The sequence below is a fragment of the Sorangium aterium genome (assembly GCF_028368935.1).
In the GTDB taxonomy this organism is placed as follows: Bacteria; Myxococcota_A; Polyangia; order Polyangiales; family Polyangiaceae; genus Sorangium; species Sorangium atrum.
In genome coordinates this window covers 1034926-1496298 of record NZ_JAQNDK010000004.1, presented here as the reverse complement: position 1 = coordinate 1496298, position 461373 = coordinate 1034926, and the positions used below count along the sequence as shown (strand labels likewise).

At 71.3% G+C, this 461373-nt stretch carries 361 protein-coding genes and 1 tRNA gene; 149 read left to right on the top strand and 213 right to left on the bottom strand.

Features of this window, described 5'->3' with window-relative positions; genetic code table 11:
* Nucleotides 1-332 precede the first annotated feature (332 nt).
* The 4 genes from POL72_RS37125 (at nucleotide 333) to POL72_RS37110 (ending at nucleotide 3423) form a co-directional block, all read left to right on the top strand.
* On the top strand, nucleotides 333-818 hold the full coding sequence (locus POL72_RS37125) for a DoxX family protein (RefSeq protein ID WP_272101553.1): 486 nt from the start codon (nucleotides 333-335) through the stop codon (nucleotides 816-818).
* Nucleotides 815-2023, top strand: a complete 1209-nt coding sequence (gene chrA, locus POL72_RS37120) for a chromate efflux transporter (protein WP_272101552.1) — start codon at nucleotides 815-817, stop codon at nucleotides 2021-2023. The genes POL72_RS37125 and chrA overlap by 4 nt, the downstream gene beginning before the upstream one ends.
* 250 nt (nucleotides 2024-2273) lie before the next feature.
* The gene (locus POL72_RS37115; protein WP_272101551.1) at nucleotides 2274-2672 is read left to right on the top strand and encodes a MarR family winged helix-turn-helix transcriptional regulator; all 399 of its coding nucleotides are present in this window, start codon (nucleotides 2274-2276) and stop codon (nucleotides 2670-2672) included.
* Nucleotides 2673-2703: 31 nt separating this feature from the next.
* Nucleotides 2704-3423 (top strand): acetolactate decarboxylase, encoded by a 720-nt coding sequence (locus tag POL72_RS37110; protein WP_272101550.1) that lies wholly within the window; start codon nucleotides 2704-2706, stop codon nucleotides 3421-3423.
* A 25-nt stretch (nucleotides 3424-3448) separates the two neighbouring features.
* Here POL72_RS37110 and POL72_RS37105 read toward each other — a convergent pair whose 3' ends face one another.
* Complete coding sequence (locus tag POL72_RS37105; RefSeq protein WP_272101549.1) at nucleotides 3449-4429, bottom strand: response regulator; 981 nt, start codon at nucleotides 4427-4429, stop codon at nucleotides 3449-3451.
* 388 nt (nucleotides 4430-4817) lie between these two features.
* Here POL72_RS37105 and POL72_RS37100 point away from each other — a divergent pair, with 388 nt between their 5' ends.
* On the top strand, nucleotides 4818-10793 hold the full coding sequence (locus POL72_RS37100; protein WP_272101548.1) for an AAA family ATPase: 5976 nt from the start codon (nucleotides 4818-4820) through the stop codon (nucleotides 10791-10793).
* On the opposite strand, the gene POL72_RS37095 is transcribed toward POL72_RS37100, so the two are convergent.
* Nucleotides 10774-12186 (bottom strand): L-serine ammonia-lyase, encoded by a 1413-nt coding sequence (locus POL72_RS37095; protein ID WP_272101547.1) that lies wholly within the window; start codon nucleotides 12184-12186, stop codon nucleotides 10774-10776. The two genes, POL72_RS37100 and POL72_RS37095, sit on opposite strands and share 20 nt — an antisense overlap.
* Before the next feature lie 216 nt (nucleotides 12187-12402).
* Here POL72_RS37095 and POL72_RS37090 point away from each other — a divergent pair, with 216 nt between their 5' ends.
* Nucleotides 12403-13197 (top strand): OmpA family protein, encoded by a 795-nt coding sequence (locus tag POL72_RS37090; protein WP_272101546.1) that lies wholly within the window; start codon nucleotides 12403-12405, stop codon nucleotides 13195-13197.
* A gap of 14 nt (nucleotides 13198-13211) precedes the next feature.
* Nucleotides 13212-14486 (top strand): glycosyltransferase, encoded by a 1275-nt coding sequence (locus POL72_RS37085; protein WP_272101544.1) that lies wholly within the window; start codon nucleotides 13212-13214, stop codon nucleotides 14484-14486.
* A gap of 51 nt (nucleotides 14487-14537) precedes the next feature.
* On the opposite strand, the gene POL72_RS37080 is transcribed toward POL72_RS37085, so the two are convergent.
* Both POL72_RS37080 and POL72_RS37075 read right to left on the bottom strand, forming a co-directional pair.
* Nucleotides 14538-15392 (bottom strand): ABC transporter ATP-binding protein, encoded by an 855-nt coding sequence (locus POL72_RS37080; protein ID WP_272101543.1) that lies wholly within the window; start codon nucleotides 15390-15392, stop codon nucleotides 14538-14540.
* The gene (locus POL72_RS37075; protein WP_272101542.1) at nucleotides 15389-16549 is read right to left on the bottom strand and encodes a sulfotransferase family protein; all 1161 of its coding nucleotides are present in this window, start codon (nucleotides 16547-16549) and stop codon (nucleotides 15389-15391) included. The genes POL72_RS37080 and POL72_RS37075 overlap by 4 nt, the downstream gene beginning before the upstream one ends.
* A gap of 527 nt (nucleotides 16550-17076) precedes the next feature.
* Between POL72_RS37075 and POL72_RS37070 the strand changes: the two genes are divergently transcribed.
* Genes POL72_RS37070 through POL72_RS37060 form a run of 3 tightly spaced genes read left to right on the top strand, consistent with a single transcriptional unit; the run spans nucleotide 17077 to nucleotide 21215 of the window.
* Nucleotides 17077-17892 (top strand): ABC transporter permease, encoded by an 816-nt coding sequence (locus POL72_RS37070; protein WP_272101541.1) that lies wholly within the window; start codon nucleotides 17077-17079, stop codon nucleotides 17890-17892.
* A 35-nt stretch (nucleotides 17893-17927) separates the two neighbouring features.
* The gene (locus POL72_RS37065) at nucleotides 17928-18872 is read left to right on the top strand and encodes an ABC transporter substrate-binding protein (RefSeq protein WP_272101540.1); all 945 of its coding nucleotides are present in this window, start codon (nucleotides 17928-17930) and stop codon (nucleotides 18870-18872) included.
* Between the two features lie 3 nt (nucleotides 18873-18875).
* Nucleotides 18876-21215: a hypothetical protein gene (locus POL72_RS37060; protein WP_272101539.1), complete on the top strand. Its 2340-nt coding sequence runs from the start codon at nucleotides 18876-18878 to the stop codon at nucleotides 21213-21215.
* Nucleotides 21216-21300: 85 nt separating this feature from the next.
* Here POL72_RS37060 and POL72_RS37055 read toward each other — a convergent pair whose 3' ends face one another.
* Entirely contained in the window at nucleotides 21301-22818 is a 1518-nt protein-coding gene (locus tag POL72_RS37055) for a S28 family serine protease (RefSeq protein ID WP_272101538.1), read from the bottom strand.
* Between the two features lie 169 nt (nucleotides 22819-22987).
* On the bottom strand, nucleotides 22988-24484 hold the full coding sequence (locus POL72_RS37050; protein WP_272101536.1) for an NHL repeat-containing protein: 1497 nt from the start codon (nucleotides 24482-24484) through the stop codon (nucleotides 22988-22990).
* Between the two features lie 725 nt (nucleotides 24485-25209).
* On the opposite strand from POL72_RS37050, the gene POL72_RS37045 reads away from it, so the two are divergent.
* The 9 genes from POL72_RS37045 (at nucleotide 25210) to POL72_RS37005 (ending at nucleotide 35058) form a co-directional block, all read left to right on the top strand.
* On the top strand, nucleotides 25210-26631 hold the full coding sequence (locus POL72_RS37045; RefSeq protein ID WP_272101535.1) for a cytochrome P450: 1422 nt from the start codon (nucleotides 25210-25212) through the stop codon (nucleotides 26629-26631).
* Nucleotides 26632-26731: 100 nt separating this feature from the next.
* Nucleotides 26732-27001 (top strand): tyrosine-type recombinase/integrase, encoded by a 270-nt coding sequence (locus POL72_RS37040; protein ID WP_506377479.1) that lies wholly within the window; start codon nucleotides 26732-26734, stop codon nucleotides 26999-27001.
* Nucleotides 27002-27371: 370 nt separating this feature from the next.
* Nucleotides 27372-28148, top strand: coding sequence for a DUF4365 domain-containing protein (locus tag POL72_RS37035; protein ID WP_272101534.1), 777 nt, complete (start codon nucleotides 27372-27374; stop codon nucleotides 28146-28148).
* Between the two features lie 92 nt (nucleotides 28149-28240).
* Nucleotides 28241-29623, top strand: a complete 1383-nt coding sequence (locus tag POL72_RS37030; protein ID WP_272101532.1) for a hypothetical protein — start codon at nucleotides 28241-28243, stop codon at nucleotides 29621-29623.
* A 139-nt stretch (nucleotides 29624-29762) separates the two neighbouring features.
* Nucleotides 29763-30815: an NAD(P)H-dependent flavin oxidoreductase gene (locus POL72_RS37025; RefSeq protein WP_272101531.1), complete on the top strand. Its 1053-nt coding sequence runs from the start codon at nucleotides 29763-29765 to the stop codon at nucleotides 30813-30815.
* A gap of 88 nt (nucleotides 30816-30903) precedes the next feature.
* Nucleotides 30904-31188 carry a hypothetical protein gene (locus POL72_RS37020; RefSeq protein ID WP_272101529.1) on the top strand — a complete coding sequence of 95 codons (285 nt, stop codon included), beginning with the start codon at nucleotides 30904-30906 and terminating at the stop codon, nucleotides 31186-31188.
* A gap of 161 nt (nucleotides 31189-31349) precedes the next feature.
* Nucleotides 31350-33227, top strand: coding sequence for a DUF262 domain-containing protein (locus tag POL72_RS37015; protein WP_272101528.1), 1878 nt, complete (start codon nucleotides 31350-31352; stop codon nucleotides 33225-33227).
* A 158-nt stretch (nucleotides 33228-33385) separates the two neighbouring features.
* Nucleotides 33386-33508, top strand: coding sequence for a cytochrome P450 (locus POL72_RS37010; RefSeq protein WP_272101527.1), 123 nt, complete (start codon nucleotides 33386-33388; stop codon nucleotides 33506-33508).
* Nucleotides 33509-34602: 1094 nt separating this feature from the next.
* Nucleotides 34603-35058, top strand: coding sequence for a hypothetical protein (locus POL72_RS37005; protein WP_272101526.1), 456 nt, complete (start codon nucleotides 34603-34605; stop codon nucleotides 35056-35058).
* Nucleotides 35059-35091: 33 nt separating this feature from the next.
* Here the strand turns inward: POL72_RS37005 and POL72_RS37000 are convergent, their stop codons facing one another.
* On the bottom strand, nucleotides 35092-35757 hold the full coding sequence (locus POL72_RS37000; RefSeq protein ID WP_272101525.1) for a hypothetical protein: 666 nt from the start codon (nucleotides 35755-35757) through the stop codon (nucleotides 35092-35094).
* Nucleotides 35758-36532: 775 nt separating this feature from the next.
* On the opposite strand from POL72_RS37000, the gene POL72_RS36995 reads away from it, so the two are divergent.
* From POL72_RS36995 to POL72_RS36980, 4 genes are all read left to right on the top strand, one after another.
* On the top strand, nucleotides 36533-37144 hold the full coding sequence (locus POL72_RS36995; RefSeq protein WP_272101524.1) for a hypothetical protein: 612 nt from the start codon (nucleotides 36533-36535) through the stop codon (nucleotides 37142-37144).
* Between the two features lie 180 nt (nucleotides 37145-37324).
* Complete coding sequence (locus tag POL72_RS36990; protein WP_272101523.1) at nucleotides 37325-38377, top strand: NAD(P)H-dependent flavin oxidoreductase; 1053 nt, start codon at nucleotides 37325-37327, stop codon at nucleotides 38375-38377.
* 303 nt (nucleotides 38378-38680) lie between these two features.
* The gene (locus POL72_RS36985) at nucleotides 38681-38896 is read left to right on the top strand and encodes a hypothetical protein (RefSeq protein WP_272101522.1); all 216 of its coding nucleotides are present in this window, start codon (nucleotides 38681-38683) and stop codon (nucleotides 38894-38896) included.
* Nucleotides 38893-39300 (top strand): HNH endonuclease, encoded by a 408-nt coding sequence (locus POL72_RS36980; protein ID WP_272101521.1) that lies wholly within the window; start codon nucleotides 38893-38895, stop codon nucleotides 39298-39300. Before POL72_RS36985 ends, POL72_RS36980 begins: the two co-directional genes overlap by 4 nt.
* Nucleotides 39301-39851: 551 nt before the next feature.
* Here the strand turns inward: POL72_RS36980 and POL72_RS36975 are convergent.
* Nucleotides 39852-40541: a hypothetical protein gene (locus POL72_RS36975; protein ID WP_272101519.1), complete on the bottom strand. Its 690-nt coding sequence runs from the start codon at nucleotides 40539-40541 to the stop codon at nucleotides 39852-39854.
* A gap of 234 nt (nucleotides 40542-40775) precedes the next feature.
* Here POL72_RS36975 and POL72_RS36970 point away from each other — a divergent pair, with 234 nt between their 5' ends.
* From POL72_RS36970 to POL72_RS36925, 10 genes are all read left to right on the top strand, one after another.
* Complete coding sequence (locus POL72_RS36970) at nucleotides 40776-41681, top strand: ATP-grasp domain-containing protein (RefSeq protein WP_272101517.1); 906 nt, start codon at nucleotides 40776-40778, stop codon at nucleotides 41679-41681.
* Nucleotides 41682-41849: 168 nt separating this feature from the next.
* Complete coding sequence (locus POL72_RS36965) at nucleotides 41850-42383, top strand: 2'-5' RNA ligase family protein (RefSeq protein WP_272101516.1); 534 nt, start codon at nucleotides 41850-41852, stop codon at nucleotides 42381-42383.
* Between the two features lie 174 nt (nucleotides 42384-42557).
* Nucleotides 42558-44201: a serine/threonine-protein kinase gene (locus POL72_RS36960; protein ID WP_272101515.1), complete on the top strand. Its 1644-nt coding sequence runs from the start codon at nucleotides 42558-42560 to the stop codon at nucleotides 44199-44201.
* Nucleotides 44202-44275: 74 nt separating this feature from the next.
* Nucleotides 44276-45343 carry a tetratricopeptide repeat protein gene (locus POL72_RS36955; protein WP_272101514.1) on the top strand — a complete coding sequence of 356 codons (1068 nt, stop codon included), beginning with the start codon at nucleotides 44276-44278 and terminating at the stop codon, nucleotides 45341-45343.
* Entirely contained in the window at nucleotides 45340-46488 is a 1149-nt protein-coding gene (locus POL72_RS36950) for a hypothetical protein (RefSeq protein ID WP_272101513.1), read from the top strand. The genes POL72_RS36955 and POL72_RS36950 overlap by 4 nt, the downstream gene beginning before the upstream one ends.
* 132 nt (nucleotides 46489-46620) lie before the next feature.
* The gene (locus POL72_RS36945) at nucleotides 46621-46776 is read left to right on the top strand and encodes a hypothetical protein (RefSeq protein ID WP_272101512.1); all 156 of its coding nucleotides are present in this window, start codon (nucleotides 46621-46623) and stop codon (nucleotides 46774-46776) included.
* Between the two features lie 234 nt (nucleotides 46777-47010).
* Nucleotides 47011-50022 (top strand): carboxypeptidase regulatory-like domain-containing protein, encoded by a 3012-nt coding sequence (locus tag POL72_RS36940; protein ID WP_272101511.1) that lies wholly within the window; start codon nucleotides 47011-47013, stop codon nucleotides 50020-50022.
* Nucleotides 50023-50115: 93 nt separating this feature from the next.
* Nucleotides 50116-51036 carry a LysR family transcriptional regulator gene (locus tag POL72_RS36935; RefSeq protein ID WP_272101510.1) on the top strand — a complete coding sequence of 307 codons (921 nt, stop codon included), beginning with the start codon at nucleotides 50116-50118 and terminating at the stop codon, nucleotides 51034-51036.
* A 156-nt stretch (nucleotides 51037-51192) separates the two neighbouring features.
* Nucleotides 51193-52287 (top strand): 2Fe-2S iron-sulfur cluster-binding protein, encoded by a 1095-nt coding sequence (locus POL72_RS36930; protein ID WP_272101509.1) that lies wholly within the window; start codon nucleotides 51193-51195, stop codon nucleotides 52285-52287.
* 32 nt (nucleotides 52288-52319) lie between these two features.
* The gene (locus POL72_RS36925; RefSeq protein ID WP_272101508.1) at nucleotides 52320-53225 is read left to right on the top strand and encodes a sterol desaturase family protein; all 906 of its coding nucleotides are present in this window, start codon (nucleotides 52320-52322) and stop codon (nucleotides 53223-53225) included.
* A gap of 57 nt (nucleotides 53226-53282) precedes the next feature.
* Here POL72_RS36925 and POL72_RS36920 read toward each other — a convergent pair whose 3' ends face one another.
* Together POL72_RS36920 and POL72_RS36915 are read right to left on the bottom strand one after the other, a co-directional pair.
* Entirely contained in the window at nucleotides 53283-56645 is a 3363-nt protein-coding gene (locus POL72_RS36920; RefSeq protein ID WP_272101506.1) for a HEAT repeat domain-containing protein, read from the bottom strand.
* A 326-nt stretch (nucleotides 56646-56971) separates the two neighbouring features.
* Nucleotides 56972-58636, bottom strand: coding sequence for a glycoside hydrolase family 30 protein (locus POL72_RS36915; RefSeq protein ID WP_272101505.1), 1665 nt, complete (start codon nucleotides 58634-58636; stop codon nucleotides 56972-56974).
* A gap of 305 nt (nucleotides 58637-58941) precedes the next feature.
* Here POL72_RS36915 and POL72_RS36910 point away from each other — a divergent pair, with 305 nt between their 5' ends.
* Nucleotides 58942-59727, top strand: coding sequence for a hypothetical protein (locus POL72_RS36910; protein WP_272101504.1), 786 nt, complete (start codon nucleotides 58942-58944; stop codon nucleotides 59725-59727).
* A gap of 47 nt (nucleotides 59728-59774) precedes the next feature.
* On the opposite strand, the gene POL72_RS36905 is transcribed toward POL72_RS36910, so the two are convergent.
* Both POL72_RS36905 and POL72_RS36900 read right to left on the bottom strand, forming a co-directional pair.
* On the bottom strand, nucleotides 59775-60596 hold the full coding sequence (locus POL72_RS36905) for a metallophosphoesterase (protein ID WP_272101503.1): 822 nt from the start codon (nucleotides 60594-60596) through the stop codon (nucleotides 59775-59777).
* 18 nt (nucleotides 60597-60614) lie between these two features.
* Entirely contained in the window at nucleotides 60615-61856 is a 1242-nt protein-coding gene (locus POL72_RS36900) for a radical SAM/SPASM domain-containing protein (RefSeq protein ID WP_272101502.1), read from the bottom strand.
* 230 nt (nucleotides 61857-62086) lie between these two features.
* Between POL72_RS36900 and POL72_RS36895 the strand changes: the two genes are divergently transcribed.
* Nucleotides 62087-62506: a putative metal-binding motif-containing protein gene (locus POL72_RS36895; protein ID WP_272101501.1), complete on the top strand. Its 420-nt coding sequence runs from the start codon at nucleotides 62087-62089 to the stop codon at nucleotides 62504-62506.
* Between the two features lie 287 nt (nucleotides 62507-62793).
* Here the strand turns inward: POL72_RS36895 and POL72_RS36890 are convergent, their stop codons facing one another.
* Together POL72_RS36890 and POL72_RS36885 are read right to left on the bottom strand one after the other, a co-directional pair.
* Nucleotides 62794-64161: a hypothetical protein gene (locus POL72_RS36890; protein ID WP_272101500.1), complete on the bottom strand. Its 1368-nt coding sequence runs from the start codon at nucleotides 64159-64161 to the stop codon at nucleotides 62794-62796.
* Between the two features lie 204 nt (nucleotides 64162-64365).
* Nucleotides 64366-65604, bottom strand: a complete 1239-nt coding sequence (locus POL72_RS36885) for an SMP-30/gluconolactonase/LRE family protein (protein ID WP_272101499.1) — start codon at nucleotides 65602-65604, stop codon at nucleotides 64366-64368.
* A gap of 217 nt (nucleotides 65605-65821) precedes the next feature.
* On the opposite strand from POL72_RS36885, the gene POL72_RS36880 reads away from it, so the two are divergent.
* Nucleotides 65822-66802 carry a 2-dehydropantoate 2-reductase gene (locus POL72_RS36880; protein WP_272101498.1) on the top strand — a complete coding sequence of 327 codons (981 nt, stop codon included), beginning with the start codon at nucleotides 65822-65824 and terminating at the stop codon, nucleotides 66800-66802.
* Between the two features lie 12 nt (nucleotides 66803-66814).
* Here the strand turns inward: POL72_RS36880 and POL72_RS36875 are convergent, their stop codons facing one another.
* Entirely contained in the window at nucleotides 66815-67480 is a 666-nt protein-coding gene (locus POL72_RS36875) for a hypothetical protein (RefSeq protein ID WP_272101497.1), read from the bottom strand.
* A gap of 187 nt (nucleotides 67481-67667) precedes the next feature.
* Between POL72_RS36875 and POL72_RS36870 the strand changes: the two genes are divergently transcribed.
* Nucleotides 67668-68789, top strand: coding sequence for a multiheme c-type cytochrome (locus POL72_RS36870; RefSeq protein ID WP_272101496.1), 1122 nt, complete (start codon nucleotides 67668-67670; stop codon nucleotides 68787-68789).
* Between the two features lie 149 nt (nucleotides 68790-68938).
* Nucleotides 68939-70561 carry an NHL repeat-containing protein gene (locus POL72_RS36865; RefSeq protein ID WP_272101495.1) on the top strand — a complete coding sequence of 541 codons (1623 nt, stop codon included), beginning with the start codon at nucleotides 68939-68941 and terminating at the stop codon, nucleotides 70559-70561.
* A 92-nt stretch (nucleotides 70562-70653) separates the two neighbouring features.
* On the opposite strand, the gene POL72_RS36860 is transcribed toward POL72_RS36865, so the two are convergent.
* Entirely contained in the window at nucleotides 70654-71058 is a 405-nt protein-coding gene (locus tag POL72_RS36860; protein WP_272101494.1) for a GFA family protein, read from the bottom strand.
* A gap of 313 nt (nucleotides 71059-71371) precedes the next feature.
* Between POL72_RS36860 and POL72_RS36855 the strand changes: the two genes are divergently transcribed.
* Nucleotides 71372-71941 carry a hypothetical protein gene (locus POL72_RS36855; RefSeq protein WP_272101493.1) on the top strand — a complete coding sequence of 190 codons (570 nt, stop codon included), beginning with the start codon at nucleotides 71372-71374 and terminating at the stop codon, nucleotides 71939-71941.
* A 180-nt stretch (nucleotides 71942-72121) separates the two neighbouring features.
* On the opposite strand, the gene POL72_RS36850 is transcribed toward POL72_RS36855, so the two are convergent.
* The 11 genes from POL72_RS36850 to POL72_RS36800 form a co-directional block, all read right to left on the bottom strand.
* Complete coding sequence (locus tag POL72_RS36850) at nucleotides 72122-72625, bottom strand: hypothetical protein (RefSeq protein ID WP_272101492.1); 504 nt, start codon at nucleotides 72623-72625, stop codon at nucleotides 72122-72124.
* A gap of 94 nt (nucleotides 72626-72719) precedes the next feature.
* Nucleotides 72720-73694 (bottom strand): hypothetical protein, encoded by a 975-nt coding sequence (locus tag POL72_RS36845; RefSeq protein WP_272101491.1) that lies wholly within the window; start codon nucleotides 73692-73694, stop codon nucleotides 72720-72722.
* Between the two features lie 44 nt (nucleotides 73695-73738).
* Nucleotides 73739-74803: a hypothetical protein gene (locus tag POL72_RS36840; RefSeq protein WP_272101490.1), complete on the bottom strand. Its 1065-nt coding sequence runs from the start codon at nucleotides 74801-74803 to the stop codon at nucleotides 73739-73741.
* Entirely contained in the window at nucleotides 74800-75513 is a 714-nt protein-coding gene (locus tag POL72_RS36835; RefSeq protein WP_272101489.1) for a DUF8692 domain-containing protein, read from the bottom strand. The genes POL72_RS36840 and POL72_RS36835 overlap by 4 nt, the downstream gene beginning before the upstream one ends.
* 227 nt (nucleotides 75514-75740) lie before the next feature.
* Nucleotides 75741-77120, bottom strand: a complete 1380-nt coding sequence (locus tag POL72_RS36830; RefSeq protein WP_272101488.1) for a DUF5050 domain-containing protein — start codon at nucleotides 77118-77120, stop codon at nucleotides 75741-75743.
* 534 nt (nucleotides 77121-77654) lie between these two features.
* The gene (locus POL72_RS36825; protein ID WP_272101487.1) at nucleotides 77655-79034 is read right to left on the bottom strand and encodes a DUF5050 domain-containing protein; all 1380 of its coding nucleotides are present in this window, start codon (nucleotides 79032-79034) and stop codon (nucleotides 77655-77657) included.
* A gap of 354 nt (nucleotides 79035-79388) precedes the next feature.
* A complete protein-coding gene (gene purK / locus POL72_RS36820; RefSeq protein WP_272101486.1) occupies nucleotides 79389-80606 on the bottom strand; it encodes a 5-(carboxyamino)imidazole ribonucleotide synthase in 1218 nt (405 codons plus the stop codon).
* A 55-nt stretch (nucleotides 80607-80661) separates the two neighbouring features.
* Entirely contained in the window at nucleotides 80662-81246 is a 585-nt protein-coding gene (gene purE / locus POL72_RS36815) for a 5-(carboxyamino)imidazole ribonucleotide mutase (RefSeq protein WP_276597586.1), read from the bottom strand.
* Between the two features lie 42 nt (nucleotides 81247-81288).
* Nucleotides 81289-81615: a tellurite resistance TerB family protein gene (locus POL72_RS36810; RefSeq protein ID WP_272101485.1), complete on the bottom strand. Its 327-nt coding sequence runs from the start codon at nucleotides 81613-81615 to the stop codon at nucleotides 81289-81291.
* A gap of 183 nt (nucleotides 81616-81798) precedes the next feature.
* Entirely contained in the window at nucleotides 81799-83556 is a 1758-nt protein-coding gene (locus POL72_RS36805) for a vacuolar protein sorting-associated family 26 protein (protein ID WP_272101484.1), read from the bottom strand.
* Between the two features lie 30 nt (nucleotides 83557-83586).
* A complete protein-coding gene (locus POL72_RS36800; RefSeq protein WP_272101483.1) occupies nucleotides 83587-86223 on the bottom strand; it encodes a HEAT repeat domain-containing protein in 2637 nt (878 codons plus the stop codon).
* A gap of 216 nt (nucleotides 86224-86439) precedes the next feature.
* Between POL72_RS36800 and POL72_RS36795 the strand changes: the two genes are divergently transcribed.
* The 3 genes from POL72_RS36795 to POL72_RS36785 all read left to right on the top strand — a co-directional run bounded on the left by POL72_RS36795 (nucleotide 86440) and on the right by POL72_RS36785 (nucleotide 89510).
* Nucleotides 86440-87441 carry an LLM class flavin-dependent oxidoreductase gene (locus POL72_RS36795; protein ID WP_272101482.1) on the top strand — a complete coding sequence of 334 codons (1002 nt, stop codon included), beginning with the start codon at nucleotides 86440-86442 and terminating at the stop codon, nucleotides 87439-87441.
* Nucleotides 87442-87665: 224 nt separating this feature from the next.
* Nucleotides 87666-88556, top strand: coding sequence for an AraC family transcriptional regulator (locus POL72_RS36790; protein ID WP_272101481.1), 891 nt, complete (start codon nucleotides 87666-87668; stop codon nucleotides 88554-88556).
* 69 nt (nucleotides 88557-88625) lie between these two features.
* Complete coding sequence (locus POL72_RS36785) at nucleotides 88626-89510, top strand: alpha/beta hydrolase family protein (protein ID WP_272101480.1); 885 nt, start codon at nucleotides 88626-88628, stop codon at nucleotides 89508-89510.
* A gap of 47 nt (nucleotides 89511-89557) precedes the next feature.
* Here the strand turns inward: POL72_RS36785 and POL72_RS36780 are convergent, their stop codons facing one another.
* Nucleotides 89558-90835, bottom strand: a complete 1278-nt coding sequence (locus POL72_RS36780; protein WP_272101479.1) for a PQQ-dependent sugar dehydrogenase — start codon at nucleotides 90833-90835, stop codon at nucleotides 89558-89560.
* A 99-nt stretch (nucleotides 90836-90934) separates the two neighbouring features.
* Between POL72_RS36780 and POL72_RS36775 the strand changes: the two genes are divergently transcribed.
* The gene (locus tag POL72_RS36775) at nucleotides 90935-92182 is read left to right on the top strand and encodes a hypothetical protein (RefSeq protein ID WP_272101478.1); all 1248 of its coding nucleotides are present in this window, start codon (nucleotides 90935-90937) and stop codon (nucleotides 92180-92182) included.
* A 297-nt stretch (nucleotides 92183-92479) separates the two neighbouring features.
* On the top strand, nucleotides 92480-93793 hold the full coding sequence (locus tag POL72_RS36770) for an inositol-3-phosphate synthase (RefSeq protein WP_272101477.1): 1314 nt from the start codon (nucleotides 92480-92482) through the stop codon (nucleotides 93791-93793).
* A 124-nt stretch (nucleotides 93794-93917) separates the two neighbouring features.
* Here POL72_RS36770 and POL72_RS36765 read toward each other — a convergent pair whose 3' ends face one another.
* Both POL72_RS36765 and POL72_RS36760 read right to left on the bottom strand, forming a co-directional pair.
* Nucleotides 93918-94709, bottom strand: coding sequence for an SPM autocatalytic domain-containing protein (locus POL72_RS36765; protein ID WP_272101476.1), 792 nt, complete (start codon nucleotides 94707-94709; stop codon nucleotides 93918-93920).
* A gap of 222 nt (nucleotides 94710-94931) precedes the next feature.
* Nucleotides 94932-96050 carry a diacylglycerol/lipid kinase family protein gene (locus POL72_RS36760; protein WP_272101475.1) on the bottom strand — a complete coding sequence of 373 codons (1119 nt, stop codon included), beginning with the start codon at nucleotides 96048-96050 and terminating at the stop codon, nucleotides 94932-94934.
* A 477-nt stretch (nucleotides 96051-96527) separates the two neighbouring features.
* On the opposite strand from POL72_RS36760, the gene POL72_RS36755 reads away from it, so the two are divergent.
* Nucleotides 96528-97211 carry a hypothetical protein gene (locus tag POL72_RS36755; protein ID WP_012234436.1) on the top strand — a complete coding sequence of 228 codons (684 nt, stop codon included), beginning with the start codon at nucleotides 96528-96530 and terminating at the stop codon, nucleotides 97209-97211.
* 19 nt (nucleotides 97212-97230) lie between these two features.
* Here POL72_RS36755 and POL72_RS36750 read toward each other — a convergent pair whose 3' ends face one another.
* The gene (locus POL72_RS36750) at nucleotides 97231-98745 is read right to left on the bottom strand and encodes a hybrid sensor histidine kinase/response regulator (RefSeq protein WP_272101474.1); all 1515 of its coding nucleotides are present in this window, start codon (nucleotides 98743-98745) and stop codon (nucleotides 97231-97233) included.
* 99 nt (nucleotides 98746-98844) lie between these two features.
* Between POL72_RS36750 and obgE the strand changes: the two genes are divergently transcribed.
* Both obgE and POL72_RS36740 read left to right on the top strand, forming a co-directional pair.
* Nucleotides 98845-99885: a GTPase ObgE gene (obgE, locus tag POL72_RS36745; protein ID WP_272101473.1), complete on the top strand. Its 1041-nt coding sequence runs from the start codon at nucleotides 98845-98847 to the stop codon at nucleotides 99883-99885.
* A gap of 374 nt (nucleotides 99886-100259) precedes the next feature.
* A complete protein-coding gene (locus POL72_RS36740) occupies nucleotides 100260-102008 on the top strand; it encodes an MYXO-CTERM sorting domain-containing protein (protein WP_272101472.1) in 1749 nt (582 codons plus the stop codon).
* On the opposite strand, the gene POL72_RS36735 is transcribed toward POL72_RS36740, so the two are convergent.
* A complete protein-coding gene (locus POL72_RS36735; RefSeq protein WP_272101471.1) occupies nucleotides 102000-104057 on the bottom strand; it encodes a CotH kinase family protein in 2058 nt (685 codons plus the stop codon). The genes POL72_RS36740 and POL72_RS36735 overlap by 9 nt on opposite strands.
* Before the next feature lie 73 nt (nucleotides 104058-104130).
* Here POL72_RS36735 and POL72_RS36730 point away from each other — a divergent pair, with 73 nt between their 5' ends.
* Nucleotides 104131-104874 carry a Uma2 family endonuclease gene (locus tag POL72_RS36730; RefSeq protein WP_272101470.1) on the top strand — a complete coding sequence of 248 codons (744 nt, stop codon included), beginning with the start codon at nucleotides 104131-104133 and terminating at the stop codon, nucleotides 104872-104874.
* Between the two features lie 57 nt (nucleotides 104875-104931).
* Here the strand turns inward: POL72_RS36730 and POL72_RS36725 are convergent, their stop codons facing one another.
* Nucleotides 104932-105813, bottom strand: a complete 882-nt coding sequence (locus POL72_RS36725) for an NAD-dependent epimerase/dehydratase family protein (protein ID WP_272101469.1) — start codon at nucleotides 105811-105813, stop codon at nucleotides 104932-104934.
* A 233-nt stretch (nucleotides 105814-106046) separates the two neighbouring features.
* On the opposite strand from POL72_RS36725, the gene POL72_RS36720 reads away from it, so the two are divergent.
* Nucleotides 106047-106715: a hypothetical protein gene (locus POL72_RS36720; protein WP_272101468.1), complete on the top strand. Its 669-nt coding sequence runs from the start codon at nucleotides 106047-106049 to the stop codon at nucleotides 106713-106715.
* 218 nt (nucleotides 106716-106933) lie between these two features.
* Nucleotides 106934-108466 carry a protein kinase domain-containing protein gene (locus POL72_RS36715; protein WP_272101467.1) on the top strand — a complete coding sequence of 511 codons (1533 nt, stop codon included), beginning with the start codon at nucleotides 106934-106936 and terminating at the stop codon, nucleotides 108464-108466.
* 214 nt (nucleotides 108467-108680) lie between these two features.
* On the opposite strand, the gene POL72_RS36710 is transcribed toward POL72_RS36715, so the two are convergent.
* On the bottom strand, nucleotides 108681-110189 hold the full coding sequence (locus POL72_RS36710) for a phenylacetate--CoA ligase family protein (RefSeq protein WP_272101466.1): 1509 nt from the start codon (nucleotides 110187-110189) through the stop codon (nucleotides 108681-108683).
* Nucleotides 110190-110296: 107 nt separating this feature from the next.
* Nucleotides 110297-111325: an NAD-dependent epimerase/dehydratase family protein gene (locus POL72_RS36705; RefSeq protein WP_272101465.1), complete on the bottom strand. Its 1029-nt coding sequence runs from the start codon at nucleotides 111323-111325 to the stop codon at nucleotides 110297-110299.
* A 184-nt stretch (nucleotides 111326-111509) separates the two neighbouring features.
* On the opposite strand from POL72_RS36705, the gene POL72_RS36700 reads away from it, so the two are divergent.
* Entirely contained in the window at nucleotides 111510-112505 is a 996-nt protein-coding gene (locus POL72_RS36700; RefSeq protein WP_272101464.1) for a DNA polymerase III subunit, read from the top strand.
* Between the two features lie 48 nt (nucleotides 112506-112553).
* Here POL72_RS36700 and POL72_RS36695 read toward each other — a convergent pair whose 3' ends face one another.
* Nucleotides 112554-113159 (bottom strand): hypothetical protein, encoded by a 606-nt coding sequence (locus POL72_RS36695; protein WP_272101463.1) that lies wholly within the window; start codon nucleotides 113157-113159, stop codon nucleotides 112554-112556.
* On the bottom strand, nucleotides 113156-113908 hold the full coding sequence (locus tag POL72_RS36690; protein ID WP_272101462.1) for a thiamine phosphate synthase: 753 nt from the start codon (nucleotides 113906-113908) through the stop codon (nucleotides 113156-113158). Before POL72_RS36690 ends, POL72_RS36695 begins: the two co-directional genes overlap by 4 nt.
* 122 nt (nucleotides 113909-114030) lie before the next feature.
* On the opposite strand from POL72_RS36690, the gene POL72_RS36685 reads away from it, so the two are divergent.
* Nucleotides 114031-115518 (top strand): hypothetical protein, encoded by a 1488-nt coding sequence (locus POL72_RS36685; protein ID WP_272101461.1) that lies wholly within the window; start codon nucleotides 114031-114033, stop codon nucleotides 115516-115518.
* Between the two features lie 288 nt (nucleotides 115519-115806).
* Here the strand turns inward: POL72_RS36685 and POL72_RS36680 are convergent, their stop codons facing one another.
* The 15 genes from POL72_RS36680 to POL72_RS36610 all read right to left on the bottom strand — a co-directional run bounded on the left by POL72_RS36680 (nucleotide 115807) and on the right by POL72_RS36610 (nucleotide 133445).
* Entirely contained in the window at nucleotides 115807-117369 is a 1563-nt protein-coding gene (locus POL72_RS36680) for an acyl-CoA carboxylase subunit beta (RefSeq protein WP_272101804.1), read from the bottom strand.
* Nucleotides 117370-117406: 37 nt separating this feature from the next.
* Nucleotides 117407-118192, bottom strand: a complete 786-nt coding sequence (locus POL72_RS36675) for an enoyl-CoA hydratase/isomerase family protein (RefSeq protein ID WP_272101460.1) — start codon at nucleotides 118190-118192, stop codon at nucleotides 117407-117409.
* Entirely contained in the window at nucleotides 118189-119136 is a 948-nt protein-coding gene (locus POL72_RS36670) for a beta-keto acid cleavage family enzyme (protein WP_272101459.1), read from the bottom strand. The genes POL72_RS36675 and POL72_RS36670 overlap by 4 nt, the downstream gene beginning before the upstream one ends.
* Nucleotides 119137-119160: 24 nt before the next feature.
* Nucleotides 119161-119649: a MarR family winged helix-turn-helix transcriptional regulator gene (locus POL72_RS36665; RefSeq protein WP_272101458.1), complete on the bottom strand. Its 489-nt coding sequence runs from the start codon at nucleotides 119647-119649 to the stop codon at nucleotides 119161-119163.
* 292 nt (nucleotides 119650-119941) lie between these two features.
* Nucleotides 119942-121312 carry an STAS domain-containing protein gene (locus POL72_RS36660; protein ID WP_272101457.1) on the bottom strand — a complete coding sequence of 457 codons (1371 nt, stop codon included), beginning with the start codon at nucleotides 121310-121312 and terminating at the stop codon, nucleotides 119942-119944.
* 34 nt (nucleotides 121313-121346) lie between these two features.
* On the bottom strand, nucleotides 121347-121757 hold the full coding sequence (locus POL72_RS36655) for a hypothetical protein (RefSeq protein ID WP_012234416.1): 411 nt from the start codon (nucleotides 121755-121757) through the stop codon (nucleotides 121347-121349).
* A 34-nt stretch (nucleotides 121758-121791) separates the two neighbouring features.
* A complete protein-coding gene (locus POL72_RS36650) occupies nucleotides 121792-122283 on the bottom strand; it encodes an ATP-binding protein (RefSeq protein ID WP_231864758.1) in 492 nt (163 codons plus the stop codon).
* Nucleotides 122283-123272, bottom strand: a complete 990-nt coding sequence (locus POL72_RS36645) for a PP2C family protein-serine/threonine phosphatase (RefSeq protein ID WP_044964406.1) — start codon at nucleotides 123270-123272, stop codon at nucleotides 122283-122285. Before POL72_RS36645 ends, POL72_RS36650 begins: the two co-directional genes overlap by 1 nt.
* Before the next feature lie 48 nt (nucleotides 123273-123320).
* Nucleotides 123321-124238, bottom strand: a complete 918-nt coding sequence (locus POL72_RS36640; protein WP_012234413.1) for a slr1658 superfamily regulator — start codon at nucleotides 124236-124238, stop codon at nucleotides 123321-123323.
* A 24-nt stretch (nucleotides 124239-124262) separates the two neighbouring features.
* Nucleotides 124263-126647 carry a PP2C family protein-serine/threonine phosphatase gene (locus POL72_RS36635; protein WP_272101456.1) on the bottom strand — a complete coding sequence of 795 codons (2385 nt, stop codon included), beginning with the start codon at nucleotides 126645-126647 and terminating at the stop codon, nucleotides 124263-124265.
* Nucleotides 126648-126729: 82 nt separating this feature from the next.
* Nucleotides 126730-127893, bottom strand: a complete 1164-nt coding sequence (locus POL72_RS36630; protein WP_272101455.1) for a methyltransferase domain-containing protein — start codon at nucleotides 127891-127893, stop codon at nucleotides 126730-126732.
* Nucleotides 127894-127964: 71 nt separating this feature from the next.
* Entirely contained in the window at nucleotides 127965-128522 is a 558-nt protein-coding gene (locus tag POL72_RS36625; RefSeq protein WP_272101454.1) for a hypothetical protein, read from the bottom strand.
* 1030 nt (nucleotides 128523-129552) lie between these two features.
* Nucleotides 129553-130770 carry a tetratricopeptide repeat protein gene (locus tag POL72_RS51405; RefSeq protein ID WP_272101453.1) on the bottom strand — a complete coding sequence of 406 codons (1218 nt, stop codon included), beginning with the start codon at nucleotides 130768-130770 and terminating at the stop codon, nucleotides 129553-129555.
* Complete coding sequence (locus tag POL72_RS36615) at nucleotides 130767-132329, bottom strand: SpoVR family protein (RefSeq protein WP_272101452.1); 1563 nt, start codon at nucleotides 132327-132329, stop codon at nucleotides 130767-130769. Before POL72_RS36615 ends, POL72_RS51405 begins: the two co-directional genes overlap by 4 nt.
* Nucleotides 132330-132335: 6 nt before the next feature.
* Nucleotides 132336-133445: a DUF444 family protein gene (locus tag POL72_RS36610; protein ID WP_272101451.1), complete on the bottom strand. Its 1110-nt coding sequence runs from the start codon at nucleotides 133443-133445 to the stop codon at nucleotides 132336-132338.
* Between the two features lie 202 nt (nucleotides 133446-133647).
* Between POL72_RS36610 and POL72_RS36605 the strand changes: the two genes are divergently transcribed.
* On the top strand, nucleotides 133648-134928 hold the full coding sequence (locus tag POL72_RS36605) for a hypothetical protein (RefSeq protein ID WP_272101450.1): 1281 nt from the start codon (nucleotides 133648-133650) through the stop codon (nucleotides 134926-134928).
* Between the two features lie 314 nt (nucleotides 134929-135242).
* On the opposite strand, the gene POL72_RS36600 is transcribed toward POL72_RS36605, so the two are convergent.
* The 5 genes from POL72_RS36600 to glnE form a co-directional block, all read right to left on the bottom strand.
* Nucleotides 135243-135866 carry a hypothetical protein gene (locus tag POL72_RS36600; protein WP_272101449.1) on the bottom strand — a complete coding sequence of 208 codons (624 nt, stop codon included), beginning with the start codon at nucleotides 135864-135866 and terminating at the stop codon, nucleotides 135243-135245.
* 63 nt (nucleotides 135867-135929) lie between these two features.
* Nucleotides 135930-136295 (bottom strand): hypothetical protein, encoded by a 366-nt coding sequence (locus POL72_RS36595; RefSeq protein ID WP_272101448.1) that lies wholly within the window; start codon nucleotides 136293-136295, stop codon nucleotides 135930-135932.
* A 582-nt stretch (nucleotides 136296-136877) separates the two neighbouring features.
* Complete coding sequence (locus tag POL72_RS36590) at nucleotides 136878-138284, bottom strand: carboxypeptidase-like regulatory domain-containing protein (RefSeq protein WP_272101447.1); 1407 nt, start codon at nucleotides 138282-138284, stop codon at nucleotides 136878-136880.
* 438 nt (nucleotides 138285-138722) lie between these two features.
* Nucleotides 138723-139265, bottom strand: a complete 543-nt coding sequence (locus POL72_RS36585; RefSeq protein ID WP_272101446.1) for a hypothetical protein — start codon at nucleotides 139263-139265, stop codon at nucleotides 138723-138725.
* A gap of 48 nt (nucleotides 139266-139313) precedes the next feature.
* On the bottom strand, nucleotides 139314-142475 hold the full coding sequence (glnE, locus tag POL72_RS36580) for a bifunctional [glutamate--ammonia ligase]-adenylyl-L-tyrosine phosphorylase/[glutamate--ammonia-ligase] adenylyltransferase (protein ID WP_272101445.1): 3162 nt from the start codon (nucleotides 142473-142475) through the stop codon (nucleotides 139314-139316).
* A gap of 125 nt (nucleotides 142476-142600) precedes the next feature.
* On the opposite strand from glnE, the gene POL72_RS36575 reads away from it, so the two are divergent.
* Nucleotides 142601-143356: a metallophosphoesterase family protein gene (locus tag POL72_RS36575; RefSeq protein WP_272101444.1), complete on the top strand. Its 756-nt coding sequence runs from the start codon at nucleotides 142601-142603 to the stop codon at nucleotides 143354-143356.
* 203 nt (nucleotides 143357-143559) lie between these two features.
* A complete protein-coding gene (locus POL72_RS36570; protein ID WP_272101443.1) occupies nucleotides 143560-144492 on the top strand; it encodes a GGDEF domain-containing protein in 933 nt (310 codons plus the stop codon).
* A 145-nt stretch (nucleotides 144493-144637) separates the two neighbouring features.
* Here the strand turns inward: POL72_RS36570 and POL72_RS36565 are convergent, their stop codons facing one another.
* From POL72_RS36565 to fni, 3 genes are all read right to left on the bottom strand, one after another.
* Nucleotides 144638-145015 (bottom strand): response regulator, encoded by a 378-nt coding sequence (locus tag POL72_RS36565; protein ID WP_012234398.1) that lies wholly within the window; start codon nucleotides 145013-145015, stop codon nucleotides 144638-144640.
* A 2-nt stretch (nucleotides 145016-145017) separates the two neighbouring features.
* Entirely contained in the window at nucleotides 145018-145863 is an 846-nt protein-coding gene (locus POL72_RS36560) for a GAF domain-containing protein (RefSeq protein ID WP_272101442.1), read from the bottom strand.
* 225 nt (nucleotides 145864-146088) lie between these two features.
* Nucleotides 146089-147177 (bottom strand): type 2 isopentenyl-diphosphate Delta-isomerase, encoded by a 1089-nt coding sequence (gene fni / locus POL72_RS36555; RefSeq protein ID WP_272101441.1) that lies wholly within the window; start codon nucleotides 147175-147177, stop codon nucleotides 146089-146091.
* 172 nt (nucleotides 147178-147349) lie between these two features.
* Here fni and POL72_RS36550 point away from each other — a divergent pair, with 172 nt between their 5' ends.
* Together POL72_RS36550 and argH are read left to right on the top strand one after the other, a co-directional pair.
* The gene (locus tag POL72_RS36550; protein ID WP_272101440.1) at nucleotides 147350-148315 is read left to right on the top strand and encodes a hypothetical protein; all 966 of its coding nucleotides are present in this window, start codon (nucleotides 147350-147352) and stop codon (nucleotides 148313-148315) included.
* Nucleotides 148316-149608, top strand: a complete 1293-nt coding sequence (argH, locus tag POL72_RS36545; protein ID WP_272101439.1) for an argininosuccinate lyase — start codon at nucleotides 148316-148318, stop codon at nucleotides 149606-149608.
* Between the two features lie 116 nt (nucleotides 149609-149724).
* On the opposite strand, the gene rpiA is transcribed toward argH, so the two are convergent.
* The 7 genes from rpiA to POL72_RS36510 all read right to left on the bottom strand — a co-directional run bounded on the left by rpiA (nucleotide 149725) and on the right by POL72_RS36510 (nucleotide 154731).
* The gene (rpiA, locus tag POL72_RS36540) at nucleotides 149725-150423 is read right to left on the bottom strand and encodes a ribose-5-phosphate isomerase RpiA (RefSeq protein ID WP_272101438.1); all 699 of its coding nucleotides are present in this window, start codon (nucleotides 150421-150423) and stop codon (nucleotides 149725-149727) included.
* Nucleotides 150424-150449: 26 nt separating this feature from the next.
* Nucleotides 150450-151097 (bottom strand): phospholipase D family protein, encoded by a 648-nt coding sequence (locus POL72_RS51400; protein WP_272101437.1) that lies wholly within the window; start codon nucleotides 151095-151097, stop codon nucleotides 150450-150452.
* A complete protein-coding gene (locus tag POL72_RS36530; protein ID WP_272101436.1) occupies nucleotides 151094-151537 on the bottom strand; it encodes an acyl-CoA thioesterase in 444 nt (147 codons plus the stop codon). Before POL72_RS36530 ends, POL72_RS51400 begins: the two co-directional genes overlap by 4 nt.
* Nucleotides 151538-151542: 5 nt before the next feature.
* Entirely contained in the window at nucleotides 151543-152118 is a 576-nt protein-coding gene (locus POL72_RS36525) for a DUF3501 family protein (RefSeq protein WP_272101435.1), read from the bottom strand.
* Nucleotides 152119-152152: 34 nt separating this feature from the next.
* Nucleotides 152153-153511, bottom strand: coding sequence for a heterodisulfide reductase-related iron-sulfur binding cluster (locus POL72_RS36520; protein WP_272101434.1), 1359 nt, complete (start codon nucleotides 153509-153511; stop codon nucleotides 152153-152155).
* Nucleotides 153512-153680: 169 nt separating this feature from the next.
* Nucleotides 153681-154109 (bottom strand): rubrerythrin family protein, encoded by a 429-nt coding sequence (locus POL72_RS36515; protein WP_272101433.1) that lies wholly within the window; start codon nucleotides 154107-154109, stop codon nucleotides 153681-153683.
* An 82-nt stretch (nucleotides 154110-154191) separates the two neighbouring features.
* Nucleotides 154192-154731 (bottom strand): Fur family transcriptional regulator, encoded by a 540-nt coding sequence (locus tag POL72_RS36510; RefSeq protein WP_272101432.1) that lies wholly within the window; start codon nucleotides 154729-154731, stop codon nucleotides 154192-154194.
* A 430-nt stretch (nucleotides 154732-155161) separates the two neighbouring features.
* On the opposite strand from POL72_RS36510, the gene rpsU reads away from it, so the two are divergent.
* The 3 genes from rpsU (at nucleotide 155162) to POL72_RS36495 (ending at nucleotide 156989) form a co-directional block, all read left to right on the top strand.
* Nucleotides 155162-155386: a 30S ribosomal protein S21 gene (rpsU, locus tag POL72_RS36505; RefSeq protein WP_012234386.1), complete on the top strand. Its 225-nt coding sequence runs from the start codon at nucleotides 155162-155164 to the stop codon at nucleotides 155384-155386.
* A gap of 217 nt (nucleotides 155387-155603) precedes the next feature.
* The gene (locus tag POL72_RS36500) at nucleotides 155604-156707 is read left to right on the top strand and encodes a glycosyltransferase (protein WP_272101431.1); all 1104 of its coding nucleotides are present in this window, start codon (nucleotides 155604-155606) and stop codon (nucleotides 156705-156707) included.
* A 207-nt stretch (nucleotides 156708-156914) separates the two neighbouring features.
* Nucleotides 156915-156989, top strand: a tRNA-Pro gene (locus tag POL72_RS36495).
* A gap of 148 nt (nucleotides 156990-157137) precedes the next feature.
* Here the strand turns inward: POL72_RS36495 and POL72_RS36490 are convergent.
* Nucleotides 157138-158742: an amidase gene (locus POL72_RS36490; RefSeq protein ID WP_272101430.1), complete on the bottom strand. Its 1605-nt coding sequence runs from the start codon at nucleotides 158740-158742 to the stop codon at nucleotides 157138-157140.
* 89 nt (nucleotides 158743-158831) lie between these two features.
* Between POL72_RS36490 and hrpB the strand changes: the two genes are divergently transcribed.
* A complete protein-coding gene (hrpB, locus tag POL72_RS36485; protein ID WP_272101429.1) occupies nucleotides 158832-161555 on the top strand; it encodes an ATP-dependent helicase HrpB in 2724 nt (907 codons plus the stop codon).
* Between the two features lies 1 nt (nucleotide 161556).
* On the opposite strand, the gene POL72_RS36480 is transcribed toward hrpB, so the two are convergent.
* The 3 genes from POL72_RS36480 to POL72_RS36470 form a co-directional block, all read right to left on the bottom strand.
* Nucleotides 161557-162588, bottom strand: coding sequence for a hypothetical protein (locus POL72_RS36480; RefSeq protein WP_272101428.1), 1032 nt, complete (start codon nucleotides 162586-162588; stop codon nucleotides 161557-161559).
* Nucleotides 162588-163685: a bifunctional chorismate mutase/prephenate dehydratase gene (locus tag POL72_RS36475; protein WP_272101427.1), complete on the bottom strand. Its 1098-nt coding sequence runs from the start codon at nucleotides 163683-163685 to the stop codon at nucleotides 162588-162590. Before POL72_RS36475 ends, POL72_RS36480 begins: the two co-directional genes overlap by 1 nt.
* A 130-nt stretch (nucleotides 163686-163815) precedes the next feature.
* On the bottom strand, nucleotides 163816-164157 hold the full coding sequence (locus POL72_RS36470) for an FmdB family zinc ribbon protein (RefSeq protein ID WP_272101426.1): 342 nt from the start codon (nucleotides 164155-164157) through the stop codon (nucleotides 163816-163818).
* A 263-nt stretch (nucleotides 164158-164420) separates the two neighbouring features.
* On the opposite strand from POL72_RS36470, the gene smc reads away from it, so the two are divergent.
* From smc to POL72_RS36455, 3 genes are all read left to right on the top strand, one after another.
* Nucleotides 164421-168026, top strand: a complete 3606-nt coding sequence (gene smc, locus POL72_RS36465; protein ID WP_272101425.1) for a chromosome segregation protein SMC — start codon at nucleotides 164421-164423, stop codon at nucleotides 168024-168026.
* Complete coding sequence (locus POL72_RS36460; RefSeq protein WP_272101424.1) at nucleotides 168023-168604, top strand: hypothetical protein; 582 nt, start codon at nucleotides 168023-168025, stop codon at nucleotides 168602-168604. The genes smc and POL72_RS36460 overlap by 4 nt, the downstream gene beginning before the upstream one ends.
* A gap of 182 nt (nucleotides 168605-168786) precedes the next feature.
* On the top strand, nucleotides 168787-170436 hold the full coding sequence (locus tag POL72_RS36455; protein ID WP_272101423.1) for an ATP-binding protein: 1650 nt from the start codon (nucleotides 168787-168789) through the stop codon (nucleotides 170434-170436).
* A gap of 68 nt (nucleotides 170437-170504) precedes the next feature.
* On the opposite strand, the gene POL72_RS36450 is transcribed toward POL72_RS36455, so the two are convergent.
* The 4 genes from POL72_RS36450 to POL72_RS36435 all read right to left on the bottom strand — a co-directional run bounded on the left by POL72_RS36450 (nucleotide 170505) and on the right by POL72_RS36435 (nucleotide 177855).
* A complete protein-coding gene (locus tag POL72_RS36450; RefSeq protein ID WP_272101422.1) occupies nucleotides 170505-173753 on the bottom strand; it encodes an error-prone DNA polymerase in 3249 nt (1082 codons plus the stop codon).
* Nucleotides 173750-175618 (bottom strand): Y-family DNA polymerase, encoded by a 1869-nt coding sequence (locus POL72_RS36445; RefSeq protein ID WP_272101421.1) that lies wholly within the window; start codon nucleotides 175616-175618, stop codon nucleotides 173750-173752. Before POL72_RS36445 ends, POL72_RS36450 begins: the two co-directional genes overlap by 4 nt.
* Before the next feature lie 13 nt (nucleotides 175619-175631).
* A complete protein-coding gene (locus POL72_RS36440; RefSeq protein WP_272101420.1) occupies nucleotides 175632-176432 on the bottom strand; it encodes a RecA family protein in 801 nt (266 codons plus the stop codon).
* Nucleotides 176433-176706: 274 nt separating this feature from the next.
* On the bottom strand, nucleotides 176707-177855 hold the full coding sequence (locus tag POL72_RS36435; RefSeq protein ID WP_272101419.1) for a citrate synthase: 1149 nt from the start codon (nucleotides 177853-177855) through the stop codon (nucleotides 176707-176709).
* 215 nt (nucleotides 177856-178070) lie between these two features.
* On the opposite strand from POL72_RS36435, the gene POL72_RS36430 reads away from it, so the two are divergent.
* Nucleotides 178071-179360 carry a citrate synthase family protein gene (locus tag POL72_RS36430; protein WP_272101418.1) on the top strand — a complete coding sequence of 430 codons (1290 nt, stop codon included), beginning with the start codon at nucleotides 178071-178073 and terminating at the stop codon, nucleotides 179358-179360.
* Between the two features lie 132 nt (nucleotides 179361-179492).
* Here the strand turns inward: POL72_RS36430 and POL72_RS36425 are convergent, their stop codons facing one another.
* Together POL72_RS36425 and POL72_RS36420 are read right to left on the bottom strand one after the other, a co-directional pair.
* Nucleotides 179493-181439, bottom strand: a complete 1947-nt coding sequence (locus POL72_RS36425) for a potassium transporter Kup (RefSeq protein ID WP_272101417.1) — start codon at nucleotides 181437-181439, stop codon at nucleotides 179493-179495.
* Between the two features lie 57 nt (nucleotides 181440-181496).
* On the bottom strand, nucleotides 181497-182159 hold the full coding sequence (locus POL72_RS36420) for a UdgX family uracil-DNA binding protein (RefSeq protein ID WP_272101416.1): 663 nt from the start codon (nucleotides 182157-182159) through the stop codon (nucleotides 181497-181499).
* 149 nt (nucleotides 182160-182308) lie between these two features.
* On the opposite strand from POL72_RS36420, the gene POL72_RS36415 reads away from it, so the two are divergent.
* From POL72_RS36415 to POL72_RS36400, 4 genes are all read left to right on the top strand, one after another.
* Entirely contained in the window at nucleotides 182309-183040 is a 732-nt protein-coding gene (locus POL72_RS36415) for a TetR/AcrR family transcriptional regulator (RefSeq protein ID WP_272101415.1), read from the top strand.
* A gap of 472 nt (nucleotides 183041-183512) precedes the next feature.
* Nucleotides 183513-183896, top strand: coding sequence for a hypothetical protein (locus POL72_RS36410; protein WP_272101414.1), 384 nt, complete (start codon nucleotides 183513-183515; stop codon nucleotides 183894-183896).
* Nucleotides 183897-183950: 54 nt separating this feature from the next.
* Nucleotides 183951-184628 carry a hypothetical protein gene (locus tag POL72_RS36405; protein ID WP_272101413.1) on the top strand — a complete coding sequence of 226 codons (678 nt, stop codon included), beginning with the start codon at nucleotides 183951-183953 and terminating at the stop codon, nucleotides 184626-184628.
* A gap of 155 nt (nucleotides 184629-184783) precedes the next feature.
* On the top strand, nucleotides 184784-187879 hold the full coding sequence (locus tag POL72_RS36400; protein WP_272101412.1) for a CheR family methyltransferase: 3096 nt from the start codon (nucleotides 184784-184786) through the stop codon (nucleotides 187877-187879).
* 5 nt (nucleotides 187880-187884) lie between these two features.
* Here the strand turns inward: POL72_RS36400 and POL72_RS36395 are convergent, their stop codons facing one another.
* The 3 genes from POL72_RS36395 to POL72_RS36385 form a co-directional block, all read right to left on the bottom strand.
* Nucleotides 187885-188244 (bottom strand): gamma-glutamylcyclotransferase family protein, encoded by a 360-nt coding sequence (locus POL72_RS36395; protein WP_272101411.1) that lies wholly within the window; start codon nucleotides 188242-188244, stop codon nucleotides 187885-187887.
* A complete protein-coding gene (locus POL72_RS36390) occupies nucleotides 188241-188612 on the bottom strand; it encodes a response regulator (RefSeq protein ID WP_012234363.1) in 372 nt (123 codons plus the stop codon). Before POL72_RS36390 ends, POL72_RS36395 begins: the two co-directional genes overlap by 4 nt.
* 493 nt (nucleotides 188613-189105) lie before the next feature.
* Complete coding sequence (locus POL72_RS36385) at nucleotides 189106-189501, bottom strand: response regulator (protein WP_272101410.1); 396 nt, start codon at nucleotides 189499-189501, stop codon at nucleotides 189106-189108.
* A 502-nt stretch (nucleotides 189502-190003) separates the two neighbouring features.
* Here POL72_RS36385 and POL72_RS36380 point away from each other — a divergent pair.
* Nucleotides 190004-191710, top strand: coding sequence for a B12-binding domain-containing radical SAM protein (locus POL72_RS36380; RefSeq protein WP_272101409.1), 1707 nt, complete (start codon nucleotides 190004-190006; stop codon nucleotides 191708-191710).
* A gap of 40 nt (nucleotides 191711-191750) precedes the next feature.
* On the opposite strand, the gene POL72_RS36375 is transcribed toward POL72_RS36380, so the two are convergent.
* From POL72_RS36375 to POL72_RS36360, 4 genes are all read right to left on the bottom strand, one after another.
* A complete protein-coding gene (locus POL72_RS36375; protein WP_272101408.1) occupies nucleotides 191751-193160 on the bottom strand; it encodes an adenylate/guanylate cyclase domain-containing protein in 1410 nt (469 codons plus the stop codon).
* The gene (locus POL72_RS36370) at nucleotides 193157-195007 is read right to left on the bottom strand and encodes a hypothetical protein (RefSeq protein ID WP_272101407.1); all 1851 of its coding nucleotides are present in this window, start codon (nucleotides 195005-195007) and stop codon (nucleotides 193157-193159) included. The genes POL72_RS36375 and POL72_RS36370 overlap by 4 nt, the downstream gene beginning before the upstream one ends.
* Before the next feature lie 152 nt (nucleotides 195008-195159).
* On the bottom strand, nucleotides 195160-195381 hold the full coding sequence (locus POL72_RS36365) for a Franean1_4349 family RiPP (protein WP_272101405.1): 222 nt from the start codon (nucleotides 195379-195381) through the stop codon (nucleotides 195160-195162).
* Between the two features lie 113 nt (nucleotides 195382-195494).
* On the bottom strand, nucleotides 195495-196559 hold the full coding sequence (locus POL72_RS36360; RefSeq protein ID WP_272101404.1) for a geranylgeranyl pyrophosphate synthase: 1065 nt from the start codon (nucleotides 196557-196559) through the stop codon (nucleotides 195495-195497).
* A 137-nt stretch (nucleotides 196560-196696) separates the two neighbouring features.
* Here POL72_RS36360 and POL72_RS36355 point away from each other — a divergent pair, with 137 nt between their 5' ends.
* Nucleotides 196697-198700 (top strand): C1 family peptidase, encoded by a 2004-nt coding sequence (locus tag POL72_RS36355; RefSeq protein WP_272101403.1) that lies wholly within the window; start codon nucleotides 196697-196699, stop codon nucleotides 198698-198700.
* A gap of 11 nt (nucleotides 198701-198711) precedes the next feature.
* On the opposite strand, the gene POL72_RS36350 is transcribed toward POL72_RS36355, so the two are convergent.
* From POL72_RS36350 to POL72_RS36325, 6 genes are all read right to left on the bottom strand, one after another.
* A complete protein-coding gene (locus tag POL72_RS36350) occupies nucleotides 198712-199518 on the bottom strand; it encodes a TetR/AcrR family transcriptional regulator (RefSeq protein ID WP_272101402.1) in 807 nt (268 codons plus the stop codon).
* A 162-nt stretch (nucleotides 199519-199680) separates the two neighbouring features.
* Nucleotides 199681-199965, bottom strand: a complete 285-nt coding sequence (locus tag POL72_RS36345; protein WP_272101401.1) for a hypothetical protein — start codon at nucleotides 199963-199965, stop codon at nucleotides 199681-199683.
* A gap of 196 nt (nucleotides 199966-200161) precedes the next feature.
* Complete coding sequence (locus tag POL72_RS36340; protein WP_272101400.1) at nucleotides 200162-200608, bottom strand: NUDIX hydrolase; 447 nt, start codon at nucleotides 200606-200608, stop codon at nucleotides 200162-200164.
* Entirely contained in the window at nucleotides 200605-202260 is a 1656-nt protein-coding gene (locus POL72_RS36335; RefSeq protein WP_272101399.1) for a transglutaminase-like domain-containing protein, read from the bottom strand. Before POL72_RS36335 ends, POL72_RS36340 begins: the two co-directional genes overlap by 4 nt.
* Before the next feature lie 143 nt (nucleotides 202261-202403).
* Complete coding sequence (gene pcnB, locus POL72_RS36330) at nucleotides 202404-203654, bottom strand: polynucleotide adenylyltransferase PcnB (protein ID WP_272101398.1); 1251 nt, start codon at nucleotides 203652-203654, stop codon at nucleotides 202404-202406.
* A 405-nt stretch (nucleotides 203655-204059) separates the two neighbouring features.
* Nucleotides 204060-205022: a serine/threonine-protein kinase gene (locus tag POL72_RS36325; protein ID WP_272101396.1), complete on the bottom strand. Its 963-nt coding sequence runs from the start codon at nucleotides 205020-205022 to the stop codon at nucleotides 204060-204062.
* 443 nt (nucleotides 205023-205465) lie between these two features.
* On the opposite strand from POL72_RS36325, the gene POL72_RS36320 reads away from it, so the two are divergent.
* Nucleotides 205466-206500 carry a site-2 protease family protein gene (locus POL72_RS36320; protein WP_272101395.1) on the top strand — a complete coding sequence of 345 codons (1035 nt, stop codon included), beginning with the start codon at nucleotides 205466-205468 and terminating at the stop codon, nucleotides 206498-206500.
* Nucleotides 206501-206511: 11 nt separating this feature from the next.
* Here the strand turns inward: POL72_RS36320 and coaD are convergent, their stop codons facing one another.
* The 3 genes from coaD to POL72_RS36305 all read right to left on the bottom strand — a co-directional run bounded on the left by coaD (nucleotide 206512) and on the right by POL72_RS36305 (nucleotide 209412).
* A complete protein-coding gene (coaD, locus tag POL72_RS36315; RefSeq protein ID WP_272101394.1) occupies nucleotides 206512-207009 on the bottom strand; it encodes a pantetheine-phosphate adenylyltransferase in 498 nt (165 codons plus the stop codon).
* Nucleotides 207010-207014: 5 nt separating this feature from the next.
* The gene (locus POL72_RS36310) at nucleotides 207015-208409 is read right to left on the bottom strand and encodes a tetratricopeptide repeat protein (protein ID WP_272101393.1); all 1395 of its coding nucleotides are present in this window, start codon (nucleotides 208407-208409) and stop codon (nucleotides 207015-207017) included.
* Between the two features lie 106 nt (nucleotides 208410-208515).
* Nucleotides 208516-209412, bottom strand: coding sequence for a 3'-5' exonuclease (locus tag POL72_RS36305; RefSeq protein WP_272101392.1), 897 nt, complete (start codon nucleotides 209410-209412; stop codon nucleotides 208516-208518).
* A 282-nt stretch (nucleotides 209413-209694) separates the two neighbouring features.
* On the opposite strand from POL72_RS36305, the gene POL72_RS36300 reads away from it, so the two are divergent.
* Nucleotides 209695-210399 carry an HNH endonuclease gene (locus POL72_RS36300; RefSeq protein WP_272101391.1) on the top strand — a complete coding sequence of 235 codons (705 nt, stop codon included), beginning with the start codon at nucleotides 209695-209697 and terminating at the stop codon, nucleotides 210397-210399.
* 96 nt (nucleotides 210400-210495) lie between these two features.
* Here POL72_RS36300 and POL72_RS36295 read toward each other — a convergent pair whose 3' ends face one another.
* Nucleotides 210496-210966, bottom strand: a complete 471-nt coding sequence (locus POL72_RS36295; protein ID WP_272101390.1) for a hypothetical protein — start codon at nucleotides 210964-210966, stop codon at nucleotides 210496-210498.
* A gap of 95 nt (nucleotides 210967-211061) precedes the next feature.
* Between POL72_RS36295 and POL72_RS36290 the strand changes: the two genes are divergently transcribed.
* Together POL72_RS36290 and POL72_RS36285 are read left to right on the top strand one after the other, a co-directional pair.
* Nucleotides 211062-211733, top strand: coding sequence for an AgmX/PglI C-terminal domain-containing protein (locus tag POL72_RS36290; RefSeq protein ID WP_272101389.1), 672 nt, complete (start codon nucleotides 211062-211064; stop codon nucleotides 211731-211733).
* A gap of 28 nt (nucleotides 211734-211761) precedes the next feature.
* Complete coding sequence (locus tag POL72_RS36285; protein ID WP_272101388.1) at nucleotides 211762-213372, top strand: hypothetical protein; 1611 nt, start codon at nucleotides 211762-211764, stop codon at nucleotides 213370-213372.
* Nucleotides 213373-213739: 367 nt separating this feature from the next.
* Here POL72_RS36285 and POL72_RS36280 read toward each other — a convergent pair whose 3' ends face one another.
* Complete coding sequence (locus POL72_RS36280) at nucleotides 213740-214117, bottom strand: hypothetical protein (protein WP_012234342.1); 378 nt, start codon at nucleotides 214115-214117, stop codon at nucleotides 213740-213742.
* A gap of 491 nt (nucleotides 214118-214608) precedes the next feature.
* Between POL72_RS36280 and POL72_RS36275 the strand changes: the two genes are divergently transcribed.
* The 3 genes from POL72_RS36275 (at nucleotide 214609) to POL72_RS36265 (ending at nucleotide 217519) form a co-directional block, all read left to right on the top strand.
* Nucleotides 214609-215433 (top strand): OmpA/MotB family protein, encoded by an 825-nt coding sequence (locus POL72_RS36275; protein ID WP_272101387.1) that lies wholly within the window; start codon nucleotides 214609-214611, stop codon nucleotides 215431-215433.
* Between the two features lie 10 nt (nucleotides 215434-215443).
* Entirely contained in the window at nucleotides 215444-216379 is a 936-nt protein-coding gene (locus POL72_RS36270) for a Ppx/GppA phosphatase family protein (protein WP_272101386.1), read from the top strand.
* A 612-nt stretch (nucleotides 216380-216991) separates the two neighbouring features.
* Nucleotides 216992-217519: a CarD family transcriptional regulator gene (locus tag POL72_RS36265; protein WP_275451327.1), complete on the top strand. Its 528-nt coding sequence runs from the start codon at nucleotides 216992-216994 to the stop codon at nucleotides 217517-217519.
* A gap of 111 nt (nucleotides 217520-217630) precedes the next feature.
* Here the strand turns inward: POL72_RS36265 and POL72_RS36260 are convergent, their stop codons facing one another.
* Nucleotides 217631-218140, bottom strand: coding sequence for a hypothetical protein (locus tag POL72_RS36260; RefSeq protein WP_272101385.1), 510 nt, complete (start codon nucleotides 218138-218140; stop codon nucleotides 217631-217633).
* Between the two features lie 121 nt (nucleotides 218141-218261).
* Nucleotides 218262-218780, bottom strand: a complete 519-nt coding sequence (locus tag POL72_RS36255; RefSeq protein WP_272101384.1) for a tRNA (cytidine(34)-2'-O)-methyltransferase — start codon at nucleotides 218778-218780, stop codon at nucleotides 218262-218264.
* Nucleotides 218781-219026: 246 nt separating this feature from the next.
* Between POL72_RS36255 and POL72_RS36250 the strand changes: the two genes are divergently transcribed.
* Entirely contained in the window at nucleotides 219027-220121 is a 1095-nt protein-coding gene (locus POL72_RS36250; protein ID WP_272101383.1) for a hypothetical protein, read from the top strand.
* Between the two features lie 86 nt (nucleotides 220122-220207).
* Here the strand turns inward: POL72_RS36250 and POL72_RS36245 are convergent, their stop codons facing one another.
* From POL72_RS36245 to POL72_RS36235, 3 genes are read right to left on the bottom strand one after another with little or no spacing between them, the layout of a single operon-like run.
* Nucleotides 220208-220627 carry a hypothetical protein gene (locus POL72_RS36245; RefSeq protein ID WP_272101382.1) on the bottom strand — a complete coding sequence of 140 codons (420 nt, stop codon included), beginning with the start codon at nucleotides 220625-220627 and terminating at the stop codon, nucleotides 220208-220210.
* Nucleotides 220624-221451 (bottom strand): ribonuclease III, encoded by an 828-nt coding sequence (gene rnc / locus POL72_RS36240; protein ID WP_272101381.1) that lies wholly within the window; start codon nucleotides 221449-221451, stop codon nucleotides 220624-220626. The genes POL72_RS36245 and rnc overlap by 4 nt, the downstream gene beginning before the upstream one ends.
* Before the next feature lie 26 nt (nucleotides 221452-221477).
* Nucleotides 221478-221771 (bottom strand): 4a-hydroxytetrahydrobiopterin dehydratase, encoded by a 294-nt coding sequence (locus POL72_RS36235; RefSeq protein ID WP_272101380.1) that lies wholly within the window; start codon nucleotides 221769-221771, stop codon nucleotides 221478-221480.
* Nucleotides 221772-221861: 90 nt separating this feature from the next.
* On the opposite strand from POL72_RS36235, the gene POL72_RS36230 reads away from it, so the two are divergent.
* Nucleotides 221862-222512 (top strand): hypothetical protein, encoded by a 651-nt coding sequence (locus POL72_RS36230; protein WP_272101379.1) that lies wholly within the window; start codon nucleotides 221862-221864, stop codon nucleotides 222510-222512.
* A 95-nt stretch (nucleotides 222513-222607) separates the two neighbouring features.
* Complete coding sequence (locus POL72_RS36225; RefSeq protein ID WP_272101378.1) at nucleotides 222608-223414, top strand: hypothetical protein; 807 nt, start codon at nucleotides 222608-222610, stop codon at nucleotides 223412-223414.
* A 100-nt stretch (nucleotides 223415-223514) separates the two neighbouring features.
* On the opposite strand, the gene POL72_RS36220 is transcribed toward POL72_RS36225, so the two are convergent.
* Entirely contained in the window at nucleotides 223515-224543 is a 1029-nt protein-coding gene (locus tag POL72_RS36220; protein WP_272101377.1) for a peptidyl-prolyl cis-trans isomerase, read from the bottom strand.
* 121 nt (nucleotides 224544-224664) lie between these two features.
* Here POL72_RS36220 and POL72_RS36215 point away from each other — a divergent pair, with 121 nt between their 5' ends.
* A complete protein-coding gene (locus tag POL72_RS36215; RefSeq protein ID WP_272101376.1) occupies nucleotides 224665-225093 on the top strand; it encodes a hypothetical protein in 429 nt (142 codons plus the stop codon).
* 162 nt (nucleotides 225094-225255) lie between these two features.
* On the opposite strand, the gene POL72_RS36210 is transcribed toward POL72_RS36215, so the two are convergent.
* Entirely contained in the window at nucleotides 225256-226650 is a 1395-nt protein-coding gene (locus POL72_RS36210; protein ID WP_272101375.1) for a metallopeptidase family protein, read from the bottom strand.
* Nucleotides 226651-226680: 30 nt separating this feature from the next.
* Nucleotides 226681-227820, bottom strand: coding sequence for a hypothetical protein (locus POL72_RS36205; RefSeq protein WP_272101374.1), 1140 nt, complete (start codon nucleotides 227818-227820; stop codon nucleotides 226681-226683).
* A 299-nt stretch (nucleotides 227821-228119) separates the two neighbouring features.
* Between POL72_RS36205 and POL72_RS36200 the strand changes: the two genes are divergently transcribed.
* The 3 genes from POL72_RS36200 (at nucleotide 228120) to POL72_RS36190 (ending at nucleotide 233577) form a co-directional block, all read left to right on the top strand.
* Entirely contained in the window at nucleotides 228120-229502 is a 1383-nt protein-coding gene (locus POL72_RS36200) for a sigma-54-dependent transcriptional regulator (RefSeq protein ID WP_272101373.1), read from the top strand.
* Between the two features lie 902 nt (nucleotides 229503-230404).
* Nucleotides 230405-231682, top strand: coding sequence for an AAA family ATPase (locus POL72_RS36195; RefSeq protein WP_272101372.1), 1278 nt, complete (start codon nucleotides 230405-230407; stop codon nucleotides 231680-231682).
* Nucleotides 231679-233577: a tetratricopeptide repeat protein gene (locus POL72_RS36190; protein ID WP_272101371.1), complete on the top strand. Its 1899-nt coding sequence runs from the start codon at nucleotides 231679-231681 to the stop codon at nucleotides 233575-233577. Before POL72_RS36195 ends, POL72_RS36190 begins: the two co-directional genes overlap by 4 nt.
* Nucleotides 233578-233965: 388 nt before the next feature.
* Here the strand turns inward: POL72_RS36190 and POL72_RS36185 are convergent, their stop codons facing one another.
* The gene (locus POL72_RS36185) at nucleotides 233966-236779 is read right to left on the bottom strand and encodes a tetratricopeptide repeat protein (RefSeq protein ID WP_272101370.1); all 2814 of its coding nucleotides are present in this window, start codon (nucleotides 236777-236779) and stop codon (nucleotides 233966-233968) included.
* Between the two features lie 248 nt (nucleotides 236780-237027).
* On the opposite strand from POL72_RS36185, the gene POL72_RS36180 reads away from it, so the two are divergent.
* Complete coding sequence (locus POL72_RS36180; protein ID WP_272101369.1) at nucleotides 237028-237843, top strand: SDR family oxidoreductase; 816 nt, start codon at nucleotides 237028-237030, stop codon at nucleotides 237841-237843.
* 16 nt (nucleotides 237844-237859) lie between these two features.
* Here the strand turns inward: POL72_RS36180 and hemH are convergent, their stop codons facing one another.
* Together hemH and POL72_RS36170 are read right to left on the bottom strand one after the other, a co-directional pair.
* Entirely contained in the window at nucleotides 237860-238762 is a 903-nt protein-coding gene (gene hemH / locus POL72_RS36175; RefSeq protein ID WP_272101368.1) for a ferrochelatase, read from the bottom strand.
* Nucleotides 238763-238867: 105 nt separating this feature from the next.
* Nucleotides 238868-239287 carry a nuclear transport factor 2-like protein gene (locus POL72_RS36170; RefSeq protein WP_272101367.1) on the bottom strand — a complete coding sequence of 140 codons (420 nt, stop codon included), beginning with the start codon at nucleotides 239285-239287 and terminating at the stop codon, nucleotides 238868-238870.
* A 214-nt stretch (nucleotides 239288-239501) separates the two neighbouring features.
* Here POL72_RS36170 and POL72_RS36165 point away from each other — a divergent pair, with 214 nt between their 5' ends.
* Complete coding sequence (locus tag POL72_RS36165; protein WP_272101366.1) at nucleotides 239502-240674, top strand: metallophosphoesterase family protein; 1173 nt, start codon at nucleotides 239502-239504, stop codon at nucleotides 240672-240674.
* A 59-nt stretch (nucleotides 240675-240733) separates the two neighbouring features.
* On the opposite strand, the gene recO is transcribed toward POL72_RS36165, so the two are convergent.
* The 5 genes from recO to tsaB form a co-directional block, all read right to left on the bottom strand.
* Nucleotides 240734-241453, bottom strand: a complete 720-nt coding sequence (recO, locus tag POL72_RS36160) for a DNA repair protein RecO (protein ID WP_272101365.1) — start codon at nucleotides 241451-241453, stop codon at nucleotides 240734-240736.
* A 60-nt stretch (nucleotides 241454-241513) separates the two neighbouring features.
* Nucleotides 241514-241948 (bottom strand): helix-turn-helix domain-containing protein, encoded by a 435-nt coding sequence (locus POL72_RS36155; protein WP_272101364.1) that lies wholly within the window; start codon nucleotides 241946-241948, stop codon nucleotides 241514-241516.
* Nucleotides 241949-242056: 108 nt separating this feature from the next.
* On the bottom strand, nucleotides 242057-242932 hold the full coding sequence (locus POL72_RS36150) for a tetratricopeptide repeat protein (protein ID WP_272101363.1): 876 nt from the start codon (nucleotides 242930-242932) through the stop codon (nucleotides 242057-242059).
* 216 nt (nucleotides 242933-243148) lie between these two features.
* Nucleotides 243149-243985: a Crp/Fnr family transcriptional regulator gene (locus POL72_RS36145; RefSeq protein WP_272101362.1), complete on the bottom strand. Its 837-nt coding sequence runs from the start codon at nucleotides 243983-243985 to the stop codon at nucleotides 243149-243151.
* The gene (tsaB, locus tag POL72_RS36140) at nucleotides 243982-244803 is read right to left on the bottom strand and encodes a tRNA (adenosine(37)-N6)-threonylcarbamoyltransferase complex dimerization subunit type 1 TsaB (RefSeq protein ID WP_272101361.1); all 822 of its coding nucleotides are present in this window, start codon (nucleotides 244801-244803) and stop codon (nucleotides 243982-243984) included. The genes POL72_RS36145 and tsaB overlap by 4 nt, the downstream gene beginning before the upstream one ends.
* A gap of 125 nt (nucleotides 244804-244928) precedes the next feature.
* Between tsaB and POL72_RS36135 the strand changes: the two genes are divergently transcribed.
* The 5 genes from POL72_RS36135 to POL72_RS36115 all read left to right on the top strand — a co-directional run bounded on the left by POL72_RS36135 (nucleotide 244929) and on the right by POL72_RS36115 (nucleotide 249920).
* On the top strand, nucleotides 244929-245927 hold the full coding sequence (locus tag POL72_RS36135; RefSeq protein WP_272101360.1) for a hypothetical protein: 999 nt from the start codon (nucleotides 244929-244931) through the stop codon (nucleotides 245925-245927).
* 126 nt (nucleotides 245928-246053) lie between these two features.
* Nucleotides 246054-247478, top strand: coding sequence for a S1C family serine protease (locus tag POL72_RS36130; RefSeq protein ID WP_272101359.1), 1425 nt, complete (start codon nucleotides 246054-246056; stop codon nucleotides 247476-247478).
* A gap of 126 nt (nucleotides 247479-247604) precedes the next feature.
* Nucleotides 247605-247844 (top strand): DNA gyrase inhibitor YacG, encoded by a 240-nt coding sequence (locus tag POL72_RS36125; protein WP_272101358.1) that lies wholly within the window; start codon nucleotides 247605-247607, stop codon nucleotides 247842-247844.
* Nucleotides 247841-248713: a hypothetical protein gene (locus POL72_RS36120; RefSeq protein ID WP_272101357.1), complete on the top strand. Its 873-nt coding sequence runs from the start codon at nucleotides 247841-247843 to the stop codon at nucleotides 248711-248713. The genes POL72_RS36125 and POL72_RS36120 overlap by 4 nt, the downstream gene beginning before the upstream one ends.
* 40 nt (nucleotides 248714-248753) lie before the next feature.
* Nucleotides 248754-249920, top strand: coding sequence for a PrsW family intramembrane metalloprotease (locus tag POL72_RS36115; protein WP_272101356.1), 1167 nt, complete (start codon nucleotides 248754-248756; stop codon nucleotides 249918-249920).
* Between the two features lie 141 nt (nucleotides 249921-250061).
* Here the strand turns inward: POL72_RS36115 and dnaJ are convergent, their stop codons facing one another.
* From dnaJ to bfr, 22 genes are all read right to left on the bottom strand, one after another.
* On the bottom strand, nucleotides 250062-251147 hold the full coding sequence (gene dnaJ, locus POL72_RS36110) for a molecular chaperone DnaJ (RefSeq protein WP_272101355.1): 1086 nt from the start codon (nucleotides 251145-251147) through the stop codon (nucleotides 250062-250064).
* Between the two features lie 151 nt (nucleotides 251148-251298).
* A complete protein-coding gene (ftsZ, locus tag POL72_RS36105; RefSeq protein WP_272101354.1) occupies nucleotides 251299-252567 on the bottom strand; it encodes a cell division protein FtsZ in 1269 nt (422 codons plus the stop codon).
* A gap of 245 nt (nucleotides 252568-252812) precedes the next feature.
* Nucleotides 252813-254123: a cell division protein FtsA gene (gene ftsA, locus POL72_RS36100; protein ID WP_272101353.1), complete on the bottom strand. Its 1311-nt coding sequence runs from the start codon at nucleotides 254121-254123 to the stop codon at nucleotides 252813-252815.
* 141 nt (nucleotides 254124-254264) lie between these two features.
* Entirely contained in the window at nucleotides 254265-255284 is a 1020-nt protein-coding gene (locus POL72_RS36095; protein ID WP_272101352.1) for a cell division protein FtsQ/DivIB, read from the bottom strand.
* Entirely contained in the window at nucleotides 255281-256690 is a 1410-nt protein-coding gene (gene murC, locus POL72_RS36090; protein ID WP_272101351.1) for a UDP-N-acetylmuramate--L-alanine ligase, read from the bottom strand. The genes POL72_RS36095 and murC overlap by 4 nt, the downstream gene beginning before the upstream one ends.
* Nucleotides 256690-257901: an undecaprenyldiphospho-muramoylpentapeptide beta-N-acetylglucosaminyltransferase gene (murG, locus tag POL72_RS36085; protein ID WP_272101350.1), complete on the bottom strand. Its 1212-nt coding sequence runs from the start codon at nucleotides 257899-257901 to the stop codon at nucleotides 256690-256692. Before murG ends, murC begins: the two co-directional genes overlap by 1 nt.
* Nucleotides 257895-259217, bottom strand: a complete 1323-nt coding sequence (gene ftsW / locus POL72_RS36080) for a putative lipid II flippase FtsW (RefSeq protein ID WP_272101803.1) — start codon at nucleotides 259215-259217, stop codon at nucleotides 257895-257897. Before ftsW ends, murG begins: the two co-directional genes overlap by 7 nt.
* The gene (gene murD / locus POL72_RS36075) at nucleotides 259217-260587 is read right to left on the bottom strand and encodes a UDP-N-acetylmuramoyl-L-alanine--D-glutamate ligase (RefSeq protein ID WP_272101349.1); all 1371 of its coding nucleotides are present in this window, start codon (nucleotides 260585-260587) and stop codon (nucleotides 259217-259219) included. The genes ftsW and murD overlap by 1 nt, the downstream gene beginning before the upstream one ends.
* A 4-nt stretch (nucleotides 260588-260591) precedes the next feature.
* Nucleotides 260592-261722 carry a phospho-N-acetylmuramoyl-pentapeptide-transferase gene (gene mraY, locus POL72_RS36070; protein ID WP_012234296.1) on the bottom strand — a complete coding sequence of 377 codons (1131 nt, stop codon included), beginning with the start codon at nucleotides 261720-261722 and terminating at the stop codon, nucleotides 260592-260594.
* Complete coding sequence (locus POL72_RS36065; RefSeq protein WP_272101348.1) at nucleotides 261719-263323, bottom strand: UDP-N-acetylmuramoyl-L-alanyl-D-glutamate--2,6-diaminopimelate ligase; 1605 nt, start codon at nucleotides 263321-263323, stop codon at nucleotides 261719-261721. Before POL72_RS36065 ends, mraY begins: the two co-directional genes overlap by 4 nt.
* Nucleotides 263320-265407, bottom strand: coding sequence for a PASTA domain-containing penicillin-binding protein (locus tag POL72_RS36060; RefSeq protein WP_272101347.1), 2088 nt, complete (start codon nucleotides 265405-265407; stop codon nucleotides 263320-263322). The genes POL72_RS36065 and POL72_RS36060 overlap by 4 nt, the downstream gene beginning before the upstream one ends.
* Entirely contained in the window at nucleotides 265404-265757 is a 354-nt protein-coding gene (locus POL72_RS36055; protein WP_272101346.1) for an FtsB/FtsL family cell division protein, read from the bottom strand. Before POL72_RS36055 ends, POL72_RS36060 begins: the two co-directional genes overlap by 4 nt.
* A complete protein-coding gene (rsmH, locus tag POL72_RS36050; RefSeq protein ID WP_276597579.1) occupies nucleotides 265754-266701 on the bottom strand; it encodes a 16S rRNA (cytosine(1402)-N(4))-methyltransferase RsmH in 948 nt (315 codons plus the stop codon). The genes POL72_RS36055 and rsmH overlap by 4 nt, the downstream gene beginning before the upstream one ends.
* Nucleotides 266698-267156, bottom strand: a complete 459-nt coding sequence (mraZ, locus tag POL72_RS36045) for a division/cell wall cluster transcriptional repressor MraZ (RefSeq protein WP_012234291.1) — start codon at nucleotides 267154-267156, stop codon at nucleotides 266698-266700. The genes rsmH and mraZ overlap by 4 nt, the downstream gene beginning before the upstream one ends.
* A 540-nt stretch (nucleotides 267157-267696) precedes the next feature.
* Nucleotides 267697-268101, bottom strand: a complete 405-nt coding sequence (locus POL72_RS36040; RefSeq protein ID WP_272101345.1) for a cobalamin B12-binding domain-containing protein — start codon at nucleotides 268099-268101, stop codon at nucleotides 267697-267699.
* A 97-nt stretch (nucleotides 268102-268198) separates the two neighbouring features.
* Complete coding sequence (locus POL72_RS36035; RefSeq protein ID WP_272101344.1) at nucleotides 268199-270304, bottom strand: GYF domain-containing protein; 2106 nt, start codon at nucleotides 270302-270304, stop codon at nucleotides 268199-268201.
* Between the two features lie 71 nt (nucleotides 270305-270375).
* Nucleotides 270376-272076: a response regulator gene (locus tag POL72_RS36030; RefSeq protein WP_272101343.1), complete on the bottom strand. Its 1701-nt coding sequence runs from the start codon at nucleotides 272074-272076 to the stop codon at nucleotides 270376-270378.
* A 323-nt stretch (nucleotides 272077-272399) separates the two neighbouring features.
* The gene (tgt, locus tag POL72_RS36025; protein WP_272101342.1) at nucleotides 272400-273566 is read right to left on the bottom strand and encodes a tRNA guanosine(34) transglycosylase Tgt; all 1167 of its coding nucleotides are present in this window, start codon (nucleotides 273564-273566) and stop codon (nucleotides 272400-272402) included.
* Nucleotides 273563-274687 carry a tRNA preQ1(34) S-adenosylmethionine ribosyltransferase-isomerase QueA gene (gene queA, locus POL72_RS36020; protein ID WP_272101341.1) on the bottom strand — a complete coding sequence of 375 codons (1125 nt, stop codon included), beginning with the start codon at nucleotides 274685-274687 and terminating at the stop codon, nucleotides 273563-273565. Before queA ends, tgt begins: the two co-directional genes overlap by 4 nt.
* Before the next feature lie 9 nt (nucleotides 274688-274696).
* Entirely contained in the window at nucleotides 274697-275104 is a 408-nt protein-coding gene (locus POL72_RS36015) for a response regulator (protein ID WP_272101340.1), read from the bottom strand.
* A 396-nt stretch (nucleotides 275105-275500) separates the two neighbouring features.
* Nucleotides 275501-276856, bottom strand: a complete 1356-nt coding sequence (locus tag POL72_RS36010) for a sigma-54-dependent transcriptional regulator (protein ID WP_272101339.1) — start codon at nucleotides 276854-276856, stop codon at nucleotides 275501-275503.
* 211 nt (nucleotides 276857-277067) lie between these two features.
* Nucleotides 277068-277538, bottom strand: a complete 471-nt coding sequence (gene bfr, locus POL72_RS36005; RefSeq protein WP_272101338.1) for a bacterioferritin — start codon at nucleotides 277536-277538, stop codon at nucleotides 277068-277070.
* A gap of 140 nt (nucleotides 277539-277678) precedes the next feature.
* Between bfr and POL72_RS52175 the strand changes: the two genes are divergently transcribed.
* On the top strand, nucleotides 277679-278056 hold the full coding sequence (locus tag POL72_RS52175) for a hypothetical protein (RefSeq protein ID WP_437800286.1): 378 nt from the start codon (nucleotides 277679-277681) through the stop codon (nucleotides 278054-278056).
* A gap of 252 nt (nucleotides 278057-278308) precedes the next feature.
* On the opposite strand, the gene POL72_RS35995 is transcribed toward POL72_RS52175, so the two are convergent.
* Nucleotides 278309-279073, bottom strand: a complete 765-nt coding sequence (locus POL72_RS35995) for an SDR family oxidoreductase (RefSeq protein WP_272101337.1) — start codon at nucleotides 279071-279073, stop codon at nucleotides 278309-278311.
* A 199-nt stretch (nucleotides 279074-279272) separates the two neighbouring features.
* Here POL72_RS35995 and POL72_RS35990 point away from each other — a divergent pair, with 199 nt between their 5' ends.
* Complete coding sequence (locus POL72_RS35990; RefSeq protein ID WP_272101336.1) at nucleotides 279273-279692, top strand: hypothetical protein; 420 nt, start codon at nucleotides 279273-279275, stop codon at nucleotides 279690-279692.
* A 28-nt stretch (nucleotides 279693-279720) separates the two neighbouring features.
* On the opposite strand, the gene POL72_RS35985 is transcribed toward POL72_RS35990, so the two are convergent.
* The 3 genes from POL72_RS35985 to POL72_RS35975 form a co-directional block, all read right to left on the bottom strand.
* Nucleotides 279721-280389 carry a sigma-70 family RNA polymerase sigma factor gene (locus POL72_RS35985; RefSeq protein ID WP_272101335.1) on the bottom strand — a complete coding sequence of 223 codons (669 nt, stop codon included), beginning with the start codon at nucleotides 280387-280389 and terminating at the stop codon, nucleotides 279721-279723.
* Between the two features lie 2 nt (nucleotides 280390-280391).
* Complete coding sequence (locus POL72_RS35980; protein ID WP_272101334.1) at nucleotides 280392-280634, bottom strand: hypothetical protein; 243 nt, start codon at nucleotides 280632-280634, stop codon at nucleotides 280392-280394.
* Between the two features lie 65 nt (nucleotides 280635-280699).
* Nucleotides 280700-281218: a hypothetical protein gene (locus POL72_RS35975; RefSeq protein WP_272101333.1), complete on the bottom strand. Its 519-nt coding sequence runs from the start codon at nucleotides 281216-281218 to the stop codon at nucleotides 280700-280702.
* 202 nt (nucleotides 281219-281420) lie between these two features.
* Here POL72_RS35975 and ftsH point away from each other — a divergent pair, with 202 nt between their 5' ends.
* Nucleotides 281421-283244, top strand: a complete 1824-nt coding sequence (gene ftsH / locus POL72_RS35970) for an ATP-dependent zinc metalloprotease FtsH (protein WP_272101332.1) — start codon at nucleotides 281421-281423, stop codon at nucleotides 283242-283244.
* Nucleotides 283245-283253: 9 nt separating this feature from the next.
* On the opposite strand, the gene lepB is transcribed toward ftsH, so the two are convergent.
* Nucleotides 283254-284006: a signal peptidase I gene (lepB, locus tag POL72_RS35965; protein WP_272101331.1), complete on the bottom strand. Its 753-nt coding sequence runs from the start codon at nucleotides 284004-284006 to the stop codon at nucleotides 283254-283256.
* Nucleotides 284007-284137: 131 nt separating this feature from the next.
* On the opposite strand from lepB, the gene POL72_RS35960 reads away from it, so the two are divergent.
* The 3 genes from POL72_RS35960 (at nucleotide 284138) to POL72_RS35950 (ending at nucleotide 288380) form a co-directional block, all read left to right on the top strand.
* Nucleotides 284138-284881: a shikimate dehydrogenase gene (locus POL72_RS35960; RefSeq protein ID WP_272101329.1), complete on the top strand. Its 744-nt coding sequence runs from the start codon at nucleotides 284138-284140 to the stop codon at nucleotides 284879-284881.
* A 178-nt stretch (nucleotides 284882-285059) separates the two neighbouring features.
* Nucleotides 285060-286103 (top strand): arginine N-succinyltransferase, encoded by a 1044-nt coding sequence (locus POL72_RS35955; protein WP_272101328.1) that lies wholly within the window; start codon nucleotides 285060-285062, stop codon nucleotides 286101-286103.
* A gap of 195 nt (nucleotides 286104-286298) precedes the next feature.
* Nucleotides 286299-288380, top strand: coding sequence for a GMC family oxidoreductase (locus POL72_RS35950; protein ID WP_272101326.1), 2082 nt, complete (start codon nucleotides 286299-286301; stop codon nucleotides 288378-288380).
* Here the strand turns inward: POL72_RS35950 and POL72_RS35945 are convergent.
* The 7 genes from POL72_RS35945 to POL72_RS35915 all read right to left on the bottom strand — a co-directional run bounded on the left by POL72_RS35945 (nucleotide 288369) and on the right by POL72_RS35915 (nucleotide 297476).
* A complete protein-coding gene (locus tag POL72_RS35945) occupies nucleotides 288369-289103 on the bottom strand; it encodes an ABC transporter ATP-binding protein (RefSeq protein ID WP_272101325.1) in 735 nt (244 codons plus the stop codon). The two genes, POL72_RS35950 and POL72_RS35945, sit on opposite strands and share 12 nt — an antisense overlap.
* Before the next feature lie 7 nt (nucleotides 289104-289110).
* Nucleotides 289111-291273: an FtsX-like permease family protein gene (locus tag POL72_RS35940; protein ID WP_272101324.1), complete on the bottom strand. Its 2163-nt coding sequence runs from the start codon at nucleotides 291271-291273 to the stop codon at nucleotides 289111-289113.
* A complete protein-coding gene (lysS, locus tag POL72_RS35935) occupies nucleotides 291270-292991 on the bottom strand; it encodes a lysine--tRNA ligase (protein WP_272101323.1) in 1722 nt (573 codons plus the stop codon). The genes POL72_RS35940 and lysS overlap by 4 nt, the downstream gene beginning before the upstream one ends.
* A protein-coding gene (gene prfB / locus POL72_RS35930; RefSeq protein WP_272101322.1) for a peptide chain release factor 2 occupies nucleotides 292988-294131 on the bottom strand; the annotation gives its coding sequence in 2 pieces (ribosomal slippage) (nucleotides 292988-294061 and nucleotides 294063-294131; 1143 coding nt in all). The genes lysS and prfB overlap by 4 nt, the downstream gene beginning before the upstream one ends.
* A gap of 263 nt (nucleotides 294132-294394) precedes the next feature.
* Entirely contained in the window at nucleotides 294395-294868 is a 474-nt protein-coding gene (locus tag POL72_RS35925) for a hypothetical protein (protein ID WP_272101321.1), read from the bottom strand.
* Nucleotides 294869-295137: 269 nt separating this feature from the next.
* Nucleotides 295138-295665 carry a hypothetical protein gene (locus tag POL72_RS35920; protein ID WP_272101320.1) on the bottom strand — a complete coding sequence of 176 codons (528 nt, stop codon included), beginning with the start codon at nucleotides 295663-295665 and terminating at the stop codon, nucleotides 295138-295140.
* 77 nt (nucleotides 295666-295742) lie between these two features.
* Nucleotides 295743-297476: a DUF885 domain-containing protein gene (locus POL72_RS35915; RefSeq protein WP_272101319.1), complete on the bottom strand. Its 1734-nt coding sequence runs from the start codon at nucleotides 297474-297476 to the stop codon at nucleotides 295743-295745.
* Between the two features lie 94 nt (nucleotides 297477-297570).
* Between POL72_RS35915 and POL72_RS35910 the strand changes: the two genes are divergently transcribed.
* Nucleotides 297571-298725, top strand: a complete 1155-nt coding sequence (locus POL72_RS35910; RefSeq protein WP_272101318.1) for a S1C family serine protease — start codon at nucleotides 297571-297573, stop codon at nucleotides 298723-298725.
* A 73-nt stretch (nucleotides 298726-298798) separates the two neighbouring features.
* Here POL72_RS35910 and POL72_RS35905 read toward each other — a convergent pair whose 3' ends face one another.
* From POL72_RS35905 to POL72_RS35840, 14 genes are all read right to left on the bottom strand, one after another.
* Nucleotides 298799-302023, bottom strand: coding sequence for an efflux RND transporter permease subunit (locus POL72_RS35905; protein WP_272101317.1), 3225 nt, complete (start codon nucleotides 302021-302023; stop codon nucleotides 298799-298801).
* A gap of 43 nt (nucleotides 302024-302066) precedes the next feature.
* A complete protein-coding gene (locus POL72_RS35900; protein WP_272101316.1) occupies nucleotides 302067-303248 on the bottom strand; it encodes an efflux RND transporter periplasmic adaptor subunit in 1182 nt (393 codons plus the stop codon).
* A gap of 556 nt (nucleotides 303249-303804) precedes the next feature.
* Nucleotides 303805-305406 carry a glycoside hydrolase family 57 protein gene (locus POL72_RS35895; protein ID WP_272101315.1) on the bottom strand — a complete coding sequence of 534 codons (1602 nt, stop codon included), beginning with the start codon at nucleotides 305404-305406 and terminating at the stop codon, nucleotides 303805-303807.
* 258 nt (nucleotides 305407-305664) lie between these two features.
* Nucleotides 305665-306567: a hydroxymethylbilane synthase gene (hemC, locus tag POL72_RS35890; RefSeq protein ID WP_272101314.1), complete on the bottom strand. Its 903-nt coding sequence runs from the start codon at nucleotides 306565-306567 to the stop codon at nucleotides 305665-305667.
* Nucleotides 306567-308162, bottom strand: coding sequence for a glutamyl-tRNA reductase (hemA, locus tag POL72_RS35885; protein WP_272101313.1), 1596 nt, complete (start codon nucleotides 308160-308162; stop codon nucleotides 306567-306569). Before hemA ends, hemC begins: the two co-directional genes overlap by 1 nt.
* 5 nt (nucleotides 308163-308167) lie before the next feature.
* On the bottom strand, nucleotides 308168-309079 hold the full coding sequence (locus POL72_RS35880; RefSeq protein WP_272101312.1) for a cytochrome C assembly family protein: 912 nt from the start codon (nucleotides 309077-309079) through the stop codon (nucleotides 308168-308170).
* Between the two features lie 153 nt (nucleotides 309080-309232).
* A complete protein-coding gene (locus POL72_RS35875; protein WP_272101311.1) occupies nucleotides 309233-309634 on the bottom strand; it encodes a hypothetical protein in 402 nt (133 codons plus the stop codon).
* A gap of 113 nt (nucleotides 309635-309747) precedes the next feature.
* Nucleotides 309748-310566 carry a CDP-diacylglycerol--serine O-phosphatidyltransferase gene (gene pssA, locus POL72_RS35870; protein ID WP_272101310.1) on the bottom strand — a complete coding sequence of 273 codons (819 nt, stop codon included), beginning with the start codon at nucleotides 310564-310566 and terminating at the stop codon, nucleotides 309748-309750.
* Nucleotides 310567-310726: 160 nt separating this feature from the next.
* A complete protein-coding gene (locus POL72_RS35865; protein WP_272101309.1) occupies nucleotides 310727-314269 on the bottom strand; it encodes a hypothetical protein in 3543 nt (1180 codons plus the stop codon).
* Nucleotides 314266-315438 (bottom strand): beta-propeller domain-containing protein, encoded by a 1173-nt coding sequence (locus POL72_RS35860; protein WP_272101308.1) that lies wholly within the window; start codon nucleotides 315436-315438, stop codon nucleotides 314266-314268. The genes POL72_RS35865 and POL72_RS35860 overlap by 4 nt, the downstream gene beginning before the upstream one ends.
* 223 nt (nucleotides 315439-315661) lie before the next feature.
* Nucleotides 315662-316456: a hypothetical protein gene (locus tag POL72_RS35855; protein WP_272101307.1), complete on the bottom strand. Its 795-nt coding sequence runs from the start codon at nucleotides 316454-316456 to the stop codon at nucleotides 315662-315664.
* A gap of 192 nt (nucleotides 316457-316648) precedes the next feature.
* Nucleotides 316649-320647 (bottom strand): protein kinase domain-containing protein, encoded by a 3999-nt coding sequence (locus POL72_RS35850; protein WP_272101306.1) that lies wholly within the window; start codon nucleotides 320645-320647, stop codon nucleotides 316649-316651.
* A gap of 236 nt (nucleotides 320648-320883) precedes the next feature.
* Entirely contained in the window at nucleotides 320884-322128 is a 1245-nt protein-coding gene (locus tag POL72_RS35845; RefSeq protein WP_272101305.1) for a PD-(D/E)XK nuclease domain-containing protein, read from the bottom strand.
* On the bottom strand, nucleotides 322116-322736 hold the full coding sequence (locus POL72_RS35840; protein ID WP_272101304.1) for an AAA family ATPase: 621 nt from the start codon (nucleotides 322734-322736) through the stop codon (nucleotides 322116-322118). The genes POL72_RS35845 and POL72_RS35840 overlap by 13 nt, the downstream gene beginning before the upstream one ends.
* A gap of 142 nt (nucleotides 322737-322878) precedes the next feature.
* Between POL72_RS35840 and POL72_RS35835 the strand changes: the two genes are divergently transcribed.
* The 9 genes from POL72_RS35835 (at nucleotide 322879) to POL72_RS35795 (ending at nucleotide 337624) form a co-directional block, all read left to right on the top strand.
* Nucleotides 322879-327162 carry a HEAT repeat domain-containing protein gene (locus POL72_RS35835; RefSeq protein ID WP_272101303.1) on the top strand — a complete coding sequence of 1428 codons (4284 nt, stop codon included), beginning with the start codon at nucleotides 322879-322881 and terminating at the stop codon, nucleotides 327160-327162.
* The gene (locus POL72_RS35830) at nucleotides 327159-327749 is read left to right on the top strand and encodes a hypothetical protein (RefSeq protein ID WP_272101302.1); all 591 of its coding nucleotides are present in this window, start codon (nucleotides 327159-327161) and stop codon (nucleotides 327747-327749) included. The genes POL72_RS35835 and POL72_RS35830 overlap by 4 nt, the downstream gene beginning before the upstream one ends.
* A complete protein-coding gene (gene tsaD, locus POL72_RS35825; protein ID WP_272101301.1) occupies nucleotides 327737-328807 on the top strand; it encodes a tRNA (adenosine(37)-N6)-threonylcarbamoyltransferase complex transferase subunit TsaD in 1071 nt (356 codons plus the stop codon). The genes POL72_RS35830 and tsaD overlap by 13 nt, the downstream gene beginning before the upstream one ends.
* 276 nt (nucleotides 328808-329083) lie before the next feature.
* On the top strand, nucleotides 329084-330103 hold the full coding sequence (locus tag POL72_RS35820; protein ID WP_272101300.1) for a hypothetical protein: 1020 nt from the start codon (nucleotides 329084-329086) through the stop codon (nucleotides 330101-330103).
* Nucleotides 330093-331853: a hypothetical protein gene (locus POL72_RS35815; RefSeq protein ID WP_272101298.1), complete on the top strand. Its 1761-nt coding sequence runs from the start codon at nucleotides 330093-330095 to the stop codon at nucleotides 331851-331853. The genes POL72_RS35820 and POL72_RS35815 overlap by 11 nt, the downstream gene beginning before the upstream one ends.
* A 44-nt stretch (nucleotides 331854-331897) precedes the next feature.
* Nucleotides 331898-332905 carry a PEGA domain-containing protein gene (locus tag POL72_RS35810; RefSeq protein WP_272101297.1) on the top strand — a complete coding sequence of 336 codons (1008 nt, stop codon included), beginning with the start codon at nucleotides 331898-331900 and terminating at the stop codon, nucleotides 332903-332905.
* 31 nt (nucleotides 332906-332936) lie between these two features.
* Nucleotides 332937-334556: a hypothetical protein gene (locus POL72_RS35805; RefSeq protein ID WP_272101296.1), complete on the top strand. Its 1620-nt coding sequence runs from the start codon at nucleotides 332937-332939 to the stop codon at nucleotides 334554-334556.
* A 300-nt stretch (nucleotides 334557-334856) separates the two neighbouring features.
* Nucleotides 334857-335915, top strand: coding sequence for a PEGA domain-containing protein (locus POL72_RS35800; protein WP_272101295.1), 1059 nt, complete (start codon nucleotides 334857-334859; stop codon nucleotides 335913-335915).
* Between the two features lie 413 nt (nucleotides 335916-336328).
* Nucleotides 336329-337624, top strand: a complete 1296-nt coding sequence (locus tag POL72_RS35795; protein ID WP_272101294.1) for a hypothetical protein — start codon at nucleotides 336329-336331, stop codon at nucleotides 337622-337624.
* 57 nt (nucleotides 337625-337681) lie between these two features.
* On the opposite strand, the gene POL72_RS35790 is transcribed toward POL72_RS35795, so the two are convergent.
* The 3 genes from POL72_RS35790 to POL72_RS35780 all read right to left on the bottom strand — a co-directional run bounded on the left by POL72_RS35790 (nucleotide 337682) and on the right by POL72_RS35780 (nucleotide 344009).
* Nucleotides 337682-339658: a serine/threonine-protein kinase gene (locus tag POL72_RS35790; protein WP_272101293.1), complete on the bottom strand. Its 1977-nt coding sequence runs from the start codon at nucleotides 339656-339658 to the stop codon at nucleotides 337682-337684.
* Between the two features lie 5 nt (nucleotides 339659-339663).
* Nucleotides 339664-341265 carry a serine/threonine-protein kinase gene (locus POL72_RS35785; RefSeq protein WP_272101292.1) on the bottom strand — a complete coding sequence of 534 codons (1602 nt, stop codon included), beginning with the start codon at nucleotides 341263-341265 and terminating at the stop codon, nucleotides 339664-339666.
* Between the two features lie 251 nt (nucleotides 341266-341516).
* Nucleotides 341517-344009 carry a serine/threonine-protein kinase gene (locus POL72_RS35780; protein ID WP_272101291.1) on the bottom strand — a complete coding sequence of 831 codons (2493 nt, stop codon included), beginning with the start codon at nucleotides 344007-344009 and terminating at the stop codon, nucleotides 341517-341519.
* A 361-nt stretch (nucleotides 344010-344370) separates the two neighbouring features.
* On the opposite strand from POL72_RS35780, the gene POL72_RS35775 reads away from it, so the two are divergent.
* The gene (locus POL72_RS35775; protein ID WP_272101290.1) at nucleotides 344371-344736 is read left to right on the top strand and encodes a cupin domain-containing protein; all 366 of its coding nucleotides are present in this window, start codon (nucleotides 344371-344373) and stop codon (nucleotides 344734-344736) included.
* Nucleotides 344737-344784: 48 nt separating this feature from the next.
* Here POL72_RS35775 and POL72_RS35770 read toward each other — a convergent pair whose 3' ends face one another.
* The 8 genes from POL72_RS35770 to POL72_RS35735 form a co-directional block, all read right to left on the bottom strand.
* Nucleotides 344785-347460, bottom strand: a complete 2676-nt coding sequence (locus POL72_RS35770; protein ID WP_272101289.1) for a transglycosylase SLT domain-containing protein — start codon at nucleotides 347458-347460, stop codon at nucleotides 344785-344787.
* A gap of 231 nt (nucleotides 347461-347691) precedes the next feature.
* Entirely contained in the window at nucleotides 347692-348774 is a 1083-nt protein-coding gene (cheB, locus tag POL72_RS35765) for a chemotaxis-specific protein-glutamate methyltransferase CheB (RefSeq protein ID WP_272101288.1), read from the bottom strand.
* Nucleotides 348775-348867: 93 nt separating this feature from the next.
* On the bottom strand, nucleotides 348868-349794 hold the full coding sequence (locus tag POL72_RS35760) for a CheR family methyltransferase (RefSeq protein WP_272101287.1): 927 nt from the start codon (nucleotides 349792-349794) through the stop codon (nucleotides 348868-348870).
* The gene (locus POL72_RS35755; RefSeq protein ID WP_272101286.1) at nucleotides 349791-351908 is read right to left on the bottom strand and encodes a HEAT repeat domain-containing protein; all 2118 of its coding nucleotides are present in this window, start codon (nucleotides 351906-351908) and stop codon (nucleotides 349791-349793) included. The genes POL72_RS35760 and POL72_RS35755 overlap by 4 nt, the downstream gene beginning before the upstream one ends.
* Nucleotides 351905-352396 carry a chemotaxis protein CheW gene (locus tag POL72_RS35750; protein WP_012234231.1) on the bottom strand — a complete coding sequence of 164 codons (492 nt, stop codon included), beginning with the start codon at nucleotides 352394-352396 and terminating at the stop codon, nucleotides 351905-351907. The genes POL72_RS35755 and POL72_RS35750 overlap by 4 nt, the downstream gene beginning before the upstream one ends.
* Nucleotides 352397-352452: 56 nt before the next feature.
* On the bottom strand, nucleotides 352453-352989 hold the full coding sequence (locus tag POL72_RS35745; RefSeq protein ID WP_012234230.1) for a chemotaxis protein CheW: 537 nt from the start codon (nucleotides 352987-352989) through the stop codon (nucleotides 352453-352455).
* Entirely contained in the window at nucleotides 352982-355246 is a 2265-nt protein-coding gene (locus POL72_RS35740; protein WP_272101285.1) for a chemotaxis protein CheA, read from the bottom strand. The genes POL72_RS35745 and POL72_RS35740 overlap by 8 nt, the downstream gene beginning before the upstream one ends.
* Nucleotides 355246-355785 (bottom strand): response regulator, encoded by a 540-nt coding sequence (locus POL72_RS35735; protein ID WP_272101284.1) that lies wholly within the window; start codon nucleotides 355783-355785, stop codon nucleotides 355246-355248. The genes POL72_RS35740 and POL72_RS35735 overlap by 1 nt, the downstream gene beginning before the upstream one ends.
* Before the next feature lie 360 nt (nucleotides 355786-356145).
* On the opposite strand from POL72_RS35735, the gene POL72_RS35730 reads away from it, so the two are divergent.
* Nucleotides 356146-357255: a VWA domain-containing protein gene (locus POL72_RS35730; RefSeq protein ID WP_272101283.1), complete on the top strand. Its 1110-nt coding sequence runs from the start codon at nucleotides 356146-356148 to the stop codon at nucleotides 357253-357255.
* A gap of 164 nt (nucleotides 357256-357419) precedes the next feature.
* On the opposite strand, the gene POL72_RS35725 is transcribed toward POL72_RS35730, so the two are convergent.
* Nucleotides 357420-358286 (bottom strand): DMT family transporter, encoded by an 867-nt coding sequence (locus POL72_RS35725; RefSeq protein WP_272101282.1) that lies wholly within the window; start codon nucleotides 358284-358286, stop codon nucleotides 357420-357422.
* A gap of 70 nt (nucleotides 358287-358356) precedes the next feature.
* Here POL72_RS35725 and POL72_RS35720 point away from each other — a divergent pair, with 70 nt between their 5' ends.
* Both POL72_RS35720 and POL72_RS35715 read left to right on the top strand, forming a co-directional pair.
* On the top strand, nucleotides 358357-361182 hold the full coding sequence (locus tag POL72_RS35720; RefSeq protein WP_272101281.1) for a CHAT domain-containing protein: 2826 nt from the start codon (nucleotides 358357-358359) through the stop codon (nucleotides 361180-361182).
* 45 nt (nucleotides 361183-361227) lie between these two features.
* Nucleotides 361228-361479 carry a hypothetical protein gene (locus POL72_RS35715; RefSeq protein WP_272101280.1) on the top strand — a complete coding sequence of 84 codons (252 nt, stop codon included), beginning with the start codon at nucleotides 361228-361230 and terminating at the stop codon, nucleotides 361477-361479.
* A 262-nt stretch (nucleotides 361480-361741) separates the two neighbouring features.
* Here POL72_RS35715 and POL72_RS35710 read toward each other — a convergent pair whose 3' ends face one another.
* Both POL72_RS35710 and istA read right to left on the bottom strand, forming a co-directional pair.
* On the bottom strand, nucleotides 361742-362503 hold the full coding sequence (locus tag POL72_RS35710; protein WP_272101279.1) for an ATP-binding protein: 762 nt from the start codon (nucleotides 362501-362503) through the stop codon (nucleotides 361742-361744).
* Nucleotides 362500-363987 (bottom strand): IS21 family transposase, encoded by a 1488-nt coding sequence (gene istA / locus POL72_RS35705; RefSeq protein ID WP_272101278.1) that lies wholly within the window; start codon nucleotides 363985-363987, stop codon nucleotides 362500-362502. Before istA ends, POL72_RS35710 begins: the two co-directional genes overlap by 4 nt.
* Before the next feature lie 856 nt (nucleotides 363988-364843).
* On the opposite strand from istA, the gene POL72_RS35700 reads away from it, so the two are divergent.
* Entirely contained in the window at nucleotides 364844-365416 is a 573-nt protein-coding gene (locus POL72_RS35700; protein WP_272101277.1) for a hypothetical protein, read from the top strand.
* 297 nt (nucleotides 365417-365713) lie between these two features.
* On the opposite strand, the gene POL72_RS35695 is transcribed toward POL72_RS35700, so the two are convergent.
* The 6 genes from POL72_RS35695 to POL72_RS35670 form a co-directional block, all read right to left on the bottom strand.
* Nucleotides 365714-366542, bottom strand: a protein-coding gene (locus tag POL72_RS35695; protein ID WP_373372280.1) for an IS5 family transposase whose coding sequence is annotated in 2 segments (ribosomal slippage) — nucleotides 365714-366187 and nucleotides 366189-366542 — 828 coding nt in all. Because the reading frame shifts where the segments join, the coding sequence is not laid out codon by codon here.
* Nucleotides 366523-367305 carry a hypothetical protein gene (locus POL72_RS35690; RefSeq protein ID WP_272101276.1) on the bottom strand — a complete coding sequence of 261 codons (783 nt, stop codon included), beginning with the start codon at nucleotides 367303-367305 and terminating at the stop codon, nucleotides 366523-366525. Before POL72_RS35690 ends, POL72_RS35695 begins: the two co-directional genes overlap by 20 nt.
* Before the next feature lie 160 nt (nucleotides 367306-367465).
* On the bottom strand, nucleotides 367466-368314 hold the full coding sequence (locus tag POL72_RS35685; RefSeq protein ID WP_272101275.1) for an EcsC family protein: 849 nt from the start codon (nucleotides 368312-368314) through the stop codon (nucleotides 367466-367468).
* Between the two features lie 249 nt (nucleotides 368315-368563).
* Nucleotides 368564-369490, bottom strand: coding sequence for a hypothetical protein (locus tag POL72_RS35680; RefSeq protein ID WP_272101274.1), 927 nt, complete (start codon nucleotides 369488-369490; stop codon nucleotides 368564-368566).
* A 166-nt stretch (nucleotides 369491-369656) separates the two neighbouring features.
* A complete protein-coding gene (locus POL72_RS35675) occupies nucleotides 369657-370214 on the bottom strand; it encodes a hypothetical protein (RefSeq protein WP_272101273.1) in 558 nt (185 codons plus the stop codon).
* A 35-nt stretch (nucleotides 370215-370249) separates the two neighbouring features.
* Nucleotides 370250-370453 (bottom strand): hypothetical protein, encoded by a 204-nt coding sequence (locus POL72_RS35670; RefSeq protein ID WP_272101272.1) that lies wholly within the window; start codon nucleotides 370451-370453, stop codon nucleotides 370250-370252.
* Between the two features lie 444 nt (nucleotides 370454-370897).
* Here POL72_RS35670 and POL72_RS52360 point away from each other — a divergent pair, with 444 nt between their 5' ends.
* Entirely contained in the window at nucleotides 370898-371407 is a 510-nt protein-coding gene (locus tag POL72_RS52360; RefSeq protein WP_272101271.1) for a phage integrase N-terminal SAM-like domain-containing protein, read from the top strand.
* 12 nt (nucleotides 371408-371419) lie between these two features.
* Nucleotides 371420-371848 carry a tyrosine-type recombinase/integrase gene (locus tag POL72_RS52355; RefSeq protein WP_307730665.1) on the top strand — a complete coding sequence of 143 codons (429 nt, stop codon included), beginning with the start codon at nucleotides 371420-371422 and terminating at the stop codon, nucleotides 371846-371848.
* A 385-nt stretch (nucleotides 371849-372233) separates the two neighbouring features.
* Here POL72_RS52355 and POL72_RS35655 read toward each other — a convergent pair whose 3' ends face one another.
* The 6 genes from POL72_RS35655 to POL72_RS35630 form a co-directional block, all read right to left on the bottom strand.
* Nucleotides 372234-372824 carry a Uma2 family endonuclease gene (locus tag POL72_RS35655; protein ID WP_272101270.1) on the bottom strand — a complete coding sequence of 197 codons (591 nt, stop codon included), beginning with the start codon at nucleotides 372822-372824 and terminating at the stop codon, nucleotides 372234-372236.
* Nucleotides 372825-372881: 57 nt separating this feature from the next.
* Nucleotides 372882-373502 carry an RNA polymerase sigma factor gene (locus POL72_RS35650; protein ID WP_272101269.1) on the bottom strand — a complete coding sequence of 207 codons (621 nt, stop codon included), beginning with the start codon at nucleotides 373500-373502 and terminating at the stop codon, nucleotides 372882-372884.
* Nucleotides 373484-374116, bottom strand: coding sequence for a hypothetical protein (locus tag POL72_RS35645; protein ID WP_272101268.1), 633 nt, complete (start codon nucleotides 374114-374116; stop codon nucleotides 373484-373486). The genes POL72_RS35650 and POL72_RS35645 overlap by 19 nt, the downstream gene beginning before the upstream one ends.
* A 92-nt stretch (nucleotides 374117-374208) precedes the next feature.
* Nucleotides 374209-374340 (bottom strand): hypothetical protein, encoded by a 132-nt coding sequence (locus POL72_RS35640; RefSeq protein WP_272101267.1) that lies wholly within the window; start codon nucleotides 374338-374340, stop codon nucleotides 374209-374211.
* Between the two features lie 527 nt (nucleotides 374341-374867).
* Nucleotides 374868-378515 (bottom strand): serine/threonine-protein kinase, encoded by a 3648-nt coding sequence (locus POL72_RS35635; RefSeq protein WP_272101266.1) that lies wholly within the window; start codon nucleotides 378513-378515, stop codon nucleotides 374868-374870.
* A 97-nt stretch (nucleotides 378516-378612) separates the two neighbouring features.
* Nucleotides 378613-379683: a hypothetical protein gene (locus POL72_RS35630; protein ID WP_272101265.1), complete on the bottom strand. Its 1071-nt coding sequence runs from the start codon at nucleotides 379681-379683 to the stop codon at nucleotides 378613-378615.
* Between the two features lie 168 nt (nucleotides 379684-379851).
* Here POL72_RS35630 and POL72_RS35625 point away from each other — a divergent pair, with 168 nt between their 5' ends.
* Nucleotides 379852-380226: a hypothetical protein gene (locus POL72_RS35625; protein WP_272101264.1), complete on the top strand. Its 375-nt coding sequence runs from the start codon at nucleotides 379852-379854 to the stop codon at nucleotides 380224-380226.
* Nucleotides 380227-381125: 899 nt separating this feature from the next.
* A complete protein-coding gene (locus POL72_RS35620; protein WP_272101263.1) occupies nucleotides 381126-381401 on the top strand; it encodes a hypothetical protein in 276 nt (91 codons plus the stop codon).
* A 45-nt stretch (nucleotides 381402-381446) separates the two neighbouring features.
* On the opposite strand, the gene POL72_RS35615 is transcribed toward POL72_RS35620, so the two are convergent.
* Together POL72_RS35615 and POL72_RS35610 are read right to left on the bottom strand one after the other, a co-directional pair.
* The gene (locus POL72_RS35615) at nucleotides 381447-381800 is read right to left on the bottom strand and encodes a protein kinase family protein (RefSeq protein ID WP_272101262.1); all 354 of its coding nucleotides are present in this window, start codon (nucleotides 381798-381800) and stop codon (nucleotides 381447-381449) included.
* Between the two features lie 770 nt (nucleotides 381801-382570).
* A complete protein-coding gene (locus POL72_RS35610) occupies nucleotides 382571-386035 on the bottom strand; it encodes a nitric oxide synthase oxygenase (protein WP_272101261.1) in 3465 nt (1154 codons plus the stop codon).
* Nucleotides 386036-386671: 636 nt separating this feature from the next.
* On the opposite strand from POL72_RS35610, the gene POL72_RS35605 reads away from it, so the two are divergent.
* Nucleotides 386672-387520, top strand: a complete 849-nt coding sequence (locus POL72_RS35605; protein WP_272101260.1) for a DUF5995 family protein — start codon at nucleotides 386672-386674, stop codon at nucleotides 387518-387520.
* On the opposite strand, the gene rlmN is transcribed toward POL72_RS35605, so the two are convergent.
* A complete protein-coding gene (rlmN, locus tag POL72_RS35600; RefSeq protein ID WP_272101259.1) occupies nucleotides 387498-388700 on the bottom strand; it encodes a 23S rRNA (adenine(2503)-C(2))-methyltransferase RlmN in 1203 nt (400 codons plus the stop codon). The two genes, POL72_RS35605 and rlmN, sit on opposite strands and share 23 nt — an antisense overlap.
* Before the next feature lie 568 nt (nucleotides 388701-389268).
* On the opposite strand from rlmN, the gene POL72_RS35595 reads away from it, so the two are divergent.
* Nucleotides 389269-390963 (top strand): hypothetical protein, encoded by a 1695-nt coding sequence (locus POL72_RS35595; protein ID WP_272101258.1) that lies wholly within the window; start codon nucleotides 389269-389271, stop codon nucleotides 390961-390963.
* Complete coding sequence (locus tag POL72_RS35590) at nucleotides 390964-391938, top strand: hypothetical protein (RefSeq protein ID WP_272101257.1); 975 nt, start codon at nucleotides 390964-390966, stop codon at nucleotides 391936-391938.
* Nucleotides 391939-391989: 51 nt separating this feature from the next.
* Here POL72_RS35590 and POL72_RS35585 read toward each other — a convergent pair whose 3' ends face one another.
* Together POL72_RS35585 and POL72_RS35580 are read right to left on the bottom strand one after the other, a co-directional pair.
* The gene (locus tag POL72_RS35585) at nucleotides 391990-392820 is read right to left on the bottom strand and encodes an alpha/beta hydrolase (RefSeq protein ID WP_373372279.1); all 831 of its coding nucleotides are present in this window, start codon (nucleotides 392818-392820) and stop codon (nucleotides 391990-391992) included.
* 171 nt (nucleotides 392821-392991) lie between these two features.
* Nucleotides 392992-394128, bottom strand: coding sequence for a CAP domain-containing protein (locus POL72_RS35580; RefSeq protein ID WP_272101255.1), 1137 nt, complete (start codon nucleotides 394126-394128; stop codon nucleotides 392992-392994).
* Between the two features lie 835 nt (nucleotides 394129-394963).
* Here POL72_RS35580 and POL72_RS35575 point away from each other — a divergent pair.
* The 8 genes from POL72_RS35575 to POL72_RS35540 all read left to right on the top strand — a co-directional run bounded on the left by POL72_RS35575 (nucleotide 394964) and on the right by POL72_RS35540 (nucleotide 403198).
* Nucleotides 394964-395803: an SDR family oxidoreductase gene (locus tag POL72_RS35575; protein ID WP_272101254.1), complete on the top strand. Its 840-nt coding sequence runs from the start codon at nucleotides 394964-394966 to the stop codon at nucleotides 395801-395803.
* A 10-nt stretch (nucleotides 395804-395813) separates the two neighbouring features.
* Complete coding sequence (locus POL72_RS35570; protein ID WP_272101253.1) at nucleotides 395814-396146, top strand: hypothetical protein; 333 nt, start codon at nucleotides 395814-395816, stop codon at nucleotides 396144-396146.
* Complete coding sequence (gene mtnA, locus POL72_RS35565; protein ID WP_272101252.1) at nucleotides 396147-397292, top strand: S-methyl-5-thioribose-1-phosphate isomerase; 1146 nt, start codon at nucleotides 396147-396149, stop codon at nucleotides 397290-397292.
* A gap of 95 nt (nucleotides 397293-397387) precedes the next feature.
* Nucleotides 397388-398536 carry a lipoyl synthase gene (lipA, locus tag POL72_RS35560; RefSeq protein WP_272101251.1) on the top strand — a complete coding sequence of 383 codons (1149 nt, stop codon included), beginning with the start codon at nucleotides 397388-397390 and terminating at the stop codon, nucleotides 398534-398536.
* A 95-nt stretch (nucleotides 398537-398631) separates the two neighbouring features.
* On the top strand, nucleotides 398632-399201 hold the full coding sequence (locus POL72_RS35555) for a tellurite resistance TerB family protein (RefSeq protein WP_272101250.1): 570 nt from the start codon (nucleotides 398632-398634) through the stop codon (nucleotides 399199-399201).
* A gap of 202 nt (nucleotides 399202-399403) precedes the next feature.
* On the top strand, nucleotides 399404-400594 hold the full coding sequence (locus tag POL72_RS35550; protein ID WP_272101249.1) for a thiamine pyrophosphate-dependent dehydrogenase E1 component subunit alpha: 1191 nt from the start codon (nucleotides 399404-399406) through the stop codon (nucleotides 400592-400594).
* A gap of 153 nt (nucleotides 400595-400747) precedes the next feature.
* Complete coding sequence (locus POL72_RS35545; RefSeq protein WP_272101248.1) at nucleotides 400748-401722, top strand: alpha-ketoacid dehydrogenase subunit beta; 975 nt, start codon at nucleotides 400748-400750, stop codon at nucleotides 401720-401722.
* A gap of 3 nt (nucleotides 401723-401725) precedes the next feature.
* Nucleotides 401726-403198, top strand: a complete 1473-nt coding sequence (locus POL72_RS35540; RefSeq protein ID WP_272101247.1) for a dihydrolipoamide acetyltransferase family protein — start codon at nucleotides 401726-401728, stop codon at nucleotides 403196-403198.
* A 157-nt stretch (nucleotides 403199-403355) separates the two neighbouring features.
* Here the strand turns inward: POL72_RS35540 and POL72_RS35535 are convergent, their stop codons facing one another.
* Nucleotides 403356-404198, bottom strand: coding sequence for a class I SAM-dependent methyltransferase (locus POL72_RS35535; RefSeq protein WP_272101246.1), 843 nt, complete (start codon nucleotides 404196-404198; stop codon nucleotides 403356-403358).
* Between the two features lie 168 nt (nucleotides 404199-404366).
* Between POL72_RS35535 and POL72_RS35530 the strand changes: the two genes are divergently transcribed.
* Together POL72_RS35530 and POL72_RS35525 are read left to right on the top strand one after the other, a co-directional pair.
* Entirely contained in the window at nucleotides 404367-404687 is a 321-nt protein-coding gene (locus tag POL72_RS35530; RefSeq protein ID WP_272101245.1) for an SIR2 family protein, read from the top strand.
* Between the two features lie 138 nt (nucleotides 404688-404825).
* Nucleotides 404826-405200, top strand: a complete 375-nt coding sequence (locus tag POL72_RS35525; RefSeq protein ID WP_272101244.1) for a hypothetical protein — start codon at nucleotides 404826-404828, stop codon at nucleotides 405198-405200.
* A gap of 137 nt (nucleotides 405201-405337) precedes the next feature.
* Here POL72_RS35525 and POL72_RS35520 read toward each other — a convergent pair whose 3' ends face one another.
* Together POL72_RS35520 and POL72_RS35515 are read right to left on the bottom strand one after the other, a co-directional pair.
* Nucleotides 405338-405709: a VOC family protein gene (locus tag POL72_RS35520; RefSeq protein ID WP_272101243.1), complete on the bottom strand. Its 372-nt coding sequence runs from the start codon at nucleotides 405707-405709 to the stop codon at nucleotides 405338-405340.
* Between the two features lie 351 nt (nucleotides 405710-406060).
* Nucleotides 406061-407005, bottom strand: coding sequence for a hypothetical protein (locus POL72_RS35515; RefSeq protein ID WP_272101242.1), 945 nt, complete (start codon nucleotides 407003-407005; stop codon nucleotides 406061-406063).
* 879 nt (nucleotides 407006-407884) lie between these two features.
* On the opposite strand from POL72_RS35515, the gene POL72_RS35510 reads away from it, so the two are divergent.
* From POL72_RS35510 to POL72_RS35500, 3 genes are all read left to right on the top strand, one after another.
* A complete protein-coding gene (locus tag POL72_RS35510; RefSeq protein WP_272101241.1) occupies nucleotides 407885-409180 on the top strand; it encodes an RNA polymerase sigma factor in 1296 nt (431 codons plus the stop codon).
* Nucleotides 409177-410313 carry a hypothetical protein gene (locus POL72_RS35505; protein ID WP_272101240.1) on the top strand — a complete coding sequence of 379 codons (1137 nt, stop codon included), beginning with the start codon at nucleotides 409177-409179 and terminating at the stop codon, nucleotides 410311-410313. The genes POL72_RS35510 and POL72_RS35505 overlap by 4 nt, the downstream gene beginning before the upstream one ends.
* Nucleotides 410314-410452: 139 nt before the next feature.
* On the top strand, nucleotides 410453-411613 hold the full coding sequence (locus POL72_RS35500) for a hypothetical protein (protein ID WP_272101239.1): 1161 nt from the start codon (nucleotides 410453-410455) through the stop codon (nucleotides 411611-411613).
* Nucleotides 411614-412321: 708 nt separating this feature from the next.
* On the opposite strand, the gene POL72_RS35495 is transcribed toward POL72_RS35500, so the two are convergent.
* Both POL72_RS35495 and POL72_RS35490 read right to left on the bottom strand, forming a co-directional pair.
* The gene (locus tag POL72_RS35495) at nucleotides 412322-414118 is read right to left on the bottom strand and encodes a glycoside hydrolase family 15 protein (protein WP_272101238.1); all 1797 of its coding nucleotides are present in this window, start codon (nucleotides 414116-414118) and stop codon (nucleotides 412322-412324) included.
* A 372-nt stretch (nucleotides 414119-414490) separates the two neighbouring features.
* Entirely contained in the window at nucleotides 414491-415573 is a 1083-nt protein-coding gene (locus POL72_RS35490; protein WP_272101237.1) for a TIGR03118 family protein, read from the bottom strand.
* Nucleotides 415574-416688: 1115 nt separating this feature from the next.
* On the opposite strand from POL72_RS35490, the gene POL72_RS35485 reads away from it, so the two are divergent.
* A complete protein-coding gene (locus POL72_RS35485; RefSeq protein WP_272101236.1) occupies nucleotides 416689-418101 on the top strand; it encodes a spondin domain-containing protein in 1413 nt (470 codons plus the stop codon).
* A gap of 115 nt (nucleotides 418102-418216) precedes the next feature.
* Here POL72_RS35485 and POL72_RS35480 read toward each other — a convergent pair whose 3' ends face one another.
* The 4 genes from POL72_RS35480 to POL72_RS35465 form a co-directional block, all read right to left on the bottom strand.
* The gene (locus POL72_RS35480) at nucleotides 418217-418954 is read right to left on the bottom strand and encodes a tetratricopeptide repeat protein (protein WP_272101235.1); all 738 of its coding nucleotides are present in this window, start codon (nucleotides 418952-418954) and stop codon (nucleotides 418217-418219) included.
* Nucleotides 418951-421269, bottom strand: coding sequence for a 5'-nucleotidase C-terminal domain-containing protein (locus POL72_RS35475; RefSeq protein ID WP_272101234.1), 2319 nt, complete (start codon nucleotides 421267-421269; stop codon nucleotides 418951-418953). Before POL72_RS35475 ends, POL72_RS35480 begins: the two co-directional genes overlap by 4 nt.
* Nucleotides 421270-421761: 492 nt before the next feature.
* Nucleotides 421762-422796: a DUF2278 family protein gene (locus POL72_RS35470; RefSeq protein ID WP_272101233.1), complete on the bottom strand. Its 1035-nt coding sequence runs from the start codon at nucleotides 422794-422796 to the stop codon at nucleotides 421762-421764.
* A 470-nt stretch (nucleotides 422797-423266) separates the two neighbouring features.
* Nucleotides 423267-424205: a LysR family transcriptional regulator gene (locus POL72_RS35465; RefSeq protein WP_272101232.1), complete on the bottom strand. Its 939-nt coding sequence runs from the start codon at nucleotides 424203-424205 to the stop codon at nucleotides 423267-423269.
* Nucleotides 424206-424378: 173 nt separating this feature from the next.
* Here POL72_RS35465 and POL72_RS35460 point away from each other — a divergent pair, with 173 nt between their 5' ends.
* Nucleotides 424379-425239, top strand: a complete 861-nt coding sequence (locus tag POL72_RS35460) for an NAD(P)H-binding protein (protein ID WP_272101231.1) — start codon at nucleotides 424379-424381, stop codon at nucleotides 425237-425239.
* 211 nt (nucleotides 425240-425450) lie between these two features.
* Here POL72_RS35460 and POL72_RS35455 read toward each other — a convergent pair whose 3' ends face one another.
* The gene (locus tag POL72_RS35455; RefSeq protein ID WP_272101230.1) at nucleotides 425451-426893 is read right to left on the bottom strand and encodes a DUF7453 family protein; all 1443 of its coding nucleotides are present in this window, start codon (nucleotides 426891-426893) and stop codon (nucleotides 425451-425453) included.
* Between the two features lie 512 nt (nucleotides 426894-427405).
* Here POL72_RS35455 and POL72_RS35450 point away from each other — a divergent pair.
* Both POL72_RS35450 and POL72_RS35445 read left to right on the top strand, forming a co-directional pair.
* Complete coding sequence (locus tag POL72_RS35450) at nucleotides 427406-428776, top strand: flagellar biosynthesis protein FlhF (RefSeq protein ID WP_272101229.1); 1371 nt, start codon at nucleotides 427406-427408, stop codon at nucleotides 428774-428776.
* Nucleotides 428773-430617 (top strand): prolipoprotein diacylglyceryl transferase, encoded by a 1845-nt coding sequence (locus POL72_RS35445; protein WP_272101228.1) that lies wholly within the window; start codon nucleotides 428773-428775, stop codon nucleotides 430615-430617. Before POL72_RS35450 ends, POL72_RS35445 begins: the two co-directional genes overlap by 4 nt.
* A 179-nt stretch (nucleotides 430618-430796) precedes the next feature.
* Here POL72_RS35445 and POL72_RS35440 read toward each other — a convergent pair whose 3' ends face one another.
* The 6 genes from POL72_RS35440 to POL72_RS35415 all read right to left on the bottom strand — a co-directional run bounded on the left by POL72_RS35440 (nucleotide 430797) and on the right by POL72_RS35415 (nucleotide 438667).
* Nucleotides 430797-431381, bottom strand: coding sequence for an O-methyltransferase (locus POL72_RS35440; RefSeq protein WP_272101227.1), 585 nt, complete (start codon nucleotides 431379-431381; stop codon nucleotides 430797-430799).
* A gap of 284 nt (nucleotides 431382-431665) precedes the next feature.
* Nucleotides 431666-435568 carry a serine/threonine-protein kinase gene (locus POL72_RS35435; RefSeq protein ID WP_272101226.1) on the bottom strand — a complete coding sequence of 1301 codons (3903 nt, stop codon included), beginning with the start codon at nucleotides 435566-435568 and terminating at the stop codon, nucleotides 431666-431668.
* A 55-nt stretch (nucleotides 435569-435623) separates the two neighbouring features.
* The gene (gene mtnC, locus POL72_RS35430; protein ID WP_272101225.1) at nucleotides 435624-436322 is read right to left on the bottom strand and encodes an acireductone synthase; all 699 of its coding nucleotides are present in this window, start codon (nucleotides 436320-436322) and stop codon (nucleotides 435624-435626) included.
* Between the two features lie 2 nt (nucleotides 436323-436324).
* On the bottom strand, nucleotides 436325-436867 hold the full coding sequence (locus POL72_RS35425; RefSeq protein ID WP_272101224.1) for a 1,2-dihydroxy-3-keto-5-methylthiopentene dioxygenase: 543 nt from the start codon (nucleotides 436865-436867) through the stop codon (nucleotides 436325-436327).
* Nucleotides 436864-437502, bottom strand: a complete 639-nt coding sequence (locus POL72_RS35420) for a methylthioribulose 1-phosphate dehydratase (protein WP_272101223.1) — start codon at nucleotides 437500-437502, stop codon at nucleotides 436864-436866. The genes POL72_RS35425 and POL72_RS35420 overlap by 4 nt, the downstream gene beginning before the upstream one ends.
* 88 nt (nucleotides 437503-437590) lie before the next feature.
* Nucleotides 437591-438667, bottom strand: a complete 1077-nt coding sequence (locus tag POL72_RS35415; RefSeq protein WP_272101222.1) for a glycosyltransferase family 2 protein — start codon at nucleotides 438665-438667, stop codon at nucleotides 437591-437593.
* Nucleotides 438668-439081: 414 nt separating this feature from the next.
* On the opposite strand from POL72_RS35415, the gene POL72_RS35410 reads away from it, so the two are divergent.
* Complete coding sequence (locus POL72_RS35410) at nucleotides 439082-440710, top strand: N-acyl-D-amino-acid deacylase family protein (protein WP_272101221.1); 1629 nt, start codon at nucleotides 439082-439084, stop codon at nucleotides 440708-440710.
* Between the two features lie 88 nt (nucleotides 440711-440798).
* Here the strand turns inward: POL72_RS35410 and POL72_RS35405 are convergent, their stop codons facing one another.
* Both POL72_RS35405 and POL72_RS35400 read right to left on the bottom strand, forming a co-directional pair.
* Entirely contained in the window at nucleotides 440799-441917 is a 1119-nt protein-coding gene (locus POL72_RS35405) for a receptor L domain-containing protein (protein WP_272101220.1), read from the bottom strand.
* Between the two features lie 252 nt (nucleotides 441918-442169).
* Entirely contained in the window at nucleotides 442170-442973 is an 804-nt protein-coding gene (locus POL72_RS35400) for a helix-turn-helix transcriptional regulator (protein WP_272101219.1), read from the bottom strand.
* Here POL72_RS35400 and POL72_RS35395 point away from each other — a divergent pair.
* Both POL72_RS35395 and POL72_RS35390 read left to right on the top strand, forming a co-directional pair.
* The gene (locus tag POL72_RS35395) at nucleotides 442920-443930 is read left to right on the top strand and encodes an SDR family oxidoreductase (RefSeq protein ID WP_272101218.1); all 1011 of its coding nucleotides are present in this window, start codon (nucleotides 442920-442922) and stop codon (nucleotides 443928-443930) included. The genes POL72_RS35400 and POL72_RS35395 overlap by 54 nt on opposite strands.
* A gap of 231 nt (nucleotides 443931-444161) precedes the next feature.
* Nucleotides 444162-445046 carry a LysR family transcriptional regulator gene (locus tag POL72_RS35390; protein ID WP_272101217.1) on the top strand — a complete coding sequence of 295 codons (885 nt, stop codon included), beginning with the start codon at nucleotides 444162-444164 and terminating at the stop codon, nucleotides 445044-445046.
* An 8-nt stretch (nucleotides 445047-445054) separates the two neighbouring features.
* Here POL72_RS35390 and POL72_RS35385 read toward each other — a convergent pair whose 3' ends face one another.
* Nucleotides 445055-445900, bottom strand: a complete 846-nt coding sequence (locus POL72_RS35385) for a ketopantoate reductase family protein (protein WP_272101216.1) — start codon at nucleotides 445898-445900, stop codon at nucleotides 445055-445057.
* A 464-nt stretch (nucleotides 445901-446364) separates the two neighbouring features.
* Here POL72_RS35385 and POL72_RS35380 point away from each other — a divergent pair, with 464 nt between their 5' ends.
* The 4 genes from POL72_RS35380 to POL72_RS35365 all read left to right on the top strand — a co-directional run bounded on the left by POL72_RS35380 (nucleotide 446365) and on the right by POL72_RS35365 (nucleotide 449873).
* Nucleotides 446365-448149: a hypothetical protein gene (locus POL72_RS35380; protein ID WP_272101215.1), complete on the top strand. Its 1785-nt coding sequence runs from the start codon at nucleotides 446365-446367 to the stop codon at nucleotides 448147-448149.
* The gene (locus tag POL72_RS51960; RefSeq protein ID WP_373372278.1) at nucleotides 448119-448571 is read left to right on the top strand and encodes an STAS domain-containing protein; all 453 of its coding nucleotides are present in this window, start codon (nucleotides 448119-448121) and stop codon (nucleotides 448569-448571) included. Before POL72_RS35380 ends, POL72_RS51960 begins: the two co-directional genes overlap by 31 nt.
* 245 nt (nucleotides 448572-448816) lie before the next feature.
* Nucleotides 448817-449401: a hypothetical protein gene (locus POL72_RS35370; RefSeq protein WP_272101213.1), complete on the top strand. Its 585-nt coding sequence runs from the start codon at nucleotides 448817-448819 to the stop codon at nucleotides 449399-449401.
* A gap of 136 nt (nucleotides 449402-449537) precedes the next feature.
* Nucleotides 449538-449873, top strand: coding sequence for a hypothetical protein (locus tag POL72_RS35365; RefSeq protein WP_272101212.1), 336 nt, complete (start codon nucleotides 449538-449540; stop codon nucleotides 449871-449873).
* A 313-nt stretch (nucleotides 449874-450186) separates the two neighbouring features.
* Here the strand turns inward: POL72_RS35365 and POL72_RS35360 are convergent, their stop codons facing one another.
* The 3 genes from POL72_RS35360 to POL72_RS35350 form a co-directional block, all read right to left on the bottom strand.
* Nucleotides 450187-450633 (bottom strand): DUF2147 domain-containing protein, encoded by a 447-nt coding sequence (locus POL72_RS35360; protein ID WP_272101211.1) that lies wholly within the window; start codon nucleotides 450631-450633, stop codon nucleotides 450187-450189.
* Between the two features lie 351 nt (nucleotides 450634-450984).
* The gene (locus POL72_RS35355; RefSeq protein ID WP_272101210.1) at nucleotides 450985-452439 is read right to left on the bottom strand and encodes a family 43 glycosylhydrolase; all 1455 of its coding nucleotides are present in this window, start codon (nucleotides 452437-452439) and stop codon (nucleotides 450985-450987) included.
* Nucleotides 452440-452582: 143 nt separating this feature from the next.
* Nucleotides 452583-454109: an L-fucose/L-arabinose isomerase family protein gene (locus tag POL72_RS35350; RefSeq protein WP_272101209.1), complete on the bottom strand. Its 1527-nt coding sequence runs from the start codon at nucleotides 454107-454109 to the stop codon at nucleotides 452583-452585.
* Nucleotides 454110-454334: 225 nt separating this feature from the next.
* On the opposite strand from POL72_RS35350, the gene POL72_RS35345 reads away from it, so the two are divergent.
* The 4 genes from POL72_RS35345 (at nucleotide 454335) to POL72_RS35330 (ending at nucleotide 458667) form a co-directional block, all read left to right on the top strand.
* A complete protein-coding gene (locus tag POL72_RS35345) occupies nucleotides 454335-455489 on the top strand; it encodes a LacI family DNA-binding transcriptional regulator (protein WP_272101208.1) in 1155 nt (384 codons plus the stop codon).
* A gap of 199 nt (nucleotides 455490-455688) precedes the next feature.
* Complete coding sequence (locus POL72_RS35340; RefSeq protein WP_272101207.1) at nucleotides 455689-456804, top strand: type III polyketide synthase; 1116 nt, start codon at nucleotides 455689-455691, stop codon at nucleotides 456802-456804.
* Between the two features lie 49 nt (nucleotides 456805-456853).
* Nucleotides 456854-457534, top strand: coding sequence for a methyltransferase domain-containing protein (locus POL72_RS35335; protein WP_272101206.1), 681 nt, complete (start codon nucleotides 456854-456856; stop codon nucleotides 457532-457534).
* A complete protein-coding gene (locus POL72_RS35330; RefSeq protein ID WP_272101205.1) occupies nucleotides 457531-458667 on the top strand; it encodes an NAD(P)/FAD-dependent oxidoreductase in 1137 nt (378 codons plus the stop codon). The genes POL72_RS35335 and POL72_RS35330 overlap by 4 nt, the downstream gene beginning before the upstream one ends.
* Nucleotides 458668-458702: 35 nt before the next feature.
* Here POL72_RS35330 and POL72_RS35325 read toward each other — a convergent pair whose 3' ends face one another.
* A complete protein-coding gene (locus POL72_RS35325; protein ID WP_272101204.1) occupies nucleotides 458703-460208 on the bottom strand; it encodes a cellulose binding domain-containing protein in 1506 nt (501 codons plus the stop codon).
* Between the two features lie 474 nt (nucleotides 460209-460682).
* Between POL72_RS35325 and POL72_RS35320 the strand changes: the two genes are divergently transcribed.
* Nucleotides 460683-461255, top strand: coding sequence for a hypothetical protein (locus POL72_RS35320; protein ID WP_272101203.1), 573 nt, complete (start codon nucleotides 460683-460685; stop codon nucleotides 461253-461255).
* The last annotated feature ends 118 nt before the right edge of the window (nucleotides 461256-461373 follow it).

Below are 461373 nucleotides of genomic sequence, written 5' to 3'. Positions count from 1 at the left end.
CGCGCGTGGTGCGATCGAGCAGCCCATTCCCCTGGAGGCGCCGGTCACGAGCGCAGCGGCCGGCGCCATCCCGTGACCTGCGATGCGGGCGGTTTGAGCCATGGATCACGATACCAAGGAGCTCCCAGCCGGCCGATGCGGAGGCGCCGGGTTCGATTGTACGACCGAGCCGGAAGGCCACAGGCCGCGTCCGTACGGCAGCGCGTCCAGGTTGACGAGATTCCCGGGATCGTCTACGCGCTTCGAACCATGATCTCGACGGCGCATCGAGAGATCCGGGTGAGCCTCTGGAAGATCCACATCCACACTCCTTCGACGAGGGCTGGAACGAAATGAGGAAACTCCTGCGCAAGATGCTCGATACCGATGCGCCTGCGGCGACGCTCCTTGTCCGCCTCTCGGTCGGGGCCGTCTTCTTGTCCGAAGGGCTCCAGAAGTTCATCTATCCAGCGGAGCTCGGCGCCGGAAGGTTCGCCAAGATCGGCATCCCCTGGCCGGAGGCCATGGGGCCTTTCGTCGGGGTGGTCGAGATCGTCTGCGGGGCGCTCGTGCTCGCGGGGCTCCTGACCCGGCTCGCCGCCGCTCTGCTCGTCATCGACATGGTCGTGGCGCTGGTCTCGACCAAGCTTCCGATCCTGCTCGGCCGAGACATCCTCGGCTTCCACGTGCGCAAGATGCCGCAATACGGCTTCTGGAGCATGGCCCACGAGGCGAGGACGGACTGGGCGATGCTGCTGGGCGCGCTCTTTCTCCTCGTCGTCGGCGCGGGGCGCCTGTCCGTCGACGCGCGCATGGCGCGGCGCCGGAGCGCGCCGTGAATGAATCAGCCACCTCTCCCACGTCGGTCCGGCGCTGGACGGGGGCCGATCTTCGCGAGCTCGCGTGGCTGTTCCTGCGCCTCGGCGTGACGGCGTTCGGGGGGCCTGCCGCGCACGTCGCGATGATGCAGGACGAGGTCGTGCGCCGGCGCAAGTGGCTCTCGGAGGAGCGCTTCCTCGACCTGCTCGGCGCGACGAACCTCATCCCCGGCCCCAACTCGACGGAGATGGCGATCCACATCGGCTACGACCGAGCGCGAGCACCGGGCCTCGCGGTGGCCGGCATCTGCTTCATCCTGCCCGCGATGCTCATCACGGGCGCCCTCGGCTGGGCCTACGTGCGCTTCGAGGCGTTGCCGGCAGCAAACTGGCTGCTCTACGGCGTCAAACCCGTGATGATCGCCGTCGTGGTGCAGGCGATCGGCGCGCTCGCCCCGAAGGCTGCCCGCACCACGTCGCTCAGGCTCCTCGGCGTCGCGGCGGCCGTCCTCGCGTGGCTCGGCGCGAACGAGCTCGCCGTGCTGATTGGCGCGGGCGCTGCGAGCGCGGTGCTCGCTCGCCTCGGGAAGCCTTCGGTCCGCCCTCCGGCGCCGAGCGATGAAGATACAGGCGCCGGCAACAGAGCAGCCGCGCTGGCGCCCTGGCTGCCCGGGTTTGCCGTCGCAGGGTCGGTCACGCTGCCAGGGCTCTTCTGGGTGTTCTTCAAGACCGGCGCGGTCCTCTTCGGCAGCGGCTATGTCTTGCTGGCGTTCCTGCGTGCGGATCTCGTGGAGCGGCTCGGCTGGATGACCGAGGCGCAGCTCCTGGACGCGATCGCGGTCGGGCAAGTCACGCCGGGGCCTGTGTTCACGACCGCGACGTTCGTGGGGTACGTGCTGGCGGGCCCTGCGGGCGCGCTCGTCGCGACCATCGGCATCTTCTTGCCCGCGTTCTTCTTCGTCGCCGTGAGCGGCCCCCTGGTGCCGCGGCTGCGCCGATCGCCGGTCGCGGGGGCGGTCCTTGATGGGGTGAACGTCGCTTCTCTCGCCCTCATGCTCGTCGTGACGGTGCAGCTCGGTCGCGCTTCGCTCATCGATCTCGCCACCGTGCTGCTGGCGGCCGCGAGCGCGCTCTTGCTCTTTCGCTTCAAGGTCAATTCGACCTGGCTCGTCGTCGGCGGCGGCGCGCTGGGCTGGGCCATCCACAGCGCAGGACTCGCGGGGTGAGGTAGGCGTCCGGCGCGCGCGCCACCGGCAACGCCAGCGACGAGCCGCGCGATGCGCCCACGGCCCAGGGCGGCTCGGCGCCCATGGGTGGCCGCGGAGCGGAACGTCCCTGCCTCCAAATTTGGTTGCGTACCGCAACCATCTGTGTTCTCCTCGGGGGGTGACCACGAGAGAGCTCCGCTCGGAGGTCCGCGCCTTCGTTCGCGGCTTCGGTCTCCTGGACGAGGAGCGCACGCCGTGCGGTGTCCGGGTGGCGCCGCGCGAGGCCCACGCCCTGACGGTCCTGGCGGACGCCGAGCGGGCGGGCGAGCATCTCTCCCAGAGCGACCTGCGGCGGGCGCTCGGCATCGACAAGAGCAATGTCACCCGGCTGATACAGCGCCTTCGTGACGATGGCCGGGTGGAGCAGGACGTCAGTGAGGAAGACGGGCGGGTCCGCCGCCTGCGGCTCACCTCGACCGGGCGCCGGATGGCAGGGCGAATCGAGGAGCAAAGTCTGCTGCGGTTCCAGGCGATCGTGGACGCCATCCCCTGCGAGGAGCGCGCCGCCGTGGTGCGCGCGCTGCACGCCCTGAATCATGCGCTCTCGCGCGTGACGCGCGCGACAGAGGAGCAACCCCATGCGAGCGATGCGAGCGACTCTCCATGACGTTCTTCTCAAGCTCCTCGGAGCTCTCCTGATGTCCCCGCTCGCCTCCTGCACGCCTTCCAGCGAGACCGCTGCGGGACCCGCGCCGGGCGCTCCGGCGGCGGTGCAGGTCCGCTCGTTCGGCGCCCTGCGCGCGATCATGCACGAGGGGCAGACGGGGCCCGCCGTGCGCATCGGCGATGTGGTGCCGGGCCCACGCGCGTTCGGGGTCGGGGCGCTCAGCGGATTGCGCGGGGAGGTGACCGTCGTCGACGACGCGATCTGGACCTCCTATGCGCGCGACGACGGGACCCTCGACGTCCGCCCCGCCGGGGCGGAGGAGGAGGCGACGCTCTTCGTGGTGGCGAACGTCGCGCGATGGCAGGAGGCGACGCTCGACGCCGACGTGCCTGACGGGCAAATCGACGCGCGCATCGAGGCATTGCTGCGGGAGCGCGGCCTCGATACGGAGGGCGCCGTCCCGGTCCAGGTGCGCGGCGGCTTCCGCGATCTCCGGTGGCACGTCATCGACGGGAAAAAGCTCACCCCCGGCGGAGGCCACGCCGACCACGTCCGGGCGTCGGTGAGCGGAGCGCTCCCCGCCGTCGAGGGGGTGCTGGTGGGCTTCTTCTCGAAGCACCATCACGGCGTCTTCACGCACATGGGGTCAAACACGCACTTTCACGTCGTCCTGCCGGAGCGACCGCTGATGGGACACGTGGACGGCGTGACGCTCGCTCGCGGCGCGCGGATCCTCCTGCCGGCGCCCTGAGGCTCGTTCCGGCAAAGCAGACGCCCTATCCCCGATGACGGGAGGCGTGCATCGCGACGGCGATCCCGTCCTGGAGCGTGCCCTTCGTGACGACCCCCTGCAGGGGTGCGTCGAGGTGCACGAGCGTCCGGGCCACCTCCGAGCCTATCCCGGTGATCACCGTGCGCGTCCCCAGGAGCCGCAGGCCGCTGGCCGCTGTGAGGAGCATGGTGGCGACGCTCTCGTCCACGCGTTTGAGGCCCGTGATATCCAGAATGACGAACTCCGCGCCTCGGCTGCTGGCGCCGTGGAGCATCGCATGGATGGCCTGCTGAGCCCGGTCGCTGTCCATCGTACCGATGAGCGGCATGACGAGGATGCGATCCGTGATGGGAATGAGCGGCGTGGAGAGCTCGAGCAGCCGGCTGCGCTGCACTGCGATGACCTGCTCGTGCAGCGCGGTTTTCTCCGCGTTCGCGCGGCCCTTCTCGACGAGCTCGCGCTCGAGCCCCTCCTTGGCCTCGCGCAGCTCGTCGGTGCGGGTCATGAGCTCGACGAGGAGCGCCTCGCGCGCGGCCTCGACGGCGACGCGCTGCCGAACCTCCGACTCCAGGCTCGCATTCTTCTCCTGCAGCGCCCGCGTCATGCGCCGGACGGCGATGTGCGGGCGTATCCGCGCAAGGAGCTCCTCGGTATCGAAGGGCTTGCTTATGTAGTCGACGGCGCCCGCCTTCAACCCTTGCAGCCGGTGCTCCCGGTTGTTCAAGGCGGTCATGAAGACGATCTGCGTGTCGGCGGTCTGCGGGTTGGCCTTCAGGCGCTTGCACACCCCGAAGCCGTCGATATCTGGCAACATGACGTCGAGGAGGACGAGATCCGGCTGCTCGCGCTCGATCAAGCTGATCGCCATGTTGCCATCCGTGGCGACGGCGAGGTCCAGATGCTCGCTCGACAATGCGTCGAGGAGCGTGTCGAGGTTGGCGGGATTGTCGTCGACCGCGACCACGAAGCCATTGAATTGCGTCAAGTTCGTCCCCCCGGCGCCTGAAAAACGCAGCTGGACGCTATCAAGGCGCGTGACGACTGTAAAGGGTCAGCATGCAGCGTCGCCCCGGGAGCGCGGTTCCGAAGATCCCTGCGAAGCGCTCACACGACGCATCTGTAACATCCTTCACGTCGAGAACACCAGGACACATCAAACTGTGTGTGTGCCGACGTGTACGACTTTGCGCAACGCTGGTCACGATCTGGAAACGGCGCACGCGGGTGTGCTCCAGCACGTGCGCAGGGTGCGCGAATGTGGCAGTCGCGAAGCGTCTTTCAAATTTGCATTGACTTGTGTTGCCCTGCCCAGGCTAGTTTAGCGCACACTCGGCTATCGGGCCGGGGCACAGATGGATGGGAGGGGCTCGGGCATGGAACTGACTGAGTATGCGCTGGGGGATATCGCGTACGAGGGAAGCGAGACGCGCGTCTGTCGCGCGGTGCATCTCCCCTCGGGCGCGCAGGTGGCGATCAAGTTTCCGCTCGCCGACGTACCCAACCCGCGCGTCATGGGGCGGCTGGTCCACGAGCATCAGGTGCTTCAGCAGCTCGCGGCGGTGCCAGGCGTGGCGCGCGTGCATGCGTTCGAGCAGCGGAACGGCACCGCGGCGCTGGTGCTCGAGAACCCTGGAGCGAGCTCGCTCGATCAGGTGCTCGCCAAGCACGGTCGTTTGCCGGTGGTGGCCGGGCTGCGGTTCGGGCAACGCCTTGCCCAGGTACTCGAGGGCGTGCATGCCGCCGGCGTGATGCACAAGGACGTCAAACCGCAGAACCTGCTGGTGGATGACACGTACGAGCAGATCACCCTGCTCGACTTCGGCATCGCCTCGCTGCTGTCGCAGGAAGCGACCGAGGCGAGCATCCCCGAAGCGCTGGAAGGGACCCTGGCGTACATCTCGCCAGAGCAGACGGGGCGCACGGCGCGCGCGCTGGATACGCGCACGGATCTCTATTCGCTGGGCGTGACGCTCTTCGAGGTGCTCTCGGGGCGGCGGCCCTTCACGGACCGCGATCCGCTCTCGCTGGTGCACGCGCATCTGGCCAAGAGCCCGCCTCCGCTCGACACGATCGCGCCGGAGGTGCCGAGCGGCGTGTCGGCGATCATATCGAAGCTCCTGGCGAAGGATCCCGAGCGGCGGTACCAGACAGCCAGAGGCGCGGCCGAGGATCTGGAGGAGGCGCTCCGCGCGCTCCACCAGCGTGGTACGGCGGCGCCCTTCTCGCTTGGAAAGAAGGACTTCTCACGGAAGCTGCGGTTGCCGCAGGTGCTCGTGGGGCGGGAGCGGGACGTCGAGCGGGTGGGCGAATCGTTCGCCCGCGCCGAGCGAGGCGCGGCGGAGCTCTTGCTCGTCGGCGGACCGTCGGGCATCGGCAAGACGGCCCTGGTGCGCACGGTCTACCACGACATCGCGAAGGCGGGGCGCGGCCTCCTGATCGCGGGCAAGCACGACCAGCTCGCGCGGTCGACGCCGTTCGCCGCGATAGCGCAGGCATTCGGGGGCCTGATGCGCCAATGGATCTCGAGCCCGAAGGCGGTCCTGGAGACCTGGCGGGATCGGATCCGGAACGAGGTCGGGGACAACGCGCGGCTGATCGCAGACGTGGTCCCGGAGCTCGACCTCGTCATGGGCAAGCTGCCGCCGGTGCCGCCGGCGGAGGGCGAGCAGGTGCTCAATCGGCAGAAGCTGACGTGGTTGAACTTCGTTCGAACCGTCACGACGCCGAACCCGCCGCTCGTCATGTTCCTGGACGACATGCAGTGGACGGACAGCGCCACGCTGATCATCCTGCAGACGCTGCTGACGGACGTGGAGCGAAGGTCGCTGCTGGTGATCGCGGCCTACCGTGACAACGAGACGCCGCCCGAGCATCCGCTGTGGAAGCTCGTCGAGGCAGTGGAGGCGAGCGAGGCCAAGGTGTCGAGGCTGACGGTGGGCCCCCTGTCGGAAGAGCAGGTGCAAAAGTGGCTCTCGCGCACGCTCGAGAGCGAGCCGAAGCGCGTCGAGCCGCTCGCGCGTGTGCAGTGGCAAAAGACGCGCGGAAACCCGTTCTTCCTGGAGCAGCTGCTCTTCTCCCTGCACCGGCAGAAGCTCCTGGCGAGGGACGCGGAGAGCGGGGAATGGCGCTGGAATCAAGCGGACCTGGAGCGAGCGCAGATCACCGACAACGTGGTGTCGTTGCTGACGGACAAAGTGCGAGAGATGCCGGACGCGACACAGCAGCTCATGGGGCTCGCGGCGTGCGCGGGGCACACGTTCCACCTCCACGATCTGGAGCGATTGAGCGGGTGGGAGCCCGCCCGGGTGACGGGAGCGTTGTGGCCGGCGCTGCAGGAGGAGCTGGTCGTGCCTGTGGACGGGGCGTATCGCCCCGCGCAGGCGCTCGGGGGGGTGGGCGACGGAGCGCTGGACGCTTCGTACCGGTTCTTGCACGACCGCGTGCAGCAGGCGAGCTACGAGCGGATCTCGCCGGAGCAGCGCGTCCTCGCGCACCTCGAGATCGGCCGGCGGCTCTGGGCGCGGTATCGCGCGGAAGGAGGCACGCCTCAGCAGCTCCTCGAGCTCGCGCGGCACATGAACCAGGGTTCGGCGCGGCTCACGTCCGTGGAGGAGCTCAATGACGTCGCGCGGATGAACCTGGAGGCCGCTCGCGTCGCGAAGGCCGCGAGCTCCCACCGGCTGATGGCCACCCTGCTGGAGAACGCGCAGGCGCTCCTCGGCGAGCGAGCCGCCAAGGAACAGCTGGCGCTGTCGGTGGAGATAGCGCTGGAGCAGCTGGAGGCGGCGTATCTGTTGCGAGATTTCGAGGACGTCGAGCGGCGTGCGCTCGACTTGCTCGCGAGGCCCGTCGGGGCGGCGGCCTGGCTGTCGGCGCAGGAGATCCGCGTCCGCTGCTGCCTGGCGACGGGCCGGTATGCGCGGGGGATCGGGCTTGGTATCGCGGCGCTCGCGGAGCGGGGCTTCGCCTTCCCCGAGACGGACGAAGCGTGCCAGCCGGCGCTCCTCGAGGAGTCCGCCGCGCTGGATCGATGGCTGGAGCAGGACCTCGGCGCGTTCGACCGAATGCCGCCCGAGCAGTCGCCGGAGCACCGGCTCATCGACGCCCTGATGACGCAGACGCAGCTCTGCTCCATCTACGGCGGCCGGCCGATGCTCTACACGCTCATCATCGTTCGCCTGGTCTCCGAGGCGGTGCGACGGGGGGCCCTCACGCCGGCTGCCACCCTCATGCTCTGCAGCTTCGCCAATGTCTGGTCGGTGGCCACGGGCATGTACCGCCGCGTCTTGCGGTGGGTCGAGCCCGGGGTGCGCGCTGCAGTGCGCGTCGGGTCCCCGATGCTCCCCGAGTGCCTGGTGCTTCATGGCATCTACATGGTCTATTCCAGGCCTGTCGACGAGACGGCTGCCCTCTATGAGCAAGGCATGGCGACCGGCCTGAAGCTCGGTTCGTTCCAGGGCACGAGCTGGGGCCTCCTCGCCGATCTGTTCTATTACCGCGTCTGGCGTGGCCTGCCGCTCGTCCAGGTCGACGCGCAGGTCAAGGCTCGCTGGGATCTCGTGCAGCGCGCGGGCGACGCGGTGGGAAGGCACCACTTCGAGGCGATCGCGTCCTATTGTGACGTGCTGATGACCGCCGAAGGCGCCCCGAAGCTCCTGAAGGACGAGCCGCTGTCGCGAGGCTCGCACTCCCTCCTGGCCGACGGGGACGGGTTCACGGGAGGGCTCGCTCGCACCCTGGAAGTCTATCTGTTCGGCGTCACCGGCAGGTGGGAGCGAGCGCTGTCGCGGGCGCGGGAGGCAGACCAGTCTCGCGCCGACATCCTCGGCATGCCGCCGGTCACGGATATCCCGTTCTTCCTCGCCCTCTCGGCGGCGAAGTGCTGGCAGGACGCCGCCGGCGCCGAGGAGCAGGCGCGGCTGCGGGAGCACATCGAGCACGGCCTCGAGCGGCTGCGGTACTTCGCGGAAGGTTGCGCGCCGAACTTCGTCCACAAGCTGCGCCTCGCCGAGGCCGAATACGCCCGCGTCCGCGGCGAGACCGAGGAGGCCATCGCCAGGTACGACGAGGCCATCGAGCTCGCGCGCGAGCACCGCTTCCTCCACATCGAGGCGCTCTCGATCCAGCTCGCCGCCGAGTTCCGGCTGCAAACGGGCAAGAGGCACATCGGCGCGATGTACCTGCGCGAGGCTCGCGACGCCTATGCGCGCTGGGGCGCGGTCAACGTGGTCGCCCATCTGAACGCGAAATACCCTGCCTTGCTCAAGGCGGCCATGCAGGGGGCGCCTGTCGAGCGCGCGATGACGGCGGCGGCGACCACGGCGACAACGGGCGCCTCCACGGGCGCGAGCCTCGACGCGAACACGGCGGTGCGCGCGGCGCAGGCGCTCTCGAGCGAGCTCGACCCGGAGCGCGTCGTGGGCCGGCTGATGGAGCTGCTGCTGGCGAACGCGGGGGCGCAGCGCGGCGCCCTCGTGCTCCGCGAAGGGGAGGCGCTCTCCGTCGTGGCGCGGCTGTCGGTGGAGGGGGCCCGCATCGAGACGGGGCTGTCGGAGCCGCTCGGGCAAAGCCACGACGTTCCGGCGACGATCGTGCAGTACGCGGCCCGCGCGGGTGAGCCGGTGGTGACAGGCGACGCAGCGAGCGACGCGCGCTTCGCCATCGACCCTTACCTCGCGTCGCGGGCGGTGCTCTCGCTGCTGGCCCTGCCCTTGACACACAGGGGCCATCTCGTGGGCGTGCTGTACCTCGAGCACCGCGACGTGCCGTCGGCGTTCCCTCCTGCGCGCGTGGAGTTCCTGTCGGTGCTGGCCTCGCAGGCGGCCATTGCCGTCGAGAATGCCGTCCTGTACCGGGACCTGGAGGCCAAGATCAAGGAGCGCACGGCCGAGCTCCAGATCGCCAAGGAGGCGGCCGATCGGGCGAACCGGGCGAAGAGCGATTTCCTCTCGAGCATGAGCCACGAGCTGCGCACGCCGCTCAACGGCATCCTCGGTTATGCCCAGGTCCTCGCTCGCGCGCCCGAGCTCTCCCCGAAGAGCCGTGACGGGGTGCAAGTCATCAAGAAATCGGGCGAGCATCTCCTTTCCTTGCTGGAAGACGTGCTGGACCTCGCGAAGATCGAGGCCGGCAAGATGGACCTCGTCTCGAAGAAGTTCGATCTGCAGGCCCTGGTGCGCACGGTGGTGGATCTGTGCCGCGTGCGCGCGGACCAGAAGGGCATCGCCTTCACCCATGAGATACGCGGTGGGGCGGCGTCCGCGTTCTACGGCGACGAGAAGCGCCTGACGCAGGTGCTGTTGAACCTCCTGAGCAACGCCATCAAGTTCACCGAGCGAGGGAGCATCGCCCTCGTCATCGACGAGCTGAAGCGCGGCCCCGATGAAGCAAGCACGCTGCGGCTCCGGGTCGAGGACACGGGCCCCGGGATCGCCGCGGAGCACGTCGCGCGCATCTTCGATCCCTTCGAGCAGCTCGGAGATCACAAGGCGAAGAGCGCCGGCACGGGGCTCGGCCTCGCCATCACGAAGAAGATCGTCGACCAGATGGGCGGCACGATCGAGGTCGAGAGCGAGCTCGGCCGAGGGAGCGCCTTCACGGTGACGCTCGCGCTCGCGGCGGGGCCTGCCTCCGCGAGCGCCGACAGGGCCCTCGGATGGCATACGATCACCGGGTATCGCGGAGAGCGCCGCACGATCCTCGTCGTGGACGACAACCCGCACAACCGTGCCTTGATGAGCGATCTGCTGGCCCCGATCGGCTTCGAGGTCGTGGAGGCCGAGGACGGTGAGGCGGCGCTCCGGCTGGCCCTGGAGCGGAGGCCGGCGCTCATCTTGATGGACCTGGTCATGCCGGGCATGGACGGCCGCGAAGCCACGCGCCGCCTGCGGCAGATGCCCGAGCTCGGCGAGGTCGTCATCCTGATCTCGTCGGCGAACGTCTCCGGAGCCGAACGGGAGGAGGGCATCAGCGCCGGTTGGAACGACGCCGTGCACAAGCCGGTGCAAGCGGGCGCGCTCTTCGACAAGATCCACCGCTTCCTCGGCGTGGAATGGATTCATGCGGAGGAGAAGGCCCCTGCCACGGCGGCGCGGCAGAGTGGCCCGCTGGTGCCGCCTTCGGCCGACGAGCTTGCGCTCCTGTCGCGGCTTGTGGCGTCGGGGCGCGTCCGGAACGTGGTGGCGGAGGCGGCGCGGATGGAGGAAGCCGACCCGCAGCTCGGCCCGTGGCTCGAGCAGCTCAGGGGGCTCGTGCGGACGTACCAGATGCGAACGCTGCAAGAGTTCGTCGATGGGTATGCCGCAGGCACGGCGCTGCCGACGAGGAGCGCTAGCACTCCGGCAAATTGACCCCCACCTCCACCGGCACCTCGAGCACGTTGACGGCGAGCCCCCCGCGCGCCGTCTCCTTGTACTTCGACTCCATGTCTGCCCCGGTGTCGCGCATCGTCTTGATCACCTTGTCGAGGCTCACGAAGTGCGCCCCATCGCCGTGCAGCGCCATGCGCGCCGCGCTGATCGCCTTGATCGCGGCCATCGCGTTGCGCTCGATGCACGGCACCTGGACGAGACCGCCCACCGGATCGCACGTCAATCCGAGGTTGTGCTCCATGGCGATCTCGGCCGCGTTCTCCGCCTGCTCCGGCGTGCCGCCCAGCCCCTCGGCGAGCGCGCCCGCGGCCATCGAGCATGCCGAGCCCACCTCGCCCTGACACCCCACCTCCGCGCCGCTGATCGACGCGTTCTCCTTGTAGAGAATGCCTATCGCGCCCGCCGTCAGCAGGAACCGGATGACCCCCTCGTCCGTCGACGTCGGCACGAAGCGCCGGTAATAGTGCAGGACCGCGGGGATGATCCCCGCCGCGCCGTTCGTCGGCGCCGTCACGACACGGCCCCCGGCGGCGTTCTCCTCGCTCACCGCGAGCGCGTAGAGGCTCACCCAGTCCATCGCCGTCAGCGGATCCCGGAGCCCCGCCTCGGGGCTCTCGATGAGCTTGCGGTACAGGGCCGGCGCGCGGCGCACCACCTTGAGGCCGCCGGGCAACACGCCCTCCGCCCGGAAGCCGCGCCGCACGCACTCCTGCATCACCCCCCAGATCCGCAGGAGACCCGCCCGGGTCTCCGCCTCCGGGCGAAAGACCTTCTCGTTCTCCAGCATGACCTGGCTTACCGACAGGCCGCTCGCCGCGCACGCCGCGAGCAGATCCGCGGCGCTGTGAAACGGATACGGGAGCGGCGTCGTGTCCGCTTCGATCGGGTTCTCCCCCTTCGCCGCCGCCTCGTTCACCACGAAGCCGCCGCCCACCGAGTAATACACGCGCGCGCGCAGCGGCGCGCCCGCCTCGTCCAGCGCCGTGAAGCGCATGCCGTTCGGATGGAACGGCAAGCTCCGGTGCAGGAAGGCCAGGTGTCCTTTCACCTGGAAACCGATCTCGTGGCGCGAGAGCAGCGACAGCCGGCCGCTCTGCCGCACGCCCTCGACGATCGCGTCCGCCCGCTCGACGTCCACCCCGTCCGGCGTCTCGCCCATGAGCCCGAGGATCACGGCCTTGTCGCTGCCATGGCCACGGCCGGTGGCGCCGAGCGACCCGAACAGCTCCACCGACACCGCCGCGGTGCGGGCGAGCAGGCCCGCCTCGTCGAGATCCACCGCGAACATGCGCGCCGCGCGCATCGGCCCGACCGTGTGCGAGCTGCTCGGCCCAATACCGATCTTGAAGAGGTCGAAAATGGTGACTGCCATGTGACGTGGAACCCCGTTCAGCAGGATCTCCGGCGCCTTTGCCGGAGCGCGCTCGGCGCTCCACGGTACACCCTACACCGGTGCAGGCCGGCGCGCAGGGCGGCTCGCGCCGCGAACACACAGCGCGTCACCCCGCCGCTCCACCACGCGCGCCTTTTGGTATGCTCGGGGACGTCTTCCCGCCACTTCCCTCACCCTCCAGAGATGGGGATCCCCATGCGCCATGCCTCGGCCGTGCTCCTCGCCGCCTCCCTGCTCGCCCCCGCCGCCGCGCGCGCCGATGGCCCCTCGCCCGCGCCCCGGCCAGCGCAGAGCGCCCCGGCGAGGCCGCCCGCGCTCGAGGTGACGATCGACAGGTCCAAGGTGGACCTCAAGGGCCGCCAGATCGAGGTGAAGCTGTCGCGCGCCGCCGGCAAGGTGCGCATCAAGGTCCTCGGGCAGTCGGGCGCGGTCCTGGCCGAAGAGGAGAAGCCGTTCGGCGGGGCCGCCGCCGGCTCGCCGCTCGCCGTGACCTGGTCGCCCTCGAGCGACGAGCCCGTCGCGCGCATCGAGGTGTACGGCTACGACACCGAGGGGTACTGGGCGGGGATCGCGATCATCCCCTGGAACGTGAGCATCCCCCACGAAGAGGTGCAGTTCGAGACCAACTCCGACGTCATCCGCGCCCCCGAGGTGCCCAAGCTGGAGGCGAGCCTCCAGAAGATCTCGGAGGTCGTGGCGAAGACCAGCGAGCTCGGCAAGATCACGCTGTTCATCGTCGGCCACACGGACACGGTCGGCAGCGCGGAGCACAACCTCGCCCTGTCACGGAAGCGCGCCCGCGCGATCGCCGCCTGGTTCAAGGGCCGCGGCGTGAAGCTCCCCATCGCCTTCGAGGGGCTCGGCGAGTCGGCGCCGCTCGTGAAGACCGCAGACCAGGTGGACGAGCCGCGCAACCGCCGGGTCGACTACATCCTGTCCGTCGAGCCGCCGCGCCTGCCTTCGGGCGACGCGTCCTGGAAGGCGCTCTGAGGCGAGGCGGCCCCATGAAGACCACCGTCCTCGCCCTGGGCAGCCGCGGTGACGTGCAGCCGGCGATCGCGCTCGGCAAGGCGCTCGCGGCCCGCGGCCACGCTGTCCGCGTCCTCGCCGGCAAGAGCTTCCTGCCCTGGATCGAGGGGCACGGGCTCGCCACCCTCCCGGCGAGCGTCGACTCCGTCGACATCATGGAGAGCGACCTCGGCAAAGAGTGGGTCTCGCGCGGCACGAACCCCATGGCCCAGTCGGGGATCCTGCAGCGGATCATCGACCGCTTCGGCGCGGAGATGGCCGACGACGCCCTGCGCGCCTGCGAGGGCGCCGAGCTCATCCTGAGCAGCTTCACCTCGGACACGTACGCGGCCTCCATCGCCGAGGCCTCCGGCGCGGTGCAGGTCAGCATGCCGCTGCAGCCCTCCATCCTGGCGACGCGCCACGGGCCGACCGCGCTCGCCGCCCCCGTCCCGCGCCGCGACAGCCTGCTCAACCTCCTGTTCGGCAAGCTCCTGATCGAGCCGACGGTGTGGCGCTGGTACCGCGGCGTGACGGCCCGCGTGCGGCAGAGGCTCGGCCTGCCGCCGCAGGATCGGCGGGCGTACATGGCCGCGCTGCGCCGCATGCTGGTCGTCCACGGCTACAGCGCCCACGTCGTCCCGCACCCGCCGGACTGGCCGCCCAGCTACCACACGACGGGCTACTGGTTCCTCGACGAGGGAGAAGAGTACCGGCCGCCCGAGGCGCTCGAGCGGTTCCTCGCGGCGGGCGAGCCGCCGATCGCTCTCGGCTTCGGCAGCATGACGTCCCACGATCCCGGCGCCACGACGAGGCTCCTCGTCGACGCGGTCGCGCGGAGCGGCCAGCGCGCCGTCCTGCTCTCCGGCTGGGCCGGGCTCGGCGACATGGCGCTTCCCGACACCATCCTCCGGATCGACGCCGCGCCGCACGACTGGCTCTATCCGCGGGTCGCCGCGGCCGTGATCCACGGGGGCGCCGGCACCGTGGCCGCATGCCTGCGCGCCGGGCGGCCCGCGGTGGTCGTCCCGCACCTCGCGGACCAGCTCTTCTGGGGGCGCCGCGTCGAGGAGCTCCGCGTCGGCCCGCGCGCCATCCCGCGGCCGCGCCTCACCGCCGACGCGCTCGCGGCCGCGATCCGGACCGCCGCGACCGACGCCGGCATGAAAGAGCGCGCCGAGGAGCTCGGGCGCCGGATCCGCGGCGAGGACGGCGTGACCACGGCGATAGACCACATCGAGCGGCACCTCGCGGCGCGCGCGACGACGTGACAACGCAGAAGGCCAGCGTCGAGGACACTGGCCATCCGCCGCCCGTCCTCGTCATGACGCAGCCCTCGATCCATGGAACGTCTTCGAGCTCTCGTCCCGGATCAGCCCGAAGAGATCTTGATACAACGCCTGGTAGGTCGGATCGAGCCGCGCGCGCGGGCTGCGCGGCCGCGGCACGTCGACGTCGACGATCCGCCGGAGGCCGCTCGGCTTGACCCCCAGCACCACCACGCGATCGGCTAGGAAAATCGCTTCGTCGATGTCGTGGGTCACGAACACGACGGTGTGACGCCAGCGCTCCCAGAGGCCGAGCAGCTGCTCCTGCATCAACGCGCGTGTTTGCGCGTCCAGCGCGCCGAACGGCTCGTCCATCAACAAGACGGCGGGCTCCACGGCGAGCGCCCGCGCGATACCCACGCGCTGCTGCATGCCACCCGACAGCTGCTCCGGGTAATGCTCGGCGAAATCCGACAAGCCCACGAGCGCCAGGTAGTGCCGCGCGCGCTCGCGCGCCGCCGCGTCGCCAGCCATCTTGAGGCCAAAGGCGACGTTGTCGAGCGCCGTCATCCACGGAAACAGCGAGTGCTGCTGGAACACCACCGGGCGGCGAGGGCTGGGCTCGGTCACGAGCTCGCCGTCGACCCGCACAGAGCCCGCCCGCGGTCGTTCGAACCCGGCGATCACGTTCAGCAGCGTGGATTTGCCGCAGCCGGACGGCCCGAGCACGGCCACGAACTGCCCCGGCGCGATCGTGAGGCTCACGCGCTGGAGCGCTGTGACCTCGCGCCCGGCCTTGCCGAACTGCACCGATATCTCGGCAAGCTCGATGGCGCCGCCCGCGCGCTTCACCGGGGTGGCGCGCTCGCCCGCGGCTGCCAGAGCCCCATCGACCGCCGCCTGCGTCACAGCACGATGCCTGTGCCGTTGTAGCGACGCTTCACGGCGAAGTAGTCCTTCCACTTTCGAGGCGCGCGCTGGCCTGCGACGAACTCCTCGTCCCAGTCGAAGAGGGGTTCCTCCGCGCCGAACGGGCGCGGCGCGGCATCGCGCGTCCACAGGCCGCGCCGGCGGCGCTCCTCGCGCTGATCCGCGAGCCAGTCGTTATAGCTCTCGTACACGATATGGCCCTCGGGCGCGTCGAGGGTCGCGGCGCGGATGCGGGCGTCGAGCTCCAGGAAGAGCGCCGCCTCCTCGTCCGAGACTGGCCGCGGGCTCACCCCGACCTCGTACCCTGCGCGCCCGAGCGCGTCGCCGGCGACCGCGGCGAACACGCCTTGCTCCTCCAGGCTCAAGTACTGCCGGTAGAGGCCGACATACTGCGTCGACACCGGACCACCGAGGGCCCGGTGGTCGCGCGTCTGCGCGCGCCGGCGCGCGATCTCCCCCCGGTGAAACTCGAAGACCTCGGGCTCGTGGTCCTCACCCAAGAACTCCGCCACCCGTTCGAGCACGCGCTCGGGCTCACGGGTGAGCTCCTCGTAGCGCACGTCCAGCCACTGCGATTTCGGAAGCGTGCGCGCCCAGTGCTCGGCGATGGCTTGCGAGCGGCGCCAGATCAGCGCGGCGGCGTAGACGTTGCGGGGGCCGAACGCCGAGCGGAGCTGTTCCACCGCGACATCGCGCCCGTCTCGCACGAGGTTCAAGAACTTCGCCTCGGGGAAGTCCTCGAGGATCTCGCGCACGTAGAACAAATTGTGCGGTGTCTTCTCGCCCCAGCGCGGCTTCTGCACCGCGTCCGCGTAGCGCTCCAGGATGACACGATACGCTTCCCCGAACGTGTTTCGCCGGGTGCGAGCGATGAGCTCCTGCACGATCGTGCTCGGGTTCAGGTCCAGCCCGAAGAACGGCGTCTTCAACCCGAAGATCATCTCGGAGACGAGCGCGCGAAAGCTCTCCGCCTGCTTCAGATCGCCGTACGTGTGCAGGTAGGGACGGAAGCGCGGGTAGTACCAGGCGACCTCGGGCACGGCGAGGCGGCGATGATGCCCCAGGATCGCCATGAGCAGCGTTGTGCCGGAGCGCTCGTTACCTACGATGAAGAACGGGGCGTTGGAGCGAGCCATATGGACGCTCAGAGCATACCGGAGGACGCGCGCAACCGTCTATCTGGATCGTCTCGTGTGGTGTCGTTCTCCGGCTCGCGGCGACAGCGCGACCTCACCCGGCCTTGGATGATCCGGTGACCGGCGCTCGGCCCACGCCGCCTGTCTCTCGGTCTCCGTACTGCTGCCAGAGCAGCAACGTTGCTGATCCGCTGCTGCTCTGGCAGCAGCGTCTCCTCACGGCGACGGCAAAATCGCCGGTCGTATGCGATTTTTTGCCATTGGCACATCCTGTGCGAGCACCAGTCGATGCAGTGTTCGCGCGGCCAACGTTCGCGCCTGGCCGAGCGCGCGTGAGCGGCGCCGGTGGTGTGGGATTGCGTTGTCGGACTTCGTCTCACGATCGAAAACCACTTGATGTCCCTCGTCCTCATCTCAGCGCGTGCACCGGCTGATCATGCCATGGATGTGCGCCCCCGCACTCCCATCGTCGTCAGGCTGATCCGGGACGCGAGATCGAAGACGCTCGATGGCCCGAGGGTCGTGTCGTGACGAGCGACGCCGAGCCCAGCCCGCTCGCCATGCCCGTTCCTAGGCGCCCGTTCCGCTGGGACGTGGCGCGCGCTTCGGGTCTTGCGCTGGCCGGCGTGGCCCTGCTGTTCGGCGGCTGGGGCGCGGCGTCGCTGTGGTTCGACAACGCGATCCTGCTGCCCTCGCCCTGGGCCATGCTGCGCGGCTTTCACGAGGTCGTGCAGGACGGCACGCTGCTCGTCGACGTCGCCGCCAGCTTGAAGCGGGTGCTGAGCGGCTTTTCGCTGGCGGCGTTCACGGCGGTGCCTCTAGCCTTGCTCGTGGTGTCGTTTCCCTCGCTGAGCCAGCTGCTCCTGCCGGTGCTCTCCCTTCTGCGCCCCATCCCGCCCATCGCCTGGGTCCCCATCGCCATCCTGTGGTTCGGCCTCGGCGATCATCCGAGCTATTTCGTCACCGCCGTCGCGGCCTTCTTCCCGATCTTCCTCAACGCCCTCGGCGGCGCTCGCGCGGTCGACTCGCAGCACCTGCGCGCGGCGCGCTGCCTGGGAGCGCGCCGGCTGTCGCTCCTGCGCTTCGTGTACCTGCCGTCGTCGCTGCCCCACGTGTGGACAGGCCTCAAGATCGGCCTCGGTCAGTCGTGGATGGCCGTGGTGACCGCGGAGCTGGTCGCCGCTCGCTCCGGGCTGGGGCACATGATCGAGCTGAACCGGCTCCAGCTCGAGACGCCGCGCGTGTTCGTCGGCATGTCGATGATCGCCATCATTGGAGCGTTGATGACGTTCGTGCTCGGCAGCCTGGAAGCGCGGATGTTCCCTTGGAAGAAGGCGGACTGAAGGTCCTTCGAACGAAGCGAGACGAAGAGAACATCATGAGTCGAGGAGTGAGGAGGTTCGGCTGGATCGCCGCGCTGACGGCGCTGACGGCCATCGCGCTGGCGCTCGCGTGGCCCCGGGCCCCGAGCGCCCAGCCGCTGGCCGTGCGCGTCGGTTATGCCACCGCGCTGCACGGCGAGATCGCGAAGGTCCTGGGCAAGACGGACATCGGCAAAGGGCACGGCATCGCGGTGCAGGCCGCCTTCTTCCAGTACGGGCCGCCGCAGATCGAGGCCCTGGTCTCCAGGAGCCTCGACGTCGCGTTCACGTCGCTCGTGCCCACGGCCACGTACCTGTCCAAGCAACCGGGCGCGGTGACGGTGATCGCCGCCGTGGGCGAGTCCGGCCACGGCCTGGTCGTGCCCGCCGACAGCCCGGCGCGGTCGCTCGCGGATCTGAAGGGAAAGACAATCGCCGTCGCCTTCGGCACGGACTCACAGGTCGATCTGCTCGCGGCGCTGCGGGAGGCCGGGCTGAACCCGGCAGCAGACGTCACGCTCGTCAACGTGCCGCCGAACGCGCAGCCCGCCACGCTCGAGCAGAGGCAGGCGGACGCGGTGCTGCTGCGCCAGCCTCAGCTGCTCAAGTTCAGCCAGAAGGGCGCGCGGGTGATCCAGCGCTGGCCGCATCACCTCTGGGCCATCGCACGCACCGAGTTCCTCGCGGAGCATCTCGGCGTGCGCGAGCGACTGGTGGCGGCGATCCAGGAAGCAGCGCAGTTCGTGGCGGCGAACCCCCAGCAGACGGCGGAGTGGTTCGCCGAGGATCTGCGCCTCGAGCCCTCGCTCGTGCAGCAGATCTCGGCCGAGAACCCGCTGTACGCCGCGGGCAAGCAGCTGTCGGTCGCTGTCTCGCCCGAGCTCAGGGCCTTCGCCGAGCGGCGCGCGCAGGAGCTCGTCGACTTCGGGCTGACGAAGAACCGCGCCGTGTTCGTGTACTGAGCCGTGGCGACCACCGTGATTGCCCCGGAGGGGCTCGAAGCGTATCTCGCGGGATTGCCGTTCCTCGGCTCGCTCAGCGCCTCGCACGGCGAAGTGCGCGCAGGGGCCGTGGAAGAGATCCTCCTTGTGTACGAGATCGGCGCTTCGGGCATCGCCGACAGCGGCCGGCTGAAGATCACGTTCAAGTTCTACTCGGACTGGGGCGAGCTGCAGACGCACGAGCCGCGAGCGCGCGACTACGTGAGCGCGCGCTTCGTTCCGAGGGCGAGCTTCCCCGGCGAGAGCCCGGCGACGCTCCGGCGCCTCGCCGTCAAGTACGACACGAAGGGGCACGAGCGCCCGTACCAGAAGGCGGTCATCGTGGACCTCGTCGACGGCTTCGCGCGCCCCGGTGATCGCATCGAGGTGCGCCTCGGGGATCGCTCGCACGGCGGAGCCGGCACGCGCGTGCAGACGTTCGTGGAGGACGCATTCAGGTTCCGCGCGTACGTGGACGTGACAGGCACGTCGCGGCTGGCGGCGGTCCCCGGCGACATCGTGCTCCGCGTCGCTGCCGGGCCCCCGCACGCGCTGCGGGTGCTCACGCCGCGCGCGGCTCGGCCCGGCGTGAGCGTGCCGGTGGTGGTGCGGCTCGACGACGCCTGGGGCAACCCGTGCGCCCTCGCGGATGCTCGGGTGAGCTTCTCGCTCCGGGGCGGCGCGGCGGTGAGCGAGACGGTGAGCGAGACGGTGACTTGGCTGGCCGGCGCGCGCGCGCTGCGGCACGAGCTCCGGCCTCCGGAGGCCGGCGACCACCGGCTCGAGGTGCGCGTCGACAGCGGAGAGGAGACATGGGTCTCGTCCGTTCCGCTCTCGATTGGCGAGCTGCCCAGCGAGCGCCCGTACTTCGCCGACCTGCACGTGCACGCGCACGACACCGTCGGCACCAACTCCACCGCCTCCAACCTGAGCTTTGCGCGTGACCTCGCCGGGCTCGACGTGCTCGGCTACACGGTGAACGACTTCCAGATCACGGATCGCGACTGGAGCTCGGCGCTGGCGGACATCGCACGCTTCCACGCGGACGGCCGCTTCGTGTGCTTCCCGGGCACCGAGTGGTGCGGCAACAGCGCCGTGGGAGGAGACCACAACGTCGTCTTCCTCTCCGACGAGGTGCGTTTCCCGAATGACGCGACCGGCAGGTCGTTGCGCTCGTTCGAGTGGCACGAGCACATGCGCGGGGCAGCGCCGGAGCCCGGCCGCTGGCCGCTCACCGCGCTCTACGCGGCGTACCAGGACGCGCCGGAGCGCTTTCTCTTGATCCCTCACGTGGGCGGTCGCCGCGCGAGCCTCGACTACCATCACCCGGAGCTCGAGCGGCTGTGCGAGCTGGCGTCGTCCTGGGGGCACTTCGAGTGGCTGTTCTCGGAAGCGCTCGCCCGCGGCTACCGGCTCGGCGCCAGCGCCTCCGGCGACGAGCACCGCGGGCGACCGGGCGGGGGCGCCCCGGGCGCCTCGATCTTCGGCGTGCGCGGCGGCCTCACCGGCGTGCTCAGCCCGGCGCTCGACCGCGCCGCCATCGGCCTGGCCCTGCGCCAGCGCCGAACGTGGGCAACTACCGGCGAGCGCAACGTCGCGCTCGTGGGGTCGGGAGCGCACGTGCAGGGCGACGAGCTCGAGCACGCGGGGCCGCTGCCCGTGCGCTACCGAGTGCTCGGGCACTCGGGCTGGGAGTACGTCGCTCTCAAAGATCACCGAGGCGTGGTCTGGGAGCGCGACCTGCACCGCGAGCTCGGCTACGCCGCGAACCGGTTGCGCGTGCGCTGGGGCGGCGCGCGCGTGCGCGATCGCTATCGTTGGGCCACCTACGCGCTGTCGCTGCGAGTGAGCGACACGGCCGTCGAAGACTGGACGGCGCGCGGCTTCGAGCACCCCGAGGAGAGCGTGCGAGCGCTGTCCGACGGGCGCTTCGAGGTGCGGAGCACCACCCACGGCGACGCGGACGAGCTCGATCTCCGGCTGGTCTCGCTGCGGGATGCCCAGCTCACGCTCGACGTGCGCGTGAGCGGCTTCGATGGCCAGCCCTGGGGAGAGGCGGCGCAGCTCGAAGTGCATGGAGGCGCGTTGCTCGACAAGGGTCGAATTCATTTCGATCTCGGCGGCGAGGGCCTCTTCGTCGCGGTCGAGCGCGTGACGGACGCGGTGCTGCCGCTGGAGCTCACGGGCGAGCTGACGCTGCCCTGGAGCGCTCCACCACCGGCGCTCGATGGGCAAGCGCCCGCCTATCCTGTGTACCTCTTCGGGCGCGAGATCGGTGACGCCAAGGTCTGGACGAGCCCGCTCTTCGTGCGCTGGGCTCGCTAGCTCCGCTCTCGCGAGGGCGCTTTTCACAGGGTGTGAGGTGAGCCGCGGCTTGTTCCGGTGCGAGTAGGAGTTCAGAGCGGCAGGCTCAGGGAGCGAATCGCCGGCGCAGGGCGTGCGGAGGGCGCGGGCGGGCAGCGCGCAGGGGCTGCGCCGTCACGAGCGATAGGGGCACACCCGCCCAACGGGCGAGCGTCGCCATCGCGGCGTCCCTGTCGGCCGGCGCGAGGCTGCCGATGAGCGCGCCGTGATTGTCGCCGGGCGCGTGATAGCGAAACGAGTCCACCGCCGCCCCGAGCTCGAAGGCCCCGGCGGACCAAGGGTCTTTCTCGCCGTAAATGAACATGAGCTCGCTGCCTTCGGTAGCAACCCAGCGCGCGACGTCCTCCATCGCGGCAGGCAGGAACTCCGGCTCGACGGGGACGCTCGGCAGGCGATCGACCGCCCCCCAGTCGAACGTGAGCAAGTCAGCGAGATCAGTGATGTCGACCCTGGGGGCGCCGAGCTCTGTGTAACTTTGCCAGTAGTACGGCTCCAGGCTGAGATAAGACGCATCGGAGCCGGAGCTCACCGGAGAGAGCGTGTCGAGGATCAACCATATGTCGTTATCGGACGCCGACGCATCCGGGATTCCGCCGCAGGAGCCCTCGGACGAGTACGCCCAGAAGGAGAATGGGAGCCACACCACGGCGGCCTCGAGCTGCGCCTCCAGGCCGAACAGGTCGTAGGTCACGCCCAGCGCGTTCGCCTCCGTCTCCGCGCGCTCGAGCATGGCGGGACGCCGGAGCAGCACTTCGCGCTGGAGCGCGGCGATGCGCTCGCGACAGCCCGCATCGCCGACCTGATTCAGGAAATCGACGTAACGCGGATCTTCTACGCCGTAGCTGAGCGGAGCCACGTAGGCGACCGTGCCGTCGACGTCATCGGGGTAGAAACGACGATGATAAACGGAGGTCATCCCTCCCTTGCTCGCGCCGGTGGAGATCCATTTCCCCGTGTAGATTGTGCGGAACGCTTCGACGACACGGTGGTGATCGGCGGCCGCCTGCTCGATCGTCATCTTGGTCCAATCCGCCCGCTCCGGGCGCGACGGCGGGAAGTACCGGTGCTCGACGTAGAGCTGGTTTGCGTTCAGGAGCACGGCAGGCTCATCGAGATAGTCGTAGGGGAGCCACAGCGAATAGCCGGTCGTGGCGAGCACGAGCGGCGCGCTCGCGTCGCGGTGGTGCAGCGCGAGCCGCTGCCGGAAGCGCTCGCCGCTCGGGTCATCATGATCGACAGGCTGCTCGAGCTCGATGATGAAGGATCGATAGCCGGGGATCGTGGACACCTCTTCCGTGACCTCGGTGCCGTCGAGCGCGTGAAGCTGATCCAGGATGTCCACCGCCGCGTCGCCGCCAGCGCCACCATCGCCGGCCGACCCGCCAACGCCACCCGCGCCGCCGCCGTCCGGTGCGCCTCCGCCGCTCGTCTCGTTCCCGGTCCCGGCGCTGGCGCTCGTGCTCGACCCTGAGCTCGTGCTTGCGGGAGATGTCGTCGAGGCGCTCGCCTCTCCGTTGCCGCCGTCTCCGCAAGCGGCGGTGATCGTCAATGCGAGCGATACCACGAAGGCAGCGCCTCTATTCTCCATCGTCGAGTCGGACATCGGGGCGCCAGCGTGCCCGCTCGGCGTTCGGAACGGCATGGCGCAGCAAGATTTCCACGTTGCGGGTGAGTCATCCGAGACAACGCGCGCCCAGGAGGCATGCGCAGGTGCGCGCGCTCGCGCCTGGGCCTCAGGGCACCAGCCTGACGACAAAGCCGCTGCGGTTGGTCGGATTGGAGAGCGGGCCGTGGCCGAAGTCGATCGTGCCATCCACGAAGCCGGCGACGACCACATGCCCGGTCGCGTCGACAGCGACGCCCCCCGCCACTTGCGTCTGGCTCCTGTTCCCGTACGTCCGCTCCCATAGCAGCCCGCCCGCCGGGTCGAACTTCGCGATCAGCGCGTCACCAAAGTAGTCGTACGGCGAGTCGCGCGGGTTCTTGACCTGGCCGGCGAGCAGCACGTTCCCGCTGGCGTCCACGGCCATGCTGCTCATCATCCAATCGTACGGACCCACATAGCCCCGGCTCCACAGGTGCGCGCCGGCGAGGTCGAGCTTCGCGACGAAGCTGCTGGTCACGCCCGGGCTGCTGGACGGCGAGAGCGGACCGCCGCCGAGCTCGATGCTCCCCTTGAAGAGGCCCGAGATCACGACATCGCCGGCCGCGTCGAGGGCGACGCCGGTCAGGCTCTGCGCTCCGGCGTCGCCGTAGCGCGCGCCCCAGACCGGGTTGCCCGCCGCGTCGAGGCGGACGAGGAGAGCGTCTGCGTCCCCGGCGCTCGTCAGCGCGATGGATCCGACCTCGATCGTGCCCATCAGGCTGCCCGCGACAAGGATCGAGCCTGCATCGTCGATGGCCACCGCGGAGGCCCGCAGATCGTCGTAGCTGCCCAGGTCGCGGCTCCACAGCGCGACGCCGGCCGGGTCGAGCCTGGCCACGAAGACGTCTGGGTCATCGCGGCCGGTCGTGGTCATCGGGCCGGCGCCGAGATCGACGGCCTCCCGGAACACGCCGGCGATGACCAGGTCCCCCGCCGGATCGAGGGCCAAAGCCGTGACGGTCGCGTGCCCGGGGAAGACCTTCTGCCACTGCACGGTCCCCGCAGGATCGAGGCGGATCAGCTGCGGACCGGGGTTGGGGCCGGCCAGGACGATGTTTCCCTCGCCATCGACGGCCACCGCGGAGCAGTCATAGAAGCCTACCTGATCGTCGAAGCGCAGGGTCCAGAGATGCGCGCCGGCTGCGTCGAGCTTGGTGACGAAGCAATTCAGCTCGTAGTCCGAGGTGGCGGGGACCACCTCGCCGCAGACCTGGAAGGCGCCGGAGAAAACCCCGGCGACGACGGTATTGCCGGCGGCGTCCACCGCGACGGCGTTGGGCACGACGGCGGCAGGCATGACTCCCTCGCCGGACTCCCACTCTCCCTGGCCGAGCAACAGACGGCTCCAGGTCCCATCGCCCCCGTCTCCGCCCAGGCAACCCCCTTGCCCGCCGGCGCCGCCCTGCCCGCCGGCGGCGCCGTGCTCGCCGGCGCCGCCCTGCCCGCCGGCGCCGCCCTGCCCGCCAGCGCGCCCCGACGATCCACCGGCCGCCTGTCCGCCGTCGCTGGAGCCTATCGAGAGGGAGGTGCACGCGGCGGGCATCAGCGAGGCGGCGAGGCAAGCGAGGAAGAAGACATGGCGCATGCGGCCCACGATAGCATCGGGGACGGCTGGCGAACGAAGGCGCCCTGCCGTCGCGCTCCCGGGTGGAGGCCGCCGTGCGGGGAGGATCGAGGAGCCGTTCGGTCACCCGTGGATCCGCTCGACGTTCATCGAGGACGTCTCCGTGGAGGAAATGCAGCCATGACACCGTCGTCCCGTCCGCGCTCGATGCGTGTACCCAACTCGCGCTCGCAGGCGGAGCTTTCGTTGCTCGGCCTTTCCAGCACAATGGCAATCCCGACGCCGCTTTCGAGCGCCGGGAGCGACGCTTCTCCGCGTTCAGGGCGCAACGAACGCCAGACCTCGCCGCGGCGGGCGAGCCACCGCTCCCCTCGGCTCCGGCAGCATGACTTCCCACGATCCCGACGCTACGACGATGCTCCTCGTCGATGCGGTCGCGCGGAGCGGCCGGCGCGCCGTCCAGCTCTCCGGCTGGGCCGGGCGAGGCGCTCGCAGCGCGCGCTGACGTGACAGCGTAGGAATCCAATGTCCCAGGACATCGACCCTTGTCGCCTCACGCCGTCGCATGTGCCTCGCGCGGCCACACCGTGGGCGGGGAGGGCGCGCCGCGCGCCTCGCTCCAAAATCCTCCTCGCCGAGGTCCGGGCTCATGTACTCTCGCCCGATCGACGCAGCGGGCGCGTCAGCCGCCGAGCGACCCGGATACCACCCCTCGCTCGGATTCCGCCCCTTACCTGGACGAGGCCATGATGCAGCCAGATCTTCTCTCCGGCACACCCGCCCGCGCCACGGGCAGCGCCGGCGCCGCCGCCCGCGCGAGCGCGCCGCCGTCGGCGCGCGGTTTTCCGCTCGTCGGCGTGCTCCCGCACCTGCTCAAGGATCGGCTCGATTACCTCGTCTCGGCGAGAGCCGAGCTCGGCGATCTGTACACCGTCGATCTCGGGTTCACGCGGATCGTCGCGCTGAACCACCCGAGGCACGCGCAGCACGTCCTGCGCGACAACGCGCGCAACTACCGCAAGGGAGGCGCTCTATGGGAGAGCATCCGCGCGCTCATCGGCGATGGGCTGCCCACGAGCGAGGGGGATCTCTGGCTGCGGCAGCGGCGGATGATCCAGCCCGAGTTCCACCGGGACCGGCTCGCCGCGATGTGCGACCTCATGGTGCAGGCGATCGACGACGGCATGGCCGGCTTCGGCGCGGCCGCCGCCGGGGGGCGCCCGGTCAACGCCGAGCGGGAGCTCCCGCACATCACGATGAAGGTCATCCTCAACACCATGTTCGGCTCGGGGATCACCAAAGAGGAGGCGGACGCCATCGGCGGCTCGATGCAGTACGCCATCGACTACATGATCTTCGGGGCCGCGCTCCGGGCGCTGCCGAGCTGGATGCCGGCCCCTGGGCGGCGCCGGTTCGAGCGGTCGGTGAAGACGATCGATGAGAACGTGTTTCGCTTCATCGCGCAGCGCCGCGCGCAGCCGGGGCGGAGCGGAGATCTGCTCTCGATGCTCCTCGCCACAGTCGACGCCGAGACCGGCGAGCAGATGTCCAACCAGCAGCTGCGGGACGAGGCGGTGTCGATGTTCCTCGCGGGGTACGAGACGACCTCGGTCGCACTCGCGTGGGCGCTCCACTTCCTCGTCGAGAACCCCGACGTCCTGCAGGCGCTCGCGGCCGAGGTCGACGCGGCGCTCGGCGACAGGCGGCCCAGCTTCGCGGACGTCCCCAGGCTGCCGCTCGCGCTCGCGGTCGTGCAGGAGGCGCTCCGGATCTACCCGCCGTCGTACTGGATACCTCGCACCGCGGTCGAGGACGACGAGATCGACGGCTTCCACATCCCCGCTGGCACCCTGGTGGGCGTCATGAGTTATGTCTTGCACCGGCACCCGGACCACTGGGAGGCCCCCATGCGCTTCGACCCAGGCCGGTTCACGCCCGAGCGCACGCGCGCCCGGCACCCGCTCGCGTTCATCCCGTTCGGAATCGGACAGCGACAGTGCATCGGCAAGGAGTTCGCGCTCATGGAAGGGCAGTTCATCCTCGCCCGGCTCCTCCAGCGCTACCGGATCAGCGCGGTGCCCGGGCGGACGACGCGGCTGCACGTCGCGACCACGCTGCGCACGTCCGGCGGCTTGTGGCTCCGGCTGGAGCCGCGCGCTGGTAGGTAGGTAGATGAGATGACCGAGGTGCGCGGCCGCCCTGTCTGCCTCTGCGGCAGGAGCGTCCGTACCACGAGATCCAGCGTCTCCGTGTCATGAATGACAGGAGGTGCCCGTCCTGCGCGATGATGTCGAGTTCCGCGTCCGTCCACGTCACGGGCGCGAAGCAGAGCGCCAGCGTCACTCCTTCGCCACGCACCTGCTGGAGGCCGGCCACGACATCCGCACGATCCCGGAGTTCCTCAGCTACCGCGACGTGCGCACGACGAGGATCTACACCCTGGTGCTGAACCGCAGCGCCCTGACGGTCCGCAGCGCCTCGATGGCCCCTTCGGTCCGAAGTTGTGAACGGACTGGTAGGTGTCCCGCAACCTCCTGATGAGGCGGCCGCGCCGTGTCATCCAGGCGCGATGCGGCACGACGCCTCTGGCTGCGCGTCCGCCGCGCCCCCTCCCTCCAGGCGCCTCCGGTCCCCCGGAAAGGCGACGACTGCCACCGGTCTTAGACCGATCTACCCTATGGCGCTGGACGGCATTTGGGCCTTGCGGCGCAGGACCGATCCGTGAGATTTTCCGTATGGGAGGTCACACAAGGCAACGAACTAGACAGAACTGGTCCGGCGGTTTCGGTTGACCAATCGACGGATAGTTGAACATGCGATCCTTCGCGCTGGCGAGGGGAAAACAATCGAGAGGGGTTCGTCCTGTCGACCAGGGGAGCGGGCAGGCTAATCTCCAGAGGTGCAACTGATGAAGGTTGATGAGCGCCATCTGACTGAGCGAAGCGGAGTATCGGAGGTTCAACTGCGTGTCACGACGCAGCTCAACTGGTTGTTCCGCGAGCAGCCGATCAGCGACTTCGGGATCGACGCACAGATTGAAGTTGTCCGAGAAGGCCAAGCGACGGGGCGGCTGCTCGCAGCACAAATCAAGTCTGGCCCGAGCTATTTTGCGGAGCCGACCGACGACGGCTACGTCTACCGTGGAGACACGGAGCATCTCGAATACTGGCTCAACCATTCGCTCCCCGTCATTGTCATCATATGGAACTCACAGACGGGCGAGTGTTTGTGGAAACAGATCGAGGAAAAGGCGGTCGAGCGAACGCCGAAGGGTTGGAAGACTACGGTTCCTAGGACACAGAGCTTGGGGCGGTGCTCCATGGACGCACTTGATCAAGCAGCAGGCGCCCTAACAATGCGACTGAAGCAACTTCACGATCGGACCGAAGTCTGCAAGAAACGTTACTGGGACATTCCGAAGGGTGAGAGAATTCGAGTAGGCCTTCGCCCTGAAGCTCCCGCGTTAGGATATTGGGGCGAACACGTCATCAAGCTCGCAGAAGAAGCGCTGGCCAAGGCATTGCGCGCGGTTTACCCCATCAACTGCGACAGCATGTATGCCCACGTCATGTGGGGAGGTTCGCGTACCTTCGCGGACGGAGGAGAAGTTCTCGCCGCTATCGAGCCAATGATCGCGGATCTAGAGAAGCGGCTACGAGAGCCACATCCCGAGAGAGAGCAGTGACATCTTCACGCCCCGCGGCCCACGCAGGGAATACGTCCGCGCTCGCCGTGGCAGGTTGCAGACACGTTCTACTTCGACTCCACAGCGATAGCATGACAACTAAGCACTGGCTCAAGGGTGAACTGGCAGACTCGCTGAAACGCCTATTGCAGGACGCAACAGGGGCCACGGTTCAAGTCCTGGACGCAGCAGCCACGACGCAAGAATGGAATCGTTGCCGAACCTCCGACGACGCTCAACCACGGCTAGTCACCAACGAAGACACGTTATTGATCTTCCTATACAAGCCGCGTGTGCGGCGCGTTGCCCACGCGCTTCGAGTCACGTTTCCTTCCGCGCCGATGCCCGAGGACATACAATTCTGTCGCTGTTTGCTCCACACCTTCGAAGAAGACGTCCAGAGCGCGAGAAATCAGGCACCTTGGGAGGCGCTCACGACATCAAGAATTGCCCGCGCCATAGCAGCGTATGTGCCGCTCCCCACTCCAATGGTGTCGAACTGGCTCGAGCTGGCGGAAAGCTCGATAAGCCTTACTTACGAAGGGAAGCCTGTTCGATACACAGCGCTCTTCTTGAACAGCACCAAGGATCTCGAGGCGAGGTCAGGTTCGCTCTATGTTAAGCTTTCCGAGCCGATGGACATCGAGGACGCCCTGCTTCGCCAAAAGTGGATACGCGCGGCTTTTGGTTCAAGGCCGCTTGCTCTCGTGATTGACGGCAGAAGAAAAAAGAGACGGCAGGTCACGGGATTGTTGTGCTATTCTGCTCTTCCGGCAACAGAGCCAAGATTCCCATTCGCGCCCCACGATTCGCTCCTTCCTCTGCAGAGTTTCCTTGGCTCAAGAGACATGGTCATCACTGCCTCAAGCCATGGTGACATCTTCGCGCTACTGGGCAATGGCATAGTCTTCCAGAAGAGCCAGGGAGCATGGCGTTATCTCAACTACGAGAGTGCCCAGGTCGTGCTTTCGCGCTGCTGGACCGATCACGATGCCAACATTGCGCTCAAGTGGAACTTTATTGTTGCCGTTCTTCGCTTAGCTCTGGACTTGTCGTTTCAGCGAGTCGGCGCGTTAATAGTGATACTAGATCGACACGAGGACTTGAATAGTCTCGTTCCAGACAACGCTGACCCACACAGGCCCAGTCGTGCTCTACGTGAAAGCATCGTGGGGCTCAGTATCGTCGACTGGACCGCACGACAGGTAATTGCCGGAGTTGCCTCCGTCGATGGCGCGACTGTGCTGTCAAGGAACGGCCAGGTTCTCGACGCAGCCGCCATGGTGGCGCGTCCATCGCGCGAAGCACTCCAGGCGGTCGTTGGGGCGGATGTAGGGAGAACTTTCGAGGGCGCTCGATCCACCGCCGCATGGAATGCATCGATCTTTGGCACAAGCCTGAAGATTTCGGAAGATGGTCCAATCACCATCTACCGGCACGGGAAACGGATTCTCCACCTCGGGATAGCTGGATGATGGACATGGGACGCCGGAAACTGCCCAACTACGTGTTGCACGTCGACGGCGGGGGATACCCCGCCGCGGCTGAACACGGCGTTGGTCCGAAAGAAGACAAAAGCTGGACTCTGCCGCGGCAGTGGATCTGGAAATTCTCATGACGACGCTGCAGGAGCTCCTTGGAATCGATCTTCCAATCATCCAGGCCCCCATGGCCGGCGTGCAGGGCAGCGCGCTCGCGGTCGCGGTCTCCAACGCGGGCGGGCTCGGTTCGCTGCCCGGCGCCGTGCTGGGCCCGGACGCCCTGCGCAAGGAGCTGGCAGCCATCCGAGCGCAGACCGCGAAGCCGTTCAACGTGAACTTCTTCTGTCACACGCGGCCCGAGCCCGACGCCGAGCGAGAAGCGATCTGGCGTGCCCGGCTGCTGCCGTACTTCGCTGAGCTCGGCGTCGACGCAAGCGCCATCCCGACGGGCCCCGGCCGATTGCCCTTCAGCGAGGAGGCCGCTGATGTGCTCGAGGAGCTCAGGCCTGCTGTGGTGAGCTTTCACTTCGGCCTGCCCTCGGAGGCTTTGCTCTCGCGGGTGCGCCGCTCGGGCGCGAAGATCCTGTCCTCTGCGACGACGGTCGACGAGGCGCGCTGGCTCGAGGCACGCGGCGTCGATGCGGTCATCGCCCAAGGCATCGAGGCGGGCGGTCATCGCGGCAGATTCCTGTCCGACGATCTCAGCGTCCAGCTCGGCACCTTCGCGCTGGTGCCCCAGATCGTGGACGCCGTGAAGATCCCCGTCATCGCCGCGGGCGGCATCGCGGACGCGAGGGGTGTTGCGGCCGCCATGGCCCTCGGTGCGGCCGGCGTACAGATCGCGAGGGCGTACCTGTTGTGCCCAGAGGCCACCACCAGCAGGGTGCATCGCGCGGCCCTCGAGAGCGACGCAGCCAGCACCACGGCGCTCACCAACCTGTTCACCGGGCGACCCGCTCGGGGCATCGCGAACCGCCCTATGAGGGAGCTGGGGCCGATGAGCGGCGCCGTGCCAGCTTTTCCCTTGGCGACGTCGGCCATCGCACCCCTGCGGGCCAAGGCCGAAAGCCAGGGCAGCGGCGACTTCTCGCCGCTCTGGGCGGGGCAAAACGTCAGCGGATGTAAGGAAGTGCCAGCGGCCGATCTCACGCGACAATTCGCGGGTGCACTCCCAGGTGCACGCTGACGCCGCCCAGTCTGCCGATGGATCCGACGGGTGCCCGCGGCAGCCGCGGCTCATCCGCCGACGTTGGGCAGGCTAGGAAAGGAGTGCAATGGCATTGAACCGAGCCTCAGTTCAGCGGTCCAAGAGCCTGGGGGAGTTCTTCGGCGAGCTGAAGTCTTCGACCGCCAGTACGGCCGCGTCGATCGGCAGCGGAATGCTCGAGCTGTTGCCGCTCATGAAAGACGCCTGCTCGGACCGTGATGCCTGGGCGCTCACATCGCTGATGCGCCTCTGGTTGCTAGCAGCCGACGATCGATCGGCGCCCTGGCTGGTGTTGATGCGGATATCGCGCGTCGCCCAAGCGAGAATCGCCCGTGTCGCTCGACACGAGTAGAGTGGCCCCCGTCCACGATCTCGGGTAGGATGTGACGCGCGCCCTGACCGGCTGGCTCTCGGTTCCACCAGCCGATCGGAAACGCGTAGCCAGGGTTGCGGGGCGCCGCGCCGGGCTCATGGATCAGACGCAAATCCCCTTTCGCCTGGAGAGCACCGCCGATGAAAGCCAACGCCGTCCCGCTGCTCGCCATCTTCGAGAAGAAGATGCGCCTTGAGGTTCCCCTCTTCCAGCGGCAATACGTTTGGAGCCAAGACGACCAGTGGGTGTTCCTCTGGGAGGACATCTGCCGGAAATTCACCGAATACCTCGAGGGGAGGAAGGACGCGCCGGTCCACTTCCTCGGGGCGATGGTGCTCGACCAGAAGCAGACGCCGACCACGCACGTCGAGAAGCGGCAGGTCATCGACGGGCAGCAGCGGCTCACGACGCTGCAGATCTTCCTCGCGGCCTTCCGTGACCTATGTCGCGAGAGCACGTGCGAGGAACTCGCCAAGGAGTGCGATTCCTTCACCCTGAACAAGGGAATGATGGCCGAGCCCGACGCCGACCGGTTCAAAGTTTGGCCTACCCTGCTCGATCGTCAGCAGTTCAAGGACGTTATTGGCGCGGGCTCCCGTGCCGCGCTTGAGGAGAAGCACCCGCGGCAACGGCGCAAGTACCAGCGGCACGACGACCCGCGTCCGCGCATGGTCGAGGCTTACTTGTATTTCCACGATCAGCTGCGCGAATTCTTCTTCGGGACAGAGGGGGAGCCGCCGATCGCCGCCGATCAACCACTCGCGGTGCGAGTCGAGGAGTGCTTCCAGGCCCTCAAGAACGCGCTGCAGGTGGTCGTGATCGACCTCGAGGGTGGGGACGATGCGCAGGTCATTTTCGAGACGCTGAACGCCCGCGGGGAGCCGCTCCTGCCCGCCGATCTGCTAAGGAACTTCATCTTCCTACGGGCAGCGCGCCAGGGCGAGTCGCAGGAGGCGCTCTACGAGGAGTATTGGCGCAGGTTCGACGACGACTTTTGGCGCCAAGAGGTCAAGCAGGGGCGCCTGCTCCGGCCGCGCAGCGACCTTTTCATGCAGCACTTCCTGGCCAGCCGCCAGACCGCGGATATCCCGATCACGCACCTGTTCGTCGAGTACAAGTTCTGGATCGAGCGGAAGAGGCCCTACGCCACAGTGCGTGAAGAGCTGGCGACGCTGGCTCGCCAGGGTGACGACTTCCGGCGGATCATTGATCCGAAGAAGGACGACATCCTCTTCCCGCTAACGTCGTTCCTCGAGGCGTTCGACATCCGGACCGCCTATCCGCTGCTGCTCCACCTCCTCGATGCCCGGACGACCGATATGCACTGGCGGCAGATCACCGTCCTGCTCGAGTCGTATCTGTTGCGACGGGCGGTGTGTGGCCTAAACACCAAGAACTACAACCGTGTCTTCCTTACACTGACCCGGAGCTTGCGTCGGGATGGGACCACGCCGGAAAGCGTTCGCAAGCACCTGGCCGAGCTCTCCGGGGAGTCGACCGGGTGGCCGTCCGATGAAGAGTTCCGGACGGCCTGGCAGGAGCGCGCCACATACCAGACGTTGGCCCAGCCCCGGGTTGTACACATCCTCCGGCGCCTGAGTGACGCGCTGCTGAGCGGCAAGAGTGAACGAATCAGCATCGATGGACCGCTTACCATCGAGCACATCCTCCCGCAAAGCTGGATCGAGCACTGGCCCCTGGCAGATGGGACCGCGGGGATGACCTCCGATGAGCTCGTCAGTAGCGATGCAACGGATCCTCGAGCCGTCGCGACCCGCCGCAGAAGCGCCGCGATTCACACCCTCGGAAACCTGACGATCCTCACGCAGGCGTTGAACTCGACAGTCTCGAATAGCGCATGGAAGGTCAAGAAACCGGAACTCCTGGTCTCCTCGTTGCTGCCGATCAACCAGCAGCTGCATACGTTCGCCACCTGGGACGAGTCCAGCATCGAGGTGCGTGGCAGGGCGCTGTTCGACGTAGCGCTGAAGCTATGGCCGGGTCCCACAGCAGCGTAGCGTTCATTCGGACAGCGGTAGGCAGCGACGCCCATGCCGAGGATAAGAGCTGACGGGCGGATGGCCGGCGACTCGCTCCGAGCCCCGCTCGTCCTTGTTCCCGAGCAACTCGCTGCACCCGACCGCGCCGGACAGCGCCTTCGAGGAGGAAGCCCGGCATGCCGCCAGCGCAGGCTTCGACGTCGGCCGCCCCGTTCGGGATCGGGCAGCGACAGTGCATCGGCAAGGAGTTCGCGCTCATGGAAGGGCAGCTCATCCTCGCCCGGCTCCTCCAGCGCTAGCGGATTAGCGCCGTGCCGGGGCGGACGACGCGGCTGCACGTCGCGACCACGCTGCGCACGTCCGGCGGCGTGTGGCTCCGGCTGGAGCCGCGCGCGGGCAGATGACCGGCGGCGCGGCCAGCTCGGCCGCGCCGACCAGCGCCGTCGCCTGCACATCCTCCGCAGGCTTGCTGCAGGCAGACAGCCTGAGGGAGGAGGCCCGAGGGCTAGGATGACAAAACGGACCGAGCAGCGCGTGGGAGCGCGTTCTTAGCCAGGCGAAAAGCGACGTCGATCAAGCCGCGGCCGTGGTACAAATTCTGGTCTCCGACAGCGAAACGGGGTGATGGATCCGACTTCGTTATTGAAGCGATAGCCCTATGCCTGTATGGCCCATCCTGCCTTCGCCGCCTCCGCAGCAAGCGGACGTGGACCGCGCCCTCGAGAGCGCGACGGCGGCGTGGCTCGTCGCGAACGATCGCCACCGCGTTCGCGTCCCTCGTTCCGAGCTCGACACGCTTCGCCCGCTGCTTCGCCTCCGCGGGAATACGCCTCCGCACGGCGAGGGCGCACCTCTAGAAGAGGACACGCTGGGGCCGATCACGGTGGAGCTCGAGCGCCATGGGCGGCCAATCGCCGCGCTGCGCGTGGGTGCTGACCTATCGATCCAGCTTGCGTGGGATACCGCCGCGCAAGTGGACGCGCCTGCCGCGCTCCGCGCCTGGCTCACCGCGCACGGTGTAGCCGCAGCGCGCCCCGAGCCAGGACGCGGCGAAGCGCCCGCAAGCTTGGCGTCAGGAGGTGCGCTCGTTCCTCCGGGGACAACCCTCGTTGCCGCAACGTCGTCGTCCTATCGCCGCCTTTGCACGGATGGCAGCCGGGTTTTCGCCATCGACGGCTGGAGGCTCGTGCGGCTGAAGAAGGACCACGGGGTCGTTGAGGTGTGCCCCGTCTTCAGGCCAGACACACCTATCGCGATCCGCCATCGCGCGGTGCTCTTGCTCGACCCGAGCGGCAGGCGCTGCATTGTGACGGAAGAGGGTGAGTCTCGCCCAGACCTGCGACCGCTCTGTGGCCTGCCGGCGTTACGCCTTCGCCATGCGCTGCCACGCTTCATGGAGGCGCGCGACGCGGCCCTCGCCCGCCTCGTCCCGAACGACGCCGACCTGCTCCCGCTCGACCCCGGCCACGACGCCTGCGACGCCTACGAGGCGTTCGGCGGCCCGCTGCCGGCCGCCCTGCGGCTGCGCTCGTTCTGGGGCTGCGACGTTCCTCGCGGGCTCCTGCACGAGGTGCCGAAGCGCGGCTCTCCCCGGAACGTCGCGCTCGGCGGCCGCCCTGTCTGGCTGGGCGCGACCGAACCGGGTGTGCTCGTCGTCGTGGCGCGCGCTGACGGCGAGGTGGCCGTGCTCGCGGTCGACGAGGGCGGCCCGGCCCGCTCGCTGGGCGGGTTCCGCGGCCGGGCGGACGACGTGCTCGCCGTGCTGCGCGTGGGCGGCGAGGCGTGGCTCCACCTCGCTGCGCCGCTCGGCGACATCGTCGTGGCGCTGGAGGGTACCGCCGGCGCATGACACCGCTGCAGGGGCACCTCTACCGCGGCACGGTCAGCGCCCCGCGCGCCGGCGACGATCGATGAGCGCGGTCACGATCGGGAACAGCGGCAGCGCCATCAGCACGTAGAACCCCGGCTCGTCGAACGCGGGCCCGCGCGGCCGGTAGATGCCGCCGCTGAGCAGACACGTCGCGAGGTACGCCACCAGGATGGCCGCCCCGCACAGGCTCCACAGCTGCAGATCGATCGGCGCTGGTGACGAGGCACGCGCGGCCCGCGGCGTGGCGTCCGGCGCGTCGAGGACGCCGCGCCACCGCTCGACGTCCCACAGCGCCAGCCCGACCAGGCCCGCGAACATCAGCGTGACGACCGTCGCCGTCGGGACGACCGCCGTGCTCCAGCAGAACGCCAGGATCGCGCCCGTCACCGGCAGCGCCATGAATGCGCCGGCCGTCGCGAACCGCTGCGTCATGAGCAGCGTCGCGGCCACCAGCTGGACCACGCCCACGAACGTGTAGAAGTGCCCGGTCGCGTGGAACGCGTGCAAGAACTCGTGGAACGGGCCGCGATTGGCCGGATCCGTGAACGGCTCGCCGAGGATCTTCTTCAGCCCCGCCGGCAGGAACGCGAAGCCGATCAGGATGCGCAGGTTCACCACGGCGAGGTGCGCCCACCGGCGCTGCCGGAACCAGGCGACCATCGCCTCGATGCGGTCCATCACGGAGTCCACGGGCCGCGCAGTGTAGTCGCGCCGCGCGCGCCGCGGATCTGAAACCGTGGAGCTCTCGGCCGTGTCACGCCCAGTGATGACCGCCCCGCCCCGCAGGAGAAGCCCTCGTCTGGGCTCTGCGCGCAGGAGGGGAAAAGGAATTCCAAACGTTTCGGAAACGTCAAGCCCCAACTGCGCGACCTGGCGCGGGTGGAGAGAACATTCTTTTTGTCGAGTAGCCCCGGCGGACCACTCCGGGGCCCTCACCAGAATCGGACAAGGGAATTGCCACCATCCGGCTGTTCCACTGCTGTGTCTCGCGGTTAGGTCCCCCAGATCCGGACCTCGATCCGAGGACGTGGGAGGGGGAAGCCCCGAAACAGCTCGCCAAAACCCGTTTTGATGAGTGAAGGAACGTCCATACGGGGCCACGCCCATGGCGAAGGTCGGGCGGTTACGAGCTTCCCCTCGATGGATAGCCAGCACGCCAACGTGGTACAGGTGCGGAACGGTTTCGGGCGCTGTCTGGTGGCTGCAGGCGCCATTGGCTGGTGGCTGCAGCCTCCGCGTTCACCAGCCTCCCTCCATGGCGCGCGCTCCGAACGCCGCCCAGCCGCGCTCGCAGGCGAAAGCATCCTTGCGCATCGACGTGCGCTCTCGGGCACGCCGTTTGCCTACCTCAGCACAGACCCGTATCGAGCTGCAGAGCCCTCCCTGTCCGGTCTGGACGGGGCGGCCAACGCGGCATGCTGGCCCCAGAACCCGCCACCCGGGGAGGACTACCATGTATCGACGTCATCGGTTGCTGTTGTGCCTCATGAGCTGTGCTCTTTCTTCGGCCGCCTGCGTGATCGAGCCCATCGATCAAGCGGGTACCGAGGGGAGCGATACAGATCCCGGGCCTGTGCTGCTGGAGCAATCCGCCGGAGGAGTATCGACGGGCGGCAGCGGTTTTCCCGTTTGTGTCGCGATGGGGGTACCCACCCCGGATCTCACGTTCATCACCGAGTCCGGTCCATACTGTGACCACAGTGATTGGCTGTCATCCCCGGCCGGCGCTACCCGCTACACAGTGAAGTTCGTTCCTAGCCCCAGCAGCGATCCTGTAAACTGCAACGACACCTTCAGAATCGTCCTCAGGAGCGTAAAATCCATGTCTCCATCGGAGTGCGCGACCGCGACCGGCCAGCTGAATATCTGGAAGAAGGGCTCATCCGGCTGCTGGTATCTTGCTAGCGCGATACCGAAGCTTGGCAGCTACAACGACAACAACGGTCTTTGCGGCTTCGTAGCCTTGTACAATGCCCCCGCGGACACGCCGGCCATCATCGCGTCGGCATCGGCGAGCTCCTCGTCGGGACCCATGCCGCTCGAGCTGATCTCGGATTGGAATTAAATTGGCAGAGGTTGGCAGAGGAACGACTGGTGCATCGTGCAGGTGAGCAGGTGCCGTCCAACTCGGCGTTGCTACCGATGGGCCCTTCGCGTACGCTGAGGTCCCACGGCCGAACGCTCTCTGTTGGGCGAAAAAGGACAAAAGCCGGACTCTGCCTCGGCCGTGGATCTGGAGATTCTCATGACGACGCTGCAGGAGCTCCTTGGAATCGATTTCCCAATCATCCAGGCACCCATGGCGGGCGTGCAGGGCAGCGCGCTCGCGGTCGCGGTCTCCAGCGCTGGTGGGCTCGGTTCGCTGCCCGGCGCCGTGCTGGGCCCGGACGGCCTGCGCAAGGAGCTGGCAGCCATCCGAGCGCAGACGACGAAGCCGTTCAACGTGAACTTCTTCTGTCACATGCAGTCCGAGCCCGACGCCGAGCGAGAAGCGAGCTGGCGTGCCCGGCTCTCGCCGTACTTCGCCGAGCTCGGCGTCGATGCGAGCGCGATCCCGACCGGCCCCGGCCGATTGCCCTTCAGCGATGAGGCCGCTGACGTGCTCGACGAGTTCAGCCCTGCTGTTGTGAGCTTTCACTTCGGCCTGCCCTCGGAGGCTTTGCTCTCGCGGGTGCGCCGCTGGAGCGCGAAGATCCTGTCCTCTGCGACGACGGTCGACGAGGCGCGCTGGCTGGAGGCGCGCGGCGTCGACGCGGTCATCGCCCAGGGCATCGAGGCGGGCGGTCATCGCGGCAGCTTCCTGTCCGACGATCTCAGCGTCCAGCTCGGCACCTTCGCGCTGGTGCCGCAGATCGTGGACGCCGTGAAGATCCCCGTCATCGCCGCGGGCGGCATCGCGGACGCGAGGGGCGTTGCGGCCGCCATGGCCCTCGGTGCGGCCGGCGCACAGATCGGGACGGCCTACCTGTTGTGCCCCGAGGCCACCACGAGCAGGGTGCATCGCGCGGCCCTCGAGAGCGACGCAGCCCGCACCACGGCGCTCACCAACCTGTTCACCGGGCGACCCGCTCGGGGCATCGTGAACCGCTTCATGAGGGAGCTTGGGCCGATGAGCGGCGCCGTGCCAGCTTTTCCCTTGGCGACGTCGGCCATCGCGCCCCTGCGCGCCAAGGCCGAAAGCCAGGGCAGCGGCGACTTCTCGCCGCTCTGGGCGGGGCAAAACGCCAGCGGGTGTAAGGCAGTGCCAGCGGCCGATCTCACGCGACGACTCGCGGGTGCCCTCCCGGGTGCACGCTGACGCCGACCAACCTGCCGGTAGATCCGACGGGTGCCTGTGGCGCCGGCGGCTCATCGGCCGACGTTCGACAAATGGGCTCGGCGCTTGACGAGCTCTGCTCGATGACGCTGACAGGCATAAGCAACGGCTCCCCTAAGCCAGGGCTCCGCACCGCCGGCGCACGGGGCGGATCTGCTACGGGTCGTGCGCCGGGCCGTGCGGCCCTCGGGCGTGGAGCGGCTTCAGCCGCCCGAGGCGTGCGGAGCTTGAGGCGACGGCGGAGGGATGGCATGCTCTCCGTGCCGACGTCGGACGGAGAACCTCATGGAAAGGCGAACCCTCGAACAGCTTGAGGCGGCGCTCGATGCCGTCAGCAGAGACCTCGCCCCACGCGTCGAGGAGCTCGCTCGGAAGAGCACCGAAGGCGCGCTCACCCCGGAGGAGCAAAGGGAGTACGCAGAGATCGTCCGCTTGAACGACAGGCTTAGCCTCCTCAAGCTCGAGGCCGAGGAGTTCTGGACGATGCGCGCGGCTTCGTGAAGCTCTCGAACGATGTGCGGGAGACGGTGCAGCGACGCGCCCAGGGCGCATGTGAGTACTGCCGGCTTCCTCAAGAAGCTTCAATCCTTCCCCATCAAGTCGACCACATCATCGGGAGGCAGCATCGTGGCTCCGACGATGTTGCCAATCTGTGTCTCTGCTGCATCCATTGCAATTTAAAGAAGGGGCCTAATATCGCCTCCATCGATCCAGAGACTGGGATCCTCGTGGCGCTGTATCACCCCAGGTGTCACTCTTGGCGCGAGCACTTCACGGTCGCGATCGAGGGTACCATTCAAGGGCTGACGGCCGAGGGGCGCGCCACAGTCCAGCTCCTGGACATGAATGGTGAGGACCGAGTTCGCCTGCGTGCGTTGCTATTGCGCCGAAGCCGGCACCCGTGAGGGGGCGCGGCGACGCGTGACGTAAACGATGCTGGCGCCGACGGCGCTCCGCGCGGCGACACGCCGGCAAGACGTTGGTCGGGCAAGAGAAAGGCAAGGGGGTGAAAGGCTCCTCCTCGTGTATCCTGCCGCGACCATATGCTGCACCTTCTCCCCCGCGAGGCTCTCCAGCACCCTCCTCTATGCCGGCGATGCGCAGTGGAACGGCCTTTACGTCCACGTCCTCGCCTACCAGAACACGGCGTCGACCTCCGGCCCGAACGCCATGATCCTGCCGATCCCGGCCACGCGGCTCGGCCCGCAGAACGCGGTCGACACGCGCCCGTTCCGTACCTTCCTCGAGGACGTCCGCCAGGCGACGCGCCGGCCGATCCCGCCAAGCTACGGCCCGCCGCTGTTCGCCGCGGTCCCGGATGAGCAACGGCGATTTCTGGGCGCGGCGCGACCAGTTCGGCGGGCCGGCGCTGCGTTGCGTGCCGGGCGACAGGGCGGGCGCGCCGCTGGTCGTGCCCGTGAGCGGCGGCGCCGCGGCCTCGCGCCGCTCGCACCTCTCAGCGGAACTGCTCGAAGATCGGCCCGCAGCAGCGAAGGGCGAGGTCGCACGGCGGGCCGACGTCCTGACAGGCGCCCACCGTCGTGTAGTTGACGAGGCAATCGCAGCTGATGTCGGGGCCGCCTCTGACCGGCGCGCAGCTGACGGAGAGGTCCATGCCTGGGCACGAGCCCTCGCAACCGCAGACCCTGTCGCCGCCGACTGGGCACTCGAGCACCCCCGCCCCGCAGGGAGGAGCGGACGCACACTCCAGGTACGGCTCCAGGACCAGCTCGCACGCGGGCGGAGGGAAATCGCAGCTCAATGTGAGCACCGCGCAATCGAAGAACTGGATGAGCAGGTCGTTGCACGCGGACGCCGCGGACCGGTGCGCCTCACAGAAGTCGCGGCAGGCGCCCGGTGCCACCCCGCACGTCAACTCGAAGAGCTCGCAGTGCTCAAGGCACGTCGACCTCAAGTCGCCGCCGCCCACCCCGGTGGAGCCCACCGCCGCCGAGATGGCCGTCGAGCCCGCGCTGGTCACGCCGACGCCGACCGCGCTGGTGCTGGTGCTGGTGCTGGTGCTTGTCGCGCCGGCGCCTCCTGACCCGTCGGGCATCTCGTCGACGACGACGTTTCCACCGCAGGCGCTCCCCCAGGCCAGGGCCGCGAGCGGAGCGATGCGCATCCTGAGCAGCGTCATTCCCATGGCGCGAAACTAGCCCGACGCGGGCACGGGCACGAGCGCCGCGAGGCGTCTCGCGCGTCGCGCGCGGCTTTGCGATAGAGAGCCGCCGCGTGGCGGGTAGGAAACCGCCTGCGAGTGCGAGCTGGGTGCTCGCGTCGAGCGCGGAGGGCGAGTTGAACATCGCGCGGTCCGCGCGGTCATTGCCCGATCTACACCCTCATGACGACCTTCGCGCCGTCGGATAGAGTCGGCGAGATGCTCTCGGCCCCGCTCGTCCTGCTCCCGAGCAACCCGCTGCACCCGACCGCGCCGGACAGCGCCTTCGAGGAGGAAGCCCGGCATGCCGCCAGCGCGGGCTTCGACATCGGCCTCATCGACCTCGAGGTGTTTCTCGGCGGCGACGTGAAGCTCCGCCGGGTGCCGGAAGGCCCGGGCGAGGTGATCTACCGCGGCTGGCTCCTGGGCCTCGATGCTTATCAATGCATGAGCGAGGTCGTCGCCGCGCGTGGCCGACGGTTGATCACCGAGCCGGCGGCGTACCGGCACTGCTATCATCTGCCGGAGTGGTACGAGGCGATCGGCGGCGCCGAGCACACCGCACGATCGATCTGGATCCCGGGCTCAATGTTCGACCTCGAAGCCGTCGTCGTTCACGTGCGAGAGGCGTTCGGATCGGGCGCCGTGATCCTCAAGGACTATGTGAAGTCCCGCAAGCACGAATGGTTCGACGCCTGCTTCATCCCGGCGGCGGACGACGAGGCCAACGTGCGGCGCGTCGTGGGGAACTTCCTTCGCCTCCAGGACGACCACGTCGTCGGTGGGCTCGTCTTCCGGGAGTTCGTCGAGCTGCGGCGCATCGGGCTGCACCCGAAGAGCAGGCTGCCGCTGGTGAACGAGCATCGCTTCTTCGTGCTCGACGGCCGGCCGTTCTACGCGGCACCGTACTGGGCCGACGGTGACTATCCGGGCGAACCGCCGAGCGCCGATGTCCTCGCGCCCATTCTCGGCCGCGTGCGCGGTCGTTTCTACGCGGCCGATGTCGCCGAGAAGGAAGGGGGCGGCTGGATGCTGGTGGAGCTGAACGATGGCGGGTCGGCGGCCATCCCCGAGGGTGGGGCCGCGGACGCGTTCTACCGGAACCTGCACGCGGCGCTCGGCTGAGGAGCGTCTCATCGCTCGATCCGAGCGGTCCGCCGCGCGCCGAGCGGTCCGCCGCGCGCTGCCACCCAGCTCGCGCCCTGAGCGGGCCGTCGCCGGAGGGGGCGCTCACGCGAGCTCCGGCGCGCGGCGGCTTGCCCGCGGGGCGCGGCGGCGCAATGGGTGTCGGCCATGGCGCAAGAGACAGCGTTCGCCCTGTGGCTCCTCCCCGGCGGAGCGCCGGCCGCGCGGCTCGAGGAGCTCATCGAGGCGCTCGCCCGGGAGACCGGGGGCCCGGCGTTCGCGCCTCACCTCACCCTGCTCGGCGGGCTGCGCGGCGACGCCGGTGCGCTGGCCGCGAAGCTCGGCAGGCTGCGCGGCGACGCCGGCGCGCTCCGCCCCGTCGCGCTCGAGGCGCGGGGCCCCGCCACCGGCAGCACCCGACACCAGTGCGTGTTCCTCGACGTGGCGCCGTCCGAGCCGCTCGCGGCGCTGCGCCGCGCGGCCGAGGCCGCGCTCGGCGCGAACGAGGCCCCCTTTCGGCCGCACGTGAGCCTCGTGTACGGCGAGCTGCCGGCGGCGCGCCGCCAGGAGCTCGCCGCGGATCCTCGGGTGCGTGCGCTCGCCCACGACACGTGGTGGGCCGACCGGCTGGAGCTGTGGACCGTGGAGGGGCAGACCGAGCGCTGGCGCTGCGTCGAGGGCGTCGCGCTGGAACGCCGGTGAGATCTCGCCGGCGCAGGTGTCATGCCTGCCCACCAAGCGCCCGGACGCACGGTTCCGCCGCAGCGGAAGCCTCCGCGATGGTTTTCCGCCCTCCACGCAGAGCGCGGCTCGCCGAAGTATGTGATCTCGTGGATCTCGGCTAGCCTGGGGCGCATGGCGATGGCTCCCGTTGCTGTGGGCGACGTTCTCGCGGGCAAGTACCGCGTGGAGCAGATCGTTGGCGCCGGTGCGATGGGCACGATCGTCGCCGCGTGGCACCTGGAGCTCGAGCAGCGGGTCGCGATGAAGTTCCTGCACTCGCTGCGGCCGGACGGCGGCGACCCGACGGAGCGGTTCCGGCGCGAGGCGCGCGCGCTGGCCAGGATCAAGAGCGAGCACGTGGCGCGCGTCCTGGATGTCGGCTCGCTGGAGGGCGGGATGCCCTACATGGTGATGGAGTTCCTGGAGGGGAACGACCTCGCCCACGAGATACGCGCGCGCGGTCCGCTGCCCGTGGTGGAGGCCGTCGCGTACATGCTCCAGGCCCTCGACGCGATGGCCGAGGCGCACGCCGCGGGGATCGTTCACCGCGATCTCAAGCCGGCCAACCTGTTCCTCTCGCTCCGGCCCGACGGCGACCGGGTCATCAAGGTCCTCGACTTCGGTATCTCGAAGTCGCTGCTCGGCATATCGCGCGATCAGGTGGCGCTGACCCAGACAGCGTCGCTCCTCGGGTCGCCGCTCTACATGTCTCCCGAGCAGGTGCGCTCCGCGCGGGACGTGGATATGCGCGCGGATATCTGGTCTCTCGGCGTCATCCTGTACGAGATGCTGACCGGGCGGACTCCGTACGACGGCGACTCCGTCGCTCAGCTCTTCCACGCGCTGCTCTACGAGAACGCTGCCCCGGTCGCCCAGCTGCGCCCCGACGTCCCGCGCGAGCTGGACGCCGTGGTGATGCACTGCCTCGCGAAGGACCGCGACCAGCGGTGGAGGAACGTCGGCGATCTGGCCGCCGCGCTGCTCCCGTTCGGCCCGGCCACGGGCCACATGCACGTCGACAGGGCGCGCCGCGTGCTCGGCAGCTCCTCGGACATCGCACGGCCGTCGATCCTCCAGACGGGCGTGCCGAGCGGGGGCGCTCAGGGCGCCGGATCGCGCCCGTCGATACCGCACGGGGGCCCGCCCTTCGCGCCGGGCACGCCGTCTTCGCCGTCCTTCGCGCCGGCCTCGCCGTCCTTCGCGCCCGGCACGCCGTCCTCGCCCTCCTTCGCGCCCGGCACGCCGTCCTTCGTGCCGGCCTCGCCGACCGCGCCCAACGCGGAGACGGGGCCCACGGTCAACTCGTGGAGCAACTCGGGCCATCCGGTGCGAACGGTCCGCAACGGGGCGCGTGTCGCCCTGGCCATCGCCGTCGGCGCCTTGCTGGCGGGGGCCTCGCTCGGCGCCCTGTTCTTCCTGCGCTCCGGGCTCGCCACCGACCAGGGACAGCCCCCCGCAGCCGCGGCTGCGCCCACCGCCGAGGCCACGGCGGCGCCGAGCGCCGAGGCCACGGCGAAGGGCGACGCGCACGAGGCTCCCGGCGCCACCGGCGCCGCGCCCGATGTGGCCGGCGGTTCGCCAGCCCCGACCGCGCCGGCGGCCTCTTCCAGCGCGCCCGCGCCGCCGCCGGCGGCGTCCTCCAGCCCAGCGGCGCACCTTTCCGCGCCGCCCGCGCAGACGGGCGCTCCGCGGGCGACCGCCACGGCCCGGCCCGTCGAGCGCTCGCACCCGGGCGCGGGAGCGCGCCCGGAGCCCACGCAGGGCAACTCGATCAGCGACTTCGGCGGGCGGCGCTGAGCGTGGCGCTCGCGTCGATCCGGCGACGGCCCCCCGGGGCCGCCGTGGCCAGCTTGGAGGAGAACACGGGACGTATGAGGCGGTTGAAACGTCGTCAGCGAAGCATCGCACACTGCGTCGGCCTGGGCCTGTGCGCGGCGTTGATCTCCGGGGGCCTCCCCGCGCGGGCGGAGCCGAGCGCCGCCGACAAGGCGGCGGCGGAGGCGCTCTTCGACGCGGCGCTCGACCTGATGAAGCAGGGGCGCAGCGCGGAGGCGTGCCCGAGGCTGGAGCAGAGCCAGCGCATCGATCCGGGCATCGGCACGCTCCTCTACCTGGCCGAGTGTTACGAGAACACCGGCCGCACGGCGAGCGCCTGGGCCACGTTCCGGCAGGCCATGTCGGAGTCCCAGGCCGCGGGGCAAGCCGACCGCGCCCGCAAGGCGCAGGCGAGGGCGGCCCGGCTGGAGCCGGGCCTGTCGAAGCTGAGCATCGGCGTCGCGGCCGAGAACCTCGCGATCGAGGGGTTCAAGGTGCGCTCCGCCGGAAAGGCCGTCGATCCTGCGGTCTTCGGCGTCGCGCTCCCCGTGGATCCGGGCGAGATCGCGATCGAGGCGAGCGCCCCGGGCCACGAGACCTGGACGACGACCGTGAAGCTCGGGGGCGACAACAAGGGCCCAGCGAGCGTCGATGTCCCGGCGCTCAAGCGGATCGAGGGGTCGCCGACTGCGCCCCTCGAGCCGCCGCCCGCCCAGGGGACAGGCCCCGCGCCGGCGCGCGGCGCCCCTGCGCCGGCGCCGGCGCAGGCGGCGTCCGGGGGCCACACGACGCGCTTGATCGGCCTCGTCGTGGGCGGCGCGGGCGTCGTGGGCCTCGGCGTCGGGACGTTCTTCGGCGTGAAGGCCATCTCGAAGAACAGCGACGCGGAGGGCTACTGCAAGGGCGGCAGCACGTGCGAGGACGAGCGCGGCGTCACGCTGACCGAGGAGGCCAAGAGCGCCGCCACCGTGTCGAACGTCGCGTTCGGGCTCGGCGCGGCGGCGGCGATCGGCGGCGCCGTCCTCGTGTTCGTCGTCGCGCCGAGGCAGACCCCGCCCGTCCAGGTGGGAGCGTTCGTGGACGCGCGCAATGTCGGGTTGCGCGTGGGAGGTACGTTCGAATGAGACGCATGACAGGGCTCCTGTCGCTCGCCCTGCTCGCCCCGCTCTCGAGCCTCGCGTGGCTCGGCTGCCAGGCCATCGCCGGCATCGAGGACCGCACCTTCGACCCGGGCGGCGCGGAGACGGGGGGCGGGCAGGCGCCTGTGAGCGAGCAATGCGCGTCGTACTGCGCCGACGTGATGGCGAACTGCACGGGAGAGCACCAGGTCTATGCCACGCTGGAGACCTGCCAGGGCGTGTGCGCGCTGCTCCCGGAGGGCGATCCCCTGGAGCCCGTGGACAACACGGTCGCGTGCCGCGCCCGCCAGGCGGAGCTGGCGGGGGCCACGGGCGAGGTCGAGGTGCACTGTCCAGCGGCCGGCCCGGGCGGCGGCGGCGAGTGCGGGAGCAACTGCGAGAGCTACTGCGCGCTGCGGGCCGCGGCGTGCACGCTCGAGGTCCCCACGGAGGAGGACTGCGTCGCCATGTGCGCGGGGCTCAAGGACGTGGACATGTTCGACGTCATCGAGAACCACGACGGCGACACGCTGCAGTGCCGCCTCGTGCACGTGAGCTCCGCGACGGTGGACCCCGAGGAGCACTGCCCGCACGCGAGCCTGACGCCCGTGCAGCCCTGCGCCGATCCGGACGGGACCGAGCCGAGCTGCGAGGACTTCTGCCAGGTGGTCATGACGTCGTGCACGGGTGATCTGGCCGTCTACGAGTCGAGAGCGCAGTGCCTCGCGGTCTGCGCGGCGCTCCCTCCCGGCGGGGCGGAGGACCGGACCGAGAACACCGTGGGCTGCCGCAAGTACCACGCTTACAGCGCCATGCTGGCGCCGACGACCCACTGCCCGCACACGGGGCCGGGCGGAGACGGCCATTGCGGGGTCGAGGAGCCGGGCTCGGGCGTGACAGGCAACTGCGTGTCGTACTGCACGCTCTTCGAAGCGGCCTGCAAGGAGGCCCTCGGCGAGGCGTACGAGGGCTGGGGCGCGGAGTGCCAGAGCGAGTGCAGCACGATGGCGGGAGCCGCCCATGATTCCCACTACTCCGTGGCGAGCGCCGAGGGCGGCGACACGGTCTCTTGCCGGCTGCTCCACGTGAGCCGCGCGTTCGAGAACCCGGAGGAGTGCACCGCGCTGGCCGACGGGACCGCCTGCCCGTAACGGCCCGCGGTGGGCCCAACGCATTCAGGAGGGCGGGTCGGCGGTTCCGGGGCATAAGGGTTAACCAAGCTCGTTCGGTCACGCTCAGGGCACGAAGCCCTCCCCTTCTCCTCGGCACCAACGATCACCAACGTGAACGTGAACGTTTACGTGGTCGTGAACGTTTACGTGGTCGTGAACGTTTACGTGGTCGTGGTCGTGGTCGTTCACGGCTTACCGTTGACGACCACGACCACGACCACGACCACGACCACGACCACGACTACGACTACGACTACGACCACGTAAACGTTCGGATGTAGAAGAACGCGGCGCGAAGGCTGGTTAACGCATATGGGGGTTCCGGGGGCGGGTCGAGCCACTCGATACTCCCCCGATGAGGCGACAAGGCAAGCACCCGCGCCCCGCCGTGGGAACGTGCCGTGATCCTGCTACCCAGGGCGAGGCCTCGCCGCGCGTGCGTGCGATGGATTAGTAATCCCGGCGGCAGAGGGCGGCGGACGAAGGAGGGGCTGTCAGGCCATGAAGAGAGCGGAAGCGAGACGGTGGCTACCCCTTGTCGTGCTCGGGCTGGCGGCGGCGGGGATCCTGGGCCTCTTGTTGTGGCTCCGCGCCGCAGAGCCGCCGCCGGACGGCCCCGCACCTCCGGCGAGCGCCGCTTCGACGCGGGGAGCGCGGCGCCTCCGCGCGAGGGACGCGCCGCCCCCGAAGCTCGGGAGCATCGCGGGGCGGGTCGCCAATGCGGCCGGCTCGCCCGTCGCCGGAGCGCTGGTGTGCGCCGGCGCGAGCGGCGGCGCGGGCGGCCTGACGCCGTTCGATCTGGGCGAGCCGACATGCGCGCCCGCAGGAGAGGACGGCCGCTACCAGATCGCGGATCTCTCCCCCGCGCGCCTGACGATCTTCGCCTCGGCGCCGGGCCACCGCCCCGCGAGCTACACCTCCCCTGCCCCGGACCGCGCCGGCTGGCTCGATCTCCGCCAGGGAGAGGCGCGCACCGGCGTCGATCTGACGCTCGTCCGCGGCGGCGTCGAGGTCCGGGGCCACGTCAAGGACGTCAGCGGCGGGCCCATCGCCGGGGCGCTCGTCATGATTCATGGCTTCCTGGGGTCGCACCAGGGCGCCGCGGTGACCCGCTCCGACGCAGAGGGCTCCTTCTCCGCGTGGACCGAGGAGGGATACTGCCTGGCGCGCGCCACCGCCGACGGGTATGCCGAGGGGTCGCAGCACGGCATGGCGCCGGGGCCGCCGCTCGAGATCTTGCTGACGCCCGGCTCGGTGATCGAGGGGCGGGTCGTCGAGGCGGGGTCGGGCGAGCCGATCGCCGGCGCGAAGATCAGTCCCGGGATGGAGCAGCGGTGGGGCCCCGGGGAGGTGAAACCCGCGTCGAGCGACGCGGAGGGGCGCTTCCGCATCCCAGGGCTGGCGCCCGGGCGCTACAAGCCCACGGCGCGCGCCGCGGGCGGATATGGCCAGGCGCGCGCGAGCGTGGTGCTCGGGATCGGTCAGACCTCGAGCGAGGTGGTGATCGAGATGCACCCCGCCAGCAGCGTGGCTGGCCGCGTGGAGGTCGCGCCCGGGGGCGGGCCCTGCGCGAGCGGCTCCGTCACCCTGTTTCACGAAGGGAGCGGCTGGCTCCCCGCTGTCCTCGAGGCCGACGGTTCAGCGCGCTTCGAGGGGGTGCTGCCCGGCTCGTACCAGGTGATGGTGCTCTGCCAGGATCACGCGTCGGAGCCGACCTACCCCGCCGTGGAGGTCGGCGAGGCGGACGTCGAGGGCCTCGTGTGGACCGTCCGCGCCGGGCTGTCGCTCCGGGGCCGGGTGGTGGACCGCGAGGACAAGCCCGTGCGCGCCATGGTCCACGCGAGCCCGACCGACATGAGGGCGATGCTGCCCGGCCCCGTCGGGCAGAGCGATGACGACGGCCGCTTCGTGCTCCGGGGGCTCCTCCCCGGCAAGCACAGGGTCATGGCGCACTCGAACGATCACATTCCGCCCGAACCGGTCGAGGTCGAGCTCGTCGATGAGCGCGCTCCCGAGATCACCCTCGTGATGGATAGCGGGGGCAGCGTCGAGGGCACGGTGATCGATGAGGACCGCCGCCCCGTTGCAGGCGCGGACGTCATGCTGAGCGCGCAGCAGCCCGGGTGGAACGGCCCTCCGAGAAAGTCCCTCGCGGACGGGACCTTCGTGATCAAGGGGGTCGCGCCGGGCGCGTATCGGATCTGGGCCATGCAGGGGGGTATGCCCATGAGGGCGCCAGGCCAGGTCGGCGACGGCGACCCCGGGGTCGCCGTGAACGTGAAGGCAGGGGCGGCCGCGCGCGTGAGCCTGGTCGTGGAGCGCCAGAACGGCGAGATCCACGGGCGCGTCATCGACGGGAGCGGCAGGCCGGTGGCGGACGCGTTCGTCAATGTTCAGCGAGAGCCCGAGGGCGCGGGAGAGCCGGGCGCTCCGGCCCCTCCACCCCCACCGCTGGAGAGCATGGGGCCCTACGCGCCGGTGCTCACCGATCCCGACGGGGAGTTCGTGATCGGGAACCTGGGCCGGGGCACGTACACGGTCCAGGCGCAGCGCCGCGGAGGAGGCCGCGCCGCCGTCGAGCACGTCCATATCGGCGACACCGTGACGCTCACGATCCAGGAGACTGGCACCGTCTCCGGCGCTGTCTCCCGCCCCGGCGGCGCGCCGCCCGATCAGTTCACGATCCGCGTCACGGGCCGCGAAGCGCCGTTCTTCCGGAGCGAGTCCTTCTCGTTCACGGACGGGGCCTGGACGATGAGCGATCTGCCGGCGGGCAAGTACGATATCGCAGCCGACGCCCCGGAGGGGACGGCCACGGGGGAGGTGACGCTCGCGCAGGGGGAGCAGCGGAGCGGGGTGGTGCTCACGCTCGCCGGGCGCGTCGCCATCCGGGGTCAGGTGGTGTCCCTGGAGGACGGCGCGCCCATGGCCGGGGTGACCGTGCACGCGTACCCGCGCGCCGGCGGAATCGCGCCCTCTCCGGTGCAGCAACGCGAGGTCACGGACGGGGCGGGTCATTTTCACCTCGACCGTGTCCCCAGAGGTCCCCTCGTGCTCATGCTCATGCCCGCGGACCCGATGAGCTCGGCGTTCGACGCGGCGATGATCCCGGTCGATGTGGAACCGGGCGCGGAGACCGACGTCGGGCGGTTGCTCATGGCGAAGCGCCGGGTGAAGCAGGACGAGCCGCCCGGCGATCTCGGGTTCACGGTCGAGCCGCCCCGGTCGCCGATGGAGATGGCCATGCGGCCGCACAAGGTGATCGAGGTGCGCCCCGGCGGTCCGGCCGCGGCGGCGGGCCTGCAGGTGGGGGACGTGATCGTCTCGGTGGACGGCCACGATGTCACCGGCAAGCTGGGGTATCTGGTTGGGTCCCTGATCCGCGTGCCCGCGGGGACCCAGGTGACCCTCGGGCTCTCGCGCGGGGCGAGCGTGGCCCTCGTGGCCGCGGCGATGCCGCCACCCCCGGGCGTCGGGCCAGGCGGCATCGAAGCCGCGCCCGGGCCACCGTAGGCGCCGGCCGCTACCTCTCGACGGCAGGCGCATGGAAGAGCTCGCCGCTCGGGCTCTCGGCGGCGGGCGTCGGGGCGGCGCTACCCTTCCCCCATGAACGCACCGCCGCTGCCGCGCCTGCGCGCCGTGGACCTGAACCTGCTCACGGTGCTGGACGTCGTGCTCACCGAGCGCAACGTGACGCGAGCGGCCGAGCGACTCGGCATGACGCAGCCGGCCGTGAGCAGCGCCCTCGGCCGGCTGCGGCTCCTGTTCAACGACGATCTCTTCGTGCGTCGCGGCAAGGAGATGGCCCCGACGCCGCGCGCCCTCGCGCTCGCCGGCCCGATCCGCAAGGCGCTCGACCTGATCCATGCCTCATTCGCCCATACAGGCGCCTTCGATTGCACGGCGAGCCGCACCTTCAGGCTGGGGATCAGCGACCTCGGAGAGGCCATCCTCTTGCCTCGTTTTCTGCAGTGGCTCGAGCAGCTCGGCGCCCGCGTCCGGCTCGATATCTGCCGCGAGCCCGGGGCCTCGCTGCAGAACGAGATGCGGCTCGGCAAGGTCGAGCTCGTCCTGGATCACATCGTCATCCCGGGCGACGAGTTCCGGCGAACGCGCGTGCTCGACGTCGAGCTCGTCTCGCTGGTGCGCCAGGATCATCCGACCGTGGGCCCCTCGCTGACCCTCGACGAGTACATGGCGCTCGAGCACGTCATCATCGAGCCGCGCGAGGGCCAGACCAACCTGGCAGAGCAAATTCAGGCCCTCGTCGGGCGATCGCGGTGCGTGCGGGCGCAGGTCCCCCGCTATCTCTCGATGCCGTTCATCGTCTCGCAGTCGAACCTCGTCTGCACGTTGCCGCTCCCCCTGGCGCGGCTGTTCGAGCAGCACTTCCCCGTGCGGGTGGTGAGCTGTCCGCTCCCCATCCAGCCGATCCCGCTGTTCATGATGTGGCATGCCTGTCAGGACGGCGACCCGGCCCACGAGTGGCTGCGGCGATCCCTCATCGAGCTCTGCAGCCGCATCTGACGCGTCCCCGGCGGGCGAGCTCGACCCAGAGGGAGACGGGCGGCCGTGGATTCGGCGGAATATTCACGCCGGCAATCTGCCTCATACCATTTCTTGATTGGGCTTTTCGGGGGGGCCGCCCCCATGAAGCCGCGTACGAGAGGGAAACATAACATCGTGAAGGCTATCTCATTCGGCGGCCGGACGAGCGGTCGAGCCGGCACACTCCATGTCCTGGGCAGCGATCGCGCGGCCCGTATCGAGGCCGGGGAAACGCTGCTCAGCGCAGCCGTACGCGGGAACATTTCATTTCCACACATGTGCAACGCGGGCGAGTGTGGCACCTGCAAGTGCCGCCTCATCAGAGGCCATATCCGCCTCAAGAGCGATATCTCGCGCCACGTCGCGCCCGAGGAGCTCTCTGCCGGCTTCGTCCTCGCCTGCCAGAGCCTGGCCGTGTCGGAGGACGTGGCGGTCGAGGTCCCTGGGACGGGCCGCGGGCGCTCGACGCGTCCAGCGCCGGTGCAGATCGACGCGAGCGTCGCGCGCGTGACGCCGCTCTCGCCCAGCGTCCTCGCGCTCGAGGTCGACCTCACCGCGGAGGTCGACTACGTGGCCGGGCAGGTTGCACAGCTCACGGTGCCCGGCGTACCGGGGCTCGACAAGCCGCGCTGCTACTCCTTCGCCGAGGCGCCGGATCGCGCCTCGCCGCGAAGGGCGCTCTTTCATGTCCGCCACGTGCCGGGCGGGGCCTTCACCGATTGGCTCTTCGGGGCCGATCGCACGGGCGCGCGCCTGTGCTTCTCGGGGCCACACGGCACCTTCCGCTACCACGAGGCCGATCGGCCGCTCCTCTGCGTGGCAGGAGGCACCGGGCTCTCTCCGATCAAGGCGATCCTGGAGCAGGGGATCTCGGACGGGCTCGCCCGAGACGTGACGCTGGTCGTAGGCGCGCGCACCCGGCAGGATCTCTATGCGCTCGACGCCATTGCCTCGATCAAGAAGCGATGGCGAGGTCGATTCGTCTTCGTGCCCGTGCTCTCGCAAGAGCCCGAAGGCTCGAGCTGGACAGGGCGGAAGGGGCACGTCACCGACTACCTTCGTGGGGTCGCCGCGGGCCACGCCGATTGCGCGGCCTACGTGTGCGGGCCGCCCGGGATGATCGACGCCGCGCTCGACGTGCTGCGCGGCGAGATTCCGCCGAAGCACTTGCATCACGATAGATTCCTGGACCGCGGCTCGGTGGCTGGCGCCGCCTCTGCGGTCGCCTGAGCCCGGCCACCACGCTCGAAAGGAGAGCCCTCATGATCATCCACAGCACGATGTTCGTCCTCGTTCTCCTCGCGCTCTTTGCCGCCCTCGAGGTCGCGTTCGGCCTGTACCGGCGCCCAGGCGTGCTCACCATGCGGGAGCTCGGCGCGAGCCTCCTGTCCGTCGGCGCCTACCTCGTGATCCGCGGCGCGTCCTTCGTCGCCGTGATCTGGGCGCTCGGATCGCTCTGGCCCGGCTCGGAGGACGCGCTCGCGGACGTGAGCCCCTGGCTGGTCTTGCCGGTCTACCTGCTACTCGATGAATACGGGCTGTACTGGGTGCACCGCCTGAGCCATGAACGGCCCTGGCTCTGGCGGATCCACAAGCCGCACCACGTGCCGCGCAACATGAACATCGCGGTCACGTACCGCGAAAACTGGCTATGGGACGTCCTGGTACCAGGCACATGGCTGGCCCCGCTCGTCGTCTGGCTCGGCCACCCGGGCGCCTACGTCGTGGGATTGGCCTTCAGGACGCTGATCGCGCTGATGGAGCACAGCGATCTCCGCTGGGACCTGCATCTCCAGCAGAGCCGCTTCACGCGTCCTGTCATGCGGGTGCTCGAGCGCATCGTCTCGCTTCCCGACACGCACCATGTGCACCACGGGGTCGGCCGCTTCGGCAATGCCATGAAGAACTATGGCGCCACCCTCGTCTGCTTCGATTGGCTCCATGGCACGCTGATGATCCCGCACGCGCGCCAGGAGGGCTTCGGGCTGCCCGAGGGCGCGCCGGTCGAGCCGTGGGCCGAGCAGCTCTTCTGGCCGTTCGTGCGCTCGACGAAGGACGAGAGGGCGGATCGTCGCCGCCTGATCGAACAGACATCGCCGACAGCCGACCTCGCCATGGCGGAGGCGGTGATTACCACGGTCGATGGCCGCGCTGTCGTCGTGCGATGAGCCCTGCCAGGCGCTCGCCCGCCGCGCGCCGCCTCACGGCAGCGCAGCGAGCGCCCCTCACGGCGGCGTGACGAACGACGCCGGCCCCGCCACGGCGGGAGACGGATCCTTCCTGTAGCGCTCTGCCAGCAACTCGCGCCGGTCCGCCGTCCAGCCGTTCTTCGGCGACGCCGCCTGCACGAGCGCCTCCAGCGCGAGCCGGCGCAGCCGCGGATCGGCGCTCCCCCGCAGCTCCTGCTCGAGCTGCGACGGGTGGACGCAGCCGTGCACCGCGGACATCGCCGCGACCATCGCGTCGTGGTGCAAGAGGTCCCGCCGGCCGAGCTCCGCGAGCGCCTGCCCGAGCGCCTTCCACGGGAGCAGGCGCGCCGCGAGCCCCAGGTACTGGGGCACGGCCAGGGCATCCGCCTTGAGCGCGGCGAGCAGGCCCTCCCCGACGGCGACGTGGTGCTTCGCGGCGTACGGGCCGAGCCGCGCCGTGAGCGCGGGAAGGAACGCCACGAGGTGCCGGCGCCTCGGCAAGAGCTCCGCGAGCCGCTGGACGACGGTCGCGACCTCCCCATGCTGCATCCTGGCGAGCGCCGCGGACAGCGCCTCCGCCGCCTCCTCGGGCGCGGGCGCGGCCATGTGCTCGAGCAGCCGGCGAAAGAGCGACCGCGCGTCGTCCCGGAGCGGCAGGTGCGCGGCGCGCCGCAGCAGATCGAGCCGCGCCTCCGGCTCCGCCCGCCCGAGGATCGCGGCGAGCAGGTCCACCACGCGCCGCTCGGCCTCGGTCGACAGCCTGCCGAGCGGGATGTCCGCGAGCTTCGAGGCCACGATCCAGTCGGGATCCCGGGCGGCGCGGCCGAAGACGTCCCAGGTCTCGGGCTTGTCCAGGTGGTCCCAGAGCGCCCGGAGCAGCGCGATCCGCACGTCGCGGTGGGTCTTCGGGCCGTCCAGCCGGAGCAGGTCCCGGTAGGCGTCGTCGCCGCCCAGCTCGCCGAGCAGGCGCACGACCTCCTTGGCCACGGTCACCTTCGTTGTCGGCACCGCCCGGAGCTCGGCGAGCACCCGCTCCCGGGACATCTCGGCGAAGGCCTTCCGGAGCGCGTAGATCGCCCAGCGCGCGCGATCGTCGCCCAGGCACTCGATCAGGACGGGGACGCCCTGGCCTGCGTCGAGCCACGGCAGGCCCCGGATGGCCATCTCGCGCAGGGGCGGCCTCGGATCGGAGGCGAACGGGGTGACCGCCGAGGCGTCGACGTACGCGAGCCGGACCAGCGCGGAGATCGCGAACCGCAGCGTGGGGACGTCGCTGGTCTCGTCGCCGAGCAGCCCGCGGAGGCCGGCGGCATAGCTCTCCTGCTGCCTCGCCGTCCAGCGGCCGTGGCCTCCGCCGAAATCGAGCACCCAGCGCGTCTTGCCCGTCGCGAACCTGCCGGTCATGGGCTGCGTCCGGTCGAGCAGGGGGCCCAGGAGATCCTGGCGCCTCTGGCTCACGTGCCGGGCGACGGCGCCGATCAGCACGAAGCTCCTGTCCTCGCCCAGCAGCGCGGGAACGAGCCGCGCGAACCGCGGCCTGTCGTGGGCGCGCAGGAGGCCGAGCGCGCCCGCCGCGACGCCGACGAACGGGAGCTCGCGGGACAGCCGCTCGAGCGCCTCGAGCAGCGGCGTGACCACAGCGAGGCGGATGCCGAGGCTCTGCGCGAGCGAGAGCACCGCCCCTGCCCGCTCGCCGGTGCACCACGCGCCCGCGAGCTGCGCGAGCGCCGGGCTGAGCCGCTCGGCCTCCGCCCGGGTCAGCCCCTCTCCGAGGCCCGCCGTCGAGACCGAGCCGCGCACCGCGAGGATCTTCGCGATCCAGCGCGCCCCCCACGCCCCGTCGATGCGGAACAGGCGGACCACGAGCCGCTCGACGGCCGAGGCCGTGGCGTGGGACAGGTCCGCGGCGTCGAGCGCGTCCTGCGCCACGGCGCCCACGGCCTCCAGGTGCTCCTGCGCGAACCTGCCGATGGGCAGCGCGGCGAGGGCGCCGAGCATCGCCCGCCGCACCGGATCCTGCTCGAACTTGCGGGCGCGCACGTTCGCGAGGGCGTCCGCGAGCGCGCCCCGGTCGTGCAGGACGCTCGCGACGAGCAGCGCCTGCGCCTTCGCCCGCTCTTCGCCCTCCGGGTGCCCGAGGAGCGGCGCGAGCACCTCCTTGGCCTCGGCGAAGGAGAGGAGGCGCGCGTAGCTCATCCGCCGCTCCGGCTTCGAGACGAGCGACGGGCAGCTCGAGAGGTGCCGCCTCGCCTCGCGCTCGCGCAGGTCGCGAGGCAGCGCGTCGAGCACCTCGGGCGCGATCGATCCGTCGGCGGCCTGCGCCGCGCAGGACCACCGCTCGAAGGCCCGCTCCCGGAGCGCCTGCTCTTCGGCCGACTCGGCCTTCACGTAGCGGAACAGGAAGGCGCCGAAGCCCCCTCGCCCTCCGAGCAGGAAGGCCCGCAGGACCGCCTTCTGGTCGTCGGGACGCAGTCGCAGGAACCACCGCGGGCCCCGCTTGCCGTCGCTCAGCGCGCCCCAGGCGTGGCGGATGAGGTACTCGAGGCGCTCGGCGCCGAGGGCGGGCGCGCCCTTGTCGAAGCGCACCACCTCGAAGGCGCCGGGCGGCCGCGCGGGTCGTCCGCTCTCGTGGCGCGCCTTGAGGAGGTCGAACGTGGCGGCCGGGCGCGATCGGGCGAGCAAGCGCAGCGGGCCCGCGAGGAACGAGGGCTCCTCGCCGCGCTCGAAGAGGGCCTGGATCAGCGGGAGCGCCGCGTCGGGCGCGCGCCTGGCGAGCGGGACGAGCAGCGGCGCGAGGCGGTAGCGCTGGCGGACGTCGAGGGACGGGGAGCGGGCGATCGCCTCCCCGAACCAGCGCGCCGCGGCCGCGGGGTGCCTCACGCCGAGCCGATCGAGGCAGCTCGGGCCGCCCGCCTCGTCGATGGCGCGCCGGTGCGCCGACACGAGCGCCTCGGAGCCGAACGGGAGCAGATCTACGATCAGGGGATCGCGCCCCGCCTGCATGCGCGCGCCGAGGAAGGCGTCCACGGCGGCCTGGCGCTTCCGCCGCGCGAGCTGGGCGACGGTGCGCCGGAGGGTGCGCCGCTCGAGGAGGGCGCCGAGCGCCGCGAGCGCCTGCGCGTCGTCGCAGAAGCGGGCGATCATGCGGCTTGCGCGCCGCCGCACGGAGCGGGACGGGTCGGAGACGGCCGCGACGACGCGCGCGCCGTCGCCCGAGCCGTAGACGCTCATCAACGCGAGGAGGCGCTCGTAGGGCTGAGCGCTCTTCCAGAGCGCGCCGAGGAGCGCGCTTGCGCCGGCGTCGCCGCGCGCGGCGGCGCGGCCCAGCTCCACCACGCGGCGGACACGGTCGTGGTGCGTTTGCGGCTCGAGCTCGGCGAGGAAGGAAGCGGCGTCCATGGAGGGCGATCATAGCGCCCCGGGGCCGGAGGCTCGCAAGGCCGAGCGCGGCGACGCTGCGGAGCGTCGACACCCTCCGGTTTGAGATTCACCTCTCCCGGGAGGCTGTCGACACCCTCCGGTTTAAGCTTCACCTCTCCCGGGAGGCTGTCGACACCCTCCGGTTTAAGCTTCACCTCTCCCGGGAGGCTGTCGACACCCTCCGGTTTAAGCTTCACCTCTCCCGGGAGGCTGTCGACACCCTCCGGTTTAAGCTTCACCTCTCCCGGGAGGCTGTCGACAGCTTCGGGCCGCGACAGGTCAACCCGGGTCGGGTCGCGCGCGGCTCACTTCCAGTTGACGGTGGCCCAGCCGCGGGCAGGGACGCTGAACTGGAGCTTCTTGGAGGCCACGCTGAGGGTGGTCGTCTTCGCGGAGCTGCCGGAGTTGTAGATGACCGTGACGATGGTGCCGTCAGGGTTCTTGAAGGCCAGCGCGTCCCCGCCGGTCGTGTTGACGCGCATCGCTCCAGGATCGACGTACTGGGAGACGTGGCGGAAGACGTAGTAGGCAGGGGTCAGTATCAGCTCCTTCGTGTCGGCTTTCACGTTGAGGAGCGCGTTCTGGGGCCACGGCCGCTGCGAGTCGATGTTCTTGCCCACTGGGTCCAGCACCATGTTCCACGCGTTGTACGAGTTCACCCCCGCCTTGATCCAGTCGCGGATGAGCCCCCAGCTCTCCTGCCCGTAGGCGTGATCGTTCGCTGCCGTGGTCGGGTTGAACACCGGCACCCCCGGCGGGTTCCAGTTGTAGTTGCCGCACTGGTGCTCCGTTTGCACGATCGGCAGGTTGCGCGATTTCAGGCCGGCTGCGCTGCCCCGCATGTTCCACTGCAGCCCGAAGCCCTTGACGTACTTCATCGCGGTGGCATCGCCGGTCACGGCGCTGAGGATCCCCGGGTCCGCCGCGTCATTGGACATCGTGCCGAGGAAGATCTGAGCCTTGATCCCGCGCTCTTCGAACAGCGGCCCGAGGTAGGTGCCGATGAACTTGGCCATGAGCTGCCCCGTCCACGCGCAGCTCGGATACCTCGTCTCGTAGGTCGGCTCGTTCTGGGGGTGGACCGCCTCGATGGTCATGCCCTCTGCGGCGTACGCCTCCACGAACTTCGCGAAGTACAGGGCATGTGCCTTCAGGGTGTTCGCGTCGTCCTTCATCTTGCCACCGTCGAAGGCGCCGTTGCTCTTCATCCAGGTGGGGGGCGTCCAGGGGCTGGCCCAGAGGTGGAGGCCGGGCCTCACGGCGAGCGCCGCCTTGATGTACGGGATCAATTTCTCCTTGTCCCGCGCGATGGAGAAGCTCTCCATCGTGAAATCATCCTTCTTCTCGTCGAGGCTATAGCGATCCATCGCATAGTCGCTGGCCCCCATGGGGATGCGCCCGTAGGCGAACCCTGCGCCCTCGTCCTTGTCGAAGAGAAGCTTGATGGCTCGCTGCCGGTCGGACTCGCTGAGCATCGAGAGCATGTTCCAGCCCATCTCGTTGAACGAGCCGCCGAAGCCATCCCATCGCTGCTGCGTTGCCGCGTCATCGACGGTCACGTCGGCATTGCCGCTCGTCACTTCCGTCGGCGTCCCGATCTTCCAGTACTCGTTCGCGCCCGAGGTGATCAGCGTGGGCTCGACCACGTCGGGGTCACCGCCGGTCCCGGTGGACGAGCCGCCAGAACCCCCGTCTCCACCCGGATCGCCGCCGGCACCGCTCGAACCCGTCGCGCCACCCGTCCCTTCGCCGCTGCCTGTCGTCGCGCTCCCGTTGCCGCTCGTGCTCCCGGTGCCGCTCGTGCTCCCGTTGCCGCTCGTACTCCCGTTGCCGCCCGTGCTCCCGCTACTGCCCGCACCCGCACCCGGGCCGCCCGAGCTCTCGGGTTCTTCCGGGCCGCTCGAAGAACCGCAACCCACCAGGAGAAACGCGAGCAATATGCCGACGGTCGAAGCTCGTGCCCTGTTCATCACAAAAATCCTCCATCCCAGGAGTGCAACCCCTTGGCGGTGCCTGCAGCAGGCGTCAGAAAGTGGCCGTCCTATATGCCCAGAAGGCCCCACGGTGATCGGGCGGGTGGGATAAAAGGCGGCAAGCTTCACGTCGATGACCCGGCGCACGCACGCGCCATGCGCTCGCGTCACGCCTCCCGTACCGAAGGTCCCGCGTCGACGTCGCGGATGGCACGGCGGCACGCCTTCCAGATCGTGCACAGCGGATCCAACCCGGCCGTACGATTGCTGGGTTTCGATGCGCGTGATAGCGTCGGCCCCCGATGCGAACCGCGGTTTTCGCCCTCGCCCTCCTGGCCGGTTGCGGGGGCGCATCCGGGGCGGCGCCCGGCGCGGCCCTCTCCCCCTCCTACGCGTCGAGCCTGGGCTCCACGTCGGCGAGCATGCCCAGCATGCTGCCCGCGCCGGCGTTGCCCAGTCGGGGGGCGGTCCAGGCCGATCTGGTCGTCCGCCCCGACGTGCTCGTCCTCAGCTTCGCGCTCCAGGAGACCGACGCCGATCCGCAGCGCGCCCTCACCGCGGCGAAGGCTTCGGTGGAGGACCTGGGGCGACAGCTCACGGAGGCGACCGCCGGCGCATCCACGGTGAAGATGCTTGGCGCATCGTTCACCGCAGTCTTCCCCGACAAGGCAGAGAGCGATGGCGACGCCGTATCGGCCGCCGTCGACGGCGTGATCGAGGTACGCCTCGCCCCCGAGCTCGACTTCTGGGCGAGGAGCCGGCTGGCCGCGGCCGTGGCGCAGGTCCGGCGCGACGTGAGCGCCGCGGTCCAGGCCGCGAAGGACGGGCGGCGCGGGGCCACCTTCGGGCAGCCTCGGGCCGAGGTGAAGGAGCCGGAGGGGCACCGCGCGCAGCTGACCGAGCAATGGGTCCGGAGGGCTCGGTCGTTCGCGGAGGCGGCGCAGGCGGCGTCGGCGCCGCTCTCGCTCGTGGACTGCGCGCCGCCGGGAGCCATCGAGCAGCGGCCCATCTCGCTCGTCGAGGTGGGGCTCTCGCTGTCGGTCGCGTGCCGCCTGGACGCGCTCTCCGCAGAACCGAAGCGCGACTGACGGACTGCGGCGGCTCACCCCCCGGACATCCGTCGTCGGGCAGGACGTCACCCGGCGATCAGCCGGAACACGGGGAGCTCTGGCCGGCACGTGAACCGCACAGGCAAGACGCTCGTGCCGACACCGCGGCTCACGTACACCCTGCCATGGGCCGTGTCGTACATACCCGAGCGAAATCGGCCCGATCCAGGCGGAACCCACACCGCCGTTCCGAGCGCTCGGATCTGCCCTCCATGCGTATGCCCCGCGAGGCCCAGGTCGAAGCGCGGCGCGCCGGGAGAGAGCGCCTCGAAGATGCCGGGCGCGTGCGTGAGAAAGAGCCGAGCCGGAGCGGATGGCACGTTCGTCAGGGCGGCGCGCAGGTCGTGGTTCCCGCTGCAGAAATCGTCCGTCGCGACGACGGAGAGGCCGCGCTTCAGCAGCACCGACTCGTTCCCGAGGAGCCTGGCTCCGGCGCGCGCGTACACCTCGCTCAGCCTTTGCAAGGGGACGTGCCCCCAGTGTTCCCAGTTGCCGACGGTGGCGAGGACCTCCCGCCCCGGCGCGGCGAGCCTGCGGCAGAACTCCTCCAGCGCGCCGAGCGAGCCCTCGCCCTCGATCGAGTCGCCGGTCAGCACGACGAGATCGGGCGCCAGCCTGCGGATGGCGTCGATGGCCTTCTCGTGCACACCGCCGAGCGCGCGCAGGTGGATGTCGGAGAGGTGAGCGATCCGAAACCCCTGAAGCGCGGCCGGGAGCCGCGGAATCGGGACATCGTGCTCGGCGACATCGAGCCACGAAGGTTCGATGGCGATCCCATCGAAGGCGGCAATTCCAGCAGCGCAGCAGCTGGCGTGGAGGAACGCTCGACGGGTGACCGGTCGGACCATCCCGGAACCTTAGCAAACTCAGCTCGAGGGCCGCGGCTTGCGCGTGAGCTGGACCAGCCGCTCCGGGGAATCGAGCCCGGGATCGGGGCCGTCGAGATCCTCCAGCACGAGCTCGAACAGCCCGTTGTCGAACGGCCTCCCCGCGGCCGGCTCGGCCGGCACGAGGCGCTCGCGCTTGCCCTGCGCGGCCAGCGTGCGCGCGCGGAAGTGGCAGTACGGGTTGTTCCCCGGCCGCCCGAAGAGCGCGTGCGCCGTGAAGCTGCACCCGCCCATGCACACCTCCGCGAACGCGCAGCTCCGGCAGAAGCCCCAGAGATCGTCGGCCGTGCGCGCCCTCGCGAACGCGAGGCGCGGCGCCTCGTCCCAGATCTCCTGGAGCGCGCGCCCGCGCAGGTTGCCGCCCACGTACGCATCGCTCTGGAGCGACGGGCAGCCCTTCACCGCGCCGTCGGACTCGATCCCCAGCACCAGCTTCCCGGCCTGACAGCCGCGAAAGTGGTCGCGGCCGCCCTCGCGCAGCGAGCGCAAGAGCGCCTCCTCCGGGCCGAAGTAGCCCAGGTTGTTGCCGGGCATCACCGTGATCCCGTCCTGGAAGGCCCGCCGCTTCAGCGCGGCGATGCGCGGGAGCACGTCGAGCAGATCGTAGGGCTGGAGCAACATCGCCGGCCTGTCGGCCGCGCGCCCGAGCGCCGCGGTGATCTGCACCTGCCACGCCTTGATCCCCTGCTCCCGGAGCAGGTCGTAGAGCGCCTCTAGATCGCCCTGGTTCACCCGGTTGAGGTTGGTGTTGGCCGCGGTGAGCAGCCCCGCGCCCCGGAGGTGCCCGAGCGCCGAGAGCGCGCTCCGGTGGCTGCCCGGGGCCTTGCGGATGAGGTCGTGGGCGCGCTCCAGCCCGTCGACGCTGACCGAGACGCTGTGCAGGCCGGCCTCCTTCATCTGCGCCGCGATCTCCGCGGTGATCCCGCGCCCCCCGGTGGTCATGGTCGGCCGCACGCCCGCGGCCTTGAGCGCCGCGATGATCTCCAGAAAGCCGTCGTGCAGGTAGGCCTCGCCGCCGATGAGCACCACCTCGCGGGCGCCCATCGCCGCGAGCTGCCGCACCACGCCCAGCGCCTCCTCGGTGCCGAGCTCCGAGGGCCGCGCAGCCCCTGCCCGGGAGCCGCAGTGCCGACAGGGCTGATCGCAGCGGAGCGTCAGCTCCCAGACGACGTACGCCGGGAAATACTCGCCGGGAACCACATCGAGACGGCGCAGCGCCATGCCCGAGCCTACCGCGAAGTCCGCCGCCGGCTCCTGCGCTCCTGCGCCCTTTCGACGCGCGGGGGATGGTGACCTGTGCACGCGCGCGCCGGGCCGCTGCGCCATTCCCCTCCATTTTCCTTGCGTGGCGCCTGGGCGCCTCGCCATAGAATGGGAGGGTTCGACCTCCCTGGCTCGGCCTTCCGACGTGCGCCAGGGCTCGGCCGCATGGCTCAAAGGCGGAGATCCTCATGCTCACCCTCGGCGCTTGTCCTTGCTGCGATGGCTTCGTTCCCCCGGGCGCTTCCGCCTGCCCGCATTGCGGCGCGACGGCCACGGCCGAGCGCGTCACCTGCGCGCAGGCGCGCCACGGGATGGCGAGCAGGCTGCTCGCGGTGGCGTCGGGCGGCATGATGGCTGTCACGCTGATGGCCTGCTACGGCATGCCCCCGTGCGACGGGCCGGCGACCGACAGCGACGGCGACGGCTACCAGGCGACATGCGAGGGCTACGGGCCCGAGGAGGACTGCGACGACGGCGATCCGGACATCCACCCCGGGGCGACGGACGTGGCAGGTGACAGCATCGATCAGGACTGCAGCGGCGACGACACCCCGCTCGGCACCGGCGGCGGGGGCGGCAGCGGCACCGCAGGCGGCGGCGCCCCTTGACGCTCGACGACCTCCTCCTCGTGCTCTGACACGTTTCTGCTGAATCGGTCGGATCCGGGGTTCCCTCTGCAGGCCGGTGGTGGGGTACCTACCCGATCTTGCCGAAATGATGGAGCCGCCAAGACGCCATAAGACGCCAAGATTCTTCATGATGGAGCCGCCAAGACGCCATAAGACGCCAAGATTCTTAAATTTCCTTGGCGTCTTATGGCGTCTTGGCGGCTAAAAAGACCTCACCTTCGGCCAAAGCACCTCACCACCTACAGTCCGAGGGAATCGTCGTCCCCTTACGAGGCTGAGGCCCATTCGGACAACACACGGCTGACGCGCTCGAGATACCCCCCCTCGCGCACGATCTCCTGGTATCCCGGCACCGCGCCGACCCACTCCCGCATGCGCACGTTCGACACGTCGGTGAGATACATCGTGGGAAGCCCCATGAGCGCGGGCCCATCCATGCCTGCAGTCGTGACGCCGAGCTGACCGACGAGGTCGTGCGTGCGCTTCAAGTGCTCGAAGAACTGCAGCTGCGCCCGGCGCATGTCGAGCTGCCGGAAGGTGGGGTCCTTCCAGAAGAGCGTCATGTCGACCGCGCCGTCGGGGACCTGTGCGCCTCGAAGCGCGTCGCCGGTCAAGACAGGCACGAGCCCTGCACGTTGAACGAGGTCCGTCAGCTCCAGGAGCTCGGCGAGCGTCGTGTTGCGGTGCGGGTGATGGAGCCCCTCGCGGATCCAGAGCAGCACCTTCTTCCGGCGTGACTCTCCCGCGCGCGCTTCCGCGAGCCTGCGATCGACCCAGGCGATCACCGATCCCGGAATCGGCGCGTCCCCGAGGAACGCCGCGCGGAGCCTCCGCTGGGCGGACGACGGCTCGGCCTTGAAGGCGCGCGCGACGATCTCCGTCGTCTGCTTCACCGCGCGCGGGCGCGAGCGGTGCGTCTGAAGGTGATCGCTCAGGCCAGCATCGCGCAGAAACGCCTCGGCTTGCGGTGTCCCCGGCTTGCCTGGCTCGACCTGGATGGCCGCGCCCGCGAGGACGGCGGCCGCGGCGACATACCACCCCTCGCCGAACGAAAAGCCGCTGTCCGTGTGGAACGTATACGCGTGGTTTCGCTCCTCGACGATCCTGCGCGCGGCGCGAGCGGCGGCCTCGGCCTCGTGAGCCGCCGCGCGCGCCGCGCGGGCGACCTTGGACCGCGGAGAGCCGCCCTCGAGCTCTGACGCGCTGATCGCGGCCGCGCGGGCCGAGGCCTCTGCGACGGCCACGATCGCCTCCACGCGCCGCCACCCGTCGTCGCAAGCGTCGCGCGTCGGAGCGCGCTGCGCGCTCAACGAGAGCTGGCCCGCTCCGTGGAGCGCGTCTGCTGCCCGCGCCGCGTGAGCCCGCGCCAGCGTCGAACGGGCGCCGCTCGCCGTCGCGAGCATTCGCTCTGTCCCAGCGGCGACTTCAAGTTCCTGGAGGGCGGCGCGCTCCTGCTCGGCGGCGGCCAGCGCGCGATCCGCCTGCTCGATCGCGCGTTCGAGCAGACGCCGGTAGCGCTCGCGCTGCCCTAGCTCATGCAATGTGGTCGCCAGGGCGAGCGCCGCGTCGAGGCTGCGTTCGGCGTCGCGCTCGATATGCTGCGCGGCGAGCGTCTCGGCGACAACCACTCCCATGCACACTGGCTCGAGTCCCTCGAACATCGTGACCTACGCCGGGCCGCCAGACCGGTCAAGCGCTATCGCCCGCTCGGTGTTCCGCGTCGATCAAGCTATCACGGATTTCCCAGAATACGTGCTCGCGCGCGGGGACGAGCCGCCGGGCGCTCGCAGCTGGAACGCCGGCGCGGTTGAGCACCGGCGGCCCGCGTCCAGCAAAGTTCAGTTAGGATATCCGGGGATGTTCATCTCCATCGCGTAGAGCGACGCGCCCGCCGTGATGTAAAGGGTCTTTCGATCGGCCCCGCCGAACGCGACGTTCGACACCTCGCCCATCCCCGTGATCGAGCCGAGCCTCGCGCCGCTCGGCGCGAGGACATCCATGCCGTCGCGCCACGCGATGTAGATATTGCCCGCGCAGTCGACGCCCATGCCGTCGGCCTTCGGCAGGTTCGCTGCGAAATCGGACGAGGCGCCGGGCGCTCCTTCGGCGCTCAGCGGATAACGACGGATCCGGCCGGGGGTGAACTCGGTCACGTACAGCACGCTCTCGTCCGGCGAGAGCGCGACGCCGTTGGGGGTTTCCAGCGTGCCGATGAGGCTCACCGCGCCCGACGGGGACACGCGGTAAGCTGCTGTCGGCAGCTCCGGCCTGCCGGCGCTGAGCTGAAAATCGGGATCGGTGAAGTAGACGTTGCCGTCGCTCCGCGCGACGACATCGTTCGGGGAGCTGAACCGCTTGCCCATGTACGACCCGGCGACCTCGCGCCGCGCCTTCGTGCCGAGATCGAACACGGAGATGCTGCGCGTGTCGTGGGTACATGCGATGAGGTTCCCGTCGCTGTGGAGGCCGAGCCCGTTCGTCCCGCTGTTCTCGAGGAACACCTCGATCGTGCCCGGCGGCGTGAGCTTCTGGATCTTCGCCTTCGGGCCGTTGAGGGGCGGAGTGTTCTGCGACTGCATGTTGATCTCCGAGAAGAACAGCGCCCCGAGCTCGGCGACCCAGACCGGGCCCTCGACGTACGTGAACCCCCCTCTGACCAGCTGCGGCCTGCCGTTCGCCGGCAGCGGATTGGCCGCGTACGGGCCGCCCGGGCAGACGGCCGACACGTCATCACCGCCGCCTGCTCCGGCGCCGCCTGCTCCGGCGCCGCCCGCCCCGGCGCCGCCCGCCCCGGCGCCGCCCGCCCCGGCGCCGCCGCTGCCGCTCCCCGCCGCAGCGCCGCCGCTGCCGCTGCCGCTCCCCGCCGTGGCGCTGCTCGCGCCCGCGCCCGCGCTGCCCGCGCTGGTGCCGCTCGAGGTCGTGGTACCCACGCTGCCCGCAGAGCCGCTCGACTCGCCGGCCCCGACATCACTGGAGGATCCACCTCCGCCCTCCGACTCGAGCGGGTCGTCGCCGCCGCAGCCGTTCGCCGCAACGAGCACAATCCAAGAGACAACGAGCGAATACCTGGCCTTCATAAGCAAGCTCCTCCAAGCGCCCCGGATGGTGTGCCGATCGGGCGCGCCCATCATCGTCAGCTCGCCTCGCGCCGCAAGGGCCGAGGTGACCGAACGGCACAGCACGTCGATCGCGAGCTCCGCCTGGCCAGGAACGGGCTTGCCGCGGTGCGCCGCGAACGGCGGCGGCGGGCGAGGAGGCAACCGACGGTCCGCAGCGATAGGATGCAGCAACATCATGAAAATTGCTGTTTACGGCTTCGGATCCATCGGCGGCTTGCTGGGCGCCCGGCTGGCGACGGCCGGCTGCGACGTCAGCGCCGTCGCGCGCGGAGAGAACCTCGCCGCCTTGCAGAGGCGCGGCTTGCTGCTGCAAGTCGATGGAGAGATCACCCGCGTGCCGATCCGCGCGGCGCAGGATCCGGCCGCGCTCGGCGCGCAGGACGTCGTGATCATCGCGGTCAAGGCCACCGCGCTTGCCGACGTCGCCGCGCGCATCGCGCCGCTGCTCCGCGAGGACACGATCGTCGTCCCCGCGATGAACGGCGTGCCGTGGTGGTTCTTCGCCCCCGAGAACGTGCCGTATGCCGGAGCTCGGCTCCAGTCGCTCGATCCCGGCGACGTCGTGCCGCGCGCCATCCGGCTCCGCCAGGTGATCGGCTGCGTCGTGCACCTGTCGGGTTCAAGCCCGGAACCGGGGCTGGTGCGCGTCGGCCCCGGCAACCACCTGCTCCTCGGCGAGCCGGCCGGCGGACATTCGGACCGGGTGAGCGCGCTTGTCGAGCTGCTGCGGCGCGCCGGCTTCGAGGCCAAGGCCAGCGCCGACATCCGGACCGACATCTGGTACAAGCTGTGGGGCAACATGACGATGAACCCGGTGTCTGTGCTCACCGGAGCGACGTGCGATCGGATACTCGACGATCCGCTGGTGCGCGGCTTCTGCCTTCACGCGATGCAGGAAGCGGCGGCGATCGGCGATAGGATCGGTTGCCCGATCGCGCAGAGCGGAGAAGACCGGATGGAGGTCACGCGCAGGCTCGGCGCGTTCAAGACATCGATGCTGCAGGACGCGGAAGCGGGCAAGTCGCTGGAGATCGATGCGCTGGTGACCGTGGTCCATGAGATAGGCAAGCTGACCGGCGTGCCGACGCCGACCATCGATAGCCTGCTCGGCCTCGTGCGCCTGTGCGGCCGCACGCGCGGCTTGTATGCCGGATGAGCCAATCGTCGCTCAGGGCCGGGCTCCACCGCAGTCGCCCGGACAATTGCAGTCGTTCTCACCCGCGCCGCAGGCGCCGTCGCCGCATCTCGCGCAGAGGTGCGCGTCGGGCGCCGTTGTCACGCACGCACCGTCGACGCGCTCCATGCTCGCGATGGGCGTGAGACCCGGGCAGCAGGTCGTGAACGACTTGCTCGACGCCATCCCTCCCTCGCCCGAGCAGTGCGACGCAAGCGCTGCGCACGAGCCGTCGGCTTGCTGGACATACCCGGGCAAGCAGTCGCACTGCAGCCTCCGGGGGCGCAGCACCGGCACCGTGCCGGCGGGGCCTCTCGGCCCGAGCTGAACGGTAGCCGCGTCCGGAGACCGCGCCGGCGCAGCGCCATCCGGGCTCGCCGGCGGCGGGGGGCTGGCTCCCTCCGGCGCCGTCGGCCCCGCGGGAGGCGTGGCGATCTTGCCGTCGGGCGTCTGGGACTCGATGGGGATCCAGTCGACGATCTGGCCGTCCGGCGTGACCGTGGTGGCCACGACGTGCTTGCGGGGAGGCCGAGGCGTCCCCCCCGGCGCGCAGGGGTTGTCAGCGCCCGGGCGAGGGCGATCCGCCGGGTCGGGCTCCCTGGCGGCGCAGGCCGTGGCGAGGAGCAGCAGGGGGCACAGGAGCAGAACGAGCGCGTGCATGGGCATGGAAACACGGGAGCCCCCGGGATCTTACGGCGCCACGCCGCTTGCGGCGGCGGAACGGTGCGAATCGGCGCGAAACGGCGGCAGAGCGGCAGGCGTCGCGCGGGTGCCTCGGGGATGACGCAGCGTCGGGGGTGTTGTAGCCGCAATGATCGCTGTGCGGCGCTGTGCACCTGGCCCTGGCTTGCTGATCGCGGGCGCCCTCGCGGGCGCGTGCGCTGCCGCGCCGGACGCGCCCGCGCGGCCGGCAGGCGACGTCGAGGCGCCGTCCGGCGGCGCCCTGCCTGGGGCCGCGGAGGCGGCGCGGGTGCCCATGCCGAGGCCGGCGCGGGCGCGGCTCGGGGCGGCGGTGGTCGCGAACCAGGCCTGCGAGGGGTGCCACGAGGAGGTGGCGCGGGAGTGGCGCGCGTCGCTCCACCACCGGGCGAACACCGAGCCGGCCTACCGGCGGGCGTTCGCGATCGAGCCGATGCCGTTCTGCCGGGCCTGCCACGCGCCCGAGGCGAGGCCGGAGGAGCCAGAGCCGGAGGCGCTCGGGGCGCTCGGGGTGGGGTGCGTGACGTGCCACGTGACCAGCGACGGCGAGGGCGGGCTCGCGGGGGAGGCGGCGGCGCCGGTGCTCGCGGCGCCGTGGGCGGGGCGCGGGGCTCCGCCGGCGGCGCCGCACGCGGTGATCCGGGACGCGCGGTTCGGGGGCGCGGACGCGTGCGCGGCCTGCCACGAGTTCGCGTTCCCCACGGCGCGAGGGCGATCGGCCGCGGAGCTGATGCAGTCGACCGTCATCGAGCACCGCGCGTCGCCGGCCGCGGATCAGCCCTGCGCGGCGTGCCACATGCCGCGCGGGCCGGCGGGGCGGCGCGGCCATGGGTTCGCAGGATCGCGGGACGAGGCGCTCGTGCGGGGCGCCGTCGCGGTGACGGCGCGGCGGCTCTCGGCGACGCGCGTGGCGGTGACGCTCGCGCCCGCGAACGCGGGGCACGCGTTCCCGACGGGGGATCTGTTCCGGAGGCTCGAGGTGTCGGCCGAGGCGCTCGGGCCCGACGAGCTCGTGCTGGGGCAAGCCGAGCGCTACCTGACACGGCACTTCGCGCTGCGGCCCGGGGCCATCGGGCGGAAGCTCGTGGCCGACGATCGGGTGCACGCGGAGCCCGTGACGGTGGAGCTCGACGTCGGTGCCGCCGGCGAGGGGCGGGCGATCGCGTGGCAGGTGGCCTACCAGCGGGTGGCGCACCCGAACGGGGTGGACCTGCGCGACGCGGAGATCGAGGGCGAGATCCGGGTGGCGTCGGGGAGGCTCGCGCCGTGAGCGGACGAGGGATCGGCGCGAGGGGAGCAGGCCGGCGCGGCGAATGGTCCGGGGTGGTGGGCGGCGGAGCAGCCGGCGGGGTCGAGGATGGAGAGCGTGCGAGCGCGGCGCGGCAGTCCGGCGCGGCCGTGCCTGGAGGAGGACGAGCGATGAGCGGGCGAAGGGCGTGGTGGGGGCTGGGCGGGCTCGTGATGGCGATGGCGGGGTGCGGCCCTGTGCCTGCGCCGCAGGCCGCGGACGGGCCGCGCGCGGAGGCCGCAGCGCAGGGGCCGGGCGCGGCGGGTCCGGCAAGCGCGGCGGGCGCATCGAGCACCGCAGGCGCGGCGGGCGGGGTGAAGGCGGACGAGGCGGCGAAGCCGGCGCCGCCGCCGAAGTCGGCGTTCGCGCCGGTGGCGCAGATCCCGGCGGACGTCGAGCTGCGGCTGCACCCGGTGGAGGGGGCGCTGCTCGTATCGACCTCCAACCTGACGATGCTCGAGGGGGAGCAGACGGACGTGGCCGCCGCGGTCGGCGTGCTGAAGGACGGGAAGATCGAGTTCCCGAAGCGCCTGCGCCTGCCGGGGTGGTGGGTGTCGGTGATGGACGTCCACGGGCGTTATCCCGACCAGCTCGACCTGATCGCGACGGGCACCACGGGCCGCACCGGCGTCGCCGAGCACTACGCGCTGGGGGCGAAGGGCTGGGAGCGGCGCGTGAGCAGCGCGGGCCAGTGGTTCACCGGGGTGGCAAGGATGGGCAGCTCGCTCGTGGGGCTGGCGGGGCCGTCGATGATCGGGCCCTCGCGGTTCATCACGCTGCGCGGGCCCGGGGTGGGGCTGACGATCACGCCGGCGCCCAGGAAGGGGGAGTGCCGCGGGTTCGACTTCGAAGGGGCATCGCCCTATGCGGAGGCCGAAGTCCGCCCGGAGGCATTCGGGGCGACGCGCGATGGGACGGCGCTGAGCTACGGGCGCAACTGCCGCGGGGAGAGCGCCCTGGAGGTCTGGAAGCGCGGCGAGAAACGCTCGACCATCGTGCCTGTCCCGGCGCCGTCCGAGGAGCAGGAGGCCGACGATGTGCGCACGCTGATCCTGCCGGGCCCCGGCGACGGCGAGGCGTGGATCGTGGACGGGGGCGTGCTCCGCTACCAGGGCGGGGAGGCGAAGAAGATCGACCCGCCGGCGAAGGGCGCGCGCGTGCTCACGGCGTCGGCGGCGCCGGACGGGACGCTGTGGGCGCTCACGGACGACGCGCTGTTCGCGCGCAAGGGCGATGCCTGGGAGCAGGCGCCGCTGCCCGACGGGGTGAAGGCCCGGGACGTGGCCGTCGGGAGCGACGGCGCGGTATGGGTCGCGGCCGGCGGGGCGATCCTGAAGCACGGCGGCGCCAGCGAGGCCGCGGGCGCGGCGCCGGGGACCCTCCAGCTCCAGAAGGGGCCGCCGCCGACGCCCAAGGAGAACCGGACCTTGCCCAGGCCCGGCGGGCCGAAATGCCCTCAGAACCTCGTGGTGCTCTACACGTTCAGCAAGACGGCGCCGGACGACTACGACTTCCCGCTGACGCGCAAGGCGCTCAAGGGACGCACGGAGTTCTCGCCGGCGCGCTTCGTGGTGACGCGCGACATGGGGCAGCGCTTCTTCGCGGCGTTCGTGCCGACCTGGGATCTCGCGAAGAAGCTGGAGGAGCGGATCAAGACCGATGTGCAGGGCTCGGCGCCGCAGATCGTGTGCGCCAGGCCGGAGGTGGTGCGGGAGCTGAAGCTCGATCTGAGGACGGGAGAGGTCGCGAAGTGAAGACGGGTGAAGACGGCGCGACGGGGGCGCCGGCGTGCAGCGGCGCAATCCGCCGTTGGTACGCTGTCCGCCGCAGGCAGCGGCGGCCCCGTTCAGAGGTGTCGGGTCTCTTCCGGTGGCGCGCCCCAGTTGTTGTTGCGCCCGTCGGCGTATCGGATCGGCGCGGAGACGAGCTCCGCGGGATCCACGTCGTCCAGCGAAGCGAGCTGGACCGCCACGTAGTCGCCGCCTATCTCCTCGACATACCCGCGCCCGAACGAGCGCACGCCGCAGTGTCGACAGAACAGGTGGTGCCCGGCCTTCATGCCGAACTGGTAATCGCTCAGCGCGTCCTCTCCCGCGAGCAGCCGGAACGCGTCCGGCTTCAGGATCACGTTCCAGTTCCTCGTCTTGGTGCAGATGGAGCAGTTGCACTTGTTGGTTCCAGCGCTCAGGTCGAGCTCGGCCTCGAAGCGGACCGCACCGCAGTGGCAGCTCCCCGTGTATGTCTTCTTCATGTACAAACCTCCTGGCAGGACAGGCGTTCACGTTCGAACGCTCGACGGCCTGACGGTACCCGAATCCGCGCCGGCGGGAGCCCCCTTCGAAGCGCCGCCGCGCGGTCTGGAGACGCGCTGCGCCGGCGGCGCCGGGGCATCCGTCCGCCGAGCCGCAAGCTCGTTGCCCTGACACACCTGTCATGCGCCGCTCGGCGGGCACCTGGCACAAGGCGTCCGGAGAGCCAGCTGCTTGCGCCGCACGGGTGGCCTGCCCGTTGCTACGCCACCGCGTCCATCGACGGCGGTCCCGCCGTAGAGAGGATGCCCCCCAATGTCCTTGTCTCTTTTTTCCCTCGTCCCGCTCGGCTCTTGCGCGCGCACGACCGCCGCGCTCGCCGCCGGATTCGTCATGGCCGCCGCCATGCCCGGCTGCATCATGAACCCGAAGGCATGCACCGAGATGGGCTGTAGCGACACCTTCACCATCACCGCCGCGACGGCGAACAAGAGCTGGGCAGCGGGAGAGTACACGCTGGAGCTCACGGTGGACGGCAACGCGGTGTCGTGCGCCTACAGCTGGACGAACACACCGAAGGTCGGCGGCGGCGGCGAGTTCGTCCAGTGCAGCCCGACCGTCAGTGTCTCGATCAATGCAGTGGCAATTTGCACGGAGACGAGGCACGGCGACGCCGTCTCCCAGAGCTGCATCCCGGCCCCCGGGCAGTTCACGCAGGTGCTCGCGATTCAAGGCACGCCGGCGCGCGTCGACGTCGTCATGCGGCGGAACGGCGCCCTCCTCGGAGAGCAGACCTTCACCCCCGCGTACCGGACATCGTACCCGAACGGCAAAGACTGCGGGCCTGTGTGCCGACAGGACGCGCAGGACTGGGCGCTCCCGTAGCCGTCCGCGCCGAGGTGCTTCTCTACACCGGTTTCCGCCCACCGCTGCGCCATGCAGAGCGGCGGTCACCCGCACAGGAGACGGGCCCAGATCGGCGTTTTCGGCGCGGAAGCGCACTCCGGTGCGCTGAGCACCGAAAACGTCGAGGTGGGCCCGTATCCGAAGCGGGTGACCGTCGCTCTACTCCCAGCGAGCGGAGAGAACCCCCCTCATCCGGTCGATCCGCAGCGCCCGCTCCAGGGCGCGCCCCTCGTAGGCGCTGAGCACGGCGGGGAGCGCCTGCCGGGCCAGCGCCAGCAGCGCGCGGCGGCGGACCTCCGGATCCAGCCTGCCCTCGACGACGATCTGGCTGAAGGCCAGGCCGAGGATCGCCTCGTCGCGGGTGAGCAGGCCGTACTCGTCCTCCTCGCCGAGCGCCTCGACCTCGGCCGCGTCCACGGCGTCCCAGCCGCCATTGCCGACCTCCCAGCGCTCGAGGAGCGCGTCGAGGAGCTCGATCGGGCTCTTCTTCGGGTGCTCGTCGCGGAAGTCGCGGAAGGCGGTGAGGGTCTCGTGCGCGGTCTCGTTGCCGAACGGAGCGGTCTCGTCGGTGAGCGACCAGAAGAACGGGTCGGCGAGGGCAGCGGCGGCCCGGGGGTGGCAGTCGTCGGGGGAGAGGTCGGGGAGCTCGGGCGCTTCGGTCATGGGAGAGGGCTTTCTCGAGGGAGGCGCGGGCGCGCCGCGCCGCCACCTTACCGCGTCGGCGCGCCCCGTCCGAGCGCAGCCCCCTCCTCCCCCGTCATTTCCAGTGCCACTTGCCCTTCCCCTTGCCCTTGTGCTTGTGCTTGTGGATGACGATCACCCGGCCGTCGTCGTCATCGTCGTCATGCACCACCACGGTCGGCTTGACGTCGACCTTCACGGCCCACGTGGTGGCCACCAGGATGCCGATCACGGGCGCGCTCGGGCCGACCACGATCACAGCGCCTGGACGGTAGCCGCAGAGGACCACGTGCGTGTGCCCGCCTTGCTTGAGCACCACCGTGATCTTGGTCGGATTGACCTTCACGTTGAGCTTGCCGGTGAAGTAGAGCCGATCGGGCCCGGGCGCGAGCACGATGACGTCCGGCCCCGACGGCGTCTGGATCGCGAGCTTGATCTCGCGCTCGCCGATCGGCACCGGCTTGAGGTTGAGATCGAGCACGTACACGCGCAGATCGCCGCTCTCCTTGTCGGCGACGATCTCCACGACGTCGTCTCCGACCGGCTGGAGCACACCCCCGTTCGGCCCCTTGGTCCCGTCGAGCTGGGTCGTCTGGTGCTCCCTGGCGCTCTCCTGGAGCTCCCGGGTCCCGCCGCGCGGCACGTGCAGCACCCCGTTGAACGGCTCGCCCTTCACCTTGAGCTCATAGCTGACCTCGGTCAGGTCATCCTCGAGCGGAGGGAGCTTGGCGAGCAGCACGCCCCCCGCCTTGGGCTCGGGCACGAGGGCCGCGCTCATGGGGGCTCCGCCCTTGCCAGGCACCTTGACCGAGACGCTGCCCGACACATCCGCCGCGATGGGCTTGCCGTCGCGATCCTTCACGAGCGCCGTCACCTGCCCGTCCGGGGCCACCGTCATGACGACGGACCCGGGCTCATGCTGCTCCGTCAGCGCCCAGTTGTCCTCGATGCTCTCCGCCGTGATCTGCGGCGACTTGCTGCAAGCAGGCGAGACGAGCGCCGCGGAGGCGACCCCGAGCGCGATGACCATGGATCGGAGACAACGTTGCATTGGCATACACCCCTCTTTGGTAACACCTTGAAGGCTCGATCGCCTCATACCTGCTTGCGCGTCACGGACCAGATGAAGCCGTCGTACCAGAAGTGCATCAGCGCGACCGTCTGCGTGATCGACCACAGCGCGCGGTCGTCCGCCGGCGCGAGCTCGGCCCAGGCCCCGTACACAAGGACGCCCCCGAGGAAGATCGCCGCCGCGATCGGCGCTCCGGCCCGGAGCGCGTCGAGCCGCAGCCGGCGGCGGAGGCGCCCGCCCTCCGACCACCAGACGAGCGCCAGGTACTGCACGGCGTGGAACAGGTTCATGATGAAGAAGGCCTGTCCCCAGGGGTTGAAACCCCACGTATAGATCGAGCAGAGACCCGTGCTGACGAGCAGCCACACCTTGGGGAACGACACCCGGTAACCCCGCCGGAACATCGCGCGGTAAGCGAGCGCGTAATAGACCAGGTACGCCGTGCCCGCGGCGATGACGGCCCAGCTGATGGCGCGGTGGCTCGAGGTCATCAGCGCAGGGACCGCGGTGAAGAAGGCGGGGCCCACGCCCTCGAAGGCGTCGAAGCTCTGGAAGTGGAGGAGCATCGTCGCGCCGCCCAGGATGGGGCCGGCATAGAGGACGAGGTTGAGCCACAGATCCAGCCGGCGGCCGAGCGCTGGCGCGTTCCCCGCGCGCGCGTCGTAGATGCGCCCGAGGCCGAACGTCTGGAGCGCCGAGTGGTAGACGTCCCAGAACACCACGAGGACCGACACGCAGGCGACGGCCCACATGGACAGCATCATCGCGGCGAACAGGGCGACCGGCGCCACGAGGAAGCGGAGCCGGTGCTGCCGGAAGATGTCCGCGTTGCCGTGGCTCCGGAGGAGCACCGCGGCGAGGTGGCCGTGGATGAGCGTGCCGATGAAGAGCCCCTCCCGCGTGACCTTCTCCCCGTGAAGCCTGAACGTCGCGTCGGCGAACGGCGTCCCCGCGATCAGGGCGCCCGCGGCCAGCGCGATGAGCGGCGGGAGCAGGAAGAAGGCCCAATCGTACCCGGGGCCGACGATGTACGCGGCCCGGCCCACACCGAGCTGCGCAGCGGACGCGAGCTCGGCCCGTGCGCTCATGTGGGACTCGGTGCCGCCGCGGGCCGCGGCTCCGGTGCTGCTTGCGAGAAGCCGATCGTCCACCCCTGCACGGCGAGATGATCGACGAGCGCCAGCAGGAAGAGATTCACGCCGAGCATCTCCAGCGACTCCTCCACGAAGTCGATGAGCGCATAGATCAGGTTGTCGCTCCCGGCGCGCTCGGTCCAGTACCCGAGCGGCAGCTCCAGGACGAGGGCGCCGGTGACGTAGATCCCGCCCGAGAGGAGGAATCGATTCCGCGTCTCTCGCGGGAGGTGCGAGAGGAACTTGAGGTATGCGACCGCGAACAGCGCCACCACGGCGGCCGCCGGGATCACCCAGCTGAAGTACAGGACGCCGCCCAGATCGAGCCAGGAGCTCGCCGCTTCATGGATCTCGACCACCTCGTCGAGCGAGATGTAGAGGAAAGCCGCAGAGAGCCCCCACCAGTGCTTCACGAACTTGCCCGTGCGGCGGGCGCCGACGGCGATGGCAGCGAGCGTGAGTGAGCACACGAACAGCAGGGACGAGGTGTACCAGGTGGGCACATTCTGCTCGTAGCTCAGCGAGAACAACGGGACGACGCCGCTCTGGCTCCTCAGGTGGAGAAGCGGCTTGAGCACCTCGACGGCGAGCCCGGCGCCCGCGATCACCGCCATCACGGCGAGCAGCGCGACCTGGAGCCGGGCCCTCGAGACGGTGATCTGCATCGAATGAGAAGAACTACGCCAGGACGCTGGACACGGTCAATGCGTAAAGCAGCGGACGCCGGCGCAGAGAGGCGGCGCAGCGCGGGCTGGCGAGCGCGAGCGGACTCAGGAGCGCTCGCCATGCGCTCTCGAGGCCACCCTCGGTGCAATGCGGTGAGGGCGAACGGGCTCCATCCGTCGCGTTCGCCCCTGCTGTCCTGATCCCGCAATCGCCGCCGGACGCGCGCTCAAGGAGCGCTATAGGACACGATCTCGCCTTCGAAGCGGTAGTCACCGCCGTTGGTCCAGAACACGTCCTGACCTTCCGGGGCGATGATGCGCCAGGCGAAGTGCTGGCCCAGCGCGAGCACGGTGGTCTTGTTCTTCACGAGGTCGTGGGCCTGAACGCTGCGGTTCCGGCTCATGTCCGTCGAGAAGAGCGTCGAGCCCCTGAGGGCCAGCCCCCCCATCGAGCCACCCTGGTAGATCAGCGTCTTCGCCCCTCCGGCGATCGGCGCCTTGAACACGCCGCCGTCACCGGTGTTGGCCCAGTAGACGAACTGCGCGTCCACCGCGATCCCGGCCGGCTCTCCCTCGTTCTCGGCGATGACGGTCACGTCCCCGCCCGCTTTCGCCACCTTGTAGACCTTGTTCGTCGTGGCGCCGCCGGTCCAGTAGATGTTCTCTGCGTCCTGCGCCAGGTACTCCGGAGCGCCGGCGTCGGCCGCGAGGACGACGGGCGCGCCGCCGTCGAGGGGCATCTTGTAGATGTTGTGTCCGTCGCCGTCGCCGAAATAGACGGACGACTCGTCTCCGATGACGCTCAGCAGGTAGCCGATCTCGACGAGCGTCTCCATCTCCAGGGTCGATTTGTCGACGCGCTTGAGCGCCGAGGGGATGATCGGATCGTTGTCTCCGCCGCTCGCCCAGTACACGTGGGAGGCGTTGACCCACAGCGCCTTGGGGTCGGGATCCGCCGCGGTCATCGCCTCCACCTCGGTGGTGCCCGGCCTGACGCGATAGATGTACCCGTCGTTCGAGTCCGCGGGCGCGGTGGCCTCGGTGCCGCCGCTCGCGAAGTAGAGGTAGGTCTCGTCGGCCGCGAGCGCCATCGGGTAGGCGTGCTGGCTCGCCATCGCCGCCGGCGGGACCATCCCGGCCTGGAAGCGGGAGAAATGCGGCGTCTCCGTGATGACGCCGGCAGGGGAAGCGTCATGACGCCCGAGCCGCGTGAAATCATCGGCGTCGGCCGGCGCGGTGAAGGCGTAGGCATCAAGGAAGGTATTCTCCCCGAGCTCCGCCTCGAGCTCGACGGTGATCGGCAACGTGAGCGTGATCGGCTTGTCGAACGTCTGCCCCTCCGGGCCGAGGAGGTACATGGGCCCCACCCTGCCCTCGCGCGCGCCCTCGACGCGCTCGATGGTGATGTCCGTCGCCGCGCTGACCGCGCCCGGCGGCACTTCGATCTTGAACCCGTCGTCCGAGGTGAACACGCCGCCCTGAGCGTCGACGGAGAACTGCGGCTCGTTCCCCTGCGCGGCGCCGTCATCCGCGCCCGCCCCCCCGCACGACACGCTGCCCAGCCCGCTCGCCGCGCACGCCAGCACAATGAATGAGATTCTTTTCATCGACTTGCTTCTCCGCGGGCGGTCGCCGCCGCCCATGATCGACAGGGTTGCAAGCAGGGGCACGGCCGGAGTCTCCACGGTCGCGAGCCGATGAGGCGCGAACATGCCACAGCAGCGCCTCTCACGAGATGATCGTTGGAGGTGGGCTCGGGTGTTGTCGGATCAACGGCTTCCAGGTTTGATGGTCCGTCCCGGTGGCCAACGCGCGTGGTTCCGCCCCGGCCGACACGCGCTCGCCATGAAGACAAAGACGCCGTGAGCGCTCTCCGCGCTGGCAGTGGAGACGATTGACTGTGCCGAGCTCGCAGCACGCGGCCCCGGCGCCGCCGTCGCGTCCACACGACAGGGGAGCCCCGGAGTCACCGGAAGCGAAGCCAAGCATAAGCATGTGGGACCACCCCCCTACCCGTCACGCTGGTCCCGGATGAGCAGTCGCACCGCGGCTCATCGGCGGCTCACAAATCGGCGGGACGGGGCGACCTCGCGTTCGCCCCTGCTGTCATGCTGCCCGGCATCGCCGCCGGACGCGCGCGCTCAAGGAGCGCGGTAGGACACGATCTGGCCTTCGAAGCGGTAATCACCGCCGTTGGTCCAGAACACGTCCTGACCTTCCGGGGCGAGGATGCGCCAGGCGAAGTGCTGGCCCAGCGCGAGCACGACGGTCGAATTGCTCGCGAGATCGTGGGCCTGAACGCTGCGGTTCCGGCTCATGTCCGTCGAGAAGAGCGTCGAGCCCCTGAGGGCCAGCCCCCCCATCGAGCCACCCTGGTAGACCAGCGTCTTCGCTCCTCCGGCGATCGGCGCCTTGAACACGCCGCCGTCACCGGTGTTGGCCCAGTAGACGAACTGCGCGTCCACCGCGATCCCGGCCGGCTCTCCCTCGTTCTCGGCGATGGCGGTCACGTCCCCGCCCGCTTTCGCCACCTTGTAGACCTTGTTCGTCGTGGCGCCGCCGGTCCAGTAGATGTTCTCTGCGTCCTGCGCTAGGTACTCCGGAGCGCCGGCGTCGGCCGCGAGGACGACGGGCGCGCCGCCGTCGAGGGGCATCTTGTAGATGTTGTGTCCGTCGCCGTCGCCGAAATAGACGGACGACTCGTCTCCGATGACGCTCAGCAGGTAGCCGATCTCGACGAGCGTCTCCATCTCCAGGGTCGATTTGTCGACGCGCTTGAGCGCCGAGGGGATGATCGGATCGTTGTCTCCGCCGCTCGCCCAGTACACGTGGGACGCGTTGACCCACAGCGCCTTGGGGTCGGGATCCGCCGCGGTCATCGCCTCCACCTCGGTGGTGCCCGGCCTGACGCGATAGATGTACCCGTCGTTCGAGTCCGCGGGCGCGGTGGCCTCGGTGCCGCCGCTCGCGAAGTAGAGGTAGGTCTCGTCGGCCGCGAGCGCCATCGGGTAGGCGTGCTGGCTCGCCATCACCGCCGCCGGGATCATCCCGGCGTAGAAGGTGCCAACGGAGGTGGTCTCCGTGATGAGCTCAGCGGCAGAGACCTCGTGATGCTCGAGCGGCGTGAAGGCGTCGGAGCCCGTCGGCGCGGAGAAGCCGTAGGCATCGAGGACGGTATTCTCCCCGAGCTCCGCCTCGAGCTCGACGGTGATCGGCAGCGTGAGCTTGATCGGCTTGGCGAACGTCTGCCCCTCCGGACCGAGGCGGTACGTGGGGCCTACCGCTCCCTCGCGGGAGTCCTCGATGCTCTCGATGGTGAGCTCCGTCGCCGCGCTGACCGCCCCCGGCGGCACTTCGATCTTGAAGCCATCATCCCCGGTGAAGACCCCGCCCTGAGCGTCGACGGAGAACTGGGGCTCAGTCTCGTGCGTGGCGTCGTCGCCCGCGTCCGCCCCCCCGCACGACACGCTGCCCAGCCCGCACGACACGCACGCCAACACCATGAATGAGGTTCTTTTCATCGACTTGCTCCTCCGCGGGCGGTCACCGCCGCCCACGATGGACAGGGTTGCGAGCAGGGGCACGACCGGAGTCTCCACGGTCGCGACCTGTTAAGATTCGAACATGCCACAGAGGCGCCTCTGTGCGAGTTATTCGTCGAAGTCCAGGGCGTGTGTTCGGATCGAACACATCCTATATCGATGTTTCGTCCGACAGGGCCGTCCAGAACATGCAGTTGCGCCGCGGCTCACCGGCGGCTCATGAATCGACGCGAACGGGGCGAATCCGTCGACGTGATGGCGCGGCGCGCGCCGCGCCATCACGGGCAGCAGTGGAGAGCGTCGTGGGCCGGCGGGGGCTCGCTTGGCGGCGCTTCAGCGCCCGGAGAGCGGCGGCAGCCCGGCCTGCGCCGAGAGCCGGGCCATCGCGAGCTTCGCGGCGACGAGCGCCTCCTCCGGCGTGCGGCCCGTGGCGGAGAGGTGGCCCATCTTGCGGCCGGGGCGGGCGACCCGCTTGCCGTAGAGGTGGAGCCGGACGCCCGGGATCTCCAGCGCGGCCTCGAACGGCGGCGGCGCGCCGCCGAGCCAGACGTCGCCGAGCAGGTTGAGGATCGCTGCGGGGCGGACGATCTCGACCGAGCCGAGCGGCAGGTCGCACACGGCGCGGACCGCCTGCTCGAACTGGCTCGTCGCGCAGGCGACCTCGGAGGCGTGGTAGCTGTTGTGGGGCCGCGGGGCGAGCTCGTTGATGAGCAGGCGGCCGTCCTTGAGCAGGAAGAGCTCGACGACGAGCAACCCCTCGACGCGCAGGCCGACCGCGAGGTCGAGCGCGATCTGGACCGCCTGCCCCGTCACCGCGGCCGAGAGCGGGCCCGGCAGCAGCGACCAGTCGAGGATCTGGTCGACGTGGTGGTTCAGCGCCGGCGGGTAGACCGCGAGCTTGCCGCTCGGGCTCCGCGCGACGAGCACGGAGAGCTCGGCCTCGAGGTCGAGCGCCTGCTCGACCACGCAGCGCTGGCCGCCGAGCGACGCGAAGAGCGCCGCGGCCTCGCGCTCGAGGTCGCCGACGCCGCCAGCGCCGCCGTCGGCGCCATCGTTCAACCGGGCGTTCCCCGAGAGCCGCAGCTGGCCGCGGCCGTCGTACCCGCCGACGCACGACTTCACGAAGCACGCCCCGCCCATGGCGCGCGTCGCCTCGAGGAGCTGCTCGCTCGTCGCGACCTCGCGGAAGGGCCCCACCGGGAAGCCGTTGCGCGACAGCCACCCCTTCTGGACGCCGCGGTCCTGCACCATGGCCAGCACGTCGGCCGACGGGCGCACCGGCGCGAACCGGGCTGCGGCCACGAGGCCGTCCGTGGCGATCTTCTCGATTTCGAGCGTCACCACGTCGCACTGCGACGCGAGCTCCGCCGCCTGCGCAACGTCGTCGAACGAGGCGACGATGCAGCGATCGAGCACCGAACGGGCCGGGCAGTCCGGGTCGGGGTCGAGGGCGTGGACCTTGTACCCGAGCGTGCGGGCGGCCAGCGCCGTCATGCGGCCGAGCTGGCCGCCACCGAGGATACCGAGCGTAGAGCCGGGAGCGATGGGCATTTCCGGAGGACCTGTACGAGGGGGAGGGAAAGGAGGCCTGACGAGGCCCGACGAGCTAGACGATGACCGAGTCGCGTAGCACCGCCGCCTCCTGGGCGCCGCGGAAGGCGGCGAGGCGCTCGCGGAGCTCCGGGTGCTTGCCCGACAGGACCGCCGCCGCGAACAGGGCCGCGTTGGCCGCCCCGGGCTTGCCGATCGCCATCGTGGCGACGGGGACGCCCTTCGGCATCTGGACGATCGAGAGCAGCGCGTCCATGCCGTTCAGCGCCGTGGCGGGGATGGGGACGCCGATGACGGGCAGCACCGTCTTCGCGGCGACCATCCCGGGCAGGTGGGCGGCGCCGCCGGCGGCGGCGATGATCACCTCGATCCCGCGCTCCGCGGCCGTGCTCGCGTACTCGAACATCCGGTCCGGCGTGCGGTGCGCCGAGACGACGCGCACCTCGTGCGGGATGCCGAGCTGCGTGAGAAGCTCGCTCGTGACGGCGAGGTGCTCGTAGTCGCTCTTGCCGCCCATGATCACGCCGACCCAGGGCTTCTCGGCCGAGCTCGCTCCCATTTCCGCCGGGGTCCGGCCCTCGCCGGCCCCTCCCTGCGCCATCGTGCTCATCGTTCCACCGCTCACCGGCTCCTCATCCATCCGTCATTGGCATCCGTCATCGCTCGACGCCCCGCGCCTGCGTCAGCGCGTGAGCTGATCCAGCAGGCTCAGGCTCTCGCGCTCTTCCTCGCCGATCTCGCCGTCGGACGAGATCATCTCGCGCGCGGCGTCCAGGAAGAGCTGCCGGTGCGCGCGCGGGATCTTCATCGGATCCACGTCGTCGGCCGCGGGCGGCAGCTCGAGCCAGCCGCGCACCTGCTTGGTCTCCTCCGCGTCCAGGTGGAGCCGCAGGATCATCTTGCGCACGAACTCGCGCTCCTGGTCGCGCACCTGGAGGTCGGCCCAGGCGAACGAGCAGATGAACCGCATCAGCTGGAGGCGTTCTTCGCGAGAAAGCTTGTCGAGCATGGGCGGGGACTCTAGCCCGGATCCGCCAGCGTTTTGTGTGGAAATCAGCGAGCCGCGCGCCGCGTAAGGGGATTCCCGGATCCGCGCCTTCCCGCGCTCGCGCTGCCGCGCTCCCGCGTTCGCGTTCCCGCCCGCGCGTCCTCATGATGGGCTGCGCGCTCCAGCGCGCCCGCTCCTCGCCGCTCAGCGGTACGGGCGGGCGACGCGCGGGCCGCGCAGGAGCGCCGCCACGTGCAGCTGAGCGCCGAGCAGGTCGCGCAGGGTCGCCGGGTCCTCGAGCGGGGCCGGCAGCGTGATCACGATGGCGTGCGGGGCGATCCGGAGCGCGCGCGTGCGGACCTGCAGGCGCTTGACCGCCTCGCGCGCCCCGGGCGAGGCGGCGCGCAGCTGCTCGGGGTCGTCGGGGTCGAGCGCCGCGTCGAGGGGCGGATCCACCACCAGCGTGATCTCGGAGCGCTCGGGGTGGGGGCCTCGCTCGAAGCAGGTGTCGACGTGGAACGTGGCGCCGTCGACCTGCGCGTCCCGGATGCGCATGCGGCCCACCTCGAAGCGGCCGTGGACCTCGGCCGCGAACCGCTCCCAGGCCGCGCGCATCCCCGCCATCGGCGTGGGGGGCGGGATGCGCTCGTTCACGGCGCCGATCTCGGCCGCCAGCGCGGCGAGGTGCTCCAGGAACGCGCCGAGCCAGGGCTGATCGTGGCCCGGCGTCCGGGACCGGACCGACACGTGCTCGTCGTCCAGCCGGACGTCGTCGAAGGCGAGCAGCGCCCGGCGCAGCGGCCCCGCGACGACGGCGCGCACCTGGCCGGGATCGCGCCCGCGCACGCGGTAACGGCGGCCGAAGCCCTCGTCGTCCTCGGACGACAGCGCGAGCAGGAAGCGCTTCACGCCGACCTCCAGATCGAGCCCCCACGACGGCCAGCGCAGCTCGCCCACGAGCGCGCCGCTCGACGAGGACCCCGCGTCGATCGACACCGACGCCGCGGCGCCGGAGAGCGTGCCCGTGAGGCGGAGCTCCAGCGCGTCGAGGGACAGGCCGTGGCGCGCGCCGACCGCCTCCCAGACGGCGCGCCACCGCCCGGAGCCGATCTGCCGCCGCATCGCGCCGAGGCCGGGCGGGGCGTCGAAGATGCCGAGCACGAGCGGCGTCGTGTGGACGACGCCGTCCGCGCGCGCGAGGTCGACGCGCACCTCGAGCCCCCAGACGAGGGCGACCCAGCCGGCGTCGAACGACGGCGCGACGGAGCGGGGGATCCGGAACCGGAAGGGCAGCTCCCGCCCCTCGTCGCGGCTGTCCGCGCGGCGGAAGGCGGTGAAGCGGTGCGCCTCGGTCGCGCGGTTCGGCGCGGAGCGATCGGCGCTGAGGAGGCGCTCGACGCCGACCAGCGAGATCTCGATCCCGCGCACGCCGCGGCCCTGCACGTTGCCGAGGGCCACCGCCCCCGAGATCTCGTCGCCCGGCGCGAAGACGCGATCGTCGAGCGAGACCTCGACGAACGGGCTGTCGCCGCGCGCCGTGGTCCCCGCGGCCGGCGACCGGGCCGGGCGCGTGACGGGGCGGGGCGTGACGAGCACCTCGTAGGACTCCTGGACGTCGAGCCACCACGGGATCGCGATGGAGAGCGTGATGCCGTAGCGGATCTCGGCGCGCGTGCCGAGGTACGAGCAGGGCGCGTCGTCCGGGAGCGGGAAGCTCGCGCGGTAGCGCTGCTCGCCCTCCGGGAGCGTCGTCGCCCCCGAGACGCGGGCGACGAGCGAGAGGAAGTGGGGCGGCACGAGGACGCGCTCCTCGACGCGGGCGACCTGCATGCCCTCCAGGTGGAGCTCGATCGCGTCGACCGGCGTCCTCCCGCGGCAGCGGAGCACGAGCTCGACGAGGACGACGTCGCCCGGGTGCACGGTCCTGGACATCCGGAGCTCGACGTCGGGTCGGGTTCGCATGGTGTCCGGCTCAGCGCGGCGGGCGCGGGCTCACTTCACGAGCGGGGCCGGGACGGTCAGGCGGATCGGCCCCCGGGGAGCGCCGCGCTCGAACAGCTCTCCGCGCCGGTCCGCGACGCCGAGGCGCATGAGCCCGTCCGCGCGCAGGAGCGCGAAGGGCGCGCGCGGGGCCGGCGCGTCGCGGGCCGAGCCGCCCCGGCCCGCGTCGAACGGGACGACGAAGACCACGACGTCCTCGGCGGCGGCGGCCGGCGCGCGGGGCGGCGCGGGGCGGGCGCAGCGCCCGGCGACCGTGGCGTTCCTGTCCTCGGCGGCGCAGCGCGCGAGCGCGCGGCGATCGTCGTCGGCGCCGCTCCGCGCGAGGTGGTCGGCGGCCGCGAGGCGGACCGCCTCGGCGGGGTCGCGCGCGAGCAGGTCGCGGGCCGCGCCGCCGTCGCAGCGGGCGCCGGCCACGGTGAGGGCCGCGAGCGCGTTGGCCCGCACGTAGGGGCGCGCGTCGGGCAGCGCCGCGCAGAGCGCCGCGGCCGCGCGGGCCGGCTGCCCGGCGCGGCCCGCGGCGCGCCCGATCGCGCCCGCCGCGTTGCCCGCCACGGCGGCGTCGGGGTCCTTGAGGAGCGGCGCGAGCAGCGGCAGCGCGTCCTTGTCCCCCGCCGCGCCCAGCGACCAGACCGCGTTGGCGCGGACGCCGGGATCCGGATCGCCCGCGAGCTTGCGGAGCGCGGCGGCGGCCTCCGGGTGCCCCGCGAGCGCCTCGGCGATCTTGCGGCGATCGTCGATGGGCGCCGCCGAGGCCATCCGCGCGAGCGCGGCGCCCGCGGCCTGCCCCGGCATGCGCCCGAGCCCCTCGATCAGCGCGTCGCGCGCGGCGTCCGGCGCGCTCGCGATCGCGGCCGCGACCTCGTGGACGAGGCCCTTGCCGCTCGCGTCGCGCGCGGCCTTCGCGTCCGTCGCGCCGCCGGCGCTCCCGGCGTCGTCCGCGCGCGACAGGGCGCCCGAGAGCGCGATGCCGAGCGCGCCGCGGTCCTGCTCCGCCGCGACCGTGAGGCGCTGGAGCAGCGGCCGCGCGCTCCCTGGGCCGGCGACGCGGGAGAGCGCGATCGCCGCCCGGAGGCGCACGTCGGCCGACTCGTCGTCGAGCGCCTCGAGCAGGGCGGCGTCCACGGCCGCGCCGAGCGTCCCCGCCGCGCGCGCGGCCCCGAGCGCCTCGATCACGGCGAGGCGGAGCGGCGTGGAGCGCGCCTTGGCGAGCGGCAGCAGCGCCGCCTGCGCGCGCGGCGAGCCGGTGCGCCCGAGCAGCTGGACGAGGGCGAGCTTCTCGTCGGACGCGGTCGCCGGATCGACGAGCAGGGCGCGCGCGGGATCCACCGCACGCCCGTCGGGCCGCGCTGGATCGAGCAGCGCGGTCGCGGCGCGGATGGCCTCCGCGCGGACCGCGGGGTCGGCGTCGCCGAGCAGCTCCAGCACGCTGGGCAGCGCCGCGGGATCGCCGAGCGCGCCCAGGGCGCGGAGTCCGTGCCGGAGCGGGACGACGCCCCGCTGCATCCCCCGGACGAGCGCGGGCAGCGCTTCCCTCGCCTTGAGCTCGCCGAGCACGAGGGCGGCGCCCGCCGCCGTGTTGGCCGACGGCGCGGCCGAGAGCGCGCCGACGAGCGCGGGGACGGCCGCGGCGCCGGCGCTGACGAGGGCGTCGCGGACCGCGGAGCGCGGCGCCGCGGGGTTGTCCTTCGCGAGCGCCGCGAGCAGCGCCTTCACGGCCGCTTCGGAGCCGATGCGGCCGAGCGCCCGGAGCGCCGCCTCCCGCACGTCGTTGCTCGAGGCGGCGCTGTCGGACGGCCGCGCCCCCGGGAACGCGCCGGCGGCCCCCGGCGACGCCGTGACGAGATCGGCGATCGCGGACGTCGCGTCGTCCGAGCGCAGCCGGCCGAGGGCGGTCACCGCCTCGACGCGCACGTCCTGGGATGCGTCCTGGAGCGCGAGCAGCAGCGCGCTGACCGCGCGCGGGTCTCCGAGCTCTCCGAGCGCGCGCGCCGTGGCCTTGCGGACCTCCGGCACCGAGTCCTGCACCTTGCCGATCAGCGGCACGACCGCGCGCGCGTCGCCGATCCGGCCGAGCGCGCGCGCGACCTCCGCGCGCACCTCCGGCGCGGTGTCGTCGAGGTGGCCGAGCAGCGGCGAGACAGCGTCCGGGAGCCCCGCCGCGCCCATCGCGGTCGCGGCGGCGAGGCGGACGTGCGGATCGGGATCGCCGAGCACCCGCCCGAGCGCGACGACGGAGCGGTCGGTGGGCGCCGCGCGGATCACGTCGCAGGCCGCGAGCCGCAGGCGCGCGTCGCCCTCGCCGAGCCACTCGATCACGAGGTCCCCCGCGCGCGGCATCCGCAGGCGCACGGCCGCCCCGGCGAGGTGCAGCCGCACCTCGACGTCGGGATCGCTCATGCCTCGCTGGATCAGCCGGATCGCCGTCTCCGGGGCGAGCTCGCCGACGCGGGTCGCGGCCAGGCGCCGCTCCAGGGCGTCGCCCGACGTGAGCGCACGCGCGATCTGCTCCGGCACGTTGGGCCAGAGGGTCGCGGCCGCTCCCCCGGGCGACGCGACCGCGGCGGCCGAGGCGGCGACGACGAGCAGGACCTGCGGCAGGCGGCGCAGCGGCGAGGACGAACGGCGCACGGGCCGAGCGTAATACAGCGGGCGCGGCCACGTCATGGCGTTCCAGACGGGCTCGAGCGCCGCGGGGCGACGCGCCGCGGGGCGCGCCGGCCGGGCGCGCCGGCGGGGGACGCCTCCTCACCGCGATCCCGCGCGGAGACCGCGCGCGAGCCGCGCCGGTCCCCGAGCGCTGCCGCAACCGTCCGTGGCGTGCAACAGTCTGGCGAGGTGTCCAACATGATTCCTTTCTCCGTTCTCGACCTAGCTCCGATCGTCCAGGGCGGAGATGCCGCGCAGGCGCTCCGCAACTCGCTCGATCTCGCGCGCCACGCCGAGCGGCTCGGCTATCACCGCTACTGGCTGGCCGAGCACCACAACATGGGCGGCGTCGCCAGCGCCGCGACGTCGATCGTGATCGCGCACGTGGCCGCCGGCACCTCGACGATCCGCGTCGGCGCGGGCGGGATCATGCTGCCGAACCACGCGCCGCTCGTGATCGCGGAGCAGTTCGGCACGCTGGCGTCGCTCTTTCCGGGGCGCATCGATCTGGGCCTCGGGCGCGCGCCGGGCTCCGACCCGATCACCGCCCGCGCGCTCAGGCGCAACCTGGCCGGCGACGCCGACGGCTTCCCCCAGGACGTCCTGGAGCTGATGGGCTACTTCCGCCCGGCGGAGCCCGGCCAGCTCGTGCAGGCCGTGCCCGGCGCCGGGCTCCGCGTGCCGATCTGGATCCTCGGCTCCAGCCTCTTCGGCGCGCAGCTCGCCGCGGCGCTCGGCCTCCCCTACGCCTTCGCCTCGCACTTCTCGCCGGGCCAGATGGCGCAGGCGATCGCGCTGTACCGAAGGGAGTTCCGCCCCTCGGATCGGCTCGCAGAGCCCCGCGTCATGCTGGGGATCAACGTGGTCGCCGCCGGTACCGACGACGAGGCGCGCCGGCTGTGGACCTCGCTCCAGCAGGCCTTCGTCAACCTGCGCCGCGGCCGGCCGGGGCCCTTTCCGCCGCCCGTCGACGACTTCGAGCGCGACCTGAGTCCCCTCGACCGCGCCGGCCTGGAGCAGGCGCTGGCCTGCTCGGTCGCCGGCTCGCCCGAGACCGTGCGGCGGTGGCTGGACGCCTTCATCACCCGCACCCGCGCCGACGAGCTCATCGTGAGCTCGCCGATCTTCGATCACGCCGCGCGCGTGCGCTCGCTCGAGCTCACGGCCGCGGTGCGCGACGAGCTCGCCCGCGCCGGGTGAAGCGCCAGGCCGGTGGCTCAGGCCTGTGCGAGGCGCCAGAAACGGCCACAGCCAAGGAAGAATTTTTCTCCCCGACCACAAAGACGCGTCGCCTCCGGCCAGCCCGAGCCGCCGCCGCACTTTCCGAGCGCCCCCGGGCCCCGTCGCCCCGAAGTTCAGCAATTTCGGTCAGGCACGGCGCGCGGCGCCTCGTTACCTTGCCTCTCGCCGAGGAGGACACCGCGTTGACCGAAGGCGCCGAGAACGCGTATATCGCCAGGTTCCGCAGGGTGCTCGAGCACATCGACGCGCACCTGGACGAGGACTTGACGCTCGAGCGGCTGAGCGGCATCGCCGCGTTCTCGAAGTACCATTTTCACCGGCAGTTCTCCGAGCTGTTCGGAATGGGGGTTCACGAGTACGTGAAGCTCGTCCGCCTGCGGAGCGCGTCCTACCGGCTCGCGCTCCCGGACCGGGAGCACGCCCGGATCATCGATATCGCGATGGCGAGCGGCTACGAGAGCCCCGAGGCCTTCTCGCGCGCCTTCAAGAGAGCGTTCGGGCAGTCCCCCTCCGAGTTCCGGGAGCAGCCCCGGTGGGATCCTTGGCACGCGACCCATGAGCGCCTGAGAGAGACAAGGGCCCTCCCCATGAAGGCCGCTCACCGCGCCGAGGACGTGGCGATCGTGCGGTTCAACGAGACGCGCGTCGCGGCCTTCGAGCATCGCGGCGACCCGAAGCGGATCCTGGAATCGGTGCGCCGGTTCATCGCGTGGCGCAAGGAGAACAAGCTCCCGCCGAGGGTCAGCGCGACCTTCAACATCCTGTACGACGACCCGGCCGAGTCCCCGCCGGAGGCCTACCGCGCGGACCTCTGCGCGGGCATCCACCGCCCCATTGCAGAGAACCCGCACGGCGTCGTCGAGAAGGCGATCCCCGGCGGCCGCTGCGCCGTCCTGCGGCACGTCGGGTGCGACGACACGCTCTACGTGGCGGTGAGGTACCTCTATGCGACCTGGCTCCCCATGAGCGGAGAGGAGCTGCGGGATTTCCCGCTCTTCCTGCAGCGGGTGCGCTTCTTCCCGGAGGTGCCCGATCACGAGGCCGTCACAGACGTCTTCCTCCCGCTCCAGTGAGCTCCCCGTGAACAGACAGGCATCGTCCCTGGTCTTCCCATCCCCCCGACACCGTCCGGAGAAACGAGCATGAATCGATTCGTGGGCTGCCGCAGCCTGACCGTTCGAGACCCGATGAACGACCTCTCGTTCCCGGTCCTCGTGATGTACCCGACGCACGTCCCTGCCGAGGCCGTCGCCATGGGGCCTTACTCGATCGAGGTGGCCTGGAATGCGCCCGTGCACGGCGGCCCTCTCCCCTTCGTGCTCATCTCGCACGGCGGCGGCGGGACGCCGCTCGGGTATCGGACGCTCGCGTCCCACCTCGCACAGAGCGGCTATGTCGTCGCGATGCCCGAGCACCCCGGGGACAACCGCAACGATCGGTCCCTCACCGAGGCGATCGAGAACCTGGAGCGTCGACCCCGGCACGCCCGGCTGGCGGTGGACGCTGTCTGCTCCGACGCGGAGCTCGGGCCTCGCCTGCAGCGCGACGACATCGCCGTCATCGGGCACTCGATGGGCGGCTACACCGCGCTCGCCCTCGCGGGCGGGCAGCCCTGGACGGGGCCGGGGCAGAGGGTCGCGGTCACGAAGGACCCGCGCGTCAAGGCGCTGGTCTTGATGGCCCCCGCGGCGTGCTGGTTCGTGCCCAACGACGCCTTGAAGGACGTCGAGGCGCCCATCCTCCTGCTCGTGGCGGAGCACGACCGCATCGCGCCGAGATGGCAGGGGCAGCTCGTCCTCGACCTCGTCCCCGACCCGAGCCGGGTCACGTTCAAGGTCGTCGAGAACGCGAACCATTACTCGTTCCTGAGCCCGTTTCCTCCCCAGATGCGGCGCCCGGACTTCCTACCCGCGCTCGATCGCGCCGGGTTCGATCGGGAGGCGTTCCAGCGCCAGCTCGAGCGCGACGTGCGCGAGTTCCTCGACACAGCGCTGCGGCAGAGCCCTTCGCCGCCGCCACCACGATAGCCCGTCCCGGAGAAGGCAGGCGACGCGCCGGCGGCCGTGGAATCACCTCACCCCGGATCGAGCCGGTAGATGCGCCCCGTGTTGAACATCACCACATAGATCTCCCCGGCCGCGTCCTCGCCGAACGAGGACGGGAGTCCATTCGGGTTCAACGCCGAGGTCAGCTCGACGGGATCGGTCGCGGCCTTGCCGTCCCACACGAAGGAGAAGAAGCGGCCCGTCACGTAGTCGCCATAGAGGTAGCGGCCGCGCAGGCACGGGATCTTCGCCCCGCGGTAGACATAGCCGCCGATGATGGAGCCCGCCTCGCTCCTCGGGTGCTCGACCGCGGGCGGGAGGCCGCGCGGCTTGCACGTCGCGCCGGGAGGGTAGCAATGGGTACCCTCCATCGCTTCCCAGCCGTAATCGTTCCTGCCCTGGCCCGGGCGCTCCACCAGGATCTCCTCCCAGCTCTTCTGGCCGACATCGCCGATGTACATGTCCCCGGTGAGCCGGTCGAAGCTGAACCGCCACGGGTTCCTGAGCCCGTAGTCCCAGATCATCGGGTCACCGCTCGTCATGTTGCCCGCCGGCGCCTTGCCCGGCTGATCGACGTCGATGCGGAGGATCTTGCCGAGCTTCGAGGTGAGATCGGCCGCGGGGCTCGGAGATCGCGCGGAGTCGCCGATCGCGGCGTAGAGATAGCCGTCCTTGCCGAAGGCAAGCATCCCGCCGACGTGGTTCCAGGCGCCGTGCTTCACGTCGACCAGCGACCTGACCGGCTCGGGATGGGCGGAGTCGCCGCCCTGCGCCGCGCGCTTCCACTCCTCGATCACCACGTTGCCGCGCGGGGCCGACGAATAGTGGAGCCAGAAGCGCCCGTTCTTCGCGTAGTCCGGGTGGAACGCGAGCCCGAGCAGGCCGCCCTCCGCGTTCGGCGCCGGAAAGAACACGCGCGATCGCACGTCGAGGAACGGCGCCTGCTGGACGGCGCCGTCCTTGATGAGCCGGATGATCCCCGTCTTTTCGAGCACGAGGAGGCGCGACGGATCGCCGGGCGGACCGGCCACATACGTCGGCTGGTCGAGCATGCTCGCCACCATGGTGAGCTTCAGCGACGGGACGCCCCCGCACTTCGCCGGGCGAGCGAGCTCCCCGGCGCTCCCGGGCGCCCCCTGCGCCGCGGGGGCGCCTTGCGTCGCCGGCGCCCCCTGCGCGGCCGGCGTGTTTTGCGCGGCGATCGCCCCCGGGCCCCCCTGAGCCGCCTGGACGGGGTTCCCCGCCGCCGCGGCCTGGCCGGGAGGGCCGCCCTCGCGAGGCTCTTCGGGCGGCCCAGCGACCTGCACGCGCCTGTCGCAGGCGGCTACACTGCCTGCGAGCAGGAGGCACCAGGCGGTCCGATGGCACGCTCTCGTCACATAGGCAGCGCGCCCCACGACGCGCCGGTGGCTCGGTCTCTCGGGCAAGCGGGCACCTCCCTCTCCACCTTCATCACGAGAGGCCGCGCCTGGCAAGCCGTGCTCGCGTCGCTGCTGCTGGCCGGCTGCGGCGGCTGCGGCGCGCAGGAGGCGCCCCGGCCCGAGCCTCTCCCCACCCGACCGGACGGGAGCGGCCCGGCGGACGCGGCCACCAAGCGCGCAGCCGGCGCAGGCGATCGCCCCGGCCAAGGCGCGGTCCAGGCGCCCGGAGGCCTGCCGCCGTGCAAGGACGGCGACACCGATCCTCACGATCTCCGCTGCACCGGGCTTTACAGCGACCCCGGCGCGCGCACGATCGCGCCGGGTGTCCGCGAGTTCAAGCCGGCCTTCGAGCTCTGGAGCGACGGCGCCGAGAAGACGCGTTGGATCTACCTCCCTCTGGGCGCGACCATCGATGTCTCCCGGATGAACGACTGGACCTTTCCTGTCGGCACCAGGCTGTGGAAGGAGTTCCGTCTGCCCGTCTCCGGCGCGAGCCGCCGTATCGAGACGAGGTTCCTGTGGAAGACAGCGGAGGATCGCTGGACGCGCGCCACCTACGCCTGGTCGGAGGACGGAGCGAGCGCGACGCAGGTGAAGGCCGGTGTCCCCCACGTCCCCGGCGCCCCCGACTATGCGATCCCGGCGCAGGTCGACTGCATCCGTTGCCACGCTGGCAAGACCGACAACCCGCTTGGCTTCGAGGCGATCCAGCTCGCCGCGCGGGGCGCCAGCGGCCTGACGTATGCCGAGCTCGTCGAGCGCGGCCTCCTGTCGACGACCTCCGGCGGCCCGCTCCCCGACGCGGCCGCGCTCGAGGTGCCCGGGACCGCGACGGAGCGGCGCGCCCTCGGCCTGCTGCACGTCAACTGCGGCGTCTCGTGCCACCACCCGCTCGGCGTCGCGACGCACTTCGAGATGCGCCTCAACATCGACGCTGCCGGCCGGGTGGGCGACGTGCGCGGCACGCGCGTCTACCAGACGGCGATCAACCAGCCCGCGAAGGTCCGCCCGCCCGGGGCGCCGCCGGGTGCCCGCTATGACCGGCTGAGGCCCCTCGATCCGGATCACAGCGCCGTGCTCCGCGCCATGTCCCGGCGCGACGCGCCCGGCGCGCCGCCCGAGCAGATGCCGCCGCTCGCGACCCGGCGCGTCGACGAGGAGGCCGTCGCCGCGGTCCGCGCCTGGATCGAGGCGATGACCCCCGCCGCCGGTTACCCGCGCCCTTCCCCGTGATCGCCCGCCGGGGCGGCCCGGCGCGTCGCGAACACGCCGCCTCGTGGCAGCGCCGCATGCCGCCGTCCGAGGCGCCGAGAGGAAGGGAGCACCGGAAACGCGCGAAGGGAGCCCGCCGGAAACGCCATCGCGCGCGCGCCGGCCCGTGGTGATCGCGGCGTTCGAGCTTCATGCTCCCGGCGGGTCGCAGCGCCGCGCGGCCTCGACCGACCTCGCGCTCGCCGCGCCCACGGCGCAGGCGGATGCCTGCCCTTGCCCGACGAGCGCCCACGACCACGACCGGGGGGAACACGTCACGTGAAGCAGCCGAAAGAGATCAAGACCGCGGAGGGCAAGCTCGGGGTCCTGCTGCCGGGGCTGGGCGCCGTCTCCACGACCACCATCGCGGGCGCCCTGCTCGCGCGGCGCGGGCTCGCAGCGCCCATCGGGTCGCTCACGCAGCTGGGCACGATCCGGCTCGGCCGGCGCACCGACGACCGCGCGCCCAGGATCAAGGATTTCCTGCCGCTCGCGGCGCTCGATCAGCTGGTGTTCGGCGCGTGGGACATCTTCCCCGACAACGCCTACGAGTCGGCGCGGCACGCGGACGTGCTCGATCACCGCCACCTCGACGCCGTCCGCGAGGAGCTGGAGCGGATCCGCCCCATGCCCGCGGTGTTCTACCCGCAGTACGTGAGGCGCCTCCACGGCAACCACGTGAAGAAGGGCGCGAGCAAGGCCGCGATGGTCGAGCAGGTCCGGGAGGATATCCGCGACTTCCTGCGCGAGAGCGGCGCTGCGCGCGCCGTCGCCGTCTGGTGCGGATCGACCGAGGTCTATATCGCGCCAGCGGAGGTCCACTCCTCCGTCGCGCGCTTCGAGGCGGGCCTCGCCGAGGACCACCCGGCGATCTCGAGCTCCCAGATCTACGCGTGGGCCTGCCTGAAGGAGCGCGTCCCGTTCGCGAACGGCGCGCCGAACCTGACGGTCGATTTCCCGGCCGCGTGGGAGCTCGCGAGGAAGCAGGAGGTCCCCATCGCCGGCAAGGATTTCAAGACCGGCCAGACCCTGATGAAGACGGTGATCGCCCCGGGGCTCAAGGCGAGGATGCTCGGCGTCGCAGGGTGGTTCTCGACCAACATCCTCGGCAACCGCGACGGCGAGGTGCTCGACGACCCGGACTCCTTCCGATCGAAGGAGGTCTCGAAGCTCGGCGTGCTCGAGCACATTTTCCAGCCGCACGTCCACGGAGAGCTCTATGGCAAGCTCTTCCACAAGGTGCGGATCGAGTACTACCCACCTCGGGGCGACGCCAAGGAGGGGTGGGACAACATCGATCTCGTCGGCTGGCTGGGCTACCCGATGCAGGTGAAGATCAACTTCCTCTGCCGCGACTCGATCCTCGCCGCGCCCCTCGTGCTCGACCTGGCGCTCCTCCTCGATCTCGCGCAGCGCGCCGGGCTGCGCGGCACGCAGGAGTGGCTGAGCTTTTACTTCAAGAGCCCGATGACAGCGCCGGCCCTGTACCCGGAGCACGATCTCTTCATCCAGTCGATGAAGCTCAAGAACACGATGCGATGGCTCATGGGGGAGGACCTCATCACCCACCTGGGCAACGAGTACTACGACTGATCGCCCGGCAGCTCGGCCTCGCTGCCCTGCTCACGGCCTCGCTGCCCTGCTCACGGCCTCGCTGCCCTGCTCACGGCCTCGCTGCCTGGAAGAAGAGCTCGGTCCCCCCGCCCCCTCGGTGGCGTCACTGCCAGCGGAGGTGCACGTCGACGACCGCGCCCGTCCGCGTCGAGGCGCCCTCCGAGAACGTGAACGAGGCGCGCTCGATCTCGCAGTTGCCGCGCCCGTCACAGCGCCGATCGCGTGCATACGAGAGCTCGATCGCGACGAGCCCGCGCGACGCGAGCGGCTCGAGCTCGCCGGCGCTCGACGCGCGGTTCGCGTCGCGGTCGCTCCAGAGCACGAGCCGCGACCACGCCTCGTCCCGCGCCGTGATCCGGCCGTCTCCGTCGGTGTCGAGCTCGCGGAGCGCGGTGAACCCGTTGTCCGCGCGGGCGCCGCTCGAGAGCACCGTCGCCGAGCCGAACAGCTCCTCGCCGCCGTCGATCGCCCCGTTGCCGTCCCGATCGAACGCGAGCCACGGCGTCGCCGCGGTCGGCCAGTCGGTGGCGATCGTGGCCCCGAGCCCGCTCAGATCGAACGCGCCGCTCATCGCGGTCACGTACTCGACGGGCCGCTGCTCGAAGGAGAGCACGAGCGGCGTGCTGGTGACGCTACCGCCCGCCTGGCACCCGGTCCACATCGCCACCCCATCGACGTTCTCGCACTGCTCGAAGCCCTCTGTCCCGTTGACGGTGCAGCTCCGGGACTCGCCGATCTCGCACGCCGCCTCGGCCTCCTCACCTTCGAGCTCCTCGCCTTCGAGCGCGCCCTCGTCGGTCCCCTCACCACGTTCCCCTTCGGTCGTCACCTGCGCGGCGCAGCCTGTGCCGATCGACCCCGCGCCGAGGAGGAGCGCGAGAGAGGCAATTCCCACGGAACCGGAGCGAAGCATGGTCAGCTTGATGTTCATGGCACAGACCAGGAGCAAGCGTTGCGCCAGCCCCTCGCCGCCCGCTCATCCCATGAAATCCCGGCAATCAGCGCAGCAGGAGGCCTGAAGCGCCCCAATGTGCCACCCTGCGCCAGGAGCACGACGCGAGTCGTGCCAATCTGATCCAACCCGTGGCGCCTGGTGTCCAGTCGGGACGAGTGAGCCTTACCCGCGCGGCGGCGCGTAGAAATCCACGATCCGGATCGGCTCGGTCAGGCGCACGCGCACCCGCGATCGCTCCCCGCGGACGTCGCCGCCGATCTGAAAGCTCGTCACCGGGTCCATCTCGATCGTGACCTCATCCACGAAGTAATCGAACACCGTCTCCAGGTCGTCGAACTCTCCGCTCCAGATGCTCGAGAAGTTCCGCACGAACGTGAACGGCGAGACCACCGACACGCGCAGCTGCATCCGATCCTGGCGATCGTCCGCATAGGGGAACATCCGGAAGCCGAAGCCGTAATAGGGGATCGTCGATAGCGCCGCGATCTTCGCCGGCCCCTCGTAGATGACGCCGCCCTTCTTGATGGGCGCCCCGAGCATCGCCCCCTTCTCGCCGACGCGGATCGCGTCGTTGCCCTCGTTGATGACGCGGCAGTGCGGTGTGCGCCGCACGAGGTAGCTCGGGATCGTCCGCGTCGTCGCGGCGACGGCGTACGCCACCGGCCCCGGCGCGAGCCGCTTCAGCGGGCCGCGCGCGAGCGCCGACTTCACCGCGTTGTAGTCGCGGAGCATCACCGCATCGATCCCGAAGCCGCAGAACGGCGACAGGATGTCCTCGGCCTCCACGAGCCGCAGGTTCCGGCTGCCGGCCTCGGCGCGCAGCCGCTGGAGGTCGACCGCGAGCCCGGGCTTCGCGCCCGCGCCGCCGGACGCGCCGAGCACCCACGCCAGCGAGTTGCCCGTCCCAAGGCGGAGCAGCCCGAACCGCGGCAGCGGCAGCCCGCGCCGCTTCGCCTCGTTCACGACGGCCGTCACCACCACCGTGAACGTCCCGTCGCCGCCGCCCGTGAGGATCGTGCCGTAACCCCTGTCGACGAGGATCCGCGCGATGCCCTCGCTCTCCTCCACCCGCCGCGAGACGAACAGATCCCCCGTGTCAAGGATCTGATCGAGCGTCTCGATCACCTCCGCCGTCACGCTCTTGGCGTTGCCGTTCACCACCACGGCAATGCGGCTGCTCGCGGCGCCTCGCGGCAACTCGCTCGCACGACGCGGCGCATCAGCGACCACGGCCTGGGGGACGTCATCGGTGGGGCCGCGACCGGTGGGCGGAGAGGTCATGTACCGCGATCTACCACGACCCACCCCTGCGCTTGGAGCGCGGGATGACGCGGGACGTGCAGACGTGCAGACGTGCAACCGACAGCCGACCAACCAACCGGCCGGCCGGCGCGCGACGAGCGCCTCGGGCGCGGCCTTCGCCAGACCGCAGCGCCGACCGCGCCGGGGCAGGTGATTGTGGACCGATGTGGCCGACGCGACGCAGCGGCCCGCCCGACGACCACCTTTCCGTGAGGTCCGATAGCGTGCGATGCTCGCTGGTTTTGGCTCCCGGGCCGATCTTGGGTCATGCTGCCCTTCGGGAAAGCGAGGAGCCTCCCCGAAACTTAGTGGACGGGGTGGTCGATTTTTTGGTAAGGCGACGACCTGGCGAGCCAATTGGGCTTGACAGCCGTGCGGGTCTTTACCGCCGCGCGGGCGGCGCGCGCTTGGGCGAAGGGCCGCGACGATCTCGTACCCAGCGGGGGACGCAGCGACATGCCGAAGATCACAAAGCAGGGCAGCTCCGAGAAGGCGACGGGTATGAAGAAGAAGGCCTCTTCGAGCAGCAAGGGGGGCGCAGAAGCTCAGCTTGCGAAGCCCGTGAATCCGGTAATCAAGGAAGATTCGAAATCGGCGTCGAGCGCGTCGAAGCGTAAGCTCGGCCTCCGTGGCGCTGCGCCGTGGGCTGCGCGGCACGCCGCGAAGCACGCGGCCGAGGCGCGGGCCCGGGCCGCGGAGCCGGCGCCCCCTGGCAGCGCCCGGGCGACCATCCGCGTGCCGAGCGGCGCGGAGGAGATCAAGGCGAAGATCGCCGAGCTCCACAACCAGACCCAGAAGATCCGCACGCTCCGCAAGCGGCTCGACAAGGGGTTCTTCGATATCGGGGTGGTGCTCGCCGAGATCCAGCAACAGGAGCTGTATCAGGCGAAGGGCTACGGCTCGTTCGAGGCGTTCCTCGAGCGCGAGATCGACCTCGGCAAGCAGACGTCGTTGCGCCTCATCAAGGTCGCCCACGTCTTCCAGCGCGAGGTGGCCCTCGACTACGGCATGGACCGGCTGTTCGTGGCGCTCGCCGCCCTCGAGGGCGAGGTGCCCAAGCCCGCCCCCTCCGCGATCCCCTCCGCCCCCGGCTCCAAGCCGCCCCTCCCCCTGAAGCCTCCGATGCGTATCGTGGGCTGAGCGGCTCTGACCCGCCCCGTCAGGCGCCAGCGCCTCGCGGGGGGGTGGATCCCGCCGGGCGCTCGATGGGCTCGGGGACGAAGCGGGGGAGGCTCACCCGGACCGTCGTGCCGTCGGCGGCGTGCGCGTCGACATCCACACGGCCCGCGTGCTGGTCGACGATCTTCCGGACGATCGCGAGCCCGAGGCCCGTGCCCGCCGCCTTCGTTGTGAAGAACGGATCGAAGATCTCGGCGAGGATCGTCGGCGCAATCCCCGGCCCCGTGTCCCCGATCGACAGCCACACCTCGTGCGCATCCCCCGACGCGCACGCCCGCAAGACCCCGCCGTCCGGCATCACGTCGAGCGCGTTGACGACGAGGTTCAAGACCACCTGCTTGAGCTTCTCGACGTCGCCCAGCGCGAAGCAGTCGTCCGCGAGATCGCGGACGACCTCGACATGGTGGCTCGCGAACGCCTCCTCCTCGAGGTCGAGCACGTCGCGCACGACGCGGGCCAGATCGACGGGCTCGCGGTGGGGCGCGCGCGGGCGGGCCAGCTCGAGGAACTCGCCGAGGAGCCGGCCCAGGCGGGCGATCTCCGCCTCGACGATGCCGACGCGCCGCTTCATGGGCTCGCGGATCGCCTCGTCGGAGAGGCGATCGATGCCGCGGCTGAGCAGGTGGAGCTCCAGGACCGCGGCGTTCAGCGGGTTCCTGATCTCGTGGGCGAGCCCGAGGGCGAGCGGGGCCATGGCGTTCAGGGCCTCGGCGTCGGCGGCCCGCCGCTCGAGGGCGCGCCGCTCGGTCACGTCGATGCCGATGCCGTAGACGAGGTCGGTCCTGCCGCCGCGCCCGCCGCCGCGGACGCCGGAGAGGTGCCAGCGCACGCGGCGGACCGCGCCCACCGCGTCCCGGACCCCCACCTCGACCTCGGCGGCGGCGTCTCCCTCGACAACGCTCAGGAACGACTGGTTGAACCGGCGCTGATCGGGCTCGTCGACGAGCGCCTCGCAGAACGCCATGCCGAGCGCGGCGTCGCAGGACACGCCGGTCAGCGCGGACAGGCGCGGGTTGAAGAGCGCGACGCTGCCGCCGGCGTCCAGGCCGAGGATGAGCACGTCCGCCGCGTCGATGATCGCCCGGTACCGGCGCTCGAGCTCTTCCCGCTCCCGCTTCAGCGAGATCTTCTCGATCGCCTGGGCCACCGTGGAGATGAGCTCCTCGGGGCGGAACGACTTGAGGATGAAGGCGAAGGCGCCGGCGCGGAGCGCGGCCATGGCGGCGTCGACGGTCGCGAAGCCGGTCACGAGGACGATCTCGCCGTGGGGGGCGGCGGCGCGGAGCGGGGCGATGAGCTCGAGGCCGCTCGCGTCCGGGAGCTTGACGTCGACGACCGCGACGTCGAACCCGTCGCGCCGGGCGGCGGCGAGCCCCTGCTTGCCGTTGGGCGCGAGGGCGACCTCGACGTCGAGCTCGCGCGCTCCCTCGAGGACCTCGCGGAGGTTTCCGGCGAGGCTCGTGTTGTCATCCACGATCAGGATTCGAGCGGGCACCTGGGGTCTCCTGGGCGAGCGGTCCGGCGGGCGGCCCGAGGCGCGGGGCGTCCTTCCGCTTTGGGGTCTTTCCTAAATTGTATGCTATGAGCCGCCGTCATGCGGTTCGTCGATCGGTGCCGTCTGAAGGTGATCGCCGGGGATGGCGGCAATGGAGCGATCGCGTTCCGTCGTGAGAAGTACATCCCGTTCGGCGGCCCCGCGGGTGGAGACGGCGGCCGCGGCGGGGACGTCGTCTTCGTGGGCGACGGAGGCCTGTCCACGCTACTCGACTTCACCTACGCGCGCACGCTCGAGGCCGACAGGGGCGAGCACGGGATGGGGAGCGACTGCCACGGGCGCGCCGGCGCCGATCGGGTCGAGAAGCTCCCCGTGGGGACGCAGATCTTCGATGCGGAGAGCGGCGAGCTGATCGCCGACGTGACCGAGCACGGCCAGCGGGTCATCGTCGCTCGCGGCGGCAAGGGGGGCCGCGGCAACCTGCACTTCAAGTCGCCGCACGACAGGGCGCCGCGCCGCGCCGAGCCGGGCGAGCCGGGCGAGGCCCGCGAGCTCCGCCTCGAGCTGAAGGTGCTCGCCGACATCGGCCTGCTCGGCTTCCCCAACGCCGGCAAGAGCACCTTCGTCGCCGCCGTCTCTGCGGCCCGGCCCAAGATCGGCGACTACCCGTTCACGACGCTCACCCCGATCCTGGGCATGGTCGAGATCGGCGGCGGCGTCCGGTCGGGCGGGTCGAGCTTCGTCATCGCGGACATCCCCGGGCTGGTCCCGGGCGCGAGCGAGGGGGTCGGGCTCGGCATCCAGTTCCTGAGGCACGTGGAGCGGACACGAGCGCTCCTCCACCTCGTGACGCTCGACCCGGGCGAGGGCCGCGAGCCGCTCGCCGACTACCGGGCGCTCCGCAAGGAGCTCAAGAAGTTCAGCCCGGAGATCGCGGAGCGCCCCGAGATCGTCGTCCTGACGAAGGCCGATCTGACCGAGGTGCGCGAGGCCTACCCGAAGCTCAAGGCGCGGTTCGCGAAGGCGAAGGTGAAGCTCCACCTCATCAGCGCCGCGACGGGCGAGGGAATGCCTGAGCTCGTCCGCGAGCTCGCGGCGCTCGCGCGCAAGCGGGAAGAGCCGGCAGAGCAGGAAGGCTGAGCGCCTCCGCCCGGACGGCGGGCGCGGCGCGCACCGACGGCGCGGGGTGAGCGCCGCGGTCTGCGCAGGGTGACACGGCGGAGCCTGCCGGCTCGCTGCGTTGAGCGGGCGCTGGGCTGGGGACGCCAGAGGCGGCGAAGCGCCAGCGCCGGGCGTCCGCTCGTCATCACGCGTCATCAACCATCTTCCGGCACACGGAAAAAGGGGATCACTCGTCTTCGCACGCACAGATACAGGGTGTCCTCAAGTGCGTTGATCATCCACATCCGTCGTTGCTTGGCGCGTTCGTGCGCGCGCGGCATCTGGACAGGAGAGCGAAACTCGAGTCCAATTTACGATCCGGACTCACATATCCTGTCGGAAGGAGAAGCCCGATGCGCTGGTCGACCCCCAACAAACCGTCTGCTCTCGCGTGGCGTGTGGCCCTCCTCGTGGCGCTCGCCGCGGGCGGGACGGCGCGCGCGGACGTGGTGCAGCCGAACGGCACCGTCATCCCCGTGATCACGAACCGGCTCAGCTCTCTGCTGAACGGCTCGGCAAAGAACGACAGCCTCGACGAGATGATCGACGTCGTGGTCGACGCCGCGGTGGAGCCCCAGGTGTTCTCGCCGCTCTGCGAGTTCAGCGGCAAGTACATCGACAAGGGAGGAGGCGCCAACTTCGCGGTCGGCTGGTACAACGTCGATGATGCCCGCGACAGCGGCGACCCGCCGCGGTACGTCCCTGTGGACACCGGCGCCAACCTCGGCACGCCGGCGCCGGAGAGCGATATCCAGATCCTCTTTCCGTTCTCTGGCGCTCTGCCGCCCGCAGAGAAGCGCGAGCTGACGGCCGTCTCGATCCGGGAGAACCCCGCCTACGCGGGCGGCCTCATCGGCTTCGTGCTGATCCCCAACCCGAACGGCACCGGCGATGGAAACGCCACGCAGTACCACTACACCGAGCATCGGTTCAACGTGGAGTGTACGGCGTGCGCGAGTCCGGGGCCCTGGTACTCCGATCTCATCTACAGGTCGAACCAGCTCGCCAACACGTTCTACCTGGGGTTCGAGGATCTCGACTTCCGGAACGCCGCCGGCGCCGCGGGCGTCAACGGCAACGACCTCGATTACGAGGACTTCCTGTTCCGCTTCTCCGGCATCACGTGCCCCGCGGCCGGCCAGCCGTGCGAGGTCGAGGAGAACGTGGGCGCGTGCCGCGCGGGGATCTCGGACTGCGACGCGCAGGGACAGGCGATCTGCACGCCGATCGTCGAGCCTGGCAGCCAGGTCGAGCAGTGCGACGGCATCGACAACGACTGCGACGACATCGTCGACGAGGAGGCGCCCTGTCCGGAAGACCAGGTGTGCAGCCGCGGCCGCTGCGTGAACCGCTGCGGCTCGGCCGAGTTCCCGTGCGATCCTGGGCTCGTGTGCGTGGAGGGCCTGTGCGTCGAGCAGGCGTGCGTCGACGCGAAGTGCGATGTCGGCCAGGTGTGCCATGACGGCGTGTGCCGCGCCCCGTGCGACGGCGTGGTGTGCCCGCACGGCCAGACCTGTCGCGGCGACCGCTGCCTGGATCCATGCGACGGCGTGACGTGCGGCGCCGGCGAGGTGTGCGAGAGCGGCGTGTGCGTTGTCGAGTGCGGCTGCCGGGGCTGCCCGTCGGACGACCGCTGCGCGGCGGACACCGGGCGGTGCGTCGAGGCGGCGTGCGCCGACGTCGCGTGCGGCGAGGGCACCTATTGCCGTAGCGGGGCGTGCGTCGACCTCTGCGACGGCATCGTCTGCCCCGCGGGCGAGCGGTGCGTGGCCGGCATGTGCGCCGAGGAGCCGCCGTCTCCTGCCACCACGACGTCGGCGGGTCCGACGCTCGACGTGGCCGCCTCGGTCGGCGCGGGCGACGCCGCGTCGGGCTCGGGCGGGGCCGGATCGGGCTCGGGCGGAGCTCCCTCCACCGGCGCCGGCGGGGACGCGAGCGGGAGCGGGGAGTCGGCGGGCTGCAGCTGCAGCCTCGGCGGCGACGCGCCCTCCGCCGGCGGAGGGGCCGCGTTGCTCCTCGCCGTGGGCCTCGGGCTCCGCCGCCGGAGGCGCGGAGACCCGGGGCGCTCGGCTCCGGGCCTCCGTATCCGTCGCTCAGGGTGATTCGGACGTCGGGCCGAAGAACTCGACGTCATCGATCTCGATGGTGCCCGAGTCGACCTTGTCCTTGCCGAGGAAGCCGTTCGCGCGAACGCCGTTCATCTCCGCGCTGAAGGAGAGGCCGACGATCGATCGGAGCACGTCGTTCACGTCGTCGCCCGGGTCGCGCCCCTGATCGATGGCCCAGCCGGGGAGCGCCATGTCGGCGAACCTCAGCTCGATCAGCGTCGGCTCCGCGGTGAGCCGCACGTCCCACCCGTGACGGACCCCCGTGAGCCCTTCGCTCTGCGCCGGGCTCTCGACGTCGAAGCGCATCCCCCGCGCCGCCTCCGCCCGCGCCCAGAAGCGGACCCCCTCGAGCGCGGTCGCGTCGATCACGCCCTCGGCGAGAGGCACCCCGAAGTACACGTACTGCCCCCAGGGAGCCGCCTCGTCGCGGAAATCGAAGCGGAGGAGCATGCTCTGCGCGCCGTTCAGCGGATCTTCCTGCGAAAGGCCCGGCACGGCGCTCGACGCGTTGTTGGTGGACACCACCGTCCCGACGTAGAGCCCGAGCGTGTCCGCGGCCTCGAAGTCGTTGATCCCCGTCGCGGTGAACGAGAAGGGCGCGAGCGGCGTGTCGCTCGCGAAGCGCCCCAGGCGCTCTCGCAAGATCGGCAGCTCGTGCCTGAGGCGCTCCACCGCGGGCTCCCACCCGGCGAGCCCGGGGCCGAGCGGGTCCTCCTCGACGGCGGCGCGGATCAGCGCCGCGTACTTGTCGACCTGCTCCTCGAGCCGCCCCTCGCTGAACGGGCCCTCATAGAGCGCCTGGAGCGCGGCCTTGTAGCCCGCTGCGTCCTGGTTCAAGGCGCCGAACAGCGCGTCGCAGCCCGGCGGGCGCACGAGCTCGGAGCCCATGAACACAGGGACCAAGGCGCTGCAGTCCGCCGGCGTCTCCGTCCAGCGCGGCACGTGGCCGAAGTAGGTGCTGGGGCCGAGGGTCTGATCGAGATCCCACGGGATGAGGTGGAACTTGCCCGACGAGGACTCGTCGTAGAAGTAGAAGTTGTGGTTGGCGGCGACGCCGGCCTCGTTGGCATAGTAGGTCGTGACGCCGTCCCAGTTGACGATCGTCTCGTCGACGGCCATGTAGCGCTGCAGCTGCTCGATGTCCGTCCATTCCGACAGCGCGGAGAGGCGCCCCGCGCCCTCGGCGGACGCGAGGGCGGTCGAGAACGCGATGAAGCGGCTGTGCGTGGCCGCGTCCTCGTTCGTCTCGATCCGCTCCGCGTAGTAGCCGGCGTCGTCCGAGACCGGCCACGCTTCCTTGTAGAGATCGCCGTCCGGAGCGTCGGAGAAGTGGTGTTCCAGGAAGCGGCCATCCACGTCCTCGACCATCGAGAAGAGCCCCTGCGACTCGCCGTTCACGCTCAGCGTCGCCCACGCGCTCCGCGGGGCGGCCACGCCCATCTCCCGGAACAGGCCATAGGCGATCCGCTCGTGGAGCCGTGTGGGGTCCCAGATCATGGAGTGGAAGTTCAGGCGCTTCTGCGCGTAGAAGCGCTGTCCGTCGACGTACTCGTCGAACTTCACCTTCATGCTGAGCTTCGGACAGGTGAGGTTTCCCTCCCCGTCGAAGCACATGTCCAGGGTGCCGTAACCCCCCTTGAAGCGCAGGCCCACCACGCCCAGGCTCTTGCCCTTGTAGCAGGCCTCGGCCTCGACATACTGCTCGTCACGGGCGTTCTCCTTGAGCTCCGCCCAGCGCTCTTCCGGAAGATAGAAGTCGAAGCGCGGGACCTCCTCCGCCGCGTACAGCTCGTCCGCGTCGCGGTCGGCCAGCGCGGGGTCGGACGGCTCGCACCGCGGCGTCGGGGGCTGCCCGCCGCTCCCGCCGTCGCTCGTGCCGCCCTCTCCACCGGCGCCTCCGGCGCCTCCGCCTCCAGCGCCTCCGGCGCCGGCCCCGCCCGAGCCGCCTGGCCCGACGCCGCTGCTCGCGCCTTCGTCATCACCGCAGCCTGCGCCCACCGCGGCAGCCGCAAGTGCAAGCACCATCCAATACCCAAGCTTCATCCAACGATCCTCCAAGAACCTCGACACTAGTCGCGGCCCTCCCGTCCGTCGATGCCTGATTTTCACGGCCTACATGGATGCCTCGCTGGACATCGTGCGTCGCCGCGCCTTGCAGGCGCGCCGCGCGACCCCGCTCATGACCGGGCACGAGGCGCGCGGTGATGGTACTTTTTCAGGCGTGAGCCAGCGCCCGTATCCTGAGCCCCAGGCAGCCCGCCTCTTGTCCGTCGCGGAGTGGGCAGCGCTGCCGGAAGACGAGGCCGGTGAGCTCATCGATGGCCGCCTGGTCGAGGAAGAGATGCCCGATTGCGTCCACGAGCTGGCCGTCGCCTGGCTCATCCACACCCTGCGGGCCTGGCTCATCCCGCGCGGCGGCTTCGTCTTCGGCTCCGAGGTGAAGTACGCGCTCAGGCCGCGGCGCGGGCGCAAATCCGACGTGTCGGCGTTCCTTCCGACCTCGCGGAGGCCCCCGGCCCGTGGCGCCGTCGGCGTCCCGCCGGACATCATGGTCGAGATCGTCTCCCCCTCGCCGCGGGACAGCCGGCGCGATCGCGTCGAGAAGCTCGAGGAGTACGCCGCGTTCGGGGTGCGCTGGTACTGGTTGCTCGATCCGCAGCTCCGCACCCTCGAGATCCACGAGCTCGCGCGCGGCGGGCTCTACCACCACCGCCTCACCGCGCCCGGAGGGGTGCTCCCGGAGGTCCCGGGCTGCGAGGGGCTGACGCTCGATCTGGACGCGCTCTTTCGCGAGCTCGACCGGCTCGACGCGACGGAGCCGCAGGAGCCGCCGCAAGGCAGCGCGGACGACGAGTCGTAGCAGCGCGAGCGGCGAACGGCGCGGTCGCGCGGCGTCCACCCGCGATGCCAGCGCAGCTCACCCGCGGTGCCGCGGGCCGCGCTCGCTCGCCGCGGGGGCCGGCGCCTCGGCCTCGACGGCCAGGCACGCCTCGAACCCTTCGACGTAGCTCGGATAGAGCAGCGCCATGCCGAGGGCGCGCTTGATCTTCGCGTTGTCCACGGCGCGATCGTGGCGGAGCGTCTCGTGCAGATCCTCCCGCGGCGCGCCGGCCGGCAGCGCGAGGCCGAGCCGCGCGCAGAGCCAGCGGACGACCTCGATCTGCGGCACGGGCGCGTCGTCCGCGACCAGGAAGGCCTCGCCGGGGGCGGCGCGCTCCAGCGCCGCGAGCGCGAGGCGCGCGAGGTCCTCGACGTGGATGCGCGAGACGACGTTCCTGCCCTGCCGATCGCCCACGCCGGTCATGCGGAAGTCGCCGCGCAGGAGCCGCTGGTGCAGGCCGCGGCCCGGGCCGTAGATGCCCGCGGCGCGCAGCACCACGGCGCCACGCGCGCGGTACACGTCCTCGGCCGCGAGGCGCGCCGCGGCGCGCGGGCCGTCGGCCGACGTGGGCGTCGCCTCGTCGATGCGCCCCGTCGCGTCGCCGTACACCGCGGTCGACGAGACGTACGCGATCGCGCGCGCGCGGCGGAGCGAGGGCGCGATCGCGGCGTCGGTCGCGCCGTCGGGCGGGAAGGCGACGAGCACGTCCGCGCCGTCCGTCACGAGCCGGTCGACGGCCTCGGCGGTGAGGGCCGGGAGGACGCTCACCTCGATGCCTGCCTGCGCGAGCTCCGCGGCGCGCTCGAACGAGCGCGTCGTCGCGACGACGCGGCCGCCGGACGCCCTCCGCAGGCCGGCGACCACCGCGCCGGTGAAGCCGCAGCCAAGGACGATGAGCGGGGGAGAGGTGTTGAGCATGGGTGCTGGGCGAAGCTTCTACCAGCAAGCGCGAGAGGACGCCCCCGCGGCGCGAGAGCGCCGCCGGCCGCGCCCGAGGTGCACGGATGGGGCCGCGACATCGTCGTCTTCGTGCGCGTGGGTCGCCAGGTCGGCGCACCGCTACCTAGGATGGTCATGGCAGGGCTGGCCGCCGCGCTGCGACCGCCGGCATGGCGGGGGAGCGGCGCACCGAAGGCAGGAAGGACAGGGAGATGGGTAAAAGGGAGAGAGCGAAGCAGTTGCTGCTCGTGGTCGCGACCGCGGGGCTCACCGCGTGTGAGGAGGACGGCTCGACCAATCCACCGTCTCCACCGCTCGAGTGCGTCAATGTGGCCCACAGCTCCTGGCAAGGGCTGTGGGCGACGGGGTGGTTCAACAAGGATCCCGAGGATGATCCCTTGGCTCCCCTTCTCATTCAGCTGAACCATGACGGCGAGTGGACCGAGCCCCCCGTCGTGACGGCCTTGTCCGGAATGACCATCAGCGCCTTCAACGAGTCGAGGACCATCGTCGCCCGCATGGACGACGGCGCCACGACCGCCAGTTTCCATGTGCGCGGTCAGCTCGCGGACCCCGAGACGACGTGCGACGTGGACCGCACGTTCACCGTGACGATCGACGAAGAGAACAAGGTCGAGATCACGAGGCACGACGCGCTCCCGTTCCTGCCGCACAGGCGCGCCTCGCTCGATCCGCGCAGGCACGCCTCGTTCGACGTAATGCGATGCGACGGCGGCGACGTCGGGCTGCGCGCGCCGGGCGGCGACGGCAACGAGCGCGTCCCACGGACGAAGGCCGCTGGCACCACCGAGGCGACAGCCGACGTGGCGCGCGGCGACGCTGGCCGGAGGGACCGAGCAACGACCAGGCGAAGAGGCTGAGCGAGCGCGACGAGCGCGGCCCCGCGGTGGCGTCGTGGGCATCTCGACTCACGGGTCGACCGCCCGCGCCCCGGGGAGCCCCCCGGCCGCTTCCACGGCCCGGACGGCGCGGATCCACGGAGGGTCGAGGGCCCGCGCCGCGTCTGGTAGCCTGGTCGACGCGGAGCGGGCGGCCGGGACGCGAGCGAGCTCGCCGCCGCAGCGACGCTCCCCTGCGCATGGCGGCCCACGTCTTCATCTCCTACGCCCCCGCGGATCGGTCGCACCTCGAGGCGCTCGAGGCGCACCTCGCCTCCCTCAAGCGGCAGGGCCTGGTGAGCACGTGGCACCGCGGCCGGATCGGCCCAGGCGCGAGGCGCGACGAGTCGATCGCGGCGGAGCTCTCCTCCGCCGAGGTGGTGCTGCTGCTGGTGAGCGAGGCGTTCCTCGCCTCGGACAGCTGCTACGAGCGCGAGCTCGGGCGAGCGCTGGAGCGGCATCGCAGCGGGGAGGCGCGCGTGGTGCCCATCCTGGTGCGCGCGTGCGACCTGGAGGGCACTCCGCTGGCGGAGCTCCAGGCGCTGCCTCGCGATGGAACCGCGGTGGCGAGCTGGGCCAATCCGGATGAAGCGTGGAGGGAGGTTGTACAGGGCATCCGCGCGGGGGTGGAGGAAGCCGCCGCGAGCGCGCGGCCGAAGGCGGCGCTCGCCGGCGCAACCGCGCTGCCCGGCGCGCTCGGCATGAGCCTGCGCGAAGCAGACGAGGCGATCCGCGATGTCGACAGGCAGATCGCCGCCGCGCGGAAGCGGCAGGCGAGGCTGAGGGCCGTCGGCGCGAGCACCGAGCAGGTGGACCGGGAGATCGTCGACCTCCGGCGCAAGCGCAGGGAAGGCGGCCAGCTCCACGTCGGCGAGGAGCTGAGCGACGGCCGGTACCTGCTGCTGGAACGGGTCGGGCGCGGCGGGTTCGCGACCGTGTGGCGCGCGCTCGACGCGGGGCGGGGCGACCTGCCCGTCGCGATCAAGGTGCTGCACCCGAACCTGGCGGGCGACGAGAGCCGGCGGGAGCGGTTCTTCCGGGGAGCGCGCGCGATGGCGGAGCTCGACCACCCCGGCGTGGTGCGCATGCTCGATCCCAAGGGCGAGGACAGCGGCTGGCATTACTTCGTGATGGAGCTCGTCCATGGCGAGGACGTGCACAGCGCGGTCATCGGGAAGCGGCTGCCAGCAGAGCGGGTGATCCCGATGCTGCTCAGCGCTGGAGAGGCGATCTCGTTCGCTCATGAGCGGGGGCTCGTGCACCGGGACGTGAAGCCGGCGAACATCCTGCTCGACGGAGAGGGGCTGCCCCGGATCACGGACTTCGATCTGGTCTGGGCGCGCGACACGACGGGGGGCACGAGGAGCGGCGCGCTGGGGACCTTCCTCTATGCGGCGCCGGAGCTGATGCACCGCCCGCAGGACGCCGACGCGCGCGCGGACGTGTACGGGCTCGGCATGACGGCGGTGTTCTGCCTCTATGGGGCGGAGCTGCCGCCGATCATGATGCGGTATCCGGGGCGGGTGCTCGAGCGGCTGCCGTGCAGCGACGCGGTGCGGAAGGTGCTGGAGCGAGCGATCGAGTTCGAGGCTTCGGAGCGATTCCCCGACGTGGCGTCCTTCTGTTGGGCGCTCTGGGAAGCGGCTTCCATCACCCCGGCCCCGCCCACGGACGAGGACGGCGCGGAGCTCGATCCGTTGGACGAGGCCGAGATCATAGACGACGAGCCGTGAATCTGCCTCTTCTCCCCATCGGCGTTGACCGCGATTCACCCCTATCGTCCACATGCACATGGCCGAGTGACCGCCGTCGACGTCCGCGCTCGGTTACACGGCCTTGCCATGAAACATGGCCCCAGCCACGGCCGGGCTGCCAGGCCCAGCGAGCGCAGGCACAGGGCAAGAATCGTCCAGAGAATGACGTAGGGCGCGTCGAACGCAGATGCCGTCACCCACCCTGCTTGCGCGTATACCGGTGCTTCACCCCGAGCGGGAAGTACTCCGGATCCCCCGCCGCCCGCAGCGTCACCCGCGGCGCTCGCTTCCCTGCCGGCACGTAGTTCCTGAACTCGCTGTTCAGCCGGACGAGGTGCTCCTCGATCGACCGCTCCGCCGCCTCGCGCCGCGCCTCGCTCTCCCCTTCTCCCGGCGCGAGCTCCACAACCACCGAGAGGACCACATCTCTGTCCGCGCCCTCGCGGACCTCCAGCACGAACTTCCCGGTCACCCACTCCTTCACGCCGGGCTGCTCGATGCCCACGACCACGTTCTCCGGATAGATGTTCGCCCCGAAGTACGACACCGTGAAATCCGAGCGCCCGAACACATGGACGAACGGGAGCTCCCGGGCCCCGCGCTCCCCGTCGAGCTCCCGCCGCGGGTCGAAGCCGAAGCCGGCCAGGGCCGCCATCATCTCCGCGTGTGGAGTGACGCCCCCGCTGTCGAGGATCGCGTAACGGACGAGCGGGACGCCGTTGTCGCCCGAGAAGAGGAGCATCCCGTCGCGCTGCTCGAAGAACCGCTCCGCCGGGTCGTACTGCACGAGCGTGGGGAGCCGGTCCTGCCCGAACAGCGCGCGCGCGGCGTCCGGCCTCCGCGCGAGGAACCGGCGGATCGCGACGCTGAGCGGCGTCTCGTTGCCCAGCACGCCGGCGTCCGCCGTCCCGTACAGCGAAGCCGAGTCGTAGCAGGGCGACGTCGACCCGACGCGCTCGCCGACCAGCGTCCGCCACTCCTCGCTGAACACCTCCCCGGCCATCACGAGCTTGATCCGGAAAGGTGCCCAGTCGACGCCCCGGGCCCGCCCCGTGTCGATGACGTCCTTCAGGAACGGCGGATAACCGAGCAGGACGACCTGCTCGAACGCCGGCCCCAGATCCTGCACGACGCGGAAAATCTCGTCCTTGTTGTTGCCCGGCGTGACGACCGTGATCGGATACCCCTTCGCCGCCAGGTGACGGCAGCACGCGGCGGTGTACATCCCGCCGACCCACGAGCCGAGCGCGAAGCACACGACGGCGAGCGTGCGGCGCGTGTCGGCCCGGAAGCCATCGTGGAACACCTGCTCGAAGCGCCTGGCGACCGGGAGCTCGTCCGTGATGGAGCGCGGCCAGAACGTCGGCTTGCCCGTCGAGCCCGAGGAGACCGCGATCATGTCGCACGGCTCGATTCGCCCGCCGCGGCACAGATCCGCGATGGGGTGCCTGAGCACGTAGTTCTGCTTCGTGATCACCGGCAACGCCGCGAAATCCGCGGGCGTCCGGACCGCCGCCGGGTCCACGCCGTGCTCCGCGAGGAAGCGGCGGTAGGCAGGGACAGCGGCGGCGACCTCGTGGAACAGCGCGAGCGCGCGCTCGGCCGGATCGGCCTCACGGTGCCGCGACAGCGCCGCGTCGAGCGGCGTGCTCAGGAAGGCGTCGATGGCCGCCAGCACCCGCTTGGGTTGCACATCCTGCATCGCGAGATCTCCCTCCGTCCGATGGTTCGCAGAAGGCGGGCGCCGGTTCAACGAAAGCGCCCGCCTGCCTCTCTATCCCCCCGCGGGCGAGGGCGCCCCGCGCAGGGTCAGCGCCCTCCACCCCTCCCCGCGCCGGAGAGCTCCGCCGCGAGCGCGATCTCTTCGGCGCGCTTCTCGTAGCCGTCCGGCGGCTCGGACGGCGGGTTCGCGAGCAGCGACGTGATCACCGTCTCCAGCCAGCGCCGGAGCGGCGTGTGCTGGAAGCCGAGCTCCGCCTTTGCCTTCGCTGGATCCAGCAGCGACATCCAGCGATCGCTGAACGGCGACATCGCGACCGGATCGATGCCGCGGGCCCTGAGCGCCGCCGACGGGATCGGCGCGAGCCGCGCCGGCGCGCCGAGCAGCGAGGCGATGAGCTCGAGCAGCTCGGGGAGCGTCGGCGTCTCGTCCATGCAGAGGTTGTACGCCTCGCCGAAGGTCGACGGCGCGAGGAGCAGCTTCACGATCGCCCTCACGACGTCGCCGCTGTAGACGTGCCGCACCGGGTGTCCGCCGCCGTCCGGGACGAGCAGCGGACCGCCGTCGAGCATGCGGACGATGTACCGATCGAGGCGGCGGTAGGGATCGCGCTCCCCGTTCACCATCGGGATGCGCAGGACGGTGGCGGGGAAGCGGTCCCTCTGCCAGGCGGCGGCGACCTCCTCCTCGCAGCCGCGCTTGTTCATGCCGTAAGACCACGCCTCGCGGTCCTTTTCGCCCGCGGGCTCCGGGAGCAGGGGGCCGTGGTAGTCGCGCTCGCGTGACGGCCGCGGGCACGCCTCCCGGACGAGGTACACCGAGCCGGTGCTGATCATCACGTAGTGGCCGACGCGCCCGCCGCCGAGCGCCTGGGCCGCCGCGCGGCCGTCCGCGGCCGTGTACGCGGTGAAGTCCACCGCGGCGTCGAACTCGCGGCCTCCGAGCGCCTGCGCGAGATCGCCGGCCGCGCGATCGCAACGGACCCGCGCGACCCGATCGCCGAACGTGTCGGGCGTCGCGCCGCGGTTCAGCAGCGTGATCTGGTGGCCCGCCGCGAGCAGGCGATAGACCAGGAAATGACCCATGAATCGAGTGCCGCCGAGCACGAGGACGCGCATGCGCGGCAACCTATCACCGCCACGCGCAATGACGATGACGAGGACGCCACATCGCGGCGCGAGCGGGCGCCGCCGATGACGAGGACGCCACCGCGCGCGGGAAGGTAAGGACGCCGCCGCCGGGCGGCCGCGCGCGGCGCGGAGCGGGACCAGGTCGACCCCCGGTCGTGCTAGATAGCGGGCCGTGCCGTTCTCCCACATCCTCGGCCAGGACACCGCGATCGGCACGCTCGTGCGCGCGCTCGAGGCGGGCCGCGTGCACCACGCCTACCGCTTCGAGGGCCCGCCGGGCGTCGGCAAGGAGCTCGCGGCCGTCGCCCTCTCCCAGGCGCTCGTCTGCACCGGGGGCGACCCGCTCGGCTGCGGCCGCTGCGACGCGTGCCGGCGCGCGGCCGCGCGCTCCGACGGGCGCCCCGCGGCGCCGCTCCACCCCGACGTGCAGATCGTCGCGAAGAACTTCTACCCCGCCGCCGTCATCGGCCGGAGCCGCGACGAGCTGACCGAGATCTCGGTCGACCAGGTCCGATCCATCGTGCTCGCCCACGCCGCCTACCCGCCCCACGAGGGGCGCGCTCGGGTGTTCATCGTCCGCGACGCCGAGGACCTCAGCGTCGGCGCAGCCAACGCGTTCCTCAAGACGCTCGAGGAGCCGCGGCCCGGCACCCACTTCATCCTCTTGACCTCGCGCGGCGACCGCCTGCTCAACACGATCCGCTCGCGCACCCTGCCCGTGCGCTTCGCCCCGCTCTCCGAGGCCCTCATCCGCCGCGTCCTCCGCGATCGCGGCGTGCCCGAGGGGCGGCACGACCTCGCCGTCGAGCTCGCCGCCGGCAGCGCGTCCACGGCGCTCGATCTCGCGGACGAGGAGCAGACCGCCTCGCGCGACGCCTTCGTGAAGGGTGTCCTCGACGCCGCGGCCGCCCGGGATCTCGGCCCCGCCGTCGCGTTCGCCGAGTCGGTCGACCGCGACAAGGGCGCCCTCAAGGACGACCTCCGCGCGCTGAACGCCGCGCTCGCCCGCGAGGCCCGCGCCGCGGTCGCGTCCGATCCGCGCCGCGCAGGCCTGTCGGCCCGGCGTTACGCGGCGGTCTCCCGCGCCGTGGCGCAGCTCGAGCGCAACGCCTCGCCGAGCCTCGCGATGGCGTCGCTGATCGCGGAGCTGCGCAGCGTCGTCGGCTGACAGGCGCCGCGCGACGCTGCGATGCCTGGCAGGCCGCGCAGGCCGGCGTCAGCCCTCGCCCCCTCCGCCCAGCCGGTCGTATCCGCCGTCCTCGACGCGCCGGCCGGCCCACGCGTGGATCCGCCCCTCGCTGGCGAGCACCACGGCCGCGTCGTGCCCGGCGCCCTCGTAGAGGGCGATGATCCCTGCGTCGCCCACGGAGGGCGCGCCCTGCCCGCACCGCTCGAGCGCCGCCGGCAGCCGCGCCCGCCGCCGCATGGTCGCGCCCGCGATCTCGAGCGTCGCCGGCGGCTCGTCCGGCGAGTCGGCCGCCGCAGGCGCGAGCCACAGGATCTCGCGCCGGGGCGCGGGGAAGGCCACGACCGCCCCGTGCGCGCCGCCCTCGGGCGCGAGGAACACCGCGGCGACGATCTCGCCCCGCTCGCGCGCGACGATCGCGCCCGAGAGCCAGCGCTCCTCGCTCCCGGCGAGGACCACGTCGCCGAGCGCGAGCGGCAGCTCGTGCCACGGCGCGTCCCCCGGGGGCGCCGCCGGCGCGCCTCGCGCGCGCTCGCCGCCGTTCCCTCCCGGCGCCTCCCGCTCGCGGCGCGACGCCATGTAGCCCACGGTCGCGGCCACCGCCGCGGCGGCCGCCGCGAGCAGCGTGAGGCTCATCGCGCGCCCCTGTCCGCGGGCGCCGCGCGCGCGCCCGCCAGCGCGAGCGCCGCCTGGAGCGCCCGCGCCCGCGCGCTCACCTCCTCGAGGGCGCGCGGCGCGGGCGTGCCCTGATCCGGCAGCAGCGCGGCGATGATCGCGGCGGCGGAGCAGTGCGCGCCCACCTCGGCCGCCCTCTCCAGCGAGATGCCGCCGATCGCCACGACCGGCAGCCCGGGACGCGCCCGCTCGACCAGGGCGCGCAGCGACGCGAGCCCCTCGATACCGACCACGGCGTCGGGCCGCTCCTTGCTCGAGGTCGCGAAGATCGGCCCGACGGCGACGTAGTCGACGCGATCGAGGGAATCGCCGGAATCGCTTGAATCGCGGAGCTCGCTCGACACCCGCAGCGCGGCCTCGATCTGGGCGGACGTGTGGGTGGAGAGCCCGACGCGCAGCGGGACGGAAGCGCGCTGCGCCAGCCTGCGAACCGCGGTTACCGGGAGGTCGTCCTGGCCGACGTGCACGCCGTCGCAGCGGGCGAGGATCGCGAGATCCGCCCTGTCGTTCGCGAACAACGGCACGCCCGCGCGCGCGGCCAGCGGCTGGATCGCGCGGAGGAGCGAGAGCGTCTGGGCCGCGCCGCCCCGCTTGTCGCGCAGCTGGATCGCCGCGGGGCGCGCGTCGAGGACGGCCTCGGCGAACGCCGCAGGATCGAGCCCGCGGCGCGCGAGCGAGTCGGTGTCGACGATGGCGTAGAGGCCGCGCATGACCACGCTTCGAGCGATGGGAGAGCGCCCAGGCGCTCCGGAGGAGGCCAGGCTCGCTGGCTACGCTAAGGTTGACGCCCCCGGAAAGAAAGCGGAAGCGTTCGCTCCCGAACGGATCCTCCATGCGCATACGTCTCGTCCGGATCGCCCGTCTGTTGACCTCGATCGCTCCGACTGCAGCGGCCGTGATGGGGCTCGCGTCGAGCCCTGCGCTCGCGGAGGAGAAGTCGAGCCCCGCGCAGCAGACCGAGGGGCCGGGCTCCGCCGTGCCCGCCGCGGGGCCGAAGGCAGGCGCGACCCCGCCGCCCGCAGCGAGCAAGGTCGCCGCGCCCAAGGCGAGCGTCGGTGCGCCCAAGACGAGCGCGAAGAAGAAGGCGCCCGAAGCCCCGCCGCTGCCGCCTGCGCCGGCGCGCCTGTGGCTCATCGCGCCGTCGCCTCACGGGCCATGGACGTTGCGGATCGACAACGAAGGGGAGCGGCCGATGCGCGTCCCGGCGGACGTGCGGCTGCTGCGCCTGGAGGTCGACACGCTGAACAAGCGCACGAAGAAGACGGTTCGCTGCGCCGCGCCCGCGGGGCTCAAGCCGAGCGGCTTCCCGGAGCGGCGCGCGCTGCTCCTGGCGCCTGGTCAGTCGTACATGGAGCATTTCGATCCGCGCCTGCTCTGCTTCGGAAAGGACGAGGCGGCGCTCGCCGGCGGGTCGGTGGTGAAGGCCTGGTATGGCTGGGGTCCGCCGCCCAAGTGGTCGAAGAAGCCGCCGGCGGCTCCGTTCGCTGCGGAGTCGACGGACCATCCGCCGGCATTCGCCCCTGCGCCCGGCCTCGCGGGGCCCACCGTCGTGCTGAGCTACGGCCTGCCCCACGAGGAGGCCACGGAGACGGAACACCCGGGCGACGCCAAGACGCCGTCGCCGGCGGACCCGACAGCTCAGCCCCAGGACGACAAGGCCGCTCAGCCCCAGAGCGACAAGGCCGCTCAGCCTACGGACGACAAAGCGGCCCAGACGTCCGCGGACAGTTCAGCTGGCGAGGCCGCGGAAAAGCGGGTTCCGTCGGACAAGGACCGCGGCGCCGGTCCGCGGGGCAAGCCGATCGTGGACGCCAATGCGCCTCGCCTGGAGCTCACGAGCGACCCCTGGTCCGACGCGGCGAGCCCTCGCTCGATCGTCGTCCGGGTGAGCGCGAAGAACGCTGGCAGGCGCCCCATGACCGTCGCCATCCGGTCTCGGATGTTCGAGTTCCACGTCGCCGGCCCGAACGGCGAGACGAACTGCGCGGCGGCGCCGCCGACCGGGGCGGTCCCGCGCGATCTCTTCAAGACGCTGAAGCCCGGCGCATCGGTCGACGTCTCGCTCCTCCTCCGGGAGATCTGCCCCACCGACACGTTCAACCGCGAGGGCCTCTACGAGGTGACGGCCACGCTGCACGCGAACGAGCCGGGCACCGAGCTCGCCCTGGACGCGTACACGGCCGTCGTCCCCGCCAAGAACACGACGCTCCTTCGCGTGAAGAGCGCACCAGAGCCGTTCTACGCGGCCGCGCCGAGAGCCGTGCCGACGCCGAAGCCCGAGGACAGCCAGGCATCGGAACACGAGGCTCACGACGAGTAGAGCGAAGAAGCGGACCGCGCGTCAGTGCGGCAGGGACGCTTGGTGGTGGGGTCTTTGGCCGAAGGTGGGGTCTTTTGAACCGCCAAGGCGCCATAAGACGCCAAGAAAAAAAACATAAAAATATTGGCGTCTTATGGCGTCTTGGCGGCTCCATTTTCCAGCAGGGGTACGTAGCCCACCACCGGACGCGCCAGGAGGCGCCAGGGACGCACCGGGACACGACAGACAGGGATGCGCCGAGGCGCGGCTGACACACCCTGAGGCCGAGCCCCCCATCCCTGGCGCGACTTACACCGGCAGGATCCCCCGCTTCTTCTCCGGCCGCTCCACCCGCTTCTTCCGCGCGAGCTCCAGCCCCCACGCGATCGCCCTCCGCGTGTCCCGGGGATCGATCACGTCGTCGATGAGCCCCCAGCCGGCGACCTTCATCACATCGATGTTCTTCTGGATCGCGTCGACCATCCCCTGCTTCACCTCCGGCGGCGGCGGCGCGTCGCCGAACATCTTCCTCGCCGCGATCCCGAGCATCCCCTCCGGCCCCATCACGCTGATCTCCGCGGTCGGCCAGCCGACGATGAGGTCCGGCTCGTACGCGCGCCCGCACATCACATAGTAGCCCGCGCCGTACGCCTTGCGCACGACCACCGTGATCTTGGGCACCGTGGCCGCCGCCATGACATGCAGCATCTTCGCTCCGTGGCGGATGATCCCCTCGTGCTCGACCTTCGAGCCGATCATGAACCCCGGCACGTCCTGCAGGAACACGAGCGGGATGTTGAACGCGTCGCAGATCTGCATGAAGCGCGCGGCCTTGTCCGACGCGTCCACGTCGAGGATGCCGCCCATCTGGGTCGGCTGGTTCGCCACGACGCCGACCGGCTGGCCGCCGATGCGCGCGAGGCAGGTGATGATCGAGCGCGCCCACCGCGGCTTCAGGTCGAACCGCTCGCCGTGATCGACGATGGCGTCGATCAGCTTCAGCATGTCGTACGCGCGCCGCGGGCTCTCCGGCAGGAGGTCGAGCAGCGACTCCTCCCGCCGGTCGATCGGATCCGTGACCGGCAGGCGCGGCGGCTCCTCGTCGCAGCTCGAGGGGAAGAACGACAGGTACCGCTTCACCGCCGCGACGCACTCGGCGTCGCTCGGGTACTCCGCGTCCCCGACGCCGCTCTTCGTCGCGTGCACCTTGCTGCCGCCGAGCTCCTGCTCGGCGATGTCCTCGCCCGTCATCGCGCGCACGAGCGCGGGGCCGCCGAGCGCCATCGAGCCGACGTCCTTGACCATCGGCACGAAGTCCGCGAGCCCCGGGATGTACGCGGTGCCCGCTGCGCCTGGCCCCACCATCGCCGCGACCTGCGGCACGACGCCGCTCATGTGCACCTGCTCGCGGAACAGGTGCCCGGAGCCGGCGAACAGCGAGATGCTGTCCGGGTGCATCGAGCCGGGATCGATGCGCGCCCCGCCCGAGTCGATGAACCACACGATGGGCCATCGGCCGCGGAGCGCCATCTGCCGCAGCCGGGTCACCTTCTCCTCGCCCGTGTGCCCGATGCTGCCGCCCTTCACGGTGAAGTCGTACGCCGCCGCGCAGACCATCCGCCCGTCGACCTTGCCGAACCCGCAGACCACCGCGTCCGCCGGCGGCCTGTCGCTCCCGTCCGGCCCGGCCGCGAGCCCCATCTGCGTGCCGTGCATCCCGACCTCGAAGTGCACGCCGTCGTCGAAGAACGCCGCGAGCCGCTCCCGCGCCGTCATCTTCCCGCGCGCGTGCTGCTTCGCCACGCGCTCCTCGCCGCCCATCCGCCGCACCTGCTCCCGGCGGGCCTCGAGGTCCTTCACGAGCTCTCGCATGTTCACGGGCCACCTCTCCCTGCGCGCCCCGGCGCGCCTACTTGCCCGACCAGCGGGGCTTCCGCTTCTCCAGAAAGGCCAGGAGCCCTTCCCGCGCGTCGTCCGTCGCGAGGCAGCCGGCGAGCCGCTCGCGCAGCAGCGGCAGCGCCGACTCGAGGTCGAGATCGTCCTGCGCCGCGAACGCCTCCAGGCCGAGGCGCACCGCGATCGGGCTCTTCGAGGCGATCGCGGAGGTCACCTCGTCGACCGCGGCGTCGAGCGCGCCCGGCTCGACCACCTTGTTGAGCAGGCCGCACTGCGCGGCCTCGTCGGCGTCGAGGCGCTGCCCGAGGAGCATCATCTCCAGCAGCTTGCGCCGGCTGACGTGCCGCTGGAGCACCGCCATGATCATCATCGGGAACAGGCCGACGTTGATCTCCGGCGTCCCGAGCTTTGCGCCGCGGGCGCCGATCGCGAAGTGCGACGCCGCGACGAGCCCGAGCCCGCCGCCGAGCGCGTGCCCGTTCACCCGCGCCACGATCGGCTTGCTCGAGTTGGCGAAGGCGAGCAGGAGGTCCGCGTAATCGCCCTTCATCTCGGGCGGCGGCGCCCCGTCGGCGCCCGAGATCTGCGCGAAGTCCCCGCCCGCGCAGAACGCGTCGCCCGCGCCGGTCAGGACCACGCAGCGCACCGACTCGTCCGCCGCGCCCGCCGCCAGGGCGTCGAGGAGCTCGCTCACCATCGCCGGCCCGATCGCGTTCTTGCGCCACGGGTTGTTCAGCGTGAGCCGGAGGACCCCCCCCGCGGAGAACGCCTGGATGACCGTGTACGCGCGCGCCGTCACGACGCCGACCCTCCCGCCGCTCCTGCCGCTCCTGCCGCGCCGCCGTCGTGAAGGCCCAGGATCTGCCGGGCTTCCTCGACCGTCGCCGGCCTGCGGCCGACGTCGCGCACCATGCGCACGGCCACCTCGCAGAGCTCACCGTTGCTGCGCGCCATCTCGCCGCTCGGCAGGTAGAAGTGGTCCTCGAGCCCGCACCGCACGTTGCCGCCGAGCACGAGCGCCGCCGCCAGCATCCTCCACTGCCCGTGGCTGATCCCGATCACCTCCCACTCCGAGCCGGGAGGCATGATCCTTGTCTGGAGCTGGAGCGACTCCACGTGCGCGGGGATGCCGCCCAGCACGTTGACGATGAACGAGAACTGGAGCGGTGGTTTGAGGAGCCCCATGTCGACGAGCGGCCAGGTGCCCTGGGTGTGCCCCGTATCGAAGCACTCGAGCTCGGGCTTGGTCCCGGCCTCGTTCATGGCGTGAAGGAGCTTGCTGATCTTCGCGTACGTGTTGGGAAACACCATGTCGAAATCGAAGGTCTTCCGCGCGCGGGAGTACTTCGAGTAGTTCATGGTGCCCATGTTGAGCGCCGCGATCTCGGGGCGGCTCTCCCGGAGGGTCGCGCACTGCTCGTTCACGTCGTCGAGGAGGGTGCCCGTCGAGAAGTTCAGGATCACCGGGCAGCGCCGGCGCACCTCGTCCTTGATCCGCGCGAATACGGCCGGAGAGAACGTCGGAGATCCGTCGTCGTTGCGCGCGTGGATGTGCACAGCCGCCGCCCCTGCGTCGTAGGCCCGCTTCGCCTCCTCGGCGATCTCGACCGGCGTGTACGGGATGGCCGGGCACTGCTTGCGGCCGGCGAGCACCCCTGTCAGCGCGCAGGTCACCACGCAGATATCGGGATCTCGCCCGTTCGGATCCCTCGGTTCCCCGGTGAACGTCGGCTTCTCTCTCATGCCCCCTGCCTCCCTTTCGCGTCCTCAGCGCCGTCGCTCTTCTTCAGTCCGGTTCTGTCCGACCCGCGACACCACCTGTTTTTGCAGCTTCGTCAGGATCCGGAGCAGATCGCGCAGATCGGTCGGGCTCAAGCTGAGCAGCGCGCTCCGGAAGATCTCCATCGGTTCGACCTGGATCTCGCGGGCGAGCCGCGCCCCCTTCTCGCTGAGCCGGATGTGGACGACGCGCCGGTCGGCCTTCGAGCGTTCGCGCCGGACGAGCCCCTCTCGCTCCATGCGATCGACGATCCCTGTCACGGTGCTGTTCTGCGCCCGGATGCGCTCCGACAGCGTGGACAGCGAGAGATCCTGGAACGACTCGAGCAGCTTGAGGATGGTGAGCTGTGGCCCGGTGAGGCCGAACCCGCTCGCCATGCCCTTCGTGAGCCTGCGCGACTCCGTGTAGAGATAGATGATCATCTCCACGATGGCGTCGATCTCCGGCCTCTCGGGCGGCGGCAGGGTCGCTGTCACGATGCTTCGTGTACGAAATATTCGCTCCCCGGGTTTGCGTCAAGCTCCCGCGCCCCCCGACCGAGCGAGCGCTGCCCCACCGCAGACCCCCGGTCACCAACCTGAACGTTCACGTCGTCGTGAACGTTCACGGGGTCGTCGTCGTGAACGTTTACGTGGTCGTCGTCGTGGTCGTGGTCGTGGTCGTGGTCGTGGTCGTCAACGATAGGCCGTGAACGACCACGACCACGACCACGACCACGTAAACGTCCACGTAAACGTTCGGGGGGGAGAACGCGGCGCGAAGCGGGAGCTACCGCCGTCCCTGCCGCCGCTTCCCTGTCCCCCGGTCTGCCCGGAGCTCCCGGATGCACCACCTCAGCGCCTCCTGGAGGTCCCGATGCACCTGGACGGACGAGAGCTCGACCCCGAGCGACGAGGCCGTCTGCGCCACCTGCGGCTGGACCCCGGCCACGACCCCTTGCGCTCCGAGCAGCTCGATCGTCTGCAGCATGCTGATGAGGTGCTGCGCCGTCGTGGAGTCGACCTCTTCGACCCCCGTCACCTCGACGATCGCATAACGCGACTTCGTCTCGACGATCGTGTGCAGCAGCTTCTCCGTGATCTCGGTCGCCCGGTGACGATCGATGCTGCCGACGAGCGGCAGCACGAGCACGCTGTCCCAGACCTGGATGATCGGCGTCGACAGCGTCTCGATCGCGGACTCCTGCCGCGAGATCACCGCGCGCATCGACTCCTGCTGCTCGACCACGGCGCGCAGCGACTCCTCGGCGCGCATGCGCTCCAGCGTGATCGCGAACATCTCGCCGATGACCTGGAGCAGCGCCCGGACGCTCTTGTCCCACGCGCGGGTGGATCGCACCGCGTCGAGCCCCACGACCCCCACGAGCCGCCCGGCGTACGCTGCAGGCATCCGGACGAGCGAGGCGATCCCGAGCTCCGTGAAGGCCCGCCGCTCGCTCGCTGCCTCATCCGGTAGATCGGCCACGCGCGGCACGTCGCACACCTCAAGGCGGAACAGCCGCTCGACGAGCCACGGATACACGTCCCTGGAGACGACCCCCCGCTCCGCGCGCAGCGACGGCACCCCCTCGGCGCACCACTCGTGCGTGTTCAGGAACCGCCGCCCGTCCTCCGCGAGGAGGAAGAGGCTCGTCCTGTCGGCGCGCAGCGCCTTGCCGAGCTCCGCGAGCGCCGAGTGGAAGCCTCGGTCGACGTCCGAAAGCTTCACGTTGATGAAATGGGCCGAGATCGACGCGACCAGCATCTTGGTCTCGATCCGCTGCATCAGCGCCCGCTCGAGGCGCTTCTGCTTGCCCACGTTGCGCGCCCAGCCGTACACGAGCCCCTCGCTCGGTACCGAGAGCATCGACCACGACAGCCAGACGTAGAGGCCGCTCCTGCTCCTGCACCGGTTCTCCAGCCCGAGCGTGACGGGCCCCTGCCGGAGCCGATCCATCTGCTCCCTGGTCGCGACGACGTCGTCCTGGTGCACGAGATCGAGGAGGCTCTGGCCGACGAGATCCTCCGTCCCCAGGCCGAGCGTCCGCTCCCAGGCGCCGCTCACACGCAGGAACGATCCATCGCTCCGCAGAACACACAGCGGATCGGGACAGACAGCGAAGAACCTCTCTACGTCCGCTTCGTTCGAAGGTGTGTCCATCGCCGGCAGCCCTACCCAGCCCACACCCCCACGCTTAGGTCTCCTTGACGTCCTCGAACGTCGTCCGCGCGGCCACGTGCTCCTCGTTCAGGTTCAGCAGGATGGGCAGCGTCTCGTGCTGCCAGTCATCGTCGAGGATCCGCCGCACGGTCACCCGGCCGGGCACCAGGTTGTACACGGCGTCCACGATATCCATGATGACGTAGAAGCCGTTCGAGTTGCAGAACCGCATCTTCACGAAATCCATCACCGTGGACGTGATCGGGTGCTGCGGGAGGACTCGGGCGAGCTCGTCCAGGTAGCTCGACAGGTACCGGTACGGGTTGTCGATCCGGATAGCGCCCTCGAAGGTCAAGACGAGGCGGTTGTCGTCATCGAGCCGGGCGACCGACTGAAAGACGCTCAGCCCGCCATCCGTGATTTCTCCATAGCTGAGAGCCTTCATACGCGACCTTTCGTGGAAAACATACGCAGCCTTTTCAAGGGAAAGTAGCCTGGACGACGAGGATTCCATCGACGTACTGCGTCGAGAGATGGAATTTGTTCTCGGCGGTCAACCGAATGAGCCCTAGACCGCCCCTGCGTCGATCGTTGCGCCTCTCGCGCACCGTCCTGGCAAAGAGCTCTCTCGGGTCCTCCGCGGCGAAGATCTCGTCGAATACCGCCTTGACGGTCCGGTACTCTTCCGGCGTAACGCGGTTGGATACCTTGATGAGCAATCGATCGGGATCGATGCTCAGATCGAGCCGCACCTCGCTCTCACGCTCGGTCCCGTGCTGGAGCACGTTGGTGACCAGCTCCGTGACCACCACGTTGACCTTCTGGCAGATCCGTCTGGGATAGAACCTCACCAGAAGTGCGTCCAAAAAGTTCGCAAGCAGGCCGGCCACGTCGCCCGTGATGTGATCGATCGGAGAGATATATATCGATGCACCGACCGACGTCTGCGAATGATTCTTCTCGGGCTTCATCAGGCGCACCTTCGCAGGATGATCAGTGTGATGTCGTCCGCGTCCGCGACCCGGAACCGCGTGTAGTCCTCGATGCACCGGTCGAGGATCACCTGCACCGGTTCCTCGCTGTGCTTGACGACGATTTCGTTGAGACGTTGCACGGAATATATCTCCCCGCTCGCGTCCTGCGCCTCGAACATCCCGTCTGTGTACAAGGCGAGGACGTCATCCTCCTCGAACGGCAGCTCGAACTCATGAAATGGCTTGATGCGCAGACCGATGAAGTTGCTCACCCGGTTGAACGAGCGAGGCGTACCGCGACGGACCAGGAGCCCGTACCCTCCGCCCGAGACGTAGCGGAGGAATCGGTCAGTAAACATGACGAAGTTCACCGTCGCGTACCGGCGAACCTCCCGGAGGAACGAGTAAGCGCTCCGGTTCACCCAGTCCACGATCGCCCCCGGGCTATCGAGCCGCTTGGTAGCGTGGGCGAACTGCGCCTTCAGAAACGCCATGATGAGCGCCGACGATACTCCGTGACCTGAGATATCGTAAACACCTATCGCGTGGCGCTCGCCGGGGAGGTAGAAGAAGTCGTAGTAGTCTCCTCCGACCTGGGCGAGCTGCTTGTGGAAGATCGCCATGTCGAACGACGAGGCGATGGCCCCGCTCGCCTCCGGAAGCAGGGCGCGCTGGACCTGCCGCGCCACCGCGAGGTCGTCGTCGATGGCCCGGTTGTACCCTTCGAGCTCGTTCTCGATGCTGGTCGCGTGCTCCAGGATCGCCTCGTGCACCAGCGAGAGATCGTCGAAGTCGAGCTTCAGCTTGTCGACGTACTCCAGCAGCGCACTGCAGCGCTCCATGAAGTCTGTGAAGTTCCCTTCCTCGCGGAGCAACGTGTTCCACGCTTGCCGCTCCTTCACGATCGCCCTGATGGCATCCAGATTGCTCTGCTTCTGCAGGAAGCCTCTGGAGTGCATCGAGCTGATGTCCTTGGGTGCAGTCATGGCTCGACCTGGACGCGATTCGGGTTGGACGGAAGAACCCATCCGATCTCAATCACAGAGTATCATCTCGAAGTTCTGATTGAACTTCTTGAGGTTGGGCAGCGACTTCCCCTGCCACGGGATGGACTTCGACCCACGGACGATGAGCTGGAGTTCGCCCTTCTTCCTGGTGGCGATCGCGAACTTGTAGAGGACGTTGATCCCCGAGCTGTTCAGGAAGTTCAGCGCCCTTACGTCGAGTGTGATGGTGGGAGGGTTCGTGGCCAGGACCTTGTCGAGCAGCTCCTCGATGGGGGCGTACTCGGTGGTGCCGCCAAGACGAAGGATGCCTTCCAGGTACACCACCACCTCAGAGGGATCGTACCAAACCCGATAGTTACCACCTTTGATTTCCATTCTCGACCTTTCATTCAAAATAGGAATCCTGGCCATGGTCTTGATGCTGAAGCTGTTGACCGAGATCGGGTCCAGCTTCCACCCAAGACTCACACCGTAATCATTCATGATGATGAGATACCCGAGCCCCGACCCGGCGTTCTCCGCGTCTTCGGCGTTCGCCTCCGCCTGCCGACGCAGGAGCTCCCCAGGGTCCTCCTGCGTGAGCTCGAGGAGCTTCTCACGGAGCGAGGGGACGGCGGCGTTCGTGATCTGGTTGCTGACGAGGCACACCAGGTCCTCACGCCCGATACCCACGGTCACGGTGATGTCACCGTGCTGATTGAACTTGACGGCGTTCTCAACCAGTTCGTTCAGAACGTACCCGATGGCGCCTGAGACCTCGTCTCGGCTGATGAGCCTGTCCTCGCCGTCTATCTCCGGAAAGAGCTCGCCGAAGTACTCGGCCATGAAGTTGGCCGTCAGGTTACAAAGGCTCCATCTCACCGCGAACGAGTCGGGGTACAACGTCAGCGACATGTGTTCGCTGAACGAATCGTCTAAAGAGTAGACGCCGATGATTTCGCTCATGGTAATGCCCAGTCTCCCCCTTGCTCATACCCTCTTAATGACAAGTACAGTGATGTCATCATGGATTTTGTTGTAGCCTACGTGCGCCAAGACGTCCTCGATGATAGCGTCCTTGATCTCCCGCGAGGTTCTTTCGTGGTTTCTCGAGATCACCTGACACAGACGGTCGATTCCGTACTGCTCCTCTGCAGAGTCCTCCGCCTCGGTGATCCCGTCGCTGAAGAGCGTCACGACGTCCCCGGGCTCCAGCTTCACCTCGATGCTACCGATGAAATCGCTGATATCCAGGTCGATGCCTATCGGCAACCCGAGCCCCATGGTCTCGACACGATCGAGGGTCCCGTCCTTCCGGACGATGATCAGGTCCTCGTGCTGACCGGTGAGCTGGAGCTCGCCGTCGCTGTAGTCGAGCAGGGTCAGGGACAGGTTCTTGTCTGACCGGATGCGCTGGATGTTCTGGTAGATGACCTTGTTGACGATGCTCAGGAACTTCTTCGGATCCCGCTCGTTGGCCGCGAGCAGCGTCCGGACGGCCGTCTGGACCATGAGCATCAGCACGCCGCTCTCCAGCCCGTGGCCGGTGACGTCGCCGATGCCGATCTTGACGAGCCCGTCGCTCCGGAGCACGTCGTAGTAGTCCCCGCCGACCTCGTCCGCAGGGGCCATGTAGCCCGCGATGTCGAGGCCCGGGATCTCCTGGAGCTCGCTCGGCGCCGGGAGCACCATGAGCTGGAGCTGACGCGCGACGTTGAGCTCGGCGCCGAGCCGGATGTTCTCCTGGGCGAGCTTCGCGTTCAGCTCGCTGATCTCCTCGTTCGCCTTCTCGAGGGCCCTCGTCCGCTCGCCGACGAGCTCTTCGAGGTTGTTCGTGTAGGCCTCGATCTCGCTCGCCATCTCGTTGAACGCGACGCCGAGCTGCCCGATCTCGTCCGCGGAGTTCACGTCGATGCGAACGCCGTAATCGCCCTCGCGCATCCGCGTCGCGCCGGTCGAGAGCGCGACCAGCGCGCCCGTCATCTTGCGGGAGATCAGGTAGACGCCCAGCATGAGCACGAGGAACGAGGCGATCGTGATGAGGACCTGGGTCCCGACGATCACCGTCCTGCTCTTCTCGATGCTCTTCTGCGCCGCGAGGAGCGAGGCGTACATCTCCTTCTTCGGGACGACGAAGCCCATCGTCCACCGCTCCTTGGCGATGCGCGCGTCCGGCCCGGCCCAGCCGTTCACCGGCGCGAGCCGCTGGAGGGCGATGATGTACGTCTCGCCCGATATCACCATCTCCCGGTAGTCGACCTTATCATCGTTCGGGAGGACGATGCCAGACACCCCCGCGTCCTCGCTGTCCTTGAAGAACCGCTGCAGCATGCCGACGCCGGAGTTCTGGCCGGCGCCCGCGTCCGTGCGCAGCCGCAGCGTCTTGGCGCCGAGCTCGTTGACCGCGAAGACGTTCCCGTCCGCCTGCGCCAGGAAGGCGAAGCCCGCGGTGGCCAGCTTGACGTCCTTGATCGACGCGATGAGCTGCGCGAGCGTCAGGTCGAGGCCGACGGACCCAACGAACGTCTTGCGGTCCTTCGCCCAGAGCGGGTGGAACGCCGTCATCACGATGCCGCCGCCCGCCGCGTCGTCGTACGGCGCCGTGACCGTGGTCTGATCCGGGTGCGCATCCAGCCCGGCGGGGTCCTTCGCCCACTCGTTCCAGCTCTCGGCGATGCCGGGGAAGAAGAACTTGTACCACCCCTGGTCGTTGTGCCCCGGATACAGCCTGTCGAAGGTCGACGCCATGTCCGTGTACGGCGTCAGCCGCACATACGGCTTGTCCTCGGGGCCGATGTAATAGATCTGAAGCTTGTCGGCGCCGTACTTGCCGAACGCGGGCAGGATCAGATCCAGAAACGCCGTCTCGTCGACGGCCCGCTGGACCTCGGGCCGGATCGTCCCGTCCTTCCCCAGGTAGCCCCAGACGCTGACGACGCTCGGCTCGCGCGGATCGTTCTGGTACCAGTTCCCCTTCGGGTTGTACTTCATCTGATCGCGGAAATACGGGAAGTCGGCGGCCGTCCGCAGGAACGGGGCGATTTCCTCCTCGCGATCGATCACGGTCTGCAGGATGCCGGCGAGCGTCTGGAGATCCCTGTACGCCTCGCCGAGCCTGAGGTTGACGTGAGTGGCCTTGTCCTCCAGGTGATTGGTGAGGTACTCGCGGTTCGCCGAGTTGAGGCCTGCCTCGATCTCCGCGGCGGCCTCGCTGCTCAGCCGGTGGATGCCTTGCCGCCCGACGACGACGTTCCACACGGCACCGAGCAGGACGCTGACGCCCGTCACGAAGATGATCTTGGTGCTGAACTTCCTGAACCTGAAGAGCAGGCTCTGAGGCCGCTGTTCGCCAGGGTTCCGAGGTTGGACGCTCACGGCTGGCAATCTCCTAACGGCACGGCCCTGGGCCGCTCGATCGGCATCACGACGCGGCGGAGCATGATGACCCAGCCTCCCCTCACATGACCCGCATCGGCTTGCGGCCGGAGCCGGCATAGATCGGCCACGAGGCGAGGCCGTGCGGGTGCGTGATGGCCGCCATGTGAGCGCGCAGCCCGGTGCTCAGCTCGGCGTGGTAGTCCGGCGGGGCGCCGGCGGTCCGGGCCATGTTGGCGGTCACGGAGATCCAGCACTCGACGACGCGCGCGAAGTCGAAGCAGTCCGTGTTCATGTTGTTGATGTCGATCAGGTTGACGCGGATGTCCTCGAGGCCGGCCTCCCCCAGGATCTGCCGCGTCTTTATCCCCGTATCGAGATCCATCCCGATCGACCTGCCGAGCTCGACGAACCTCTTGTAGGTCGCGCGGATGAGGTCCTGCTCCGGATAGCCGTACGCGCACGACAGGAGCTCGTTCGTGATGTAGATCCGGCCGCCCGGCTTGCAGATGCGGTAGAGCTCCTGCATGATGCGCTCGGGCTGCGGGAAGACCTGGAGAGACAGACGGCAAGACACGAAGTCGAACGAGTTGTCCGGCAGGAGCAGCGCCGCGGCGTCCCCGTACTGGTACTCGACGTTCTCCAGCCCGAGCCGCCGTATGTGGTCCTGCGCGTACCGGAGCGCGGGCCGGGAGTGATCGACCCCGGTGACGTGCTCTGGCTTGAACTCCTTCTGGAGCAAGATCGCGAAGTCGCCGAAGCCGCACGCGATGTCGGCGATCTTCATCCCCGGGTAGAGGCCGTGGTTCGTCAGCCCCGTCTTCTCGTGCTCCCAGATGATGCGCTCCTGGAGGCGGAGGACGTCGATGAACTCGGCATCTTCGAGCATTCCCTGGCTCGGGTAGAACGCGACGTCGTAGATCTCGACGGAGACGCTCGAGTAGATCTCCGCGATGACCTGAAACTTGCGGATCGCCCAGGGGATGACGCTGGAGATGATCAGCCTGATCTTGAGGTTGGGACGAGCCTCGACGGCCCAACGGACAAACCTGTTGATCTCCAGGAATGCCACGTTGTTCATGTACTTGAGCCGCTTGAAGTCCAGGCAGAGCTCGCCGCTCGCGTTCTTGGCCGCGGTCTCCAGCGTGCCGCGGATGGCCCTCATCTGATCGGCACCGAACGGCCGCAGCATGCCCGAGAGCGCAACCTCCTGGTCGGTCTGGTCGACGCGCATGCTGAAGGTCACCTGCGAGCGCCACGAAGGGAGCCCGCTCGCAGACGAGGGCGGTACGGCGGATTCGCGACCGATCGGAGCTGTCATAGTTCTTCTACCTCAGTGAACGGGAACTGAATCGCCAGGAGGAGCCAGTCCCCGCTCGTGGGTTCGGAGATACTGAGCTTCGAGCCGTAGACGACCGCGAGTTCGAGCAGCCCGAGCGCCTGAGCGTCATCATCCGGAACGTCGTGCTCTAGCTGCTCTCGATACCAGGCCATCGGGTCCGGCTGATTGGCCAGCTGGACAGCATGGTTGTAGAACTTGGCGCTCTGCTCGTTGATCGGGACCTCCGCCTCGACGAGGATGTGGTTCTGCTTCTTGCGGAACCGCATCTTGATCTCGCCGGTGGCGCCGTGATTCCGGTATATCGCTTCCAGCAATTCGTTGAAGAACGTCGATAGCAAGGTCGCGTGGCGCTCGGGGTCATCCTCATTGGCGCTCGCGTACCTCGCGAGGAAATTGGCTAGCTGATGACAGTGGTTCCACCGTTTACTGAAGCCACCGACCGAGAAGTTCGCGGAAATGACCATGCCGTCCGCCGGTAACGCGGGCGGCGGTCGCAAGGTCGGAGCTATGTCGGCCTGCTTGGAAACGGACATCAAAGCCTCGGGGGTTGGTTGACAAGTGAGGCACGAACGAGGTTACCCGGGTTCGGGGTGCCCCGTCGAGTGCATCGCGAGGTTTCCAGCGAGCGCCATCCGGGCCTTCACGCGGCAGAAACGTCAGCGGCCGCCCGGCCGGTTGCACCAGGCATGCCACGGCGCCGTAAACTTTCTGTGATACAGCTCTCATTTATCGAAGATCACTGGCCTCATGACCAGGTGAACCGATGTAGGGTACCGTCTGCTGGTCGACGGTTCCGTTCGGCCGTTTCGCGCTGATCCGGGTGAAACGGGCTCCGCTTGCCTCGGCACGATGTTCGTGGGTCACCACGGCAGGCAGACATTTTGTCCACAGAGCACCCGCGCCGGCGGCGCCATTTGTAATTCGCTACACATGCGCTCCCCGCTCGCCATCGGCGGAGCGCACAGTGGTTGACCATCAGACCATTTAGAGCAGCAGAAGAGAGGTAATCGAAAGTGCGTCGCTGCTGTCAACCCCTTCCTGCGCGCGACGAAGGCGCGCTCAGGCATCGTGTGGTCCCGCGAGTCGCCGCGGGAGTGCGAGGAGATCCGTGCGCCCACCTACCACCTAGCCCATCGCGCGCCGGGGCCGAGTGCGTCTCTCGGACGCGGATTCGGTATGCGGGCCTCTCGCGCGGGAGTCGGCGTCTCGCGGCAGCGCCGCGACGCGCCCGCGCCGGGCGGGCGCTCGCGGCTGGCGCCGGGTGTCGTCTGGCGCCCCGGGAGCGCTTCACAACATGGATGGTCCCGCGGCCCTCGACCTGCTGCGGGGCGCCGCTCGACCGAGCGCCCCTGCGTTCGGCGCGAACGGCGCGAACGGCGCACCAACGCGCGAGGTCGGACATGGCAACGATTGAGCTTGACAATCACCCACGCAGGCCGCGAGTGTCCGCCGTTGCGCTGCCCGGCGCGGCTGCGCGCCGCCTCCCGAGCGCAGCGCGCTGCGCGGCCCGATCGCGAGCTCGCGCCGTACAGCGCCGCCGCGCGCGCGATCGGCGCCTCCGTGTCACCGCGGCGCAGCGCCGCGCCGCTCGATGGCGTCGAGCTCGTCCATCACCGCCTTCACCCGCGGATCCGTGGGATCGACGGCGCGCGCCTTCTCGTACGCCGCGCGCGCGTCCTTCAGCTGGCCGGACTGCGCCAGGGCGTTGCCCAGGTTGATCCAGGCGCTCCCGAGCTTGTCGTCGAGCCGGAGCGCCTCGCGGTAGAGCGCGGTCGCCTTCTGCAGGTCGCCGCGGAGGTGGTACGCATACCCGAGGTTCGAGCGGTACGTGGCGCGCGCCGGGTCGCGCGCCACCGCCGCCTCCAGATGCGGAACGGCGCGCGCGGGATCGTTCGCGGCGAGGAGCGCCGTCCCGAGGTCGTTCTGCAGGCGCGCGTCCGCCGGCGAGAGCCTCGCCGCGCGCTCGTAAGCGCGGATGGCGTCGGCCGTCCTCCCCGCGGCCAGGAGCGCTGTCCCGAGGTTCGCGTGCCGCTCCGCGTCCCCGGGGGCGAGCTCCGCGGCGCGCGTCAGATCGCGGACGGCGTCTTGCAAGTTGCCGAGCGCGAGGTGAGCGACGCCGAGCGCGGAGTGTGCCTCGGCGTCGCTCGGGGCGAGCTCCGCGGCACGTGTCAGCTCACCGAGCGCCGCGTCGGCCCGGCCGAGGACGAGGAGTGTGCGGCCGAGCTCGAGGTGCGCGAGCGCGTGATCGGGCTCGAGCGTCACCGCGCGCTTCAGCTCCGGGAGCGCGGCGAGCAGCGTCCTGTCGCCCGGCGCCCCGTTGTAGTCGGTGGACACGCCGGCCCTGGCGATCGCCGCGCGCTGGGCGCCGACGATCGCCGCGGCGTCCTTCCTGTCGAGCTGCGCGGCCGCGCGATAGGCCCTCTCGGCAGCGGCAAAATCGCCGCTCGCATACGCGGCGTCGCCCTCTTCGAGCTTCCTGTCCGCGGGCGTGCCGGTGCCGCGCGCGACGCGCGGAGGAGGGCTCGCCGCCGCTGCCTCGCTGGTGGACGGCGCGTCGAGCGGGACGCCCGATCCGACCGGCGCGCCCGCCGCGCCCGGGGCAGCGCCGCTCCCCGCAGGCGGCGCGGGCGCCGCGTTCGCCTGCGGGTCGAGCCGGGTAGACGGCGCGGGGACCTCCGTCGAGGGTCGCGACGCCGGCGCCGGCGAGCGCGACGCCGCCGGGGCGCAGCCGGCGAGCGCGAGCAGGACGCCGAGCCGGCGGATCGCTCCGCAGGCGCTCACAGCTTGTACGGGGTCATCGCGTGCTCCTTGCCGTCGTACCGGAGCAGCACAGGCTTGTTATCCATCTTCGTCGCCACGCCGACCGGCCGCTTCCAGCACCGGACGAGCGCCACGAGCGTCTCGCGCGCGTAGTCGGCGCGCAGGTCGAAGCCGCCGTGCACGTGCTCGAGCAGGAGCTCTCCCCGGTTGCCGTAGTTGGCGTCGACGACACGGATGTACGGATCGCCGAAGTTCGTCAGCTGGAAGAGGAGCTTCTCCTTCACCTCCTTGAACTCGCGGCTCTCGATCTCGAACCTGTCGTTCCGCCCCGAGAAGCCGAACGTGTACATCTTCTGCTCGATCACGAACTCCGGCGTCAGGAACTCGTCGATGAAGGTCACGTCGTTGTAGAGCGCGCGCACCTGGAAGATCTTCTCACGGCCGAGGCCGAGCCGCATGTCCCAGGTGCGCTTCGCGTCGAGGTCCGCGCACTCCTCCCACTCGCGGCCGAAGCGGCCCTTGTTCCACCGCTCCTCGATGTAGCGATAGAGCTCCACGCCGACCTTGTAGGGGTTGAAGCGGCCCGGCGCCGTCGCCATGACACCGGCGTTGTTCTCGGCGTAGTCGATGATCTCCGACGCATCGAGGACCTTCTCGGTCATCATCTTCGAGTGCCAGTACGAGGCCCACCCCTCGTTCATGATCTTCGTCTGGCGCTGGGGGACGAAGTAGTAGGCCTCCTCGCGGATGATCTCGAGCACGTCGCGCTCCCACCGATCGAGCGGCGCGTGATCGAGCAGGAACTTGAGCACGTCGCGCTCCGGGCGCTCCGGCACCTTGCGCTCCGGCTTCTTCTGGTCCTGCCGCTTCTTCCGCTGCGCCGCGAGGATCTCCTCCGGGTTGATGAAGGAGTCCATGTACTCCTTGGCCCGGAGCTTGTAGGTGTCCATCGGCTCCTCCGTGGGCTCCTCGTCCTCCTTGGGCGCAGGGCGGCCGCTGAAGGGGGCCCACGGGTCGATCAGGTTCTCGAGCGAGAGGCAGTGGTCGACGAACGCCTCGACCTTGTTGATGCCGTAGCGCTCGATGTGGCGCGACACGCGCGCGCCGTGGTTCGCCATCTTGTCGATCCACTTGCGGTCCGGATCGTAGGCGTCGCTCTTCCGCACGGGGTCGAGGATCGGGCCGCGATGGTCGAGATCGGTCGAGCGGAAGCAGAAGTTGTTCTTGAAGAAGTCGACGTGCGCGTACACGTGCGCCATGACGAGCTTCTGGTCGGTGAGCGAGTTGCCCTCGAGCAGGTAGGCGTACGAAGGGTTGTTGTTGATGACCATCTCGTAGATCTTCGAGAGGCCATACTCGTAGCTCTTCGAGAGCTGCTCGTACTCCATGCCGAACCGCCAGTGCGGGTAGCGGCTCGGGAAGCCGCCGTACGCGGCGATCTCGTTCATCTGGTCGTACGTCAGCATCTCGAAGATGACGGGGAAGAAGTCGAGCCCGTAGTCCTGGGCGATCTTCTCGATGCGCTCCTTCTCGGTGCGCAGGTAGCGGGGAAGCGCGGTGTTCAGGGCGAACTTGCTCATACCGCTCTACTTCCCCTTCCCCAGGAAATCCTTGATGCTGCCCACGATGGCGTCCTTGTCCCTGATCTCGCTCACCACCACCCGATCGTCCTGCGAGAAGTGCTCTTTCAGATCCTTGATGAACTGGCCCGAGCCGTACGGGCTCTCGACCTGCCCGTAGGCGAACATGTTGACCCGCGGCAGGATCTGGGTCTTGAGCACGTCCACGCAGGAGAGCGTGTCGTCCATCGACCAGTTGTCGCCGTCGGAGAAGTGGAACGGATAGATGTTCCACTCGTCCGGCGGGTAGTCGTTGTCGATGATCTGCGAGCAGAGCTTGTAGGCGCTCGAGATCATCGTGCCGCCGGACTCGCGCGTGTGGAAGAACGTGTCCCGGTCGACCTCGCGGGCGATCGCGTCGTGGATGATGAAGCGCGACTCGAGGCCCTTGTACTGGCGGGTCAGCCACGCATCGATCCAGAACGACTCGATGCGCACGATCTCCTTCTGCTCGTCGCCCATCGACCCGGAGACGTCCATCATGTAGATGATGACCGCGTTCGCGACGGGCTCGGTGATCGTCTTCCACGAGCGGTACCGCTTGTCGTCCGGGACGGGGACGACGACGGGCGCCGTCGGGCGGAACGTCCCGCTCGAGATCATCCGCTTGAGCGCCTCGCGGTACGTCCGCTTGAAGTGGCGCAGCGACTCGGGGCCCACCCTGCGGATGCCGGAGTAGCGATCGTGGGCGTTCGAGATCTTGCTCTTGCCCTTGTCCTGGATGTCGGGCAGCTCGAGCTCCTCGCCGAGGATGCCGGCGAGCTCCTCGAGCGTGACGTCGACCTCGAGGAGGTGGTCCCCCTCGCCGCTGCCCGCCTGCCCCTGGCCGGGCTGCTTGTCGTCCGAGCCCCCCACGGGATCGCCGGGGTTGCCGTCGCCCTGCCCCACGCCGCCGCGCTGCTTGTCGCCGAAGCGGAAGCGCGGGATGTCGATCTGAGGGATGGGAATCGAGACGAGGTCCTTCCCCTTTCGCCCGATGAGCTCGCCCTGCGAGATGTACTTGCGCAGGTTCTCGCGGATGCGGCCGCGAACGATCTGACGGAAGCGCCCGTGATCCTGGTCGATCTTCAACGACACGCTCGCGAGTGTAGCATCGGAAGCCGCCTCGGGTCCGCACGTTCGGCGGGCCGCCGAGGTCTCCCGCCCCGGAGGCGTCGCTTCGCCGCTTCCCCGCTTCCGTTCGGCATCTCCATCTCCACTTCCCCTTCCCCACGTCCCCGCCGTTGCCCCACCGCCACGCCCGCCCGTCGTGAACTGACCCCGTGTTAGCCTCGGCGCCGTGCTTTTCCGAGCGCGCTCCCTCCTCGTGTTCCTCGTGCTCGTGGTCCTCGCGGGGCCGGCCCTCGGTTGCGGCTCCCGAGAGCAGCTCGCCGGGCTGCCCGATCTCGCGGGCGCAGGGGGCGCCCCCGACGCGCCGCCCCCGGACCCGCCGGTGTGCCGGGAGGACGGGCTCCCCTGCCAGGGCGCGGCGGACTGCTGCAGCGCCGTGTGCGCACAGGGGATCTGCGGCGGCGACAGCTGCGCGCGGGACGGCGCGCCGTGCGCCGCCCCGGGCGACTGCTGCGCCGGCCTGTGCACAGGCGGGCTCTGCGGGCAGGGCTGCTCCGCCGACGGGGCGCCGTGCCAGAGCGCGGCGGAGTGCTGCGCCGGGGTCTGCATGGGCGGCGCCTGCGGGCGGGGCTGCTTCCAGGACGGGAGCGCGTGCGGATCCGCGGGGCAGTGCTGCTCGCTGAGCTGCGTGGACGGCGCATGCCGCGCGCGGTGCAGCCCGAACGGCGCGCGCTGCATCGCGGGCGACGCGTGCTGCAGCGGCGCCTGCATCGCGGGCGTCTGCGCCGAGGCGTGCGCGCCCGACGGCTCCGTGTGCGGCCAGAGCGCGGACTGCTGCACCGGGCGCTGCAACGCGGGCATCTGCGGCGGGTGCATCTCGGACGGGGACGCGTGCGGCACGGCCGACGCGTGCTGCTCCGGCGCCTGCGCGCAGGGCGTGTGCGGAGGCGCGGCGTGCTCGCACGCGCCCTGCGAGATCGGCGCGCCGCTCGCCGCGGAGTGCGGCGGGTGCGCGGCGGAGCTCTGCCGGTTCGATCCGTTCTGCTGCACCACCAGCTGGGACGAGATCTGCGCCGGCGAGGTCCCCAGGCTCTGCGGGCTGGTCTGCGCCGAGTGCGCCGAAGACGGCGGCCGCTGCGCGTCCGGCGAGGCGTGCTGCAGCGGCGCGTGCGAGGACGGCGTCTGCCGGCCCCCGTGCACGCCCGACGGCCAGCCGTGCGCGGACGCCGGCGCGTGCTGCAACGGCAGCTGCCAGGACGGCCTCTGCGGCGGCCTCGCTTGCCCATCGGACGGGACGGGCTGCGGAGGATGTGTGGCCGAGAGCTGCTGCGCGCCGCTGAACCAGTGCTTGCTCCACTCCGCCTGCGCGGACGACGTGGCGTGCTTCTTCGGCTGCCTCGACGAGGGGAGCGGCCCCGCCGTCTGCGGCTTCGAGTGCATCCACAGCCCGGAGACGTTGCAGCTGCTGCGCTGCGTGGGCACGAGCTGCGGCGGCGGCACCTGCTTCTGACGCGGGGCGCGATGGCGGCGCGAGGGGAGAGGGTCTCGCGCGGGCGACGCGCTCGCCGCGCCTGCGGCTCCTCCGAGCGGGTCTGGAGCGCGGATTTGCCGAGCGCCTGACGCGCAATAGGCGCTTCCGCCGGGGTTGGCTACAGCGGATCCTGATTTCGATTCCGGTGCTTCCCGCCGACTTTCCGACCGGGAAAGAGGGAAGGCTGTGGCACCATGAGTCCACGAGCGAGCTCATGTCGAGAGAGCTCGGGGGGAGGGCTCAATGCCGAGAGGCGAGACATCGAAGGATACGTCCAAGCAGAGGAAGCGGGTTCAGAGCAGCGAGCGCGAGCCAGCTGCGCCTGCGGACTCCCAGGGTGAGGCCGGTCGGAAGGCGCCGCGCAGGCGGACGAAGGCCGCTGCCGGCGCACGGATGGCCGCTGGGTCGACCCGGCGGGTGACCCGGGCGAAGAAGGGAGCGAGCAAGGCAGGAGCGAGCGCCTCGGCGCGGCCGAGCGCGCCGCGGAGCACCGCGGCGGCACAGAAGAAGAAGACCGGCGGCGCGCCGAGGAAGACGACCGCCGGACAGACGAGCCGGCAGCAGAGCGGCGCGGCCAAGAGGGCGGCCACGACGAGGAAGCGGACTGCCACCGGTGGCGCGGCGGGGCGCGCCCGGAGCTCGGCCGGCGCGACGCCTGCCGGCGGGCGCAAGACGACGCGCGCGGCGGGCGCGAAGCGCGCAACGCCGCAGCGCGCAGCAGCGATGAGGAAGCCGTCCGCCAGCGCCCGTGTCGGGCGCGGAGCAGCACGGCGAACGAAGGCGGCGCAGCCGGGCACGCAGAGGGCGGGGCAGAAGCGCGCGACCGCCGGCAAGCGGTCGGCGGCCAGCTGAGCTGCAGCGTCGGGCGCGCCGCTCGCCGCGGAGCGCCCAACCGCACCTTTCCCGTCGCATCCCATCCCAGACATCCCAAGAAGGCGCCGGTAGAGGCTCGGCTGTCGAGCCTCCGCGCCCGGCCGCGATCAGGGCGGTGACGGCAGCGGCTCGCCGACCATGAGGACCACCCAGGTGGCGGCCAGGAAGGGATACGGCGCCCCGCCGAGGCCTGGCATCGCCGACCGCCCGCGCCGCGCGCAGAGGGGGCAGCCCGCGTCGCCGCGCCGGCCGAACAGGTACCGGCGCGAGGACGGCGGCGACGCAGGACAGACCCGAACTTCATCGCCCTCCATCACTCCGCGCACCCCCCCCATCTCGCCCTGCAGCGGAAGCGCCTCCGTGCGCCCGGTCTCCTGCGACGCCCCGCGCGACAGCGGAGCGCGACCGCCCTCGCGAAGCCAGCGCTCGATGGCCCGACAAGCAGCCGCTGGCGTAGGGCGATGCTGGACCATCGTAGGAATGTTCCTTCTGCCGAGCCGAACACAAGCGGCCCAGGCTCCGGATGTAACCCGCACTGCGGGCGAGGTTCATCCTAGCAGGATCCCCGGACCATGCATGGATGACATTCCGTATCTGCGTGGTGCTTCCCACCGCGACAGCCTGTTGTCTCGGCTGTCGTCATGATTGTCGTCTCGTACGCTTCCGTCTGCTCCCCCTGCTCAATCGATATCTCCGAGGCGCGCGCGGAGGGCGGGGCGGCGAAATGGCTGCGCAGCGCGGCAGCGTGTCCCGCCGCCGGCTCGCGCGCAATGGAGCACAGACGCTCCCCGGCTCGCGCGCTCCTGCGATCAGGCGAGGCGGAGAGCGACAGGACATCCCGGAGAGGCGCGAAGGCGAGCCCCGATGGCGCGCGGCGCTCGCCGGGTCGAGCGGAGAGGACGCTCTCCACCCATCGTCAAGGATCGTTTGCGGGGCAGCTCGGGATGGAGACGACGTGGTTCAGGAGAATACCGACATGCGCCCTTCAGCCCTGGCGGGAGGCTCCGGGGCCGGCGCACGGGCGCCGGCGGCGCGGCGGACGAGAGCGAGGCAGGTCACTGGGGGATGGGGATCGGCGGCGGCTCGTCGTCGGGCACGATGCAGGACGACAGGTCGAACAGCATGAAGAGCAGCGCCTTCTCCTGAGCGCTCAGCTCCTCCGTGGAGCACCCCCCCGGGAAGGGCGGGCCCGTGAGGTCCGCCGCAGAGACATGGATGTCCGTGAACACGAGGCGCCCGCACTGCTGATCTTCTGCGGCGTCGACGGGCGTGTTGAAGGTGAAGTACTGGACCCCGGGCGGCTCGGGTTCATCGTAATAGATCCACCGGGTCGAGATGCCTTCGGTCACGTCGCTCACCGTGTGCTGCGCGCCGTTGATCACGATCTCGCCGGGGACGTCCGACGCGCCGACGTTGACGAGCCACTCCGCGAGGGCTTGCCCCTTCGGGAGCGTGGTGTCCACGCGCGCCGTGAGGGGGCTCTCCGGGTCCTCGATGTTGTTGTCCCAGACCGCCGTGTCCGGGAACGGCGCCGGCCCCTTCTTCAGCCAGACGTTGTGCCAGTGGGACGCGAACACGCGCCCGCCGAGCGAGGTATAGTCCAACATGGCCTGGCGCGCGGGGCCGGGCTTGTCTTCCTGGTGCGGATCGCCCTCGCAGGCGAGGATCACCATGTCGTACTGGCGCAGGGCCTCGACGGTCCCCCAGAGGCTCGTGGCCGGGGTGAACTCCACGCCTTCATTCAGGCCATCCGCATAGCGCGTCGTCACCACGTGATCGACGTCCCCGCGGCCGGCGAACAGGTTGATCCGTCCGGTCCCGGTCTCCGGCGTGAACTCGCTCTCATCGATCCCGAGCTTGTGCAGCAAGCACTCGAGCGGATCGGCGCCGCCCGTCGTGAGCGCGATCTTCGGGATGTGCCCCTCCGATTGGTTGCGCGGCAACCGGATAATCCCGGCGTCCGTCGCGGTGTCCTCGCATCGCTTGACCACGGGGAGCGTCATCTCGCGGCGCCATTTGCCCACCTGGACCACCAGCGGGATGTTCTCGCCGACCGGCACGTCCTCCAGGACGAACTTTCCTTCCGTATCGGTCAGCGCCGTCACGAGGGGTGAGCCGGAGAGCGTCGCGCTGCACTGATCACAGGTCGCGCCGTCGGGGATGGGATCGAGCGGCGCATTCGGGACGTAGACGATCACGTTGTAGAGCGGCAGTTTGCCCGAGGGGTCGTATACGGTGCCGCTCACCGTGGTCTTCGCCCCGTTCTCGCATTCGACCTGCTGGCACTCGAGGCCCTCGCAGTCCCCTGCGCCTCCGACGCCGCTCCCGCTGGCGATCGCCGGGAAGCCGCCGAAGCCACCGCCGCTTCCACTCCCGCCGCCAGGCCCGAAGCCGCCAGGCCCCGCGCCGCCGGATGCTATGGGCGCCGTGCCCCCGGTATCTCCGCAGGAGCATCCAGCCATGACGCCCGGTGCTACAGCGATCGCAGCCATCAAGACTCCCGCCTTGCCCGACCAAGTCACCATTTCGAGCCTCCCGGCGACGCGAGCAAAGGTGCTCTGCTGCCGCCCAGTCTCTAGCGTATGCCAGACTGTAGAAATCGGGAAGTATGTCCAGCAAAGAGCAGGAATGGAGCGATGGGTTATTAGGGCGAGTCCTGATACCTCTGACTACCGCGTCCGCGGAGGACACGCGTGTCGCGCGGTCGGACGGCCTGGACAGCGGATCTCCGTGCGTCCGACATGGTGCGTGACGCAATGACAGAGGGATTGACGGATAGATGATTCGTGACGAGCGCGTTGCCCTGGCGCTCCGCGCAATCGCGCCGCGAGCGAGGCCCCGCGACGAGCGCCTCTCGCGCCTCCGGCTCGCCTCAGCCCGCTTCGGGCCGGGCCGGCGGATTACTGCGGATCGACGCGGGTCAGCCCGAACCAGAGCACGGCGTGCCACCGCTCGTGCCACTTCAGCAGCATCGGCCCGATCGCGAGCCCGGCCTCCACGGTCCGCAGCTCGTCCTTGAGCGCGCTCACGGGCCAGGGATTGCCGAACGCCTTCTCGCCATACGTCAGCGCGAGCGTCGGCTCGCCGTCGAGCTCCGAAGGGAGCAGCTGCGCCTTGAAGCGGCACACCCGGCTCCCGAAGACCACGTTGGTGCCGGAGTTGCCGCCATGGTCGAACTCGTTCCCTTTCCAGGGCATCCAGCGCGACGCGAGCGCCGTGATCAGCGGGCGCGTCGCCAGGTGGATCCCGGCCGTCGGCTGCAGGGCGAGCAGGCGCCCTCGCGGTAGATCGCCGAGCTCCGCCGGATCCGCCGGCTTCCCTGCCTCGTAGAACTGCCTCAGCGTGCCCGGGTGCGCGCCGACGAGGCTATCGAGGGAGGTCGTCCTGGTGCCATGACGGTGCCCGACGGACGGGCGTGCGCTCTGCTCGCTCTGGGTGGTCATCGGAGCGCCTGGCATTCCACCGCGTCCGACAAGGGTCAACGGCAACCGTCAGCGCTCGTCTTCGCCCGGTTCCCCCGGTTCCTTCGGTTCCCCCGGTCCCCCCGCGCTCGCCGTGTTCGCCTCTCGCGCCTCGCCGAGAGACGCCGCGCCGCCCGCGACGATCGCCTCGTACGCCCGGCGTACGCGCTCGGTGATCGCGCCGTAGCGCGCGAGCAGCTCGCGCGCGGCCTCGGCCGCGGTGCGGCCCCGGATGCCCGTCCGACGCGCGAGGGTCGGGACCCCGGGCGCGTCCTCCTCGAGGAGCTGCGAGGCGTCGGCGTGCACGATGCGGATCCGCTGCTCCAGCTTGCGCAGGAACGCGTGGCCGTCCCGGAACGTCTCGGCGTGCTGGGCCGAGAGGTGTCCGGCCGCGGCGAGCGCTTCGATCGCCGCGAGCGTCTCGGTGGACCTGACGCGCGGATCGGCGCCGTGCCGGATCTGAAGGAGCTGCACCGCGAACTCGATGTCCGCGAGGCCGCCCCGCCCGAGCTTGAAGTCGCGGCGGCCGCGGCGCTCGTGCGAGAGCTCGAGCTCCATGCGCAGCCGGAGCCTGTGGATCTCCTCGGCGATCCGATCGAAGTCGTCCGCCTGGAGGTACGCGGCCTCGTGCGCGATGGCGATCGCCTCCGCCCCGAGCTCGGGATCGCCGGCCGACGCGCGCGCCCGGATCAGCGCGAGCCGCTCCCAGATCGCCGCGCGCATGTGCCGCGCGCCGGGCGACGACTCCGGCTCCGCGGGCGCCGGGGAAGCCGCGTCGGCGCGGCGGATGCCGTGGTAGCGAGCGAACGAGTCGACGGACGTGACGAGCAGCCCCTGGCTGCCGGACGGGCGCAGGCGCGTGTCGAGCTCGTAGCCGGGGCCCGCCGCGTGCGACATGGAGATGAGCCGGATGATCTGCCGCGCGCGCCGCGCGTAGTACGTGCCGGGGTCCGACGCGGCCCCGTGCTCGCCGGGCGGCGCGCACGCCGGGTCGAACAGGAAGAAGACGTCCAGATCCGAGCCGTAGCCGATCTCGCGGCCGCCGAGCTTGCCCATCGCGATCACGGCGAGCCCCCTCACGGGCTCGCCCGCCGGCGTCCCCAGCGCGAAGCGCGTCGCGGCCTCGAGCGACGCGTCGGCCAGATCCGAGAGCGCCAGCGTCGCCTCGCGCGTGCCGACCTCGCCGCTCAGGTCGGCGAGGCCGACCTCGATGGTGACGCGCGCCTTGGCGCGCCGGAGCGCCCCGATGAGCGCCTCCTCCGGATCCTCGTCCGGCGACGCCTCGCTGAGGCTGGCCTCGATCGTGTGTCGGATCAGCTCGGCGCTCGGCGCGCCGCGCGCGAACAGGACGGCGTCGACGAGCTCGGGGTACCTCACCATGGCGTCGCCGATGAACGCGCTCGACCCGAGCGCCTCGACGAGCCTGCGGAGCGCGCGAGGATCGTCGCCGAGCATGCGCGCGTAGACGGAGGAGTGCCTGATGCGGGAGAAGCACAGCCGGAGGAAGCGCGCGGCCTGCTCCGGATCGGCGGCGTCGACGACCGCGGCGAGCAGCGTCTCCGCGAGGGACGAGGACGCCTCGCGGCTGCGCGCGCCGAGCAGGCCGTCCGGGTGACGCGAGAGCTCGAAGAGATCGTCGGCGACGTCGCGGAAGCGCGCCGTCAGGGACGCGTGCGGCTCCGGCGGCGCGGCGGGCTCGGGCGCGGCGCCGGCCGCCGGCTCGCCGCCGAGGACGAGCACGGCGTGCTTCGCCAGCGCCTCGGCGAACGCGTCGCGATCGCCGTGGTCGAGCGCGGCCATCGCGTCGATCCACCGCGACGGCCGGGAGCTCCCCTTCGGCAGGAGCGACAGGAGCCGGGCCTTGATGCGCCCCCGGCGCTGCGCGGTGTCGGCCAGGAACGCCGCGGCGTCCTCGAAGCGCAGCGTCCGCGCGAGGCGCGCGATCTCCGCCTCGCTGTCGGGGAGGAGGTGCGTCTGCACGCCGGTCGCGGACTGCACGGCGTGCTCCGCGCGCCGGAGCGCGAGGTAGCCCTCCACGAGCTCCCGCCCCTCCCGGTCGGTCACGTACCCGAGGGCGCGCAGGCGCCGCAGGCCGTCGAGCATGCCCTGCGCGCGCGCGCGGGGCTCGCGCCCGCCCCAGATGAGCTGCAGGGCTTGCACGAAGAACTCCGCCTCGCGGATCCCGCCCGGGCCGAGCTTCAGGTCGCGCGACGCGTCGTGCGGGAGCTCCGCGCGAGCGCGCTCGACGAGCTCGATCATGTCGACGGCGAGCTGCGGATCGACCTGGCGCCGCCACACGAACGGGCCGAGCACCCCGAGCGCCTCGGCGCCGAAATCGAGATCGCCGGCGATCTCGCGGGCGCGGAGCAGCGCGGCGCGCTCCCAAAGGCGGCCGAACGACTCGTAGTAGCGCTCGGCGGCGGCCAGCGAGTTGACGAGCGGACCGCTGCGGCCCTCGGGGCGGAGCCGGAGATCCACGCGCCAGACGAAGCCGTCCTCCGTGACCTCCTCGAGCGTCGACGTGAGGCGGCGCGCGACGCGGGCCCAGAAGTCGTGCAGGGTGACCGAGACGGCGCGGTCGCCGGGCGGGCCCACGTGCCCGTCGTCCGTGTCATAGAGGTAGATCAGATCCACGTCGGAGCCCGCGTTGAGCTCGTCGCCGCCGAGCTTCCCCATCCCGAGCACGACGAACTTCGAGCGCGCGCCCGTCGCGGTGCGCGGCTCTCCGAACCGCGCGGTCACGGCGGAGACGGCCTCGGCGAGCGCGACCTCGATCGTGGCCTCGGCGAGGGCGGTGAGCTCGCGCGCGGTGACGTCGATGTCCGCGCCGCCCGCCGACGGCGGGAGCAGCTCGCGCAGCGCGACGCGGATCCGCTCCTCGCGCGCCACGCGCCGGAGCTCCCGCCGGACGCGGTCCGTGTCCGAGACGTCGCCGACGCGGCTCCGGATCCGCGCCAGGTACGTGGCGCGATCGCGCGCCGTCTGGTGGCCCTCCGCCGCGAGCCGCTCCACGATGTCCGGATTTGCCTCGATGATCGCGCCGATCGCGGGGTAGGCGGCCGTCAGGAGCGCCGCGATGGCGAACGGCATCGTCCCGGGACGAAGCCGAGACGACAGCCGCTCCGCGCGGTCCTTCACGCGTTGCTCATCGATCGCGCTGGCGATCTCCAGGAGCCTCGAGACCTGTTGCATGGCGGGAGGCTAGCAAGACCGTGGGGGCGTGAACGGCGGTTCCGCAGGGCCCGACCGCCGGTTTATCGCGACCTGGCCCCACCTCGCGCCTTGGCGGCGTCGCTCTCAGATCCTATGCTCGCCGGGTGCGATTGCTCTGCGTCTCGGATATTCACGGCCACGCCGACGCGCTCGCGGCGGTCCTGGCCACGGCCGAGCGCCGAGGGTACACCCAGCTCCTGGTCGCCGGAGATCTCTGCTTTCCCGGCCCGAAGCCGCTCGAGACGTGGCGCCGGCTCACCCAGGCCAAGGCGGTTTGCGTACAGGGCGTATCGGATCGCGCCCTGGCGACGCTGGACCTCGACAAGGTCAGGGCGCGGAGCGAGCACGAGCGAGCGCGGCTCGATCGCCTGTCCCAGACGCGCACCGAGCTCGGCGAGCTGATCCTTGCGCGGCTGGCGCGGCTCGCCCCGACGTACCGCCTGCCGCTCGAGGACGGCGGCGAGCTCGTCCTGGTCCACGGCTCCCCGGCGGATCCGCTCGAGCCGATCTCTCACGACATGACGGACGAGGAGGTGCTCTCCCTGCTCGGCGACGATCCGGCGGATGTCGTGATCTGTGGTGGCTCCCACGTCCCGTTCGATCGGATGGTGGGCGGCGTGCGCATCATCAACGTCGGCTCGGTGGGTGAAGCGCCGTGCTCGCTGCGGAGCGACGTACGGGGCGCCGTTGATCACGTGCGCGTCGGTGCGCGCGCCCCTGGCGAGCTTGGCGAGCTTGTGCGGAGCGGCGGTTCCGTCACCGCGTATGGCGCGATGCACGCCGACGCGACGTTCATCGAGATCCGGGCGGGCGAGCTCTGGGTCGAGCAGGTCGTGGTGCCACTCGGCAGGGCTGCGTGAGCGCGCGGGTGAGCAGGTGCGCGGGTGCGCTCCGTCGGGAGCGACGCGCAAGTCGTGGGAAACGCTCGAACCACGCGGACCACGCGGACCACGCGGACCGCGCGCGACGCTCCGTCACGCACCCTACCCGACAGGGAACATCGCCTGTGCCATGCCCTCCCGCTTGAACCTATTTCAAGGATTTAGGATCATCCTCAGGGAGCATGGGCAGCTACCTCCCCGACGATGACTTCGAGGCCACGCGGGTGGCCAACGTTGGGGAGCTCCACAAGGAGATCCCGGCGCGCTCGCCGAAGGACCGCGCCTACCTCATCGTGCTCGCTGGCTCGAACGTCGGCGAAATGTACCGGGTCGAGGGCGCCGAGATCGTGATCGGCCGGGCATCCGGGGCGACCATCCGGCTGAACGACGACGGCATCTCGCGGCGCCACGCGCGCCTCCTCCAGATGGACAGCCAGGTGCTGATCGAGGATCTCAACAGCTCGAACGGGACGATGGTGAACGGCGAGCACGTCACGCGCCTCGCCCTGCACGACGGCGACAAGATCCGCCTGGGCTCGACGACCATCCTCAAGTTCACCTACCACGACCACCTGGATGAGTCGTTCCAGCAGCAGATGTACGACGCCGCGCTGCGCGACGCCCTCACCAAGGCCTTCAACAAGAAGTATTTCCTGGATCGGCTCGAGACCGAGGTCTCCTATGCCCGGCGGCACGGCGCGCACCTGTCGCTGCTCATGTTCGACGTCGATCATTTCAAGAGGATCAACGACACCTTCGGGCACCTCGCCGGCGACTACGTGCTTGCGAGGATCGCCAAGATCGCGAGCCACACGGTGCGGACCGAGGACGTGTTCGCGCGCTACGGCGGTGAAGAGTTCGGCATCCTGTGCCGCGGCGTGGGGCTCGAGAACGCGGGCATCCTCGGCGAGCGGCTGCGCCTGCTCATCGAGGGGTCGGTCTTCGAGCACGAGGGCGTTCGCATGCCGACGACGATCAGCGTCGGCGTAGCGGCGCACCCCGAGCTCTCGGTGCAGAACGGCATGGAGCTCATCGCGGCGGCCGATGAGGCGCTCTACGAGGCGAAGCGCACCGGCCGCAACCGCGTGCTCCTGAAGTTCGGCGCGAAGCCGTAGAGCGGGGCCCGGATCATCACGACACCGACCAGCGCGGCTGCGGCCGCGCGACGCCGCCGCGCCACCCGGCGCGCCGGGGCATCGGAGGATGCGCCCGCAGAACGCGGGGCGACCGGGCGACAGCGCTCGGCCGCTGGCGCGCGCCTCAGTCGATCTTGAGGAGTTCCTTGACCTTGGCGATGACCTGCGGGGCCTGGATGGGCTTCGTGATGTACGCGTTCGCGCCGAGCTGCAGCGCGCGCTGACGATCCTCCTGAGACCCCTCGGTGGTGATGATGATGATCGGGGTGTCCTTGTGGACCGGATCCGTGCGCACGCGCTTGACGAGCTTGAGCCCGTCCATGATCGGCATATTGATGTCGGTGATGATCACGTCGTACTTGGTCGAGGCGAGCTTGCGGAGACCGTCGACGCCATCGTCCGCCTCGGTGACGCGGAGGTTCTTCACGCGCGCCAGCGCGAAGACCAAGAGCTGCCGCATCATGGGCGAGTCTTCAACGATCAGACACGAGTACTCGGCCATGATCAGTCCTCCAGGTCCAGGAATGCCTGGACGCCAGGCACCTTCCGGCCGGCGTCGGTGAAGAGCCGCGCGTTGATGAGGGCGGGGGCGGCCTGGGCCCCGAGGAGCTTGAAGAGCTCGGTGTCCACGTTCACGAACTCCGTCTTTTGCGGGAGCGTGCTGAAGATCGCGATGACACCCACGGTGCGCCCGTTGAAGTCGAGCGGGATCACTGCAGCGGGATCCTCGATGCTCCCCTTGGAGACGTCCTTGGTCTCGTCGAAGAAGATTTCCCCCTTCGAGAATGCCTGGCCGACGACGCCTTCGGTCACCGGCATGCGCACGATCTCCTCGACCGCGACGCCTTCGCTCGCGATCGAGACGAGCTCTTTACCATCGGGAGACGCCAGGTACACGGAGAAGGCGCCCGCCCCGAGGAACTGCGCCAGGAGCTCCTTCAGGTTGCGGAGGACATGGCGCACGTTGCGCGCCGCGTGCAGCTGCGACAGCGCGACGTACAGGTTCGCGAGGTTCGCGAGCTCTCCCTCCGCCTCCGAGTAGCGGCTGTTGAAGCGGTCCGAGGCCGCCACCATCCGCACCGACTGCGTCACGAGGTCGCGCTTCTCCTGCTCGAGCTCCTCGATCTTGCGGAGCAGATCACGGATGGCCGAGTCGCTCGCGAGGTGCGCGCGGAGCTTGCCGTTCTCCGACTCGAGCTCGGAGATCTTGTCGCGAAGGCGCTCGTTCTCGCGGAGGAGCTCCTCGGTCAGCTGCGCCCCCTTGCGGAAGAACTGCTGAATGAAGGCATCGCGCTCCTTCTTCAGGTCCTCGGGGGGACGATCGCTCGGACGCCCTTTTTTCTCCGTCATTTTATCCCGGGGTTCTCCAGAGCTTCGGACCGTATCATGCGGGGCTGACCGGACGGAAGCGTCGAGCGCGGGCCAGAGGGGTGCCCGGCGCCCCCGCCGAGGGCAGCGACCGGCAGCCGCGTCGCCGTCCCCGCGGACAACGTCGGTTCGGCCCCGCCGGCCCTACCCCGGGGACCGGACCCCGCCGTCTCGGCCCCCCTGCCCCCGTTGCCCCCACCGCCACGACTACGCCCTCTCCAGCTGCTTCATCTGCTTCAGCAACCTGGTCCACCTGCGCAGCTCCCGTCCGAGCAGCACGGGTGACTTCTGGAGCGACGCGATGTCGCGCGCCCCGACGAGCAGCATGACCGCCCGGAGCTCGGCCTCGACGGTCTCGAGGTACCGCACCGCTCCGTCCCGTCCCCCCGAGACGAACGCCTGGAGGACCGGACGCGCGATCCCGGCAGCATGCGCGCCGAGGGCAATCGCTCGAGCGATGTCAAGGCCGCTCGTGACGCCCCCGGTCGCGATGATGGTCTTGAAACGAGGACGGATAGCGCGGGCGATGAGCACCGAGGCGGCCGTGGGCACACCCCATTCGCGCAGCGCCTCACCGAGGGAGCGGGCTGCGCCCTCGGCGCGCGCCGTCTCGACGGCGACCCAGGACGTGCCTCCGGACCCGGATACGTCCAGATCGCGGATGCCCGCCCGGACCAGGCGGTACGCCGTTCCCGGGCCGATCCCGCAGCCGGTCTCCTTCGCGATGACCGGTACGCTGAGGCCGCTCGCGAGCCGGGCCATCGCGTCCAGCGCGCCGGCGAAGTCCCGGTCGCCGCCCGGCTGGACCAGCTCCATCGCGGGGTTCATGTGGACGCAGAGCGCGTCGGCGCCGACCTGGGCCACGAGCTCGGCGACCGCCTCCGTCGACAGCGATCGCGCCTGCACGGCGCCGATGTTCCCGAGGAGGAGGGTGGTCGGAGCGTGCGCGCGGACCTCGTACGTCGCGGAGGCGTCGCCGTTCAGCATCGCCCGCTGGCTCCCGAGCCCGAAGCCGTACCCGCGCTCCTCGGCGATCTGCGAGAGCTCCCGGTTGATCGCGTGCGCGCGCTCCGTCCCTCCGGTCATGGCCGCGATCAGGAGCGGAGCGCGGAGCCGCTTCCCGAGCAGCAGCACCGAGGTGTCGATCGCGTCGAGGGAGAGCTCCGGCAACGCGTCGTGGATCAGCTCGACCTGCTCCAGCAGCGTGGTCTTGGCTCGAAACCCGACATCACCGGTCGCGCAGAGCTCGATGTGGTCCGCTTTCCTCTCGGAGATGTCCTTCGCCTCTTCCGTCATGGGGGCACAACTTTACGCGGTCGCCGACCGCCGTCGAAAAGGAAGTGGCATGGACAAAGAAACGCCAAAATTCGCCCCCCCGGGCCAGGCGTTGCCGCCCGGTCCGCCTTCTGCTGTAGCTACGCGGGAACTACCGCGCGACCGCCGCGCGGCGCTGGCATACAGTAGCTGTATGGACCTCCCGGACGAACCGCAGATCCGCTGGATCCTTCGCACGACCGCAGCTCTCCTCCAGCACGGCGCGGAGCCGGTGCGCGGGCTGGTGCAGCCGACGGTCGAGTTCTTCCCGGACGCGTTCGACGGCTCGCCGAAGACGGTGGCCGCCCTGATGGTGCGGGTCCAGGAGCACGCCGGGCTCCAGGATCTCCCGGTGGAGCTCGCGGTGGTCACCCCGGAGGGGCAGGCCAGCACCGTGAGCTGCTCGAGCGGCGCGTGCGGCGGGATGGCGCTGGAGTCGAAGCTGGAGCGCGTCGCCCCGCGCGGCGACGGCGGGTACCGGGTCGCGCTCTCCGCGGGCGAGCTCCGCAACCCCACGGTGCTCACGACGGCGTTCGTGCGCGCCGTGGCGTACATGTTCCTGAGCGAGGCCGGCGCCTTCGACGCGCTCGTGCCGTCGGACCGCGAGCCCGCCGTGGATCTCGCCGCCGTGCTGCTCGGCTTCGGCGTCCTCGCGACGAACGGCTCTTACCTGTACGCGAAGGGCTGCGGCGGCGTGCAGGTGCACTCGGCGACCAAGATGCCGGTCGACGAGCTCGCGCTCGCGCTCGCCGTCTACTGCCGGCTGCACGACGTGCCCGATCGGACCGCCGCGCGGCACCTCGACGTGACGCCGCGCGCCCACTTCGACGAGTCCGCCGTCTGGGCCAGCTCCAACGCCGCGCTCGTCCGCATGCTGCGCGCCGCGCCGGACCGGATCGCCGCGGACGACTTCGCGATCGGCGAGTCGAGGAGCTGGCTGGCCCGCGCGCTCGGCCTCGGCAAGCGCCGGCCGGCGCGGACGGCGGACGACGAGCTGCGCGAGCTCGAGCGAGAGCTCGCGCCCGCGGCCGGCGCGGCGAAGCCGCGACCGCTGGACGAGGGCAAGGCCAAGAAGCTTGCCGAGATCCGTGCTCTCGTGGACGAGAGCCTGGGGAGCTGAATGAGCGTACGACTCTGGGACAAAGGGGGCGCGACCGACGCCCAAATGCTGCGTTACACCTCGCGCGACGACTGGCAGCTCGATCAGCGCCTGCTCGCGTACGACCTGCGGGCCACCGTCGCGCACGTCCGCGGGCTCGCGCGCATCGGCGTGCTCAGCGAGGCGGAGCGGGACGCGCTCGTCCGCGAGCTCGAGGTGCTCGAGGCGCAGAACGAGGCCGGCGAGCTGCGGCTCACCGAGGACGACGAGGACGGCCACAGCGCGATCGAGGCCGCGCTGGTCGCCCGCATCGGCGACGCGGGCAAGAAGGTGCACACCGGCCGGAGCCGCAACGATCAGGTGCTCGTCGCCACGCGCCTCTACGAGCGCGACGCGCTGGATGAGCTCGCCGAGAACGCGACGGCCGGCGCCCGCGCGCTGCTCGATCTCGCCAGGCGCGAGGCGGAGACGCCGATGCCCGGCTACACGCACCTGCAGCGGGCGGTGCCGTCGTCCGTCGGCTACTGGGCCGCCTCGTTCGTCGAGGGGCTCACCGACGCGATCGACGTGGTGCGCGCGACGCGGGCGCTCGTCGATCGCTGCCCGCTCGGGGGCGCCGCGGGCTTCGGCGTGAACCTCCCGCTCGATCGCGTCGGCGTCGCGCGCGAGCTCGGGTTCGCCGGCGTGGCGCTGAACCCGCTCGCGTCCCAGACGTCGCGCGGCATCATCGAGGCGCAGATCCTCGCCGCCGCGTGGCAGGTGATGGCCGTGAGCCGGCGGCTCGCGTGGGATCTCAGCCTGTTCGCGATGAGCGAGCTCGCGTTCATCCGCCTCCCGGAGGCGTTCACGACCGGCTCGTCGATCATGCCGCAGAAGCGCAACCCCGACGTCGTCGAGCTCATGCGCGCCGCGTGCTCCGTCGTCCAGGGGGCGCTCGCCGAGGTGCAGTCGATCGTGGCGCTCCCGTCGGGCTATCACCGCGACCTCCAGCTCACGAAGGGCCCCACGATGCGCGGGCTCGACGAGGCGCTCGCGACGTCGCGCCTCTTGCCCCGGCTCGTCGAGGGGCTCGCGTTCGACCGGGAGCGCATGGCCCGCGCGATCACGCCGGAGTGCTTCGCCACGGATCGCGCCGTCGAGCTCGCCGTGGAGGGCGTCCCCTTCCGCGAGGCCTACCGCAAGGTCGCGGCCGAGATCGCGGCGCTGCCGGCCGGGGACGCCGCGGCGAGCCTCCGCGCGCGCGTGTCGCTCGGAGCTCCGGGCAACCTCGCGCTGGACGATCTGGCCCGCAGGCTCGATCGCCACGCCCGCTAGCTCCGCCCGTCAGAGCTCCCGCGGCGGGCGCGCGCCGCGCCGTCGCCGCCCGCCCGAGGTCCGGGGCCCCGGCTTCGCGTGTCAGCGATCCCTGATGGGATTCCTGACACGCGGAGCTAGCGCTGCCGCGTCAGCTCGCGGACGGCGCCCGCCTCCGCCACCAGCACGAGCGTCGCCATGTCGAGGAACAGCCCATTGTCGACGACGCCGGGGATCTTGCGGATGCGCGCGTCGACCGCTGCCGGCGCGTCCATCGGGCCGAACGCGGTGTCGAGGATCCAGTTGTGGTTGTCGGTCTGGAAGGGGTACCCGTCCGCGTTCTTGCGGATCGACGGCTTGCCTCCGAGCGCGGTCAGGTGCCGCGCGGCCGTCGTGCTCGCGAAGGGCACCACCTCGACGGGGATGGGCACGCGCGAGCCGAGCTTCTCGACGAGCTTCTCGGGCGTGACGAGGATGATGAACTCCGCGGCCTCGTAGGCGACCACGCGCTCGCGGAGGAGCGCGCCGCCGAGGCCCTTGATGAGGCCGAGGTCGGGCGCCACCTCGTCGGCGCCGTCGACGGCGACGTGGAAGCGCTCGACCTCCTCGAGCGACACCATCGGGATGTTCTCGCGGCGGGCGAGCTCCGCCGAGCGCTCCGACGTGGCGACGCCCTTGATCTGGAGCCCGCGGCGGACGCGCTCCCCGAGGCGGCGGATGAAGGCCTCGGACGCGCGCCCGGTGCCGAGCCCGAGCAGCATCCCGCTGTCCACGCGCGCGAGCGCGGCATTGGCGATTCGATCGAGGTCGGAGGGGTCCGGTCCCGCGGTGCTCATGCGCTGCTCATCGGCCATCGGGACCGTCAGCGCAACGGGATTTTGTCGAGCTCGTCGAGCGGCCCCGGGCAGAGCGGCCGGAGCCTGCAGCCCTTGCACTCGGCGCCGGTCCAGATCGCCTCGAACGTCGCCTGCATCTCGTCGAGCAGGAGGTCGTCGTCCGTGAGTACGCCCGCCTCGAAGTTCCGCCGCCCCTCGCCCTTCGCCCCGAGCCCGGCGCCTGTGAGGTTCGCGGAGCCGAGGTACAGGAGCGCGCCGTCGACGGCGATCATCTTCAGGTGGACCCGCGGGCAGCGGCGCATCTCGATCGGCGGCCGGGGCCGCCGCCGGAGCTCGGCGCGGAAGGCGCGCGACGGGACGCCGGCGTGCAGCAGGCGCAGCTCGACCCCCCGGGCGGCGAGCGCGTCAAGCAGGTCGAGGAACGACATGTACCGGCCGCGCGCCCGCGCCCTCGATCCGATGGGCGCCTCCACGCGCAGCTCCTTCACGTTGGCCGTCGCGATCCACACGGACACGCGCGCGTTCGCGACGGCGCCCATCACGAGCGCGTCGTAGTGCGCCCTGTCGCGGAGGAGCGTCAGCTCGACGCGCCGCTTCAGCGGCGATCGCGCCTTCGCCTCGGGTTCGGTCCTCGCGCGTGCCCGCGCCCGCGGGCGCGCCGGCCGAGCGCTCACGCCCGTCGACCGGCGCTGGAGGGCGCCTGCTCGAGCTCGAGGTGGGCGCTGAGCAGGGCCCGGACGTCCTCCGGCATCGGGACCGACACCAGCTGCACGAGGTCGGTGGTCACCACCGTGTGCCGCAGCTCCGCCGACAGCACGCCGTCGTGGGCGCGGTGCATGCGGTACCGGAGCGTGGCGCTCCGCCGGCCGATATGGACGACCGACGTCTCGATCCGGAGCGCCTGGCCGTAACGCACAGGCGCCGCGTAGTCGGCCTCGACCCGCACCGCCGGCAGCCCGATCCGCCGCTCGAGGATGAGCCCGGCGTAGCCCCCCTCGAGCGGCGCGAAGAACCGCTCCATCGCCTCGTGCGCGTAGTTGAGGAAGCGCGCGAAGAAGACGATGTTCGCGGCGTCGACGTCTTCGAACTTGATCGGGCGCTCGAGGGAGACCATCGCGGCTAGGACAGGTCCTCGGCGAGCTTGTCCAGGGTCGCCCTCCCGAGCGGCGCCTTCACCGCGTAGCGCGGGTGCCCGACGACGATCGATGCCGTCGCCTTCCTCGCCTTGATCGCGGCCTGCGCATCGGCCGGGAGATCCGCCTTGAGGTAGTGCACGGCCGTCGTGCGATCCTCCATCGACCCGTCGCGCTTGCCGAGCGCCCGCGCGGCGACGCCGTCGACCTCGATCGACACCGTGTCCTCGAGGCCCACCAGATCGACGAGCATCCGGTCGCGCAGCGCTCGATCGGGGATCTCGACGAAGAGCGTCATGCTGAGCTGCCCTGCGCCCGGGATGAGATCGTTGTACGTCTCGATCTCGTGGAGGATGCCGCTCTCGCTCGTGATGCGCTCGGTGCGGAGCATCTCCTGGATCTGGAAGAGCACCGAGTCACGGTTCTCGAACACCGCGGTCAGGTGGTCTCCGATCCGCACGCGGCGGGGCCGCTTCTCCTGGATGATGCGGCTCCGGAATCGCTCGCGGATGGCCTCGTATTCGCCGATCCCGAGCACCTCGTTGCGATCGATGGGACGCATGACGCTCCTCTCCTTGACGACTTCGGACCGAGATTCACGGCGTCGGACCGAGCCCGTACGCGTGGGCGAGCGCCTCGACCGGGTGCAGCACCTTCGCGCCGTTCTCCTTGACCATCCTGAGACCCGCGAGGGTGCAGTCGCTGACGATGACGTCCGCGCCGCCGACGCCGCGCACGAGCTTCGACGCGTACTTGCGCCCGGTCTCGTAGTGGGCCGCCTTCATCCCCCATGTGCCGTCGACCGCCGAGCACTGCTCGATGACGCGCACGTCGGTGTCGGGGACGACGCCGAGCACCCTGGCGCCGGGGAAGCCGATCTTCTGCGCGCGCAGGTGGCACGCGGCGTGGTACGCGATCGTGCCGAGCCCCTTCTTGAACTCGCGGTTGAGCTTCTTCTCGCGGCCGAGCTGGACGAGGAACTCCATCATGTCGACCGTCGCGGCCGCGACCTCGCGCGCCTCTGCCGTCTGCAGGTACTCCGGCCACTCCTTCTTCATCGTGTAGCCGCACGTCGGGCCGATCACGACGATCTTCCTCCCCCTGCGCACGTGCGGGAGCAGGAGCGCGACGTTGTGCTTCACCTTCGCGGTGAAGGCCGCGAGATCGCCGCCGTCGAGGTTCGGCATCCCGCAGCACGTCAGCGCCCCCGCCGGCGTGTCTCGCGGCTCGTCCGCCGAGGAGCAGCCCGGGACGTGCACCGCGTAGCCGTTGTGCTCGAGGACGCGGACCGCCGCCTCGGGGACCGCGGGCGTGTTGTACTCGCCGTAGCAGGTCGCGAAGAGCACCACGTCGCCTTGCTTGCCGGCGTCGGCCGCGGCGCCGTGCTCCGCGAACCAGGACGAGAACGGCTTGCGCGCCATCTCCGGGAGCGGGAACTCCGACGAGATCCCGGTCACCTTCTCCTGCACCTTGCGCAGCAGGCGGCTCGCCTGCACGAGGTTCGCGAGCGGCGCGACGGCGCCGGAGCCCAGCTCGCCGATCAGCTGCGGCTCGCCGAGGATCCTGTCCACCAGCGGGATGCCGTCCCGCTGGGCGCGCACCGCGCGCTCTCGCGCGAGCACGCGCGGGAAATCGAGGAGCTCGTAGGCGTGCTCGTCGGCCGTGTACGGGCACTTGATGTAGCAAAGCTTGCACTGCCAGCACTCGTCGCCGACGGCCTTGAAGTCATCGTAGGTGAGGGCCTCGGCGCCTTCGGCGACGCCGGCCTCGATGTCCCTGTCGACGCGGGCGAAGAGCGCCGGGAACGAGCCGCAGTACCCGACGCACATGCGGCATTCGTGGCAGATCTGGAACGTCCGCCGCAGCTCTGCCTCGAGATCGCGGGGCTCGAGATATCGCTCGTCGTTCGGCGATGTCGCCGGTGGACGGTCTGGTGCACGCCGGATGACGCTCACTGGTCGGCTCCTCTCAAAAGCTTCAACTTGGGGTACGGCGCGGAGGGACGGCTCGCCGCGCGGCCCGGCGCCGGACGGCCGTCGAGGTCGCGATGGCGCGTGCGCCCCGGGTCGAGTCGCCGTCGGTTCGGCGCGCCCCGGAGCGCTCGCGCTCTCGCGTCGGTCGCCCTCAGAAGTCGAGCGACTGCAGCGCCTTCGTGAAGCGCCCGGCGTGCGACTTCTCGGCCTTCGCGAGCGTCTCGAACCACTCTGCGATGTCCTCGAAGCCCTCGTCGCGGGCCTCCTTCGCGAAGCCCGGGTACATCGTCTCGTACTCGTGGGTCTCGCCGGCGACGGCGGCCTTCAGGTTCTTCTCCGTGCTGCCGATCGGCAGGCCGGTCGCCGGGTCGCCCGCCTGCTTGAGGTAGTCGAGGTGGCCGTGCGCGTGGCCGGTCTCGCCGTCCGCCGTGTCCTTGAAGAGACCGGCGACCTCGGGGCGACCTTCGACGTCCGCGACCTTTGCGAAGTACAGGTAGCGGCGGTTTGCCTGCGACTCCCCGGCGAACGCGTCCTTCAGGTTCTGGTGCGTCTTCGTGCCCGTAAGCTGCTTGGTTGTCATGGGTCGCTCTCCTTCGGTTGAACGGCTGCGATGATAGGTCCCTGATGCCCGCGCAGGTCAGCTCGGCGGCGCGGTGGATCCGCTAGACACGTCCAGGGCGCCGCGCCCCTCGAACCCCCGCGGGGCGAAATCGACTGTTCGCCGCGCTTCGCCCGGCGTCCTGCGCCTTGCCCCGCGCATTTTCGCCACCCCGGGTGTCCTTCGCGCAGGCAGCGCAGAGCCCCCGGTAGATCCGCTCGACGGCGCGGACCTCGAAGCCGGGTGCGGCCGCGAGGGGCGCGGGGACGATCTCGTCCGAACGCTCGGCGGACGGGTCGCTCGGCTGGCACGGCACATCGCGGACGAGCCCGCAGCGATCGCAGACCGCGTGATGATGCGCCGCCATGTTCGGGTCGAAGCGCGAGGCGCCTGGCGACAGCGACAGCGCGACGCACAGCCCCGCGGACGCCAGCGCGTCGAGCGTGTTGTAGACGGTGGCGAAGCTCATGGTCGGCAGCGCCGGCCGGAGCCGCTCGAACAGCTCCTGCGCCGTCGGATGCGTCGGATCGGCCGCGAGCTCGCGCACGATCGCCAGGCGCTGCGGCGTCAGCTTGAGCCCCGACGCTCGCACGCACGCCAGCATGGAAGCGATCCGGGTATCCTCCTCGACCGCCCTGCGCTCGAAGCCGACCGCGCGCCCCCGGGCATCGCGGGGCGCGGCCCCCTTTGCAGCAGCTATCCGCGAGGTAGCCACAGCGAGATGTGTACTTAGAAGGTTTCTCAGCTGCAAGTCCTAATAATTGCCGACGGACCGCCAGAAAAATCCGGGGCTGAGGCGGATTTGGGCGAAGCCTGGCGAGCCGGATGAGCTTGGCGAAACTGTCGGGGCTGACGAGACCGACGAAACAACCCGGACGTCGCGCCGCGACGCGATGCTCTGCGACCGCCGGGAGGTCTTGCGAGGCTAGAAGGCCTCTGCCATAGTGCGCGCCCCGCGCTGCCGGCCCCCGCCGGCTTGCATTCTGCCCGCCAACTGGGCCAGTTTTTTTTCCCAGCAGAGGACGCTTCTAGACATGCCGACCGACGCCATTCAGTGCAAACCGCTCGAGGTCGCCGTGGGCGACAAGGGCATCGAGCGCGCCATCAAACATCTCAAGAGGAAGATGGCTGCCGAGGGGATCCTCCGCGAGCTGAAGCGGCGTCGGCACTACATGAAGCCGTCCGTGAAGCGACGGAAGAAGGCCTCGGAGGCCGCTCGTCGCCGCCGGAAGCGGTCCAAGATGGACATGGTCGCCTAGCGCGACTGGAGCGACCAGAGCGACCGCCCCGCGCGAGAGCAGCCGGCCAAGACGCAGAAGACGCACACGGACGCTTGATTCGAGCGTCCGCGGCGTGCTCTGCGTCTTGTCATTTTGTTCGTCCAGCGGCCGCCCCGGCGGCATGGTGCAACCGCGGCTGCGCGCCTGAGCGACGCGGAGGCGGTGCCCGCGCCGCGTCCAGCCTGGCGAGGTCCCGATGCGCGCCGTGGTGCTCACGACGTCCTATCCGGTCAGCGACGAGGATCCTTCCGGCCACTTCGTGCGGTCGTCGGCGGAGGCGCTCACGCGCAGCGGCGACGAGGTCCACGTGATCGCCGCCGGGGGCTCGGTCCTCGATCCGCCTTCTCGAGAGGGCCGGCTCGTCGTCCATCATGCAGGCGGGGGCGCGCTGTTCTCGTGGCCCGGCGCCGTGACCCGCGCGCGCGAGTCGCCGCTCCGGCTGCTCTACGCGGCGCCGTTCGCGGCCGGCGTGCTCGATCGGCTCCGTGAGATCGGGCCGGTCGACCGCGCGGTGGCGCACTGGATCATCCCGTGCGCGTGGCCGCTCCTGCTCGCCCTGCCGCGCACGCCGCTCGAGGTGCACGCGCACGGCGCCGACGTCCGGCTCCTGCTCCGCGCGCCGCGCGCGGCTCGCGCCGCGGTGGTGAGCGCGCTCCTCCGGCGCGACGCGCGCTTCGTCTTCGCCGCGCGCGCGCTGCGCGATGCGCTCGCAGGCTCGCTCGCCCCGGAGCAGGCTCGCGCGCTGCACCTCGCCTCGCGCGTCGAGCCCCCCGTGTTCGATCTGCCGCCAGTCGCCGGGCGCGCTGCCGCGCTCCGTCGCGAGATCGTGAAGGGCCCCGGCGAGCGCCTCGCCGTCGTCGCGTGCCGGCTGATCCCGACGAAGCGGGTCGAGCTCGCGATCGAGGCGGTGCGCGCTGCGGGCCCCGGGTTGCGCCTCGTCGTCGTCGGAGACGGTCCGGAGCGCGGCGCGCTCGAGCGCCTCGCGAGCGGCGGCGACCTCGACGCAGGGAGCTCACGCGGCGCGGGCGTCACGGCGACCAGCGAGGGCAGCGCGGCGGTGCGCTTCACCGGCATGCTCCCGCGGAGGGAAGCGCTCGCGTGGATCGGCGCAGCAGACGTGCTGCTGCACCCTTCATCGCACGAGGCCGCCCCCACGGTGATCCGCGAGGCGCGCGCGCTCGGCGTGCCCGTCATCGCCTGCGACGCGGGCGACGTGGTCGCATGGTCCAGGAGCGACGACGGGATCCTGGTCGCGGAAGGCACCGCGCAGAGCCTCGCGGCCGCGCTCCGCAGCATCTGACCGCGCCGCTCGGATCGCGCGCCCGCGGCGTCGCGCGGAGAGCCCCGGCGTTCTCGCCGTGCGATCCGCGCCACGCGCCCCGCTGCAGCCGGCCAAACGCCCCGTCTGGAGCGAGTCTGCGATCCTCGGTGCGATCCCCTTGCAATTCCCAAGGCTTCGACTACGGTGCGCCCTCGCTCCGCAGCGAAACGAGGCGGCGGAGTGGCTCGGGGCGTAGCGCAGCCTGGTTAGCGCACTTGACTGGGGGTCAAGGGGTCGGTGGTTCGAATCCACTCGCCCCGACTGGTCCGGCGGAGAGTTCTCCGGCGGACCTTTCGGCTTTGTAGGGCTTCAGCTTCTGTCGACTGTGAACGCGCCGGACAGCGGCCGCGCGGCGGCATCATCGAGTTCCGGTGTCGTCCTGGTCAGCCGGCTCCCGGCGTTCGCCGCGTCATCCGGCGAGCGAGGGCGGTGAGACAGGCGTGACGGGCCGATCGGTCTCGCCGGCGAGCTCGTCCTCGATGGCGATCATGGCGGCCATCACCAGGTGTTCGCTGAAGGGGAAGCCGACCACCTGCACCCCGACGGGCAGCCCGACGCTCTTCGCATCGATCTCGGCGGCCCGCTTCTCCAGCCGGTCGCGCGGCCGCTCGCGACGCGCCTCCTCGGGCCGCACGCGGGTCACGGGGACGACGCCGGCCGGGAACTGCGTGAGGTTCCAGAGCATCGCGGCGCTGCCCGCGAGGACGAAGTCGCGCGACGCGGTGTGCGGCAAGGCCGGCGTGGCGTACGGCGGGCAGAGCAGCAGGTCGAGCGCTTCGGCGCGCATCGCCGACGCGATCGCGGCGCGCGCCTCGCGCAGGGCGTGCGTGGTGCGCCAGAACTCCGAGACCGACTTCGGCCCGGTGACCTCGAGGAGGCGCTGGAGCCGCCGCTCGCCCGCGAGGCCAGCGACGCGCGCGGCGGCGCGGCGCGCGAACGGCGGGAGCGAGGCCATCGTGCGGAGCGAGCGGAGCGAGACGTCGATGTCCGTCCGCTCGCTGCCGTCCTCGCCGGCGTCGAGGAGCGACAGCGCCGTCGCGCCGCCGTCCGCCGAGAGCGCCGCAAAATACGCGTAGACCGCGTCGGGGATCCCGGGCGGCGTGAACGGCACGACCGTCGCGCCCCGCGCGCGCAGGGCCGACGCCGCCTTCGCGACGGCGCGGGCGACGGCGGTCGAGGGCGGGACCAGCCCGTCGTCGCAGTAGAACCCGACGCGCAGGCGCGCCACCTCGACGCTCGCCGGCTCGACCATCGGGAGCGGCGGCACGCGCACGTCGAGCTCCGCCATCGACGCGGGATCGAGCTCGGACATGACGAGCGCGACGTCGCGGGCGCTCCTGGCCATCGGTCCGATCTGCGCGCGGATCGCCTCCTGCCCGAGGAGCGCCGTGTTGCTCCCCTTGTTGGTCCAGCGATCGAGCGTGGGCTTGAGGCCGACGATGCCGCAGCAGTGCGCGGGGACGCGGATGCTGCCGCCGATGTCCGTCCCGATGCCGAGCGGCGACATCCCCGCCGCGATGGCGGCCGCCTCGCCGCCGGACGAGCCGCCCGGGCTGTGATCGAGGCTCCACGGGTTCGCCGTCTGCCCGAAGAGCGGGTTGCGCGCCTCGTTGTACAGGAGCAGCTGCGAGACGTTCGTGCGCCCCAGGATCACGGCCCCGGCGCGGCGGAGCAGCGCGGTGACCGTCGCGTCGCTGGTCGCCCGGTGCCCCCTGCGGGAGGCGACGCCGAGCGTGGAGGCCATGCCGGCCATGTCGAGCGACTCCTTCACGGTGATCGGGAGCCCGTGGAGCGGGCCGCGGATGTCCCCGCGCCGGCGCTCCTCGTCGAGGCCGCGGGCCGCCGCGAGCGCCTCGTCGTGGAGCACCTGGGTGAACGCGTGGAGCCGCGGTTCGAGCGCGTCGATGCGGGCCAGGTGCGCCCGCGTGAGCTCCTCGGAGCTGATCTCGCGCGCCGCCAGGAGCGCGGCGAGCACGGTCACTGAAAGATGGGTCGGATCGGTCGATGCGCTCACGGCGATTCGACGAGTATCACAGGTCCGCGCGCGCCAAGGATTGCTAGGCTCCGCTGCCGCGCGCCCACCGCGCGGAGAGCGCCGAAGCCATGCAGCCGCTGCCGATCGATCCGATCCTCCCCGATCTCTGCGCCGCCCTGCGCGCGCGCCCGAGCGTGGTGCTCGAGGCCCCGCCCGGGGCGGGCAAGACGACGCGCGTACCGCGCGCGCTGCTCGACGCGGGCTTCGCGGAGCGCGGCGAGATCCTGGTGCTCGAGCCGAGGCGGCTCGCGGCGCGCCTGTCCGCGCGGCGCGTGGCCGAAGAGCTCGGCGAGCGCGTGGGCGAGACCGTGGGCTACACGATGCGCTTCGAAGAGGCGTCCAGCCCGGCCACGCGCGTCCGCTTCGTGACCGAGGGCGTGCTGACGCGGCGGCTCCTCGTCGATCGCGAGCTCCGGGGCGTGAGCGCCGTCGTGCTCGACGAGTTCCACGAGCGGCACCTCGCCGGCGACGTCGCGCTCGCGCTGCTGCGGCGCCTGCAGCGCGGCGCGCGGCCCGATCTCCGCCTCGTGGTGATGTCCGCGACGCTCGACGCCGGGCCGATCGCGGCGTTCCTCGGTGGGCCGGAGGCGCAGCCCGCCCCGGCGGCCGAGGCTGGACGCGGCCACGACGCGACGGCCGCCGGAGCCTCGGTGGCCCCGACCCTGCGCGCCGAGGGGCGGATGTTCGACGTCGCGATCGAGTACCTGCCGAGCGCCGGGGTGAGCGCGTCGACCCACGCCGCGGGCGACCGCCGCGCCCGGGCGCACTGGGGCGACAGGACGCTCGAGAGCCTGGTCGCGTCGTCGGTGCGGCAGCTCATCGAGGAGGGGCTCGACGGCGACGTGCTGGTGTTCCTGCCCGGCTCCGCGGAGATCAGGCGGGCGATGGACGCGTGCTCAGCCATCGCGAAGAGCGAGAACCTGCTGCTCCTGCCGCTCCACGGCTCGCTGTCCGCGGCGGAGCAGGACCGCGCGGTGCGCCCCGCGGATCGGCGCAAGATCATCCTCTCGACCAACGTGGCCGAGACCTCCGTGACCATCGACGGCGTCGTCGCGGTCGTCGACAGCGGCCTCGCGCGCGTGGCCGCGCACGCGCCGTGGTCTGGGTTGCCGACGCTCCGCGTCGCGCCCATCGCCCGCGCCTCCGCGGCGCAGCGCGCGGGGCGCGCCGGGCGGACGCGGCCCGGCCGCTGCCTCCGGCTCTACACGCGCGGGGATCTCGCCTCGCGGCCGGAGCACGAGGCGCCCGAGATCCGCCGGCTCGACCTCGCGGAGACGGTGCTCGAGCTCTGCGCCGCGGGGGTCACGGATCTCGAGGGGTTCGGGTGGCTTGAGGCGCCGCCCGCCGCCGGGCTCGCCGCGGCCGAGGCGCTGCTCGTGCGGCTCGGCGCGCTCGACGAGGGGCGGCGCGTGACGCCGACCGGACGGCGGATGCTTCGATTCCCGGCGCACCCGCGCCAGGCGCGGATGATCGTCGAGGCCGAGCGGCGCGGCGTCGCCGACGACGGGTGCACGCTCGCGGCGCTCGTCGCGGAGCGCGACCTCGGCGCGCCGCCGGGCGCGCGGGAGCCCCACGGTCGGAGGAGCGACGCGCGGCACAGCTCCGACCTGCTCGCCGCGCTCCAGGCCTTCGAGGAGGCGGATCGCGCGCGCTTCGCGGCGGACCGCCTGCGATGGCTGGGCGTGGACCCGGCGCGCGCGCTCACCGTGGAGCGGACGCGCAAGCAGCTCTCGCGGCTCGCCGATCACCGGAGCGCCGCGCCGCCGGAGACCGTCGAGGCGCGCGAGATCGCCCAGCGCATCGCGATCCTCTCCGGATACCCCGACCGGGTCGGGCGCCTCCGCCGGCCGACCAGCGCGACGGGTCGGACCGGACGGGAGGTCGTGCTCGCCGCCGGCGGGACGGCCGCGCTCTCCGAGGCGAGCGTCATCGACGACGTCGATCTCGTCGTCGCGGTCGACATCGAGGAGCGCAGCGAGGGGCGCTCGGCGCGCACGGTCGTCAGGGCGGCGAGCGCGATCGAGGCCGACTGGCTGCTCGACCTCTTCACGGACGCGATCCGGGACACGACGGAGGCGACGTGGAACGGCGCCGCGGAGCGCGCCGAGGTCGTGCGCCGGCTGTCGTACGACGCCCTCGTGCTCGACGAGGCGCGGCCGGCGGCGGGCGCGGGCGGTCCGCTGGCGGAAGCGGCGGCGAGGGAGCTCGCGGCGCAGGCGAGGGCGAAGGGGTGGCGGGCGTTCGTGAAGGGCGACGCCCTCGAGGGCTGGCTCTTGCGGGTCGCGTTCGTGCGCGCGCACTGCCCCGACGCAGCGTTGCCCGACGTGGACGAGGACGCGGTGCTCGCCACGCTCGAGGCGCTCTGCGACGGGCGCAGGAGCTTCGCCGAGCTCCGCGACGCCGATCTCTCGAGCGCCGTGCAGGCCTCGCTGAGCCCCGCGAAGGCGCGAGCGCTCGCCGAGCTCGCCCCCGAGTCGATCGTCCTGCCCGGCGGCCGGCGGGCGCGCCTCGAGTACGCGGCGGGCGCGCCGCCGTCGCTCGCCTCCCGCCTGCAGGACTTCTTCGGCATGGCGGAGGGGCCGCGCGTCGCCGGTGGCCGGGTGCCCGTGGTGCTGCACCTGTGCGCGCCGAACCAGCGCCCCGTGCAGGTCACGACCGATCTGTCGGGGTTCTGGGCGCGCCACTATCCCGCCATCGCGAAGGAGCTCCGCCGCCGCTACCCGAAGCACGCGTGGCCGGACGACCCCGCCCACGCCGCGCCGCCTTCGCGCGCGCCGCTCCGCAAGGCTTGAGTCAGCGCACGACCGCCACGCTCCGCGCCGTGTCGGCGACCGTGCGGAGGAGCATGCGCACGATCCCCTCGCCGAGGGGCAGCGTGAACGCGACGTCGCTCTCGCGCTGCGCGACCTGCATCGGAGGGACGGAGCCGTAGCCGAAGCCCCACGACGAGAGCACGCTCGCGATCCTGGCGATCTGCTCGAGGTTGCGGAGCGCGACGGCGCCGTTCGCCGCGCTCTGCGGGTCCGTGTACGTGAGGGCGCCGGCGAAGTTGACCCCGGGCGGCTGGAAGTTGCCGATGACGCGCACGTACTGGAGCCCCGCGAGGAAGGGGAGCTGCCCCGCCGCAGACGAGACCGCACCCTGGCTCGAGAGGTCGCCGGCCACCGCGAACGACGCGCCCTTCGTCCCGAGCAGCTCGACCATCCACGAAGGCACGGAGCGCTTCAGCTTGCCGGAGCGGAGCCGATCGAGGGCCCGCCGCATCCCGGTCTCGTTGCCGGTGAGGATCGTGTGCGGCGTGAGCACGACGAAGCCGACGTTGCCGGCCGTGAAGAGATCGTTGTCCGCGTAGCGCGTCTTCACGAGCGGCGCGCCGATGACGGTGACCGACCTGGCGTCGGCGGAGCGGCGGATCGCGTCGACGTCGAAGTTGCCCTGCATCACGGCGCAGAAGTCCGCGCCCTGCATGGCGTAGAGACCGCCGTAGACCTTCACGATGTCGCGCGACGGGACGAAGTTCGACTCGGGGCCCAGCGGGAGCAGGCTCGTGACGATCTGGTTGACCTCGCCTCCCAGGCCGGAGGTGAACATGGCCGCCGCGTCGAGGTAACCGAGCATCACAGCGCCGCTCGGAAGGACGGCCAGCGGGTCGCGATCGATCGCCGTCGCGTCGATCTTCTCTCCGCCGACCAGCGCGAGGCTGTCGTCGGCGCCACCGCAGCCGCCGAGCGCCGGGAGGGCGAGCGCGGCGATCGCGATCGCCGCGCGGCGCAGGACGGCAGCGCCTCGGGAATGGAACAGCGTCCGCACCATCGCGCTCGCCATCAAGCTCGCTCGTGCGGCGGGTCGGGGCGCTCCAGCGGGAAGGAGCCGATGATCTTCAGCATCTTCGTCTCGCGCTTCACGCCCTCGAGCGCCGCGACGAGCGCCCGATCGGTCGTGTGTCCGCTGACCTCTACATAGAACACGTAGTCCCAGCCCTCGCCGGGGACGGGGCGGGAGTTGACCCGCCGGAGGTTGCAGCTGCGCTCCTTGAAGTGCTGGAGGATGTCGTGGAGCGCGCCGGGCCGGTCGTGGACGCTGAAGAGGACCGCCGTGGCGTCGTGGCCCGAGCGCGGCGAGGGGAGCCGGGACAGCACCGCGTAGCGGATCCGGAGCTCCCCCTCGTCGCCGACGTTCTCGCGCGCGACCCTGAGCTCCTGCCCGCCGCCCGCGAAGCCGCGGGGGACGATGGCGGCGCTGCCCTCGTTCTCCGCCGCGAGATCCCAGGCGGCCTGCGGGCCCCGCACGTCGAGCACCAGCGCGCGCGGGTGCTGGAGCTCGAGGTAGTTCACGCAGGCCACGTGGTCCTGGGGCGAGGAGTACACCCGCTCGACGTCGGCGAGGCTGCCCGTCCGGTTCACGAGGTCGAGCGCCTGCACCAGCTGGCGCTCGCCGACCACCTTGAGATCGGCGCCGCCGATCGCCTGGATCGTCGGGAAGATCGGCCCTTCCTTGAGCGATTCGTACGGGACCACCGCGAAGTCTGCGCGCGAGCGCGCGACCTCCTCGATGGCGGCGAGGGGGCTGTCGGCGCGGACGAACTCGCCGCCGATCCCGAAGTGATCGTGCGCCGCGGTCCAGCCATAGTCGCCCTCGGCCCCCAGGTACGCCACCCGCGGCGCGACCTCGAACGCGCGCGAGGCCGCGTCGATGGCCACGAAGATCGGCCGCACCGCGCGCTGCGGGAACGGGGGCGTCACGGCGCGCTCGAGCGCCTGCACGTGGGCGGCGTCGGCCGTTGGGGCGAACCGGGCCGTGCCCGTCCTCAGCTTGGCGAGCTCGTGCGCGATGCGGGCCCGCCGCTCGATGCTGCGAAGGATTTCTTGATCCAGCTCCGTGAGCTGCCGGCGGAGCTCCTCAAGTCGCTTTCTCTCATCCATCCAGGGCACCCTAGCACCGCGCCCGGCGCCGGTGGGCACGCAGCACGGCCGGCGCACCATGACGGCGCACGGCGCCGCTGCGCGCTGCGCCGCGCTGGCCACACCCCCGTCGCTGCTCGCCGAGCTGGCGTCAGGCCGCCGCGGAGGAGGCGGACGACGCGCTGGAGTCGCTCTTGGTGCCGCCGCTCGCCGACGAGGCGCTGCTCGACCCCGAGTCCGAGCTCGCCCCTTCCGACCCTGACGAGCTGCCCGACCCGCCGTCCGACTTCGCGGGCGGCTTGTTCGAGCCCGACGCATAGAGGTCGGAGTACCAGCCGCTGCCCTTGAGGATGAAGCCCGTGCCTCGCGAGATCTGCCGCCGGGCTGTCGCGTTGTGACACGACGGGCACTCCGAGAGCGGCGCCTCCTTGATGGACTGCTCGGCCTCCCATTCATGCGCGCAAGATGTGCAGGCGTACTCGTAAGTCGGCATGACGTTTCTACTCCTCGGAACAACCCGAGGAGTATGGTCACGTTAGCCACCTGTCAAGGCGGCTGCCAAAAGCCCACCTTGCGCCGTGGACATCGCACCACCCCCGGGATGCGCAAGACTTGGTCCTCGGTGCGCGGGCGGAGCCAGGATTCCGAGCTTGCCGCGCGGCGCCAGCCCACGTAGACCCCGAGACGCCAGTTGTGACGGTACGTGGCGTGCTGTGACGATACGTTTAAGCCCGCCCGGTCGGTCCCAGGGACGTCATGCGCATTCGTAAGCTCGAGATCAGCGGGTTCAAATCGTTCGTCGACCGGACGGTGGTCCATTTCGACACGGACGTGGTGGGCATCGTCGGTCCCAACGGCTGCGGCAAGTCGAACATCGTCGACGCCATCCGGTGGGCGATCGGGGAGCAGAGCGCCAAGCACCTGCGCGGCAAGTCGATGTCGGACGTCATCTTCAACGGCTCCGAGACCCGCGCCCAGCACGGGATGGCCGAGGTGACGCTCACCTTCGACAACAGCGAGCCGACGGCGGCGTCGCAGCTGCCGCTCGAGTACCGGGACTACGCGGAGATCGCGGTGACGCGGCGGCTCTTCCGCGACGGGACGAGCGAGTACCTCATCAACAAGACCCAGGTCCGCCTCAAGGACGTGACCGACCTCTTCCTCGGCACCGGCGTCGGCACGAAGGCCTACTCCATCGTCGAGCAGGGCAAGATCGGGCTCATCGTCTCGGCGCGCCCCGAGGACCGGCGGATGCTCATCGAGGAGGCCGCCGGCATCACGAAATACAAGGCCAGGAAGAAGCAGGCCGAGCAGAAGATGGACCAGACGCGGCAGAACCTGCTCCGCGTGGGGGACATCGTCTCCGAGATCCAGCGGAACCTCGCGTCCTTGAAGCGCCAGGCGGCCAAGGCCGAGCGGTACGTCAACTACCGCAAGGAGCTGGAGGACCTCGTGCTCCACGAGGCGTCGCACAAGCTCCTGGAGCTCACGGTGCTCACGCAGCACGAGTCGCTCGGCAGGGCCGCGCACGCGGAGCGCGAGCAGGCGTCGCGCACGGCGCTCTCGGCGCGCGAGGCCGAGATCGAGGTCACCCGGCTCGAGGCCCTCGCCTGCGAGGAGCGGGCCGAGCGCGCGCAGAACGAGGCGTTCGCGGCCGACAACCAGGTGCGCACCCACGAGGCGGAGATCGCGCGGGCGCGCGACCGCCTGCGGCACCTCGAGGAGCGGCTCGTCACCGCGGCCAAGGAGCAGGGAGAGCTCGAGAAGACGGTCGAAGAGCTCAGCGCAGAGAAGGCGCAGCTCGAGGCGCAGCTCGCCGGCGTCGACGAGGAAGAGGCGCGGGAGAGCGAGCTCGCGCTCGAGCAGCACGAGCGGCTCGAGGAGCTGCGCCACGGCGAGCGCACCGCCGAGCACGAGGTCGCCGCCCTGCGCCGGCGGGCCGCCGAGGCCACCGCGGCGGTCGCGGCCGCCGAGGCGTCGCTCGCCGGCTTCGATCGGCGCATGACGGAGATGAGCCAGCGGCGGGCGAAGCTCGAGGACGAGCTCGGGCGGCTGATGTACGAGTCGGAGGAGCTCGAGCGGCGGCGCTCGTCGCTGACGCGCAACGTGGCGGAGCTCGCCGAGGGGAAGCGGCTCTCGGCGGAAGACCGGACTCGGCTCGACGTCGAGATGAAGGCGCTGCGCGAGCAGGCGGTCTCGAGCGATCGTGCCGTGGAGCACGCCAAGAACGAGCTCGGGCAGCGGCGCAACCGGCTCCGCGCGCTCGAGGAGCTGCACGCGCGGCTGGAGGGCGTCGGCGCCGGGGTGAAGAACCTCCTCAAGACCAAGGACCCGGCGCTGCTCGGGCTCGTGGCCGACCGGATCGAGGCGCCGGCCGAGCTGACCGCGGCCTTCGCGGGGCTGCTCGGGGACCGGCTGCAGTGCGCGGTCGTGAGCGACGCCGAGCGCGGGATCGCGCTGCTCGCGGATCTGTCGAAGAACAACCGCGGGCGGGCGAGCGTGATCGCGGCGCGGCCCTCGTTCGTGGCCGGCGCGACGCGGCGGCCGCCTCGCGGGGAGGGCGTGCTCGGGCCGCTCGTCGACCGGCTCGTCTTCGCGCCCGAGGACGAGGCGCTGGCGCGCGCGCTCGTGGGGGACGCGGTGGTCGTCGCCTCCGCCGAGGTCGCGGCGCGGCTCGCGGCGGAGGGCGCGGGGTGCACGCTCGTGACGCTCGACGGCACCGTCCTCCGCGAGGACGGCGTGGTGAGCGGCGGCTCGGGCGACGCGGTCGCGGCCGGCATGATCGAGCAGAAGCGGGAGATGCGCGCGCTGCACGAGTTCGTCGCGACCAAGTCGGAGGAGGTGACGGCGCTGCTCGACGCGCAGCAGAAGCTCCGCCTGCGCATCACCGAGGTGGGGACGGCGCTGGAGCGGGCGCGGAGCGAGGCGCACGAGGGAGAGCTCGCCCTCGTGACGGCCGAGAAGGATCTCCGCCGCGCCGAGGAGCAGCTCGCCGCGGCGCAGAAGCGCGAGGGCGTGGTGCGCTCCGAGCTCGAGGACCTCGCCGACAACCTCGACGCCGGCGGGAGCGAGCAGCAAGCGGCCCGCGACAAGCTCGAGGCGGGGCGAGCGACGCGCGAGGCGGCGGCGGCCGGCCTCGAGCACGCCGAGCAGGTCGCGGCCGAGTGGCGCGAGCGGGTGCTCGGGCAGCAGTCGGTCGTGACCGAGCGCAAGGTGAAGCTCGCGCGCGTGCGCGAGCGCGCCGCGGCGGCGCGGGGCACGGTCGAGCGGCTCACGCGGTCGTGCAACGAGCTCCGGGGCCGGATCGCCCGGCTCGACCAGGAGCGGACGGAGAGCGCCGTGGGCGCGGGGAAGGCCGCGGCGACGATCATGATCGCGCGGGAGGCGCTGGTCCGCGCCGTCGCGGAGGCGCACGCGGCGCAGGCCGCGCTGACCGAGGCGCGGCGCTCGCTGGACGAGGCGCGGCAGGCGCACGGGGTGCGCGAGGCCGACCTGCGCGGGCTGCGGCAGGAGCTGTCCGAGGTGTCGGAGCGGCTCCGCAAGCACGAGCTCGCGCTGGAGCGGCTGCGGGTCGAGCACGACCACCTCATCGAGGGGGTGCGCGAGCGCTTCCGCGGGCTGGAGCTCGCCCGCGTGGTCGGCGACTACCACAAGCGGCCGCCCGCCGACGCCTCGCACCGCGCGCGCATCCAGGAGCTGACGGAGCTGCTCGACCGCATGGGCCCCGTCAACCTCGACGCCGTGCGCGAGCACGCCGAGGCCGAGGAGCGGTACACGTACTACTCGGGCCAGAAGGCCGATCTCGATAAGGCCCTCGACGACCTCGAGAAGGCGATCGCCCAGATGAACCGCGAGTCGAAGCGGCTCTTCAAGACGACGTACGACGGCATCAACGCGCGCTTCAAGGCGCTGTTCCCCAAGATGTTCCGCGGAGGGCAGGCGGAGCTCAGGCTGACGAACCCCGACGACATGCTGGAGACGGGGATCGAGATCCTGGCGCAGCCGCCGGGCAAGAAGCTCGGGAACATCGAGCTCATGAGCGGCGGCGAGAAGGCGCTCACCGCGGTGTCGCTCATCTTCGCGATCTTCCAGTTCAAGCCGTCGCCGTTCTGCATCCTCGACGAGGTCGACGCGCCGCTCGATGAGGCGAACGTGGCCCGCTACAACGAGGCGATCCGGAGCATGACGAGCCACTCGCAGTTCATCCTCATCACGCACATCAAGCGCACGATGCAGTCGGTCGACGTGCTCTACGGCGTGACGATGCAGGAGCCCGGCGTCTCGAAGCTCGTCAGCGTGAAGATCAACGAGACGGCGAAGCGCCCGGAGCGCGAGGCGGCGCCGGCGGCGGCGGTGGCGTGAGCGCCGAGGGGGCGGCCGCGCTGCGCCTGTCGCGCGGCGCCTCGGGGCTCCGGCACCTCCGCTGGGCCCGCGAGGTGCTGGCGACGCTCGAGGCCCACCTCGAGCACAACCCGGCGCTCTCCGGCGCCGATCGCGAGGCGCTCCAGGGCGAGGCGAGCGCGCTCGCGGCGGCGGTGCAGGCGCTCAGCGGGGCGGTGAAGCCGTACCGGGATTTCCTCGAGCGGACGCGGGTCCGCCACCGCGGGCGCGTGCGCGTCGCGGAGTACCTGGTCCGAGAATCCGACGCGGGCGAGGCGGGCGGCGCGGCGCGCGCGCACCTTGGTGCGGCGCGCGCGCACCTTGAGGAGGCGCTTGTGGAGCTCACCTGGATGGAACAGGCGCAGCGCCAGCCGCTCAAGGCAGCGCTCTCGGCCGAGATCGATCGGCTGCGCGAGGCGATGGCGCGGATGGATGCACACCTCGCGGGGCGGCTCTCCGAGAAGTTCGTCGAGAGCCTGTACCCGCCGCTCACGGACGACGCGACGAGGGTCGTCGACGACGGCGATCCGGACGACGACGCGACGGCCAGCCCTCGATAGCCGCGCGAAGCGGGCGAGCCGATCGGCTCGCGAGCGGCTCGAAGGAGACCGGCGACGCGACGAGGTCGCCTGGCAGGCGCAGCGGAACGGATCACCATGCCTGCACGCCGGGGTGGAGATGCGGTAAGGATCCTCGAAGGACTCCTGAAACGGGTCTTCGAAGGACAGCTGAGAGGACGTCGATGGGCTGCGCGGAGCCGGCCGCCATCCTGCTCCTCCGCGGGTGCGCCGCGGCGAGCGAGCGATTCGAAGCGCTGATCCGACGCCATGTGCCGGACGTCGGCGTCACCTCCGATCCCGCGCACGCCCTGGAGCGGTGCCTGGGCGAGGCGCCACCGGTGCTCGCCGTCGATTGGAGCGAGCCCGCCAGCGCCGCCGCGCTCTGCAGCCGCGTGCGGGCGCAGCCCGGCGGCGATGCGGTGTTCGTCCTCGCGATCACCGAGCGCGACGCGGACATCGACGGCATCCTCGCGGCCGGCGCGAGCGATTTCCTGCTCGCGGGCGGCGACGGCGCGGGCCCCCGGGCGCGGCTCTCCGTCGTCCGCGAGCGCGCCGCGCGCGACGCCGTCTCGCGCCGGGCGCTCGCGCAGACGCAGGTCCGCCTCGTCGGCGCCGGTCGCATGGCGAGCGTCGGCACGCTGGCCGCCGGCGTCGCCCACGAGATCAACAACCCCCTCGCCTTCGTCATCACGAACGTCGACGCGGCCATCCGGCGCATCGGCTCGCTCGATCGGCGGAATAGCGCTGCGCGCGGCGGCCCCTGGGCTCGCTCTCACGGCGACGGCCGCGCGTCATCGAGCGAGCTCTCCGACGTGCTGAGCCTGCTGGAGGACGCGCGCGAGGGCGCCGAGCGGGTGCGGATCATCGTGCGCGATCTCCACAGCTTCTCGCGCGCCGAGGAGGACCGCCGCGGGCCGGTCGACCCCCGGCGGGTGCTCGACTCCTGCATCCACATGGCGATGAACGAGATCCGACACCGCGCCCGCGTCGTCCGGAGCTTCCAGGAGGTGCCGCCCGTCCAGGCGAACGAGCCGCGGCTCGCGCAGGTCTTCCTGAACCTCATCGTGAACGCCGCGCAGGCCATCCCCGAGGGGCTCGCCGAGCAGAACGAGATCGAGCTCTCGACGCGCTGTGACGCCGAGGGGGCGGTCGTCGTCGAGGTGCGCGACACGGGCGCCGGGATCGCGCCCGAGTCGCTCGGGCGGATCTTCGAGCCGTTCTACACGAGCAAAGAAGCTGGCGAAGGGCTCGGGTTGGGGCTCGCGATCTGCCACTCCATCGTCACGGCGCTGGGGGGTCGGATCGAGGTGGACAGCCGCCCCGGCAACGGGAGCACGTTCCGCCTCGTCCTCCCCGCCGCCGCGGCCAGCGAGGCGCACGCCTCTGCGGCGCCCGGCTCCGGCGCGTCGAGGTGGCCGCGCGAGAGCGGCAGCCTCGACGCGCTCGCGCCGGAGGCGGCGCCGCGACAACGGGTCCTCATCATCGATGATGAGCCGCTGCTCACGCGGGCCATCGCGGGGACGCTCGAGCCACGGCACGAGACGACCGCGACCGCGAGCGCGCGCGACGCGCTCCGCCGGATCCGCGCCGGAGAGCGGTACGACGCCATCCTGTGCGACCTCATGATGCCCGACATGACGGGAATGGACTTTTACACCTCACTTGCCGAGCACGCGCCCGAGCAGCAGCGCCGTGTCGTGTTCCTGACCGGCGGCGCCTTCACGGAGCGCAGCAAGGCGTTCCTGCAGCAGATCGACGCCCGGCTGCTCCTGAAGCCGTTCGACGCGGCGACGCTGCTCTCACTGATCGACGAGGTCGTCGCCGCCCGCTGACGAGCGCGTTGGTCGACGAGGTCGTCGCCGATCGCCCTGGGCTCCGGGAGCGCGACGCCGGCGCGCCCTCAGCGGTAGTCGCGCGACTTGAGCGCGATCTCCTCGCCGCTGGGCAGCTCCAGCCGATCGAGCTCGCGCGCGAGGACGTGGACGACCTGGCCCTGCCGCTCGACCCGCCCGGCGACGAGCAAGAGCGCCGCGTTCCTCGCCACGTGCTCGTACTCCGCGAAGACCTGCCTCTGGACGATGACGTTGACCACGCCGGTCTCGTCCTCGAGCGTCATGAACGTCACGCCGCTCGCGGTCGCCGGCCGCTGGCGTCCGACCACCATCCCGGCGACGCGCACGCTCTCCCCGTCGCGCGCGGCCTTGATCTCCTCTGCGGTACGCACGCGCCCGGCGCCGCGCCGCCGCTTGAGCACCCGCCGCACGTGCCGCATCGGGTGGTCGTGCAGCGACAGACCCACGCGCCCGTAGTCCAGCGCGAGCTGCTCCAGCGGCCTGAGCGGAGGGAGCCCGACGTCCCGGTCCTGCTCGATCGAAACGCCCTCGAACAACCCCTCGACGCGGGGGGCGCGCGCGCGCCAGAGCGCCTCTCTCCGGGCAGGCACCAGCGCGGCGAGCGCGCCCGCCTCTGCGAGCGCCTCCACCTCGTTCTTCTTCAGCTCCGTGCGCCTCACGAGATCCGGGAGGCTCGTGAACGGCGCCTCCTCGCGCGCCGCCACGATCGCCGCTACGGCCGCCTCGCCGAGCCCCTTCACGAGCCGCATGCCGAGCCGCAGCGCCGGGCCCGCCGAGGGCTCGGCGCCGGGCTCGAGGGCCGCGTCCCACGCGCTCTGCACAACGCACACCGGCCGCACCTCCACGCCGTGCCGCTGCGCGTCCTGCACAAGCGCCGACGGGCTGTAGAACCCCATCGGCTGCGCGTTGAGCAGCGCGCAGGTGAACGCCGCCTGGTGGTGGACCTTGAGCCAGGCCGACGCGTACACGAGGAGCGCGAAGCTCGCCGCGTGCGACTCCGGGAAGCCGTACTCCCCGAAGCCCTGGATCTGCTGGTAGAGCATCTCCCCGAACTTCGCCGAGATCCCCTGCTCGGCGAAGCCCTGGATGAGCCGCCCGCGGTGCCGCTCCAGGCGCCCGTGCTTCTTCCACGCCGCCATGTCGCGGCGCAGCTGGTCGGCCTCGCCCGGCGTGTAGCCCGCGCCGACCATCGCGATCTGCATCACCTGCTCCTGGAAGAGCGGAACGCCGAGCGTGCGCTCCAGGATGGGATCCAGGCACGGGTGCGGAGACACCGGCGGCTCCTGCCCCGTCCGCCGGCGCAGGTAGGGGTGCACCATCCCGCCCTGGATGGGCCCGGGGCGCACGATCGCCACCTCGATCACCAGGTCGTAGAACTTGCTCGGCTTCAGCCGCGGGAGCATCGCCATCTGCGCGCGGCTCTCGATCTGGAACACCCCCACCGTGTCGGCCCGGCCGATGGCCTCGTAGACAGCCGGATCCTCTGGCGGGATCTGCGCGAGCGCCGCGATCGGATCGAACGCGGCGCCTCGGCCCGCGTGGAGCGAGGCCCCCGCGGGCGCAGGGGCCCCTGCAGCGTCAACCGAGGGAGCCACGAGCCCGGCGTACCGGTCCGAGTGGATCAAACCGAGCGCCTTGCGGATCGCCGTCAGCATGCCGAGCGCCAGGACGTCGATCTTGAAGAAGCCGAGATCGTCGAGATCGTCCTTGTCCCACGGGATCACCGTGCGGCCCTCCATCCGCGCAGGCTCGACCGGGGCCACCTTGTGCAGCGGCTCCGACGACAGCACGAAGCCGCCCACGTGGATCGAGAGATGACGCGGGAAACCCTCGAGCGCGCTCGCCATCATGACGGCCTGCCGGACGCGCACGTCATCCGGATCGAGGCCCGCCTCGCTGACCCGCTGCTCGGTGATGTCCGCCTCGTGGTGGAGCACGAGGCCGCTCAGCCGATCGACCTGATCCGCCGAGAAGCCGAACGCCTTGCCGACCTCGCGGAGCGCGCTCTTGCCGCGGTAGGCGATCACCTCCGAGACCATCGCCGCCCGGTCGCGCCCGTACATCTCGTAGATCGCCTGGATCACCTCCTCCCGGCGCTCGTGCTCGAAATCGACGTCGATGTCCGGAGGCTCGTGGCGCTCCTCCGAAAGGAAGCGCTCGAAGAGCAGGCTCGACCGGGCCGGGTCCACCGCCGTCACGCCGAGCACGAAGCACACCGCGCTGTTCGCCGCGCTCCCGCGGCCCTGGCAGAGGATCTGCCGCGCGCGCGCGATCTTCACGACCTGCTGCACGCTGAGGAAATAAGGCGCCACGCCGAGCTTCGCGATCAAGGCGAGCTCCTTCTCGATCTGCGCGCGCACCGGAGGCGGCGTCCCCTCCGGGTAACGGTCGCGGCAACCCTCCTCGGTGAGGCGGCGCAGCGCCTGATCCGACGTCTCCCCCGGCATGCAGAGGGCGTCGCTCGGGAAGCTGTAGCGGAGCTCGGACAGCGAGAAGCGGCAGCGGGACGCGACCTCCACCGTGCGCGCGATCCAGGCCGGATGATCGCGGAACAGCGCCGCCATCTGCGCGCCGGACCGCACGTACGCCTCCGCGTTCGGCGCGATCCGCGTCCCCGCTTGATCGAGCGTGGTCTTGGTCCGGATGCACGCGAGCACGTCCGCGAGCGGCTTGCGCGACGGGTGATGATAGAGCGGGCGCGCCGTCGCCACCACGCAGGGGCCGTAGCGGCGCTCCGCCGCGAGGGCCGCCGCGACGCGCTCGCCGTCACGGCGGTCGAGGTGCTTCCAGGTCGCGACGAGCGCGCGCTCGCCGAACGCGTCGCGCAGCGCGCCGATGAGCGCGCCGGAGACGCCTGCGGGCACGAGAGGATCGAGCGGCACGATCGCGGAGAGGCCCCGCTGCGCGGCCGCGATCGCCTCCGCCGAGATGCTCGCCATCCCCTTCTCGCACTCGGCGTGCGCGATCGTGAGCAGGCGGCAGAGGTTCGCGTAACCCTCGCTGTCCTCGACCAGGAGGACTACCGACGGCCGGACCTCCGGCCCGCGCTCGCCGCCCCCGCGCGGCGCGCCCAGCGTCAGCTCGGCCCCGACGATCACCCGCTGCTCGACCTTCTTCGCCGCCGTGTGCGCCCGCACGCTGCCGTAGATCCCGTCGCGATCACAGAGCGCGAGCCCCTCGAGGCCGAGCTCCTTGGCGCGGTGCACGAGCTCCTCGGGGTGCGAGGCGCCCTCCAGGAAAGAGAAGCAGGAGCGGCCGCAGAGCTCCACGAACGGGACCGACGCGCCGGCGCTCACTCGCACCACCCCTGCAGGAAGGCCTCGCCCGTCGCGCGGTCGACGTAGATCCACGCTTCGCCGCAGGAGCTCGCGCTCGCGCCGTCTCGAGGAGGGCGCAGCTCGCCGAGGCGCGCCGGGGCGGCCTTGCCGGACGGAGAGCCCGAGACGAGCCAGGCGCGCGCGTAATCGCGCGACGCCGGCGTGGGCGTCCACCACTCCACCGCGTCGATCCGCATCACGAAGGAGAGCCGCTCGATCGCGTAGAGGTGCCGATCGACGGCCACGATCGCCCCGCGCCCCACCCGGCCGAGCGGGATCGGCTGCGCGAGGAGCCGCGCGGGCTCGAGCGCCGGCGCGTCCGCGCCCTCCGCCTGCTCCGCCGCGCCCCGATCCGCCGCAGCGCGCGCGCGGGCCGCGGCGGACGCGCGCGTCATGGCCGCCTCGCCAGAAGCCGGCACGAGCCGCGAGCGCGCCTCGGGGCGGTGCGCGTCGGCGATCTCCAGGATGCCCACCCGCTCCTGGCCGATCTCCGCCGAGAGCTCGGCCAGGAGCGCCGGCAGGCTGTCGGGATCGACCGACCGGTCGCGCGACAGATCGAGCTGCACCCGACGAGCCCGCGCGATGCGCGAGGCGATGACGTGGACCCCCACCGCGGGCGCCGCGAGCTCGATCCGCTCGAGCTTCGCCTTCAGCGGGCGGAGCAGATCGCCCGCGTCCGAGAGGGGCACCGGCATGTCGACGTGGAAGCGCAGCGAAGGGCCGCGCCCGTCGTCTTCCAGGAGCGCCGCGGCGGCGCCGTCGTCCTCGCGCTCGCCGAGGCGGAGCCGCGCGATCGAGCGATCGTAGGCGATCGCCACGTTGAGCCGCCCGCACGCCTCCCCGCGCGCGGCGAGCCGCGAAGCGATCCGCGACGTCATGCCGCGCAGCACGAACAGGAGCGACTCGGCGCTCTCGATCGGCTCGTCGAAGAGCACCTCCTCCTCGAGCAGCCGGGGCACCTCGAACGGCAGGAGCGGCACGGGATCGCGCCCGGCGAGGAGCTCCATCACGTCGGCCGTCCGCGGCCCCAGCCGCGCCGCCACCTGCGCCCGCGGCAGGCGCGCGAGATCCTCGACGCGGAGCACGCCGAGCCGGACGAGGAAGCTCGCCACCTCGCGCTCGACCGGGAGCGCCTGCACCGGCAAGGGCCCGATCGCCTGCGCCCCCTTGCCCGGCGGCGCGATCGGGGCCTCCGCCCCTCCCCCGCCGTCCGCGTGCGCGCCGAAGCGCGCGAGCGCCTGCGCGAGCCGCGGTCCGTCGGCGATCGCGAGCCGCGCCCGGTGGCCGAGCGCCGCGACGCGCTCGCCGAGCTCGCCGAGCAGCGCCTCCTCGCCGCCGACGAGGTGCGACGCCCCGGTGATGTCGAGCCACACCGTGTCGTACGGGCCGTCGCCCCAGGGGCTCCTCGCCTCGCTCGCGGCGCGCTCGGGAGCGCGGCTCGCCCGCGACGCGCCGGCGCGCGGGGCGCCCTGCTCGCCGAGCTGGATCGCCGCCGTCGCCCCGAGCCCGAGCGCCACTTCCGCGACCCGGCCGAGCGCCGCGTCGATCTCGGCGAACGTCACCCGGTGGATCGCAAGGTGGGCGACCAGCGCCGCCGCCTCGACGACCTTCTGCCCCGGCCTCACCCCGTACCGCCTCGCCTCGTCGTCGACCACGTCGATCACCGCCGCCGGCGCCTGCGGCTCGCGCTCGGGCCGCGGCGCGGCCGCCGCGCGGCGCTCCTCGTCGCCCCCGAGGATCACCGCGAGCGGCGCCTTCCCGCTCGGCGAGACCGGCCCACGCTGCTTCACCAGCTCGCACGCGAGCTGCGGGAGCACGATCGCCACAATGCGCTTCACCGCCATCGCCTCTCCTCCCTCACGCCCGCGACAGCGCGGGCCGCGGCTCGCCGCCCGCCGTCCGCTCTGCCCTGTCCCCGGGCCGCTCCCCGAGCACCACCGGCGTCGGCGAGGTCACGCGCCCTCGGCGGTCCTTGGCGACGCGGACCATCAACCGGTTCTCGGCGACCTGCTCGAGCTCCAGCCGCATCGCGACCGGCAAGGGCATCGGCCGCGCCGCCTGGCGATCGGTGAGGAGCAGGATCGTCCCGTCGCTCCCCTCGATCGCCAGGGCGAGCTTGCGCACCACGTTGACCCAGCGCGCGAGGTCCTCCTCGCGGCGCCCCGCCCCGGGCGCGCTCCGCTCCCCCTTCCCCGCGCCCTGGCCGAAGGCCCCCGGGACCCCGGCCACGTCGATCACGAGCACCGCGAACGCCCGGCTCATCGCCATCCGGACCGCGACCTTCGCGAGCACCTCCGGCGGGGGCCGCACCACGAGCAGCCGGCTCAGATCGACCTGCGCGCGCGCGACCGCCGGCGCGAAGAGCGAGCCGCTCGGGTCGATCCACGCGCACCACGCCCCCGCCGTCGCGCTCGTCCCGCGCAGCCGCGCCTCCGCTTGCGCCGACGCGCACGCGGAGAGGGCGAGCGAGGTGGACCGCCCCAGCCCCCGCGGCGCGGCGAGCTCCACCACCCCCCCGCGCGGCAGCCCCCCTTCCGGGAGCGCGTCGTTGATTTCCCGCAGGCCGAGCGGGAGCGTCTTGGCGCGCGCTTCGAACTCGGGGAGGGTATGGCGCAGGAGGTCCCGGGCGAGCGGAGCGGCAAGAGCGGCGGACGACATACTGAACACGATAACAGTGCCCCCGCGCGGCTGCCAACTTTGCAGGACGAACAACGTCCTACCTGCGCCCGTGGCATTCTCCTTTTGCCCTCCCAGGGCTCTGGAGCGGCCTCTCCGGCAATTTCTGTGCGGATAGGATGGCAGAACGACGGGGATGAAGCGAATGCCGTCACGGGCTCTTCAATAAGTCCGACCTGGGCAGGTCGACCTCATGGCCGGCGATGACCAGCGCTCCTGCCAGCAGCCTCGCCGCGCGCGCGGCGGGCCCGACGCCTCAATGCGGCGGAGCTGCCGCTGCGGGGACGCCCCCGATGTAGCGTGAGCTCGGGCGAATGAGCCGCCCCGCGCGCCGTTGCTCGTCGATGTGCGCGCACCAGCCGGCGACCCTGCCCACCGCGAAGGTCGGCGCGAAGAGCGCGCGTGGCAGCCCGAGCGCGTCGAGCAGCACCGCCGTGTAGAACTCGACGTTCGCGCGCAGCGGGCGATCCGGATGCCGCGCGCGGAGCGCGGCCTCCGCCGCCCGCTCGACCTCACGCGCCAGCGCGAGCCGGGCGCTCTGCGCGCCGCCTGCCGTCCGCCCGAGCCGCTCGATCGCCCGCTCGAGCACCGCCGCCCGCGGATCCCTCACCCGGTAGATCCGGTGGCCCATGCCCATGATCCGCCGGCCCGCGGCGAGCTCGGCCTGGATCCAGCGCTCGGCGCAGCCCGGCAGCGGCGCGCCGCCCTCGCCCGCCTTCGCCGCGACCGCGTCCAGCATGTCGAGGACCGGCCCGGGCGCGCCGCCGTGGAGCGGCCCCTTCAGCGCGCCGATCGCCGCGACCACCGCCGAGATCGCGTCCGACCCCGTCGAGGTGACAACGCGCGCGGTGAAGGTGGACGCGTTCATGCCGTGATCCGAGACCGTCACGAGGTACGTGTCGAGCTCGCGCGCCTCGGCCTCGCTCGCCGCGGCCCCCCGCGCCATGCGCAGGTAGTCGGCCGAGAGCCGGAGCGCCGGATCGGGCGCGACCGGCGCCTCCCCCGCGCAGCGCCGCGCCCACGCCGCGGCGAACGTCGCGACCGCCCCGGCGATCGCCGCAGGCGGGACGTCGGCCGAGAGGTGCGCGACCGCGGCGCGGAGCGCATCCATCCCGTCGCTGGCCTGGAGCGCGTCCCCGAGCCGCCCGAGCAGCGCGAAGGCCCTCGTCCGCCCCTCGGCGATCGCTCGCCGGAGCGACTCCCGCTCCGCCGCCCCGGGCAGCGTGCCGCCCCAGAGCAGCCCGCACATGTCCTCGAAGGTCACCCCGCCGCCGCCGGCGAGCTCCTCGACGTCGTGGCCCGCGAGGGTGAGCCTCCCCCGCTCTCCGTCCACCTCCGAGAGCCGCGTCTCCGCCACCACCACGCCTTCCAGGCCGCTCGCGAGCGGCGCCGCCACATCCCTCATTCCGATCACCTCCGCTGACGACATCTTGGGCACCGCACGAGGTTGATCAACCTTGATTGTACAATCAACCATGCACGGCCTCGAAGCGCGTCGAGGAAGAATCCCGGAGGAAGCCGAGGAAGGGGGGTGCTAGGAGGGATGGGTGTCGTCGGCGCGCGCGACGCCGGCGCCTCGTGCATCGGAAGACAGGATGGATGCAACGTTGATGGGCGCTCATGGTGGATCTACCTGACTCGGGGCAACGGCCGTCGGCGTACGTGACCGGCGCCGAGGCGGCGGAGCTGCTCGGCGTGAAGCGGGAGACGCTCTACGCGTACGCGAGCCGAGGCGTGCTCCGGGGGGTGCCTGGCGGGCGAGGGCGCGCGCGGCTCTACCTCCGGGCGGACATCGAGCGGCTCAAGGCGCGGCACGACGCGCGCGCCGGCCACGGCCCTGTCGCCGCCGAGGCGCTCCGGTGGGGCGAGCCGGTGCTCGAGTCGGCGCTCACCGCGATCGGCCCGCGCGGGCCCGTCTACCGGGGCAAGGAGGCGGTCGCGCTGGCGCTCGACGACGTGCCCTTCGAGGCGGTCGCCGAGCTGCTCTGGACGGGCGAGCTGCCGGCGGAGGGCGCGCCGGCGGCGCGGCCAGGCCGGCTGAGCGTCCGCCCGGCCAAGCTCGCGGCGCTCCTGCCCGAAGGCGCGCCGCCGTTCGTCGCGCTCGCGCTCGTGGTGCCCGCGCTCGGCGCGCACGACCCGACCCGCCACGTGGGCGCGCCTTCGGGCGATGGGCGCATCCCCACGGGCGACGCGGAGCGCACACGGGCGCGGGCCCTCGTGCGATCGCTCGCGGCGCTCGTGGGCCTCGGGCGGGACGCGCGCAGGGCGACCGACGCCCTCGAGGCCGACGGGGCGGCGCGGCGGCTGCTCATCGCCCTCGGCGCGAACGCCTCGAAGAAGGCCGAGCGCGCCGTGAACCGGGCGCTCCTGGTCTCGGCCGATCACGAGCTGAACGCCTCGACGTTCGCGGTCCGGGTGGCCGCCTCCACCGGCGCCGACCTCTACGCCTGCGTCAGCGCGGGGCTCGCCGCGCTCTCCGGCCCGAGGCACGGCGGCATGACCGACCGGGTGGAGGCCCTGGTCGCCGAGGCGGGCCGGCCCGAGCGCGCCGCCGCCGCGGTCCACGAGCGGCTGCGCCGCGGCGAGCCCATCGCCGGCGTCGGGCACAGGCTCTACCCCGAGGGCGACCCCCGCGCCCAGCTGCTGCTCGACACGGCCCGCGCGCTCGCCCCGCAGAGCACGGCCTTGCGCACGGTGCTCGCGCTCGTCGACGCGCTGCGCGACGCCGGCCTCGATCCGCCGTCGCTCGACCTGGGCCTCGTCGCGATCGCGGCCGCGCTCGGCCTGCCGGCCGGCACGGCGGCGGCGCTCTTCGCGGTGGGGCGCGCCGCCGGCTGGATCGCCCACGCGTTCGAGCAGCGCGAGGCGGGGTACATGCTCCGGCCGCGCGCCCGGTACACGGGGCCCTGATCGCAGCCTCCTGACGCCATCGACGTCAGGCCCGAAGCGGCGCCGCGCGCAAGACGGCAAGCGTGGTTCGCGGGGTGGTGGGGCCCCGACGAGCTTCGCTCGGCGGGGCGGCGGGGGCGCGCGCCCCCGCCGTCAAAAATCGACCTGCATTCCGAGCTCGACCACGCGGTTCGGCGGCAGACCGAAGTACGCCGTCGCCGGCCGCGCGTTCCGCGAGATGAAGGCGAACAGCCCCTTGCGCCACCGGGACATCTTCGAGCGCCCGGTCGTCAGCAGCGTCTCCCTGCCGAGGTAGTAGCTCGTCCTCCCGAGATCGATGTCGAGCCCGTGCCGCTTGCACCCCTCGAGCACCGACGGCGCGTTCGGCGTCTGCATGAAGCCGTAACACGCCGTGACCTGGTAGATCCCCTCGCCCCGCGGGATCACCGTCGTTCGCCGCTCCGCCGGCACCTCCGGCACGTTCGTCACCTGGATCGAGAGGAGCACCACCTGCTCGTGCAGCACCTGGTTGTGCTTCACGTGGTGCAGCAGGATCGGCGGCGTGCCCTCCGGGCTCGACGCCATGAAGACCGCCGTCCCGCGCACCCGGTGCGGCTTCACGCGCTTCACGTCCTCGAGGAACATGTCGAGCGGCAAGATCGCCGACTTGATCGCCGCTGCGAGGTGCTTGCGCCCCGTCTTCCAGGTCGTCATCACCGTGAAGATCGCCGCGCCCATCACGATGGGCACCCAGCCCCCGTGGAAGAACTTGGCGCTGTTCGCCGCGAAGAACGCGAGATCGATCACCAGGAAGAGCCCGGCGAGCGGGAGCGATTTCCAGACCGGCCAACCCCACGTCTTCCGGGTGACCACGTAATAGACCACCGTGGTGATCCCCATCGTCCCCGTGACGGCGATGCCGTAGGCAGCCGCGAGCGCGCTCGAGTTCTTGAACGTGAGAACCAGCACGATGCACGAGATCAGGAGCCCGCTGTTCACCTCGGGGATGTAGATCTGCCCCGCCTCGTCCTTCGACGTGTGGACCACCGTGACGCGCGGGAAATACCCGAGCTGCACCGCCTGCTGGGTCAGCGAGAAGGCCCCGGAGATGAGCGCCTGGGACGCGACGACCGTCGCCGCGGTGGCGATCGCCACCGTGGGATAGAGCGCCCACGACGGGACCAGCGCATAGAACGGGTTCGCCGCCGCGGTGGGGTCCGCGAGGAGCTTGGCGCCCTGGCCGAAATAATTGATGAGCAGCCCGGGCCAGACGATCGTGTACCAGGTGTACTTGATCGGCACGCGGCCGAAATGCCCCATGTCGGCGTACAGCGCCTCGCCGCCCGTGATGCAGAGGACGACCGCGCCGAGGATCAGGAAGCCATGCAGTTGATTCTCGACAAAGAAGCTCACCGCGTAGGTCGGTGAGACGGCCCGGAGCACTCCGGGGCTGCCGATGATCTCCTTGGCCCCGAGCAGCACGAGCGTGACAAACCACACGAGCGTCACAGGCCCGAAGATCGACCCGACCCCGGCCGTGCCGCGCTTCTGCACGAGGAACACGGCGAGCAGCACGCCGCAGGTGATGACCGGCACGACGGAAGGGTCCAGCTTCGGGATCGCGACCTCGAGGCCCTCCACGGCCGAGAGCACCGAGATCGCGGGCGTGATCACGCCGTCACCATAAAGGAGCGCCGCGCCGAAGAGGACGAGGAGCACGAGGAGGCCGCGGCCGTCGCCCTTGCGATCGCCGCTCGGGACGAGCGCGAGCAGCGCGAGGATGCCGCCCGCGCCCTCGTTGTCGGCCCGCGTGATGAACGTCACGTACTTGATGGTCACCACCATCATCAACGACCAGAACATCAGCGAGAGCACCCCGAGCACGTTCTCGGGCGTCGGAGCGACGTGGTGCGGGCTGCTGCGGCTGAAGCACTCCTTCATCGCGTAGAGCGGGCTCGTCCCGATGTCGCCGTAGACGACCCCGAGCGCGGCCAGCATCAGCGGCCACATCTTCTTCGAGCTCCCCATGTGGGCGCGCTCGGCCATCGGAGAGGGCGCGGGGCGCTCTGCGGCAGGGACCGGTCGTGGGCTCATCGTCATCGGGGCGGATCCTACTCCATCGAGAGCGCGCCTCGCGAGGAGGCGGAGCGCGGCGGCTCAGCCGAGCGCGCGCGCCGCCACCGCGAGATCCTCGATGAAGCGGGAGAGCTCGGCTCGCCTCGTCGCTTCGTCCGGCATGCGGAGGATCGACGCGGGATGCACGGTCGCCAGCACGCGCGGCGCGAGCGGCGAGGCAACGATCCTGCCGCGCTCGCGCGTGACCCGGAACGAGCCGCCGAGCAGCGCCTGCGCCGCCGTCGCGCCGAGGCATACCACGATCGCCGGCTGCACCACCGCGATCTCCGCGGCGAGCCACGGCAGGCACGCGCGGATCTCGCGCGCGTCCGGCTTCACGTGGATGCGGCGCTTGCCGCGCGGCTCCCACTTGAAGTGCTTCACCACGTTGGTCACGTACGCCCGGCGCCGCTCGATCCCCGCCGCCTCGAGCGCGCGATCGAGCAGCTGCCCCGCTGGGCCCACGAACGGTTTACCGGCCAGGTCCTCCTTGTCACCCGGCTGTTCGCCGACGAGGAGCACGTCCGATCGCGCCGCGCCCTCGCCGAACACCGTCTGCGTCCCCCGCTCCCAGAGCGGACACGCCTGGCACCGCGCGGCGGCCTCGCGCAGGCTCGGCAACGAGGGAGGGCTGGGGACGAGCGCCGCCGCCGTCGCCTCGCCGACGCCGCGCCCTGCTGCATTTCGTCTCGCCACGGTGGCCATGACCGCCTCCGCAGCATCGCTCGTGCCATGCGCAATGCGACGCGGTCGAACGCGCCGCGTCGCGAGGAACGCGGCCGACGAGCGTCTTGACGGCTTCCGGCAGCCTTCCCATAGTGCCACGGTCCTCCGACGTTGACCGACCAGTCAGAATGCCCCGCCTCGCCGATCGCCGCGCCAGGATCGAGCTGCTCCGCGCCGCCGAGGCTGCCTTTACCGAGCGCGGCCTGGCCGCCGCGAGGGTCGAGGACATCACCGAGCGCGCGGGCGTCTCGAAGGGCGCGTTCTACCTGCACTTCCAGAGCAAGGACGACTGCTTCAAGCAGATCGTCGAGACCTTCATCGCGCGCCTCGCCGACTGCGTGGAGCCGCCGCCCGTCGTCTTCGAGGCCGAGCGAGCGTCGGTGAACGAGTACTTCAAGCGGCTCCTCGCCCACGACATGGAGGTGCTCGAGTTCTGCTGGCAGAACCGGGCGCTCCTCAGGATGATGCTGGCGGGCGGCGGTGGGACTCCGTACGCTTACCTGATCGACGAGTTCGCCCAGCGCGTCGCCCGGCAGGTGGAGGGCCGCCTCCGGTACGCGATCGACATCGGCCTCTACCGGCGCGATCTGGATCCCAGCGTCATCGCCGCGCTCATGTCCGGCGCCTTCGATCGCCTGGTGCGCAAGCTCATCGACGCGCCGTGCAGGCCGGACATCGCGGCCTGGGCTGCGCAGGTGCTCCAGCTCTTCACGCACGGCCTGCTCGCCCCGGAGGTGCGCGCCGTCGCTGACCAGTCGGTCATGGAAGCACCCCCGCGCAGCGCGCGGCAGACCGCCGATCCGGCGCCTGCCTCGGCGTCGAGCAGCGAGCGCCGGCGCTCCAAGGCGAAGACGACGTAGGCGACCTGGCTGACGAGGGCGCACCGCGCTCCCGCGGTCGTCGGCGCACTCCGCCTTCATCGGAAACGTTGGAGCCGTCGGAAGCGCCGATACAGCAGGAGCCTTGGAAACACGATCCAGTCCGCCGCCAGTCGTAGGGCTTTGCCTGAATGAAATGGCCGGAAACCCGGCGGTATCAGGACAGCTTACAGGGAATCCCTGACGAACGATTCCACATCGCCCTAGCGGTCGGTCGGGCAGCAGCTGAGCTACAGCTAACAGTCAACGGGATTTTCGGCAGGAATTTTCGGCAGGACAGTGAGGGGGTGGATCGGGGGGCCGGAGGGGAACCAGGCAACTCGGGAAGAGCGCAGCCTTGGGGAGCGGTCCTGCCCGTTCCATCGCGCCAGGCTGACCGTCGCGCGCTCTGGCCGGTCACGGACACTCTCTGGACGGCTCTCCGCAAAGGAATGGAACTGTCGAGGGGGGCGGAATGGGCATACAGACGGGTCGTGATAGACGGTTAATCCACGAGCTGCTCCGGCAGACCTGCCGATCGATCCAATGGCGTGCGGACACCGCAAGGTCGATTGCAGAGAGGATCGAGATCGCCCTCGCCGAGCACGCGCTCCACGTCTCCACGCCGGACGTCGACCTGCGCGTCCGGCTGACCAAGGACTTTGCGCTCGCCATCGCGATACGCGTGCTCTCCTTCGGCGACGACGCCGAGGAGTCGCTGAGCAAAGCCCTGTGTCAGGACAGATCGCTCATGGCGGAGCTCGTGAAGGAAGAGTGGCAGCTCGTGCGCACCGCCTGCAGAACGGCCGAGCAGACCGCCGGGAGGCTGGTGCTCCTGACGGCGGTACCGGGGGCGTGAGACCGCGAGCAGGACGCACGCCGAGAACGCGACCGGGCCCACGAGGCGATAGAGATGGCGCCCCAGACCAGCTACAGCATTTACGTTCGCTTCCGGGGCAGGCGGCTCGCGCTCATGAGGCACATCCGCTCGCTCGAGACGGCGCGGTTCCAGCTGCGGTCCTTCCGGGCAGAGCGGTTCCACGACGCCGATCAGGTCTTTCTCGTCAACGACGCGACGAGGCAGATCGTCGACGAACGGGGGTGGGAGGAGGCCGGAGAGTCCGGGGAGGATCGGCAGATCAGCGTCGACGTCCGCCTTCCGACCGATGGCAAGCGCGCGGAGCGCACGCACGACGCGGGGAGCGGGGCAGATCGATCGCTGGGAGGGGCGCAGGCTCCCGCGCTGCTCGCGGCGCCCGAGGCGCCGGCGCCGCCGCTCGCGGCGCCCCTCGATCACCTGGCGCGATCCGACGGCGAAGCCCGGCACGTTCCACCGGAGAGGAGATGGTCCGGGGTCGAGAACCCGGAGCCGCCGCGCGCACGCCTGCGCCGCGCGATCGCGGCAGCCCAGGTCGCCCGAGCGCGCCACGACGCCGCGCTGGAGGCCCTGACCAGGCTCCAGCCCGGCGGGAGGATGGATGAGATGACCCTGAGGAGGCTCAATGATTCTGCCCGAATGGTATCCGACCGATCCGCACACATCATCGAGCGGCTCGAGCAACTCCTGAAGCGCCTGGAAGGGGCGCGCTGATATGGTGAGATGACCGTGAGGCGCCGTGTCCCATGCGCGACATGGACGACGACAGCCATCGTTGACCGACCGCCCACCGGAACCCTGGCTTAGTCCCTGTCAGGCTCTCGCCATAGCGAGACGCGTGAGAGAGCGCCCAACCGTTCAAGCCGACAATGCCCGAACAGAAGAAGTCACGCCGGACGCAACTCGGGGCACCGGGCCAGAGCGACGCCGCGCCCCAGGCCGGCAGGGCATCCGCGCCGGGGCGGGCGCCGGTCCCGCTCCAGGGCGCCGGCGAGGGCGCCGCAGCGGTCGAGCCGCGCCCCGAGGGCGAGCTGCGCTTTCCCGTGGTCTGTGTCGTCGCTTCGGCCGGCGGACGCAACGCGATCGCGGAGCTCCTCCGGCGGTTGCCCAGCAGAGATACGAGCCTCTCTCTCGTTCTGATCTACAGCGCAGATCCAGGGGAGCTCCCCCTCCTCGAGCTCGTGGCGCAGAGCAGCCCTCTCCCTGTGACCGAGCTCCGATCGGGGATGAAGCTCGCGCCTGGTCGTGTCCAGGTCCTGCCCCCGGAGGCGCAGGCGACGCTGGCGGGGCTCCGCGTCGACCTCGCGCCGCGGGGCGAGGGCGGCCCGGGCCCTGGCGATCTCTTCCTGCGCTCGCTCGCGGGCGAGCTCGGGTCGGGCGCGGTGGCCGTCGTGCTGTCCGGCGCCGGGAGCGACGGCGCGCTGGGGCTGAAGGACGTGAAGGCCGAGGGCGGGGTCACCTTCGCGGAGAACCCGCGCGGCGCCGAGCGGCCGGCGCTCCCGCGGAGCGCCATCGCGGCCGGAGGCGTCGACTTCGTCCTCAGCGTCGAGGAGATCGCGGCGGAGCTCGTGCGGATGGGTCGCCCCGGGCACGTGCTCGCTCCATGGCTCAGGCAGGGCGCGCCCCTCGGAATGGACCCCGATCTCAGCAAGCTCCTGAGGCTGCTTCACGCCGCGGTGGGCGTCGACTTCAGCCAGTACAAGAAGAGCACGCTGAGGAGGCGCATCCAGCGGCGAATGACGCTCCACCGGCTCGCCACCCTCCAGGACTACCTGGAGCACTTGAAAGCGCACCCCGGCGAGATCGAGGATCTCTACCAAGACCTCCTCATCAAGGTCACCACGTTCTTCCGCGATCCGGGCGCCTTCGCCGCGCTGAAGACCCACGTGTTCCCGGTGCTCATGCACAGCAGGCCGCAGGACTCCCCTGTTCGCATCTGGGTGCCGGGCTGCTCGACGGGCGAGGAGGTCTACTCTCTCGCGATCTCGTTGCTCGAATTCCTCGAAGCCGACGCGACCGATCATGCCATCCAGATCTTCGGCACCGACCTGAGCGAGGCCGCCATCCAGCAGGCGCGGGCCGGGATCTACATCGAGAGCATCTCGATGGACGTCTCGCCCAGCCGGCTGCGCCGCTTCTTCGTCAGGGTACAAGGCGGCTTTCAGGTCAACAAATCGGTCCGCGATCTGTGCGTCTTCTCGCGCCACAACGCCGCGGCCGACCCGCCCCTGTTGAAGCTCGATTTCACCAGCTGCCGCAACCTGATGATCTACCTGGAGCCGAGCCTGCAGCGCCGCCTGCTGCAGACGTTCCACCAGGCCCTCAAGCCCACCGGGTTCCTGCTCCTCGGCTCGTCCGAGAGCCTCACGGCGACGCCCGATCTGTTCGGGGTCGTGGACAGGACCCACAGGATCTTCTGCAAGCGCGCCGCGTCGGAGGCGGCCCACTCGCTCGCCCTCGCCGCGCCCGCTCTGCCCGGCGTGCCGGTGGTCGCGCTGGCGACGGAGAGGCCGCGGGAGCCCGAGGGGCTCGGCATGGATGCGGTGCGCAGGGAGGCCGACGCCATCGTCATGGCGCGCTATGCCCCCGCCGGCGTGGTCGTGGACGAGGAGATGCAGATCGTCCAGTTCCGGGGCAAGACGGGGCCCTACCTCGAGCCGTCACCGGGCGACGCTAGCCTGCACCTCTTCAAGATGGCCCGAGAGGGGCTCGTCCTCGGCATCCGGGCCGCCATCGACGCGTCGATGAGCTCGGGCGCGATGGCCCGCAGGGAGCAGATCAAGGTCAGGCAGGACGAGAAGATCCGGGACGTCGACGTCGAGGTCTGGCCGCTCAAGGTGCGGCTCCCGCAAGGGCGCTGCTTCCTCGTCACCTTCTCCGAGTCGGGCGCCGCGAGGCTGGACCGGCCGGGCAGCGACCCGGCCCCGAGCGACGCCCAGAAGGATCTGGAGATCGTCCAGCTCCGCAGGGAGCTCGTGACCACGAGGGAGTACCTCCAGTCGCTCATCGATGAGCTCGAGGCGACGAACGAAGAGCTCCTGTGCACGAACGACGAGCTCCTCGCGAGCAACGACGAGCTGCAGAGGGTGAACGACGCGCTCGAGGGCGCCCACGACGAGCTCCAGTCGGCGAACCAGGAGCTCACGACCATCAACGAGGAGCTCCGCAGCAGCAACGTCGCGCTCGGCCTCGCCAACGACGAGCTGCGCAAGCTCCTCGGCGACATGAACATCCCGATGCTGATGGTCGACGCGGACCTGCGGATCCGCCGCGTCGCCGGCGCCGCCGACAAGCTGCTCGGCCTCGCCGCGAGCGACGTGGGCAGATCCATCCTCGAGGTGAAGTCGAGGAGCGTGGCCGACATCGCGCCCGTCGTCGCCGAGGTGCTCGGCAAGAGGAGCACCGTCGAACGGCACGTCGAGGACCGCGACGGGCGCTGCTATCTCATGCGGGCGCGCCCCTCCCGGACCACCGACGACGAGGTCGACGGCGCGGTGATCTGCTGGCTGGAGAGCGAGGCGCCGAGGAGCGCCGCGCGCGAGCTCGCGGGCGCGCGCGACGGCCTCTCCGCCGTCTTCGAGGTGCTGCGCCATCCGTTCCTCCTGCTCGACGGGGAGCTCCGGATCCGGGCGGTCACCCGGCGCTACTGCGAGCAGTTCATGGTCCCTCTCGGCGACATCGAGGGACGATCGCTCTCGGCCATCGATGCCGGATGGAACACCCCGCAGCTGGAGCAGCAGCTCCGGGACGTGCTCCACCGCCGCGCCGCGCTCGTCGACTTCCACCTCGAGGCCGTGCTCGCGCACGCCGGCCGCAGGACGCTCTCGTTCTCAGCCTTCCGGCTCCAGGCCGACGAGGGCGAGCTCCCGGCCCTGCTGCTCGTCGTCGAGGACAGGACGGCGCCCGAGATCGACCCGGCCGCTCCACCCGGGGTGCGGCCAGCGCGCCGCTCCGGCCCCGGCTGACGCGCTCATCGCCGCCGTGTCCGCCAGTCCCCGGAGGCGATCCGAGGCCACCCCATCGCCTGCCCGGCGGGCATCAGGTAGGCCTCGCAGAGCGCGCCCCCGTGGAGTTCGATCGGCTCACGCCTGAAGACGTCGGGGCAGTCCTCGTAGAGGTCGAGCGAGGGCAGCGCCTCCGGGTCCGGCTCGTACAGCTCCCCGAGGACCGCGACCGAGCCCCCGCGCACGAGCGCCGGGTAGGCGCCGAGATCGGCGAGCTCGAACGACGGGGCGGTGCGCGCGTCCCCGAGGCAACGCGCGCGCCCGAGCAGCGCGTGCGCGCGCTCGCCGCGCATCAGCGTGCCGTAGACGAACAGGCGCGCCGTCACCGGCAGTGCTGTTCGACCGCGGCGAGCAGCTGCTCGAGGTTGATCGGCTTCTTGAGGAACTGCGCTGCGCCGAGCGAGGACACGAACTCGTCGCGGCCCGTCGCCGAGATGATCACCACCGGGATCGCGGCGAGCTCCGGATCCTTCTTCTGCTCCGCCCTGAACTGCCAGCCATCCATGATCGGCATCATGAGATCGAGCAGGATGAGCCCGGGTCTCGGATCCGTTCTCAGCGCGCTGAGCGCCTCGCCGCCGTGCGCCGCCGACGCGACGGCGTACCCCTCCTCCTGCAGGAGCTCGGCGAGGGTCTCTCGAATATCCGGATCGTCATCGACAACGAGGATCCTCTTCAAGGGAGTGGCAGGCACGGTGCATCAACCACTATGCGAAAGCCTGACGTCACGGCGAAACAGGGAAAGCCCTGAATCCCTGCTCGGGTTCCGCTTGATCGGGCTCGTTCTGCGAGGAAGGGGGCGCATGAAGGTCTCTCTACGTCTCTCTCCGGCAATCAGCGCCGCAAAGGCGCCTTGGAGCGGAGCCCGCTCCCGCGTCGCTCGTGCCGCCATGCAGGGGCGCGAGGTCGACGTGGGTTGAGCCGGGCAGCTCTGGCAGGCGGGTTCGGGCGTACGCATCACGGGGATCGATCGTCGGCGGTCGAGCCCGATGTTACAGCACGGTCGCGCTCCGGCGAAGCCGCTCTGTACCCGATCTGCGGCCAGCCAGGGTGAGCGCAGCACGGCTTGGTCGCCATCCACCACGTCATGAGCTGCGATCCTACCACCGACGCCGAGGGGCGCAGCAGCCTGGCGTCCGCCGGAACGACGGCCCGAGGCGCTCGCGGCGTGGTCCGAACGGGCAGCGTCAACGGTCGATGTCTGTCGAGCCGAGCGAGCCGAGCACCACCTTCGAGAGGGTGCCCAGCAGGACGTCGATGTCCACCGGCTTCGGGAGGAGCGCGGCCGCATGCAGCCGCTCGGCGATCGCCTGCATCTCGTGGGGGAGGCGGGCCGAGAAGATCATGAGGGGCGAGGGCGTGCCGAGCCCCTCGATCTCGGAGACGAATCGGTCCGTCGTCATGCCCGGCATCGTCAGATCGAGGAGGACCGCGTGGAAGCGCCGCTCCGCGAGCGCATCGAGCACCGCGCGCGCGGTCGCGGTCAGCTCGACCTCGTACCCTTCCAGGGTCAGGAGCTCTTCCAGCATCGTCGCAGTGTCAACGTCGTCCTCCGCAACCAGGATCACGTGCTTGCCACACATGGCTCCCCTCGGCTTTCTTCAGTAGCGGGGGTCGCTCGCCAGGGCAGCGCGCCCTCTCTTCCCCATGCTGGGGGAGGACTGGATGGGCGCTCGACGCTGCCCGAGCCTCCACTGGCCAGCGCAGCGCAACCAACCTCGGTGATGCGCCCGGGGTGACGAATCGCCCGGACACACCGGAGCGCTCGCCGCGGTGCGCCACCCCCACGACCACGCCGCGAAGTGCGCAGCCCGACAGTCCGCCGCTGTCCGCCGATCCGGTACGTTCCGTTCCCCCTCTCCCGCCCAGGGCAGTATGAAAGCCCGACTGCGCGCCGGATGCAACTCCGGGCAGAAGGAGCAACTCCGGGCGCAAGGAACCGGGGGCACCGGGGGGGCACCAGGGCGGCGAAGAGCGCGAGCAGACAGAGAGCGCGAACGGACTCCCCGACAGGGGAGACACCCTGGTAGACTCCCATGGATGCCTGGCGAACGCCGCGTCGCGCTACTCGCGATGGAGCCAACCATGCCGGACGGTGGGGGAGCGCCGTCCAGCCATGGAGTCCGTCGTGTCGAGGCCTCTTTGCTCGCCGATCCGGACCTCGCCGGCGTGCCGATCCACGTGATCGACGCGCAGACGAGGGATCTCGACGCGTGGGTCGCGGAGGTCGAGACCGTGGACGCGGACGTGGTCGGCCTCGCCGCGCACGTCTGGTCGTTCCCCACGTTCATCGAGGTCGCGCGCCACCTGCAGCGCAACCGGCCGGGGCGCACGATCGCGCTCTGCGGGCCCCTCGCGCGCCCCGCGATGTTCGCGCTCGCGCCCTGGCGCGACGCCACCGCTTGCATCGACGCCCTCGTGCACGGCAACGAGCTCACGTTCCGGAACATCGTCCGGCTGAGCGAGCGCTCTCCCGACGCGCTGCGCGCTGTGCCGGGGCTGCACGTCTCCACCGCCGGCGGCTGGGTCTCGACAGGCGAACCGCCCTATGTGGCGCCCGACGAGCTCCCCTCGCCGATCCGGATGAAGCTGCTCCCGAGCGATCGCATCGTCCCGCTCGAGATCTGCCGCGGGGGCGCCATGAGCTGCGCGACGTGCGGCGTCTCCACGGGCGACGCTGGCGGCGTCTTCTCCGAGGCCTACCTCGTCGAAGAGCTGAGCGCGCTCCGCGCCGCCGGCGCGCCGGGCGCGCAGATCGTCGACGCCCCGCTCAACCTGAGCGCGGAGGCGTTCCGGAACCTGGTGGCCGCGGAGAAGCAGGTCGGCTTCTTCAAGCAGGCGACGCTGACGGCATCGATCGATCCGGAGCACGTGCACGACGAGCACCTCGAGTTCCTCCGCGGCGTCGCGCGCGTCTCGCTCGACGCGCGGCTGCCGCCGCTCAACAAGGAGACGGGCGACGGCACGCAGCGCCCCTTCAGGGAGTCGAAGTTCGCGAAGGTGATCGAGGAGCTCTCGACGTTCACGGACATCGAGGTGGACATCCTCCTCGGCCTCCCCGGCGACGGTCCGATCACGTTCCGGCGCACGCTCGAGCGCGCGCGCGAGCTCCCGTGCAAGGTCCGCATCTTCCACAGCCTCGTCCTCCCGGACGACCTCATGGTCCGCGCGCCCGCCTCGTTCGAGCTCCGCTTCGACCCGTTCACGCTGATGATGCGCTCCTGCCTCGGCTGGTCCGAGGACGCGCTCTCTCGCGAGCGCAGCCGCCTCATCGAGATGGCCTACCGCGAAGGCGGCGAGATCACGCCGGACATGTGGTCGTTCCCCGGGCCTCGCGAGATGCGGCGGCCCGCGATGCCGCTCGGCAGCGGCGTGGTCCCGCCGGGCGCCGAGATCCGGGTCGAAGGCGCGACGACGCTCGCGCCTGCAGGCCAGGACTTGCAGCGCGTGCTCGAGCTCGGGATCAAGGAGGCGACCTCCGGCGGGTGGACGTTCGTGGAGGCCTCGGCGCGCCCGGGCGAGATCGTCGTCATCATGAAGACGCGCGACGGCGCGCTGGTCGTCGAGATGCGCCCCGCCTCGCCCACGGAGAACGCGTACAAGGTCGTGGACGGCGTCGCGTTCGGCTACCGCTCGCCGCGCGGCGTGAAGATGAGCGACGGCGCGCTCCGGCTGCTCGATCGCGTCCTCCAGCGCCTCCACGCGCCGGCGCGCACGGCGCTCGGCCTGTCGACGCAGGACGGCGGCCCCGGCTCGGCGCGCGTCCGGCGCTTCCGCGCCACGCCCTCGTGACCCCCTCGACCCGATCGCGGAGCGTGCCGCGAGCCTCCGGCTATTCCTTGCTGCGAAGGGCGGCCGGCGCCCGCGGCGGCATCGAGTCCATGGGACGGGCCCTCGAGAGGAGCTCTCGCTGGAGCTCGCCCAGGCGCGCCGGAGAGAGATCCATGTGGTCCACGATGTACGGGTGGACCTGACGGCTCTTGCCTCGGATGCTCAGCGCGCCGGTCGGCTGCGCCGGGATGGAGTCGTCGAGGGTCGCGTACGTCGTCTGGCAGATGATGATCTTGGAGCCGAGCTCCTTGTTGAACTGCTCGAGGCGGGCGGCCGTGTTTACCGTATCCCCGATGCAGGTGTACTCCATGCGCTGGAGCGAGCCGATGTTGCCGGAGATGACGGTGCCGGTCGCGATCCCGACGCCCATCTGGATCTCGCCGCCGCCGAGGAGCTTCCGCTGGTTCATGCGCTCGAGCGCCTGCACCATCTCGATCGCCGCGATCACGGCGCGCTTCGGCGCGTCCTCGACCGAGAGCGGCGCGCCGAACACCGCCATCAGGCCGTCGCCGATGTACTTGTCGAGCGTGCCCCCGTAGCGGAACACGATGTCGACCATCTCCGTGAAGTACTCGTTCAGGAACGAGACCACGGCCTCCGGCTCGACCGACTCGGTGAGCGGGGTGAAGTTGCGGATGTCGGTGAACATCACCGAGACGTGCCGCCGCGTTCCTCCGAGCTTGAGCCGCCTCGGATCGGACAGGACGAAGTCGACGAGATCCTTCGATAGATACCGGCCGAGCTCCTGCTTCTCGCGCTCGAGCCGGAGGCGGGCCATGGACTCCACCTCGGCCCGCACGACCAGGTTGCGCGACATCCGCGCGATGATGCCGGCAACGACGCCGGGGAGCGCGATGAAGAGGATCTGCTGGCACTGGTCCGCGATGTTGATGGCGTTCTTCCCGTGGACGGACACCGAGCTGATCGGGACCGCGCCGGAGCCGACCGTGACGGCGAGCACGATCGAGTTGAAGACGGCCGACAGCCCCGCCGAGTACAGGCACGCCGCGAGGCTGTAGCGGAAGCCCGACATCAGGTTCCAGAGCACGTAGACGGTCGCGAGGTAGCTCGTGAAGTACTCGATGATCCCCGAGTGGTTCCTCGCCGTCCCCAGGGCCGTGAGCGTCAGGAGCGCGAGGTCGACGAAGATGCTCACGTACTTGAGCCAGCCCACGTAGACGCCGGGGCGCAGCCGGAAGAACGTGTAGAGCACGAGCGAGTAGGCGAGGTACCCGCCGTTCAGGATCGCGAAGATCTGGTTGGCGGCCGGGGTGTTGATCCGCCACACGTGCATGAAGGTGGCGGCGCTGAGCAGCGCGAACGCGAACCGGATGTGGTTCACGATCTGCTCCCCGCGCATCTCCTGCGCCTCCATGATCCGCACGATCTCGGGCGACTTCTCGATGCTCATGTGCGCCGCTCCCCTCCGCGCCGCAGCCGAGACCGCGCCGCGGCGAACCCACGCGCGCAGAGCGCGGTCGTCAGCGCTCTGCCCTGGTGGAGCCCCTCGCGACCGCGCTTCATGGGCAACCGGTAGAGCGGCTCCGCAGGCCAGGAGCCGTCCACGAGCTGGCGCTCGCCGAGGTAGCGCAGCCCTCGCGTGAGGAGCAGCGGATCGGGCCGCTCCCTCATCGCCGCTCCGTCGAGGCACGCGGCCGTGCGGAGCGGCGCCCCGAAGCCGCCGTCGAGCCGCTGCGATCGGAGCATCCGCGACAGCGTCGAGGCCTCGACCGCCGCGACGTCGTCGGCCCACCGCGCGTCCCCCGCCCTCTCCCGGTAAAGCCGCGCGAAGCGGAGGAACGCGAGGTCCGTGTACGAGGCATCGTAGAAGCAAGCGCCCTCGATGCCGCCCTCCGAGGCGGCGTCGAGCACGCGCCGCGCGTTCGCGTCGATGAGCCGCGCGAACCGCTCCGCGTCGAGCGAGAGCAGGCCCACGAGGAGGTTCAGCCGGACGGTCGCGCAGTCGTCGCCGGCCCACGCCACGCCCGGCGTGGTCGGCCCCGCGGGCCCGCGGTAGAACCAGGTCGGAACGACGCCGTCCTCACCCACGTTGGCCAGCATGACCTCGATCCACGACTCTGCCCGCTCCTTCGCGGCGCCCGTCTCGGCGACCAGCTCGAGCACGACGCCGAGGAGGTCGGCGTCCGGCGGGACGTCGCGGAACCCGCCGAAATAGCGGAGCTCTCCCGCCGGGATCTCATCGAGCAACGCCGCGGCGTCGGCGCGGACGTCGCGCCCGACCTCCCCGATCTCGAGCAGCGCTCTCAGGATCGTCGCCCGGACGAACCAATGCCCGACCGGCTGCTCGCTCGACCCGAGCACGCCGAAGCGCTGCACTTCCCAGGACTCGCGCCACGGCGCGGCGTCCAGGAGGAACGCGACCGCCGCCTGCAGATCCGCGCGCGCCTCGTCGGGCGGCGCCGGCTCGCCCTGCGCGCGCGGCGGCCCGAGCGCCGCGCCGGTGCCGAGGAGATCGCGGAAAGACATCAGCCCCTCGAAGAAGCGGAGGCGCTCGCCGAGCGCGTCGAGGAATTCGCGCTGCGCCTCGGCGAGGCCGCGCGCGCTCGGGCTCGTTCGAGGAGAGGCGGCCACGACCTCACGGGCCGACGCGAGCGCCTCCTGCATGCGCGCGGCGAGCGCGGCGCGGTACGGGCGGGTCGCGAGCAGGCTGTGGATCTCGCCGCGGCGCACGCGGGACGCGCGCTCGCCCGAGAGCGCGCGGAGCAGCGGAGCAGCGAGCCCCGCGCCGCGCAGCCAGAGCGCGAAGAGCGGCGTGAGCGTCGGCGCTGCGAGGTCAGGAGCGATCGGATCGATCCAGAGGCGCACGAGCCCGTCCAGCAGCCAGATCGGCTCGGCCACGGCCTCTCCGAAGCGACGGGCGGGCGCGAGATCGTCGCCTGCGACGAGCGCGGGCGCCGTCCAGAGGGCCACGGCCTCGCGCACGCCGGCGGCGGCGGGCGCCGCCAGGGCGCCGGAGCCGTCGATCTCGATCACCGGGTTCTCGCGCCATGAAGCCTCCGCCAGCTCGGCCAGCCCCAGGAGCCACCCGTGCGCGCGCGCGTCGTCCGCGTGCCGCGCGAGGAGACGCGCGGCGATCGCGCCCCGCACGAGCGCGTCCGGAGCGCCTTCGATGCCCCCGGCGGCCACCGCGGCGACCGCCACGGCGGCATCGGCGGCGGCGTCGGGCGCAGACGCCCGCCCGCAAAGCCGCAGCGCCCAGCTGGCCCACGGGATGCTGTACCCGGGCGGTGCGCCCACGCCGCGCTCGATCGCGAGCGCTCCCCACGCCGCTTCACCGCGCTGAAGCGCCCCCCCCGGTAGAAGCGCCGACCAGGCGCGCTCGCACGCAGCCCGGTCACCCGGGTCGAGCCATGGCCAGGCGGCGGTCACCCCTCCAGCAGGGGACAACGTCACATACCGACTCCGCCCTCACGCGCCGCGGCCGCGATGGCCGCATCGACCGCTTCGGGCGTCGAGGTCGCGGCATCCCGGATGCGCTGGAGCGTCTCCGCGCCGACGTCGTATCCCTCCGCCTGGATGGTGCGCTCGGGATCGGCAAGGAGCTGCTGACGGAAGCTCGAATCCACGACGGCACGACCGATGAGCTCTGCCTCTGATTTCTTCGACGTCACGACTCCTCGCTTTCTCGCCCGGGAGGCTAGGAGACCTCCAAACGGCTAGCAAGTACAAGCAGGCGCGTCCGCGCGTCCTCGGGGGGTGTTGCGTCCGCGCGCGGCATACCGGTTCATCGCGCGTCGCCAGCGAGCGCGCTGAAGAACGCGAGGAATACCCGCCGCTGGATCGCGACCATGTACTGCTCGCGCTCCCTGCAGAAACGCGCAGCCTCCGGTAGCCCGAGGGCCCCGGCGGCGACCTCGGCGCGAGCGAGCTCACAACGCGCCTCCTCCAGGATGGCGTCGAAGCCGCCGCGCGCAAACAGCCGCGCGCGCAGCGCCGTCGCGCTGCGCATCTCCTGATCGCGACGAGGCCCGGCAGAGACGACGTCCCCGCTCGGCGGCGCCGCATCCGCCGCAGCGAGCGCCCAGATCCTGGAGAGCACATACGTCGTGTTACCAAAATCACGATCTTTCTCGGCGTGCAGCAGGTCCGCGAACAGCTGATGCGCTGCCACGAGGGCGGAAACGAACTCCTCGAGGGCGGCCAGGTGCTCGGCCTGCGAGAGCGCGAACAGGGCCGCCGCCGCCGGGAGCACGAGCGGGCGCGAGCGGGCGAGCACCCGGCGGAACGTGGCGCCGTCCTGCGGGCCTGCGCCGCGGTGGAGCCGCCGCTCGAGGAGCATCGCCTCGCCGTACCCGAGCCAGACCTCTTCGAAGAGGCCCCAGAACGCGCTTCCGCCGGGCAGCACGCGGGCGAGCAACGTCTGATGGCGAGCGAACAACGCCCCGGACAGGAGCACCGTCGCTGCAGGCTCACCGACCCCCTCGTCCAGCAGGTCGTCCTCGATCCGGACATGCAGGTACCCGACCGCTGCCGCCTCGGCGAGATCGACGGCGAGCGGCGGAAGCGCCGGCGATCCAGCGTCCCGCGCGAGCGGCGGCCCGCCGGGACGCGTCGCGACCCAGAGCGGCAGCTCGAGCACCGGGAGCGCCGTCGGGTGCGAGAAGTAGCCGTCGCCCGGCTCACCCTCGAACAGCCTGAGGCGCGCGGCGAGCTCATCGAACAGCGCACCGAGCCCGCTCCCCAGCCGGGCCCGGAACGACGCGAGCCGCCGCAGCACCTCGGCCTCGAGCGCCGCCTCGACGGCGCCTCGCGCGCCCTCGCCTCCCCCTGCGCGGCTGTCCTCGCTCATCCCACCTCCGGACGGCGCTGGCGGCGCCGACTCGGGCGACGCTAGCACGAGCAGCCTCGTCCGAGGGGGCGGGCGCCGCCGACTTTGCCCCGCGCGCCGCCCGTGCGACACTCAGCGACTTCACGAGATCAGAGACCATGATCGATTCCGAGCGTTTCGCTGGGCGTCACGGGGACATCACGACCGACGCGCGCGCTGACGTCCTCGATTTCCGCGACACCCTCTATCGCCCCACGATGGTGGAAGTGCCTCCGATCATGCCCCCGGAGCGCTTCGTCGAGTACGGCGTGCCCGTGCTCGACCAGGGCAAGAACAACGGCTGCACCGGCTTCACGGTCGCCACCGTGGCGCACTACCTGCTGCGCGGGCGCAGGGTCTCGCCGGACCGCAGCCTCGTGAGCCAGAACATGGTGTACACGATGGCGCGCCGCTACGACGAGTACCCCGGCGAGGACGACGCGAGGGGATCCAGCCTGAGGGGCGCCATGAAGGGCTGGCACAAACACGGTATTTGCTCCTATGAGCACTGGCCGTGGGACGCGAACGATCTCCACGGCACGCTCACGCCGGAGCGCGCGGTGGACGCGATGCTCCGGCCGCTCGGCCTGTATCAACGGGTGAACCACAGGGATCTCCCGGCGATGCACAGCGCCCTCGCGGAGGTCGGGATCATCGCGGCCTCCGCGCTGATCCCGTTCAACGGCTGGTATTATGGGACCCAGAGGAGCGGCATCATCCCGACGGTCGACAGGACGAATCCCTTCATCGCCCCCTGGGGCGGTCACGCGTTCGCGATCATCGGGTATGACGCGGAGGGCTTCTGGCTCCAGAACTCGTGGGGTGTCGGCTGGGGCAAGGGCGGCTTCGGTCGACTCTGTTACGACGACTGGCTCCAATACGGCTTCGACGCGTGGGTCGGGCGGCTCGGCGTCCCGATCCGCCTGAACCAGGCGCGCTCGCTCCGCCCGCTCACGTCCACCAGCCGGACGTTCGCGAGCCTGCGGCCGCACCTCATCAGCGTCGACATGCACGGCCAGCTCCAGCAGCGCGGAGCCTACGGCACGTCGTCGGAGGACGTCCGCATCATCATGGAAGAGGATTTCCTGAGCGCGACCGCGACCTGGAAGCGCCGCCGGCTCGTCCTGATCGCGGGCGGCGGGCTGCGCCGGCAGATCGACGCGATCAACCGGATGTCGCGCCTCCGGCCGAAGCTGCTCGGGCACGAGATCTACCCCATCGAGCTTCTCTGGGAGACCGACCACTACCCGCGCCTCCTCGAGATCCTCCATCGCGCCACGGAGGGGCGCCGCCACGACGGCTACGATCCCAGGGCGTTCGGGTTCATGATCGATCGGCGCGACGACGCCCTCGAGCCGCTCGTCCGCCGCATGGGCGGCAAGGCCGAGTGGGACCGCATGAAGCTGGCCGCGGGCGACGCGACGATGGACGCCGACCACGGCGGCCTGCGCGAGATGATCGGCCGCCTCGCGTCGCTGATGGACAGCGATCCGAAGATCGAGCTCCACCTGGTCGCCCATTCGAGCGGCACGTTCCTGCTCGCGCCGCTGGTCCAGCTTGTCACCTCGGAGAAGGGCAAGAAGATCGAGGGCGGCCCGATGCGAGGTCAGCTCGGGCTCGGGCTCCCCATCGAGTCGCTCTCCCTGCTCGCGCCGGCGAGCGCCCTGGACGCGTTCCGCGACACGTACATGCCGCCCATCAAGAGCGGCATGGTGCGCCGGTTCGCCCTGTTCACGCTCACGGACGAAGCGGAGCTCCAGGACCACTGCGAGGTGTACGGCAGGTCGCTCCTCTACCTGGTGTCGAACGCTCTCGAGCGGCGCCCGCGGGTGCCCGGCACGAGCGGCGTCTCGCTGCTCGGCATGGAGGCGGGGCTCCTCGATCCGGAGAACGCCGACGTCCTCTCGCTCCTCACGGAGACCAAGGACGATCGGCCCGTCGTGTTTCCGAGGGCGGAGTGGATCAAGGGACCCAACACGAGGCCTCCTCCCCACGGCTCCGAGGCGCGGCGGCATGAGGACTTCGAGAACGACGCGACCACGTGGAAGTCCGTCATCGCCCGCATCCTCAACCAGCCGTTCGCCGATCACCTGCCGCCCATGTCGGCGCGGGATCCGTGGTGAACGCGCGCCCCTCACCCCTCCGGGCGGCGCCGCTCCGCTGAGCTCAACCCGGGGAGGGCCGGGGCGCCGAGCCGCCCGGACGCGAGCGGCGGCGCGCTCGCGCCGCTCAGGAGGAGCGCGAACGATGCCCGGATCTCCTCGCCGAAGTTGATCCGGAAGAGGCCCATATCGGGGCGGCTGCGGATATCGCGGATCACGTCGCTGGGATCGCAGACCTGGCGCATCCCGATGAGCAGGGCGTACATCCGGATGAGGGTCGGGCCGCCATGGCCGGGAGCGAGCGACGGCAGGCACCGCTCGAGCAGCACCCCGGTGCGCTCGACGTGACCCAGGAGAGAGAGCTTGAAGCGGAGCGCGGCCTCGTAGCTGACGTTCTGCTCGAGCACGCTGTGGAGGATGCCGAGCAAGCGTGTCATCGCGTCGCGCGCGGCGAGGGTCGTCGACAGGATCGAGGCGACGCTCGCCGAGGCGTCCTCGGCAGGCGCGCCAGACACCCCAGACGCGTCGCGGCGGGCCCGCGAGGGCCGAGGGCGCGCCGGGCTCGCGTCGCCGCGGGAGGCGCAGAAATGCGTCAGATGGATATCCACATCGTGGAACCACTTCGCGAGCTCTTGATCGACGACCGCGAGAAAGAGCTCTTCTTTCGTGGTGAAGTAGAGGTAGAGCGTGCCCTTTGCGAGGCTGGTGCGCTCGGCGACCTGAGCCATGGTGACCTCGGAATAGGCGGTCTCCTGGAACAGCTGCCAGGCTGCGTCGATGATGAACCGCCGCCGCTCCTCCTTCTGCTCCTCCTTCCTCGCCCTCCGCGTCGAGCTCATAGACTCCCCGGTCTACGATGTCTCCAGAAGCGCCGCAATCCAGACTCAGCGGTCACCACAGCGCGAATTCGAGCCGACGGGCGCGACCAGCGCTCGTCGCGATCGGCGCGCTCACTCAGCGGAGCAGCAAAGCGCATGTTGCAGCCGCGGTAGCTGCATTCATCACATTTCGCCGGACACGGTCACACCGAACCCGTGCAGGCCAAGGAACATCGGGGCGATGCCCGAACGCGCCACCCGCGCGACGGTCCTTGAGAAGGCGCGCGCGACCCGCGCCGGGAGCCATCCTGAGCCATCGGGTACGGCGGGAGGCGCGGCGGCGCGCGAGACGCGCGAGACGCGCGGCGCAGGCAGCGCGAACAGGCCAGCGCCATCATTGCAGGGCAGCGCGAAGCAGAGAGGAGAACAGACCACGGTCGCCACCGTGACGACCACCAATCCCCTCATGATCGCCGAACCAGCGCTCACCGCGACACCCACATCTAACGTAGCGCTGCCACCGACGATTGTCGTGAGCGACAGGGCAGCAAAATAACGTCGCCGCTGTCCAACGCTGGAAGTTCGACATGGAGAGTCGCTCTTTCTGCGACATCCCACCTCCGCCACGGCCGCGCCAAGTCGGGCGCTCCCTGGATCGCGCTGTTCAGCCGGCGGCCGCCATCGCCAGCGCCTTGTGGATCACGCGGAGCGCGACGTCGGTGAGGCCGTAGGCCGGAAGCTCGGGGATGGGCACGAGGGCCGCCTCGGAGGCGTCGTCTCCTGGAGAGAGGGCGCCTCCGATCGACTCGCACAGATAATCGAGGATCACGTAATGATAGGGAGTCGCCACGATCTCCACGACCTCCACGAGGGGGCCGACGCGGACGTCGAGGCCCGTCTCTTCGCGGATCTCGCGGGCAACGGCGTCCGCGAGCCGCTCTCCGGGCTCCACGCGCCCACCCGGGAGCGACCAGGAGCCCGCGAGGGGAGGACGAGCGCGCTTGACGACGAGCACGCGCGGCGCGTCAGGCGCATCGGGCCGGCGATCGATGACGACAGCGCCCACCGCGACGCGCGGGGGCGAGAGGGCGCATGCCGGCGCGTCGCTCACGGGGCGGCAGCTTCCGTGCGGCCGGCCTTGCAGCGGACGTCGCCCGGCGTCGCGACCGCGAGGTCGTACTCGCCGAGCGCGAAATCGCCAGGGATGACGACGGCCCCGTCGTACCGCCCTCGGTCGTCGGTCGACAGCGAGCCGACCGTCACGCCCTGCGGCGCCGCGGTCCCCGTCAGGACCACGTCGACGCGGACATGCCCGCACGGCGCCCCGGCGCTGCTGACCTGTCCCTGGAGGTGGAGGGGAAAGCCGCGGCGGATGTCCTTGTCCAGCGCGGTCACGACGACGTCGGTGCTCTCCGCCGCGCGCCCGGCCGCGTCGCTCGTGGGCGTGGGCGTGGGCGCAGGAGGCGGCGGCGGCACGGCGGCGCCGCTGCTCCCGGCCCCCGGGCCAGCGGGCCCCTGCTGCGTCTGCTCGGCGCGCGTGCGGTCGGCGAGATCCTGGCCCGAGTCGCGCTGCTCCGGCCAGCTGTAGGGATCCGGCGGCGGGCTATGGGGCGGGCGGCTCGGATCGACCTCCTGGTCCATGTTGAGGGCGGCCCCCCCGAGGTCGATGCGGTGCCAGAGCGAGCCATCGAAGACCTCGACCCAGGCGTGCGCCTCGTTGACGACCATCCGCGCGGGGATCCCGATGTGCAGGGCGGTGACGAGGAACGCGAAGGCGCGGTGGCGGCAGACGCCTTTTCGCGAGAGCGCGAGATCCAGGTAGATGTCGCCGTTCCCCTTGGGCGGGTCGTCCGACGGGGCGAACGACCGGAAGTACTCGACCATCTTCTGTACGACGTCGCGCGGCCGCATCGCAGACGAGATGCCGATCGCCTGCGCGACCTGCCTGAACGCCGCCTCGTGGGAGGCCTCCTGGGGCGCGCGGAAGGGCTCGAGCTTGCTCCAGCTGACGTCGGCGAACTCGCTGCCGAAGGTCGCGCGGGCGATGGCGAGCTGCACGATGAGCCGGACGCGCGCGCTCTTCGCGCTGCGCACGAACCAGTTGTCGGCGCCGTCACGCAGGACCACGACCGGGGTATCGGGGTTCACGTGCATCCGCACGAGGCGCGTGTCCGGTCCCACCGTCGGGATCCGGACCGGCTCGTTGGGCACGAGATCGACCGCGATGTCCCCGTAGAACGCCTCGTCGCCCGCCGAGACGGCGCCGTCCGCCTTGACGGTCTTCAGGCTCCGATCTCGGACGACGAGCGAGTAGTCCGCCCTCACGGCGTCATACGCTTGCAGCCGCTTGAACGGCGCGGTCGCTGGAGAGAACGGATCGTCGTAGCGCTCGACGTTCGGCCGGCGGGTATCTCGATCCGGCTCGTAGGACGCGTCGGGGCCGGCGTCGGAGCCGACGTTGCTGTAGACCTGCTGCTGGTTCGACGGCGGGCGCTGCGGATCGGGCGCCGTTGCCAGGCCGCTCGGCGTCTGGATCGCCGCGGGGAGCCCGCCGTCGAGCGTCGTCGTGGCGAGCGAGACGTCCTCCGCGGGATCCGGCGCGATGAACTCGTGCAGGAGCGACGCCTGCGCATCGGCGAGCCGCGATACGGCGCAGGCGAGCGCGAACACGAGCAGGCCGCGCGCCGAGCCGCCGAACCGGCGCCTGGACACGGGGACAGCCGGCGGAGCAGCAGAGCGCAGGCGTGCGACCGGAGAGGACATCAGGGGCCTCTTATGAAACCAGAAACCCCTGTGATGTTCCACGGCGGCGGGTCCTTCGCCGTCAGCTACCGTCAGCTACTTGCCCGACGGCCGCCTCCGATCGCGCCGCCGACGTCGGCGACGTCGGCGACGTTTATCACCGGTCAGCGCCGGAACTGCGCGGCGTCGGCGTGCTGGCGCCGCGGGTGCGGGGCGGAGCGCAGCCTGTCGATCGCTTCCGTCGACTCTCCGCGCGCGGTGAGCTCGGCGGCCAGCACGTCGAGGGCAGGCTGGAAGATGTCCGTCCGCGCGAAGCGGCCAGCGCGACCGCCCGCGAGCCTCGGCAGGACGGCGACGATGCGCCGCATGCCGTCGGCGTAACGGCGAGAGATGGCCAGCCGATCGATGAGGGGCTCGAGGAAATCGGCGACCGCCGCCGCGCGGTCGCGGACGCCGTCGCAGGCCTCCTTCATCGGCTCGAGGAGCAAGAGCGTCCAGAGGACCGTGTCGTCGAGCGGCCGATCCGCCGCGGTGCGCCGGTCGACGTAGTCGAGCACGCGCCAGAGGCGCTGCCCGGGGCCGTCATCGCCGCGATCGTCGTAGAGCAGCGCCGAGACCTCCGGCAGGAGGACGTCGAGCACCCCGGTCTCCCACGCGAGGTAGATGGTGCGGCGCGCCTGGCCGCCGCGCAGCAGGCGCAGGATCTCCTCCGAGAGGCGCGGGCGCGCCGCGAGCGCGAGCGCGTCCCGGCAGTAGACGACCGCATCGTAGACGTCGGGGGTGATCCCGAAGCCCAGCCGACCCGCGAACTTGAGCGCGCGCAGGATGCGGATCGGATCCTCGCGGAAGCGCGTCTCCGGATCGCCGATCGTGTGGACCACCTGGCGGCGCACGTCCTCCATGCCGCCGACCCAGTCGAGGATCTGCCGCGCCTCGACGTCGTAGAAGAGCGCGTTGATCCGGAAGTCGCGGCGGAGCGCGTCCTCGTGCGCGACGCCGAACGCGTTGTCGCTGCGGATGAGCAGCTCGCTCCCGTCGTCGGAGTCCTCTTTCGGGTTGCGGCGGAAGGTCGCCACCTCGATGACCTTCCCGCCCTGGAAGAGGACGTGCACCAGGCGAAACCGCCGGCCGATGATGCGCGAGTTGCGGAACAGCTCGCGGACCTCCTCCGGCCGCGCGCTGGTGGCGACGTCGAAGTCCTTCGGGCGCCGATCGAGCAGCAGATCCCGCACACAGCCGCCTACCAGGTAGGCTTGAAAGCCGTGGCGCACGAGGCGTCGCACGACTTTCTGGACATCCGGATCGATCCGCGCCTCGTCGAAGACGACCTGGTAGCGGCGCGGGGTAGGGATGTCTTCGTCGACGAGCTCGACGCGGAACGGATCTTCGTCGAGGGCGCCTGTGTCCGTCGGCATGAGGTCGCCCTCGGGCCCAGCGCGTGGCCCGGAGGCGCTGCGGCTCTCGTACATCGGGAGTTCGGCGTCTTGAAACGCCGCTGTACCGTTATCAGGTGATGGGGTCGCGCGACCCATAGTCAGCAACCGAGAAAGCACCAGGCAGAGCCTGGAGGGAGTGGAGGACGACTGGCGCGCGATTCTGGGATCCCAGTACTCGCTGGAGAACCGACCCGCGCAGACGAGGCCCGCGCCCGCGGACCTCCGAACCGAGCCGGGTCGCTCGCCGCGGCCAGCGTCGGCCTGACGAGCGGATCCGGCTGTCGCCCGGAACAAGAGATGGTAACGGCCGTCTAGCAGGGCTTCGCCGTGAGAGCAAAGCCGAGGCGCAGGGAGGGCGACGGAAGCCTCCGGAGCGAGCGGGCTTCACGGTTTGGTGCCCCAGTGCCCGACGCCGGGGGGCGGCGGCGCGCCGGCGTCGGGCGGAACCGCGGACGACGTCCCGACGCGGGCCTCGGGCGTCGCGAGCAGCGCCTGCCGTAGCTCCGCCATCGAGGCGAACCGGCCGCGGGGGTCCTTCACGAGCGCCTTGCGCACGACGGCGTCGAGCTCGCGCGAGATGAGCAGCCCGGGGTGGACCCGGTGCAGCGGCGGCGGCGGCTCGCGCCCGTGCTTCTCTGCGATGGCCGGGTACGGGCCCTGAAAGGGGACACGTCCCGCGAGCATCTCGTAGAGCACGATGCCCAGGGAGTAGACGTCGGCGGCGGGCGCCGCCGGCGCGCCCTGCGCCTGCTCGGGCGCCATGTACTCTGGCGTCCCCACGACCCGGGGGAGCGGCGCGCCTTCGTCGCCCTGGCTCTGGATGCACGAGAAGCCGAAGTCGAGCAGCTTGACGATCTCGCGCCCGTCGGCCGCGTGCACGAGGAACACGTTCTCCGGCTTCACGTCGCGGTGAATCACGCCGGCGCGGTGCACGGCATCGACGCCCGAGGCGAGGTCGGCGGCGATCCGGACCGCGCGAGACGGGACGAGCGCTCGGGTGAACGTCAGCGTGTCGGCGAGATCGAGCCCGACGAGCAGCTCCATCGCGAAGCACGGCGCGTCGCCGGCGCGCTCGAGCGCATCGACACAGAGGACGTTGGGATGACGGACGCGCGACGCCGCGCCGGCCTCTCGCTCGAACCGCGCGACGAGCAGCGGATCGTCGCGGAGCTCTGCCCGGAGGACCTTGAGCGCGACGCGCGACGTCGCGGCCTCACGCGGCCTGCCGACGCGCTCCGCGAGGTAGACGTGCCCGACCCCGCCGCTGCCGAGCAGCTGCACGACGCGGTACTTGTCGCAGAGGAGCTTGCCCACGAGCGCTTCAGCGGCGACGCGAGCGGGAGGCATGGGATCGATCGTAGCGCAGTCGCGCCTGCCGAAGGGCACGGAGGGCACACGGACGCGACGGCGGCGCAGAAGACAGCGCTGGCCAGCCGGTGCGCAGCCAGGAGAGGTTCGCGCCCGTACCATCGGGCGGCCGCATCGCGCGCTCCGCGGCAGCACAGAGCTCCGGCCGCGACCGCTTCCAGCGACCGGGCCGGCGCCACGGGAAGACCGTGGCGCAGGGGGATGACGCGCAAAGTCATCGTGTGCGCGCAGACCTCGTCGTGCCTGCGCGGGCGTGGTCGAGGGTTCCGGGGCCAGGCGAGCATCACGCCGCCACGGCAGGGCCGCGCCGCCGGCCAGCAGCGCGGCTTGCGCTCCGAGGGCGCTGCGAGCTGCCCGCCCTGAACGCAGGCGCGCGTGGATCGCTTGAGCGGCGACGAGGAGGCGGCCACGCTAGGCGGCGCATGACCGACGACCGTCGATCCTCCACCCCGAGCACGCTCGACCTCGACGCCGAGCTGGCCCCCGCGGCGCCGAGCTCCGCAGAGCCGAGCGCAGCAGCCGCTTCGCCCCCGCCCCCGCTGCGATGGAAGAAGAACCTCGCGCTCTTCTGCGTGACGGTCATCTCGGTGTTCGTCGCCGGCACCCTCTGGGCTCCGATCACGCCGGACGACGACAGCGCGCTCTCGTTCGTGAAGGCGCTGCCGCAGACGTGGCCGTTCGCGGTGCCGTTCCTGTCGATCCTGCTGGCGCACGAGTTCGGGCACTACTTCGCGGCGCGCGCGCACGGGGTCGAGGCGTCGCTCCCCTACTTCATCCCGCTCCCTGTGGTGAGCCCGCTCGGCACGATGGGCGCGGTGATCTCGATGAAGGGCAGGATCAAGTCGCGGAACGCGCTGCTCGACATCGGCGCCTCCGGCCCGCTGGCCGGCCTCGCGGTGGCGCTCCCGGTCCTCTTCGTGGGCCTCATGCGCTCGGACGTGCACGCGAGCTCCGGACCTGCGCTGCAGGAGGGGCGCAGCCTCCTCTATCTCCTGCTGAGGCGGCTCGCGGTCGGCCCGATCCCGGAGACCCATGACGTCTTCCTCGGCCCCACGGCGATGGCGGGCTGGGCCGGGCTGCTCATCACGGCGTTCAACCTCTTCCCCGTGGGTCAGCTCGACGGAGGGCACGTCGCCTACGCGTTGTTCGGCAAGCAGCAGGACCGCTACAGCCGCGCCGCGCACTTCCTGATGCTCGCGCTCTTCGTCGGCAACGTCGCCTATTTCACGCGGCGCTTCATCGCGGAGGGGCTGTCCGACGCGCTCAGCTCCGCGGTCGCGAACGGGATGCCGTGGCTCACGTGGTTCGGCGTCGTCTACCTGATGCTGCGCGTCGGCGGGCGGGAGCACCCTCCCACGGAGCCCGGCGAGCTGTCGCCAGCGCGCAAGGCGATCGCGGTGGTGACGCTGCTCCTGTTCGTGCTCCTGCTGATGCCGACCCCGTTCGGCACCTACTGAGCGCGCGAGCGTCAGGTCTTCGCGGCGCCGAACTTCGACCGGAGCGCGTCGCAGACGGCGGCGGGCGCGTAGTGGCTGACGTCGCCGCCGTGGCTCGCGATCTCGCGCACGAGAGACGCGGAGACGAAGCCGTAGTGGGTGCGCGTCGGCAAGAAGACGGTATCGACGCCGGGGAGCATGTCCGCGTTCGCGTGGGCGATCTGCAGCTCGTACTCGAAGTCGGTCGCCGCGCGCAGGCCGCGGACGATCACCCGCGCGCCGACGCGCTGGCAGTACTGGATGAGGAGCCCCTCGAACGAATCGATCCGCGCGTTCGTCACCTCGCTCGTGGTCTGGCGCAGCAGCTCCAGCCGCTCCGAGTACGTGAACAGCGGGTGCTTCGTCGGATGCCTGCCGACGGCGATGATCACCTCACCGAACAGCTTCGACGCCCGCTGGATCAGGTCGAGGTGACCGAACGTGATCGGATCGAAGCTCCCCGCGTAAACAGCCAACAGATCCTTGGACATGATGCTCACTGGTCCGGCGTCCGCTTGGGAGCGCCCGCGGGCGGCGCCGACTTCGGAGCGGCCGCAGGCGGAGTCGACTTCGGAGCGGTCGTGGGGGGGGGCAGCGGCGCCTGGAGCGCGGGCTCCTGGAGCGCAGGTGAGCCGGGCGCGCCTGCTGGACCGGCGCCCTCTGCTGGCGGCGCGGCGGGAGCCTGCCCTTCGTTGACGGGCGCCGGCGCGCTGCCCCGGAGCACCTTGTTCACGGCGGTGTCGTCCTCGATCCACATGAGCCGACCGCCGTCGCCGAAGGTGACACGGAAGTAGGCGAGCAGCCCCGCGCCGATCACCCCATCCAGATCGAGCTGGAGCTGCTTCTCGACCGCCTGGAGCGGCGCCCCGTACACGCCCGGGACCTTGGGGATCTCCAGCGCGCCCAGCCGCAGCATCGGCACGACGCCCTGCTTCAGCTTCTGCTCCGGATCCTGCTCGACCCGCTTCAACCCATCGGCCTCGAAGCCGGCCTTCTTCCAGCCTTCCTTGTCGAGCGCGATCGGGAACGTCATCGACGTGTCGATGAGCAGCGGCCCCTGCACCGACTTGTCGGGGCCGAGGCTGCTCCGCAGCACCATGCCGCCACCTTTGATGAAGGCGACGTCGACGCGCGTCGCGTCGGGCGGCGCCGGCGGAGAGAAGCTGCGCACGACGAACTGCCAGCCGCTGTAATCGATGGTCGCGTTGAGGCGCCGGAGCAGGTTCACCCCGAGCAGCGCCTTGACCGGCGCGCCGATCTGCTTCGAGACGCCCGAGAGGTCCTGCGTGAGGGCGGGCACGTCGTTGATCTCGAGCTTCTTGCCGAAGCGGAGGGAGACCCAGCTCGGCTCCTTGCGCGTGCTGCTGTCGAGGACCACCTCGCCCGTGCCGGTCGACACCATCGCGAGCGCCGACTCGCCGTCAATCTCGAGCGGGACGACGAAGAACGGGGCCGCAGCGCTGACGTGCTGCATCTCGATCGCCGCGAGGAGCGCGCCCGAGACGGTGAACGGCGCGCGCCCCGCGCCGCGCCTCGCCAGCTTGGCGATCGACTTCGCCCACTCATCGACGACATCGGGATCGTCGAGCATCGCCTCGAGCTCGTCGGCGGCGGCGTCGAGATCGCCCTTGTACCAGAGCGCGCGCCCGCGGAGCCCCGCGGCCTCGGAGCCGGCGACGCCCTTGAGGAGGCGCAGCGCCTCGGCGTAGTCGAGCCGGGCCAGCGCGATGCGCCCCGCGAGAAGCCGGGCCTCGGTGTCGGTCGGGACGATCGTCAGCGCCCTCGAGACCGCATCGCGCGCGTTCTCGACGTCGGCGGACTGGAACTCCTGTCGAGCGCGGGCGAGCCATTTCTCGGCCGCCGGCGGGCGGGCGGACTCCGGGCCGATCATGCTCGAGCACGAGGCGAGGAAGGTCGCGGTCAGGAGGCCGCCGAGGCGGACAGCGAGGGAGCTTCTCGTCGGCGGGTTTCGGTTCGAATGGATTCGCACGTGGATCTCAGGCCCTTTGCGGCACACCGTCCGGCCCGAGCTCTCCCGGCGAAATCGGCTCGATCGCCAGGATGCGATCGGCCCGTAGCTCGCGACGGCTGCGCGACGGGAGCAGATAGCCGAGAACCCGGGGTGGGTCGAGGTCCGTTCGCACCCCCGTTATGCGCACGACGAGCTCCTCCGGCCCCCGGCGCGCCGGACGGTACCGCACGCGCACGGTGGCGGCATGCTCGGCCGCGCGCACCGCCGCTGCCACCAGCGCCGGGCGAGCGTGGCGCTCGCCGATCCGGACGTGCCACAGGTCGCGCGGCGTCCGCGGCGCGAGGACCTCCACGACCTTGCGGAACACGGAGCGCAGGGCGTGGACGTCGTCTTCGGCGCGGTGAGCGCGCTCGCGGTGCACGCCGAGCTCCCTGCAGAGGGAGGCGAGGCTGTGGCTCGGCAGGGCGAAGGCCCGGCGGGAGAGGACGAGCGTGTCGAGGTAGTACGGGAGGCGCCTCGCCCTGCCCGCCCGCGCGAGCTCGGCCTCGAGGAACGCCACGTCCCATGCGGCCGCGTGCGCGATGAGCACCGCGCCCTCCGTGACCTGGTCGATGCGATCGCAGAGCTCGGCGAACGTGGGCGCGCCCGCGAGCTCCCGCGGATCGATGCCGTGCACGTGCGCGTTGCCGAACACGCCCGGCTCGGGGCGCACGAGCGACGTGATCGCGTCCTCGCACGCGTCCCCCCGCGTCCGCTCGGCGCAGACCTCGATCACGCGATCGCTCTCGGGGCGGAGGCCCGTCATCTCGAGATCGAGGAACACGAGCGGCGCGCTCTCGATCGGATCATCCCAGGGCGAGCCGGCAGGGGGCTCCGCGCCGGTCGCCCGCTCGGGCCCCACCCCTTCGCGCTGCTCCGTCATCCGACCTGCTTCCCCATCACGGCGGCTCGACCCAGGAGACGACCGTCCCTCGACATGGACGCGTCTTAGCGAATACGGCGCCCGATCGAAAGCGATCCGCGCGGAGCGTCGAGCGCGGCACGCCCGGCCCGTGACGTCCGGGCTCCGGCGTCATGGCCTCGCGCAGCCCGAGCGTCGACGGGGCGGGCGCGGGGGGGTTCGAGGCGATGCCCTGACGGCGCAGGGGGCCGCGCCGCGCGGCAACGGCAGAGATCCAGCAGAAACGCTGCCGTGCAGCACTGGATGTTCACCGGAGCTTTCGTTGCTACACTGCCCAGCGTGCCGGACGGGGTAGCTACAGTCCCGGGGGGCTCTCCTCACGAGGAGCTCGATCTCGGCGACGGTTTTTCGGGGTTCCGCTACGAGCGTAGGACGACCGAGCCGCTCGATCTCCCGGTCCTCGTGGTGAACCGCTTCTTCCAACCTGTGCAGATCACGACGGCGCGTCGCGCATTCCTGCTGCTCTTCGGCGGGGCCGCCCTCGCCGTCGACGAGGTCGGCGATCTCCACGATTTTTCGGCGTGGCGAAGCTTGCCGGTGCGCGACAAGGACGATGGCCTCCCCGTGGTCGGCGGCTCGCTCCGCGTGCCGCGCGTCCTCCACCTCCGCCGGTACGACCGCATGCGGCGCCCGACGATCCGGCTGACGCGGAAGAACGTGATGCTCCGCGACACGCACCAGTGCCAGTACTGTGCGCGCCGCCCGCCCGTTCGCGATCTCAACATCGACCACGTGCTCCCCCGGTCGCGCGGCGGCGAGGACACCTGGGAGAACCTCGTGACCGCGTGCCGCACGTGCAACCTCCGCAAGGGCTGGCGCACGCCGGACGAGGCGAGCATGCGGCTCATCCGCCAGCCTCTGCCGCCGCGGTGGTCGGCGACGATGCAGATCCTGATCGGCTTGCCGCATTCGTTCGACGAGTGGAGCCCCTTCCTCAGGGCTGGCTGACGGTTCCCCCGTGGGTCTCTCCTCGGCGCCGAAGGCAAGCGCAGACGAGCCGACCGTTCACCTCCGAGCAGCCCCGGGCGCCGACCGGCTGATCGTTCACGGCGTCACGGTCACTCGCCCCTGCTCGTCGCAGTAGGCGATCGCTCGCCACCCCTCCTCGGTGCAGAGGAAGAAGTCGATGCAGCCGGTCCAGCACGCGGTATCCACGCAGTTCTCTGCGGCTGCCGCCGGGCAGTCCGGCTGCTGCAGGGCGGGCGTGCAGCCCGCGGCCTCACCGCTGCGATCGAGCGTCACGACCTCGCACGCGCCGGGGCCGCCACCCACGCCCGCATCCCCGTCCCCGGCGGGCGCCTCGGGGGAATCGCAGCGCGCGACCTCCGTCCAGGCCCCCTCGAGGCAGTCGTAGAGCGCACGACACGCGGCATCGCCGCAGGTGCCCCCCCGGCCGACCGGGCACCCTCCCTGCGGGATCTGGCCGCACAGCCGCGGCTCCGCGATGGGATCGCAGCCTGCCGGGGCGAGGACGGCGACGGCGGCGGCCGCGATAAAGCACAGCGGGATCTTCAAGACGGCCGTCGAGGAGAGCTCAGGTTGCCGGCGCGAGGCGAGAAAAACGCAAGGCGCCTCGCCTCCGCTCGGCCGAACCGTTTAGTATGCGCGCCATGCGTCCCTGCGCCACTGCCAGCGCCGTGTTCACCGGAGTCCTCCTCGCCGCGGCCCTGTTCGCGGCCTGCTCGAGCGGCACCGCGCCGCCGCCTTCACCGCCTGACAGCGCGTCGCTCAACGCTTCGCCTTCGCCGCCGCCTGCCTCGCAGCCGGCGTCCCCTGGCGCCGCGGACCCTGGCGCCACGGCCCCTGGCGCCGCGGACCCGGGTGCCACCGCGCCCGCGCAGCCGGACCGGCCTGCGAGCCGCAAGAAGGCCCCTGAGACCGTCGAGGACTGCAAGGTCATCGCCTCCGAGATCACGAACGAGCCGCCGGACGGCGGGGTCGTGATGAACAACGCGACGACCTCCGCGGACGCGGGATCGAGCGATCGCCTGCAACCGCTCGTCGACGCGATCAAGGCGAGGCGCGACGGCTTCCGCTGCTGCTTCGATCTGTACGCCCGCAAGCACCCGGGCGCGCAGGGCAGGATCACGTGGCAGCTCAAGCTGAAGCCCGACGGGACCTTCGAGGAGGCGAGCATCGTGCGCGACAAGAGCGACGTGACCGCGCCGCAGGTCGAGTCCTGCATGGAGGAGCTCGCGAAGTCGATCACCTGGGCGCGCTCGCCGAGCGGCAAGGAGACCGTGCTGACCTACCCCTTCGACTTCAAGCGGCGCAACTACTAGCAGCGCGCCGCCGGCGAGGAGCACGTCAGTGTCGAGCGACGCTTCGGGGATCCTGCGCGGCTCGGGCCACCCCGGCCGCAACGCCTACGCCGAGCTGCTCCGCGACACGCGCGGCCTGAGGCGCGAGCAGCAGCAAGCGCGCGAGGCGTGGTTCGCGCGCCTCGCGGCCGACAAGAAGGACGAGACGCTCTTCGAGCTCGAGATCCTCCTGAAGGGCGTCGCCTGCTTCGCGAACCCGCGGAACCACCCGGGCGCCGCGCGGCGCCAGACGATCGTCAGCCACGATTTCCGCGAGCACCTCCAGCACGCCCGCGACGGCATGGCGCGCGTGGTCCAGCTGACGCGCACCATGCTCGGCGATCGCGATCGCGCGTTCGTCTTCCAGCGCTACCTGGAGACGGTGCTCCCGGAGGACACGGCGCGCACGCGCCTGCTCCACGCGACGATGGCGCAGGAGTCGCCGGAGTCGAGCCTCTTCGTGCTCCGGCACGGCTTCACGAACCTCATCGAGGTCGCGGGCGGGCTGCTCCGGCTGCCGAGGGTCAACTTCAGGCTCTTCTACGCCCACCTCGCGACGGCGATGCGCGAGATCGCCCAGAGCACGTTCTTCAACCCGCTCCACGCGCTCGAGTTTCGCCCGGAGTTCGATCGCATCCCGTCGACGCAGGTGCTCGAGCTGATCCACCGCGTGCCCGGCGAGCAGGCGCACCGGCTCGTGGCGCTCACGTTCCTCGCGCTGTTCAGGATGCTCAGGTACCTCCGCCTGCTCGACGCCATCGCGCTCGACCACTCGGATCACCGCGTGGCGGGGCGCGGGTACCTCGTGCTCGCGGTCCTGCGCAGCGACGCCCGGGCGCTCTCGAACTACCTCCGGCGCCGGGCGGGCGCGCTGCTCGCGGACAGCTTCGAGCGCGATCTCCTGCGCGTGCCCGCAAGCGACATCGTCGCGCGCCACGACGAGCTCGCCGCCGAGGGGCACCGCCTGCTCTCCACGAAGGCCGCGCTGACCGGGCTCGCCGCGAACCTACGGCTCGAGATGCGCCGCGCCTTCGAGCACGACCTCCCGCCCGCGGACGCGCTGGTGAGCGAGTCCGAGTACCGGGTCCGCCTCCGCGCCGTCTCGCACGGCCTCCGCCCCGCCCTGCAGAACGCGATCCTGTTCCTCGGCAGGTCGCTCGGCGCGAAGCTGGAGGAGGGCCGCGTCTTCGACGATCAGGCCGCGCGGCGCGCGACGAGCGATCGCCTCCGACGCGACGTGTGGATGTTCGCCCAGATCGCCCGTGCGTTCGCGAGCAAGGCGCGCAACACCGGCCCGGCGCCCGATCGGTGGACCGGCATCGCGAGCTTCGCGTTCGTGCGCGAGTTCCTCTCGTATTTCCGGGCGATGGGCTACCCGCTGCTCCGGGTGGGCGACTATCCCCACGTCGACGCGTTCGTCTCCGCGATGACGGCGCTCGAGGAGAGCGACCTCCTCGATCCGCAGCGGCTCGACGCCGCCATCCGCGAGTGCGAGGCGTTCTTCGAGTTCCTGATGAAGCTGTTCGAGCAGATCTCGAAGCGCGAGGACCTCGCCGGCGTCCCGTTCGATCGCAAGGGCGCCGCGCGCGCTCTCCGGCTCTACCTCGGCGAGCGCACCTGAGCGCCCCTCGCGGGCCGCGCCGCCGCATCCCCGGCGCACCGAGGGCACGAGCGCCGCTCGCAGCTCCTGGAAGCCCCCCGCAGTCCGCCGTCACCGAGCGGGACAACCGCGCATCACCCGCTGCTCCGGCACCCCGGCGAACAGGGGCGGCGCGCCGCACGTCGATGCCGGCCACCGCGGCCGCAGGCGGCGGCGCCGCCGCGAGGATGTCGTCCACCCGCGCGCGCCTCCGGCCTGGACCCGCGTGCCCGGATCTGCGGCGTCCTCACCCCCGAGCGTCTTATTAGACGAATTATCTCGTCACAACCGGCGGGCCGGCACGCTGCGCCTCGTTCTGTTGGAAGACCCGAGGCGCTCCCGTGTCGCCTTATTCCGACTCGTCGGACGGGCCGGTGCTCGCCGGAGCCGGAGCCGGCGTGCTCTTGCGCGCGCCGCGGGTGCTCGCGCCCTTGGCCGGCGCGCGCTTGGCGGCGGCGCGTCCACGAGGAGCGGCCGCCTTCTTCGGCGCAGCCGCCCGCTTGCCGGCGGCCTTCGCCTTGCGCTTCGGAGCGGCCTTCTTCGCGGCCGGCTTCTTGGCGGCGGCGCGCTTCGGGGTCTTCTTGGCGGCGGCGCGCTTCGGGGCGGCCTTCTTCGCTGCCTTCCGCGCCGGCTTCTTCGCGACCTTCCCGGCCTTCGCGGCGGCCGGCTTCTTGGCCGACTTCGTCACCTTCTTCGCAGGCTTCTTCGCGGTCTTCTTAGCAGCCATTGGAAATCCTCCTGCATTCGCCCCGGCACGGCACGGCGGACATCGCCGAACGTCCTCTCCGCTACAGTTTCCTTACCGAGGCAACAGATGTTGCACGACGTATATTGCCACGCATGGTGATGGTCAAGGAAAATCTTGCAGGCCCTAAACCGATGTATCCCGTGTGTTCCAGGCAAACTGGTCCGCAAGCGTTGCGAGGGTAAACGTCGGAGCAGGCCTGATGAAAGCAACCAGACCGAACCGTACGACTGATTTTTGTTGACAGTTGACGGGATGTCTGTCTTGGCGCTTTGCGCTCCTCCCCGGCGATCGTGCGCCTGCACGGCGCGGCAAACGGCGCCGGAGCGCTCATGGTCGCACGGAGCACCAGCGTTGCGCAGGCTCTAGAGAGCCTTGTGCGGCGCCATTCGCCTCGCTACGGTCGCGCCGCCTGCGCGGCGCCCCTCATGGCCGAGCGCCGCGCTGCTCTAGGCTGCTCTAGGAGGAAAGGTATGTTGGTTCGTCGCTCGACGTCGTGGTTGTTGCTTGGCGCAACGCTCCTTGCGGGCTCGGGGGCGCTCGGGTGCGGCTACTCGGAGGAGGAGATGCAGGCGAAGGTCCGCGAGATCGAGGGCCTGAAGACCCAGCTGAGCGCCGAGCAGGCGCAGAACAAGAAGGCCAAGAGCGAGCTCGACGAGGCGGCCGCCCGCATCGAGCAGCTCAAGTCCCAGCTCAAGACGGCAGGCGTGGACATCTCCAACCTGAACGCGAACCTCGAGCAGCAGGCGCGCGCGCTCGAGGACTTCCGCCGCCGTGCCCAGCAGCTCGAGGACATCAAGAAGCGCTTCGAGGTCCTGCGGGACAAGCTCCAGGCCCTCACCAAGCTGGGGCTCAGCGTGACCGTCCGCAACAACCGGATGGTCATCCAGTTGCCCGGCGACGTCCTCTTCGACTCGGGACGGGAGACGCTCAAGAAGGAGGGGCAGGAGATCCTGATCAAGGTGGCCGAGGTCATCCGCAACGACTCCGGCCTGTCGGCGCGCTCCTTCCAGGTCGCCGGGCACACGGACAACGCGCCGCTGGCCGGCGGCCGCTTCAAGGACAACTGGGGGCTCAGCGTGATGCGCGCCCGCGAGGTGCTGGCGTTCCTGCTCCAGCCCGAGGACAAGGGCGGCGGCGGCCTCAAGCCCGAGCGGTGGAGCGCCTCCGGCTACGGCGACACCGACCCGGTGAAGCCCAACGACACCCCGGAGAACAAGCAGGCCAACCGGCGCTGCGAGCTCGTGGTGCTGCCGAACGTCGAGGAGATGCTCGACCTGAAGACGCTCACCCAGTAAGGCTCGGGGCATGAGCGTCGCGGCCATCGACATCGGCACGAACTCGGTCCTCCTGCTCATCGCCGAGCGCCGCGGGGGCGAGCTCGTCGCGCTCGTCGAGCGCGCGACCATCACCCGGCTCGGCCAGGGGGTCGACGCGGCGCGCGCGCTCGCCCCCGAGGCCGTGGAGCGCACGCTCGCCTGCCTCGCCCGCTACGGGGAGGAGCTCCGGTCCCGGGGGGTCGAGCGCGTGGACGCCGTCGGGACCAGCGCGATGCGCGACGCCGCTGGCGGCGAGGCGTTCATCGCCCGCGCCCGCGAGCTCATCGGCGTCGCGCCGCGCGTGATCTCGGGGCCGGAGGAGGCGGAGCTCACCTACGCCGGCGCGCTGACGGGGCTCGACCTGCCGGCCCGCGGTCCGACGATCGTGTTCGACGTCGGCGGCGGCAGCACGGAGATCATCGTCGGCAGCGCCGGTGGCGCGGTGGAGCAGGCGGTGAGCCTCGACGTGGGGAGCGTCCGCCTGACCGAGCGTCACGTCCGCACGGACCCGCCGGCCGCCGCGGATCTCGAGGCCGTCCGCGCCGACGCTCGTGCGGCGCTGGCGACGGTTCCAGCCGTGCCCCTGCTCGCCGCGCCCACCCTGGTCGGCGTCGCGGGCACGGTGACGACCCTCGCCGCGCTCGTGCGTGACGTGGCCCCCTACGACGGCGCGCGCGTGCATGGCGCCCGGGTATCCGGGGCAGAGATCGTGGGCGCCACGTCCCGCCTCGCTTCCCTGCCGCTCGCCGCGCGCAGGCAGCTGCCCGCCCTGGATCCAGCGCGCGCGGACGTCATCGTGGCGGGCAGCGTGCTCATCGAGGAGATCCTCGCGTGGGCCTCGAGGCTCGCCGGAGCACCTGTCGATCTCGTCGCTTCGGATCGCGGCGTCCGCTGGGGGCTCGCCGAACGGCTCAGCCCCGTCTGAGTACGCCGGCTCGTTTGAAGGCCGGACGGACGGAATGCGCGAGGTCCGTCGCGTCCGTCACATTTTCGAGTCATCCCACCCAGGTCCGGTCCGCCACCTCTCCCGGAGAGGCCCGCTCTGCCCTAAACTAGGCGGGTGAGCCGGCGCGCACCCACGCCGATGCCTCCATCGGTACACACTGTAACCCCGCCCGACCCCGAGGAAAAACCATAGTGATCACGCCACGATGGCTCAACCACGGGGAATTTCGTTGACGTATCTCGGCCGGCTCACTAGAGTGCGCGCGCCTGGCGCAAACCGGCCCTTTTCCAAAAGAGGGCCGTTCCCCCAACTTCAATCCCTTCCGCCCGCAACCGTCCGCTTCAACCGCCGCTTCTCAAGATTCCGCCGTGCACGCCAGAGCACCGAGCTCTCGCGGGTCATGGCGGGTGCTCGCGTTTCTGCTTCTCGCACAGCGGTCTCGAGCAGCGGCTCATGGTTCTTTTCTCGGAATTTTTCTCGGAATGCGTGACGGTGTGTGTCGGTTCTGCGGGTCCAGGTTCAACCGCATGTGCAACGTACGCCCCTCGAAGGGATTTCGGGAGGCAGACGAAAAACTAAAAGGACGGCGGGGTGGAAGGCAAAGGAGACGATATGCAGGCTCGTTCGGAGATCCAGTTCAAGGTGGGCGACAAAGCCGTCTACCCGGCCCAAGGCGTGGCCGAGGTGGTCAACATCGAGGAGAAGGACATCGCTGGCAACCGTCAGCGATTCTATGTTCTCCGCATCTTGGACACGGATCGAAAGATCATGGTTCCAGTCAGCAACGCGAGCGCGGTCGGCCTTCGCCAGGTCATCTCTGAACAGGAAATCCGGGAAATTTTCGACATCCTCCGCGAGCGTACCATCGCGTTCGACAACCAGACCTGGAACCGTCGGTACCGCGGCTTCATGGACAAGATCAAGACGGGTTCTATTTACGACGTCGCCGAGGTGCTCCGCGACCTCTATCGCTTGAAGACGGACAAGCAGCTCTCGTTCGGTGAGCGCCGCATGCTCGACACCGCCCGGACGCTGATCGTGAAGGAGATCGCGATCGCCCGAGGTCAGACGGAAGAGCAGGTGAAGACCGAGATCGAGGCGATCTTTCTCGCCAACTGAGGCGTTACCTCATGGTTAGCGGCCCTGCGGCCGCTGCCGATGGAGGCCGGCGCTGCCGGCCTCCGGGCTTTTGTGGACCGGAAATTCCACGCACCATCGGATCGAGCGCGTTCAGAGATCGCTGCCCGGTCGCTTCTGCACGGGAGGGAGCGGGGGCAGCGCCACATCGACGCGCCACCCCGCATCCTCGTAGACGCAGGGCACCTGGACGCGCTCTCCCGGGAGCAGGCCGGCGACGTCCACGAGGGCGTGGGCGCCGGCGATCTGGGCGGTGTAGCGCTGCGGCTCGAAGCGCAAGAGGAAGCGGGACGGCGTGATCATCGCCTCGGGCGCGATCGCCTTGCCGGTCGCGGCGCTGTAGCGCTGCGCGCGCGACGCGAGGTTGTCCCGAGCGCGGCGCGACAGGAGATCGAAGGCGGCCTTGGCGTCAGCCGGATCGCCGTGCAGCTGGCGCAGACGAGCGACCAGCTCCCGGACGGCGCCGTCGGGCGTGCCGCTCGGAGGCCGCCTGCTGCATCCCGCGGAGGCGAGCGCCGCGACCGAGAGCGCGACCGCCATGCCGACGCGGACGAGGTGCGCGGCCGGCCGTCGGGCGTCATGTCGCGCGGGTTGCCGGTGCATGACCATGCCGCCTCTCCTTAGAACGACGCGTCGCCGACGTCCACGGCGCGCGGCCGTCGGCTCCGGGGTGACGTCGCGGCGCATCCCGCTGTTCCGCGCCGTTACGCGCTGTTACGCGCTGTTACCCCGGCGCGGCACCGGCGAGCGCGCCGACCTGGCGGAGCGCTTCGTACAGGACGATAGACACCGCGTTGGCGAGGTTGAGGGAGCGCACGGGACCCAGCGTGGGAATGCCGAAGACATCGTCCGGCATCCGGGCGAGGAGCTCGGGGTCGAGGCCGACGCTCTCCTTGCCAAAGACCAGCGCGTCGCCTGGCCGGAAGTCCGCGTCGAGGTAGCTCCGCGAAGCCACCGCGCTGAAGAGGCGCAGCCGAGCGTTCGGGTGATGGTGGCGAAAGTGGGCGATGTCGAGCTGCTGCTCGAGCGTGACCAGGTGCCAGTAGTCAAGCCCCGCGCGGCGGACGCTCCGCTCGTCGATGCGGAACCCCAACCTCCCGAGCAAATGCAAGGGGCTCTGCGTCGCAGCGGCGAGCCGCGCGATGTTGCCTGTGTTCTGGGGGATCTCCGGCTCCACCAGCACGATCCGGAAGGGCGGATCGAGCGGCGCCGCACGGAGCCGGGGGCGACCATCGTTGAGCACGCCCTCTCTTTCCGCGACACGACCGCGCGCCGCAACCCCCGAGCGGGAGCTCGCGCGCGTGGCCTGGCTCGCCAGCGCCGCCTCGACGGATAGCCGGCCCACGCGGTCGCGCGGAAAACGCGAACCGAACGGACGGAGGCCCCTCTGTTCGCTTGACGGCTGTACGAGCGGACACGTAGCCTCCCGCCTCGGAGACACGGAATGCGCGCATCGTGCTGGATCGCTTCGGCTATTGCCCTCGCAGGAGTGGCGTCGTCCTCGCTCGCGGCCGCCGACGCCATGGATCCGGCGCTCGCGCGGCTCGTGCGCGACCCGGAGCCGAGCGTCGGCGGAGCCGTGCCCTGCCGCATCACAGGGCCGAAGAATGGCCTCTACTACAACCCCGCCTCCCGTTATCAGCGCTGCCTGACCGACGACGCTGCGTTCGCCAAGCTCATCGCGCAGTACGGCTTCGCGGTGGCGCCGTCGGCGATGCACTCGGCGCGGACCACGGGCTACGGCGGGTTCGAGATCGGCATCGAGGCCAACTACACGAAGATTGACAGCGACGCCGATTATTGGAAGCAGGGCACGCAGGGACCGCAGGATCCGACGAGCAAGAACTTCTCCATCGAGAACCGGAGCCCGGACTCCTTCCTGCAGCACTACGGCCTCAAGGTCCGCAAGGGTTTTCCGTTCGGGTTCGAGCTCACCGGCGCCGTCGGGTTCCTCGCCAACACCAGCCTCGTCAGCGCGGGCGCCGACGTGCGCTGGTCGCTGTTCGAGGGGTTCCGCCGAGGGCTCCCCGCGATCCTCCCGGAGCTCGCCGTCGGCGGCAGCGTCCGGACCATCACCGGGACCGAGGAGTTCCAGCTGACCGTGGCCGGCGCCGACGCAGAGATCTCGAAGCCCCTGCCGATCGCCGGCACCGTCGTGATCACCCCCTACGTCGGCTACCAGTGGCTCCGGATCTTCGGAGACTCGGGGCTCATCGATCTCACCCCGAACACCGACGCCGTGAACTTCTGCAACTTCCGAGGGGTGAACTCGCCCGCCAACCCCGTGCAGGGGCAGGACGGCAAGCCGCTCCCCCACGACGGCCAGCCGGTGTGCGACGGCGGCTCCCAGGCCGACTTCAACAACACCGTGGTGTTCGACGCCGTGCGCATGAACCGCCACCGGCTGCATTTCGGCGCGCAGCTGCGGTTCCAGATGGTCAAGCTCGGCGCGCACTTCATCACCGACATCGTGAGCCCCGAGGACGCGAACCAGGGCGCGGCGAACGAGATCGACGGCGAGAACAAGTTCGCCGGGCTCGGGTCGCAGTGGACCCTCGGGATCGATCTCGGCGCGATGTTCTGAAGCGCGCTGCGCCGGGGACGCTCGCCACGGGGCCCCGGCGCAGACCTGCTTCGAGCGGCCGCGGCCCGCTCGGGGCGCGCGCAGCCTCAGCGCTTCGAGCTCGGATCGGGCAGCGCGTAGCCGAGCTCGGCGAGGAGCGCACGGAATGCGCGGTCCTCGTTCCGCGCCACGGTGAGGTGCTCCATGAACTTCTTGAAGTTGCCCTGAGCCGCCGCGTCGGCAGCGCGCTCGCTGTTTTCGAGCACGAGCAGCAGGTGCGGGTGCGCCTTGGCGACGGAGCCAGGGCACTCCATCTTGCTCGCCACCCGCGCGCGCGCTTCCGCGAGCGCATGCACCACCATGACGAGCTCCTTGTCATGGGTCCGCGGCAGGAGCATGTCGCCCTCCCTGCGCGCCTCGTCGAGCAGCAGGCTCGCCCTGTCCAGGTAGCTCCCGGCCCAGGCCGGCAGCGCGACGAAGAGCGAGCAGAGCGCGAAGGTGAAAGCAAGCATCAGGTGACGGATCATCGGCTGGGTCCTCGGTCGTTCACGGTTTGCTCGGAGGACGCCCCGCCGGACGGCGGGCCCCCCCTTCCCTCGGGCGCACCTTGCAGGGCCTCGGCGGCTGCCCGTCCATCGGATGCGGCGGCCGCGAGCTCCGGCGCAGCGCACGAAAGGAGCGCGGCGCGCGCGGCCGCCTGCTCCGCAAGCTTCTTCGACCGGCCCCGGCCGGTGCCGATGACCTGGCCGTCGACCTCGACGGCGACGAGAAACGCGCGGTCGTGGTCGGGCCCCTCGGTGCCCATCAGGCGGTAGCGCGGCGACGCCGCGCCGCGCGCCTGCACGCGCTCCTGCAGCTCGCTCTTGGCGTCGCGCCCGAGCATGCTGCCGCTCGCGAGCTGCGCGAGCGGGCTCGCGGCGATCTTCCGGCTCAGCGCCCGCGCGCTCTCGAAGCCGCGATCGAGGTACAGGGCCGCGACGAGCGCCTCCGTGGCGTCGGCGAGCACGTTCGTCTGGTCGCGCTCCCCGGCGACCTCCGCGCCGCGGCCGACCCTGAGCGCAGCGCCGAGCTCGATCCCCCGCGCCCACGCCGCCAGCGCGTCCGTGTTGACCAGGGCCGAGCGCATCATCGAGAGCTCCCCCTCCCTGGCCCCCGGAAAGCGCTCCATGAGGAGCTCCGTCACGCACAGGCCAAGCACGGCGTCCCCCAGGAACTCAAGGCGCTGGTTGTCCACGCGCCGGCCGCCTCGCTGCTCGTTCGAGAAGCTCGGGTGCGTCAACGCCTCCTCGAGGTGCGGCAGGTCCCCCTCCAACCCCAGATCCAGGCGTTGCAGCAGCTCGCTCGGGAGCATCCCCAGCACCTTGCCCACGCGCAGCGTCAGCCCGCGCTCAAGCGGTCGGTCAGCTCGGCCAGCTCCAGGTCGAGCGCGGTCAGACCGCCAGCGTCATGCGTGGACCACGCGACCCGCACCTTGCCCCACGACAGCGCGATGTCCGGGTGATGATCACGCCGCTCGGCCAGCAGAGCGATCTGCATCACGAAGCCCACGCCGGTCCCGTAATCCGGAAACGAGTAGCTCCGTTCGATCCGCTCGCCCGCTCGCACCCAGCCCGGGTGAGCAGCGACGAACCCGGCGATCTCATCGTCCGAGAGCCGATCACGCTTGCCCATGGGACGCAACTATGGGCTAAGCCCTGCCCCGGTGGAACCCCGGAATGCGGCCCCCGCCCCGCGCGGCGTCCGACGCGCGCGCCGCTCGCCGTGCGCTATCCTCCCGCCTCGATGACCGGGCTTCACGCCTGCCCCTTCTGCCGGGAGATGTTCGAGGCGAAAGAGGCGTCCACGTGCCCTGCCTGCGGCCTCCGGCTGGAGGCGCTCGCGAAGCTCCCCCCCTCGTACGACGCGCTCCAAGATGAGCCTGGCGAGCCGCTCCCGCCGCACATGGAACCGCTCCCGTGGACCTACGCCGGGCGCGGCCGGGGCGCCCTGCTCGCGCTCTCGCTCCTCGGGCTCGCGGCGTTCTTCGCGCCGTGGATCCACGAGACGGCCCCCGAGCTCCGCGACCTCAGCGGCTTCGGGCTCGCGCGAAGGCTCGGCTGGATGTGGGCCCCCGCGGTCGCGTTCTTCGTGATGATCCCGCTCGCGCTGACCCGGAGGTCGATCCACAAGATGCGCGGCGCCCGCGTGGCCGTCGCTTTCCTCGCCGCGGTCGCCCTCGTCACCGTCGCGATGCGCCTGCTGTTCACGCCGGGCAGCACGCTGCTCCGTCCCGTCCGCTTCACATGGGGCTACGGGCTCTACGCGACCGGTGCGATCGCGCTGCTCGCGCTGCTCATCGCGGCGTTCTTCGGAGGAAGGATCGACGACCTCCCCACGGGGCAGCGGCGACGGGGCGACGAGGTGCTGCACTGAGCAGCGTGTGGCCGGTGACATCTCGGGTCGACAGGCTCGCTCGTGCGACGTAACCTTGATGGGAGTGGCCTTTGTCCGCTGCTCGAAGGTGCGCAATGGCCAAGAGATCTGCCAGCGTACGCCGTGAGCTCGCGCGGGACGACGAGACGTTCGATGTCCCCGCGGCGGTGCTCTGCGCGTGCTGCGGACAGCCCGACTGCGCCGGGTGCTCCGCGGCGAGCGACGAGGGCTCGGGGGTCGTCGCGATCGTCCCGTGGGAGCGCCCGGTCGGCGGGGTCTGGTCGCGGCTCTGGGCCACCTCGAGGGCGACCACGCTGGGAGCCGAGACGTTCTTCGCGACGATACCCGACGGCGCGCTCCCCGCGGCGATGCGCTTCGCCCTGCTGGCAGAGTCGCTCGCGATCCTGTCGATGATCGCCGCGCTCCTGCCCCTCGTCGCGCTGGCGCTGCCGGGCCTGACGCTGGAGCTGGCTCGCAACCCGGCCGCACGCGCGAGCGCCCTCCAGTGGCTCGCTATCGGCGTTCCGGGGGTCACCGTGTGGATGGTGCTCGCGCACACCTTGCACGGCGCCGCGCTCGACCTCGGGGCACGGCGTCAAGGCGCGCGGCCAGAGCGCCGGCGCGCGCTCCGCTTCGGGCTCTACGCGTGCGGCTGGGATCTCATGGCTGGCCCGCTCGGCGCGCTGGCCATGCTCATCACGGGCGGCACCAAGGGAGCCGAGCAGGTCCTCTCGGCCTCGCTCCGGGTACCGGGCAAGGCCTCCATGGCGCTGCTCCTGGGCGTCTACGCGCTCCACCCCGACGCGGCGGAGCGCGCTCGACGCGCCGGAAGCATCGCCGCGCTCGCGCTCACCATTGCCTCCGGCTTTGCCGCCATCGCGCTCGCCATCGCCTTCAGCTGACACGCCGTTCAGCGCTCTCGGAGGCGGCGCCGCGGAGGGAGTCGCCCCGGAGGCGGCGCCGCCGAGGATGTCGAGCGCACGTCCGTGCGCGTCGGCCGCCTCAGCGCATGTCCTGACGCGGCGCGGGCGAGGGCGGAGGCGCGCCCGGACGCCGGCCGCTCGCGAGGGTGCCTGGGCGCTTCTTCGGCTGCAGATCGCCCGTCGACGTGATGTCGATGAGGTCCACGAGCTCGGGGGCGTGACCGGATACGTCCTGCGCTCGCAGGCGATCGAGGAGCTGCTTCACCTGCGCCTCCGCCTTGCCGTGCGCGAGGATCTGACGGATCGACGGCGCCTCCTGCTCGAGCGAGCGGCTCACGGGTTTCTTGCTCTGGCGCCGCCACAGCACGGCAAAGCCATCGCCCTCGGGCACGGGCTCGGGCACGAGCTCCGCGTCCTTCACCCCGGCGGCGGCCGAGAGGAGCCCCGGGTCGACCTTCAGCCCCGGCTCGGCCGTGGTGCCATCGGACGCCACGAAGCCGAGATCGCCGCCGCGCATGCTCGTCGCCTTGTCGAGCGATTTCTCGCGCGCGATCTCCTTGAAACGCTGGGGTGACGGGTCCTTCTTCAGCTCGGCCAGGATCGCCTCGGCCTCCCCGCGCGTCGCGACGAGGATGCGCCAGAGCGCCACCATCGCCGGGGAGCTGAACCTGTCGCGGTTCGCCTCGTAATAGGCACGGACCTCCTCGTCCGTCACCGGAGAGCTCGTCGCCGCCTCCGCCTGGATCCGCTGCAGCAGCGCGGAGCGCAGGACGCCGCGCACGCGATCCTGCACGTCGGCGCGCTCGGTGAGCTTCTGCGCGGCGGCCCCCTGGGCGAGGAGCAGCTCGCGCACGAGGACCTGGCTGACGAAGTTCTTCCGGATCTCGTCCGGGGTACGCCCGAAGGTCTGGAGCTGGAACGGCGGGACCTGCGCGAGCCTGCGCTCGACCTCCGACGCCGTGATCGTCGCGTCGCCGACGCGCGCCACCGGGACGTCCGCCGCGGCCGCTGGCTGGGCCTCAGCGCGGAGCGACAGGCCGGTCGACGCCGCGAACACGACCGCCATGGCGGCCGCGCCGAGGGGGAGCTTCAGCGTTCTCGCGCGCATCGGAGCGGGTTATCCCCGCGCCGGCAGGCAAGGTCAAGCTGCCCCGCGGCGCTCCCTCGGCGGATACGCCGCGCTCGCCTCCGCGCTCCCCGCCCCGCAGAACCCCGGCCTTCCGCAGCGCGTGGGCGTCGAGCCCGACGAACCGGTACACGTCCGCAGAGAAACCGTAGGCGCGGTGGAGGTGCTTCAGGCCTTCGACGAGCTCGGCGGTCACCTCGACCGGGGGCGGTGGCGGGTACGCCTCGCGGATCGAGGCGAGCGGTTCGCCCAGCTCCAGGAGCTCCTCGACGCGCGACAGCACGTCGATCGGCTTGAGCGCACGCTTGCCTCGCCGCGCGACCCCCTCGGCCAGCTCGGCGAGCAGGCGTCGACGCCGGCGCTCGGTACGGCCGTCTCCGGCGCGGCCGCCGCCGCCCAGGAGCAGCTCGTTGAACCGGCGCGCGGCCCGGCGCTTCTCGACCGCATCCGGACTTCCCCGGCGGTTCTGCGCACCGCCACCCCGCTTGGCTGGACGTGGCGCTTTGGTGGACCCGGCCGTGCTGGCCGGTGAGCTCTTCGTCTTCACGATCCTCGGCAAGAGCACAGCGGCGCTCGAGGAGCCGGTATTCCCCGGCACATCTTCTTGCTGTCCCAGCAGTATAGACAGCTCATCCTCCTGCTTCGAAGAAAGCGGCGGGCGCACGGTCACGCTCGCCCCGCGCGGCGCTGGACGTCAGCGCCCGCCTGCGCACCACGCGAGGGCCGTTCCGACGGCCGCGATCAGCCAGGCCGGCCACGTCGCGCGCACGAAGCCGGCGACGTCCGACAGGGCGCCGCGCCGCGCGCGCCGCACAGCCTCGGCGTGGCCCACCCGGCGCACCTGCTCGCGCGCGATCTGCTCGTGCTCCTCGTCGTCGAGCGGATCGCTGCCGGCCAGATGGTGCAGGTGATGTGTCACCTCATGGTCGATCGTCTCCTCGATCTCCGCGTCGATGTCGAAGCCGGGATCCTCGCGGGCTTCCGACCTGAACGTCCGATAGAAGATCCGGATCTCCGGAGGATGGGCGATCCCGAGCGCGTCCGCGGGTGTCCCGGGCGTGTAGCATCCGAGCAGCGGCTCGCCTCCGTCGTCGCAGGCCGGCACCCCTGCGTCGATGAAGAGATCGATGTTCCGCACGCCGCGGGCCTCGTAGATGCGTCCGGCCGCAGCGCGGACGCGCGCCTCGAAGCCGTCGAGATCCGGAAAGGCGCTCGAGGCGCTCGCCCGAGCCCTCGTCCCTGCCCGCGTCGAGCGGGGCTCCCCGAGCTCGTCCGCGTCCGCTCCGTCCACTCCAGCAGCGCGCAGCGGGGCGCGCGCGAGCTCCCGCTCGAGCGGCACGTCGAGATCGTTGCGGGCGCCGCAGCCCTGGCAGCGGTAGACGGCGACGAGCCGCGCGGGGTAGCGCGCCTCATGGTAGACGTCGACGATCGCCCCCCACGCCTCGTCGGGAGCGCTGGCGAGCGCGTCGGCGATCACCGGCGCGCGGCGCTCGCGGCCGAGCGCCGCGATCCCCATGGCCACCACCAGCGACGGCGTGATGCGGAGGACGCCGTCGGCGGGCAGGCGGAGGAGCGGCATCGCTTCCTCGACCGTGCGCTCCACGAGGCGTACGGCGCGGCAGACGGCGCGACCCACGCGCAGCGCCGGGATCGGGTGCGAGACGCCGAAGTCGAACGGGCGATCGAGCTCTGGATCGTCGAGCTCGCCGTCGGTGAACGGCCCGATCTCCAGCAGGCTCGACGGAGCGACCTCGAACGGGGCGCTGCAGTTCTCGCAGGTGTAGGCGCCTGGCTCCTCGGGCACGATGCCGGCCGCAGCGAGGAGCGCGCGCAGGACATGGGCATCGGTGAGCGGGAGGCCAAGAGGATCCAGCGGCATGCCGCGCGCGTCGGCCAGGACCGACGCGCCCGCGAGGACCTGCACGTCGAGCGCGCACCTGCCGATGGCCGCGCGCTCGACGCCGCGGCGTGCGGGAGCGCCGAAGACGGATGAAGCGTGAGCGCGCGCGGCGGCGTCCGACAGGCGCGCCACGGCGCCGGAGGGGAGGTGGACCTGAGCGGGGAGCAGGCGTCGCGCGGGCGCAGGCATCGCGGCGGCCTATATAGCGGGTGGCTCGCCTCAGGGGTCCTCGGGACGCGACGGACCGCCGGCGGCGCCCTCGTCGGCCGGAGCGAGCGATCCCCACGGCTCGCGATCCCCGTCGGCCTCGGACGGCTCGCCCGCCGCGCGGCCGACGTCGAGGCCGGCGGCGCTGGCGAGCTCGGCGGCCACGGCCGCGGAGAGCGAGCCTCCGCTGAGCGGGGACGCGCCGGTGACGGTCGACACGGTCGACACGGGCGACGGCTCCGAGGAAGGACGATCTCGGCGGCGACCTCGAACGAGCACCGGCGCGCGCTCCCCGTCGCCGGCCGGATCCGGCGCGGCCGCGCCCACGCGATGGACGGTCGCGCGCAGCTGCACGCGCCCGAGCGACAGGCTCGCCGCGCTCGCGGGCGGCACGCTCGACGAGAGCTCCGCGCCCACGGGCCCGCCTGTCCCGAAATCGAGATAGCGGGTGATCGCCAGCGCGTAGATGAGCTTGCGCACGATCGGCTCCGGCGCGACCCCGGATCGGAGGAGCGCGGCGAGCGTGGGCGTGGAGCTCTCCAGCGCCTCGATCACCGCGAGCTCGCCCTCGCGGAAACCGAAGCGGCCGGGCTCGAGGGCGGGGTGCAGGCGGAGGGGCACGGCCCCGATCCGCTCCAGGGTCCGCTGGAGGCGCGTCGAGCGCTCGCCGTGCTCGCGCAGCCCCGCCCAGAGCAGCGCGAGGGGATCGACCTTCGCGGGATCTCCCCCCCACTCGGCCAGCGCGTCGATGCCGTCGAAGTAGCGGTACTTCGTCTCCGGAGGCAGATCGAACAGGCGCATCATCCGCCGCACGAACTGGACCTGGGCTAGCCAGTCGATGGTCGCGGCATCGACGCACCCCGACAGCAGCAGCACGTCCCCCAGGAGGCCCCTTGTCGCGAGCGCCTCCGCCAGGATCTCGGCGGTGATCACTCCCTCCTCGATCAGGATCTCCCCGAGCCGGGCGTACCCGTCGCTCGGACGGATCTTCACGGGGTTCCCCCGGACGATCCGCAGCGTGTGCGCGGCGCCCGTGGGCTCCACCAGGATGAGCGCGCCGGTCAGCCGATGCTCGACGGCATAGACGAAAAGATGAGCGAACGGCGTCCGCTCCAGATCTCCTTCCGCCGTCGCGAGACCGTCGGGAGACATCCTGGGCCAAGCTACCATAGCGCGCGCAAGCCGGATCCCCCTTTCTCCACGCGCAGCGGCGCGGAAGCGGGCCTTGCGTCGCTGGTCCCGGAGCGCGCGGTGTTCACGCCGCCTCACGCGTCGGGTCGCGGCCATGGATTCTTGCCGCCGCCGACGCGCGCTCGACGCACTCTCCACGCCCGTTCCATGCACTGGTTCCGGCGGAGTGCGCCCGCGCTCCGGCAGGGTGCCCCGCGCTCCAGCGTCGGCGCGCAGCCGGCGGGCATCGGCCGCGGCGGTTCCGCGCTACGGTGGCAAACATGCCGCGCGGACATGTGCTGGTGCTCGACGACGAGCGGGCGATCTTGACGACCCTCCAGAAGGCCCTGTCGCTCGAGGGCTACACGGTCGACGTCGCCGGCGGCGTCGGGGTGGCCGAGGAGAAGCTCGCGAAGCGGAGCTACGACATCGCGCTCTTCGACGTCTCGCTGCCCGACGGTGACGGCGTGGAGCTGCTCCAGCGGATACGCGTCGCCGGCTCGGAGCTGCCCGTCGTGATGATGAGCGGCCACGCGACGGTCGACGCCGCCGTCCGCGCGACGCGGCTCGGGGCGATCGACTTCCTGGAGAAGCCGCTCTCGACCGACCGGCTGCTGCTCGTGCTCGAGAACACCCTGCGCCTCGTCCGCGCCGAGGCCGAGGCGAAGGCGCTGCGAACGCAGACCGGCCAGGTCGGCGAGCTCATCGGAGAGAGCCGCGCGATGCTCGACCTGCGCGAGCAGATCGCGCGCGCGGCGAAGGCGACCGCGACGGTCTTCGTGACGGGCGAGCGCGGCACCGGCAAGGAGCTCGTCGCGCGCGCGATCCACGGTGCGTCGAAGCGGGCGCGCGGGCCGCTCGAGAAGATGAACTGCGCCGCGGTCCCGAGCGAGCTCATCGAGAGCGAGATGTTCGGGCACGAGGCTGGCGCGTTCACGGGCGCCACGAAGCAGCGGCGAGGGAAGTTCGAGCGCGCGAGCGGCGGGACGCTGTTCCTCGACGAGGTCGGGGACATGCCGCTCGCGATGCAGGCGAAGCTGCTCAGGGTGCTCCAGGAGCGGGAGATCGAGCGCGTGGGCGGGCACGAGACGATCAAGGTCGACGTGCGCGTGGTGGCGGCGACGAACCGCGACATCGAGGCGGCGTGCCGGGAGGGGCAGTTCCGGCCGGATCTCTACGATCGGCTGAACGTGCTGCCGCTGTCGCTGCCGCCGCTCCGCGCGCGGCGCGAGGACGTGCCGCTGCTCGCGCGGCACTTCCTCGCGCTCGCGACGCAGGCGAACGATCGGCCCGGGATGGCGTTCACGGACGGCGGGATGAGCATGCTGGTCGCCTACAGCTTCCCGGGGAACGTGCGGGAGCTGCGCAACATCATCGAGCGGCTGGTGATCCTGACGCCGGACGAGACGATCGACGAGGGCGACGTGAAGGTCTGCCTCGGGGGGCAGCAGGCTGCGATGAAGGGCGGGCTCTTCCGGCCGGGGGTGCCGTTCCGGGTGCTCGCGGAGGAGGCGGAGCGGACCATCCTGGAGGAGGCGCTCGGCCATCATGGAGGGCAGATGGCCGCGACGGCCCGCGGGCTCGGGCTCGAGCGGAGCCACCTGTACAAGAAGTTCAAGGCGCTCGGGCTGCGGGGGGACAAAGGCGAGGCGGAGGACGAGTAGGCCACCAAGGAGGCGGCCCTGCCGGGGGGCCGCGCCGAGGGGAGGGTCTGCGCGGCGGCCGGGGGTGGGCGCTCGCCATCCGCCGAGGCGGAAGCGTGGAGCTTGCGCATGGACCACCGCCCGGCATGTCTCCCTTCGGGCCTTGCCACCTGGGACGTTTCGTCGCGCGCCACACAAGGCGCGCCTGAGACGTGGAGCCCTCCGGGACCTTATGGCACCTCGGTCGGTGCTCGATCGCGCCCACCCCCGGCCGCCGCGCAGACCCTCCCCTCGGCGCTACGGGAGTGGGGATATGGGGCGAGATGGAGGTGAGACGCTTGGCCAGGACCGCAAGGGGCACGGCTGTGCGATCGAGAAGGAGGCACTGGCGACCATGTCCGGTTCAACGGCGGCTCCCGGCTGCTTCCTCCGAACCGTCTCCGGTCCAACGGCGGCTCCCGGCTGCTTCCTCCGAACCATCTCCGGTCCAACGGCGGCTCCCGGCTGCTTCCTCCGAACCATCTCCGGTCCGCCGAAGGCTCCCAGCTGCCTCCTCCTAACCGTCTCCGGGTCAACGGCGGCTCCCGGCTGCTTCCTCCGAACCGTTTCCGGTCCGCCGAAGGCTCCCAGCTGCCTCCTCCTAACCGTTTCCGGTTCGCCGAGGGCTCCCAGCTGCCTCCTCCTAACCGTTTCCGGTTCGCCGGAGGGCGAGGCTCGCACAGCGGACGGAATGAGGAGGGAGCGCAGCTTCGCCCGCACGACTGGTGGACGCCGAGTGACGTGACGCGGATCCCGTCGCGAAGCCGGGGCGACCGCCCTCGGATGACGGCGCGTCGGCCGAGCGCAGGATTTCCCCAACCCATGGGATGACGGTCGGTGCTGCGCCCCCTGAGCGCGCGGTGCTAGGGTCCGCGGGTCCGCCCATGCAAGCGATCGATCGCAGCATCCAGCGCGCGCTCTTCCGGGCGCTGCGCGACAGGCCGCTCAACCTCATGGATGAGGAGGACCGCAAGCTGTACGAGCCGCTCCATGACGAGCGGCACGATCCGGTGAAGCGGCTGTTCGACACAATCGACTTCAGCGAGGTCGAGAGCGTCCAGCTGGTCGCGGGCTTCCGGGGGACGGGCAAGACGACGGAGCTCTCCCGGCTGGAGAAGATGCTCTGGGAGCACGACTTCCACGTCATCCGTGTCGACCTCGACGACTTCATCGACATGCACTCGCCGGTCGACATCCGGGAGTTCCTTCTCATCCTGGCCGGCGCCATCAGCGAGCAGCTCACCAGCGAGCGGCTCCTCGGCAAGGAGAAGGGCCTCGAGAAGAGCTTCGTGGAGCGCCTGCGCGGCCTCCTGCCGAAGATGCCGAGCGAGGTCACGGCGAACGCCGGGGTCGCCAACGTCAAGCTCGCCTTGCGGGGCGACCCAGGGTTCCGCGGGCAGGTCCGCGATCAGCTCTCGGGGCGGCTCGCGGAGCTCACGGCGCAGATCCGCGCTTACCATGACGAGATCCTGGACGCCCTCCGCGCGCGCGCCGGGCGCGAGGTTCGCCTCGTCGTGATTCTGGACTCGCTCGAGCACCTCCGGGGCACGGGGGAGACGAGCGACGAGGTTCGCCGCAGCGTCGAGGAGCTCTTCTTGACGCACGCCAGCCGCATCAGCCTGCCGGAGACGCACATGGTGCTGAGCGTCCCCGCGTTCCTCTTCCTGGAAGCCAACAACCTCGCCGCCCAGTTCATGAACGGCGCGGTGCAGGCGTGGCCTGCCTACCAGGTGAAGCGACGGAACGGCGAGCGCACGGACGTGGTTGACCGGATCATCCGCCTCGTCGAGCGGCGGGGAGACTGGCGGAGGATCATTCCGGACGATCAGGCGCTCGAGCGCCTCATCTTCGCGTCGGGAGGACACCTGCGCGACCTCCTCAACATGCTCCTCGAGGCCGTCCATCTGGCAGGGCTCGGGGTACAGGAGAGCGCCGCGGAGAAGATCGTCGCCATCGCGCAGCGGGCGTACTTGCCGCTCTACAAGGACGAGATCGAGGTGCTCGGCCGCATCGCGGCTGACAAGAGCCTGAAGGAGATCCGCGGGGAGGAGCGGGAGCACGTGCTCCGCTTCCTCGATTCGGGGATCCTCCTTTGCTACCTGAACGACGACTTCTGGTACGACGTGCACCCCCTCATACGCGACGTCGTGCGCAGCGCATGACCGCAGACGAGGCGGAGGCCTGGAGCCGGCTCAGCTTCCACCTCGAGAACCAGATCGGCTTCTGGTTCGCGCTCGTCGTCGGCGACGACGCCCGCCCACGGGCGCGGCTGCGCGACCAGGCGGAGCGCTGGTGCCGCGAGCAGGGCAAGCCGTTCTTCGTGCACGCGCCGCCGCCACACAGCCTCGCCAGGCTGGCCGTCGAACTCGCCGGTGAGACCGAGCCGGGGATCCACTGGATCCGGACCGACGGACCAGGAGGGCTCATCGAGGAGTGGGCCGGCGCGGCGTCGCAGCTCTTCCTGGCGATGAACGAGCGGCGCGAGGCGTATCGCAAGCGGCTCGACGGGGGCGTCATCGTCGAGGGGCGCGAGTCGCTGAAGCGGCTGCTGCGTGATCTCGCGCCAGATCTGTTCTCGATCCGCGCCTTCATCGCGGAGCCGGGCACATCCGCGGAGGTGAGTGCGCCGAGGGTGCCGGAATGGCGGGCGCCGATGCGGACATCCATGATCTCTTTTGCGGTGCTGGCCGATCCAGATCGCGAGCTCAAGAGGGCCGAGCGCCTGGAGGCAGCCACAAGCCCGAACGCGAAGGGCGCGCGCCGACGAGCTCTGGAGGCTGCAGCCTGGGGTCTGTTCATGGCAGGGCGTGTCGAGGAGGCAGAGCGCTGCGCACACACCCTCGCCCGCGAGCATGGCGGCGGTGCTTCACACCCCATCGATGAACTTCTCCTGAACGCGTTACACGGCCTTATCGCATGGGAGCAAGGAAGGCTGGAGCTATCGCTTCATCGTCTGGACGGCGTGCTGTGCGCTCTCCGACGGGAAGACGCCGCTGCAACTGCGGCCGGGCTGGGCATGCTGGACAGAGTGCTCGGACTTCGTGGGCAGGTGCTGGCGACACAAGGCGATCTTCGTTCGGCCGAAGCTGCCTTCCGCGAGCAACTCGATGCACTAGCGACACTGGCCAGGGTCGATCCAACGGATCAGGACACGCAGCTCAGGACGAGCATCGTGCGCCGGCAGATCGCCGCCCTCATCTCGACCAGAGGCGATCACGCGGCAGCAGAGCAGATGTTGCACGAGGGCCTCGGGCTTGTACAGCGAAGGGCGACGGAGCATCCCACCGAAGCGCGCTGGCAGGTCGAGTTGCTGGAATACCACTATGAATTGAGCACGACGCTCAGGGCGCGAGGTGACCTTGCCAAGGCAGGAGAAGCTTGCGATGCCGCTCTGCAGATCGCGCTGCAGCTCTCCGATGACGACGGAGGCGAGCGATGGTCATTTGTACGCTGGCGCCTGCTGGCGCAGCGCTCGGCCATCGCATCCGCGCAAAGAGACCCCACCGCAGCGCTGGAATGGGCGCAGCGAAGCACAACCAGCGCGCTCCGCCTTCTCGCGGAGCACCCTGACGATCTATCTCACAGCTGGCGGGTTGCGCTCGGATACGGCCGTCAGACCGATGCCTTCTTACAGCAAGGTGATCTTAACGGCGCAACCGCAGCGCTCTTAAGCGCCTGGAATCATGCGAGAAACCTCCCACTGCACTCTGCTCAAATGCAGGCTGCTCGGCTGCTCGTTCCCCTGCACGTGCAACTGGGGCTGAAGTGGTTCGCATCCCATGGCGGTGCTCGCGCGGCGGGTGCGGCCAGTGATGGTCCTCGCTCTTCAGCGACACGATGGGCGCGCCAAGCCGCCGGGTTCCTCAAGCGCGCGATCCGGCTAGGGGAGCGTTATGCTGCAGTTGTCCCGGATGATCTCAGCATCCGTTCGCTGGTCGACTCGGCCTTCGAGCTGCTGGCGTTGACGCTGGCGCAGCAAGGCAAGCATCGCCAGGCGCGTCAGGTGCGCCGCCGGAGACGAAAGCTCCGGCGGCAGTGGCGTCGCGCTCGCCCGTAGCAACCAGCGCCTGCTGGCACGGGGCCACGAGCCTTCAGGTCCAGCGCGCGGCGGTTTGACCTGGCACCACGCGAGCGCCGGAGGGGGTCTCCGCGCGGCAGGGCGCGGGTGGGCGCGGCGAGCACCGACCGAGGTGCCATAAGGTCCCGGAGGGCTCCACGTCTCAGGCGCGCCTTGTGTGGCGCGCGACGAAACGTCCCAGGTGGCAAGGCCCGAAGGGAGACATGCCGGGCGGTGGTCCATGCGCAAGCTCCGCGCTCCCGCCTCGGCGGATGGCCGAGCGCCCACCCGCGCCCTGCCGCGCGGAGACCCCCTCCGGCGCGTGCAGCCGGGATCTCCGCCCTCCCTTCCCCGCTCACACCTCGCCCCGAGCCCCGAGCCCCGAACCTCAATCCGGCATCGCCCGCGGCGCAGGCGGTGACGCGCCCCTCATCGCCTTCTGGTACTCGAGCGCCTGCTTCGCGTAGTCGTCCCGCTTCATCTTCGCGTACGCCTTGGCGAGCTCCCCGTAGATCTCCGCCGCATCCCCCGGCTTCGACCCGGCTAGGAGCGCGCTGTTCAGCTCGTAGATCGCCGACACGTGCCGCCCCGTGCGCGCCAGCGCCCGCGCATAGAGCCGGTGGATCTCCGGGTTCGCCACGTCGACGAAGATCGCGCCCTCGCCGACCTTGCGCGCCTCCTCCCACGCGCCGCGCTCCACGAGCAGCCGGAGCAGCCGCCGCCAGACACGGCGATCGTGCTGATCGAGGAGCGCGAGCCGGCGAAGCGCCGAGAGCTCGCCCGCAGCGTCCTTCTGCCGATGCGCGAGGTCGTACAGCCCCTGGAGCGGCTCGGCCTGCGTGGGATCCTGGCGCGACGCCGCCTCGAGGTTCGCCTTCATCTTCGCCGCGTCCTTCTTCAGCTCGGCGAGATCAGCGAGCTTCATCCGCACGACGTAGCCGTCGTTCCCGTCGGCGATCATCTTGCTCAAGAGCCTCGCCGCCTCGTCGGGCTTCTTCTCGGCGAAGGCCGCCCGCACCTTGAGGTAGGTCGCGTCAGGCTGCTTCGGGTCGACCCGGAGCGCCTCGGCGAGCACCGCCTCGCCCTCCTGGCGCTGCCCGTCCTCGAACAGCGCGAGCGCGAGCTCGACGAGCCGCTTCGCGTCCTTCGGAGCGCGCGCCGCCGCCTTGCGCGCCTCGTCGAGCGGCGGCGCGTGCAGATCCGGGACGTACTGCTTCTCGTAGCGCTCGAGCCGGGGCTTCAGCCACGCGCGGAAGCGCCGATCGAGCTCCTCCGCGCTGATCCCGAGCGACTCCTTCACCACCTCCTGCGTCCGCTTGCCCGCGGCCCACCGGGGCAGCATCGAGACCACCTTCGGGAAGCCGAACTCGCCCGCCATGAAGACCACGATCTGGCTCGCCGCAAAGTAGGCCATCGTCACGTCCTCGATGTTGTCGACGTGCGTGAACGCCCGGTTGAACCCGTCGACCGCCGGGATCCTCCCGCCCTTCAGGGCGGCGAACAGCGCCGGATCTTCCTCGCGGTGCCACTCGGGCCGCCGCACGATCGTCTCGTACTCGCTGAGCCCCTCGGTGAACCAGCGCGGGACGTGGTTCTTCGAGAGCTGGATCGCGAAGACGTGCCCGAGCTCGTGCCACAGCACGTTCCCCCAGTTGAACTCCCCCGCCGCCGGGCTCAGCGCCGCGAGCGTCTGGCCGAAGCAGACGCCCTGGATGCCCACGTTGGGCAGGCCGCTCGTCCTGACGCTGAAGTTCTCCGTCGACGCGTAGAGCTCGATCGAGACCGGGACCTTCGGCGTGAAGCCGTACCGCTTCACCATCGAGCCCCACGCCTCCTCGAGCATGCGCGGCACGTACCGCTCGAGGATCGCCCGCTCCTGCTTGTGGTAGCGGACGCGGAACGTCTGCCCCTCGACGGTCACGTACTGCGTCGCGATGTCCTTCTCGTAGAGGTTCAGCGTATTGAAGACCCGCACGTTGAAGCGGTCCTTGTCCCACGCCTTCTGCAGCGAGAGCACGCCGCTCTTCTCGTCGCCGGCGCGGATCAGGTTCAGGCCGAGCGTGGCGTGCGCCTTCGCGTCGTCCGGATCGACCTGCGTCGCCTCCGCCATCATCTTGACGATGTCGTCGTAGCGGTGCTCCCACTCCGCGAACTCGCCGACGATCTGGAAGAACCGCGAGAACCCCGGGTTCAGGCCGAGCACCTTCGCCTTGATGGCCTCGAAGCCGGCCGCGTCGTCGGCGAGGAAGCGGCCCGCCGCCTTGATCGAGAGCAGCTCGAGGTCGTTCGGGTTCACCTTGAGCCCGCGGTCGGCTGCAGCGTCCGCGGCGTCGATGTCCATGTCGCGGAGCGCGAGCCCGGCGCGGACGAAGTAGGCCTCGGCGAGGTTCGGATTCACGGAGAGCGCCTGCGCGACCTCGCTGTCGGCGCCGCCGAAGTCCATCGCGCTCTCGAGCTTGACGCGCGCCATGGCGACGCGGGAAAACGGATCCTTCGGGGCGAGCTTGAGCGCCTCCTTCACGACCTGCCCGGCGTGGCCGGGGTCGTATTTGTCGAGGAACAGCTCGGCCCGCCAGAGCAACGTCTCGACCCGCTGCTTGCCGCCCACCTTCTCGGCCGCGTTGAACGCGTCGTTCGCGTCGCGCGCGCTCCGGAGCAGGTGCGCCGCGCGCCCGACCAGCGACAGCCCCTCCGCGTCGCTCGCGGTGATCTTGTCGTCGTTGTAGTCGTCGATGATCGTCATCAGCGGCGCGCGCGCCTCGCCCCGCTTGCCCGACTCGATCAGGAGCTCGCCGAGCATGAGCCGCGCGCGGCGGGCGTCGTCCTCCCGCTCCACCTCGCGCACCGCCGCGATCGCCTCGGCCATCTTCCCGCGGCGCGCGAGCGCCTCGGCCCGAAGCGGCGCGGCGGCGATCCGCGCCTCCTTGCCGAGCGCGGCGGCGGCCTTCGCCGTCTTCACCGCGTCGTCGTAGCGACCCGTGAGCAGCTCGATCCGCGCCTTCGCGAGCAGCGCCGCGGCGCGCTCCTTCCCGCCCTGGAGGCTGAGGACGACCTTCTCGGCCTCCGCATAGTCGCCCTGCGCGAGGAGCGCCTCCACGCGCGAAAGCGAGGGGGGCGGCTCGCCGGAGGCGGGAGCGGGGGCCGCGCAGGCGGCGGCGACGAGGAGAGCGGCAAGAGAGCGGCGGATCGAGTGGCTTCGCATGTCACCCCGTGCGCAACGATGCGCGACCGTTCGTCATCGTGCACAACCGCACGCGAACGAACGCAGACGAACGCAGACCTACGCAAAACGAACGCAAACCTACGCTGAGACGCGGCGCCCGGTCGAGCCGGGAGAGGCCATCGTAACCGACGCCGCCGGCGCGACCGAGCGGCGAGAGGCCGAGCATGAGCGACCGCGCTAGCGCGCGCCAGAGCGCGAGGTCCCGCGATCGTGGTATGCGGGCGTCCATGGCAAGCAAGCTCGCCGGTCGGGTCGTTCTCATCACGGGCGCGTCGTCGGGGATCGGCGAGGCCCTCGCCCGGGAGGTCGCCCGGCGCGGCGGCCGGGTCGTCCTCGCGGCGCGGCGGGCCGAGCGGCTCGAGGCGCTCGCGACGGAGATCCGGCGGTCCGGCGGCGAGGCGCTCGCGACCCCGTGCGACGTCACGCGCGACGGCGACGTGGAGCGCGCCGTCGCGCAGGCGAGCGAGGCGTTCGGGGGGCTCGACATCGCCATCGCGAACGCCGGGTTCGGCGTGGCGGGACGCGTCGAGGATCTCGCGCTCGACGATTTCCGCCGGCAGCTCGAGACCAACGTCTTCGGCGCGCTGCGCACCGTGAAGGCCGCGCTGCCGGAGCTCAAGCGATCGCGCGGCGGCGTCGCGCTCGTCGGCAGCGTGATGGGCTACCTCGCGGTCCCCGCGGTGGGCGCCTACACGATGAGCAAGTTCGCGGTGCGCGCCCTCGCCGAGACGCTGCGCGCGGAGCTCCACGCCGACGGCGTCGCGGTCACGCACGTCGCGCCGGGGTACGTGGCGAGCGAGATCCGCCAGATCGACAACGCGGGCAACCGGCACGAGGGCGCCCAGGATCCCGTGCCGCGCTGGCTCGTCATGCCGGCGCAGACGGCGGCGCGACAGATCATGGACGGCATCGTCGCGCGGCGCGCCGAGGTGATCGTCACCGCCCACGGCAAGCTCGGGGTGTCGCTCTCGAGGCACGCCCCGTGGCTCCTCCGCGCGACCGTGTCGAGGCTCCCGCGCAAGCGCCGCGTCAGCGAGCGCTGAGCCGGCGCTGCGCCGCCTACGGCGCGGCCTGCGCGAGCTCGCGCCGGACGAGCGCCTCCAGGGCGTCGATGAAGCGCGGCCGCGTGTTCACGGCCGGCGCCCGGGAGAGCCGCGCGAGGCCCGCCTCACGGGCGAATACCTGCGCCTCCACGTCGAGATCGTAGAGGGTCTCGACGTGATCCGCGACGAAGCCGATCGGCGCGATCAGCGCCTCCCGCACGCCGCGCGCGGCGAGGCCATCGAACGTCGACCGCAGATCCGGACCGAGCCAGGCGTCGCCGGTCATGCCCTGGCTCTGGAAGGCGACGAGCACCGGGTTCCTGCGAGGGGCGATGCGGCGCTCCACCTCGGCGGCCATCGCGCGGAACTGGCGCTCGTACGGATCTCCGGCGGCGATGATCCGCTGCGGGAGGCTGTGGGCCGAGAGGATCACCGCCGTCTTCGCCCGGCTCTCCTCGGGGGCGCGCGCGAGCGCCTCGTCGATCACCTCGACGAAGGCGTCGATCAGCGCCGGATCGAGCCCCCACGCGGGCACGCACCGGACCTCCATGCCGCCCTGCTCGGCGGCCGCGTCGCGGACGACGGCGTGGTAGACGTCGACGGACTGCGGCGCGAGCGGCAGCGAGACGACGCGCCTCACGCCGCTGCGGTGGAGCGCGCCGAGCACCTCGGCCGGATACGGGTGCCAGAGGCGCCCGGCAATGGCGACCGGGAGACCGAGCCTCGCGGCGAGCGCGTCCGCCTGGGCTTGCGTGATGCGCATGAGCGGCGAGCCGCCGATCGCCTGGAAGCGGCGGCGGACCTCGTCGATCACCTCTGGCGGGGCCGGCCTGCCGCGGCGGATGTTGGTGACGAATGCGGGCAGATCGTCGAGCCGCTCGACGGTGCCGTGGCAGCTGAGGAGGACGGCGGTGGTCACGGCGCCACTCTACATCGCCGCCGCGCGAGCAGCGCAGCCCTCGCCGCGCAAGCAAGGCGGCCCTCGACGGCGCGTCGGGCGGCACCGCCGCTCGCCGGCGCTGGCTCAGTCCGCGTCCCAGGCGACGACGACGCGATCGTGGCCGATGAGGCCGTTCTTCTTGCGGGCCAGGTGCTGCGCGACGACCCGATCGCCGGCCGCATAGACGCGCACCTCCATGTACGCCAGCCCCTCATCGGTCTCGATTCCATCCAGGATCTCCGTCGAATCGAGCTGGCGCTCCCAGTCCGAGACCGGATCGCGGAAGAGGTCGCTCTTGAGCCGCTCCATGATCGCTTGCCTCCCGCGGGTGACGCTGGGGTGGGCCGGCGGATCGCGGCTGCTCACCTCCTCGATCACGGCGTCTTCCGCGTAGATCCGGGAGAGGGCCTCGATGTCCTTGCCCCCCAGGGCACGGGTGATCTCTGCGAGCAGTCCACCGTTCACCCGCTGGGCCGAGGGTCGCGTCCGCGCCGAGCCTTCCATGCACGCTTGCATGGGACGCAGCGGCGCAGGCGTCGAGCCCGTGCCAGGGCTGCGCGGCGACGGTGACGGAGGGCTGCATCCCGGCAGCGGTGACGGATGCGACAGATGAGCGCTGAGCTCGGTGGGCAGCCCTCCTCCACGGGGGCACCAGCCGAGATCGCGCGGCTGGCGGCGAGTTGCAGCGCCCGGGCGGACGTGATGAATAAGGAAGGTTATGACGCAGCGCCGCACGGTCGTGCTCGCCGATCTCCATCTCGTGCGCCAGACGCCGCGCGACGTGACCGCCGATCTTGCCCGGTTCGTGGAGGCCCACCGGGGGGCACGCATCGTGGTCGCGGGCGATCTGTTCGATCTCTCCTCCGAGTCGCCCTGGATGCCCCGGCCGCGCGCGCTGCGCGAGGCGCTGCTCGCGCACCCGACCGCGCGGGCGGCGCTCGCCGAGCACCTCGACCGGGGCGGCGAGCTCTGGCTGGCGGGTGGCAATCACGACGCCGAGGTCGGGGCGCCCGACTTCCCCGTGGCGCTGGCGGAGGCGCTCGAGGTGACCGGCGAGGCCCGGTCGCGGATCCGGACGACGCCCTGGTTCTTCCGCGAGGGGGCAATCCACCTCGAGCACGGCCACCTCTACGATCCGGACAACGCCCCCGCTCACCCGCTCGTAGTCGGCGAGCGCAGCCTCGGCGTTCACTTCGTCGAGGAGTTCATCGCGCCGACCGGCGCGCACCGTTATCTGCAGGCGAACGATCAGACGCCGCTCAGCTTGTTCCTGTCGGCGTTCACCTGGTACGGCCCTCGCGCGCCCTACGTCATCTACCGCTACTTCCACGCGGCGATCGGCGCGATGTTGAAGAGCGGCCCGCTCTACCGCGCGGAAGGCGAGGCCGCGGTGGGGGCCGCGGCCATGGAGCGCTTCGCGCACGAGCTCGGGGTGCCGCGCGCGATGGCAGACGCGCTCGTCGGGCTCGGGGCCACGCCGACCCTGGAGAGCGCGGCGCGCACGTTCACGCGGCTGTACTTCGATCGCGTGATCGCGACGTTGTCGATGGGCGCCGGGATCGCGGCGCTCGGGCTCGGCGCGCGGGGGACCGGCGCCGCGGCGCTCGGGCTCGGCGCGCTGCTGATGGGCGCGAGCTGGGCGAGCGGGCACAACCGCTACGCCGGCACGGTCGCCGAGCGCCTGGCCGAGAGCGCCAGCCGCGTCGCGAGGACGACAGGCGCGAAGCTGGTCGTCTTCGGCCACACGCACCGCGAGGCGCTCGGCGACGGTTACGCGAACACCGGCAGCTTCTCGTTCCCACGCGCCGCGCCCGGCCGGCCCTACGTGGAGATCGAGGGATCGCCCGAAGCCCCCCGCGCGGCGACCCGCTTCTGGCGAGCCGTCGCGTGACTCCGAACCGCTAGGAGCGCCGCCGAGCGGCGGCCACCCGCACAGGAGGCGGCCGCCGCTCAGCTGCCGCTCGCGTGGGCGGTGAGCGCGCCCTCTACTAAGTCGAGCGCGAGCGGGACGTCCTCTTCCGGGATCGGCGCGCCGCCGAGCATCGCTGCCAGCAGCCGCTCCCTCGGCTCCGGCCGCAACACGACAGGGCCGCCGCCACAGGCCCGGCAGACGAGGCCGCCGCGCGCCGGGTCGGCGCAGGCCGACTGCGTCGCGTCGCAGGCGCGCCCGCAACGGACACACTGCGTGAGCTCGAGGCCCCAGCCGAAAGCGACGAGCAGGCGCAGGCCGGTCTCCGCCAGCAGCGCCTGGGGAGGAGGCGTGGACACCTCGTCGAGGCGGTCGAGCAGCTGGTTCAGCTCGCGCCACGCCGCATGCTCGGCGGTGTGCGCCGGCGCGATCTCCCGCACCCAGCGCAGCGCGCGCCCGGCCACCTCGAGGCGCCCGAGATCCCCCGCGAGGCGCAGGCGCGGGCGCTCGATCGCCGCTTCCGTCAGCTGGGCGAGCTCCGCGCCAGGACGGATCTCCAGGGTCACGCGGAGCAGGTGCATCGGCTCGAGCGCCGGGAAGCGCTTGGCCGAGCGGCGCGCGCCGCGCGCCGTGGCAGAGATGAGCCCCCCCTGCTCGGTGAAGAGCCCGACCAGGAGATCGGCTTCACCGAAAGGTACACGCCGGACCAGGAGCGCCCCGGTCCGGAGGCGCTCCGTCCGCGGGCGAACCGATCGAGGCATGGCAGATACCGGCGGGTTACGACGTGAACCGCGCGCGAGCGCGCGGCGAAAATTTGGCCCTCAGACCGAGAGGGAGGTACTCGCCCTCGCGAGGGTACCCTCCGACAGCTCCGGCGGCATGTCGTGGCCGCGGGGCCTGAGCACGATGCTGAGCGCCAGCGTGAAGAGGATGAGCAACAACACGAACGCGATCGCGACCCCGAAGCGCCTGCTCTGGGTGCGGCGCGCGGGCGCCGCGATGGGCAGCGGTGTCACCAGCGCGATCCGGCGGCTCGCCGTGTATCGGGCCAACACCTCCTCCATCGGGAGCGAGACCGCGCGAGCGTACGCCTTCAAAAACCCGCGAACGAACACCTCGCCAGGCAGGTCGTCGAAATGATCTGCCTCGATTCGCTCGATGGAGATCACCGGGATGCGCGTGGCGCGGGCGACTTCCTCCACGCTCATGGCTCGAGCCTCACGCGTGCGTCTCAGGTAGCGTCCGATCGACTCCATCCCATTCCACCCATCGTCATTCGGTCGTCACTCTACTCACCCTGAGAACCGTTGCTCAACCCCCTAGCGCACCCCGCGGAACTTCTCGGAAAGCGGCGCGCCGAGGCCCTATTGCAACGTCTGTAACTGTGCAGCGCAGCGCTGCCCTACCGGCGTCGTCGCGTCGATCTCCCGGCACCGCTCGAGATCGGCGCGCGCGTCGTCCACGAGCCCCCTCTTCTCGGCGATGCGGGCGCGCGCGTCGAACGCGTCCTGCAGCCGCGTGCACTCCGGCTGGTCGGTCTCGACCGCCTTCGTCAGCGCCTCGCGCGCCAGATCGAGCTCGCCTCGCTTCTCGTAGGCCAGCCCGAGCCGGTACTGCCCGACGCAGAAGAGCGGCTGCGCGGCGACCGCGCGGCGTAGCGCGTCGATCGCCTCGTCGTTCCTGCCCTTGAGCAGGTACGCCCAGCCCAGGTTGCCCCACGACTTCTCCGGCGAGGCGTACAGGATGTCCTCGGTCAGCGGCTTGAGCACCGCGATCGCCTCGTCGTAGCGCCGCTGATGCACGAGGATGACGCCCAGCGCGTTCTTCGCGTCCCGCATCTCCGGGTTCGCCTCGAGGGCACGCCGCGCCATCTTCTCGGCGCTGTCGAAGCGACAGTCGCTGGAGTGAGCATCACCCGCGCAGAAGCCGAGCAGGATCAACGCGCCGAGGTAGGACGCCTCGGCGTTGTCCTCGTCGTGCGAGAGCGCCTCCTCGACGTGCGCCAGCGCCTCGCGCAGGCGACCGCGCTGGAACGAGTCGCGCGCGAGATCATACTCCGCGAGCGACCGCGCGTCGCTCGTCTGCGCCGAGGGCTGCGCGCCGCCGCACGACGCGAGCGCGAGCGGCGCAAACGACGTAAGCGACGCAAACGACAGCAGTGACCCCATCGACACGACAGCGGCCGCGCCGCGGATGCACCCCGCGCGGGTCGCTGCTGTCCTGTGTCGCTGCGAGGTCATGTGCGATCTTGAATCCGCTGCCGAACGATGCCGCGGCGCGGCACATTGTCAGGACGGGACTTCGCCTGCCCTGCGGGGACCCCTGAGTAAACCAGGCCGCTTGTCACGTCAACCCGCGAATCTCCCCGGAAGACGCAGCGCGTCCTCACGATCCCGATTCGGCTTCCAGCAGTTGTCAGGTCGGCATAGGATGGTGGCGCAGGCGGTTCCTGCTCATCACTGTTCGCCACGGATCTCGTCCTTGAGACCCAGCAGGCCGAACAGCCTCCGCAGCGCTTCGATATCGGGGATCTCGAGGCGCTCGTCAGCGACGCGCAGGTACTGGCCCTCCCGGAGCTGCTGGACGGCGCGCTTCACCGTGTCGACGTCGAGGCCGACGCGGGTGGACAGCTCCATCGGCGAGATCGCGAACGAGGCGGCGCTGCCGGTGGCGCGCGACTGCTGCGCGAGCTTGAGGAGCGCGTTCACGACCTTCGACTGCGTGTCGTTGAGCATCATGATCTCGATCTGGTCCTCCGCGTCGCGGAGCCGACCGACGAGCTGCTTGATGATGCGCATCGCGACGGCCGGGTTGCGCTCGACGAGGTTCTGCAGCGTGCCCTGATCGAGCGCGAGCGCGACCCCGCGGGACAGCGCGATCGCCGTCGACGAGCGCGCCGCGCCGCCGAGGAGCGCGGATTCGCCGAACAGATCGCCGGGCTTCAGGACCATCAGGCTGCGCTCGGCGCCGCGGACCTTCTTGATGAGCCGGACCCGCCCTTCCTCGAGGAGGTACGACTCGGTCCCGGGCTCGCCCTCGCGGAAGATGACGTCGCCGGCCTCGAACGGGCGGCCGAACCGGGCGCGGAGCCGCTCGGGATCAGGCCCCGACTCGGCCGGCTCCACGCGGGCGGAGGACGCGGCGGGCTCGTCGTGCGACGCGGCGGGGACGGAGCGAGAACGAGCTGGCTCCGCTGCCGCGGCGGGCGGCGGAGCGCGCTCCGCGTCGCTGGAGCTCGAGGCCTCGCGCTCCGCGTCGGGTGCGACGCCGTCCCCTTCAGGCGAGCTGATCATCGGGGCGGAGTGTATCCCAGCTCGGCCGGCTTCGCGTCCGGCGCGCGCACATAGAGCGGCTCCAGGAGCGCCGGATCATGCGGGGCCTCCGCTGACCCGCGCTCGCCGCCCGCGGCGGCCGCCCGGAGCCGGTCGATCGCGAGGCGTCCGATCCACGTTGCGTCGGGGAAATCCAGCGCGTCGCCCCGCACGGCGAGCGGCCGGAGCGCCTCGATCTCCTCGGCGACGGCGCCGACGACGACGATGCGGCGCCCCGCGGCGAGCTCGGCCACGACATCGAACGCCGCGTCGCGTGGCAGGTGGCGCGGCGGGATCGAAGGCGCCGCCGAGGGCGCGTCGAAGGCGGCCAGGAAGACCTCACCCTTCTTGGCGTCGATCAGCGGGACCAGCAGATCGCCGGGGCTCGCCGCGCCAGCGGCGAAGGCGGCGGCGGCCATCGCCTCGAGCGAGGTGACGCCGGCGATCGGGACGTCGAGCGCGAGGGCGACGCCCTTGGCCGCCGCGACCGCCACCCGGACCCCGGTGAACGAGCCAGGCCCCACGTCGCAGCCGAGCGCCTGCACCGCCGCGGCCGGTATGCCTGCCGCAGCGAGCACCTCGTCGACGGCTCCGAAGATGCGCTCCGCGTGCCCGTGCACGTCGGCGTAGCTCGTCGCCGCGAGCAGCCGCGCGCCGGCCGCCGGCGCCGCGGCGACGCCGGCGGCGGAGAGTGCGCCGCCGCGCAGGGCCGCCGCCTCGGCGTGCAGGTCCACGTCCGCTGCTTCGAAGAGGGCGGCGCTGCCGCGCGGGGTCGAGGTCGAGAGGGCGAGGAGCTTCAAGGCGCGCTCGGGAACGTTGCAGCCGCGATGCTGTCTGGCAGAACCTCGGGCCAAGGGCAACGAGCTTCAGCGAGGCGCTGGGGCCGCTGCCCGTCCGACGGGGTCGAAGGGCGGGGTGCGAGCCGATGCGCGATCAACGAGCGATGCTGCCGGCGCTCCTCGTTTCGACGCTCGTCCATCTGGGCGCGTGGAGCTCGGCGCGGCTGTCGCCGCAGGTGCCCGCCGGCGATCCCGCCGCGCCAGCGGCAGAGCGCGAGCCGATCGATCTCTGGACCGGGCTCACGGCCGCGCTGCCAGGCAGCGGCGGCGCCGCGCGCCCGAGCGACGCTCGCAGCGGGCGCGACGAGGCCGCCGGGCGCGACGGGCCGACGAGCATGCCAACGGCGCACGCTCCGGCCGATGCCAGCCGGCCCACGGCGCCCGCAGAGCGCCATGCAGAGGCCGGCGGCGAGCCGGCGCCGCCCATGACGGCCGCGCCGCGCGGCCAGGCAGCGCCTCGGCCGACGGCGACGCCCCAGCCCAAGGCGACGCCTCGGCCCGCAGAGCGACGCCGGGAGCCCGCGGCGAGCGGGGAAGCCGGCGCACCGGCGCGCTCCGCCGCCCCGCGGACGAGCGCCGGCGCCGGAGAGGACGGCGAGGGCGACTTCGGGGCGGCCGGCGTCAGCGCTGTACGCAACCTCGGGCGCGCCTTCACGAGGGCCATCCCGCCCGCGTGCCAGGCGGATCCGATCTGGGCGACGCTCCCGCCCGGAAGCGCGGGGAAGGCGCGCTTCGTGATCGACATCGACGACGCGGGGCACATCGCGACGTGGCGTCCGGAGCCGGGAGGGGAAGAGCCCGCGCGACACCTGAGCAACCTGGCGAAGCGGACGATCGCGCTGCTCGGCGCCGGGACCTTCGCCGTGGCCCGGGGCGCCGTGACGGCGGGAAAACAGACGCTGGAGGTGAGCGCCGTCGTCCGCGTCGGCGAAGGCGCAGGAGAGACGGGCGCTCCTGCCGATCTGGCGTGGCGCTTCGAAGGAGGACGCGGCAAGGCGTCGTTCGTCCAGCCCGGCGGTCGCTTGGTGGAGGTCGTCGTCCAGGTGGTGCGCACGGAGGTCGCGCGAGGCGCGCCTCCTGGCTGAGCGGCCGGCGCGCAGCGCGTGCCGCCTCGTCCGGCCCACGGGGCAGCTCGGCCGCGGCGCTGAGCGCTCTCCAGCGGGCGGTCCTTGCGCGCTTGCGGTCCCGCCTCGAGGCTCTACGTCGGGCGCGTGGGACGGCTCCGCGCTGCCACATGGGCGTGTGTCGGGTTCCTCGGGACCGCACCGCTCGCTGCCTGCAACGACCGGGCAGCCGCGCTCTCGCCCCCTCCATCGCCCCGCGGCGCGGTGAGCGCGCCGTGCTCGGTCCTGCGCGCGGAATCGCCGCCCGAGCCGCCGGCGGCCCGCAGCACGATGACCCTGCCTGCGCTGGTCGAGCAGGTGCGGCCGGTGGTGGTGACCATCATCACCCTGCGCGCGCCTTCGTTTCCAGAGGGGCGCGCGAGCCCGGCGCTCCCTTTCGAGGGCCGTGGGCAGCGGGTGGAGCGGGCGATCGGATCCGGGTTCGTGATCGCCGAAGAAGGGCTCGTGCTGACGAGCGATCACGTGATCGGCGACGCGTTCGGCATCGAGGTGCAGCTCTCGGACGAGCGCGCCTTCGAGGCGACCGTGGTCGGTCGGGATCCGACGCTCGACGTGGCGCTGTTGAAGCTGCTCGGAGCAGGGTCGCTGAGGGTCGCCTCCCTCGGATCGAGCGCGCCGGTCCGGCCTGGCGACGGCGTCATCGTGATCGGGAGCCCGTTCGGGCTCGGACCGACGGTGACCCGGGGCATCATCAGCGCGACGTCGAGGCCCATGGGCACGGGGAGCCTCGACGGCTTCCTCCAGACCGACGCCGCCATCAACCCGGGAAACAGCGGCGGGCCGCTCTTCGACGCGACGGGGCAGGTGATCGGCATCGCGACGGCGATCCACGCCGATGGCCGCGGCATCAGCTTCGCCCTGCCGATCGACGAGGTCCTCGAGATCCTGCCCGAGCTGCGGGAGACGGGCCGCGTGGACCGGGGGCGCATCGGGATCAGCTTCCAGGAGGTGACCTCGCAGCTCGCGCGGGTGCTCCGGCTGCCAGGGCGGATGGGCGCGCTGATCACGGAGGTCGAGCCGGAGGGCCCCGGATCGCGGCTGGGCTTCAGGCCGGGCGACGTGATCACCTCGGTCGAGGGGCGCCGCGTCGAGCACGCGCGCGAGCTCGCGCGCATCCTCCGGCGAGCCAAGCCGGGAGACGAGGTGGAGCTCATCTACAAGCGCGACGGCGCGGATCGGCGCGCGACGATGAAGCTCGATCCGTCGGCCCGCCACGAGCCGTCGCCGAGCTGGCGCGCGCCGGACGAGCGCGCGCCGAGGGACGCCGAACAGCCGCCGTTCGGCGTGCTGGCGAGCGACGCGCTGGAAGGAGCGCGCATCGAGTCGATCGCGCCTCGGAGCCCCGCGGCTGGCCGCCTCGAGGTGGGCGACGTGGTGCTCGACCTGAACGGCGCGCCGGTGCGGGGCGGCGCCGACCTGACCGCGCGCCTGGGCGCGGCGGCACACCAGGATCTCCTGGTGCGGGTACGGCGCCACGGCGCGCCCCGCTACCTCGCGGTCCCGGCGCGCTGAGCGGGCGTCACGGCTGCGAGCTCGATCGAGCGCGCTGAGCGCGGGCGACACACCCACCGAGCGCGGGCCAGCTGCTCACCGAGCGCGGGCTACATGCCCGCAATGGACGCTGCTACGTTACGCCGGATGGGAGCTTTGGCAGGCGCGAGGTGCCCGATTTGCCGCAAGTCGGCGGGGCTCAGGCCCGAGAACCCGGTCTTTCCGTTCTGCTCGCCTCAGTGCAAGCTGGTGGACCTCGGCCGCTGGCTCGACGGTGGCTACCGGGTGCCTGGCCCGCCCGTCTCATCGACAGGAGATGCCGAGACCCTGGAATCGAAGGGACGAACCGACGGACTCGACGGGAACATCCAGGAAGAGGACGAATGATCGCTCGTCGCGCGCTTTGCTTGCTCACCGTTCTCACGTCGGCGTCCATGACCTCCGCGGCCCTGGCACAGCAGGGGCAGCCGCTCCCGGGGACCTCGACGAGCGTCGGCGCTGCCTCGCCCACCGGCGCCGCGGCCGCGCAGCCGAACCCGTACGATCCATCGATGCAGGCCGGAGGCCTGGCGCCGCCCCCTCCGATGACCACGCCCGAGCCAGAGCCCACCGCCCCCGATGGCACGGAGCACCGCCTCGACGAGGCCAAGGAGCGGGACTCGGGGCGCGGCCTCGAGATCGTCTGGCTGAACGTCGAGGGGGGCTACGAGAACGTCGGTCTCCAGACGTTCAACATCGACGAGGACGACTTCACGGCCGGGTTCGTTTCGAGCGCGGCGAACGGGGGCGTCGTCGGCGCCGGGGTCGGCGTCCGGCTCCTGTACTTCACGCTGGGCGCCCGCGGACGGGTCGGGTTCTTCAGCGACTGGCAGCTCTTCACCCTCGGCGGCGAGCTCGGCATGCACCTGCCGCTCGGCAGGCTCGACCCGCACGTCGATCTGGGCTTCGGCTACGCCGGCCTCGGCAGCGTCAAGAGCGCGGTGAGCGGCGCGGCCGACGCCATCGCGATCCGCGGCTTCTACGGAAGGGTCTCCGGCGGGCTCGACCTCTACCTGTCGCCGGTCTTTTCGATCGGCGCGAACGCGAGCTGGGAGCTCCTGGCGCTGACCAGGCCGGGGCTCTCCTCGGCCGCGATCGATCGGATCAAGGGCGGAGCCGCCGCGCCTCAGCAAGCCAAGGCCGATCTGCTCGCGGCCGACGGCTCCAGCGTGGGCTCGGCGCTCGCCCTGACCGCGGTCGCCGGGCTCCACTTCTAGCCGCAGCGAAGCCAGCTCCGCCGCCCCGCCCCTCGCGCCCATGAACGCCGCCGCCGCGCTCCTCTGGCTCGCCACCGTCGCCGCGCCGCTCGGAGGGCTGGCCGCGCTCCTCGTCTGGTCGCAGCGCCTCTATGGCAGGCGCCGGTTCGCGGTGGGGACCGCGTTGCTCGGCGCGCTCGCGTTCGTACCGGCGCTGCTCATCGAGACCTTCCTCCAGCGCTGGCAAGGCCTCGACAAGTCCGCCAGCACGCTCGACGCCGTCACGCTCGTCTACATCTTCGTGGTCACGGCGCCGCTGGAGCAGGGGCTCAAGGTGGCGGCGGTCGCGCCGTTCGCGCGGCTGCGCGCGGTGGAGGAGCCGTTCGATGGGCTCGTCTACGCGGCCGCCGCGGCGCTCGGGTTCGTGTCGGCCCGCAACGCCGTGTACCTGTGGGGCCGGCCGCTGGACCCGCTCGACATCGCGCGGGCCCTCCTCGCCGTGCCGGCGCACCTCTTCTTCGCCTCGCTCTGGGGCTACGCGTTGGGCCGCGAGCGCACGCGGCCGCTGGGCGGCCGTCGCTTCAACGCCATGTGGCTCGGCGCGATGCTGCTCAACGGCGCCTACGATTACATCGTCTTTGCGTGCGCCCCGGTCGCGCTCTTCATCGCGGCGCCGGTGCTCCTCGGCACCGGCCTCGTGACCTTCCTCGCCGCCCGCGACCTGCTCCGCCGAAGCGCGTCGCCGCACAGCTCGCAGCGCAGGGAGCGCCGCTTCCTTCCGCGCATCGCTCCGCCGTCGCTCGGAACGTTGCGCGAGGCGCTCAGGCGCACCGAACGACCGGTGACGCTCACGTGGATCGCCTTCGGCGCGCTCGTCACGGTCGGGGTGATGACGACCGCGCTCGCGCTCGCGGTCGCGCTCGGTCACCGCTTCGGCGTCGACTTCGCGGCGGTGGACCGGGGCGACGCCTCGACCGCCGCGGCGGCGCCGCTGCTCTTGCTCGTCGCAGGGGCGATCGCAGCCTTCCCCGTGGCTGGCTACCTCGTCGCCCGGGCCTCGTCGACGGGCAGCGTCCTGGAGCCGGCCGCCTCGGCGGCGCTCGCCATCCTCGGTTCTCTGGTGCTGCTCGGCCTCGCGGCGCCCGTCGCCGTCGTGTTCGCGGCCGCGCTCGCCCCCATCGCCTTCAGCCTCGCGTGCGCGGGCGCCTGGATCGGCACGACGCGCTGAACGCGGCGCAGGCTCACGCCTAGCGCCGGAAATCCTGCCGGCTCGCCGGTCGTCGGCGCCGCGCCCGCGCGTCCCCGCCTTCGTCTCCGCGCAGCGCCGCCGCACGCCGCAGCGCTGGCCGCAGCTCGTCGACCAGCAGCGCTACGCGGTCGCCGCCTTCGCCGCTGGCTGCTGCTTGGCTACCTCGTCCTGGAACCTGCGGAGCAGCTCCTGCGCCGCGGGCGACAGGTTCCGCGGCACCTCGACCTGGATGATCACCTGGAGCGCTCCGCGGCCGCGGCCGTCGATCCGGGGCGCGCCCTTGCCCTTGACCGAGATCACCTCGCCGGGCTGCACGCCCGCCGGGACCTCGACGTCGACCGCCGTGTCGTCCGGCAGGTCGATCTTGACCATGCTGCCGAGCGCCGCGTCGGCGAAGGAGATGGGCGCGCGCGTGATGAGGTCGAGCCCGTCGCGCTCGAAGCGCTCGTCCGCGGCGAGATCGACGTCGACGTACAGATCGCCGGGCGGCGCGCCCTGGGCGCCCGGCATGCCCTGCCCCGGCACCCTGAGCCGCTGGCCGCCGTCGATGCCGGCCGGGAAATTGACGACGACCTTCCGCGTCTTCTCGACCGCGCCGAACCCCTTGCAGGTAGCGCAAGGCGTCTTGATGACAGACCCCTCGCCCGAGCATTCAGGGCACGTCTGGGTGAACATCACGAACCCGCGCGAGGTCGAGACCTGCCCGGCGCCGCCGCACGTACCGCACGGCTTCCGCTTGGTCCCCGGCTTCGCCCCCGAGCCGGAGCAGTCGTCGCACGCCACAGGCGTCCGCAGGACGACCTCCCGCTTGCAGCCGAGCAACGCGTCCCGCAGCGAGAGCCGCTGCTGAACCCGGATGTCCTGGCCGCGCGCGGGCCCGCGCCGCCGGCGTTGCCCGCCGCCGAAGCCGCCGAAGAACTCCGAGAAGATGTCCTGGAAGTGAGAGAAGATGTCGCCGTCGGCCGCGCCGCCGATCCCTTCGAGACCGGCGTGCCCGAACTGGTCGTACCGCCTGCGCTTCTCCTCATCGGAGAGGACCTGGTACGCCTCCGTGGCCTCTTTGAAGCGGGCCTCCGCCGACGCATCGCCGGGGTTCCGGTCCGGATGGTTCTTCAACGCAGCCTGACGATAGGCCTTGCGAATGTCGTCAGGCGTCGCGTCACGCGCGAGGCCAAGAACTTCGTAGAAGTCGCGCTTTTCACTCATGAATCGTGGACCGCCGCGTCGATCCTGCCCGACAGCGGGCACAGGCGCCGGCTGACCATAAGTCGTCGTGCGCGCCTGTCAACGCGTAATACAGCGTGAACGCCCGCGGTGGCTGCGCACCGGGAGTTCTTCCGTGCGGGCTGCGGCGCTGCTACTGGCCCCGGCGCTGGAACGCGGGCGTGTCCCAGTCGGAGTCGAGCGGAGGGACGAAGCTCGCGCGGTCGCGCGGGCCGCCGCCCGCCGCCTGGACCTGCGGCGCGGGCCGGCGGGTGGTCGGGTACGCGACCTCTTCGTGCCGGTGCGGCTGGCGCTGCGTCATGGGCATGGGAGGAGCGCTCGGGGCGGAGCGGCCCGACATCGGCCCGGCCGCCGCGGCCAGCGACGCTCCGATGGAGTGCGCGGTGGCGCGCGGCTGCGCGGCGCTCGCGAGCTGCTGCGGGACCTCGGCGACGAGGTGATCGAAGCCGGTCGCGATGACCGTGACCTTGATCATCTCGCCCATGTTCTCGTCGATCGTCGCGCCGAAGATGATGTTCGCGTCCTCGTGCGCCTGCTCCTGCACGAGCGTCGCGGCCTCCTCGATCTCGCGCATCCGCATGTCGGGGCCGCCGACGATGTTGATGAGCACGCCGGTCGCGCCCTCGACCGAGATGTCGTCGAGCAGCGGCGAGCTGACGGCCATCTCGGCGGCGAGGCGAGCGCGGCCCTGCCCCTTCGCGCAGCCGGTGCCCATGAGCGCGCGGCCCATGTTCGACATCACCGTCTTCACGTCCGCGAAGTCGACGTTCACGATCCCGTTCTGCGTGATGAGATCGCTGATGCCCTTGATCGCCTGATAGAGCACCTCGTCCGCCTTGCGGAACGCCTCGACGAACGAGAGGTCCTCGTCGCCCAGCGAGAGGAGCTTCTGGTTCGGGATCGTGATGAGCGTGTCGACGTGCTCCGCGAGCATCGCGAGGCCGAGCTCGGCGCGGCGCGAGCGCTGCTTGCCCTCGAAGAAGAACGGCTTCGTCACGACGCCGACGGTGAGGCAGCCCTCCTCGCGCGCGAGCTGCGCGATGACCGGCGCGGCGCCCGTGCCCGTGCCGCCGCCCATGCCCGCGGTGACGAACACCATGTCCGCGCCCTGGATGCACTCCTTGACGCGCGTCACGTCCTCGAGCGCCGCCTTGCGGCCCTTCTCGGGATCGGCGCCCGCGCCGAGACCACGCGTGACGCTCGCCCCGATGTGGAGCTTGGTCGGAGCGAGGCTCGCGCCGAGCGCCTGGGCGTCGGTGTTGACGACGATGAACTCCACGCCCTCGAGGCCGAAGTTGATCATCGTGTTGACTGCATTGCCGCCAGAACCGCCACAACCGATGACCTTGATCCGGGCGTCGTACCCGGTGTGCTCGTCGGCAAACTCGATGGAGAAACTCATGAACTCCTCCCGGGGAAGTACAGCTAGCCGCTCGGCCCGGCGCCGACCCCTGCGGAGGTCGAGCGGCGCGGAACCCTCAGTGCGCGAGGACGTCCTCGCTCCGGACGGCATTCGGAGGGGCGCCTCTTCCCCTTCGAACACCGCGCTTCAAACCCTCTTGACTTCGCGTTCAAGAGGGATCGCCCGTGCGCTATCGGACCCTCTCAAACCCAATTCTCTAACAACTTTCTCTTGCCACGTCATGCCTAGAATGCTGCTCGAAGCCAGTTCCAGAACCTCCCGCTCGACCTCTTTTCAATCGTCATTTCTTCGACGACATCTCGGCGCAGCTCGCGCTCGCGGAGCTTCTCGCGACGGATCTCCGCGCGCCCGGCGTGGCCGGCGTCGAGCGTCACCGGCGTGAGCGCGCGCGCCTGCGCGAGTGCGTTGGCGCCGTACTGAACGAGGCCCACGCCGGTCGCGTACTGCGGGCCGGCCACGAGCTGCGTGATGCCTCGCACGCCGACCGGCACGCCGAGGCGCACGGGCATCCCGAGGATCTCCTCGGCGAACTCCGTCATCCCTTCCATGAGGACGCCGCCGCCGGTGACCACCGCGCCGGCCGAGAGCTGCTCGAGCATCCCCGTGTCCTCGATCCGCTTGCGGATGACCGCGAAGATCTCCTCGACGCGCGGCTCGATGATGTCCGACAGGACGCGGCGCGCCGCCTTGCGCGGCATGTGCCCGCCGACGCCGGGGACCTCGATCTCCTCCTCGTCGCCCACCATTCGGCCCAGGGCGCAGCCGGCGTTGCGCTTCAGCCGCTCCGCCTCGCCCATCGGCGTGCGCAGCCCGGCGGCGATGTCGGCCGTCACGTTGTTGCCGCCCGCCGGGATGACGCTGGCGTGCGCGATTCCGCCGTCCACGTAGAGGAGCAGGTCGGTCGTACCGCCGCCGATGTCGATGATGGCGACGCCGATCTCCTTCTCGTCCTCGGAGAGGACCGCCTCGGCGCTCGCGAGCGGCTCCAGCACCACGTCGGCCACGGTGAGGCCGCAGCGCTCCGCGCAGCGGACGACGTTCTGCACGCACGAGGTCGCGGCGGTGATCAGGTTCACCTTCACCCCGAGCCGGACGCCGCTCATCCCGACCGGGTCGCGGATGCCGTCCTGGTTGTCGACCGTGAACTCGCGCGGCAGGACGTGCAGGATCTGACGATCGGCGTCGACCGGGATGGCCCGCGCGCCCTCGAGGACGCGCTCGACGTCCTGCCGCGTGACCTCGCCGCCGGAGACCGCGGCGACGCCGTCGGACTGCTGGCAGCGGATGTGGCTGCCCGCGACGCCGGCATACACGGTGCGGATCTCGACGCCCGCCATCGTCTGGGCGGCCTCGATCGCCTCGGCGATCGAGCGCACCGTCCAGTCGATGTTGCTCACCACGCCCTTCCGCAGGCCGCGGCACGGGACGTTCCCCACCCCGAGGATGGTGATCCCATCAGCGTCGATCTCGCCAACGACCGCCGAGACCTTGGTCGTCCCGATGTCGAGTCCGACGACGATCTCAGTAGTCTCCATCCGGCTCTTCATTGCGTGCACCACCTCATGCGGGGACGATCCCCATGCGCGTGTAAGGCGGGCACGACGCTGCCATGAGCCAGCAGCACCGGCCAAGTTTTGCTCGGCGATCGCCGGCGCGGAGAGCGGGCACGACGGCGCTCATCTCATCCTCACCACGACGCGCTCGGGGTGCGCGTCGTTGTCGAGGAAGATCACCGACGCGCTCGCCTTTCGCTGGGCGAGCTCGGTGAGCACCCGCGACGCCTGGGCGACCTTGTCCCGGTAGGGCGGCTGCCCGAGGTGGAGCGAGATCGCCTCCTTTCCGATGGTGACGACGATCGACCCGTCCCGCTCGACGTGGAGCTCCTGGGTCGGATAGCGGCGCGCGACGCCGGCGCGCTCCAGGTCCTCGACCACGTCGAGCAGGCTCCGGACCGCGATGACGACGCCGGGGCGATCCCGCGCCACCTGTTCGCCGGTGATCCCCGTGACGATGGGGAGGTCGACAGGGTCGTCCTCGGCGAGCTCCTTGAAGAGCTCGCCGTCGCGCGTCGCGAGGTAGAGATCGCCGCCGATCGCGACCATGGCCTGCGCCTCCCGCTCGACGACGTCGACGTGGATCGTCGAGGGGAGCCTGCGCGTGACCGTCGCCTTCTCGATCCAGGGGTCGGCGGCGATCGAGGCGCCGGCGAGCTCGAGATCGAGCGTGAAGATGTTCTTGCCCACCTCGATGCCGCCGGAGCTGGCCACCTGCTCAGCGGTCCGGCGCTGGACGCCGTCGACGAGCACCGTGCGCACGGCGAAGCGAGGGCTCGACACGATGTAGCGGCGCGCGCCCCACGCGACGGCGGTCGAGGCGACGAGCACGACGGCGGCGCCCGCGAGCAGCTGCAGCGCGCGGAGGTGGCGCGCGATCGGGCGCCGAGGGCGCGCCGCCGGGGGCGCGCCGTCCTTCGCCGGCAGGCGCGGCGGGCGCACCGAGACGCTCGTCGCGGGCGGGGCCGGCGACTCGTGAGACGACGGGGTCGACGCGCGCACGCGCTCGTTCTTCGGCGGCACCGCCGCGACGGGCTCGGGCTTCGAGCCGCGCGCGGAGGCCGCCCGGACCGGCGGCGCCGCGGGCACCGAGGGCAGCGAGCGGCGGCGGTTCGGCGGGGGCGCGCTGGGACGCTCGGTCATGAGCTGCCCTCCTGCGGCGGCGACTTCGCCTCGAGCCGCGCCTTGAGCCCTCGCACGCACGCGTTCACGTCGCCCGCGCCGAGCGCGATGACCACGTCGCCGGGCCGGACGATCTTCTCGAGGGCCTCCGGGAGGTCGGCCTTGTCGGCGATGAAGCGCGCGTCATGGTGGCCGTGCTCCCGGATCGACTGGACGAGGCGGTCCGCGGTGACGCCGGGGATCGGCGGCTCGCCCGCGGCGTAGATGTCCGTGACGAGCAGGACGTCGGCCTGGTTGAAGGCGCGCGTGAACTCGTCGAAGAGATCGCGCGTGCGGGTGTGCCGGTGCGGCTGGAAGGCCACGACGACGCGGTGATCCTCGCCGGGGAACGCCCGGCGGGCCGCGTCGATGGTGGCGCGGATCTCGGCCGGGTGGTGGCCGTAGTCGTCGATCATCGTGACGCCGCCGATCGATCCGACGACCGTGAAGCGGCGAGCGACGCCGCCGAACGTGGCCAGCGCCTGCTTGGTGACGTCGAGCGGCACCTCGAGCTCGTCCGCGACCGCGATGGTGGCGAGGCAGTTGAGGACGTTGTGCGCGCCCGGCATCTTCACCGTGAAGCCGCCGAGCGGCTCCCCCCGGCGGTACGCGTTGAAGCTCGTCTCGAGGCCGCGGAACTGGATGCCGCGCGCCGAGTAGTCCGACTGCGGCGAGACGCCGTACGTAACGTGGCGGCGCGGGATGCGCGGGAGCAGATCCTGGACGTGCGGGTGGTCGAGGCAGAGCACGGCGAGCCCGTAGAAGGGGACGCGCGCGGCGAACTCGACGAAGGCGTCCTTGATGCGCTCGTGCGTGCCGTAGTGATCGAGGTGCTCGGGGTCGATGTTGGTGACCACCGCGATCGTCGGGGTGAGCCGCAGGAACGATCCGTCGCTCTCGTCGGCCTCGGCGACGAGCAGGTCACCGGCGCCGAGCCGCGCGTTCGTGCCGAGCGCCGCCATCTTTCCGCCGACGACGACGGTGGGATCGAGGCCGGCGGCGCGCAGGACGGTGGCGACCAGGGAGGTCGTCGTGGTCTTGCCGTGCGAGCCCGCGATCGCGACGCCGTACTTCACGCGCATCAGCTCGGCGAGCATCTCCGCGCGCCCGATCACCGGGGTGCCGAGCGCGCGCGCCTCGGTGAGCTCGGGGTTCTCGGGGCGGATGGCGCTCGAGTACACGACGACATCGACGCCGCGGACGTTCTCGGCGCGGTGGCCGATGTCGATCCGGACGCCGAGCGACGTGAGCCGCCGCGTCGTCGAGCTCTCCTTGAGATCCGAGCCGGAGACCTCGAACTCGAGCGAGCGCAGGATCTCGGCGAGGCCGCTCATCCCGACGCCCCCGATGCCGACGAAATGGACGTGGCGAACGCGACCGCGGAACATCAGCCTGCCTCCTCCCAACCGAGGCCAGCGCCGAGCGGCGCGGCCTGGTTCGTCACGACGCCGCGCTGCGCCTCGTCGACGCGCTCGCCGCGAGCGCCGAGGGCGGGGAAGCGCAGCGCGCGGTGGCGCGGAGCCCGCGCGAGCTCGAGCAGATCGGCGGCGACGCGCGCCGCGGCGTCCGGCGTGCCGAAGGCCGCCGCGGCGTCCGCCATGCGGGCGCGGAGCGCCGGGGCGGCCGCGAGCCGGGCGATCTCGTCGGCGAGGCGCGCCTCGGTGGCGTCGCCCTGGGCGATCGGGACCGCGGCGGAGGCCCGCTCGAGGGATTGCGCGTTCCTCAGCTGGTGATTGTCGGCCGCGAACGGGTAGGGAATCAGGATTGAAGGGCGCCCGACGGCGCAGAGCTCGGCGAGCGTCGACGCGCCCGCGCGGGCGATCACGACGTCGGCCGCGGCGAGCGCCTCCGCCACGTCGTCGATGAACGGGACGACATGCGCGCGCCCTGCGAGGCCGAGCTCGGCGTAGAGCGACCGGACCGCGGCCTCGCGATCCCTGCCCGTCTGGTGCACCACCTCGATCTCGACGCCGCGCTCGCGGCCTCGCGCGATCGCGCGAGGGACGACGTCGTTCAGCGCCAGCGCGCCCTGGCTGCCGCCGAGCACCAGCAGGCGGAGCGCGCCTCCGCGCGGCGCGTACGGGGCGCGGGCGAAGGCGCGCCGGAGGGGGACGCCGAAGAGGCGCACGGTGCTGGGGCGCAGCGCGCGCGCCGTCTCCGGGAAGGCGACGTACGCGCGGTCGACGATGGGCGAGAGCAGCCGGTTCGAGAGCCCGAGGACGCTGTTCGGCTCCAGGATCGCGACCGGCACGCCGAGCGAGCGGGCCGCGAGGGAGACCGGTCCGCCGGCGTACCCGCCGAGCGAGAGCGCCACGCGGGCGTCGAGCCGCTCGACGAGCCGCCTCGCCTCCGGGAGGACGCTGCCCGCGCGGGCAGCGCCGCGCACGAAGCCGGAGAGGCCGCCCCCGCGGAGCGGCAGGACGTGGAGCAGCTCGAGGCTGTCGCCGCGCTCGCCCATCACGCGCACCTCGATGCCGCGCGCGGTGCCGACGTAGACGACGCGCGCGTCGGGCGCCGCGGCGCGGACGGCGTCGCCCACGGCGATCATCGGGAAGACGTGGCCGCCGGTGCCGCCTCCAGCGATGAGCACGGTCACCATGTGCCGCCCTCCTCGGCCGACGCGGCGACCACGGCCGACGCGCTCGGCGCGTGCGGGATCGGCGCAGCGCCCGCCTCGCCGCTCTTCTCGGGCGCCACGACGGTCCGCGACCGGCTGATGCTGAGCAGGATGCCTGCGGCCACGGCGTTCACGAGCAACGAGGAGCCGCCATAGCTGAGGAACGGCAGCGTGAGCCCCTTCGTGGGGAGGATCGCCATCGCGACGGCGAGGTTCGTCATCGCCTGCACCCCGAAGAGCGTCGCGATGCCGAACGCCATGAAGCTGCCGTAGTCGTCGGCCGCCTCGAGGGCGATCTTCACGCCCCGCGAGACGATGACGAGGTAGGCCGCGCACAGGCCGACGATGCCGACGAAGCCGAGCTCTTCGCCGACGATCGCGGACACGAAATCGGTGTGCGCCTCCGGCAGGTAGAGCACCTGCAGCCCTCGCCCGAGGCCGAGGCCGAAGAGCCCGCCCGAGCCGAAGCTCATGACCGACTGGAACGGCTGGTAGGCGAGGTCCGCGCGGTTGTTGTCCATGTCGATCCACGCGAGGTAGCGCGCGTAGCGGTAGCCGCTGAAGCGAACGAGCGCGGCGCCGGCGAGCGCCAGCAGCATGGAGAACGCGGCGATGTACGGGACGCGCGCGCCCGCCACGAACAGCAGCGTGAAGGTCAGGAAGAGCAGCACGACCGCGCTGCCGAAGTCGGGCTGCTTGAGGCAGAGGAGCATCAAGAGCCCGACGACGAGGAGGTGCGGGAGGAAGCCGACGGAGAACGACTTGATGCGCTCGGCCTTCTTCGACAGCGAGTAGGCGAGCCAGAGCACGATGCCCAGCTTGGCCACCTCGGCCGGCTGCACGTGGACCGGGCCGAGCGAGATCCAGCGGTAGGCGTTGCCGGCCTTGTGGCCGAGCCCCGCCACGCAGGCGACGAGCATCGCCGTGACGGTGATGAGCACCGGGTACGTGAGGACCTTGAGCCGGCGGTGATCGATGCGGCTCGTGATCCACATCGCGGCGACCGAGAGGACCGCGTAGACCGCCTGACGCTTGAGGAAGAACTGGGCGTCCTTGTAGCGCACCGTCGCCTCGACGGCGCTCGCGCTGTAGACCATCACCACGCCGAAGCCGATGAGGGCCGTGACGACCGCCGCGAGCAGGGCGTCGACCGGCCCCGACGGGCTCGATCGCACCTTCCAGAAGGCCTCGGCGGCCGCCGCGATCCCGCCCGGCGCCGCCTTGTCCTGGTCCGGGGGACCGACGTGCCGGTTCTTGGGTGCATCGCCGCGCGCGCCGAACGCCCCGCTCCACGACATCACGACGCCACCTCCCCGGCGGCCCCGCCGGCAGCTCCCTGGAGCTCGCGGACCGCGCGGACGAAGGCGTCGCCGCGGTCCTTGTAGTCGCGGAACATATCGAAGCTGGAGCACGCGGGGCTGAGCAGCACTGCGTCGCCCGGCCGCGCCAGGGAGCGCGCCGCGAGGACCGCCTCCTCCATCGAGCCCGCCCGCGCGATCGGCAGGGCGCCGGCGGCCGCAGCGGCGATGCGGTCCGCGGCCTCGCCGAGGACGACGAGGGCGCGCCCCCGCTCGCGCAGCGCCGAGACGAGCGGGGCGTAGTCGCCGAGCTTGTCGCGCCCGCCCGCGATCAGGACGGCCTTCGCCTCGCGCAGGCCAGAGAGCGCGGCGACGGAGGCGCCGACGTTGGTCCCCTTCGAGTCATCGTAATAGCGGACCCCGTCGACGTCCGCGACGAGCGCGGTCCGGTGCGCGAGCCCCTCGAAGCTCGAGAGCGCGTCGCCGATCGCCGCCGCGGGGGCGCCGAGCGCGGCGGCGAGCGCGACGGAGGCGCAGGCGTTCGCGAGGTTGTGCGCGCCCGTGAGCCGCACGCGATCCAGCGGGTAGCTCGCGCCGGCGACGCGATCGACGATCGCGTCACCCGCGGCGCTCACGTCCGCGCGGGCGTCGCGCGCGCTGAACGTCACGACGCGAGCGCGCCCGCGCGCCGCCTGGCGGGCGACGAGCTCGTCGCCGAGGGGGACGACCGCGACGTCGTCGGGCGTCATGCGCTCGAACGGGTTGCCCTTCGCGTCGGCGTACGCCGCGAAGCTCGGGTAGCGGTCGAGGTGATCGTCCGTGATGTTCAGCAGCGCGTGGGCGCGGGCGTGCAGCGTCGGGACGCGCTCCGCCTGGAAGCTCGAGATCTCGAGGACGAGGACGTCCCACGCCTGGTCGACGACCTCGGCGAGGGGAGTCCCAAAATTGCCGCCGACGAACGTGCGCAGGCCGGCCCGCTCGAGCATCGCGCCCGTGAGCGCCGTCGTCGTGCTCTTGCCGTTGGTCCCGCCGACGAGCACGATGGGCGCCGAAACGAAGCGCGACGCGAGCTCGATCTCGCCGATGACCTCGCGCCCGGAGCGAGCGACGGCGTCGAGCGCCGAGAACGACGGCACGCCCGGCGAGACGACCACGAGGTCGGCGCCGTCGAACAGCGCCGGGTCGTGCCCTCCCGGCGCGAGGGCGACGCCCTCGCCCTCGAGGGCCACGGCCGCGGCGGAGAGCCGCTCGCGCGGCGCGCCGTCGTTCGCGATCACGCGCGCGCCACCCGCGTTCAGGAGGCGCGCGGCCGCGACGCCGCTCCGGCCGAGCCCCACGACGATCACTGTTCGCCCGCGGACGTCCATCATGCCCTCACCGCAGCTTCATCGACGCCAGGGAGACCAGCGCCAGGAGGATGGAGATGATCCAGAAGCGGACGATGATCTTGGGCTCCGCCCACCCCTTCTTCTCGTAGTGGTGGTGGATCGGCGCCATCAAGAAGACGCGCTTGCCTGTGAGCTTGAACGAGAGGACCTGCGTGATGACGCTGACCGTCTCGATGAAGAAGATCCCCCCGAGGATGATCGACAGGAGCTCGTTCTTGGTGAAGACGGCGAGCATCCCGAGCCCGCCTCCGAGGGCGAGCGACCCGACGTCCCCCATGAAGACCTGGGCGGGGTACGTGTTGTACCAAAGGAAGCCGATCCCCGCGCCGATGACCGAGCCGCAGTACACCGACAGCTCGCCGGCCGACGCGATCGCCGGGATGTCGAGGTAGGTCGCGAGCGAGAAGCTCGCGATGGAGGCGCCGACGATGTACGCGAGGATGAGGTAGGTCCCCGCGTTGATGATCACCGGGCCGATCGCGAGGCCGTCGAGGCCGTCGGTGAGGTTCACCGCGTTCGACGTGGCGACCACGACGAAGACGGCGAACGGGATGTACACGTAGAGCGGCAGCTCGATCGGGTACTTCGAGAAGGCGACGAACGGGATCGCGAGCCGCGTCCTGATCTCCGCCCAGTCCGGCGGGAGCTTGGACGCGAGCAGGAACGTGTAGGCCACGGCCGCGCCGCCGATGAGCACCTGGCCGATGAGCTTGTAGCGCCCGGGCAGGCCGCCGCTGTTCCGCCGCTTGATCTTGAGGAAGTCGTCCAGGTAGCCGATGACGCCGTAGCCCGCGGTGACGGCCGTCGTCGCGAGGACGAAGGGGTTCCTGAGGTCGGCCCACAGGACGGTGGGGAGCAGCAGGGAGAGCAGGATGAGCGCGCCGCCCATCGTCGGCGTGCCCGCCTTGATCTTGTGCGTCTCCGGCCCCTCGGCGCGGACCACCTGCCCGATCTGCTTGCGCCGGAGCTCGCGGATGAACCACGGCGCGAGCACGAACGTCAGCACCATGGCGGTGATCGTCGCCATGATCGTGCGGAACGGGATGTAGCGGAGGACGTTGAGCCAGCTCAGCCAGCCGTAGTGGAACTTGAGCGGGTAGAAGAGCTCGTAGATCACCCCGCACCTCCGTGCGGCAGCTGGTCGCCGAGGGCCCGCGCGCGGCGCGCCGCGAGCGCGCGCCGCGCCTCGTCGCGATCGTCGAACGGCAGCGTGGCGCCGCCGATGATCTGGTACGGCTCGTGGCCCTTGCCGGCGATGAGGACCACGTCCCCCGGCTCGGCGTCGAGCACCGCGCGCTCGATCGCGCGCGCTCGATCGAGCTCGACGACGACGCGCGCGCGCCCCGCGGCGAGCCCCGGCAGGATGGCGTCGGCGATCGCGCGCGGGTCCTCGCTCCGCGGGTTGTCGTTGGTGACGACGGCGACGTCGGCGGCGCGGCCGACCGCCTCGCCCATCTGCGGCCGCTTCAGCGGATCGCGATCGCCGCCGCACCCGAAGACGCAGAGGGTGCGCCCGCCGCCGAGGGCGCGGACGCTCGCGAGCACGCGGGCCAGCGCGTCCGGCGTGTGCGCGTAGTCGACGAGCACGATCACATCGTCGGAGCCCGGGGTGTCGCAGCGCTCCAGGCGACCCGCGACCTGGATCGGAGACGAGAGCGCCGCGGCGGCGTCACCGACGTCGAACCCGAGCAGGTAGGCCACGGCGAGGGCGGCGAGCAGGTTCGACGCGTTGTGCGCGCCGAGCAGGTGGGAGCGGATGGTGACCTCGCCGGCGGGCGTGCGGGCGCGGATGAACGTGCCGCTCGCGCTGTGCGCGAGCTCGACGGGCGCGATCTCCGCCGCGTCCGGGCGCGCGCCCACCTCCGCCGAGTAGCGCGCGAGCGTCGCCGCGGTCGGGCGCGAGAGCCCGCCCGGGGCGAGCATCTCGACGAGCTGCCGCCCGAAGGGATCGTCGACGTTGATGACAGCGGCGCCGGGGCCGAGATCCACGAACAGGCGCGCCTTGGCCGCCGCGTACGCCTCCATCGTGCCGTGGTAGTCGAGGTGATCCTGCGTGAGGTTCGTGAAGACGGCGATCCGGAACCGGACCGCGTCGACGCGCTTCGCCGCGAGCGCGATCGAGGACACCTCCATCACGAGGTGCGTCGCGCCGCGGGCGACCATCGCGGCGGCGACGCGGGCGAGCTCGTCCGCTTCGGGGCTCGTGTGCGAGGCGTGGACATCGAGATCGCCGAAGCGGTAGCCGAGCGTCCCGACGATCCCGGCCTGGCCACCGCACCGATCGATGCAGGCCTGGACGAGGTGGGCCGTCGTCGTCTTGCCGTTCGTGCCGGTGATGCCGACGACCTCGAGCGTGAAGGTCGGGTGTCCGTAGACCACGGCGGCGGCCTGCGCGAGCGCGAGCGGCACGTCGGGGACCTCGACGCGCGCGGCGCCGAGCGTGTCGGCCGCGCTCCCGCGGGCGAGGATCACGGCGCGCGCGCCGCGCGCCACGGCCTCGGGGATGAAGCGCTCGCCGTGAGCGCGCGCGCCCGCGCGCGCGACGAAGATGTCCCCCTGCCCCACCTTGCGCGAGTCGAGGTGCACGCCCGTCACGACCATGTCCGCGGCGCCCGCCGGAGAGAGCGCGGCGCCCGGGATCTCGCGCAGCACGTCGCCGAGGCGGAGCGCGAGCTCGACCTCGGCCAGGCTGGCTTCCTTGTGATCGCGCTCCGTCATGTGGGGGGCTCGAAGATGAGCTTCAGGGGCGATCCCTTCGGCAGCACGGTCCCGGCCGGAGGCTCCTGGCGCGCGAGCCGGCCCGTGCCCTCGACGCTCGGATCGAGCCCGAGCGCCGCGGCGCTCTTCACGGCCTCGCGCTGCGGTAGCCCCGTCAGATCCGGCACGCGCAGCTCCCCCGCCTTGAGCGGCGCGGACGGCGTGACCACCCCCGTCGAGATCGGCGCGGCCGCGGCGCGCGCCTCGCTCAGCACCTGGTAGGTGCTCGCCGCGAGGTCCTCCCCCGACTGCTCGCTGATCTCCGACAGCTTCATCGGCACGCTCCCGCGCGGGGTAACGCCCAGGTAGCGCAGCGCCATCTCACCGACCCGACGGAAGACGGGCGCCGCGACCGAGCCGCCGGCGTACGTGCCGCCCATCGGCTCATCGAGCACCACCGCGATGGTGAGCCGAGGCCGCTCGGCCGGGACGAACCCGACGAACGACGCCACGTAGTGGGTGTCGGTGTACTTGCCCGTCGCGGGATCGATCTTCTGCGCGGTGGCCGTCTTCCCCGCGACGCGGAACCCAGGGATCGCGGCCTCGACGCCGGTCCCGTCCCCCTCCGTCACCGCGACGAGCATCTCCGACATCATCCGCGCGATCGGCGCAGGCACCGCGTCGCGGCGCACGCGCGGCGACGCCTCCGACAGCGTGACGCCGGTGCCGTCGGTGACCCGCTTGATCAGGATCGGCTCGAGCAGCCGCCCGTGGTTGGCGACCGACGCCATGGCCATCGCGAGCTGGAGCGTGGTCACGCTGATCCCCTGCCCGAACGCGGCCGCCGCCGTCTCGACCTGGACCCAGGGGCGGCCGCGCGGCCGCAGCACGCCCACGGACTCGCCCGGCAGCGGCACGCCCGTCAGGTCTCCGAAGCCGAACCGACGGAAGCCCTCGTAGAGCCGCTGCTCGCCGAGCCCGAGCGCGATCTTCGCCGTGCCGATGTTGGACGACTGGGCGAGGATCTGCGGCAACGTCAGCCACTTGTGCACGTGCGTGTCGTGGATCACGACGTTGTCGATCGCCATGTTCCCCTCCTCGCAGTAGATGGTCGCGCTGGGGGAGACGCTCTTCGCTGCGATCGCGCTCGCGATGGCGAACACCTTCATCGTGGAGCCGGGCTCGAAGCGATCGACGACGCAGCGGTTGCGCCGGGACCCCGGATCGCTCTGCGAGTAGTCGTTCGGGTTGAAGCCCGGAGCGCTCGCCATGGCGAGGATCTCGCCGCTCTCCGGATCGACGACCACGATCGACCCGCCGAGCGCCTCGTAGGTCTTCATCGCCGCCTCGAGCTCGCGCTCCGCGGTGAACTGGATACCCTTGTCGATCGTCAGGTGGACGTTGTGCCCGGCGAGCGCCTGCTCGTCCTCGATCCCCTCCGAGAAGATGAGCCGGCCCGAGCGATCGCGGAGCCCGCGCACCTCCGACGCGTTGCCGCGGAGCTCGTGCTCCAGGCTGAGCTCGATCCCCTCCTTGCCCTCGCCGTCGGTGGCGACGAAGCCGAGCAGCGGGCCGGCGAGCTCGCGGTTCGGGTAGAAGCGGCGCCCCTCGCCCTCGATCACGAGCCCGCGCACCGGGTAGCGCTGCGTCCTGTCCCCGAGCGCGCGGACGTTCTCGACCTCCTGCTCGGAGATGCGGCGCTTGAGCCACGCGAAGCGGCGCCGCCGGCTGAGCTTCTCCACGACCTCCTCGAGCGGCAGCGAGAGCGCCTGCGCGACGCGCTCGGCGTACTGCTGGATCCGCATCGGGACGTACTTCTCCTCGATGCCGCGGAGCATCTCGACCGCGTCCACGGAGACGCTGGGCACCTCGACGCTCTCCGCGAGCGGCGCGCCGTTCCTGTCGTAGATGGTGCCGCGCTTCGGCGTGATGTGGAGCCGCCGCTGGCGCTGCCGCTCGGCGAGGTCGTACCACGCGTCCCCGTCCTCGACCTCGATGCGGTAGGCGCCGGACACGACGCCTCCCAGGCCGAGCGCCATGAGGCCGCAGAGCAGCCCCATGCGGATGCGGATCCACCGCGCGCGCCGGGGATCGAGGTTCTTCACGGCTGCCCTCCGCTCGGCGGCGCGCTGCCGGACTCGTCGCCGTCGGGCTCGCGCTCGCCGGGCGGCGCCGAGTAGCCCCGCACCGGGATCACGCGCTCGGGCGGGGGCGGCGTCATGCCGAGCAGCGAGCGGGCGACCATCTCCACGCGCTGCGGCGTCTCGTAGCTGGCCGCCTCGAGCGAGAGCACCCGCTTGACCTCGCGCAGCCGCGCCTGCTCTGCGCGCGCTCGCCCGAGCTTGTAGCCCAGGTCGACCGTGCGCCCTCGCAGCGCGAGGTGCACGATGAACGCCGCCACCGTCGCGGCCACCGCGAGCGTCCACAAGATCAGGAACGGACGCTGCTGCGTCACGCGAGCGCCTCCGCCCCGCCCACGCGCCTCGCGGCGCGGAGCTTCGCGCTGCGGGCCCTCGGGTTGCCTTCGACCTCGTCGTCGCCCGCGGTCACCGGCTTCTTCGTCAGCGGCTCCCAGATCTCCGGCTCACGCAGCGCGCGCTTGACGATGCGGTCCTCCAGCGAGTGGAACGAGATCACGGCGAGCACGCCGCCCGGCGCGATGAACCTGGGCGCCGCCTCGAGCAGCGCCTCGAGCTGATCGAGCTCACCGTTCACCGCGATGCGCAGGGCCTGGAACGTGCGCGTCGCCGGATCGACGCCGCCGATGCGCGCCGGCCCGACGGCGCGCACGACCGCGCGCCGCAGGTCGAGCGTCGTCGCGAGCTCGCCGCTGTCGGCCGCCTGCTTGATGCAACGCGCGACCCTCCGGCTGCGGCGCTCCTCGCCGTAGCGGTAGATGAGGTCCGCGAGCTCCTCGTCGCTGAGCCGCTCGATGAGCTCGAGCGCCGTCTCGCCGCGGCTCGGGTCCATCCGCATGTCGAGCGGCCCCTCCGCGCGGAAGCTCATGCCGCGGGCCGGGTCGTCGAGCTGCATGGAGCTCACGCCGATGTCGGCCACGAGGCCGTCCACCTGCGGGACGCCGAGGGCCGCGAGGTGCCGCTCGATCTCGGAGAACTCGCCGTGAACGTAGGTCACCCGCTCCCCCGCGCGGGCGAGCCGCGCGCGCGCGATGGCGAGGGCGCGCTCGTCGCGATCGATCCCGATGACCCTTGCGCCGGGCGTCTCGAGGATCGTCGCTGTGTGGCCGCCGGCGCCGAGGGTGGCGTCGACGTAGACGCCCTCGCTGACCGGCGAGAGCGCGGCGAGCACCTCGCGGCCGAGGACGGAGACGTGCTGCTCGCCGCGCGGGCGCGGCGGCGGAGGAGGCAGGTGCATGGGGACTACATTGACGACGTTCATAGGCGGAACTGCTCCGCGATTGCGTTCTTGAAGCTCTGAAGCTCGACCTCGCTCATCTGCTGAGCGGCCTTCCACCGTTCCTGCGACCAGAGCTCGATCGTCTGGCCCATGCCCGCCCACAGCACGTCCTTCGTGAGGTCCGCGTGCTCGCGGAGGGACGGCGGGATGAGGATCCGGCCCTGCTTGTCAAGGTCACACTCGACGGCCGCGGACAGGTAACGGCGCCGGAATGCGACAACGTTCGAATCAAATTGCGGAAGTGCTGCAATTTTCGCCTCCAGCTCTTCCCATGCCTTCATCGGGTACGCGTGCAGGCAGGGGTCGAAGAGGGCCGGGGTGATGACCATCCGCAGGTCGTTCGCGGCCGCGAGCACATCGCGAAAGCGCGAAGGGAGGCTCGTGCGCCCCTTCGCGTCGATCGCGTGCTCGAAGTGACCGCGAAACATCGTGCTCATCGACCCCAGCTCCGGCTGGTCCGTCCCGCCGAGGGGTTGGCGACGCGTTGCTCCACCGGGCGCACGCCGCGTCGTGACATTCTCTGCCACTTCTTCCCACGAAGCTCCGCCACGCTACGGAGTGAGGTGCCGAGTGTCAACAGTTTGGGAGATTTCTGGACCTCATCCACCACCTATGTAGGACATATGCCCTCAAGGTCGCACCCAGAAAAACAGCGTGATTTATCGACAAATCGTCCCCGAGCAGGTCCGTGGGAGGAAGTGGGGAGCCGCTGGGAGGTGGGCTGGAACGCGTCCGGCGGACGCTGGCAAGACGGAAAGCAGGCAAGGCGGATCGCCGCCGTTGGGCACGTCGATTCGCAGCCGGACGAACGGGTGCGTATCCGGGTTACCGGACGGGCTCAGCGAGCCCTTTGCCGGGGGGAAGCCCGGTGGGGAGGAGCGCGGTGGCCTGGGGAGGAGGAGCGCGGTGGCCCGACCGTGGTGGCCCAGCGGGAGGAGCGCGGTGGGGGAGAGTGGGGAGGAGCGACGCGGCGGCGGTCAGCCGTGGGGGGTCACGTTGGTCTGGACCCACTCCACGATGCTCTTGAGGGTGGTCCCGGGGGTGAAGACGCCCTTCACGCCGGCGTGCTGGAGCCGCGCGATGTCCTCATCCGGGATGATGCCCCCACCGAACACCACGATGTCCTCGGCCCCGTGGTTGCGGAGCGCTTCGATCACCGCGGGGAAGAGGGTGTTGTGCGCTCCGGACATGATCGACAGCCCCACGGCGTCGACGTCCTCCTGCACGGCGGCGGAGGCGATCATGTCGGGGGTCTGGTGCAGGCCCGTGTAGACCACCTCGAACCCCGCATCGCGGAGTGCCCTGGCGACCACCTTCGCGCCGCGGTCGTGGCCGTCCAGGCCGGGCTTCGCCACGAGGATTCGGACTTTGCGCTCTGCCATGAGCGCGTCGATTACCGTCTGCCTGAGCAGACGTAAAGCCAAGCGCCCGCTCGAGCGGCCTTCGCTCCGCGGGTGTGTCCCTGCCGAGCAGCGGGCCCTACTGCGCGGCGAAGACGAACGGAATGGTCACGGGGGTGGAACCCGAGGAAGGAGGGAACCGCCAGGACTTGATCCGGGAGGCGATACAGCTCGACAGGCCGGGGTAATCCTTCTCCGACCCGCCGGCCGAGACGGACTGGACGGCGCCCGAGGCGGCGATGACCACCGAAGCGGAGACCCTCGCGGTGCTGGCCGCGTTGCTGGCGCGCGCGTCGAGGGCGGGCTGCCAGCAGTGGCGCCGGACGCTGGGGCGGTTCGACTCGACGACGCCGGAGATCTCCCCCTGGGAGAGCGGGCTCAAGCCGGCGCCGGCCCCCTGGCTCCCCGGTCCTGACGAGGGGCCTGGGACCCCAGCGCCGAACCCGGACCGGTCGAACTGGGCAGAGGCAGAGGCCGGCGGAGCGGCCGGCTTGTCAGGAGGAGGGCGCTGGCTCGCGACGCCGCCCGCCTTGCCCGTCGAAGCGACCTCTGGACGGGCGGAGGCCGTCTCGGCTGGCGCAGGCGCGTCTGGCTCGACGCTCGGCGGTGGCGGCGGGGCCGCCGTGGGCAAATCCGCCGGCTGGCTCTGCGGCGGGGGGGCGGTCACGACCTGCACGGGCTGCGGCTTCGGGGAGAGCAGGACGAACGCGGAGACGCCACCGAACGCCGCTGCCATGGCGATGAAGGCGTAAGCGAGCGGGCTCATGCCCGACCGCCGCCTTGGCGCGACCGTCTCCACCAGGCTGCCAGGCGTGGCCACCAGAGGCGCGGGCTCCGCCGCGGCGAGGGCCCCTGCCGGCGCGGCGGACGAGGCCCCCGCGGTCAGCCTTCCGCCCGCGGGCGCCGCCGCGGCGAGCGACCCGCCGGCGGCCAGGCCGCCGGCCCCACGAGCGAGCTCGGTCGAGGCGGACGCGGGCAGCTCGGGTCCGGGCGCGAACGCGACGGGGGCCGTTCGATCGGCCGCGAAGGGATCGGCGAGCACCTCCACCGGCGCAGCGCCCGCGGCGTGGGTCCGCACGGCGCCTGTCGGCGCGCCTGGCCATGCGGCCGGCGCGCTCGCGGCTGGCACCCCCGGCGTGACGCGCGCGACGGACGCAACGGACGTAGCTGACGCGACAGGCGCGGGCAGCGGCGTCGATGCACCGGGCATCCCCGCCGCGGTGAAGGCGGCGACGGCCGGCGCCTGCTCGTTCAGGCCAGGAGGCTCCGGCTCGCGCGTCGCCGGGCGCGCGGGCGCGGCCCCTGCGAGCGCAGGGATCCTCGACGAGGAGGGCGCCTTCGCCGACGGAGACGCCTGCGGCTGACCGACAGAGGAGCCCGTGGTGCTGATGCGGCGCGCGGGCGGAGACAGACGGGTGGACTGAGCCTGCGTGACGATCTCGAGCAGCTCCGGGAAGTTCTTGAGGGGCAGCCACTCATCGAAGCCCTCGCGCCAGACGAGCGACTCGCCGTCCACCGCGCCGGCAAGCGCCTTGTCGCGAATGACCGAGAGGCGCACCGGGCCGAGCGGGACGCCGCCGACCCCGACGTACCAGTCCTCGCTCGCCGTGGCGCGCACGGCCGGCGCCTTCCCGAGCGGGCGGTCATTGGACATCGCGCGCGTGAACGCGCCGGCGGCCCCCGCCGGGGGCGCGGGCTCCGCCGCCCTGGCGGCAGGCGCAGGGGAACGCGCCGGCGCTGCGGGCGCCGGCTGCACGGCCCGGGCCGCAGGGGCCGCCTGCGGCGCGGTCGCCGGACGCGGGCTCGACGCCGGTCCGGGGACGGCGCGCGGCGCGACCGGAGGTCGAGGAGCGCCCGCCGGGCGCGGCAGGGCCTGGGATGTCGGCCGGGGCGGCGCCGGCGCGGCGCCCTGGCCCAGCGACGAAGCCGGCGGCGGCTTCAACGGGCTCGCCGCCCCCGCGTCCGCCGCCGGCGCCTCGTCGCTCGGAGGGGCGACGTGCGCATCGTCGCCCGCCTCGCGCGGCGGCTCGACGGGGAGAGCACGCGCCACGGAGCTCTCGGTGACGCTCGCGCTGACCTGAATGAGGTGCCCGCATCGCCGGCACTGCATCCGCACCATCTTGCCGGCGACCTTCTCGTCGCCGATCTGGTACTTGGCCTTGCAGTTATCGCAGATGAATTTCATCCAGGGACGCGCCTGCCGGTGGAATGGCGCAGTCTACGACAGCTTGGCCCCAGACGACATGGGGTAGGCGGTCAGAGCAGCCCGAGCAAGTGCTCCTTGATCGATTGCCGCGTCGGGTCATCGGGGGCGACGCCCAGCGCGCGCTCCCAGGTCTCGATGGCTTTGTTGCGAAACCCGGCCTTCTGATAGAGCACGGCGAGGTTCTTCAGCGCGGGGAAGTGCTTGCCGTTGATGTGCAGCGCCGTCTCCAGCTCCTGGATGGCGTCGTAGAGCTGCCCCTGCTTGCCGTAGAGCAGGCCGAGGTGGAAGTGCAGCCGGTACGCGAGCGGGTCGATCGCCGTGCCCTCGCGCAGGTGCCGCACGGCCTTGTCGAAATCGCCCGCGCGATACGCCGCGATCCCCGCGGCGAGGAGGCGCTCCGCCTCCGCCGAGATCCGGTCCTGATCGCCGCGGATCGAGCGCGCCTGGAGCGCGTTCTCCACGGCGGCGACGACATCGGCGACGCGGAAGGGCTTCTCGATGTAGGCCTCGACGCCGTAGCTCGACTTCAGGTCCTCCGCGAACCGCCACCCGCGGTAGACGGCCGAGATCATGATGATCGGGATGTGGCCGTAGCGCTGGGTGCCCTTCATGCGGCGGGCGATGTCGAAGCCGTGCACCTCCGGCAGCATGGCGTCGAGGATCATCACGTCGGGCGGATTCTCCTTGACCATGCGCAGCGCGAGGAGCCCGCGATCGGCCTCCTCCACGCGGTACCCGCGCTCCTCGAAGATGCGACGGAGCAGCTTCCGGATCTCCGGCTCGTCGTCGACGACCAGGATCGTCGTCTGATCGCCCTGCGGCGCCTTGCCTGCGCCCGGGAGCGACTCGACGACGGACAGATCGCGGTCTGCGGTGCCGAAATCCGTGTCCGTGAGCTCGTCGGCCGCCGCCGCCCTCCGCATGGCGTCGTCGACGACGAGCGGCGGCCCCGCCGAGGAGAGGCGGGCCGGCGACGTGGCAGCAGGCGGGCTCGGCTCGTCGGTGAGATCCGCGAACGAGATCTCCGCGTCGTCACGCGGGCGCTCCGGCGCGGACCGCGGCGGCGGCGGGGCGGCGCTGGGAGCAGGCGCCGCAGGGGCCTGGGCCACCGGGGCCTGGGCCGCCGTCGCCGGGGGCACGGCGGACGCAGGTCGGCGCGGCGCAGGCTGTGCAGGCTGTGCAGGCTGTGCAGGGGCGGGCGGGGGCGCGGGCGGCGCCTCGGAAGCGGACGACGTGGTGGAGCCGAGCCCGGCCCGCTTCAGCACCTCGGGCGGGCACTTGGCGCCCACGTAGAACGGCTCGCCCTGCTCCTTCATGTCGTAGGCGGCCGCGATGGTCCGCACGAGGGGGCCCGCGAGCGCGATGTACGGGAAGACGCGCTTGCCGGTCACGAACTCGAGCTCGTCGATCACCTTCTTGTCGGCGGGCGCGGCCATGGCCACGAGGATGCGATCCTCGCGCACGAGCACGGGAAGGAGCTTGTGCTTGGCGGCGATCTCGCGGGGGAGGATGGAGAGGTCGCTCAGCTTGATGCAGACCTGGTTGAGATCGATGCCAGGAACGCCGCTCTGCTCGGAGAGGGCCTTCAGCGCAGCGACCTCGGAGACGGTGCCGCTCTCGATGAGGTTCGTGGCGAGGGGCACCCCCTTCGCGCGCGCATCGAGGAGCGCCTGTTCGAGCTGGGGCTGGGTGACCGCCCTCTGCTGCAGGAGGATGCGTCCGAGCGGCTTCTTGTTGGCGTCTTGCGTCATTCCGCGGGCCGAGTTCGAAGGCTAATGGACGAGGAATGCGCGGGCAAGCACGCGACCCGCGCGCGAAGTCGGCCGTCCGACCGACACGACCGGCTCGGGCCCGTGCGCCGGCGGCTCGGGCATACGGCCGGGTCGAGCGCGGCCAGAACGCCGCCCGATGCGCGCGGATCCGAGCGCGCGTCCCGGCGCCAGAGGCGAGAGCTCACCATCCGCCCATGGTACTCCGGAACCCTCCCGGCAGCGCAGGCGATGCGCCCGCGGCGCGAAGGCGCCCTCTGCGCCCGCTCCGTGCGCATCGAAGCGGCCATGGCGACGATGTAGGGTCACTCGGTCGACTCGGTCGTGTCCGCTGTATCGTTCGCGCCGTTTGCCTTGCCGGCGTCGCTCGCGCCGATCCACGCGCGAGCGAACGCCGCGTACCTCCCCTCGGCGATCGCCGCGCGCGCCTCTCGCATCAGGCGGCCATAGAGGTGGAGGTTGTGCTCCGTCAGCAGGCGCAGCACCAGGATCTCGCCGGCCATGTAGAGGTGCCTCAGGTACGCGCGGCTGTATCCGCCGGCGCAGGTCGGGCAAGCGCAGGTCGGATCGAGCGGCGAACGATCTTCTTTGTAGCGGGCCTGTTTGATGACGATCTTGCCGTGCTGCGTGAGCGCCTGCCCGTTCCGCGCGTTCCGGGTGGGGAGCACGCAGTCGAACATGTCGACCCCGGCGCCGATGGCGTGCACGAGGTCGAGCGGCGTCCCCACGCCCATGAGGTAGCGGGGGCGCGTCGGGTCGAGGTGCGGCGCGATCTGCGCGACCACCTCGTGCATCATCGCGATCGGCTCGCCCACGGAGAAGCCGCCCAGGGCGAGCCCGTCGAACGGCAACGCGCCGAGCTCATCGGCGTGCGCCGTGCGCAGCGCGACCGAGGTGCCGCCCTGCACGATGCCGAAGAGCGCCTGGCTCGGGCGCTTCGCGGCGAGGCAGCGCTTCCCCCAGCGCGTCGTCAGGCGACACGCCTCCTCGACCTCTGCGCGCGGCGCGCCGCCCGGCGGGCACACGTCGAGCTGCATCGCGATGTCGGCCCCGAGCAGCCCCTGCACCTCCATCGCGACCTCGGGCGTGAGCGTCTTGCGGGCGCCGTCGAGGTGCGATCGGAACACGAAGCCGTCCTCGATGAGGGTGCGCCGCTCGGCGAGCGAGAAGGCCTGGAAGCCCCCGGAGTCCGTGAGCATCGCGTGCGGCCAGCGGGTGAACGCGTGCAGGCCGCCGAGCTGCGCGACGAGCTCGGGGCCAGGGCGGAGCCACAGGTGGTACGTGTTGCCGAGGACGATCCTCGCGCCGGTCGCGGCCACCTCGGAGGGCGTCAACGTCTTCACGCTGCCCTGGGTGCCGACCGGCATGAACGTCGGGGTCAGCACGTCGCCGTGCGGCGTGGAGAGCACGCCCGTCCGGGCATTCCCGTCCCTCGCGAGCTCGGAGAAGGAGAAACCAGGCGTCCGGCTCATGGCGCGTCCACCCCGCGGATCAGCATGGCGTCACCATACGAGTAGAAGCGGTAGCCGGCGTCGATCGCCGCGCGGTACGCGAGGAGCGTGCGCTCGCGGCCGGCGAAGGCGAACACCAGCGCGAGCAGCGTCGAGCGCGGCAGGTGGAAGTTGGTCAGCAGGGCGTCGACGACGCGGAACCGATAGCCCGGCTGGATGAGGAGGCGCGTCTCCCCGGACTGCGCCCGCACGAGGCCTGCGCGGGCCGGATCGGCGGCCGTCTCGAGCGCGCGCACCACGGTGGTGCCGATCGCGATCACCGGCGCGCCGCGATCGCGCGCCGCCGCGATCGCGCCCGCGGTCGCGTCCGGGATCGAGTAGACCTCCGCGTGCATCGGGTGCAGGTCGAGATCGTCGGCCGTGACCGGCTGGAACGTACCGAGGCCGACGTGCAGCGTGACGCTCGCGATCTCGACCCCGTTCGCGCGCAGCCGCTCGACGAGGCCGGGTGAGAGGTGGAGGCCCGCCGTGGGCGCGGCGACCGCCCCTGGGACCCGGGCGAAGATGGTCTGGTACCGCTCGCGATCGGACGCGTCGTCGCCGCGGCCGAGGTAGGGCGGGAGCGGGACGTGCCCGTACGCGTCGATCGCAGCGGCGACGGACAGCCCCGCGGTCGAGGAGAGCTGCACCGTGAGCACGCCGTCCTCGGCGCGCTCCAGCACCTCCGCGACAAGCGCGCCGTCGCGCTCGAGATCGAGCACCGATCCGGGGCGTATCGGCTTGGAGGCGCGCCCCATCGCTCGCCAGCGCTCGGACCGCGGCGCGCTCCCCTGCGGCCCTCCGCCGAGGTCCTCCGCGCCGGCCGGGGCCCCGTCCAGCCGGTGCAGCAGGAAGAGCTCGACCTGCCCGCCTGTGCCGCGCTTCCTCCCGAACAGACGAGCGGGGACGACCTTCGTGTCGTTGACGATGACGAGCGCGCCGCGCTCGATGTGCCGGTCGAGATCGCGGATCGCCGCGTGCTCGACCTCGCCCGCTCCGCGGCCCCGATCGATGAGGAGGAGCCTCGCTCCGTCGCGCTCCTCGGGGGGCCGCGAAGCGATCAGCGCTTCAGGGAGTTCGTAGTCGAGCAGCTCGCAGCGCACGCCGCGCTACTAGCACGACGCGGGCGCGAGCACGCTCGTCTTGGCGCGGAGGAAGCGACAGATCTCGCCCACCTGATAAGGCTTGGGGACGAAGGCCACCGCGCCGCAGTCGGCGCGCTCGACCTGGCGCGCGGAGAGGTGATAGGCGCTGGAGAGCACGACCCGCACCCTCGGGAATGCATGCCGGATGTGCCGCGCCAGCTCGAGGCCGTTCAGGTCCGGCATCATCAGGTCGATCATCGCCACGTCGACCGGAGACGAGCCGAGGGTGAACATCGCATCCTGGAACGAGGCGGCGAACACGACCTCGAACCCCTCGACGCTTAGCCCTGCCGAAAGAGCGCGACGCTGGGAATTCTCACCGTCCACGATCAGCATGCGGGCCATTAAGCGTCCTCCTGCGGCGATCGCCGCCATTCAATACGCCTATCTGTCTAGCAATCGTCGGGCCAAGTTCCCGAATCGACGCGTTGCGGTTGCCGACGCTAAAGTGAAACAGAAGAGCACAGTCTACATCGGGCGCCTCATTGCACTAAGGCAAATCCCGACGCTGCATCATTGCAAAGATGCAATCTCGCGTAGGCTAGCTCCCCCGATTCACTGCTGAGTCAGGTGGTTTGCTCCGATCGAGAGGCCGCTTCCCTACGACCCGAACGGAGGAATGCAGGCTGAGCTCGACGGGCAGCAGGGCGCGGTGCCGGGGGAGCACGACCCATCGAGCGCGGTCCGCCTGAGGTCGCTGTGTGCCGTGGGAGCGGGCTGCTGAGCCCGGCTGGGCAGGCGATGGAAGGCGCTCGGCTGTTCGGCGCCGTTTCAGCCCGGGGGATACGTGATCGCCAGGCGGGTCATCTTGCGCCACAGCGTGGTCGCGCTGATCCCGAGCACCTCGGCGGCGCGTTCCCGGCTGCCGTCGCACTCCCGCAGCGCGGCCTCGATCGCCTGGCGCTCGGCGCAGTCGACGACGTCGGCGAGCAGCCTGCCGCCGGCTTCTGGCGCGCGCTTCGGCTGCACCGCGGCGGGCAGCACGTCGTCGACGCTGATGACGCCGCCGCCCGAGAGGGCCACCGCTTGCTCGACCATGTTCTCGAGCTCGCGGATGTTGCCGGGGAAGTCGTACTGCGTCAGCGCCTCGACGACGCCGTCGGCGGCGCGGGCGCGGCAGCTCATCTTGCGGTTGTACTTCTCCAGGAAGAACTCCCAGAGGATCGGGATGTCCTCGCGACGCGAGCGGAGCGGCGGGAGCACGAAGCGCGCGACGTTCAGCCGGTAATAGAGGTCCTGGCGGAACCGCTTCTCCGACACCGCGGTCAGGAGCTCCTGGTTCGTCGCGGCGATGATGCGCACGTCGACGTTGATGGGTTTGTTCTCGCCTACCCTCCGGATCTCGTTCTCCTGGATCGCGCGGAGCAGCTTCGCCTGGAAGGTGAGCGGGGTCTCGGCGATCTCGTCGAAGAAGAACGTGCCCCCGTCGGCCTCCTCGAACAGCCCTTTCCTCGCCGAGATCGCGCCCGTGAACGAGCCCCGCGCGTGGCCGAACAGCTCGCTCTCGAGGAGCGTCTCGCTGATGGCGGCGCAGTTCACCGGCACGAACGGGCGGTCGGCGCGCTTGCTGTTGGCGTGGATGGCCTTGGCGACGAGCTCCTTGCCGGTGCCGCTCTCGCCGGTGATGAGCACCGTCGCGTCGGTCGGCGCGACCTTGACGATCCGGCCGAGCACCTCGCGGACCGCCTGCGAGCGGCCGACGATGTTCTCGAACCGGTAGCGCTCCTTGAACTCGCTGGCGAGCAGCTGCACCTCTCCGGTGAGCTTGCGGTTCTGGATCGCGCGCTCTGCCTTCACGAGGAGCTCCTGCTCCGAGAAGGGCTTCTGGATGTAGTCGAACGCGCCGAGCCGCATCGCCTCCACCGCGCTCTCGATGGTGCCGTACGCGGTCATCACGATGACCTCCGTGTTCGCGTTCGACTCCTTCACCGCGCGCAGGACGCCGATCCCGTCGAAGCCGCCCATCCGGAGGTCGGTGAGCACGACGTCGTACGCCCCCTTGGCGCCCAGATCGGCGCCCTGGCTGCCGTCCGCCGCTTCATCGACCTCGTACCCGGCGCCACGCAGCATCATCGCGAGCGTGGTCCGCATGTTCCGCTGGTCATCGACGACAAGAATCTTCGACATGGATTTCCCCCGCCGCGCTCATCCTTCTCCGGGGGACGAGCGCGGCGCGACGATCACGACCGACGTACCGCGCTGGCGCGTAAGCGCGCGAGCACGGTCGTCCGCGGCGCCTTGGACATGCGTCCATAGCATCGTACGTCAAGCACGACCTCCGCCGCCAGAAGGGTGCACGAGGGATGCCCTCTGCGCGAGGGGCGTCCCCCACCCTCCCCTACTCGCGGATCTGCTGGGCGAGGTAGGCTGTCTCGCCGAGCTTCTCGATCAGCCCGATCTGTGTCTCGAGCCAGTCGATGTGCTCCTCCTCGGACTCGAGGATCCTGGCCAGGAGCTCCTCGCTGGTGCGATCGCCCCTGTCGCGGCAGAGCGCGATCGAGGAGTTGAGCCGCTTGACCGCGTTGTACTCGAGATCGAGGTCGCTCTTGAGCTGCTCCGGCACGCTCTGCCCGATGTGCAGGGTGTCCAGGCGCTGCAGGTTGGGCAGCCCGTCCAGGAAGAGGATGCGCTCGATGATCGCATCGGCGTGCTTCATCTCGTCGATCGACTCGGCGCGCCCGCGCGCAGCGAGCGTGACGAAGCCCCAGTGCGAGCACATCTTCGCGTGCAGAAAATACTGGTTGATCGCGACGAGCTCTGCTGCAAGCACCTCGTTCAACGCATCAACGACGTCTTTTGCACCCTTCATCGAATCCCTCTCGCGCTCATGCCTGTCGTGCTGGCCCCGCCCCTGTTGGGCGGGGGGACGCTGACTGGAGCGCCAGCGCCCCGCACAAATGCGCAAGGTCCGTGGAGGTGCGCAAGAAGTTTCTAAGGAAATAGGCGGCGATGCCGTCGCTCCCGACGGAAACCAAGGCGTTCAGCGTGTTGCCGGCCAGTCCGGAGAATCAAGCTGCGCTGGAGACCGGCGCCATCACCAGGCGGCGCGGCGTCGAGGCCCCGTCGCGCTCACCGACAAGCTCGGCGATCGTCGACCGACAGGAGCCACAGCGCGTGCCGGCGCCCGTGCACTCCATCACCTGCGAAACAGAGCAGGCGCCCTCACTCATCGCTTCGCGAATCTCTCGATCACAGACGCCCATGCAGAGGCAGACGTACATGCAGAACCCCGGCTACGGAACGGGTGGGATTGATATTGAACATAGCTTTCAATATCGAAGCGTCAAGGGGAATGTCGCCTGGGCGGATTGTCGAGTCGGCACGTGATCCGAAATCGCCTTGGATCGAGCCAGAAGCGCTCGATCCATCGCGCCGAGCAGCGCTCGGCCGGTCGAGCGCGCGAGCGCGCCGAGCAACGCTCGGTGAGTCGAGCGCCGCAGGAGCTCCGGGAAGAGGGATCGGGCAGGGATGGAGCCGGTCAGACCGGCGGAAGATGACGCCGCGCGAGCGCGGGCTGGCGGGCGAGGAGGCGAGGCGCGAACGCCCGCCCACCGCGGAGCGATCGGCCGCGCGAAGGCGTCACATCGTGAGGCCGCCGTCGACGTCGATGCAGCGGCCGTTGAAGTACTCGCACTCGATCACGAAGCGCACGGCCTGCCAGATGTCCTCGGGCACGCCGATGCGGCCCACAGGGATCATGGCGACCAAGGCGTCGCGCGCCTTCTGGTGCATGCCCTGCGTCATGGGCGTCTCGATCATGCCGGGCGCAACGGCGCCGACGCGGATGCCGAACGGCGCGAACTCGAGCGCCCAGGTCTTCGTGTTCGCCGCGAGCGCGCTCTTCGCGGCGGTGTAGCTCGACTGGCCGCGGTTGCCGTGGCGCGCGATGGAGCTGATGTTGACGATGACGCCCTTCTGCTCGGTCTCGATCATCTTCGCGACGACCTCGCGGACCATGAGCGTGGCCCCCGTCAGGTTGACATCGATGACGGCCTGCCACTGCGCCGCGCTCAGCTTGACGACCGCGCCGGTCTGCCGGTCCTTCTTGACCAGCAGGCCGTCCCGCAGGATGCCCGCGTTGTTCACGAGGCCGTTCAGGCCGCCCATCGCCTCGTGCGCGAAGCGGACGAACGCCTCCACCTCCGCCTCCACCGCCACGTTGACCGCCCGCGCGTGGATCTTGCCGGCGAGCCCCTTGCTCGCCTCGACGAGCGACGCGAGCCCCTCCTCGTTCATGTCGCCGGCGGCGACCTGGCCCCCGAGCTCCGCGAGCCGCAGCGCATAGTGGCGACCCAGCCCCTGGGCAGCACCTGTGACGACGAACTTCGTGTCCTCGAGTCGCATGATCGCACTCCTCCAGGGATCGCTCCCGATCACCGTGTCGAGCGCGCCGTCTACCACGACACAGCCGCGAGGCGGCGGACGACGTCGCAACGCGCAACCAACGCCCGCGACCCCCGCCCGGCGTGCAGGGCCCCGCGTAACGCGGGCGACCCGCGCGACCGCCGCTTGCGCCGGGTGGCATCGATGTTATTCAGCGCCCATGAGGTCGATCGCGCTCGCCGCCGTGTGCGCCGGCATCCTGACGCTCGCGCCTGCATGTGACCGCACCCCCCCGGTGCCCGAGACCTCCGATCCGACGGGCAAGGATCTGGTGATCGGCGCCGTGGTCGCGGCCGCCGAGCAGAGCGGAGGGCTCCGCATCTACAAGATCGTCGAGGTGGAAGAGCTGCCCGCGCCGTTCGGGTCAGATCTGCACATGATCGCCTACGATCCGAAGGCGCAGAGCTTCCAGGAGGCCGCGGAGCTCCGTCGCAGGGGGAAGCTGACCGTCGCGAAGGACCACATGACGGTCCGGCTCGTGTATTTCCTGCCGCGCGACCACCGGGTGATCAGCAACGAGCCGGTCAGCGACGAGGAGCGGGCCCCGTATCTCCGCTCGTTGCAGAGCCGGCAGCGCTGACCGGCATCCGCCAGCGAGCGCCCGCGCCTCAGCGCGCTGTGCGGAGCAGCTCGCCCAGGCGCTCGATGGCCTGGCTGTGCAACCGGCTCGCCCAGCTCTTGCTGATCCCGAGATCCTGCGCGATCTGATCGAAGCGCTCGTCGTCGAAGTAGTGGCGCTCCACGAGGGCGCGCTCGCGCTCCGGGAGCTCGCTCACGGCGTGACGCACGGCCTGCGCGAGCTCGGCGCGAGAGGCGCGCTCCTCCGGGTCGTCCGCGGCGTCGGGGACTGCGGCGACGTCCCCGTGGCTCGAGAGCAGGCCGAGCGCCATCGCGGCCGCGTGGCCTGCGAGCAGATCGCCGAGCCGCGCGGCGTAGGCCTCCTGCGTGGCAGGCGCGTCGGCGTCGTCCTCCGCCCCGCGCCCCTCGGCGAAGCGCGCCGACGCAGCGAGCGCGCTGGCCCGCGCGGCCGCGGAACGCCAGCGCGTCTCCCTCCGGACGCCGTCGAAGATGGCCCACCGGAGCTTCCTCTTGGCGTAGGCCTCGAAGGTGGATCGGCTCGGATCGTGGGTCCGCACGATCTCGAGCAGCGCCGGGTGCCCCAGCGCGACGAGGTCCTCCACCGGGATGCGGCGGCCCAGACGGCGCGCGATGCGCTTCGCGACCAGCTGAAGCAGGTCGAGCCCCTCGGCGAGCAGCCGGTCTTCCGGAGTGCGCACCGCTATCCCGCCTTGGCGCGCCCCGCTGCGCCGAGCACCCCGAACGCCCGCTCGCCGCTCTCGTCGACCTCGCGCGGATGCGCGCGCCGCAGGAGGCGGCTCGCCTCCTCGTCGTGCAGGAGCACCTCCGCGAGCTGCTCGCGCATCCACGCGATCTCGTGCGCGGGCAGGCGCCCCACGTAGGGCGCCACGGCGGCGTCGACCTGAGCGGCGATCCAGGGGTCATCGAGGAGCGAAGCGTCCATGGGTGACGGCCAGTATATCTCCACAGAGCGCGCCGTCATCCGCCGCTCGCCGCATCGCCGAGGCGTCATTGGCCCGGCGGCGAGGCGTTGAGGCAGGCCTCGAACGCCCTGACGGTCCGCGCGTCGAACGCGCACTTGAGCGACCTCGGATCCACGCTCTTGCCGACGTTCTGCTCGCACGACCGCGCGTACTGCTCCCCCAGCGTGGCCGCGACGGCGTCGATCTTCTTCTCGGTCTCGCCCCGCTGCTCCGCCGTGAGCTTGGCGCTGAGCGCCGCGACCTGATCCGAGCGCGTGAGCACCGTGAGCCGCTTGCCGAGCTCCACGCAGTCGCCATGCATCAGCGCATAGTCGTCGGGCACCGAGTCGTCGCGACGCGGCGGCGCCGGCGCGTCGGGCGGGGCGTCTGCCTCCCGCGCCGCGGCGCCCTGGGCGGCATCGTTCGTGGGCTCGGCCGTCGGCGACGGCTCCTCCGGGCGCGCGGGCTCGGGCTGCTCGATCGGAGGCGGCGAGGCCCCTCCGCACCCGAGCAGCGACGTCGACAGCAGACCCGTGACCATGATCAAGAAAAGAGCTCTCCCCATGCAGCGAGGGTTGATCGGCTCGCGCCGGGCGTCCATGCCGCGCCGGGCGCGCTCGGCGCTGCGCGGCGGATCGAGCGACCCCTCGGCCTGCCGCGCTTGCCGCGAAGGTGCACGGGCCGCCTTGGCAGGCTCCGTGCAGGGCGCACCGTGACGACAGGTCGGCCTCACCGACCATGTCGCCTGTCCGTGCGGAGGCGGGAGCATGCGGTCGCTCTGGATTGTTCTCGTCCTGGTGCTCGGCTCGGCGTTGCTGCTTCAGGTGATGGCGGCGTCCGACGGCCGGATCCCGTACGCGCGCTTCCGCTCGCTCGCGGAGAGCGGAGAGCTCGCCGAGATCGAGATCCGGGACGACGTGTACATCGGGCGCGCGGTGCCCGGCCTGAGCGCGCGCGCGCCGCAGAGCTACCGCACGGGGCGCATCGAGCAGACCGAGAAGGATCTGCTCGCCGATCTCGACCGGCGACGGATCCCGTACACGCGCGTCGCGGACGAGCTGGGGTTGCCGCCGTACCTCTGGCTGCTGCTGCCGCTCGCCGGTCTGGTCGCGATGGGCCACCTCGCGTCGCGCCGCGCGGCGACGGCAGGGACCATCTCGGGCGCCGCGACCGCCTTCGGCAAGCACAAGGCGCGGCTCTACGAGGAGCGGGGCGCGATCGCGACGTTCCGCGATGTCGCCGGCAACGCCGAGGCGAAGACGGAGCTCGGCGAGATCGTCGACTTCCTCAAGGCGCCCGAGCGCTACGAGAAGCTCGGCGGGCGGATGCCCAGAGGGGTGCTCCTCGTGGGGCCGCCCGGCACGGGCAAGACGTTGCTCGCTCGGGCGATCGCGGGAGAGGCGAGCGTCCCCTTCTTCAGCGCGAGCGGGTCGGAGTTCGTCGAAATGTTCGTCGGCGTCGGCGCCGCGCGCGTGCGCGACCTCTTCTCCCAGGCACGCGAGAAGGGGCACTGCATCGTGTTCATCGACGAGCTCGATGCGGTCGGCAAGGTGCGCGGCCTCGGCGGCTCCGTCGGCGGACACGACGAGCGGGAGCAGACGCTCAACCAGCTCCTGACCGAGATGGATGGGTTCGACGCGCACACGGCCATGGTCGTGATCGCCGCGACGAACCGCGCCGAGATCCTCGATCCGGCGCTCCTCAGGCCAGGGCGGTTCGACCGCCGGGTGCACATCGACCGGCCCGACCTCGCCGAACGGAAGGAGATCCTCGCGGTGCACGCGAAGAAGGTGGCGCTCGATCCCTGCGCGGATCTCGACGCCGTGGCCGCGCAGACAGCGGGGCTCGTCGGCGCCGACCTCGCGAACATCGTCAATGAGGCGGCGCTGCTCGCGGCGCGACGCGGCGCGGCGGCGGTGGGACACAGCGACCTGGAGGCGGCGATCGAGCGCGGGCTCGCGGGGCTAGAGCGCCGTGGCAGGCGGCTCGGAGCGCGCGAGAAGCTCGTCGTCGCCTACCACGAGGTGGGGCACGCGCTGACGGCCTCGCTGCTGCCGACGCAGGATCCTGTGCGCAAGGTGTCCATCGTGCCGCGGGGGCCGGGCGCGCTCGGGTACACGATCCAGCAGCCGCGCGAGGATCGTTACCTGTGGAGCCGACAGGAGATCCTCGATCGGCTGGTCGTGCTGCTGGGCGGGCGCGTCGCCGAGGAGGAGGCCGTCGGAGACCTGTCGACCGGCGCGCAGGACGATCTGCTCAACGCGACCGAGCTCGCGCGTCGCATGGTCCGCGAGCTCGGGATGGGCCAGGGGGTCGGCCTCTCGGCGCTCGATCCGCGCCGGCCGCTGTCGTTCCTCGGCGAAGCGCAGGGCGCGATGCCGTCCGGCGCAGGGCCGCGCGAGTGCAGCGACGCGACCGCGCGCGCGATCGACGCGGAGGTCGCGCGCATCCTCGCGGACGCGGAGGCGCGGGCGCGCGCGTTGATCCAGGGGCACCGGCCGACGCTCGAGCGCGTCGCCGCCCGGCTCTACGAGGTCGAGACCCTGAGCGGCGATGAGCTCAGGGAGATGGTGGCGAGGAGGGAAACGTAGAGGAGGCGCTCAGTCCACGCTCCGCAGAGCGCGTGACAGATCGAAGCCCGCGGCGTCGTAGTGATAGACGACGCGGAGCACACGGCCGCGCAGGAGCTCTCTCGGCACCGCGCCCATCGCTCGGCTGTCGAGCGACGCGGCGCGGTTGTCGCCCATCACGAAGAGGTGGTCCGGCGGGACGACGACCGGACCGAACGCGTCGAAGTCGGTCTCGCCGGCCGCGTGCGTGACCTGGCCGAGGTGCTCCACCCTCGTGCCGTCCCCGCGCTGCTCTAGCGCTTGCGCCGCGCCGTCGACGTACAGCACGCCTCGCCGGAGCATCACCGTCTGACCGGGGAGCGCGATCACCCGCTTGACGAGGAGGGTGGGGCCGCCGCGCGGATCCGCGAAGAGCACCACGTCGCCGGCGCTCGGCCCGCTGCGCTCGAACAGGTAATGCTCCATGAGCGGGACGCGGAGCCCGTAGGCGACCTTGTCGACGAGGATGCGATCACCCGGGGCGATCGTCGGCCACATCGAGCCGGTGGGCACGTGGTACTGGTCCGCGAGCGTCGAGCGACCCAGCGTGAGGATCGCGAGCGCCGCGAGGAGCTTGAGGAGGCTCCGCCCGAACGGCGCGACCCTCTGGTAGGCGCGCCGCGCGAACGCCCGATCGGATCGAAGCATGAAAAGTCCGGCCTTGTCGGGCTGGAGGCACACCGCCGCGGCCTCCACCGCCGGCTGGGGAACGCTCGGCTCGCTCATCTCTGGCGGGGCTAGCATCCGCGCTCGAGACAAGCCAGCTTCGCTGCATGCACGGCTGCACTTCATCGACTGCACCACTCTCCCAAGCTCTGGGCCGCCTCACACTCTGCGGATCAATGTCGCGTCATCCGGTAACGACAGGGGCCGCCATGCACCTCGCCGGCTACCGCGCGCTGGGACTCGATTTTACCTATATCCCTTTTGCGGTGACCGATGTTGAAGGCGCGACGCGCGGGATGCGCGCGCTCGGGATCCGCGGCCTCGGCGTGTCGATGCCCTACAAGCAGGCGGTAATTCCATTGCTCGACGAGCTCGATCCCGTCGCCGAGCGGATCGGGGCGGTCAACACGATCGTGAACGATGACGGGCGCCTCAGGGGCCACAATACCGACTGGATCGGCGCGGTGCGGGCGCTCGAGGAGGTGACGCAGCTCAGGGGCGCGCGGGTGCTGCTCCTCGGCGCCGGCGGCGCGGCGCGCGCGGTCGCGTTCGGGCTCGCGGAGCGCGGCGCCCGCGTCACGGTGGCGAACCGCGATCTCGAGAAGGCGCGGCAGCTCGCGGCGGCAGTCGGCGGGGCGGCCGCGCCGCTCGACGCAGCGGCGCTCGCGCGCGACCACGGCGTCCTCGTGAACGCCACGTCGCTCGGCATGGCCGAGGTCGATCCGCGAAGCCCTGTCCCGGAGGAGGCGTTGCGGGAAGGTCTCCTGGTGATGGACATCGTGTACAAGCCGATGATCACGGAGCTCGTGGCCGCGGCGCGGCGGCGCGGAGCGACCGCCGTTCACGGCGGGAGGATGCTCCTCCACCAGGCTGCAGAGCAGTTCCGGCTGTACACCGGGCGGGAGCCGCCGCTCGATGCCATGGACGAAGCGCTGCGCGCTCAGCTCGGCTGACGCGTGGAGCCGCCGTTCGGCGCCATGGACGAAGCGCTGCGCGCTCAGCTCGGCTGATGCGCGCGACGTCCCGCGTCAGGCTCGCGCTGTCCGGCCGCGCGACGACCGCCGCTCTGCGCCGTGCTCACAGCCTCCGGAGCAATGGCCAAGGACGGGCGCCACGCGTAGGCTTCCGGCGATGGTCTCGTTCGAGATACGCGCAGCCGTGACCGGCGACGAGGAACAGCTCCTCTATGTCGCGCGCCACCTGAACTCGGTCAACCTGCCGAACAACCGTGACGCAATCCACGAGATCGTCGCCGAGAGCCACAAGAGCTTCAACGGGACGATCCAGGATCCCCGCCTCCGCCAATACGTCTTCGTCCTCGTCGACCTGACGAAGGGCGAGAAGGGCATGATCGTCGGGACGTCGATGATCATCGCGCAGCTCGGCCGGCGCGGCGTCCCCTACATCTTCTTCGACGTGCTCGACGAGGAGAAGTACTCGGCCACGATCGACAAGCACTTCCATCATACGGTGCTGCGCATCGGCTACTCGTACAACGGCCCCACGGAGATCGGCGGGCTCGTGCTCATGCCGGAGTACCGGCAGGGGCCCGAGCGGCTCGGCACGATGATCTCCTATGTTCGCTTCCTCTACATGGCCGCGCGATCCGCGCTGTTCCAGGAGGAGATCCTCGCGGAGCTGATGCCCCCGCTCGAGCCGGATGGGACAAGCCACCTCTGGGAAGCGCTCGGGCGCAAGTTCACCGACATGAGCTATGCCGACGCGGATCTCCTCTCCAAGAAGAACAAGGAGTTCATCAAGGGGCTCTTCCCTGAGGGAACCATCTACGCCTCGCTGCTCCGCGAGGACGCGCAGCGCGTGATCGGCAAGGTCGGATCGCAGACCCGTGGGGTGGAGAAGCTGCTCCGCCGCGTCGGCTTCCGTTACGCCCACAGGGTCGATCCGTTCGACGGAGGGCCGCACTTCACCGCCCGCATGGACGAAATCTCGCTCGTGAGCGATACGCGCCGGGCGAAGGCGGGCCGCCCGTTCACCCCGAGCCCGTCGGATCCGAAGGGCATTCTCGCGATCGAGCGCCCGGACGCCCCTTATTTTCGCGCGGTCTCCGCGAGCCTCCGCGATGAGGGAGAGCTCGGCATGGCGATCGCCGAGGACGCCTGGAAGCACCTCGAGCTTCAGCCTCGCTCGCCGATCTGGGTCCTGCCCATGCCGTGACAGGGTGCCTGCGGCCACGTCCAGCACGCGCGAGATCAGCGGATCAGGCCGCCTGCGCGCCACGTCCAGCACGCGCGAGGCCAGCGGACCAGGCCGCCTGCGCGCCAGGTCCACCAGCGGATCAGGCCGCCTTGCACCTCGACGATTCTGTTGCTACAGAATTAACAGAAGTTTTCACGAGCGGTTCGGAGGACCATGACCCTTGGATTGGACCTCGATTTCGGGCGCTTGCCCGCGCTGGAGCGGACGGAACGCTGGCCCGGGACACCGAGGGAGGATGCCGGCGCGGAGAGGGCCCCCGCGGCAAAGGGCGGCGCGGAGCCCAGGCTTTCCGGGCGGGAGATGCGTATCGCGGCCGCGCTCGCCGAGGCGGCGATGCCGCCCGGCCGCTTCCTCGACGGCGCAGGCGCAGCGACCGCCAGCCGGCTCGCGGCCTGGCTCGGCTCGATCCCGCCGCACCTGGCGCAGGGAGTGCGCGCGGCGCTGTGGGCGATAGAGCTCGCCCCCCTGCCCTTCCGGCTCAGACCGCTGTCGGCACTGCCGCTCGAGGAGCGGATGGAGGTGCTCCGCGGCTTCGAGCAGAGCCGGGCGCGGACGCTGCGCTCGCTGCTCCGCGCCGCGCTCACGCCGCTCAGGTTCGTCCACTACGACCGGCCCGAGATGTTCAAGCACGTCGGCTGCCGCTACGAGCTGCCCACGGTGCGCGACGAGGCGCCCCGCTGGCTCGCGCAGGTGACGGACGGGCGCGAGGTCGAGGAGGACCTGGAGCTCGAGTGCGAGGTCCTCGTGATCGGCACCGGCGCCGGCGGAGCGGCCGCGGCCTACGAGCTCGCATCGCGCGGTCACGCGGTGCTCATGCTCGAGGAGGGCGACTTTCACCGCCGCTCGAGCTTCACCGGACGGCCCGCGCGCGCGTACCGGGAGATGTACCGGGACCACGGGCTCGATATGACGCTCGGCAACGTGAATATCCCCGTGTTCGCGGGGCGCGCCGTCGGAGGGAGCACCGTGATCAACTCCGGTACTTGCTACCGGGCTCCGGAGAGCACCTTTGCGTCGTGGCGAGGCGGCATGGGGCTCCCGGCGGAGTTCTCGTCCAGCGGGCTCGCTCCTTATTACGAGCGCGTCGAGCGCATGCTCCAGGTCGCCCCCGCGGACCCGCTCCACCTCGGGGCGATCGGGCCGATCGTCCGGCGCGGGGCGGAGCGGCTCGGCCTGCGGCACGGGCCGCTCCAGCGCAACGCGCCGGACTGCGATGGACAGGGGATCTGCTGCTTCGGCTGCCCCACGGGGGCCAAGCGCTCGACCGACGTGAGCTACGTGCCCGAGGCGCTGAAGCGGGGCGCGCAGCTCATCACGGCGGCGCGGGTCAGGACGATCGAGCTCGTGGCGGGCCGCGCGCGGGGGGCGACTGCAGTGCTCGGCGGAGATACGAGGGCCGAAGGCAACGGCGACCGCGCGGCGAGCGGCGCACGGCGGCGGCCGCGGCTCGTGGTGAGGGCGGAGGCCGTCGTCGTGGCCGGCGGCGCGCTGATGACGCCGCTGCTCCTGCGCCGGAGCGGAGCGTGCCTGTCGAGCGGCGCGCTGGGAAAGAACCTCTCGATCCACCCGGCCTCGAAGGTGATGGCGCTCTTCGATGAGCGGATCGACCAGTGGCAAGGCATCCCGCAGGGCTACCAGATCGACCACTTCGCCGATGAAGGGCTGATGTTCGAGGGAGGCTCGCTCCCGTTCGACGTCGCCGCGCTGGCCGTGCCCTGGACGGGGCACCGCTACACGGAGCTGATGGAGCGGTACCCGCACCTCGCGACGTTCGGGTTCATGATCAAGGACACGAGCCGCGGCGAGGTGAGGCCGGGGATCGGCGGCACGCCGCTCGTGCTCTACACGATGAACCGGGAGGACGTCGCCAAGATGCAGCGCGGGGTCGAGCTGCTCTGCGAGGTGTTCCTGGCCGCGGGGGCGCGGCGCGTGCTGCCGCTCGTCGCCGGCTGCGACGAGGTGAACGGCCCCGTGGACCTGGAGCGGCTCAAGGCGCGGCAGATCCAGGCGGGCGACCTCGACGTGGCCGCGTTCCACCCGCTCGGGACGTGCCGTATCGGGGTGGATCCGCGGTCGTCGTGCCTCGGCCCGGACCACCAGGCGCACGACGTCGCCGGGCTCTACGTGTGCGATGGAAGCGCGATCCCCTCGTCGCTCGGCGTGAACCCGCAGATGACCATCATGGCCATGTCGCTGCGCGCGGCCGAGCTCCTGAGCGAGCGGCTATCCGGCTGAGCCGTCGCGGTACCCGAGGGCCGCGGCGCGCTCGCTGCCGATGCGATCGCTCTCGATCGTCCCGTCGCGCATGGTCACCACGCGCGGCATCGACTCGGCGAAGCTGAGGTTGTGCGTCACCACCACGATCGTGGTGCCGTGCTTGCGGTTCATCTCGAAGAACAGCTGGTGGATCGAGTCGCTCGTCGCGGTGTCGAGGTTGCCGGTCGGCTCGTCGGCGAGGAGGAGCTTCGGCGACAGGACGAGCGCACGCGCCAGGGCGACGCGCTGCTGCTCGCCGCCCGACAGCTCCCCCGGCCGGTGCGTGGCGCGCGCCGCGAGCCCGACCTCGGCGAGCAGCGAGCGCGCGAGCGGCTCCATCTCGCGGCGGGTCTTCCCCTGGATGAGGCCCGGCATCATCACGTTCTCGACCGCGTTGAACTCCGGCAGCAGGTGGTGGAACTGGAAGACGAAGCCGATCGTCCGGTTCCGGATCGCCGCGAGCCGCGAGCCCGGGAGGCCGGTGAGCTCGTCGTTGCCGAGGCGGATGCGGCCGCTCGTCGGGAGGTCCAGCGTGCCGATGCAGTGGAGGAACGTGCTCTTGCCGGCGCCGGAGGGGCCCACGAACGCCACGACCTCGCCCTGATTGATGACGATGTCGATGCCGCAGAGCACGTGGAGCTCGCGGCCCATGTGAACGAACGTCTTGCGGAGGTCTTCGACGACGACGAGCGGAGTGGACATGGAGTGATTACTCGTAGCGGAGCCCGTCGACCGGAGAGAGCCTCGAGGCAGCGCGGGCCGGGTAGATGGTGGCGATGGTGCAGATGAGCATCGACGCGACCGCGACCATCGCGTAGTCGGAGAGGTTCACGTTCACGGGCAACCGGTCGATGTAATAGACGTCCGGATCGAGCCGGACACCGAACCAGTACAGGCCCGTGCAGACCGCGAGCGCGGTGCCGACACCGTAGATCGTGCCGATGGCGCCGATGATCACGCCCTCGAGCATGAACACGCGCATCACCGCGTTGTCCGAGGCGCCCAGCGCCTTCAGGACGGCGATCTCCTTGCCCTTCTCGGTCACCATGAGGAGCAGCGTGCACACGATGCAGAAGCTCGCGACCGCGATGGCGATGGACAGGATGATGAACGTCGCGATCTTCTCCAGCTTGAGCGCGCTGAAGAGGTTCTTGTTCATCTCCATCCAGTCGCGGACGCGGAGCTGCGGCGGCGGCTTGCCTCCCTCCGGCGCCTCGTCGAGCGCGGCGCTCGCGGCGACGGCCGCCTCCACGGCCGGGCGGACCTCCTGCACCCGCTCGGGATCCGGGACCCGGATGTCGATGTGGGTGATCTTGTCGTCGAGGCTGAAGAACTTCTGCGCCTCTTCCATCAAGACGTACGCGTGCGTGACGTCGTACTCGTACATGCCGCTATAGAAGATCGCCGCGACACGGAACTTGCGGGAGCGCGGCATCACGCCGGTGGGGCCGAGCTCACCCATCGGCGACAGGAGGGTCACCTCGTCCCCGACGAGCACGTGGAGCGATTTCGCGAGCTCGCGGCCGATGATGACGCCCGGGTAGATGCGCGTCTGCTGCTTCAGGTAGTCGCGCACCGACGGGTCGACGTCCGTTGGCTGGCGGAAGTCCGGCCCCTTGAAGTACGGCTCCCCGCCCGGACCTCGGCCGATGACCTCCTCGGGAGGCAGGCTCGTCAGCTTCTCGGGATCGCGCAGGTAGTCGAAGCTGCCGACCTCGATGTTCTTGGGGAGGTCGATGACCTGCCCGATGGTGTCCGGATCGATGCCGCGGACGAGGGCGCCCGCGGTGTTCGAGGCGCTGGAGCCCATCGCCTCGCCGGCCGCGACCGGGGTCGCGGCGCCTCCGTAGGGCGCGAGCGCGACGCGCACCTGGGTGAGCTTGTCGTCCCAGTTGCCGAAGCCGCCGGGGCGGGAGGCGTCGACGACCATGTGCGCGTTGTTGCCGAGGATCTTGCGCTTCAGGTCGGCGCCGAAGCCGCCCATGATGCTCGTCACCGAGCACAGGGCGCACGAGCTGACGGCGACGCCGGCCATCGACAGGACCGAGATGACCGTGAGAAAGCCGCTCTTCGAGGCGCGGACGTGGCGCGCGGCCACGTGGGGCACGAAGCTCCGGCGCTCGAGCGCGTCGAGGGCGATCGGCAGGAGCGCCGACAGCACGAAGAACAGGAAGGCGACGCTCGAGACGAGCGCGGTGAAGCGGATGATCTGATCCGTGGCGTTGAACGACGCGCCCTTCCCGACGGGCATCCTGGCCGTGAGCGTCGCGGTGGCACCGAACGCCACGCCCACGAGCGCGCCCCACCACCAGCCGAGCGCGCGATAGAGCCCCTTGCGGACAGGGCGGCTCCCGGCGACCAGATAGCCCGTGCCCGCGCCGAACAGGACCCCTCCAAGGATCCACCGGAAGGTCGGCTGGATGGGCAGGACCGCGACCCAGAGGACGACGATCGCGAGCGCGGCGAGCAGGGACATCGCGCCGAGCACCCGGAGCCCCGCGCGGGCCTTGGAGCCCCACCTGCCGGAGAGCCACCGGGCCTTGTCCGCGGTCGTCCTGGCCCGGAACAGCCGAAGACCCCCGCCCACGATCAGCGCGGCGACGAGCTGGGCGATCAGCTCGGTATTGCTGGAGAAGAAGGCGCCGATGAGCGCGAGGCCCTTCGCGCGCCCGCTCGACGCGATGAGCGTGAGCGCGAGCAGGCCGGCGCCCGTGAGCGCGACCACGACCCCGCCGCGCACGACGCCGGGGCGCCGCGGCTCCAGCTCGCCCTTCTTGTCGAAGCGGGTGTAGCCCCGCCAGGCGAGCAGGACGATGCCCAGAGCGACGGCGGCGAGGAGCGCGGCCTGCAACGACCTGGAGAGCTCGATCACGCGTCGGTCTCGGGACGGAGGAGCGGGAACAGGATGACGTCGCGGATGGAGGTCGCGCCGGTGAGGAGCATCGTCAGGCGATCGACCCCCATGCCGAAGCCCGCCGTCGGCGGGAGGCCGTGCTCCAGGGCGCGGACGTAGTCGGCGTCGTAATCCATCGTCTCCTCCTCGCCCCGCGACTTCTTCTCGACCTGCGCGCGGAAGCGCGCGTCCTGGTCCTCGGGGTCGTTGAGCTCGCTGAAGGCGTTGCAGAGCTCGCGGCCGTCGATGAAGAGCTCGAAGCGGTCGACCAGCGAAGGATCGCTGTCCTTCTTGCGCGCGAGCGGCGAGACCTCGAAGGGATAGTCGATGATGAAGACAGGGACGCTCTTGTCGCCGGCCTCCGTGCGGTAGTCCCTCGTGAGGAACGGCTCGACCACGTACTCGTACGCGCAGAAGACGAGCTCACCGGGCGACTCGCACTTCTTCGCGCCCGCGCGGAAGTTCGTCCAGTCGATCTCGCGCCCGCTCGCCTTCGCCGCCTTCGCCCACTCCTTGATCGGGGCGTCGTCCGCGGCGACGCGCTGCGGGACGTCGGCCGGCAGGCCCGACTTCGCCAGGGCGCGGGCGATCCCCTCGGCCATGGGGACGCGCTCGAAGCGCTCGAGCGAGTACGTGCGCTGCGCGGACCAGGCCGCGTGCTCGGCCGGGAGCCGCTCGGCGAGGCGGGCGTCGACGTGGCGGAGCATCGCCTCGGTCGCGTCCATCAGCGTCTCGTACGTCGCGTACGCCTGGTAGTACTCGAGCATCGTGAACTCGGGGTTGTGCCGCGTCGACAGCCCCTCGTTCCGGTAGCAGCGGGCGATCTCGTAGACGCGCTCGAAGCCGCCGACGACGAGCCGCTTCAGGAAGAGCTCCGGCGCGATGCGCATGAAGAGCCCGAGGTCGAGCGCGTTGTGGTGGGTCTTGAACGGCTTCGCCGCCGCGCCGCCGACGAGCGTGTGCATCGTCGGCGTCTCGACCTCGAGGAAGCCGCGCGCGTCGAGGAACCCGCGCAGCGCGGCGACGATCGTGGTGCGGGCGCGGAAGACCCCCGCGACGTGCGGGTTGGCCACGAGATCGACGTACCGCATGCGGTAGCGCGACTCGACGTCCTTGAAGCTCGTCTTGGTCGGCAGCGGGCGGTAGGCCTTCGTGAGCAGCCGGAGGCGCTCGGCGCGGATCGAGAGCTCGCCCTTCTGCGTCGCCATCGCGACGCCGCGGGCCTCGACGAAATCGCCGAGATCGATGTCCTCCAGCCGCTCGAAATCGGCGAGGCTCCCCTGCTCGCAGTAGAGCTGGAGCTCGCCGGTGCGGTCGCGCAGCCGGACGAAGGTGACGCCGCCGAACGAGCGCACGAAGAGGACCCGGCCCGCGACGCGGAACGGGACCGGCTCGACGCGCGCCGGATCGTAGCGATCCGCCGCCGCGGAGGCGGATCGCTCGGGCGCCGCGCCCTCGGGCCTCGGCTCGGCCGCGGCCCGCGCCCCGTCGAAGCGGGCGCGGACGGCCGCGAGCTCGACGAGCGGCTCGCCCTCCGTGACGTCGTTGGCGAACGGGTTGTCGCCGCGGGCGCGGAGGCGCGCCGCCTTCGCCTTGCGGGTGGCGATCAGCGTCTCCTCGGCGCGCGCGGCCTCGGCGGCCTCCTTCACGAGCCGCTCGGTCTTCTTGTCGTTCGGTCTGTCTTTTTGCTGGCTCACGGAGCGTCGTCCTCCGCGACGGAGCCGCCCTTCCTGAGCGAACCGCCGGCCGCGGCGAGCAAGTAGGCCTCGATGAAGCCCTCGAGATCGCCGTCGAGGACGGCGTCCACGTCGGTGGCCTCGGTGGAGGTGCGCACGTCCTTGACGAGCCGGTAGGGCGCGAGGACGTAGTTCCTGATCTGGCTGCCGAAGTTGATGGCGCTCTTCGCGGCGTTGTAGGCCTGGACCTCGGCGTCCCGCTTCTGGAGCTCCATCTCGTACAGCTTCGCCTTGAGGACCTTCATCGCCATCGCGCGGTTCTGGTGCTGGCTGCGCTCGGCGCGGCACACGATGTTGAGGCCGGTCGGGAGGTGCCGCAGGCGAACGGCGGTCTCGACCTTGTTCACGTTCTGCCCGCCCTTGCCGCCGGCGCGCATCGTCGTGATCTCGATGTCCTTCTCGTTGACCTGGATGTTGATCTCGTCGTCGCTGTCCGGGGTGACCTCGACGGCGGCGAACGCGGTCTGGCGCGTGTGATCGGCGTTGAACGGGCTCATCCGGACGAGGCGGTGGACCCCGGCCTCGGATCGCAGATAGCCGTACGCGGCGTCGCCGCTCACCGTGAGGGTGACGGCGTCGATGCCCGCCTCGTCGCCGTCCTGGTAGTCGATGATCTCCGTCTTGTACCCGCGGCGCTCGCAGAAGCGCAGGTACATGCGGAGGAGCATGGACGCCCAGTCCTTCGCGTCGGTGCCGCCGGCGCCCGGGTGGATGCTGACGATGGCGTTGCCGCGGTCGGCGGGGCCGGACAGCATGCGATCGAGCTCGACCTTGCGCAGGCGCCCGGCGATGGCGTCGGCCTGCACGTCGGCGTCGGCGATGACGCCCTCGTCGCCCTCGGCAGCGCCGAGCTCGAGGTACTCCGCGAGATCTTCGATCTCGCGGCCGAGCCGCTGCGCCACCTCGAGCTTCGACTCGACCTGGGCGCGCTTGCGGAGGACGGCTTGGGCTTTTTCCTGATCGTTCCAGAACCCCGACGACAGCGTCGTCTGGGTCAGGTCCTGGAGCATCCGTTCGAGCTTGGGGACGTCAAAGATGCCCCCTTAGCGCCTCAAAGCGCCTTTTGATGTCCAGGACTTTCTCGCGGGTCTCGGAGAGCATGGCGGGGGATCTATTCGATCTGGGCGGCGATCGCCAGGAGAGACGCCAGGCGAGACCGCCGCGCGCGGGCGGACCGAGGCGGCTCCACGTCGGGCCCACGTCGGGCGCGCCGGCGAGGCGCTCTTCAACGCGGCGCGCGGGCGGGAGAGGGTGCGGCGGATGACCCGGCGCCGCGGATTCCTTGGCGGTGGACCACGTCACGACCGCCGGACGCCCCGAGGCCGCGCGAGCTCCGCTCTTCCCATCCAGCGCGACAAGGCGCCTCAACCAGGAGTCGGCGCAGGGACGGATTCCTGGACGGCGCGGCGGATCCTGGACCAGAGCCGCTGAGCTCTCCGCGCTCGCCTTGGGTTCCGCAGGGCAGCGCGGATGGCCCTGAGGGAGACCGCGGGAGGCGGCGCCTTGCTGCTCAGCGCGGCGTCGAGGTAGCGGGCCAGGAACTCCGTCAAGGCGACGGCGGTGACCGCATTGGAGAAGAGACCGGCGACCGGGACGAGGCCGAGCGTGAAGTTGGCGAAGAGCCTCACGGCCGCTCCACCCCAGATGATCTTGCTCACCTGCAGCCACGGAGCCCTGCGGAGCGGCACGCCCCGGCGCCGGGTCAGCGACACGGAGAAGTAGTAATGAATGGGAACCACGATCAACTCATCTGCGCCGGGAATGGGCTGAGTGACGAAGCTGATCACTGCAGTGACGGCAGAATACTTGTTGGTCAGCCGGCGGATCGTCGGTTCCATGAGCCGTATATACGGCGTGGAGCCAGCCGCCGCGAGGCCGAGACAGGCATGTTGACGAGGGTACGGCGCGCGCAGTCGAGGGCGGATCACGCTCGGCCTGGACGAAGCATGGGAGTCTCCGCGTTCGTCGATGTCCTGGGGGCCCTGGAGATCGCTGCGGGAGAGAGAGAGGGAGATCTCCAAAGCACGTTGGAGCGGCCCGCAGAGTGGAGCCCGGGCATGGGAAAGACCATTTCCCGCGCCTCCGCAGCCCTCGCGGGGCGCCGGCGCTACGGATCGAGCCCTTCCCTGCACGCGACCCGGAGCTCCCCGAGCGCGGCGACGAGCGACTCCCGCTCGCTCTGCCATGCCGGCGACGGGGCCTCGGCGTCACGCCGGCGGAGGTGCTCGCGGGCCTCGTCCCAGAGCGGGCGCGGCGGCACGAGCGGCGGCACCCGCGCGCGCACGGCGTCCGTCAGGCGCAGCACGCGCTCGACGCGGGACAGCGCCTCGCCGAGCGGCACCTCGCCCGACTTGCAGCGCCGGAGCAGGCCGCACTCGTAGCTGCTGCACACGGAGAAGCGCATCTCGTAGACGGTGCACTTCCGATCGAGATGGCAGGGGCACGGCAGGCTGAAGGCGTCGTGGTACCGATTGCAAGCGAGCGGCAGGCGCAGCTTCTCGGCCCGCGGGAGCTCGTGCTCCTCGAGCGGCGCGACGTCGAAGAGCAGCCCCGTGCAGCAGAGGCCGCACGCGGTGCAGAGGTCCGAGCCATCCGGCCGCGCCTCGGGGGCCTCGTTCGCTGGGGGAGAGCTCACCCGCGTCGATTGGCACGCGCGTGGCCGCGCGTCGAGGCGCGAAGCGGCCGGGCGACGCGCGCGTGTCGGACGAGCGCTCAGGGCGCGGCGTCGTCGAGCACGATCTCGCGCAGGTGATCGAGCCCGACCGACCCGGAGCCGATCACCCTGGCGTGAAACGCCTTCAGATCGAACGCCTCGCCCTGGCGGCGCTTCAGCGTGTCGCGCAGCTCCAGGACGACCCGCTCGCCGACCTTGTAGGAGATCGCCTGCCCCGGCCAGCCCAGGTAGCGCGTCGCCTCGCTGTGCGCGTGATCCAGCGGGAGGAAGGCCCGGCGGTGGAGGTACTCGACGGCGATCTCGTAGCGCCAGGGCTCCCCGGCGTGGAGCGGCGCGTCCCGGGGGATCGGCAGCTCCAGGTGCATGCCGATGTCGAGGACGACGCGGTAGGCGCGCGTCAGCTTGCCCGAGAGCATCCCGAGCACGTAATCGGGGCGCTCGAAATAGCCGAGCTCGTACATGAGCTGCTCGGCGTAGAGGGCCCACCCCTCGGCGTGGCCGGAGTTCGTCACCAGGAAGCGGTGGAGTCGGCTCAGCCGGTCATCGAGGTGCACCTGGAGCGCGCACTGCAGGTGATGGCCGGGGAAGCCCTCGTGGTACGCCGTGGTGATCTCCTCGTAGAGCGGGAACGCCTGCTTCGTGCCGGGCGCATACCAGACGGTGCCGGGCCGCTTGAAGCCGTCGCTCGGGGGCACGTAGTAGGCGCCGAGCGCGCCGCCCGGCGGAGCGAGCTTCACCTCGATGTGGCGGATGGGCGCCGGGATGTCGAAATGGACGCCGTCGAGCTCGGCGAGCGCCTTTCGCTGGCGCTCGGACATGATGCGGAGGAACTCGTCGGCGCTCGGCGCGCACCGGGCGGGGTCGGTCATGAGCAGATCGATCACCTCGGGCAGCGACGCGCCGGGGAGGATCTCGCCGGCGAGGCGCGCCATCTGGGCCTCGATGGCGTGCACCTCGGACCACCCCCAGGCATAGGTCTCGATCGGGTCGATGCTCGCGCCGAGGAAGCGGCGCGAGAGGCGCAGGTAGCGCTCCTTTCCCACGGCGTCCGCGGCGCGCGCGCTCGGCAGGTACGTCTGCTCCAGGTAGCCGGCGAGCGCGCCGAACGCGGCGCGCGCCCGCTCGACGCCGTCGGCGACACGCGCGCGACCTGCGTCCGCGCCGCGACCCGACGCCTCGTAGGCGGCCGGCAGGGTAAGGAAGAACGACGCGTCGCCCGCCTGGTAACGCGCCTGCTCGATCACGGCGCACACCTGGCGACGCGCGACGACCTGGCCCGTCCGGCGCCCCTCCTCGAGCGACGCGCGGTAGCTGTCGCACGCGCGCGGCAGGCCCTCCAGGCGCGACGCGATGGCCTCCCAGCCGGCGGCGCTGTGGACATCCATCAGGTCGAAGACCATCCGGAGGTGCTGGAACGCCGACTCGATGTTGTTGAGATCGCGCAGGTGCTCGCCGTGACGGAAATCGTCGAGCCGCTCGTCCAGGTGATCCGCCATGACACGGCGTGCGAGGCGACACCACCGCGCCTCCGCCCCGGGGCGCGGCGGCGGCAGCGAGCGGAGCCGCTCCTGGAAGGACGCGACCGTGGAGGCCCACGACGCGGTGCCGCTCGGGCTCCAGTCGTTCCAGGCGCCTTCGTCGCAGGGGATGCCCGCGAGGGTGGCATGGGCAGGACAGCGGGCAGCAAAAGCTTCGACGAACTCGTCGCTGAGGGCGAAGATCGGATCGCGCGCGTCGTGGTCTTGGCTCACCGCGACAGCATATGCGGCCACGACCGGATTTTCTCCGGGCGCGCGAGACGATCCGTCGGGTCTTCGTTACGCTTGCTGAAGGGAGGTCGCTCACGCGGCGGCCTCGGGGAGCGACATGAACCACCGCAGCCTGCCAGGCGAGCTCCATGACGACGACCAGCGCTCCTGCGCGGCTCCTCCATCGCGCCTCCAGTCCCCACGGCGGCCCGTCTGGCCGCGCGCCTCGGCGCTCCTCGCCGCGGCGGCGCTCGCGGCGCTCGGCTGCGCCGCGACCTCGGCCGACCAGCCGGCGCTCTCGGCGTCACAGCCCGCCGCGATGACGCCAGCGCAGATCGCCGCGCGCGCCATGCCGGCGGTCGTCACGATCCGCGGCGACGGCTCGCTCGGCGCGGGCTTCCTGGTCCGCGAGGACGGCTGGATCGCGACGAATTTCCACGTCGTCGCCGGGATGCCGGACCTCAAGGTGGTCCTCGCGGATCAGAGCGAGCACCCGGTGCTCGAGGTGCTCGCGTTCGACGAGGCCCGGGATCTCGCGATCGTCCGGATCCACGCGCCGCGGAGGCTCCCGCTGCTCTCCCTCGGCAACAGCGGCGCGGTCCGCCCCGGCGATCCGGTCGTCGCGATCGGCCATCCGCTCGGCCTCGCGGACACCGTGTCGAACGGCCTCGTGAGCGCCGTGCGCGTCGTGGATCCGGAGCTGACGCTGCTGCAGATCTCCGCGCCGATCGCGCCGGGCTCCTCGGGCGGCCCGCTGTTCAACGATCACGGCGAGGTGATCGGCGTCGCCGCGGCGGTCTCGACGCAGGGGCAGAACCTCAACTTCGGCGTGCCCGCCGACTACCTCAAGCTGCTGCTCGTGCGCCCCGATCCCGTCCCGCTCTCGACGTTCGCGGCCGAGACGGCCGACGAGGAGCGAGGGCTGCCGGCGGTCAAGCGATCGGTGCCTCACCACGCGCTCGCGATCCTCCGCGGCTGCACCGAGGGGGATCTGCTCGTGCTGGCGCGGACGATGGACGGCGCGATCCAGGTCGGCTCACCCCTCTACAACCAGGGGGATTTCGCGTCTTGCTATCACGTCTACGCGGGCGCCTCGCTCGACATGGAGCGCCGGCTCGGCCCCGCGTGCAGGGGCCCCAGGAACGCGCTCGTCGAGGGCCGGCGCAAGGCGGCCGGGCTCGACGACGAGGCCGCCCAGGCCTGGGCGATGCGCGACGCGTTCGACGGGCTGCTCGAGGTGATCCTGCGAAAGGTCCACGGCGAGGCGCAGTGAGCGGCGCCTCGCCGCGGTAGCGAAGGGGGCCGGGCGCGACGCGCCGCGGCCCCGGAGGGCGGCCGGGGTACCGCTAGTCGAGCTGCGCCGGCGCCGGCCGGCCCGCATCGTGCCCGACGGCGGCGCGCACCGCGGCGCCGCGATGCCCGGCCGCGACGACCCCATCCGCCGGAGCGGCGCCGTCCTCCCCCGTCCCGCGCGGCGCTCCCTGGTCGTCGCTGCCCCGCATGAAGGGCAGGATCCGCATGAGCCACGACGAGACGTCGTCGAACAGCGAGTAGGCGACCGGGGTCGCGAGCAGCGTCAGGAGGAGCGCCAGCGTCTGCCCGCCGATGATCACGAAGCCGGTCGCGCGGTTCGTGCCCGAGCCCGCGCCGCTCGAGACGACGAGCGGGATCATGCCGGCGACGAACGCGAGCGTGGTCATCAGGATCGGCCGGAGCCTGTCGCGGTTCGCCTCCAGAATGGCCTGCGCCCGCGGCAAGCCGTGCTCGCGCAGCTTGATCGTGTGATCGATCTGGAGGATCGAGTTCTTCTTCACGACGCCGAACAGCACGACGATGCCGAGCAGCGAGAAGATGTTGAGCGACTGCCGGAAGATGATGACCGCGATGAACGCGAACGGCACCGTCAGCGGCAGCGACAGGAGGATCGTGATCGGGTGCAGCCACGACTCGAACTGCGCCGCGAGCACGAGGTACATGAAGACCAGCGACAGGAGGAGGGCGACGAGGAAGCTCTTCATCATCTTGACGAGCTCCTTCGACGCGCCGACGGGGCCAGCGGAGTAGCCGGACGCGAGGTTCATCTGCGACACGGCCTTGTCGAGCTCCTGGATGACCGTCTGCTGCGAGTACCCCGCCTCGAGGTTGGCGGTCAGCATGACCTGCCGCTGACGGTTGTACCGCTCGATGCGCGACGGGCCCGTCCCCTCGGAGAACGACACCACGTTGTCGAGCGTCACGGCGCCGAGCTTGGTCGACGGCACCGTGATCTTCGCGAGGCCCTCCTTGTCGGAGCGGAAGCTCGGCAGCGCGCGCGCGCGCACCTCGTACTGCTCCCCGCCTTCGTTGTAGGTCGACACCTTGTACCCGCCGACCAGGAGCCGAAGGGTGCTGGCCACGTCGCCGACCTGAACGCCGAGATCGGCGGCCTTCTTGCGGTCGATGACCACGCGGATCTCCGGCTTGCCCACGAGCAGCGAGGTGTCCGGATCGACGACGCCCGGGATCGCCTTGAGCTTCTGCAGCAGCGCGTCGGAGTAGTGGCCGATCTTCTGGAGGTCGGGGCCCTGGACCTGGTAGGCGATCTGGGTGCTCTGGCCGCCGGAGAAGGCGGGCACGACGCCGATGTTCGCCCGCAGCTTCTCCGCGTCGAACTGCGGCTTGAGCTCTCGCCGGGCGCGATCGATGAGGTCCTGCTGCGACAGCGCGCGCTGATCCGCCGGCTTGAGCTTCACGTAGATGGTGGCGAGGTTCGGCGTCTTCTGCGGATCGTCGCCGATCGTCGTCAGCGTGTAGAGGACGCCGGGGAGCTTCTCGATGTCCGACGCGATCCGCGTGGCGATGACGCGGGTCCCGTCGAGGCTCACGCCCTCGGGCGCGCGCATGCTGACCTGGAACTGCGACTCGTCCTCGACCGGGAGGAAGTTGAACTTGGCCATCTTCCCCAGCACCGGGATCGAGACGAGCGCCAGGAGCGAGGCGAGCACGATCACCCAGCGGTGCGCCATCGACCAGCGGAGGATCGCCATGTAGCCGCGCTCGATCGGCCCGTAGAAGCGCGACTCCTTGGAGCTGCCGGCGTCGTGCTTCGCCGGCTTCTTCAGCCATCGCGCCGACAGCATGGGCGTCAGCGTGAAGCTCACGATCAGCGAGACCAGGATCGAGAACGCCATGGTGAGGCCGAACGAGTTCAGGAAGCGGCCGACGATGCCGCTCATGAACGCGACCGGGAGGAACACGGCGATCAGCGAGAGCGTCGTCGCGAGCACCGCGGGCCCGATCTCCTTCGTGCCCTGGAGCGCCGCCTCCCACGGGCTCACGCCCTTCTCCTCGATCCAGCGGTAGCAGTTCTCGAGGACGACGATCGCGTCGTCGATCACGATGCCGACCGCCAGCGTCAGCGCGAGGAGCGTGATCCCGTTGAGCGTGAAGCCCGCCACCTTCATCAGGGCGAACGTGGAGATGATGCTCGTCGGGATGGCGATCGCCGAGATCATCGTGCTGCGGGCGTTCGCGAGGAAGATCGCGACGATGATCGCGGCGAGCAGCGCGCCGAGCACGAGGTGCTCCTTGACGGCGTGGACCGAGTTCTTGATGAACTCCGACTGATCGCGGGCGACGGCGATGTGGTACCCCTCGGGGAGGCGCTTCTCTACCTCGCTGATCCGCGCCTTCAGCCCGTCGATGACCTCGACGGTGTTCGTCCCGCTCTGCTTGCGGATGCTGAGGAGCACGGCAGGATCGAGGCCGCGGAAGCCCGCGGACTCCGGCTCCGCCATGCCGTCCTGGACCTCCGCGACGTCGCCGAGCCGGACGGAGTAGCCGTCGCGGTTCGCGAGCACGATGTCCGCCATCTGCTGGACCGACTGCACGCGGCCGCGCGTCCGCAGGGTGAGCGCCCTGCCCCCTTGCTCGATCCGGCCGGCCGGGATCTCGACGTTCTGGCTCGCCAGCGCCTGGGCCACCACGCCGCCGGTCAGGGAGTACTTCTCGAGCTTCTCCGGGTTGATCCAGATGTTGATCTGCCGGCTCCGGCCGCCGATGAGCAGCACCTGTCCGACCCCGGCGAGCGACTCCAGCTCGCGCCGGAGCGTCTTGTCGGCGAACTCCGTCACCGCGCGGACGTCCGCCTTCGGAGACGAGACGGCGAGCGTGAGGATCGGCGCGGCGTCCGGATCCAGCTTGCCGACCACCGGCGGATCGATCCCCTCCGGCAGATCCGCGAGGATGCCTTCGACCTTGTCGCGCACCTCCTGCGCGGCGACGTCGACGTCCTTCTCGAGCTGGAAGGAGATCATGACCTGGCTGAGCCCCTCGACCGACGCGGAGCGCAGCTCGTCGATGCCGCTGATCGTGTTGACCGCCGACTCGATCTTGTCGGAAATCTCGGTCTCCACCTCCTCGGGCGCGGCGCCGGGGAGAACGGTCGTCACGACGATGAACGGGAACTCCACCTTGGGGAACCGGTCCACGCCGAGGCCGAAGTAGGAGAACGCCCCGAGCACCGTCAGGAGCAGGACGATCACCGAGGCGAAAACCGGCCTACGGATGCAGATTGCCGCGAGCCATTGCATGGTCGCTACCTTTCTTCAGTAATGAGGCGCGCGTGCGCTCGGCTCACTGCGCCGCCGCGACCTCGATGCCATCCGCCAGCTCGTTCACCTTGTCGATCGCGACTTCCTCCCCCTCGGAGAGCGGACCGACGACCTCGACGAGGCCTTCGATCTTGCGGCCGGGCTTGACGAGCCGCTCCGTCACGCGATCGCCCGCCTTCACGAACACGCGCGCGCTCGTCCCGGAGGTGCCGACCGCCGCCTCGGGGACGAGGATCGCCGTTCTTGACTCGCCGGTCAGCGTCAGCTCCCCCTGCGCGAAGAGGCCAGGGCGGAGCTTGCCCTCGCTGTTGTCGAACTCGGCCTCCACGGGCAGGGTGCGCGACGAGGCCTTCAGGCTCGCGCCGATCCGCTTGACGACGCCCGGGAACAGGCGACCGGGGAAGGAGGCGACCGAGACGCTGACCGGCTTGCCCACCTCGATGTTCGCGATGTCCGCCTCGGGCACGTCGATCCGCAGCCGCAGCGGGTTGTCGCGGACCACGACCGCCACGACGCGGCCCGGGCTCGCGTACTCGCCGACGCTGATCCGCTTCTCGGCGACGGCGCCGTCGAAGGGCGCCCGCACCGTCGTGTCGGACACCGCCTTCGAGGCGAGCCCCGCCTGCGCCTGCGCGGACGTGAGCGACGCGACGGTCGCGCGGATGCCGTTGACAGCGGCCTCGTACTGCGCAGTCGCGTTCTGGGCCTGCGTGCGCGCCGCGTCCCAGGTCGACTGGGGGACGGCGCCCTGGTCGTAGAGCTGCTTCACGCGCTCGGCCTCGGACTTCGCGAGCTCCATGCTCTGCTTCGCGGCCCGGACCTCGGGGACCTGGTCGGGATCGATCCCCTTCGGCGACGCGCCGTCCTGCAGCGCGAGCTTGGCCCGCGCCTGCGCGACGGCCGCGGACGCGGCCTGCGACTGGAGGGCGACGTTGCGCGCGTCGAGCACGACGAGCGGATCGCCCTTCTTGACCCGGGAGCCCACGTCGATCGCGACGCTCACGACCAAGCCGCCGACCTGCGTCGCCGCCTCGCTCGTCTCGTCGGCGACCAGGGTACCGCTGATGTCGAGCGTCTGCGCGAGCGGGCGCGCGGTCACCTTCCCGAAATGCACCGCGGGCTTCTGGCGTGGCGCGGCGGTGTCGCGCGCCGGCGACGGCTGCGCGTCCGCCTCGGGGCGCTTACAGGCCGTCAACGTAGGCACCGCGAGCGCAGCGAGCAGCGCCGCGACGAGGGCGGCGCGGGAGTGATTCGTTGCGGCGCTACGAGCGCCGAGAGCCCATCGAGCGATATGGCGCTCGGGTCCGCAAGGAGGATGTGTCATGGGGAGTCCGCCCGGTTCTTTGCCAGCGCCTGCCGGTGCGGTCCAGGAGCAAAGCTGGCGGGCAACACACTAGGGTGCTGACCGGCCGGTCATCAAGGGGGTGTTCCGGACAAGGTCTCCGTCCCTCTCGCACTTCATGCCGCCATGGCCGCGAAAAACGTGCTGGGAGCTGTGCGCCGGGTCGCGCGGCCGGCGGCCGGCCATGAAACAGACGGGTGAATCGCGGGTCACGCTCCCGAAAAGAGGCGCCGGAGCACCGCCGCGCAGCGCACACACCCTCCCATCGAGTCGACCGCCGCGGCGCGGAGGGTCGGCGATCATGTGAAATACCGTCACAGAATATTTCAACGTAAGCAGATTCTCTATTACCGGAAAGAAATCTTCTGCCGGTGGAGCGCGGGAGAGCCGGAGGCGAGCGGCGCGGAGAAACGCCGGCTCAGCGCCACGGGTCGAAGGCGCCTCGGAGCGGAGGGCCCGAGAGCTCGGCGAGGAAAGGGTCGAGCGCGCAAAGCGCATCGAGCCAGGCCACGTCGGAGGGCGAGGCCGTGGGCTGCTGGGCGAGGAACGCGAGCCGGCGGGCGCGGGTCGCGTGGGTGTGGACGCGCGCCTCGGCATAGGAGGCCATCTCCCCGGCCGACATCATGAAGGCCCAGTCGCTCGATTGAAGGAGGAGGAGCTCGCGGATCGCCTGGTCCAGCGCGCGGCCGGGCAGCCCGCCCGCGTGGCGGCAACGCGAGAGCGCGCCCAGCACGGCGCGCTCGGCGTGGTGCACGTGGCGCCACAGGGAGGCCGCGCTCGGGCCCGTCCAGAATGCGCCGAACCCGCCTTCGCCCCACGTCGAGGGAGCAGGCTCCACGACCTCGACGGGCGGATGGCGCTCCAGGTATGCGCCGAGCGCGATCGGGACGGCTCGATCCGAGGCCGCGAGCAGGCGCAGGGCGTGCTCGAGGAACTCGGGCCCTTCGAGCCACCAGTGGCCGAAGAGCTCGGCGTCGTACGGGGCCACCAAGATGGGCGGCGGGGCGCTCACGCCGCGGCTCGACGCGAGCGAGGCCTCGCGGCGGGCCACGAAGTCCGCGGCGTGCGCGCGCGCCTGCGCGGAGGCGCGGGCCGGGTCGTACGGGGCCTTGTCGGGGCCGGGCCCGGTCACGCGATGGAGCTTGAGGCCGGTCATGAGCCGGGCGCCGTCGGGACCGACCTCCCCTTCGAGCTCGCGCTCGGGCAGGTCGAGCCCGACGTCGCGGTAGAACTCGCGGTAGACGGGGTGGCCCGGATAGCCGGCGTCGCGCGACCAGACCTCCCGCGCGCTGTCGCGATCGCGCCCGAAGCACGCGAGGCCGGCGGGCGAGAGCACCGGGACGGAGGCGCCGGCGGACGCAGGCGGCGCGGCGAGCGTGAGCGCGTGGGCGTCGAGCACGGTGAAGCGGACGCCCGCCGCCGCGAGATCGGCGTCGAGGCCGGGAGCGTAAGCGCACTCGGGCAGCCAGAGGCCGCGAGGCTCGGGCGCGCCGGTGAAGGCCGCGAAGGCGCGGCGGCCGAGCCGTAGCTGCGCCCGGATCGACGCCGGCGTGGCGAGCAGCCCGGGCAGGTACGCGTGCGTCGCGGCCGTGGTGAGGAGCTCGACGCGGCCCGCCCCGGCGTGGCGCACCAGGGCGCCCGGGACATCGCCGCCCAGCGCCTGCCAGGAGCTCGCCGCGTCCGCGAGCCGCGCGCGGTAGAACGCGGCGGCCTCGGCGAAGCCGCTCCCGGCGAAGCGGGCCTCGACCCGGGCCGCAAGCGCGGTGAGCCGGCGGAGGTGGTCCTCGAACCGGCGAAGGAGCAGCTCGTCGCGCAGCATCGCGAGGAGCGACGGCGAGACGGAGAGGGTCAGCGGGGCGACGACGCGATCGGCGGCGAGGCGATCGAGGACCCCGAGCAGGGGGAGATAACACTCCCAGAGCGCCTCGAAGAACCAGCGCTCCTCCAGAGAGCGGACGTGCTCCGGGTGACGCACGTACGGCAGGTGAGCGTGGAGGACGAGGGCGACGTGGCCCGGCATGGAGCGCTGGGCGGCGGGAAACCGCCGGCGGGCAGTCGTCTCGCACGGTCACGCCTGCGCGGGAAGCGTGCGGCGAAGGTGCTCCCGTCATGGGCGGCGCGCAAGGCGCGGGCCGACGGGCTCCGCCTCGAGGCGCCGGCGCGCCGAGCGCTGGCGATCACATCGCCAGGCGACCGTTCAACCCGGTACGGAGATCCCTTATCGATTCCATTCTAGAAATGTCCTGGACGCGGCAGCCTTCCAATCGAGTGACGCGCCTCAACCCTTCTTGAGCTCCGCCCCGAGGTCCGCTCCGAGGCGCTCGGCTTCGTGCGTGTTTCCGGGCCAAGGCAGGCGCCTTTCCGCCCTTCGCAATCGGGAGCCGTCGGGCTCGGCAAGGAGCGCCCGCAGCCACAGCGCGTCGCCGTCCCGCACCGCATAGGCGGCCACCGGCGTCCGGCAACTGCCCTCCACCGCGGCCATCACGGCTCGCTCGGCGGAGACGCAGGTCGTTGTCTCGGCGTGCGCGAGCGTCGCCAGGACGTCGCGCACGCTGGCGTCCGCCGTGCGGCACTCGATGCCGAGCGCGCCCTGTCCGATCGCGGGCAACGACACCTCGGGCGACAGCACCTCCGTGGCGCGGCCTTCGAGGCCGAGCCGCTTCAGGCCGGCGAGCGCCAGCACCACCGCGTCGAACACGCCGTCGAACACCTTGCGGAGCCGGGTGTCGACGTTGCCACGGACCGGCTCGATCACGAGATCCGGGCGCGCCTCGCGCAGCGCGACCGCCCGGCGGAGGCTCGAGGTCCCGACCCGGGCGCCCGCCGGCAGCTCCGCGAGCAAGGCGCCGCTCCGGGTGACGAGCGCGTCGCGCGGGTCCTCCCGCGCGGGGATGCAGGCGAGGCACAGCGCCGGGGCGATCTCGGCGGGGACATCCTTGATCGAGTGGACCGCGAAGTCGGCGCGCCGGTCGAGGAGCGCCTCTTCGAGCTCCTTGATGAACAGCCCCTTGCCGCCGATGTCCTGGAGCGAGCGATCCTGCGTCCTGTCGCCCGAGGTCACCACCTCGAGCTCGCGCAGGGAGAGATGGGGCACCGCCGCTTCGAGGGAACGAGCGAAGGCGCGGGACTGGGCGAGGGCGAGCGCCGAGCGGCGCGTCGCGAGGGTGAGCTCCGTGGGCATCACGCTCCCTTTAGCCCAGCTGCGCTCACGGCCGCGGCTGGATTCGCGACGGCCATGACGCCCGCCTCGGCGGGCTGGGGGCGCCCGCTGGGCTGCCGCGCGTAAACGCCGTTGTCCTCTGCAGCCTGGGGGCGCGGATCGGCGTGCCGGGGCGAGGTGCCGCCCCGAGCGCCGGAGGCGGGAGGCGCTGCCCCGCGCGCGGACCGAGGCGTGGGAGGCCCATCCACCACGCCGCGCAGCTCCCCCTCGGCGAGCGCCGAGGCGAGGGCATTTTCGGCCGGCGCGCCGTCGATGTCGAACAGCTCCCGGAGCGAGTCGACGTGCTCGGCGACGCGGGGATCGCTGGCCATCGCGCGGAGCCGGGTGGTGGGCACGTGGAGCAGCTTGTTCGTGGCGGCGTCGATCATCATCGCGAGGGCCTGGCGCTCGGCCGCGCCGAGGTGCCGGAGCTTGCCAGAGAGGCTGCGCTCGACCTCGGCCGCGAGGATGGATCGCGTGCGGGCCCGCAGGCCCACGATCGTGGGCGTCAGGGCGCGCTCGAGCGTCCACGCCTCGAAGGCCTGCGCCTCGTCCGCGACGATCGCCTCGGCCCGCGCCGCCTCGGCGGCGCGCCCCTCGACCGACTGCGCCACGATCTGCGAGAGGTCGTCGACGTCGTAGAGGTACACGCTGTCGAGCTTGTTGACGGCGGGGTCGATGTCACGCGGGACGGCGATGTCGATGAGAAACAGGCTCCTGCCCTTCCTGGCCTTGCGGGCTCGGCGGACGAGGTCGGGCGTGACCACGTAATTGGGGCTCGAGGTCGACGAGATCACGATGTCGGCGTCGATGACGGACCGCTCGAGGTCGGCCCAGGGGCGAGGCTCGCCGCCGACCTCGCGGGCGAGCGCGGCGGCGCGGTCCGGGCTGCGGTTGACCACGATGAGGCGGGCGCCGGCGCGGACGAGGAGCTTCGAGGCGGCCTCGGCCATGTCGCCGGCGCCGATGAGCAGCGCCGTGTGACCGGCGAGATCGGCGAAGATCTGGCGGGCGAGATCGATGGCGACGCTGGAGACCGAGACCTGCCCGGCGCCGATCGCCGTCTCCGTGCGCACGCGCTTGCCGACCTTGATGGCGCGGTGAGCCGCGCGGCCGAGCCGGACGCCGAGGGTCTTCGCCCCGCGGGCGGCCTCGATGGCCTCCTTCATCTGTCCGAGGATCTGCGGCTCGCCGACGACCATCGAGTCGAGCGACGCGGCGACGCGGAAGAGGTGGAGGACAGCGTCGCTCCCGACGCGGCCCGCGAGGTGGCCGCGGACGGCGTCTCCGCCGAGGCCGACGAGGGTCGCGACGGCGGCGCGCAGCGCCTCGTTGTCGCGCGAGAGCTCGTCGTCCGAAGGCGGCGGAGCGCTCCCGGGGCGGGACGGCGCGAGCGCTTGCTGGCGGGGAGAGGCGTAGATCTCGACGCGGTTGCAGGTGGAGAGGACGAGCGCCTCGCCGATGGCGGGGTGAGCCGTGAGGCGCGCGAGCACCTCGGGAAGCCGATCCCGCCCGATCGCGAGCCGCTCGCGGACGTCGATGGGCGCGGTCTTGTGGGAGAGCCCGACGAAGATCACCTGCGCTAGCCTCCGAGCCCCGCGGCGGGACGGACGAGATAGATGACGAGCACCGCCCCGGCGCAGGCGAGCCCCGCGATGGTGCCGTACGCCGCGCGACGGCCGCGCCAGCCAGCGGCGGCGCGCAAGAGCAGCACGAGCGCGATGAGGAGCCACGTGGCGTAGCCGAAGATGGCGCGCATCACCTCCTCGGTGTTGCCCATCTCGAGCCGGTGCGCCCAGTACGTCCCCGTGACGATGCCGAGCGTCAGCAAGGGGAAGCCGGCGCTCAGGAAGAGGTGGACCGCGCGGTCGAGCGTGTCGAGCGGCGGGAGGTTGCCCATGCGCTCCACGTGCCGCTTCTGCTTGAGCCGCTTCTCCTGCACGAGGTAGAGCGCGGCAGAGGCGCCGGCGAGCAGGAAGAGGGCGATCCCGAGCAGGTTGGCCATGATGTGGGCCGCGATGAACAGCGGGCTGAACTTCGGCTCGGGGTGCGGCTTTCCGAGGAAGAACGTGCCGAGCAGGAAGGCGAGCCCGAGCGGACCGATGAGGAGCCCGAGCGCGTCGATGCGGAAGCGGCGGCGGGCGACCAGGTAAACGCCGATCGCGAGGAGGGACGCGACCGAGAGCATGAAATGAACCGAGTGGACCGGGCAGACCCGCGCGACGAAGCTGGCGAGCGTGACGTAGGTCGCGTGCCCGAGGGCGCCCAGGCCGAGCAGCAGGGGCGCGTGCCGCGAGGCGGTGGCGGCAAGGGCAGCGCTCGGCCGAGCGCCTGGTTCGTGGACGCGGCCCCCGGCGCCGAAGAGGCCCGCGAGGTCGCCCGCGGAGGGGAGCCGCGCGCGGCTGCGCGCGACGTCGAGGAAGAAGAGCGCGCTGGCAGCGCTGTAGAACAGCAGGGCGAGCGCGAAGCTGATCCCGGAGATGACCTCGGGCATGGCCCCCGTTATAGCCTGCCTCACCGGGGATGGCCCGCCGGCCGCAGCGGTGGGGGCGTACTCTCGTAGGCCCAGGCCCGACAGCACGGAAGCGCCGGGAGAGGCGGGCGCGGCGCGCCGGCGAAGGCGCCGAAGCAACCGGGCGGGGCGCCGCTACAGGTTGCTGGTGAGGAACGCGGCCAGGAGCTCTTCGTCGCTCGTCGGGCTGCTGCTGGTCGCGGTCCCCGCCGGCGCGGCCTTGCGGTGCTCGGCGAACGTGCCCACCGGGGCGCCGATGAACCCCGGGATCACGTCGTAGGCGTTGTCGCCGATGATCATGGACCCCTCGAGGATCTCCGCCCCGAGCTCCCGCAGGAACGCGCGCGTCTTGACCCTTCCGAGGACCTCGTGGATGTCCGCGGAGCCTGTCACCTCGCGGAGCACGCGGATCGCCTCGATGATCTTGTAGCGGCGGCCCTCGGTCTTGATCAGAAGCTCGTCGTTGTTCAGATCGACGCGGTCGCTCGCGATCCAGTCGTCGAGCGCGGCCTGCGGAAAGAACACGCGGTTCTTCATCTCCCGCAGTCTACTCAAAAATGAGCCGGAGCGGTTGGGCCGCGATGCCGGCGGCCAGGGGTGTGCCCGGGCCGACGCGCATCAGGCCGCAGGCGCCTCAGGCCGCAGGCGCTTCAGGCCGCAGGGGGTACCCCGGGCGGAGGCACCGAGTCTCGCCGCAGGCCGCGGAGCCGCGCAGGCAGGTGCCAGAGCGACTCGAAGATCCCGAGCAGCACGTAGAAGCCGAGCAACCACACGAGCACGAACGCAGGCTGCAGCTGCGTCGAGATCACCGCGCTCGACCCGACAGCGAACGCCACGAAGAGCACCGTCCGGACGTTGAGCCGGAGGTCCTTGAAAGAGCGGAACCGGATGGTCGAGACCATCAGCAGCGACAGGATCGTCGTGGTGACGAGGATCGCCGACGCGTAGCGCTCGCCGCCGATCTCGCCGGCGGCCGCGTGGTTCGCGACCACGATCGAGACCAGGATGCCCGCCGCGCCCGGGATCGGGAGGCCGACGATGTACTTCGAAGGCTTCGTGGGCTTGCCCGCCTCACCCATGGAGAGGACGTTGAAGCGCGCCAGCCGGACCGCGCCGCACGCGGTGAAGAAGAACGACACGAGCAGCCCCGCGAGATCGAAGCGGTGCAGCGTCCACTGATACACGAGCATCGACGGCGCCACGCCGAACGAGACGATATCGGCCAGCGAGTCGATCTGCAGGCCGAAGGCGCTCTGGGTCTTCGTCATCCGCGCGACACGCCCGTCGAGGGTGTCGAAGAACATCGCGAAGACGATCAGCAGCGCGGCGCGGTAGAAATCATCTTCCGACTGCGCGGTCGCGGAGCGCCGGATCGAGTCGAAGCCACAGAAGATCGATGAGAGCGTGATCAGGTTCGGAAGCAGGAACAGCGTCTTCCTGAGCTCGAACCGCCGTCGCTTCCGGATCATGCCGCCTCCCGTTTAGGCAGGCCAGGCTATCGCCGCAGGGACCGCGAACGCAAGCACCGAAGCGCACACGCGAGTCGCTAGAAGGTTACCGCGAGCCAGGATCCGGGATCGTTTCATCTCACCGTCGACTTCGTTTCATCGGTCGTTTTTCCGCCGTCGCTCAACGCGCGAGCCGCGCCATGCCCGGCTCACTCCATACCGCCTCCGGGACCTCCGCGCCGGGATCGAAGCGGCACACCATCGGGCGGAGCTCGACGGCCGTGCCGCTCGCTCCGCCCGCAGCAGCAGCCGAGCCCGCCGCCGTCCGGAACAACCACGACTGGGCGAGATCGCCTGGGATGATCGCGGACCGGGGAGCCCGCCCGATCGCCCGCGCCTCCCAGCCCGCGACGCACGGCGCGGCAGGCGTGCCGTGGAGCACCAGGGTGGAGGTCAGGAGCACCGTGACCTCGGGCGGGCCTGAGGGACCAGCGGCATCGACGACGAGCACCGGGTGGCGTGTGCCCGGGAACAAGGCCGTGCTGCCGAGGAAGAACGGCGCCTCCTGGCGCGCGCTCGCCGCGCGTTCGGCGGCGGAGCAAGGGCGCGGCGCGTCTCCGAGGTCGAACGGCGTCGGCAGCGGCTGCGCGGGGCCGAGCGTGCCATCCGCGCGGAACGCCTGGAAGATCGACCACGCGACCGCGTGCCCTGGATCGGCGACCAGCGTCGTCACGCCGATCGACCGTCCAGCGTAGGTCCAGTCGGTGTGCACGATCCGATCGCGATCCGCCGGCGGGGCGACCGAGACGGCGTCGACCGCCCACTCGGCGCCCGGGCCCGGCGCGGCGGGCGCGCCGGCGGGAGGCGCCGGGCGGTGGGCGAGCAGCATCCCGATCATCGGGCCGTTCGACGCCTGCCGGACCATCCCCACGCCGAAGGGCTGGCCGTCCGCCAGGACCGCGTCGGCGCGCACGTCGAGGCTGCCGTGAAGGCCCGACGCGGGCCAGGACGGGAAGTCGAAGCGCCGGAGCTTCCCCGGCGGCTCGTAGAAGAACGTGAGCGCCGAGTGAGCGCTGGCGGAATGCGGCCTCACGAAGAGCCCGCCCAGCGAGACCGACAGGAGCGCGGGATCGAAGAAGTCGTCGGGGGGCGGCGCGCGGCGCGAGGCGGCGCCTGCCGGGCCCGCCTGCGGGCGGGCGCCCGCGCGCGGCTTTCGCGCGGCGTCGGGGATGACCTTCACGTCGCCGAGCTCGAACGGGCCGGCGTCGAGGATCGTGCCGCGGCCCGAGGTGCCATCCAGGAAGTTCTCCCAGGCGACCTCGACGTTGCGCATCGGGGCCCCCGGCATCGCCGCGCCGCCCGGGATCCGCAGGCGCGCCACGGCGTAGCCCTCCATCTGGGAGGTGACGTTGGTCGCGACCCGCGCTCGCCCGAGCCCCGCCGGCACCGCGGGCAGCAGCGATCGCGTGACGACCCGCGCCTCCCCGGCGCCGGACTCGGGGAGCATCGCGGAGACGACGTCGACCGCGCCGCTCGGGGCGCGCGTGAGCAACGACCACACCGACCGGCCGCGCAAGAGCTCGTCGCCGTCGGGCAGGCCGAGGCCGCTCGAGTCGACATGGTCGACGCGCGTCCACTTCGAGGACGGCAGCGTCTCGCAGACGATGGGCGTGCGCGCGGAAGGCTGCGCGCGCGGGGCCGGCTCCGGCGCGCGCGGCAGCGCGCCGTCGGCCTGGCCGCCCCAGCCGACGCGGGTCGCCGCGTCGCCGAAGAGGCAGCCGCCGGCGCAGCACGCGATCGCGAGCTGGGCCTGGGAGAGCTCGCGCGACAGCGCCGGCATCTCCGGGAGCTCCGCCCAGCTCACGCCGCCGTCGAGCGACTCCCAGAGCGCCGCGACATCGTCGCCGCCCTCTCTCGCGCGCGACGCGAGCGCGAGCACGCGCCGCCCGAAGCCGGCGAGCGCCGCGCTCTCCGCCGGCGGGGTCGTCGCCGTGAGCACCCGGCCGTCCTCGTCGGCGGTCAGGTACGTGAGCGAGCCGCGCTCCGAGAGCAGCAGGCCGACGGCGCCGTCTTCCGCCGCGCGCAGCGCGCTCTCCTCGACGATCTCGAACCCCTCCGGCGATCGACCGTCGCCCGGCCCGCCCTCGGCGTCCTCGTCCTCGTCCTCGTCGCCGTCGCCCCGCGGCGCCGGCGGCGCGGCGGTCGCGTCGAGCGGCCGCGGCGCGAAGGTCTCGCCGCCGTCGTGCGAGACGAACAGCGCGAGGCGCTCGTCCTTGCCGCGGTAGCCGAGGAAATACGCGGAGCGCCCGTCCGCCGAGAACGCGGGCAGCGCGGCGGGGGCGCTGAGCGTGGGGGCCGCCGCGAGGACGACCGCGGCGCGATCCTCCTCGCGGGCGCCGTCGTGGGTCAGGAGGAGCGGCGCGGTCGGCTTGCAGCTGTCCGCGCCGTCGCTCGTCTTGCAGACACCGGTCAGGAGCGCCGCGCCCTCGGGCGCCACGGCGACGCCGACCTGGTCGATGTCGGGCGTCTCCAGCGTGGCGACCGGCGACCACGCGCCGCCGCCATCGTCGCTGCGGAGCACCCGCGCCGCGACGCGATCGCCGTCCGGCTCGGCGCACACGGCGACGACGCGCCGGCCGTTCGCGCCGAGCTTGATGCTCCCGCAGTCGCCGGTGCCCGGCAGGGCCGCTTCCTTGAGCGGCCCCTCGATGGGGCCGCTCGCGAAGAGCCACGGCGCGCCGGCGTCTTCCGGGCGGACCGCCTCGACGTAGCGATCGCCGCTCACCGCCGCCCGCCCGAGCGACACAGCGGACGCGGACGGGGCGCGCGGGATCGTCACGTCGAGCTCGACGTCCGTCCGCGGGAGCGTCGCCGCGCTGCGGGAGAACGCAGGCGTGCGCCGTGGGTCCCAGGTCGCCGACGCGAGGAGCCCCTCGGCGATGAGCTCGCCCCCGAGGGAGCCGACCCGCGAGAGGCCCATCGTCGGGAGCGGCGCGCGCGCCCAGGTGCCCCCGCCGTCCTCGCTGGCGAACAGCGCCTCCGGCAGCGCGAGCACGAGCGCGCGGCCGCCGTCGGCCATGGCGACGCCGAAGGCGCGCGGCTGGGCCCCGCCCTGCCCCGCGGCGCCGTCGAGCAGGACCGGCTTCCAGCCGAGCTCCTCGCGCCACCGGAGCAGCCCGCCGCCCCGGGTCACCCCGATCAGCGAGCCGCCGGCGCCCGCGACCTGCAGGAGCGGCTCGGGCGGAGAGAGCGCCCGCGTGAGCTGGCCGAGCGGCGAGGAGGCCTCGTAGATCGCGCCGCTCGCGCCGACGAACATCCACGAGGCCGGCGAGCGCCGCACGATCGCGGTGAGCTCCTCGGGCGCGGGCGAGGCGCTCGTCCTGCCCTGGCCGGCGCAGCGCTCGGCCTGCGCAGCGGGCCCGGCGGCGCTCGGCGGGGGCGCGGACGTCCGAGGATCGGGCGTCACCGTCCATCGCTGCCCTCCCTGGGCGACCACGACGCAGCCGGCACCGGCGAACGGCGCCCACGCGACCGCGGCGTCGGGCGCCGCCGGGTGGTAGCTCCAGCGCGCCGGCGAGGTGTAGGCCGCGCCCGCGGCGTCCGTCGAGGGGAGGGCGGCCGCGGCAGGGCGGGGCGGCTGCGCCGGGGCGCCCGAGCAGCCCGCGAGCGCGCACGCCGACGCGAGCGCGATCGGCGCGCGGGTCCGCGACGGCGACGCGGTCATTCGACCCAGCGGGCGACGAACAGGTTGGTCTCGCCAGGCTTCGCGCCGTACCGGTTCGAGGCGAAGACGACGTGCTCGCCGGTCGGCGAGAACATCGGGAAGCTGTCGAAGCCCTCGTAGAAGGTCACGCGCTCGACGGGCGGCACGCCGTCCGCCGTCGGGGGCGCGTCGGAGTCGACGAGGTAGAGGTCGAAGTTGGGCATGCCCCGGGCGCCCACCGGGGTGCTGAAATCCGAGGCGAAGAGGATCCGCCGCGAGTCCGGGAGGAAGTAGGGCGCGAAGTTGGCGCGGCCGTTCCTCGTCACCGGGCGCGGGTTCTGCCCGTCGGCGCTCGCGACGAAGATCTCGAGCGCGCTGGGGCGCACGAGCCCCTTGGCGAGCAACGCGCGGTAGTCGTCGAGCGCCGCTCCGGTGGGGCGGCTCGCCCGCCAGACCAGCTTGGTCGCGTCGGGGGAGAAGAAGGCGCCGCCGTCGTAGCCGGGCGTGCTCGTGATGCGCTTGACGTCCGAGCCGTCGAGCTTCGCGGTGTAGAGGTCGATGTCCCCGTCGCGCGTGCTCGTGAACACGAGGCGCGAGCCGTCGAACGCGACGGTCGCCTCGGCGTCGTAGCCCTTGCCCTGGATGAGGGGGCGGAGATCCGAGCCGTCGGCGTTCGCTGTGTAGATGTCGAACTCGTCGAGCGGCCACACGTACCCCTGCGAGTGGTCGGGCTTCGGCGGGCACGCCTCGCCGGCGGCGTGCGTGGACGCGAAGAGGACGCGCGCCTGGGCAGGGGCCGCGGGCGCAGGGAAGAGGAAGTAGCCGCAGGTGGTCTTGCCCTGGCCGTTCGAGACCCGGCGCACCTCGCCGCTCTCCAGATCCATGATGTACTGCTGGTCGCAGCTGTTCCCGTCGCGGGTCGACTGGAACACGACCTTCCTGCCGTCGGGCGACCAGTAGGCCTCGGCGTTCTCGCCGCCGAAGGTGAGCTGGCGGAGCTCGGCGAAGTGCTTCTCGCGCGGATCGGCGGCGACGCTCTTGCCGGCGCGGACGCGGAAGGGAAGCCACTCTGGCTTCGCCGTGGTCGTCGCCTCCGGGATCTGACCGAGCGGCTCCTTCGGTCGGGGTTCCGAGGAGGCGCAGGCGGCGAGCAGCAGGCAGGCGAGCGGGGCAGGCAGCCTTCGTTTCATGGCGGCGCGACCATAGTACGAAAGCGGCGAGCCGTCGCGGGGAGGCGGCCGCAGCGCGTCAGCCCGTGGCAAGGAGCGGGCGGCGAACCGTGCGGTGGCGCGGTCGAGGAGCCGGCTCGGCTGCTGCTGCCGGAAAATCACGCGTTGGCGAACGCACCCGAGAGGAGCCCGTGGCGGTCGCGCTGGCCACCGACGAGGCCCACGCGGCGGAAACCAGGACCCGCTACTCCCGGAAGACGGTCACCGTCGTCGGGGTCGTATGGCCACCGCCAACGCAGTTCGGGAAGCTGCCGTCCGACGTCGGAGCGCCGCAGATGTCGTCGCAGTCGCCGAGGACGTCGACGATGCAGCCCTGCGTGTCGACGCCCGTCCCGCCGCACACGCGGCCGATGAGCGTCGAGCCGGGCGACTTGCACGCGAACCGGCGCTGCTCCGGCGCGAAGAGGTCGCCGAAATAGGCCGCCTCTCGGTTCGGAAAGGCCTCTCGCTCCGCTTGATCCGAGTCGAGGGCCTTGTGCTTGCCACGCATCGAGATAGGCACGCTCTCGCCGAGGTGGTTGATCCTGGCCAGCATGCAGGCCGAGACCCAGCCTTGACAGTGAGCGTTGCACTTCCCGTGAGCTCGGCCCCACTCGAGCGCGAGACCGATACTCCCCGCGAAGGTATACGTCTCGCCGTCCAGAGAGACCTGCACGGATTGCCCCTCCGGGAGCGCGCAGCCCGCCACGTACGTCAAGAACTCGCGAGCCAGAGGATCGCGCAGCGCGCTCATGACATCGCTGCTGCTCGCGAGCGCGTCGCTCGTCAGCGGGTTGCCCGTGAGCGCTTCCGTGGCGAGCGTGTCTGTCGCGAACGCACTCTCCACGAGCGCTGTCTTCGTGAACGCGTTCCGCGTCACCACCTCTTGCTCCGCCGTGCCCCCGTCTCCCTCCAGGGGGTCCGCCTCGCCGACACAGGCCAGCAGATGGTTGGCGCTCAGGCCCAGGAACAAGATTGCGAGTCTGAAACGGTACTGCATAGCCCCCTCCACACAAATGAAACACGCATCAGGAATTTCCTCAACGACTTTTCCGGAGGAACCCTAAAATTCCGCACCTGCGGCGACGTCGTGAGAACGGCGAGGAAACGGCCGTTCAGGCGCGCTCGTGGGCGGCGCGCGGCTCCTGGAAGAGCTGCGAGCAGGAGATCCCACGTGCGGCGAAGCGCGAGCTCATGGAGCGTCTCGGTCGCCGAGCCATTGCGCCGCGAGCGCGAGCGTCTCGCCGTTGTCGAGCGCAGACAGAAACTGATCCCGGTAGCGAGGATTCGAGATCTGCCCGGCACGGGACATCACGCTGTGGCGCGCCTGCGCGATCGCGGCGAGCGCCTCGTCCTGCCGGCCGCTCGCGAAGAGCGCCTCGGCCCGCACGAGCCGGATCAGCGATTCGCCCTCCTCGACCGCGCCGAGCGACTCCAGGAGGGAGAGCGCGTCGCCAGAGAGCGCGAGCGCCTCCTCGGGACAGCCCTTCCGGAGCAGGACGCGCGCGGAGAGGGCCCACGCCGCCGCGCGCAGCGGCGGCGCGTTCTGCAGGAGCTCCGCGGCCGCGCGGGCCTCGGCCTCGGCTGCGCCAAGATCGCCGGCGAGCAGCGCCGCCTTCCCGAGGTACGCGCGGGCGATCCCCTCGGCCCTCGGATCGCCCAGCCGCTGGAACGTCGCGATCGCCTCCTCCTCGACCCGCCGGGCCTCGTCGAGGTTGCCGCGGGCGATCATCACGTTGCCCAGGTTGCTGCGGGCGAACGCGGCCAGATCCGTGAGCTCCATCTGCTCCGCCGCGCGGAGCGCTGCGCGCAGCGCGGCCTCGGCCCCCTCGTAGTCCCCGAGCTCCATGGTGATGGCGCCCAGGTTCACCCGCAGCGAGCACGCGTTGCGGCGATCGCCGCTCCGCTCGAACACCGCGAGCGCCGCCTCGATGCCGTCGAGGCAGGCGCCGAGATCGCCGGAGGTCATGGTGCGGATGGCGCGCGCCTCGTAGAGCCTGGCGAGCACCTCGACGTCGAGCGGCCGCTCCTCCTCCCCGCTGCGCTCGAGGGCCTCGATGATCCCGTCCGCCACAGCGTAGCGGCCGCCGAAGGCGAGCCAGTTGGCCCCCTCGACGAGGCAGACGTCCCTCCCGGTCAGCGCGCCCTCGCGGGGCGACGCGCCCCGCGCCGTCGCCACCCAGGACTCCACGCGATCGAAGGCCCCCTGCTTGCCAGCGGCCATGACCACCCAGGTCACGGCGGAGTACCAGGACGGCGAGCCCGGCTCGAACAGCGCGACGGCCTCGAGCGCGCGCTGCTCGGCCACGGCGAAATCGCCACGCCACACGCGGGCCTCCGCGTCGACGAGGAGCAGCCCACCCGCCTCTGCCCCGGTCGCGCCGCACGCGAGGCCGCGCTCGGCGTGGCGAATCGCGGCGAGGAGATCGTTGCCGCGCAGCGCCTGCTCCGCCGCGCGCCGGTACCATGCCGCCGCGCGCCCCGGCTCGGCGCCGCGCTCGAAGTGCTCCGCGAGCTCCGCCGCGTCGCCCTTCCCCTCCCCTTCGAGCCACTCGGCCACAAGCCGGTGGCCGAGCCGCCGGTCGTACTCCGTCAGCGCCCCGTACGCCGCCTCCCGCACGAGGCCGTGCCGGAAGCTGTACTCGGGATCGTCCGCGCGCGCCTCGATCGGAGGGCCGGGATCGAGCGCCGCGGCCCGGCGCGCCGGCGAGGCGTCGCGCTCGGGCCCCCCGCGCGCGGACGGCGTGGAGGAGAAGCCCTCGCCGTGCGCGCCGCCCCGGCCAGGCTGCCGCCTCTGGACGATCACCTCGCGCTCGACGAGCTCGGCGAGCCAGTCTGCCACCTCGGCGTCGGCACCGCCGAGCAGCGCGGCGACGCCGGCGGGCCGGAAGCTCTGGCCGAAGACGCTCGCCGCCCGGAGGACGCGCCGCGCCTCGGGAGCGAGCGCCTCGAGCCGCGCCTGCACCATCGCCAGCACCGTCTCCGGCAGCGCGGCCCCTCGCCCCTCGGCGGCAGCACGGATCTGCTCTTCCAGGAAGAAGGCGTTGCCGTCGGCCCGCTCGACCAGCGTGCCGATCATCTCGTCGGTGACGGCGCCGCCGAGCGCCTGGCGCGCGAGCCGCTCGCTGGCGCGGCGCGAGAGCCCCGCGAGCTCGATCTCCTGCAGGCCGCGGCCGGCCCACAGCTTCGGGAACATCTCGCGCACCTCGGGCCGGCCGAGCGCCAGCACCATGAACGGCGCGTCGCGCAGGTTGCGGAGGGCGCTGTTGATCATGCCCACCGTGGGCAGGTCGCCCCAGTGCATGTCCTCGAGGACGAGCAGCACCGGCTGCGCCGCGCACTCGGCGCGCAGGAACTCCTCCCACGCGAGGTGCAGCTGATCGCCCATCAGCACGGAGCTCCGCCGCGCCGCCCTGAGCGCCTCGCTGGCCTCGTCCGGGAAGGGCGTCCCCACGAGCTCGCCGAGGAAGGGCGCGACGTGGGCGACGCGCTCGCCGTGGCGACCGACGCGCTCGCGGATCTTGCGATGCACCGCTGCGGCCGGCGCGCCGTCGGCGACGCCGAGCGCGCGGCGGAGCACCTGCGCCAGGAGGCCGAAGGCAGAGCCGGCGCTCATGGGGTCGCCGCGCGCGATCCAGACCGCCATCGGCTCGTCCCGCGCCCGGAGGCGCCGGAGCAGCTCGACGCGCAAGCGCGACTTGCCCATGCCGGCGGGGGCCGTCACCAGCACCGCGGACGGGGTCTGCTCCTCGATGCACTGGACGAAGGTCGCCTCCAGGAGCGACAGCTCGCGGTCACGGCCCACGCACGGCGTCGGCTTGCCCAGGAGGCGCGGCACCGCCTCGAGGTCGTCGCACTCGCCGCGCAGGAGGTGGCCTGCGTGATCCGACCCGAGATCGAACCGCGCGCCGAGCAGGCTGGCCGTGACGTCGTCGATGCGGACGACGCCGAGCCGCGCCTCGTCGCCGGCGAGCAGCGCGGCGGCCTGGTCGATGAGCTTGCCGATCGGAGAGCGGGCGGTGATCTCGGCGCGCCCCGAGACGAGCGCGACGGGCGCGCCGCCGAGCAGCACCTGCATCGCGAGCGCGCACCGCGCCCCCCGGGCGGCGAGGTCGGTCGGCGCGACGAGGCCCGACAGCACGACGACGGGAGAGCGCGCCTCGATGATCTCGAGGCGGCCCTGGTGGCGCTCCGCCAGGGCGCTGAGCGCGCGCACCCGGAGCGCGTCCTCGCCCTCGGATCGGGTGGCGTCGCTGTCGAGCGCGCCGTCGCGGGCGACGAGGAGGCAGATCATCCGGCGCTCGCCGGTCGTCAGCTCGGGCGTGGGGCCGCCGATGGACAGGGGGACGCCGCGCCGCGAGCCAGGCGCGAGATCGCCGAGCGCCCCGAGCTCGGCGGCCACGGCCGCGCCGTCGCGGGGGCGGTCGCGCGGGGCCTTGGCGAGCATGCGCGTCACGAGGTCGTCGAGCGCGGCCGGGACCTCGCCGCGGAGCTCCCGGAGCCGCGGCGGATCCTCGAGGAGGACCTTCACGAGCACCGAGAGGCCGTCGTTGCCGACGAACGGGGGCCGGCCGGTGAGGCAGCGGTAGAGGATGCAGCCGAGGGCGAAGACGTCGGCGCGGGCGTCGATGGCGACCTCGCCGCGCGCCTGCTCGGGGGCCATGTAGCCGGGGGTGCCGAGCATCACGCCGGGCATGGTGAGCTCCTGGCCGGCGTCCGCGACGCGCACGACGCCGAAGTCGAGCAGGGTGACCTCGTCGACGGAGCCGCCGACGAGCAGGAGGTTGCTCGGCTTGAGGTCGCGGTGGACGACGCCGAGCCGGTGGAGGGCGCCGAGCGTGGAGGCGACGCGCACGCCGAGCGAGAGGCTCTCGGGGACGGTGAGCGGCTCGCGGAGCAAGCGCTCGGCGAGGGTCTCGCCCGAGAGCCACTGCATCGCGAGGTAGAGATCACCGCCCTCGGTCGTGCCGTGGGCGACGTACCCGACGACCCCGGGGTGACGGAGCGCGGCGAGCGCGTGCGCCTCCCGGCGGAAGCGGTGCGACTCCTGCGGGCCCGTGCGCTGGAGGAGCTTCAGCGCGACCGGCTCGCCCGTGAGCCGATCGCGGGCGCGGAAGATCTGCGCCATGCCGCCGGAGGTCGCGTGACCTTCGATCTCGAAGCGGTCAGCGACGATGTCACCAGCGCGCATCAGCGGTACCCCCGAGACGACCCAGAGAGCCGCAGCGCTCGCCTGTGGGGTGCTTCGGACGAGCCCATCGCAGTGACCGAGGATATCCAGAACGGCGGCGCTCCCCGTCAGCAAATTGTGCTGTAAGCAAGGCAACCTCAGGGACCGCAGCGCGATGAGCGCGCGGCGAGGGCGGATCCAAGGTTGTGCGCCTCACCACAACGAACAACGATGTGCCCGACGTCTGCCCGAGTCGATCAGCCCTGCGAGGGTCCGTCCTTGGCGCCGGAGAGGGCCTCGTCGACCTGCCGCACCCAGGCTTGCTTTCCGTCGAAGACCGCGACCAGCTCATGCACGGGGGCGGCGCCGGCGGCGACCAGCTCCACCGCGTAACGTCGATCGCGGACTTGCCGCGCCGCGGCCAGGAGCGCCTGCTCCGGGGTCTCGCCTCGCTGTGGCACCTTGAGCTCCAGCACGACGCCTGGACGGCCCGGCGCGCGCGGCCGCACGAGCAGGTCCACGCGGCCGAGGCCAGACTCGCGGTTCGAGCGAACGTCGTAATCCCCCTCGAGCTGCACCAGGAGGCTCAGAATGAAGCCGTGATAGAGCTTCTCCGGCTCCCGGCCGGCGGGGTCCTGATAGGACATCACCGTGACGAGCAGCCGCTCGATCAGCGCCTCCAGCGACGGGGCGTCGCCGTCGAGCAGCGCGCGGATCAGCGCCTCGGCGTGCCTCCGCTCCGGGAGCCCGCGCCGGAGCCAGGAGCGGAAGAGATCGCGGTACGCGACGCGGACCTCGAGGTTGGGAATGGCGAGCGAGGCGGTGACCTCGCCGAGCTCCTCCCACACCGCCGTGGCGGTGAGATAGCCGGAGAAGAGGAGGAAGCTCCACAGCGCCTCCGGCTGCTGGTCCAGATCGCGCAAGACGATGTTCTCGTCGATGCGCGCCTCGACGGGCTCGCCGCGCAGGAGCGCCTCGGTCTCGCTCGAGAGCCCGAGCCCCCGCCGGGCGATGAGATGCTGGAGGAGCTCTGTCGAGGCCGTGTTGACCCAGTACGGCCGGAGGGCGCCGCTGGCCACACAGTTGAGGATCGACCAGGGATTGTAGATGACCTCGCCGCCGAAGCGGCATCCGTTGTACCACGCGCGTACCTCCTCGAGGCGCGGCAGCGTGGGATCCGGGAGCGGCGCCGGCTGCGCTGCGGAGACGCCGTCGGGCCGCGCTTGCTCCAGGACGCTGGCGACCTCGGCCTCGGTGAAGCCGAAGGAGGTCGCGTAGCGGCGGTCGCTCAGGATCGACGACACGATGACGTTGTTCAGGCCGGAGAAGAGGTTCTCCCGGGCGACCCGCAGCACCCCCGTGAGCGCCCCCTTGAAGAGAGAGGGGTTGTCCTTGAAGGCGGCAGAGAAGAAGTTCCGGAAGAACAGCGTCACCTCGTCGAAGAAGCCGTTCAGGTAACCGGACTGGATGGGGGTGTCGTACTCGTCGATCAGGATGGCCACCTTCTGGCCGTGGTGGCGCGCGAGGTATCGGAGAGCTCTCTCAGTGAGCCACGGCAGTCTTCCTCGGAGATCTCTCCGAGGAGCATGTGCTCGTAGTGTCGCCGCTCATCGGGGCGGAGCGCGTCGCTCTTCAGCAGGTGTTGATGCTGGCTGTAGAGGCGCTGCACCTCGGTACGGATCGCGTCCAGCGTGGTCTCGTAGGAGAGGGTCTTGATGTCCTTGAACGTCAGAAAGAGGACGGGGTACCGCTGGAAATGCTCGCGGGCCGCCGGGTCGTTCCAGACGGCGAGATCCTGGAACAGCGGGGAGAGGTCCTCGTCGCGCTTCCCGAGGAAATACGCGAGGGTGGAGAGGTTCAGTGTCTTTCCGAAGCGGCGCGGCCGCGGGAACAGGACGACCTGCGCAGGATCGGCGAGGAGCTGTCCCAGGAAGGGGGTCTTGTCGACATAACCCGCGCCCGCGCGGCGGAGCTCGCGAAAATCGGACTGGCCGAGGGCGGGGACGAGGGCATGGCGACTCGCGGCGCGCAGGGGGCTGTCGCTCGACGTGATCGTGTCGGCGCTACCAGGGCGCGCGGGGACTGTCCCCGGCCGCCCCCGGCGCGTCAAGCGCGCGGCCGGAATTGGAAAGACGTCTGCTGAGCTCAGCGGCCTCGCATGTCCCGCATCCGCGCCGCCCCGATCCCGCCCGTTCCCGGCGCCGCCGCTGCTCCGCGTGGCCCGCCGCGCACGGTCGATCTACCCTACCCAGGTGCGATCCCACGTTCTGGTCGGCTGCCTCGCGGTCCTGATCCCCGCGGCCGCGACGCTCGCGATCCCGCACGCCGAGGCCGCGGATTTCGATCCGTCCGGCCGCGGCAAGCGGCCCAGGCCGAAGGCCCCCAAGCCCGGCGGCGGCAAGCCCGGCGGCGGTGGCAAGCCCGGCCCCGCCGCGCGGCCGCAGCCCGCGAAGCCGCCGCAGGCGAAGCCGGAGCCGGCCGAGGCCGGCGACGGGAAGCGGGGCGGCCCGTCGAGCGACGCGCTGATCGCGCGCTACACGGCCATCGTCATGAGCCAGCCGAGCGCGCCCTTCCCGCTCCAGCGCCTCGCCCAGCTCTACCGCGAGCGCGACGGGAACCTGAAGAAGCTCGTCGAGGAGTTCGAGCGCCGCGCCGCGCAGCCCGGGGCCGACGCCTGGGCCTCCAAGGTCGTGCTCGCCGGCGTCTACAAGCAGGACGGGCGCTACGACGACGCCATCAAGACGTACGAGGCCGCCATCGCGGACCGGCCCGGGGACCCGGCGGCCATGATGGCGCTCGCCCAGCTCGAGGCGGATCGCGGCGACAAGGCCCGCGCGCGCGCGCACTACGAGAAGGCGCTGCCGCTGCTCAAGGTCCCCGCGGACGTCGAGCAGACCCGGCGCACGCTGCTCGCGCTCTGCCTCGACCTCTCCGACTTCGACGCGGCCAAGGCGCAGCACGACGCGCTCGTGAAGAACGCGCAGGGCTCGCTCTTCGTGAAGGCCGAGCTCGGGCGCGAGCTCTCCGCGCGCGGGCACCACGCGCGCGCCGAGGCCGAGTTCCGCGAGCTCGTGAAGGCCGCGGCAGGCGACAACCGGGCGCTCGCGCCGGCGCTGCGCGATCTCGGGCAGTCGCTCGCCAGGCAGAAGAAGATGGACGAGGCGCTCGCCGTGCTGAAGCGGGCGCTCGCCATCGCCGGCAGCGCCGCCGGGGTGCGGGCCGAGATCCTGCTCATCATGACCGACGCGTTCCGCGCCGAGGGCAAGCTCGCGGAGCTCATCGCCATCCTCGAGGCCGAGAAGGGGCAGGACTTCCAGCGGCTCGCGACCCTGGGCGCCCTGTACGAGGAGACCGGCGACGTCGACAAGGCGATCGGGATCTACAGGAGGGCCCTCGCGCTCGACGGCAAGCACATCGACACGCGGCTCCGGCTCGTCCACCTGCTCCAGACCGCCGGCGAGCTCGACGCCGCCATCCGCGAGTACGAGCTCCTGATCAAGGCGGCCCCGGGCAACGCGGACTTCGTCTTCGAGCTGTGCGAGACGCTCATCCAGCGGGGCGACCGGCCCAAGGCGCTCGCGCTGCTCACCCAGCTCGAGGGGCGCGTCGCGGACGAGGCCGAGACGCTCGCGGCCGTCGCCGATTTCTACGAGCGGGTGGAGGAGAAGGACCGGGCCCTCAAGGTGCTCCAGCGGCTCGCCGGGGCCGCGGGCGGCGATCCGAGCCACCTCGTCGACCTGGGCGACCGGTACTTCCAGGCCGGCGACAAGAAGAAGGCGCTGGAGACGTGGGCGCGCATCAAGCAGGTCGTGCCGAGCCGGGCGCGCGCCGCGGCCACGCTCGGCGAGGTGTACCTCGACCACGACATGGTGGCGGAGGCGCTCGCCGCGCTCCGGGAGGCCGCGCAGCTCGAGCCCGCGAACAGCCGCTACAAGAAGGCGCTCGCGATCGCGCTGGAGCGCACCGCGAGCGCGCTCGGCAACGCCGGGCCGCGCTACACGGAGGCGCGCGAGCTCTGGGAGCAGCTGCTCGCCGGGGCGGGCAACGACAAGCTGCTCGCGCGCGAGGCGCGCACCCACATCGTCAGCCTCTGGTCGCTCACCCACGAGCTGCCGAGCCGCGTCGCGCCGCTCGGCGCGCGCTTCAACGCGACCCCGCCCGACCTGGAGGCGGGGCGGCTGCTCGCGGAGGTGCAGCGCAAGCTGCACCGGCTGCCCGACGCCGAGGCCACGCTCCGGAGGCTGGTCCAGGCCGCGCCGGGGGACGAGGACTCGCTCCTCGCGCTGGAGCGCGTGCTCGTGCTCCAGCAGAACCTCCTCGGCGCGATCGACGTGCTGGGCAAGCTCGTCGAGGTGAACCCGAAGCGGGCCCGCGAGTTCTACCAGCGCATGGCGCAGTACGCCGCGGAGCTGTACCGCGACGACGACGCGATCCGGTACGCCGCGCGGGCCGTCGAGCTGTCGCCCGAGGACGCGAGCGGCCACCAGAAGCTCGGCGACATGTACCGCCGGCGGCAGGACTTCCCGCGCGCGATCGCCGAGTACCGGCAGGCCCTCGCGAAGAACGACCGGCTGTTCCCCGTGTACTTCGACCTCGCCGAGCTGCTGCTCACGGCGGGGCAGGCCGAGGAGGCCGACCGGCTCTTCCGCCGGGTGGTGCGGGCGTCGAACGACGAGGAGCTCGTCGCGCGCGCGGCGCGGATGTCGATGCAGGTGAACCTCGGCCGGGGCTCGCTCGAGGTGCTCGAGCGCGAGCTCCTCCCGGTCGCGGTCGGCAACCCGCAGAAGCCGCTCTACCGGCGGCTGCTCGTGGAGCTCTACGGCGCGATGACCTTCCCGCTGATGCAGAAGGTCCGCGGCGAGGGCCGCGCGGGGGGCGCGGCGGCGCGCGCGGAGCTCGCGAAGATCGGCGCCCGCGCCGTGAAGCCGCTGCTCGACGCGCTCGCGGACGAGAAGGAGTCGCAGCAGAAGGTCGCGATCGAGGTGCTGGCCTACGTCGAGAACAAGGGCGCCGGGCCGGCGCTCTACAACTTCGCGATCGGCCAGGCGGACAAGGGCCTGCGCGCCCGCGCGATGATCGCGTGCGGCGCGCTGCGCGACCCGGCCATGCTGGAGCGCTACGAGCAGATGCTCGCGCCGAGGGACGCGGCCGCGAGCGTGCTGCCGAACGACGCGGTCGCGGTCGCCGCGACCTGGGGCGTGGCGCGGCTCGCGGCGGGCGGCGGGCGGCCGGCGGCGAAGGCGGAGGCGCTGCTCGCGCGGCTCCTGTCGTCGCCGGCGCCGGAGGTGCGGGCGCTCGCGGCGCTCGGCCTCGGGCTGACGCACGACCGGAAGCACGCGGCGGCGCTGTCCGCGGTCGCGAGGGCGCCCGAGGCCGGCTCCATGCCGCGCGCGGCCGCGGTCCGCGCGCTGGGCGAGCTCGGGGGCGGCGGCGAGGGGCCCGCGCTGTTCATGTCGCTCGCCGACTCGAGCGAGCCGGAGCTGCGCCGCGCGGCGCTGATCACGCTCGCGCGGCTCGGCGACGGCGGCGGCAGCGCGGGACACAGCGGCGGCGGCGCCGGCGAGGCCGAGGCGGTCGCCGCGAGCGGGGCCGCGCAGGCGATCGCGGCCGGCGCGTTCTCGTCCGACGAGGGGCTGCGCGCCGCCGCGGTGTCGGCGGCGGTCGCGCTCACGCGGCGCGCGTACCCGCGCACGCGCGAGCCGCTGCCGGTGCCGGACGGCGCGCTGACGGTGAAGGACGCGCTCGCGGGGCTCGACCCCGATCCGCCCGGCCCGGAGGATCGCGCGGCGGCGCTCGTTGCGCTCGGCCCGGCGCTGCAGAAGGCCGCGGTCGCCGCGGTCGCGACGTCTCCCGAGCGGGCCCTGGTCGTCGCGGACGCGATCCTGTCGCGCGGCGCGGCCGTGTCGGGCGGCGATCGCGGCGCCGGCGTGGGCGCCGCGGCGCTCGGGCTCGCGCCCTTCACGGACGGGCGCGCGGCGCTCGCCCCGGAGCCGAGGCGGCAGGTGGAGGCCGCCGTGGAGGGGATCGCCGCGGCGGTGGTGAGCGGGTTCGTGGCGCTCGTGCGGCACCCGGCGATCGAGGTGCGCACGCGCGCGGTCGAGCTGCTCGCGACCCGGCCCGAGCCGGAGGCGCAGGCCGCGGTGGTCGACGCGCTCGGCGATCCCGAGGAGAGCGTGCGGCGCGCGGCGCTCTCGGCGCTCGGCGCGGTCCGGCACGGGCCGACGATCGCGGCCGTCTCGGAGCTCCTGCGGTCCTCGTCGAGCTGGCCGCTGCGCGTGCGCGCGGCGGAGGCGCTGGGTCGGCTCGGCGCGCCGGGCGGGGGCGCGGGCGGCGGCAGGCCGAGCCAGGTCGCGGAGACGCTCGGCGAGGCGGCCCGCGCCGACGCGTATGCCCTCGTGCGCGAGGCGGCGGCCCGCGCCCTGGCCTCCGCGGACCGCGCGGCGGCGGCGCCGGTGCTCCGGCAGCTCGCGGCGAGCGATCCCGAGCCGCGCGTCCGCCAGACCGCGGCCGAGCTGATGCGGAGCGCCGCGCCTTGAGCCGCGCCGCTCCGCCCGGGCCGCGGCGCGTCGCGCTGCGGCTCGCGCTGCTCGCCCTCGCCGGCGCGATGAGCGCCGGCGGGGCGGCCGGCTGCGACGACCTGAGCCGGTTCTCGACGGCCGACGGGGAGGCGTACTGCGGCGCGATCACGCTGGGCGGCGCGTTCCGCACCGGCCTGAGCCCGCGGGTGCAGATGCGGCTCACGCTCGACGCGGACGCGCTCGACGGGCCAGAGCCGCCGGGCGCGCTGTGGACCTACGAGGCGCCCGACGGGGCCACGGCCGAGCGGCGCCTCCTCGACGGCGCGCCGCTGCGGCCGATCGGCGCGCTCTCCCACGATCCGCTGTCGCGGCTGGAGTTCGGGGAGGGCCGGGAGCGCAACGCTATCTACGCGGTCGACGCGGCGGAGCCAGAGGCGGAGCCGCTGCTCGCGGTGCTATCGCTGCGCACGGACGAGTCGGTCGAGGTGCGCCTGCTCCGGCCGGGCCGGGCGCCGCTCGCGTCGAGCGAGGCAGAGGCGGCGGGGCAGCGGCAGGTGTTTGGCAATTTCAGGCTGACGCGGCGGACAGGGACATGCGGGTTCTAGGCATCGAGACATCGTGTGATGAGACGGCGGCGGCGGTGGTCACCGAGGGAGGCGACGTCCTCTCCGACGTGGTGCGCAGCCAGGTGGCGCTGCACGCGCCTTACGGGGGCGTCGTGCCGGAGGTCGCGGCGCGCGATCACGCGCGCGCGGTGGTCCCGGTGGTGCGCGAGGCGCTCTCGCGCGCGGGCGTCTCGGCGGCGGATCTCGACGGCGTGGCGGTGACGTCGCGGCCGGGGCTCGCCGGGGCGCTGCTCGTCGGCCTGCAGGCCGCGAAGGGGCTCGCGTGGGCCGCGGGCAAGCCGCTCGTGGGCGTCGATCACCTCGTGGGGCACCTGCTCGCGGTGTTCCTGCGGCGGGGCGGCGCGCCTCTCGGCGACGAGCATGAGCGGCCGTCGTTCCCCTACGTGGCGCTGCTCGCCTCGGGCGGGCACACGGCGATCTACCGGGTGGACGGCCCGGCGATCGGCGCGATCCGGGAGCTCGGCGCGACGCGCGACGACGCGGCGGGCGAGGCGTTCGACAAGGTGGCGAAGCTGCTCGGCCTCGGGTACCCGGGCGGGCCGGTGGTCGATCGGCTCGCGGCCGGGGGAGACGCGGCGGCCGCGGCGGACGCGGTGCCGGCGCTGATGGCGCGCAAGGAGTCGCTCGAGTTCAGCTTCTCGGGCATCAAGAGCGCGGTCGCGCGCCACGTGGCGAAGCGGGGGCGGCCGGAGGGGCAGGCGCTCCGCGACCTGTGCGCGGCGTTCCAGGGGGCGGTGGTCGACGCGCTCGTGCAGAAGACCGTGCGGGCCGCCCGGGCCGAGGGGATCGAGCGGGTGGTCCTCGGCGGTGGGGTCGCTGCGAACCAGGGGCTCCGCGCGAAGATGGCCGCGGCGTGCGAGCGTCGGGGCCTCGCGCTGTTCGTGCCGCCGCTCGCGAGCTGCACGGACAATGGGGCGATGATCGCGTATGCGGGCGCGCTGCGGCTCGCGGCCGGGGAGCGGGACACGCTGGATCTCGCGCCCGAGACGAGGACGGCGCTGCCGCGGGTGACCCGCAAGGGCGGTGGCGCGAGGTGATCGGGACAGGCCCGTAGCGGGAGCGGCGCGAGGGCGCGGAGGACGCGGGCCCTGTGTGCGTGGGGACATGACGTCCGGTGGCGGACGATGGCGGACGATGGCGGACGATGAAGTAATGGCTCGTGCTGGGGATTACCTCGGACTTGTACGCTGCGGCGAGCCGTGGTCTGATGCGTTCTCAGGATCCAGGCCGGCCCGCGCTCGTCGTTCTTCCGGCCGCGCGGGACAGGACAAGGGTGGGATAGCCCGCCCGGCGGGGCGCGAGGATTGTAAGCCATGCAGGTTGTTCTACCGATAGTGCTCGGGTTGATTGCGGTGGCGTGCGGCGCAGGCGCCGTGTTCCTGCTGATGCAGGCCACGCAGCTGAAGCGGCAGCTCCAGGACGCGAACCAGCACATCGAGGCGCTCCGGCAGGCCAAGGGCCAGCTCGATCAGATGAGGGCGCAGTACGGGCAGCTCCAGCAGGCGCTCGAGCTCGCGAGGAACGACGATCGCCAGAAGGTCGACTGGCTCGATGCCCAGCAGAAGGAGATCGACTGGTACAAGAGCGAGCTCGAGAGCCGGCCGAAGATCACGCAGAAGCGGTACAAGATCCTGACGCTCGGCATCAAGTGGACCGGCAAGACGTCGCTCACGCTCAAGTGGGCGAATCCCCTCGTGGATCTGGGCACGCTGCAGGGGACGAAGATCGAGCGTTACGAGCGGACTGTCAGCCACGTCCTCACGAAAGAGGTGCTGACAGAGCACGTGTTCGAGATCGGCGACTGGGGCGGCGAGCACATCGTGGACGCGCAGCAGGAGCTCATCATGGAGGAGATCCATGGGCTCCTGATGGTCGTGGATCTGGCGGGCAAGGACGGTCAGAAGATCGAGCCGGCGAGGATCCAGGAGCAGCTCCGGGAGTTTCAGCCGCAGTCGCTGCAGTTCTTCTTCAGCCCGAAGACGCTGGCCTCGTGCAAGGCGGTCGTGCTCTTCATCAACAAGTCCGATGTTCTCTCCGGGACGCCGGCCGAGGTGGAGCGGGAGGCGCGCGGCTATTACAAGTCGCTCATCGACAGCCTGGAGCGGTACAAGAACAACATCGACATTCGCGTGCTCGTCGGGTCGGCGAGCTACGGGCACAGCACACATCACCTGTTCTCGCACTTCGTGGAGAAGATCCTCCCGAAGAACGCGTATGATCCTCAGCTCCTGCAGCGAATGAAGCAGGACATCAGCGGGAGCTCGGCGTTGTCGCGGACCGCGGCGCTCCCTGCCCCGCCGGTGCCGCAGCAGGTCAGGCCCAATGTACGGTAGCGAGGGCGCTTCGGGGTATGTGATCCCGCGGTACCGCGCGCCGGCGGACGCGGCGTGGTACCACGTGCTGCACGGGAACATCCCGGGGCACCAGATCGACTTCATGTACTGCCCGGAGGTGCCGCAAGGGCCCCTCACGACGACGCAGTTCAGCCACCTCGCGCGGCTGATGAAGTACATCGAGCCTGCGACGGGGGCGACGCACGCGTTCGCGATCGGCAACCTGTCGAGGGATGACACGCAGCACGAGCCTGGCCACGGGGCGATGGGGCTCATCTTCGGGTTCCGGATCGGCGGGACAGTCGACCACGCCGGGCGGGGAAACCCGCCGTTCGCGCACGGGATCGTCGCGGTGGATCGGGACCTCGGGTATACGACGCTGCTCGAGGCAGCGGCGACGTTTTACCGGCACGTGATGAACGCGACGGAGGTCAACTCGTCGGCGGGCATGTTCTACCGCGAGTACGTGAGTGCGGTGCGGGAGGCGCCGGAGCGGGTGGCGCACGTGCTGGAGCGGTATGTCGAGGAGTTCGGCGATCTGCCGTATCTCCGGCGGAGCGGCGCGACGTGGGACTGGGTGGCCGACGAGGGGGCGCAGCCGAAGCGGGTGGTGATCGTCCACAAGCCGGATGAGCCCTTCGGGTCGATCGCGCTCGCGGCGGCGAAGATCGCGACGGTGCTGTACCGGTCGAACATCAAGTGGACGTCGATCACGAGCGGGCGGGAGGCGGATATCCCGGGCGGGGTCTCGGTGCGGTTCGTGCGAGAGCGCGACGTCACGATGGAGGATCGGCACGGGGTGCTGATCCGGATCGAGGAGGTCGCGGAGGACGAGGCGGAGATCGCGCGGGGGATGTTCGGGGCGCGGCCGCAGGGCGAGGTGGAGGAGAAGCCGCAGTTCGCCGGCGGATGGCGCGAGCGGTTGGCGGCGCAGCAGGGCGGGACGGGGCCGCTTGGCGTGGCGGGCGCGATGTCGGGGGTGGCGCTGCAGGAGCGGCGGGCGCCGGGGTCGATGCCGCCGTCGCAGAAGGGCGTCGGGGCGGGGCCGGCGTCGCAGCAGGTCGGGCCGAAGGGGACGCTGGTCATCGATTCGGAGAAGCTGCTCGGGAGCGCGGCGCTGACGGCGGGCGAGGCCGGGGGCACGGGGCCCGTGCGGATGGGCCAGGCGGGCCCGGGGAACGCCGTTCCGGCGCGGGCGGCGGGCGGCGTTGCGGGGCGGGCGGCGAGCGGCGGGGCGTGGAGCGCGCCGGCGGCGGCGCCGCTGCCGAGCGTCGGCGGGGAGGAGCGCGACGAGATCCCGGTCATCGTGGAGAAGCCGGCGTCGTCGCGGACGTGGATATGGGCCGTCGCGGGGCTCGGCTTCGTGGCCGTGGCGGGCATGGTCGCGGTGCTGGTATCGCAGGGAACGCCCGGGGGCGGGACGGCGGCGCCGGAAGCGACGGCGCCGGGCGTGGCGCTGCCTGCGGGGAGCGCGGCGGCGCCGGGGCCGAGCGCCGAGTCCGGCGCGGCGGCGACGACAGGCTCGCCCTCCACGACGGCGCGGCCGGAGGCGACGGCGAAGCCGCAGGCGGGGCAGGAGCAGCCGCAGCAGGATGAGCCCCAGCCGAAGACGCAGTCGTCGGGGCGGACAAGGAACACCAAGGTAGGTGGGGCCGCGACGGGGCGCATTGACCCGAAGCCGAGAGCGGGTAAGGTGCCGCCGTCGCGCACCTCCGAGCCGCCTCTCCCCGAAGGGAAGCCAGAGTTCTGATGACTCCGACGATGAAGAAGCGTCCGCTGCTATGGAGTTGGAGCATGGCCGTGGCGTTGACGGCGCAGGTGGCCGGCGCGCAACAGCCGGCCACCCAGGCCGTCGCTGAGGAGACCGACGCGCTGACGGACAAGGCGCGGCAGCTCTATGAAGAGGGGAGACAGGCTGCAGCGGCAGGGAAATGGGCCGATGCGCGTGCGTCGTTCCTCGCGGCGTGGGCCATCAAGCCGCATTATCAGATCGCCTCGAACCTGGGGGTGGCCTGCGTGAAGCTGGGCAGGAACCGCGAAGCCGCGGAGTACCTGACGCGGTACCTCCGCGAGGCGCCTGCCACAAAGGTGAAGGAGCGACAGAGCGCGGAGGCGTCGCTGAAGGAGGCGCTCGCGAAGATCGCGTCCGTCACGGTGCGGGTGGCGCCGGCAGGGGCGGAGGTGACCGTCGACGGGGCGGTCGTGGGCAAGGCGCCGCTGGCGGATCCGGTGTTTCTCGATCCAGGGAAGCATGAGATCGGCGCGAAGCTCGATGGGCACGCGCCTGCCATGCGGCCGATTGCAACGGTGGCGGGGAGCACGGAGACAGTGGCCCTGCAGCTTGAGCGCACGCCGTCCGCCGAGATCGGAGGGAGCGTCGGCACGTCGATTCCTCCGAGGTCAGAGATGCCGCGCGACAAGGTGCGGACGGCGGTGCTCGTGGGCGGCGGGATCGCGGCCGGCGCGGGCGTAGCGGCGGGCGTGGTGCTCACGGTTCTGGCCAACGGGCGGGCGGGGGACGCCGAGAAGCTCAGGCAGGAATTGGTCGTGGAAGGCGACGGGTTCGCCTCGTGTCCTGACATCAGCTCGTCAAAATGCGCGAAGCTGAAGGACACCGTGTTCGCCAAGGTGGATCTCACGAACTCAGCGTTCTGGAGCTTTGTGGCGGGCGGAGCCATCGGGGTTGGAACGCTTGTTTATGGGCTCGTGACGGTGAGGCCGACCGAATCGCGTCCGGCCGTGCAAGTGGTGCCGCTCCTGGGAACGGGGGCTTCCGGGCTCCTGGTCAGCGGAACGTTCTGAGCTGGGGTACGTGGAACAGAGGAGATTCAGAATGCGTCATCGTGCCCGTCTCGCTGCTGCGCTCTTTCTGGGGATAGCAGCCATGGGCGCCGAGGCGGTCGGATGCGTGGTCCGCTATGATCCAGCCGAGGGCTGCGAAGGCCCCGCTTGCACCGCAGGCGGTGATGCAGGTGGCCAACCCGACCCGGCGAAGAACTGCGACCTCACCGACAAGAGCTTACCTCCGGACGGATCCTGTGGAGTCTTCGTGCGGTCGAGCGCGGCCGCCAGTGGGGACGGTAGCAAGGAACAGCCGTTCAAGAGCTTCACCCAGGCCGCCGCGAAGAACCCGAAGCGGGTCTATGCGTGCGGCGAGATGGGAGAGACGTATTCCGAGGCCACCGGCGTGACCTTCAACGGTGGAGTGAAGATCTACGGTGGCTTCACGGCCTGCGACGGAGCCTGGACCTGGTCACCCGACGCGCGGACGACGCTCCAGGGAGGGGCTGACGTCATTGCCCTCACGCTGAACGGCGGCAACAATCGGCTGGAAAACGTCGACGTCGTCGCCGCGGACGCCGACTCTCCGGGGAAGTCGTCGACCGCGCTGCTGACGAACGGCGGGACGATCGACATCGTCAACGTCAGGCTCGAGGCCGGCAATGCCAAGAGTGGAGCGCAGGCGCGCGCCATCCCGCGCGATTCGACGCTTGACGGCATCAATGGCGATCCGGGCCTGGCGGTATGCAGCCCAGGAGCTACGCACGGTGGACCAGCGGGTCCAATCACACGGTGTGCGGGTGGGGAATCCGAAGGAGGGAACGGGGGCGATGGCGGTACCGTGACGGGTACCACCACGAGTCCCGAGCGCTCCGACGCCGGCGACGGCACGTCCGGCAAGCCGGCCACATCCGAGCCGGCCGAAGGAGCGGGCGGAATCAAGGAAACGGCTGACCAGTCGTGCACGGATGGTAAGAATGGCGCCGCCGGTGATCCCGGTAAGCCAGCCGGTCCTTCCGAAGGCCTGGGCACCGTCGATGCGAATGGCTACACCGGGGTGCTCGCACAGCAAGGTGGCACCGGCAAGCCTGGTCAAGGCGGGGGCGGCGGAGGCGGCGCCAGGGGGACCGCTGCGGCGTGTTCAGGTAGCGTCAAGGTCTTGCTGCCCGGCGCCAGCGGCGGCGCAGGGGGCAGCGGGGGCTGTGGGGGTCAAGGGGGCGACGGGGGGCATCCCGGAGGCTCCAGCATCGCATTTGTCGTTGTCGATGCGACGGTCTCTCTCGACAGAGTGAGCCTTGTTGCTGGTGATGCCGGGAATGGCGGGCCGGGAGGAGAAGGCCAGCTAGGTGGAAACGGGAGCTTAGGTGGCGCCTTTGGGGCCCGGGCGGGTGATGCCAAGGAGAGCTGCGAGGGCGGGCGCGGTGGGCCGGGCGGCAATGGCGGCCCGGGCGGCGGTGGCCATGGCGGTCACTCGCTCGGCATCGCCTTCCGCGGGAAAGGGTTGCGGGTGATCAGCCCGGGCTCATTCACCCCCGGCGATGCAGGTACGGGCGGCCCAGGGGCGGGCGCTGCTCCGAACAACGGTGCATCAGGCGCGAACGGCCTCGTCCAAGAGTGCTGGGATTTTGCTAAAAATACGCCTTGCTCGACCACCTCTCGATCAGACGATTAGAATCCACGGGCCACGTTGACCTTTGAACCAGGAGGACGAGCTCAAGACGGAAGCAGCCGCCTCCGGTGCTCCGGGCGTGCCTCTCCATGCATGAAGCCGCGCGTCAACACCCTTGCGACGCAGGAACGGCCGCGGGACGCTGCGGAGCTGCTGCACCATCACGCCCTGTATGAAACGGGAGCATCAAATGCTTCCCTGATCGCACAGAAGAGGTACGGTTCGAGCTCCAGGGTAGGCAAGGTGCTGCCGTACCCTTCCCTTGCGCCCGACGCAGCTGCCTGAAGCAACGCCGGACTTACCATGATGAGGAACCGCCCGCTGCCGTGGACCCTGAGCGTAGTCATCGCCTTGCTGGCGCCCGCCGCCGAGGCGCAGCCGGCGCCCCCTCGGGCCGAGGCGCAGGAGAGCGACGCGCTGACGGACAGGGCGCGCCAGCTCTTCGCAGACGGGGTGAAGGCGGCCAACGCGGGGAAGTGGGCCGAGGCGCACGCGGCGTTCCTCGCGGCGTGGGGCCTCAAGCCGCACTACCAGATCGCCTCGAACCTGGGCGTGGCCTGCCTCCGGGTGGGCAAGCCGCGCGACGCGGCCGAGTACCTCACGCGCTACCTCCGCGAGGTCCCCGCGACGAAGGTCCAGGAGCGGCAGCGCGCGGAGGTGTCGCTGCAGGAGGCGCGGGCGCAGGTCGCGGCCGTCACCGTGGAGGTCGCGCCGGGCGGCGCCGAGGTGACGGTCGACGGGGCGATCGTCGGGCGAGCGCCGCTCGCGGATCCCGTGTTCCTCGATCCGGGACGGCATGAGGTGGGAGCGAAGCTCGACGGGTATGTGTCCCAGACCCGGCCGGTCGACGCGCCCGCGGGGGGCACGGAGACGGTGGTCATCGCGCTGGAGCGCCCTCCGGCGCCGGACGCGAGGGGCGCCGGTGCTGAACGGAGCGCCTCGCCGGCGCCCGGGGTGTCGCAGGGCGGCGGGAGGACCGCGGTGCTCGTCGGAGGCGGCATCGCGACCGGCGTCGGAACGGTCGCGGGCGTCGTGTTCACGCTCGTCGCCAACGGCAAAGCGAGCGACGCGGCGCGGCAGAACAGCGTGATCGACGCCATGGAGGCCGGATCCGTCAACTGCGCGACCCCCGCTGGCAGCGACCAGAAGCAGCAGTGCAGCAAGCTGCGCTCGCTGGTCGACGACCAGTATCTTTTCAGCAACCTGGCGCTCTGGAGCTTCATCGGCGCAGGCGCGAGCGCGGTGGGGACGCTCGGCTACACATGGCTCGCTGGAGCGCCGAGCGAGCCCGAGCAGCGGGTGCATCTCTTTCCGCTCGTGATGCCAGGCGGCGGCGGGCTCGTCGCCGGCGGCGTGTTCTGAGCCGAGGAACCATGAACCGACGAACACAGAGGGCGATGCGGCTTGCCGCGTGTGGGGCCTCGACGCTGACCCTGGCCTCGATCGCAGCGGTGCTCCCAGCGGCGAGCTGCCTCGGCCCCGACTGTAGCGAGCTGCATGAATGCGGCGGCGGGCGCGGGGTGGGTGGAGAGGCTGAGGGCGCGGGGACCGGCGGCGCATCAGGGAGCGGAGGTGCCACGGGGACCGGCGGCGCCGGCGGGACCGGAGGCGCGGCCGGGAGCGGAGGTGCCACCGGGGCCGGGGGTGCCGGGGGAGGGCCGACGCCCGTGGGGTGCGTGCCCAGCGACAGGCAGCGCTGGAGCGCGGACGCGACCTGCGGCGTGTTCGTGTCGGCCACGGCGGCCGACGGGGGTGACGGGAGCCCGGATGCGCCGGTGAAGACGCTCGCGGACGCCATCCAGCGCGCCGCGCAGATCGAGGACAAGGAGGCGCGCCGCGTGTACGCGTGCGCCCAGACGTTCAACGAATCGCTCACCGTGACGGCGGGGATCACCCTCTACGGTGGCCTCGATTGCGACGCTCATTGGCAATGGGGGGAGGCCAACAAGACCACCCTCACGGCGCCGCCCGGGGTTGTGCCCCTGGCCATGCGCGCCGAAGGCGAGACGGTGCACCTGGAGAATCTCCATGTCATCGCTCCGGCGATCGATCCGGACGACGCGGGGACCTCCGCCATCGCAGCGATCGCCGAGCGCTGCGCCATCGACCTGGCTCGGTGCACCTTCGAGGCGGGCGATGCGGCGCCCGGTGCCCCGGGGGCGGCCCCTCCTCCGCAACCCGCGCGACTCCCCCAGGGCACCCGGGGGAACGCTGCATGCTCGGCAAACGACGTATCCACTGCCGCGCCGCAGCCCGATACGTGCGGTACTGCGGACACCTCCGACGACTCGACCGGCGGGAGGGGCGGGCGTGGCCTCGAGGACCGCGCGACCGATGGCGGCAGCGGTTCTCCCGGTGGGGAGGACAATCCCAACGCTGGCGCATACGTTGCCGAAAGCAGAGGGTGTACCCAGGGCCAGTCAGGCAGAGCGGGTGAGGACGGCGCACCGGGCGCAGGGGCACACGGCATCGGCCAGCTCTCCAGCGCCGGCTACGCCGGGTTGTCCGGCGGCGACGGCCAACGCGGGAAGACTGCCCAGGGGGGCGGGGGTGGCGGCGGCACCCGCGGGAGCACCCAATGCCCTTTTGGCACCCGTGGCGGCGCCAGCGGCGGCAACGGCGGCACGGGTGGCTGCGGCGGTGCTGGCGGCAGGGGTGGCTCTCCCGGCGGGTCGAGCATCGCCCTGGTGAGCGTCAACGCAACACTCACGTTCCGTGACGGTGTCCGGCTGATCGCGCGTAAGGGTGGCAATGGCGGCGACGGCACCGGCGGCCAGGACGGCGGGCCTGGCGCGTATGGAGGGCCGGGCGGGATGGGTCGGGGCAATGATGTGATCGAAGGATGCCGCGGCGGGCAGGGAGGCCAGGGAGGCTCCGGCGGCCGGGGCGGCGGCGGTCAGGGCGGCCATTCCCTCGCCATCGCCTTCCTGGGCACGCCGGACACCGTCCCGTCCCTCGATGGCGTCATGGTCCAACTGGGCGTGCCCGGCGCAGGCGGCGCTGGCAGCGATGTCGACCATGAGGGCGGTGCGGGTCAGGCCAGCATGCTCCTGGATTTCTCGTCTCGGTGAGCACCGGCGCCATGATTCCCGCCGCCGTCTCGTCCTCGCCCCCGCGCGCAACACCGCTCAGGGAGCGTAGGGATCCTTCTTCTTCGCCTGGTCCCGCAGGCAGTTCGCCCGCATGAACCCTGTCTTGCCCGCGCACGGATCCGCGGGTTGCCGCCGGACCGCCGGTGGCTGTGCAGGCCGCGACGCTGCGGGCGCAGGCTGCGCCGGAGGCTGAATCCGGGGCTGCGCCGCGACGACCGACCGCGCCGGCGCAGGCGCCGCAGCAGGTGGCGACGCCGCGACCGCCGACACCGCCGCCGGCGGATTCGGCGCCTCCACCGCCGGCTGACTCCGCTCGACCGACGCCGGCTCCACGCCCTCCGGCCCCGCGTCCGGCGCGCTGTTCGCCCCACCGGCATCCACCGGCTCATCCACGCTGGGCGGCTCAGCCGCCGCCGAAGCCTGCGGCACAGCGGTCGCCGGCGGAGGCGGCGGGTCCGGCGGCCTTTCCGCGCTCGCGGCGCTCTCGAGCCCGGCCTCCGGCATCGTCTCGATCCCGGCCGCGTTCTCGGGCGGCGCTGGCGAGCGCAACACGAGGAAGAGCGCTGCGCCGACCAGACCAGCCGCGCCGGCGGCGAGCGCCGCGATGGCCGGGCCAGGAAGGTGCTTCCAGCCTCCCTGCCGCCGCGGCGGCGTCTGCGGCGCCTGCAGAGGCACCGGCGTGGCGCGCGCTGCCCAGGGCGACGGCTGCGCGCCTCGGCCTGCCTGAGGGCCGGACACGAGCGGCGCGGTCGTCGATTTCCCCGGCTCACCGTGGCCCCACGCGGGCGACGCGCCCAGCGCTGCCTCAGCGCTCGCCATGGCCTCCGGCTCGAGCCTCTGGGTCAGCTCGGCGTTCCACTCCCGCTCCGGCGCCCCGCTCGCCATCGGCGACACCGGCGCGCCGCTTGCCATCGGCGACACCGGCGCCCCGCTCGCCATCGGCGACACCGGCGCGCCGCTTGCCATCGGCGACACCGGCACCCCCGCCGGCGGCACCCCGCTCGCCATCGGCGACACCGGCACCCCCGCCGGCGGCACCCCGCTCGCCATCGGCGACACCGGCGCCCCTGACGCCGCCGCGCCGGGAAATGCGTGCGCCTCCATGGCCGCCATCTGCCCCCCACCCCCGCCCCCGACGGCAAATCCCGCCCTCGCGCCCGCAGCCGTGTACCCCTCGAGGAGGTCCGCCACCTCCGCCGCCGATCCGATCCGCTCGTCCCGGTGGCGCGCCATGCACCTCGCCACGAGCTCCACGAGCCCCGGGTCCACCCGCCGCACGTAGCGGGAGACCTTGGGCATCTCGCCCGTCAGGATGCCGGTGAAGACCGCCCTCGCGTCCCCCTGGAACGGCCGCATGCCCGTCAGCATCTCGAACAGCACCACGCCGAGCGACCAGATATCGGCCCGGTGGTCGACGTTCGGCTCGGCCCTCACCTGCTCCGGGCTCATGTAAAGCGGCGATCCCACCGCGCCGCCCGTCGCCGTGCGGATGCCGTCATTCACGGAGAGGTTCTTCGCGACCCCGAAATCGAGCACCTTCACCACCGGCTCGTCCGCGTCGGCCTCGCGGTGCAGGAAGATGTTCGCCGGCTTCAGATCGCGGTGGACGATGTGCAGCGCGTGCACCGCCGCGAGCCCCCTCGCCACGTCTCGCCCGATCGACGCCGCCACGTCCGCGTCGAGCCGCCGCCTGCGCACGAGCAGGTCCGCGAGCGTCTCTCCGGTGAGCAGCTGCATCACCAGGAAGGGCTCGCCGAACTCGGTCTCCCCCATGTCATACATGTCGATGACGTTGCGGTGCCGCAGCGCCCCGCCATTGCGCCCTTCGCGCTGGAGCCGCCTCCGGAGCTCGGGATCCGGGCGGTGAATCAGCTTCAACGCCACCTCACGCGAGGTGGACAGGTTGAGCGCCGCCCACACGACGCCCATGGATCCCTCTCCCAGCCGCCGCACCAGCTTGTACTTCTCGGCAATCACCAGGCCGGCAGCGATCTGCGTGAAGGAAGTGGACATCGAGCTCAGCAGGGTGGGTCGAGGCGCATCGCCGCGATGGGCGAGGTCGCTTTACCTATCGCAAACGAGAGGACGGCGCGGAAGGTAGCACGCTCTCCGCCGGGGTCCCTCGGGAGCTCCACCTCACCGCGCCGCAAGAGATACCCCGCGGCCATGCCGATCCCCAGGAGGATCGCCGCCGAGACCACGGCCATCGCGATCCACACGACAGGCGAGCGGACGGGCACAGAAGGCGGCCTCTTCAGCTCGCGGAGCGGATCGAGCGGCACCGTACCGCCGAGCGACAGCGCCTGATCGAGGGGAGCGCCCGGACGCGCCAGCGGCGCGCTGGCCGGTGATCGATAGGCGACCGCCTGCTCCGGTGACATCTTGAGCGTCCCGCGGTCCCCCAGCAGAGGATTGCTCGGCATCCGCTCCCGATGCCCCGGTTGCCCCGGTGTCGCCATGCCCCCGCCCGCCGCCGGCTGCTCCGGCCACGCGCCCGCCGACGGCCGCGCCGGCCACGGGACCACCGCCGGCTGCGCCGGCGCCGCGATCGCCCCTCGAGGCCCTGACACCGGCGTGTTCGGGTGTCCCGGCAGGGCCTGCAGATGCGCCATGGACGCCGGGAGCGGCGTCCCGGTCGCCGGCGTCGGCGATCGCCCAGGAGCCGCCCCACCCCACGACCCTCGCCCGAGCTGCTGCGGGATCTCGTGCCGCAGGTCCGGCGACGACCCCGGCCTCGAGGGCACGCGCTGCGGCGCCGGCGGCGTGACGAACGGCTCGAGCGCCGCCGCGACCTCGGCCGCCGAGCGCGGTCTCTTCTCGCGATCGCGCTGGAGACATTGTGTCACGAGGGCATCGAGGCCGGGATCGATCTGCCAGACGGACTGGGACACCGCCGGGATGTCGCCGTGCAGCACGTTTCTCAGGAGCTCATGCGCCTTGCCCTGGATCGGCCGCCAGCTCGTGAGCATCTCGAACATCACGACGCCGAGCGCCCAGAGGTCCGCGCGCGTGTCGATATCGCTCTGCGCCCGCACCTGCTCCGGGCTCATGTACGCCGGCGAGCCGATGAGGATGCCTGTCGCGGTCCTCGCCTGTTGAGGACCCGCGAGGAACTTGCTCACGCCGAAGTCGAGTATCTTGACGGTGGCATCGCTGTCGCCAGGCTCGGTGTGAAGAAAGATGTTGGACGGCTTCAGATCGCGGTGGATGATGCCCCGCTCGTGCGCGGCGGAGAGGCCGCGCGCGATGTCCCGAGCGATGCGTGAGGCATCGTGGATCTCCAGCTTGCGCTTGCGCTTGAGCAAGGACGAGAGCGTCTCTCCGGAGAGCAGCGGCATGACGAGGAACGGGTCGCCGTTCTCCGTCTCGGCAGCATCGTAGATATCGACGATGTTCCGGTGGCTCACGGCGCCGCAGGCGCGCGCCTCCCGCAGCAGCCGGACGCGGAGCTCCGGGTCGGGCCGCACCAGCAGCTTGAGCGCGACCTCGCGAGAGGTAGCCTCGTTGTGCGCTGCCCAGACGACGCCCATCGCCCCTTCGCCGATCCGCCGGAGAAGGCGGTACTTGCCGCAAATGAGCGCACCTGGCGGCGGCGCGGCAGGGGCCGAAGGGGACTGCATGGGGTGGTCTCGCTGGAGGACGGACGTGGCAGCAGGTCGACGGTGCCTGGGAAGAAGTGTCGCAGGTGAGGCAACGCACCGTCAAGAAAAGCCGCTGGCCGGGCTCGCAGAGCGCCAAACCGCTCCGACACCTCCGCTGTAGACGCGCGCTCAGCGCGCGTGATCGTCGCCGCTTCGCCGCTGCCCGGGAATCGCGGCGCGACCGTGGCGCCACCTCGGGAGGGGCGGCCCGCGCCGCGGAGAGGTCGAGTCTATTTCTTGAGCTTCGCCTCGCACTGCTTCTTCGCCAAGAACCTGAGATGAGCGCACGAGGCCGGGGCCGGGGGCGGCGCAGCCTTCGCGGGCTGCGACGTCGCAGGCTGCGATGTCGCGGGAGGCGCCCCGAGCGTCGAGCTGCCCGGCTTCGCGCCGCTCGCCGTCCCCGCCGCCGCGCCCGCCCCGCCGCCTGGCGCCACCGCGCCCGCCCCGCCTCCTGGCGCCGCCGCAGCGGCTGCGCTGCTCGCCGGAAGGGCGCTCGGCGCCGACGGCACGGGCGGCGCCAACGCCGAGGAGCCCGGCGGCGCCTCCGCGGATGGCACCGAGGGCTCCTGCGCCGAGGGCTCTTCGTTCCGCGGCGGCGCTTCCCCGCGCTCCGGCGCGGCGACCGTGTCTCCGGCGCGGTCCAATGACGGCATCGCGCTCCCGGACGCTTCCGGCGCGGCCGACGATGGCCCCGGCGACCTCAGCGAGATGAGCATGCCCACGACGATCAGCGACAGCGCGGCAGCCACGATCGCGAGCGTCGCGGCCGTACGCTTGCGCCTCGGTTCCTCACCGTGCGGGGCCCGCTCGTGAGCGTCCTGGGCCTGGTGCACCCCGACCTGGTGGACCGACGGGTGGTTCGAGACGAGCGGGGTCGTCGACGAGCTTCCCGCTTGCCGCGGCGCGCCCGTTGCCGTGGCCCCGCCCGGCCTGGAGTCCGAGGCGCTCGCGCCCGCTTCCGGGCCGGGCCTCGCGGCCGGCGCCGAGCTCCAGCTCGGCTGCGCGGCGATGCCTCCCGGCGGCAGCGCGCCAGCAGGGCCGAGGCCACCCGGCCCCACCCGGCCCTCGGGCATCGGCGGTGCGTTCATGCGCACCGTCATCGCCCAGGAGCCCTGCTGCGGCGCCGCCACGGGCGCAGGCTGCACCGGAGCGGCTTGCGCCGCGCTCGCCTGGGACGGCTCCGGCGCTGCAAACGCCGCCACCGACGACGACGTCCGCGGCGCAGCGGCGGCAGGCCCCGCCGCCGGATACGCCCCCGACCCAGGGAGCGGCCCCGCGGGCCCGGCCGCATCCGCGTTCTGCCGCGTGAGGGGCAAGGTCGCCACGTCCTCGTCCCGCGGGGCGCGCACCACGGACGCCGCGGCCAGGTGCTGGCCCGAGCTGCCCGGACGCCGAGGAACCGCGCCCGCCGCATGGCCGGCTCCCGACGCTGGCCCCTCATCCGCCACGCGGCTCATGCCCGACGCTGGTCCCGCAGCCACCTGCCCCGGCCCCAGCGACGGCGACCTGTGCGCCTCAGGCGACTCCTGCACCGGAACCGGGGCCCGCGGCCCCCCACCGAGCAGCGCCAGCGGCAGCGCTCCCGCGCCCACCTCGACGCTCCCCGGCCGGTTCACGACCGACCCGGGTTGCGCCACCGACGCAGGCTGCGCCGCGAGCGCCGACCCGGGTTGCGCCACCGACCCGGGTTGCGCCACCGACGCAGGCTGCGCCGCGAGCGCCGACCCGGGTTGCGCCGCGAGCGCCACCGTGCCGCCTTGCGACTCCTGCCAGCCGGCGTCCACGTCCTCGTCCGGGGGCGCCTCCCGCCCCTCCGGCGACGACTGCCGCAGCGCCGCGTCCCTGCCCGGGCCCACGCCGCGCTCCGTGTACCGATCGAGCAGCGCCGCGACCTCCGCCGCAGAGCCGATCCGCTCCGCGCGATCCCTGCGCATGCAGCGGGCGATCAGGTCGACGAGCCCCTGGTCCACCCGCCTCAGGTACTTGGACACGGTGGGGATCTCGCCGGTCAAGATCCCCATGAACACCGCCTGCGCGTCCCCCTGGAACGGGCGCATGCCCGTCAGCATCTCGAACAACACCACGCCGAGCGCCCAGATGTCGGCCCGGTGATCGACGTTCGGCTCGGCCCTCACCTGCTCCGGGCTCATGTAGAGGGGCGACCCCACCGCGCCGCCCTGCACCGTGTGCAGGCCGTCGTTGACCGAGAGGTTCTTGGCGACCCCGAAATCGAGCACCTTCACCACCGGCTCGTCCATGTCCGGCTCGCGGTGCAGGAAGATGTTCGCCGGCTTCAGATCGCGGTGGATGATGTGCATCGCGTGCGCCGCCGCGAGCCCCCTCGCCACGTCCCGCCCGATCGACGCCGCCACGGGCGGGTCGAGCCGACGCCGCCGCGCGAGCAGCTCGGCCACGGTCTCCCCCGTGAGCAGCTGCATCACCAGGAACGGCTCCCCGGCCTCGGTCTCCCCCATGTCGTAGATGTCGATGACGTTCCGGTGCCGCAGCGCCCCGCTGTTGCGCGCCTCGCGCTGCAGCCGCAGCCGGAACTCGGTCTCCGGCCGGTGGATCAGCTTCAGCGCCACCTCGCGGGCGGTCGCCACGTTCACCGCCGCCCAGACGACGCCCATCGCCCCCTCGCCGATCTGGCGCAGGAGCCGGTACTTCTTGTCGATCAGCACACCGGACGCGAGCAATGTCGAGCTCTTCGGCGAGGGCATCATCGGCTTTCCGGAAGCGCGGCACGCCCCCCCATCACGGAGACCGCACGGACGGCCGCGACCAGCAGCGCGAGGCGTGCACCGGCGCCCCCACGAGGCCCCCACCGCCCAGCGCTCGCGCCGCGCGATCCGCCATCCACCCGCGCCCGTGCGACGTGACATCCGGTCCCCAGGTCCACGGGTCAGCCTCCTGTGCGGGGCATCCTACAGCAGTTCTCCCTGGCGCGATACGTTCCCTGCGAAGACGAACGCACGAAGAACACCGACGAGGAAAGAGGGAGAGGCCCGATTCGCTCCAGCCAGGCGCGGACCCACGCTCGCCGCCAAACCCGGGGAATCACTCGTGGAGGAAAGCGAGGCGCACATGAGCGACACAACCATCATGAAGGTCTCCTCCGGCCGCTCTCCGAAAGGCCAGATGGGACAAAAATACCTGGCCTCCGGGATCCAGGTCTCGATGCGACTCTGGGAACGCGAGCCGCCAGGCGACGCCAAACAGCCGACCGCGCGGGATTACGAGACCGTAGGGTTCGTCATCGCTGGACGGGCCGAGCTGCTCATCGAGGGGCAAATGGTGCGCCTCGAGCCGGGCGACTCCTGGACGGTCCCCAAAGGGGCGTCGCACTCCTACAAGATCATCGAACCGTTCACCGCCGTGGAGGCGACGAGCCCGCCCGCCGGCGTCCACGGGCGAGACGAGACCGGGGCGACGCCCTCTGGCAAGACCTGAGACCGCGACGCAGGGGTCTCACCCCCTGGAAGCCCGATCACCCGGACCTCACAGCGCGGTGCCAGCGCCGGACGCGGGCTTCTCCTTGTCCTGCGCTCCCCTGGCGCGCCCCGCCGGCTGCTCCGCGGCGGCACGCCCCGCCGGCTTCTTGTCGTCCGCTCCGCCCGCCGCCGGCTTCTTCTCGCCCTCAGCGGCCTTCTTCTCCTCCGGCGTCGCTCCCGCCAGGTCGCCCGCGCCCGCCGTCCCGGCGCCGCCGGGCTTCCCGTCGCCCGCGCCCGCCTCGACGGGCGTCACGAGCACCGCCGGCTTCACCGGCTCGGCCGCCGCCTTGTCGCCGTCGTCCACCGCGCCCGCGGCCGGCGCCGACGCCACGCGGACCTCCTCCTCGCGCGGCTCGACCGGCGTCGGGTCGTCCGGATGCGAGGTCGGCACGTACACAACCAGCCGATCCCCGGGCATCAGCGGGCTCCGCCTCGAGCGCTGGTTGATCCGCTCCAGGCTGCCGACGCTGAGGCCGTACCGGGTCGCGAGCTTGCTGAACGAATCCCCCTCCCGCACCGCGATCTCGATGCGCTTCCGCCCCTTCAGCCCCTCGAAATGCGCGAAGAACTCCTCCGAGCCGACCTCCATGACGCGCGCGTCGCCCTCGTCGAGCAAGAACACGCCGTCGTTGCGCTGCGACCTCGGGACGAACAGCTGGAGCGTCATCCCCTCATGGAGCGACGCCCCGGGCGCCAGCGTGTTCCAGCGGCAGATCTCGTCGGGCGTCACCGAGAGCACCGCCGCCAGATCGCGCAGCGCGTCGCCCGCGACCACCCGGTAGAACACCCGCCGGCGCCCCTCGTAGGAGAAACGCTGCGCCGGGACCACCACGACCGGCTTCCCCTCCGACGACAGCGGCGCGCCGCTCGCGAGCAGGTGCTCGGCCGCCGCCGCCCCGACGCCCTCGGCCGCCGGGACGAAGAGCAGCGCCCCGGGGCGCACCGGCTCGCCAGGCCGCAGGCCGTTCAGCGTCTGCAGCGTCCACCGCGTCGTCCGCCGGAACGTCGCGATGTCGTCGAGCGACTCGCCCCAGCGGACGAGGTAGCGCTCCAGCTTCGGCTCGCGCTCCAGGAGCTTCGGCATCGACTTCGCCGCGCGCGCCCCCGCCCCCGCAGGCACCCGGACCTCCCAGCGCGCCTGCTCCTTCGCGTCCACCGGCGACGGCGGCGTGCGCTTCGCCACGAGCTGCGGGTTGAGCGCCTCGATCTCCGGCGCCCCCGCGCCCGACGCCGCCGCCACCGCCTGCAGCGACACCCCGGAGCCGAGCGAGATCTTGTCGAACGTCACCGCCGGATCGAGCTCCACGTCGTCGCAGCCGAACACCGACGGGTTCCGCGCCACGATCGCGATCGCGAGGATCTTCGGCACATAGAGCGCCGTCTCGAGCGGCATCCCCGCCTCGAGCCGCGACAGCTCCCAGAAGTCGTTCGTGTTGTACTTCCGGATCGACGCGAGCAGCCCCCCGTACCCCATGTTGTACGCCGCGAACGCGAGCTCCCAGCCGCCGAAACGCCGCCGGAGATCCGTGAGGTACCGCGCCGCCGCCAGGGTGGATCGTTCTGGATCCAGGCGCTCGTCGACCCAGCGGTCGACGGTGAGGCCATAGATGCGCGCCCCCTCCGGCATGAACTGCCAGAGGCCGGCCGCGCCGGCCGGGGACTGGATGGTCGGGTCGAAGCCGCTCTCGACGAGCGAGAGCCAGAGGAGATCCTCCGGGAGCCCCTGCTCGCGGAGGATGCGGCGGATGGCGGCGCCGTAGCGACCGCTCTTCTTGATCCACGTGACCACGGCGGATCGGCCGCGCGGGTCGTCCTTGTAGTACTCGAGGTAACGCACCACCCGGCCGTCCCAGCGGACCGGGATCTCGGGCAGATCGAGCTGACGCAGCCAGGAGATGTCGCGGGTCTCCGCCGCCTCCGCCGGCGGAGCGGGCAGGCCCGCAGGCGGCAGGCCGGAGACCTCGAGGCGCGGCTCGCCCGCGCCGAGCAGGAGCGTGCCGTCGACCGGCCACGCGGGCCCGGCGCTCGGGGCCGCGCCGGGGAACAGCGCCAGGTCGATCGCGCGCAGCGTGCGGAGCTCGGGCGACTCGCCGGTGCTCGCCCCGGCCGGCGTCGCGGTGCCCGCGATCACCCGCCGCGCCGCCTCGTCCGGCACGCCGGGCTCCCCCGGCTTGCGCGTGATCTTCGCCGCGCCCTTCTTCGTCGACGCCTTCGATCGCCCAGCGGCCTTCGCCGGCGTCTTGGCCGCGCTCTTCGCGCCGCCCTTCCCGCCAGACACGGCCGCCACCCTGACCGGCGCAGGCTTCTCCGCCTTGCCCTCGGTCGACCCATCCTTCTTCGCGTCGGCCTTCGCCGGCTCCGCCTTCGCGGGCTCAGCTTTCGCCGGCTCTGCCTTCGCGGGCTCAGCCTTCGCCGGCTCCGCCTTCGCGGGCTCAGCTTTCGCCGGCTCCGCCTTCGCGGGCTCGGCTTTCGCCGCGTCGGCCTTCGCCGGCTCCGCCTTCTTCGCGTCGGCCTTCGCCGGCTCCGCCTTTGCCGGCTCCGCCTTTGCCGGCTCCGCCTTCGCACCGGCCGCAGGCGCCGCTACCTCCGAAGGAGGCGCCGCAAGGCCGTCGAAAGCGACGCCCGAGAGGGCGGCCCACCAGCCAAGACATACAAGCCTGCGTGCGGCGCGTCGGATCCGCATGTCAGCGACCGACCTGTCTCACGATGCGCCCGAGGGGTCAACTTTGGCAGCCCGCTGGAACCCAGCTCACCCTAGAGCGGTTCCCACCCGCCCTGCTACGAGCGTCGCAGAGCGGCGGTCACCCGCACAGGAGACGGGTCCAGATCGGCGTTTTCGGCGCGGAAGCGCACTCCGGTGCGCTGAGCACCGAAAACGTCGAGATGGGCCCGTATCCGAAGCGGGTGACCGCCGCTAGGAGAGCAGCGCGATGAAGTCGCCGATCGCCGTGAAGGGCAGGCTCTCGTTCACGACCCCGGCCCGCACCGCGGCCCCGGGCATGCCGTAGACCACCGCCGAGTCCTCGCTCTCGGCCACCACCGTGCCCCCGGCCGCGCGGACCGCCCGCGCGCCGTTCACCCCGTCGTCGCCCATCCCCGTCAGGATGATGCCCACCGCGCGGCTGCCGCCCACCTGCGCCACGCTCCGGAACAGCCGGTCCGCGCTCGGAACGTACCGATCCCCGGGCGCCGGCGCCCCCACCCGGATCCGGATGTCGCCGCTCAACCCGACCCCGCTGCCCGGCGTCACCGCGATCTCCATGCACATCCTACCCGGGCACACATAGGCCTTGCGGGCCACCACCTGCTCGCCGTTCTGCGCCTCGACCACCCGGAGGCCGCCCTTCCGATCGAGCCGCTCCGCGAACGTGCGGGTGAACTTGTCCGGCATGTGCTGCGCGATGAAGATCGCGCCGGGGAAGCGATCCGGGATCCGGTTGAAGATCTCGAGGAGCGCCGTGGGCCCGCCCGTCGACGAGCCGACCGCCACGAGGTGGCGCAGCGAGACGCCGAGCCGCGACGACTCCTGCACCGCGCGCGGCGACGCGGGCTGCGCCGCCCGCGCCGGGGCCGGCGCAGCCGGCATCGGCGACCGGGGGCGGAGGTAGCGCACCAGCAGGACCTTCTGGATGATCTCCCGCCGGATCTGCGCGTCCGCCGTGAACTGCCGGTCCGGCTTCGCCACGAAGTCGACGGCGCCCAGCTCGAGCGCCTTGAAGACGTTCTCCTTGTGGCTGTAGCTCGAGACGATGATGACGGGCGTCGGCTGCCTCGCCATCAGGATGCGGAGGAAGGTGAAGCCGTCCATGCGCGGCATCTCGAGATCCAGCGTGATCGCGTCCGGCCGGAGCTGCGCGGCCTGACGGAGCGCGTCGTCGCCGTCACCGGCCTTGCCCACGACCTCGATCTCGTCGCTTCCGCTCAAGATCTCGGCGATGTTGCGCCGGTTGTACGCGGAGTCGTCGACGACGAGCACGCGCAGGGGAGCGAATGTCATGAGCGCAAAACCTTCCGCCGGAGGTTCATTCTACCCCACCCGGAGCGCCATGGGACCAACCGTCGCCTGCGCAGCCTCGACTTCGTCGGCACCTCATCCGCCCTCCTCCCCGCCGCCCCGGTCCGGGCCGCCCCGATCGGGCGAGATCTCCGGGATCCCCAGACGCAGCGTGGCCGCCGGCTTGCGATACACGAGATCCTCCCGAAGGTGCACGAGCTCGAACGCGGTCGTGACGTTGAGGAGCGACTCGGAGTGGCCCAGCAGGAGGAAGCCGCCGGACGAGAGGCGCTCGTAGAAGATGTCGATCACGCGGCGCCGCGAATCCTCGTCCAGATAGATGAGGACGTTGCGGCAAAAGATGACGTCCACGCGCCCGATCACCGCCGCGCGCGACGAGTCGAGCAGGTTCAGGTGGCCGAACTGGCAGAGCGCCCGCAGCTCGTCCGCCACGTGGAACCCGTCCGGGCGCTCCACGAAGTAGCGCCGCTTGAGCTCAGGCGGCGTCGCGCGGAACGACGAGGCGCCGTACACCCCCCTGCGCGCCGCGATCACGCAGCGGCGGGAGATGTCGCTGCCGAAGATGCGGACCTCGCGGCGCTCCGCGGCGCCCGACTCCCGCGCGGCGATCGCGATCGAGTAGACCTCCTCGCCCGTCGAGCAGCCCGCGCTCCAGATGGACAGCCGGCCCCTGGCGCCCCCCGCCTTGACGATCATGGGCACGAGCTCGGTCATGAGCGCGCGCAGCTGGTAGTCCTCCCGGAAGAAATACGTCTCGTTGACCGTGATGAGCTCGAGCGCCTCGTCGAGCTCGGCGCGCCCGCGGCTGTGGAAGCGCAGGTACTCGTGGTACTGCGCGAACGACGAGAGCCCGAGCTCGACGACCCGCTCTCGCAGCCGGCGCTCCATCGACGTGCGCGCCTCGGGCCCGAACTGGAGCCCGCAGTGCTTGTTGAACAGGTCGCGCAGCCTCTGGAACTCGTCAGGCAAGAGGCGGATCTCGTCGTCCCGCCGCCGGTTCACAGCACCTTCCCCGACGGCGGCCCGCCGGTCGCCCCCGAGGGGGACGCCGCGCCCTCACCGCCGTCGATGGCCACAGGCGCGCTCAGCCGCTCCGCGGCGTCGCCCCAGGGAGGATCCGAGCGGAACGGCGCGCCCCCCTGCGCCGCGGCCGCGACGAGATCGGGCTCCCCCGACGCGCGCACCAGCCCGAGCAGCTCGCGCGCGCGCGCCCGCTCGTCGCTCGCGCGGTCCGGGAGCGACGCGTACAGGCGGCCCAGCGCGCGCGCCGCGGCGAGCCGGACCTCCCGCTCCTCGTCTGCCAGGGAGACGCTCAGCACGTCGAGCGCGGAGACGCCCGCCGCCGCCGCGATCGCGGTCACGGCCGCCCGGCGCGCGCGCACGTCCCCCACCGACGCGACGCTCGTGAGGAACGCGATCTCCTCCGGCTCCGCGTCGCCGAGCGCCTCGATCACGATCGCCGCCGCGAGGTGGGTGTCCTCCGCCAGCGCGAGCCCGCGCGCGAGCTCGCGCGCCGTCTCGGGGTAGCGCTCCGTGAGCCCCGCGAGCGCGCTCTCCGCAGCGCGCGCCACCGGCAGCGAGATCGCGCGCGTCTGCGAGACGACGAGCGGGAAGTCGACGGCGGCCCCGATCTTCGCGAGCCCGTAGAGCGCGCTGGTCGCCACGAGCGTCGAGGGGCTCCGGACCGACCGCCGCACCGCGCCGAGCAGCTCGGCGAGCGTCGCCTCGACGGCGGGCTGCTCGCCCGAAAGCGCGCCCTCGCGCGCGCCCTGCTCCGCGATCGCCACGGCGCCGTCGAGGAGCGCGGCCGTCGCGTCGTCGACGCCCTCCCAGAGATCCGGGTCGGGATCGATGTGGCGCTCGAGGTAGGACAGCACCGAGGGCAGCGCCTCCGCGCCGAGCAGCCCCAGCGCGCGCTGCGCCGTCTCGACGAGCGCGGGCTCGATCATGGCCTGCACCGCGGCGTCGGCCGCGCCCGGGGCGCGCGCCATCGCCGCGAGCAAGAGCGCCTGGGCGCGCCCGCTCACCGGATCCGCGCCGAGGCCGCGCCACGACGGGGGCTCCGCGCCGCCCGAGCCCGGCGCGGCGCCGGCGGCCTGCACGAGGCGGGCGCCCACCTCGGGCGGCGCCGCCCGGAGCGCGTCCACCGCGTGCGACGCGAGCGGCCCCTCGGCGAGCCGCGCGAGCGCCCGGACGAGCTGCGCGAACGCGCCGCCCCGCGCCGTCGCGAGCGCCCCGCAGAGCGCCCGCGGCGCCTCCGGGCTCTCCGCGAGCGCCGCGGCGACCAGCGCCGCCGGCCGGAGGATCGGGTCGTCGATGAGCGACGAGAGCACCCGCCACGGCACGGGCGCCTCGAGCCCGTTCAGCCCGTTCAGCGCGGTCAGCCGCACGAAGCGATCCCGATCGGCGAGCCGCTCGTACAGGATGTCCGTCACCCGCTCGCGCGCGATGAGCCCCATCCCGGCGATCGCCTCGATCGCGCTCTGGCGCAGGTTGTCGTCCTGCTCGGCGAGCGCCGCGTAGAGCGGGTCGAGCGCCGCCGGGTCGCGCGTGCGGCCGAGCGCGTCGACGACGAGCTTGCGCTCGTCCCCAGCGAGCGCGCCGAGCGCGTCGACGAGCGCCGGCGTGGCGTCGCGCCCGCAGTAGCCGAGCACCTCGATGGCCGCGTTCCTGAGGCCGACGTCCTCGCTCTTCTGGAGCGCGTCGAGGAGCGCCGCGACGAGGAGCTGCGGGGCGGACGGCCGCTCCCCCTCGGCGCCGGCGCCGGGCGAGGCCGGCCGCTCCCCCTCGGCGGCCTGCGCCGGCGCAGAGGTCGGCGCCGCCTGGATCAGCCGGTGGCAGGCGTAGGTCGCCTCCTTGCGGACGCGCCAGTCGGGATCCCCGAGCGCGCGGAGCAGGAGCGGCAACGCCTCGACGACGTCGGCCCTGCCGAGCCGCGCGGCCGCCTGGCGGCGCTCCTCGGCGTCGTCCGCGGAGAGCGCCGCGGCGATGGCCGCGATCGGCATCGGCGTGCTCCGCGCGCTGGGCGAGATGGACTCGGGCTCGGCCGGCCAGGAGCCCGCGTCGCCCGCGCGCGGGCCCTCGAACGGACCGAGATCGTCGAACGCGCGGCTCACGGGGCCTCCAGGAGGGCGCCCGACGCGGCGAGCGCGAGCGCGAGCTCGATGAAGCGCCCGACGTCGAGCACGAAGATCATCCGCTCGTCGTGGGTCGTCACCCCCGTGATGCCGCGCAGATCGCTGCTGCCGCCGACCGGCGGCGTCGGCCGGTAATCGCCGCTCGTCCCGAAGACCTCGGTCACCGCGTCGACGACGAGCCCCACCGTGTGCGTCCCCACGTCGACGAGGATCCACTTGGTGCTGCGGGTCGGATCGACCGGGGGCAGCCCGAAGCGCACGCGGAGCTCGATGACCGGCACCACCTCGCCGCGGTGGTTCGCGACGCCGGCGACCTCGGGGGGCGTGTGCGGCAGCGTGGTCACCTCGAGCGGGTTCACGATTTCGCGGACCCGCGTGATGTCGATCGCGTAGTGGACGTCGCCGACCACAAAGCCGACGAGGCTCTTCTGTGGGTCGGGACGGCTGCGCTCTCCAGTCAACGGCATCTGAGCCTCCGAGCGCCCGGGCTCTACGAGCCGCCCGGGCGCGGACGAATCGTCCCTTAGGACGCGAGTATGGCCTGCAGGTCGAGCAGGATGATGACGCGCGGCTGCGCCTCGCCCTGGGTGCCATCCGACGCGCTCGCCCCGTGCATGGGCCGGGCGATGCCGGCGATGTAGCCCGCCACGTCTCCCCCGAGCGCCGTCGCGGCGTGCTCGATCTCGGCGTCGGCGAGCCGGTAGACCTGCTGGACCTCGTCGACGAAGAGGCCGAGCGTCTCGCCGTTCGCCGCGTCGACGAGCAGGATGCGCGCCCGCCGCTGCGCGGCGCTCTCGTGCAGCCGCATCCGTCGCCGCAGATCGATGACGGTGACGAGCTGCCCGCGCACGCTGACGATGCCCATCGTCGAGTCCGGCGCGCGCGGCACCGGGGTGAGCGGGGGCGGCTTCAGGATCTCGCGCACGAGCGAGACGGGCGCGGCGTAGGTGTCGCCCGCGAGCGTGAACGCGAGGTACTCGGTCCGCGGGCCGCTCGCCTGCGCGCGCGAGTTCCGCTTCGAGACCGGTATCCGGGCGGGCCTTCGGGTGAGGTTAGCCATGGGTGCTCCGCGGATCGTTGCGCTGCCGGTCCCCGCCGTGGAGGATCTCCTCGATGAGCGCCGGGGCGTCGAGGACGAGCGCGATGCGCTGGTCGCCGAGCTCGGTGGCGCCGGAGAAGCCGCGCACCGAGGAGAGCGACGGGCCGAGCGCCTTGATCACGACGTCCTGCTGCCCGATGAGCGTGCTCACGACGAGGCCCAGCCTGCGCGCGCCGACCGACGCCACGACGATGTACTTGCGCTTGTTGCCCCCCTGGAGCCCGAGCGTCGCGCGGCCGCCGTCGCCCCGGCGCCCGCCGCCCACCGCGGCCCGCGCCGCCGAGCCGCCGCGCGCGCCGCCGAGCAGGCCGGCGATGCGCGCGCTGAGCTCCTCCTCCTCGTTCAGGCCGAAGAGCCGCGCCAGGTAGCAGAGCTGGAGCGTGCTGTTGCGCAGCGTGATCATCTCGCGGCCGTCGATCTGGCGCACCGTGGCCTCGTCGAGCGCGACCGCCTCCTGCACGTTGGTCAGCGGGATCGCGAACAGCCTGTCGGCGACCCGGACGATGAGCGCGCTGATGATCGCGAGCGTGATCGGCAGCGTGACCGTCATCTTGGTGCCGATGCCGGGCTCGCTGTGCACGTCGATGACGCCGCCGAGCTTGCTGATGTTCGTCTTCACGACGTCCATCCCGACGCCGCGCCCCGAGAGCTCGCTGACGTCGGTCTTGGTCGAGATGCCCGGCTGGAAGATGAGGTTCAGCACCTCGCGGTAGCTCGTCGTCCGCGCGTCCTCCGGGGTCATGACGCCGCGGCGCAGGGCGGCGTCGAGCAGCTTGTCGACGTCGATGCCCTTGCCGTCGTCCTCGATCTCGATGACGACGTGGTTGCCCTTCTGGAAGGCGTTCAGCGCGATCGTGCCGACCGCCGGCTTGCCCACCGCCTCGCGCATGCTCTTCGACTCGATGCCGTGGTCGATGGCGTTGCGCATCATGTGCATGAGCGGGTCGCTGAGCTCCTCGACGATGAGCTTGTCGACCTCGGTCTCGGCGCCCGTGATGACGAGGTTCACGAGCTTGTCGGCGTCGCGGCTGATCTGGCGGACGACGCGCGCGAGCTTGTCGAAGACCTGCCCGAGCGGGACCATCCGGACCTCGAGGATGCCCGCCTGCATCTGGGCGAGGTGCCGGTCGAACGTGCGCTGGAGCCTGTGGAGGTCGAGGGAGAGCTCGCGCTCGGTGGGCGCCGCGCGGAGCCGCTCGACGAGGCGGCCGAGCGCGGAGCGGACGAGGGCGAGCTCGCCGACGATGTTCATCAGCCGGTCGAGCTTGTGGATGTCGACCCGCACCGTCTGCGCGACGGAGCGGATCGAGCTGAGCTCCCCCTTGCGGTTGCCGCGCGCGCTCGACGGCGGGCTCGCCGCCGACATCGAGCCGGTCAGGTCGACGGCCCGCGACACGCCGGTCGGCGCGCCGCCCCGGAGCGCCGCGGACATCGACGGCATGCCCGGCGGGGCGACCCGGCCGTGGCCGTTGTTGTTGCGCCGCGGGATCTCCTCGACGGCGGCGCCGGCCTGGTGCAGCGCGCGCTGGAGCTCCTCGAGCGGCGCGCGCGAGGCCATCAGGATGTCGAGCTCGATCGAGTCCTGGTCCGCGCCCGCGCCGGTCGGCAGGTAGGTGATGATCTCGCCGTACGGCTTCGCGGTGATCTTCAGGTCGTCGAGGGCCTGATCGATCGTGGCGAGGTGGAACTGCACGCGGAGCCGGAACAGGGTCATCCCGCTCGCGATGTTCGTGCGCAGCCGGTGCTCCTCGTACTCGGTGAGCACCGAGAGCAGCCCCGGATCGAGGTCGTAGTTGTCGTCGGGGAGGCCGGCCGCGCTCGGGCCCGCGTCCTGGTGCAGCTGGCGCAGGAGGTCGTCGACCTCGGGCATCGGCGCGTCGCGCCCGTCCTTCTCGTTCTGGAGGATGCGCCCGTAGAGCTCGACGCTGCGGAACAGGAGGTCGAGGACCGACGCGTTGATCTCGATGCGCCCGAGGCGGAGGTTGTCGAGCAGCTCCTCGAGCTCGTGCGAGAGGGTGGCCATCCGGGTCGCGCCGAAGAGCCCGGCGAGCCCCTTCAGGGTGTGCACGGCGCGGAAGACGTCGTTGATGACGTCGGGGTCGACCTTGTTGGTCCGCACCGCCTCGTCGAGCGCGAGGAGGTCGCGCCCGAGCCCCTCGACGATCTCCTGCGCTTCCGAGAAGAACTCTTCGCGCGCCCGATCGCCGCTGTCGACCATCAGCCGCCGCCTCCCTCGCCGGAGCCGGGCTGCTTGGTGCGGGCCGCGGGCTCCTCCGCGTGGGGGGCCTCTGCGCGCGGAGAGGGCGCGGCCGCGCGCTCGTCGACGCCGGCGGCGCCGTCGGACGGCGAGGCGCCGGCCTGCGGCGCCTCGGTCCGCGCGTCGAGGCTCGCGACCACCGCGTCGCGCAGGGCCTCGGGCGTGAACGGCTTCGGGAGGAAGCGGTCGGCGCCGAGGCGGAGCCCGCGCTGGATGTCTCGCTCGGTCGCCTGCGTCGAGATGATGAGGATCGCGACGTGCCGGTAGCGGTCGCTCTGCCGGACGAAGCGGATCACCTCGAGCCCGTTGATGTCGGGCATGTTGATGTCGGTGATCACGAGGTCGAACGCCCCGCGCGGCAGGAGCCGGAGCGCGTCGAAGCCGTTCACGGCCTCCACGATGTCGACGTCGCCCGCGAGCCCCAGCACGCGGTCCTCCAGCGTCGAGCGGATGTACGCTCGCATTGCCGGCGAGTCCTCGACGATCAGGATGCGTGCCATGCGGCGACAGGGTAACGGAAATCGGCCCGGGGAGACCAACTCGCTGAGCGCCCGGAGGCGACGCGCGCGGTCTTCGAGGCGCGCGGGCCTATGTACGGCGGTCTCCCTCCCGGAGTAAACCAGCGCGAGCGCCTCCCTGCACGATCGGCGAGGCGGCCGCGCGGGCGGCGCGTCTGGCGAGGCCGCGCGGGCGGCGCGGCGGGGCCGCCCCGCGCGGCGCGGCCAGCGCCTCGGGGTGTGGGGCCGCCTCCGCCGGCGCGGCCGTGCGGCCGTGCCCGCCCGGCGAGGCGGCCGCGGCGGGAGGGGCCACCTGCGGCAGCGAATTGACATCGCGGCGTCCGATGCGCGCTAATCGCGCGCGTGAAAATCCTCCTTTGTTCTCCAGCGTTCCGGATCCTGCTCGCCGCCCTGTTCGCCCTGTCGAGCGTGGCGTGCGGCGGCGGGCTGCGGGTGACCCGGATCAACTCCGCCCAGAAGAAGCCGAACAACGTCTGGGTGTTCTTCAGCGTCGATGCCGGCGAGGACGAGCCGGTGGGCGGCCTCACGGCCGAGGACTTCGAGATCTACGAGGACGAAGAGCTCGTCTCGAAGTTCGAGAGCAAGCAGACCATCCAGAACCCCGAGGTCGCGGCGGTCATGTACACGATGCTGCTCGTCGACATGAGCGGCAGCATCACCGAGTCGGGTCAGGCCGACGCCCTCGTCGACGCCGCGCAGTCGTTCAGCGACCGGGTCGGCAAGAGCCAGAAGGTCGGCGTCTACGCGTTCGACGGCGAGGTAAAAATCCACTCGGTGGTGCCTTTCACCGAGGCGCAGGGCTCGGTCCAGGGCGGGCTCGAGGGGCTCCGGAGCTACAAGCCGAAGGACACGTCGACGAACCTCCACGGCGGCGTGGTGGAGGGCATCCGGGAGCTCAAGAAGCAGCTCGACAAGGACCGGCGCCCCCTCAAGTTCGGCACGCTCGTCGTCTTCTCGGACGGCACCGATCGCGCGAACCGCGTGAGCCGCGAGGACATGCTGAACGAGCTCAAGAAGGAAGACTACGAGAACTACCAGATCTTCGTCGTCGGCGTCGGCGCCGAGATCGAGAAGGCGCGGCTCGACGAGATCGGGCGCGACGGGACCGAGCTCGCGGCGGACCAGGCGAAGGTCAAGGAGTCGTTCGACAAGATCGCGGCGAAGATCGAGGCGCACATGAAGCGCTTCTACCTGCTCTCGTACTGCACGCCGGCGCGCGCGGGGGAGCACGAGGTGGAGATCAAGGCGATCCGGAAGGATCCGTCGGCCTCGGGGTCGCTGTCGTGGAAGTTCAACGCCGACGGGTTCGGGCCGCCGCCGGAGTGCGATCCCAACACCCCGCCGTCGTTCGAGCTGAAGGCGACCGTGCCCGCGGACGACGGCGGCGGCGGCGGAGCGGGCGCGAAGGCGAGCTTCAAGGCGAACGCCAACGTGAAGGTCGAAGCGAAGTGAGGTGCGCCGCGGCCGCGCGAGGCGGCCGCGACGCCGTCCCAGCGGCTCGCCGCGCCCCGCGGCGGGCCTGATCCAGCCAGGTTCGATCCTCCTCCCTCTCGTCGACGTTCACGCGTCGACGTTCACGCGTCGACGTTCACGCGTCGACGTTCACGCGTCGACGTTCACGCGTCGACGTTCACCCCTCTGCTCGGCGCCGGCGCTTCTGGCGGCGTGGCGCGCGCTGCCAGCAGGACCCGCCAGGCCGTGGCGCCGAGGAGGACGGCGCCGCCCACGGTCGACCAGATCCCGGGGCGCTCCCCGACCAGCAGGAGCGCCCAGACGGGGTTGAGCACCGGCTCGAGGAGCACCAGCAGCGAGGCCTCGACGGCCGGCGTGTGGCGCATGCCGCGGCTGAACAGGGCGGTCGCCACGCCGATCTGCACCGCGCCGAGGAACACGAGGAGCCCGAGGTCGACGAGCCCCGGGCGGGCCGCGCCGCCGAGGGCCATCGGCAGCGCGCCGAGCCACGCGAGGACGTTGCCCCAGACGAGCACCGCGGGGTTGTCGTCCGGAGCGGCGCGGAACCTCATGATGCACAGCGCGAACGCGAGCCCGGAGAGGAGCGCCAGGGCGTTGCCGAGGAGCTGCCCCGCCGAGAGCTGATCCAGAAAGAAGAGCGCGAGGCCAAGGATGAAGACGGGAGCCGCCACCATCTCGCCGCGCGAGGGCCGCTCGCCCAGGAGCCAGGGGCTGAGCAAGAGGACGTACACGGGCGAGGTGGACTGCAGGAAGATCGCGTTCGCCGCCGTCGTCAGCTTGGTGGCCTGCACGAACAGCACCATGACCGCGGCGTAGATCGCCGCGACCCCGAGCGTGCGCCACGAGGGGAGACGGCGCGCGCCCGGCATGGCCAGGCCCAGCGCGAGCGCCGCGATGAGCGCGCGGGCCGAGGCGACCTGCCACCCGTTGAGAGAGATCAGCTTGATGGCCGCCCCTCCGGTGGACCAGAGGACCGCGGCGGCGAGGATCATCAGTCGAGACCGGAGCATGGGCGACGAGGGCGGCGAGCCTAGCCGAACGGTCGACGAGGCGCGCAGGGGCAGATTACGCTGCTCCGCGATGCCACCCCGCCGCCCCGAGCGCGCCGACCGCGACATCGATCCTCGCTCCCGCCGCTCGGCAGAACGCGCCCCGCTCGGGTCAACCTCGTCGCGCGGCGCCCGCCCCCGCGCGCGGCTCCTCTCGCTCGCCGCGGCGGCGCTCGTCTCGGCAGCCCGGCCCGCGCCGATCGCGGCGCAGCCGAGCCCCGCCGAGCAGGCGAGCGAGGACCTCTCCGCGGCCCGCCAGCGCTGGAGAGCGGCCGTGGAGAGGGACGATCTGGCCGAGAGCGCCGCCCTCGCCGACAGGTACTTTGCGCTGCTGGAGGGCACCTCCGAGCTCGACAACGAGCTTGCGCATTTCTACCTCGGCTACGGCGACTACCCGCGGGCCGAAGCGCTGCTGGTGCGGGGCCTGACGCGCGAGCAGCCCTCCTTCAACGACGAAGGGATGCTCTATGCCCGGCTCGCCAACGTCTACATCGACCTCGGGGATCTCCAGAGCGCCGAGGAGCTCCTGAAGCGAGCCCAGCCGCTCCTCCAGGGCTGGGGCGAGTTCTATGCCGTCGACTCGCTCGCGCGGCTGTACCTGGAGCAACGCGCGCTGCGCTCCTTCGCGGAGGCGCTCGACAGGATGCGCGTGATCCTCAAAGAGGCCAACGGCGGCTCGGGGTGGGCCTACGCGATCCCGGATCTGCGCGCCGCGCAGCTCTGCTTGCGGCGCGGGCAGGTCGAGGAGGCCGAGCGGCGCCTCCTCGACCTGCGCCCGCGGCTCGAGCCCGCGCTCCCGGCGCAGAGCGCGGTGCGCGCCGATCTGCTGGAGGAGCTCGGCGTGCTCTTCACCCGCAAGGGCGATCCCGCGGCGGAGGCGCTGCTCCTCCAGGCGCTGGTGATCCGCGAGCGGCTCTTCGCGCCGGATCACCCGGCCATCGTCCGCGCGCTGGGGCACCTCGCGAACCTGTACGTCGCGCAGGGCCGGGCCGCCGTCGCCGTGCGGACGCGCGAGCGGGCCGCCGGCCTCCAGGACCGGAGCGCCCGGGCCAACCTGGCGAGGGGCTCCGAGCGGCAGAAGCGCCTGGTCATGGGCCTCGTCCAGCGCGACACCGACGCGACCCTCTCGCTGCACCTCCAGCATGCCCCGCGCGACCAGGCCGCCGCGCGGCTCGCCCTCCGGTCGATCCTCCGGCGCAAGGGGCTCGCGCTCGACGCCATCGCCGAGAGCTTCGCGGCGCTGCGGCGCGACCTCGACGCCGAGGGCCGGGCGCTCCTCGGCGCCCTCACGCAGCTCGACGCGAAGCTGTCCACCGCGATCACGCGCGGCCCGATCGACATCCCCGCCGAGGAGCACCAGCGCGAGGTGCAGCAGCTCGAGGCCGAGCGCCAGCGGCTCGAGTTCCAGCTCGCCGCGCGGACGCGCGCCGCGCGCCCGGCGGACGCGAAGGAGCCGCCGATCACCGTCGAGGGCGTGCAGGCGGCGATCCCCGACGGCGCGGCGCTCGTCGAGATCGTCCAGTACCGGCCCCACGACCCGTTCGGGCCGCCGGTGAGGCCGACGTGGGGCAAGCCTCGCTACGCGGCCTATGTCGTCGGGCGGCGCGGGGACGTCACGGGGGTGGATCTCGGCGACGCCGCCGCCATCGACGCGGCCGCCGCGGAGCTCTCGCGGGACCTCTCGAACCCGGAGCGCGACCCCCGGGAGCGCGCGCGCCACCTCGATGCGCTCGTGATGCTGCCGATCCGGGCCGCCCTCGGCCCCGCGCGCTGGCTCCTCCTCAGCCCCGACGGCGCGCTGAACCTCGTGCCGTTCGCCGCGCTCGTCGACGAGGACGGCGGCTATCTCATCGAGCGCGCCGCGTTCACCTATTTGACCAGCGGACGCGATCTGCTGCGCACCGCGGGCGCCGCGGCGCCGCGGGGAGCGCCGCGTGGAGGCGTGCTGGTCATCGCCGATCCCGCGTTCGGCAGCCTCTCCGAGCGCGCTCCGGATGACGACGCCACGCGCGGCCTGCGCTCCGCCGAGCTGGCCGGGGCGCGCTTCCCGCCCCTGCCCGGCACGGAGCGCGAGGCGGAGGCGGTGCGGAGCGCGCTGGCCAGCGCGACGGTCCTGACCGGCCCGTCGGCCACCGAGGAGGCCCTCAAGCGGGCGCAGCGGCCGCGCGTGCTGCACATCGCGACGCACGGCTTCTTCCTCCCGGACCAGGGCTCCCTGGCCGATCCGGCGAGCACCCGCGGCGCCGAGATCGAGGGCCCCGCCTGGAGCGAGAACCCGCTCCTGCGCTCGGGCCTGGCGCTGGCCGGCGCCAACGCGCGGCGGAGCAGCTCGGACGAGGACGACGGCATCCTGACCGCGCTCGAGATCTCCTCGCTGGACCTCCACGGGACCCAGCTCGTCGTGCTCTCGGCCTGCGAGACCGGCCTCGGCGAGGTCCCGCGCGGCGACGGGGTCTACGGCCTCCGCCGCGCGCTGCTCCTCGCCGGGGCGGAGACGCAGGTGATGAGCCTGTGGAAGGTCGGCGACATGGCGACGCGGGATCTCATGACGTCGTACTACGCGGCGCTCGCGCGCGGCGGAGGGCGCAGCGAGGCGCTGCGGTCGGCGCAGCTCGAGATCCGGCGTGAGCGCCCGCACCCGCACGCGTGGGCCGGCTTCATCACCTCGGGCGAGGGCGCCGCGCTCGACGGCAGGCAGGTCGCGCCGACCTTCCCGCGCGTGGCGGCGAGCCCGCGCGGGTGCGCCTGCGCGGCCGGCGAGGGCGGCCCGAGCGCTCCGCCCGCGCTCGCGGCGCTCGCCGCGGCGCTCGTCCTCGTCGCGCGGAAGCGCTGGCCCCGCAGGCCTCGGAATTGGTAGACGTCGACGCCGGAGCCCACCCATCGCGGGCTCGTGGAGGTCTGCATGCGTCGATCGGCGATCGTTCTGGTGCTCCCCGTCCTGGCCTGGATGCTCTCTGCCTGCGGAGGCGCGCAGGCGCCCGAGCAGCCCGCCGCGAAGGAGGGCGAGGCCGAGATCTGCCCCACGGGCGATCCCGGCGTGCAGCCCTGTCCGGAGGGCTGCGTGTGGGACGAGAAGGTCCAGAAGTGCAACAAGGACCGCGGCATCATCGTGCACTACACCCCGGGCGCGGCGGCCCCCAAGCCGGCGAAGTGATCATCCCTCGTCGAGCCACGCCGCCATCTCCGGCGGAAGGCCGCGCAACAGGCCGATGACGCGCGGGCTCGACGCGCGCACCTCCCCGACGAGCCGCCGGCGCTCCGCCTCGATCCTGGCGAGGAGAGCGCTCGGGCTCGTCTTCCTTGTTGATGATCGCGGCAATCCGCGGGGGTTCGGTGAAGTTCACCGGTGAAATCCGCGCCCGGTGCCGGTGAAACCCGCATCCGACGCCGGTGAAGTTCACCGGTGAAGAGGTAGCTCAGTGCTTCTTGGCGCGGCGCTGCTTGATGCGGGAGGCGCTCAGCTCCTTGGCTTCCTTGAGCCGGTAGCTCTCGGCCTCGATCTCGATCACCTCGGCGCGGTGCACGAGCCGGTCGACGAGCGTGACGACGCAGGCGGCGTGCGGGAAGACCTGGCCCCAGTCGGAGAATGCCTTGTTCGTGCTGAGCAGGATCGGCTTCTGCGCGTCGTAGCGACGAGTGACGACCTCGAACAGCAGGTCGGCGTAGCGGCCATCGTAGGAGAGATAGCCGACTTCGTCGATGCAAAGAAGGGTGGGAACCGTGTAGCGGTGCAGCCGGCGCGCTAGCGCGGCCGAGGACTCCTGCGCGGCGAGGTCGGCGAGCATGTCGCTCGCGGTCGAGAAGCGGACCGTGTGGCCGCGGACGACGGCCTGGTGGGCGACGTTCTTGAGGATCATGGTCTTGCCGACGCCGTTGGGGCCGACGAGCACGGCGTTGTGGCCGGTGGCGATGAAGCCGGGAGCGAAGAGGTCGTCGACGGCCTCACGGTCGATTTTCTTGGGCCAGGACCAGTCGAAATCGGCCATGGGCTTGAAGGCGGCTACGCGGGAGTTTTTGAGGCGGCGTTCGAGGCTGCGCTTGTGGCGCTCGCGCTCCTCGATGGCGAGCACCTCGCGAAGCCAGGGCTTGTCGGCGAGCTCCTCCCAGCAGGCGAGCAGGCCAAACAGGCCGAGGCCCTTCAGGCGGGCCTTCGTCTCGGTGGGCGTCAGGTCGGTCATGGCGTTGAGTCCTTCTTCAGCGCGTCGTAGGTGGCGAGCGAATGCGGCGTGACGACGAGGTTGGCGTGCTGGCCGCGCGTGACGGGGATCGAGACCGGAGGCGGCAAGCAGCGCTCGGAGCGGTGGCGGTCGAGCACCTGACGGACGGCACCGACGTGGATGGTGTCGCGCTCAAGCACCTCGACGAGGGCCTCTTCGAGGTCGGCGGCGCCGACGGCGTCGAGCAGTTGCAGGAGCCGGGCGATCGCGCTGCCGACGTTGCCGCCGCGCTCGGCGACGATGCGGAGGAATGCCTGGCTGCTGCGGGCGGCGCGGGCGAGGCGATCGAGGCCGCGGTGCTCGCGGGCGCGGCGCTTCTCGTCGGCGAGGCGCTGGAGGTGCTCGGGCTGCTCGATCTGCTGGCCGCGGTCCCACGAGCGGACGTGGGTCGCGATGATCTCGTTGCCATCGGCGATGCGCACCTGTTCGAGGTCGGCGAGGACAACGAGCGTGCGGCTGGTCCGGTCGTGGGGAACAGAGTAGTCGTTGAGATCGAAGCGCGCGTAGGGGGTCTTTCCGACCTCGACCTCGACGCGCTCGTGGGCTGGAAACGGCGTGTCAGGGTGCCCGAGCAGCACGCTGCGCTCGTCGTCAAAGGCCTGGCGCACGGTGCGGGCGCGGTCCTCGACCCAGGAGCGATCGAGCGCCGCGGAGCTGGTCCATTCGGTCGCTTGTCGGTTGAGGTCGCCGAGGTCGGCGTAGGTCCGAGCCTCGAAGAATGCCTCGCGGACGTAGCGGATGGCGCGCTCGACGCGGCCCTTCTCGTTGCCGCGGGCGACGGCGACGGGGCGCGGCTCGAAGCGGTAATGCGCCGACAGAGCCAGCAGTGTGGGGTGGAACCGGATCGCATCGCCGTGGCGCTCCACGACAGCGCTCTTGAGGTTGTCGTAGAGCAGCACGCGCGGGACGCCATCGAAGTCGGCGAACGCCTCGACGTGCCCGCGCACGAAGAAGGGCATCGCCGCGCCCGGGAAGAAGCGCAGGAAGAGCCGCCGCGAGTAACTGAGCACCATGATGAAGGCCCAGAGAGGGCGCAGCGCCCGGCCGACAGCCAGCTTGCCGAAGTGCGCCCAGTCGACCTGCGCTTGCTCGCCGGGCAGCGTGCGCAGCCGCTGGAATGCCTCCGCCGGCTTCTTGGGGCGGAGGCGGCCGATCACCCGGCGCAGATGATCGGGACCGCCCGGATAGCCGCGCTCCTTGAGCATGCCGAAGAGGCGACTCGAGCGCAGCGAGGGATACTTGCCGAGCTGCTCGACGATGAAGGGCACGAACGGGTCGACCATCGACGGGCGCGGCGCGACGACCTTCGGGTCGACGCCCGCTTGCCCGAGCACGCGCTGAACGGTGGTGTGGTGCAGCCCGAGCTGGGCGGCAATGGTGCCCACGGGCCACTTCTCGCCGTGGTAGAGGCGCAGAACCTCGGCCTCCTTCTCTTTCGCGATCACCGCCGCCTCCCGTCACCGCGGAGGCCCTTGTGGGACGCGGGGAGCGCGTCGGTGAACAGCTGACCGAGCGCGCCGCTCGCGCATGGCCCAGGGCGGAAGTCGCGCTCCGCAGAGCGAGCAGCGGCCGACATCTCGGATCCAATCGTCATCGTTGTCCTTTCGGCCGGGGGTGATCTCCGGCGCGAGCTGGGACATCGACGCGGCCGCGGCTTGTGTCACCCCGTGATGCGTCACTTTCTGCGCGGAGAACTTGTCCCGCTGCCGGTCCCGATACCGGGCCTGGCGAGCGGCATGGAGGCGGCGAGCGCGAGGCCGGGTCTGGTAGGCGGCGCCGGCGCGGCGGAGCGACTCACGACGCCGGAGCGGGCGGCAGTCGGGGCAGAGGCGCTGGCCGCGATCGCAGCGACGGCAGAGGCGAAGCTGGACGCGGCAGCGGGCGCAGTGGGCGAGGCGGTAGGCGGACGAAGGCAACGGGCTCCATGCCGCCGCTTTCTGGACCTGGAGCCCGGCTTGTGATGAAGGTGAGGGACTCCGGCAACGCGGAGCTCCAGAAGGCCCGAGGGTGGCAGCCCTCGGGCCTTCGACTTTTCGGCGGGCGTAACGTCTACGCCGCGGAGGCGAGCGTGGCCCAGATCGGCGTAGGTGCCGGCGGTGAACGGTGAACGCTGCCGATCATGGGGCCGCGGTCTTCACCGATCAGACGCGGGACGCGATGATCACCGACATCTTCCTATCGCACCACGAGCTTGGAGGATCGAGGCAGGCCGATCCTCGTCGGGTCAAGCCGCCTTGACGGAGGCTACCCTTTGATCTCTTCTTCTGCTGTGCCAGCGAGATCTTCCACGAGAGCGCATGTATGCAAGAACCGATGACCCGGGGCTCTCTGATACTCAATGCAGCAGCCTACTCGGACGTGCTGTGTGACGAGGCTGGGGTCCGCCGGGTTCGTCACGGGCTCTCTCAGGAGCTCAGGAGGGCGCTGGCCACCATGTCCACCACGGCGTGGTACCCTCGCGCCTACTACGTCGAGGTGCTGCGCGGCATCGTCCAGGTCCACAACGAGCCATCGCAGAGCTACCTGGACGTCGTGAGGTGCGGCCGGACGGTCTTCGAGAAGGAAGCGAACACCTTGATGAAGCTGCTTCTCAGGGTGATGAACGCTCGTCTCTTCCTCCGGAAGTTCCCCGACTTCTGGGCGCAGGATATGGTCGGCGGGACGCTGCGGGTGGACTCCTCGCAGATCGAGCGGAACGAGGTGACACTGCGCGTGACCGAGGTCGCAGGGTTCGAGCACCTCGGACCGCTGTGCGTCGGTTTCGCCGGCCGTGCGCTGGAGCAAGTGACCGGCAAGCAGGTCGACGCGACCCAGACTGGCTGGTCGTTCGACGAGCCAGACGCTGATGAGGTCACGCTGCGCTTCTCGTGGTGAGCGCGCCGACGCGCCGGCGTGAGCGAGCGGTGACTGCCAGGCTGAGGAGGCGACAACCTCCCTGAAAGATAGGGCATGCCAGGTCGACGCCCAGCTGGTCGACCCATGGGACGCTCTCACGCGTCGCCCGCCTGACGAGTAGCGCATCAGCGGCGGCCCGAAGCGCCGCCCGCTGCATGCGCGGGTTGGGCGGCTGCAGAATCCCTATGGCCGTCATGCAGGCGCAACATCGGCGAACACGCGCGCTTCCATGATTAGGTCGCGATGTAGCCGGACAATGCCGTCGTCGCTAAGAGCCTATCCCAGTAGGCCGGCTGCACGCCAGGTGATGACCCCGCAGGCGAGGTGCAGAAGGGCGAGGTAGGTGTCCGCACGCTTCGACCACCGGATGAGGATTCCCCGAAAGCGGTTCATCCAGCTATGGGAACGCTCGACGACCCATCGGCGGGCTCTGCGGCCTGCCTCCTTCTTGATCTCGCGCGCCTCCTCACCGCGCGGGCGGATGTGTGCCGTGAACCCGAACTCCTTCAGCAGCGCCGGTACTTCAGCGTAATCGTACCCTTTGTCCAGACACATGCCCTGCGGCTTGCGCCCGCTGGGATGCGGGCGTTCGACCGGGATGCTCTCGATGGTCTCGCGCGCCATCTTGAAGTCGTTGCGATTGGCTCCGGCCACGGCGACGCCCACGGGGACGCCCGACGCCTCTGTCAGCAAGCTGCGCTTGGCGCCCCTCTTGGCGCGATCGGTGGGGTTGGGCCCGGTTTTTTTCCCCGCCGAGCGGGGCCTTGCTCATCGCCCCGTCCATCGCCAACCAGCTCCAGTCGATGCCGATGAACTCATCGTACGCCAGCAGCCCGCGGCGCCAGAACTCCCGAAACGCGCCCGCCTCGATCCACTCGATGAATCGTCGATGCGCTGAGGAATGGCTGCAGATACCGGTCGCATCGAGCGCCCCCCATTGGCAGCCCGTCCGGAGGACGAAGAAGATGGCGTCCATGGCCACGCGATCGGGCACGCGCGGGTTATGGCAACCGAGCGGGTGCGCCCTGCGCGGCGGCAGTAAGGGTTCCATCTCTGTCCAGATGGCGTCGGGCAACCTCCAGCCATCATCCTTGAACTGCTTCATCTGCCGCGGCTGCCGCGTCACGTGCCAATGTCAAGACGTCTGGCCAGGACCTCCGCATGTTCCTGAACATAGTCTCCCAAGATCCCAGGTGCTCCCTACTGGGATAGGTTCTAAGTGGCTGTCCTCCGGCTGCATCCGCGACGCGCTCGTGCATGACTACTCTTACCGAAGGTTTGGCGCGCCCATAGCGCAGCCACGGATTAGTCATATCGGAGTCGCCGACGGCCTTCTTGGTCAGACACTTATGCTCCGCGCGGGTTACGACGCAGCCGACGCAGAGCTTCGACAACAACGTGCCAAGCATCTCGCGGTCGCAGCAGTCATCCCGCCGAAGACCTTCAACCCCGCGGTCCAGTAGCCACTCCACCAGGTCTCCGCGCTCGCACACGTGCTCATGAACCAATGCGTCGTCGGTAGGCATGTTCTGGCTCTTGAACCAGGCCGGCGTCGTCGCCTGGCCGTGCCGTTGCAAAGAGGCGACGGCGCCTTTACTCCAGAATGGTGCACCGAGGCGCTTATCAGTCGAGAACGCTTCAGAGAACTTCCAAAGTATCACGTGAGACAGTGTTTGGCCGGCGAGCCAGCGGTAACTGGCAGCGAGCTGCCTATCGTTTTTCGCGCGCCACCATGATTCGAGCAGAACTGCGGCTTGTTCCACGCATGCCATCCGCACTCCGAGCGGAGTCCGCTCGACGCGGCTCTCGCGCTGGAACGCCATGCGCGTCGCTTCTTCCCAGGTCAGCATATTCTTGGAATCATCCACAGCTCCTCCGGTTTCCTCCAATGCCCGCCCAACGCCTGGCCGTTCTGCCGCAGGCCGGGCTGCCGCGCGAAGCGCGGTTGCCCGGACTGTCGGTCAGCAACGGCTTGTTCGGCGGCAGCGTTCGGGCTACCACAGTGCTCTCCTCACGGAATTCACGCGTTCACGTGGAGCGCACCGGGATAGAGAGATCGGGCCCGTACTTCTCGATGAGGAAGCGCTCTCGGTAAAGGTGGTATGCGGTTACGGTCACATTTGCGACGTACCACGCATTGAACCCGGCGCCGACGCCCGCGCCGACCAATGGTACGATCTGTGCCAGCTTCGCCTTCGTCAGCCGAATGCCTAGGGCTTGGGCGATCTTCTTGATCACCTGGACGCTGATCAAGCGCTGCAGTTCAGCCCACGTCTTGCGTTGCGCGATCAAGACCGAAAGCTTGGTAAGCTCGGCCATTGCGACCTGCTTCGTGGCGACGGTTGGCGACGACGCTGCGCCAAGGATGCTCATCGCGAAGGCTCGTTCATGCTCGAGCGCGACGTCGAATCCATAGTACGTCGCGTATTCATTGACAGCCCGTAGCGCGAGGCTGACTAAGGCGGGAATGTCGATAGCAATTCCGGGGAAACCGAGCATGCCGGCAGCGGCGCCCTCCCCGCCCGCCATCACCTTGTACTTCGCGGCGAGGTAGCCGACTGTCTTGTCGACGTCCCCCATATCGAGATGGTGCAGATCCGAGGCGCGCTGCACGCCCGCGTGACCGTTGGCGCGAAATTCCTCGTATATAGCGTCGGCGCGAACGCTCCACGACGCGCCATCGTTGAGGGTACTGACGATGCCGGCGACGGCCTTGGTCACCGCCGTCCCGACCGGATTGTCAAACGCGACGTCCCCGACCCACTGGATGGGCTTGTTGACAGTCTCCCACGCGTCTCCAAGCCAAGAGCGAGGTGGGTTCTTGAAGAGGTCGATTTCCCTGTGTGCGTTCTGCTCGTACGGGCTCAAGTCCGCCATATGTTGCTCCTATTGCCGCCGTGCACATCAACCGCTTGGCTTTTTTGCGTGTCAAGTAAGGCCACGGGAAGAGTCGTCGCCCTCGCTGTGAACCAGCCTCTGGGCTCTGCCGCCGAACGACTTGGCCGTTCTGCCGCGGGGCTGGCTGCCGCGCGAAGCGCGGGTGCCCGGACCATCGGTCAGCAACGGCTTGTTCGGCGGCCTCAGCCGAGACCGGGCGTGCCGCAAGGCCCAACGGTTTACCCTTGGTCAAGTCGACCTCTGTGACCCGGCGACGGCATCCTTAAGCGATGCGGGCGGTGCAGCCATCTCCGCGGCGCCCTTAATCTTGTTGCTCAGAACGATCGTCATTTGCCGGCTCCACTGTACTACGCCGTTCAAGACCTCTCGAAACTGCTCCGTGCGCTGAACGTCGATCTTCGACGTACCCGGAATCAACAGGACACGTTGGCCTCTCTTAACCGATCCGTTGCTTACATTTGAATCGTTTGGCGATGCCCGCGAAAACGCGATCGCCCTATGGAATCGGTCATCGGTACGCTCCGGACCATTTACGTAGTCAAGCCAGCCTGGGCGATAATCACCCTCGCCTTCGCCGCCCTTTGACCAATGACCAAGGAGTTTATGGTCGGCTCCGAAGACCTCAACGTTAACTACCAGCACCGGAAACTTCTGAACAAATCCCTGTCCGAGCCAGTCCCACCGAACGAACTGTTCGACTTCACCCGGGGCAATTTGAATGATTGAGTTCGGAAGTGCGGCCAGGTTCCGAGGCTCTGATAGGGCACCGCACTTTGGCAGCGCATCGAAGTCGCTATTATAGAAGCCCGCGTCGTCCGTGCCGATGTTGCGCTCGGGATCCATCAGCGCGCGCGCGCGAACATAGACCGCCGGAACGCACGTTGTGTCGCGCCCAGCATTTACTAATTCGACGTTGGTTTCAAGAATCCAGGCTTTCCCCCCCGGGGTATCGCACTCGATAACATCGATGTCTACCGTCACGTTCAGCGTGTGCTCGGTTCGGACGACACTTTCGTTCGCTTGTAGCTGCGCGACCTTCTCCTGATGGTCGAGAAGCTTCGTCTGACGCATGTCGACTCGCCGAAAGCGCACCAACATCAACACGACAGTTACGAGCGTTACCATCGCATTTAGCCACGGAATGAGCTCGGTCACGTTGTCCAGTTCCTACTTGGGGGTGAGTCAAGTTGCAGTTCAAGCGTCGCCGCGGATCGGAGCGCACTTGCCCGCCGAACGACATGCGGGTGTGCCGCGGGGCGCCGTGCCGAGCGGAGCGAGGCTCGGTGCATCGGCAGCACCAGCCGCTTGTTCGGCAGTTCTATCAGGATTGCACCCCGGTCAGGAGAGGTTGATCTCGCGCGATCACCGTGTCGCCGCTGGGGATGTCGTATGCCGTAACGTGCCAGGGCGAATCGTCGAGCAATCGTCGTTCGACTTTCGATGGATCCCGTCTGGCAACGTCGTCGAGGTCGCGTCTGTCGCCGTCGCACACGATTGCGCGCACCGGTAGACTTTCGCGAAACGCTCGGAAGACGGCCGAGTCAACCGCCACCGCACGACGCACGTTCGCAGTGCGAGTGCCTGCGTCAAGGTGTTTCGCTCGCTCGACACGCCGACGAAGGTCCCGCATGTTCACTCGCTGCACTACGCGGCCGTCCGCAAGGCTCATGAGTTCGAACCACAGACTGACCACAACACGGTCGTTGTCGACGAAGCACCACTCGTAGCAGTAGGCGGGGTTCGCGGCCGGGGCCTTGACGGGCTTTCCATCTGCTCGAAACGCCCACGGCGCGACATCGATCCCAGCCTGTTGAACGAGGTCCATCATGCGCGGCTTAGCGCTGGGCCGGAGCTTTTCGAGGGGATCGAGAGTCGTCATGGGTACGCCACTCCTTTGCGAGAACCACGTTACCGTCACGCTTTTCTCGTGTCGACAACCCAGGCATGATCGGGATCCGGAACGAAGGTCAGGCCACCACCGGATTCGTGCTTGGACGGCGTTCCGGCCCACACCGAAACCAGCCAACCACCTCTCACCTTCGCGCGGTAGGTGAAACCGTCGGGCTTCCCTCCGTGCGGCCACTTATCGTCGATCCACTCCCAAGTCAGCTTCGACATGTTCTCCTCTTTACGGTCGGGCTGCGCGAGCATGGCCCGCGCCGACGCTCATCTGCCGAACGTCGCAATCAGCTGTGATGCACGACATATCTACGCATTTCCCCATGTGGGCCGCGAACCGTGGCACCCTATCTCCATATTCCCGAGGACAAGTCGCGGCCCGTCCTGGCCTATCTCCGTGATCCCACAGATAGCCTCGACCTTCCGCAGCCTATCTGCGGGATCACGGAGATAGGCCGCCGCTGCGTAACTACGTATTCCCGTTGCTAGGTCTCGGACGGCGACGGCGTGTCGTCGCGCAAAATTCGCGCCGACGGCTGGGTGCCCCGAGCGACCAGAGCCCGGTCGACGTATCCCCCGGTCGCCGCAACTCGCGCCCGCCTCGCGCCGATGAGGGCCAGTGCGTGTCCGACGAACCGGCCCTGCGCACGCAGGACCATCCACATGGCCATCATCGAAGCCGTACGCGCCACCATACGACGCCTGCATTGCTCTCAGCGCACCGAAGAGGCAATTGTCCACTGGATCCGGCAATTCATCCGCTTCCACAGCGGCAAGCACCCACCGCAGATGGGCGCGGAAGAGGTCACGGCTTTCCTCAACGAGCTTGCAGTCGCACGCCGCACCGCGGCATCCACGCAGAACCAAGCGCTGTGCGTGCTCCTCTTCCTTTACAAGTGGGTTCTCGATCTGCAGATACCCCGGCTCGAAGCGCTCGAACGCGCACGCCGGCCGGAGCATCTCCCCTCGGTTCTCTCGCGGCATGAGACGCTCACCTTGCTCGAACACCTCGTCCCGCCTGTTCGGCTCATCGGCGAGCTCCTCTACGGAAGCGGCCTCCGGCTCCTCGAAGCACTTTCGATTCGCGTCCAAGACGTCGACCTCGATCGACGGCAAATCATGGTGCGCCGCGGGAAAGGGCAGCACGATCGGCCGGCCTTGCTCCCCGCTTGAGCGCGCGACGAGCTGCACGCTCAGCTCGACTCCGTAGCGCGGCGGCACGAGAAGGAGCTCGCGGCTGGTCGCGGCGAGGTCGACCTGCCCCACGCTCTCCGAGGGAAACTGCCAAGAGCAGCCACCAGCCTCGCCTGGCAATATCTCTTCCCCGCCTCTCGCCCTTGCACCGATCCAGCGACTGGCCGACAGGTCCTCTACCACCTGCACGAATCGGCAGCGCAAAGGGCCGTGCGCGACGCCGGACGCGCGGCGGGGCTCGCCAAGCGCGCGACATGCCAACCCCTCCGCCACAGCTTCGCGACCAACCTGCTCGAGGCGGGCATCGACCGCCGGACGATCCAGACGCTGCTCGGCCACAACGATGTGCGGACCACAATGATCTACACCCACGTCATCGACCGCGGCCTTCTCGACGTCATCAGCCCCCTTGACCGCTGACCGCCGCCTCAGCGTGGAGCGCCTTGAGCTCCGACCCCACCCCGTCGTGCCGCCCCCACGCATCGTGGAAAGGTAGCGTACCTTACGGTTGCCCCGCCTTGTCAAGGAGACCGACGCGTGATCGTGCGGGCTCCACACCGGACGACGACGCTCGAGATCGCCGCAGCCCTTGCGCTCCCAAGGCCGACGGTGGCCCGGCGGTCGGGAAGAACTTCACGGAGAGCGGGTTGCCAGCGGCGGTCGCCGCCGGGGGTCACGATTCGCTCGTCGATTGGGGACTCGCGGGTCCCAGAGGCCCGGATGACAAGCCTTGATCGGCTTGACGACCTGAGCGTCGCCCTCACCGGCGCTGCGGCCGAAGCACCCGCGTCAGCGCGGCTGCAGGTCACCTCGCCCAGGGCACCGAGAGATCGAGCTCGACGGCGTCGAATGGCTCGACGCGGACGCGGGCGGCGTCACGGTGGACGACCGCAGGTCCCCAGCGGCGATCCGCGCCGAGCACGTACACCTCCAGCGTCCGCTGGATGGGGTCGACCAGCCACGCGTGCCGCACGCCCTCGCGCGCGTAGATCGGCATCTTCTCGTCGCGGTCGACGTCCTCGGTGGAGGCGCTCAGGATCTCGCAGATCCAGTCCGGGGCGAGCGCGAAGTACGCCGTCTCGGGCAGCTCGGGCATGCGCTCGCGGCGCCAGCCGGCGATGTCCGGCACGAGCGCGTCGATCTCACCAGGCGCGTGCGGGTCGGGGAAGTGCAGCTCGGGCTCGTCCAGGATCCACCAGCCGCCGGGGCCCCCTCGTCCGCGCTGGAAGGCGCCGTGCAGGTCGGCCCCCAGCGACGACGCGGCGTTCGCATGTCGCGGCGCCGGCCGGGGCATGACGTGGAGCACGCCCCGGATGAGCTCCGCCACCTTGTTCGGCGGGACGGCCTCGAGGTCGGCGTACGTGGCGCGGCGCTGCTTCTTGGCGGGCTGACCCATGACGGAAGCCTGCCCGTGGGCGCGCGGCGGGGCAAGGCGTTCAGGTCCGCCCGTCGCTCACCCTCGCCGCGGCCGCAGCGCCCTGATCAGCGCCTCGATCCCGCGGGAGCGCCACCTGTAAGCCGTGCTGACCGGCGCGTCTTGCTGCTCGGCCACGTCCTCGATCGACATCTCGAAGATATCGTGGGCAATGATCACGTCGCCCTCGTGCACGGGTAGCTGGTGCAGCGCCTCGAGGAAGGCAAGGCGCCGCTCCTCGCGCTCGATGGCCTGATCAGGAGTCGGTGCCTCGTGCTCGGCGTGGGGCGGGGTCGCGACGATCTCCTCGCGTTGCACCCGGGCACTTTCGAGGTGATGGCGGACGCGGTGATAGGCCAGCGCCCGTATCCAGACACGAAGCGCTTCTGCGGGCTGCACGTCCGGGTCGGGGCGGTAGCGGTCCTCTTCGCTGGCCTCCCACGCGGCGAGGAGCACGTCTTGCGCGAGGTCTTTGACATCCTCGCGTGTCGCCCGGCGACCTCGGAGGTAGCGCGCTACGAGGGCGCTGACGACGCCTGCTTGCGCGACGAGCTCGGCAGACGTGAGGCGCCTTGGCGCGAAGCGCCGGTTGTGAACGACGATTGCGAGAAGGAAAACGACGAGCTGAGCGAGGGTAAACGCTACTGCGTCCGTCGCCATACCGCTACCCCCTGAACAGGAACGATCGTGACGTACAGCGCGATCAGCATCGACTGCGCGAGATCCCAAGCAGTGAAGACGCCGAAGCGGTAGGGGCCCGCGAGCATCGACAGCTCGGTGATGATGATCAGGCCTGTCGCGACGTGGTGAACCCTCGCCCGCTCCCTCCCGGTGAACCACAGCAGCAGACAGCCGACGGACGTGCAAAGCGCCGCGAGCTGCAAGGCGAAGTAGGCCTTGCCGAGGAGCTCACCTCGGAAGGTGGGGTATCCGGCAGCAAGGCCCGCGATCGCCACGACGTACACCGTGAGCACACCCCACGGGCGCCGACGGCTGAAGGTCCACACCGCGAGCGCCGCCACCCCGGCCATCCAGCCGACGAACAAGGCGCTCTCGACGTGCCCGGCGACGCGAACCCAACCCGTGAATGGGGCTCCCCCGAGCTCGGCCCGCGCCGGCTGCAAGACGTAGAGTCGGATGACCCGACGCACGACGTCGGAGACAACCCCGTACCCGAGGAGCCATGCGATGGGGCGGTGCTCGGGGCGATACCGCGCGACGACCAAGGCCAGGGCCGCCGACAGGACGGCGAGCCCGTACAGCGAGGGGATCACCCGCCGACGGTACGCGGGGCTTCGTTTCGGGCCAAAAACGGCGCGCCTCCGGTGCAGGAGCACGGGAGGTGTCCGGGGCGAGCTCGCGCCTCCTACGGCTTCCGGTAGCGCCGGCGCGGTCGCTGGAGGGCTCGGGGGAGCACGGCGGTCCCGAGGCCGATGAAGACGAGGAAGTGCTGGAAAAAGCGGGCGAGGTTCAGCGGGTCGGGCGGTTCGATCGGCATGGCCGGGAGGCTACCAGCGCCGGCTCGTGGACGTCGTCCGCTTTCTTGGCCCGGCGAGTCGACCTGTGGCACGCGCGTGCGCGCGAGGAGCCCGTGCAGGGTCAAGAGGAAAGTCGCGCCCGAGCGACGACCTTCGCTGCGCGAGCGCCTCGATGTCGCAACAGGACGAGCACCGCGCTGGAGGCTACCAGGGCTTCCGGCCGGTGGGTGTCGATTTCGTGAGAGAAGATCCGTGGCATCCGTAAGTAGCACCGGCGCGTCACGCGGCGAGCGCCGCCGCGAAAGCGACAAGGAGCTGGCCCTCGACCCCTCCTCGCCTCGCTCTAGCGGGCCGCCCCCGGGCCGCTGGCCCGCTTGGTACCCGTCGCGCCACAAGGGTGAGCGTGTGGAGGAATGCATGCGCACGCGCGCTGTTGCCCATCGCACTCCGCCGGCCCTGGTGTGCTCGCGCTCCGGCGCTTTCTCGTCCGCCTTTGCATCGTCACGCGCCTTCTAAGCCGGCCGTGGCGCTCAAGCCGACGATGCGATCACCCCTCGTCGAGCCACGCCGCCATCTCCGGCAGGAGGCCCCGCAGGAGGCCGATGACGCGCGGGCTCGACGCGCGCACCTCCCCGACGAGCCGCCGGCGCTCCGTATCGATCTTGCCGAGCTGCGCGCGGCGCAGCGCCGCCCAGAGGCGCGCGCCGGCGGCGATGCTGTCGTCGCCGTGCTCCTCGGCCACGCGCCGGGCCTCCACCGCGTCCTCCAGGGCGTCCCCCACCCGCTCCAGCTCCCAGTGAATCTCGGCGCGCCGGAGCAGCGTCAGCGCGTGGTACCGGTCCCCCCGCGCCCGCTGGAGCTGCTCGGCCTGATCCGCGCTCTCCAGCGCGGCGGCGGGCCGGCCCGCCCGCGTGAGCGCCGCCGCCAGGAGCGAGAGCGCCGCCGCGCGGAGCGCGGGATCCCCGTCCTGCGCCGCGAGCTCCGCGGTCCGCTGCGCGACCTCCGCCGCCTCGGCGGCGCGCCCCTCGCGCATCAGGAAGGCCGAGAGGTTCTGCAGGAGCAGCCGGAGCTGGCCCCGCATCCCCTGCTGCTCGGCCTCGGCGACGAGCCTGCGCAGCCGGTCGATCGCCACGCCGGTCCGCCCCAGCTCGGCCTCGAGCACCGCGAGATCGCCCCCGATGTGGACCCTGTGCCACGCCGAGGCCAGCGGCGCCGCGATGGCGAGCGCGCGCTGGAGGTCGCGCTCCAGCAGCCCGTGATCGCGGCGGTTCTGGGCGTAGTTCAGCTCGCACCGGAGCACGCGGGCCGCGAGCTCGGCCGCGGGGCCCGCGCCCGCCGCGAGCTCCACCGCCTCGCCCGCGAGCTCCATCGCGCGATCCCCGGCGGCCACCCCCGCGAGCGCCATCCGCGCCTCGCAGCGGAGCGCGGCCTCGCCGAGCGCGTCCGCGTCGGCGAGCAGCCCCGGATCGTCGGCCCCCGCCTCGCTGAGTCCGCGCGCCACCTCGAGCCGGTGGATGCGCCGACGCACGTCGAGCGGCCCGCCGCGCGCCACGACGGCGTGCTCCGAGAAGCGCACGAGCCGCCGGCTCGCCTCCTCGAGCTTCCGTCCCTGGATGAGCGCCCGGACCGCGTCGATCTCCAGGCCGGCGCGCGCCTCGGGATCCGCCGCGAGCGCGGCCAGCCGATCCGCGAGCGCCGCCGCCTCCTCGAAGAGCCCTGCGGCGGCCGCCTCGGCCATCGCGCGGCCGAGCCAGCGGCGCGCCTCGGCCACGGCGCCGAGCCGCTCGTAGCCCGCGCCGAGGAGCCCCGCGTCCACGCGCCCCTGCGCGCCCTCCGCGAGCGCGTCGAGCAGCGCCCTGTGCAGCCGCTGGAACCACGGCCGCCGCTGCGTCAGGTGGAGCGCCGCCTGCCGCAGCATCTCCTGCGGGAAGCTGTACTCCTGCGCGTCGCCGGAGGCCGTCAGCACGCCCGCGCCGACGAGCGCCTCGAGCGCCGCCTCGGCGCGCTCGTCGTCCCCCACGACGCGCAGGAGCACGTCGACGCCGAGCCCGCCGCCGCAGAGCGCCACCGCGGCGAGGGTCCGCAGGGCGCTGCGCTCGGCGGCGCTGTCGGCCGCGAACGAGGCCACCCGGGCCTCGAGCAGATCGGCCACGCCGGGGACCTCCCCCCGCAGGGCCCGGTCGTCCGCGGCGCAGAGGCTCCCGTCGCCGAGCGCCAGGGCGCCGCTCTCGTGCCACGCCATGAGCGCGTGCACGATGTAGAAGGGCACGCCCCCGGACGTCGCGACCACGGCCCGCTCCAGCGCGGGCGCGAGCGGGGCGGCGGGCGCCGCGGCCCCGCCCAGCGTGCCCTCCAGGTGCAGGCCTCGGCCCACCGCCTGCGCGAGCTCGGCGGCGGCCTCGAGATCGAGCGGCGCGAGGCCGAGGTAGGCCACCCCGGGGCACACCCGCGCGCGCACCTCGCCCAGCAGGGCGCGCAGGGGCGCCGGCCGGCTCGGCTCGCTGCGCGCGGCCGCCACAACGAGCAGCCGGCCCTGCCCTTCCGCGGCGGCGCGCCGCAGGAGCAGCTTGATCAGCTCCAGCGTCGCCGCGTCGGCCCATTGCAGATCGTCGACGAGGAGCAGCAGCGGCTCGCGGGCGCTCGCCCGCAGCAGCGCGTCCTCGATGGCCTCGACCGTGTGCGCGACCTCGTCCGCGGAGGGGAGCAGCGCCGGAGACAGCGCCCGCTCCAGCGCCGCGGGGAGCGCGCGAAGCTCGGGGACGTCGCTCTCGACGAGCTCCTCGGCGGCGCGGCGCAGCGGATAGAACGGGCTGCGTCGCTCCGGCAGGCACCGGAGCCGGACGACGTGGCGCAGGTCCCAGCCGGTGCGCTCGACCGCGGCGTCGAGCAGCCGGCTGCGCCCGATCCCCTGATGGCCGCCCACCACGATCCCGCGCACGCGGCCCTCCTGCGCGGCCTGCGCAGCGCGCGCGATCGCGTCGAGCTCGGCCCGCCGCCCGAGGAGCGGCGGCCGCGCGGGACGGTCCTCAAGCGGCGGCCGCGGGGGGCGGTCCTCGGGTAGCGGTCGCGCGGGGCGGTCCTCGGATAGCGGCCGCGCTGATCGCTCGGACCCGCGAACTGGCGGCTGCGACCCTTCCTTGCTCCCTGGCGGGGCGAGCTCGGGATCGAGCGCGGCGAGGATGCGATCGAGCTCGCGCGCGACCTGATCGGCGTGCCGGGGGCGGCTCTGAGGATCCAGGGCGATCAGCGTCGCGGTGAGGCGAGAGAGGAGCCCGGTCGCCGTCGTCGGGTCGGGCACGAGCGCCTCGAGCGGGGGAGCCGGCCGCCGCGGCACGAAGAGCCAGTGCGCCTGCTCTCCGCTGCGCCGCTCGATCTCGGCGGGGAGGCTGCCGGTCCTCAGGCGGAAGATCAGGACGCCGAGCGCGTAGAGATCGCTGGCGGGCGTGGCGGACTGGCCGACGGCGCACTCTGGAGCGATGTAGCCGGGTGTGCCCGCGAGCACGGAGCCCAGCTCCCGGACGCCGCCGGCGACCACGGGCACGCTCAAGGTCATGGTCGCGCCGGCCGGCTCCTCGGCCAGCACCGTGCCGGAGTAACCGTCGACCGCCACGGTCGGCGGCGGCCCGGTGGGGGCGGTGCGCCCCCCCTCGACCCAGCTCCGCGCGTTTCCCCCGGAGATCCCGAAATCGATCAGCTTGTAGACGCCCAACCCCCGGACGACGTTGGCGGGCTTGACGTCCCGATGGACGAGCCCGGCGGTGTGCACAGCGGAGAGCGCCCAGGCGACGGCGGACGCCGCTTCGAGGACGACGCGCTCGGGGAGCCGGCCGGCCTCGCGAGAGAGCTCATCGAGGCTCGTGCCGGCCACATACTCCATCACCAGGCCGACCACGCCGAGGGCGTCGTCGCGCTGGAACGAATAGAACCGCACGACGTTCGGGTGCTCGACCCGGCAGAGCGCCTGCGCCTCGTCGAGAATCGTGTCTCGCCACGCCGCCGTCGCGTCGGAGGAGCCCGCGAGCTGCTCTGGTACGAAGAAGAGCTTGATGGCGACGTCGCGGAGCTTCCTGCCTTCGTAGACCTCCTCGGCCAGCCAGACCGGCGCGAACCCGCCGCTGCCCAGCTGCCGGACGAGCCGGAAGGGGCCGAGGCTGGCGCCCTGCCCGAGCGGGGCTCCGGAGGAATTCGGCGACAAGCTGGGCATCCGCCGCCGAGCATACCCTAGCCACCCCGGCGCTCCCCCAGGAACCGGTCGCTCGCGCGTTCCGTCATGCGTCCGTGCGCGGGCGCCGTCAGGGCACGATCTCGCGGACGCTGCCCTTCTTGTAGAGGAGCCCGTCGGAGCCCACCCCGTCGCTCCGGAAATAGACGCTGATGTTGGGCTTACCGGTCTCCGAGCCCTCCCGTGTCGGCTCCCGCGTGAGCCTCATTGCGGGATCGACGCCCGGCCGACAGGGCTCGCCGCCCACGCCGAAGTCGGTCCCCTGGTCGACGTGCTCGTGGATCTTCACCCAGGTGCCTCCGCTCGCGCCGTCGGTCTCGTCGATCCAGAGCTCCTGCTTCACATCGCCGTTCGGCAGGTCATAGACGAGCTGCTTGTACCCGATCCATACCTGCTCCGGCATGCCGCCTTCCCAGTACGTCTTGCTGAGAATGGCCGTCGACGCGGGGTGATTCGTCTCCTTTTCGAAATCGATCTTGCCGTCATACCGCATGCGGGCGGCGATCCCGCGCGTGTCGCATTGGTTGACGTCCTCGTCCCCGATCGTGCCGTGGTTGGTGCGCGTCATGGCGACGAGGCCGCCATAAGGTGTCCCGTCGTCGGCGGCCCGCAGGAAATACATCGTCACCTCGACGTCGCGCCATGAATCGGCGAGCGCAGGGTCGTGCACGTACATCCGCGGGACGCGGCCGCTGATCTTGAGAATGCCCTGGCCGTCGGTGTCATAGGACGCATCGCCGTGGTCGGCGTCGAACCAGGCATCGGCCGGGTCGATCCCCGAAAAGCTGCGCGCGGCGCCGTTGTCCCAGGTCGAGAACCACGCTTTGCCCGAAGGCAGCGTGGGCCGCAGCATCGCTATCCCGAACCTGTCGAGCTGTCCCTCCTCCCCTCCCCCGGCGCCGGCCGAGCTGGACGCGTCTGCGCTGCTCGATGCGGACGACGCCTCCGCGCCGCCGCCGAGGCCGTTGCCACCGAGACCCCCGCCGGCGGGGCCGTTGCCACCGAGGCCGTTGCCGCCGAGACCCCCGCCGCCGCCGGATTGGCTTCCTGAGGCGGGGACGTGATCGTCGGCACAACCAGCGCTGCTCAAGCCGACGGCAGCCGACGTGACGGACATCGCGATCGTGAAGAAGACTCGCACGCCCTCGTGCATAACATGCTCTCAGCGGGTCCGCGAGGCCATTGACGGCGAGATACCGGCTGCAACGTACCTGCCAGGTGCTTTACGGGGACAGCTCCGTTTCAGTTCGAGAATTGCACCTTTCATCATGCTTCGAATGGGCAGCCGCTCGACGAGTTCGCCCGCTGGGTGGCGCCGCGCCGGCCGCTTGAATGGGTGCTGTCCATGCTACAGTACCTGCCCATGTCGATGATGGCCCGTGAGGAGCTCCTGTGGCGGTTCGCCAGGACCGGCGATCCCGAGATCGACGCGCGTCAGGACCGCATCCTGGAGGTCCTGCTCACGGCCAATCCCAAGATGAAGCAGCGTCTGGTCGACGAAGGCCGCCTCGAGGGTCGCCTCGACGAGGCGCGCGCGGCCCTGCGCCGCGTGCTTGCACACCGGCAGCTCGGGCTCGCCCCGGAGGATGCGGCGCGCATCGAGACGTGCACCGACCTCGCGACGCTGGAGCGGTGGCTCGGTCAGGCGCTTGCGGCGTCCAGCGCAGAGCAGGCCCTGCGCTGAGCGCCGCCGCCGGCGCACCTCGGCACCGGAACGGCCGCGGCAGCATGAGCGGCCCTCCCGGAAAGGGCCCTCGCACCATGAGCCGCACAGCGCCCGCGCCGCCGATGGCATCGTCGCCGTCCACGAAGACGTGCGGCTCCGCCGTCGCCGCCATGCCGAGCGCGTCCGGGCAGGCGAAGAGCTCGACGCGCCGCACGGGCCGCCGGTCGAGCCGCGGCGCGGCACCATCGACGACCTTGTGCTCGTCGACGGCCCGAGAGCCGACCGGCTCGTAGATCTCCGGCTGCGCCGTGCAGCGCAGCGCCGCTGGATACCGCTCGTCACAAAGCGCGAGCGCCGCCGCGTGGCGGACGCGAAATGTCCCTGCCGGCGGTGCGCCGGCAGGGTGCGAGCAGACCGCGTGGATGCAGCCCACGTCCGTCGGCCTCCCGTCCAGCGCCAAGGGCCAGGAATGCGAGAAAGAGACAAACCGCAAGGGCGGAGGGGCGCAAGTGATCAGGGACGAGATAGTCTTCGTCTTCCCCTTGCGCCCCTTGCGGTTTGTCTTCCCTTCCGTTGATTTCTTCGGGACTTCAACGTGTTCGATGCTCTAGCCATCTCCACGTATCACATCCCGGCACGATGGACGCGCCGCCCACGTATCAGAGCACGAACAGGCCGACGCGCTCTGGACGATGCAGAGAGCTCGTTCCACGGAGGCACGGAGAATCACGGCTTCAGAGCGCAGAAGACCAGCGCTCCGGCCTCCACGCCTCTCCGCGCCTGCCGCGTCTCTGCGGCTCGATGGTCCACGCTCGGACCAGGGCCCCGGTTCCAGCAGGATTGCGCATCCGGAGCGCCCGCCCCAGGAGATCGTCAACAGCACCGCTCCGCAGGGCGGTGCGCCAAAGGGGGGAACCATGAAGAAGTTGCTCGGCGCGCTGATCCTCGGCGCGCTCTCGCTGTCCGCCGTGCTGTCCAGCAGCGATGTGGCGCAAGCTCAGGAGCGCGATCGGCCACCACGCGGCTCCTATAGCAGGACGTGCAGGGACATCCGGACGGAGCGAGGCACGCTGTTCGCCAAGTGCGAGGACCGGCGGGGACGCTTCAACAGGACACGTCTGGACGACTTCAGGAGGTGCAGAGGAGATATCGCGAACGACAACGGCCGGCTCCGCTGCGCCCGCGGCCGCTGACGCGCGCCGCGGCCGCGCAGGGCGCCCTTCGCGAGGTGGGCTCCCTCAGCGACGAGGAAGCGGGTCCCCCGCCGGGATCCGCCCTTCCTCGACGGCCACGACGTACGGCGGCAGGCGGCCCGCACGCACCGCGCGGACGTCGGCGCGCATCGTCGCCGCGTCGGGGTAACGCTCGACCTTGTGGAACGCGAGGGCGCGATCCACGACGTCGCGCACGTCGCACACCTCCGAGGGCACGTCCGGCGCCCACAGCGCGAGCGACGACGCCCGCTCCGTCGCCGCGGCGATGAGCAGGCGCGCATCGGCCACGTCGCCGTGGATCGCGCGACCGGAGAGCACCCGAAACATCGTGGCGCCGAGGCCGAAGACATCGGTCCGGCCGTCGATCTCGCGAACCATCCCGTCGCCTGCTCGGGCGCCATGTACTCGCTCGTACCGAGCGCCACGCTGTCGCGGCGCACTCGATCCGTTGCGCACCCCCCTCCGCCACCCCCTCGCGGCGCACTCGATCCGTTGTGCACCCCCCTCCGCCACCCCCTCGCGGTTCACTCGATCCGTTGCGTACCCCCTCCGCCACCCCCTCGCGGTTCACTCGATCCGTTGCGCCCCCCCTCCGCCACCCCCTCGCGGCTCACTCGATCCGTTGCGCCCCCCCTCCGCCACCCCCTCGCGGCTCACTCGATCCGTTGCGCCCCCCCTCCGCCACCCCCTCGCGGCTCACTCGATCCGTCGCGTACCCCCTCCGCCCCCCCTCGCGCATGTCCGCCCGTGTCGGCGGCCCGCATGAGCGCCTGAGTTCCTCCTGGTTCTGCGTCCGCGGTAGGCCCCCGGAGGGGGTGCTCGTCGCGCGGGCGCGGGGTGGGGATGGGCCGATGTCTGAGCCTGAGCCCTCTCGCCTCCGGCTCTGCCGGAGGAGAGAGGGCTCAGGCGAGTTCGGCGGGGCCCCACCCCGCGCCCGCGCGACGAGCACCCCCTCCGGGGGCCGGGCGTCTCGGCAACACCTCGCTCACATCCAGGGACCGAGTTCGGCGGGGCCCCACCCCGCGCCCGCGCGACGAGCACCCCCTCCGGGGGCCAGGCGTCTCGGCAACACCTCTCTCACAGCCAGTGACGAACTCAGGTGACGCGTTACCAGCTTCCGGCGTCCGCTCGTGGATGCGCCTCCGCCGCTACCCCTTCCGCTCCTTCCACGGATCGTCCTGATACAGATAGTTCGGCTTCAGGATCTTGTTCTCCATGTTCGTGTGGAACACCGCCATGGTCGACGCCGACATCGGCGGGACGATCCACGTCCAGTCCGCATAGACCGGGCGCTCGCACTGCCGCTCCTGCTGCTCGAACTTCTTGAAGTACTCCGACAGCGTGTGGTGGTCCATCATCCGCACCTTGGCCTGCCGGAACGAGTGCAGCACCGCGACGTTCAGCTCGACCAGCGCCGCGTCCTGCCACAGCGTGTCGCTGCGCGTCCGGTCCAGCCCCAGGCGATCCGCGATGAGCGGCAGCTGATCGTACCGCGTCACGTCGCTCAGGTTGCGCGCGCCGATCTCGGTGCCCATGTAAAAGCCGTTGAACGGCGCCGCCGAGTACTGGATCCCCCCGAGATCGAGGGCCAGGTTGGAGACCGCCGGCAGCGCGTGCCACTTCAGCCCGAGCTCGGCGAACCATCCATACCGCGGGTGCTCGATCGGCACCTCGAGCACCTTCTCCCGCGGCAGCTCGAACCACTTCGGCCGGCCATCGCCGATCTGGATGATCAGCGGCAGCAGATCGAAGCGCGTCCGCTCCCCGCCCGGCCAGCCCAGCGCGAGCGCCTGGTCCGTCAGCTCCACGTTCCCAGGATCGCCGAGGATGCCGCCCTCCGGGAGCCGGTAGCCCGCATAGCGGACCAGCTGACCGTTCCAGATGCGGATCCGCGGCTCACCCGGCCTGAACACCGTCATGGTCGCCCGGATGTCGCCCCCGTTGGTCGCCAGATCGAGGTGCTCCACCAGCGCCTGGAAGATCTCCTCCTCCGTCTTCAGGTGGCGCAGATCGCGCACGTGGAGCGTCGACCAGAAGAAGCGCCCGATGCAGCGCGAGCTGTTGCGCCACGCGAGCCGGGCGCCATAGGCGAGCTCGTCGGGCAGGTGCGTGTACGTCCCGTGCTTCTCCAGGCTCGCCCGCACCTCCTGCCAGCGCTCTTCCACCGCCGAGGGCACCCCGAGCTCCGCGTAGCACTGGCGCAGGAACGCCTCGGCCTCGGTCGGCACCGCCTCGGGCGCGGTGGGGGTCACGTGGAACGACCCGTGCTCGACCGGACACACGCCGCCAGCCGCCCGCGCCGCGCCGACGCGCCGGAGCGGCGTCGGGCGGACCTCGCCGGCGGTGTCGACGTTCGAGCTGAACAGCTCCTGCTCGATGGCGTCCGGCGGCCAGCCCACCGCGCGCAGGTGCTCCTGCGCGTCGCGCATGAAGGCATCGGGCCCGCACACGAGCGCCCGCGATCCCGGCCGGTAAGGATACAGCTCGGCCACCTGCTCCCTGGACAGCCGCCCCTCCGCCTTCGTCGCCCGCAAGCGGAACGCGACGCCGGGCGTCCGGCCGGCGATCGCGCGCAGATCCTCCTCGAAATAGGCGAAATCCGCGGCGCGCGACGCCGACCAATCGAGGAGGAAGGCCCGCGCGTTGGGGCGGCCGGCCCTCCCGTCGAGCGCCCGCAGCATCGCCATCGCCGGCGTGACGCCGATCCCGCCCGCGAGGAACACCACCCGCTCCACGGGCGGCGCCGGAAGGACGAAGCTGCCCTTCGGGGCCGACGCGCGGAGCAGCGAGGCCGCGGCGCGCTCGCACAGCCACCGCGAGAACACCCCGAGCTCCTCGCGCTTCACCGTGATCTCGTAGTCGCCGCCGGCGCGCGCCGGCGCCGAGAGCGTGTACGCGCGCGCCACCCAGCGCCGATCGAGGTAGCCCTGCACGAGCACGTGCTGCCCGGGCACCGACGCCGCAGGCGCGCCGCCGACCGGCGCGAGCGTGATCTGGAAGATCCCGGGGGAGAGCTCCCGCGCGGCCTTCACCTCGGCCTGCTGGAGGCTCGATCCGCCGAACATCTCGGCGACCGCCGGGGCGCAGCCGCCGCAGATCTGGCCCGCCCGCGTCCGCTCCGACAGCTCGGCGGGCGTCGCGCACCCGGCCTCGATGAGGCTCGTGATCTGCCCGCGCTTGACCCCGGCGCAGTTGCACACGACCTCGTTCGGCTCGAACAGCGCCGCGGGCTGATCGATCTTCAGCTCGCCGAGCTCCCGGAACGTCGTGAGCTGCCAGCCGGGCAGCGGGCCGCGCGCCATGAGCAGCCGCATCGCCGAGGGGAGGCCCTGCCATTCGCCCTCGACGTGCAGCCCCGTGAGCTGCCCGCTCGACACGAGCAGCGCCCGGCGCTTGTCGCGATCCCCGCACGGCACCCACCGGAGGCTCTCCATGGGGGCGTCGAGCCACCGCGCCGAGACGCCGCTCCCGTCGAGCGCGCGGGAGAGCGACAGGATGCGGCCGCCGCCGTCCACGATCTTCGAGATCGCTGCCTCCTTGCCCGCCAGGGCGCCCATCGCGGCGCTGCTCTCGACGACCCCCTCGCGCCGCGAGAGCAGCCCCTGCCCGGGCAGGAGGTGGACGTTGACGAAATCGAGCGCGTGCCGCTCGGCCCAGGCGTCGACGCTCGCGGGCGGCAGCTCGAGCCAGGCCTCGTCGGACCCGCGGACGTCCGCGGGGATCCCCTCCCTGGCCAGGCTCGCCCAGCCCTCGATCAGCGCCTCGGCCGCCGCCTTCCGCAGGCCCGCCTGGACCAGCGCCGCCACGGCTTGATCGGCAGGCGTGTCCACGTACCGGAGCTCGAACGAGTCTTCGCGCAGCAGCTGCTGGACCAGGTTGTCGAGCCGCCCCCGCAGCCCGGCGGTGAACTCCTCGAAGTCGACGGTCCCGTCCCCGGTCGTGTCCGCGGCCAGGAGCAGCGCCTTCGCCTCGTCGGCGTGCATCCCGAGGCCGGTGAGGTACGGTAGGAGCTCGTCCTCGCTGAGCTTGCGGTTGTGGTCGCGATCGATCTCCTCGAACCGGCGCCACGCGAAGCGCTCGCTCGTCAGGCCGGCGCGGAGGCCGCGGGAGAGCGCGGCCGCCACCTCGGCGCCCGAGCACGCGGCGGGGCCGCAGACGACGGCCGCCGGCGCGCCGGGCTGCTCGAGCGCGCGGATCGCCCGGCGGGCCACGTCCGCGGGCGCCACCCAGGGCAACGCGCCGCCGCCGAGCGGCAGCGGCAGCGCGCGACGGAGCCGGATGTCCTCGCGCCAGAGGCTGAGCGCGCTCAGCAGCGGTCCGTGCCACACCGTCGTCACCGGCTGGCCGGAGGCGCGCACGGACGCCTCAGCGTCGCGGATCTGCTGCCCCACCCGGCTCGAGGGAGGGAAGTACGGAGCCACCCAGAGGAGGTGCGACGCGCCCACCTCCCTCGCCGACGCGACGAAGGTCCGCGCGGCCACGAGCGGATAGGCGAGATCCGCGGTGCTCATCACGAGCGCGATGGCCCGCTCCGCGGGCTCGATCGGCAGCGACTGGAGGAAGGAGGCGAGGTCGTTTCTGGGCTCGGAACAGACGATCTTGAGGAAGCTCATGGTGCTCGGCAGGGGCAGCCGCGGAGGAGCGCAACCGCCCTCGCGGCCGCCGGGCGGCATCGACGATCGATGGCTGATGGCTGCGCGCAGGCGCGGAGCGCTCCGCCCCAGGATACGGCGCATCCCCCGGCCGGCCGAAACCCGAAAACGCCCGCGCGATCCGGCACACACCGCCGCACCCAGGCCGCCAGGGTGCGCGCGGCGTAAGGCGATCCCCTGTTTTGCGTCGAGGAGATCCGTCCGCGCGTCACAATCTGCCCCATGGGGCACTTTGGTGCGCCGGCCTGCGCTGTCACCGCGTCTGGGCGCGACGCTGACGCGTCACCGCTCGACGGTCCCGCCGCTGGCAGCCGCGGGGCGTGACCAAGACCTCGCCCGTTCGTCCGGGCCGACGGGCGAGCGTACTCCGCTGCATTCGCGGGAAATCCGACATGAAAGGAGACCAGGCGAACGAGCGTGCAAGCGCCGGTCGCGTGCGCTCGAGCGCCGTTCTGCGCGCGCTCGTACATCCTGTGGCTGTGTACGACTGCGGACCGGACATACGGGCACGATCCTTGAATTCGCTCGCTCAGCGCAGCCATGAAGACCCTTACTTCGGATCAACCCCTGGCGATGAGGAGCAAGCAGACGCGGTCATTGGCTGCGTCCCATCCCGCGGTGTCCGCCGCGCGTCATCCCGTCCTGCAGGGCGTGACGATGGCGCCGGCGAACGTCTCCGAGGCGCTGGTCGCGCTCGAGACGGTCGCCGCGCGGCTGCGCGAGAGGAACGACCCGCGGGCGGTGTTCCCCGACGTCTACGCCGTGATCACGCGCCGCGTGAAAGAGGCGGTCGGCGCCGGCTCGGACGGCCGGTTCCTCGAGCCGGCGTGGATCTCGCGCCTGGCGGGGATCTTCTGCGAGTACTACCTGACGGCCCTCGCGGCGTCGCTGGAAGGGCGGTCGACGGGCGTCGAGGCGTGGGACGTCGCGTTCCGGTGCGCCAGCGCGGGCGGGGCGGCGGCGGCGGTGCACGGGCTGCTCGGCATCAACGCGCACATCAACTACGACCTGGCCCTCGGGCTCTACCGGAACATCGTCCAGCACGGCGCGGCGCAGGACGCCCGGCTTCTCGGGCGCTACCGTCACGACCACGACCTTGTGAATGAAATTCTCGCGGCGGCGATGCCGGAGATCTTCGCGATCCTGCGCGTTCGTTATGGTTGCCCGCTCGCCCGGGTCGCGACCTTCAGCCGGGACGTGGAGCGCGCCGTCTCGAGCGTCGTGATGTACCTGCTCAAGTGCTGGCGCGACCGGGTCTGGACCGACCTGCTCTCCTTGCTCGCGACGCTCGGGCACACGGGCGAGGCGGGCAAGCGCGCGGTGCTCGCCCGGATGAACCAGCGTTCGGGGAAGATCGCCCGCACGTTCGCGGTGGGCCACGGAGCGCTCCGCGTCGGGGCGCCGCTCGCCAGCGGCGCCGCCCTCACGCTGGCCCTGGCTGCCTGACGCGGGCCATCCCCGCGAGCTGACCGCAGGCGCCGCCCACGTCGCGCCCCCGCGGCCGCCGCACGAGCGTCGTCACGCCAAGGCCGGACAGCCGCGCCACGAAGGCGTCGAGCCGCGCGGCGGACGGCGGGCGCAGCGCCGGATCCGGGCCGGGGTTGCAGGGGATGACGTTCACCCTGCACCGGAGCCCGGCGACGTAGGCCGCGAGCAGATCCGCGTCCTCCGGGGCGTCGTTGAAGTGATCGAAGAGCACGTACTCGAAGAGCACGCGCCGCCCCTGCGGCAGCGCCCGCGCGATCGCCTCCTTCAGCGCCGCCATCGAGAAGCGCGCGTTCACGGGCATGATCGCCTGCCTGCGGGCGTCGTCCGGGGCGTTGAGGCTGACGGCGAGCTCCGCCCGCGCCTCGCGGAAGAACGGCTCGATCTTGTCCGCCACCCCGACGGTGCTCACGGTGACGTGCGACGGCGCGAACCGGAAGGCCCGCGGATCGGTGAGCAGCCGGATGGCCTTCAGCACCTCGCCGAGGTTATCGAACGGCTCCCCCATCCCCATGAAGACGAGGTTCCTGAGGGGCGCGCCGCCGCGCTCGGCCGCGAGCGCCCGCGCGATCCGGACCTGATCGACGATCTCGCCGGCGGCGAGCTGGCGCTCGAGCCCGAGCCGCCCCGTCTCGCAGAACGAGCAGGCCCGGGCGCAGCCGACCTGGCTCGAGACGCAGAGCGTGGTGCGGGCAGGCCCCGGGATGAGCACCGACTCGATGAGCGCGCCGTCGCGCGTGCGGAGGACGAGCCGGAGCGTGTCGTCCTGCGCCGGCGCCCGCTCGGCGATCTCGAGCGACGGCGCCGGATCGAGCTCGAGCAACGCCTCGTGCGCCCAGGCCCCGACGCCCAGGGCGGCGAGCGCGCGAGCGTCCCAGGCCGGCGCAGGCACCTGCGCGCCCGGCTCGGCGCCGAAGGCGTGGCGCACCACCTTGCCGGCGACCGAGCGCGCCGCCGACGCCGTGCCGCCGGCCCGGCAGAGCAGCTCCGCGAGCGAGGCCGCGTCGTGGTCGGCGAGCTGCGCGCGCCAACGTGGGACGCGCGCGCTCCTCCGGATCAGCGGGCGCCCCGCGACCTGCGCCGGCGGGTCGCCGGCGCGCGGGGGCGACGCCATCTCTTCGGGGATCTCCGGAACGCGCATGCGCACCCGCTAGCACGCCGCGCGCGGCGCCGCGCGGCCCAGCGACGCCGAGCTTGTCAATCGCATGTCGATCGCCACCCGAAAGACAAGCGAGAACTCGCCCGGCGCCCCCTGTCCGACACGAAACCTGCGCGTCGTCTGGGGCCATCAGGTGGCCAATCTGTGGACAAGCATGTGGACTGTCAAACCGGGCTCGGGAACGTGATTTTTGGGTTGCAGATTGGTTCCGAAGGAGGGAGTTTAGCGCCCGGAAGTCGGGCGGCGCGCCGGGCAACGGAGCGCCAGAAATCGCAGAAAAATCAATTGCATCGGTGTGGGCGGCGCGTCCATGCCCGGGCTGGCTTCGGCTGGCGCCGGCGCTTGGAGGGGTTGCCGCCCCGCGATCGGCGCAGGATCCGGCAGCTCCGCGGAGGTGTCAGGGTCCCACGGGGTTTCCACAACCTGGGAACAACCTGTGGATTATTTGTCCCTCCTGCGCGTGGCGTGTTCCAGGATCGGGTGAGCGGGGCTCCAGCGCCCGAGCTTTTCTACCGCTCGCGGACGCACCGGTGGGCTACGTTGCGGGCCGATGTCCGCACGCAACGGCCCTGTTTCCCGCGCGCCGCGCGCGCTCCTCGCGATCGCGGGGGGCGTCGCCGGGTGGCTCGCCGCGGGCGCCGCGGCCGCGCAGGCTCCGCCGCGGAATGCGCAGGCGGAGGCGGCCCTGAAGGAGGCGATGGGGACCGACTACCTCGAGACGCGGTTCGCCCAGGCGGAGCGCAAGCTCCGGGCCGCGCTCGACGCCTGCGGCGAGTCAGGCTGCTCGCCTGCGGTCAAGGCGAGGCTGCTGGTCGCGCTGGGCACCGTGCTCGCTCAGGGCAGGAAGGGGCTGGAGGACGCGCGCGGCGCCTTCGCCGACGCCCTCCGCGTCGATCCGTCGGCGAAGCTGGACCCGGATCTGGCGAACCCGGAGGCCTCGTCCGCGTTCGAGCAGGCGCGCGCGGCCACCGGCGCCGGGGCGGCCGGGTCGCCCGCGGCGCCTGGAACGGCCGGGTCGCCCGCGGCGCCTGGAGCGGCCGGGTCGCCCGCGGAGGGCGAGGCGGCGGAGGGGCAGATCCAGATCGCGCCGCTGCCCGAGCAGCGCGTCCGCACGCCCGTTCCGCTCTATGTCGAGGTCCCCGCCGAGCTGCTGCCCAGCGTGAAGCAGGTGACCGTCTGGTACCTGGCGCCCGGCGAGCGCGAGGTCCGCTCCCTCGTCATGAAGAAGCTGCGGGGCCAGGGGTTCGGCATCAACGTGCCCTGCGCCGCGGTGGGAAAGAAGGGGACGCTCCGCTACCACGTCGCGGCCGTCGACGAGGACGGCGCGATCCTCGCGAGCGCGGGCGCGCGCGACGCCCCGCTGGTCACGCAGATCCGGGAGAGCATCGCCTCGACGCCGCCCCGCTGGCCCGGTCACGCTCCGCCGGCGGAGTGCGCGGCTCCGGAGCAGGAGCGCCCGCGGCAATGCCTCGACGACCGGCAGTGCAGCCCCGGACTCGCCTGTGCCGGCGGCGCGTGCGTCGCGCGACCCGCAGCGGAGGCTGCGCCGAACGTCCGGAGGAGCTGGGTCGCCCTCACCTTCTCGCCCGACGTCGCGCTGCTCTCCGGCCGGGACGTGTGCACCGTCGCGTCGCAGCGGAGCGACCATTTCGTGTGCCTGCGCGGCGACGGGACCCGGTACGACGGCACGCCGACGCCGGACGTCGCGAACGACGTGAACCTCGGCTTCGCGCTCGCGACGTCGCGGGTGACGATCGCCTACGATCGGCTGGTCCTCGACAACCTCACGGTCGGCGGCCGCGTCGGCTTCGCGGCCGGCGGCACGACGGGGGGCGGCGCCTCGTTCCTGCCGCTCCACCTCGAGGCGCGCGCGCAGTACTTCCTCGGCGCGCGGCCCTTCGAGCAGCTCGGCGCGCGCCCGTTCGTGCTCGCCGCGGCCGGGGTCGCGCAGGTCGACACCGAGGTCGACGTGGAGGTCCTCGAGGACGCGACCGCTTGCGGGGCCGACCCCTCCGACAGGACGAGCCCCTGCACGAGGCCGGGGCCGAGCGGGAGGGTCGAGGCCCGGCGACAGACGCTGCTCGCGACCCGGCAAGCGGGCCAGGGGTTCGCGTCGGTCGGCGCGGGCGTTGCCTATGCGCCGATCGAGGCCCTCTCGCTGAACCTCGCGCTCCGCGCGAGCCTCACCTTTCCTGCCGTGACCACCGTCCTCTCCCCGGAGGTCGGTCTTTCCCTGGGGTTCTGAATGGCTGACACGTCGGATCTGCGCCGGGGGGCGACTCCCCCTGGCGCGCTGCGCAACCCGAAGATCGATGCGGCGATCGAGCGCGCCGTGCAGCTCGGCGATCCGGCCGAGCTGCTCGCGCTGCTCGACCGCAGCTCCGGGCTGCCCGCCCGGCGCGGCGGGGTGCGCGCGCCCGGCCCCGACCTCGGGCCGAACGCCCCCTTGCCGCGCGTGAACCTGGACCTCGCGCGGGCGGTCGGCGCGGCGATCGCGGACCGCGGCGCGCCGGCCGAGCGGCTCGTGCGGGCGCTCTGCTCGACCGCCGAGGAGTACGCGCTCATCGTAGCGGCGCAGGCGCTCGCGTCGCTCGCGGCGCGGGCGGGCGGAGCGGGGCAGGCGCCGCGCGCAGGCGGCGGGCGCCGCGGGAAGGGCGGGCTGGATCCGCTCGAGGCGCTCGAGGAGCTGGCCGAGGACCCGCGGCGCGTCGTGCGCGACGGGGTGGTGGCGGCGCTCCGCGCCGTCATCGCGGCGCGCGGCGACGCGGTGGTCGCCGAGCTCTCGTCCTGGACCGACGGCTACCTGCAGGCGTACGTCGCGCTCGAGGCGCTCGCCGAGCGCACGCTGCTCGCCCGGCTCTCGGCGGGCGCGGAGGTGGTCGAGCGCCTCGAGGAGGCGTTCGTGCTCTCGGATCGCTCCCCGCGCGCGGACGAGCGGCTGCAGGGCCTGCGCCTGCTCCGGCAGGGGATGCCCGCGCAGATCGCGGCCCTCGCGGGCCGCTTCCCCGAGGTCGTGCGCTGGCTCGAGGAGAAGACGCGGGCGGAGCGCCCGGAGTCGCGCGACGTCGTGGCGGACGCGATCGCGGCGCTCCGGAAGACGTCCTTCTCGGATGCGGAGGTCGACCGCCTGTCGGCGGCGCTCGGCGCGACCGCCCCGACGCCGCGCTACGCGGCGCGCATCGTCCAGGGGACGCGCAAGCGGAGCAAGGGGCGGCGGTAGGAGACGACAGGGCCTGTGCCGCCGGTGCGAAGAGCGCCGAAACGCAGCAGATCAGGCGGCCTCCTGCGACCCCTCCAGCGCTCCGACGCCGCCCTGCTGCTCCCGGGCGGCCTCGGTGAACAGGAACTGCAGCGCCCCCGGCGCGCGCCGGCGCCACGCGTCCTCGGAGTGGGTCCCATCCTCATCCAGGCAGAACAGCAGGTTGTCCTCCCTGTAGCCCTGCTGGCGAAGTTGCTCGACCAGCCGCGCGGCGTCGCGCAGCACCGAGCCGCCGTCCTCCTGAGCGCCGGCGTCGATGTACAGCCGCGAGCTTGCCGGGACAGCCAACGACGCGAGGACGTCGAAGATCTTCCGCTCGGCGAACCAGAGCGATGGCGACATGCAGAGCGCGGCCCCGAACACGTCGGGGCAACGCCAATGGGCATAGAGCGCCGCGAGGCCCCCCATGGATGAGCCGCCAATGGCCGTGCTGGCCGGGTCGCGCCTCACCGCGAAGCGCTCCTGTACGGCCGGCACGATCTCGGAGGTGAGCCAGCCCAGAAAATCGTCGAGCTTCCCTTCGCTGCCGTCGCCCGGGAACGGCGACAGCTCCGTCAACCGCTCTGGCCCGCCGTGATCGATCCCCACCAGGACCGGCGCTTCGAGACCTCGATTTGCAAGATCATGGACGGCCTCGTGAAGGTGCCACCCTCCGCTGTAGGAGGGGTCGTCGTGAAAGACGTTCTGCCCATCGAACAGGAAGAGCACAGGCGATGGCCGCCCGTCACGCGCCCCCTCGTCGGGCATGTAGACACGCACGTTGCGCTCCCCGTGGAAGCCGGGAATCCGGTACGGACCGAGGAGATAGATGACATGTGTTTTCGCGGAGGTCTGCTGTTCCACCGTCCCGGTGTGAAGCAATCACCAGGCCGCCACTCGGCGACTGCTCTCCGCTGCGGCGCGCGGCGCGGCCCAGGCCATCTCGGCTCCCGGGTCGCGCCGCGCCGCCATGGCAGAACGCCTCACGCGTGACACGCTGCTGCGAGCAGGCGGGCGCCGCCGCGGGTGCCCGGCCTAATTGCAGCTCGCCTCGGAGGCGCCGCCGAACACCGTGGTCCAGTAGGACCCGTAGGTTCCGCCCCCGGTCGCCCGCCCGATGCCGATGACCTTGTAAGCGGAGCCGAGCATGTTCTTGTTGTGGCCGTCCGAGTTCTTCCACTGAGTGAACGTCGCCTGCGCCGCCGAGTTGCCAGCGGCGATGTTCTCGGCCATGGCGGTGCCCCCGCAGCCGAGCTCGTAGCAGGCGTTGCACATGCGGGTCCAGGGCGTCCGGCCGTCGAGGCTCGTGTGCGAGAAATAGTTCTGATCGCGCATGTCCTCGCTGTGCCCCTGAGCAGCGCGGCTCATCGAGGTGCAGGCCGAGAGCGCGCCAAGGCCGTTCTGCGCGCGATACTCGTTGATGATCGTGAGGAACGCCTGCTCCTCGGTGTCGAGCGGAGTCGTGCTGGGCCCGGCGCCGCTGCACATCTGGCAGGCGCCGCAGTCGCTCGAGCAGCTCGAGCAGTCCTCGCCCGCGCCGCAAACCCCATTGCCGCAGACCTCACCGCTCGTCGAGCCGCCCGCGCCTCCCGTGCCGCTCGTCGAGCCTCCCGTGCCGCCCGCGCCTCCCGTGCCACTCGTCGAGCCTCCCGCCCCGCCCGCGCCTCCCGTACCGGTCGTCGAGCCTCCCGTACCGCCGGTGCCGCCCGCGCCTCCCGTGCCGCTCGTCGAGCCGCCCGCGCCGCTGCCCGGCGTCGAGGGGCCGCACGCCGCCTGCACGTAAAGCCGCTTCGCGGTCCTCCTGCACGGATCGCCAGAGAAGGTCGCGTTGCTCGCCCGCACGGTACAGCTCGCCTTTCCGAGACACGCGCGCTCCACGACGGCCTTCGACGTCGGCGCGTTGCACGCGGTGGCCGCGTAGCCGCCGCAGACCCCGCGCGGCCTGCCATAACTCGCGAACTGGATCGCCGTGATGATCTCGCCAGCTGGACAGGAGAGCTCGACGTCCGCGCCCTCCGACGCGGTATCGCAGACCGCCCCCGCGAGCGGCGAGGACTGGTCCTCCGACAGCTCCGCCGGCGGCTCCTCGCCGACCTCGGACGAGGCGAGGCAGCCGACGGCAGAACAGCCAGCGATGAAGGCGAGGACAAGCGTCCTGTGCAAAGCGCTCATGTGCATGCTCCTTGATTCTCTAAGCCCGTCTGAGCTCGACCCATCCCTGCGTCGCGGCGCGCGCCGGCATGTACGCCGGGGCACACGACACCTAGGTGGGCCACCCCAGTACAGCGTTGTTCAGGGGGCGGAGTAGCGCACAGCGCGATCCCACGCAGCGCAGCGCCTCCCTTCGATTCGCTCACACCACGGTGTCACCTGGCCGCTGGCATGTCCAGATACGAAACACGCCGGCGCGCATGATTTGCCGCTGAATCACTGGATCTTTTCAAGGCCCGTGAAAACGATCTCCGCGACGCTCGGCGACACAGGATTTCTTCAAGCAAAGGTGGTGTGAGACATGGCCCCAGCAGAACACACCATCTACCTTGGTCCGAAGGGTGGGTGTCCGTGCTCCGACGGCGGACCGCGATCAACAGCGCGGCTGAGCGACAGCGTCATGCGAGCCTCGAACGGCCGGGCTCGTGCATCGATGTGCTCCCCGGGGAGCGGCGGCCGCATGCCAGCAGCATGTCAATCGAACGCCCATGACATTCCGCGCGACTCCCCCGCTCCTCGCCACACCGCCACGCCGCGCAGCTCGCCTGAGGGCCCTCGCCCGCTGACGGTCGCGGCAGAGCTCGCCCCTGCGTCACACGCGGGGTGGTGGATGTGGCCTCCCGCCGTACGCGCGCGCCGCCTCACCCGCGCGGCGCGGCGGCCGTCGCGCGCGTGGAAAGGCGCCCCGACGGCCTGACGCCCTTACAACGACGGCGCGGCGACCTCGCAGCACGGCCGCTCGACAGCGAACCGCGAGGCAGCACCCGCGGCGGCTCCTGTGCTATGACCGCAAACCATGCGCCTCAAGGACCGCGTTGTCTTCATCACAGGAGCTTCCCGCGGGATCGGCCGGGCCGTCGCCCTCGCCTGCGCGCGAGAAGGCGCCGATATCGTCGTCGCCGCGAAGACGGAGGTCGCCGAGAACCCGCGCCTCCCGGGCACGATCCACGACGTCGCCCGCGAGGTCGAGCAGCTCGGCCGCCGCGCGCTTCCCGTCAAGCTCGATGTCCGCGACGACGAGGCCTGCAGGAGCGCCGTCGCCACCGCCGTCGAGCGCCTCGGGCGCATCGACGCGCTCATCAACAACGCGGGTGCGCTCTGGTGGGCCGATGTCGTGGACACACCCATGAAGAAGTTCGACCTCATCATGGGCATCAACGTGCGCGCGTCGTTCGCCCTCTCGCAGGCCGTCCTCCCCCAGATGATCGCGCAGAAATACGGCCACATCATCATGATGTCGCCCCCCGTCGACGCGGAGGCCTGCGCCCACCACGGGGCCTATGCGGTCTCCAAATTCGGCATGACGATGATCGCCGACGCCATCGCCGGCGAGTACGCGGAGCACAACATCACGGCCCACGCCCTCTGGCCCGCGACCGCGATCGAGAGCTTCGCCACGATCAACTTCGGCCTCGGCGGCCCGGAGCTCTGGCGCAAGGCGGATATCCTCGCCGACGCGACGCTCGCGCTGCTCTCGCGCGAGCCGTCGGCCCGGCGCGGCAAGGCGTGGATCGACGAGGCGCTGCTCCGCGAGGAGGGCGTCACCGACTTCTCGAAGTACCAGTGCGTGCCCGGCGTGGAGCCGCCGCACTTCCCCTTCACCGCGATCCCCAAGGCGACGGCCACCAAATCATGAGGCGCGATCCGTGACCCGCGAGGACGACAAGAAGACGCGCCCCGCCGCCGGCGGCGGCATCGATCCCGGGCCAGAGCTCGCCGCGGTCTTCGACGACCTGGAGACGCTGCTCAAGAACGGCGACGTGATCGAGGCGCTCACGGCGCGCGGGATCAACGCGAGCCTCGCGCTGCTCGCCGCCGACGCGCTCCGCGCCTACCTTGCGGGCCGCAAGGCCGACGCGGCGGAGGACTTCTCGACCGTCGCGGAGGAGATCCGCGGCCGGCTCGCCGCGAGCGCCGAGGCGCAGGGGCCGGACGACGGATCGCCAGGGGAGCCGTCGCGCTCGAACGGGAGGGGCTGAATGGGCACGAGCTTCGAAGCAGAGCAGACACCGAGGCCAGGCGATGGCGCGCGGCCGGCGCCGCCCTGGGAGCCGGCCGCGGCCCTCTCCGGCGCCGACTACTCGGCCGTCGAGCTCGCGCAGGGCGACGACCGCGTGTTCCTCCTCGAGCAGCGCGAGCTGCCCGAGCGCGAGCGCTACCTCACCGTGACCGACTCCGCCGGCGTCGCCGAGGCGATCCGGACCATGGCGGTCCGCGGCGCCCCGGCCATCGGCATCGCCGCGGCGTACGGAATGGCGCTCGCCGCGCGCGCCGCCCGCGACGAGGGCGCCTCCAGCTACGTCGCCGCCATGCGGGCGGCCGGGGAGCACCTCGCCTCCGCCCGGCCCACCGCCGTGAACCTCGGGTGGGCGGTGCGGCGCGCGATCGCCGCGGCCCTGCAGAACGCCGGGCGCCGCGGCGAGGAGCGCGCGCGGGAGCTCGCCGAGCTCGCCCGCGAGATCCACCGGGAAGACGTCGCCGCCTGCCACCAGATGGGCCGCGCCGGCGCGGCGCGCCTGCCGGAGTCGGGCACGGTCCTCACCCACTGCAACGCGGGCGCGCTCGCGACCGGCGGCTACGGCACGGCGCTCGGCGTGATCCGCGCCGCCATCGAGGAGGGCAAGGCGCTCCGCGTGCTCGCGTGCGAGACCCGCCCGTACCTCCAGGGCGCCCGCCTCACCGCCTGGGAACTCCAGCGGGACGGCATCCCGGTCGAGGTGATCTCCGACTCGATGGCCGCGTGGTTCATGCAGAAGGGCGAGGTCGGAGCCGTCGTCGTCGGGGCCGACCGCATCGCGCGGAACGGCGACGTCGCGAACAAGATCGGGACCTACGGCCTCGCCTGCCTCGCGCGCCACCACGGCATCCCGTTCTACGTGGCCGCCCCGTGGAGCACGATCGACCTCGCCACCGAGAGCGGCGTGTCGATTCCCATCGAGGAGCGGAGCCGCGACGAGCTCGCCGTCGTCGGCGGTCGCCGCGTCGTCCCGCCCGGCGTGCCCGTCCGGCACCCGGCCTTCGACGTCACCCCCGCGGAGCTCGTCACGGCCGTCTTCACCGAGCGCGGCAAGCTGACGACGCGCGAGATCAGCCGCTCCGTGCCGCCGGCGCCGCCAACCGGCTAGCACCGCCCGGCTAGCACCGCGCGCCAGAGGGCCGCGGAGCCGGCGCGCGCCCTCCCCCTCGCGCTCCCCCGCCGCATGGGCTAAGGACACCCCTGATGGCGCAGTTCTCGCCCAAACCTGAATGGCTCAAGGTCCGCGCTCCCGGGGGGGACACCTACCACCACCTCAAGGAGACGTTCCGCAAGCTCGATCTCCACACGGTCTGCGAGGAGGCGCGCTGCCCGAACGTCGGCGAGTGCTGGCGCGAGGGGACCGCGACGGTGATGCTCCTCGGCGACGTGTGCACGCGCGGCTGCCGCTTCTGCGCTGTCACGACGGGCGATCCGCGCGGCGCGGTCGACGTGCGGGAGCCGGAGCACGTGGCCCGCGCCATCGCCCGGCTCTCGCTCCAGTACGTCGTGATGACGATGGTCAACCGCGACGACCTGCTCGACGGCGGCGCCGAGCACGTCGCCCGCACGGTGAGCCGCCTGCACGCGCTCCGGCCCGACCTGCTCATCGAGACGCTGGTCGGCGACTTCCAGGGCCACATGAGCGCCGTCGACATGGTGGTCGACGCCGGGCCCGACGTCTTCGCCCACAACGTGGAGGTCGTCCGCCGCATCACGCGCGTCATCCGCGACGTCCGGTCGAGCTACGACCAGTCGCTCGCCGTGCTCCGGCGCGCGAAGGAGCGCCAGCGGCGCCTCGCCGCCGACGCGGCCGAGGCCGCGGGGGGCAGCGCCCCCGCGCCGCGGCGGCTCACCAAGAGCTCGGTCATGGTCGGCATCGGCGAGACCGACGACGAGGTGCTGGAGGCGCTCCGCGACCTGCGTGCGGCCGGGGTCGACATCGTGACGATCGGCCAGTACCTCCGTCCCTCCTCGAAGCACGCGCCCGTGCAGCGCTTCGTCGAGCCCGAGACCTTCGCCGCGTTCGAGCGCGCGGCGCTCGAGATGGGCTTCCTCTACGCCGCCAGCGCGCCGCTCGTTCGCTCGAGCTACAAGGCGGCCGAGGTCTTCGTCCGCAGCCTGATGGACCGAGGCGGCGCAGCGCTCCCCGCCGCCGCCTCGGGCGCCCCAGCCGGCGAGCATCCCGCGGGCGTCGAGGCGCTCCTCGAGGAGCGCCTCGCCGTGGCGCGCCGCGAGGCCGCCCGCCTCACCGCAGAGCTCGACCCCGACGAGCCCCATCCGCCCGGCGGCCCAGCGACGGCGTCGGCGACCCCCGCGCGCCTCGTCCCGGCAGCCTCCCTAGTCCGCCGCTAGAGCGGCGCTCACCCGAGCGGCGCTCGCGCCAAGCGCCTTGACGCTTACCGGCGTTTGGCCGAGCGTATTGCTCGGCAGGAGGGTCCAACACCACGATGTCCGCTCCCATCAACAGGCGCCTCAGCGGCATCGCTCCCGGCGCCTCGCGCCTCGGCTCGGAGGCGCCCCGCGTGCGCGTGGCGTCGATCCTGGCCCAGGCAGCGAGGGCCTACAGCGCGCGCCCTCCGATCGAAGACATCACGATGCCCACCGGCTTCGATCCCGCCGCGGTGGCGCTCTTCGAGACGATCATCGAGGCCGCGTTCCTCGTCGCGAACGCCGACGGCCACTTCGACGACGACGAGCGCGGGCGCTTCCAGGCGATCGTCGCCGGCGCGTGCCAGAACCTCGTCCACGAGAAGCAGCTCGAGGCGCTCCTCGCCGATCTCGGCGAGATGCTGGCCGAGGACGGGCTGGAGAAGCGCATCAGCATGGTCGCCCGCACGATCGCGCGGACCGAGCACCAGCGCGAGGTGCTCCGCGTGGCGGCCTCCATGGCGCACGCCTCCGGCGGCGTGAGCGCGCAGGAGCACGGCGTGCTCGAGCAGCTCGCGCGCGGGTTCAAGCTCGACGCGGCCGCCGTCGACGAGGCCCTCGCGCAGGCAGCCGAGCCCGTGAACGTCTAGCGTGGACATCAGCGCCGCCGCGTACGGCGGGAGACGCGCATCAGGGCGCGCGCGGGTTTGACTCGCCGCGGCGAGTCAAACCCCGGGCGAGATCGCTGCGACGAGTCAACGTCACATCAACGTCACGCGTAAAGCGAATGAGCGTGCGCCGCGTCTGGGCACTGGTCTCGGGCAGCGCCTTTGGTTAGTGTCCCGCGAACCGATGAGCACCGCGACGTACTCCACCGACCGCCCGCCGAACGTCTCAGGGGCAAGCCTCGAGCCGCAGGCTGCCGTCGCGCGGCACCCGCTCGATACGTGTGCCGACGACGTGATCAAGGTCCTGCGCGACGACGGCTCGCTCGACCCCGCGCACGATCCGAAGCTCGAGCCATCGGAGGTCATCGCCCTCTACAAGGCCATGGTGCGCACGCGCCTGCTCGACGAGCGGCTCGTGGCGCTGCAGCGCCAGGGGCGCATCGGGTTCCACATCGGCTCGCTCGGCGAGGAGGCCACCGTCCTCGGCAGCGTGTCCGCGACGCGGCCCCAGGACTGGGTGTTCCCCTGCTACCGCGAGTTCGGGGCGGCGCTCTGGCGAGGGCTGCCGCTCCAGCGGTACATCGACAACATGTTCGGCAACGCGAACGACACGGTGAAGGGGCGGCAGATGCCGGACCACTACACCTACCGCGAGGGCCACTTCGGCTCGGTGAGCTCGCCCATCGGCACGCAGATCACCCAGGCCGTCGGCTTCGCGTGGGCCGCGAAGCTGAAGCGCGACGAGCTCGTCACGCTGGCCTACTTCGGCGACGGCGCGACGAGCTCGTCGGATTTCCACAGCGCCCTGAACTTCGCTGGCGTGTTCAAGGTGCCGATCATCTTCCTCTGCCGGAACAACGGCTGGGCGATCAGCGTGCCGACCGAGCGCCAGACGTCGAGCAACACGTTTGCGAGCAAGGGCGTCGCGTACGGCGTCCCCGGGGTGCGGGTCGACGGCAACGACGTGTTCGCCGTCGTGAAGGTGACGCGCGACGCGATCGCGCGCGCCTCGCGCGGCGAGGGCGCGACGCTCATCGAGGCGATGACGTACCGCCTGTCGGGCCATTCGACGAGCGATGATCCCAAGGCGTACCGCCCCGAAGCATGGCTCGACCCGTGGCGCCGGCTCGATCCGATCGCGCGGCTCCGGCGGCACGTCGAGCGCACCCAGGGCTGGACGGACGCGCAGGATCGCGAGATCGAGGCGGCGGTCGACGCGGAGGTCAAGGCCTGCATCGCTGTCTCGGAGAAGGTCCCGCCGCCGTCGCTCGACTCGATGTTCGAGGACGTCTATGCGGAGCCGCCCTGGCACCTCGTGGAGCAGCGGGAGCAGCTCAAGGCGGGCCCGAGGCCCAAGGGCCACGGCGGCCACTAGGCAGCGCGGACGGCGGCGTCGGCATGGCGGCTCGCCGGACGGCGGCGCGGCGGGGGTGGCGCCGCTGCCCGCGATCGGCGAGGACCCCCGGGGGGCCGGGGCGCCGGTGAGGTTGTACCCCCACCTGTTGGCCGAGAGACGGAGACGAAGAGCATGCCTCAGATGAACATGGTCCAGGCGATCAACGACGCGCTACGCCACGAGATGCGGCGGGACTCGCGGGTCGTCGTGCTCGGCGAGGATGTCGGCAAGGTCGGCGGCGTGTTCCGCGTGACGCAGGGCCTGTTCGACGAGTTCGGGGACGACCGGGTGATCGACACGCCGCTCTCGGAGAACGGGATCGTGGGGACGGCCATCGGGATGGCGCTCTACGGGCTCGTGCCGATCCCGGAGATCCAGTTCGCCGACTTCATCTATCCCGCGTACGACCAGATCGTGTCCGAGCTGGCGAAGTACCGCTACCGCTCGGGGGGCGAGTACCCGTCCAAGCTGGTCATCCGGACGCCGTTCGGCGGCGGCATCCGCGGCGGGCACTACCACTCGCAGTCGCCCGAGGCGCAGTTCGTCCACGTGGCGGGCCTGAAGGTCGTGTGCCCGTCGAACCCGGCCGACGCGAAGGGGCTCCTGCTCTCGTCGATCCGGGACCCGGATCCGGTGCTGTTCTTCGAGCCGAAGCGCATCTACCGCGCCGCGAAGGGCGACGTCCCCGAGGGCGAGTACACGGTCCCGCTCGGCCAGGCGAAGGTGGTCCGGCCGGGCTGGCACGTGACGCTCGTGGTCTGGGGCGCAATGCTCTACGAGGCGCTCGACGCGGCGAACCAGGCGGCCGCGCAGGGCGTCGAGTGCGAGGTGATCGATCTGCGCACGCTGTGGCCGCTCGACATCGACACGGTGATCGAGTCGGTGAAACGGACGGGCCGGTTCATCGTGGTGCACGAGGCGCCGAAGAGCTGCGGCCTCGGGGCGGAGCTCGTCTCGCTGGTCAACGAGAAGGCGTTCCTCCACCTGGAGGCGCCGCCGCTCCGGGTCACGGGCTTCGACACCCCGTTCCCGTACACCCTCGAGAACGAGTATCTCCCCCTGTCCCATCGTATCCTTCCGGCGATCCTCGAGACGGCGAGGTACTGACGCATGGGCAAGTACGAGTTCAGGCTTCCGGACATCGGTGAGGGCGTCACCGAGGGCGAGATCGTGACCTGGCTGGTGTCGCCGGGCGACATGGTCGCCGAGGACCAGCCGATGGTCGAGGTGATGACCGACAAGGCGACGGTGACGATCACGTCGCCGCGCACGGGCCGCATCGTGGAGACGCGGGGCAAGGTGGGCGGGGTCGTCCCCGTCCACTCGGTGCTCGTCGTGTTCGACCTCGACGACCGGCCTGCGGCGGCGCCGCCCGCGTCGGGGGCGGGGGTGCGCCAGGGTGGCGCGAAGTCCGGGGCTGCGGAGCCGCCCGCGGCGGCGGCCGCGAAGTCCGGGGCTGCGGAGCCCGCGGCGACGGCGGTCGGCGACATCCGGGAGGACCTCCCGGGGATGAACCTGGTGGCGCCGGCGCGGTCCGCGTGGGCGAACGGCAGCATCGGCGCGGGCACGCGCGGGGCGGCCTACTTCAACGAGAAGCCGCTCGCGACGCCTGCGACGCGCAAGCTGGCGCGCGACCTCGGGGTCGACCTGCGGCGCGTGCCGCCGACCGGCCCGGCGGGCCGCGTGACGAAGGACGACGTGCGGGCGCTCGAGGCGCCCGAGGAGGCGGCCCCGGCGCTGCCGGAGGCGGCCCCGAGGCGGGGAGCGGGCGCGGCGGCCCCGGCGCTGCCCGAGGCGGCGCCGAGGCCCGGCCAGCTGGACGAGGAGCCGGGAGCGGCCCGACCCGAGGGAGAGCGCGGCCGGGGGTTGCCGACGGCGCCGGGCGACGAGCGCATCCCGCTGCGGGGCGTGCGCAAGCGGATCTTCGAGGCGATGTCGCGGTCGAAGCACACGGCGGCGCACTTCACCTTCGTCGAGGAGTGCGACGTCTCCGCGCTGAAGGAGCGCCGCGCGCGCCTGCGCCCGCTGGCCGAGAAGGCGGGCGTCAAGCTGACGTTCCTGCCCTTCTTCGTGAAGGCCGTTGTCGCGGCGCTCAAGAAGCACCCGACGTTGAACAGCGCGTTCGACGAGGCGACGCAGGAGATCGTCGTCAAGAAGAGCTATCATATCGGCATCGCGTCCGCGACCGAGGCCGGGCTCATCGTGCCTGTCGTGCGCGACGCGGATCGGCGGAGCGTGCTGGAGATCGCGCAGGAGATCGCGCGGCTCGGCGAGGACACGAAGTCGGGGCGGGTGAAGCCGGAGGATCTCGGCGGCTCGACGTTCACGATCACGTCGCTCGGCCAGCAAGGGGGGCTGTTCGCGACGCCGATACTGAACTTCCCCGAGGTCGCGATCCTGGGGATCCACCAGATGAAGCAGAAGCCGGTGGTGCGCGACGGGCAGATCGTCATCGGCGAGGTGATGCTGGTGTCGCTGTCGTTCGACCACCGGATCATCGATGGCCACGTGGGGGCGGCGTTCGCCTACGAGATCATCGGGTACCTGGAGGATCCGGATCGGCTGTTTTTGGAGATGAGCTGAGCAGAAGCCCGGCTGCCGGGCTGGTGCCGCTCAGGCTCGTCCCTGGTCGCGCGTGAGGTCGTGCCGAGCTGCCTGGCATCGCGCGCTGGCCTCTCTACCGTCCGGGTGCCCTACCGGGATCTCCCGGAGCACGCCCATCATACCGAGCGAGCTCGGCTCAAGACGAAGACGCGGTGACCACCAAGCTGCGCGCCGCCATCCAGACGCCCGTGCTGCTTGCAAAGGGGCGAAGGGCTTCGCTCAGCGCCCGCTCGAACGCGGGCTTGAGCGATGGGTCCGTGTCCGCCATGAAGCGGGCCGATGGCCCAATTTGCATCGAGTACTCCACTGCCTCGGCGATGTCTCGCGCCGCTCCCAGTTGAATCATCGTCTCGCGGGGTTCGATGTTCACGCGCTTGAAACCCGCAGCGCCGAGCACCTGCTGGACGAACGCGGGAGCGGAAAAGTAAAACGGCCCAGGCTGGCCGGGCTGCAGCAGCGCGGGCATCGGATGATCGGGCGAGACGCTGCGCGCCGCCATGAGCGGCACGTGAGCCCAGTCATTGCGCTCCAGCTCTTGCCAGCACACGAAAGCCAGGCGCCCGCTCGGTCGCAGGCTCTCACGCATCTCGCGGAAGGCCGCGACGGCATCTGGAAAGAACATCACGCCGAAGCGTGAGTAGATGGCATCGAACGGCACCTCGAAGGTCTGACGTGCAGCGTCTCCCAGGATGATCTCGACGTTGCCGAGGCCCGCTTGCGCGACGCGCCCGCGCGCAGCCGTCACCATCGGCTCCGATATGTCGACCCCGACGACCGCTCCCGTCGCTCCCACGCGGACCGCGAGCTCGATGCAGCTCTGGCCCGCGCCACAACCCACGTCGAGCACCCGCTCACCCGCTTGGAGCTGCAAGCGTTCCAGCGCCGGGCGCCCGAGGGGCTCCAGCTGCGCGTCAGTTTGCGCCTGCAACTTCACCCACGCTTGCCCGCTCGATTCTCGCCATGCGTCTTGAGCTTGCATCACGCCGTTTCTCTGCCGAAGAGGATATGCGCCCCGGCCGACCGAACGCAAGCCGGCTCGGCGCGGCAGCCAGGCGTTCGCATGGAGATGCCCTGGGGCACGTCGAAGACGTGGGCGGACGGAAGGATCCCTTGTCGCGCGGGGCCGGAACCGGCAACATCGCGCGCCGTGATCGCGATTCCCAAGACCCTCGAGGACGCGTTGCGCGACCGGTTCGTCGTGCCCTTCGTCGGCGCCGGCGTGTCCATGGCCGCGCTGGACCGGAACGGGAAGCGGATGTTCCCCAGCTGGGGAGACCTGCTCCTCGGGGCAGCCGCGCGCCTCCGCGAGGACGGCAAGCGGCCCGAGACCAACGTCGTGGAAGGGCTGCTGGAGAAGCGGGCGCCCGACTACTTCGAGGCGGCCCGGCACGCGCGCGAGGGCATGGGACCGGGCTGGTACCGCTACCTCCGCCAGGTGCTGGATCCGCCGGGCAATCGCATCGACTGAGGTTTTCGAACGTCGCGGGAGGGGTGAGCTGTGGGCCGTCGGGAGGATGAACGAACCGAGCAGGAGCCGACGGGCGCGGCGGACAAGATGGCCGAGGTGCTTGCTCGGTTGTACCGCGCAGCCGATCGATGGCCGAGAGTGAACCCGCAGGAGCTCCAGCATCTCGAGCGGCTGGTCGCTCGCCTTCCTCCCGATGACCGCTCGCACGTGCTACTCCGAGCGTTCGTTGCGCCGCCTGCCAATGCGTACCTCGCGCAGCAGTACGCGGGAGAGTTGCTCGAGCGGCTCCGCCCACCGTGCTCCGGTCCGCTCACAGACCTGCTGCGCAGTGTTTTGCCCAAGTGGAACCGGTCAGTAGAGCAGCTCCCCTGGTACCTTGCCGACGTCTTCGGTTCGAAGGCGATCGTCGAGAGCCTCGACGAAATCGATCGTTGCGACATGGTCGATCGCGTGCAAACTACTACAGTGCGTTACTGGCTCAAGGGCCTCGACCATGGCGCGCGACGTGGCTAACAACCCGTTGCAACGGCGCATCGAACAACTTCTCAAGGAGGACGAGTGCCTCGCCTCTTGCGAGCTCGGCTTAACTGAGGTTGGGCAAGCCCTCACCTTCCGGTTCGGGGTCGTCAACTGGCGCGGCGCCTCGGAGCTCAGCGCACCATGGTGAAGAAGTTGAGCTTGTTGCCGTCCAGGTCGCGGAAATACCCTCCGTAGAAGCCCTGTCCGCGCGGCCCCGGCGCGCCCTCGTCCTTGCCGCCCAGCTCCACGGCCTTCTTGTGGAGCGCGTCCACCTTGGCTGGGCTATCGACGGCGAGCGCGACCATCACGCCGTTGCCGACCGTGGCCGGCTGGCCGTCAAAGGGCAGGGTGACGCCGAGCGCGGGCGCGTTCGGCTTCACCGCCCAGATGATCATCCGCTCGGATTGCATGAGCCGCGTCGCGCCCAGCTCGCCCAGCAAGGCGTCGTAGAAACGGGCGGCACGCTCCAGATGGTTCGTGCCCAGCGTGACATAGCCGATCATGGATCTCTCCGTTCGTTTGAATGGTTCGTCTTCGTTGGCCCCGGCGTGCTCATCCGCGCTCCAGCTTTTTGCCGCCCGCCGCGACGGCGGCCTCCTTCGCTGCTCCGGAGCTGTACATGAGGGCGGCGGTGCCGTGGGAGAAAATCCAAACGCTTCGGAACCGTCAAGCCCCGACTGCCGGACCTGGCGACCGCGCGGTGACGCTCGCGCTCGCCGCTGTGGCCTGCTATCACGCGGGCCACAGCGGCTTCGTTCACCTGCGGGCCATGGCTGCGGACCACAGCGCGGCTCCTGCGCCCGTGCGCATATCGGCGCGGGTTCGCGGCGCTCTGGCTGGGCTCGACCGCAGAGCTAGGCGAGGAGGGGCGGCGCGCCGTTGGGTGCTGGGCCGGACGCCGCCGCGCCGGGCGCCGCCGGTGCAGCCGGGCTTCGCGGCACCACCGGAGGCGCGGCGCCCGGCGATGCCGGCGCCGTCGGACCAGCCGTGGCGGCGTCCTCCGGGGCTGCGGCGGTATCGCTCGACGACGCGGAGCGACCGCCGCGGCCCTTGTACAGCGACGGCGCGATCGCGTCGGCGTCACCCTCGTTCCAGCGGAGGTAGGCGACGGCCCTGCGTGTCTGATCGTAGGCGTGAACGAGCAGCGAAAACGCGCGCGCTCGCTTGTCCGCCGCCTCGGTGGGCCCAGGCCCTTTGCCGTGCTCCCTCACGCCGAGGGAGGCGAGGAGCTGCGGCCCGATCTCTCCGGCGCGGCGCACCTCCTCCTCGGTCGCCGCCGTCTTTCCGGCGATCTCCGGCCAGCTCCCGCTGAACAGCGCCGAGAGCGCCACGAGATCGTTGGCCGTATCGATGTGCCCCTGCCCTGCGCGGATCTCCGCGACCGTCTCCGCGTCGAGCAGGCCACGGCGGGCCAGCGCCTCGGCGTCGCTCAGCAGGTTCTCGCGGAGCGGGACGGCCTCTTCGAGGAGCGGCTTCAGCGCGTTCTCCGCGCCTTCGCTGGACAGCCACAGGAGGTGCGCGTACCACGCGGCGAGCGCGTAGGTCTCGAGCCTGTCGAGCAGCGCGACATCATGCTTATGGAGGTGCTCGGCGACGGCGGGTCGCAGCGCGAGGAGGCCGGGCAGCACGCCAAGCACCTGAGAGACGACGCGCGGGATATCGAGGTTGATGGTGATGAGCCGATCCGCGCTCAGCGCCTCGATCTCGCGGAGGGCGTTGTCGAACGCCTTCGCCGCCTGGAGCGGGGTCGCGGGCTTCTTGGGAGCTGCCTTTTTCTTGTTCGAGAACGGTCTGGCCATGAGGGGATTACCTCTCGTTGATGTCCGTCGCGGAGCGGCGAAAGAATGGATATGCCATGCCCCCTACCCCCCACGCTGGATGTGATGTGAACGCCCAGCACACGCCGGACGTTCCGGCAGGGGTAATCATGCTCGCTTTCGTGTCAATTCATCAGCCGGATGATTTTCAGAGCGCGTGCCCCTCAACGTCGTAATCTTGCTCAAGGGCATCCATGCCTGCGAGTCGAAGGGGGGCTGCCCTATCGTCGTCTCGCGCGCCTGGCGTCCCGCGGGACGGGCGGTGTACGGGACCTGAATGGTGGAAAGTTACAGGCTCGGGCAGTCCGGTTGTGCGAGGGCTGCTCGGCTGCCTGCCCATAACCGGATCCGGTTCCCCGAGGGCTGCTCAGCTGCCCGCCTGTAACCGGCTCCGGTTTCCCAGGGCTGCCCAGCTGCCTGCCCGTAACCGGATCCGGTTTCCCGAGGGCTGCCCAGCTGCCTGCCCGTAACCGGATCCGGTTTCCCGAGGGCTGCTCAGCTGCCTGCCCGTAACCGGATCCGGTTTCCCGAGGCTGCCCAGCTGCCTGCCCGTAACCGGATCCGGTTGCCGGAAGCCTGGTCGGCTTTCCGGCCGCAACCATCCCCGGTTGCCGGGGCATGCGCAGCTGCCCGGCCACGCTGCTTCCCGTGTCCCGGAGGACGCTCAGCGGGTCGCCTCCGGCCGCATTCGGCCGCAAGCGCGACGGCCGGGCGCGCCGGCGCCCCACGCCACGCACCGGGCCGTGCATTTTCTCAAACGGAACCGGAAATCCCGCCGCAATTCTGGATATGAGCACCCTCCTTTCGCCCGCCCACGACACCTCCCGCAACGCGACATGGAATTCCGTTCACGCTGCCGCAGTGGACATCCTCCCCAGCGTGCTCCGGCTCCTGGGGGTCTCCGAACCCGATATCGACGACCTGTTCCAGGAGATCTTGCTCGCGGCGTACGAGAGCCTGGATCGGTTCGATCCCGCCTTCCCCGCCTCCACCTCGGCGCCGCTGGAGGAGGCCGACTCCGCCGGCGATCCGCCGCCGCGGGAGGGCAGGCGCCAGCAAGGCAGCGCGGAAGCCCGGTGGGTGTTCGGGATCGCCTGGCGGAAGGTCAGCCGCTACCTGGACCGCGCTTACCGCCGCCGCGAGGTGCCGACGGGCTTGCACCCCGCGCCGCACGAGCAGGCCGTCGATCCCGCGCCGAGCAGCGAGCAGCGCGTCGCGGGCCGAGAGCGGCTGGAGCTCGCGATCGCGGTGCTCGGCACGATCGCGCCCGAGCGGCGGATCCTCCTCGTCCTGCACGAGGCGTTCGACGTGCCGGTCGTGGAGATCGCGCGCATGCTCGGCATCAACTACAACACCGCCTGCAACCGGCTGCGCCTCGCCCGCGAGGACTACCGCGCCGCCGTCGCGCGGTTGCGCCCGGAGCAGCGACAGGCGCTGCGCGCCTGCTGGCTCCTGTTCCCGCTGGCGTCCGACTCCCTGGTGCGCGACGACGGCGCGGGCGCCTCGGTGCCGCCGGCCGCCCCGCCGGCGCCGTCTCCCCCTGCTCCGCCGACAGCGCCGGCACCTGCTCCGCCCACACCGCCGCCAGCTCCGCCGGTGCCCCCTGCCTCTGCTCGGCCCGTGCCTACGGCGCCCTTGCCGCAGACGCCGGCGACATCGAGCCTCCGGCGGACGCTCGCTCGGGTCGGCCGTTACCTCGGAACGGTCGCGGCAGGCGTCGCCGGTACGATCGCCGTGCAGCTCGCCCTCGCGTCACCGCCGGCCCACTGGGCTCGGCGCTTCGAGGCGCTGCTGCCCGAGCCGCCGCCCGCGAGCAGCGCCTGCCTTGCACCGACGCCCCAGCAGCAGACACCGGAGCCAGCGCCCGTGGCTCCCGCAGCCGAGGCGCTCCCGCGCCCGTGCCCTGCCGCGCCGCGGGCGGCAGCACCGGCCGGCGAGCGGGAGGACACCTTCGCGGAGGAGCTCCGGCTGCTCTCCGCAGCGCGAGAACGCCTCTCGGCCGGTGATCCCGCCGGGGCGCTCCGGCTGCTCGCCGCACACGAGGCGCGATTCCCCGCAGGCCGGCTGACGGGCGTGCGGGAGCGGCTCCGCACCGTCGGCCGAGCACGCCTCGCTCCTCCCGAGCAGAGGGCGCCGGGAGGAGCGCCGTCGCGATGAGCTGCACCAGGCCCAGACACGGGCTCGGCGCGCGCCACGCCCGGTGCGCTGCCGGATCGACCCGGGGCGCCGGGCGCCCGGCGCGCGCCGCCGTGGCGGCGGCCATGGCCACCACGGTCCTGCTCTGCGTCGCGGCAGCCCGCGCCGCGCCGGAGCTGCGACCGGCTGCGATGCGGCTCGAGGTCGTGCGGGGCCCTGGCGCCCAAGCCTGCGGCGACGAGGCGTTCCTGCGCGCAGAGGTGGCGCGCGGGCTCGGCGCCGACCCCTTCCAGGACGACGCGCCGCGGGTGCTCACGGTCACCATTGCGCAGGCAGGGCCGGAGCTCACGGCCTCGATGGCCCTGCGCGGGAGCGAGAGCGCGGGCGATACCATCTGGGCCGAGGGGTTCGGCACCCGGAACGGCTGCGAGGCGCTGCTCTCCGGCGCGGCCCTCGCGATCGTGGCGCAGATCCTGAACATGCCGGAGCGGGCGCCACCGCCCTCCGAGGCCTCGCCGGAGCCCGAGCCCTCAGCGCCGCCTTCACCGCCGCTTTCGCGGGCGCGCCGGGCGGCGCCGGAGCCAGTGCGCCGGGCCGAACATCCGAAGGTGCCAACACCGCCGGAGGCGGCCCCGTCCCCGCCGGAGCCGCTGCGGCTCGAAGCGGGGCTCGGGGCGACCCTGGGCCTCGGGACCACCCCGGGGCCTGCGACCGGGATGACGCTGGCGTTTGGCGTTCGCCGGCCCGCATGGTCGATCGCGGTGGAGGGGCGCGGGCTCATCTCCCTGGTGCAGGAGGTGGAAGGCACGATGGTCGATACCACGTCGTTCACGACGGCTACCGTGGCCTGCTACCACCACCTCCTCCTGTTCGGCTGCGGACTGGCCACGATCGGCACTGTCCGATTCACCCCTCACGCCCCGTGGACCATGCGCCGGCGCAGCGACGCCATCTTCGGCTTCGGGGCGCGGCTCGGTGCCGAGTGGCCGCTCTCCCGCACGTGGTCCGCGCGTGGCTACGCCGAGGCGACGTGGATCGTGGAGGACGCGGCGCTCATGCGCATGTCGTACGACACTGCGACGCCAGCGCCACTCTTCTGGTCCTCCTCGCCGCTCGGCACAGCTGTCGGGCTAGGCGTTACGGCCACCTACTGAATGTCATTTGAAGACGAACACTTTGTCGCGCTCATCTGGCGAGAAATCTGGGAAGGACATGGGAATGGCGAGCGCAGTTGGTAGCACGAACGGACATGCCCATTGCACGCACGGAGCCGTGACGGGTAGCTTGCTCGGCATGCGTACCTGGTCTCTGGTGACGTTAGGGCTCTTGTTGCTGCCGGCCTGTGGCGACACACATCCGACGATCTACGGTCCCTGTCAGCCGAGCGAGTGGGGCAACCCGGCCTGCCCCTATCCCGAGGCGGGCACCGGCGATGCGGGCGACGGCGGGGATGCGGGCGACGGCGGCGGGACCGGCGGAGCCGGCGGGACCGGCGGCGGCGAGGAGAGCGCCTGCGCCGGCGACTGCATCCCACCCGCCCCGCTCGGCTGGTTCGGCCCGGCGCTCCTCTGGTACGGCCCGCGGGACCAGGCGCCGGACTGCCCCGCAGCCGCGCCGAACATCGGCTACGAGGGGTTTGCCGACCTGGCGCCCGCGCCGCTCGCCTGCGCGGCCTGCCTGTGCGACCCGCCTGACGCGGCCGCAGCCTCGTGCCAGCTCCCGCTGGGCTGGTCGGCGCACACGGCGACAGGGACGACGTGTGCTGGCGACCCCGACAGCGTCGCGACCCCCTTCGCGGCCCCTGACGGCTGGGACGGCGCCTGCACCGCCTCGACCGCGATCCCCGCGGGCCAGGACTGCGGCGGGCGACCGTGCGTGCAGTCGATCTCGATCGACGCGCCGGTCGTGCTGGTCACCGCCGCCGCCGCATGCACGCCCAGGGTGGACGAGCCGCCGCCGCCGGCTCGCCTCGATCCCTGGCAGACCCGGGCGCTCGCCTGCGTGCCCGGCGCCTACACAGAGTGCCCGGGCGACCGGAGCACCTGCATGCCCTCGCCGGAGCAGCCCGGCGTCCCGCCGCCCGGCGGCTTTTTGACGTGCATCTTCCACGAGGGCGACGTCACGTGCGAGGCGCCGTACCTGGATAGGCACGTCTTCTACGGCGGCGCCGACGACACGCGCGGTTGCTCCGAGTGCGCCTGTGGCGAGCCGGAGGGCGCGTCCTGCACCATCATGGCCTCCGTCTACAGCGACGGGACGTGCGCGGAGCAGGTCGCGTCGACCCTCGTCAGCTCCAGGGCGCCGTTCTGCGGGGTCACGCCGCCCGGCATCGGCCTCGGCAGCAAGTCGGCGGAGGTCGTCGACGTCGATCCCGGCGGCTGCGCCCCGAGCGGCGGCGAGCCCCTCGGCGAGCTGCTGCCGGCCGAGCCGTCGACGTTCTGCTGCCAGGCATGAGCTCACCCGCGTCGCCTCTGTTATGTACAGGGCCGCTGCTACCCCAACCTGGGTCAGGTTGCCCCGGCCTCAGAGCCCTGATCCCGCCCAATTGGCCGCCCCGTGCAGACGCATAGTCAACCATCAGGATGGGCTCACGCTACTTGACTCTCCGTTGCCCCTCTCCCAGGCGCAGCGTGCTTACCAGCACGGCAACAGCGGGTGCTGCCTGCACGGGCGGGAACGGTCGAGAGCGGACGCGAAGGGGCGATCTCTCGTCTGCGGACCCTGTGGACGTGGTGTGATGGAGGACTGGAGGAGCGGATATGAGGCGAGGCGTTTCGGCGCAACGACCGTGCTGGTGGGCAGCGCCGTGGGCGCGTGCCTCACCCAGGGTGACGCCTCCTCGGGGACCTGCCGCCTACGGAGGAGCCTGCCGGTGTTGAATGGCGTGCTCGGCCTCCATCGTGTACCGGCGGCTCTCGGTCTCGTCGGGTTCGAGCCCCAGCTCCCACCTCACCATAGCGATAGGCCATCGCCAGCGCCTGGAGCGCTGCGGGGTGCTCCCGCTCGCCAGCGCTCTCGTAGAGCTCCACGGCTCTTCTGTCATTGTGGCTGAGCTCGACCGCAGCGCCAGGCAATGAGAGGCGGCGCGCCGCCGAGCGCTGCGCCGGACACCGCCGCGACGGACCGTGATGGCGCGCATCCAGCTCTCCTTTCCTCGGAGCGTCAACGGGATCGTTGATCCGCAGGACCGGAGCGGTCCGGGGTCAGGTTGAACGCGGAGCCGACGAGCGCAAGGTGGCTGAACGCCTGGGGGAAGTTCCCGAGCAGCCGCCCGCTCCCTGGGTCGTACTCCTCCGAGAGCAGGCCGACGTCGTTGCGCAGCGCGAGCAGCCGCTCGAACAGCGCCCGCGCCTCGCCGGCGCGGCCCATGAGGGCATAGCAGTCCGCGAGCCAGAAGCTGCACGCGAGGAACACCCCCTCGGCGCCGGGCAGGCCGTCGGGCGTCCTCCCAGGGGCGGTCGAGTAGCGGAGCACGAAGCCCCCGCGCACGAGCTCGCGCTCGATGGCGCGCACCGTGCCCGCGATGCGCGGGTCGCCGGGCGGCAAGAAGCCCACGAGCGGGATGAGCAGCGTGCTCGCGTCGAGCTCCTGGCTGCCGTACGACTGCGTGAACGTGCCGCGGCCCGGGTCGAACCCCTTCTCGCACACCTCCGCGTGCACCGCGTCGCGCAGCGCGCGCCAGCGATCGACAGGGCCGTCCAGCCCGAGCTGCTCCACGGTCTTCACGGCGCGATCGAACGCGACCCAGGCCATCACCCGCGAGTAGGTGAAGGGGCGCGGCCCGCCCCGCACCTCCCAGATGCCCTCGTCGGGCCGGCGCCAGTTCGATTCGAGGAAGTCCATCAGCTTGCGCTGGAGGCGCCAGGCCTCAGGCTCCGGGGCGAGGCCGGCTCGGCGCGCCTGGTACATCGTGTCCATCACCTCGCCGTAGACATCGAGCTGGAGCTGCTCGACCGCGGCGTTGCCGGCGCGCACCGGCCGCGAGCCCTCGTAGCCAGGCAGCCAGGGGAGCTCGATCTCGCGGAGCCGCCGCTCGCCCGCGATGCCGTACAGGATCTGGAGCTTCGAGGGGTCGCCCGCGATGGCGCGCAGGAGCCAGTCGCGCCAGGCCGCGGCCTCCTCGCTGTAGCCGCCGAGCAGCAGCGCGTAGAGCGTCAGGGTCGCGTCGCGCAGCCAGCAGTAGCGGTAGTCCCAGTTGCGCACGCCGCCGATCCACTCGGGGAGCGAGGTCGTCGGCGCCGCGACGAGCCCGCCCGTGGGCGCGTGGGTGAGCGCCTTGAGCGCGACGAGCGACGTGACGACCGCCTCCTTCCAGGGCCCGGCGTGGGCGCAGCGGCTCGACCAGGCGCGCCACCACGCCTCGGTGTGCTCCACCGCGCGCTCGGCGTCGATCGCCTCGGGCGGCGGCTCGTTCGACGGGTGCCACGTGAGCACGAAGGGGATGCGCTGGCCCTCGTGGACGTCGAACTCGGCGACCGTGGTGAGCCCTGCGCCGTGGACCGGCACCCCCGCGCGCAGGATCAGCGCGTCGGGCCCGGCCACCGCGCGCAGCGCGCCGCCGCTCGACCGCACCCAGGGCACGATCGAGCCGTAGTCGAAGCGAACGATGAGCTCCAGGGAGACCGGGACCCGGCCGCGCACGCCCTCGAGGACGCGCACGACGTCCGGCGCCCTCCCGCGCAGCGGCATGCAGTCCACGAGCCGCACCGCGCCCTCGGCCGTCGTGAACTCGGTCTCGAGCACGAGCGTTCCCTCGCGGTAGCGGCGCGCGACGCGGGGCGCCGGGTCCTTCGGCCCGATCCGGAAGCGGCCGTGCTCCGGCGTGCCGAGCAGGGCGGCGAAGCAGGCGGCCGAATCGAAGCGCGGCAGGCACAGCCAGTCGATGGATCCATCGCGCCCGACCAGCGCCGCTGTCTGTGTGTCCCCTAGCAACGCATAGTCCTCGATCCGCAGCGGCATGCGAGCTCCTGACCGGCGCGGCGACGAGCGCCGGCGCCTCGGCGGCGGCGAGAGCACGGAGGGTGCCACGCGCCCCGCCGCGGGTTCAGGCCGTGGCCCAGGAGGGCGATGGCCACGCCGTGCACAGCGGGCGCCGCCGGGCACGACCGTGGGGCTCGGGCGTCAAGCGGTGGGCGTGCCGCTCGGCGCCGCGCCGGACGCCGCCGCGCCGAGCGGTGCAGCGCCGGACGCAGCCGGCGCCGCCGTGTCCCGCGGCACCACGCGAGCTGCTGCCGGCCGAGCCGTCGACCTTCTGCTGCCAGGCATGAGCTCACCCGCGTGACCTCTGGCAACCGAGCTGTCCGATCGTCGCTGTCGCCTCGGCCCCGGCGCTCAGAATACCGGCCGGAGACTGCCAACGACGCCGTCTTCCTCCTCGTTCGGCCCCGAGGCGAAGAAGAGCTTGGGTGTGCGGCCGGGGACGGGCAGGAAGGTGAGCCCCCAGAGACCGTCGATGACGACAGGCTCGCCGCTGCCGTCGTCGCAGAACCGGAGCTGATCGATGAGCTCGCCCGAGTCGAGGTCAAAGGCGCTGATGTGGCCGTCGCCGAAGTTCCCGACGAGGAGGCTCTCGCTGAAACGGCCCAGCCTGCGCGGCGCCCTCACCATCGCCCATGGAGCGTTGAGCGGCCCCTCCGAGGCGAAGCGCCGGATGAACCTTCCGGTCAGCGAGAACTCGTCGATGAAGCCGTTGTCGGGCTCGTTGTCGATGCCTCCTTCCTCCCGCAGCGCGAAGGCCACGAACACATGACCTTTGATGACCTCGACGTTGAACGGCGCGAACCGGCTGTTCTCCGTTGCCGGCACGCCGGGCGTGCAAGGCTCCGTCAGCGAGGCGATGCAATCGTCGGTGAACGTATCGAGAAATTTGTACCGCCCGCTGTACCGCTCGACCTTCCCGCTGACGAAGTTCGCCAGATAGAGGAAGTCGCGCCCTGTCTGGGCGCTGTGCCCGATGGTGATGCCCTTGTAGACGGCCGATTTGTTGGAGTTGTCGATCACGATCCGGGCCTCGTCCGGATCGACGAACGGGTTCCACGCGGCGCTGGCCCCGTCCTCGCTCGCCGTGAGAAAGAGCGCCGGCAAGTCGAAGTTGCCGGGTACCGGGAAGCTCGATGTCTTGTTCAGGACGAGGCCCGTCGGCGCCGAACCAGGGCTCGCGACCCCGGCCGGGATATCGATGATGACCTGCTCGCTGCCGAACAGGAGGGGCTGCCCGTTGCTCTGGTAAGCCGTGACCTTGCCCGTCCCGTTGTCTGCCACCCAGAGCACATCCCCCGCCGACGCCCGGATCCCCCAAGAGTTCTTGAGGTTGGGATCGACGAACTGCGCGTCGAAACCAGGCCGGTTCGCGACGAGGTTCCGCCGCACGAAACAGAGCTCGCTCCCCGTCGCGCCGGCGTATTCCGCGAACAAGGCCGATGCCGCAAGGGCGCATCCGCCCACCAAAGCGCTCGCTTTCATGTGTGTCCCCCCGCTCCGAGAGGCCAACGGCAGAGCGAACGGATAATCGCCCCACCGCACAAAAGCTCCAGGAGCGCTCTACTAAGACCTGATGAGACTTCCCCGTCAAGCGGGAATCACCGATACTCCTGCGCGCGAATGTCGCTTACGACATCCGTATGCCAGGAGCGATAGCCGGTTCGACCACGCGATGCGCGACCGCGGGTGACCCACCGCGGAGCAGCAAGGCGGACGATCCGTTTCGACGGAGCGGTGAGCCTTCGCCGGGGGCGCTTCAGCACGGCGCGCTCTCCAGGCTCGGGCGTCGGCGGCTGGGCCCGGGTTGGATCCATGTTTCCGAGGAGGTGCGATCCGTCGTCTCGTGACGCTCCTCCGAAATCCCGGCAAAAATGCCAGATCTCGACGGCTCGGCACCGCTATCCCCCCTACCCCCGCGCTGGATAGGATGTGAACGCCCGGAACACACCGGACGTTCCGGCAGGGATCATCATGCTCGCTTTCGGCTGCCTGCCCATAACCGGTTCCGGTTGCCAGAACCATGGTCGGCCTCCCGGCCACAACCGTCCCCGGTTGCCAGCGCGTGCTTGCCAGCACGGCTACAGCGGGCGCTGCCTGCGCGGGCGGGAACGGTCGAGAGCGGACTCGAAGGGGCGATCTCTCGTCGAGGTCGGCGGCGAGCAAGACGCGCTTCGCGTTCACCTGTACGTGGGCGCCGGCCTCGATCTCGCGCTCTTCCCCGAGGCGGACGCGCCGCAGGCTGTCCAGCCACGCCTGACCTCCGGAATCCGAGGCGAGCGCGCCGGCGGCCGCCGGCAGCGCTGAAAAATTCCTCCATAGCAAGATCGAACGGGCGCGCGCGAAAGCCGCGAAACCGACCTGCCCTCCATCGCGTAGCACCATCGAACGACGCGCCCCGAGCCATCGCGGGTGGAGGCGGGCGCCATGCGGGCGCCCGCGGCCGCTCCGGCCTCAGGGGTGTGTCGGAGGACCGATCGCCGCCACGCGGCTCGCCGCGGCGGAGGCGATCCAGGTCGCGTCATCTCAAGCATCGCTTCTGGAGGATGGTCATGAAGATTCGGAATCGCGCGCTGTCGGCTCTGCCCCTCGTCCTCACCCTCGCCGCCGCTTGCGGCGACGGCGAAGGCGGCGATACCACCGGCGCCGGCGGCATGGGCGGGGGAGGCGCGAGCGGGCCCGGCGGCGGGGACGCGGCCACGAGCTTCGACGTGACCCTCGAGAACGTGACGCCCGGGCGGGATTACCGGGTGGCCGGCGTGTTCAACACGCCCGTGGGCGAGAGCATGCCCGGGCCGCTCTTCCCCGAGAAGAGCTTCGAATTCCGCGTCGGCGCCCTGCCGGGCGACAGGCTCTCGTTCACGACGATGTTCGGGCAGTCGAACGATCTGTTCTATGCGCCCGATGGCGCCGGGATCGCACTCTACGACGAGTCGGGCAAGCCGGTGAGCGGGGACGTGACCGACCAGGTCCTGCTGTGGGACGCGGGCAGCGAGGCCAACGAGGAGCCGGGCGCGGGGCCGAACCAGGCGCCCCGGCAGAGCGGCGCGAACACGGGCGCTCCGGACCCGGACAACACAGTGCGGCTGGTCCAGGATGACTATACCTACCCGGCGGTCGAGGAGGTCATCCAGGTGACGGTGACGCCGGAGCCGGGCAATGAGTTCACGATCCGGATCACCAACATGTCGGAGGTGGGGACGCTGATGCCCGAGGGCGGGGAGCCGGCCGCCGTGCCGCTGTCGCCGGGGCTCTTCGTGGTGCACACGATGGACAACCCGCTGTTCACGGTCGGGCAGGCGTACCCCGACAACGGGCTGGAGGCGCAGGCCGAGGACGGGAACCCGATGATGCTGCACGAGGGGGCCATTCCCCGCGCCGGGCTGACCTCGCCGGTGGCGCCGGGCGTCGCGGTGGTGCACGGGTCCGGAGCGCCCCTGTTCAGGACGGGCGAGGCGGACCGGGGCAAGGGCCTCGAAATGCTGGCCGAGGACGGGAATCCGACCGCGCTCGCGGCGTCGCTGGAGGCCGAGGTCGGGGGCGAGAGCGGGATCTCGTCGGTGCTTGTCTACAACACGCCCGTGGACGCCTCGACGCCGGGGCCGCTGCTGCCCGGCGCGAAGTTCAGCTTCACGGTGACCGCGCGGCCCGGCGAGCGGCTGAGCTTCGCGTCGATGCTGGGGCAATCGAACGATCTGTTCTTCGGGCCGAGCGACGCGGGGATCGCGCTGTTCGACGCGAGCGGCGAGCCGGTGAGCGGCGATGTCTCCGACCAGGTCACGATCTGGGACGCGGGCACCGAGGCCAACCAGTGGCCCGGCGTGGGCCCCGACCAGGCGCCGCGCCAGGCCGGGCCGCAGATGGGCGCCGACGATCCCAAGGACCAGGTGCGCAGCGTCGATGACGGCTATCTGTATCCTGCATCGAACCAGATGCTGAAGGTGACCATCACCCCGGCGCGGTAGCGGGGGCACGAGCGGCAGCGCTGGCCGCTGGACCACGGCCCGGGGGTGCCTGGCGGCCGCGCGGGGCGTCTCCGCCCAGCACTGCAATGGTGACGCCTCGTCGGGGACCTGCCGCCTACGGAGGAGCCTGCCGGTGCTGGATGGCGTGCTCGGCCTCCATCGTGTACCGGCGGCTCTCGGCCTCGTCGGGCTCGAGCCCCAGCTCACCATAGCGATAGGCCATCGCCAGCGCCTGGAGCGCCGCGGGGTGCTCCCGCTCGCCGGCGCTCTCGTAGAGCTCCACGGCTCTTCTGTCATTCTTTGGCACGCCGGCGCCTGCGCGATACGCATTGGCGAGCAGGAACATCGCGTCCGGCGACCCTCCGCGCGCCGCGATCTCGAACCAGCGCGCAGCCTCCGCGGGGTCCGCCGCCACGCCATCGCCGTTCTGGCTGATCACGCCGAGGAAATACGCGGCGCTCGGGTGCTGCGAGGCGGCGGCTCGCAGCAGCCAGGCGCGGGCGCGCGCCGCGTCCCTGGGGACCGACGGCAGCCCCTTCAGGTAGATCCTTCCGAGCGAGACCTGCGACTCGACGTCTCCCTGCTCGGCCGCCCGCGCGAGTGAATCCATCCCGGCGAGGACCTCCCCGGGATCCGCGAGCGTGAGCAGGCGAAAGCCGAGCGCCCGCGCCTCCATGCCGCTCGGGGGCGGCGCCCCAGGGCGCGACGGCGGCGACGACGCCGCGGCGGCGGTGGGGCGGTCCGCCTCGGAATGAGCGCCCTCGCGCAGCCCAAGGCAAAGGGCGGCGGCGCCGCCGAGCACGAGGGCGCCTCCGGCCAGCACAGCGAGCCGCACGCGAGGCGGGACGCTCACCGGCCCAGGTCGATGGAGTACACCGAGAGCATCTTGGCGCTGCCGTCATCCTGCGCGACGAGCGAGAGGTTGGTCAGCCCGGCGGCCTGCGCCTTCGGGAGCGCGTTCTGCGCCGAGGTGAAGGTCACGGGGCCCGCCGTCGTGACCCGGGCGAAGCGCCAGCTGCGGGCAGCGCCGTTCTGGGCCCGCGTGAGGTTCTCTATCTTCTTGATGTACGTGATGAGCACGTCGCGGTTCGTGTCCGGCGCGGCGTAGATCGTCTTCGAGCCGTCGAGGCCAGGGAAGCTGCCGCCGCCGCTCGCGCGGTAGTTGTTCGTGGCCACGATGAACTCCGCGGCCAGATCCATGGGCTCCCCGTTCCACTGGAGGTTCTTGATCCGGCCGCTGGCCTTCATCCCCGCCGGCGGGAGCGGCTGGGTCACGTCGATCTCGTACGTGATCCTGCTGTCCGTGAACATGTCGAAGTTGTATCCGGGCATCGCGGTGTTGATGAGCGGCTGCGGCTCCGTCTTGCTCGGATCGATCTGGTTGAAGCGCGTCGCGGCCCTCTCCAGCCAGTCGAGGAGGTCCGCGCCGGTGACCTTCACCGCCTGGACCGTGTTCGCGTACAGGTAGAGATCGGCCGCGTTGTTGATCGCGATGCTCCCCGCCGGCACGTCGGTGTAGTCGTTGCCGCCCTGAAAGCCGGACTTGAACGGCGCGCTCACCGAGAGCACGGGCAGCGACGCGTACTGCGGCAGGTTCTCCTGGACGTAGCGGGCGACGTAGTCGGCCTGGGCCTGATTGACGATCTGGATCGCGCTGGCGTCCCCCACGTCGGCGAACATCGACGACATCGCGAAATCGGTCGTGCCGATGGGCGTCTTGACGTAGGCGACCGTCGCCTGGTGCTCGGCGTCGAGGAGCGGCGCGAAGGAAGCGTCGGCCGCGACGAGGACCTTCGTCTTGTCCGGCTGCGCGTCGCAGAGCGCCGCGAACGCGCAGGGCGCCCCCGTGCGCCAGCGCTCCGTTGCATCACACGCCTCGGGGAGCCCACCCTTGCAGGTCGTGGCGATCGGCCGGGCCTCGACGACCGTCTTCGCCTTGTCGACCTTCCAGCCCTCGCCGTCGTGCGTGAGCCCCAGCTTGATGACGCCGAGGTGCTGGCCCCAGAAATTCGCCATGACGGCGGGGACGCCGTCGACCGTGCCCGCGACCTTGTCGACCTTCGGCAGGCTGAACTGCGCAACGGTGCTGCTCGGGTTGGGGAAGATCTGGTGCGAGTGGCCCATGAGCATCGCGTCGATGCCGGGCACCTGGGCGAGGTGCCACGCCTGGTTCTCGAGGGTGGGCGTGTACGGCGAGTCGTCGAGGCCGCCGTGGATGATGGCGACGACCAGCTCGGCCCCCCTGGCGCGGAGATCGTCCACCAGCGGGGCAGCGACCTCCTTCACCCCCTTCGTGAAGACCTTGCCGTCGAGCCATTTCTTGTCCCAGCTCAGGATCGTCGGCGGCGTCACGTCGATGAAGCCGACCTTGACCGTGCTCTCGATGGCGCCGCCGCCCGGCGCCGCCGCCTTGATGGTCTTCTCGACGATGACGGTGCTCGGGAAGAGCGTCTCGTTCGTCTTCAGGCTGAAGACGTTGGAGTTCACCAGCGGGAACCGAGGGCCCTCGCAGTCCGCCGAGCCAGCGAGATCGAGCCCCTCGACGTCGAACGGGGTGTGGGTCACCTGCGAGAGGAAGGCGAGGCCGAAGTTGAACTCGTGATTGCCGATCCCGCCGACGTCGAACCCCAGGTGGTTCATCGCCTTGTACATGGCCAGCGTCTCGCCGCACGCGATCGGCTCGACGAGCGCCTGATAGTCGGCGAGGACGGTGCCCTGGATCGTGTCGCCGTTGTCGATCAGGATGTTGTTCGTGAACTCGGCCCGCGCCTGGTTGATGAGGGTCGCGGTGCGCTCGAGGCCAATCGATGGATCAGTGACCAGCTTGAAGTAATCGAAGCCGAGGATGTTGGTGTGGAGATCGGTGGTCTCGAGCAGCGCGAGGTCCGCCGTGGCTCCGCTCGGCGTCGCCGGGGCTCCTCCCGCGCCGCCGCCGCCCTGCTCGCTTCCACCCGCGCCGCCGCCGCCCTGCTCGCCTCCACCCGCGCCGCCGCCGCCCTGCTCGCCTCCACCCGCGCCGCCTCCACCCGCGCCGCCGCCGCCCTGCTCGCTTCCACCCGCGCCGCCGCCGCCCTGCTCCCCTCCACCCGCGCCGCCCGAGCCTGAGGAGCTGGAGGTCGATGAGCCCGTGCCGCCCTGGTCGTCGCCGCACGCGGTCAGCGCGGTCATGGCCAGAATCACCGAGGAAAGCGACGCTATCCGTCCGACTCGACCTGTCATCGTGAACACCTTTCCGAGCGCCGCCTCGGCTCGATGCCTCTTCGCGCGCAACCAGCCATGTTGAATCGGGGCGAGCGAGTTTTCGCATCCATGCACGCCCGGAGCAAGGGCTTCGATGAGCTGCTCGGAATGTCAATGGCACCGGAGAGGCGAGGCGGCGGAAGGACGCTTGAACGGTGCGCCCTCTGCGCGCCGCTGCTTCCATTCAATGACCGCTGGGTGACAGTCTCGTTAACGCTCGCCACGTGCGAAGGACCGCACGGAAGGACGCGCTCCCGCAGCCTGTGGAGTGAAGGGTCGGGACGGCGGCGGGACGTCGATCGGGGCCCGGTGTCTCAGGCGCACCGGCGCGGAGGGGGCAGCGCCTCCTCCGTGCTCCGGGAGCTCCCGCGGGGGCCCACGCGGGCCATCATGGCAGCTGTCCCCCGCCCTGGACTGGCCTCAAAACACGATCGTCCAGCCTGGATTGCTCACTTGCTGCTTGGTGTAGGACACGCCGTCGACCTTCAGCCCTTCCGCGTTGAGCAGCGTGATGATCCCGCCCTTGTTGGAGAGGACCACCGGAGCCTGGACGACGACCGTCGTCAGCCCACCGGGCTGAAGCTCTCCGGTGAGCGCCATCTTCGATTTGGCCTTGTCGGCCAGCGACCAGCCACCGAGGTTGATCTGCCGGTTCGACGTATTCAACAGTGTAACGGTCTCCCGTTCGGGTGTGCGCGTGTCGTTCACGAGGGCGGCGACGATCCGCACGATCCCGTCGGGCTGCTCTACCGTGGGGAGTCCACCGCCTCCACCGGTCACATCGGACGGCGGTCCGGATACAGGGATGTCGAGCGTATGCCCTGTCTGGTCATCGGTGTGCCACGCCTGCGTCTGAAATTTCATGAAGATCGCGACCCACTGGTCCCCACGCGGGAAGTGGATGAGGAGGCCGCCGTCCTGCCAGACACCATCGTCCTTCTTGAAGCGGGCGTCGTTGCCCTGGTTCATGTGGATATCGTGGATGCCGTTTCCGGGCAGGAAGCCGAAGATCTTGTCCTTGGTCCCGCTCTCCGGGCCCCAGCGCTCCCCGAAGGCGTACAGGAGCGCCGTCTCGTCGGCCATCGCCCGCTGCACGTAGTGATCGAGCTTCTCGTTGAGGTCGTTGTCAGGGCCTGGGGCGGAGAAGGGCAGCGGGACGAACTCCGTCCGATCCACGAGGTTGCCCCGGATGAAGTCGAGCCCGAGCCCACCCGGCTTGCTCTCCAGCCGATGGAAGCCCCGCGTCAGCTCGTGGATCTCCTGAAGCAGCGGGTGCGCGAAGTGTGACTTGACGACGTATTCGACCTGAGAGCCGTCCTGCGACTGCACGTTCACCGCGATGCGATAGTCGATCGTGTCGTCCACGACGTGGATCTGATAGTGCGGGTTCGCTCCCGACGCGAGGCGCCGATCGATGACTGTACCCTTCAATACGCCATAGCTCTTCAGCGGCATGTTGCCTCCGGCATTCATCGGCTGAGCACGGCCGGTGCCCGCCTGTGAGATAGTATCAAAACCCCACTTCACTGCTTCGAATGGTGATGGGTCATCCGGCGTGCGCTCCCCCTTGGGGCCGGTGACCGACGGGTGTTGAATGGAGCGCGCGATAGCGCGTTCTACACCATGTGAAGCCGTCTTTTTTTTGAAGTCAAGGCTGAACTGCCCGGGGACTCGGAAAGTTCGCCGCCCTGTCACGCAACGGTTTGTTCGCGGAAGCTAGCGGAAATCCAGGGAGCCGGCGCCGGAACCCCATCGTCTCTTGAGCGGCCAATGCCAAGCCGAGGCGCATGCTCCTTACAGGCACATCAAATTCATCATCGATTCGGTCGCGCTGAGCCAGGCGCGCTTCGAGCGGTGTGCAATCACCGGGTCGATTTCGACCGCGACGGATCTCGCCGGGGCCGTCATTTCTGCGCTAAGACTACCTACTCGCGGCGGCTGCGGCCGGCGCGCGCCGGGTCGGTCGCCGGCAGCTCCCCGAGGAGGTGGTCGATGCAGGTCCGGACGGCGGCCGTCAGGGCGCGGTGCGCGCGATAGAGGAGACTGACACCTCCGGCCTCGGCCTCGTAGCCCTTGAGGACGCGGACGAGACGCTTCGCGGCCACGTCCTCCGCGCAGAACACCTCCGGAAGCATCGCGATACCGACGCCCGCGAGCGTCGCGCGGTAGGCGGCGGAGGACTCGCTCACATAGAAGCGGGGCTCGAAGGTGACACGCCGCCTCCGGCGCCCCTGCCCGAGCGTCCACGTGGCCATTCCGTCGGTCGCGTGCACCGCGATGCAATCGTGACGCGCGAGGTCTTCGATCCGGTGGGGAACGCCCCGCGCCTCGAGGTAAAGCGGGCTCGCATACAGCAGCTTCCGCGTCGCCCGCCAGAGCTCTCGCGCCACGAAGTCGGTCGTGTCGTCCACGTGGCCCGGGACGATCGCGATATCGAAGCCCCCGGCGAGGAGGTCGACCCGCCGCGAATCGATCTCGAGGTCGACCGACACGTGAGGGTGCTTCGCGAGATAGGTGCAGACGACGCGCGCCACCGCGGCGCCGAGGGCGATCGGCGCCACGATCCGCACGCGGCCTCGCGGCTCACTCTGGAGCTCGCGGACGTGATGCGTGCCTCTCGTGAGATCGTCGATCGCCCGCTCGGCGTGGCCGAAGTACGCGCGCCCGGCCTCGGTCAGCTCCAGCCGCCGCGTGGTTCGCTCGAGGAGCCGGACACCGAGCGCGGACTCGAGCCGCGCGATGCGCCGGCTCACCGTGGAGACCGGCACGCCGCGCTCGCGGGCGGCGGCCGAGAAGCTGCGCGTCCGGACGACCCGCACGAGGAGCGCGGCGTCGTTCAGGTCCAGATCGATTCGTGCGTCCACGGCAACAGTCCCTTCCCTCCAGGCACACTAATGCGCTCCGGTGGCCGGCGCTAGGCTCGACGACGTGAAGAAGCCCGTCGTCACCGGGCCACGCGGAGCAGGGAGCGCCGCGCCCGCGTGATCCCCGGGATGACCGCGCAGGGTCGCTGCGCCGAACGCAGGAGGAGATTGTCATGATCATCGTCACTGGAGCCAACGGTCACCTCGGCCGAGCCATCATGGAGCGGCTCCTTCAGCGCGTGCCCGCCGCTCGGCTCGGCGTCAGCGTGCGCGACCCGGAGCAGGCCAGCGCGCTCGCCGAGCGCGGCGTCCGCGTGCGCCGGGGGGCCTTCGACGACGGCGCGAGCCTGCGCCACGCATTCGAGGGCGCCTCGCGCGTCCTGATCGTCTCCATCAACAGCGCGGGCGAGGCCGCGGTGCGCCACCATGAAGCCGCGATCGAAGCGGCGCGCGCCGCAGGCGCCCGCCGCGTCCTCTACACGAGCCACATGGGCTCGGGCCCGGCGTCCCGCTTCGAGCCCATGCGCGATCACGCGGCCACCGAGGCCTTGCTGCAAAGGTCGGGGGTCGCGTTCACCTCGCTTCGCAACGGGTTCTATGCGGCGTCCGCGCAGATGCTCCTCGAGCGGGCGCTCACGACGGGCAAGCTCGTCGCGCCAGAAGACGGCCCGGTCTCGTGGACAGAGCACGGCGACCTGGCCGACGCGGCGGCGATCGCGCTGACCGACGAGGCGCGCCTCGACGGGCTGACACCGCCGCTCACCGCCTCCGCGGCCCTCGACCTCGCCGACATCGCGGCGATCGCCTCGGAGCTCCTCGGGCGCCCGATCACGCGGGTGACCGTCAGCGATCGAGCGTTCAGAGAAGACATGGTGTCTCACGGCGTCCCCGAGCAACGGGCTGACCTGCTCCTGGGCATGTTCGCAGCGAGCCGGGAGCGCGAGTTCGCCGCGGTGGATCCGACCCTGGAGCGCCTGCTCGGCCGGGCGCCGACGTCCATGCGCCACTACCTGACGGCGCGCCTGTCACGCTGAGGCACGGGGCGCACCTCGCGCGAGGCACAGGCCGGCTCCAGCACCCATGATCGTGATGAAGGCGCTCATCAGCGAGAGGTGTCGATGGCGAATCGCCCCAGCGAGGTACCCGACCCCCGCGATCGCGAGCCCGACGATCACGGAGTAAAGCGTGATGCTGCCCACCGGTTTGCCTGGTTGGGCAGCTGCGCGCTCGATCACCGGACGCGGGTCAGGGGTACGGCGACGCGAGCAGCATGACGCCACGGCGGTCGGTGAGCAGCGCCTGAAAGGCGACCTGCCCCAGGTTGTTGTTGACCGCTGCGGCCGCCGGCGAGAAGTGCGGCGGAGGCGGGATGACGATCTGCGGCGAGTCGAGCTGATCCACCGTGCCGATCCCGGGGATGACCGTCCCCGTCCGGGCAACCACGCTCAGCCGGCCGCGCGACCAGCGGTACAGGCCGGTGACGAGGGGGAGATCGTCGTCGTGGACATGAGCGCTGAAGACCACCTCTCGACGATCGTTGATGTGAATGTTGCCGCCGATGAGGCTGGCGTTGATGAGGGTCCCACCGCCCGGCATCGGGTCGCCAGGCCGAGCGACGGCTTCGACCCTGCCGTCGAGGTAGACGAACACGCCGATGTCCTCGTTGGCCCCCGGGAACGGCGTGAGATCGCCGTTGAAGGCAATGTCGCCCCACCGGTTCATCACGTCGTGGAAGACCTGCCGGAACGCGCCTCCGCCCGGCGCGGGGTCACCCGCGTGGACGATGGAACGCACCCGTCCAGACGCCCGCTTGACGTACAGGCTGCCCAGAGCGTTGATCAGCACCGACTGCTCTGGAAACCCCGGGACCGGGCCGGGCTCGCCGGCGATGTGGCCGATGAAGGACACGTCGCCGCGATCGTTGATCCACGGCTCGACGATGTAGTCGAACCTCCCGCCGCCGGGCGCGGCGTCGCCGGGAACCACCACGGGGTCGATGTCGCCGTCGGGGCGGGCCACATACGCCCCGATGCCGAGGCCGCCGTAGGGCTGGCCCTCTGCGTGAAAGCCTTTCGCCGTCTTCACGAGGCCGGCGAACACATGTTGACCGCGGTTGTTGATGGTCGGCGCAAAGAAGACGCCCTGGAATTTCCCGCCGCCTGGCGCCGGCGTCACGCCGGGCCTCACGACCGCTGTCACGCTGCGGGTCGCGTGCGAGTACCGGTACGCGCCGGCGTTGACGCCGTACGGCAGGGTGAAGGGCTCCAGCGGATAGTTGAAGACCATGTCCGCTCGATCGTTGAGGTCGACCGGTCCGAAGAAGGGGACACTGAACGTCCCTCCGCCCGGCGCGTCCCCTCCCGTCCGCCCCAGCTCCAGGATGCGCCCGCGATGCCTGAGGAAGACCCCCTCGCCGCCGGTGCTGACGTCGGCGCCGAACGCGGTGTCACCAAAGTCGTTGAGCCCGCCGACCTCGAAATCGTTGACGAACGTCCCTTCCCCCGGGGTCGGGGTATCGAGGAACGCAAGCGCCGTGAAGACATACTCCTCGGCTTCGCGCGCCAAGGAGGAGTACGTCAGCGCATCCTGCTGTGCCACGGCGAGGGCCTCCGGATCCACACCGGTCCCGCAGGCGGCCGCGACGAGCGCAGAGCACAGCGCCGGCACCGCGAATCGATTCGTCCGCATAGACACCTCCGTCGAACCCGGATTTGCACGAACAAGGCGCAAATCGAGAAGGCGCGGGAGTATGGATGGGTGAACGCCGCCAATCAAGGCGAGGTCTATCCGTTCTCGAAATGCTGACGCGACGTATGCCAGTGTCTCGACCGAACGCGTGCTTTGCCCATGACGTGACCGAGCGCGCGACCGTGTTCCAGGCGACGTTACGCCCGCGCGGTGAAGGGACCGGCGGGCCGAGCGCGGCCGTTCGCGTCGGCGGGTCGAGCGCGGAGAGCCCCCTTCCTGCGGGATGGACGCCATGGCGGCTACACCGAGCGCCGGCTCGCACACAGGGATCCATCGCTCCCCCCTGGATCACGGCGATCTTCGCGGGGGGATCTTTTGGTACTGTCGTCCCAGGCGCCTCGCCTGCCTGATGCGCGCTTGCTCGGTCGAGCAGCGCGCACCGTGTCGGGCTTCGCGCGCCTGATGGGGTTCGAGGGAGGGGCATGCGAACAAAGGCCTTCATCGAGAGAGCAATGCTCCGCGCTGTCGCGCTGCTGGCGCTCCCGGCGCTCGGCGCGTGCGGCGCGGAGACACCGCCGTACGACGACCTGCCGCTGCGCGACGCGCTGAGCGCCGCGCCGGAGGTCCTCGCCGCCTTGCCGGAAGAGGTCCTGCACGACGTGGCGGTGCGGCTGGAGGAGGCGCACGGCGAGCAGGGGGACGAGACGGCGATCGACGGCGCGGAGATCGCGAGCCTCCCCGCGCTGGTCCGCAGCGCGGACGCGGCGCGGGACGAGCTGGGGAAGGACGCGGTCGTCCTCGGCGCGCTCGAGCCGTCCGAGGACGGGTTCGTGCTCCGCTCGGTCACGCCCGTCGCGGCAGCGCGCGGGCCCGAGGGGCCGCTCGATCGACCCGCGCCGGCCCTCGCGGGGCAGGCGGCGTCGCCGGAGACCGCTCCGCTGGAGGACGCGGCGCTCGGCGGCCGGGCGGGCGAGATCCTGGCGGAGCTCGCGCGGCGCGCGGACGCTCAGGCCCTCGTCCGCGTCACCGGCCTGCCCGCGGGCGTCATCGCCCAGGATCACACGGTGTACGTCAACGCCGCGTGGCTCGTCGCGCTGAGCGCCCTCTCGCCCAGGGACGCGCCCGCGCTCCCCGCCCCCTCGGGTGGCGCCGCGATGCCCGCGTGGCCCCGGAGCGAGCCGCGATCCGTGCGCATCAACCCCTATCACCTCCCCTCGTCCGTCGCGGAGTGCGCCGCCGAGGTGCGGGACCTGTGCACCTGCGCCGTGGCCGGGCAATGCGAGCACGACCGCACCGACCCGACGTTCGCGGACGCCCAGGCGGAGTGTTCCTGGGTCAACGCCGGGGCGCTGAACGCCGAGGCGCTCTGCGTCCTCGCGCTGCTGAGCATCGACGGGGTCAAGGAGTGCGTCCTCTCCGCGGGCAGCGGCGCGTGCGCCGCGCTGCCGATCGCGGGGCGCGACGGCGCGACGGCGTTCGCCGGGGACGCGGGCTGCATGGCCGTGCTCGACCGCTGCCTCCAGTACGGCAGCCCGACGGTCCCGGCCGTCACCCCGAGCGCGCCGAGCGGCACGTCGGGCGGCGACGGCTGCGGCAGCTGCGGTGGCGGCTGCGACGGCTGCAACGAGGACGCCGCGGGTTGCAACCAGAACTGCAGCGATTGCAACCAGAACTGCCACGACTGCAACCAGAACTGCCGCGACTGCAACCAGAACTGCAAGGACGGCGATCCATCCACCGGCAGCAACTCGAGCTGCAAGCTGAGCGCCGGCCGGCGCGATCCCGGAGGAGGCCACCCGGGCGCGCCCGTGCCGCTCGGCGCCGCGTTCTGGCTGCTCCTGCCCGCGGGTTACATGCTGCTGCACATCCGGAGGCGGCCGTGAACCGGGCGGTGATGCTCTGGCTCGAGCGCCACGGCCTGCCGCCGTGGCTCGCGCCGACCTACGCGGTGATGGTCGCCGCCGCGGGGCTCCTCGGGGCGGCGGCGTTCTTCTGGCTCGTGCGCCGGGATCGGGGGGATGGGACCGTGGAGGGCCGCGCGCTCCTCTCGGGCTACGTCGCGGCGCTCCTGGGCGGCTACGTCTTCGAGGCGCTGCGCGCCGCGCCCGAGGCGCTCGCGGGGGGCTCGTGGGGTCCGATGCTCCACGCCGGCCGCGCCGCCTACGGGGGCCTCATCGCCGGCGTCGCCGTGGCCGGCCTGGTCCTCTACCGGAGCGGCGCGGCCGTGCTCCCGTTCCTCGACCGGCTCGTGCCCGGGCTCGGGATCACCTACGCCTGCGTGCGCACCGGGTGCTTCCTCGCGGGGTGCGACTACGGCCGCGTCACCGGGGGCGCGCTGGGCGTCCGGTTCCCCGCCGGCAGCCCCGCGGCGGCGGACCACGCGGCGGCCGGCTGGGTGCCCCTGGGCGCGCCGAGCCTGCCCGTGCACCCCACGCAGCTCTACGAGGCGGCGCTCGGGGCGATGGCGAGCGCGATCGCCGCCCTCTGGCTCGTCCGGGGGCACCGGGACGGGCGCGCGTTCGGGACATGGCTCGCGCTCTACGCGGCGGGCCGGTTCTTCATCGAGCTCCTCCGAGGGGACGCCGGGCGCGGCGTGTACGGGGGGCTCAGCACTGGCCAGCTCGTCTCGCTGGCGCTCCTGCTGGGGCTCGCGGCGGCCGCCGTGCTGGCGCGCCGCGCGCTGCGAGCGCGGCGCGCCGCCGCCGTGGCGCCCGCGCTGGTGGCGCTCGCCTTCCTGAGCCTCGCCGCGGGCGAGGCCGAGGCCCAGCCGGCTCGCCCCGCGCCGCCCGCGCCAGCAAAGCCCGAGGCGGCGAAGCCCGCGGCGGCGAGCTCAGCACCGGCCCCAGCGCCTGCTCAGAGGCCGTCGCCGGCTCCGACACCCCACCCGTACGCGCCGCCTCCTGGCGGGCCCCCCGCGCCCTACCCCTACCCGCCGCCCTCGGGCGGCTACCCCGCGCCCTACCCTTACCCGCCGCCCTCAGGCGGTTACCCCGCGCCCTACCCTTACCCGCCGCCCTCAGGCGGTTACCCCGCGCCCTACCCCTACCCGCCGCCGCCCGCGGGCGGCTACCCCGCGCCCTACCCTTACCCGCCGCCCGCAGGCGGCTACCCCCCGCCCTACCCCTACCCGCCGCCGACGGGCGGATACCCCGCGTCCCCCCCTCCCTCGCCCGCGGCTGCCACGCAGCCGGAGCGGCGCACCCCGGATACGCCGCCAGGCCCCGCCGCGAAGGAGCCCGCGACGGGTCACCAGGTGGAGGCCAACGCGCGGAGGATGGCGCTCTCGCTCGGGATCTCCGGCTACTTCGTGCCGGGGCGCTTCGCGGTGAAGGACGGGATGTCCGTGGATCTCGACGTCCTCGCGCGCCTCCGCCTGAGCGAGACGCGCCGCTTCGAGGTCGGCGTCGAGCTCCGGACCGTCTCGACCACCGACGTCAATCAGCTCGCGGTGGGCGCGCCGCTCCGGCTCGTGATGGGGGTCGGGTCGCACGTCGAGATGTCGGTCGGGATCACGCCGGGCTACCACCGCATCTTCTTCGACTCCCCCTATTTCGAGAGCGTGGGCGCCTTCGGCGCTCGCTTCGGGTGGGGGATCCAGTTCCCGATCACCTCGCACCTGCTCCTCGGCTTCTCTCCGCTGAGCTTCCTCGTGCTCGCCTCGGACGACGTGGACGCGCTCGTGGCGTACGAGCCCGGGCTCTGGGCCGGCGCAGGATTGCTGTGACAGACGTCGCCGGAGCTGCCGGCAGCTCCTCGCGGGGGCCCCGTCGTTCAGCGGAGGGACCGCCACCACGCTGAACGCGAGCCGCCCTTCGGCCGCCTGAGCTTCTCGTTGAGCGCGGCGGCGAGCCCGAGCTCGTCGTCGGCGCCCATGGCACGTCGCCTTGCGGGCGCGGCCGTTCTCTAGGCGCTGCCGATCCTGGTCGCGATGATGAGCCCTGACGACCAGCAGAGCTTGGTCAGCACGAGATCCTGGCGTCGCTCGAGAGCGGCGATCAGCTCTGCCACCTTGGGAGCGTGGTCATCAGGCCAGTTGGGCTGAGGGAGCATGTCGTCGATGACATAGAGCCCGCCGGGCTTGATCAGGCTCAGCGCCTCGTCGAGGGCGTAGTACTTGCCCGGCCATGTATCGGCAAAAACGAGCTCGAATTGCTGCCCCCGGACCGAGCGCAAGAACGCTTCGCCATCCATGTTCTTGAGCGTGAGGCGGGGGTCGCCTCCGAGGTGCCGGCGCGCCACGGCCTGGACCTTCTCGTCGTCCTCCACGGAGACGAGCGTAGAAATGGCGTTCATGCCATCGAGGATCCAGCACGTCGAAATGCCCGTGCCCGTCCCGAGCTCGAGGAAAGCGCCCGACTTGGCGGCGGCGAGCGTGCGCAGCATCGAGCCCGTCTGCCTGTCACTGGCCATGGTAAACCCGATCTCCGCGGTGGCCCGCTCGATCTCCTCGAGCACCGCAGGCGGTCTCAAATTCTCCAGCTCCTTCATCAGCCATCCTTCTTCACGCGGCCAGTCGCGCGTCACTCTACAGCACCTCGATCTGGCGGCCCCCCTGGAAAGAGCCAGCGGTGGAGGGCGTGCTGCGCGGGGGGGCGGCGGGGCAGGCCCCCACAAACCCCGAGCGCCGGCCCGCAGCGCAGCCGGTCGCCCCCCGATCTCGCCTCCCGCGTACAAGGCAATAGCCCCCCAAAAGGCGCGAGTTTGTGGGACAGCCCCGCCGCCCCCCCGCGCAGCACGCCCTCCACCGCTGGCTCCGCTGCAGCCCGCTGAGCTCACTCCCCGAGCAACGCGCGCGCGAGCGCGAGCGTCCGGGCATTCGCGGACACGTTCTCGAGAAAGCTCCTCCGGAACGCAGGATCCTCGATCCTGGCCGCCCGGGCGAGCAGCGCCGCGCGCTCCTCGCGGACGACCGCGCGCGCGCCCTCCGCGTCGCCCTTCGCGTGCAGCGCCTCGGCGTACAGCGCAGGGATCACCTCCTGCCGCAGCAGGAAGACCGTGCCGGCCTGCCGCTGGAGCGCGAGCGCCTCGCCGGCCATCGCGCAGGCCTCCTCCGTCCGCCCTTGCCGCAGCCGGATCTCGGCGAACAACGAGAGATGCACGGCCCCGGAGAAGGGCGCCATCGCCGCCGGATCCCCCGCCGCGCAGAGCTCCTCCTCCGCCAGGGCCAGCTCGCCGAGGAGCATCCGCCCCTCGGCGAGGAGCTGCCGCGGGATCACGCTCCGGCTGCGATCACCGCGCGCGAGCATGTGCTGGAGCAGGCTGCCGGCCATCTCCAGCGCCTCGGTGATCCTGCGCCGCTCGAGGAGCGACACGATCCGGCACGTCACGGAGGTCGTGAACACGTAGTCGAGCAGGCCCTCGGTCGCGAGCACGCGATCGAGGCACTCGTCCGCGGCGGCCATGTCGCCGAGCCTCGTGTAATCGATCGCCACCAGCATCCACGCCCAGGGGACGAACAGCCCGCTGCCGAGGGACTCGGCGCGCCGCGCCGCGGCGAGGTTCGCCTGGAGCGCTCCCCACAGGTCCCGCGCCGCATGGCAGCGCCAGAAGCCGCGGGTGAACTCGATCCAGAGGGCCGCATGGAGATCGCCCTCGACGACCGGCGCGATGACGAGCTCGAGCCGGCGCACGATCCGCTCCGCCAGCGCCGTCCTCCCGTCCCAGAGCAGGCTGAAGACGATCCGGGTCGCGAGCTCCGGGCTCAGGACGTCGACGGGGAGCTCCTCGGCCAGGAGGCGCGGGACCAGCACCTCCACGGCCCGCCGGTCGTCGCAGAGCGCGACGCAGTACATCGCGCCGCTCAGGGCACGCCAGGAAAGGAGGCTCCCGGGCGCGGCGAGCTCGAGCGCCTGGAGCGCGCTCGCGTGGGCGTGCGCGGCGTCGTCGGTCCAGATGAAGGCGTTCATCCGGAGCAGGTGGAGCTCGGCCAGCGGCTCGCCCTCGGCCCCGCAGGCGATCCCCTTCTCCACCGCCGCGAGCGCCGCCTGCACGTCCGCCCCGTGGAGCGCCAGGGTGGCGGCGCGCAGGTAGAACCCCCCCGCGCGCGGCCCATCCCCGCCCCGCGCGAAGTGCTCGGCCAGCACCATCGGGTCCTGCTCGCCGGCCGAGAGCAGCCACTCCCCGGCGAGCCTGTGCCCGACCGCCCGGTCTCGCTCGGTGAGCATCGCGTAAGCCCCCTCCCGCAGGAGCGCGTGACGGAACGCGATCTCCTCCTGTCCCGCGAGGCGCGAGCTCGGGCGGCGCTCGAGGATCTCGCGATCGAAGAGCTCCGCCAAGGCGTCCGCGTCGCTCGCCCCCGACGCCAGGGTGCGCGCGCCGACGAGCGCGCTCACGCCGCCGATCCACGAGACGTCCCCGAAGACGCTCGCCGCCCGGAGCAGCCGCCGCACCTCGGGTTCGAGCGCCGCGAGGCGCGCCTCGACCATGCCCAGCACCGTCTCCGGCAACGCACCGCCGCGCCCCTCCGCCACGGCCCGGACGAGCTCCTCCAGATAGAAGGCGTTGCCCGCGGCCCGCTCCACGATCGCCGCCACCGTCCCCGGCTCGACCGACGCGCCCAGGGCGCCGCGCACGAGCTGCTCGGCGGCCCGCGCGGACAGCTCGCGCAGCCGCATCGCCGTGAGCCCTCGCTCGATCCAGAGCCGGGGGAAGAGCTCGTGGACCTCGGGCCTGGCGAACGCGAGCACCGCATAGGGGCGCTCGCAGAGCGCCCGCAGCGTGTGATCGAAAATTTTCACCGAAGGCGCATCTCCCCAGTGCAGATCTTCGAGGACGACGAGCATGGGCCGCGCGCTCGTCACGGCGCGCGCGTAGTCCAGGTAGGCTTCCTGGATCCGGTCGGCCATGTGCGCCGGGTCCTGCCGCGCGGCCCGCAGCATCGGCCCGTCGTCGGCGAGAGGAACGCCGAGCAGCTCGCCGAGGAAGCAGGCCACGCGCCGCTGCTGCTCCCCTGCGAACAGCTGCCCCACGGCCCGCGCGAGCTTCTCCCGCTGCGCCTCGGGGGCCTCGCCGGCCGCGATCCCGAGCGCGCCCCGGAGCGACCCGGCGAGCATCGCGAACGCGGAGCCCGCGCCGATGGAGTCCCCGCTGCCGACGCCCAGCACGAGCTCGGGGTGGCGCGGCCGCAGCGCCTGGACGAGCTCGTGACGCAGGCGCGATTTGCCCACCCCCGCGGCCGCGGTCACGAGCGCCACGGCGGCGCGCCGCTCGGTGAAGCTCTCCTCGACGAGATCGAGCAGGCTGCGCAGCTCCCGAGCGCGCCCTACATAGGGGCTCGGCTTGCCCAGCAGCCTGCGCGCGCCGTCGGCGACCTCGCGCTCCGCCTCCACCCAGGAGAGGCCGTCCTGCTCCGCGACCTCGAAGCGCGCGTCGAGCAGCGCCCGCGTCACGGCGTCGACCGCGACGCGGAGATGGCCGGGGCGGCCCCGGGCGGCCGCGTCGTCGAGCAGCGCGGCCGCCCTGTCCAGGACCTCGCCGAGCAGCGATCGTCCCGTCGCCTCGCCGCGCCCCGTCACCAGCACGACGTTGGCTCCGGGGACCGACGCGCGGATCCGCAGCGCACAGCGGGCCGCGATCGCCGCCTGGTCGGTCGCGCTGCCCGCGCCCGCCCCGGCCGCCAGGATCGCCACCACCGCCCCGCTGGCCAGCTCCTGTACGGCCGCGCCCAGGGGCGAGGTCTCGTGCCGGACGGCGGCGACCGCGCTCCGCTGCGATCGATCGGCAGGCACGATCGCCGTCGACGCCGGCGCGCTGACGTCCGTCGGCCCGACGGCCACGATCGAGCAGAGCCACACCTCCGCGGCGGTCACGAGCTCGACGGCGGCCAGGCTGGAGCGAGCGCCGCCCGCCGTCGAGGCGCCGAGCGCGTCGAGGCAGCGCACCACCGCCGCGCCGTCGGCCGGGCGCTCCGCCGGGCGCTTGGCCAGCATCTGCGCCACGAGCTCGTCGAGCGCCTGCGGCACCTCGGGCCGCAGCGCGCTCGCCCGCGGCGGCTCCTCCTGGAGGAGCTTGGTCAGGATCGTCATGAGGTGCCGCCCTTGAAACGCCGGACGACCCGTCAGGCACTCGAAGAGCACGCACCCGAGCGAGAAGACGTCCGCGCGCGCGTCGAGCTGCGCGCGCTCCCCGCTGGCCTGCTCCGGGGCCATGTAGCCGATGGTGCCCACGAGGGCCCCCGTCCGCGTCAGCCGCGCCGAGGCGCCCGAGAGCCGGGCGATGCCGAAGTCGAGCACCTTCACCCGGTCGGCGGCCCCGCCCGGAAGGAACAGGTTGCTCGGCTTGATGTCGCGGTGGACGATCCCGCGCGCGTGCGCCGCGCCGAGCGCGTCCGCCACCGCGCGCACGAGCGCGACGCTCTCCTCCACGTCCAGCGGTCCCCGCGACAGCCGGGCCGAGAGGCTCTCACCGGAGAGCCACTCCATCGCCAGGTAAGGCTCCCCGGTGGGCGCCACCCCGTGCGTCACGTAACGCACGACGTGCGGGTGATCGAGCGTGGCGAGCGCCCGCGCCTCGTGACCGAAGCGCGCCGCTGCCTGGGCGTCGACATCGCCCAGCAGCTTCACGGCGACGACATCGCCGCTCGCGCGATCCACGGTCCGGTAGACGGTGCCCATTCCTCCCGTTCCCGCGAGGTCGACCACCTCGAACCGGTCGGCGAGCAGTCTGCCGTGGAGCATGCGCGCCAAGGATGTCCCCGCGCTCACTCACGCGCCAAGCGGAACGAGCGGCGAGCTACGGCGCGATGTCGTCGAAGCGCTCCGCGACGGCGTGGCGGCTCTCCGCGTCCCGCGCCGTCCCCGGCCGGAGCAGCTGCGCCGTGCGCATCCCCGCCGCCGCCGCCGCGTCGAGCTCAGCCACGATGTCGGACAGGAACAGCACCTCTCCCGGCTGCAGCCCGAGCGCCTCCGCGATCCGCTGGTAAGCGCCCGCCTCTCGCTTCGGCCCGGTCGTCGTATCGAAGAACGCCGTGAACAGGCCGGTGAGATCGCCGGCCGTCGTGTGCCGGAAGAGGAGCTCCTGCGCCTCGACGGACCCGGAGCTGAACACGGCGAGCGTCACCCCGAGGTCTCGCCATCTCCGCAGCGCCGGCGCCACGTCTGCGTAGACGTGGCTCCGGAGCCCCCCCGACTCGTAGGCGCTGCGCCAGATCTTGCCCTGGAGCGCCTTCAGCGTCGTCTCCTTGCGATCCTGGTCGATCCACGCGAGCAGCGCCGCAGCGAGCTCGCCGTCGCTCACCGCCTGCTCGCTCTCGCCCCGCTCGCGCGCGACCGCGCGCCGGGCTGCCTCGACCTCCGGGCTCCCGGCGTGCGCCGAGACGTACGCGGCCATGTCCCGGCGCGCCACGGAGAACAGCGTGTCGTGCACGAAGCGCACGTCCGTCGTCGTCCCCTCGATGTCGACGAGCACCGCGCGCGCAGGGAGCGCCGCCACGCTCACGCCTCGAGCCGCGGGAAGCGCGACGCGATGTCCGACCCGGTGTGCTCGGCGACCCACCCCCTCGGGTCGGAGAACCACCGGATGCAGGTGAACGAGGGCTCCGGCCCCATGTCGAACCAGTGCCGCGTCCCGGCCGGTACGCTGATGAGATCGCCCTTCTCGACGAGGAACGCGAGCACGCGCTCGCCGTGATGGATGCAGAACAGCCCTCGTCCCTCGACGAAGAAGCGCGCCTCGTCCTCGGTGTGGATGTGCTCGTCCAGGAACTTGCGCCTGAGGTCGGCGTGGTTGGGGGTGCTCGGCGACACCGACACGACATCCGCCGTCACGAACCCGCACGCCTCGGAGAGCCGCTTCACCGGCCCCGCGTACGCCTCGAGCACCTGCTCCTGCGCCGTCCCCGGCGGCAGCGGGCGCTCGGCGGACCAGCGCTCGAAGCGGATCTGCGCCCCGGCGGCGACGCGGGCGATGTCCTCGAGCGTCGTGTATTCGTCGGCCCTCGTCGGGTCGCTCTCCCGGTAAACCCGCAATCGGCTCATGATAACCCTCCTTCCAGCAGCGCACAGTCCAGCATGAACTCGATCGCCTCGATGTGGCGGATGGTGCTGGCGATGTCCGATCCCCACGTGTACAGCCCGTGACCTGCGATGAGGTAGCCGTACACGGGCGGATGCGCCGACATGAACGCATCGACGTCCTCGGCCAGCTTCCGGATGTCCTGCGTGTTGACGAACACGGGGAGGAGCACCGTGGCGGTGTGCGTCGTCATCCCGGAGAGCGCCTTCGCCACCTCGTAGCCCGAGAGGGTCACGTACCCCTCTTGCGCGCACCGCCGCGACAGCACCGTCGCCGCCCGCGAATGGGTGTGCGCGACGGCGCCGATCTCGCTGTCGTGCCGGTAAAGCTGGCAGTGCAGCGCCGTCTCGGCCGACGGGCGGGCCGCCGAGGGCCCGGTCAGGCGGCCGTCCGCATTGACGACCACGATGTCCGACACGCCGAGCGTGCCCTTGGGCCGCCCGGACGCCGTGATCGCGAGGGTGCCGTCGCCGAGCCGCGCGGAGAAATTGCCACTCGTGGCCGGCGTCCAGCCGCGCTCATGGCAAAAGCGGGACAGCTCGATGAGCTCGGCCGCGACCGAGGAGAACGATGCAAACGACGTCCCGCGTACGCTCACGGCGCAAACATACCAAAGCGAACGCGGGTGATCAACGCGCCGCGCCGCCGTTCGAGCCGCTGAACCCGGGACGCTGCGCGGCTCGCGCTCACGGCGCCGGAAGGCGCTCGGCCTCGCGCCGGCCGGCGCCGCCCCTCGCGCCGCGGAGCAGGCCGGCCCAGAAGCCGAGCCCGTGCGCGGCGTGCACAGCGGGGAAGATGGCGCAGAGCAGGGGGAAATCGCGCGGCGAGGCGCGCCGCGCGAGCCGGAGCGACTCCGCGATCACGAGCGCGGCATAGGCGAGCGAGGCGAGCGCCAGCGCCGGGCGGACCGCCGGCAGGAGCGCTGACGCGACCGCGAGCAGCGCGAAGGCCGTCACCATGCAGAACGGCAGCGCCGGCCGGAGCGACAGGAACCTGCGGCGGCACAGCAGCGTGCGCGCGCGCCCCTTGCCATACGCGAAATACTGCCGGGCGAGCGCGGCGAACGACGACCGCGGGTAGTAATAGGCGACGATCTCCCGGGACAGATAGACCGCGCCGCCGGCCTCGATGATGCGCTGGTTCAGCTCGGCGTCCTCGTTGGTGACGGCGGCCGGGTCGTAGAGGCCGGCGATCTCGAACGCCTCGCGCCGGAAAGCCCCGTTGAACACGGACTCGACGAACCCCTCGCGCGACGGGTCCCGGTACGCCGAGCCGCCCACGCCGAGAGGGCTCGAGAGCGCGACGCAGAGCGCTCGCTGAAAGCCGTTCCGGTGGCGCGGCCGCGCCGCGCCGCCCGCGTTGAGGGCGCCGGTCCTCCGGAGCGCCGCGACCGACGCAGCCACGTAGTCGCCCGCGTAGTCGGCGTGGGCGTCCATCCGGACGATCACCTCACCTCGCGCCCGGCGAATGCCGATGTTCATCGCCGCGGCCTGGATCCGGTCGGGGTTGTGGAGGAGCGTCACCCGTGGATCTTTGGCCGCGACGCGGCCGGCGAGCTCCCGTGTCCTGTCGGTCGAGCCGCCGTCGACCACGAAGATCTCGAGGAGCTCTGGAGGATAACGCTGCTGGAGGGCGCAGCGGAGGACGTCCTCGATGTAGCGCTCCTCGTTGTAACAGGGAATGACGATGCTGCACCGCGGCCGCTCGGCGAGCGGGCGCAGAGAGAGACGCCCGCCTCGAGGCGCGCTCGCTGTTCGATCCATGGACTCCCCCGGTCTCTCGCGGGTCGAGTCGACCCGACGCAGGACTGCGACAGCAGCAGATACAATCGCGGGGCCAGGCGACCTCGCGGGGTCGCCCGGAGCGAACTGCACTGCGCGACGCGGCCTGGACCCGGCCGGGGCAGGCCGCTGGGCTCGGGCTGCACACCGGCGGGCTCATGCGAGGGGCGCGCGACGCGAACGCGAACGCCAACGCGAACAGACGAGCTCGGCCTCGTGCTGGCAGGGCAGCGGCCGAACGGCGCGTCCGCCGGGGCGCGAGGGCCAACGAGCCAGGAATCGGGGAGCGCACGGCCCGCGCGGAGCTCATGCTCCGCAGCACGGCCACGCCCCGATGCGGTGGGCTTCCCACGGTTCCGCGTGGTCCGTGACAGAGCTTCTCGAGGAGGCGTGCAGATGGACTTCGATCTCGTCATCTCGCGGGGAACGATCCTCGATGGCAGCGGCCAGCCTCGCTACATGGCGGACCTGGGGATCCAGAAGGGCAGGGTCGCCGCGATCGCCGGGCCAGGCGCGCTCGCGGGAGGGCGGACGCTCGACGCGAGCGGGCTCGCCGTCGCGCCCGGCTTCATCGACGTTCACTCGCACATCGACTGGCTCCTCGCGCTGCCCGACCACGAGGACGTCCTCGCGCCGATGGTCGCCCAGGGCATCACGACCGTGGTGGCCGGCAATTGCGGTCATTCCCCTGCCCCGGTCACCGAGGCGTCGATTCCGCTGGTGGAGCACTCCGCGGAGATCCTGAAGGACGGCGCGCTCGCCTACCGGTGGCGCTCGATGGGCGAGCTGCTGACCGCCCTCGAGGCCGGCGGGCTGCTCGTCAATGCGGCGCTCCTCGTCGGCCACGGCACGCTCCGCCAGGCGGTCATGGGCAACAGCGCCGCTCCCCCGAGCTCGGAGCAGATGGACGCGCTCTGCGCGCTCGCGCGCGCGTCGATCCGCGAGGGCGCGTTCGGGCTCTCGGCCGGGCTGGCCTACACGCCCGGGGTCTTCGCGCGAAGGCACGAGCTCCTGACGCTGCTCCGGACGGTGGCCGACGAAGGGGGCGTGTTCACGGTCCACGGCCGGGCCTACACGTGGATATCGCCGTTCTACAGGCCGCTTCTCCTCGGCCCGCCGCACAACCTCCGCTCGGTCCGCGAGCTGCTCGGCCTGGCCGAGGAGAGCGGCGCGAAGATCCAGCTCTCGCACCAGATCTTCATCGGCCGGCGGACGTGGCCCACGGTGCCGTGGGTGCTCCGGGCGATCGAGCGGGCCGTGGACAGAGGGGTCGACGCCGCCTTCGACGCGTTCCCCTACACGGTCGGCAACACCACGGTGAACGCCCTCTTCCCCGCCTGGGTGCTCGACGACTTCCGCGCCCGCATCGACGACCCCGCCATCCTCCGCCGGCTCCGGCGGGAGTTCGCGATGTTCCGGCGGCTCCTCGGGCTCTCCTATGCCGACATCCGGCTGCTCTGGGGCGGAGCGCCGGAGCTCGCGGAGCTCGAGGGGCTCGATTTCGAGGCGATCGCGGGGCGCCTCGGCGCGAGCGAGTTCGACGCCTATGTGCACGTCGCCCGCGTGAGCGACGGCAGGGCGCGCGTCCTCCTGAACACGTACTCGGGGGTCGATGCGCACGACGAGCCGCTCCGGGCCGTGCTCTCGCACCCGCTCTGCGCGTTCGAGACCGACGCGATCCTCACCCGGCGCGGCCGGCACAACCCGGCGTCGTTCGGCACGTTTCCCCGGGTGTTAGGTCACTACAGCCGCGACCTCGGCCTGTTCCGGCTCGAGGAGGCCGTGCGCCGGATGACGTCGCTGCCCGCCGAGCGGATCGGCCTCCGCGACGTGGGGCGCATCTTGCCCGGGCACTGGGCGGATCTCGTCGTGTTCGATCCGGCCACGGTGGCGGACAACACGACGCCGCGGCGGGCCGACGCGCCGCCGTCGGGGATCCGCGCCGTCCTGATCACCGGCGAGGTGGTGGCGCAGGACGGCGCGCTGACCAGCAAGACCCGGCAGGGGCGCCTCCTGCGCAGGTAGGCGGGGCGGCCATGCCTTTCGCTGACCGTGATCTGCCGGGAGGCGTCCGCCCCGCCGCCGCCTGGAAAGCGGGCGGACAGCCCCGTCGTCAAAGACACGTCGCCGAGTCGTCGTTGTCCATCACGAACGCTTCTGGAACGCCGGTCCGCACACGGAGTTCCTCCGCCTCACAGGTGGGGAGCTTCGGGTTCGTCGTGATCTCGAGACCGTAGTGGATCCGCTCGAGCGAAGAAAGTCCATCGATGCTGGTGAGCTCCGGGTTGTTCGAGATCATGAGATTTTGATCGATCGCCCGGAGCGCAGAAAGTCCATCGATGGACGTGAGCACGGCGTTGCTCCCGATGGTGAGATCTTGGTGGATCGTCTCGAGCGCCGAGAGCCCCTCGAAGCTCTCGAGCTTCGCGTTGCCGAAGACGAGCAGGTTGGCGAGCTGATTCACGCCTTCGAGGCCCTGCAAGTTCCTGAGAGCCGGGTTGGACTTGAGCGTTACGGCGCCCGTGCCGGTCAGGTTGCGCAGCCCGGCGAGGCTCGCCAGGACGGGGTTGTTCTCGATCTGGATTCCAGAGCGCGCCGCCGTCAGGCTCTCGAGCCCGCCCAGGTCGGCGAGGCGGAGGTTCGAGCTGATGTTCAATGGGCCATCCACGGTCTTCAGGCCTTGAAGCCCCGTCATGCTCGCGAGCGTATCGTTGTTCTGGATCGTCAAGGCCGCCGCGATGGACTCGAGCCGCTCGAGCCCCTCGAGCGTGGGGAGGTTACGCGTGTACCGGATGGTGACCGTGCCCGTGACGTGCCGCAGGCAGCCAAGGCGGTGCAGCCGATTCACCCCTTCGCTGAGCACGAGGTCCCCGTGGATTTCCGAGATGAGCGGCAAGTCGTCGACATCGACCTGGTACTTCAAATCGAGCGAGCTCGAGCTCGGCCGCGCCGTGGCGCAGTCCAGCTCCGCGGGCGCCCCCGCGCTCCCGCCGGTTCCATCCGGAGCCCCGCCGCTCGTGCTGCCCGCATCCATGCCGCCCGCGTTCGTTCCCGCGCCGCCGTCGCTCGCCCCGGTCGACCCGAACAGGCCACCCGTGCCGGAGCCGTTGCCCGTGGTTCCGCCCGCGCCACGTCCTCCTGTCGCCTCGTTCCCGGCCCCCACGGAACCGTCGACCTCGGAGGAGGTTCCCCCTTCCCTGTCGTCCGCGACGCCAGGATCGTCAACAAGCACCCTCCCGCAAGCCAATGGGCCTCCTGCTGCGACGAGCCCTGCCGCCGTTATCGGCGCCCAATACCAAACCCGCCTGCTCCGCACCGGCATGACCGAACCTCCGCCATCCAGTATAGGCCCGGGCGATGCCCTGGGGTGAGGGCTGGCGAAGCCGCACGGCTCGAGTCCACATCGTCACGGGTGCCGATGTTGCACCACCATTGACGAATTATGCCACGAGCGCTTGAGCGACCTGCTCGCGTGGCTCCTCGATCAGGCTCCGGACCGTTGGACCAGCTGCGCGATGGCGCGCGCGCTTGCCTCGTTCGCGGGTGAGAACACGAACATCGAGAGGCCGTCGCTGCCCTCGACGTGGAACACCGACGACTCGAGCACGATCTCGCCGACATCGGGACGGACGAGCCGCTTCTGGAACCCGCCGTGCGACCGGATCTCACCTTCGTCCCACAGACGGCGAAAGTCGGGGCTCGTCGCCATCAATTCGTCGATCAGCGCCGTCGCCTCGTCAGATTGGCCGGCACGCGCGATGTCGACGCGAAACGACGCGAGACAGGTACGGCGAACGTCGTCGACGTCGTGCACCCTGTCTTCTGAACCCGGCTGGAAGACCCGGCGCAGCAAGTTGCGGTCGCGCTCCGGTACCGCCGCGTAATCGCCGATCACCGCGACCGCCGCGCGATTCCACGCGACGATCTGGAACGTCGGCGTCTTCACGAAGGCGGGGACGGAGATGTTGTCGAGCACGAGCTGGAGCGACGGCGTGACCGCCACGGGCGGCGCGGGCTTGCGCGGCGGCGGACGGTCGTGCGCGAGCAGGAACAGCATCTCGCGGTTCGTGTCGTCGAGCTCGAGGGCGCGGGCGAGGCGCTCGAGCACGTCGTCCGACGGCACGCCGCCGCGACCTTGTTCGAGCCACGTGTACCAGGTGACGCTCACGCCGGCTCGAGCGGCGACCTCCTCGCGGCGCAATCCGGGGGTGCGTCGGCGTGCGGTCGTTCCCGGATGGACGCGCTCGCGGCGGTCGCGCAGGAACGTCGGGAGGGTGGTAGTCGCCATACCAGTATAGGGACCCGTCTTTTCGGACGAGCAATCCGAGCGTACGGTCCTCACATGACCAAGTCAATGCGAGTGTTCGTCACCGGCGCGACCGGCTGGATCGGTACGGCGGTGCTGAAGGAGCTCCGTGGGGCCGGCCACAGCGTCCTCGGCATGGCGCACAGCGATGCGGGCGCCGACAAGTTGAAGGCGCAAGGCGTGGAGGTTGTTCGCGGCGACCTCAGGGACCCGAGAGGCCTCGTCGAGGGCGTCCGCGCGACCGATGCGACGATCCACCTGGCGTTCCACATGGACTTCTCGGACTTCCCGAGGATCAACCAGATCGATCGCGACGCGATCCGCGCGATGCTCGACGCGATGGCGGGCACGAACAAGGCGTTCGTCGGCACGAACGGCACGCTGGTGGTTTCGAAGCCCGGCAAGGTCGCGCTCGAGGCGGACGAGTCGCCGGCGAGCTCGCCGCTCTCGGTCCGGTTGCAGGCCGAACGTCTCGTGGTCGATGCTGCGAAGCGTGGAGTGCGCGGCAGTGTCATTCGGCTGGCTCCAACGGTGCACGGCGCCGGCGACAAGGGCTTCATCGCGATGCTGATCGACATCGCGCGCGAGAAGAAGGCCGCTGGTTACGTCGACGAGGGCAACCATCACTGGCCCGCGGTGCATCGCGACGACGCGGCGCGGCTGTACCGGCTTGCCGTCGAGAGCGCACCGCCGGGATCCGTGTTGCACGGCACCGCCGAGGAAGGCATCACGATGCGCGCGATCGCGGAGGCGATCAGCAAAGGCACCGGTGCGCCGACGAAGAGCGTGCCGGCCGCGGAGGCAGGCGCTCACTTCGGATGGATGTCGATGGTCGTCGGGCTCGATAACCGGACATCGAGCGAGGCGACCCGTGAGCTACTCGGCTGGAAGCCGGAGCAGCCGGGCCTGCTCGACGATATGCGCGCTCACTACTTCTGATCTGCCATGCAGCCGTCAACCGCTTGTTGGTGCCCGCTGGCGACGCGCCCCGCGCCGGGTCAAGATCGCCATCCTGAAGATGGCCTGCTCGTGGGCGCACCGGCGCCCCCTCCGCGTTCGTGTGCGCGAGCGGGAGGCGACGGTCGCGGTGAATGTCTCCTCCCGCTGCTGACCTGAGGTGCAGCCGACGATGACGGCCGCCGCGACTCGTGCGAGGGTCGTTTTGCGAAGATGAAGACCAGGACCCCCTCGTGGGACGACCTCCGCATCTTGCTCGCGGTCCACCGGGACAAGAGCTTCCTCGCCGCCGGCAAGGCGCTCGGCGTCGCGCCTTCGACCGTCGCCCGCCGCGTCGAGGCGCTCGAGCGCACGCTCGGACGCCCCGTCGTACATCGCGCCAACGACGGCACGCGGCTCGACGCTCACGCGCTCCGGCTGGTGGCGCTCGCCGAGGAGCTCGAGCTCGGGCTCGCGTCGCTCGTCCGCGACGGGGGCGACGCAGAGGTCTCGGGCACGGTGCGCGTGTCGCTGCCCGAAGGCTTCATCCGTCCCATCGTACCGGCGCTCGCGCGGCTGCGCGCCAAGCACGCCGCGCTGGCCGTCGAGCTCATCTCGGAGTCGCGCGTCGCCGATCTCGCGCGCGGAGAGGCCGACGTGGGCATCCGGATCGTCCGCTCCACGTCGCCGTCGATCGTCTCCAAGTTCCTCGGGCGAGCGAGCACCGGGCTGTTCGCATCGCGCGCCTACGTCGACCGGAGGCTCCCGGGCGCGAAGCTCCCGCGCGACCTGGCCGGGCTGCATGAATGGGTCGGCTTCGACGACTCGCTCGATCGCCTGCCCCATCAGGTGTGGCTCCGCGAGTACGGCGCGAGCCGCTTCGTGTTCCGCTCGAACTCCGCGATCGCCATCGAACGAGCGGTGCTGGAGGGGATGGGCATCGGCCTGCTGAGCGAGATGCAGGGCAGGACGTTCCCCGGCCTCGTGCAGCTCGATCTGGAGGCGTCGCCTCCGCACGTGGACGTCTTCCTCGCCTTTCATCGCGACGCAAGGAAAACGCCGCGAGTCCGGGTGGTGGTGAAGGAGATCGAAGCGGAGACGCGCCGGCAGCTCGGCTGAGCTGGACGCTACGGCCGGATGGCCAGGAGCGGGGCCGCGAGCTGGGGAGCGGCCGTGTTCATCATGTCGATGAGCATCCGGGGCTCCGCGGCCCCGAGCCTGCCGAGATCGCTCGACATCTTCGTGCGGCTCATCATCCAGAGCAGCGCCGTCACGACGACGCGGGGGAGCCTCGCCGACACGCCGATGGCCGTCGGGAGGATGGCGTTGCCGTGGGCGCGCACGATCTCGAATCCGGCCGCGAAGGCGCGCGCGTGGGTCGCGGCTTCCTCCCACGTCACGCCCGCGCCGCGGGCATGGACGATCACGCCGATAGACATCAGCGGCGCGACCATCGCCGCGTGGCTGCGAAGCCAGCTCTGCATGTCGCGCTCGACGACCGTGGGGACGCCGGCCGCGTTGAACAGCTGCGCCACGTCGGCGTCGTCGACCGTGGTGCCCGCCCGCACCTGCGGGTGAATCCGACCGTCGATGAGGAGCGTGAACACGCCGCCCGGGAACCCGAAGCGGAATCGCTCGGCCCCGACGGCGTCGCGCAGCGGCTCCAGCCGCTCGAAGGTGTTGAACATGAACATCACGCGCCGTGCCGCGCTCGCGCGCAGGGCCGGCAGCACGGCCGCGACCTGCGGTGAGAGCACCGTGACGAGCACGATGTCCCACGGCGTGGCGGCGTCGAGCGAGGAGGCGACCGTCACGCCTGCGCGTTCGCCGTCGCCTCGCACGATGGCCCGCTCCTCCTCGAGCCAGCGGAGGCGCGCGCCACGAGCCACGACCGTGACGTCGTGCCCAGCCCGCGACAGATGCCACGCAAACGTGCTCCCGATAGCACCAGGCCCCAGAATCGCGATCTTCATGGCAGAGAAGATACCCATGGGCGCTGACGTCAGGAACGCATACCCATGCCGATCGGATCTGCGAAATTGCAACATGACACTCGCGGCGCACGGCGCGGTGGCGCTCCGCCCGCGACCCGGCGGCGCGGCTCCGCCATGGGCAGCGGCGAGAGCCGTTCCTGGCCTCGAAGGTGCACCAGCCGGCGCCGCTGCGGCCCGGCGCGCCGCCCCCGGAAGCGGCGGCACCGGAGCCGCCAGCCCCGGCGCGCTCCAGCCGCCCTCCCGGGGCTCGTCGCCGACGCAGCGCCCGCGCCGACGAGACTGCACAAGTGCCAGAGGAGCAGAAGTCGATGCCTTGCTGCACACTCCTGCTGCAAGGAGTGGCCATCTCCGGTCTCGGAGCTCGGCGCGAAATGCATTAGGGTCGATCGGCAGGTCGAGGCGTGGAAGGGCGCCAGGCTCCGGCGCCGAGTGGGAGCAGCGCGATGAACGAGATCAATTTCTACAAGCTTCCGCGTGCCATTCAGGACGGCGTGATCGAGGCGTTCCGCGGGCGGTTCGCGCCGGCGCCGATCGTCAGCCGGTTCGGGACTCGGCACACCATCGTGGCTTGGCTCGCGGTCAGCGCGGCGGCGGGCCTCCTCCTGGCGGCGCTCTGTGCGGCCGGCTTCGGCGACGTCAACAGCGCTCTCGCGCTCCACCCGACGGCGGCGGCCGCCGCGTACGTGCTGCTCGCCGCGACCACCGTCATCGGCGTGCTCCGGGCGCTCGCCTACAACGCCGATCTCATCACGCTGCCGTTCACGCCCGGCCTGTTCGTCTTCCCCGCGAACCTGATCGACGCGCGCGACCACAGGCTCCGGGTCTTCTCGCTCGCGGAGCTCTCGCGCGTCTCGGCGACACCTCGCGGCGCCGTGGTCCTCACGTTCGGCGGCACGCAGCACGCCTTTCCCCTCGAGGACCCGTCGCGCTCGGGCGACGTGATCCGGGAGGTCGAAGCGGCGTGCAGCCGCATGAAAGCGAAGCCCGACCCCGCGGAGCTGCGCCGGCTCGATCCGTTCGAGCCGCCTGCCATCGAGAGCCCGTTCGCGTCGCCCATCCCGCTCTCGCGCGAGGTCCCGGGGTGGCACAGCTATGCATGGCTCCTCGCGGCCGCGGTCGGCGTGGCCCTCGGCCTGGGGCTCTTCGTCCTCCGCAACCGGATGAGCGACGCTCGGATGTACACCGCGGCGCGGGAGCGCGACGACGTGGCCGCGTACCAGAGCTACCTCACGCGCGGCCGCGGCCACGGGGACGCCGTCTCGCAGGTGCTGCTGCCGCGGGCCGAGCTGCGCCTCGCGGCGGCGAGAGGCTCGGTGGAGGCCATCGACGACTTCATCCGCGCGTACCCGACGACGGGCATCCAGGCCGAGGTCGCCGCGGCCCGCCGCGCCGCGCTCGCCGCGGAGCTCGAGCGGGCGCGGGAGGTGGGGACGCTCGCGGCGCTGCTGGCGTTCGCGGAGCGCTACCCGAAGCACGGCCTGGACAAGGCCTTCAATGACGCCAGGCACGCGCTCTATGTGCGCGCGCTCGATCGGTACAAGAGCGAGATGCCCGAAGGGAGCGAGCAGAACGCGGATTTCGCGCGGCGGCTCCTCGCCTACGCGGAGCGCGTGGGGCCCAGGAGCACGCCGCAGGGCCTCCGCGGCCCGGCCGTCCAGGTCCGCTTCCGGCGGCTTCCGTCGCAGGACCTGGAGCGCGCCGACGATATCGTCCGGAAGATCCCGATGTTCAGCGGCGGTGCGTCCCTGCCCTCGCGCTACGTGGATGCGACCCGCCTCGATCCCCAGGAGAAGCGGACCGCGACGGCCCTGGCGGAGGGGCTCGCGCGGGGGTTCCAGCCGGAGCTCGTCACCTTCGAGCCAGGCCCGCCCTTCGAGGGCTCCGCAGCAGAGGAGCAGCTCTCGGTGACCTCCCCCTCCCTCGTGGTGAGCTATCGCGTCGAGCCGTCCGGGATCGCCCATGCCAGCAAGAAGCCGCAGATCATCATCATGGGGCTCAAGTTCTTCTTCAAAGCGGAGTTCATCCTGCCCGGAGACGCGGAGCCGCTGCTCATGAGCCACAAGAGCGCGCGGCGGGTCCCGGCCGGGCTCATCCAGCAGCAGACCCCCTCCCCGCGCCCTGGGATCCTCGAAGCCATCGTCTACGAGGCCATGATGCGCGAAGCCTTCATCGACCTCGGAGAGCGCTACCTCTCCAAGTGGTTCCGGAAGCGCGACGAGCCCAAGTGAGGGCTGCCGCCCGAGCTGCTCGTCCCGGACCTGGCTTGAGAGCGAGGAGCGGCGGCGGGCGCGATCCTGTCGTCAAACAGCGAGGTGGTCTTCACGCTCGATCCGGGGGGCCGCTTCACGAGCTATCATGTCCCGGAGGAGCTCGCCGACGTGTATGCGCCGAGGATGTCCTCGGCGCGCTCGTGCGGACGCAGGCCCGTTGCGGGATCCTCGATCACGCGGGCGTCGAGGCGATCGACGCCGCCACCGCGGATCACCTCGCGAAGATCTCCCGCGCCGTGGCGCTGCTCGGCGCCGAGAGCCGGATATGCGGCATCCAGCCCGCGGTGGCCAGGGCCATGACGGCGGTGGACGCGGCGCCGGCTGACGCGAAGACCTACAGCACGATGCGGAGCGCGCTCATGTCGGTGATCCGCCCCTAGCGCTGAGCGCCGCCGCGTCAGGGGGCGATCTGCGACAGCGCCGCTCTCGGGCGTGCGGACCAACGAGCGAACGCCCCGGACAGCCGATGACCGGACGAGGCCGAGCGTCGAGCTCACGAACATCGCTTGGCTCGCCGGCGGGGCTGCCGGGGCTCCGGCGCCCGGGAGCAGGGCACCTTGCGGTGTCGCGCGATGTTCGATATCGTCGATCGTCGGCAGGAGGAGCGCCTCAACCACCAGCAAATATGGCTAACTACGTCTCTCCTCATCCCGGGCTCGAGGGCTCCGGGACCGCCTTCGCGTCGGTCGCCGCGGCTCTCGGGGCGCACGGAGACATCGGGAAGAAGGTGCTCTCGACGCTGGGCGTACCTGAGCTGGTCGCGGGCGAGTGGTACCCGCTCCAGATGCTCCTCGACCTGCTGAAGGGCGTGGCCCGGGCGAGCGGCGACCATACGCTGCTCGCCATCGGGAAGGCGCTCGTGGATCACGCCGTGTGGCCGGCCATGCCGCCGACCATGGTGGACGCCCTCCAGATGATCGACGTGGCATACCACATGAATCACAGGCTTGACGGAGAGGTGATGTTCGATCCGGCGACCGGCGTCATGCGGGAGGGGATCGGCCACTATCGCTGTCATCCGGAGAAGCACCAGATCATCATCGTCTGCGATACGCCTTATCCCTCGGAGCTCGATCGCGGGATCCTGCTCGGCACGGCGCGGCGAGCGGCGTCGCGCGGGGTCAGGCCGCGCGTCGACGTCGTGCTCGACGAGTCCCGCCCGTCGCGGAAGCGCGGCGCCGACTCCTGTACCTACCGCGTCACATGGTGAGCTCCCATGGGCACTCGCGACGCGATCCCGAAGCCCTCCTGGACGCCGGAGGAGTCAGGGAGTCGCAAAAGGCGACGAGCTAGAAAGACCTGGTCCGGCGGCTTCGGTCGACCGATCGACGGATAGTTGGGCCGCCATGGAAGACAGCGACATCATCAAGCTTGATAACCTGGACCGGGTGCGGAGCATCACGGCCGGCACCGCCCGGCGCGTCGTTGCAACAGCCGCCTTGTGCTGGCTTGCTGTCGCTGCTGTGGCAGCAGGGCTCACTTATGCCCTGTATGGACCCGAGCTCGTGGCCGTTACAACCATGTGCAGTGGCGTCTTCGTCGTCCTTGGCCTGTTCAACGTCGTTCATTGGGTGCGACACTACAAGGCCATCATGCGTCAGCTTGACGAGCTGGAGCATCGAATCAACCAAGGCGAGATCATCTACGGGTCGCAAGTGCGATTTCAGTCCTACCGCCAGTAGCGTACTGTTCATTCAAGCCGACGCCGCTTCGCGGCGCGCCTCGATCCAACGTCACATTGGACGGGTGCTGCGAGCATCGTGCAATACCCGCGGACGAAGACTTGCATCGTCACGCGGTCGAGGACATCGCCCAGGCCGACGCCCTCCTCTTTGGCCGGGTGACGTACGAAATGATGGAGGCAGCGTGGCGGTGGCCGCCGCCTCTCGCGCACCACGTCGCCGCCGTGCGGACACATGCTCAGCAGCAACCCCACGGTCGTGAGAGTCGCACCGCACATCCCACGTGCCTCACCTCACTCGTTATCTAGGGATTTTACTTCTTCAGCCAGGTCTGGGTCCTGCCGAGGAGGGAGATGCCCAAAAAGCCGCGCACCTTCAGCTTCTTCCCGCCCTCGATCGCCTCGAGCTTGCAGCTATAGGTCTCGCCGTTGTTCGGATCCAGGATCGTACCGTCATCGTACTCGTCGTCATCGCGGACCATGTTCCTGATGATGACGAGCCCCACGATGGGCTTGTTCTTGTCGGCTCCCTCACAGGCGGTGCAGATCTTCGGCTTCCCCTTCTCGTCGAGCGGCTGCTTCAGGCTCACGATCTTGCCGAATATCTTCCCGCCCTTCTCGTAGATCTCTACCACCGACTGCTCGACCCCCTGCTCATCGATCGTCCGCCACTGGCCGGTCACAGGGAGAGGATCCGCGAGCACGAGCGACGTGGTGAGGGAGCAACCCAAGGCGGCCCAAAGAGCCAGGAACCTCTTCATGTCGTCAGAACTCCTTTCATCGGTCTAGGAAGCCACGGCGTTCGGCCCTGGCGTGGTGCTTGATCCGCATGTCGGTGTGCGCCGCTGAGCGCAACATGCCTTGGAGGGGGACGGGGCACCGCGCCGTTTGTTCATCGGGCCAGGGAGAGCGGCGGCAGGAGGCAGGGCTCTGGTCAGAGGGGGAGCCGGACGGTGGACATGGCTCCTCTCGCAGCAGCCCTGCGGCGCGGTGGACGTCATTTTTCCCCCCGAGGGTACCGAGCGGGCTCGTGGAGCGCAACGGCGCCGTGCAGCGGCGCGCCGGGACGTTTGGTGGCCAGTCTTCGCGTCTTCGCGCGCGTGTGGCGCACTTCACGCCGGCCGCTCGCGGCCGAGGCAGGTCCGCCGGAGCCAGGATCCGTCCAGCGAGATGACGCCGCCCTCGAAGCGGATCGGGGCGGCGAGCAACGCGCGAAAGGCCTTGTATCCCGCCACCCCCGGGCGGAAGGCGTGAAGGAAGATGTGGTGAAGCCCGTCGGGGCCGATCGCCACGGACGGGTGCCCTGGCCCCCACCATTCCGCGCTGGAGCTCAGGAGGACCTCCGACGACTTGCGGTAGGGCCCCGTGGGCGCGTCCGCCACGGCCGCGCCGATGCCGTAGTGCGCGGTCGAGAAGTCGTTGCCGGCGTAGAGCAGGTGATAGCGCCCGCCCTCCTGGGTGATCCAGACGCCCTCGATGAGGTGCGCCTCCCAGGGCTGATCGTTCTCGAGGATGACGGCGGGCTCCCCTTCCAGCGAGCGGCCGTCCGCCGACAGGCGCTGGGCGTGGATGCGGGTCCTGAGCGCCCGCGCGATCGCGGCGATCTCCGCCGCTTCCGCGCCGCGCGCGCGCCCCCCGAGCTTCTCGAGCCGCCCCGCGAATCGCGTGAACTCCGCCGTCGCCGCCTCGATCAGGGGCTGCAAGACGAAGAACTGCTCCATGGGCTCGAGGGTCTCCGCCCACGGCCACAGCGTCAGCGCCAGGACCGCGGTGCGCTGGTCCTCCGGGGCGGCGAAGAGCTCGTTCACCCTGGCGGGCTCCCGGTGGAGCAAGGCGGCCAGCTTGCGCGGCCACACGCCGTTGTCGTCCTTCTTCCAGACCAGCCAGGGCGCGCCGCGGGCGTCCACGAGGATGTGGGCGTCGATCACGTCCCCGGTGACGATCGGCGCTTCATCCGCGTTGAACGGGCCATCCGGGCCCTCGGATCTGGCGAGGCCGATCGCGAGCGAGCGGTCCTGCATGCGGGCCGTGAAGCAGAGCCAGTACGCGTCCGCGACCCGGTGCATCTCCGGAGCCCAGAAGTCTGCCTGGTTGGGACCGGTCAGCGCCCAGGCGGGCGCGCGTCCCTCCGGGAAGACGAACCCGGTCAGCTGCCAGGTGACCAGATCGCGAGAGGCCAGGATGGGAAAGGCGTTCGGCGCGTCGTTCGAGGTCACAAGCAAGCGCCATTCGCCCTCGCCCACCCGCACCACGCAGGGGTCGCCATAGCCGTAGAGGATCTCCGGCGCGACCGGCTCGGTCAGCAGGGGGCGCAGCGTCGGCCCGCCGTTCCGCGGCGGCGGCGGGGTGCGGGCCAGCGGCATGCGGGCGCCGAAGTCCCGCGCCAGCGCCTCGAAGAGGTCGAGGTAGTCCGGCTGCTCCGCCCGGGCGAGCGCATAGCTCCGCGCGCCCCGCCCGGGCTCGATCACCCGGAAGCCGCGGGGCCCCCGGACCTCGACCGCGATCTCGAAGGCGAACGGCGCGCCGGGCGGCGTCCGCAGGCGCAACGGCGTGGCTTCGGCGTTCATGCGGCGGGCTCCTCCGTGACGTCGGCGATCGGGGCCAGCGACGCGCGCCCGCCCATGCCGGACGCGCTCGGTCCCGGCGTCGCCATGTCCTGCCACGCGCCGCGCGGGTGCGCTCGGCGAGGGACGAGCTGCGCGGCGCGACCTCAGAGCTCGCCCACCTGGCTGTGCTCGTGGAAATCAACAAGCGCCTGGCCGCCGCGGCCGAGGCCCGCCTGGGCATTGATGTAGGGCACCGCGTCTCGAATCGCCTTCATCGTCAGCCCGATGTTCTTGTGCGTCCCGACCACGAGGGCGGTGTGGTGCTCCACCGCCCGCTCGGGCTGCGTCAGATAGCGAAAGAGCTCCTGAATGCGCGGGATGTGGATGCGGCCGCGCGTGCCGAACGTGTCGATGCCCTCCTCGCTGACCCGGCCCACCCCGCCGTAGAGGAACACGCTGCCTTCGCGCGCGTTGGTGCAAGGTCTCAGAAAGGCGCAGGTGCCCGCCTTGAGCTCGCCGTCGACAGCGCCCCAGGTGTTCTCCGCGCCGATGTCGGCCTGGGTGGCCAGGATCTCCTGGCGGGTGATGCGGGCGCCGGGGCGCATCACGCTCTTGGCCCAGACGCCGCAGTGGAAGAGATCCACCTCCTCGCGCTCGTCATCGTACATGTTGTTCCAGTCGCCCAGCAGCGGCACGAGCCCGGAAGCGCACTGGAGCATGTACATCCCCATCCAGCCCGCGATGTCGGTCTCGCAGGCGGCGGGGATGAGCTTGTCGGAAAGCATGCTCATGCAGGTGCAGGGCATCACGCCCACCTCTCCGCCAATCTGGTACTTCTGCATCTCCGTCCAACAGCGCACCGCGATGCCGTCGAGGTCATTCTCTTTCACGAAGCGATCGAAGACGACGCCCATCCGGGCGATCGCCTCCAGCGAGGCGCGCGGAACGTCAGCCGCCGCCATGTAGCCGGAGACCGCTTCCAGCTGAGTGGATAGCTCGCGCGGCGAGACCTTGCGCATCTGTCGATCGAGCGCGATGAGCTCCAGGCCGACCGTGCTCAGGCCCATGTGCCCCAGCAGCTCGGTGGAGACGTTGGTGACCGTCTGGAACGCGTCGGGCCCCGAGCCCACGAGCCCGAGGCGCACGCCGCGGCCCCGGCGACGGAACTTCGATGCCAATACGCAGCTCGCGTAGAAGGCGTGGAGATCGTCCGCGAAGGCCGCCGAGCTCACGGCCTCGCAATGCCTGGACGTGAGGGTGTACGGGTAGCCGATGTGGCGGAGCGCGTTGGCGGCCGAAAAGCGCCCGCACGCCCCGTCCCGCCGGCCCTTCTGTCCCATGCGCCCCAGACCGCGCACGTCAGGCTCTGTGTGCAGCAGCACCGGCACATCGAGGTCGGCCAGCCGCAGGAAGTCCCGGATCCCGTTTTCATCGGAGAAATTGTACATCGAGCAGATGACGCCAATGGCCCCTCCGCCGTCGGGATCGCGGCGGTACTGCTGGGCGACGCCCGCGGCCGCGCGCGCGTCGGCGTAGGTCTCGACGTTGCCGAGATCGACGTAGCGCACGCGCTCGCCGAGCACACGGCCCACCGCCGACTGGGTGGCTTTCGCTCCCTCCTCGGCGAACTCCGTCGGAAAGAAGCCCCGGTTGCCCATGAAGCCCAAAATCACCGGTTCACTCTGTGCCATTGCTGTCTCCTGGAGCAGGCGGGCTCGAGCCAGAATGACCCTGGACCTCCGCCAGCGCTTCGACACCGCCGAACGACCCTTCGATCGGGTGGATCCGTGGGATCGCGGCCATGGCTCCCTCGCGCGCGGGGGACCGCCAACACCGACCGCGTATTCCGCTTCAATACTATGCATGTCCGTGCTAGCGTCAACAGCTAATCCGAATTAGCTAAAGGGAGCGCGCGCTTGAACGATCCCCCCGACCCCGACCCCCCGCACGTGCCCGGGCTGCGTCCGATCCGTATGAAGGACATCGCCGAACAGCTGGGGTTGTCCCAGACCACGGTGTCCCACGTCCTGACGGGCAAGCATGCGAAATTTCGCATCAGCGCCGCCACGGTGGAGCGGGTCTGGGCGCTGGCCCAGAAGCTGGGCTACCGGACCAACGCCATGGCCCAGGCGTTCCGGGAGCAAAAATCGTACGCGATCTCCCTCGCCGTCGAGGACCTGTCGAACCCGTTCTGGGCCGGGATAGCCGTCGGCGCCGAGCGCGAGGCCGAGCTCCACGGCTACACCCTCGTGGTGAGCCACCTGGCCGGCAACACGGGGCGCCTGCGCCGCGCGTTGCAGCTCGTGCACGAGTCCCGGGTGGATGGGCTCATCGTGTCCCCGATTTCCGGAGGGGATTGCGATCTCATCGCGGCGCACGAGCAGGGACTTCCCTTTGTGCAGATCGACAGGGCGGTCCCGGACCTCGACGTGGCGTGCGTGCGCACCGATCACGCGGCCGGTTCGGTGCTGGCGCTCCGCCACCTCCTCAGGCACGAGGATCGGTCGCTCGTCTACATCGGCGGCCCGCTCGACATCGCCACCTACCGACATCGTCTCGACGGGTTCCAGGCGGAGTTGACGCGGAGCGGCGTCGCGGCGGCGGCCATCGAGGAGTTGAAGGAGGCCACCCCGGAAGCGGCCGAGGCGCGCATGGTCGAGCTCCTCCAGCGGCTGCGTGGACCTCTGGCGGTCTACGCAGCCAATTTCTGCAGCACGGTCGGGACCCTGCGGGGCATCCGCGCCGCCGGCCTCTCCGTACCCGACGAGATCGACGTCGTCGGATTCGATGACATCCTGATGGCCGATCTCTTGCGCTATCCCGTCGCGACAGTCGATCAGGACGTCGGCGGGATAGGGCGCGAAGCGGTCCGGCTGCTCCTTCAAAGGCTGGCGGGCGCCGAGGTCGCGCGAGAGGTCCTGCTCCCCCCTCGCCTCACCGCGCGAACATCGGACGTACCGCGCAGCGAGGGGCGAGCTCGCGCGCGGAGAGCGCGGAGGGCCGACGGCTCACCGGATCCATCTCGGCAATCCAGGAGCGGCGGTCCCGGAAAGAACAAGAAGTCGAACTAGAACGCGAGTTGGCGTGCGCTCGGAATCGGCCGTCACGTCCGCCCGGAATACGCAGTCGGCAGCTGCGGAACCAGCAGGGTCGACGTTGCGGACGCCACGCTCCCCCGTCCGTCGGTCGGCAGCGCGACTCCGCAGATGGCATGCTCCGTGCCTGCTTCGTACGAGCGTGATCAATATTAACGACTCACGAAGAGGCCTGGTGCACGGCGACGATGCCTGCCGAGGCTCGGACGCGAAGGGACGGCCGCCGGTAACCGCCTACATCAACCGCATTGCCACGGCCGTGCCGCCGAACGACGTGCACTCCTCCTTTGTCCGCTTCGCGAGGACGCTGTTCAGCGACGAACGCAGCCGCGTGCTGTTCGGGCGGATGGCGGACAAGGCGCAGATTTCACACCGGTTCTCCGTGCTGGCCCCGAGCGTCGAGGTGGGCGGCGCCTCGATCGACGCGGGGCGGTTCTACCTGCGCGGCAGCTTCCCGACGACCGCGGACCGCATGCGTTTGTACGAGAAGCACGCGCCGGAGCTCGCCGCGCAGGCCGTCTCGGGCCTCGACCTCGGGACCACGGCGCGCCGGATCACCCATGTCATCGTGACGTCGTGCACAGGCTTTTCCGCGCCGGGCATCGACCTCGCGCTCGTCGAGCGCTTCGGCCTCGATCCATCGGTCGAGCGCACGACGATCGGCTTCATGGGGTGTTATGCGGCGATCAACGCGCTGAAGCTCGCGCGGCATATCGTGCGGTCGGCGCCCGAGGCGCGCGTGCTCGTCGTGAACGTCGAGCTGTGCACGCTGCACCTGCAGGAGGCCGTCGCCATGGATCAGATGCTGTCGTTCCTCCTGTTCGGCGACGGCTGCGCCGCGGCCGTGGTCAGCGCCGAGCCGACCGGGCTCGCGCTCGACCGGCTGCACGCCGTCGTGGTGCCCGGGACGCGCGAGCTCATCACGTGGAACATCCGCGATCTCGGCTTCGAGATGTTCCTGTCCGGCCGCGTGCCGGGCGCGATCGACCGGGGGCTCAAGGCCGCCGCGGGCGCGATCCTCGACGGCGCCGCGCCGGGCGAGATCGACCTCTGGGCGGTGCACCCCGGCGGGCGGTCGGTGCTCGACGCGGTCGAGCACGCGCTCGAGCTCGGGCCGGACGCGCTCGCGGCGTCGCGCGACGTGCTCGCGCGCTTCGGCAACATGTCCTCGGCGAGCATCATGTTCGTGCTGCAGTCGCTCGTCGCTGACGCGCGGCCGGGCATGCGCGGATGCGCCATGTCGTTCGGTCCAGGTTTGACCGCCGAGACGATGCTGTTCCATACGGACTAGACCGATGAGCGCCCTGGACTTCTCGCGTCGATCAACGCTCGACGAGCTCATGGATACCCAGACAGTGGGCTTCGAGGAATTCCGCGCTTGCCTGGTCGATCTGGCGCGGGTCAACCGGCTGACGCTCGCCTACCGGCCGACGCTCGCGTTCCTCGAGCGCCTCGTCGCGCGCGGCCTGCCCGAGAACCGGCCGCTGGAGGTGATCGACGTCGGCAGCGGCTACGGCGACATGCTGCGTCGGATCGACGCGTGGGCCAGGGAGCGCGGCATCGCCGTCTCGCTCACCGGCGTCGACCTCAACCCGTGGTCGCGCCGGTCGGCCGCCGAGGCGACCCCGCCGGGCCGGCCGATCACCTGGGTCACCGCCGACGCCTTCGCCTACGAGCCGCCCGGCGGCATCGACGTCGTGTTGAGCTCGCTCTTCACGCATCATCTCCCCGATCCGGCGGTCGTCCGCTTCCTCGCCTGGATGGAGGCGAAGGCGCGGCTCGGCTGGTTCATCAACGATCTGCACCGCCATCCGCTGCCATATCACTTCTTCCGCCACCTCTCGCGCCTCGCGGGCTGGCACCGCTTCGTGCAGCACGATGGGCCGGTGTCGATCGCCCGCGCCTTCTCGGCCAGCGACTGGCGATCTCTCATCGCCGAGGCCGGGCTCGATCCGCGCGCCGTCGAGGTTCGATGGTGGATGCCGTTCCGGCTCACCGTCGGGAGGCTCAAGGTCCCGTGAACGACGCTGTCGTCGTCGGAGGAGGCCTGGCCGGGGCGGCGGTCGCGCTGCTCCTCTCGCAGGCGGGGCGCAAGGTCGCGCTGATCGAGCGCGAGGCCGGCCCGGCGGACAAGGTCTGCGGCGAGTTCCTGTCGCGCGAGGCCGCGCTCTACCTTGCGTCGTTCGGGCTCGATCTGCGGGCGCTCGGCGCGGCGCCGATCGAGGCCGTGCGCCTGGTCGAGCGCGATCGGGTCGCGGCCGCGGCGCTGCCGTTCTCCGCGCTCAGCCTGTCGCGCCGCGTGCTCGACGAGGCGCTGCTCGCGCGCGCCGCGGCGGCTGGCGCGTCGATCCGGCGGGGCGCCCGGGTCCAGGCGCTCACGCGGGCGGGCGCGGGCTGGGGGGCGCGGCTCGAGGACGGCAGCGCGATCGAGGCGCGCGCCGCGTTCCTCGCGACCGGCAAGCACGACGTCCGGGGCCTGAGGCGACCTTCTGGGCTGCAGGACGATCTCGTCGCCTTCAAGCTGCACTGGCGGCTGTCGCCGCGGCAGGCGGCGGAGCTCGACAGGCACGTTGAGCTCGTGCTGTTCGAGGGCGGTTATGCCGGCCTGCAGCCGGTCGAGGGCGGTCGGGCGAACCTCTGCCTCCTCGTCCGCAAGAGCCGCTTCGCCGCGCTCGGGCAGCGCTGGGACCGCCTCCTTTTCGCGATGCGCGAGGGGTCGCCGCACCTCGACGCGCGGCTCGCGGGCGCGCAGCCGTGCCGGGCGCGGCCGCTCGCGCTCTCGACGATCCCGTACGGCCATGTCCAGCGCCGCGCGGACGGGATATGGCGCCTCGGCGATCAGGCGGCGGTGATCCCCTCCTTCTCTGGAGACGGCATGTCGATCGCGCTGCACAGCGCGCGGCTCGCGGCCACGGCGTACCTCGAAGGGGCGAGCGCGGAGGCGTTCCAGCGTCGGCTCTCGCGCGACGTGCTCGGGCAGGTGCTGCTCGCGACGGGCCTCTCTCACGGCCTCGTGCGGCGGCCCGGCCAGGCGGCGCTCGGCGCGGCGGCGCGCCTTTGCCCAAGCCTCATGGCGGCCGTGGCGGGGCGCACGCGCGTGCCCGAGGCGGCGCTCGTGCGCGGAGGGCTGCCGGTACCTGCGAGCGGCCGCTAGCTCGGGGCAGGCCGCTCCACGACGAGGAGCCTCGGTCAGTCGGCGGGCGGGATGAAGAGGCCCGGACAGGGCTCGTCGCCGAAGACCCTGGTGCCGAGCCGGTACATCGTGATCTTCGGGTTCGGCGCCCAGTTCCAGCTGCCCCCCGCATGGGAGTAATCGTTCGACTGGTTGAACGCCTGCCAGCTCGACGCATGGAACGCGATGTTGAACCGGTCGGTGGAGGACGAGGGATCGACCGAGAGGAACGGGAAGCGCACGTCGAGGTAGTGCGTCGCGCCCGCGCAACCGCCGCCGGGCACCTCGTGGAAGCTCATCTCGAGCTCGCTCGAGCAACTCCAGCACGTCGCCTCGAGCGTGCCGGGCGGCTCCTGGCTGAAGTAGTACCGCACGGTCGAGCCCGCGAGGTACACGCTCTGGCTTCCCGTGTTGCGCACCTGGATCCCGGGCGTCACCCAGCTCGGCTGCGGCGCGTGGGAGTCGTACAGCACCTCCAGCTGGCAGTCCGCAGGGCACGACGTGGTGCTCTCGCCGCTGCTGCAGACGCCGTCGCCGCAGGAGCAGTCGCTCGCGCACGAGGCCGGGCTCTCGAGCGGGCCGCAGGCGCCGTCACCGCAGGAGCACAGGTCGGAGACCGTGCGCTCGCACATGGCCTGGATGGCCCGGAAGGCATAGGTCACGTCCTCGCCGCGGCACGCGTCGTCGGCGCAGGTGAACGGACGCACGCAGTCGCCGTCCTGCACGAAGTCGCGCTCGCCGCGCACCAGGATGCCCACGAGCTCCTTCGTGTTCGTGTCGAACACCCCGGACCCGGAGTTGCCCACGAACGTGTCCAGGTTGCCGACGAAGAAGTCGAGGCTCGCCGCGTTGCTCCGGACCGCGGCCCCGTCCGCCAGCTTGAGCGGCAACCCGCGGGGGAACCCGTGCACAACGAGCGGCGTCCCGATGGCCAACGGATCGCTCGACACACGCACCGCGGCGGGCGTCCGCCCCACCACGGGCCGATCGAGGCGCACGACCGTATAGTCCGCGCCCCGCCGGTCCTGGTAATAGGTGATGAAATCCACGCAGCTGTAGACGTCATCGCTGGTGATCTGGCCGAGCTGGCCGGACGGCGTCATCGCATAATCGAAGACGAAGCGGCTGTCGCGGCAGTTGTTGATGCAGTGTGCGGCCGTGAGCACCAGGTCGTCGTCGATCAGCGTTCCGCTGCAGTCGGCGAGCGCCGGCTGGGACGCGAAGCGCTCGTCGGGGCACACGTCGTCGCGCTGCGCCCATGTGGGCCCGGCGATCTGGATGTTGTTCGGGTCCGAGTCGTCGACGGCCGACGCAGGGATGAGCGCCACGGTGAAGTCCAGCGCCCGCGCGGCCCAGGCTGGATCCGCGTACGTGAAGGGCTCCTCACGGTCATCCTGGCCATAGATGACCTCGGAGCGGGCCTCGCCGGCGGCCTCCTCCCCGGCAGGCGCCGGCGCCGCGCACCCCGCGGCAGCCCACACGGACGACAAGCCAGCAGCAATGATGAAGCGGTTCGCTCTCATGACAAGCTCCCAAGTGTTCGAGGCAGAGCGACGATCACCCGGCGGGCCCGATGACGACGTGTCAACACCTGGCCGGCGTCGAGCAAGGATCTGGCGCCCGACAAGCAAGGACCCCCGAGTGGCACGCTCGTTCCGTTCGCAGCGAGGGGGATCTACTTCTTCGTGCGGCGCGCACCAATTCGTATGCGCCATGGACCTCATGCACACGCTGCATCGAGCCGGGGCGGCCCGGGGCGCGGGGGCGCGCCCTGACGACGGATTGACCATTGTCCAATGGATTGGCGCCGCCTCCAGCAAGCGGACATCCCCGCCCATCACCTGCAGCGGAAGCTCCGGGAGCGGGCGCCGGGGCCGACATGATCGATCTGGCGGAGACGCCGTTGCCGATCCTGGAGGACCGGTCGGGTCGCCCCCCGCAGCTCCAGGCGACGGTTGGGGTGGCTTTCGTGGTATTTGTCAGCGGAGGAGGATCAAATGTTTCGAACAGCACAGTTCGTCATCACATTTTCCCTCGTGCTTGTGGGCTGCGGCTCGAGCGGCGTCAGCTCGGACGAGGACGCCCGGCGCGCCTACGAGGGGCTTGACGACTCGATCGACAAGGCGATCACGCTCGGTTTTCAGGGCTTCAACGCCGCCACGAGCGCGAATGTCGCGCCGCAGACGGCGAATGGCGCGAAAACAGGCACGATCACCATCAGCGGGCAGGTCGATCAGGGCGCCTCGACGAACAAGACAATGAACCTCATCGAGGAGCTCAAGGACTACTCCGATGACGGCGAGATTACCTACAACACGAACGAAACGCTGCCTGTGCTCTCGATGAAGCTCAGCAAGGTTCCGACCGGTACGCTCGAAGGGAGCCTCGACGGTCGCTTCACGATGGCGGGTGCTCTCGAGGGCGACCTCACCCTCTCGCTCACCTTCACGGGTGAGCTGCAGCCGTCGCCCGACGATGAAAGCGAGGTCGAGCGAAAGCCGGGGACGACGCACATCACGGGCACCGCCGCGAGCGGCGACGGCAACTACAACGTCGACCTGACGCGGTAGGTCAGCAGCTCCGGGGCAGCGGCTCGCCCGAGGCAGGGCGACAGCCCTCAGCCGCGCGGGGCTCAGCGGTGCTGAGGCGGTTGTGGGCCTCAATCCTGGCTGGTGACGTGTCTTCTCC

What these genes read in the sequence shown, in the direction of transcription:
- POL72_RS37125 (WP_272101553.1), top strand. Translation starts at nt 333, where the DNA reads ATGAGGAAACTCCTGCGCAAGATGCTCGATACCGATGCGCCTGCGGCG.
- POL72_RS37110 (WP_272101550.1), top strand. Translation starts at nt 2,704, where the DNA reads ATGTCCCCGCTCGCCTCCTGCACGCCTTCCAGCGAGACCGCTGCGGGA.
- POL72_RS37100 (WP_272101548.1), top strand. Translation starts at nt 4,818, where the DNA reads ATGGAACTGACTGAGTATGCGCTGGGGGATATCGCGTACGAGGGAAGC.
- POL72_RS37095 (WP_272101547.1), bottom strand. Translation starts at nt 12,186, where the DNA reads ATGGCAGTCACCATTTTCGACCTCTTCAAGATCGGTATTGGGCCGAGC.
- POL72_RS37090 (WP_272101546.1), top strand. Translation starts at nt 12,403, where the DNA reads ATGCGCCATGCCTCGGCCGTGCTCCTCGCCGCCTCCCTGCTCGCCCCC.
- POL72_RS37085 (WP_272101544.1), top strand. Translation starts at nt 13,212, where the DNA reads ATGAAGACCACCGTCCTCGCCCTGGGCAGCCGCGGTGACGTGCAGCCG.
- POL72_RS37075 (WP_272101542.1), bottom strand. Translation starts at nt 16,549, where the DNA reads ATGGCTCGCTCCAACGCCCCGTTCTTCATCGTAGGTAACGAGCGCTCC.
- POL72_RS37065 (WP_272101540.1), top strand. Translation starts at nt 17,928, where the DNA reads ATGAGTCGAGGAGTGAGGAGGTTCGGCTGGATCGCCGCGCTGACGGCG.
- POL72_RS37050 (WP_272101536.1), bottom strand. Translation starts at nt 24,484, where the DNA reads ATGCGCCATGTCTTCTTCCTCGCTTGCCTCGCCGCCTCGCTGATGCCC.
- POL72_RS37045 (WP_272101535.1), top strand. Translation starts at nt 25,210, where the DNA reads ATGATGCAGCCAGATCTTCTCTCCGGCACACCCGCCCGCGCCACGGGC.
- POL72_RS37035 (WP_272101534.1), top strand. Translation starts at nt 27,372, where the DNA reads ATGAAGGTTGATGAGCGCCATCTGACTGAGCGAAGCGGAGTATCGGAG.
- POL72_RS37030 (WP_272101532.1), top strand. Translation starts at nt 28,241, where the DNA reads ATGACAACTAAGCACTGGCTCAAGGGTGAACTGGCAGACTCGCTGAAA.
- POL72_RS37025 (WP_272101531.1), top strand. Translation starts at nt 29,763, where the DNA reads ATGACGACGCTGCAGGAGCTCCTTGGAATCGATCTTCCAATCATCCAG.
- POL72_RS37020 (WP_272101529.1), top strand. Translation starts at nt 30,904, where the DNA reads ATGGCATTGAACCGAGCCTCAGTTCAGCGGTCCAAGAGCCTGGGGGAG.
- POL72_RS37015 (WP_272101528.1), top strand. Translation starts at nt 31,350, where the DNA reads ATGAAAGCCAACGCCGTCCCGCTGCTCGCCATCTTCGAGAAGAAGATG.
- POL72_RS37010 (WP_272101527.1), top strand. Translation starts at nt 33,386, where the DNA reads ATGCCGCCAGCGCAGGCTTCGACGTCGGCCGCCCCGTTCGGGATCGGG.
- POL72_RS37005 (WP_272101526.1), top strand. Translation starts at nt 34,603, where the DNA reads ATGGAGGCGCGCGACGCGGCCCTCGCCCGCCTCGTCCCGAACGACGCC.
- POL72_RS37000 (WP_272101525.1), bottom strand. Translation starts at nt 35,757, where the DNA reads ATGGACCGCATCGAGGCGATGGTCGCCTGGTTCCGGCAGCGCCGGTGG.
- POL72_RS36995 (WP_272101524.1), top strand. Translation starts at nt 36,533, where the DNA reads ATGTATCGACGTCATCGGTTGCTGTTGTGCCTCATGAGCTGTGCTCTT.
- POL72_RS36990 (WP_272101523.1), top strand. Translation starts at nt 37,325, where the DNA reads ATGACGACGCTGCAGGAGCTCCTTGGAATCGATTTCCCAATCATCCAG.
- POL72_RS36985 (WP_272101522.1), top strand. Translation starts at nt 38,681, where the DNA reads ATGGAAAGGCGAACCCTCGAACAGCTTGAGGCGGCGCTCGATGCCGTC.
- POL72_RS36975 (WP_272101519.1), bottom strand. Translation starts at nt 40,541, where the DNA reads ATGGGAATGACGCTGCTCAGGATGCGCATCGCTCCGCTCGCGGCCCTG.
- POL72_RS36970 (WP_272101517.1), top strand. Translation starts at nt 40,776, where the DNA reads ATGCTCTCGGCCCCGCTCGTCCTGCTCCCGAGCAACCCGCTGCACCCG.
- POL72_RS36965 (WP_272101516.1), top strand. Translation starts at nt 41,850, where the DNA reads ATGGCGCAAGAGACAGCGTTCGCCCTGTGGCTCCTCCCCGGCGGAGCG.
- POL72_RS36955 (WP_272101514.1), top strand. Translation starts at nt 44,276, where the DNA reads ATGAGGCGGTTGAAACGTCGTCAGCGAAGCATCGCACACTGCGTCGGC.
- POL72_RS36950 (WP_272101513.1), top strand. Translation starts at nt 45,340, where the DNA reads ATGAGACGCATGACAGGGCTCCTGTCGCTCGCCCTGCTCGCCCCGCTC.
- POL72_RS36940 (WP_272101511.1), top strand. Translation starts at nt 47,011, where the DNA reads ATGAAGAGAGCGGAAGCGAGACGGTGGCTACCCCTTGTCGTGCTCGGG.
- POL72_RS36935 (WP_272101510.1), top strand. Translation starts at nt 50,116, where the DNA reads ATGAACGCACCGCCGCTGCCGCGCCTGCGCGCCGTGGACCTGAACCTG.
- POL72_RS36925 (WP_272101508.1), top strand. Translation starts at nt 52,320, where the DNA reads ATGATCATCCACAGCACGATGTTCGTCCTCGTTCTCCTCGCGCTCTTT.
- POL72_RS36920 (WP_272101506.1), bottom strand. Translation starts at nt 56,645, where the DNA reads ATGGACGCCGCTTCCTTCCTCGCCGAGCTCGAGCCGCAAACGCACCAC.
- POL72_RS36915 (WP_272101505.1), bottom strand. Translation starts at nt 58,636, where the DNA reads ATGAACAGGGCACGAGCTTCGACCGTCGGCATATTGCTCGCGTTTCTC.
- POL72_RS36910 (WP_272101504.1), top strand. Translation starts at nt 58,942, where the DNA reads ATGCGAACCGCGGTTTTCGCCCTCGCCCTCCTGGCCGGTTGCGGGGGC.
- POL72_RS36905 (WP_272101503.1), bottom strand. Translation starts at nt 60,596, where the DNA reads ATGGTCCGACCGGTCACCCGTCGAGCGTTCCTCCACGCCAGCTGCTGC.
- POL72_RS36900 (WP_272101502.1), bottom strand. Translation starts at nt 61,856, where the DNA reads ATGGCGCTGCGCCGTCTCGATGTGGTTCCCGGCGAGTATTTCCCGGCG.
- POL72_RS36895 (WP_272101501.1), top strand. Translation starts at nt 62,087, where the DNA reads ATGCTCACCCTCGGCGCTTGTCCTTGCTGCGATGGCTTCGTTCCCCCG.
- POL72_RS36890 (WP_272101500.1), bottom strand. Translation starts at nt 64,161, where the DNA reads ATGGGAGTGGTTGTCGCCGAGACGCTCGCCGCGCAGCATATCGAGCGC.
- POL72_RS36885 (WP_272101499.1), bottom strand. Translation starts at nt 65,604, where the DNA reads ATGAAGGCCAGGTATTCGCTCGTTGTCTCTTGGATTGTGCTCGTTGCG.
- POL72_RS36880 (WP_272101498.1), top strand. Translation starts at nt 65,822, where the DNA reads ATGAAAATTGCTGTTTACGGCTTCGGATCCATCGGCGGCTTGCTGGGC.
- POL72_RS36875 (WP_272101497.1), bottom strand. Translation starts at nt 67,480, where the DNA reads ATGCACGCGCTCGTTCTGCTCCTGTGCCCCCTGCTGCTCCTCGCCACG.
- POL72_RS36865 (WP_272101495.1), top strand. Translation starts at nt 68,939, where the DNA reads ATGAGCGGGCGAAGGGCGTGGTGGGGGCTGGGCGGGCTCGTGATGGCG.
- POL72_RS36860 (WP_272101494.1), bottom strand. Translation starts at nt 71,058, where the DNA reads ATGAAGAAGACATACACGGGGAGCTGCCACTGCGGTGCGGTCCGCTTC.
- POL72_RS36855 (WP_272101493.1), top strand. Translation starts at nt 71,372, where the DNA reads ATGTCCTTGTCTCTTTTTTCCCTCGTCCCGCTCGGCTCTTGCGCGCGC.
- POL72_RS36850 (WP_272101492.1), bottom strand. Translation starts at nt 72,625, where the DNA reads ATGACCGAAGCGCCCGAGCTCCCCGACCTCTCCCCCGACGACTGCCAC.
- POL72_RS36845 (WP_272101491.1), bottom strand. Translation starts at nt 73,694, where the DNA reads ATGCAACGTTGTCTCCGATCCATGGTCATCGCGCTCGGGGTCGCCTCC.
- POL72_RS36840 (WP_272101490.1), bottom strand. Translation starts at nt 74,803, where the DNA reads ATGAGCGCACGGGCCGAGCTCGCGTCCGCTGCGCAGCTCGGTGTGGGC.
- POL72_RS36835 (WP_272101489.1), bottom strand. Translation starts at nt 75,513, where the DNA reads ATGCAGATCACCGTCTCGAGGGCCCGGCTCCAGGTCGCGCTGCTCGCC.
- POL72_RS36830 (WP_272101488.1), bottom strand. Translation starts at nt 77,120, where the DNA reads ATGAAAAGAATCTCATTCATTGTGCTGGCGTGCGCGGCGAGCGGGCTG.
- POL72_RS36825 (WP_272101487.1), bottom strand. Translation starts at nt 79,034, where the DNA reads ATGAAAAGAACCTCATTCATGGTGTTGGCGTGCGTGTCGTGCGGGCTG.
- purK (WP_272101486.1), bottom strand. Translation starts at nt 80,606, where the DNA reads ATGCCCATCGCTCCCGGCTCTACGCTCGGTATCCTCGGTGGCGGCCAG.
- purE (WP_276597586.1), bottom strand. Translation starts at nt 81,246, where the DNA reads ATGGATGAGGAGCCGGTGAGCGGTGGAACGATGAGCACGATGGCGCAG.
- POL72_RS36810 (WP_272101485.1), bottom strand. Translation starts at nt 81,615, where the DNA reads ATGCTCGACAAGCTTTCTCGCGAAGAACGCCTCCAGCTGATGCGGTTC.
- POL72_RS36805 (WP_272101484.1), bottom strand. Translation starts at nt 83,556, where the DNA reads ATGCGAACCCGACCCGACGTCGAGCTCCGGATGTCCAGGACCGTGCAC.
- POL72_RS36795 (WP_272101482.1), top strand. Translation starts at nt 86,440, where the DNA reads ATGATTCCTTTCTCCGTTCTCGACCTAGCTCCGATCGTCCAGGGCGGA.
- POL72_RS36785 (WP_272101480.1), top strand. Translation starts at nt 88,626, where the DNA reads ATGAATCGATTCGTGGGCTGCCGCAGCCTGACCGTTCGAGACCCGATG.
- POL72_RS36760 (WP_272101475.1), bottom strand. Translation starts at nt 96,050, where the DNA reads ATGACCTCTCCGCCCACCGGTCGCGGCCCCACCGATGACGTCCCCCAG.
- POL72_RS36755 (WP_012234436.1), top strand. Translation starts at nt 96,528, where the DNA reads ATGCCGAAGATCACAAAGCAGGGCAGCTCCGAGAAGGCGACGGGTATG.
- obgE (WP_272101473.1), top strand. Translation starts at nt 98,845, where the DNA reads ATGCGGTTCGTCGATCGGTGCCGTCTGAAGGTGATCGCCGGGGATGGC.
- POL72_RS36740 (WP_272101472.1), top strand. Translation starts at nt 100,260, where the DNA reads ATGCGCTGGTCGACCCCCAACAAACCGTCTGCTCTCGCGTGGCGTGTG.
- POL72_RS36735 (WP_272101471.1), bottom strand. Translation starts at nt 104,057, where the DNA reads ATGAAGCTTGGGTATTGGATGGTGCTTGCACTTGCGGCTGCCGCGGTG.
- POL72_RS36730 (WP_272101470.1), top strand. Translation starts at nt 104,131, where the DNA reads ATGGATGCCTCGCTGGACATCGTGCGTCGCCGCGCCTTGCAGGCGCGC.
- POL72_RS36725 (WP_272101469.1), bottom strand. Translation starts at nt 105,813, where the DNA reads ATGCTCAACACCTCTCCCCCGCTCATCGTCCTTGGCTGCGGCTTCACC.
- POL72_RS36720 (WP_272101468.1), top strand. Translation starts at nt 106,047, where the DNA reads ATGGGTAAAAGGGAGAGAGCGAAGCAGTTGCTGCTCGTGGTCGCGACC.
- POL72_RS36715 (WP_272101467.1), top strand. Translation starts at nt 106,934, where the DNA reads ATGGCGGCCCACGTCTTCATCTCCTACGCCCCCGCGGATCGGTCGCAC.
- POL72_RS36710 (WP_272101466.1), bottom strand. Translation starts at nt 110,189, where the DNA reads ATGCAGGATGTGCAACCCAAGCGGGTGCTGGCGGCCATCGACGCCTTC.
- POL72_RS36705 (WP_272101465.1), bottom strand. Translation starts at nt 111,325, where the DNA reads ATGCGCGTCCTCGTGCTCGGCGGCACTCGATTCATGGGTCATTTCCTG.
- POL72_RS36695 (WP_272101463.1), bottom strand. Translation starts at nt 113,159, where the DNA reads ATGAGCCTCACGCTGCTCGCGGCGGCCGCCGCGGCGGTGGCCGCGACC.
- POL72_RS36690 (WP_272101462.1), bottom strand. Translation starts at nt 113,908, where the DNA reads ATGCGCGGCCTCTACGCCATCGTCGACACCGACTCGCTCGCGCGCCGC.
- POL72_RS36685 (WP_272101461.1), top strand. Translation starts at nt 114,031, where the DNA reads ATGCGCATACGTCTCGTCCGGATCGCCCGTCTGTTGACCTCGATCGCT.
- POL72_RS36680 (WP_272101804.1), bottom strand. Translation starts at nt 117,369, where the DNA reads ATGCGAGAGCTCGTGAAGGACCTCGAGGCCCGCCGGGAGCAGGTGCGG.
- POL72_RS36670 (WP_272101459.1), bottom strand. Translation starts at nt 119,136, where the DNA reads ATGAGAGAGAAGCCGACGTTCACCGGGGAACCGAGGGATCCGAACGGG.
- POL72_RS36660 (WP_272101457.1), bottom strand. Translation starts at nt 121,312, where the DNA reads ATGGACACACCTTCGAACGAAGCGGACGTAGAGAGGTTCTTCGCTGTC.
- POL72_RS36655 (WP_012234416.1), bottom strand. Translation starts at nt 121,757, where the DNA reads ATGAAGGCTCTCAGCTATGGAGAAATCACGGATGGCGGGCTGAGCGTC.
- POL72_RS36650 (WP_231864758.1), bottom strand. Translation starts at nt 122,283, where the DNA reads ATGAAGCCCGAGAAGAATCATTCGCAGACGTCGGTCGGTGCATCGATA.
- POL72_RS36645 (WP_044964406.1), bottom strand. Translation starts at nt 123,272, where the DNA reads ATGACTGCACCCAAGGACATCAGCTCGATGCACTCCAGAGGCTTCCTG.
- POL72_RS36640 (WP_012234413.1), bottom strand. Translation starts at nt 124,238, where the DNA reads ATGAGCGAAATCATCGGCGTCTACTCTTTAGACGATTCGTTCAGCGAA.
- POL72_RS36625 (WP_272101454.1), bottom strand. Translation starts at nt 128,522, where the DNA reads ATGTCCGTTTCCAAGCAGGCCGACATAGCTCCGACCTTGCGACCGCCG.
- POL72_RS36615 (WP_272101452.1), bottom strand. Translation starts at nt 132,329, where the DNA reads ATGAGCAAGTTCGCCCTGAACACCGCGCTTCCCCGCTACCTGCGCACC.
- POL72_RS36600 (WP_272101449.1), bottom strand. Translation starts at nt 135,866, where the DNA reads ATGGGATGCGACGGGAAAGGTGCGGTTGGGCGCTCCGCGGCGAGCGGC.
- POL72_RS36595 (WP_272101448.1), bottom strand. Translation starts at nt 136,295, where the DNA reads ATGGTCCAGCATCGCCCTACGCCAGCGGCTGCTTGTCGGGCCATCGAG.
- POL72_RS36590 (WP_272101447.1), bottom strand. Translation starts at nt 138,284, where the DNA reads ATGGCTGGATGCTCCTGCGGAGATACCGGGGGCACGGCGCCCATAGCA.
- POL72_RS36585 (WP_272101446.1), bottom strand. Translation starts at nt 139,265, where the DNA reads ATGACCACCCAGAGCGAGCAGAGCGCACGCCCGTCCGTCGGGCACCGT.
- glnE (WP_272101445.1), bottom strand. Translation starts at nt 142,475, where the DNA reads ATGCAACAGGTCTCGAGGCTCCTGGAGATCGCCAGCGCGATCGATGAG.
- POL72_RS36570 (WP_272101443.1), top strand. Translation starts at nt 143,560, where the DNA reads ATGGGCAGCTACCTCCCCGACGATGACTTCGAGGCCACGCGGGTGGCC.
- POL72_RS36565 (WP_012234398.1), bottom strand. Translation starts at nt 145,015, where the DNA reads ATGGCCGAGTACTCGTGTCTGATCGTTGAAGACTCGCCCATGATGCGG.
- POL72_RS36560 (WP_272101442.1), bottom strand. Translation starts at nt 145,863, where the DNA reads ATGACGGAGAAAAAAGGGCGTCCGAGCGATCGTCCCCCCGAGGACCTG.
- fni (WP_272101441.1), bottom strand. Translation starts at nt 147,177, where the DNA reads ATGACGGAAGAGGCGAAGGACATCTCCGAGAGGAAAGCGGACCACATC.
- POL72_RS36550 (WP_272101440.1), top strand. Translation starts at nt 147,350, where the DNA reads ATGGACCTCCCGGACGAACCGCAGATCCGCTGGATCCTTCGCACGACC.
- argH (WP_272101439.1), top strand. Translation starts at nt 148,316, where the DNA reads ATGAGCGTACGACTCTGGGACAAAGGGGGCGCGACCGACGCCCAAATG.
- rpiA (WP_272101438.1), bottom strand. Translation starts at nt 150,423, where the DNA reads ATGAGCACCGCGGGACCGGACCCCTCCGACCTCGATCGAATCGCCAAT.
- POL72_RS36530 (WP_272101436.1), bottom strand. Translation starts at nt 151,537, where the DNA reads ATGGTCTCCCTCGAGCGCCCGATCAAGTTCGAAGACGTCGACGCCGCG.
- POL72_RS36525 (WP_272101435.1), bottom strand. Translation starts at nt 152,118, where the DNA reads ATGCGTCCCATCGATCGCAACGAGGTGCTCGGGATCGGCGAATACGAG.
- POL72_RS36515 (WP_272101433.1), bottom strand. Translation starts at nt 154,109, where the DNA reads ATGACAACCAAGCAGCTTACGGGCACGAAGACGCACCAGAACCTGAAG.
- POL72_RS36510 (WP_272101432.1), bottom strand. Translation starts at nt 154,731, where the DNA reads ATGCTGGCGTGCGTGCGAGCGTCGGGGCTCAAGCTGACGCCGCAGCGC.
- rpsU (WP_012234386.1), top strand. Translation starts at nt 155,162, where the DNA reads ATGCCGACCGACGCCATTCAGTGCAAACCGCTCGAGGTCGCCGTGGGC.
- POL72_RS36500 (WP_272101431.1), top strand. Translation starts at nt 155,604, where the DNA reads ATGCGCGCCGTGGTGCTCACGACGTCCTATCCGGTCAGCGACGAGGAT.
- hrpB (WP_272101429.1), top strand. Translation starts at nt 158,832, where the DNA reads ATGCAGCCGCTGCCGATCGATCCGATCCTCCCCGATCTCTGCGCCGCC.
- POL72_RS36480 (WP_272101428.1), bottom strand. Translation starts at nt 162,588, where the DNA reads ATGGCGAGCGCGATGGTGCGGACGCTGTTCCATTCCCGAGGCGCTGCC.
- POL72_RS36475 (WP_272101427.1), bottom strand. Translation starts at nt 163,685, where the DNA reads ATGGATGAGAGAAAGCGACTTGAGGAGCTCCGCCGGCAGCTCACGGAG.
- POL72_RS36470 (WP_272101426.1), bottom strand. Translation starts at nt 164,157, where the DNA reads ATGCCGACTTACGAGTACGCCTGCACATCTTGCGCGCATGAATGGGAG.
- smc (WP_272101425.1), top strand. Translation starts at nt 164,421, where the DNA reads ATGCGCATTCGTAAGCTCGAGATCAGCGGGTTCAAATCGTTCGTCGAC.
- POL72_RS36455 (WP_272101423.1), top strand. Translation starts at nt 168,787, where the DNA reads ATGGGCTGCGCGGAGCCGGCCGCCATCCTGCTCCTCCGCGGGTGCGCC.
- POL72_RS36445 (WP_272101421.1), bottom strand. Translation starts at nt 175,618, where the DNA reads ATGGCGGTGAAGCGCATTGTGGCGATCGTGCTCCCGCAGCTCGCGTGC.
- POL72_RS36440 (WP_272101420.1), bottom strand. Translation starts at nt 176,432, where the DNA reads ATGTCGTCCGCCGCTCTTGCCGCTCCGCTCGCCCGGGACCTCCTGCGC.
- POL72_RS36435 (WP_272101419.1), bottom strand. Translation starts at nt 177,855, where the DNA reads ATGAGGGATGTGGCGGCGCCGCTCGCGAGCGGCCTGGAAGGCGTGGTG.
- POL72_RS36430 (WP_272101418.1), top strand. Translation starts at nt 178,071, where the DNA reads ATGGTGGATCTACCTGACTCGGGGCAACGGCCGTCGGCGTACGTGACC.
- POL72_RS36425 (WP_272101417.1), bottom strand. Translation starts at nt 181,439, where the DNA reads ATGACGATGAGCCCACGACCGGTCCCTGCCGCAGAGCGCCCCGCGCCC.
- POL72_RS36420 (WP_272101416.1), bottom strand. Translation starts at nt 182,159, where the DNA reads ATGGCCACCGTGGCGAGACGAAATGCAGCAGGGCGCGGCGTCGGCGAG.
- POL72_RS36415 (WP_272101415.1), top strand. Translation starts at nt 182,309, where the DNA reads ATGCCCCGCCTCGCCGATCGCCGCGCCAGGATCGAGCTGCTCCGCGCC.
- POL72_RS36410 (WP_272101414.1), top strand. Translation starts at nt 183,513, where the DNA reads ATGGGCATACAGACGGGTCGTGATAGACGGTTAATCCACGAGCTGCTC.
- POL72_RS36405 (WP_272101413.1), top strand. Translation starts at nt 183,951, where the DNA reads ATGGCGCCCCAGACCAGCTACAGCATTTACGTTCGCTTCCGGGGCAGG.
- POL72_RS36400 (WP_272101412.1), top strand. Translation starts at nt 184,784, where the DNA reads ATGCCCGAACAGAAGAAGTCACGCCGGACGCAACTCGGGGCACCGGGC.
- POL72_RS36385 (WP_272101410.1), bottom strand. Translation starts at nt 189,501, where the DNA reads ATGTGTGGCAAGCACGTGATCCTGGTTGCGGAGGACGACGTTGACACT.
- POL72_RS36380 (WP_272101409.1), top strand. Translation starts at nt 190,004, where the DNA reads ATGCCGGACGGTGGGGGAGCGCCGTCCAGCCATGGAGTCCGTCGTGTC.
- POL72_RS36375 (WP_272101408.1), bottom strand. Translation starts at nt 193,160, where the DNA reads ATGAGCATCGAGAAGTCGCCCGAGATCGTGCGGATCATGGAGGCGCAG.
- POL72_RS36360 (WP_272101404.1), bottom strand. Translation starts at nt 196,559, where the DNA reads ATGAGCGAGGACAGCCGCGCAGGGGGAGGCGAGGGCGCGCGAGGCGCC.
- POL72_RS36355 (WP_272101403.1), top strand. Translation starts at nt 196,697, where the DNA reads ATGATCGATTCCGAGCGTTTCGCTGGGCGTCACGGGGACATCACGACC.
- POL72_RS36350 (WP_272101402.1), bottom strand. Translation starts at nt 199,518, where the DNA reads ATGAGCTCGACGCGGAGGGCGAGGAAGGAGGAGCAGAAGGAGGAGCGG.
- POL72_RS36345 (WP_272101401.1), bottom strand. Translation starts at nt 199,965, where the DNA reads ATGAGGGGATTGGTGGTCGTCACGGTGGCGACCGTGGTCTGTTCTCCT.
- POL72_RS36335 (WP_272101399.1), bottom strand. Translation starts at nt 202,260, where the DNA reads ATGTCCTCTCCGGTCGCACGCCTGCGCTCTGCTGCTCCGCCGGCTGTC.
- pcnB (WP_272101398.1), bottom strand. Translation starts at nt 203,654, where the DNA reads ATGCCGACGGACACAGGCGCCCTCGACGAAGATCCGTTCCGCGTCGAG.
- POL72_RS36325 (WP_272101396.1), bottom strand. Translation starts at nt 205,022, where the DNA reads ATGCCTCCCGCTCGCGTCGCCGCTGAAGCGCTCGTGGGCAAGCTCCTC.
- POL72_RS36320 (WP_272101395.1), top strand. Translation starts at nt 205,466, where the DNA reads ATGACCGACGACCGTCGATCCTCCACCCCGAGCACGCTCGACCTCGAC.
- coaD (WP_272101394.1), bottom strand. Translation starts at nt 207,009, where the DNA reads ATGTCCAAGGATCTGTTGGCTGTTTACGCGGGGAGCTTCGATCCGATC.
- POL72_RS36310 (WP_272101393.1), bottom strand. Translation starts at nt 208,409, where the DNA reads ATGATCGGCCCGGAGTCCGCCCGCCCGCCGGCGGCCGAGAAATGGCTC.
- POL72_RS36305 (WP_272101392.1), bottom strand. Translation starts at nt 209,412, where the DNA reads ATGACGGAGCAGCGCGAAGGGGTGGGGCCCGAGCGGGCGACCGGCGCG.
- POL72_RS36300 (WP_272101391.1), top strand. Translation starts at nt 209,695, where the DNA reads ATGTTCACCGGAGCTTTCGTTGCTACACTGCCCAGCGTGCCGGACGGG.
- POL72_RS36290 (WP_272101389.1), top strand. Translation starts at nt 211,062, where the DNA reads ATGCGTCCCTGCGCCACTGCCAGCGCCGTGTTCACCGGAGTCCTCCTC.
- POL72_RS36280 (WP_012234342.1), bottom strand. Translation starts at nt 214,117, where the DNA reads ATGGCTGCTAAGAAGACCGCGAAGAAGCCTGCGAAGAAGGTGACGAAG.
- POL72_RS36275 (WP_272101387.1), top strand. Translation starts at nt 214,609, where the DNA reads ATGTTGGTTCGTCGCTCGACGTCGTGGTTGTTGCTTGGCGCAACGCTC.
- POL72_RS36270 (WP_272101386.1), top strand. Translation starts at nt 215,444, where the DNA reads ATGAGCGTCGCGGCCATCGACATCGGCACGAACTCGGTCCTCCTGCTC.
- POL72_RS36260 (WP_272101385.1), bottom strand. Translation starts at nt 218,140, where the DNA reads ATGCACCGGCAACCCGCGCGACATGACGCCCGACGGCCGGCCGCGCAC.
- POL72_RS36245 (WP_272101382.1), bottom strand. Translation starts at nt 220,627, where the DNA reads ATGATCCGTCACCTGATGCTTGCTTTCACCTTCGCGCTCTGCTCGCTC.
- rnc (WP_272101381.1), bottom strand. Translation starts at nt 221,451, where the DNA reads ATGCTCCCGAGCGAGCTGCTGCAACGCCTGGATCTGGGGTTGGAGGGG.
- POL72_RS36235 (WP_272101380.1), bottom strand. Translation starts at nt 221,771, where the DNA reads ATGGGCAAGCGTGATCGGCTCTCGGACGATGAGATCGCCGGGTTCGTC.
- POL72_RS36225 (WP_272101378.1), top strand. Translation starts at nt 222,608, where the DNA reads ATGGCCAAGAGATCTGCCAGCGTACGCCGTGAGCTCGCGCGGGACGAC.
- POL72_RS36220 (WP_272101377.1), bottom strand. Translation starts at nt 224,543, where the DNA reads ATGCGCGCGAGAACGCTGAAGCTCCCCCTCGGCGCGGCCGCCATGGCG.
- POL72_RS36210 (WP_272101375.1), bottom strand. Translation starts at nt 226,650, where the DNA reads ATGCCTGCGCCCGCGCGACGCCTGCTCCCCGCTCAGGTCCACCTCCCC.
- POL72_RS36205 (WP_272101374.1), bottom strand. Translation starts at nt 227,820, where the DNA reads ATGTCTCCCGACGGTCTCGCGACGGCGGAAGGAGATCTGGAGCGGACG.
- POL72_RS36200 (WP_272101373.1), top strand. Translation starts at nt 228,120, where the DNA reads ATGCCGCGCGGACATGTGCTGGTGCTCGACGACGAGCGGGCGATCTTG.
- POL72_RS36195 (WP_272101372.1), top strand. Translation starts at nt 230,405, where the DNA reads ATGCAAGCGATCGATCGCAGCATCCAGCGCGCGCTCTTCCGGGCGCTG.
- POL72_RS36190 (WP_272101371.1), top strand. Translation starts at nt 231,679, where the DNA reads ATGACCGCAGACGAGGCGGAGGCCTGGAGCCGGCTCAGCTTCCACCTC.
- POL72_RS36185 (WP_272101370.1), bottom strand. Translation starts at nt 236,779, where the DNA reads ATGCGAAGCCACTCGATCCGCCGCTCTCTTGCCGCTCTCCTCGTCGCC.
- POL72_RS36180 (WP_272101369.1), top strand. Translation starts at nt 237,028, where the DNA reads ATGGCAAGCAAGCTCGCCGGTCGGGTCGTTCTCATCACGGGCGCGTCG.
- POL72_RS36170 (WP_272101367.1), bottom strand. Translation starts at nt 239,287, where the DNA reads ATGGAAGGCTCGGCGCGGACGCGACCCTCGGCCCAGCGGGTGAACGGT.
- POL72_RS36165 (WP_272101366.1), top strand. Translation starts at nt 239,502, where the DNA reads ATGACGCAGCGCCGCACGGTCGTGCTCGCCGATCTCCATCTCGTGCGC.
- recO (WP_272101365.1), bottom strand. Translation starts at nt 241,453, where the DNA reads ATGCCTCGATCGGTTCGCCCGCGGACGGAGCGCCTCCGGACCGGGGCG.
- POL72_RS36155 (WP_272101364.1), bottom strand. Translation starts at nt 241,948, where the DNA reads ATGGAGTCGATCGGACGCTACCTGAGACGCACGCGTGAGGCTCGAGCC.
- POL72_RS36150 (WP_272101363.1), bottom strand. Translation starts at nt 242,932, where the DNA reads ATGACCTCGCAGCGACACAGGACAGCAGCGACCCGCGCGGGGTGCATC.
- POL72_RS36145 (WP_272101362.1), bottom strand. Translation starts at nt 243,985, where the DNA reads ATGATCAGCTCGCCTGAAGGGGACGGCGTCGCACCCGACGCGGAGCGC.
- POL72_RS36135 (WP_272101360.1), top strand. Translation starts at nt 244,929, where the DNA reads ATGCGCGATCAACGAGCGATGCTGCCGGCGCTCCTCGTTTCGACGCTC.
- POL72_RS36125 (WP_272101358.1), top strand. Translation starts at nt 247,605, where the DNA reads ATGGGAGCTTTGGCAGGCGCGAGGTGCCCGATTTGCCGCAAGTCGGCG.
- POL72_RS36120 (WP_272101357.1), top strand. Translation starts at nt 247,841, where the DNA reads ATGATCGCTCGTCGCGCGCTTTGCTTGCTCACCGTTCTCACGTCGGCG.
- POL72_RS36115 (WP_272101356.1), top strand. Translation starts at nt 248,754, where the DNA reads ATGAACGCCGCCGCCGCGCTCCTCTGGCTCGCCACCGTCGCCGCGCCG.
- dnaJ (WP_272101355.1), bottom strand. Translation starts at nt 251,147, where the DNA reads ATGAGTGAAAAGCGCGACTTCTACGAAGTTCTTGGCCTCGCGCGTGAC.
- ftsZ (WP_272101354.1), bottom strand. Translation starts at nt 252,567, where the DNA reads ATGAGTTTCTCCATCGAGTTTGCCGACGAGCACACCGGGTACGACGCC.
- ftsA (WP_272101353.1), bottom strand. Translation starts at nt 254,123, where the DNA reads ATGGAGACTACTGAGATCGTCGTCGGACTCGACATCGGGACGACCAAG.
- POL72_RS36095 (WP_272101352.1), bottom strand. Translation starts at nt 255,284, where the DNA reads ATGACCGAGCGTCCCAGCGCGCCCCCGCCGAACCGCCGCCGCTCGCTG.
- murC (WP_272101351.1), bottom strand. Translation starts at nt 256,690, where the DNA reads ATGTTCCGCGGTCGCGTTCGCCACGTCCATTTCGTCGGCATCGGGGGC.
- murG (WP_272101350.1), bottom strand. Translation starts at nt 257,901, where the DNA reads ATGGTGACCGTGCTCATCGCTGGAGGCGGCACCGGCGGCCACGTCTTC.
- ftsW (WP_272101803.1), bottom strand. Translation starts at nt 259,217, where the DNA reads ATGTCGTGGAGCGGGGCGTTCGGCGCGCGCGGCGATGCACCCAAGAAC.
- murD (WP_272101349.1), bottom strand. Translation starts at nt 260,587, where the DNA reads ATGATGGACGTCCGCGGGCGAACAGTGATCGTCGTGGGGCTCGGCCGG.
- POL72_RS36065 (WP_272101348.1), bottom strand. Translation starts at nt 263,323, where the DNA reads ATGACGGAGCGCGATCACAAGGAAGCCAGCCTGGCCGAGGTCGAGCTC.
- rsmH (WP_276597579.1), bottom strand. Translation starts at nt 266,701, where the DNA reads ATGAACGTCGTCAATGTAGTCCCCATGCACCTGCCTCCTCCGCCGCCG.
- mraZ (WP_012234291.1), bottom strand. Translation starts at nt 267,156, where the DNA reads ATGAGCACGATGTTTCGCGGTCACTTCGAGCACGCGATCGACGCGAAG.
- POL72_RS36040 (WP_272101345.1), bottom strand. Translation starts at nt 268,101, where the DNA reads ATGGCAGAGCGCAAAGTCCGAATCCTCGTGGCGAAGCCCGGCCTGGAC.
- POL72_RS36035 (WP_272101344.1), bottom strand. Translation starts at nt 270,304, where the DNA reads ATGAAATTCATCTGCGATAACTGCAAGGCCAAGTACCAGATCGGCGAC.
- POL72_RS36030 (WP_272101343.1), bottom strand. Translation starts at nt 272,076, where the DNA reads ATGACGCAAGACGCCAACAAGAAGCCGCTCGGACGCATCCTCCTGCAG.
- tgt (WP_272101342.1), bottom strand. Translation starts at nt 273,566, where the DNA reads ATGAGCCGGACGCCTGGTTTCTCCTTCTCCGAGCTCGCGAGGGACGGG.
- POL72_RS36015 (WP_272101340.1), bottom strand. Translation starts at nt 275,104, where the DNA reads ATGGCGGCGATCGCCGCAGGAGGACGCTTAATGGCCCGCATGCTGATC.
- POL72_RS36010 (WP_272101339.1), bottom strand. Translation starts at nt 276,856, where the DNA reads ATGTCGAAGATTCTTGTCGTCGATGACCAGCGGAACATGCGGACCACG.
- bfr (WP_272101338.1), bottom strand. Translation starts at nt 277,538, where the DNA reads ATGAAGGGTGCAAAAGACGTCGTTGATGCGTTGAACGAGGTGCTTGCA.
- POL72_RS52175 (WP_437800286.1), top strand. Translation starts at nt 277,679, where the DNA reads ATGCCGTCGCTCCCGACGGAAACCAAGGCGTTCAGCGTGTTGCCGGCC.
- POL72_RS35995 (WP_272101337.1), bottom strand. Translation starts at nt 279,073, where the DNA reads ATGCGACTCGAGGACACGAAGTTCGTCGTCACAGGTGCTGCCCAGGGG.
- POL72_RS35990 (WP_272101336.1), top strand. Translation starts at nt 279,273, where the DNA reads ATGAGGTCGATCGCGCTCGCCGCCGTGTGCGCCGGCATCCTGACGCTC.
- POL72_RS35980 (WP_272101334.1), bottom strand. Translation starts at nt 280,634, where the DNA reads ATGGACGCTTCGCTCCTCGATGACCCCTGGATCGCCGCTCAGGTCGAC.
- POL72_RS35975 (WP_272101333.1), bottom strand. Translation starts at nt 281,218, where the DNA reads ATGGGGAGAGCTCTTTTCTTGATCATGGTCACGGGTCTGCTGTCGACG.
- ftsH (WP_272101332.1), top strand. Translation starts at nt 281,421, where the DNA reads ATGCGGTCGCTCTGGATTGTTCTCGTCCTGGTGCTCGGCTCGGCGTTG.
- lepB (WP_272101331.1), bottom strand. Translation starts at nt 284,006, where the DNA reads ATGCTAGCCCCGCCAGAGATGAGCGAGCCGAGCGTTCCCCAGCCGGCG.
- POL72_RS35960 (WP_272101329.1), top strand. Translation starts at nt 284,138, where the DNA reads ATGCACCTCGCCGGCTACCGCGCGCTGGGACTCGATTTTACCTATATC.
- POL72_RS35955 (WP_272101328.1), top strand. Translation starts at nt 285,060, where the DNA reads ATGGTCTCGTTCGAGATACGCGCAGCCGTGACCGGCGACGAGGAACAG.
- POL72_RS35950 (WP_272101326.1), top strand. Translation starts at nt 286,299, where the DNA reads ATGACCCTTGGATTGGACCTCGATTTCGGGCGCTTGCCCGCGCTGGAG.
- POL72_RS35945 (WP_272101325.1), bottom strand. Translation starts at nt 289,103, where the DNA reads ATGTCCACTCCGCTCGTCGTCGTCGAAGACCTCCGCAAGACGTTCGTT.
- POL72_RS35925 (WP_272101321.1), bottom strand. Translation starts at nt 294,868, where the DNA reads ATGGAACCGACGATCCGCCGGCTGACCAACAAGTATTCTGCCGTCACT.
- POL72_RS35910 (WP_272101318.1), top strand. Translation starts at nt 297,571, where the DNA reads ATGAACCACCGCAGCCTGCCAGGCGAGCTCCATGACGACGACCAGCGC.
- POL72_RS35905 (WP_272101317.1), bottom strand. Translation starts at nt 302,023, where the DNA reads ATGCAATGGCTCGCGGCAATCTGCATCCGTAGGCCGGTTTTCGCCTCG.
- POL72_RS35895 (WP_272101315.1), bottom strand. Translation starts at nt 305,406, where the DNA reads ATGCCGGGCCACGTCGCCCTCGTCCTCCACGCTCACCTGCCGTACGTG.
- hemC (WP_272101314.1), bottom strand. Translation starts at nt 306,567, where the DNA reads ATGCCCACGGAGCTCACCCTCGCGACGCGCCGCTCGGCGCTCGCCCTC.
- POL72_RS35880 (WP_272101312.1), bottom strand. Translation starts at nt 309,079, where the DNA reads ATGCCCGAGGTCATCTCCGGGATCAGCTTCGCGCTCGCCCTGCTGTTC.
- POL72_RS35875 (WP_272101311.1), bottom strand. Translation starts at nt 309,634, where the DNA reads ATGAAGAACCGCGTGTTCTTTCCGCAGGCCGCGCTCGACGACTGGATC.
- pssA (WP_272101310.1), bottom strand. Translation starts at nt 310,566, where the DNA reads ATGATCCGGAAGCGACGGCGGTTCGAGCTCAGGAAGACGCTGTTCCTG.
- POL72_RS35865 (WP_272101309.1), bottom strand. Translation starts at nt 314,269, where the DNA reads ATGACCGCGTCGCCGTCGCGGACCCGCGCGCCGATCGCGCTCGCGTCG.
- POL72_RS35860 (WP_272101308.1), bottom strand. Translation starts at nt 315,438, where the DNA reads ATGAAACGAAGGCTGCCTGCCCCGCTCGCCTGCCTGCTGCTCGCCGCC.
- POL72_RS35855 (WP_272101307.1), bottom strand. Translation starts at nt 316,456, where the DNA reads ATGCAGTACCGTTTCAGACTCGCAATCTTGTTCCTGGGCCTGAGCGCC.
- POL72_RS35850 (WP_272101306.1), bottom strand. Translation starts at nt 320,647, where the DNA reads ATGCGCGCTGGTGACATCGTCGCTGACCGCTTCGAGATCGAAGGTCAC.
- tsaD (WP_272101301.1), top strand. Translation starts at nt 327,737, where the DNA reads ATGCGGGTTCTAGGCATCGAGACATCGTGTGATGAGACGGCGGCGGCG.
- POL72_RS35820 (WP_272101300.1), top strand. Translation starts at nt 329,084, where the DNA reads ATGCAGGTTGTTCTACCGATAGTGCTCGGGTTGATTGCGGTGGCGTGC.
- POL72_RS35815 (WP_272101298.1), top strand. Translation starts at nt 330,093, where the DNA reads ATGTACGGTAGCGAGGGCGCTTCGGGGTATGTGATCCCGCGGTACCGC.
- POL72_RS35810 (WP_272101297.1), top strand. Translation starts at nt 331,898, where the DNA reads ATGGCCGTGGCGTTGACGGCGCAGGTGGCCGGCGCGCAACAGCCGGCC.
- POL72_RS35805 (WP_272101296.1), top strand. Translation starts at nt 332,937, where the DNA reads ATGCGTCATCGTGCCCGTCTCGCTGCTGCGCTCTTTCTGGGGATAGCA.
- POL72_RS35800 (WP_272101295.1), top strand. Translation starts at nt 334,857, where the DNA reads ATGATGAGGAACCGCCCGCTGCCGTGGACCCTGAGCGTAGTCATCGCC.
- POL72_RS35790 (WP_272101293.1), bottom strand. Translation starts at nt 339,658, where the DNA reads ATGTCCACTTCCTTCACGCAGATCGCTGCCGGCCTGGTGATTGCCGAG.
- POL72_RS35785 (WP_272101292.1), bottom strand. Translation starts at nt 341,265, where the DNA reads ATGCAGTCCCCTTCGGCCCCTGCCGCGCCGCCGCCAGGTGCGCTCATT.
- POL72_RS35780 (WP_272101291.1), bottom strand. Translation starts at nt 344,009, where the DNA reads ATGATGCCCTCGCCGAAGAGCTCGACATTGCTCGCGTCCGGTGTGCTG.
- POL72_RS35775 (WP_272101290.1), top strand. Translation starts at nt 344,371, where the DNA reads ATGAGCGACACAACCATCATGAAGGTCTCCTCCGGCCGCTCTCCGAAA.
- POL72_RS35770 (WP_272101289.1), bottom strand. Translation starts at nt 347,460, where the DNA reads ATGCGGATCCGACGCGCCGCACGCAGGCTTGTATGTCTTGGCTGGTGG.
- cheB (WP_272101288.1), bottom strand. Translation starts at nt 348,774, where the DNA reads ATGACATTCGCTCCCCTGCGCGTGCTCGTCGTCGACGACTCCGCGTAC.
- POL72_RS35750 (WP_012234231.1), bottom strand. Translation starts at nt 352,396, where the DNA reads ATGCCGTTGACTGGAGAGCGCAGCCGTCCCGACCCACAGAAGAGCCTC.
- POL72_RS35745 (WP_012234230.1), bottom strand. Translation starts at nt 352,989, where the DNA reads ATGGCTAACCTCACCCGAAGGCCCGCCCGGATACCGGTCTCGAAGCGG.
- POL72_RS35740 (WP_272101285.1), bottom strand. Translation starts at nt 355,246, where the DNA reads ATGGTCGACAGCGGCGATCGGGCGCGCGAAGAGTTCTTCTCGGAAGCG.
- POL72_RS35735 (WP_272101284.1), bottom strand. Translation starts at nt 355,785, where the DNA reads ATGGCACGCATCCTGATCGTCGAGGACTCGCCGGCAATGCGAGCGTAC.
- POL72_RS35725 (WP_272101282.1), bottom strand. Translation starts at nt 358,286, where the DNA reads ATGCTCCGGTCTCGACTGATGATCCTCGCCGCCGCGGTCCTCTGGTCC.
- POL72_RS35720 (WP_272101281.1), top strand. Translation starts at nt 358,357, where the DNA reads ATGCCACCCCGCCGCCCCGAGCGCGCCGACCGCGACATCGATCCTCGC.
- POL72_RS35715 (WP_272101280.1), top strand. Translation starts at nt 361,228, where the DNA reads ATGCGTCGATCGGCGATCGTTCTGGTGCTCCCCGTCCTGGCCTGGATG.
- POL72_RS35710 (WP_272101279.1), bottom strand. Translation starts at nt 362,503, where the DNA reads ATGACCGACCTGACGCCCACCGAGACGAAGGCCCGCCTGAAGGGCCTC.
- POL72_RS35700 (WP_272101277.1), top strand. Translation starts at nt 364,844, where the DNA reads ATGCAAGAACCGATGACCCGGGGCTCTCTGATACTCAATGCAGCAGCC.
- POL72_RS35685 (WP_272101275.1), bottom strand. Translation starts at nt 368,314, where the DNA reads ATGGCGGACTTGAGCCCGTACGAGCAGAACGCACACAGGGAAATCGAC.
- POL72_RS35675 (WP_272101273.1), bottom strand. Translation starts at nt 370,214, where the DNA reads ATGACGACTCTCGATCCCCTCGAAAAGCTCCGGCCCAGCGCTAAGCCG.
- POL72_RS35670 (WP_272101272.1), bottom strand. Translation starts at nt 370,453, where the DNA reads ATGTCGAAGCTGACTTGGGAGTGGATCGACGATAAGTGGCCGCACGGA.
- POL72_RS52360 (WP_272101271.1), top strand. Translation starts at nt 370,898, where the DNA reads ATGGCCATCATCGAAGCCGTACGCGCCACCATACGACGCCTGCATTGC.
- POL72_RS35655 (WP_272101270.1), bottom strand. Translation starts at nt 372,824, where the DNA reads ATGGGTCAGCCCGCCAAGAAGCAGCGCCGCGCCACGTACGCCGACCTC.
- POL72_RS35650 (WP_272101269.1), bottom strand. Translation starts at nt 373,502, where the DNA reads ATGGCGACGGACGCAGTAGCGTTTACCCTCGCTCAGCTCGTCGTTTTC.
- POL72_RS35640 (WP_272101267.1), bottom strand. Translation starts at nt 374,340, where the DNA reads ATGCCGATCGAACCGCCCGACCCGCTGAACCTCGCCCGCTTTTTCCAG.
- POL72_RS35620 (WP_272101263.1), top strand. Translation starts at nt 381,126, where the DNA reads ATGAAGAAGTTGCTCGGCGCGCTGATCCTCGGCGCGCTCTCGCTGTCC.
- POL72_RS35615 (WP_272101262.1), bottom strand. Translation starts at nt 381,800, where the DNA reads ATGGTTCGCGAGATCGACGGCCGGACCGATGTCTTCGGCCTCGGCGCC.
- POL72_RS35610 (WP_272101261.1), bottom strand. Translation starts at nt 386,035, where the DNA reads ATGAGCTTCCTCAAGATCGTCTGTTCCGAGCCCAGAAACGACCTCGCC.
- rlmN (WP_272101259.1), bottom strand. Translation starts at nt 388,700, where the DNA reads ATGCGCGTTCCGGAGATCCCCGAAGAGATGGCGTCGCCCCCGCGCGCC.
- POL72_RS35595 (WP_272101258.1), top strand. Translation starts at nt 389,269, where the DNA reads ATGTCCGCACGCAACGGCCCTGTTTCCCGCGCGCCGCGCGCGCTCCTC.
- POL72_RS35590 (WP_272101257.1), top strand. Translation starts at nt 390,964, where the DNA reads ATGGCTGACACGTCGGATCTGCGCCGGGGGGCGACTCCCCCTGGCGCG.
- POL72_RS35580 (WP_272101255.1), bottom strand. Translation starts at nt 394,128, where the DNA reads ATGAGCGCTTTGCACAGGACGCTTGTCCTCGCCTTCATCGCTGGCTGT.
- POL72_RS35575 (WP_272101254.1), top strand. Translation starts at nt 394,964, where the DNA reads ATGCGCCTCAAGGACCGCGTTGTCTTCATCACAGGAGCTTCCCGCGGG.
- mtnA (WP_272101252.1), top strand. Translation starts at nt 396,147, where the DNA reads ATGGGCACGAGCTTCGAAGCAGAGCAGACACCGAGGCCAGGCGATGGC.
- lipA (WP_272101251.1), top strand. Translation starts at nt 397,388, where the DNA reads ATGGCGCAGTTCTCGCCCAAACCTGAATGGCTCAAGGTCCGCGCTCCC.
- POL72_RS35555 (WP_272101250.1), top strand. Translation starts at nt 398,632, where the DNA reads ATGTCCGCTCCCATCAACAGGCGCCTCAGCGGCATCGCTCCCGGCGCC.
- POL72_RS35550 (WP_272101249.1), top strand. Translation starts at nt 399,404, where the DNA reads ATGAGCACCGCGACGTACTCCACCGACCGCCCGCCGAACGTCTCAGGG.
- POL72_RS35545 (WP_272101248.1), top strand. Translation starts at nt 400,748, where the DNA reads ATGCCTCAGATGAACATGGTCCAGGCGATCAACGACGCGCTACGCCAC.
- POL72_RS35540 (WP_272101247.1), top strand. Translation starts at nt 401,726, where the DNA reads ATGGGCAAGTACGAGTTCAGGCTTCCGGACATCGGTGAGGGCGTCACC.
- POL72_RS35535 (WP_272101246.1), bottom strand. Translation starts at nt 404,198, where the DNA reads ATGCAAGCTCAAGACGCATGGCGAGAATCGAGCGGGCAAGCGTGGGTG.
- POL72_RS35520 (WP_272101243.1), bottom strand. Translation starts at nt 405,709, where the DNA reads ATGATCGGCTATGTCACGCTGGGCACGAACCATCTGGAGCGTGCCGCC.
- POL72_RS35515 (WP_272101242.1), bottom strand. Translation starts at nt 407,005, where the DNA reads ATGGCCAGACCGTTCTCGAACAAGAAAAAGGCAGCTCCCAAGAAGCCC.
- POL72_RS35505 (WP_272101240.1), top strand. Translation starts at nt 409,177, where the DNA reads ATGAGCTGCACCAGGCCCAGACACGGGCTCGGCGCGCGCCACGCCCGG.
- POL72_RS35500 (WP_272101239.1), top strand. Translation starts at nt 410,453, where the DNA reads ATGCGTACCTGGTCTCTGGTGACGTTAGGGCTCTTGTTGCTGCCGGCC.
- POL72_RS35495 (WP_272101238.1), bottom strand. Translation starts at nt 414,118, where the DNA reads ATGCCGCTGCGGATCGAGGACTATGCGTTGCTAGGGGACACACAGACA.
- POL72_RS35485 (WP_272101236.1), top strand. Translation starts at nt 416,689, where the DNA reads ATGAAGATTCGGAATCGCGCGCTGTCGGCTCTGCCCCTCGTCCTCACC.
- POL72_RS35475 (WP_272101234.1), bottom strand. Translation starts at nt 421,269, where the DNA reads ATGACCGCGCTGACCGCGTGCGGCGACGACCAGGGCGGCACGGGCTCA.
- POL72_RS35470 (WP_272101233.1), bottom strand. Translation starts at nt 422,796, where the DNA reads ATGCCGCTGAAGAGCTATGGCGTATTGAAGGGTACAGTCATCGATCGG.
- POL72_RS35460 (WP_272101231.1), top strand. Translation starts at nt 424,379, where the DNA reads ATGATCATCGTCACTGGAGCCAACGGTCACCTCGGCCGAGCCATCATG.
- POL72_RS35455 (WP_272101230.1), bottom strand. Translation starts at nt 426,893, where the DNA reads ATGCGGACGAATCGATTCGCGGTGCCGGCGCTGTGCTCTGCGCTCGTC.
- POL72_RS35450 (WP_272101229.1), top strand. Translation starts at nt 427,406, where the DNA reads ATGCTCCGCGCTGTCGCGCTGCTGGCGCTCCCGGCGCTCGGCGCGTGC.
- POL72_RS35440 (WP_272101227.1), bottom strand. Translation starts at nt 431,381, where the DNA reads ATGAAGGAGCTGGAGAATTTGAGACCGCCTGCGGTGCTCGAGGAGATC.
- POL72_RS35435 (WP_272101226.1), bottom strand. Translation starts at nt 435,568, where the DNA reads ATGCTCCACGGCAGACTGCTCGCCGACCGGTTCGAGGTGGTCGACCTC.
- POL72_RS35425 (WP_272101224.1), bottom strand. Translation starts at nt 436,867, where the DNA reads ATGAGCCGATTGCGGGTTTACCGGGAGAGCGACCCGACGAGGGCCGAC.
- POL72_RS35415 (WP_272101222.1), bottom strand. Translation starts at nt 438,667, where the DNA reads ATGGATCGAACAGCGAGCGCGCCTCGAGGCGGGCGTCTCTCTCTGCGC.
- POL72_RS35410 (WP_272101221.1), top strand. Translation starts at nt 439,082, where the DNA reads ATGGACTTCGATCTCGTCATCTCGCGGGGAACGATCCTCGATGGCAGC.
- POL72_RS35395 (WP_272101218.1), top strand. Translation starts at nt 442,920, where the DNA reads ATGGACGCGCTCGCGGCGGTCGCGCAGGAACGTCGGGAGGGTGGTAGT.
- POL72_RS35400 (WP_272101219.1), bottom strand. Translation starts at nt 442,973, where the DNA reads ATGGCGACTACCACCCTCCCGACGTTCCTGCGCGACCGCCGCGAGCGC.
- POL72_RS35390 (WP_272101217.1), top strand. Translation starts at nt 444,162, where the DNA reads ATGAAGACCAGGACCCCCTCGTGGGACGACCTCCGCATCTTGCTCGCG.
- POL72_RS35385 (WP_272101216.1), bottom strand. Translation starts at nt 445,900, where the DNA reads ATGAAGATCGCGATTCTGGGGCCTGGTGCTATCGGGAGCACGTTTGCG.
- POL72_RS35380 (WP_272101215.1), top strand. Translation starts at nt 446,365, where the DNA reads ATGAACGAGATCAATTTCTACAAGCTTCCGCGTGCCATTCAGGACGGC.
- POL72_RS35370 (WP_272101213.1), top strand. Translation starts at nt 448,817, where the DNA reads ATGGCTAACTACGTCTCTCCTCATCCCGGGCTCGAGGGCTCCGGGACC.
- POL72_RS35365 (WP_272101212.1), top strand. Translation starts at nt 449,538, where the DNA reads ATGGAAGACAGCGACATCATCAAGCTTGATAACCTGGACCGGGTGCGG.
- POL72_RS35360 (WP_272101211.1), bottom strand. Translation starts at nt 450,633, where the DNA reads ATGAAGAGGTTCCTGGCTCTTTGGGCCGCCTTGGGTTGCTCCCTCACC.
- POL72_RS35355 (WP_272101210.1), bottom strand. Translation starts at nt 452,439, where the DNA reads ATGAACGCCGAAGCCACGCCGTTGCGCCTGCGGACGCCGCCCGGCGCG.
- POL72_RS35350 (WP_272101209.1), bottom strand. Translation starts at nt 454,109, where the DNA reads ATGGCACAGAGTGAACCGGTGATTTTGGGCTTCATGGGCAACCGGGGC.
- POL72_RS35335 (WP_272101206.1), top strand. Translation starts at nt 456,854, where the DNA reads ATGGATACCCAGACAGTGGGCTTCGAGGAATTCCGCGCTTGCCTGGTC.
- POL72_RS35325 (WP_272101204.1), bottom strand. Translation starts at nt 460,208, where the DNA reads ATGAGAGCGAACCGCTTCATCATTGCTGCTGGCTTGTCGTCCGTGTGG.
- POL72_RS35320 (WP_272101203.1), top strand. Translation starts at nt 460,683, where the DNA reads ATGTTTCGAACAGCACAGTTCGTCATCACATTTTCCCTCGTGCTTGTG.